Annotated in this window: 417 protein-coding genes, 1 other RNA gene and 7 pseudogenes (2 of these 425 cut by a window edge); 189 read left to right on the top strand and 236 right to left on the bottom strand. The window is 59.1% G+C overall.

The genetic code is table 11. The features are described from left to right. Together ptsP and JFU47_RS18895 are read right to left on the bottom strand one after the other, a co-directional pair. Positions 1–1,978, bottom strand: partial view of a phosphoenolpyruvate--protein phosphotransferase gene (ptsP, locus tag JFU47_RS18900; RefSeq protein WP_123368538.1) — the 5' portion only. It extends 302 nt beyond the left edge of the window; 1,978 of the gene's 2,280 nt are visible here — the first part of the coding sequence; the start codon lies at positions 1,976–1,978; its stop codon lies off the left edge, out of view. Between the two features lie 22 nt (positions 1,979–2,000). Then, the gene (locus tag JFU47_RS18895) at positions 2,001–2,480 is read right to left on the bottom strand and encodes an RNA pyrophosphohydrolase (RefSeq protein ID WP_008150514.1); all 480 of its coding nucleotides are present in this window, start codon (positions 2,478–2,480) and stop codon (positions 2,001–2,003) included. Positions 2,481–2,623: 143 nt separating this feature from the next. Between JFU47_RS18895 and JFU47_RS18890 the strand changes: the two genes are divergently transcribed. After that, a complete protein-coding gene (locus JFU47_RS18890; RefSeq protein WP_201184852.1) occupies positions 2,624–3,280 on the top strand; it encodes a histidinol-phosphatase in 657 nt (218 codons plus the stop codon). A 122-nt stretch (positions 3,281–3,402) separates the two neighbouring features. Here JFU47_RS18890 and JFU47_RS18885 read toward each other — a convergent pair whose 3' ends face one another. Further along, positions 3,403–3,828: a DUF2269 domain-containing protein gene (locus JFU47_RS18885; protein ID WP_201184850.1), complete on the bottom strand. Its 426-nt coding sequence runs from the start codon at positions 3,826–3,828 to the stop codon at positions 3,403–3,405. Positions 3,829–3,867: 39 nt separating this feature from the next. After that, entirely contained in the window at positions 3,868–5,382 is a 1,515-nt protein-coding gene (ilvA, locus tag JFU47_RS18880) for a threonine ammonia-lyase, biosynthetic (protein WP_140675182.1), read from the bottom strand. A gap of 147 nt (positions 5,383–5,529) precedes the next feature. Between ilvA and rpiA the strand changes: the two genes are divergently transcribed. Next, complete coding sequence (rpiA, locus tag JFU47_RS18875) at positions 5,530–6,204, top strand: ribose-5-phosphate isomerase RpiA (protein ID WP_201184848.1); 675 nt, start codon at positions 5,530–5,532, stop codon at positions 6,202–6,204. A 123-nt stretch (positions 6,205–6,327) separates the two neighbouring features. Here rpiA and JFU47_RS18870 read toward each other — a convergent pair whose 3' ends face one another. The 4 genes from JFU47_RS18870 to JFU47_RS18855 form a co-directional block, all read right to left on the bottom strand. After that, entirely contained in the window at positions 6,328–7,245 is a 918-nt protein-coding gene (locus JFU47_RS18870; RefSeq protein ID WP_201184846.1) for an SdiA-regulated domain-containing protein, read from the bottom strand. Positions 7,246–7,374: 129 nt separating this feature from the next. Beyond that, on the bottom strand, positions 7,375–8,304 hold the full coding sequence (locus JFU47_RS18865) for an SdiA-regulated domain-containing protein (protein ID WP_201184844.1): 930 nt from the start codon (positions 8,302–8,304) through the stop codon (positions 7,375–7,377). A gap of 258 nt (positions 8,305–8,562) precedes the next feature. Further along, a complete protein-coding gene (locus tag JFU47_RS18860; protein ID WP_046045170.1) occupies positions 8,563–9,228 on the bottom strand; it encodes a fumarylacetoacetate hydrolase family protein in 666 nt (221 codons plus the stop codon). Between the two features lie 36 nt (positions 9,229–9,264). Further along, positions 9,265–10,659, bottom strand: coding sequence for an FAD-binding oxidoreductase (locus JFU47_RS18855; RefSeq protein WP_123368546.1), 1,395 nt, complete (start codon positions 10,657–10,659; stop codon positions 9,265–9,267). Positions 10,660–10,863: 204 nt separating this feature from the next. Here JFU47_RS18855 and serA point away from each other — a divergent pair, with 204 nt between their 5' ends. Further along, on the top strand, positions 10,864–12,093 hold the full coding sequence (gene serA, locus JFU47_RS18850; protein WP_129440240.1) for a phosphoglycerate dehydrogenase: 1,230 nt from the start codon (positions 10,864–10,866) through the stop codon (positions 12,091–12,093). 63 nt (positions 12,094–12,156) lie between these two features. On the opposite strand, the gene JFU47_RS18845 is transcribed toward serA, so the two are convergent. Further along, positions 12,157–12,582, bottom strand: coding sequence for a DUF4399 domain-containing protein (locus tag JFU47_RS18845; RefSeq protein ID WP_201184843.1), 426 nt, complete (start codon positions 12,580–12,582; stop codon positions 12,157–12,159). Positions 12,583–12,716: 134 nt separating this feature from the next. Here JFU47_RS18845 and JFU47_RS18840 point away from each other — a divergent pair, with 134 nt between their 5' ends. Then, positions 12,717–13,304 (top strand): transporter substrate-binding domain-containing protein, encoded by a 588-nt coding sequence (locus JFU47_RS18840; protein WP_201184841.1) that lies wholly within the window; start codon positions 12,717–12,719, stop codon positions 13,302–13,304. A 214-nt stretch (positions 13,305–13,518) separates the two neighbouring features. Here JFU47_RS18840 and JFU47_RS18835 read toward each other — a convergent pair whose 3' ends face one another. Together JFU47_RS18835 and JFU47_RS18830 are read right to left on the bottom strand one after the other, a co-directional pair. Beyond that, a complete protein-coding gene (locus tag JFU47_RS18835; RefSeq protein WP_140675207.1) occupies positions 13,519–14,004 on the bottom strand; it encodes a DUF523 domain-containing protein in 486 nt (161 codons plus the stop codon). Between the two features lie 2 nt (positions 14,005–14,006). Next, on the bottom strand, positions 14,007–14,639 hold the full coding sequence (locus JFU47_RS18830) for a 2OG-Fe(II) oxygenase (RefSeq protein ID WP_201184839.1): 633 nt from the start codon (positions 14,637–14,639) through the stop codon (positions 14,007–14,009). Between the two features lie 108 nt (positions 14,640–14,747). Between JFU47_RS18830 and JFU47_RS18825 the strand changes: the two genes are divergently transcribed. Next, a complete protein-coding gene (locus JFU47_RS18825; RefSeq protein WP_201184836.1) occupies positions 14,748–15,500 on the top strand; it encodes a DUF2059 domain-containing protein in 753 nt (250 codons plus the stop codon). Between the two features lie 114 nt (positions 15,501–15,614). Here JFU47_RS18825 and JFU47_RS18820 read toward each other — a convergent pair whose 3' ends face one another. Beyond that, positions 15,615–16,562, bottom strand: a complete 948-nt coding sequence (locus tag JFU47_RS18820; RefSeq protein ID WP_201184834.1) for an alpha/beta hydrolase — start codon at positions 16,560–16,562, stop codon at positions 15,615–15,617. 97 nt (positions 16,563–16,659) lie between these two features. On the opposite strand from JFU47_RS18820, the gene JFU47_RS18815 reads away from it, so the two are divergent. Then, entirely contained in the window at positions 16,660–17,241 is a 582-nt protein-coding gene (locus tag JFU47_RS18815; protein ID WP_201184832.1) for a DUF6436 domain-containing protein, read from the top strand. Between the two features lie 108 nt (positions 17,242–17,349). Next, complete coding sequence (locus tag JFU47_RS18810; RefSeq protein ID WP_201184830.1) at positions 17,350–19,761, top strand: penicillin acylase family protein; 2,412 nt, start codon at positions 17,350–17,352, stop codon at positions 19,759–19,761. A 121-nt stretch (positions 19,762–19,882) separates the two neighbouring features. On the opposite strand, the gene JFU47_RS18805 is transcribed toward JFU47_RS18810, so the two are convergent. Next, positions 19,883–20,848 (bottom strand): GlxA family transcriptional regulator, encoded by a 966-nt coding sequence (locus JFU47_RS18805; protein ID WP_201184828.1) that lies wholly within the window; start codon positions 20,846–20,848, stop codon positions 19,883–19,885. Between the two features lie 215 nt (positions 20,849–21,063). Between JFU47_RS18805 and JFU47_RS18800 the strand changes: the two genes are divergently transcribed. Then, positions 21,064–21,705: an HD domain-containing protein gene (locus JFU47_RS18800; RefSeq protein ID WP_140675225.1), complete on the top strand. Its 642-nt coding sequence runs from the start codon at positions 21,064–21,066 to the stop codon at positions 21,703–21,705. Between the two features lie 142 nt (positions 21,706–21,847). Here JFU47_RS18800 and JFU47_RS18795 read toward each other — a convergent pair whose 3' ends face one another. The 8 genes from JFU47_RS18795 to JFU47_RS18760 form a co-directional block, all read right to left on the bottom strand. Continuing rightward, a complete protein-coding gene (locus JFU47_RS18795; protein WP_201184827.1) occupies positions 21,848–22,738 on the bottom strand; it encodes an ABC transporter permease subunit in 891 nt (296 codons plus the stop codon). Continuing rightward, complete coding sequence (locus JFU47_RS18790; RefSeq protein ID WP_201184825.1) at positions 22,735–23,655, bottom strand: ABC transporter permease subunit; 921 nt, start codon at positions 23,653–23,655, stop codon at positions 22,735–22,737. Before JFU47_RS18790 ends, JFU47_RS18795 begins: the two co-directional genes overlap by 4 nt. Further along, positions 23,652–24,794: an ABC transporter ATP-binding protein gene (locus tag JFU47_RS18785; RefSeq protein ID WP_201184823.1), complete on the bottom strand. Its 1,143-nt coding sequence runs from the start codon at positions 24,792–24,794 to the stop codon at positions 23,652–23,654. Before JFU47_RS18785 ends, JFU47_RS18790 begins: the two co-directional genes overlap by 4 nt. A 70-nt stretch (positions 24,795–24,864) precedes the next feature. Beyond that, positions 24,865–25,962, bottom strand: a complete 1,098-nt coding sequence (locus tag JFU47_RS18780) for an extracellular solute-binding protein (protein WP_201184821.1) — start codon at positions 25,960–25,962, stop codon at positions 24,865–24,867. Between the two features lie 188 nt (positions 25,963–26,150). Further along, positions 26,151–27,248: a polyamine ABC transporter substrate-binding protein gene (locus JFU47_RS18775; protein WP_123368559.1), complete on the bottom strand. Its 1,098-nt coding sequence runs from the start codon at positions 27,246–27,248 to the stop codon at positions 26,151–26,153. A 183-nt stretch (positions 27,249–27,431) separates the two neighbouring features. Beyond that, positions 27,432–28,796, bottom strand: a complete 1,365-nt coding sequence (locus JFU47_RS18770; RefSeq protein ID WP_123368560.1) for an aspartate aminotransferase family protein — start codon at positions 28,794–28,796, stop codon at positions 27,432–27,434. 58 nt (positions 28,797–28,854) lie between these two features. After that, positions 28,855–30,213 carry a glutamine synthetase family protein gene (locus JFU47_RS18765; protein WP_008150453.1) on the bottom strand — a complete coding sequence of 453 codons (1,359 nt, stop codon included), beginning with the start codon at positions 30,211–30,213 and terminating at the stop codon, positions 28,855–28,857. 37 nt (positions 30,214–30,250) lie between these two features. Beyond that, entirely contained in the window at positions 30,251–31,027 is a 777-nt protein-coding gene (locus JFU47_RS18760; protein ID WP_201184819.1) for a gamma-glutamyl-gamma-aminobutyrate hydrolase family protein, read from the bottom strand. A 278-nt stretch (positions 31,028–31,305) separates the two neighbouring features. Between JFU47_RS18760 and JFU47_RS18755 the strand changes: the two genes are divergently transcribed. The 3 genes from JFU47_RS18755 (at position 31,306) to JFU47_RS18745 (ending at position 34,319) form a co-directional block, all read left to right on the top strand. Then, a complete protein-coding gene (locus JFU47_RS18755; protein ID WP_008150449.1) occupies positions 31,306–32,682 on the top strand; it encodes a glutamine synthetase family protein in 1,377 nt (458 codons plus the stop codon). A gap of 224 nt (positions 32,683–32,906) precedes the next feature. After that, the gene (locus JFU47_RS18750) at positions 32,907–33,539 is read left to right on the top strand and encodes a TetR/AcrR family transcriptional regulator (RefSeq protein WP_140675244.1); all 633 of its coding nucleotides are present in this window, start codon (positions 32,907–32,909) and stop codon (positions 33,537–33,539) included. Between the two features lie 15 nt (positions 33,540–33,554). Then, on the top strand, positions 33,555–34,319 hold the full coding sequence (locus JFU47_RS18745) for a hypothetical protein (protein ID WP_140675247.1): 765 nt from the start codon (positions 33,555–33,557) through the stop codon (positions 34,317–34,319). Positions 34,320–34,382: 63 nt separating this feature from the next. Here the strand turns inward: JFU47_RS18745 and JFU47_RS18740 are convergent, their stop codons facing one another. From JFU47_RS18740 to JFU47_RS18700, 9 genes are all read right to left on the bottom strand, one after another. Beyond that, positions 34,383–34,598, bottom strand: a complete 216-nt coding sequence (locus JFU47_RS18740; RefSeq protein ID WP_007942473.1) for a TOBE domain-containing protein — start codon at positions 34,596–34,598, stop codon at positions 34,383–34,385. A 33-nt stretch (positions 34,599–34,631) separates the two neighbouring features. Next, on the bottom strand, positions 34,632–35,438 hold the full coding sequence (gene ssuB / locus JFU47_RS18735; RefSeq protein ID WP_201184817.1) for an aliphatic sulfonates ABC transporter ATP-binding protein: 807 nt from the start codon (positions 35,436–35,438) through the stop codon (positions 34,632–34,634). Next, positions 35,435–36,217 (bottom strand): aliphatic sulfonate ABC transporter permease SsuC, encoded by a 783-nt coding sequence (ssuC, locus tag JFU47_RS18730; protein ID WP_201184815.1) that lies wholly within the window; start codon positions 36,215–36,217, stop codon positions 35,435–35,437. Before ssuC ends, ssuB begins: the two co-directional genes overlap by 4 nt. 8 nt (positions 36,218–36,225) lie before the next feature. Further along, positions 36,226–37,374 carry an FMNH2-dependent alkanesulfonate monooxygenase gene (ssuD, locus tag JFU47_RS18725; protein ID WP_201184813.1) on the bottom strand — a complete coding sequence of 383 codons (1,149 nt, stop codon included), beginning with the start codon at positions 37,372–37,374 and terminating at the stop codon, positions 36,226–36,228. A gap of 25 nt (positions 37,375–37,399) precedes the next feature. Then, positions 37,400–38,365, bottom strand: a complete 966-nt coding sequence (locus tag JFU47_RS18720; RefSeq protein WP_201184811.1) for a sulfonate ABC transporter substrate-binding protein — start codon at positions 38,363–38,365, stop codon at positions 37,400–37,402. Between the two features lie 101 nt (positions 38,366–38,466). Next, positions 38,467–39,060, bottom strand: coding sequence for an NADPH-dependent FMN reductase (gene ssuE / locus JFU47_RS18715; protein WP_201184809.1), 594 nt, complete (start codon positions 39,058–39,060; stop codon positions 38,467–38,469). 311 nt (positions 39,061–39,371) lie between these two features. After that, positions 39,372–40,010, bottom strand: coding sequence for a peroxiredoxin (locus JFU47_RS18710; RefSeq protein ID WP_129440176.1), 639 nt, complete (start codon positions 40,008–40,010; stop codon positions 39,372–39,374). A gap of 294 nt (positions 40,011–40,304) precedes the next feature. Next, positions 40,305–41,687: an OprD family porin gene (locus JFU47_RS18705; RefSeq protein WP_201184807.1), complete on the bottom strand. Its 1,383-nt coding sequence runs from the start codon at positions 41,685–41,687 to the stop codon at positions 40,305–40,307. A 355-nt stretch (positions 41,688–42,042) separates the two neighbouring features. Then, positions 42,043–43,383, bottom strand: coding sequence for an OprD family porin (locus JFU47_RS18700; RefSeq protein ID WP_123365124.1), 1,341 nt, complete (start codon positions 43,381–43,383; stop codon positions 42,043–42,045). Positions 43,384–43,740: 357 nt separating this feature from the next. Between JFU47_RS18700 and tauA the strand changes: the two are divergent. Beyond that, positions 43,741–43,914 (top strand): annotated as a pseudogene (gene tauA, locus JFU47_RS33145) (taurine ABC transporter substrate-binding protein); the annotation flags it as partial. A 216-nt stretch (positions 43,915–44,130) separates the two neighbouring features. Here tauA and argA read toward each other — a convergent pair. Together argA and argE are read right to left on the bottom strand one after the other, a co-directional pair. Beyond that, a complete protein-coding gene (argA, locus tag JFU47_RS18695) occupies positions 44,131–45,429 on the bottom strand; it encodes an amino-acid N-acetyltransferase (protein WP_201184805.1) in 1,299 nt (432 codons plus the stop codon). Positions 45,430–45,686: 257 nt separating this feature from the next. Continuing rightward, positions 45,687–46,856 carry an acetylornithine deacetylase gene (gene argE / locus JFU47_RS18690; RefSeq protein ID WP_201184804.1) on the bottom strand — a complete coding sequence of 390 codons (1,170 nt, stop codon included), beginning with the start codon at positions 46,854–46,856 and terminating at the stop codon, positions 45,687–45,689. Between the two features lie 177 nt (positions 46,857–47,033). Here argE and JFU47_RS18685 point away from each other — a divergent pair, with 177 nt between their 5' ends. Next, positions 47,034–48,401: a CYTH domain-containing protein gene (locus JFU47_RS18685; RefSeq protein WP_201184802.1), complete on the top strand. Its 1,368-nt coding sequence runs from the start codon at positions 47,034–47,036 to the stop codon at positions 48,399–48,401. Between the two features lie 108 nt (positions 48,402–48,509). Here the strand turns inward: JFU47_RS18685 and JFU47_RS18680 are convergent, their stop codons facing one another. Beyond that, the gene (locus tag JFU47_RS18680; protein ID WP_201184800.1) at positions 48,510–48,974 is read right to left on the bottom strand and encodes an Lrp/AsnC family transcriptional regulator; all 465 of its coding nucleotides are present in this window, start codon (positions 48,972–48,974) and stop codon (positions 48,510–48,512) included. Between the two features lie 126 nt (positions 48,975–49,100). On the opposite strand from JFU47_RS18680, the gene JFU47_RS18675 reads away from it, so the two are divergent. From JFU47_RS18675 to JFU47_RS18660, 4 genes are all read left to right on the top strand, one after another. Continuing rightward, positions 49,101–49,439: a hypothetical protein gene (locus JFU47_RS18675; protein WP_201184798.1), complete on the top strand. Its 339-nt coding sequence runs from the start codon at positions 49,101–49,103 to the stop codon at positions 49,437–49,439. 90 nt (positions 49,440–49,529) lie between these two features. Beyond that, on the top strand, positions 49,530–51,314 hold the full coding sequence (locus tag JFU47_RS18670; RefSeq protein ID WP_201184796.1) for a GspE/PulE family protein: 1,785 nt from the start codon (positions 49,530–49,532) through the stop codon (positions 51,312–51,314). Positions 51,315–51,387: 73 nt separating this feature from the next. Next, positions 51,388–51,705, top strand: coding sequence for a DUF2388 domain-containing protein (locus tag JFU47_RS18665; RefSeq protein WP_010466645.1), 318 nt, complete (start codon positions 51,388–51,390; stop codon positions 51,703–51,705). A 214-nt stretch (positions 51,706–51,919) separates the two neighbouring features. Next, positions 51,920–52,585: an outer membrane protein gene (locus JFU47_RS18660; RefSeq protein ID WP_201184794.1), complete on the top strand. Its 666-nt coding sequence runs from the start codon at positions 51,920–51,922 to the stop codon at positions 52,583–52,585. 63 nt (positions 52,586–52,648) lie between these two features. Here the strand turns inward: JFU47_RS18660 and gcvP are convergent, their stop codons facing one another. Beyond that, positions 52,649–55,522 (bottom strand): aminomethyl-transferring glycine dehydrogenase, encoded by a 2,874-nt coding sequence (gene gcvP, locus JFU47_RS18655; RefSeq protein ID WP_201184792.1) that lies wholly within the window; start codon positions 55,520–55,522, stop codon positions 52,649–52,651. Positions 55,523–55,677: 155 nt separating this feature from the next. Here gcvP and JFU47_RS18650 point away from each other — a divergent pair, with 155 nt between their 5' ends. After that, positions 55,678–56,817, top strand: coding sequence for a DegT/DnrJ/EryC1/StrS family aminotransferase (locus tag JFU47_RS18650; RefSeq protein WP_201184790.1), 1,140 nt, complete (start codon positions 55,678–55,680; stop codon positions 56,815–56,817). 114 nt (positions 56,818–56,931) lie between these two features. Here JFU47_RS18650 and gcvH read toward each other — a convergent pair whose 3' ends face one another. The 9 genes from gcvH to JFU47_RS18605 form a co-directional block, all read right to left on the bottom strand. Next, entirely contained in the window at positions 56,932–57,315 is a 384-nt protein-coding gene (gene gcvH, locus JFU47_RS18645) for a glycine cleavage system protein GcvH (protein WP_074871817.1), read from the bottom strand. Between the two features lie 50 nt (positions 57,316–57,365). Next, positions 57,366–58,448 (bottom strand): glycine cleavage system aminomethyltransferase GcvT, encoded by a 1,083-nt coding sequence (gene gcvT / locus JFU47_RS18640; protein WP_201184788.1) that lies wholly within the window; start codon positions 58,446–58,448, stop codon positions 57,366–57,368. Between the two features lie 155 nt (positions 58,449–58,603). Beyond that, on the bottom strand, positions 58,604–60,220 hold the full coding sequence (locus JFU47_RS18635; protein ID WP_201184786.1) for an ABC transporter permease: 1,617 nt from the start codon (positions 60,218–60,220) through the stop codon (positions 58,604–58,606). Positions 60,221–60,380: 160 nt separating this feature from the next. Then, positions 60,381–61,385: an extracellular solute-binding protein gene (locus tag JFU47_RS18630; RefSeq protein WP_201184784.1), complete on the bottom strand. Its 1,005-nt coding sequence runs from the start codon at positions 61,383–61,385 to the stop codon at positions 60,381–60,383. A gap of 222 nt (positions 61,386–61,607) precedes the next feature. After that, positions 61,608–62,825: a 2-octaprenyl-3-methyl-6-methoxy-1,4-benzoquinol hydroxylase gene (locus JFU47_RS18625; protein ID WP_201185272.1), complete on the bottom strand. Its 1,218-nt coding sequence runs from the start codon at positions 62,823–62,825 to the stop codon at positions 61,608–61,610. 9 nt (positions 62,826–62,834) lie between these two features. Then, positions 62,835–63,320: a DUF4442 domain-containing protein gene (locus JFU47_RS18620; protein ID WP_201184782.1), complete on the bottom strand. Its 486-nt coding sequence runs from the start codon at positions 63,318–63,320 to the stop codon at positions 62,835–62,837. Continuing rightward, positions 63,313–64,500, bottom strand: coding sequence for a 2-octaprenyl-6-methoxyphenyl hydroxylase (gene ubiH, locus JFU47_RS18615; RefSeq protein ID WP_201184781.1), 1,188 nt, complete (start codon positions 64,498–64,500; stop codon positions 63,313–63,315). Before ubiH ends, JFU47_RS18620 begins: the two co-directional genes overlap by 8 nt. Beyond that, positions 64,497–65,831, bottom strand: coding sequence for a Xaa-Pro aminopeptidase (gene pepP / locus JFU47_RS18610; RefSeq protein ID WP_140675315.1), 1,335 nt, complete (start codon positions 65,829–65,831; stop codon positions 64,497–64,499). Before pepP ends, ubiH begins: the two co-directional genes overlap by 4 nt. Before the next feature lie 27 nt (positions 65,832–65,858). Beyond that, on the bottom strand, positions 65,859–66,419 hold the full coding sequence (locus JFU47_RS18605) for a YecA/YgfB family protein (RefSeq protein WP_102616160.1): 561 nt from the start codon (positions 66,417–66,419) through the stop codon (positions 65,859–65,861). A 128-nt stretch (positions 66,420–66,547) separates the two neighbouring features. On the opposite strand from JFU47_RS18605, the gene JFU47_RS18600 reads away from it, so the two are divergent. From JFU47_RS18600 to JFU47_RS18585, 4 genes are all read left to right on the top strand, one after another. Next, positions 66,548–66,757: a TIGR02449 family protein gene (locus tag JFU47_RS18600; protein WP_007982902.1), complete on the top strand. Its 210-nt coding sequence runs from the start codon at positions 66,548–66,550 to the stop codon at positions 66,755–66,757. After that, positions 66,754–67,071 (top strand): cell division protein ZapA, encoded by a 318-nt coding sequence (locus tag JFU47_RS18595; RefSeq protein ID WP_007942435.1) that lies wholly within the window; start codon positions 66,754–66,756, stop codon positions 67,069–67,071. The genes JFU47_RS18600 and JFU47_RS18595 overlap by 4 nt, the downstream gene beginning before the upstream one ends. A 30-nt stretch (positions 67,072–67,101) precedes the next feature. Then, a non-coding RNA gene (gene ssrS, locus JFU47_RS18590) (6S RNA) lies at positions 67,102–67,280 on the top strand. An 85-nt stretch (positions 67,281–67,365) separates the two neighbouring features. Next, complete coding sequence (locus JFU47_RS18585; protein ID WP_140675317.1) at positions 67,366–67,971, top strand: 5-formyltetrahydrofolate cyclo-ligase; 606 nt, start codon at positions 67,366–67,368, stop codon at positions 67,969–67,971. A 34-nt stretch (positions 67,972–68,005) separates the two neighbouring features. On the opposite strand, the gene JFU47_RS18580 is transcribed toward JFU47_RS18585, so the two are convergent. Beyond that, positions 68,006–68,158 carry a hypothetical protein gene (locus JFU47_RS18580; RefSeq protein ID WP_140675320.1) on the bottom strand — a complete coding sequence of 51 codons (153 nt, stop codon included), beginning with the start codon at positions 68,156–68,158 and terminating at the stop codon, positions 68,006–68,008. Between the two features lie 201 nt (positions 68,159–68,359). Between JFU47_RS18580 and JFU47_RS18575 the strand changes: the two genes are divergently transcribed. Continuing rightward, a complete protein-coding gene (locus tag JFU47_RS18575; protein WP_201184779.1) occupies positions 68,360–68,812 on the top strand; it encodes an EVE domain-containing protein in 453 nt (150 codons plus the stop codon). Positions 68,813–68,882: 70 nt separating this feature from the next. Here the strand turns inward: JFU47_RS18575 and JFU47_RS18570 are convergent, their stop codons facing one another. Then, the gene (locus JFU47_RS18570; protein WP_074871839.1) at positions 68,883–69,290 is read right to left on the bottom strand and encodes a flagellar basal body-associated protein FliL; all 408 of its coding nucleotides are present in this window, start codon (positions 69,288–69,290) and stop codon (positions 68,883–68,885) included. Positions 69,291–69,440: 150 nt separating this feature from the next. Here JFU47_RS18570 and JFU47_RS18565 point away from each other — a divergent pair, with 150 nt between their 5' ends. Both JFU47_RS18565 and glpT read left to right on the top strand, forming a co-directional pair. Continuing rightward, positions 69,441–70,418 (top strand): NADPH:quinone oxidoreductase family protein, encoded by a 978-nt coding sequence (locus JFU47_RS18565; protein WP_008150352.1) that lies wholly within the window; start codon positions 69,441–69,443, stop codon positions 70,416–70,418. 291 nt (positions 70,419–70,709) lie between these two features. Beyond that, on the top strand, positions 70,710–72,059 hold the full coding sequence (gene glpT / locus JFU47_RS18560) for a glycerol-3-phosphate transporter (protein ID WP_201184778.1): 1,350 nt from the start codon (positions 70,710–70,712) through the stop codon (positions 72,057–72,059). On the opposite strand, the gene JFU47_RS18555 is transcribed toward glpT, so the two are convergent. After that, positions 72,035–72,703 (bottom strand): gamma-glutamylcyclotransferase, encoded by a 669-nt coding sequence (locus tag JFU47_RS18555; RefSeq protein WP_129440131.1) that lies wholly within the window; start codon positions 72,701–72,703, stop codon positions 72,035–72,037. The two genes, glpT and JFU47_RS18555, sit on opposite strands and share 25 nt — an antisense overlap. A gap of 351 nt (positions 72,704–73,054) precedes the next feature. On the opposite strand from JFU47_RS18555, the gene JFU47_RS18550 reads away from it, so the two are divergent. Further along, positions 73,055–73,531 carry a sn-glycerol-3-phosphate transporter gene (locus JFU47_RS18550; protein WP_170206232.1) on the top strand — a complete coding sequence of 159 codons (477 nt, stop codon included), beginning with the start codon at positions 73,055–73,057 and terminating at the stop codon, positions 73,529–73,531. 14 nt (positions 73,532–73,545) lie between these two features. On the opposite strand, the gene JFU47_RS18545 is transcribed toward JFU47_RS18550, so the two are convergent. From JFU47_RS18545 to JFU47_RS18525, 5 genes are all read right to left on the bottom strand, one after another. Then, the gene (locus JFU47_RS18545; protein ID WP_201184776.1) at positions 73,546–74,514 is read right to left on the bottom strand and encodes a CDP-6-deoxy-delta-3,4-glucoseen reductase; all 969 of its coding nucleotides are present in this window, start codon (positions 74,512–74,514) and stop codon (positions 73,546–73,548) included. Further along, positions 74,514–75,980: a 4-hydroxy-3-polyprenylbenzoate decarboxylase gene (gene ubiD, locus JFU47_RS18540; protein WP_046045118.1), complete on the bottom strand. Its 1,467-nt coding sequence runs from the start codon at positions 75,978–75,980 to the stop codon at positions 74,514–74,516. Before ubiD ends, JFU47_RS18545 begins: the two co-directional genes overlap by 1 nt. Before the next feature lie 139 nt (positions 75,981–76,119). Then, entirely contained in the window at positions 76,120–77,379 is a 1,260-nt protein-coding gene (gene rho, locus JFU47_RS18535) for a transcription termination factor Rho (protein WP_007942421.1), read from the bottom strand. Between the two features lie 247 nt (positions 77,380–77,626). Continuing rightward, positions 77,627–77,956 carry a thioredoxin TrxA gene (gene trxA, locus JFU47_RS18530; protein ID WP_008150340.1) on the bottom strand — a complete coding sequence of 110 codons (330 nt, stop codon included), beginning with the start codon at positions 77,954–77,956 and terminating at the stop codon, positions 77,627–77,629. 120 nt (positions 77,957–78,076) lie between these two features. Next, complete coding sequence (locus JFU47_RS18525) at positions 78,077–78,784, bottom strand: FadR/GntR family transcriptional regulator (protein WP_201184775.1); 708 nt, start codon at positions 78,782–78,784, stop codon at positions 78,077–78,079. 256 nt (positions 78,785–79,040) lie between these two features. Between JFU47_RS18525 and JFU47_RS18520 the strand changes: the two genes are divergently transcribed. From JFU47_RS18520 to ppx, 5 genes are all read left to right on the top strand, one after another. Continuing rightward, the gene (locus JFU47_RS18520; protein WP_201184773.1) at positions 79,041–79,826 is read left to right on the top strand and encodes a transporter substrate-binding domain-containing protein; all 786 of its coding nucleotides are present in this window, start codon (positions 79,041–79,043) and stop codon (positions 79,824–79,826) included. Positions 79,827–79,847: 21 nt separating this feature from the next. Further along, a complete protein-coding gene (locus JFU47_RS18515; RefSeq protein WP_140894861.1) occupies positions 79,848–80,516 on the top strand; it encodes an amino acid ABC transporter permease in 669 nt (222 codons plus the stop codon). Beyond that, positions 80,513–81,163: an amino acid ABC transporter permease gene (locus JFU47_RS18510; protein WP_033060645.1), complete on the top strand. Its 651-nt coding sequence runs from the start codon at positions 80,513–80,515 to the stop codon at positions 81,161–81,163. The genes JFU47_RS18515 and JFU47_RS18510 overlap by 4 nt, the downstream gene beginning before the upstream one ends. After that, positions 81,150–81,890, top strand: coding sequence for an amino acid ABC transporter ATP-binding protein (locus JFU47_RS18505; protein ID WP_201184772.1), 741 nt, complete (start codon positions 81,150–81,152; stop codon positions 81,888–81,890). Before JFU47_RS18510 ends, JFU47_RS18505 begins: the two co-directional genes overlap by 14 nt. Positions 81,891–82,124: 234 nt before the next feature. After that, positions 82,125–83,627 (top strand): exopolyphosphatase, encoded by a 1,503-nt coding sequence (ppx, locus tag JFU47_RS18500; RefSeq protein ID WP_201184770.1) that lies wholly within the window; start codon positions 82,125–82,127, stop codon positions 83,625–83,627. 168 nt (positions 83,628–83,795) lie between these two features. Here ppx and ppk1 read toward each other — a convergent pair whose 3' ends face one another. Both ppk1 and hemB read right to left on the bottom strand, forming a co-directional pair. Beyond that, the gene (gene ppk1 / locus JFU47_RS18495) at positions 83,796–86,018 is read right to left on the bottom strand and encodes a polyphosphate kinase 1 (RefSeq protein WP_140675353.1); all 2,223 of its coding nucleotides are present in this window, start codon (positions 86,016–86,018) and stop codon (positions 83,796–83,798) included. Between the two features lie 18 nt (positions 86,019–86,036). After that, positions 86,037–87,050: a porphobilinogen synthase gene (gene hemB / locus JFU47_RS18490; protein WP_008150323.1), complete on the bottom strand. Its 1,014-nt coding sequence runs from the start codon at positions 87,048–87,050 to the stop codon at positions 86,037–86,039. Positions 87,051–87,258: 208 nt separating this feature from the next. Here hemB and JFU47_RS18485 point away from each other — a divergent pair, with 208 nt between their 5' ends. Then, entirely contained in the window at positions 87,259–87,891 is a 633-nt protein-coding gene (locus tag JFU47_RS18485) for a DedA family protein (RefSeq protein ID WP_123365095.1), read from the top strand. Here JFU47_RS18485 and JFU47_RS18480 read toward each other — a convergent pair. Next, positions 87,872–89,107, bottom strand: a complete 1,236-nt coding sequence (locus tag JFU47_RS18480; RefSeq protein ID WP_201184768.1) for a sterol desaturase family protein — start codon at positions 89,105–89,107, stop codon at positions 87,872–87,874. The genes JFU47_RS18485 and JFU47_RS18480 overlap by 20 nt on opposite strands. Before the next feature lie 115 nt (positions 89,108–89,222). Between JFU47_RS18480 and elbB the strand changes: the two genes are divergently transcribed. Beyond that, positions 89,223–89,891 (top strand): isoprenoid biosynthesis glyoxalase ElbB, encoded by a 669-nt coding sequence (gene elbB / locus JFU47_RS18475; protein WP_201184766.1) that lies wholly within the window; start codon positions 89,223–89,225, stop codon positions 89,889–89,891. A 119-nt stretch (positions 89,892–90,010) separates the two neighbouring features. Here the strand turns inward: elbB and JFU47_RS18470 are convergent, their stop codons facing one another. Continuing rightward, positions 90,011–90,466, bottom strand: coding sequence for a YaiI/YqxD family protein (locus JFU47_RS18470; protein ID WP_084320266.1), 456 nt, complete (start codon positions 90,464–90,466; stop codon positions 90,011–90,013). Positions 90,467–90,574: 108 nt separating this feature from the next. Then, complete coding sequence (locus JFU47_RS18465; protein WP_201184764.1) at positions 90,575–92,473, bottom strand: FTR1 family protein; 1,899 nt, start codon at positions 92,471–92,473, stop codon at positions 90,575–90,577. Between the two features lie 166 nt (positions 92,474–92,639). Between JFU47_RS18465 and JFU47_RS18460 the strand changes: the two genes are divergently transcribed. Genes JFU47_RS18460 through JFU47_RS18445 form a run of 4 tightly spaced genes read left to right on the top strand, consistent with a single transcriptional unit; the run spans position 92,640 to position 95,785 of the window. Then, entirely contained in the window at positions 92,640–94,037 is a 1,398-nt protein-coding gene (locus JFU47_RS18460) for a COG3014 family protein (RefSeq protein ID WP_201184762.1), read from the top strand. 12 nt (positions 94,038–94,049) lie between these two features. Continuing rightward, on the top strand, positions 94,050–94,424 hold the full coding sequence (locus JFU47_RS18455) for a YcfL family protein (RefSeq protein ID WP_123365089.1): 375 nt from the start codon (positions 94,050–94,052) through the stop codon (positions 94,422–94,424). 23 nt (positions 94,425–94,447) lie between these two features. Continuing rightward, positions 94,448–95,038: a penicillin-binding protein activator LpoB gene (gene lpoB, locus JFU47_RS18450; RefSeq protein WP_123365088.1), complete on the top strand. Its 591-nt coding sequence runs from the start codon at positions 94,448–94,450 to the stop codon at positions 95,036–95,038. Positions 95,039–95,041: 3 nt separating this feature from the next. Then, a complete protein-coding gene (locus tag JFU47_RS18445; protein WP_140893287.1) occupies positions 95,042–95,785 on the top strand; it encodes a penicillin-binding protein activator LpoB in 744 nt (247 codons plus the stop codon). Between the two features lie 54 nt (positions 95,786–95,839). On the opposite strand, the gene rhtB is transcribed toward JFU47_RS18445, so the two are convergent. From rhtB to JFU47_RS18430, 3 genes are all read right to left on the bottom strand, one after another. Then, complete coding sequence (rhtB, locus tag JFU47_RS18440; RefSeq protein WP_123365086.1) at positions 95,840–96,472, bottom strand: homoserine/homoserine lactone efflux protein; 633 nt, start codon at positions 96,470–96,472, stop codon at positions 95,840–95,842. A 233-nt stretch (positions 96,473–96,705) separates the two neighbouring features. Further along, complete coding sequence (locus tag JFU47_RS18435; RefSeq protein ID WP_201184760.1) at positions 96,706–97,287, bottom strand: mechanosensitive ion channel family protein; 582 nt, start codon at positions 97,285–97,287, stop codon at positions 96,706–96,708. Then, complete coding sequence (locus JFU47_RS18430) at positions 97,287–99,197, bottom strand: ATP-binding cassette domain-containing protein (RefSeq protein WP_046045102.1); 1,911 nt, start codon at positions 99,195–99,197, stop codon at positions 97,287–97,289. The genes JFU47_RS18435 and JFU47_RS18430 overlap by 1 nt, the downstream gene beginning before the upstream one ends. 50 nt (positions 99,198–99,247) lie before the next feature. On the opposite strand from JFU47_RS18430, the gene JFU47_RS18425 reads away from it, so the two are divergent. Next, on the top strand, positions 99,248–99,712 hold the full coding sequence (locus JFU47_RS18425) for a TIGR02444 family protein (RefSeq protein WP_140893286.1): 465 nt from the start codon (positions 99,248–99,250) through the stop codon (positions 99,710–99,712). Here JFU47_RS18425 and JFU47_RS18420 read toward each other — a convergent pair. After that, positions 99,709–100,830 carry an AlgP family protein gene (locus JFU47_RS18420; protein ID WP_140675379.1) on the bottom strand — a complete coding sequence of 374 codons (1,122 nt, stop codon included), beginning with the start codon at positions 100,828–100,830 and terminating at the stop codon, positions 99,709–99,711. The genes JFU47_RS18425 and JFU47_RS18420 overlap by 4 nt on opposite strands. A gap of 192 nt (positions 100,831–101,022) precedes the next feature. On the opposite strand from JFU47_RS18420, the gene JFU47_RS18415 reads away from it, so the two are divergent. Continuing rightward, positions 101,023–101,688, top strand: a complete 666-nt coding sequence (locus JFU47_RS18415; RefSeq protein WP_140893285.1) for an FKBP-type peptidyl-prolyl cis-trans isomerase — start codon at positions 101,023–101,025, stop codon at positions 101,686–101,688. Between the two features lie 63 nt (positions 101,689–101,751). Here the strand turns inward: JFU47_RS18415 and JFU47_RS18410 are convergent, their stop codons facing one another. The 8 genes and pseudogenes from JFU47_RS18410 to JFU47_RS33655 form a co-directional block, all read right to left on the bottom strand. Continuing rightward, the gene (locus JFU47_RS18410) at positions 101,752–102,210 is read right to left on the bottom strand and encodes an Rsd/AlgQ family anti-sigma factor (protein ID WP_033053386.1); all 459 of its coding nucleotides are present in this window, start codon (positions 102,208–102,210) and stop codon (positions 101,752–101,754) included. Positions 102,211–102,389: 179 nt separating this feature from the next. Next, entirely contained in the window at positions 102,390–102,941 is a 552-nt protein-coding gene (locus JFU47_RS18405) for a disulfide bond formation protein B (protein ID WP_140675386.1), read from the bottom strand. A gap of 229 nt (positions 102,942–103,170) precedes the next feature. After that, positions 103,171–104,409 carry a heme biosynthesis protein HemY gene (locus JFU47_RS18400; RefSeq protein ID WP_201184758.1) on the bottom strand — a complete coding sequence of 413 codons (1,239 nt, stop codon included), beginning with the start codon at positions 104,407–104,409 and terminating at the stop codon, positions 103,171–103,173. Further along, on the bottom strand, positions 104,406–105,557 hold the full coding sequence (locus tag JFU47_RS18395; protein WP_201184756.1) for a uroporphyrinogen-III C-methyltransferase: 1,152 nt from the start codon (positions 105,555–105,557) through the stop codon (positions 104,406–104,408). The genes JFU47_RS18400 and JFU47_RS18395 overlap by 4 nt, the downstream gene beginning before the upstream one ends. Before the next feature lie 16 nt (positions 105,558–105,573). Next, on the bottom strand, positions 105,574–106,341 hold the full coding sequence (locus JFU47_RS18390) for a uroporphyrinogen-III synthase (RefSeq protein WP_201184754.1): 768 nt from the start codon (positions 106,339–106,341) through the stop codon (positions 105,574–105,576). Next, complete coding sequence (gene hemC, locus JFU47_RS18385) at positions 106,338–107,279, bottom strand: hydroxymethylbilane synthase (protein ID WP_008150280.1); 942 nt, start codon at positions 107,277–107,279, stop codon at positions 106,338–106,340. The genes JFU47_RS18390 and hemC overlap by 4 nt, the downstream gene beginning before the upstream one ends. Positions 107,280–107,416: 137 nt before the next feature. Further along, entirely contained in the window at positions 107,417–108,163 is a 747-nt protein-coding gene (locus JFU47_RS18380) for a LytR/AlgR family response regulator transcription factor (RefSeq protein ID WP_046045093.1), read from the bottom strand. Next, positions 108,160–108,479, bottom strand: a pseudogene (locus JFU47_RS33655) (sensor histidine kinase); the annotation flags it as partial. The pseudogene JFU47_RS33655 and the gene JFU47_RS18380, both read right to left, overlap by 4 nt. Before the next feature lie 142 nt (positions 108,480–108,621). Here JFU47_RS33655 and argH point away from each other — a divergent pair. Next, entirely contained in the window at positions 108,622–110,016 is a 1,395-nt protein-coding gene (gene argH, locus JFU47_RS18375) for an argininosuccinate lyase (RefSeq protein ID WP_010465079.1), read from the top strand. 102 nt (positions 110,017–110,118) lie between these two features. Here argH and JFU47_RS18370 read toward each other — a convergent pair whose 3' ends face one another. Next, the gene (locus tag JFU47_RS18370; protein ID WP_140675401.1) at positions 110,119–110,778 is read right to left on the bottom strand and encodes a glutathione S-transferase family protein; all 660 of its coding nucleotides are present in this window, start codon (positions 110,776–110,778) and stop codon (positions 110,119–110,121) included. A 124-nt stretch (positions 110,779–110,902) separates the two neighbouring features. Between JFU47_RS18370 and JFU47_RS18365 the strand changes: the two genes are divergently transcribed. The 3 genes from JFU47_RS18365 (at position 110,903) to JFU47_RS18355 (ending at position 114,778) form a co-directional block, all read left to right on the top strand. Beyond that, on the top strand, positions 110,903–111,199 hold the full coding sequence (locus JFU47_RS18365) for a hypothetical protein (RefSeq protein ID WP_046045090.1): 297 nt from the start codon (positions 110,903–110,905) through the stop codon (positions 111,197–111,199). 281 nt (positions 111,200–111,480) lie between these two features. Beyond that, on the top strand, positions 111,481–111,726 hold the full coding sequence (locus JFU47_RS18360) for a TIGR02647 family protein (RefSeq protein ID WP_008150272.1): 246 nt from the start codon (positions 111,481–111,483) through the stop codon (positions 111,724–111,726). Positions 111,727–111,931: 205 nt separating this feature from the next. Next, positions 111,932–114,778 carry a class I adenylate cyclase gene (locus JFU47_RS18355; RefSeq protein ID WP_201184752.1) on the top strand — a complete coding sequence of 949 codons (2,847 nt, stop codon included), beginning with the start codon at positions 111,932–111,934 and terminating at the stop codon, positions 114,776–114,778. A gap of 7 nt (positions 114,779–114,785) precedes the next feature. On the opposite strand, the gene rnk is transcribed toward JFU47_RS18355, so the two are convergent. From rnk to cyaY, 3 genes are all read right to left on the bottom strand, one after another. Beyond that, positions 114,786–115,196, bottom strand: coding sequence for a nucleoside diphosphate kinase regulator (gene rnk, locus JFU47_RS18350; RefSeq protein ID WP_123365074.1), 411 nt, complete (start codon positions 115,194–115,196; stop codon positions 114,786–114,788). Between the two features lie 184 nt (positions 115,197–115,380). Then, complete coding sequence (locus tag JFU47_RS18345; RefSeq protein WP_201184750.1) at positions 115,381–115,599, bottom strand: DUF1289 domain-containing protein; 219 nt, start codon at positions 115,597–115,599, stop codon at positions 115,381–115,383. A 4-nt stretch (positions 115,600–115,603) separates the two neighbouring features. Beyond that, positions 115,604–115,936, bottom strand: coding sequence for an iron donor protein CyaY (cyaY, locus tag JFU47_RS18340; RefSeq protein WP_123365072.1), 333 nt, complete (start codon positions 115,934–115,936; stop codon positions 115,604–115,606). A gap of 329 nt (positions 115,937–116,265) precedes the next feature. Here cyaY and lptM point away from each other — a divergent pair, with 329 nt between their 5' ends. The 6 genes from lptM to JFU47_RS18310 are packed head-to-tail and all read left to right on the top strand — an operon-like array spanning position 116,266 to position 120,873. After that, entirely contained in the window at positions 116,266–116,439 is a 174-nt protein-coding gene (gene lptM / locus JFU47_RS18335; RefSeq protein ID WP_008150264.1) for an LPS translocon maturation chaperone LptM, read from the top strand. A gap of 9 nt (positions 116,440–116,448) precedes the next feature. Next, positions 116,449–117,696, top strand: coding sequence for a diaminopimelate decarboxylase (gene lysA / locus JFU47_RS18330; RefSeq protein ID WP_046045084.1), 1,248 nt, complete (start codon positions 116,449–116,451; stop codon positions 117,694–117,696). Between the two features lie 4 nt (positions 117,697–117,700). Then, entirely contained in the window at positions 117,701–118,531 is an 831-nt protein-coding gene (gene dapF, locus JFU47_RS18325) for a diaminopimelate epimerase (protein ID WP_123365071.1), read from the top strand. Positions 118,532–118,544: 13 nt separating this feature from the next. Then, positions 118,545–119,270: a DUF484 family protein gene (locus tag JFU47_RS18320; protein ID WP_129440062.1), complete on the top strand. Its 726-nt coding sequence runs from the start codon at positions 118,545–118,547 to the stop codon at positions 119,268–119,270. Positions 119,271–119,272: 2 nt separating this feature from the next. Continuing rightward, entirely contained in the window at positions 119,273–120,172 is a 900-nt protein-coding gene (xerC, locus tag JFU47_RS18315; RefSeq protein WP_008150257.1) for a tyrosine recombinase XerC, read from the top strand. Then, positions 120,169–120,873: an HAD family hydrolase gene (locus tag JFU47_RS18310; RefSeq protein ID WP_201184748.1), complete on the top strand. Its 705-nt coding sequence runs from the start codon at positions 120,169–120,171 to the stop codon at positions 120,871–120,873. Before xerC ends, JFU47_RS18310 begins: the two co-directional genes overlap by 4 nt. Before the next feature lie 198 nt (positions 120,874–121,071). Here the strand turns inward: JFU47_RS18310 and sutA are convergent, their stop codons facing one another. The 4 genes from sutA to glnK form a co-directional block, all read right to left on the bottom strand. After that, complete coding sequence (gene sutA, locus JFU47_RS18305) at positions 121,072–121,395, bottom strand: transcriptional regulator SutA (protein ID WP_123365068.1); 324 nt, start codon at positions 121,393–121,395, stop codon at positions 121,072–121,074. Between the two features lie 102 nt (positions 121,396–121,497). Then, a complete protein-coding gene (locus tag JFU47_RS18300; protein ID WP_111448318.1) occupies positions 121,498–121,923 on the bottom strand; it encodes a secondary thiamine-phosphate synthase enzyme YjbQ in 426 nt (141 codons plus the stop codon). A gap of 214 nt (positions 121,924–122,137) precedes the next feature. After that, the gene (locus JFU47_RS18295) at positions 122,138–123,475 is read right to left on the bottom strand and encodes an ammonium transporter (protein WP_201184746.1); all 1,338 of its coding nucleotides are present in this window, start codon (positions 123,473–123,475) and stop codon (positions 122,138–122,140) included. Positions 123,476–123,510: 35 nt separating this feature from the next. Beyond that, positions 123,511–123,849, bottom strand: coding sequence for a P-II family nitrogen regulator (gene glnK / locus JFU47_RS18290; RefSeq protein WP_002555808.1), 339 nt, complete (start codon positions 123,847–123,849; stop codon positions 123,511–123,513). A 418-nt stretch (positions 123,850–124,267) separates the two neighbouring features. Here glnK and JFU47_RS18285 point away from each other — a divergent pair, with 418 nt between their 5' ends. Continuing rightward, positions 124,268–124,528 carry an accessory factor UbiK family protein gene (locus tag JFU47_RS18285; protein ID WP_008076132.1) on the top strand — a complete coding sequence of 87 codons (261 nt, stop codon included), beginning with the start codon at positions 124,268–124,270 and terminating at the stop codon, positions 124,526–124,528. Between the two features lie 431 nt (positions 124,529–124,959). After that, positions 124,960–125,481, top strand: coding sequence for a BRO-N domain-containing protein (locus tag JFU47_RS18280; RefSeq protein ID WP_140675419.1), 522 nt, complete (start codon positions 124,960–124,962; stop codon positions 125,479–125,481). Positions 125,482–125,533: 52 nt separating this feature from the next. Here JFU47_RS18280 and JFU47_RS18275 read toward each other — a convergent pair whose 3' ends face one another. Together JFU47_RS18275 and JFU47_RS18270 are read right to left on the bottom strand one after the other, a co-directional pair. Continuing rightward, a complete protein-coding gene (locus JFU47_RS18275) occupies positions 125,534–125,839 on the bottom strand; it encodes a HigA family addiction module antitoxin (protein WP_046045076.1) in 306 nt (101 codons plus the stop codon). Positions 125,840–125,847: 8 nt separating this feature from the next. Next, positions 125,848–126,126, bottom strand: coding sequence for a type II toxin-antitoxin system RelE/ParE family toxin (locus tag JFU47_RS18270; RefSeq protein WP_201184744.1), 279 nt, complete (start codon positions 126,124–126,126; stop codon positions 125,848–125,850). A gap of 249 nt (positions 126,127–126,375) precedes the next feature. Here JFU47_RS18270 and JFU47_RS18265 point away from each other — a divergent pair, with 249 nt between their 5' ends. The 3 genes from JFU47_RS18265 to JFU47_RS18255 all read left to right on the top strand — a co-directional run bounded on the left by JFU47_RS18265 (position 126,376) and on the right by JFU47_RS18255 (position 128,564). Next, positions 126,376–126,570 carry a hypothetical protein gene (locus tag JFU47_RS18265; RefSeq protein WP_201184742.1) on the top strand — a complete coding sequence of 65 codons (195 nt, stop codon included), beginning with the start codon at positions 126,376–126,378 and terminating at the stop codon, positions 126,568–126,570. Positions 126,571–126,719: 149 nt separating this feature from the next. Beyond that, positions 126,720–128,213, top strand: a complete 1,494-nt coding sequence (locus tag JFU47_RS18260; protein WP_201184740.1) for a YifB family Mg chelatase-like AAA ATPase — start codon at positions 126,720–126,722, stop codon at positions 128,211–128,213. 48 nt (positions 128,214–128,261) lie between these two features. Further along, positions 128,262–128,564, top strand: a complete 303-nt coding sequence (locus tag JFU47_RS18255) for a hypothetical protein (RefSeq protein WP_201184738.1) — start codon at positions 128,262–128,264, stop codon at positions 128,562–128,564. A gap of 76 nt (positions 128,565–128,640) precedes the next feature. Here the strand turns inward: JFU47_RS18255 and JFU47_RS18250 are convergent, their stop codons facing one another. Next, positions 128,641–129,852 carry an aldose 1-epimerase family protein gene (locus tag JFU47_RS18250; protein ID WP_201184736.1) on the bottom strand — a complete coding sequence of 404 codons (1,212 nt, stop codon included), beginning with the start codon at positions 129,850–129,852 and terminating at the stop codon, positions 128,641–128,643. A 266-nt stretch (positions 129,853–130,118) separates the two neighbouring features. Between JFU47_RS18250 and JFU47_RS18245 the strand changes: the two genes are divergently transcribed. From JFU47_RS18245 to JFU47_RS18195, 11 genes are read left to right on the top strand one after another with little or no spacing between them, the layout of a single operon-like run. Then, positions 130,119–131,492 carry an SrfA family protein gene (locus tag JFU47_RS18245; protein WP_201184734.1) on the top strand — a complete coding sequence of 458 codons (1,374 nt, stop codon included), beginning with the start codon at positions 130,119–130,121 and terminating at the stop codon, positions 131,490–131,492. Between the two features lie 17 nt (positions 131,493–131,509). Further along, the gene (locus JFU47_RS18240; RefSeq protein WP_201184732.1) at positions 131,510–134,575 is read left to right on the top strand and encodes a virulence factor SrfB; all 3,066 of its coding nucleotides are present in this window, start codon (positions 131,510–131,512) and stop codon (positions 134,573–134,575) included. After that, positions 134,572–137,286, top strand: coding sequence for a putative virulence factor (locus tag JFU47_RS18235; protein ID WP_201184731.1), 2,715 nt, complete (start codon positions 134,572–134,574; stop codon positions 137,284–137,286). Before JFU47_RS18240 ends, JFU47_RS18235 begins: the two co-directional genes overlap by 4 nt. Before the next feature lie 3 nt (positions 137,287–137,289). After that, complete coding sequence (locus JFU47_RS18230; RefSeq protein WP_201184729.1) at positions 137,290–138,327, top strand: hypothetical protein; 1,038 nt, start codon at positions 137,290–137,292, stop codon at positions 138,325–138,327. A gap of 11 nt (positions 138,328–138,338) precedes the next feature. Further along, positions 138,339–140,318: a vWA domain-containing protein gene (locus tag JFU47_RS18225; RefSeq protein ID WP_446739641.1), complete on the top strand. Its 1,980-nt coding sequence runs from the start codon at positions 138,339–138,341 to the stop codon at positions 140,316–140,318. Positions 140,319–140,328: 10 nt separating this feature from the next. Beyond that, complete coding sequence (locus JFU47_RS18220; RefSeq protein ID WP_201184727.1) at positions 140,329–141,030, top strand: ABC transporter ATP-binding protein; 702 nt, start codon at positions 140,329–140,331, stop codon at positions 141,028–141,030. Then, positions 141,014–142,237 carry an ABC transporter permease gene (locus tag JFU47_RS18215; protein WP_201184725.1) on the top strand — a complete coding sequence of 408 codons (1,224 nt, stop codon included), beginning with the start codon at positions 141,014–141,016 and terminating at the stop codon, positions 142,235–142,237. The genes JFU47_RS18220 and JFU47_RS18215 overlap by 17 nt, the downstream gene beginning before the upstream one ends. Then, positions 142,227–143,771, top strand: a complete 1,545-nt coding sequence (locus tag JFU47_RS18210) for an SUMF1/EgtB/PvdO family nonheme iron enzyme (RefSeq protein ID WP_201184723.1) — start codon at positions 142,227–142,229, stop codon at positions 143,769–143,771. Before JFU47_RS18215 ends, JFU47_RS18210 begins: the two co-directional genes overlap by 11 nt. Positions 143,772–143,818: 47 nt before the next feature. Further along, entirely contained in the window at positions 143,819–144,553 is a 735-nt protein-coding gene (locus JFU47_RS18205; RefSeq protein ID WP_201184721.1) for a hypothetical protein, read from the top strand. Between the two features lie 4 nt (positions 144,554–144,557). Next, positions 144,558–145,064: a hypothetical protein gene (locus JFU47_RS18200; RefSeq protein ID WP_129440031.1), complete on the top strand. Its 507-nt coding sequence runs from the start codon at positions 144,558–144,560 to the stop codon at positions 145,062–145,064. Positions 145,065–145,121: 57 nt separating this feature from the next. Then, on the top strand, positions 145,122–146,561 hold the full coding sequence (locus tag JFU47_RS18195; protein ID WP_201184719.1) for a vWA domain-containing protein: 1,440 nt from the start codon (positions 145,122–145,124) through the stop codon (positions 146,559–146,561). Positions 146,562–146,699: 138 nt separating this feature from the next. Here JFU47_RS18195 and JFU47_RS18190 read toward each other — a convergent pair whose 3' ends face one another. Further along, positions 146,700–148,676 carry a methyl-accepting chemotaxis protein gene (locus JFU47_RS18190; RefSeq protein WP_201184717.1) on the bottom strand — a complete coding sequence of 659 codons (1,977 nt, stop codon included), beginning with the start codon at positions 148,674–148,676 and terminating at the stop codon, positions 146,700–146,702. 183 nt (positions 148,677–148,859) lie between these two features. Further along, positions 148,860–149,780: a LysR substrate-binding domain-containing protein gene (locus JFU47_RS18185; RefSeq protein ID WP_046053830.1), complete on the bottom strand. Its 921-nt coding sequence runs from the start codon at positions 149,778–149,780 to the stop codon at positions 148,860–148,862. Positions 149,781–149,939: 159 nt separating this feature from the next. Between JFU47_RS18185 and JFU47_RS18180 the strand changes: the two genes are divergently transcribed. Then, the gene (locus JFU47_RS18180) at positions 149,940–151,337 is read left to right on the top strand and encodes a NorM family multidrug efflux MATE transporter (protein ID WP_201184715.1); all 1,398 of its coding nucleotides are present in this window, start codon (positions 149,940–149,942) and stop codon (positions 151,335–151,337) included. A 108-nt stretch (positions 151,338–151,445) separates the two neighbouring features. Here JFU47_RS18180 and JFU47_RS18175 read toward each other — a convergent pair whose 3' ends face one another. Next, positions 151,446–153,119 carry a putative bifunctional diguanylate cyclase/phosphodiesterase gene (locus JFU47_RS18175; RefSeq protein WP_201184713.1) on the bottom strand — a complete coding sequence of 558 codons (1,674 nt, stop codon included), beginning with the start codon at positions 153,117–153,119 and terminating at the stop codon, positions 151,446–151,448. Positions 153,120–153,382: 263 nt separating this feature from the next. Between JFU47_RS18175 and rep the strand changes: the two genes are divergently transcribed. Together rep and JFU47_RS18165 are read left to right on the top strand one after the other, a co-directional pair. Continuing rightward, the gene (gene rep / locus JFU47_RS18170) at positions 153,383–155,392 is read left to right on the top strand and encodes a DNA helicase Rep (protein ID WP_201184711.1); all 2,010 of its coding nucleotides are present in this window, start codon (positions 153,383–153,385) and stop codon (positions 155,390–155,392) included. Between the two features lie 56 nt (positions 155,393–155,448). Beyond that, a complete protein-coding gene (locus tag JFU47_RS18165) occupies positions 155,449–156,021 on the top strand; it encodes a xanthine phosphoribosyltransferase (RefSeq protein ID WP_020799401.1) in 573 nt (190 codons plus the stop codon). Positions 156,022–156,161: 140 nt separating this feature from the next. Here the strand turns inward: JFU47_RS18165 and JFU47_RS18160 are convergent, their stop codons facing one another. The 6 genes from JFU47_RS18160 to dadA all read right to left on the bottom strand — a co-directional run bounded on the left by JFU47_RS18160 (position 156,162) and on the right by dadA (position 162,295). Continuing rightward, positions 156,162–158,084 (bottom strand): acetyl-CoA hydrolase/transferase family protein, encoded by a 1,923-nt coding sequence (locus JFU47_RS18160; protein ID WP_201184708.1) that lies wholly within the window; start codon positions 158,082–158,084, stop codon positions 156,162–156,164. 134 nt (positions 158,085–158,218) lie between these two features. Continuing rightward, on the bottom strand, positions 158,219–158,635 hold the full coding sequence (locus JFU47_RS18155; protein WP_140676142.1) for a c-type cytochrome: 417 nt from the start codon (positions 158,633–158,635) through the stop codon (positions 158,219–158,221). A 181-nt stretch (positions 158,636–158,816) separates the two neighbouring features. After that, a complete protein-coding gene (locus JFU47_RS18150) occupies positions 158,817–159,365 on the bottom strand; it encodes a cupin domain-containing protein (protein WP_008150195.1) in 549 nt (182 codons plus the stop codon). Positions 159,366–159,492: 127 nt separating this feature from the next. Then, positions 159,493–160,566, bottom strand: a complete 1,074-nt coding sequence (alr, locus tag JFU47_RS18145) for an alanine racemase (protein ID WP_201184706.1) — start codon at positions 160,564–160,566, stop codon at positions 159,493–159,495. Between the two features lie 99 nt (positions 160,567–160,665). Next, complete coding sequence (locus tag JFU47_RS18140) at positions 160,666–161,019, bottom strand: RidA family protein (RefSeq protein ID WP_008150191.1); 354 nt, start codon at positions 161,017–161,019, stop codon at positions 160,666–160,668. Continuing rightward, entirely contained in the window at positions 160,991–162,295 is a 1,305-nt protein-coding gene (gene dadA, locus JFU47_RS18135) for a D-amino acid dehydrogenase (RefSeq protein WP_123367170.1), read from the bottom strand. Before dadA ends, JFU47_RS18140 begins: the two co-directional genes overlap by 29 nt. A 157-nt stretch (positions 162,296–162,452) precedes the next feature. Here dadA and JFU47_RS18130 point away from each other — a divergent pair, with 157 nt between their 5' ends. Beyond that, positions 162,453–162,941 (top strand): Lrp/AsnC ligand binding domain-containing protein, encoded by a 489-nt coding sequence (locus tag JFU47_RS18130; protein ID WP_003206849.1) that lies wholly within the window; start codon positions 162,453–162,455, stop codon positions 162,939–162,941. Positions 162,942–163,065: 124 nt separating this feature from the next. Here JFU47_RS18130 and JFU47_RS18125 read toward each other — a convergent pair whose 3' ends face one another. Beyond that, positions 163,066–163,419 (bottom strand): YkgJ family cysteine cluster protein, encoded by a 354-nt coding sequence (locus JFU47_RS18125; RefSeq protein WP_007947437.1) that lies wholly within the window; start codon positions 163,417–163,419, stop codon positions 163,066–163,068. A 147-nt stretch (positions 163,420–163,566) separates the two neighbouring features. Here JFU47_RS18125 and JFU47_RS18120 point away from each other — a divergent pair, with 147 nt between their 5' ends. Continuing rightward, positions 163,567–164,880, top strand: coding sequence for an NAD(P)/FAD-dependent oxidoreductase (locus JFU47_RS18120; RefSeq protein WP_201184704.1), 1,314 nt, complete (start codon positions 163,567–163,569; stop codon positions 164,878–164,880). Positions 164,881–165,003: 123 nt separating this feature from the next. Here JFU47_RS18120 and JFU47_RS18115 read toward each other — a convergent pair whose 3' ends face one another. Beyond that, entirely contained in the window at positions 165,004–165,249 is a 246-nt protein-coding gene (locus JFU47_RS18115) for a DUF1127 domain-containing protein (protein ID WP_140675494.1), read from the bottom strand. A gap of 179 nt (positions 165,250–165,428) precedes the next feature. Between JFU47_RS18115 and JFU47_RS18110 the strand changes: the two genes are divergently transcribed. After that, positions 165,429–166,862 (top strand): aminotransferase-like domain-containing protein, encoded by a 1,434-nt coding sequence (locus JFU47_RS18110; RefSeq protein WP_201184702.1) that lies wholly within the window; start codon positions 165,429–165,431, stop codon positions 166,860–166,862. A 12-nt stretch (positions 166,863–166,874) separates the two neighbouring features. Here the strand turns inward: JFU47_RS18110 and JFU47_RS18105 are convergent, their stop codons facing one another. From JFU47_RS18105 to JFU47_RS18090, 4 genes are all read right to left on the bottom strand, one after another. After that, positions 166,875–167,447, bottom strand: a complete 573-nt coding sequence (locus tag JFU47_RS18105) for a hypothetical protein (RefSeq protein WP_201184701.1) — start codon at positions 167,445–167,447, stop codon at positions 166,875–166,877. A gap of 28 nt (positions 167,448–167,475) precedes the next feature. After that, complete coding sequence (locus tag JFU47_RS18100) at positions 167,476–169,857, bottom strand: fimbria/pilus outer membrane usher protein (RefSeq protein ID WP_342215382.1); 2,382 nt, start codon at positions 169,855–169,857, stop codon at positions 167,476–167,478. 53 nt (positions 169,858–169,910) lie between these two features. After that, positions 169,911–170,618, bottom strand: coding sequence for a fimbria/pilus chaperone family protein (locus JFU47_RS18095; RefSeq protein WP_201184698.1), 708 nt, complete (start codon positions 170,616–170,618; stop codon positions 169,911–169,913). A 205-nt stretch (positions 170,619–170,823) separates the two neighbouring features. Beyond that, a complete protein-coding gene (locus tag JFU47_RS18090; RefSeq protein WP_201184696.1) occupies positions 170,824–171,486 on the bottom strand; it encodes a DUF1120 domain-containing protein in 663 nt (220 codons plus the stop codon). Between the two features lie 527 nt (positions 171,487–172,013). Here JFU47_RS18090 and JFU47_RS18085 point away from each other — a divergent pair. Then, positions 172,014–173,582 carry a phospholipase D family protein gene (locus JFU47_RS18085; RefSeq protein ID WP_201184693.1) on the top strand — a complete coding sequence of 523 codons (1,569 nt, stop codon included), beginning with the start codon at positions 172,014–172,016 and terminating at the stop codon, positions 173,580–173,582. Here JFU47_RS18085 and JFU47_RS18080 read toward each other — a convergent pair. Together JFU47_RS18080 and JFU47_RS18075 are read right to left on the bottom strand one after the other, a co-directional pair. Next, entirely contained in the window at positions 173,579–174,724 is a 1,146-nt protein-coding gene (locus tag JFU47_RS18080; protein ID WP_201184691.1) for an MFS transporter, read from the bottom strand. The genes JFU47_RS18085 and JFU47_RS18080 overlap by 4 nt on opposite strands. A gap of 165 nt (positions 174,725–174,889) precedes the next feature. Next, positions 174,890–176,383, bottom strand: a complete 1,494-nt coding sequence (locus JFU47_RS18075) for an aldehyde dehydrogenase (protein WP_123367151.1) — start codon at positions 176,381–176,383, stop codon at positions 174,890–174,892. 237 nt (positions 176,384–176,620) lie between these two features. Here JFU47_RS18075 and JFU47_RS18070 point away from each other — a divergent pair, with 237 nt between their 5' ends. Continuing rightward, entirely contained in the window at positions 176,621–176,983 is a 363-nt protein-coding gene (locus tag JFU47_RS18070; RefSeq protein WP_123367152.1) for a cupin domain-containing protein, read from the top strand. Positions 176,984–177,163: 180 nt separating this feature from the next. Here JFU47_RS18070 and rpmG read toward each other — a convergent pair whose 3' ends face one another. After that, the gene (gene rpmG / locus JFU47_RS18065) at positions 177,164–177,319 is read right to left on the bottom strand and encodes a 50S ribosomal protein L33 (RefSeq protein WP_007894709.1); all 156 of its coding nucleotides are present in this window, start codon (positions 177,317–177,319) and stop codon (positions 177,164–177,166) included. Positions 177,320–177,330: 11 nt separating this feature from the next. Then, positions 177,331–177,564: a 50S ribosomal protein L28 gene (gene rpmB / locus JFU47_RS18060; RefSeq protein ID WP_007894701.1), complete on the bottom strand. Its 234-nt coding sequence runs from the start codon at positions 177,562–177,564 to the stop codon at positions 177,331–177,333. Between the two features lie 445 nt (positions 177,565–178,009). Between rpmB and JFU47_RS18055 the strand changes: the two genes are divergently transcribed. Next, a complete protein-coding gene (locus tag JFU47_RS18055) occupies positions 178,010–179,596 on the top strand; it encodes an ABC transporter substrate-binding protein (protein ID WP_201184689.1) in 1,587 nt (528 codons plus the stop codon). Between the two features lie 154 nt (positions 179,597–179,750). Here JFU47_RS18055 and radC read toward each other — a convergent pair whose 3' ends face one another. Beyond that, positions 179,751–180,425: a RadC family protein gene (gene radC, locus JFU47_RS18050; protein WP_201184687.1), complete on the bottom strand. Its 675-nt coding sequence runs from the start codon at positions 180,423–180,425 to the stop codon at positions 179,751–179,753. Positions 180,426–180,561: 136 nt separating this feature from the next. Here radC and coaBC point away from each other — a divergent pair, with 136 nt between their 5' ends. The 7 genes and pseudogenes from coaBC (at position 180,562) to JFU47_RS18015 (ending at position 186,186) form a co-directional block, all read left to right on the top strand. Then, positions 180,562–181,770, top strand: a complete 1,209-nt coding sequence (gene coaBC / locus JFU47_RS18045; RefSeq protein ID WP_123367155.1) for a bifunctional phosphopantothenoylcysteine decarboxylase/phosphopantothenate--cysteine ligase CoaBC — start codon at positions 180,562–180,564, stop codon at positions 181,768–181,770. Between the two features lie 5 nt (positions 181,771–181,775). Then, positions 181,776–182,231, top strand: a complete 456-nt coding sequence (gene dut / locus JFU47_RS18040) for a dUTP diphosphatase (RefSeq protein ID WP_140675509.1) — start codon at positions 181,776–181,778, stop codon at positions 182,229–182,231. 242 nt (positions 182,232–182,473) lie between these two features. Beyond that, a pseudogene (locus JFU47_RS18035) lies at positions 182,474–183,877 on the top strand (phosphomannomutase/phosphoglucomutase); the annotation flags it as partial. Positions 183,878–183,902: 25 nt separating this feature from the next. After that, complete coding sequence (argB, locus tag JFU47_RS18030) at positions 183,903–184,808, top strand: acetylglutamate kinase (protein WP_109626724.1); 906 nt, start codon at positions 183,903–183,905, stop codon at positions 184,806–184,808. 205 nt (positions 184,809–185,013) lie between these two features. Continuing rightward, the gene (locus tag JFU47_RS18025; RefSeq protein ID WP_074871958.1) at positions 185,014–185,226 is read left to right on the top strand and encodes a hypothetical protein; all 213 of its coding nucleotides are present in this window, start codon (positions 185,014–185,016) and stop codon (positions 185,224–185,226) included. Between the two features lie 17 nt (positions 185,227–185,243). Further along, complete coding sequence (locus tag JFU47_RS18020; RefSeq protein WP_140675517.1) at positions 185,244–185,816, top strand: hypothetical protein; 573 nt, start codon at positions 185,244–185,246, stop codon at positions 185,814–185,816. Continuing rightward, the gene (locus tag JFU47_RS18015; protein ID WP_140675522.1) at positions 185,803–186,186 is read left to right on the top strand and encodes a hypothetical protein; all 384 of its coding nucleotides are present in this window, start codon (positions 185,803–185,805) and stop codon (positions 186,184–186,186) included. Before JFU47_RS18020 ends, JFU47_RS18015 begins: the two co-directional genes overlap by 14 nt. Positions 186,187–186,264: 78 nt before the next feature. On the opposite strand, the gene pyrE is transcribed toward JFU47_RS18015, so the two are convergent. After that, positions 186,265–186,909 carry an orotate phosphoribosyltransferase gene (gene pyrE, locus JFU47_RS18010; RefSeq protein WP_123367160.1) on the bottom strand — a complete coding sequence of 215 codons (645 nt, stop codon included), beginning with the start codon at positions 186,907–186,909 and terminating at the stop codon, positions 186,265–186,267. A gap of 82 nt (positions 186,910–186,991) precedes the next feature. On the opposite strand from pyrE, the gene JFU47_RS18005 reads away from it, so the two are divergent. Continuing rightward, positions 186,992–187,771: an exodeoxyribonuclease III gene (locus tag JFU47_RS18005; RefSeq protein ID WP_007934608.1), complete on the top strand. Its 780-nt coding sequence runs from the start codon at positions 186,992–186,994 to the stop codon at positions 187,769–187,771. An 85-nt stretch (positions 187,772–187,856) separates the two neighbouring features. Here JFU47_RS18005 and gltS read toward each other — a convergent pair whose 3' ends face one another. Beyond that, positions 187,857–189,062, bottom strand: a complete 1,206-nt coding sequence (gene gltS, locus JFU47_RS18000) for a sodium/glutamate symporter (RefSeq protein ID WP_201184684.1) — start codon at positions 189,060–189,062, stop codon at positions 187,857–187,859. A gap of 57 nt (positions 189,063–189,119) precedes the next feature. Here gltS and JFU47_RS17995 point away from each other — a divergent pair, with 57 nt between their 5' ends. Continuing rightward, positions 189,120–189,464, top strand: coding sequence for a hypothetical protein (locus JFU47_RS17995; protein ID WP_201184682.1), 345 nt, complete (start codon positions 189,120–189,122; stop codon positions 189,462–189,464). 9 nt (positions 189,465–189,473) lie between these two features. On the opposite strand, the gene JFU47_RS17990 is transcribed toward JFU47_RS17995, so the two are convergent. Together JFU47_RS17990 and rph are read right to left on the bottom strand one after the other, a co-directional pair. Next, positions 189,474–189,842 carry a DUF4870 domain-containing protein gene (locus tag JFU47_RS17990; RefSeq protein WP_140675527.1) on the bottom strand — a complete coding sequence of 123 codons (369 nt, stop codon included), beginning with the start codon at positions 189,840–189,842 and terminating at the stop codon, positions 189,474–189,476. A 28-nt stretch (positions 189,843–189,870) separates the two neighbouring features. Beyond that, positions 189,871–190,593, bottom strand: coding sequence for a ribonuclease PH (rph, locus tag JFU47_RS17985; protein WP_010465211.1), 723 nt, complete (start codon positions 190,591–190,593; stop codon positions 189,871–189,873). A 269-nt stretch (positions 190,594–190,862) separates the two neighbouring features. Between rph and JFU47_RS17980 the strand changes: the two genes are divergently transcribed. From JFU47_RS17980 to JFU47_RS17950, 7 genes are all read left to right on the top strand, one after another. After that, positions 190,863–191,726: a YicC/YloC family endoribonuclease gene (locus JFU47_RS17980; protein ID WP_140675530.1), complete on the top strand. Its 864-nt coding sequence runs from the start codon at positions 190,863–190,865 to the stop codon at positions 191,724–191,726. A 12-nt stretch (positions 191,727–191,738) separates the two neighbouring features. Next, positions 191,739–192,359, top strand: a complete 621-nt coding sequence (gene gmk, locus JFU47_RS17975) for a guanylate kinase (RefSeq protein ID WP_201184680.1) — start codon at positions 191,739–191,741, stop codon at positions 192,357–192,359. A 167-nt stretch (positions 192,360–192,526) separates the two neighbouring features. Further along, complete coding sequence (gene rpoZ / locus JFU47_RS17970) at positions 192,527–192,790, top strand: DNA-directed RNA polymerase subunit omega (RefSeq protein ID WP_007894670.1); 264 nt, start codon at positions 192,527–192,529, stop codon at positions 192,788–192,790. A gap of 56 nt (positions 192,791–192,846) precedes the next feature. Next, positions 192,847–194,952 (top strand): bifunctional GTP diphosphokinase/guanosine-3',5'-bis pyrophosphate 3'-pyrophosphohydrolase, encoded by a 2,106-nt coding sequence (gene spoT / locus JFU47_RS17965; RefSeq protein WP_123367164.1) that lies wholly within the window; start codon positions 192,847–192,849, stop codon positions 194,950–194,952. A gap of 24 nt (positions 194,953–194,976) precedes the next feature. Beyond that, complete coding sequence (locus JFU47_RS17960) at positions 194,977–195,357, top strand: RidA family protein (protein ID WP_003229509.1); 381 nt, start codon at positions 194,977–194,979, stop codon at positions 195,355–195,357. Between the two features lie 57 nt (positions 195,358–195,414). Then, on the top strand, positions 195,415–196,155 hold the full coding sequence (locus tag JFU47_RS17955; protein ID WP_140675534.1) for a hypothetical protein: 741 nt from the start codon (positions 195,415–195,417) through the stop codon (positions 196,153–196,155). Between the two features lie 78 nt (positions 196,156–196,233). Further along, on the top strand, positions 196,234–196,968 hold the full coding sequence (locus JFU47_RS17950; RefSeq protein WP_201184678.1) for a hypothetical protein: 735 nt from the start codon (positions 196,234–196,236) through the stop codon (positions 196,966–196,968). Positions 196,969–197,014: 46 nt separating this feature from the next. Here the strand turns inward: JFU47_RS17950 and JFU47_RS17945 are convergent, their stop codons facing one another. Continuing rightward, positions 197,015–197,878 (bottom strand): SDR family oxidoreductase, encoded by an 864-nt coding sequence (locus tag JFU47_RS17945; protein ID WP_201184676.1) that lies wholly within the window; start codon positions 197,876–197,878, stop codon positions 197,015–197,017. A gap of 189 nt (positions 197,879–198,067) precedes the next feature. Between JFU47_RS17945 and exbB the strand changes: the two genes are divergently transcribed. The 6 genes from exbB (at position 198,068) to JFU47_RS17915 (ending at position 205,008) form a co-directional block, all read left to right on the top strand. After that, the gene (gene exbB, locus JFU47_RS17940) at positions 198,068–199,066 is read left to right on the top strand and encodes a tonB-system energizer ExbB (RefSeq protein ID WP_201184674.1); all 999 of its coding nucleotides are present in this window, start codon (positions 198,068–198,070) and stop codon (positions 199,064–199,066) included. Positions 199,067–199,072: 6 nt separating this feature from the next. Next, positions 199,073–199,501, top strand: coding sequence for a TonB system transport protein ExbD (gene exbD, locus JFU47_RS17935; RefSeq protein WP_123367168.1), 429 nt, complete (start codon positions 199,073–199,075; stop codon positions 199,499–199,501). Then, the gene (locus JFU47_RS17930) at positions 199,498–200,238 is read left to right on the top strand and encodes an energy transducer TonB family protein (protein WP_201184672.1); all 741 of its coding nucleotides are present in this window, start codon (positions 199,498–199,500) and stop codon (positions 200,236–200,238) included. The genes exbD and JFU47_RS17930 overlap by 4 nt, the downstream gene beginning before the upstream one ends. A gap of 276 nt (positions 200,239–200,514) precedes the next feature. Next, the gene (locus JFU47_RS17925; protein WP_123367554.1) at positions 200,515–201,444 is read left to right on the top strand and encodes a hydrogen peroxide-inducible genes activator; all 930 of its coding nucleotides are present in this window, start codon (positions 200,515–200,517) and stop codon (positions 201,442–201,444) included. Between the two features lie 9 nt (positions 201,445–201,453). Further along, positions 201,454–203,529 (top strand): ATP-dependent DNA helicase RecG, encoded by a 2,076-nt coding sequence (recG, locus tag JFU47_RS17920; protein WP_123367553.1) that lies wholly within the window; start codon positions 201,454–201,456, stop codon positions 203,527–203,529. 78 nt (positions 203,530–203,607) lie between these two features. Beyond that, positions 203,608–205,008 (top strand): aminoacyl-tRNA deacylase and HDOD domain-containing protein, encoded by a 1,401-nt coding sequence (locus JFU47_RS17915; protein WP_201184670.1) that lies wholly within the window; start codon positions 203,608–203,610, stop codon positions 205,006–205,008. 270 nt (positions 205,009–205,278) lie between these two features. Here the strand turns inward: JFU47_RS17915 and JFU47_RS17910 are convergent, their stop codons facing one another. Next, a complete protein-coding gene (locus JFU47_RS17910; protein ID WP_201184668.1) occupies positions 205,279–205,668 on the bottom strand; it encodes a helicase in 390 nt (129 codons plus the stop codon). A gap of 577 nt (positions 205,669–206,245) precedes the next feature. Here JFU47_RS17910 and JFU47_RS17905 point away from each other — a divergent pair. Both JFU47_RS17905 and JFU47_RS17900 read left to right on the top strand, forming a co-directional pair. Continuing rightward, entirely contained in the window at positions 206,246–206,629 is a 384-nt protein-coding gene (locus JFU47_RS17905) for a DUF6124 family protein (RefSeq protein WP_201184666.1), read from the top strand. Positions 206,630–206,904: 275 nt separating this feature from the next. Then, a complete protein-coding gene (locus tag JFU47_RS17900) occupies positions 206,905–207,924 on the top strand; it encodes a lysozyme inhibitor LprI family protein (protein WP_201184664.1) in 1,020 nt (339 codons plus the stop codon). A 49-nt stretch (positions 207,925–207,973) separates the two neighbouring features. On the opposite strand, the gene JFU47_RS17895 is transcribed toward JFU47_RS17900, so the two are convergent. The 23 genes from JFU47_RS17895 to tssA form a co-directional block, all read right to left on the bottom strand. Further along, positions 207,974–208,717, bottom strand: a complete 744-nt coding sequence (locus JFU47_RS17895) for a hypothetical protein (protein ID WP_201184662.1) — start codon at positions 208,715–208,717, stop codon at positions 207,974–207,976. A 2-nt stretch (positions 208,718–208,719) separates the two neighbouring features. Further along, on the bottom strand, positions 208,720–211,773 hold the full coding sequence (locus JFU47_RS17890; RefSeq protein ID WP_201184660.1) for a hypothetical protein: 3,054 nt from the start codon (positions 211,771–211,773) through the stop codon (positions 208,720–208,722). Then, positions 211,770–212,801 carry a tetratricopeptide repeat protein gene (locus JFU47_RS17885; protein WP_201184658.1) on the bottom strand — a complete coding sequence of 344 codons (1,032 nt, stop codon included), beginning with the start codon at positions 212,799–212,801 and terminating at the stop codon, positions 211,770–211,772. Before JFU47_RS17885 ends, JFU47_RS17890 begins: the two co-directional genes overlap by 4 nt. 11 nt (positions 212,802–212,812) lie before the next feature. Further along, positions 212,813–214,849, bottom strand: coding sequence for a type VI secretion system Vgr family protein (gene tssI / locus JFU47_RS17880; RefSeq protein WP_201184656.1), 2,037 nt, complete (start codon positions 214,847–214,849; stop codon positions 212,813–212,815). Positions 214,850–214,877: 28 nt separating this feature from the next. Next, a complete protein-coding gene (locus tag JFU47_RS17875; RefSeq protein WP_201184654.1) occupies positions 214,878–215,879 on the bottom strand; it encodes a serine/threonine-protein kinase in 1,002 nt (333 codons plus the stop codon). Further along, the gene (locus JFU47_RS17870; protein ID WP_140675581.1) at positions 215,876–216,604 is read right to left on the bottom strand and encodes a PP2C family protein-serine/threonine phosphatase; all 729 of its coding nucleotides are present in this window, start codon (positions 216,602–216,604) and stop codon (positions 215,876–215,878) included. The genes JFU47_RS17875 and JFU47_RS17870 overlap by 4 nt, the downstream gene beginning before the upstream one ends. Continuing rightward, positions 216,604–220,128 (bottom strand): type VI secretion system membrane subunit TssM, encoded by a 3,525-nt coding sequence (gene tssM / locus JFU47_RS17865; protein WP_201184652.1) that lies wholly within the window; start codon positions 220,126–220,128, stop codon positions 216,604–216,606. The genes JFU47_RS17870 and tssM overlap by 1 nt, the downstream gene beginning before the upstream one ends. 13 nt (positions 220,129–220,141) lie before the next feature. Beyond that, positions 220,142–221,017, bottom strand: coding sequence for a type IVB secretion system protein IcmH/DotU (gene icmH / locus JFU47_RS17860; protein WP_149631550.1), 876 nt, complete (start codon positions 221,015–221,017; stop codon positions 220,142–220,144). Positions 221,018–221,022: 5 nt separating this feature from the next. Continuing rightward, positions 221,023–222,354, bottom strand: coding sequence for a type VI secretion system baseplate subunit TssK (gene tssK / locus JFU47_RS17855; RefSeq protein ID WP_046045022.1), 1,332 nt, complete (start codon positions 222,352–222,354; stop codon positions 221,023–221,025). 2 nt (positions 222,355–222,356) lie between these two features. After that, positions 222,357–222,857, bottom strand: a complete 501-nt coding sequence (gene tssJ / locus JFU47_RS17850; protein ID WP_201184650.1) for a type VI secretion system lipoprotein TssJ — start codon at positions 222,855–222,857, stop codon at positions 222,357–222,359. A 5-nt stretch (positions 222,858–222,862) separates the two neighbouring features. Continuing rightward, positions 222,863–224,059: a type VI secretion system-associated FHA domain protein TagH gene (tagH, locus tag JFU47_RS17845; protein WP_201184648.1), complete on the bottom strand. Its 1,197-nt coding sequence runs from the start codon at positions 224,057–224,059 to the stop codon at positions 222,863–222,865. A gap of 17 nt (positions 224,060–224,076) precedes the next feature. Further along, the gene (locus JFU47_RS17840) at positions 224,077–224,217 is read right to left on the bottom strand and encodes a hypothetical protein (protein ID WP_008150087.1); all 141 of its coding nucleotides are present in this window, start codon (positions 224,215–224,217) and stop codon (positions 224,077–224,079) included. A gap of 93 nt (positions 224,218–224,310) precedes the next feature. Continuing rightward, entirely contained in the window at positions 224,311–225,831 is a 1,521-nt protein-coding gene (locus JFU47_RS17835; RefSeq protein ID WP_201184646.1) for a sigma-54 interaction domain-containing protein, read from the bottom strand. 10 nt (positions 225,832–225,841) lie between these two features. Next, on the bottom strand, positions 225,842–228,496 hold the full coding sequence (tssH, locus tag JFU47_RS17830; RefSeq protein ID WP_201184644.1) for a type VI secretion system ATPase TssH: 2,655 nt from the start codon (positions 228,494–228,496) through the stop codon (positions 225,842–225,844). Positions 228,497–228,509: 13 nt separating this feature from the next. Beyond that, positions 228,510–229,517 carry a type VI secretion system baseplate subunit TssG gene (tssG, locus tag JFU47_RS17825; protein WP_123367536.1) on the bottom strand — a complete coding sequence of 336 codons (1,008 nt, stop codon included), beginning with the start codon at positions 229,515–229,517 and terminating at the stop codon, positions 228,510–228,512. Beyond that, positions 229,481–231,268 carry a type VI secretion system baseplate subunit TssF gene (gene tssF, locus JFU47_RS17820; protein WP_201184642.1) on the bottom strand — a complete coding sequence of 596 codons (1,788 nt, stop codon included), beginning with the start codon at positions 231,266–231,268 and terminating at the stop codon, positions 229,481–229,483. Before tssF ends, tssG begins: the two co-directional genes overlap by 37 nt. 303 nt (positions 231,269–231,571) lie before the next feature. Then, positions 231,572–231,958 (bottom strand): hypothetical protein, encoded by a 387-nt coding sequence (locus tag JFU47_RS17815; RefSeq protein WP_140675604.1) that lies wholly within the window; start codon positions 231,956–231,958, stop codon positions 231,572–231,574. Next, positions 231,955–232,947 (bottom strand): DUF6402 family protein, encoded by a 993-nt coding sequence (locus JFU47_RS17810; protein ID WP_201184640.1) that lies wholly within the window; start codon positions 232,945–232,947, stop codon positions 231,955–231,957. Before JFU47_RS17810 ends, JFU47_RS17815 begins: the two co-directional genes overlap by 4 nt. Positions 232,948–232,958: 11 nt before the next feature. Then, positions 232,959–233,483, bottom strand: a complete 525-nt coding sequence (locus JFU47_RS17805; RefSeq protein WP_201184638.1) for a PAAR domain-containing protein — start codon at positions 233,481–233,483, stop codon at positions 232,959–232,961. Between the two features lie 10 nt (positions 233,484–233,493). Further along, the gene (gene tssE, locus JFU47_RS17800; protein ID WP_027926313.1) at positions 233,494–233,901 is read right to left on the bottom strand and encodes a type VI secretion system baseplate subunit TssE; all 408 of its coding nucleotides are present in this window, start codon (positions 233,899–233,901) and stop codon (positions 233,494–233,496) included. Between the two features lie 13 nt (positions 233,902–233,914). Next, positions 233,915–235,390 (bottom strand): type VI secretion system contractile sheath large subunit, encoded by a 1,476-nt coding sequence (gene tssC, locus JFU47_RS17795; RefSeq protein ID WP_123367531.1) that lies wholly within the window; start codon positions 235,388–235,390, stop codon positions 233,915–233,917. 26 nt (positions 235,391–235,416) lie between these two features. Then, entirely contained in the window at positions 235,417–235,932 is a 516-nt protein-coding gene (tssB, locus tag JFU47_RS17790) for a type VI secretion system contractile sheath small subunit (protein WP_129439931.1), read from the bottom strand. 32 nt (positions 235,933–235,964) lie between these two features. After that, complete coding sequence (tssA, locus tag JFU47_RS17785) at positions 235,965–237,521, bottom strand: type VI secretion system protein TssA (protein WP_201184636.1); 1,557 nt, start codon at positions 237,519–237,521, stop codon at positions 235,965–235,967. A gap of 675 nt (positions 237,522–238,196) precedes the next feature. Between tssA and JFU47_RS17780 the strand changes: the two are divergent. The 5 genes and pseudogenes from JFU47_RS17780 (at position 238,197) to JFU47_RS17760 (ending at position 245,586) form a co-directional block, all read left to right on the top strand. Further along, a pseudogene (locus JFU47_RS17780) lies at positions 238,197–240,232 on the top strand (type VI secretion system Vgr family protein). Beyond that, the gene (locus JFU47_RS17775) at positions 240,229–241,077 is read left to right on the top strand and encodes a DUF4123 domain-containing protein (RefSeq protein WP_201184634.1); all 849 of its coding nucleotides are present in this window, start codon (positions 240,229–240,231) and stop codon (positions 241,075–241,077) included. The pseudogene JFU47_RS17780 and the gene JFU47_RS17775 overlap by 4 nt, the downstream one beginning before the upstream one ends. Before the next feature lie 580 nt (positions 241,078–241,657). Next, complete coding sequence (locus JFU47_RS17770; protein ID WP_201185257.1) at positions 241,658–242,449, top strand: hypothetical protein; 792 nt, start codon at positions 241,658–241,660, stop codon at positions 242,447–242,449. Then, positions 242,446–244,776, top strand: coding sequence for a lipase family protein (locus JFU47_RS17765; protein WP_201184632.1), 2,331 nt, complete (start codon positions 242,446–242,448; stop codon positions 244,774–244,776). Before JFU47_RS17770 ends, JFU47_RS17765 begins: the two co-directional genes overlap by 4 nt. Positions 244,777–245,190: 414 nt before the next feature. Beyond that, positions 245,191–245,586, top strand: coding sequence for a DUF6124 family protein (locus JFU47_RS17760; RefSeq protein WP_201184630.1), 396 nt, complete (start codon positions 245,191–245,193; stop codon positions 245,584–245,586). A 447-nt stretch (positions 245,587–246,033) separates the two neighbouring features. Here JFU47_RS17760 and JFU47_RS17755 read toward each other — a convergent pair whose 3' ends face one another. The 5 genes from JFU47_RS17755 to JFU47_RS17735 all read right to left on the bottom strand — a co-directional run bounded on the left by JFU47_RS17755 (position 246,034) and on the right by JFU47_RS17735 (position 249,538). Beyond that, the gene (locus tag JFU47_RS17755) at positions 246,034–247,308 is read right to left on the bottom strand and encodes a glycoside hydrolase family 68 protein (protein ID WP_201184628.1); all 1,275 of its coding nucleotides are present in this window, start codon (positions 247,306–247,308) and stop codon (positions 246,034–246,036) included. 93 nt (positions 247,309–247,401) lie between these two features. Continuing rightward, entirely contained in the window at positions 247,402–247,689 is a 288-nt protein-coding gene (locus JFU47_RS17750; protein ID WP_140675636.1) for a hypothetical protein, read from the bottom strand. A 41-nt stretch (positions 247,690–247,730) separates the two neighbouring features. Then, on the bottom strand, positions 247,731–248,006 hold the full coding sequence (locus JFU47_RS17745; protein ID WP_003213368.1) for an HU family DNA-binding protein: 276 nt from the start codon (positions 248,004–248,006) through the stop codon (positions 247,731–247,733). 192 nt (positions 248,007–248,198) lie between these two features. Beyond that, on the bottom strand, positions 248,199–249,347 hold the full coding sequence (locus tag JFU47_RS17740; protein ID WP_201184625.1) for an NAD(P)/FAD-dependent oxidoreductase: 1,149 nt from the start codon (positions 249,345–249,347) through the stop codon (positions 248,199–248,201). Positions 249,348–249,367: 20 nt separating this feature from the next. Beyond that, a complete protein-coding gene (locus JFU47_RS17735) occupies positions 249,368–249,538 on the bottom strand; it encodes a rubredoxin (protein ID WP_046045006.1) in 171 nt (56 codons plus the stop codon). A 199-nt stretch (positions 249,539–249,737) separates the two neighbouring features. Here JFU47_RS17735 and JFU47_RS17730 point away from each other — a divergent pair, with 199 nt between their 5' ends. Next, positions 249,738–250,301, top strand: coding sequence for a chorismate lyase (locus JFU47_RS17730; protein WP_201184623.1), 564 nt, complete (start codon positions 249,738–249,740; stop codon positions 250,299–250,301). Further along, positions 250,301–251,191 carry a 4-hydroxybenzoate octaprenyltransferase gene (gene ubiA, locus JFU47_RS17725; protein WP_201184621.1) on the top strand — a complete coding sequence of 297 codons (891 nt, stop codon included), beginning with the start codon at positions 250,301–250,303 and terminating at the stop codon, positions 251,189–251,191. The genes JFU47_RS17730 and ubiA overlap by 1 nt, the downstream gene beginning before the upstream one ends. 62 nt (positions 251,192–251,253) lie before the next feature. Here the strand turns inward: ubiA and JFU47_RS17720 are convergent, their stop codons facing one another. After that, positions 251,254–251,646: a COG4315 family predicted lipoprotein gene (locus JFU47_RS17720; protein ID WP_201184620.1), complete on the bottom strand. Its 393-nt coding sequence runs from the start codon at positions 251,644–251,646 to the stop codon at positions 251,254–251,256. A gap of 152 nt (positions 251,647–251,798) precedes the next feature. Between JFU47_RS17720 and phoB the strand changes: the two genes are divergently transcribed. From phoB to JFU47_RS17705, 3 genes are all read left to right on the top strand, one after another. Beyond that, positions 251,799–252,488, top strand: coding sequence for a phosphate regulon transcriptional regulator PhoB (gene phoB / locus JFU47_RS17715; RefSeq protein ID WP_046045002.1), 690 nt, complete (start codon positions 251,799–251,801; stop codon positions 252,486–252,488). A gap of 81 nt (positions 252,489–252,569) precedes the next feature. Further along, a complete protein-coding gene (phoR, locus tag JFU47_RS17710; RefSeq protein ID WP_207203026.1) occupies positions 252,570–253,856 on the top strand; it encodes a phosphate regulon sensor histidine kinase PhoR in 1,287 nt (428 codons plus the stop codon). Between the two features lie 123 nt (positions 253,857–253,979). Further along, positions 253,980–255,320 carry a hemolysin family protein gene (locus JFU47_RS17705; protein ID WP_140675651.1) on the top strand — a complete coding sequence of 447 codons (1,341 nt, stop codon included), beginning with the start codon at positions 253,980–253,982 and terminating at the stop codon, positions 255,318–255,320. A 114-nt stretch (positions 255,321–255,434) separates the two neighbouring features. Here JFU47_RS17705 and JFU47_RS17700 read toward each other — a convergent pair whose 3' ends face one another. The 8 genes from JFU47_RS17700 to JFU47_RS17665 all read right to left on the bottom strand — a co-directional run bounded on the left by JFU47_RS17700 (position 255,435) and on the right by JFU47_RS17665 (position 266,195). Then, positions 255,435–256,331 (bottom strand): peptidoglycan DD-metalloendopeptidase family protein, encoded by an 897-nt coding sequence (locus JFU47_RS17700; RefSeq protein ID WP_201184616.1) that lies wholly within the window; start codon positions 256,329–256,331, stop codon positions 255,435–255,437. A 208-nt stretch (positions 256,332–256,539) separates the two neighbouring features. After that, positions 256,540–257,490: a response regulator gene (locus tag JFU47_RS17695; protein WP_140675657.1), complete on the bottom strand. Its 951-nt coding sequence runs from the start codon at positions 257,488–257,490 to the stop codon at positions 256,540–256,542. A 167-nt stretch (positions 257,491–257,657) separates the two neighbouring features. Continuing rightward, positions 257,658–258,419, bottom strand: a complete 762-nt coding sequence (gene phoU, locus JFU47_RS17690; protein ID WP_008150055.1) for a phosphate signaling complex protein PhoU — start codon at positions 258,417–258,419, stop codon at positions 257,658–257,660. 71 nt (positions 258,420–258,490) lie between these two features. Further along, complete coding sequence (pstB, locus tag JFU47_RS17685) at positions 258,491–259,324, bottom strand: phosphate ABC transporter ATP-binding protein PstB (RefSeq protein ID WP_201184614.1); 834 nt, start codon at positions 259,322–259,324, stop codon at positions 258,491–258,493. Between the two features lie 129 nt (positions 259,325–259,453). Further along, positions 259,454–261,124 (bottom strand): phosphate ABC transporter permease PstA, encoded by a 1,671-nt coding sequence (pstA, locus tag JFU47_RS17680; RefSeq protein WP_201184612.1) that lies wholly within the window; start codon positions 261,122–261,124, stop codon positions 259,454–259,456. Positions 261,125–261,139: 15 nt separating this feature from the next. Further along, positions 261,140–263,422 carry an ABC transporter permease subunit gene (locus JFU47_RS17675; RefSeq protein ID WP_201184611.1) on the bottom strand — a complete coding sequence of 761 codons (2,283 nt, stop codon included), beginning with the start codon at positions 263,420–263,422 and terminating at the stop codon, positions 261,140–261,142. A 230-nt stretch (positions 263,423–263,652) separates the two neighbouring features. Beyond that, positions 263,653–264,654 carry a phosphate ABC transporter substrate-binding protein PstS gene (locus tag JFU47_RS17670; protein WP_123367516.1) on the bottom strand — a complete coding sequence of 334 codons (1,002 nt, stop codon included), beginning with the start codon at positions 264,652–264,654 and terminating at the stop codon, positions 263,653–263,655. Between the two features lie 242 nt (positions 264,655–264,896). Then, positions 264,897–266,195, bottom strand: coding sequence for an MFS transporter (locus tag JFU47_RS17665; protein ID WP_201184609.1), 1,299 nt, complete (start codon positions 266,193–266,195; stop codon positions 264,897–264,899). A gap of 364 nt (positions 266,196–266,559) precedes the next feature. Here JFU47_RS17665 and JFU47_RS17660 point away from each other — a divergent pair, with 364 nt between their 5' ends. Together JFU47_RS17660 and JFU47_RS17655 are read left to right on the top strand one after the other, a co-directional pair. After that, positions 266,560–266,964, top strand: a complete 405-nt coding sequence (locus JFU47_RS17660; protein WP_003177184.1) for an acyl-CoA thioesterase — start codon at positions 266,560–266,562, stop codon at positions 266,962–266,964. Between the two features lie 57 nt (positions 266,965–267,021). Further along, complete coding sequence (locus tag JFU47_RS17655; protein WP_201184607.1) at positions 267,022–267,921, top strand: D-hexose-6-phosphate mutarotase; 900 nt, start codon at positions 267,022–267,024, stop codon at positions 267,919–267,921. A 114-nt stretch (positions 267,922–268,035) separates the two neighbouring features. Here JFU47_RS17655 and JFU47_RS17650 read toward each other — a convergent pair whose 3' ends face one another. The 4 genes from JFU47_RS17650 to purE form a co-directional block, all read right to left on the bottom strand. Next, entirely contained in the window at positions 268,036–268,572 is a 537-nt protein-coding gene (locus JFU47_RS17650; RefSeq protein ID WP_201184605.1) for a DUF3299 domain-containing protein, read from the bottom strand. 88 nt (positions 268,573–268,660) lie between these two features. Next, positions 268,661–268,906 carry a GlsB/YeaQ/YmgE family stress response membrane protein gene (locus tag JFU47_RS17645; protein ID WP_033059272.1) on the bottom strand — a complete coding sequence of 82 codons (246 nt, stop codon included), beginning with the start codon at positions 268,904–268,906 and terminating at the stop codon, positions 268,661–268,663. 106 nt (positions 268,907–269,012) lie between these two features. Further along, positions 269,013–270,095, bottom strand: coding sequence for a 5-(carboxyamino)imidazole ribonucleotide synthase (locus JFU47_RS17640; protein WP_140675675.1), 1,083 nt, complete (start codon positions 270,093–270,095; stop codon positions 269,013–269,015). 11 nt (positions 270,096–270,106) lie between these two features. Next, positions 270,107–270,598, bottom strand: coding sequence for a 5-(carboxyamino)imidazole ribonucleotide mutase (gene purE, locus JFU47_RS17635; protein WP_140675678.1), 492 nt, complete (start codon positions 270,596–270,598; stop codon positions 270,107–270,109). 470 nt (positions 270,599–271,068) lie between these two features. Between purE and JFU47_RS17630 the strand changes: the two genes are divergently transcribed. Then, entirely contained in the window at positions 271,069–271,728 is a 660-nt protein-coding gene (locus tag JFU47_RS17630; RefSeq protein ID WP_201184603.1) for a hypothetical protein, read from the top strand. Positions 271,729–271,785: 57 nt separating this feature from the next. Here the strand turns inward: JFU47_RS17630 and JFU47_RS17625 are convergent, their stop codons facing one another. Continuing rightward, positions 271,786–272,697 (bottom strand): LysR substrate-binding domain-containing protein, encoded by a 912-nt coding sequence (locus JFU47_RS17625; RefSeq protein ID WP_201184601.1) that lies wholly within the window; start codon positions 272,695–272,697, stop codon positions 271,786–271,788. 180 nt (positions 272,698–272,877) lie between these two features. Between JFU47_RS17625 and aspA the strand changes: the two genes are divergently transcribed. The 8 genes from aspA to JFU47_RS17585 all read left to right on the top strand — a co-directional run bounded on the left by aspA (position 272,878) and on the right by JFU47_RS17585 (position 290,492). After that, positions 272,878–274,302: an aspartate ammonia-lyase gene (gene aspA, locus JFU47_RS17620; protein WP_201184599.1), complete on the top strand. Its 1,425-nt coding sequence runs from the start codon at positions 272,878–272,880 to the stop codon at positions 274,300–274,302. A 524-nt stretch (positions 274,303–274,826) separates the two neighbouring features. Further along, the gene (locus JFU47_RS17615) at positions 274,827–276,278 is read left to right on the top strand and encodes an alanine/glycine:cation symporter family protein (protein WP_140675681.1); all 1,452 of its coding nucleotides are present in this window, start codon (positions 274,827–274,829) and stop codon (positions 276,276–276,278) included. 141 nt (positions 276,279–276,419) lie between these two features. Then, the gene (locus tag JFU47_RS17610) at positions 276,420–277,424 is read left to right on the top strand and encodes an asparaginase (RefSeq protein ID WP_201184597.1); all 1,005 of its coding nucleotides are present in this window, start codon (positions 276,420–276,422) and stop codon (positions 277,422–277,424) included. Between the two features lie 165 nt (positions 277,425–277,589). After that, positions 277,590–278,582: an AraC family transcriptional regulator gene (locus tag JFU47_RS17605; RefSeq protein WP_201184595.1), complete on the top strand. Its 993-nt coding sequence runs from the start codon at positions 277,590–277,592 to the stop codon at positions 278,580–278,582. Between the two features lie 255 nt (positions 278,583–278,837). After that, positions 278,838–279,869 (top strand): histone deacetylase family protein, encoded by a 1,032-nt coding sequence (locus JFU47_RS17600; RefSeq protein ID WP_201184593.1) that lies wholly within the window; start codon positions 278,838–278,840, stop codon positions 279,867–279,869. Between the two features lie 12 nt (positions 279,870–279,881). Further along, complete coding sequence (locus tag JFU47_RS17595) at positions 279,882–280,997, top strand: polyamine ABC transporter substrate-binding protein (protein ID WP_140675693.1); 1,116 nt, start codon at positions 279,882–279,884, stop codon at positions 280,995–280,997. Between the two features lie 160 nt (positions 280,998–281,157). Then, positions 281,158–285,777 (top strand): dermonecrotic toxin domain-containing protein, encoded by a 4,620-nt coding sequence (locus JFU47_RS17590; RefSeq protein ID WP_201184591.1) that lies wholly within the window; start codon positions 281,158–281,160, stop codon positions 285,775–285,777. 128 nt (positions 285,778–285,905) lie between these two features. Continuing rightward, positions 285,906–290,492: a dermonecrotic toxin domain-containing protein gene (locus JFU47_RS17585; protein WP_201184589.1), complete on the top strand. Its 4,587-nt coding sequence runs from the start codon at positions 285,906–285,908 to the stop codon at positions 290,490–290,492. A gap of 32 nt (positions 290,493–290,524) precedes the next feature. On the opposite strand, the gene pdxR is transcribed toward JFU47_RS17585, so the two are convergent. Further along, positions 290,525–292,075 (bottom strand): MocR-like pyridoxine biosynthesis transcription factor PdxR, encoded by a 1,551-nt coding sequence (gene pdxR / locus JFU47_RS17580; protein WP_201184587.1) that lies wholly within the window; start codon positions 292,073–292,075, stop codon positions 290,525–290,527. 90 nt (positions 292,076–292,165) lie between these two features. Here pdxR and JFU47_RS17575 point away from each other — a divergent pair, with 90 nt between their 5' ends. The 3 genes from JFU47_RS17575 to JFU47_RS17565 are packed head-to-tail and all read left to right on the top strand — an operon-like array spanning position 292,166 to position 293,934. Further along, positions 292,166–292,789 (top strand): FMN-binding negative transcriptional regulator, encoded by a 624-nt coding sequence (locus tag JFU47_RS17575; protein ID WP_201184585.1) that lies wholly within the window; start codon positions 292,166–292,168, stop codon positions 292,787–292,789. A 9-nt stretch (positions 292,790–292,798) separates the two neighbouring features. After that, entirely contained in the window at positions 292,799–293,245 is a 447-nt protein-coding gene (locus JFU47_RS17570) for a GNAT family N-acetyltransferase (protein ID WP_140675704.1), read from the top strand. A 17-nt stretch (positions 293,246–293,262) separates the two neighbouring features. After that, a complete protein-coding gene (locus tag JFU47_RS17565) occupies positions 293,263–293,934 on the top strand; it encodes a GNAT family N-acetyltransferase (protein ID WP_201184583.1) in 672 nt (223 codons plus the stop codon). Positions 293,935–294,053: 119 nt separating this feature from the next. Here JFU47_RS17565 and JFU47_RS17560 read toward each other — a convergent pair whose 3' ends face one another. After that, on the bottom strand, positions 294,054–294,953 hold the full coding sequence (locus tag JFU47_RS17560) for a homocysteine S-methyltransferase family protein (protein ID WP_201184581.1): 900 nt from the start codon (positions 294,951–294,953) through the stop codon (positions 294,054–294,056). Positions 294,954–295,065: 112 nt separating this feature from the next. On the opposite strand from JFU47_RS17560, the gene JFU47_RS17555 reads away from it, so the two are divergent. From JFU47_RS17555 to JFU47_RS17545, 3 genes are all read left to right on the top strand, one after another. After that, a complete protein-coding gene (locus JFU47_RS17555; protein ID WP_033059249.1) occupies positions 295,066–295,887 on the top strand; it encodes an ABC transporter substrate-binding protein in 822 nt (273 codons plus the stop codon). Then, the gene (locus JFU47_RS17550; RefSeq protein WP_201184579.1) at positions 295,884–296,720 is read left to right on the top strand and encodes an amino acid ABC transporter permease; all 837 of its coding nucleotides are present in this window, start codon (positions 295,884–295,886) and stop codon (positions 296,718–296,720) included. Before JFU47_RS17555 ends, JFU47_RS17550 begins: the two co-directional genes overlap by 4 nt. Positions 296,721–296,942: 222 nt before the next feature. Beyond that, complete coding sequence (locus JFU47_RS17545; protein ID WP_201184577.1) at positions 296,943–299,222, top strand: autotransporter outer membrane beta-barrel domain-containing protein; 2,280 nt, start codon at positions 296,943–296,945, stop codon at positions 299,220–299,222. A 78-nt stretch (positions 299,223–299,300) separates the two neighbouring features. On the opposite strand, the gene oadA is transcribed toward JFU47_RS17545, so the two are convergent. Then, positions 299,301–301,109, bottom strand: a complete 1,809-nt coding sequence (gene oadA / locus JFU47_RS17540; protein WP_123367498.1) for a sodium-extruding oxaloacetate decarboxylase subunit alpha — start codon at positions 301,107–301,109, stop codon at positions 299,301–299,303. A gap of 11 nt (positions 301,110–301,120) precedes the next feature. Continuing rightward, positions 301,121–302,536, bottom strand: a complete 1,416-nt coding sequence (locus tag JFU47_RS17535; RefSeq protein WP_008156643.1) for an acetyl-CoA carboxylase biotin carboxylase subunit — start codon at positions 302,534–302,536, stop codon at positions 301,121–301,123. A 189-nt stretch (positions 302,537–302,725) separates the two neighbouring features. Between JFU47_RS17535 and JFU47_RS17530 the strand changes: the two genes are divergently transcribed. After that, positions 302,726–303,688 (top strand): LysR family transcriptional regulator, encoded by a 963-nt coding sequence (locus JFU47_RS17530; RefSeq protein ID WP_140675714.1) that lies wholly within the window; start codon positions 302,726–302,728, stop codon positions 303,686–303,688. On the opposite strand, the gene JFU47_RS17525 is transcribed toward JFU47_RS17530, so the two are convergent. The 3 genes from JFU47_RS17525 to JFU47_RS17515 form a co-directional block, all read right to left on the bottom strand. Continuing rightward, positions 303,630–303,839 carry a PA3496 family putative envelope integrity protein gene (locus JFU47_RS17525; RefSeq protein ID WP_046044971.1) on the bottom strand — a complete coding sequence of 70 codons (210 nt, stop codon included), beginning with the start codon at positions 303,837–303,839 and terminating at the stop codon, positions 303,630–303,632. The two genes, JFU47_RS17530 and JFU47_RS17525, sit on opposite strands and share 59 nt — an antisense overlap. Positions 303,840–304,033: 194 nt before the next feature. Continuing rightward, complete coding sequence (gene hexR / locus JFU47_RS17520; RefSeq protein WP_008156648.1) at positions 304,034–304,900, bottom strand: transcriptional regulator HexR; 867 nt, start codon at positions 304,898–304,900, stop codon at positions 304,034–304,036. Between the two features lie 135 nt (positions 304,901–305,035). After that, on the bottom strand, positions 305,036–307,909 hold the full coding sequence (locus JFU47_RS17515; RefSeq protein WP_201184575.1) for an EAL domain-containing protein: 2,874 nt from the start codon (positions 307,907–307,909) through the stop codon (positions 305,036–305,038). Positions 307,910–308,166: 257 nt separating this feature from the next. Here JFU47_RS17515 and uvrD point away from each other — a divergent pair, with 257 nt between their 5' ends. The 3 genes from uvrD to JFU47_RS17500 all read left to right on the top strand — a co-directional run bounded on the left by uvrD (position 308,167) and on the right by JFU47_RS17500 (position 312,072). Beyond that, positions 308,167–310,350 (top strand): DNA helicase II, encoded by a 2,184-nt coding sequence (uvrD, locus tag JFU47_RS17510; protein ID WP_010465377.1) that lies wholly within the window; start codon positions 308,167–308,169, stop codon positions 310,348–310,350. Between the two features lie 305 nt (positions 310,351–310,655). Next, positions 310,656–311,528, top strand: a complete 873-nt coding sequence (locus tag JFU47_RS17505; RefSeq protein ID WP_140675720.1) for a Tim44 domain-containing protein — start codon at positions 310,656–310,658, stop codon at positions 311,526–311,528. A gap of 136 nt (positions 311,529–311,664) precedes the next feature. Beyond that, entirely contained in the window at positions 311,665–312,072 is a 408-nt protein-coding gene (locus tag JFU47_RS17500) for an SMI1/KNR4 family protein (protein WP_008156656.1), read from the top strand. Positions 312,073–312,093: 21 nt separating this feature from the next. On the opposite strand, the gene JFU47_RS17495 is transcribed toward JFU47_RS17500, so the two are convergent. After that, the gene (locus JFU47_RS17495; RefSeq protein ID WP_201184573.1) at positions 312,094–313,857 is read right to left on the bottom strand and encodes a cation:proton antiporter; all 1,764 of its coding nucleotides are present in this window, start codon (positions 313,855–313,857) and stop codon (positions 312,094–312,096) included. Between the two features lie 290 nt (positions 313,858–314,147). Here JFU47_RS17495 and JFU47_RS17490 point away from each other — a divergent pair, with 290 nt between their 5' ends. Beyond that, positions 314,148–314,630 (top strand): acyl-CoA thioesterase, encoded by a 483-nt coding sequence (locus JFU47_RS17490; protein WP_074872148.1) that lies wholly within the window; start codon positions 314,148–314,150, stop codon positions 314,628–314,630. Positions 314,631–314,683: 53 nt separating this feature from the next. Here JFU47_RS17490 and pdxY read toward each other — a convergent pair whose 3' ends face one another. Then, positions 314,684–315,556 (bottom strand): pyridoxal kinase PdxY, encoded by an 873-nt coding sequence (pdxY, locus tag JFU47_RS17485; RefSeq protein WP_201184571.1) that lies wholly within the window; start codon positions 315,554–315,556, stop codon positions 314,684–314,686. A 120-nt stretch (positions 315,557–315,676) separates the two neighbouring features. On the opposite strand from pdxY, the gene JFU47_RS17480 reads away from it, so the two are divergent. Continuing rightward, entirely contained in the window at positions 315,677–316,090 is a 414-nt protein-coding gene (locus JFU47_RS17480; protein ID WP_201184569.1) for a DUF3301 domain-containing protein, read from the top strand. Between the two features lies 1 nt (position 316,091). Here JFU47_RS17480 and JFU47_RS17475 read toward each other — a convergent pair whose 3' ends face one another. After that, positions 316,092–317,063, bottom strand: a complete 972-nt coding sequence (locus JFU47_RS17475; RefSeq protein WP_201184566.1) for a CobW family GTP-binding protein — start codon at positions 317,061–317,063, stop codon at positions 316,092–316,094. 26 nt (positions 317,064–317,089) lie between these two features. Between JFU47_RS17475 and JFU47_RS17470 the strand changes: the two genes are divergently transcribed. Continuing rightward, entirely contained in the window at positions 317,090–317,446 is a 357-nt protein-coding gene (locus JFU47_RS17470) for a hypothetical protein (protein WP_008156668.1), read from the top strand. Positions 317,447–317,450: 4 nt separating this feature from the next. Here the strand turns inward: JFU47_RS17470 and JFU47_RS17465 are convergent, their stop codons facing one another. Together JFU47_RS17465 and zigA are read right to left on the bottom strand one after the other, a co-directional pair. Continuing rightward, positions 317,451–318,098, bottom strand: coding sequence for a DUF1826 domain-containing protein (locus JFU47_RS17465; RefSeq protein WP_201184564.1), 648 nt, complete (start codon positions 318,096–318,098; stop codon positions 317,451–317,453). Then, the gene (gene zigA / locus JFU47_RS17460; RefSeq protein WP_201184562.1) at positions 318,098–319,306 is read right to left on the bottom strand and encodes a zinc metallochaperone GTPase ZigA; all 1,209 of its coding nucleotides are present in this window, start codon (positions 319,304–319,306) and stop codon (positions 318,098–318,100) included. The genes JFU47_RS17465 and zigA overlap by 1 nt, the downstream gene beginning before the upstream one ends. A 143-nt stretch (positions 319,307–319,449) precedes the next feature. Between zigA and JFU47_RS17455 the strand changes: the two genes are divergently transcribed. Beyond that, positions 319,450–319,827 carry a glutamine synthetase gene (locus JFU47_RS17455; protein ID WP_201184560.1) on the top strand — a complete coding sequence of 126 codons (378 nt, stop codon included), beginning with the start codon at positions 319,450–319,452 and terminating at the stop codon, positions 319,825–319,827. Between the two features lie 4 nt (positions 319,828–319,831). On the opposite strand, the pseudogene JFU47_RS17450 reads toward JFU47_RS17455, so the two are convergent. Beyond that, positions 319,832–319,945 (bottom strand): annotated as a pseudogene (locus tag JFU47_RS17450) (hypothetical protein); the annotation flags it as partial. Between the two features lie 125 nt (positions 319,946–320,070). On the opposite strand from JFU47_RS17450, the gene folE2 reads away from it, so the two are divergent. From folE2 to JFU47_RS17415, 7 genes and pseudogenes are all read left to right on the top strand, one after another. Beyond that, positions 320,071–320,967, top strand: coding sequence for a GTP cyclohydrolase FolE2 (gene folE2, locus JFU47_RS17445; protein ID WP_201184558.1), 897 nt, complete (start codon positions 320,071–320,073; stop codon positions 320,965–320,967). Beyond that, the gene (locus JFU47_RS17440; RefSeq protein ID WP_201184556.1) at positions 320,964–321,632 is read left to right on the top strand and encodes a metal ABC transporter ATP-binding protein; all 669 of its coding nucleotides are present in this window, start codon (positions 320,964–320,966) and stop codon (positions 321,630–321,632) included. Before folE2 ends, JFU47_RS17440 begins: the two co-directional genes overlap by 4 nt. Next, positions 321,632–322,498 (top strand): metal ABC transporter permease, encoded by an 867-nt coding sequence (locus JFU47_RS17435; RefSeq protein ID WP_201184554.1) that lies wholly within the window; start codon positions 321,632–321,634, stop codon positions 322,496–322,498. Before JFU47_RS17440 ends, JFU47_RS17435 begins: the two co-directional genes overlap by 1 nt. A gap of 11 nt (positions 322,499–322,509) precedes the next feature. Next, positions 322,510–323,385, top strand: coding sequence for a metal ABC transporter substrate-binding protein (locus tag JFU47_RS17430; protein ID WP_201184552.1), 876 nt, complete (start codon positions 322,510–322,512; stop codon positions 323,383–323,385). 2 nt (positions 323,386–323,387) lie between these two features. Continuing rightward, positions 323,388–323,519, top strand: a pseudogene (locus JFU47_RS17425) (carbonate dehydratase); the annotation flags it as partial. Positions 323,520–323,521: 2 nt separating this feature from the next. Then, a complete protein-coding gene (locus JFU47_RS17420) occupies positions 323,522–324,859 on the top strand; it encodes a dihydroorotase (RefSeq protein WP_201184550.1) in 1,338 nt (445 codons plus the stop codon). Positions 324,860–324,876: 17 nt separating this feature from the next. Next, on the top strand, positions 324,877–325,758 hold the full coding sequence (locus tag JFU47_RS17415) for a His/Gly/Thr/Pro-type tRNA ligase C-terminal domain-containing protein (protein WP_201184548.1): 882 nt from the start codon (positions 324,877–324,879) through the stop codon (positions 325,756–325,758). 24 nt (positions 325,759–325,782) lie between these two features. Here JFU47_RS17415 and JFU47_RS17410 read toward each other — a convergent pair whose 3' ends face one another. Next, positions 325,783–326,304, bottom strand: coding sequence for a DUF3617 domain-containing protein (locus JFU47_RS17410; protein ID WP_123367480.1), 522 nt, complete (start codon positions 326,302–326,304; stop codon positions 325,783–325,785). 131 nt (positions 326,305–326,435) lie between these two features. Here JFU47_RS17410 and cls point away from each other — a divergent pair, with 131 nt between their 5' ends. Further along, the gene (gene cls, locus JFU47_RS17405) at positions 326,436–327,875 is read left to right on the top strand and encodes a cardiolipin synthase (RefSeq protein ID WP_201184546.1); all 1,440 of its coding nucleotides are present in this window, start codon (positions 326,436–326,438) and stop codon (positions 327,873–327,875) included. On the opposite strand, the gene cfaB is transcribed toward cls, so the two are convergent. The 5 genes from cfaB to hflK (JFU47_RS17380) all read right to left on the bottom strand — a co-directional run bounded on the left by cfaB (position 327,872) and on the right by hflK (JFU47_RS17380) (position 335,249). Further along, positions 327,872–329,056: a C17 cyclopropane fatty acid synthase CfaB gene (gene cfaB, locus JFU47_RS17400; RefSeq protein ID WP_201184544.1), complete on the bottom strand. Its 1,185-nt coding sequence runs from the start codon at positions 329,054–329,056 to the stop codon at positions 327,872–327,874. The two genes, cls and cfaB, sit on opposite strands and share 4 nt — an antisense overlap. 226 nt (positions 329,057–329,282) lie before the next feature. Further along, the gene (locus JFU47_RS17395) at positions 329,283–331,199 is read right to left on the bottom strand and encodes a cation-translocating P-type ATPase (protein WP_201184542.1); all 1,917 of its coding nucleotides are present in this window, start codon (positions 331,197–331,199) and stop codon (positions 329,283–329,285) included. Further along, entirely contained in the window at positions 331,196–332,254 is a 1,059-nt protein-coding gene (hflK, locus tag JFU47_RS17390; protein ID WP_201184540.1) for a protease modulator HflK, read from the bottom strand. Before hflK (JFU47_RS17390) ends, JFU47_RS17395 begins: the two co-directional genes overlap by 4 nt. Continuing rightward, on the bottom strand, positions 332,251–333,294 hold the full coding sequence (hflC, locus tag JFU47_RS17385) for a protease modulator HflC (protein ID WP_201184538.1): 1,044 nt from the start codon (positions 333,292–333,294) through the stop codon (positions 332,251–332,253). Before hflC ends, hflK (JFU47_RS17390) begins: the two co-directional genes overlap by 4 nt. After that, positions 333,291–335,249, bottom strand: a complete 1,959-nt coding sequence (gene hflK / locus JFU47_RS17380; protein WP_201185255.1) for a protease modulator HflK — start codon at positions 335,247–335,249, stop codon at positions 333,291–333,293. The genes hflC and hflK (JFU47_RS17380) overlap by 4 nt, the downstream gene beginning before the upstream one ends. A gap of 215 nt (positions 335,250–335,464) precedes the next feature. Here hflK (JFU47_RS17380) and lpdA point away from each other — a divergent pair, with 215 nt between their 5' ends. Continuing rightward, on the top strand, positions 335,465–336,865 hold the full coding sequence (gene lpdA / locus JFU47_RS17375) for a dihydrolipoyl dehydrogenase (protein ID WP_201184536.1): 1,401 nt from the start codon (positions 335,465–335,467) through the stop codon (positions 336,863–336,865). 130 nt (positions 336,866–336,995) lie between these two features. Here the strand turns inward: lpdA and JFU47_RS17370 are convergent, their stop codons facing one another. Beyond that, the gene (locus tag JFU47_RS17370; protein WP_074872185.1) at positions 336,996–337,472 is read right to left on the bottom strand and encodes an Lrp/AsnC family transcriptional regulator; all 477 of its coding nucleotides are present in this window, start codon (positions 337,470–337,472) and stop codon (positions 336,996–336,998) included. Positions 337,473–337,617: 145 nt separating this feature from the next. Between JFU47_RS17370 and JFU47_RS17365 the strand changes: the two genes are divergently transcribed. Next, positions 337,618–338,247 (top strand): LysE family transporter, encoded by a 630-nt coding sequence (locus JFU47_RS17365; protein WP_201184534.1) that lies wholly within the window; start codon positions 337,618–337,620, stop codon positions 338,245–338,247. 3 nt (positions 338,248–338,250) lie between these two features. On the opposite strand, the gene JFU47_RS17360 is transcribed toward JFU47_RS17365, so the two are convergent. From JFU47_RS17360 to JFU47_RS17340, 5 genes are all read right to left on the bottom strand, one after another. After that, positions 338,251–340,365 carry a hypothetical protein gene (locus JFU47_RS17360; protein ID WP_201184532.1) on the bottom strand — a complete coding sequence of 705 codons (2,115 nt, stop codon included), beginning with the start codon at positions 340,363–340,365 and terminating at the stop codon, positions 338,251–338,253. Next, entirely contained in the window at positions 340,352–341,545 is a 1,194-nt protein-coding gene (locus JFU47_RS17355) for a DUF3142 domain-containing protein (RefSeq protein ID WP_201184530.1), read from the bottom strand. The genes JFU47_RS17360 and JFU47_RS17355 overlap by 14 nt, the downstream gene beginning before the upstream one ends. A gap of 50 nt (positions 341,546–341,595) precedes the next feature. Continuing rightward, the gene (locus tag JFU47_RS17350) at positions 341,596–343,626 is read right to left on the bottom strand and encodes a pyridoxamine 5'-phosphate oxidase family protein (protein WP_201184529.1); all 2,031 of its coding nucleotides are present in this window, start codon (positions 343,624–343,626) and stop codon (positions 341,596–341,598) included. 63 nt (positions 343,627–343,689) lie between these two features. Further along, on the bottom strand, positions 343,690–344,316 hold the full coding sequence (locus JFU47_RS17345) for a glutathione S-transferase family protein (protein ID WP_201184528.1): 627 nt from the start codon (positions 344,314–344,316) through the stop codon (positions 343,690–343,692). A gap of 131 nt (positions 344,317–344,447) precedes the next feature. Then, the gene (locus tag JFU47_RS17340) at positions 344,448–345,350 is read right to left on the bottom strand and encodes a LysR family transcriptional regulator (protein ID WP_201184527.1); all 903 of its coding nucleotides are present in this window, start codon (positions 345,348–345,350) and stop codon (positions 344,448–344,450) included. 425 nt (positions 345,351–345,775) lie between these two features. Here JFU47_RS17340 and JFU47_RS17335 point away from each other — a divergent pair, with 425 nt between their 5' ends. The 9 genes from JFU47_RS17335 to JFU47_RS17295 all read left to right on the top strand — a co-directional run bounded on the left by JFU47_RS17335 (position 345,776) and on the right by JFU47_RS17295 (position 351,605). Then, complete coding sequence (locus JFU47_RS17335; protein WP_140675806.1) at positions 345,776–346,084, top strand: BufA1 family periplasmic bufferin-type metallophore; 309 nt, start codon at positions 345,776–345,778, stop codon at positions 346,082–346,084. Between the two features lie 26 nt (positions 346,085–346,110). Continuing rightward, the gene (gene bufB, locus JFU47_RS17330; RefSeq protein WP_201184526.1) at positions 346,111–346,965 is read left to right on the top strand and encodes an MNIO family bufferin maturase; all 855 of its coding nucleotides are present in this window, start codon (positions 346,111–346,113) and stop codon (positions 346,963–346,965) included. Beyond that, entirely contained in the window at positions 346,962–347,723 is a 762-nt protein-coding gene (locus JFU47_RS17325; protein WP_201184525.1) for an HvfC/BufC N-terminal domain-containing protein, read from the top strand. Before bufB (JFU47_RS17330) ends, JFU47_RS17325 begins: the two co-directional genes overlap by 4 nt. Beyond that, positions 347,720–348,214 (top strand): DoxX family protein, encoded by a 495-nt coding sequence (locus JFU47_RS17320; protein ID WP_140675815.1) that lies wholly within the window; start codon positions 347,720–347,722, stop codon positions 348,212–348,214. The genes JFU47_RS17325 and JFU47_RS17320 overlap by 4 nt, the downstream gene beginning before the upstream one ends. Before the next feature lie 194 nt (positions 348,215–348,408). Further along, complete coding sequence (locus tag JFU47_RS17315) at positions 348,409–349,017, top strand: RNA polymerase sigma factor (protein ID WP_201184524.1); 609 nt, start codon at positions 348,409–348,411, stop codon at positions 349,015–349,017. Next, positions 349,011–349,244, top strand: coding sequence for an anti-sigma factor family protein (locus JFU47_RS17310; RefSeq protein WP_140675821.1), 234 nt, complete (start codon positions 349,011–349,013; stop codon positions 349,242–349,244). Before JFU47_RS17315 ends, JFU47_RS17310 begins: the two co-directional genes overlap by 7 nt. A gap of 417 nt (positions 349,245–349,661) precedes the next feature. Beyond that, the gene (gene bufA2, locus JFU47_RS17305; protein WP_140675825.1) at positions 349,662–349,916 is read left to right on the top strand and encodes a BufA2 family periplasmic bufferin-type metallophore; all 255 of its coding nucleotides are present in this window, start codon (positions 349,662–349,664) and stop codon (positions 349,914–349,916) included. Positions 349,917–349,980: 64 nt separating this feature from the next. Beyond that, the gene (gene bufB / locus JFU47_RS17300; RefSeq protein ID WP_201184523.1) at positions 349,981–350,826 is read left to right on the top strand and encodes an MNIO family bufferin maturase; all 846 of its coding nucleotides are present in this window, start codon (positions 349,981–349,983) and stop codon (positions 350,824–350,826) included. Further along, positions 350,817–351,605, top strand: a complete 789-nt coding sequence (locus JFU47_RS17295) for an HvfC/BufC N-terminal domain-containing protein (RefSeq protein ID WP_201184521.1) — start codon at positions 350,817–350,819, stop codon at positions 351,603–351,605. The genes bufB (JFU47_RS17300) and JFU47_RS17295 overlap by 10 nt, the downstream gene beginning before the upstream one ends. Positions 351,606–352,327: 722 nt before the next feature. Here JFU47_RS17295 and glmS read toward each other — a convergent pair. The 21 genes from glmS to rpmH form a co-directional block, all read right to left on the bottom strand. Further along, complete coding sequence (glmS, locus tag JFU47_RS17290; RefSeq protein ID WP_201184520.1) at positions 352,328–354,160, bottom strand: glutamine--fructose-6-phosphate transaminase (isomerizing); 1,833 nt, start codon at positions 354,158–354,160, stop codon at positions 352,328–352,330. Position 354,161: 1 nt separating this feature from the next. Beyond that, entirely contained in the window at positions 354,162–354,938 is a 777-nt protein-coding gene (locus JFU47_RS17285) for a DeoR family transcriptional regulator (protein WP_201184518.1), read from the bottom strand. Between the two features lie 202 nt (positions 354,939–355,140). Further along, complete coding sequence (gene glmU / locus JFU47_RS17280; protein ID WP_201184517.1) at positions 355,141–356,508, bottom strand: bifunctional UDP-N-acetylglucosamine diphosphorylase/glucosamine-1-phosphate N-acetyltransferase GlmU; 1,368 nt, start codon at positions 356,506–356,508, stop codon at positions 355,141–355,143. 116 nt (positions 356,509–356,624) lie between these two features. Continuing rightward, on the bottom strand, positions 356,625–357,050 hold the full coding sequence (locus JFU47_RS17275) for a F0F1 ATP synthase subunit epsilon (protein ID WP_008155716.1): 426 nt from the start codon (positions 357,048–357,050) through the stop codon (positions 356,625–356,627). A 45-nt stretch (positions 357,051–357,095) separates the two neighbouring features. Further along, the gene (gene atpD / locus JFU47_RS17270; RefSeq protein WP_033059678.1) at positions 357,096–358,475 is read right to left on the bottom strand and encodes a F0F1 ATP synthase subunit beta; all 1,380 of its coding nucleotides are present in this window, start codon (positions 358,473–358,475) and stop codon (positions 357,096–357,098) included. A gap of 27 nt (positions 358,476–358,502) precedes the next feature. Continuing rightward, a complete protein-coding gene (gene atpG / locus JFU47_RS17265) occupies positions 358,503–359,363 on the bottom strand; it encodes a F0F1 ATP synthase subunit gamma (RefSeq protein ID WP_123367463.1) in 861 nt (286 codons plus the stop codon). A 50-nt stretch (positions 359,364–359,413) separates the two neighbouring features. Continuing rightward, positions 359,414–360,958, bottom strand: a complete 1,545-nt coding sequence (gene atpA, locus JFU47_RS17260) for a F0F1 ATP synthase subunit alpha (RefSeq protein WP_033059681.1) — start codon at positions 360,956–360,958, stop codon at positions 359,414–359,416. 21 nt (positions 360,959–360,979) lie between these two features. After that, positions 360,980–361,516 carry a F0F1 ATP synthase subunit delta gene (locus JFU47_RS17255; RefSeq protein WP_033059683.1) on the bottom strand — a complete coding sequence of 179 codons (537 nt, stop codon included), beginning with the start codon at positions 361,514–361,516 and terminating at the stop codon, positions 360,980–360,982. A 12-nt stretch (positions 361,517–361,528) separates the two neighbouring features. Beyond that, the gene (locus JFU47_RS17250) at positions 361,529–361,999 is read right to left on the bottom strand and encodes a F0F1 ATP synthase subunit B (RefSeq protein ID WP_008155711.1); all 471 of its coding nucleotides are present in this window, start codon (positions 361,997–361,999) and stop codon (positions 361,529–361,531) included. Between the two features lie 56 nt (positions 362,000–362,055). Further along, positions 362,056–362,313, bottom strand: coding sequence for a F0F1 ATP synthase subunit C (gene atpE, locus JFU47_RS17245; protein ID WP_002555987.1), 258 nt, complete (start codon positions 362,311–362,313; stop codon positions 362,056–362,058). 133 nt (positions 362,314–362,446) lie between these two features. After that, positions 362,447–363,316 (bottom strand): F0F1 ATP synthase subunit A, encoded by an 870-nt coding sequence (gene atpB / locus JFU47_RS17240; protein WP_123367462.1) that lies wholly within the window; start codon positions 363,314–363,316, stop codon positions 362,447–362,449. Between the two features lie 16 nt (positions 363,317–363,332). Then, positions 363,333–363,740 (bottom strand): F0F1 ATP synthase subunit I, encoded by a 408-nt coding sequence (locus JFU47_RS17235; RefSeq protein ID WP_007948092.1) that lies wholly within the window; start codon positions 363,738–363,740, stop codon positions 363,333–363,335. A 148-nt stretch (positions 363,741–363,888) separates the two neighbouring features. Continuing rightward, positions 363,889–364,761 (bottom strand): ParB/RepB/Spo0J family partition protein, encoded by an 873-nt coding sequence (locus tag JFU47_RS17230; RefSeq protein WP_008027541.1) that lies wholly within the window; start codon positions 364,759–364,761, stop codon positions 363,889–363,891. A gap of 9 nt (positions 364,762–364,770) precedes the next feature. Beyond that, positions 364,771–365,568 (bottom strand): ParA family protein, encoded by a 798-nt coding sequence (locus tag JFU47_RS17225; RefSeq protein WP_008155709.1) that lies wholly within the window; start codon positions 365,566–365,568, stop codon positions 364,771–364,773. A gap of 18 nt (positions 365,569–365,586) precedes the next feature. Then, the gene (rsmG, locus tag JFU47_RS17220) at positions 365,587–366,231 is read right to left on the bottom strand and encodes a 16S rRNA (guanine(527)-N(7))-methyltransferase RsmG (protein ID WP_201184515.1); all 645 of its coding nucleotides are present in this window, start codon (positions 366,229–366,231) and stop codon (positions 365,587–365,589) included. Then, positions 366,228–368,126 carry a tRNA uridine-5-carboxymethylaminomethyl(34) synthesis enzyme MnmG gene (gene mnmG / locus JFU47_RS17215; protein WP_201184514.1) on the bottom strand — a complete coding sequence of 633 codons (1,899 nt, stop codon included), beginning with the start codon at positions 368,124–368,126 and terminating at the stop codon, positions 366,228–366,230. The genes rsmG and mnmG overlap by 4 nt, the downstream gene beginning before the upstream one ends. 551 nt (positions 368,127–368,677) lie before the next feature. Beyond that, positions 368,678–370,048, bottom strand: coding sequence for a tRNA uridine-5-carboxymethylaminomethyl(34) synthesis GTPase MnmE (mnmE, locus tag JFU47_RS17210; protein WP_123367460.1), 1,371 nt, complete (start codon positions 370,046–370,048; stop codon positions 368,678–368,680). Between the two features lie 79 nt (positions 370,049–370,127). Then, positions 370,128–371,813 (bottom strand): membrane protein insertase YidC, encoded by a 1,686-nt coding sequence (gene yidC / locus JFU47_RS17205; protein WP_129439752.1) that lies wholly within the window; start codon positions 371,811–371,813, stop codon positions 370,128–370,130. Positions 371,814–371,815: 2 nt separating this feature from the next. Then, positions 371,816–372,061 carry a membrane protein insertion efficiency factor YidD gene (gene yidD, locus JFU47_RS17200; RefSeq protein ID WP_074872215.1) on the bottom strand — a complete coding sequence of 82 codons (246 nt, stop codon included), beginning with the start codon at positions 372,059–372,061 and terminating at the stop codon, positions 371,816–371,818. After that, positions 372,054–372,455 carry a ribonuclease P protein component gene (gene rnpA / locus JFU47_RS17195; RefSeq protein WP_031319201.1) on the bottom strand — a complete coding sequence of 134 codons (402 nt, stop codon included), beginning with the start codon at positions 372,453–372,455 and terminating at the stop codon, positions 372,054–372,056. The genes yidD and rnpA overlap by 8 nt, the downstream gene beginning before the upstream one ends. 16 nt (positions 372,456–372,471) lie before the next feature. Continuing rightward, positions 372,472–372,606 (bottom strand): 50S ribosomal protein L34, encoded by a 135-nt coding sequence (rpmH, locus tag JFU47_RS17190; protein WP_003213577.1) that lies wholly within the window; start codon positions 372,604–372,606, stop codon positions 372,472–372,474. A gap of 568 nt (positions 372,607–373,174) precedes the next feature. Here rpmH and dnaA point away from each other — a divergent pair. Genes dnaA through gyrB form a run of 4 tightly spaced genes read left to right on the top strand, consistent with a single transcriptional unit; the run spans position 373,175 to position 379,391 of the window. Beyond that, a complete protein-coding gene (gene dnaA, locus JFU47_RS17185) occupies positions 373,175–374,695 on the top strand; it encodes a chromosomal replication initiator protein DnaA (protein ID WP_201184512.1) in 1,521 nt (506 codons plus the stop codon). A gap of 39 nt (positions 374,696–374,734) precedes the next feature. Then, positions 374,735–375,838, top strand: coding sequence for a DNA polymerase III subunit beta (dnaN, locus tag JFU47_RS17180; RefSeq protein WP_017341709.1), 1,104 nt, complete (start codon positions 374,735–374,737; stop codon positions 375,836–375,838). A gap of 20 nt (positions 375,839–375,858) precedes the next feature. Then, positions 375,859–376,962 (top strand): DNA replication/repair protein RecF, encoded by a 1,104-nt coding sequence (gene recF, locus JFU47_RS17175; protein ID WP_201184511.1) that lies wholly within the window; start codon positions 375,859–375,861, stop codon positions 376,960–376,962. A 5-nt stretch (positions 376,963–376,967) separates the two neighbouring features. After that, positions 376,968–379,391, top strand: a complete 2,424-nt coding sequence (gyrB, locus tag JFU47_RS17170; RefSeq protein ID WP_140675843.1) for a DNA topoisomerase (ATP-hydrolyzing) subunit B — start codon at positions 376,968–376,970, stop codon at positions 379,389–379,391. 287 nt (positions 379,392–379,678) lie between these two features. On the opposite strand, the gene JFU47_RS17165 is transcribed toward gyrB, so the two are convergent. The 4 genes from JFU47_RS17165 to glyQ form a co-directional block, all read right to left on the bottom strand. Beyond that, positions 379,679–380,458 (bottom strand): lysophospholipid acyltransferase family protein, encoded by a 780-nt coding sequence (locus tag JFU47_RS17165; RefSeq protein ID WP_201184509.1) that lies wholly within the window; start codon positions 380,456–380,458, stop codon positions 379,679–379,681. An 83-nt stretch (positions 380,459–380,541) separates the two neighbouring features. Next, positions 380,542–381,081 carry a D-glycero-beta-D-manno-heptose 1,7-bisphosphate 7-phosphatase gene (gmhB, locus tag JFU47_RS17160; RefSeq protein ID WP_177338824.1) on the bottom strand — a complete coding sequence of 180 codons (540 nt, stop codon included), beginning with the start codon at positions 381,079–381,081 and terminating at the stop codon, positions 380,542–380,544. 4 nt (positions 381,082–381,085) lie between these two features. Further along, positions 381,086–383,140, bottom strand: coding sequence for a glycine--tRNA ligase subunit beta (gene glyS / locus JFU47_RS17155; protein ID WP_201184508.1), 2,055 nt, complete (start codon positions 383,138–383,140; stop codon positions 381,086–381,088). Continuing rightward, positions 383,137–384,090, bottom strand: coding sequence for a glycine--tRNA ligase subunit alpha (gene glyQ / locus JFU47_RS17150; RefSeq protein WP_008155694.1), 954 nt, complete (start codon positions 384,088–384,090; stop codon positions 383,137–383,139). The genes glyS and glyQ overlap by 4 nt, the downstream gene beginning before the upstream one ends. 81 nt (positions 384,091–384,171) lie before the next feature. Here glyQ and tag point away from each other — a divergent pair, with 81 nt between their 5' ends. The 3 genes from tag (at position 384,172) to JFU47_RS17135 (ending at position 385,969) form a co-directional block, all read left to right on the top strand. Continuing rightward, entirely contained in the window at positions 384,172–384,729 is a 558-nt protein-coding gene (gene tag, locus JFU47_RS17145; protein WP_140675875.1) for a DNA-3-methyladenine glycosylase I, read from the top strand. Between the two features lie 40 nt (positions 384,730–384,769). Further along, positions 384,770–385,657 (top strand): lysophospholipid acyltransferase, encoded by an 888-nt coding sequence (locus JFU47_RS17140; RefSeq protein ID WP_140675879.1) that lies wholly within the window; start codon positions 384,770–384,772, stop codon positions 385,655–385,657. 72 nt (positions 385,658–385,729) lie between these two features. Continuing rightward, positions 385,730–385,969, top strand: coding sequence for a PilZ domain-containing protein (locus JFU47_RS17135; protein ID WP_201184506.1), 240 nt, complete (start codon positions 385,730–385,732; stop codon positions 385,967–385,969). On the opposite strand, the gene JFU47_RS17130 is transcribed toward JFU47_RS17135, so the two are convergent. The 5 genes from JFU47_RS17130 to def form a co-directional block, all read right to left on the bottom strand. Continuing rightward, the gene (locus JFU47_RS17130) at positions 385,970–386,287 is read right to left on the bottom strand and encodes a tetratricopeptide repeat protein (protein ID WP_170206202.1); all 318 of its coding nucleotides are present in this window, start codon (positions 386,285–386,287) and stop codon (positions 385,970–385,972) included. 175 nt (positions 386,288–386,462) lie between these two features. Beyond that, on the bottom strand, positions 386,463–387,836 hold the full coding sequence (trkA, locus tag JFU47_RS17125; RefSeq protein WP_140675886.1) for a Trk system potassium transporter TrkA: 1,374 nt from the start codon (positions 387,834–387,836) through the stop codon (positions 386,463–386,465). A gap of 22 nt (positions 387,837–387,858) precedes the next feature. Continuing rightward, the gene (gene rsmB / locus JFU47_RS17120; RefSeq protein WP_201184505.1) at positions 387,859–389,169 is read right to left on the bottom strand and encodes a 16S rRNA (cytosine(967)-C(5))-methyltransferase RsmB; all 1,311 of its coding nucleotides are present in this window, start codon (positions 389,167–389,169) and stop codon (positions 387,859–387,861) included. Further along, positions 389,166–390,125 carry a methionyl-tRNA formyltransferase gene (gene fmt, locus JFU47_RS17115; RefSeq protein WP_201184503.1) on the bottom strand — a complete coding sequence of 320 codons (960 nt, stop codon included), beginning with the start codon at positions 390,123–390,125 and terminating at the stop codon, positions 389,166–389,168. The genes rsmB and fmt overlap by 4 nt, the downstream gene beginning before the upstream one ends. Before the next feature lie 57 nt (positions 390,126–390,182). Then, entirely contained in the window at positions 390,183–390,689 is a 507-nt protein-coding gene (def, locus tag JFU47_RS17110; protein WP_008155676.1) for a peptide deformylase, read from the bottom strand. Positions 390,690–390,861: 172 nt separating this feature from the next. On the opposite strand from def, the gene JFU47_RS17105 reads away from it, so the two are divergent. The 3 genes from JFU47_RS17105 to JFU47_RS17095 all read left to right on the top strand — a co-directional run bounded on the left by JFU47_RS17105 (position 390,862) and on the right by JFU47_RS17095 (position 393,679). After that, positions 390,862–391,887 carry a LysM peptidoglycan-binding domain-containing protein gene (locus JFU47_RS17105; RefSeq protein ID WP_201184502.1) on the top strand — a complete coding sequence of 342 codons (1,026 nt, stop codon included), beginning with the start codon at positions 390,862–390,864 and terminating at the stop codon, positions 391,885–391,887. Between the two features lie 79 nt (positions 391,888–391,966). Then, the gene (gene dprA / locus JFU47_RS17100; RefSeq protein ID WP_201184500.1) at positions 391,967–393,067 is read left to right on the top strand and encodes a DNA-processing protein DprA; all 1,101 of its coding nucleotides are present in this window, start codon (positions 391,967–391,969) and stop codon (positions 393,065–393,067) included. 54 nt (positions 393,068–393,121) lie between these two features. Further along, positions 393,122–393,679, top strand: coding sequence for an L-threonylcarbamoyladenylate synthase (locus JFU47_RS17095; RefSeq protein WP_201184499.1), 558 nt, complete (start codon positions 393,122–393,124; stop codon positions 393,677–393,679). Between the two features lie 116 nt (positions 393,680–393,795). Here the strand turns inward: JFU47_RS17095 and JFU47_RS17090 are convergent, their stop codons facing one another. Further along, the gene (locus JFU47_RS17090) at positions 393,796–394,773 is read right to left on the bottom strand and encodes an NADPH:quinone reductase (RefSeq protein ID WP_111448163.1); all 978 of its coding nucleotides are present in this window, start codon (positions 394,771–394,773) and stop codon (positions 393,796–393,798) included. 179 nt (positions 394,774–394,952) lie between these two features. Between JFU47_RS17090 and hemF the strand changes: the two genes are divergently transcribed. Together hemF and aroE are read left to right on the top strand one after the other, a co-directional pair. Next, the gene (gene hemF, locus JFU47_RS17085) at positions 394,953–395,867 is read left to right on the top strand and encodes an oxygen-dependent coproporphyrinogen oxidase (RefSeq protein ID WP_201184498.1); all 915 of its coding nucleotides are present in this window, start codon (positions 394,953–394,955) and stop codon (positions 395,865–395,867) included. A 13-nt stretch (positions 395,868–395,880) separates the two neighbouring features. Then, entirely contained in the window at positions 395,881–396,702 is an 822-nt protein-coding gene (gene aroE / locus JFU47_RS17080; RefSeq protein ID WP_201184496.1) for a shikimate dehydrogenase, read from the top strand. A 91-nt stretch (positions 396,703–396,793) separates the two neighbouring features. Here the strand turns inward: aroE and JFU47_RS17075 are convergent, their stop codons facing one another. The 3 genes from JFU47_RS17075 to betC form a co-directional block, all read right to left on the bottom strand. Beyond that, complete coding sequence (locus JFU47_RS17075) at positions 396,794–398,362, bottom strand: SulP family inorganic anion transporter (RefSeq protein WP_201184494.1); 1,569 nt, start codon at positions 398,360–398,362, stop codon at positions 396,794–396,796. Positions 398,363–398,531: 169 nt separating this feature from the next. Further along, positions 398,532–399,452, bottom strand: a complete 921-nt coding sequence (choX, locus tag JFU47_RS17070; RefSeq protein WP_201184493.1) for a choline ABC transporter substrate-binding protein — start codon at positions 399,450–399,452, stop codon at positions 398,532–398,534. 19 nt (positions 399,453–399,471) lie between these two features. Then, the gene (gene betC, locus JFU47_RS17065; protein WP_201184492.1) at positions 399,472–400,983 is read right to left on the bottom strand and encodes a choline-sulfatase; all 1,512 of its coding nucleotides are present in this window, start codon (positions 400,981–400,983) and stop codon (positions 399,472–399,474) included. Positions 400,984–401,097: 114 nt separating this feature from the next. On the opposite strand from betC, the gene JFU47_RS17060 reads away from it, so the two are divergent. Beyond that, a complete protein-coding gene (locus JFU47_RS17060; protein WP_095126794.1) occupies positions 401,098–402,048 on the top strand; it encodes a choline sulfate utilization transcriptional regulator in 951 nt (316 codons plus the stop codon). Here JFU47_RS17060 and JFU47_RS17055 read toward each other — a convergent pair. After that, positions 402,035–402,706 carry an NAD(P)-dependent oxidoreductase gene (locus tag JFU47_RS17055; RefSeq protein ID WP_140675925.1) on the bottom strand — a complete coding sequence of 224 codons (672 nt, stop codon included), beginning with the start codon at positions 402,704–402,706 and terminating at the stop codon, positions 402,035–402,037. The two genes, JFU47_RS17060 and JFU47_RS17055, sit on opposite strands and share 14 nt — an antisense overlap. An 82-nt stretch (positions 402,707–402,788) precedes the next feature. Here JFU47_RS17055 and JFU47_RS17050 point away from each other — a divergent pair, with 82 nt between their 5' ends. After that, on the top strand, positions 402,789–403,115 hold the full coding sequence (locus tag JFU47_RS17050) for a DOPA 4,5-dioxygenase family protein (protein ID WP_201184491.1): 327 nt from the start codon (positions 402,789–402,791) through the stop codon (positions 403,113–403,115). A 5-nt stretch (positions 403,116–403,120) separates the two neighbouring features. Here the strand turns inward: JFU47_RS17050 and JFU47_RS17045 are convergent, their stop codons facing one another. After that, positions 403,121–403,522, bottom strand: a complete 402-nt coding sequence (locus JFU47_RS17045) for a GFA family protein (protein ID WP_201184490.1) — start codon at positions 403,520–403,522, stop codon at positions 403,121–403,123. Between the two features lie 319 nt (positions 403,523–403,841). Here JFU47_RS17045 and JFU47_RS17040 point away from each other — a divergent pair, with 319 nt between their 5' ends. The 9 genes from JFU47_RS17040 (at position 403,842) to JFU47_RS17000 (ending at position 414,274) form a co-directional block, all read left to right on the top strand. Further along, positions 403,842–405,149, top strand: a complete 1,308-nt coding sequence (locus JFU47_RS17040) for a CitMHS family transporter (RefSeq protein WP_123367440.1) — start codon at positions 403,842–403,844, stop codon at positions 405,147–405,149. 85 nt (positions 405,150–405,234) lie between these two features. Continuing rightward, positions 405,235–406,002 carry a TerC family protein gene (locus JFU47_RS17035; RefSeq protein WP_123367439.1) on the top strand — a complete coding sequence of 256 codons (768 nt, stop codon included), beginning with the start codon at positions 405,235–405,237 and terminating at the stop codon, positions 406,000–406,002. Between the two features lie 213 nt (positions 406,003–406,215). Continuing rightward, positions 406,216–407,874, top strand: coding sequence for a Na/Pi cotransporter family protein (locus JFU47_RS17030; RefSeq protein ID WP_201184489.1), 1,659 nt, complete (start codon positions 406,216–406,218; stop codon positions 407,872–407,874). A gap of 195 nt (positions 407,875–408,069) precedes the next feature. Beyond that, on the top strand, positions 408,070–409,458 hold the full coding sequence (locus JFU47_RS17025) for a M16 family metallopeptidase (protein WP_201184488.1): 1,389 nt from the start codon (positions 408,070–408,072) through the stop codon (positions 409,456–409,458). Positions 409,459–409,679: 221 nt separating this feature from the next. Further along, the gene (locus JFU47_RS17020; protein WP_201184487.1) at positions 409,680–410,708 is read left to right on the top strand and encodes a DUF5924 family protein; all 1,029 of its coding nucleotides are present in this window, start codon (positions 409,680–409,682) and stop codon (positions 410,706–410,708) included. A 54-nt stretch (positions 410,709–410,762) separates the two neighbouring features. Then, complete coding sequence (locus JFU47_RS17015) at positions 410,763–411,911, top strand: ABC transporter permease (RefSeq protein ID WP_140675954.1); 1,149 nt, start codon at positions 410,763–410,765, stop codon at positions 411,909–411,911. Continuing rightward, entirely contained in the window at positions 411,908–412,711 is an 804-nt protein-coding gene (locus JFU47_RS17010) for an ATP-binding cassette domain-containing protein (RefSeq protein ID WP_201184486.1), read from the top strand. The genes JFU47_RS17015 and JFU47_RS17010 overlap by 4 nt, the downstream gene beginning before the upstream one ends. A 1-nt stretch (position 412,712) precedes the next feature. Continuing rightward, the gene (locus JFU47_RS17005; protein WP_140675961.1) at positions 412,713–413,651 is read left to right on the top strand and encodes an MlaD family protein; all 939 of its coding nucleotides are present in this window, start codon (positions 412,713–412,715) and stop codon (positions 413,649–413,651) included. Beyond that, positions 413,648–414,274: an ABC-type transport auxiliary lipoprotein family protein gene (locus JFU47_RS17000; protein ID WP_201184485.1), complete on the top strand. Its 627-nt coding sequence runs from the start codon at positions 413,648–413,650 to the stop codon at positions 414,272–414,274. Before JFU47_RS17005 ends, JFU47_RS17000 begins: the two co-directional genes overlap by 4 nt. Positions 414,275–414,391: 117 nt before the next feature. On the opposite strand, the gene JFU47_RS16995 is transcribed toward JFU47_RS17000, so the two are convergent. The 5 genes from JFU47_RS16995 to JFU47_RS16975 all read right to left on the bottom strand — a co-directional run bounded on the left by JFU47_RS16995 (position 414,392) and on the right by JFU47_RS16975 (position 418,855). Beyond that, on the bottom strand, positions 414,392–415,621 hold the full coding sequence (locus JFU47_RS16995; RefSeq protein ID WP_123367430.1) for a nucleoside recognition domain-containing protein: 1,230 nt from the start codon (positions 415,619–415,621) through the stop codon (positions 414,392–414,394). Positions 415,622–415,826: 205 nt separating this feature from the next. Further along, on the bottom strand, positions 415,827–417,158 hold the full coding sequence (gene gltP, locus JFU47_RS16990) for a glutamate/aspartate:proton symporter GltP (protein ID WP_201184484.1): 1,332 nt from the start codon (positions 417,156–417,158) through the stop codon (positions 415,827–415,829). 696 nt (positions 417,159–417,854) lie between these two features. Beyond that, entirely contained in the window at positions 417,855–418,319 is a 465-nt protein-coding gene (locus tag JFU47_RS16985; RefSeq protein WP_140675974.1) for an inhibitor of vertebrate lysozyme family protein, read from the bottom strand. 2 nt (positions 418,320–418,321) lie between these two features. Next, positions 418,322–418,486: a DUF1328 domain-containing protein gene (locus JFU47_RS16980; protein WP_003177151.1), complete on the bottom strand. Its 165-nt coding sequence runs from the start codon at positions 418,484–418,486 to the stop codon at positions 418,322–418,324. A gap of 81 nt (positions 418,487–418,567) precedes the next feature. Next, entirely contained in the window at positions 418,568–418,855 is a 288-nt protein-coding gene (locus JFU47_RS16975; RefSeq protein WP_201184482.1) for a hypothetical protein, read from the bottom strand. 435 nt (positions 418,856–419,290) lie between these two features. On the opposite strand from JFU47_RS16975, the gene algB reads away from it, so the two are divergent. Then, a complete protein-coding gene (gene algB / locus JFU47_RS16970; RefSeq protein ID WP_201184481.1) occupies positions 419,291–420,637 on the top strand; it encodes a sigma-54-dependent response regulator transcription factor AlgB in 1,347 nt (448 codons plus the stop codon). A gap of 10 nt (positions 420,638–420,647) precedes the next feature. Next, a complete protein-coding gene (locus JFU47_RS16965) occupies positions 420,648–422,438 on the top strand; it encodes an ATP-binding protein (protein ID WP_201184479.1) in 1,791 nt (596 codons plus the stop codon). A gap of 12 nt (positions 422,439–422,450) precedes the next feature. Here JFU47_RS16965 and JFU47_RS16960 read toward each other — a convergent pair. From JFU47_RS16960 to JFU47_RS16930, 7 genes and pseudogenes are all read right to left on the bottom strand, one after another. Then, positions 422,451–424,063, bottom strand: a pseudogene (locus JFU47_RS16960) (EAL domain-containing protein). Between the two features lie 75 nt (positions 424,064–424,138). Further along, entirely contained in the window at positions 424,139–424,921 is a 783-nt protein-coding gene (locus JFU47_RS16955) for an N-acetylmuramoyl-L-alanine amidase (RefSeq protein WP_201184478.1), read from the bottom strand. A gap of 103 nt (positions 424,922–425,024) precedes the next feature. Then, entirely contained in the window at positions 425,025–427,121 is a 2,097-nt protein-coding gene (locus tag JFU47_RS16950) for a GGDEF domain-containing protein (RefSeq protein ID WP_201184476.1), read from the bottom strand. Continuing rightward, a complete protein-coding gene (locus JFU47_RS16945) occupies positions 427,118–427,996 on the bottom strand; it encodes an endonuclease/exonuclease/phosphatase family protein (protein ID WP_123367421.1) in 879 nt (292 codons plus the stop codon). The genes JFU47_RS16950 and JFU47_RS16945 overlap by 4 nt, the downstream gene beginning before the upstream one ends. 14 nt (positions 427,997–428,010) lie before the next feature. Further along, positions 428,011–428,652: a thiol:disulfide interchange protein DsbA/DsbL gene (locus JFU47_RS16940; RefSeq protein WP_123367420.1), complete on the bottom strand. Its 642-nt coding sequence runs from the start codon at positions 428,650–428,652 to the stop codon at positions 428,011–428,013. A gap of 200 nt (positions 428,653–428,852) precedes the next feature. Continuing rightward, entirely contained in the window at positions 428,853–429,464 is a 612-nt protein-coding gene (locus JFU47_RS16935; protein WP_201184475.1) for a c-type cytochrome, read from the bottom strand. A gap of 46 nt (positions 429,465–429,510) precedes the next feature. Continuing rightward, positions 429,511–429,801, bottom strand: coding sequence for a c-type cytochrome (locus tag JFU47_RS16930; RefSeq protein WP_007947948.1), 291 nt, complete (start codon positions 429,799–429,801; stop codon positions 429,511–429,513). Positions 429,802–429,992: 191 nt separating this feature from the next. Here JFU47_RS16930 and yihA point away from each other — a divergent pair, with 191 nt between their 5' ends. After that, positions 429,993–430,634 carry a ribosome biogenesis GTP-binding protein YihA/YsxC gene (gene yihA / locus JFU47_RS16925; RefSeq protein WP_046044882.1) on the top strand — a complete coding sequence of 214 codons (642 nt, stop codon included), beginning with the start codon at positions 429,993–429,995 and terminating at the stop codon, positions 430,632–430,634. 301 nt (positions 430,635–430,935) lie between these two features. Here yihA and polA read toward each other — a convergent pair whose 3' ends face one another. Next, the gene (gene polA / locus JFU47_RS16920; protein WP_201184473.1) at positions 430,936–433,707 is read right to left on the bottom strand and encodes a DNA polymerase I; all 2,772 of its coding nucleotides are present in this window, start codon (positions 433,705–433,707) and stop codon (positions 430,936–430,938) included. Positions 433,708–433,781: 74 nt separating this feature from the next. On the opposite strand from polA, the gene JFU47_RS16915 reads away from it, so the two are divergent. Both JFU47_RS16915 and JFU47_RS16910 read left to right on the top strand, forming a co-directional pair. Next, entirely contained in the window at positions 433,782–434,072 is a 291-nt protein-coding gene (locus tag JFU47_RS16915) for a DUF2782 domain-containing protein (protein ID WP_123367417.1), read from the top strand. A gap of 58 nt (positions 434,073–434,130) precedes the next feature. Further along, complete coding sequence (locus tag JFU47_RS16910) at positions 434,131–435,081, top strand: homoserine kinase (protein ID WP_201184472.1); 951 nt, start codon at positions 434,131–434,133, stop codon at positions 435,079–435,081. A gap of 116 nt (positions 435,082–435,197) precedes the next feature. Here JFU47_RS16910 and JFU47_RS16905 read toward each other — a convergent pair whose 3' ends face one another. Then, a complete protein-coding gene (locus JFU47_RS16905) occupies positions 435,198–436,118 on the bottom strand; it encodes a metal ABC transporter solute-binding protein, Zn/Mn family (RefSeq protein ID WP_201184470.1) in 921 nt (306 codons plus the stop codon). Between the two features lie 66 nt (positions 436,119–436,184). Between JFU47_RS16905 and zur the strand changes: the two genes are divergently transcribed. Genes zur through JFU47_RS16885 form a run of 4 tightly spaced genes read left to right on the top strand, consistent with a single transcriptional unit; the run spans position 436,185 to position 438,987 of the window. After that, entirely contained in the window at positions 436,185–436,667 is a 483-nt protein-coding gene (gene zur / locus JFU47_RS16900) for a zinc uptake transcriptional repressor Zur (RefSeq protein WP_201184466.1), read from the top strand. Next, on the top strand, positions 436,667–437,452 hold the full coding sequence (gene znuC, locus JFU47_RS16895; RefSeq protein ID WP_140676000.1) for a zinc ABC transporter ATP-binding protein ZnuC: 786 nt from the start codon (positions 436,667–436,669) through the stop codon (positions 437,450–437,452). The genes zur and znuC overlap by 1 nt, the downstream gene beginning before the upstream one ends. Further along, positions 437,445–438,233, top strand: a complete 789-nt coding sequence (znuB, locus tag JFU47_RS16890; RefSeq protein ID WP_201184462.1) for a zinc ABC transporter permease subunit ZnuB — start codon at positions 437,445–437,447, stop codon at positions 438,231–438,233. The genes znuC and znuB overlap by 8 nt, the downstream gene beginning before the upstream one ends. A 37-nt stretch (positions 438,234–438,270) precedes the next feature. Next, a complete protein-coding gene (locus JFU47_RS16885; protein WP_201184460.1) occupies positions 438,271–438,987 on the top strand; it encodes a PA5502 family lipoprotein in 717 nt (238 codons plus the stop codon). Between the two features lie 121 nt (positions 438,988–439,108). Here the strand turns inward: JFU47_RS16885 and katE are convergent, their stop codons facing one another. After that, complete coding sequence (gene katE, locus JFU47_RS16880) at positions 439,109–441,247, bottom strand: catalase HPII (protein ID WP_201184458.1); 2,139 nt, start codon at positions 441,245–441,247, stop codon at positions 439,109–439,111. Positions 441,248–441,510: 263 nt separating this feature from the next. Here katE and JFU47_RS16875 point away from each other — a divergent pair, with 263 nt between their 5' ends. The 3 genes from JFU47_RS16875 to JFU47_RS16865 all read left to right on the top strand — a co-directional run bounded on the left by JFU47_RS16875 (position 441,511) and on the right by JFU47_RS16865 (position 444,063). Further along, positions 441,511–442,518 (top strand): methionine ABC transporter ATP-binding protein, encoded by a 1,008-nt coding sequence (locus tag JFU47_RS16875; RefSeq protein ID WP_140676009.1) that lies wholly within the window; start codon positions 441,511–441,513, stop codon positions 442,516–442,518. Beyond that, positions 442,518–443,213, top strand: coding sequence for a methionine ABC transporter permease (locus tag JFU47_RS16870; RefSeq protein ID WP_008152458.1), 696 nt, complete (start codon positions 442,518–442,520; stop codon positions 443,211–443,213). Before JFU47_RS16875 ends, JFU47_RS16870 begins: the two co-directional genes overlap by 1 nt. A 76-nt stretch (positions 443,214–443,289) precedes the next feature. Beyond that, the gene (locus JFU47_RS16865) at positions 443,290–444,063 is read left to right on the top strand and encodes a MetQ/NlpA family ABC transporter substrate-binding protein (RefSeq protein ID WP_123367410.1); all 774 of its coding nucleotides are present in this window, start codon (positions 443,290–443,292) and stop codon (positions 444,061–444,063) included. A 173-nt stretch (positions 444,064–444,236) separates the two neighbouring features. On the opposite strand, the gene JFU47_RS16860 is transcribed toward JFU47_RS16865, so the two are convergent. From JFU47_RS16860 to JFU47_RS16840, 5 genes are read right to left on the bottom strand one after another with little or no spacing between them, the layout of a single operon-like run. Next, the gene (locus JFU47_RS16860) at positions 444,237–444,872 is read right to left on the bottom strand and encodes an SCO family protein (RefSeq protein ID WP_140676018.1); all 636 of its coding nucleotides are present in this window, start codon (positions 444,870–444,872) and stop codon (positions 444,237–444,239) included. Then, the gene (cyoE, locus tag JFU47_RS16855) at positions 444,869–445,768 is read right to left on the bottom strand and encodes a heme o synthase (protein WP_140676021.1); all 900 of its coding nucleotides are present in this window, start codon (positions 445,766–445,768) and stop codon (positions 444,869–444,871) included. The genes JFU47_RS16860 and cyoE overlap by 4 nt, the downstream gene beginning before the upstream one ends. After that, complete coding sequence (locus tag JFU47_RS16850; protein WP_201184456.1) at positions 445,756–446,835, bottom strand: COX15/CtaA family protein; 1,080 nt, start codon at positions 446,833–446,835, stop codon at positions 445,756–445,758. The genes cyoE and JFU47_RS16850 overlap by 13 nt, the downstream gene beginning before the upstream one ends. A 10-nt stretch (positions 446,836–446,845) precedes the next feature. Beyond that, on the bottom strand, positions 446,846–447,454 hold the full coding sequence (locus tag JFU47_RS16845; RefSeq protein ID WP_140893191.1) for a hypothetical protein: 609 nt from the start codon (positions 447,452–447,454) through the stop codon (positions 446,846–446,848). Then, entirely contained in the window at positions 447,420–448,160 is a 741-nt protein-coding gene (locus JFU47_RS16840) for an SURF1 family protein (protein ID WP_201184454.1), read from the bottom strand. Before JFU47_RS16840 ends, JFU47_RS16845 begins: the two co-directional genes overlap by 35 nt. A 71-nt stretch (positions 448,161–448,231) precedes the next feature. On the opposite strand from JFU47_RS16840, the gene JFU47_RS16835 reads away from it, so the two are divergent. Next, positions 448,232–448,435, top strand: a complete 204-nt coding sequence (locus JFU47_RS16835) for a twin transmembrane helix small protein (protein WP_008064738.1) — start codon at positions 448,232–448,234, stop codon at positions 448,433–448,435. Positions 448,436–448,438: 3 nt separating this feature from the next. On the opposite strand, the gene JFU47_RS16830 is transcribed toward JFU47_RS16835, so the two are convergent. The 4 genes from JFU47_RS16830 to coxB form a co-directional block, all read right to left on the bottom strand. After that, the gene (locus JFU47_RS16830; RefSeq protein WP_140676033.1) at positions 448,439–449,326 is read right to left on the bottom strand and encodes a cytochrome c oxidase subunit 3; all 888 of its coding nucleotides are present in this window, start codon (positions 449,324–449,326) and stop codon (positions 448,439–448,441) included. A gap of 33 nt (positions 449,327–449,359) precedes the next feature. Next, positions 449,360–449,917 carry a cytochrome c oxidase assembly protein gene (locus JFU47_RS16825; RefSeq protein ID WP_140676036.1) on the bottom strand — a complete coding sequence of 186 codons (558 nt, stop codon included), beginning with the start codon at positions 449,915–449,917 and terminating at the stop codon, positions 449,360–449,362. A gap of 27 nt (positions 449,918–449,944) precedes the next feature. Next, entirely contained in the window at positions 449,945–451,537 is a 1,593-nt protein-coding gene (gene ctaD / locus JFU47_RS16820; protein WP_008152477.1) for a cytochrome c oxidase subunit I, read from the bottom strand. Between the two features lie 82 nt (positions 451,538–451,619). Next, positions 451,620–452,747, bottom strand: coding sequence for a cytochrome c oxidase subunit II (gene coxB, locus JFU47_RS16815; protein WP_140676042.1), 1,128 nt, complete (start codon positions 452,745–452,747; stop codon positions 451,620–451,622). A 371-nt stretch (positions 452,748–453,118) separates the two neighbouring features. Between coxB and JFU47_RS16810 the strand changes: the two genes are divergently transcribed. Further along, positions 453,119–453,769: a hypothetical protein gene (locus tag JFU47_RS16810; RefSeq protein ID WP_123367401.1), complete on the top strand. Its 651-nt coding sequence runs from the start codon at positions 453,119–453,121 to the stop codon at positions 453,767–453,769. A 44-nt stretch (positions 453,770–453,813) separates the two neighbouring features. Here JFU47_RS16810 and JFU47_RS16805 read toward each other — a convergent pair whose 3' ends face one another. The 4 genes from JFU47_RS16805 to JFU47_RS16790 form a co-directional block, all read right to left on the bottom strand. Continuing rightward, positions 453,814–455,343 carry a SulP family inorganic anion transporter gene (locus JFU47_RS16805; protein WP_201184452.1) on the bottom strand — a complete coding sequence of 510 codons (1,530 nt, stop codon included), beginning with the start codon at positions 455,341–455,343 and terminating at the stop codon, positions 453,814–453,816. 90 nt (positions 455,344–455,433) lie between these two features. After that, the gene (locus JFU47_RS16800) at positions 455,434–456,165 is read right to left on the bottom strand and encodes a carbonic anhydrase (protein ID WP_056738405.1); all 732 of its coding nucleotides are present in this window, start codon (positions 456,163–456,165) and stop codon (positions 455,434–455,436) included. Between the two features lie 242 nt (positions 456,166–456,407). Then, the gene (locus tag JFU47_RS16795; RefSeq protein ID WP_201184450.1) at positions 456,408–457,466 is read right to left on the bottom strand and encodes a PA0069 family radical SAM protein; all 1,059 of its coding nucleotides are present in this window, start codon (positions 457,464–457,466) and stop codon (positions 456,408–456,410) included. Between the two features lie 70 nt (positions 457,467–457,536). After that, positions 457,537–458,066 carry the 3' portion of a c-type cytochrome gene (locus JFU47_RS16790; protein ID WP_201184448.1) on the bottom strand. 775 nt of this gene lie beyond the right edge of the window, so only the last 530 of its 1,305 coding nucleotides appear in the window; its start codon lies beyond the right edge, outside the window — the gene reads right to left on this strand; it ends in the stop codon at positions 457,537–457,539.

Here is a 458,066-nt window from a genome sequence, read left to right as displayed (position 1 = left end):
TCTGAAGGGCTTGCAGCACCGCTGGGTGCAGGTAGTCGTAGAGGTCGGCTACCCGCGGGTTGTTTCGATCCACGGCCAGCAGGTACTGGGTCAGGTCGTTGGAACCGACCGACAGGAAGTCCACTTGCCGCGCCAGTTCCTTGGTCTGATAAACCGCTGCCGGAATTTCGATCATCACGCCGATCGGCGGCATAGGCACGTCGCAGCCTTCGTCGCGGACTTCGCCCCAGGCCCGGTGAATCAGGTGCAGGGCTTCTTCCAGCTCGTGGGTGCCGGAGATCATCGGCAGCAGAATCCGCAAGTTGTTCAAGCCTTCGCTGGCCTTGAGCATGGCGCGGGTCTGAACCAGGAAGATTTCCGGGTGGTCGAGCGTGACGCGAATACCGCGCCAGCCGAGGAACGGGTTGTCTTCCTTGATCGGGAAGTACGACAGCGACTTGTCGCCGCCGATGTCCAGGCTGCGCATCGTCACCGGTTGCGGGTGGAACGCGGCGAGCTGCTCGCGATAAATCGCCAGCTGTTCTTTTTCACTCGGGAAGCGCTGGTTGATCATGAACGGCACTTCGGTGCGGTACAGACCGACGCCTTCAGCGCCACGCTTCTGCGCTCGCGCCACATCCGCCAGCAGGCCGGTGTTGACCCACAGCGGCATGCGGTGGCCATCGACGGTCACGCACGGCAAGTCCCGCAGTGCATCCAGCCCGAGCGCCAGTTGCTTCTCTTCCTCGACCACTTCGGCGAACTGCTTGCGCAGCACTTCGCTCGGGTTGGTGTAGACCTCGCCGTGGTAGCCGTCGACGATCATCTGGATGCCGTCGACCTTGGAATACGGCAAGTCGACCAGGCCCATCACCGTCGGGATACCCATGGCGCGTGCCAGGATCGCCACGTGGGAGTTGCCGGAACCGAGGACCGACACCAGACCGACCAGCTTGCCTTCCGGCACCTCGCCGAGCATCGCCGGCGTCAGTTCTTCGCTGATCAGAATGGTGTTGTCGGGGTAGACCAGGGTCTGCTGACGCTCTTCCTGCAGATAAGCCAGCAAGCGCCGACCGAGGTCTTTGACGTCCGAGGCGCGCTCACGCAGATAGGCGTCGTCCATCAATTCGAAACGGTTGACGTGTTCGGTGACCACCTGACGCAACGCGCCCTGAGCCCACTGGCCAGTCTTGATCACGGTGGTGATTTCGCTGCCCAGTGACGCATCGTCGAGCATCATCAGGTAAACATCGAACAGCGCGCGCTCTTCCGGGCGCAACTGATTCGCCAGTTTGGCGGACAAGGCGCGCATGTCGGCGCGCACGCCTTCGATGGCAGTCTTGAACAGCCCGAGTTCGGCGGCGATATCGGTGATGGTCTTGTCGGGCACCACGTCCAGATCGGCCGGCGGCAGCATGACCACCGCGGTACCGACTGCCGCACCCGGCGAACCCGGTACGCCGATGAACTTGGCTTCCTGGATGCCCTTGCCTTGACGGCCCAGCCCACGGATCGAACCGGTGGCTTCGGCGTGGGCGATAACACCGGCAAGCTGCGCGCTCATGGTCACGAGGAAGGCTTCTTCACCTTCATCGAACTGGCGACGTTCCTTTTGCTGAATGACCAACACGCCGACGACGCGGCGGTGGTGAATGATCGGCGCCCCGAGGAACGAGGCGTAGCGTTCTTCACCGGTCTCGGCGAAGTAACGGTAGCGCGGGTGATCCGCGGCGTTTTCGAGGTTCAGGGGTTCTTCGCGCGTGCCGACCAGGCCAACCAGACCTTCGTTGGGTGCCATGCTGACTTTGCCGATCGAGCGCTTGTTCAAGCCCTCGGTGGCCATCAGCACGAAACGGTTGGTCTCAGGGTCAAGCAGGTAGACCGAGCAGACCTGGCTGCCCATGGCCTCTTTGACGCGCAACACAATAATCCCCAACGCCGCCTTGAGATCCTTGGCGGAGTTAACTTCCTGGACGATCTTGCGCAGCGTATTGAGCATGGCTCGGGGTCGAACTCCGTCGTCAGTCGCGCGATAAAAGGCGCGGGGCAAGCTCTTTGAGAGCGCGTCGATACACTTCGCGCTTGAATGTCACCACCTGGCCCAACGGATACCAATAGCTGACCCAGCGCCAGCCATCGAATTCCGGTTTACCGGTCAAATCCATCCGCACCCGCTGCTCGTTGGAGACCAGGCGCAGGAGAAACCATTTCTGTTTCTGGCCGATGCACAGCGGTTGGCTGTGCGTTCGGACCAGACGTTGCGGCAAACGATAGCGCAACCAGCCCCGGGTGCAGGCGAGAATTTCAACATCTTCGCGCTCAAGCCCCACTTCTTCGTTCAACTCGCGGTACAAGGCGTCTTCCGGCGTCTCCTGGGGGTTGATTCCGCCCTGTGGAAACTGCCAGGCATCTTGATTGATACGGCGAGCCCATAGCACCTGTCCGGCATCATTCGTGAGAATGATCCCGACATTGGGGCGGAAACCATCGGGGTCGATCACGGCAACAACCTCGCAAACGCATGTCGCCGCATTGTTCCACAAAGGTTGTGATAGCAGCAACGAGCCGGCCTACCTTATGTGCACTCTTGTGAAAAGTCCGTATTCTGAACGCCTTTCTACAGACTTTTCAGCGAGTAACTGCAATGCGGCTGGCTTTATTCGACTTGGACAACACGCTCTTGGGCGGTGACAGTGACCACGCCTGGGGCGATTACCTCTGCGAGCGCGGCTTCCTCGACGCCGTCGCTTACAAGGCACGCAACGACGAGTTCTATCAGGATTACCTGGCCGGCAAACTGGATAACGATGCCTACCTGAACTTCTGCCTGGAAGTCCTCGGCCGCACCGAGATGGCCACGCTGGATCAATGGCATCTGGATTACATGCGCGATTGCATTGAGCCGATTGTGTTGCCCAAGGGTCTCGAACTGCTGGCCAAGCACCGCGAGGCGGGTGACAAGTTGGTGATCATCACTGCGACCAACCGTTTTGTTACCGGGCCGATTGCCCAGCGTCTGGGCGTCGAAACCCTGATCGCCACTGAATGCGAGATGGTTGATGGTCGCTACACAGGGCGCAGCACTGATGTTCCGTGCTTCCGGGAAGGCAAGGTCACAAGGCTGAGTCGTTGGCTGGAAGAGACCGGGCATTCGCTGGAAGACAGTTACTTCTACAGCGACTCGATGAATGATTTGGCGCTGCTTGAGCAGGTAACGAATCCGATCGCCGTCGATCCGGACCCGAATCTGCGGGCTGAAGCCGAGAAGCGTGGCTGGCCGGTAATGACTCTGCGCGACTGATATCGCCTTCGCGAGCAGGCTCGCTCCCACAGGGTTTTGTGCAAGACACACAACTGTGTGAGCGGCGCAAACCCCTTGTGGGAGCGAGCCTGCTCGCGAAGATGTCGACGCGGTCTTAAGCCTTAAACCGGCTTGGCGCCCATCAACCCCGCAATCGCGACAAAACAAACAAAACTGAACAACGCAAGGGCGAAGGTGAACTTGCCATTGCCTCCCGGAACAGTGCGTAGCCGATTCAGCCGCACCAGCAACCAGAACCAGCCCAACGCCGCGACGGTGTAAAGCACACTGGAAGCCAGCAACCAGATCTGCCCCAGCGGCCAGCCCACCAGATGCACCATCCACCAACCGGTAAATGGCATGCTCAGCAGCGCCAGCCCCATCACCAGCCAGATGAACACCTGCGGCCGTTGCAATGTGCGTGCGTGAGCCGTCGCGTCTCCGTTACGGCGTGTACGCCAGACCCAGATCGCAAGCCCCAACGCACTGACCAGCAGCAACACCGTCGCCACCATATGAGCGACTTTCAGGGCAGTTAACGTTTCCATTGTTCGATTTCCTTATGGCCTGGCCATCAGCGTAGCCGCTCAGCCGAGAAACAGCTGATAGGCCGGGTTGTCGCTTTCGTCCCAGTACGGGTAGCCGATTTCTTCCAGCGCAGCGGGCACCAGATGGCGTTCCTCGTGAGGCACTTGCAGCCCCGCGACCACACGACCATCCGCCGCACCATGGTTGCGGTAGTGGAACATCGAGATGTTCCAGCGCCCGCCGAGCTTGTTGAGGAAGTTGAACAGCGCACCCGGACGCTCCGGGAACTCAAAGCGCAGCACCACTTCATCGACCACGTGAACAGCACGTCCGCCGACCATATGACGAATGTGCAACTTGGCCAACTCGTTGTCGGTCAGATCGAGCACCGGGAAACCCTGCTCGGTCAGACTGGCAAGCAGCGCACTGCGCGGGTCGTTTTCCGGGTGCGTCTGCACGCCCACAAAGATGTGCGCCTCGCTGCCGGTGTTGTAGCGGTAGTTGAATTCGGTGATCTGGCGCTTGCCGATGGCCTCGCAGAACGCCTTGAAGCTGCCCGGTTTCTCGGGAATGGTCACGGCGATAATCGCTTCGCGCCCCTCGCCCAGTTCAGCACGCTCGGCGACGTGGCGCAGACGGTCGAAGTTGACGTTGGCGCCGGAGTCGATGGCCACAAAGGTATGCCCGGTGACACCGCGTTGCTCGACGTATTTCTTGATCCCGGCCACGCCCAAGGCGCCGGCAGGTTCGGTGATCGAGCGGGTATCGTCGTAGATGTCCTTGATCGCCGCGCAGATTTCATCGGTGCTGACGGTGATCACTTCATCGACATAATCTTTGCAGATATCGAAGGTGTACTGACCAATCTGCGCCACGGCGACGCCGTCGGCGAAGAGGCCCACGGTCGGCAGGATCACGCGTTCGCCAGCGGCCATTGCGGCTTGCAGGCAGTTGGAATCGTCCGGCTCGACGCCGATGATTTTGATTTCAGGCCGCAAGTACTTCACATACGCCGCGATTCCGGCAATCAACCCGCCGCCGCCCACCGGGACGAAGATCGCGTCCAGACGGCCAGGGTGCTGGCGCAGAATCTCCATCGCCACCGTGCCCTGCCCGGCAATGGTGTGGGGATCGTCGTAAGGGTGAATGTAGACGTAGCCTTTTTCGTCGACCAGTTTCAGCGAGTAGGCCAGGGCTTCCGGGAACGAATCCCCGTGCAGCACCACTTTGCCACCGCGTGAACGCACGCCTTCGACTTTGATTTCCGGGGTGGTCTTGGGCATCACGATGGTCGCTTTCACGCCCAACACTTTCGCCGCCAGGGCCAGGCCTTGCGCGTGGTTGCCCGCGGAAGCAGTGACCACGCCGCGAGCGCGCTCTTCATCGGACAGCTGCGTGAGCTTGTTGTAGGCGCCGCGAATCTTGAACGAGAACACCGGCTGCAAGTCTTCGCGCTTGAGCAAAATACTGTTGCCCAGCCGCTCGGAGAGCTGGCGGGCAGTCTGCAATGGGGTTTCTACGGCAACGTCATAAACGCGCGAGGTGAGGATCTTTTTGACGTACTGTTCGAGCATCGGAAAGCATCACTGAGCGAGTTGGGCAGGGCCAAGGAGTCTAACCCGGCTTTCGGGCGGGCGACCACACGAATCAAGAGGTTTTAGCCCGGCATGGGGCTATAATGCCGGCCTTTCCGTTCTCCCTTTGCCCGCTTCGGAGCCCGCATGACCCAGGATCAACTCAAACAGGCAGTGGCTCAGGCCGCCATCGACTTCATCCTCCCGAAACTCGACGACAAGAGCATCGTCGGGGTCGGCACCGGCTCCACCGCCAACTGCTTCATCGACGCACTGGCCAAGCACAAAGGCGCGTTCGACGGCGCGGTCGCCAGCTCCGAAGCCACCGCAGCCCGCCTCAAGGGCCACGGCATTCCGGTGTATGAGCTGAACACTGTCAGCGACCTGGAGTTCTACGTCGACGGCGCCGATGAAAGCGATGAGCACCTGAACCTGATCAAGGGCGGCGGCGCAGCCCTGACCCGCGAGAAGATTGTGGCGGCTGTGGCCAAGACCTTCATCTGCATCGCCGACGCCAGCAAACTGGTGCCGGTGCTCGGTGCGTTCCCGCTGCCGGTGGAAGTGATCCCAATGGCCCGCAGCCACGTGGCCCGCGAGCTGGTGAAGCTCGGCGGCGACCCGGTCTACCGCGAAGGCGTGCTGACCGACAACGGCAACATCATCCTCGACGTGTTCAACATGCAGATCACCAACCCGGTGGAGCTGGAGACGCAGATCAATGCGATCGTCGGCGTGGTCACCAACGGTTTGTTCGCGGCACGTCCAGCGGATTTTCTGTTGCTGGGCACCAGTGAAGGCGTAAAAACCCTGCGCGCAAAATAAAACATACGCAAAACCTGTGGGAGCGAGCCTGCTCGCGAAGGCGGTCTGTCAGCCGACATTTCCATCGGCTGACAGGGCCTCTTCGCGAGCAGGCTCGCTCCCACAGTTGTTTTGGGGGGTTGGTCAAGGTTGTGTTGGTTTTTTGAAGACGTAGAACAGGTTCGGCTCGCTCACCAGGTACATCGTACCGTCGTCATCCATGGCGATCCCTTCCGCTTGCGGCACTGTCTTCTGCAACCCCTGACGCCCCTTGCTCAGTGACAGGGTACTCAGCGGTCGCCCGTCCACATCCAGTTCCAGAATCAGCCGCGACTCATCCGACAATGCCAACAAATGGCCGCTGCGCTCGTCGTATTGCAGGCTCGACAGGTCCGTCACGAACATCCCGGCATCGCGCTTGGGGTTGTTCACGACGTGCACCGCGTAGGATTTTTCCGGGTTGTAATGCGGAAAGCCCTGCACTTCGTAGATCAGCATCGGGTCGCGCTCCTTGGCGACAAACAACCGCTTGCCCACCGAGTCGTAAGCCAGGCCTTCAAAGCCCTTGTTGCCGCTCATGTGCACGCCAAGGGTCATCTGCTCGGCATCCGCTGCGTCGAGGAACGTTGTGTCCTTTTCCAGATGAACCTTGATCAGCCGCTGCTGACGCTCGTCAGTGATCACGTAAGTGTCAGCGCTAATGAATTCCACCGCTTCCGGATCGCCAAACCCGATCAGCGCAATGCGTCGAACAATCTGGCCGTCCAGCGACAGTTCGATCAGCTCTGAGTTTTTGTTGGTGACGGTGAACAGGCTTTTGCGCACAGGATCGAAGGTCAACGCCGAAACATCGTCGTCCAGCCCCACAATGACTCGCGCCTCGACCGCTACCTGGTACTGATCCAAAGCGATGGACTGAGCATTCACTGGCTGCCAAAGCGTGTGCAGATTGAACCAGGCGCGCTCGAACAGGCGCAGGTGCTGGCCGCCCGCAATCAGAGCGATCAGGGCTATCACCGACAGGATCAAAAGCAGAGGCTTGGGGCGGGCAAGTCGACGCATTCAGGCAAGCTCGAAAACAGAACGGGCGGATGAAATACCACGGCAGTCTGAATTGAAGCTTAATGGCCAGTGGCCGCGGTCCCGCAGGTGTACCCCAACAGGCGACCGCGTGCCACCCTCACGGCGGGCTTATTTCTGCTTTTCGAAGCGGTAGAACAGGTTCGGCTCGCTCACCATGTACAGCGTGCCCGCCTCGTCCATGGTCACGCCTTCGGCGCGAGGAATGGTCTTTTTCAAACCATTGAAGCCGCCGAGCAAGGTCATGAAGCTGACCTGCTCGCCCTTCTCGTCCAGTTCCAGCAACAAGTGGGAGTCGGCAGACAGCACCAAGGTGTGGCCAGTGCGCGGGTCGATGGCCAGCGCCGAGAGGTTGCGGATGTCCAGTTCATCACTGGCGAGTTTTTGCTTGTCACCGGTGAGTGTCTGGCCATCGTTGCTTTTCCAGGTGAACAACGCCGGTGGACGCTCTTCACCCAGCAACATTTGCTGATTGCGCGAATCCCAGACGATGGCTTCGAACGCCTTGTTCTGGTCCTTCGAAGGGCCGAGATCGTATTTCGGAAAGTTGGCGATGTTCAGCTCGCGGGTATCGGCATCGACCTTGACGATGGAGAGCATGTGGTCACGCTCATCGACGATGGCCAACAGACCGTTGCCCATCACAGTCACGCCTTCCGGGTTGCTCCAGCCCACCAGCGGCATTTTGCGCAGCACGTCGCCCTGCAGCGTCAGTTCGACGAGGAACGGGTTTTTGCCCATGACCGAGAACAGGGTTTTGGTTTGAGGGTTGTAGGCCAGGTCGGACGCTTCGTCCTTTTCCATGCCCGGCAGCAATTTGGCATCGATCACTGCCCGGTAATCCGGTAACCAGACACTCTGCTGACGTTCGGCTGGGCTTTCGAAACGCTCCAGCACCCAAAGCACACCACGGTCATCCCAATGCATCGCAAACGCGAGGCCATAGGCGGCGGCCACCAGCAAAAGCCAGAAATACCAACGCATGAAAAAGCGCGAGCGGCGGGCAGTTTTAAGCTTGGGCATTGGTTGTTGGGTGACCATCGAGGGATGAGTTCCAGAAATTCAGGCTAAGGGTAATAGCACTATTGGGACCGGCTCAGACGCCGCAAGTCCCGGAATTATCCGGACGAGATGTGAAAAAAACGGGAAATGGCGGGAAAGCCCTTCCATTGCCCATCACAGAAACCAAATGTGGGAGCGAGCCTGCTCGCGATGAGGCCAGCACATTCAACAATGATGTCGAATGACAGACCGCTATCGCGAGCAGGCTCGCTCCCACAGGGTTTGGCGGTGTTTGGTTTAGCGCACGCTACTGGTGAAGCTGCTGGCGCCTGGCAATTCCAGCACCAGTTCGTCACCGACATTCAACGGACCAACGCCAACCGGCGTACCCGTCAGGATCACGTCACCGGCCTGCAGCGAGAAACAGCCGGCCATGTGCTGGATCATCGGCACGATCGGGTTGAGCATTGCGCTGCTGTTGCCATCCTGGCGCACTTCGCCGTTGATGGTCAGGCGGATGCCGATGTCGGTCAGGTCAGCGAACGTGCTGCCGGACACGAATGGCGCAATCACCGCTGCACCGTCGAAGGACTTGGCAATCTCCCAAGGCAGGCCCTTGGCTTTCAGCTCGGCCTGCTTGTCGCGCAGGGTCAGGTCCAGGGCCGGGGCGAAGCCGGAGATAGCATCAAGCACTTCTTCACGGCTCGGTTTGGTCGACAAAGGCTTGCCGATCAACACCGCGATTTCCGCTTCGTAATGCACCGAACCGCGCTCGGTCGGAATGCTGAAACCACCTTCCAGCGGCACGACGCAACTGCCCGGCTTGATGAACAGCAGCGGTTCTGTAGGCACCGGGTTGTCCAGTTCCTTGGCGTGTTCGGCGTAGTTACGGCCAATGCACACCACTTTCCCCAGCGGGAAGTGAATACGCGTACCGTCGACATACTGGTGCTGATAGCTCATTACCGACTCCTGTTTCGTAGCTCTTAAATTCAAAAGTCAAACAGCGAAAATCTTGCCCGGGTTCATGATGCCGTTCGGGTCGAACACCGCTTTGACGGCTTTCATGTACTCGATCTCAACCGGCGAGCGGCTGTAGGTCAAGTAGTCCCGCTTGGTCATGCCCACGCCATGTTCGGCGGAAATCGAACCGTTGTACTTCTCGACGGTTTCGAACACCCACTTGTTGACGGTCGCGCACTTGGCGAAGAACTCGTCCTTGCTCAGGTTTTCCGGCTTGAGGATGTTCAAGTGCAGGTTGCCGTCGCCGATGTGGCCAAACCAGACGATTTCGAAATCCGGGTAGTGTTCGCCGACGATCGCGTCGATTTCCTTCAGGAAAGCCGGGACTTTCGACACGGTGACCGAAATGTCGTTCTTGTACGGCGTCCAGTGGGAAATGGTTTCGGAGATGTATTCGCGCAGCTTCCACAGGTTTTGCAGCTGGGTTTCGCTCTGGCTCATCACGCCGTCCAGCACCCAGCCCTGCTCAACGCAGTGCTCGAAGGTTTCCAGGGCGTGGTTGGCCACTTCTTCGGTGGTCGCTTCGAATTCCAGCAGCGCGTAGAACGGGCAATCGGTTTCGAATGGCGCGGGTACATCGCCCCGGCCCATGACCTTGGCCAAGGCTTTATCGGAGAAGAATTCGAAGGCGGTCAGGTCGAGTTTGCTCTGGAACGCGTGCAACACCGGCATGATCGAGTCGAAATCGGCCGTGCCGAGGACCATGGCGGTGAGGTTTTTCGGCGCGCGGTCCAGACGCATGGTGGCTTCGACCACAAAACCGAGGGTGCCTTCAGCGCCGATGAACAGCTGACGCAGGTCGTAACCGGTGGCGTTCTTGATCAGGTCTTTGTTCAGCTCCAGCAGATCGCCTTTGCCGGTGACCACTTTCATGCCTGCGACCCAGTTGCGGGTCATGCCGTAGCGAATGACCTTGATCCCGCCGGCATTGGTGCCGATATTGCCGCCAATCTGGCTGGAGCCTGCCGAAGCGAAGTCCACCGGGTAGTACAGGCCTTTTTCTTCGGCGACGTTCTGCAGGTGTTCGGTGACCACGCCCGGCTGGCAGACCGCGGTGCGGTCGGTCATGTTCACGTCGAGGATCTGGTTCATGTAGTCAAAGGACACGACGACTTCGCCATTGGCCGCTACGGCTGCAGCGGACAGCCCGGTGCGACCGCCGGACGGCACCAGCGCGATTTTGTGCTCATTGGCCCAACGAACGATGGCCTGAACCTGCTCGGTGGTCTTGGGGAACACGATGGCGGTCGGGGCGGGGGCGAAATGCTTGGTCCAATCCTTACCGTAAGCATTCAGGGAGTCGGCATCGGTCAGCACCTTGCCAGGCTCAACCAGGGTCTTCAGCTCTTCAATCAGGGCAGGATTGGTCATCGACAGAACTCTCGAACAATTCATGGTCATCCTGAGAACGCTTCACGTCGCAGGAATGAGTGTTTAGCGGGGTGCATATGCTAGCATACCGACCCCGCAGGATAGTGCCCAACGGCTATTCTGTGGCGACGGCTTTCCTGCCGTCCGGGTCAGCGTCTGCTGGCTATTTCCTGCCATTTTTCTCCGGGATACAGGTTTACGCAGATGAGCAAGACTTCTCTCGATAAGAGCAAGATCAAGTTCCTTCTTCTCGAAGGCGTCCACCAATCGGCTGTCGACGTCCTCAAGTCGGCGGGCTACACCAGCATCGAGTACCTCACAGGTTCTCTGCCGGAAGCCCAGCTGAAGGAAAAGATCGCTGATGCGCACTTCATCGGCATTCGCTCCCGCACTCAACTGACCGAAGAAATCTTCGATCACGCGAAGAAACTGGTCGCTGTCGGCTGTTTCTGCATCGGCACCAACCAGGTTGACCTTAATGCTGCCCGCGAACGCGGCATCGCAGTGTTCAACGCTCCGTACTCCAACACTCGCTCCGTCGCGGAACTGGTGCTGGCCGAAGCGATCCTGTTGCTGCGCGGCATCCCTGAGAAGAACGCTTCCTGCCACCGTGGCGGCTGGATCAAGAGCGCGGCCAACTCCTTCGAAATCCGTGGCAAGAAGCTCGGCATCGTCGGTTATGGCTCGATCGGTACTCAACTGTCGGTCCTGGCGGAAGGCCTGGGCATGCAGGTGTACTTCTACGACACCGTGACCAAGCTGCCATTGGGCAACGCAACTCAGGTCGGTAACCTGACCGAGCTGCTGGGCATGTCCGACATCGTCACCCTGCACGTTCCGGAAACCGCTGCGACCCAGTGGATGATCGGCGAGAAAGAAATCCGCGCGATCAAGAAGGGCGGCATTCTGATCAACGCGGCTCGCGGCACTGTAGTTGAACTGCAAGCGCTGGCGGACGCGATCAAGGACAAGCACCTGATCGGCGCGGCCATCGACGTATTCCCGGTGGAGCCTCGCTCCAACGACGAAGAGTTCGAAAGCCCGCTGCGTGGCCTGGACAACGTGATCCTGACCCCGCACATCGGCGGCTCCACCGCTGAAGCGCAAGCCAACATCGGTCTGGAAGTGGCAGAAAAACTGGTCAAGTACAGCGACAACGGTACGTCGGTGTCCTCGGTCAACTTCCCGGAAGTGGCCCTGCCGGCTCACCCTGGCAAGCACCGTCTGCTGCACATCCACGAGAACATTCCGGGTGTGATGAGCGAGATCAACAAGGTCTTCGCCGAAAACGGTATCAACATTTCCGGTCAGTTCCTGCAGACCAACGAGAAAGTCGGCTACGTCGTGATCGACGTCGACGCCGAGTACTCGGAAATGGCGCAAGAGAAGCTGCAGCACATCAACGGCACCATTCGTTGCCGCGTGTTGTTCTGATAGTGACTTGAGTGACAAAAAAAGGAGACCTTCGGGTCTCCTTTTTCATGAGCGCGACGAATGTTACTTAACGTTGACGGTGATTTTCTTCGACACGATCGGCGGATCGAACGGCATGTGGCCGCTATCGCCCAGTTCCAGCTGCAAGGTGTGTTTGCCCGGCGTCAGCTTTACTTCAGCCTGGGTCTGCGCCTTGCCGAAATGCAGGTGGTTGGCATCGTTGGGGATCGGCGCACCGGCGGCAGGCAGTTGATCGACATCGATCAGCAAGTGGTGATGGCCGGTGTTCTTGGTGACATCGCCCGCGGGCGCCAGCGCAATGTTCTCGACAGCGAACTTGACGACGACGGTTTGCGGAATGGTAGCTCCGTCCGCAGGAGAAACGATGGACACTTCTGCACCTTTGGGAGCCGGTGTAGCAGCCGTTGCCAGCATCGAAGCACCCATCAACAGGCCAGCCAATGCTGCTCGTGACATAAAGGTTTTCATTCTCTTCTCCAGTTTTTTCGTAAAATCCGTGCGGCCATGACAACTTCACGGCCATTCGTTGTCGAAGGCTCTCGACAACCATAGCAAAGCGAGCCTGAACAGAGCGTCGCGATAATGAATTCAAAGGAGTGACCATGCGTTTTTTGCCTGGCCTGATCTGCCTGCTACCCCTTCTGAGCCCTTTGGCTCATGCCGAACTGATTGACGATGTAAACGACCGAGGCGAATTGCGTATTGCCCTTGAGGCTAATACACCGCCCTTCAATTTCAAGGACGACGGCAAACTTACGGGCTTCGAAGTCGAATTGGGGCAACTGCTGGCTGACGAACTGGACGTACGGGCCGACTTCGTCGTTACCGATTCCGGCGATCTGTTGCAAGGTGTTGAAACCGGCAAGTACGACGTCGCCATCAACCACATAGCAGTGACCCCGGACCTCAAGGATCGTTTCGACTTCAGCGAACCTTACATTCACACTGATGCGCAATTGATCGCGCAGAAGGAAGAGCAACCGCGCTCGATGCTGCTGGTACAGTCGCTGACGGAAGAGAAGCCGAAGGCTGGCCCGGCAGTGAGCCTGGCGATTCCGTTTCAGAAAGGTAACCCGGCGTTTCATGCCAGCCTGGAAAACGCGCTGCAGCGGATCAAGGCGGATGGGCGATTGGAGGCGTTGTCGCAGAAGTGGTTGGGGGCGGATACGAGTGTGGCGCCCAATCCCTAGATTCGTCAGCCGCTAGAACCTCCCCTCACCCTAACCCTCTCCCCAGGGGGGCGAGGGGACTGACCGAGGTGTCTAACGCTATCCATCGACCTGAAAAATCGAGTCGATTATGGATTCAGTAAAAATCGTTCAGGTCGCAAAATTTCTTCAGACCCTCACGATCAGTCCCCTCGCCCCCTGGGGAGAGAGTTAGGGTGAGGGGATGGATTCCGGATCAGCCCAAAACACCCAAAGCTACCGCCGCCTTAACCAACTCCAGCTCACTGAAGACCTGAACGCCATGGCGCTTGAGCAACGCCGCAGTCACTCCCTCGCCACTCACCTTCACCCCACTGAACGTCCCGTCATAGGTCAACAGATTCCCGCAAGACGGGCTGTTGGCCTTGAGTACGGCAATGCGGATGCCGTGCTTTTGCACCAGGTCCAACGCCTGATAAGCCCCCGAGAGAAACTCGGCGCTGACGTCCTCGCCCTCGGTGGTGATCACTGAGGCATGGCCATCAAGCACTTCACCACCCTGCCCGCCCGGAATCTCGGCCGCTGCCCTTGGCGTCGGCAACCCGCCGGCTACCTCTGGACACAACGGCACCACCCGACCTTCATCAAGCCACTGCTGAAGCTGATCGAACGGCCCACTCGCCCCGCCGTCGTAACGTACGCGGTGCCCCAGCAGACAGCGGCTTACCAGAATTTTTTGCATGATCAGAACGGCTCGTTGCCACGCCGCTGGAACCAGCCGGTCAACGACAGGCGATCCCGGGTCGCGGGCAGGACTTCGTGGGGCACTTCACCCGACAGGAACACCACCAGGCACCCACCTATGGGCACCACATCATGTTCGACGCTTTCATCCAGGTACATGCGTAACTGGCCGCCGTGCTCGGGCAGCCAGGCGTCATTGAGATAGACCACCGCCGACACCATGCGCCGGTCGTCGTCGCGGAAACGGTCGACATGCTTGAGGTAGAACGCGCCGGGCGGGTACAGCGCGAAATGGCTTTCGAAATCTTCCAGGCCCAGAAACAAACCGCGATTCATTGCCTCGCGCAGGCTGTCCATCAAATCCAGATAGCTGTCGCAAGCCAACGCCTGGCCGGGCTCGATCCACTGGATATGGTCGCCACGAATGCTTTCGCGAATCTCGGATGTCGACCCGCGCCCCACGGCGGCCGGGGCTAATTCGCCCTCGGCAGCACGTTTACGGCACTCAGCCGCCAGTTCCTGGGTCAGACCCAGAGGAAGGAAAACATGCTGCTGCGACCAGCCGTGCTCAGCCAGGTCGTCGACGATACGTAACAGCAGCGGGTGATCAGAGGGTATTGGCATGCCGCGCATAGTATTCCTGTGCCTGAAAATCCGACAGAGCCGCGCAGCGGGTTGATACGAATTCTCGACAAGGACGAATGCCACACGGAGAATAGTCGCCTGCTGACAGGAGTCCCTATGCGCCGTTTGCTTTTTTCACTGTTGATGTTCTGTGTATTGCCCGCTTGGGCAGACGGCCACGACCAGTTGTACAAGGTCGCCGGTTGGCCAGAACAACGCGCGCATTTCAACGACGCTCTCTCGGCCGCTCAGCAGCGGTACCAGAACAGTCTGCCGCCGGCAGTGTTCCAGGCGCTGGTGAATAACAGCAATCAGCGCTTTGCCCCCCAGGCCGTCGACCAGCGCGCCGAAGCGCAATTGCGCAAGACCCTCGCCGATCCGAAACCTGCGCTGACATTCTTTCAGTCACCCTTGGGCAAGAAAATCGTGGCCGCCGAATTGCTCGCGACCCGTCGCGATCAGCTGGCAAAAAACGCCAAGGGTTTGCCCAAGATCCAGGCCAGCGACAGCCGCATGCTGATCATCGGCCATCTGGCCCAGGCCCTGCCCGCTCGCGAGGCTGGCGCGGAAGTCAGCCTGGCGATTGCCGGCGTCGCGGCCGACAGCCTCAGTTCGATGATCCCCGGCCTGCTCGGCGGTGGTCAGGCTCAAGGCATGTTGAATGGTCAGCGTCAGCGCTTGATGGACCAGATCGGCAACGACCTGAACAACACGCTGTTGTATGTCTATCGCGACCTGTCAGATGAAGAACTGGAAGAGTTCGCGACCTTCGCCGAATCCACCGAGGGCAAGGCTTATTACCAGGCAGCATTGGCGGCGATTCGCGCCGGGTTGGCGGTGGGGCAGGATACGCCGAGCCTCACCCAGTAATCTTCGGTGCCTGATAGATCGCTATCGCGAGCAAGCTCGCTCCCACAGTAGATCTGTGGCGTACACAAAACCCCTGTGGGAGCGAGCCTGCTCGCGATGAGGCCCTGACTCCCGCTAAAGATTCCGACCCTTGATCCGCTTGGTCAAAAACCCGAAATACTCCCTCCGCAACGCCAGCGTCTCATTCGCCAGATGATGCCGCGCCTCAGGCAACATCAACACCTGCGGCCGATCGAACTTGCTCCGCAACACTTCAAGGTTATGCTCCCAATCCACGGTCATGTCTGCCTGCCCCTGCACAATCAGCGGTCGCCGCATGCTGTACGGTGCGGCTTCGATGCGCTTGATCCAGCGCGCCAGCGCACCGACCCAGGCGGTCGGCAAACGGAGCGGCTGCAACGGATCCGCTTGCAGGAAGGGCAGAAAATCCGGGTCGTTGGAGTTCTCGCTGAAGCGCCGGGCGATGGCTTTGACGAAAGGCTTGAGCAGGTAATAGCTGAGTTGCGACCAGCCCCAGCCCCGCGGCCTTACCAACGGCGACAGCAGAATGACCTGGCCCTGGGCCGGACTGCTGGCGCCCTCATTGAGTACATGATCGATCACAATCGCGCCGCCGGTGCTTTGCCCGCACAGGTGCCACGGCTGCGGCAGATCGAGGGATTGTGCTTCGGCGAACAATCCTTGCAGCGTGTCCTGATACTCGGCGAAATCCTTGATGCTGGCCCGTTCGCCGCTGGACAGTCCGTGCCCGGGCAGGTCGCAGGCAATCACCGCAAAATTCTGATCCAGCGCCCATTCGATCACATGCCGGTAAAGCCCGGTGTGATCGTAAAAACCGTGGAACAAAAACAGCGTCGCCTTCGCCTGCTCGGGCCTCCAGACCTGGCTGACCACTTCATAACCATCGACCGCGAAACGTCCAAGGCCACTGCGCACGTTGCGCCTCGCAAAATCCAACCCGTAGAAATGCTGGTAAGCCAGCGCTTCCTCCGACAGCGGCTGCCAGTCGGCCAGCGGCCGCAGGCTGGCACGCAGGTGATCGGGATCGAAAGTGGCAGACATGAGCAATTCCAGAACGCGAAACGGACTTTATGGGCCTGCGATATTCATCTGTTGGGGCAAGCATGGCAAGCTAGCGCACCTTCGAGGACTGAAATCCATGCGCTCGCCCTACCGCGCCACACTGCTTGCCAGCCTGCTCGCCCTCGTGTGTGCCGGCATGCTGTGGGCTGCCTACGACTGGTTTCAGGGCCGCTATCTGCGAGCGTTCAGCGAGCACACCGCGGTGTTCTCCGGTGACCCGCTGCGCTTGCCCGACAACCTCGCTGGCCCCGGCGCCATCCGCCTCGTGCACTTCTGGGACCCGGCCTGCCCGTGCAATGTCGGTAACCAACAACACCTGAGCGAACTGGTTGAGCGCTATGTACCGCAAGGCGTGGAGTTTTATGCGGTACAAAAGCCTGGCAGCCACGGTCAGTTGCCGAGCACCTTAAGCGGCCTGAAAAGCATCGCCGTCCTGCCAGGCTCCGAACAGATCCCCGCGAGCCCGGCCGTGGCGATCTGGGATCGCAGCGGCAAACTGGCGTATTTCGGCCCGTACAGCGAAGGCCTGACCTGCAATTCCAGCAACAGTTTTATTGAACCGATTCTGCAAGCGTTGAACGAAGGCCGCGCAGTGAATGCCACGCACACACTGGCCGTGGGTTGTTACTGCCCGTGGCCCGTCGACACAGCGAAGTAAGGCTGACAGGAGACGCGAATCCCTCCTAAGTGCGATGGCCATATCGGCAAGCCGTGTTAAACAGTGGCGCCAGGGAGCTGCTGCCACTCATAACAACAAGGAATCACCATGAAACGTAGCCTGACCGTACTCGCCCTGCTGATTGTTGCGCTCGCCGCAGGGGCAGGTTGGTACGTCTACAGCAAGCAGCCGTCACGCCAGGGCATGGTGGAACTGCAACACTTGCAGGGTTCGGTCATCGTGCGTTACGACGAGCGCGGCATCCCGCACATCCGCGCTGAAAACGAAACCGACCTGTACCGCGCCCTCGGGTACGTGCACGCCCAGGACCGGCTGTTTCAGATGGAAGTCCTGCGCCGCCTCGCCCGCGGCGAGCTGGCCGAGGTACTGGGCCCGAAACTGCTCGACACCGACAAGCTGATGCGCAGCCTGCGCATTCGCGAACGCGCCGACACCTACCTGGCGAACATGGACAAACAGTCGCCGGCCTTTATCGCCATGCAAGCCTATCTGGATGGCATCAACCAGTATCAGGACAGCCATTCAAAACCTGCGGAGTTTGATGTGCTAGGCATTCCCAAACGCCCATTCACCGCCCAGGACACCATCAGCATCGCCGGTTACATGGCCTACAGTTTTGCCGCAGCGTTTCGCACCGAACCGTTGCTGACCTACGTGCGCGATCAGTTGGGCGCCAACTACCTGAACGTCTTCGATCTCGACTGGCAGCCCAAGGGCGTGCTGGCGAAAAACCGCAGCGCTGCCATACCACCCCTCGCCAGTACCGACTGGAAAGAGCTCAACGCCCTCGCCCGCCTCAGCGAGCAGGCACTGGCCGACAACGGCTTGCCGCAGTTCGAGGGCAGCAACGCCTGGGCTGTCTCCGGCAGTCGGACCAAAAGCGGCAAACCGCTGTTGGCCGGCGACCCGCATATCCGTTTTTCCGCGCCGTCGGTGTGGTATGAAGCGCAGCTCTCGGCGCCGGGTTTTGAGCTCTACGGCCACTATCAGGCATTGATGCCGTTCGCCTCTCTCGGGATGAACCGCGACTTCGGCTGGAGCATCACCATGTTCCAGAACGACGACCTGGACCTGATCGCCGAGAAGGTCAATCCAGACAACCCCAATCAGGTCTGGTATCGCGGCAAGTGGGTGGACATGGTAACCAGCGAACAGCAAATCGCGGTCAAGGGCCAGGCACCGGTGACACTGGTGCTGCGCCAGTCGCCCCACGGTCCGATCGTCAACGATGCGCTGGGCAGCAGCGTCGGCAAAACGCCGATCGCCATGTGGTGGGGTTTTCTCGAAAGCCAGAATCCGATCCTTGAGGGCTTCTACCAGCTCAACCGCGCCGACACCCTGGCCAAGGCGCGCAGTGCCTGCGCAAAGATCCAGGCGCCGGGCCTGAACATCGTCTGGGCCAACGCCAAGGGCGACATCGGCTGGTGGGCAGCGGCGCAGCTGCCAAAACGTCCGGCGGGTGTGCGTCCGGGGTTCATCCTTGATGGCAGCACCGCCGACGCGGACAAGGACGGCTTCTACCCGTTCAGCGCCAACCCGCAGGAAGAGAACCCGGCGCGGGGCTACATCGTCTCGGCAAACTTCCAGCCGGTGTCGCCGACCGGCATGGAGATTCCCGGTTACTACAACCTGGCCGATCGAGGTCAGCAGCTCAATCGCCAGCTCAGCGACAAAACCATCAAGTGGGACCTGGACGCCAGCCAGAAGCTGCAACTGGGCACCACCACCGCTTACGGCCCGCGCTTGCTGGCGCCGTTGTTGCCCGTACTGCGTGAAGTGGTGAGCGATCCCGCCGAACTCAAACTGGTTGAGCAACTGGCCCAATGGAAAGGCGACTACCCGCTCGATTCCACCAGCGCCACGCTGTTCAACCAGTTCCTGTTCAACCTGGCTGACGCGACGATGCACGATGAGCTGGGCAATGATTTCTTCGAGACTTTGCTGTCGACCCGGGTGATTGATTCCGCACTGCCTCGCCTGGCCGCGACTGCCGATTCACCGTGGTGGGACAACCGCAACACCCTCGGCAAGGAAACCCGTGCCGATACGGTCAAGGCGGCGTGGCAGGCGAGCATTGCACATCTCAAAACCACCCTCGGCGGCGATTTCGCGCAATGGCAGTGGGGCAAGGCGCACACGCTGACCCATGGCCATCCGCTGGGGCAGCAAAAGCCGCTGGATCGGATCTTCAATGTCGGCCCGTTCGCAGCCCCCGGCACTCACGAAGTACCGAACAACCTCTCGGCCAAAATCGGCCCGGCGCCGTGGCCAGTCACTTATGGTCCCTCGACCCGCCGCCTGATCGACTTCGCCGACCCGACCCACAGCCTGACCGTCAACCCGGTTGGCCAGAGTGGCGTACCGTTCGACAGCCACTATGACGATCAGGCTGAAGCGTATGTCGAAGGAATCTACTACCAGGCGCATCTCAACGACGAAGAAGTCACGGCCAACACCCGCAGCACGTTGAAGCTGTTGCCGGCGCGGGCTACGCAGTAGTTGATCGTTCCCACGCTCTGCGTGGGAATGCAGCCCGGGACGCTCCGCGTCCCTGCCGAAGCGGACGCAGAGCGTCCATTGAGGCATTCCCACGCAGAGCGTGGGAACGATCGATCAGCGTTTAAACCATCGCCGCAAAGTTCAGCCTGAACTGCTGCGGCGTCACGCCCAGCCTGCGGTTGAACACACTGCGCATGTGCTGGGCATCGCGAAAGCCGCACTGATAAGCCACGGTCTTCAGCGGCGATGGGGTGCTTTCAAGCAGCACCCGCGCCGCATCCACCCTGGCCCGTTCGACGAATTCCGCCGGGGTGGTTTTCGCCTCTTTGGCAAACACCCGTGAAAAGTTGCGGGCACTCATGTTGGCGGCGTTGGCCAGGTCGGCAATCGTCAGGTCCCCCGTCAGGTTGGCCAACACGTAGAGCTGCACCAACGCCACGGCAGAAGTGGGTTCGGCGTGTGGCGTGAGGAAAGGGCTGAACTGTGACTGCCCGCCCGAGCGTTGAGTGAACACCACCAGACGTTTTGCCACACTCAGCGCTACCTCCGGCCCGTGATCCCTGGCCAGCAAGTACAGCGACAGATCAATCCCGGCCGTGACACCCGCCGAGGTGTAGAGCTCGCCATCCTCCACGTAAAGGCGATCCGCCTCGACCTGAGTCGACGGGCACAACTGCGCCAGCGCCGCCGCGTCGCCCCAGTGGGTGGTCACCGTTCGCCCTTCCAGCAACCCGGCCCGGGCAAGCATGAACGCGCCGTTGCAGATCGAGCCAAAGCGTCGCGCCCGGGCGCAGGCACCACGCAGCCAGGTATCGAATGCCGCACCGAAATCCATGAACGGCAACTGCGGCCCACCGGCCACCAGCAGCAAGTCGTAGGCCTCCAGCGCTTCGCTGAAATGCCGATGGGCATTGAGTGACAAACCGTTGGAACACGCCATCACCCCGCGCTCGACGCCGATCACCTCCAGTCGATAGTGATCTGGCGGTTCGAGGAAACGATTGGCTTCGCAGAACACATCCATGGGACCGGTGACGTCCAGGGACTGAACGCCGGCGAAGACCACGATGGCAACGGTTTTACTCATGGCAAAATTCGCCTTCCAGGTATTGAAATGAAAGTCGGCGTGCATCCCGGATTATCTGTTTCAACCCTAGCCAATCCGTGCGCAACAAGCGAGGTTGGCGCGATATGCATGCTCATTGGCCGGGATCGCAGCCATGGATCGATTGTCCTGTTTCGGGTGCGCGAACAGACTAAACCCTTCAGCGCCGCCACGGCGTTCCCCACGAGGAAAGCACCATGAGCAGCACCATCGCCGGTATCAAAATCCCCGACAGCGCGTTGGCCAAGGCCACCACGGAATATATTCGCGACGTCGAATCAGACCTGCTGTATCACCACTCGCGCCGGGTGTTTCTGTTCGGTGCCTTGAGCGGCGAACGCAAGCAACTGGCCTACAACCCCGAACTGTTGTACGTCGGCGCGATGTTCCATGACTTGGGTCTGGTGGAAGGTCATCGCACTGACGACGAGCGCTTCGAAGTCGATAGCGCCAACGCTGCCAAAGCGTTCCTCAAGCCTTACGGTTTGTCCGACGATGATATCGAACAGGTCTGGTTGTCGATTGCCCTGCACACCACACCGGGCGTGCCGCAACACCTGCGGCCTAATGTGGCGCTGGTCACCGCTGGCGTTGAAATGGATGTGTTGGGCATCGATTACGCCGCGTTCCCCAGCGCACAACGCGAAGAAGTGGTGCATGCCCACCCGCGTGGCGAAGGGTTCAAGGAGTGCATCCTGTGTGCGTTTGCCAATGGCTTCAAACACAAACCGGACACCACTTTTGGCACCGTGAACGCGGATGTGCTGGTGGATAGCGAGCCAGGCTTCAAACCGATGAACTTCGTCGAGATCATCCGCAAGTCCCCTTGGGTGTCGTAAAACAACTGTGGGAGCGAGCCTGCTCGCGAAGGGGCCATGTCAGTCAACACAGATGTCGACTGATAGACCGTTTTCGCGAGCAGGCTCGCTCCCACATTGGAACGGGGTTGGCCACGGATTTGTGGTCAACCCGACATCAGGCTCAAGCCGCTTCCGGCGCCTGGGCGCGACGCACGTCTGGTTGTTTCCAGGAGTCGGCAGCGCCTTCTTCGATCGCCTGCTGAATCGCACGTTTGCGACTTTCTTCGGCACGACGGCTGAAGAACCAGACCAGGAACGTCATGATCGATACCGCCAACAGAATCAGACTGGCCACGGCGTTGATCTCGGGCTTCACCCCCAGACGCACCGCCGAGAACACTTCCATCGGCAGGGTCGTGGAACCAGGACCGGACACGAAACTCGCCAACACCAGGTCATCCAGGGACAAGGCGAACGACATCATGCCGCCGGCCCCCAACGATGGCGCGATCATTGGGATGGTGATCAGGAAGAACACCTTCCACGGCCGCGCACCCAGGTCCATGGCCGCTTCTTCGATGGACAGGTCCAGCTCACGCAAGCGCGCCGAGACCACCACCGCCACATACGCCGCACAGAACGTGGTGTGAGCGATCCAGATGGTGATGATGCCGCGTTCCTGCGGCCAACCGATCATCTGCGCCATCGCCACGAACAGCAGCAACAGCGACAGACCGGTGATCACTTCAGGCATCACCAGCGGCGCGGTAACCAGGCCACCGAACAGCGTACGCCCCTTGAAGTGGGTGATACGGGTCAGCACGAATGCCGCCAACGTACCCAGTGCCACCGCCGCCACCGCCGTGTAGCAGGCGATTTCCAGCGAGCGCACCACCGAGCCCATCAATTGAGTGTTGTCCATCAAACCGACGTACCACTTGATCGACCAGCCACCCCACACCGTCACCAGTTTCGAGGCGTTGAACGAGTAGATCACCAGGATCAGCATCGGCGCGTAGATGAACAGCAAACCCGCAACCAGCATGAAACTTGAGAAACGGAAGCGCTTCATTCTTTACCCTCCATTTCTTTGGCCTGACTGCGGTTGAACAGAATAATCGGCACAATCAGGATCGCCAGCATCACCACCGCCAGGGCAGACGCCACCGGCCAGTCACGGTTGTTGAAGAACTCTTGCCAGAGCACTTTACCGATCATCAGGGTTTCCGGACCGCCGAGCAGTTCCGGGATCACGAACTCGCCCACCACCGGGATGAACACCAGCATGCAGCCCGCGACGATGCCGTTCTTGGACAGCGGGATGGTGATCTTCCAGAAGCTGTTGAACGTGCTAGAACCCAGGTCGGACGCGGCTTCCAGCAGGCTGTTGTCGTGCTTCACCAGGTTGGCGTAGAGCGGCAGGATCATGAACGGCAGGTATGAATAAACAACGCCGATGTACACCGCGAGGTTGGTGTTGAGGATCTGCAGCGGTTCGTCGATCCAGCCCATGGTCATCAGGAAACCATTGAGCAGACCGTTGTTGCTGAGGATGCCCATCCACGCGTAAACGCGGATCAGGATCGCGGTCCAGGTCGGCATCATGATCAGCAGCACCAGCACCGTTTGCATCTCTTTGCGGGCACTGGCGATGGCGTAGGCCATCGGGTAGCCGATCAGCAAACAGAGGACGGTGCTGATCAGCGCCATCTTCAACGAGCCGAGGTAAGCGGCGATGTACAACTCGTCGCCGGCCAGCATCGCGTAGTTGCTCAGGTTAAGCAGCAACTGCACTTTTTGGTCGAGGTAGCTGTAGATCTCGGTGTACGGCGGAATGGCCACGTCGGCTTCGGCGAAGCTGATCTTCAGGACGATGAAGAACGGCAACATGAAGAACAGGAACAGCCAAATGAACGGAACCCCGATGACCAGCTGGCGGCCACCGGGAATTATTCGACTGAGGCGGCGTTTGAATTTGCGCATGTTCATGAGCGAAGTACCACGCCGCTGTCGTCTTCCCAATACACGTAAACCTGGTCACCCCAGGTTGGGCGCTGACCACGGCGCTCGGCGTTGGCGACGAAAGACTGGACGATCTTGCCGCTCGGCAGTTCGACGTAGAACACCGAGTGACCACCGAGGTAGGCGATGTCGTGCACCTTGCCGCTGGACCAGTTGTATTCGCAGGTCGGCATGGTCGGCGTCACCAGCAGTTTTTCCGGACGGATCGCGTAGGTCACGGATTTGTCCTGCACCGACGTGCTGATGCCGTGGCCCACGTAAATCTGGCGGTCCAGGTCCTTGCAGGTGATGGTTGCGTGGCCTTCGGCGTCGTCGATCACTTCACCGTCGAAGATGTTGACGTTGCCGATGAACTCGCAGACCAGACGGCTGGTCGGGGTTTCGTAGATGTCGATCGGGCTGCCGATCTGGGCGATCCAGCCCAGGTGCATGATCGCAATGCGCTCGGCCATGGTCATGGCTTCTTCCTGGTCGTGGGTCACCATGACGCAGGTTACGCCGACCCGCTCGATGATCTCGACAAGCTCAAGCTGCATTTGCGAACGCAGCTTCTTGTCCAGAGCACCCATCGGTTCGTCGAGCAGCAACAGTTTCGGCCGCTTGGCCAGGGAACGCGCCAGGGCCACACGCTGACGCTGGCCACCGGACAACTGATGCGGCTTGCGCTTGGCGTACTGCGTCATCTGAACCAGCTTGAGCATGTCCGCGACACGGGCATCGACTTCAGCGGCAGGGATTTTGTCCTGCTTGAGGCCGAAGGCGATGTTCTGTGCCACGGTCATGTGCGGGAACAGGGCGTAGGACTGGAACATCATGTTGATCGGCCGCTCGTACGGCGGCATGTCAGTGATGTCTACGCCATCGAGGTAAATGCGCCCCTCCGTGGGCCGTTCGAAGCCTGCGAGCATACGCAGCAATGTGGATTTGCCCGATCCCGAACCGCCGAGCAGGGCGAAAATCTCGCCTTTCTTGATTTCCAGGGACACATCGTCCACGGCAATCGTCTCGTCGAACTTCTTCGTGACCCGGTCGATTTTGACCAACACCTGTTTAGGTGACTGGTCGCCCTCGAGGGCTTTCTTATAGGCGCCGGAGGCAACTGCCATTTACGAAACTCCCAACAAAATTTGCAGTCCGCCCGAGGCGAGCGAACCTTGGATAGTTTGAGCTTTGTTGCTATTTACCCGACTTGACCTTGGTCCAGCTGCGGGTCATCAAACGTTGAATGTTTGGTGGTAACTCAATAGACACGTAAGTCTTGTCGAGGACGGCTTGCGGTGGATAAACCGATTCGTCCGTGCGGATGGATTGCTCCATCAATTTGTCCGAGCCAGGGTTGGGGTTCGCGTAGCCAACCGAATCGCTGACCTGTGCAATCACTTCAGGCTTGAGCAAATAGTTGATGAAGGCGTGGGCTTCCTTGACGTTGGCCGCATCCTTGGGGATCGCCAGCATGTCGAACCAGAGCGCACCGCCCTCTTTCGGAATCGAGTAAGCGATGTTCATGCCTTTGCCGGCTTCAGCCGCGCGGGCCTTGGCCTGGAACATGTCGCCGGAAAAGCCGATCGCCACGCAGATATCGCCGTTGGCCAGGTCCGCGATGTATTTGGACGAGTGGAAATAGGTCACGTAAGGCCGCACCGCCAGCAACTTGGCTTCGGCCTTTTTGTAGTCTTCGGGGTTGGTGCTGTTGGCGTTCAGGCCCATGTAGTTGAGGACCGTGGGCATCATTTCATCGGCGGAGTCGAGGAACGCCACGCCGCAGCTGTGCAGTTTCTTGATGTTTTCCGGCTCGAACACCACATCCCAGGAATCGATCTTGTCGAGGCCCAGTACAGCCTTCACTTTGTCGACGTTGTAACCGATGCCGTTGGTGCCCCACAGATACGGCACGGCGTACTGGTTACCCGGATCGTTTTGCTCCAGGCGCTTGAGCAGCACCGGGTCAAGGTTGGAATAGTTGGTCAGTTGTTTCTTGTCGAGCTTCTGGAAAGCACCGGCCTTGATCTGCTTGCCGAGGAAGTGGTTGGACGGCACGACCACGTCGTAACCGGTACGCCCGGCCAGCAACTTGCCTTCCAGGGTTTCGTTAGAGTCGAAGACGTCATACACCGGTTTGATGCCGGTTTCTTTCTGGAAGTCTGCCAGGGTCGTCGAACCGATGTAGTCCGACCAGTTATAAATATGCACAGTGCCAGCGGCCTGGACACTAACGGCAAGCGTCAGTCCCGCGCCGACCAGCAGTGCATTGCGCAACAAAGAAAAAACAGGCACGTGGAGGTCCTCTAAAATTAGTTGGGCCCAAGTTGCCCCGCGTTACATGACAGCCATGGCGGCCTGACAACAAAACCGGCGCGCAACTTACCCTCGAAAAACCGTTCCAGCAAAACTTTCTGTCATTTAATTACACCTGTTGCCGTCACCGCGCAGGCGGCGGCAACAGGTGATTGCCTCAAACCGGCTTACTTACCGGATTTGATCTTGGTCCAGCTGCGAGTCAGGATCCGCTGGGTCGCGGCCGGCAAGTCGGCAATCGCGTACAGCTTGGCCAACACGTCGGCCGGCGGGTAGATGCCCGGGTCGCTGGTGATGTCTTTATCAACCAGTGCGGTGGCGGCGGCATTACCGTTCGGGAAACGCACGGCGTTGGTGATGGCGGCCATGACTTCCGGCTTCTGCAGGTAGGTCATGAACTTGTAGGCGCCTTCGACGTTTTCGGCATCTTTAGGGATGGCGACCATGTCGTAGAAGCTGCCTGCACCTTCTTTCGGAATGTTGTAGCTGACTTTCACCTTGTCACCGGCTTCAGCCGCGCGGGACTTGGCCTGGTAGATGTCGCCCGAATAACCCACGGCTACGCAGATGTTGCCATTGGCCAGGTCGGAGATGTACTTGGACGAGTGGAAGTAGGCGATCGAAGGACGGACTTTCAGCAGCAGGGCTTCGGCCTTGTCGATGTCTTCTTTCTTCTGGCTGTCGGTCGGCAGGCCCAGGTAGTGCAACGCCGCCGGAATCATCTCGGTTGGCGAATCCAGCAGGCTGATACCGCACGACTTCAGTTTGGCGGCGTTTTCAGGCTTGAAGATCAGGTCCCAGGAATTGGTCGGTGCATCGGCACCCAGTGCAGCCTTGACCTTCTCGGCGTTGAAGCCGATACCGATTGAACCCCACATGTAAGGGAAGGCGTGTTCGTTGCCCGGGTCGCTCACCGATACCGCTTTGAGCAGGTCAGGGTTCAGGTTTTTCCAGTTAGGCAGCTTGGACTTGTCCAGCTTCTGGTAAACGCCAGCCTTGATCTGCTTGGCCAGGAAGTTGTTCGACGGCACGACGATGTCGTAACCGGACTTGCCTGCCAGCAACTTGGCTTCGAGGGTTTCGTTGCTGTCGAAAACGTCATACACCACCTTGATCCCGGACTCTTTCTCGAAGTTCGCGATGGTGTCCGGTGCGATGTAATCGGACCAGTTGTACACGTGCAGAACCTTGTCATCGGCCTGAACTGCACCCGCCATCACGCCCATCAGGGACATGGCGAGAAGGGTCTTGCCAGCTATCTTCATACCTAATGCCTTCATCGGTAATGCTCCAATTTTTTCTTTTTAACCACGTGTTCAGCGGCCTTTCCTGGGCATCTGAAACAACCGGTAGTCTGGCAAGATCCAAGGCAGGCTTTCAAGGAAAGACCCATCCTTTGTTTGCTCTGAGCGAAATGCGAATTTCACACCCCGCTCAGAGCCTAGCACTTAGCCCTGCAATGCACTCAGGGTCAGGTCCAGACACTTGCGTGCCTTGGTCACCAACTCATCGATTTCAGCCGGTGTAATCACCAGTGGCGGAGCAATGATCATGGTGTCGCCGACGGCGCGCATGATCAGGCCGTTCTCGAAGCAGAACGTGCGGCAAATCATGCCTGCGCCCTTGCCTTCGTAACGCTTGCGAGTGGCTTTGTCCTGCACCAGCTCGATCGCCCCCAGCAGACCCACCCCACGCACTTCCCCCACCAACGGGTGATCGTTCAGTTCCCGTAAACGCTTTTGCAAATAGGGTGCCGTTTCTGCATGAACGCGCTCGATAATTTTTTCTTCGCGCAGGATGCGGATGTTTTCCAGTGCCACCGCAGCCGCCACCGGGTGCCCGGAATAGGTGAAACCGTGGTTGAAATCGCCGCCTTCATTGAGCACCGCAACCACTTCGTCACGCACGATCAAGCCACCCATAGGGATGTAGCCAGATGTCAGGCCTTTGGCGATGGTCATCATGTCGGGTTTGAGGTCGTAGAAATCGCTACCGAACCACTCACCGGTACGGCCGAATCCACAGATCACTTCGTCAGCCACGAACAAGATGTCGTACTTGGCGAGGATTTCCTTGATGCGCGGCCAGTAGGTGTCTGGCGGAATGATCACGCCGCCGGCACCCTGGATCGGCTCGGCAATAAAGGCACCGACGTTGTCCACGCCGACTTCCAGAATCTTCTCTTCCAGCTGATTGGCCGCCCAGACACCGAACTCTTCCGGTGTCATCTCGCCGCCTTCAGCAAACCAGTACGGCTGCGCGATGTGGACGATGCCCGGGATCGGCAAGTCGCCTTGTTCGTGCATATACGTCATGCCACCCAGGCTCGCGCCGGCCACGGTGGAACCGTGATAGCCGTTCTTGCGGCTGATGATGACTTTCTTCTTCGGCTGGCCCTTGATCGCCCAGTAGTGACGAACCATACGCAGCATGGTGTCGTTGCCTTCAGAGCCCGAACCGGTGAAGAACACGTGGTTCATGCCTTGTGGCGCGATATCGGAGATGGCCTTGGCCAGTTCCAGCACCGGCGGGTGAGCCGTCTGGAAGAACAGGTTGTAGTAAGGCAGTTCGCGCATTTGTTTACTGGCGGCATCGGCCAGTTCATCGCGACCGTAGCCGATCGCCACGCACCACAGGCCGGCCATGCCGTCGAGGATCTTGTTGCCTTCGCTGTCCCAGAGGTAAACGCCCTTGGCGTTGGTGATGATCCGCGGGCCTTTCTCTTTCAGCTGCTTGAAATCGCTGAACGGGGCCAGGTGGTGATCGTTGCTCAGGGTTTGCCATTCACGGGTTTGCGGGTTGTTGCTGGTCATGCGAATTCTCCTAAGATTTTCAGTGAGAGCGCCGCCAACATCAGCGGCGCCCGGCGCATCAGACGGCGAAGAGCAGGAATTCCCGCTCCCACGAACTGATCACGCGCTTGAAGTTTTCATGCTCGGCCCGCTTGACCGCGACGTAGCCAGTGATGAATTTTTTGCCCAGGTACTTCTCGATAGTCGCGCTGTGTTCCATGCGTTCCAGCGCGTCTTCGATGGTCAGTGGCAGGCGCAGGTTGCGGCGTTCATAGCCACGCCCCACCACCGGCGCACTCGGGTTCAAGCCTTCGACCATGCCGATGTAACCGCAAAGCAGGCTCGCGGCGATCGCCAGGTACGGGTTGGCGTCGGCGCCCGGCAGGCGGTTTTCCACCCGACGGTTTTGCGGCCCGGCATCCGGAACCCGCAGGCCCACGGTGCGGTTCTCTTCGCCCCACTCCACGTTCACCGGCGCCGAGGTGTCCGGCAGGAAGCGGCGGAACGAGTTGACGTTCGGCGCGAACAGCGGCAACAGCTCGGGGATCAGTTTCTGCAAACCACCGATGTGGTTCAGGAACAGCTGGCTCATGCTCCCGTCTTCATTGGAGAAGACGTTCTTGCCGGTTTCGATGTCGATGATGCTCTGGTGCAAGTGCATCGCGCTGCCCGGCTCGCCAGTCATGGGCTTGGCCATGAAGGTGGCGGCCACGTTGTGCTTGAGCGCGGCTTCGCGCATGGTGCGCTTGAACACCAGGATCTGGTCGGCCAGGGACAGGGCATCGCCGTGACGGAAGTTGATTTCCATCTGCGCCGTGCCGTCCTCGTGGATCAGCGTGTCGAGGTCAAGCTCCTGCAATTCGCACCAGTCATAGACGTCTTCGAACAGCGGATCGAATTCGTTTGCCGCTTCGATCGAGAAGGACTGGCGACCGGTTTCCGGGCGACCGGAACGGCCAATCGGCGGTTGCAGCGGGAAGTCCGGGTCTTCGCAGCGCTTGGTCAGGTAGAACTCCATTTCTGGCGCCACGATCGGCTGCCAGCCCTTGTCGGAATAGAGTTTCAGCACCTTTTTGAGCACGTTGCGCGGCGACAGTTCGATCGGGTTGCCTTGCTTGTCGTAAGTGTCGTGGATCACCTGAGCGGTGGGCTCGATGGCCCAGGGCACAAGGAATACCGCGTTCTGGTCGGGGCGGCAGATCATGTCGATGTCGGCCGGGTCGAGCAGTTCGTAATAGATGTCGTCTTCGACATAGTCGCCGGTCACGGTCTGCAACAGAACGCTCTCGGGCAGGCGCATGCCTTTTTCGGCAATGAACTTGTTGGTCGGCGATATCTTGCCCCGGGTGATCCCGGTCAAGTCGGCGATCATGCATTCGACTTCTGTGATCTTGTGGTCTTTCAACCAATCGGTGAGCTGGTCGAGGTTGTTACTCATAAATGCCTCTTAGGCTGAGTTTCCTGACTCTTATAAGTCAGGCGTTGTTTGACGCATCGGCGTCGCGTTGTAATGCGTACTTGCGGCAGGCATCGCCAAATGCCTGGAAGATCGCAAGGTAATCCGGGTTTGAGCTTACCTGCCATTCGGGATGCCATTGCACTCCCAAAGCAAAACCCTTGCCCTGCGGGACCGAGACGGCCTCGATCAACCCGTCAGGAGCCAAGGCCTCGACGCAAAGGCCTGGCGCCAGACGTTCAACGCCCTGGCCATGAATCGAATTGACCTGTATCTCGCTCGCCAGGCCCAGACCTGCGAGCACACCACCCGGTTGAATGTGCACCGGGTGACTTGGTGCATACTGTCCTTCAAGCGGTAGGCTATCGTCTTCACGGTGATCCATGAATGGACCGGCTTCGTGGACTTTTTGATGCAGGCTGCCGCCGAACGCCACATTCATTTCCTGGAAGCCGCGGCAAATACCGAGCACGGGAATACCGGCGGCGACTGCGGCGCGGATCAACGGGAGGGTGGTGGCATCACGTGCAGAATCATGAGCAGTGCCCGGCGCGCTGGCTGGGCCGCTATAGTGAAACGGTTCTATATTGGAAGGAGAGCCTGTAAAGAGGATGCCATCCAGACCGTCCAGAATATCGGACGGTGCCAGCAAATCAGCCAGGGACGGAAGAATCACCGGCAGGCCCTTGGACGCTGAGGCCACGGCGCGGACGTACTTGTCGCCACTGATGTGATAAGCATGCAGACCGATCTGCTTAGAGCAGGCGGTGACGCCGATTAACGGCAGGCGAGACATGAAGCACCCCGGTATTATTGGTGTTATGGGTTTGAATCGAGCTTAGCCTTGTTCATTTTTTTACACAACACCCCCGTAAAAAATACAACACGGCCCGCTTCAGCCCGCAGGCGCTAAAGCGATCAAAGGCATAAAAACGCCCCAAAGTGCCTCAAAAAAGGCCAATGGGTGCTTTTTTAGGGCAAAAAAGGCCTCGCTTGACTTCGGCATGCCGTTCGGGTTGACTGGAATCCGAAGAGATCAATGATTGATATTTTTAACAACAAAGGTGTTGCATCATGTCGGTACCCCCGCGTGCCGTTCAGCTTAACGAAGCGAACGCGTTCCTTAAGGAACATCCTGAGGTTCTGTACGTTGACCTTCTGATTGCGGATATGAATGGTGTGGTGCGCGGCAAGCGCATTGAACGCACCAGCCTCCACAAGGTTTACGAGAAAGGCATCAACCTGCCGGCCTCTCTATTTGCTCTGGATATCAATGGCTCGACGGTGGAAAGCACCGGCCTGGGCCTGGACATCGGCGATGCTGACCGAATCTGCTATCCAATCCCTGACACCCTCTGCAACGAGCCTTGGCAGAAGCGCCCTACTGCGCAACTGTTAATGACCATGCACGAACTTGAAGGTGAACCTTTCTTCGCGGATCCCCGTGAAGTGCTGCGTCAAGTTGTTGCCAAGTTCGACGAGATGGGTTTGACCATCTGCGCCGCGTTCGAACTGGAGTTCTACCTGATCGACCAGGAGAACGTGAACGGTCGCCCGCAACCGCCTCGCTCGCCAATCTCTGGCAAGCGCCCGCATTCGACACAGGTTTACCTGATCGACGACCTCGACGAATACGTCGACTGCCTCCAGGACATTCTGGAAGGTGCGAAAGAGCAAGGCATCCCTGCCGACGCGATCGTCAAGGAAAGTGCCCCGGCGCAGTTCGAAGTGAACCTGCACCACGTGGCCGACCCGATCAAGGCCTGCGACTACGCGGTCCTGCTCAAGCGTCTGATCAAAAACATCGCCTACGACCATGAAATGGACACCACGTTCATGGCCAAGCCTTACCCGGGCCAGGCGGGCAACGGTCTGCATGTCCATATCTCGATTCTTGATAAAGATGGCAAAAACATTTTTGCCAGTGAGGATCCCGAGCAGAACGCCGCACTGCGTCACGCGATCGGCGGTGTGCTCGAGACCCTACCGGCGCAGATGGCTTTCCTCTGCCCGAACGTCAACTCCTATCGTCGTTTCGGCGCACAGTTCTACGTGCCAAATGCACCGTGCTGGGGTCTGGACAACCGTACTGTTGCGGTGCGTGTGCCGACGGGTTCCGCCGACGCGGTCCGTCTGGAACACCGCGTTGCCGGTGCCGATGCCAACCCGTACCTGCTGATGGCTTCGGTCCTGGCAGGCGTGCACCACGGCCTGACCAACAAGATCGAGCCGGGCGCACCCGTGGAAGGCAACTCCTACGAGCAGAACGAACAAAGTCTGCCGAACAACCTGCGTGATGCGTTGCGCGAGCTGGACGACAGCGAAGTCATGGCCAAGTACATCGACCCGAAATACATCGATATCTTCGTCGCGTGTAAAGAGAGCGAGCTGGAGGAGTTCGAACACTCCATCTCCGACCTCGAGTACAACTGGTACCTGCATACCGTGTAAGTGGTTGCAGTAAAAACAACGCCGCAGGCTTCACAGCTTGCGGCGTTTTTTATGGCCGCCTGCGGCGGTTCGCGAGCAGGCTCGCTCCCACAGTTGATCTCCAGCGAACATACATTTTGTGTTCACAGGAAATCCCTGTGGGAGCGAGCCTGCTCGCGAAGGCGGTCGGGAAGACAACATAGATGCCTGCTCGTACAATGCCCGCTGCCCCGCAGGAGACTTCGATGACCCGACTCGCCACCCCACGCAAACCCCGCGCCCGCAGCCAGGCCCGGATCGATTCGATACTCGATGCCGCCCGCACGCTGCTGGCTGCCGAGGGCGTGGCCAGCCTGTCGATTTACAGCGTCGCCGAACGCGCGGAAATCCCGCCCTCCTCCGTCTACCACTTCTTTGCCAGCGTCCCGGCGCTGCTCGAAGCCCTGACGGCCGACGTCCATGCTGCGTTCCGTGCCTGCCTGCAAGCCCCCATCGACCATGACGCCCTCAACGGCTGGCGCGATCTATCGCGACTGGTGGAACAACGCATGCTCGCGATCTACAGCGAAGACGCCGCCGCCCGCCAGCTCATTCTTGCCCAGCACGGTTTGACCGAGGTCACCCAGGCCGACCGTCAGCACGACATCGAACTCGGCGACCTGATGCACAAACTCTTCGACCACCACTTCGAGCTGCCGAGACTGCCGACGGACGTCGATGTGTTTGCCCTGGCCATGGAGCTTGGCGACCGCGTCTATGCGCGCTCGGTGCAACAACACGGACAGATCACCCCACGCATGGCTGAGGAAGGGATGCGGGTATTCGATGCCTATCTGGGTCTGTATTTACCGCCCTACCTGTCCAAGCGCGACGCATAACGCAACGAGGTGTTCATGTCACACGTTCCAGACCACTACCTTGGCGTGTGGCAACGACGCCTGATCAACTTCCAGTCGGGGCGCGTCGACAGCGAAACAGCCGTGTACTGGCTGCAGACCCCGCGCTTGTTTGCCGACCTGCGCATCCCGCCTGCCCCGCTTCCGGCCTTGCCGCTGGAGCAACAGAATTACGCTGACTGGCTGACCCTGAGCGAGCAAAAAGGCTTCGCCGGCGTAACCGAGGTCAATGGCGACATTTGCCAGTGGCATCGCAAACTCGACTACCAGCCCGTCAGCGCCGAAGAAGACATCGGGCGCATGCATTTCGAAACCAGTGAACGCCTGATCGAAACCGCCTTGGACGACAGCTACTACGAGATCTGGGAGCGGTTGCCGGACTCTCGCGGCACCTGTCGCGGTCAGTGGTTGCAGGCGGTCGATGATCCGGCGCGATTTGCCTGCCTGGTGCTGGCCGGTGACTACTTTCTGTTCGCCGCCAGCCGCGCGGTCGCGCTGAACCCCGGCGGCCATTTGCGTGAACACATCGACGGAGCAAGCGCACAGCAACGGCTCGCCTGCGAACTGTCCTTCGGTCGCCACCACGGCGGGCACACGCCGTGGCACATCGACTATTCCACACTGCCCATGCTGACCGGCCAGCCACTGTTGCCGGCAGACATCGATCCAAACGCCAGTGAGCTACTCAGCGACCCACGGCTGCTGTCTTCACTCGGCACCTACGCGCCTGCCGACGGTTGGCGTTGCGTGCCCGAGCCCTGAACACCCGCGCATAAAAAACCCCGAAGGGTTCACACCCTTCGGGGTTGTGCACAATGCACGCGCTTACAACTTGGCGATCGACACCTCGGTGGATTTCACAAACGCGATCACTTCGCTGCCGACCACCAGTTCCAGCTCTTTCACCGAGCGAGTGGTGATCACCGAGGTGACGATGCCGGAAGCGGTCTGTACGTCGATTTCGGACAGTACGTCGCCGAGTACGATTTCCTTGATGGCGCCTTTGAACTGGTTGCGAACGTTGATGGCTTTGATCGTCATGATGTTGATTCCTGTCGTTGGATAAGGCTTGAGTTATTGAGCCCAACGCAATTGCGTAGGCAATGGTGAAACAGGTTCCGGTGCCGGCGGTTCGCCGGGCAACGCCAGCACGCGATTGAGGACTTCGGTTTCCAGCGCCGCCAGCCGATGGGAGCCGCGAACCCGAGGGTGCGGCAGCTCAACGTGCAGGTCGAGGCCGACTTCGCCCTCTTCGATCAGGATCACCCGATCGGCAATCGCCACCGCTTCACTGACGTCGTGGGTGACCAGCAACACGGTGAAACCGTGCTTTTGCCAGAGCCGTTCGATCAGCTGCTGCATTTCAATTCGGGTCAGTGCGTCCAGCGCGCCCAGCGGTTCGTCCAGCAACAGCAAACGCGGTTGATGGATCAGCGCGCGGGCCAGGGCCACACGTTGCTTCTGGCCGCCGGACAAGGCCGCCGGCCACTCATTGGCGCGATCGGCCAGACCGACCGACTCCAACGCTTCCAGCGCTTGCGGACGCCAGTTGCCCTTGAGCCCGAGGCCGACGTTGTCGATGACCTTTTTCCAGGGCAGCAAACGCGCTTCCTGGAACATCAATCGGGTGTCTTCCCGCGCCTCACTCAGCGGTGCAGAGCCTGCGAGCAATTCACCGCCCGTGGGTTTGTCGAGACCGGCGAGCAAGCGCAGCAAGGTACTTTTACCGCAACCGCTTCGACCGACCACGGCGACAAACTGACCGGCCGGGATGTGCAGATCGATCTCGCGCAGCACCTGCCGCGAGCCAAAGGTTTTTTGCAGTTTGCGCACCGCCAGCGGAATCCCGCGCAGCAGGCGTGGAGGTTGTTGAGCCGTCATGCCGCACCTCCTTTAACAACCTGATAGGCCGGGTGCCAGCGCAACCACACGCGTTCAAGTCCACGGGCCGCGAGGTCGGCGAGTTTGCCAAGCACGGCGTACAAAAGAATCGCCAGTACCACCACGTCGGTCTGCAGGAACTCCCGGGCATTCATTGCCAGATAGCCGATGCCGGCGCTGGCGGAAATGGTTTCCGCGACGATTAACGTCAGCCACATGAAGCCCAGCGCGAACCGCACACCGACCAGAATCGAAGGCAGCGCCCCCGGCAGAATCACCTGACGGAACAGGCTGAAACCGGACAAGCCATAACTGCGGGACATTTCCACCAGCGCCGGATCGACGTTGCGGATGCCGTGATAGGTGTTGAGGTAGATCGGGAACAACGTGCCCAACGCCACCAGGAAAATCTTCGCCGACTCATCGATGCCGAACCACAGGATCACCAGTGGAATCAGCGCCAGGTGCGGCACGTTGCGGATCATCTGCACCGAACTGTCGAGCAGGCGCTCGCCCCATTTCGACAGGCCGGTGATGAAGCCCAGGGTCAGACCGATACTGCCGCCGATGGCGAAGCCCAGCGCCGCGCGCCAGCCACTGATCGCCAGGTGCGTCCAGATTTCACCGCTGCGCACCAGGCTGACGCCGGCTTCGATGACCGCGATCGGCGCCGGCAGAATCCGTGTCGACAACCAGCCCGCCGACACCGACAACTGCCACACCGCCAGCAGCAACACCGGCAACGCCCAGGGCGCAAGGTTATGGATAAGTTTCTTCATGGCGCGCCTCAGCTCTGCGACGCGGCTTTGGGAAGAATGTCATTGGCGACCATCTCACCAAACGGGCTGACGTAACCGGCGCTTTTCGACAATTCCGGGCGCTCGATATCGAGGTGCGGGAACAGCAATTCGGCGACGCGGTACGACTCTTCCAGGTGCGGGTAACCGGAGAAGATGAACGTGTCGATGCCCAGGTCCGCGTATTCCTTCACGCGAGCGGCCACGGTCGGACCGTCGCCCACCAGCGCCGTGCCAGCACCGCCGCGCACCAGGCCAACGCCAGCCCACAGGTTGGGGCTGACTTCCAGGTTGTCACGGCTGCCACCATGCAGCGCGGCCATGCGCTGCTGCCCGACCGAGTCGAAACGCGCCAGAGAAGCCTGGGCACGAGCAATGGTGTCGTCGTCCAGATGAGAGATCAGCCGCTCCGCTGCTTGCCAGGCTTCGGCATTGGTTTCACGAACGATCACATGCAAACGAATGCCGAAGCGCACGGTGCGCCCGAGCTTCGCGGCTTTGGCGCGTACTTGTTCGATCTTCTCGGCAACGGCGGCCGGAGGTTCGCCCCAGGTCAGGACCATTTCGACCTGCTCTGCCGCGAGGTCTTGCGCCGCTTCCGAAGAACCGCCGAAGTACAGAGGCGGACGCGGTTGCTGGATCGGCGGGTAGAGCAACTTCGCGCCCTTCACGCTGATGTGCTGACCGTCATAATCGACGGTTTCGCCTTCCAGCACGCGGCGCCAGATGCGGGTGAATTCCACCGAGGCTTGATAGCGCTCTTCGTGAGTCAGGAACAAACCGTCGCCGGCCAATTCTTCCGGATCACCGCCGGTTACCAGGTTGAACAACGCACGGCCGCCAGACAGGCGATCCAGCGTCGCAGCCTGACGCGCGGCCACCGTCGGGGAAATGATCCCGGGGCGCAGGGCGACGAGGAATTTCAAACGCTGGGTCACCGGGATCAGCGACGCGGCCACCAGCCACGAGTCTTCGCAGGAGCGACCCGTAGGAATCAGCACCCCGCCAAAGCCCAGCCGATCCGCCGCTTGCGCGACTTGTTGCAGATAACCGTGGTCGACGGCGCGAGCGCCTTCAGCGGTGCCAAGGTAATGGCCGTCGCCGTGGGTAGGCAGGAACCAGAAGATATTGAGGCTCATGGAGTGGTCTCCTTAGGGATTCGAATTACTGAGCGTTGGCAACAGCCGCCGGTGGCGTCCAGATCACGTCTTTGATGCTCAGCGGCTTTGGAATCAGCTTGAGCTGGTAGAAGCTGTCGGCGATTTTCTGTTGCGCGGCGACCACTTCAGGCGTGATGAACAGCGCGCCGAAACCTTGGCGCTTCATCGAAGTGAGGGTGATATCTGCCGGCAGGCCGAGCAGTGGCGAGACTTGTTTGGTCACCTCGATGGGATTGGCCTTGGACCATTCACCGACTGCACGCACTTCTTCCACCAGGGTCTTGATCACCTCAGGATTTTTCTGCGCGTATGGCTTGGTCGCGAGGTAGAACTGATGGTTGTCGACGATCCCTTGGCCATCACGCAGGGTGCGTGCCTGCAACTGTTGTTCGGCGGCGGCCTGGTACGGGTCCCAGATCACCCAGGCATCGACGCTGCCACGTTCGAACGCAGCGCGGGCATCGGCCGGCGGCAGGAATACGGTCTGGATGTCGGTGTATTTGAGGCCGGCATCTTCCAGTGCGCGGACCAACAGGTAATGAACGTTGGAGCCTTTGTTCAGGACGACTTTCTTGCCCTTGAGGTCTTGTACCGATTTGATCGGCGAGTCCTTCGGCACCAGGATCGCTTCGCTGTGCGGCGCTGGCGGTTCGTAGGCGACGTAGAGCAGATCGGCGCCGGCGGCTTGAGCGAATACCGGTGGAGTTTCACCCGTAACGCCGAAGTCGATGGAGCCGACGTTCAGGCCTTCGAGCAGTTGCGGGCCGCCGGGGAATTCAGTCCATTGCACGTCCACGCCTTGGGCGGCGAGGCGTTTTTCCAAAGTGCCTTTGGCTTTGAGCAGCACCAAAGTGCCGTACTTTTGATAACCGATTCGCAACGTCTCGGCTTGTGCTTGAGAAATAACGCCGAAGGACACAGCCGCAGCAAACAGAGCGACCAGACCACGACGCAAAATGACAGTGCGCATGGCGCTCTCCTTTTTGCAGTTGGGTTTTGGCTGCACCTGCTTGGCCGTTGGCGGCTGAGTAAGGTGAGTACATCAAATTCAGGTGTGGCTTAAGCGCTGGCTTAAATGCTCCAGCGAGCAGTCAACAAACGTTCAGTCAACAGGTTCGGATCGATCGGCTTGGGCCGTCGGGCCATGGCGCTGAAAAACAGCTCCAGTGATTCATTCAGTCTTTCTTCCAACTCCGGTGCCAACTGCGCCTGGACGCTGCCTTCGCCGTAAGCGATCTGACTGTCTACGGCGAATATCCCGTGGAGCATTTCCTGGGCTTTCAACGCCGACAGCACTGGCTTGAGCGCGTAGTCCACCGCCAGCATGTGGGCGATGCTGCCACCGGTGGCCATGGGCAAAACCACCTTGTGGGCCAGGGCACGCTCGGGCAGCAGGTCCAACACCGTTTTCAATGCGCCCGAGAACGACGCTTTGTAAACCGGCGTGGCGATCAGCAGGCCATCGGCGTTTTCAATCTGCTGCAGCAGGTCGATCACCTTCGGGCTGTCGAAGCGTGCATGCAGCAAGTCTTCGGCCGGGAAGTCCCGTACCTGGTAACTCACCACTTCCACACCTTGCTCCTGCAACCAGCGCTGGGAGCGCTCCAGCAGCACCCCGGAACGGGAGCGTTGGCTGGGACTGCCACCGAGTGAGACGACCAGCATTCAGAGGATTCCTTTAACGGTGTTGGCGATTCGCGGTTTGCGATCTCGCCTTGATGAAAGTGACCTTAACAGGGGATTGTTATATCCATAAATCATATTTATTCATGTTCTTATGCGCTTTGGAGATATAAGAAAGCACTTCGTACGGACGAAAAAAACCCGTCGAAACGGCCTGAAATCCCCTGCTTTATGGATACCGCGGTGCCTGTCAGTCCGCCTTCGCGAGCAGGCTCGCTCCCACAGGTGCGATCCAATGTGGGAGCGAGCCTGCTCGCGAAGGCGATACCAGCCACACCGAAAATGCTGATGGCTTACCTGTTCGGCTGTGGCGTCAGACGCAGGTACGGCTTCACCGCGCGATAGCCCTTGGGAAAGCGTTTCTTGATTTCATCTTCGTCCTTGAGCGACGGCACAATCACCACTTCATCACCGTCCTGCCAGTTGGCCGGGGTGGCCACCTTGTAGTTGTCGGTGAGTTGAAGCGAGTCGATCACTCGCAGAATTTCATGGAAGTTACGACCGGTGCTCGCCGGGTAGGTGATGGTCAGCCGAACCTTTTTGTTCGGGTCGATCACGAACAGCGAACGCACGGTCAGGGTGTCGTTGGCGTTGGGGTGGATCAGGTCGTAGAGGTCCGAGACCTTGCGGTCGGCGTCGGCAAGAATCGGGAAGTTGACGAGGGTGTTCTGGGTTTCGTTGATGTCTTCGATCCACTTGTGGTGCGAGTCCACCGGGTCCACGGACAGGGCAATGGCTTTCACACCGCGCTGCGCAAATTCGTCCTTGAGCTTGGCAGTGAAGCCCAACTCGGTGGTGCACACCGGGGTGAAGTCCGCCGGGTGGGAAAAGAGCACACCCCAGCTATCGCCCAGCCATTCGTGGAAACGGAGGGTGCCGGCGCTGGAATCCTGTTCGAAGTCGGGGGCGATATCGCCCAGTCTGAGGCTCATGGTGCTGCTCCTGGTGAGTGCTTGTTGAGGTCAACTGTGCCTGCATTTTTTATTCATTAAAAAGAATAAATATCGATTTGTTTAGATCGTAAATGAATATTAAAAATGTGTTCACTGGACCTCGGCGACGATCAGGACGACCATCACCCACAAGGTTCGAGAAGGCCTTGAGTTGCTGCACAAAGAGGGAAATTTCGAGGAAGGTTTACGGGGGTGAGCCTGACTTGAAAACGCAAAAGCCCCGCCCGGCGAGATGCCGGGCGGGGCTTTTTTGCTTCAGTTACGCGAGGGCTATTACAACAGCGGGATCGAGTAGCTGACGATCAGACGGTTTTCGTCCTGGTCGCGCTGGCCTGGAACGTCGTTGCGCCACATGGCGTTTTTCCACGTGAGGCCCAGGTTTTTCAGTGGGCCTTCCTGGACGACGTACGCCAGGGTCAGGTCGCGTTCCCATTCGGAACGGCCAGTTGCGTTGACGCTCGTCTGAGCAGCACCCACTTTACCGGTGGTGTCGATGTTATCGCCACGCAGGTAAACGATGCCGGCAGTTGCGCCTGGCAGGCCAAGCTTGGCGAAGTCATACGAGTAGCGAGCTTGCCAGGTACGTTCGCCGGCGCGAGCGAACTTGGCAATCTGCGAGTCGGTAGTGAGGTAAGCCGACGAGCCGTCACCCTGGTTCAACCAAGGGAAATCGCTGTTACCGTTGCTGACTTGGTAACCGCCACCGAAGGTGTGACCGGCAACCGAGTACAGGAACAGGCCGCTGTACAGGTTGTTGTCGACTTTGCCTTTGGTGATGCCCGTGCCGTAGTCACCTGTGGTGAAATAGGCGGACTCATGGCCGTTGGCGCCATCGTCACGGCTGTTGAAGTAACGGAAGTCAGACTTCAGTACGCCCGGACCGATCGACCAGTTGTGAACCAGACCCAGGAAGTGCTGTTTGTAGAAATCTTCCAGGTTGCCGTAGTAGTACTGAGCAGTCAGGTCTTTGGTGATCTTGTAGTCGCCACCACCGTAGATGAACTTGTTGCTGTCACGGCCAGTAGCGGTGGGAGAGTTCGCACCGGCAATCGACAACTCTTCGTTGTTGCTGGAGTTACGACCTTTGGCGTGCTCGATCTGACCACCGACCACGGTCAGGTCCTTGATCTCGTTCGAGGTGATCTGGCCGCCCTGGAAGGTTTGCGGCAGCAGACGACCATCGTTGGTCACGATCACCGGCAGTTTTGGCTGCAGGGTGCCCAACTTCAGCTCAGTCTGGGAGATCTTGGCCTTGGCCGTCAGACCCAGGCTGGAGAAGTTATCAACCGCTTCACCGTTAGACTTGCTTGGAAAAACGGTGCCGCCGTAAGAAGTCGACGTGGCGCCATTAGTGCCGCCGCCCGAATCCAGACGCACACCCAGCAGGCCGATAGCATCGATACCGAAGCCGACGGTGCCTTGGGTGTAGCCGGAGATGAAGCGCAGGTCGAAGCCTTGGCCCCATTCTTCGTTCTTGTTTTGAACGCCGTTGGCCTTGACCCTGGCGGTACCAGCGTCAGAGTCACGGTTATCGGTATTGATGTAGAAGTTACGCAGCCCCAAAGTAGCCTTGCTGTCTTCGATGAAACCGGCGGCGCCTGCCTGCTGCGCCAAAACCCCTACGGCCACAGCCAGGGCCAAGGTGGACTTGTTCATTTGTTTCGCTCCTATCGTTTCTAATTTTTTGAGGTCCTGGGTCGAATGCCCTGGATCCAGAAATGCTCGGTGGGTGCCAGACCGCGTGACTACGGCGATGGCCTGACCCCTGTGATTTTTGCCCGCATGATAAACACAAAAAGAATTATTTCATCATTTTTCATGCCATTCAGGAATATAGCTCCGCGCTATTACTCCGAGTGGGGACCCAAGGTATCGGCTCGTAAGCCACCCACTTTAGGCGTTTGGTTTAAAAGCTAAAAAGAATAAAAAGTCACAGCATAAGATTTGTTTGGAATATTAAAAAAAGCACAAAAAAAACCTCGCCGGCGGGCGAGGCTTTTTCTGACGGCTATTACAAGAAGCTGTAGGTGTAGTTGAAGATCAGACGGGTCTGGTCTTGATCAAGGGTGCTGGTGTTGCCACGGTAGGTACCGTGACGCAGTGTTGTGCCAAACCCTTTAAGTGCACCCGTTTGAATCACGTAGTCGATACGCGCGTCGGTCTCGTGCTCACTCAGGTCTTTACCAGTACCGTTGGTAGCCTTGATGTCTTGGCCATTCAAGTAAGCAATCGAAGCTTTCAAACCTGGCACGCCCAGCGAGGCGAAGTCATAGGAGTACTGACCGAACGTGGTGTTTTCACCGGCACGGATAAAGCTGCCAACCGTGGCGTCGGTAAACGAGTAGAAGCTGGCGCCGCCGGCACCTTCTTGACGACCGTCATCGACAAGACTGCCTTGGTTCAAGAAAACGAAGCCGCCGTCATCGTTGACACGCTGGTGCCCGAGCAGGAACGCGTTACCACCCAGGGTGTAGGTGAACATGGCGCTCCAGGTCTTGTTATCGACCTCGCCCGGGGTCCTGGCAAAGCCGTTGTTGTTGTTGAAGCGGTAACCCACATCGCCGTTCTTACCGTCAGAGCTGCTATCGAAATAGCGAATATCGGTCTTGAAGGATTGGTTAGGGGCGATCGGGTAAACGTGCACCAGGCCGAGGAAGTTCTGCTTGTAGTAGTCTTCCAGGTTCGCATAGTAGTACTGCAGCGTGAGGTCTTTGGTGACCTTCCAGTCAGCACCGGCGTATTGGAATTTGTTGCTGTCCTGAGTACCGCCAGCCACTGCGAGGCCAGTTCTGTTGGACGAGGCGCGACCCGACGCGTGCTCCAGTTGACCCAAGTTGAAGGTCACATTGTCAATTTCCTTCGAGGTGATGGTGCCACCGTCAAAGGTCTGCGGCAGCAAACGGCTGTCGTTCGCGATCAGGATCGGCAGGTTAGGTGCCAGAGCGCCACCTAAGTGGGCCTCGGTCTTCGAGAAGCGCGCCTTGACGTTGCCATCCAAACGGCTCCACTCATCCGCCGCCGAACCATCGGAATCGCTAGGGAAGAATGAGTTGCTGTTACCGCTCGGGTGGTGACCCTTGCCGCCATCCAGATGGATACCAACGAGCGCCTGGGCGTCGATACCAAACCCAACGGTACCTTGGGTGAAACCGGACAGGTAATCGAACTTGAGTCCCTCAGCGGTTTCTCGCTGTCTGTTACCAGGAGTGCTCGCACCTTCACGCATATCAGCGTCGTAATACATGGTGCGGGAACTGACGGAAGCCTTGCTGTCTTCCAGGAAACCCGCGGCGCCTGCCTGCTGCGCCAAAACCCCAACAGCCACGGCCAAGGCCAAGGTCGACTTGTTCATTGTTTCGCTCCTATCGTTTCTAATTCTTGTGTTCCTGGTCCCGGGTCGTATGCCCGGGATCCTAAGATCCGCGATTAGCGCCAGACCGTGACTCACAAGTCAATCGTAACTATGTGTGTCTACGACCATGGTCTAATCCCCCATAGATTCGCTCCTTGCCGGGCAATGAACGCGTCATAAACCCAAAAAGAATCACCCAACTCTTTTTCATACCGTTTAGGCATTTAGCTCTGCCCCACCCGAATGAGGCGGAAGGCGGGCGCTGGGCCCATAAGCTAATTACTAAATGGTATTTATTAGCCTTTTTTTAGATCGATTAGCTTTTACGCAATTCGCAATCCATCGAAAGGCAGCGCCATGACGACCAAACGCGCAATATCCAGCTTAATTGTTACAGTTTGTGTATCGCTAGTAATTTCTTCAAACGCTCACGCGGCGAACCTCACGGTCGGTTATCAAACCGGCATCGACCCCAGCAAGGTCCCCCAGGCAGGTGGACTGTACGAGAAGACCATAGGCCAAAAAATTGATTAGCGTCGTTTTAATAGCGGCCCGGAAATGGGCCAAATTCCCCAAGGTCACGCTGGACTCGTTCGCCGACCATGCCGCGCATAAGGACAGCTGACTCGGTATCGGTGCAAAAAATCGCCAAACTGACCGGTGCCAATGCCGTCGATGTGCCGGAGTTGCTGGCCGGTTCCACGCTCTGAGTCACAACGATCAAACGCAGAGCGTGGAACGATCAGGTCAGAGGGTTTTTTCGAAGATCTTCGAATTACGCTGATAGTTGTACAGCGACGCCCGCGCTGATGGCAGACGTTCAACACTGCTCGGCACAAACCCACGCTCACGAAACCAGTGAGCGGTCCGGGTCGTTAGTACGAACAAGGTTTTCAGCCCCTGAGCCCGGGCGCGGGTTTCGATGCGCTCCAGCAGCTCATCACCACGACCGCCATGGCGATACTCCGGGTTCACCGCCAGACACGCCAACTCCCCGGCATCCGAATCAGCAATCTGATACAGCGCGGCACACGCGATGATCATGCCTTCGCGCTCGACCACACTGAACTGCTCGATCTCACGCTCAAGCACCTCGCGGGAACGCCGCACCAGGATGCCCTGCTCTTCCAACGGGCTAATCAAGTCCAGCAAACCGCCGACGTCTTCGATGGCCGCTTCGCGCACCACCTCGAATTGCTCCTGGGCCACCAGCGTACCGCCGCCATCGCGGGTGAACAGTTCGGTAAGCAATGCGCCGTTTTCGACATAACTGACGATATGGCTGCGGGCGACACCGCCGCGACAGGCTTCAGCGGCCGCATCCAGCAGCTCGGCCTGATAGTTGCTGCCCAACCGCTGCAAATGCGCCGGCACTTGTTGCGGACGCAACTCACGAACCAGGCGACCGTTTTCATCGATCAGACCCAGATCGGCGCCGAACAACAGCAGTTTGTCCGCCCCCAGATCGATGGCCGCGCGGGTGGCGACGTCTTCGCAGGCGAGGTTGAAAATCTCACCGGTCGGCGAGTAACCCAGTGGCGACAACAGCACGATGGAACGCTCATCCAGCAGGCGATTGATGCCCTTGCGGTCGACCCGCCGCACTTCGCCGGTGTGGTGATAGTCGACACCTTCGAGCACGCCAATCGGCCGCGCCGTTACCAGGTTGCCGCTGGCCACCCGCAGACGCGAGCCCTGCATCGGCGATGAGGCCATGTCCATCGACAGCCGCGCTTCGATGGCGATACGCAGCTGGCCCACCGCATCGATCACACACTCCAGCGTTGCAGCATCGGTGATGCGCATGCCGTGGTGGTAATGCGGGGTCAGGCCGCGCGCAGCCAGGCGGGTTTCAATTTGCGGACGGGAACCGTGAACCAGCACCAGTCGCACGCCCAGGCTGTGCAACAACACCAGGTCGTGGACGATGTTGCCGAAGTTCGGGTGCTCCACGCCGTCGCCGGGCAGCATGACGACGAAGGTGCAATCGCGGTGGGCGTTGATGTAAGGCGAAGCGTGACGAAGCCAATTAACGTATTCGGGCATGAACCTGGGCCTGTAATAAATAGCAGCCAAAAAATGGGCGAAACAGAAAAACGCACAGCGGGCTGATGGTTATCGTCGGAACAGGCTTGGCGACACGCGCGCTCTCCTCATGAATACGGGTTGGTACACCGGCAATTTATACGTCAAAACACAGAACCTGTGGGAGCGAGCCTGCTCGCGAAGGCGGTGTGTCAGATACATCAATTTCAACTGGCACACCGCCTTCGCGAGCAGGCTCGCTCCCACATGGATCGCTTTCAACTGACGGGCATTGGCGTTTTGGCCGGTGTCAGGCAGTAATGTTCAATCAGTTGACGTAATAGATGCACGGTAGGCTGCAAACGTGACATTTCGAGGTATTCCCCCGGCTGGTGCGCACAGGCGATGTCGCCAGGGCCGAGTACCAGGGTTTCGCAGCCAAGACGCTGAAGATAAGGCGCTTCGGTGCCGAACGCCACTGCTTCGGCGAGATGCCCGGTGAGCTTTTCGGCGACCCGGACCAATTCAGAGTCCTCGGCCTGCTCGAAGGGCGGCACTGCGGGGAACAACGGCGCGTAATCAATCTTCACCTGATGCCACTCGGCAATGGGCTTGAGCTTCTGCAGAATCTCCGCGCGCAGGGCATTGGGGTCCATGCCCGGTAACGGGCGCAGATCAAACTCCAACGAACACTGGCCGCAAATACGGTTGGGGTTATCGCCGCCATGGATGCAGCCGAAATTCAGGGTCGGCGTCGGCACGCTGAACTGTGGATTACGGAATTCACGCTGCCACAGCAGGCGCAAACCGCGCAGCTCACCGATGGCATCGTGCATGGCTTCGAGGGCGCTGTGGCCCAGGCGTGGATCCGAGGAGTGGCCGCTCTGGCCGAGGATGTCGATGCGCTCCATCATGATGCCTTTGTGCATGCGGATCGGCTTGAGCCCGGTCGGCTCGCCGATCACCGCCGCACGACCGAGTGGACGCCCGGCTTCGGCCAAGGCACGAGCGCCGGACATCGAGCTTTCTTCATCGCAGGTGGCGAGGATCAGCAGCGGTTGCTTGAATGGCTGATCGAGCAGCGGTATGACGGCTTCGATGGCCAGCGCGAAAAAGCCCTTCATGTCGCAACTGCCCAGCCCGATCCAGCGACCATCCACTTCGGTCAGCTTCAGCGGATCGGTCTGCCACAGCGCGCCATCGAACGGCACCGTGTCACTGTGACCGGCCAGCACCAAGCCACCGGGGCCGGAACCGAAACTGGCCAGCAGGTTGAATTTTCCGGGGCTGACCTGCTGGATGTCGCAGGTAAAACCCAGATCGCCGAGCCACGTCGCCAGCAAATCAATCACCGGACGGTTGGTTTGATCGAGGCTGGCCTGCGTGCAGCTGACGGACGGCGCAGCGATCAGTGCAGCGAACTGATCTCTCATGGACGGCAAAGGCATCGCTGACTCCAACTCCCGAATTGAAGTCCATCATAGAACCATCTGGCGACAGGAATAAACCGTCGCGGCCGTCACCAAGCGTCAACAGACCCTATCTCGGATGAGTCCTGTACACTGCACGACCTTGGCAGCCACACATTCCCCCCGGCTGCGCTCCCGATCCTGGATTTTCCGGCCATGCAGAAAGAAACCGAAATCAAACTCCGCGTCAGCCGAGAAACTCTCGCTGCCCTGCGCGAGCACCCGCTCCTGAAAAAACGCAACAAAAGTGGCTGGGAACGCCGTGAGTTGATGAACCAGTACTTCGACACGCCTGAGCGCGACCTGGCCCGCGCCAAGGTTGCCCTGCGCCTGCGCCGCGATGGCGAAGAAGTGATTCAGACCCTCAAGACCCGTGGCCAGAGCGTCGCCGGTTTGTCCGAGCGTAACGAATACGACTGGAACCTGCCCAAAGCCAAGCTCGACGTGAAGAAACTCGACGGCGAATGCTGGCCAGAAGAGTTGGCCGAGCTGGACAAGAAGACCCTGAAGCCAATCTTCACCACCGATTTCGTCCGCGAACGCGCGGAAATCGCCTGGGGCCGTGGCAAGACCAAAGTGGTGATCGAAGCCGCACTGGACCTGGGTCACGTGATCGTGGGCAAGCAGAAAGAAGAAATCTGCGAGCTTGAACTGGAACTGCGCGAAGGCGAGCCGGCCGCTCTGCTGGAACTGGCCGCCGAACTGGCTGCGACCCTGGCCCTGATGCCGTGTGACATCAGCAAGGCCGAGCGTGGTTATCGCTTGTACGACGCCAACAGCTATTCGTTGAGCCTGCCGGCGCCGCAGATCACCGCTGAAACGCCGCTGGACGACGCTTTCGCCGCGCTGAGCTGGCACTTGCTGAGCAGCAGCCAGCGTCTGGCCGAGCAGTATCGCTTCAATGGCCACTGGCGCCTGTTGCAGGACTGGGTCGAAAACCTGGCTGAATTGCGCGCGCTGCTGAGCAGCCTGGGCCAAGCCGCACCGCGTCAGTCGACACACGATCTGCGCGTCGCGCTGGATGCCTTGCTGGAAGACTGGCGCCCACTGGTGCAAGCCGGTGTCGACGACGAAGACGTGCGCAAAGCCGCGCCGGAGCAGTTCCTCGAAGAACTGGAAGACCCACGCTGGGGCTTATTCTCGCTGAACACTTCGCGCTGGTTGCTGGCCCGCACCTGGGCTGCCGATCGCAATGTCCGCGGCAATCGCCAGGGCGCTGCGCAATTGGGTAGCTGGTTGCCGCGTTTGCTGGGTGAAGAAGCGACTTCCCTGCAACTGCAGCGTTATCAGCAACAGCCGGAAGACCTGGCCGAGCAACTGCCGCGCATCGAGCGCATCCAGGCCTGGCTACACCACGCCCGCAGCGTGCTGGACATCCCGGAAATGGATCGCCTGTACGGTGAGCTGAAACAGCTTGCTCAATTGGCGAACGAGCCGATCACCGATGAATCGCTGGATGCGCGCAAGCAGCAGGCGATCGCGGTATATCAGAATCGTGCCTGGAAGATGCTTCTGCGCATGTAATACCACCTTCGCGAGCAGGCTCGCTCCCACACTGGATCTGTGCCAGACACACATCCCCCTGTGGGAGCGAGCCTGCTCGCGAAGAGGCCAGCCCGGTCACCGAAAAACTCAGACTGGCAAACTCGTCGTGGATTTGATCTCCGACAACGCCACGATCGAGTTCACCTCCTGAATCCCCGGCACCATCGACAGCTTCTCGAAAAAGAAGCGCTCATACGCCTCGATGTCCGCCGTCACAATCCGCAGCAAGAAATCCACCGCCCCCATCAGCACATAACATTCCAGCACTTCGGGAAAACCGCGAATTGCCTCGGTGAATTCGGTGAAGTTCGAACGCCCGTGAGCGTTGAGTTTGATTTCGGCGAAGATCTGCGTGTTAAGCCCAATTTTTTTCCGATCAAGCAGCGTCACTTGCCCGCGAATGATCCCCTCGTCCTTCATCCGCTGTATCCGCCGCCAGCACGGCGACTGCGACAGCCCCACCTGTTCCGCAATCTGCGCACTGGAAAGTGAAGCGTCCTCTTGCAGTAACGCGAGGATCTTGCGGTCGTAGCCATCCAGCTCGCTATGCATAAAAAAACCTTCAATTGATCACTTTACGAATCAAGCAATTCAAATAATTGCCAATAATCCCCATCATAGATAAGAAATGCCCGGCACCGAATGTAAAAATTTCTCCAGTGATTTTGGAGACCGACCATGCCGCATCTAGAAGCCGTCAACACCCCGCACACCCGCGCCGATGTCTGGAACGTCAGCAACGCCCACTGCCGTGTTCATTACCAACTGTTGGCCGAGGCCGAACCGGATTTGCTGTGCCGGGCGTTCAACCTGTTCGCTTTGCAGTTTCTGACGCCGCAACAGGTCAACGTGCAGCGGACGGACGATCTGTTGTCGATCGACATAGTGATAGACGGCCTGAGCTGGCACCGCGCCCAAGTGATCGCGGAAAAATTACGTAACCTGATCAGCGTCTGTTCGGTTGAGCTGCAAGCGGCTGATTGCGTATGGAATGAACCGGCTCAGGCGACTGGCTGAAAAAACTCGACACGGCTTCGTCGGGTAGTGGCCCAACGGTCTGCGGGTCCGCGACTATCCTTTGCGAACTGTTGTTCATGAGGAGCCCGCATGTCCGTTCAACTTGCCATTCAGGACCGCTGGCTGGATCTCAATGATTTGCTGCGTGAACTGGTCGCCCAAGGCTTTATCAGCCAGGACTCGGCCGAGCACGCGCTCAATGCTCGACGCCGTCACGCTGCCAATGGCCAGATGCACCCACTGGAATTCATCGCCAGCCAACACCTGGACGATCTCAGCCGTCCCGGCAAACACCTCGACCTGGAAAGCCTGACGCTTTGGCTGTCGCAGCAGGCCGGCCAGCCTTACTTGCGCATCGACCCGCTGAAAATCAACGTGGCGGCCATTACCCCGCTGATGTCCTACGCGTTCGCCCAGCGCCACAAGATCCTCGCCGTGTCCATCGATCGCGACGCGGTGACCGTGGCCAGCGCCCAGCCCTACGTCACCGGCTGGGAAGCCGACCTGACCCATGTGCTGAAACTGCCGATCAAGCGTGTGGTGGCCAACCCGGTGGACATCCAGCGCTTCAGCGTGGAGTTTTTCCGCCTGGCCAAATCGGTCAGCGGTGCGACCAACGCCGATCAGCAGATGAACACCCTGGGCAATTTCGAGCAGTTGCTCAACCTCGGCGCCAGCGACCAGGAACCGGACGCCAACGACGCGCATATCGTCAACATCGTCGACTGGTTGTTCCAGTACGCCTTCCAGCAACGCGCCAGTGACATCCACATCGAACCCCGGCGCGAACAAGGCACGGTGCGCTTTCGCATCGACGGCGTGCTGCACAACGTCTATCAATTCCCGCCGCAAGTGACCATGGCCATCGTCAGCCGCCTGAAAAGCCTCGGGCGGATGAACGTCGCGGAAAAACGCAAACCCCAGGACGGCCGGGTGAAAACCAAAACCCCGGACGGTGGCGAAGTCGAGCTGCGGCTGTCGACTCTGCCGACGGCGTTCGGCGAAAAAATGGTCATGCGGATCTTCGACCCGGAGGTACTGCTCAAGGATTTCGATCAGTTGGGCTTCTCCGCCGATGACTTGCGCCGCTGGCAGGACATGACGAGCCAGCCCAACGGCATCATCCTTGTCACCGGCCCGACCGGTTCCGGCAAGACCACCACGCTGTACACCACCCTGAAAAAACTGGCGACGCCGGAGGTCAACCTCTGCACCATCGAAGACCCGATCGAAATGGTCGAGCCGGCGTTCAACCAGATGCAGGTCCAGCACAATATCGACCTGACCTTCGCCGCCGGTGTGCGCGCACTGATGCGACAGGATCCGGACATCATCATGATCGGTGAGATCCGAGATCTGGAAACCGCTGAAATGGCGATCCAGGCTGCGCTCACGGGCCACTTGGTGCTGTCGACACTGCACACCAACGATGCGCCGAGCGCGATCAGCCGCTTGCTGGAGCTGGGCGTGCCGCATTACCTGATCAAAGCCACGGTGCTCGGCGTCATGGCCCAGCGCCTGGTCCGCACCTTGTGCCCGCATTGCAAGGCGCCGCTGACCCTGGGTGAAGAAGACTGGCAAACCTTGACCCGGCCCTGGCAGGCACCGTTGCCGAACAACGCACATCGCGCCATCGGTTGCCTGGAATGCCGCGAAACCGGATACCGCGGCCGCGCCGGGGTCTACGAAATCATGCAGCTGACGGACGGCGTCAAAGCGCTGATCAACCCCGACACCGATTTGCTGGCGGTGCGGCGTCAGGCCTTCAAGGAAGGCATGCGCAGTTTGCGGTTGTCAGGGGCGCAAAAAGTGGCGGCGGGTTTGACGACGATCGAGGAGGTGCTGCGAGTAACGCCGCAGAGCGAACAAAAGTAGGCGCGGCCGTCATGGAACTCGATTGGGGGATTGGCAATCCAACGCCGTAGTTAACCCAGTGGAGTCACCCAATATGCGTCTCAAACTTGCTGTCGCTACCATCGCCTTGTTGTCCCTTCCTGTCGGTTCGGCGATGGCCGATAGCTTTTGGCGTAACGTCATCTCATCCGGTGCGACCACCGGTTCGACCTACCTGACCTTCAAGGATCACAAACTGATCGTTGCTGCCCAGGACGATGCCGGTAGCTTTGTCGCCAGCGACGGCGGCATTCGCGGCCCATACCTGGAGGCCGCGATGCAGAAAGTCCGCGCCGACAACCCTGGCCTGCAGGCCACGGACATGGAACTGGCGAACGCGATCCTGGCGAAGAATGCCGTCGCGTCGGAATAAGCGTTGTTGCTGAATAAAAAATGCCGCTCTCACTGAGCGGCATTTTTTTTGAACCAGAGAAATTGCACAGCTATTTCCTACGCAGGCTAACGCCAAAACGCTGACATGCAGTCGAGTTTTCACCGACCTACTGATGAAAGCTCTGATATGAGCGCCAGACGTACGAACTCAAACTTTGTCGATTCGGATTACCCCCACAAGCGAATCGACTCACATGAAAAAACCAGTCTTATCTTTACTTCTGCTGGCCGCCTACAGTCACGTTTCCCAAGCCGAAGGCCTGTACGGCTCGATAAAAATCCAGAGCGTCCAGCAAGACCTTGCCGACGCCCTGCTCACAAGTCCCAGGGTGAACAACCGTATCGTCAGTCCGGAACGCAACAAAGATGTCGGCGGCTCCGTTGCGCTCGGCTATGAGTTCATAGGTGGCTGGCGTCTGGAAAGCGAGTACACCATCAAGCAGGACTCGGAGTTCAAGAGTTACTGGGCGCCATTCAACGCCAACGTTAACAACATGCAGGTCTCATCCAAGCGCCTGATGTTCAATGCCTATAAGGACTTCCCCCTGACCCAAAGCCTATCGCTGTACGCCATGGCCGGCGCAGGCGTGGCCCATATCAATTCCGAAGGTTACCAGTCCAACCCTTCACGTCGATTTGCCAACAATACCCAAAACAATTTCGCCTACAACCTGGGCGTCGGTGCAGACCTCAAACTGACCCGGCAAATTACCGTCGGCACCGGCTACCGCTATGTCGACATGGGTAAGGTTGAAACCGGCTATAACACCTTCGCCAACCGCATCAATGCGCGGGACGAACAACTAAAGGGCAAGCTACAAGAGCAGAATCTTTACGTTGAAGCGCGGATGTCGTTCTGATTCATGACTCAAAAAAATGCCGCTCTCCATGAGCGGCATTTTTTTGCCCGCTGCAAAACCCTGTCAGCGGTAATCGTCCACCGGGACGCAAGCGCAAAACAGGTTCCGGTCGCCGTAAACGTTATCGACACGGTTCACCACAGGCCAGTACTTATGCGCCTTGGTGTGAGCATCCGGCGTAACCGCCTGCTCGATGCTGTAGGGCCGCTCCCAAACCCCGGTGATATCCGCCAGGGTATGCGGTGAACGTTTCAGCGGGTTGTCATCGGCCGGCCAGTTGCCGTTCTGCACCTCGGTAATTTCCGCACGGATACTCAGCATCGCCCCGATAAACCGGTCCAGCTCTGCCTTCGATTCACTTTCGGTCGGTTCAACCATCAACGTCCCCGGCACCGGAAACGACATGGTCGGCGCATGGAAGCCATAGTCCATCAGCCGCTTGGCGACGTCCTCCTCGCTGATCCCGGTCAGCGCCTTGAGTGGCCGCAGGTCAAGAATGCATTCGTGAGCCACCCGCTCGTTGCGCCCGGTGTAAAGCACCGCAAACGCACCGGACAAGTGCTGCGCCAGGTAATTCGCGGCGAGGATCGCCACCTCACTGGCATCCGCCAATTGCGGTCCCATCATCGCGATGTACATCCAGCTGATCGGCAGGATGCTCGCACTGCCCCAGGGCGCCGCACTGACTGCGCCGTTTTGCGCCAGTGGCCCGTCAATCGGCACCACCGGGTGATTGGCCACGAACGGCGCCAGATGCGCCCGCACACCAATCGGCCCCATGCCCGGCCCGCCGCCACCATGTGGAATGCAGAAGGTCTTGTGCAAGTTCATGTGGGACACGTCGGCGCCTATGTCCGCCGGACGCGCCAGCCCGACCTGGGCGTTGAGGTTGGCGCCATCCATGTACACCTGGCCGCCGTGGCTGTGGATAACTTCGCAGATTTCGCTGATGCCTTCCTCGTATACGCCGTGGGTAGAAGGATACGTCGCCATCAAGCAGGCGAGTTTGTCGCCCGCCTCGGCTGCTTTGCCTTTGAGGTCATCCAGATCAACGTTGCCCGCCTCGTCGCATTCGACGATCACCACGCGCATCCCGGCCATCTGCGCCGAAGCCGGGTTGGTGCCGTGGGCCGAGGACGGGATCAGGCAAATATCCCGGGCGCCCTGATGGCGGCTCTCGTGATATTTGCGGATCGCCAGCAACCCGGCGTACTCGCCTTGGGCGCCGGAGTTGGGTTGCATGCAGATCGCGTCGAAACCGGTAATCGCGCAGAGCCAGCGCTCCAGTTCTTCGATCATCAGCGAATAACCGACCGCCTGTTCTTTTGGCACAAACGGGTGCAGGTTGGCGAACTGCGGCCACGTGATGGGGATCATCTCGCTGGTGGCGTTGAGCTTCATGGTGCAGGAGCCCAGCGGGATCATCGATTGATTGAGCGCCAGGTCCTTGTTCTCCAGTTGCTTGAGGTAGCGCAGCATCTCGGTTTCGCTGTGATGGGCGCTGAACACCGGGTGACGCAGATAAGGCGAGGTACGCAGCAGACCTGCGGGAATGCCGGAAGCAAGAGCTTCAGCGTCCAGTTCGTCGACGTTAAGCCCATGATCAGAGCCGAGGAACACATCAAACAACTTCGCGACGGTGGATTCGTCAGAGGTTTCGTCGAGGCTCAGCCCCAACTGCCCACGCCCGAGAATGCGCAAGTTGATCTGTGCAGCCTGGGCGCTTTCGATGATTGCGGTCTGAGTACCACCGACTTCCAGCGTCAGCGTGTCGAAAAAGTGTGTGTTGAGGCGGGTGATGCCGTGGCGCTCCAGGCCAGCGGCGAGGATGCTGGTCAGCCGATGGACGCGTTGGGCAATGCGTTTGAGCCCTTCCGGACCGTGGTAGACCGCATAGAAACTGGCAATGTTGGCCAGCAGCACCTGAGCGGTGCAAATGTTCGAGTTAGCTTTCTCCCGGCGGATATGTTGCTCGCGGGTTTGCAGGGCCATGCGCAAAGCGACGTTGCCGCGAGCGTCCTTCGACACACCGATGATCCGCCCGGGAATCGCCCGTTTGTATTCATCGCGACTGGCAAAAAACGCCGCGTGAGGGCCGCCGTAACCCATGGGCACGCCGAAACGCTGGGATGAACCGAACACCACGTCGGCGCCCAACTCCCCCGGCGGCGTCAGCAACAGCAGACTCAGCAGATCGGTTGCGACACACGCCAAGGCTTGCTGCGCATGCAGATGATCGATCAATGGACGAAGATCGCGGATTTCGCCATGGGTGTCGGGATATTGCAGGAGCGCACCGAACACCTGGTGCTGTTTCAAGTTATCCACAGTGTCGATGATCAGCTCGAAGCCGAACCCTTCTGCTCGGGTCTGCACCACGGAAATGGTTTGCGGATGACAGTTTTTGTCGACGAAGAACAGATTGCTTCTGGACTTGGCGACACGCTTGGCCAGTGCCATGGCTTCCGCCGCCGCCGTGGCTTCGTCCAGCAGCGAGGCGTTGGCCAGTTCCAGGCCCGTGAGGTCGATGGTCAATTGCTGGAAGTTCAGCAGCGCCTCGAGCCGCCCTTGGGCGATCTCTGGTTGATACGGTGTGTACGCGGTGTACCAACCGGGATTTTCCAGCACGTTGCGCACAATGACGGTCGGCGTGAGGGTGCCGTGGTAGCCCATGCCGATCAGGCTGGTCCAGACCTGGTTTTGCTCGGCGTAACCGCGCAGTTTAGCCAGCGCGGCTTCTTCGTCGAGGGCGGGCGGCAGGTCGAGCGGCCTGTTCAGGCGGATTCCCGGCGGCACCGTCTGCTCGATCAACTCGACCCGGCTGCCGAGGCCGAGGCTGTCGAGCATCGCCTGTTGCTCGGCGGCATCGGGCCCGAGGTGGCGGCGAAGGAAGGCATTGGGGTCGCGTAACTGGCTCAAGGACGGCAACTGGGACATGACGGGCTCTCTCTTGACTGGCGCTCAACGTCGATGCAACACGGTCAAACCAGCATAGCAGTCGATACCCGAGCGGATGGCGTGGCGCCGTCGACCAATCCGGATCATCATGTTCGGCGCCAACATTAACGTCCGCCATCGGGTCTCTACAGCTCATGAGCCAATTGCCATTTCTGCCGTTTTCCAAACCCACCATCGACGAAGCCACGATTGCCGCTGTGGGTGACGTATTGCGCTCGGGCTGGATTACCAGCGGCCCCAAGGTCCAGGCCTTTGAAGCGCAACTCTCTGAGTATTTTGGCGGGCGCCCGGTGCGCACCTTCAATTCCGGCACCTGCACCATGGAAATCGCCTTACGCATTGCCGGTATCGGGCCGGGCGATGAAGTGATCACCACGCCGATTTCCTGGGTTGCCACCGCCAACGTCATTCTGGAAGTCGGCGCGACGCCGGTGTTTGCCGACATTGACCCGACCACCCGCAACATCGACCTGGATCAGCTGGAAGCGGCAATCACCCCGCGCACCAAAGCGATCATTCCCGTGTACCTCGCCGGTTTGCCGGTGGACATGAGCCGGTTGTATGCGATCGCCAAAAAACACGGATTGCGGATTGTCGAAGACGCCGCGCAAGCCTTGGGCTCGAGCTGGAACGGCCAACGCATTGGCTCAACCGGCGATTTCGTGTCCTTCAGTTTCCAGGCGAACAAGAACGTCACCTCGTCTGAGGGCGGTTGCCTGGTATTGAACAATGACGAGGAAGTGCGACTGGCGCAAAAGTACCGTTTGCAGGGCGTCACCCGTAGCGGCTTCGATGGTCTGGATGTCGATGTGCTGGGCGGTAAGTTCAACATGACCGATGTTGCAGCGACCATTGGTCTGGGGCAGTTTGCTCATATCGAGGCGATCACCGCTCATCGTCGAGAGCTGGCCAGGCACTATTTCGCTTGTTTTGGCGAGGATTTCGAAACGTTGTATGGGGCTCAACTGCCCCCGGCGGATTTCGAGAACACCAACTGGCATTTGTTTCAGCTGGTGCTGCCTGAGCGCAGGGATGGCCAACCGGCACGGGCTACTTTCATGGAACAGATGCAGGCGTTAGGTATCGGCATCGGCTATCACTACCCGCCGATTCACCTGCTGAGTCTTTATCGCGAGCGCGGGTTCAAGGAAGGGATGTTCCCGGTGGCCGAACGAGTCGGTCGCCTGATTGTTTCGCTGCCGATGTTCACCGCCATGACTAAAGCGGATGTCGAGCGGTCGGTGGCAGCGGTGAAGTCCGTACTAAATCCATAGACCCTGTGGGAGCGAGCCTGCTCGCGAAGTGGGAGTGTCAGTTGGCATAACTGTTTGCTGACACACCGCTTTCGCGAGCAGGCTCGCTCCCACATAGATTTCGCAAGGCGACGATTATTCGCCGATGGCAGCCTTGTAACCGGCGGCATCCAGCAGCTTGTCCAGATCGCCAGCGTTGCTTGGCTTGAGCTTGAAGATCCAGGCACCGTACGGGTCGGAGTTGAGCAACTCAGGGTTAGCGCTCAGTTCTTCGTTGATGGCAATCACTTCACCGGCAACCGGGGAGTAGATGTCCGAAGCGGCTTTAACCGACTCCACCACACCGGATTGATCACCGGCAGCGAAGACTGTTCCGACTTCGGTCAGCTCAACGAACACCACGTCGCCCAAGGCTTCCTGAGCGTGATCGCTGATGCCCACGGTGACGCTGCCATCGGCTTCGAGACGGGCCCACTCGTGACTTTCGGCAAAACGCAGGTCGGCAGGAATATCGCTCATGTTCTGTGTCCTCAAGAGAATTGTCAGCGGTCGTTGCCCGCCAAAAAAGGTTAGATCAAGGTTTTGCCATGGCGTACGAAGGTCGGTTTGACCACTCGGACCGGGTACCACTTGCCACGGATTTCCACTTCTGCGCGGTCGGCTGTTGCCATCGGCACGCGCGCCAGTGCTATCGACTTGCTAAGCGTAGGAGAGAAACTACCACTGGTGATCTCCCCTTCGCCAACATTGGCGATGCGGACCACTTGATGAGCGCGCAAAACCCCACGCTCTTCAAGGACCAGACCGACCAGTTTGTGCTGCACGCCACCCGCCCGCTCGGCTTCCAGAGCGCTGCGACCGATGAACTGGCGAGTGGCCGGTTCCCAGGCAATGCTCCAGGCCATGTTGGAGGCCAGTGGTGAAACGTCTTGATGAATGTCCTGACCGTAGAGGTTCATACCGGCTTCGACCCGCAGAGTATCGCGCGCCCCAAGGCCGATCGGCGAGATCCCCGCGCCCACCAGATCGTTAAAGAATCCTGGCGCTTGATTGGCTGGCAGAACGATTTCCAGGCCATCTTCGCCGGTGTAACCCGTGCGTGCGATGAACCAGTCACCATCAGGCTGGCCTTCGAAGGGTTTGAGCATCTGAATCAGGTTGCCGCGGGACTGGGTCACCAGTTCGGAGATTTTGTGCCGGGCCTGAGGACCTTGAATGGCCAGCATCGCCAACTCGGAGCGCTCATTGAGCTGCACATCGAAACCGTCGATATGGGCCTGCATCCAGGCGAGGTCCTGATTGCGGGTGGAGGCGTTGACCACCAGCCGATAACCATCCTCGAGACGGTAGACGATCATGTCGTCGACGATGCCGCCGCGCTCGTTGAGCATGGTGCTGTACAAGGCACGGCCAGGGCTGTGCAGACGTTCGACGTCATTGGCCAGCAAATGCTGGAGCCAGGCCTTGGCCTGAAGGCCACTGACATCAATTACGGTCATGTGGGATACATCGAAAACCCCGCAATCGCGACGCACCTGATGGTGTTCCTCGACCTGCGAGCCGTAATGCAAAGGCATATCCCAACCGCCAAAATCGACCATCTTCGCGCCGAGGGCGAGATGAAGGTCATACAGAGGCGTGCGCTGTCCCATGGGTTTCTCCTTCCGGGCGTGGCGAAGATGCGGGCCGGTGCTGCACGGCTGTAAGCCTTGAAATAGAAGGCTTGCAGCCGATTTCAGCGACCTGATCCGTAGGACGGACCGCACCGAATGCCGCGCATTGTAGCCTCAAGGTGTAGGACTGGCACCTAGGCGTTTCGATGCGCCGAACGTCGAATCAATCCGATGACCGGTAGCAGGCCGACCAAAACCAGAGTCAAGGCCGGCAAAGAGGCCCTCGCCCACTCGCCTTCGCTGGTCATTTCGAAGATCCGCACCGCCAGCGTATCCCAGCCAAACGGGCGCATCAGAAGGGTCGCGGGCATTTCCTTGAGCACATCGACGAACACCAGCAACGCAGCGCTCAACGTTCCTGGCAGCAATAACGGCAGATACACTTTGAAAAACAGTCGTGGCCCACTGACGCCCAGGCTACGTGCCGCTTCGGGCAAAGATGGCCGTATTCGCGCCAGACTACTTTCCAGCGGCCCATAAGCCACCGCGATGAAACGCACCAGGTAGGCCAGCAACAACGCCGACAGGCTGCCCAGCAGCAATGGCTTGCCGGCGCCCCCCAGCCAACCCGACAACGGGATCACCAGTTCGCGATCCAGGTAACTGAAGGCCAGCATGATCGACACCGCCAGCACCGAACCCGGCAAGGCGTAGCCGAGGTTGGCCAGGCTGATGCCGGTGCGGATCGCTCGGGTCGGGGCCAGACGCCGGGCAAACGCCAGCACTAAAGCAACACTGACGGTGATCAGCGCCGCCATGCCGCCCAGGTACAACGTATGGACGATCAGCCCCGCGTAACGCTCATCCAGGTCGAAGCGCCCGCGTTGCCAGAACCACGCCACCAGTTGAAGCACTGGAATGACGAAAGCGCAGGCGAACACCAGACCGCACCAACTCATGGCCGCCAGCGCCTTGAAACCATGCAGGTGATACAGCGCCTTGACCCGTGGTCGTTCGTTACTCGTCCGGTTGGCCCCGCGAGCACGGCGCTCGCCGTACAGCACGATCATCACCACCAACAGCAACAGGCTGGCCAGTTGCGCGGCGGTGGAGAGGCTGAAGAACCCGTACCAGGTCTTGTAGATCGCGGTTGTGAACGTGTCGAAGTTGAACACCGACACCGCACCGAAATCCGCCAGCGTTTCCATCAACGCCAGCGCCACGCCAGCACCGATGGCCGGGCGCGCCATGGGCAACGCGACTCGCCAGAACGCCTGCCATGGAGATTGCCCCAGGACTCGCGCCGCTTCCATCAAGCCTTTGCCCTGAGCCAGGAACGCGGTTCGCGCCAACAGGTAAACGTAGGGATAGAAGACCAGCACCAGGACCAGAATCACGCCGCCAGTGGAGCGCACGCGCGGCAACCTCAAGCCCGAGCCGAACCATTCGCGCAACAGGGTTTGCACGGGGCCGGCAAAATCCAACAGGCCGACGAAGACAAATGCCAGCACGTAGGCGGGAATGGCGAATGGCAGCATCAGGGCCCAGTCCAGCCAACGCCGACCGGGAAATTCGCAGAGGCTGGTGAGCCAGGCGAGACTCACGCCCAAGAGCGTCACGCCGATACCGACGCCGAGCACCAGGGTCAGGGTATTGCCCAGCAGGCGCGGCATCTGGGTATCCCAGAGGTGGGACCAGATCTGATGATCGATGGTTTGCCATGACAACAGCAAAACGCTAAGTGGCAGCAGGACCAGCGCAGCGATGGCGAAGACCAGGGGATACCAGCGGCGTTGGGCGGGGTGGGCCAAGGAGATTCTCTAGAAAATATTTGATTGTGCCCACGCTCTGCGTGGGCACCCATCTTGTGACGCTCTGCGTCACGCTTCGACGCGGAGCGTCGGTGGATGCATTCCCACGCAGAGCGTGGGAACGATCAGGGTCGCAAAGGCGCGAAGTATAACGGTGGACTCAGTTCCAACCCGCCCGATCCATCATCCGAATCGCTTCAGCCTGACGCTTGCCGGCAATTTCCACAGGCAAGGTATCAGCCACAAACTTGCCCCAGCTCGCCACTTCTGCAGAAGGCTGAACCGCAGGGTTGGCCGGGAATTCCTGGTTCACGTCAGCAAAGATCTTCTGCGCTTCCGGTGTGGTCATCCATTCCACCAGGGCCTTGGCCGCTTCCGGGTGCGGGGCGTGTTTGGTCAGGCCGATGCCCGACAGGTTCACGTGCACGCCACGGTCGCCCTGGTTCGGCCAGAACAGCTTCACCGCCAGGTCAGGCTTCTGCTTGTGCAGACGACCGTAGTAGTACGTGTTGACGATCCCGACGTCGCATTGACCCGCGTTGATGGCCTCCAGCACCGCGATGTCATCCGAGAACACGTCGGTGGACAGGTTATTCACCCAGCCCTTGAGAATCTTCTCGGTTTTGTCGGCGCCATGGACTTCGATCATGGTGGCGGTCAGGGACTGGTTGTAGACCTTCTTCGACGTGCGCAGGCACAGGCGGCCTTCCCAGTTCTTGTCGGCCAGACCTTCGTAGGTGGTCAACTCACCGGGTTTCACCCGATCGGTGGAGTAAGCGATGGTCCGCGCCCGCAGACTCAGGCCAGTCCAGGCATGGGCGGAAGAGCGGTATTGCAGCGGGATGTTGGCGTCGATCACCTTGGAGGTGAACGGTTGCAGGATGCCCATTTGCTCGGCCTGCCAGAGATTGCCGGCATCGACGGTCAGCAGCAGATCCGCGGTGGCGTTCTCGCCCTCGGCCTTGATCCGCTGCATCAGCGGCGCTTCCTTGTCGGTGATGAACTTCACCTGCACGCTGGTTTTCGCGGTGTAGGCATCGAAGACCGGTTTGATCAGCTCGTCGATACGCGAGGAGTAAACCACCACCTCGTCAGCGGCCTGGGCAGCAGTGCTACCCATCAGGGTCAGGGCGAGCGCGGTCAGTAGACGCTTCGGTACCAACATGGGAGCGATCTCTCGATTGAAAAATTGAAGCCAAATGATATGGACTCACATTTCGCTTCTCAATCGAACAGTTCGCGGAGGCGTTACCAGATGTTGCGCAGCCTGAAATTGATGGTGGATGTACCGCCGCCTTCGCGAGCAAGCCCGCTCCCACACTTGGAATGCATTTCAAAATGTGGGAGTGAGCCTGCTCGCGAAGGGGCCATCGCCTCAGCGAAAATCTCAGGCCTTGGCAAGTGCCGGCAGATCCCCGGTCAACCCCAGCGCCTCACGCACGAACAGCGCCTTGGCTTCGGGCATTTGGTCGACCATCTTTAACCCGGCATTGCGCAACCAGCGAATCGGCAACGGATCAGCCTGGAACAGGCGCTCGAAGCCCTCCATCGCCGCCATCAACGCCAGGTTGTGGGGCATGCGCCGACGTTCGTAACGGCTGAGCACTTTCACATCAGCCAGACGCTCGCCACGCGTGGCCGCTTGCAACAGCACTTCGGCCAGCACGGCGGCATCGAGAAAACCAAGGTTCACGCCCTGCCCGGCCAATGGGTGAATGGTGTGCGCCGCATCACCGATCAACGCCAAACCTTCAGCCACATAACGCTTGGCATGACGCTGCCGCAGCGGTACGCACAGACGCGGATCGGCGCTGAGCACCTTACCGAGTCGGCCTTCGAAGGCCCGCTCCAGCTCTTTGCAGAAACCCTCGTCATCCAGCGCCATCAGGCCTTCGGCTTCGCTCGGGGTGGTCGACCAGACGATCGAACACCAATCCTGCTGACCGTCACGCTCCAGCGGCAAAAACGCCAGCGGACCGTTGTCGGTGAAGCGCTGCCACGCGGTCAGTTGATGAGGTTTGGTGCTGCGCACGCTGGTGACAATCGCGTGGTGCATGTAGTCCCACTCGCGCGTCGCCATGCCGGTCAGACGCCGAACGGCGGAATTGGCGCCATCCGCTGCGATCACCAAAGGTGCGCGCAAGGTGCGGCCATCAGCCAGGGTCAGCAGCCAGTCATCGCCGGAACGACGCATTTGTTCCAGGCGCGCGTTGGCCAACATTCCGAGATCGCAGTCGTGCAAGCGGTCGAGCAAGGCGTCCTGAACCACACGGTTCTCGACGATATGCCCCAGCACGTCGGCATGCACACTGGCTGCCGAAAAATGGATTTGCCCGGTGCCGCTGCCGTCCCAAACCTGCATGTCGGTGTAGGGGCTGCTGCGCCGATTGGCGATGCCGTCCCAGACGCCCAGACGTTCAAGAATCCGCTGGCTGGCAGCCGATAAGGCGCTCACTCGCGGCTCGAACGAAGCCTGAGCATCGAAGGGTTTGACGCTCAGGGGGCTGCCGTCCAGCAGCAGGACTTCCAGCCCGCTGTCCTGCAACGCCAGCGCCAGGGCGCTGCCGACCATTCCGGCCCCGACAATCAGCAGATCTGCGCGCATTTCCATGCTTTAAGCCTGTCTCGCTTGCGGCTTGAGCCGCACGTAAAGGGTTTTTCCGACCCGCGCCACCAAAGTGCCGGCGCCGTCATGAATATCGACCTGCAATTGCGGCAGGTACTTTTCGCCATCCGCTGTCTGCCGACGGATTTCGTCGAGCAAGGTATCGTCGATTCTGAAGCTGGCGAAGACCGGGCCTTTGCCCGGCGCAATGAAATCGATGTCGGCGGCTTTGTCCCAGACGATGTATTTCGGTCCGAGGTTTTCCAGCAGCATCAGCATGTAGAACGGATCAACCATCGAGTACAGGCTGCCACCAAACTGGGTGCCGACGTAATTTCGGTTGTACCAGCCCAAGCCCATGGACACCCGGATGTCACGGAAATCATCACTGATGTATCTCACTCGGACCCCGGCGCCGAGGTACGGTGGGTAGTAGTTCATCACCCAACACATCAACCGCGCTTTGCCAAACGTGTTGGTCAGCCACTTAAGCATCGGGACGCGTTCCCAAACCCATAGCCTGCCGGGCGAACCAGCGTTTGGCCGGCGGCAACAGGTCCAGCCCGAGCAGACCGATGTTGCGGCCCAGGGAAACCAATGGTTGAGTGCTGCCGAACAAACGGGTGACCTGATCGGAGAAACCCACGGTCAGGTTCTGATCCAGACGCTGACGCTCGCGGTAGGCCTGCAAGGTCGCAAAGTTTCCGGGAGATGTTTCGCTGGCCAGCAACGCATTGGCCAGCGCTTGAGCATCACGCAAAGACAGGTTGAAACCTTGCCCGGCAATCGGGTGCAGGCTGTGGGCAGCATTGCCGAGAATCGCCAGGTGCGGACGCACCTGCTCTTCAGCCTCGATCAATGTCAGCGGGTACAAGTGCCGCGCACCAACCTGCTTCAAAGTGCCGAGGCGATAACCGAACACGCCTTGCAACTCACTGAGGAAGCTCTTTTCATCAAGGGCCGCCAGCCGTTGCGCGTCCATGCCCAATCGAGTCCAGACCAGTGCGCAGCGGTTTTCCGGCAATGGCAACAAGGCCATCGGCCCGTCATCGGTGAAACGCTCGAAGGCCATGCCGTTGTGCGCTTCACTCGGGGTGATGTTGGCAATCAACGCGCTCTGGTTATACGGGCGCTTTTTGATGCCGATCCCCAGTTGCTCGCGCAGGCCGGAACGGCCGCCATCCGCCAGCACCGCAAGATCGCATTCCAGAGTGGTTTCGTCGTTGAGGGTCAGGCGATAGCCATCGGTCAGCGGCTCCATGCGCGTGACTTCCGCCGGGCAACGCCAGCTGATCACGTCCTTGTCCAGACCTTGCCAGAGGCATTGGCCGAGCCAGGCGTTTTCCACCACATAACCCAGCGCCGGAACGCCCTCTTCCATCGCCGACAATCGCGCGGTGGAGAAGCGTCCACGGTCGGAGACATGAATCTGTTTGATCGGCTCGGCGCGGCGGGAGATTTCCTGCCACACGCCCAAGCGTTGATAAATCTGCTTGGCGCCGTAGGACAACGCCGAAGAACGGGCGTCGTAGCTCGGTTGATAGGTGTCGCCGGGGGCAAACGGTTCGATCAGCACGATCTTCCAGCCGCGAGCCTTGGCCCCGGCCTGCAGTGCCAACGCCAGGCTGGCGCCGACCAGACCACCACCGATGATTGCCAGATTGACTCGACTCATGCCGCTTGTGTCCGCGCGGCGGCCATCAAGGCCTCGATCTCGGCGACCGTTTTCGGTACGCCTTTGGTCAGGATTTCACAGCCGGTTTTGGTGACCACTACGTCGTCCTCGATGCGCACGCCAATGCCGCGCCATTTCTTCGCTACGTTCTGGTTGCCCGGGGCAATGTAGATGCCCGGTTCCACGGTCAGCGCCATGCCGACTTCCAGCACACGCCATTCGCCGCCGACCTTGTATTCGCCGACATCATGCACATCCATGCCCAGCCAGTGGCCGGCGCGGTGCATGTAGAACGCTTTATAGGCTTCGCTGGCGATCAACTCGTCGACGTCGCCCTGCAACAGGCCCAACTTCACCAGACCGGCGGTAATCACCCGGACCGTGGCCTCGTGGGCCTGATTCCAGTGTTTGTCCGGGGCGATTTCGGCAAACGCGGCTTCTTGCGACGCCAGCACCAGCTCGTAGATTGCCTTCTGTTCCGCTGAATACTTGCCATTGACCGGCCAGGTGCGGGTGATGTCGCTGGCGTAGCAGTCGATTTCGCAACCGGCATCGATCAGTACCAGATCGCCGTCCTTGAGCACCGCGTCATTCTGCTGGTAATGCAGGATGCAGCTGTTGCGCCCAGCGGCGACGATCGAACCGTAGGCCGGCATTTTCGCCCCGCCTTTGCGGAATTCGTAATCGAGCTCGGCTTCGAGGCTGAACTCATGCAGCCCCACACGACTGGCCTGCATCGCGCGGATGTGTGCCTGTGCGGAAATCCGTGCGGCTTCGCGCATCACTTTCACTTCTGCCGCCGATTTATACAGGCGCATGTCGTGAAGCAGATGATCCAGGGCAACGAATTCGTTCGGCGGCTGGGCGCCGAGGTGCGCTTTAGAGCGGATCACGTTGATCCAGTCCATCAGGTGCCGGTCGAATTCCGGGTTGCTGCCCATGGCCGAATACACCCGGTCACGACCTTCGATCAGGCCCGGCAGGATGTCGTCGATGTCGGTGATGGGGAAGGCGTCGTCGGCGCCAAAGTCGCGAATCGCGCCTTCCTGCCCGGCGCGCAGGCCGTCCCACAACTCTCGCTCGGCATTGCGTTCACGGCAGAACAGTATGTATTCGCCATGTAAACGTCCAGGCATCAAAACGATGACCGCCTGAGGCTCTGGAAAACCGCTGAGGTACTGGAAGTCGCTGTCCTGACGGTAGACGTGCTCGACGTCGCGGTTGCGGATCGCAACGGCGGCGGCGGGCAGGATGGCGATGCTGTTGGGTTCCATCTGCGCCATCAGGGCCTTGCGGCGACGGCTGTATTCCGATTTCGGGATATGAATCATGGGCAGATGGCTTTCCCTGGCGCGCGATTAATGCAACGACGGTTTGGCGGCAGCCGGCGCGTCCGGCTTTTTGTTTTCGGTGAACAGCAGCAGCGGCGCGACGCGCAGGTACTCCATCACTTCCATGTAATCGCTTTCGCCGTCGTCGGACTCTTCCAGGGCGTCTTGCACCTGTGAAATAGCTGCCAGGTCCTGAAGTACTTCGGTGGCCTCGGTGCTCAGCATGCTGCTGTCACGGCAGTTCAGGCCAAAACCGCTGAGGAAACCCTGGCACCATTGGCCCAGTGCGGCGGCGCGGTCGGCCAGTGGTTCGTCATCGGTCGGCAGCAGCAGAACGACGGTCACGTCGTCGCCGGTGAGCTCGCCCTTGACCATCTCCTGCAAGCCGATCAAGGCGTTGCGGACATTATCCTGCGGCTCGCTTTCGAGCAGCTCGGCGGCATCGACCAGCCAGCCTTCGGCATCGAAACCGGCACCGGCGCAGCTGCGGCCGAGCAACAGGCCATGCAGTTCGGCAGGCGAGACATTATGACCGCTGGAAGTCAGCAGTTTGGCGAAGGCTTGGTACGGGGAATTCTGAATGGGCATGGGCAGCTAGGCGCCAGACGGCGCTATGTCTAGAATGAAGGCCTTGTATCCTACATCGACAGACTCGCCAAGACTATTAAAGGCTGTCCGCCAGCTACCACTCATCAAGCACAATTTCAGTGGACACAATGGAAGACACCGACCTGCAAGCGCTGATGGCCAGACTCGAACTGCTAATTACCCGCGTCGAGCAACTAAAGAGTCAAAACGGACTCCTATTAGCTCAGGAAAAGACCTGGCGCGAGGAACGCGCTCACCTCATTGAAAAGAACGAAATCGCCCGGCGTAAGGTCGAATCAATGATTTCGCGCCTCAAGGCCCTGGAGCAAGACTCATGAGTTCAAGCAATAGCGTTACCGTGCAGATCCTCGATAAAGAGTATTCGATCATCTGCCCGCAGGAAGAGCGCAGCAATCTGGTGAGCGCCGCCCGTTACCTGGACGGCAAGATGCGCGAAATCCGCAGCAGCGGCAAAGTCATCGGCGCCGATCGCATCGCCGTGATGGCCGCCCTGAACATCACCCACGATCTCCTGCACAAGGAAGAACGCCCGGATGTACAGGCCAGCGGCTCGACCCGCGAGCAGGTTCGCGACCTGCTGGATCGCGTCGATCTGGTGCTCGCAACCGATCCGGACGTCACCAAGGGCTGAAACGCGAAACCGCTTGGGGTATACTCGCATCACTCCCTGGGGTGCTTGCCAGTTGACCACGTCCCTGAGCCGATTCGCACTACCCTGGAAGTTGCACGTTGGGCTGGTGTGCATGTCCGCTAGACGGAAAGCCTTAAAGCCTACTGCATCTTCCACCTTGAACTTTCGGGTTCAAGGGCTAAGTCAGCAGCGGTTCATCCGGGGAGCCTGATTCCAGTCCGATGCCGGTTTAAATACCGGCATCGGCTTTTTTACGGGTACGCTTTACGTACTCGTACTGCCGAAGCCGAATCCATGACCGAACCTGCGCTGCTGCCCCGCCCGCAACTTCGACGCATGCTGCGCAAGGCCCGCCGCGCACTGACTCCCAGTCAGCAACGCCAGGCCGCTCGCGGGCTGTACAAGCAATTGGCCCAGCAGCCGCTGTTTCGCCGCGCAAAACACATCTCCCTGTATCTGCCCACCGACGGTGAAATCGATCCGCGTGTTTTGCTGCGTGCCGCTCAACGTCGGGGCAAGGCGACTTATCTGCCGGTGCTCAGCGCCTGGCCGCGAACCAAAATGGTGTTCCAGCGAATTCGCCCCGGCGAAAAACTGAAACCCAACCGCTTTCGTATTCTCGAACCCCGGCACAACCTCGCCCGGCAACGCAAAGTCTGGGCGCTTGATCTGGTGTTGTTGCCATTGGTGGGGTTTGACGATGTCGGCGGACGCCTGGGCATGGGCGGTGGTTTCTATGATCGAAGCCTGGCGTACCTGGCACGCCGTAAAAACTGGCGCAAGCCGACGCTATTGGGCCTGGCCCATGAATGTCAGAAGGTCGAGCGATTGGCTCAAGCGAGCTGGGATGTGCCGTTACAGGGAACGGTGACAGACAAGGCGCGGTATTTCGCCGGCTAGACGCCACTGGAATCAGCGGCGTCCGAAGACAGTTTCAGCGTCTGAAGGCCGACGGCTGTTGTTGCTGCGCGATTTCGATCGGAGCGTCTGTCTTGTTGCTCCACAGGCTTTGGGCATAGCCGGTGGTCACGACGCCGAGGCCGAACAAAATAACCAAAATCCATAGTAAATCCGGTTTGCGTTTCATCGATTGCCCCCCAAAGGCACATCAACACGATGACAGCAGCGGTTTCCGTTGTAGGTGTAGGCCGTGCAGCAGCGTCAAGCTTAGAAGGCCGGCATTTTGCGACAACGTGAACCGACACGCAAACGCTGGCGTCAACCGACCGTCGGTTTGTCATAAAATTCCCTGACAACTTGCCCACCCACTTCGCAAGGAGCAAAAACCATGGCTTATTGGCTGATGAAATCCGAGCCCGACGAGCTCTCGATCAAGGGCCTGGAGACGCTTGGCAAAGCGCGCTGGGACGGGGTTCGCAACTACCAGGCGCGTAATTTTCTGCGGGCCATGGCCGTGGGCGACGAGTTTTTCTTCTACCACTCCAGCTGCCCCGAACCGGGGATCGCCGGGATCGGAAAGATTGTCGAAGCCGCGTATCCGGACCCGACGGCGCTGGAGCCGGAGAGTCATTACTTCGATCCGAAAGCCACGGCAGAGAAAAACGCCTGGAGCGCGATCGATGTGGCCCACGTCGAAACGTTCACGAAAGTCCTGAAACTCGATTACCTGAAACAACAAACAGCGCTGGCCGAGATGCCGCTGGTGCAGAAAGGTTCGCGACTGTCGGTTATGCCGGTGACGGCCGAGCAATGGGCGGCGGTGATTGCATTACGGGCTTAAGCCATGCAGCGACTGCAAGAATGCTTTCGCGAGCAGGCTCGCTCCCAGGCCCGCCCGGACAGTGAAGGACTTATTGGATAATGAGGTTGTTGAACAACAGATCCTCAACCACCGGGTTGCCGGTTTCGTCGCTCATGATTTGCTGGGTCTGCTTCAGGGCTTCCTGACGCAGCTTTTCCTTGGCCTCGACGTTGTTCATCGCTTCAGTGGTCTGCTGGGCAAACAACGCCACCAGTTGATTACGAATCAACGGCTCATTGGCTTTCACCAGTTTGGTCGCCTCATCACCGGTCACTCGCAATGCCACATCGGCCTTGTAGACCTTGAGCTTCGGCGTCCCGTCCAGCCCATAGTTGCCCACGAATGGCGGGCTCAGGGTGATGTAATTGACCTTCGGAGCTGCACCTTCTTTGGCTTCTTCGGCCATCGCTGCCACAGGCAGAGACAGGGCCAGCAACAACATGATCCACGCTTTCACAATTCGCTCCTTATCCGGTTTGCGGCCTAGCATAACGACCCGCCGCTCAAGCACAAGCTTATGGCTGACTATCAGGGCCGGGCATGCTCGTTGACCCATCGACTCACACACCTACACTTATCGGCCATCACTCCCAAAGGAATAGCCCTGATGAAAGCCGTGCTGTGCAAAGCCTTCGGCCCTGCCGAATCGCTGGTGCTGGAAGACGTCGCCAGTCCTGTCGCGAAGAAGAATGAAATCCTGCTGGACGTGCACGCCGCCGGGGTGAATTTCCCGGACACGCTGATCATCGAGGGCAAATATCAGTTCAAGCCACCCTTCCCGTTTTCCCCGGGTGGCGAAGCGGCTGGCGTGGTCAGCGAAGTAGGCGAAAAGGTCAGCCACCTCAAGGTCGGCGACCGGGTCATGGCGCTGACCGGCTGGGGCAGTTTCGCCGAACAGGTCGCGGTGCCGGGCTACAACGTGCTGCCCATCCCGCCATCGATGGACTTCAACACCGCCGCCGCGTTCAGCATGACTTACGGCACTTCGATGCACGCGCTCAAGCAACGGGGCAACCTGCAACCGGGTGAAACCTTGCTGGTACTCGGTGCTTCCGGCGGTGTCGGTCTGGCCGCCGTGGAAATCGGCAAAGCCATGGGCGCCCGCGTGATCGCCGCCGCCAGCAGCGCTGAAAAACTCGCGGTGGCCAAAGCTGCCGGCGCCGATGAGCTGATCAATTACAGCGAAACCAGTCTCAAGGACGAAATCAAGCGCCTGACCGATGGCCAGGGCGCCGACGTGATCTACGATCCGGTGGGCGGCGACCTGTTCGACCAGGCCATCCGCGCCATTGCGTGGAACGGCCGCCTGCTGGTGGTCGGCTTCGCCAGCGGACGCATCCCCGAACTCCCCGTGAACCTCGCGCTGCTCAAAGGCGCAGCGGTGGTCGGCGTGTTCTGGGGCTCGTTTGCCCAGCGCCAGCCTCAAGACAACGCGGCGAACTTCCAGCAATTGTTTGGCTGGTTTGCCGAGGGCAAGTTGAAGCCGCTGGTGTCGCAGGTGTATCCACTGAGCAATGCGGCGCAGGCGATCAATGATCTTGGCCAGCGCAAAGCGGTTGGGAAAGTGGTGGTTCAGGTTCGCTGAGCCGAATAAAGCGGTCTGGACTTCAAAATCAAGTTGTCAGGCCGCTTACTTCCCATCCAATCGAAGGACATTTCCCAAAGCCTCGTCCTACCCTGGAGCGAAATGCGGCATGAAGACCCGCAAGTAACGCTTCCTACAACGCCCTACAGTTATACCTGAGCGACATGTTCATAAAAGAACATGCAATCTCCAACATTTCCGCTATTTGACCAATGCGAACCGGTGCTATTTTCGGTAACGAAACTGTAACATTCGCATCCGCAGTCAAAACAAGAAATCTGGAGCTTTTGAATGTTTGCTTTCTTTCGTCCTGCCGCACATCAGGCTCCATTGCCTGAAGAAAAAATAGACAGCACCTACCGACGCCTTCGCTGGCAGATCTTCGCCGGGATTTTCTTTGGCTATGCGGGGTATTACCTGCTGCGCAAGAACTTCTCCCTGGCCATGCCGTACCTGATCGACGAGGGTTACACCCGTGGTCAGCTGGGTTTGGCGATGTCGGCGATCGCGATTGCCTACGGCCTGTCGAAGTTCCTCATGGGACTGGTGTCCGACCGCTCCAACCCGCGTTACTTCCTGCCCTTCGGCCTGCTGGTTTCGGCCGGGGTGATGTTCATTTTCGGTTTCGCGCCCTGGGCTACGTCCAGCGTCACCATGATGTTCATCCTGCTCTTCATCAACGGCTGGGCTCAGGGCATGGGCTGGCCACCGAGCGGCCGGACCATGGTGCACTGGTGGTCGCAGAAGGAACGCGGCGGCGTGGTGTCCGTGTGGAACGTGGCGCACAACGTCGGCGGCGGTTTGATCGGTCCGCTGTTCTTGCTCGGCATGGGCTTGTTCAATGACTGGCACGCTGCGTTCTACGTACCGGCAGTGGTCGCTCTGGCGGTGGCGGTGTTTGCCTTCATGACCATGCGCGACACTCCGCAATCGGTCGGCCTGCCGCCGATCGAGAAGTACAAGAACGACTATCCCGAAGGTTACGACGCCAGCCACGAAGACGAATTCAGCGCCAAGGAAATCTTCGTCAAGTACGTGCTGCGCAACAAAATGCTCTGGTACATCGCCATGGCCAACGTCTTCGTCTACCTGCTGCGCTATGGCGTACTGGACTGGGCACCGACCTATTTGAAAGAAGCCAAAGGTTTCAACGTGGATAAAACCTCGTGGGCGTACTTCTTCTACGAATGGGCCGGGATCCCGGGCACGCTGCTGTGCGGCTGGATGTCGGATAAGATCTTCCGTGGCAACCGTGGCCTGACCGGCATGGTATTCATGGCGTTGGTGACCGTGGCGACCCTGGTGTACTGGCTCAACCCGGCCGGCAACCCGACAGTCGACATGATCGCGCTCGTCTCGATCGGCTTCCTGATTTACGGCCCGGTGATGCTGATCGGCCTGCAAGCGCTGGAATTGGCACCGAAGAAAGCCGCCGGTACGGCAGCGGGCTTCACGGGTCTGTTCGGTTATCTGGGTGGTTCGGTCGCGGCCAGTGCAGCGATGGGCTACACCGTGGACCACTTCGGCTGGGACGGCGGTTTCGTGCTGCTGATCGGCGCATGCTTACTGGCGATGGCCTTCCTGGCCCCGACGCTGCGGCACAAACAAGTCGCCAGTCAGAGCCGCGAAGCAATCGCCTGATCGGCCTTTGATTTGCAGCGCTTGAGCCGCGCCTCCAGATTCCGGTCTGGCATGGCGTGGCTACGCAGGGCGTGGGCGGTCTGCTCGACATAATCGCGAGTAGTGCCGTAACGCCCGCAAGCGTTTTCGAACACGTGGCTCAGCACGTGATCCGGCAAGTTGCCCGCATAGCTGGGCAGATGCCGCTCCAATACAAACCCCAACGCCTGAACCTGACTTCCGTCTTCAAGACGGCAGTTGAGCCAGTGTGGGCGATAAGACGGGAATGGCATTTCGCGCTGCCAAAGTGCGTAAAGAGAGGCTTCAAGTTGTTCTTCAGGCAAACGATAGGCGAAGCCGCTGCAAGAACCACCGCGATCCAGGCCGAATACCAGCCCAGGCACTTCGGGTGTGCCGCGATGTTCGTGGGACCATAAATACAAACCGCGATGGTAGCCATGCACACGACCACGCACTCGCTCCACCGCTGCGCATTCGGGACGCCAGATCAGCGAGCCGTAAGCGAACAGCCACACCGGCCCGCCCTTGTGGCGCGCCATCGTCGACTGCATCGAGCTGAGCAATTGTTCGTGCGTGAGCTGCGGCCCCAGATCGAGCCGCGGAGGGTAAGCCAGATTCAAAAAAGCAGATTCAATGGCACTCATGGCGATGAAATTTCGGCCCTGCAATCATTACAAAATATAAGCAACATTCACGTCATAGAACATATAGCAGTAATACTAAAACGAAAAGTGCTAAGAGACAGTCAACCTTCCGGAGCCGCCATAAGCAATCAAATGCCGAAGCTGAAGGCCTGCCCATATACCCTAATACCATTTAGAAAAACTCTTAAATACCAGAATGAAATATACATAAGCATTCGCGCGTCTAGGATAAAGACCACTTAGGAGAAACTTCCTACACATCCTTCAGCTTTTCCATCTGCCCGTTGCGGTATGTATTGCGTATAACGACCACCCCAGGCGCAAGCCAAACTGCCTTACAGGCCCTGAACAATGAAAAAACCATGGATTTACGGACTACTTCTGGTGCTCATGGCGCGGCTTTCGCTGGCAGAAGATACCGCAGGGAAAGACACGGGCTCCTGGTATTTGCAGGCCAGCGTCTACACCAAACACTACTCCGACGACTCCGATCACAATAACAATCAGGACCTCATCGGCCTTGAGCGTGAGCAAGCGTCCGGCTGGTTGTTTGGCGGTGCAACTTTTCGTAACTCGTTCAGCCAGCGTTCATATTATGCGTATGCGGGCAAACGCTACGAGAGCGCCGACTATCCCGTGTACATCAAACTGAGTGGTGGTTTGCTACAAGGTTACAGCGGCAAGTCCAAGGACAAGATCCCCCTGAATCACTTCGGCGTCGCGCCGGTGATCATTCCTTCAATCGGTGCACACTACGGACCGGTTGCAGCCGAGCTGGTGTTGCTCGGCTTCAATGCCGTCATGGTGACGACTGGGGTGCGCTTCTAGAACGGCTCGCCCACCTAGGATCGCGGGGCGTAAGCAAATACATCGGCGCGCATTTGATGGGCGTCCATCCCGGCTTCGACCAAAGCATCCAGTGTGCCGTAGACCATGGCCGGAGAGCCGCTGGCGTAGACATGCAAGGATTTCAGATCCGGAAAGTCCTCACACACCGCTTCGTGCAACATGCCGCAACGTCCCTGCCAGCCACATGAATCGCTGACGATTTTATGCAGGAACAGATTGGGCAGCTTGAGCCATTGATCCCAATGTTCGACCTCATAAAAGTCCTCGGGACGACGCACGCCCCAATACAGATGCACTGGATGTTTGAAGCCCGTGGCACGGCAATGTTCGATCAGGCTATGAATCTGGCCCATGCCGGTGCCCGCAGCGATTAGTACCAATGGCCCATCGGGCAATTCCGCCAAATGTGTATCGCCGAACGGCATTTCGATCCGAACCATGGCGTTGCGTTGCAACTGGTCGATCAGGCTCAGCGCACTACTTTCGCGCGCCAGTACATGAATTTCCAGATCACGCCCGCCATGCGGTGCCGAGGCCAGGGAGAACGCGGATTTCTCACCATTCTCGCGCTCGATCATCAAGTACTGACCGGCGTGATAACGCGGCGGCTTGCCGGCCGGCGCTCGCAGACGCACACGCCAGGTATCGCCGCCGACGTCCCTGCATTCAATGACCTGACACGACAAGCTGCGCACCGGTAATTCTCCCAGCGCGAGCACGCCATCCCACAGCACGATGCAGTCTTCCAGCGGCTCTGCAATGCAAGTGTAGAACTCGCCATGGTCGCGCACACCGCCTTCCTGTTCGACCCGCCCTTCCACCAGCAGTGCGGCGCACACGTGGCAATTGCCGTTTCGACAGCTTTGCGGGCATTCGTAGCCCAAACGCCGCGCGCCATCGAGAATCCGCTCGCCGGGCAGAATCTGTAGCACTGCTCCGGAGGGCTGCAAGGTTACACGCATCAATCTATTCCTAACTGATTCCAGATGGCATCGATCCGCTGGGTAACGGCTTCGTCCTTGACGATCACCCGGCCCCACTCGCGAGTGGTTTCGCCCGGCCATTTATGCGTGGCATCGAGCCCCATCTTCGAACCCAGGCCGGAAACCGGCGAGGCGAAGTCCAGGTAATCGATCGGCGTGTTGTCGATCATCACCGTATCGCGCTTGGGGTCCATGCGCGTGGTGATGGCCCAGATCACGTCGTTCCAGTCGCGTGCGTTGATGTCGTCATCACAGACGATAACGAACTTGGTGTACATGAACTGTCGCAAAAACGACCAGACACCCAGCATTACCCGCTTGGCATGGCCGGGATACGACTTCTTCATGGTCACGATGGCCATGCGGTACGAGCAGCCTTCGGGCGGCAGGTAGAAGTCGGTGATCTCGGGGAACTGCTTTTGCAGGATCGGCACGAACACTTCGTTCAGCGCCACGCCGAGAATCGCCGGCTCATCAGGTGGGCGGCCGGTGTAGGTGCTGTGGTAAATCGGTTTGATGCGGTGGGTGATACGCTCGACGGTGAACACCGGGAAGCTGTCGACTTCGTTGTAGTAGCCGGTGTGGTCGCCGTACGGGCCTTCATCAGCCATTTCGCCCGGATGGATCACGCCTTCGAGGATGATCTCGGCGGTGGCCGGCACTTGCAGGTCGTTGCCTCGGCACTTCACCAGTTCGGTGCGGTTGCCGCGCAGCAGACCGGCGAAGGCATATTCGGAGAGGCTGTCCGGCACCGGCGTCACGGCACCGAGAATGGTCGCCGGGTCAGCGCCCAACGCCACGGACACCGGGAACGGCTGGCCCGGATGCTTCTCGCACCACTCGCGATAATCCAGCGCGCCGCCACGGTGGCTCAGCCAACGCATGATGACCTTGTTGCGGCCAATCACTTGCTGACGATAGATGCCGAGGTTCTGGCGATCCTTGTTCGGACCTTTGGTGACGGTCAGACCCCAGGTGATCAGCGGGCCAACGTCACCGGGCCAGCAGGTCTGCACCGGCAGCATCGCGAGATCGACGTCGTCGCCTTCGATGACCACTTCCTGGCACACCGCGTCTTTGACGACTTTCGGCGCCATGGCGATGATCTTGCGGAAGATCGGCAGCTTGGACCAGGCATCTTTCAGGCCTTTCGGTGGCTCGGGTTCCTTGAGGAACGCCAGCAGTTTGCCGATCTCGCGCAATTCGCTGACCGCTTCTGCACCCATGCCCAGCGCCACGCGCTCAGGGGTGCCGAACAGGTTGCCGAGCACAGGGATGTCATAACCCGTGGGCTTTTCGAAAAGCAGGGCCGGACCTTTGGCACGCAAGGTGCGGTCGCAGACCTCGGTCATTTCGAGCACTGGGGACACCGGAACCTGGATGCGCTTGAGTTCGCCGCGCTTTTCCAGGCCGCTGATAAAGTCGCGCAAGTCGCGATACTGCATGCGTGAGCCTCGTGTTGGCCGTGCCGTTCGGGGGTGGCAGTTTAGCGCCGAACCCCTCTATTCAGAACCACGAACTGCCGGTTCATCAAAAATCAGATAGCAAAAAGCCGGGTTTCCCCGGCTTTTTGGCCTGTTCGACTTACTTGCGTTTCATCGACAGGAAGAACTCATCGTTGGTCTTGGTCGTTTTCAACTTGTCGACCAGGAACTCGATGGCAGCGATTTCGTCCATCGGGTGCAACAGCTTGCGAAGGATCCACATGCGTTGCAACTCGTCGTCGGCAGTCAGCAACTCTTCGCGGCGGGTGCCGGAACGGTTGATGTTGATGGCCGGGAAGACGCGTTTTTCGGCGATACGACGATCCAGCGGCAGTTCCATGTTGCCCGTGCCTTTGAATTCTTCGTAGATCACTTCGTCCATCTTCGAGCCGGTTTCAACCAGCGCGGTGGCGATGATGGTCAGCGAACCGCCTTCTTCGATGTTCCGCGCGGCGCCGAAGAAACGTTTCGGTTTCTCCAGGGCGTGGGCATCGACACCACCGGTGAGTACTTTGCCGGAGCTCGGGATCACGGTGTTGTAGGCGCGAGCCAGACGAGTGATGGAGTCGAGCAGGATCACCACGTCCTTCTTGTGTTCGACCAGGCGCTTGGCCTTCTCGATCACCATCTCGGCAACCTGCACGTGGCGGGTTGGCGGCTCGTCGAACGTCGAGGCAACCACTTCGCCGCGCACGGTGCGCTGCATTTCGGTCACTTCTTCCGGACGTTCGTCGATCAGCAATACGATCAGATGAACTTCAGGATTGTTACGTGCGATGTTTGCCGCGATGTTCTGCAGCATGATGGTTTTACCGGCTTTCGGCGGTGCAACGATCAGACCGCGCTGACCTTTGCCGATCGGGGCGCACAGGTCGATGACACGACCGGTCAAGTCTTCGGTGGAACCGTTGCCGGCTTCCATCTTCATGCGCACGGTCGGGAACAGCGGGGTCAGGTTCTCGAAGAGAATCTTGTTTTTCGCGTTCTCGGGACGATCGTAGTTGATCGTGTCGACCTTGAGCAGCGCGAAATAACGCTCGCCTTCCTTGGGAGGGCGGATCTTGCCAACGATGGTGTCACCGGTGCGCAAGTTGAAGCGACGGATCTGGCTCGGCGAGACGTAAATATCGTCTGGGCCGGCGAGATAGGAAGCGTCAGCGGAGCGAAGGAAGCCGAAGCCGTCCTGGAGAATCTCCAGCACGCCATCACCGGAGATTTCCTCGCCGCTTTTAGCGTGCTTTTTGAGCAGGGAGAAAATCACGTCCTGCTTGCGCGAACGGGCCATATTTTCTATGCCCATCTGTTCGGCCAATTCGAGCAGTTCGGTAATCGGCTTTTGCTTGAGTTCAGTCAGATTCATATAGGAATGACGTAATCATTTATGGAGGGGGGGAAATTAAGCTTTTGGCTTAATGAGGCCGCGCCGCAGAGAAGGCGACAGGATCGCGTACTTATTCGAAAAGGAGTGCGTCGGCGACGGCTAGCAGGGGGCAGTGGAGAAACCAGTGCGGGGCCGAATGTACCACCTGAGTTTCGGAGCGTCTAGCCCTGAATAACGAAAAGGCCCCGCAATGTGCGGGGCCTTTTTGATGACGCTTGAACGACGCTTAGATGTTGGCGTCGAGGAAGGCAGCCAGTTGCGACTTCGACAGCGCGCCAACCTTGGTTGCTTCAACGTTGCCGTTCTTGAACAGCATCAGAGTCGGGATACCACGCACGCCGTGCTTGGCCGGGGTTTCCTGATTTTCGTCGATGTTCAGTTTGGCAACGGTCAGCTTGCCTTTGTAGGTTTCAGCAATTTCGTCCAGAACAGGAGCGATCATTTTGCAAGGGCCGCACCATTCAGCCCAGTAGTCGACCAGTACAGCGCCTTCGGCCTTGAGGACGTCGACGTCGAAGCTAGCGTCGGTGACGTGTTTAATAAGATCGCTGCTCATGGAAGTCTCCAGGTTGTAAGCAAAAAAACGTGGCCCATCATAGCTGCCCTTCCCTCGTTCAGGAAGGTGCAGATGATTGAGTCTCGCTATGGTGCCGCATGAGTTTGGGTATAGCCCAAGTCACGAGGTGGCGGGAGCGACGAAGGCAATTCCTGTTCGCAGTGCCGCGTTACGCACATGTTCGTGCATGGCCTTCTGCGCAGCACCGGACGCCCGCCGGGCCAGCGCGCGGAGGATTTTGCGGTGTTCCTGCCAGGTTTCCATGGCCCGCTCTGCCCGGATAAACGGTAGTTTCTGGCTCTCCAGAAAGATGTCGGCGCTGGCCGTCAGGATGCTCAGCATCGCCTGATTGCCGCTCGCCAGCAGGATGCGCCGGTGAAACTCGAAATCCAGGCGCGCCGCGGCCTCGAAGTCGCTGGCCTTCAATTCGATGCGCATCGCGGCGACGTTATCTTCCAGTGCATCGAGCTCGTGAGTACTCAGGGTCACCGCCGCCAAACCGGCGGCAAAACCTTCCAGGGCATAGCGCAACTGGAAGATGTCCAGCGGCGAGGCTTGCGCCGCAAATGGCCAACTCACCGCCGCATCACCTCGCGGCAAATCAACCGGTGACTGCACGAACACGCCTTTGCCCGGCTGGATGCTGATCACCCCCAACGCACTCAATGACGACAACGCTTCACGCAGCGACGCACGACTGACGCCCAATTGCACCGCCAAATCCCGTTGCGAGGGCAAGGCATCGCCCGGCCCGAAACCTTGTTCGGTGATCAGTTTACGGATGGCTTGCAGCGCCACTTCGGGTACGGCGCGGGAGATCGAGTTCATGGTTTTTCAGACGAACCAGGCCAATGAGCGGTTAGTTGTAAAGCTATTCGCGACGCCCGGCAAGTCGTGCCCCATGGGGGTTCGACGGATTCCGGCGATGCGCTATCGGGGTGCAAAACCACGCACGACTGTTCAGACCAGTAAGACCGAGAGACTCCAGCAAAACCGTGGCCTTGCGCCCCCAAAACCCGATATTGGCACGGCCCATGCTCTGTCGATCCGCAGAAATCACTTCTCGCCGATTCGGAGATTTGCCATGACCTTGCGTTACCGCGCCCTCCTCGCAACCCTGTTTGCCAGCCTGATGCTCAGTCAGGCGCCCGCCCACGCCGACGGTCTGGAGGATGTGGTCAAGCGCGGCGTCCTCAAGGTTGCCGTACCTCAGGACTTCCCGCCCTTCGGCTCGGTCGGCCCGGACATGAAACCGCGCGGCCTGGACATCGATACTGCAAAACTGCTGGCCGACCAACTCAAGGTCAAACTCGAGCTGACGCCGGTCAACAGCACCAACCGTATTCCGTTCCTGACCACCGGCAAGGTTGATCTGGTGATTTCCAGCCTCGGCAAGAACCCCGAGCGCGAGAAGGTCATCGACTTCTCCCGTGCCTACGCGCCGTTCTACCTCGCCGTATTCGGCCCGCCGGAAGCCGACATCAAAAGCCTGGACGACCTCAAGGGCAAAACCATCAGCGTCACCCGTGGCGCCATCGAAGACATCGAGCTGACCAAAGTCGCGCCCGAAGGTGTGACCATCAAGCGCTTCGAAGACAACAACTCGACCATCGCCGCCTACCTCGCCGGGCAAGTCGATCTGATCGCCAGCGGCAACGTGGTGATGGTGACCATCAGCGAGCGCAACCCGAAACGCATTCCGGCGCTGAAAGTGAAGCTCAAGGATTCGCCGGTCTACGTCGGCGTAAACAAAAACGAGCCGGCGCTGCTGGACAAGGTCAACCAGATCCTCGCCACCGCCAAGACTGACGGCGCGCTGGAGAAGAACTCCCGGACCTGGCTCAAAGAGCCGCTACCGGCCGATCTCTGATCGTCGTTGCGGAGACTGGACATGGCTTATCAGTTCGATTTCATACCGGTGGTGCAAAACACCGACCTGCTGCTGCGCGGTGCCCTGTTCACCCTTGAACTGACGGCCATCGGCGCGGTGCTCGGGGTGAGTCTGGGCATCGTCGGGGCGTTGGTGCGGGCGTGGAACATCCGCCCGTTCGCCGGCATTTTTGGGGTCTATGTCGAGTTGATCCGCAACACGCCGTTTCTGGTGCAGTTGTTTTTCATCTTCTTCGGCCTGCCGTCACTGGGCGTGCAGATTTCGGAATGGCAGGCGGCGGTGCTGGCGATGGTGATCAACCTCGGCGCCTATTCGACCGAAATCATTCGTGCCGGCATTCAAGCAATCCCTCGAGGACAGCTTGAAGCCGCTGCGGCGCTGGCAATGACGCGCTTCGAAGCCTTTCGCCACGTGGTGCTGCTGCCGGCGCTGGGCAAGGTTTGGCCGGCATTGAGCAGCCAGATCATCATCGTCATGCTCGGCTCGGCGGTCTGCTCGCAGATCGCCACCGAAGAGCTGAGCTTCGCCGCCAACTTTATTCAGTCGCGCAACTTCCGCGCCTTTGAGACCTACGCCCTGACCACGCTGCTCTACCTGTGCATGGCGCTGCTGATCCGCCAGTTGCTGAACTGGATTGGCCGCCGCTTCATTGCGAGGAGCAGCCAATGAGCGATTTCACCTTCTGGGACGTCGTACGCAACCTGCTCACAGGCCTGCAATGGACCCTGGCGCTGTCGCTGGTGGCATTTATCGGTGGCGGACTGATCGGCTTGCTGATCATGGTCATGCGCATCTCGAAAAAATCCCTGCCGCGCAGCTTCGCCCGCACCTACATCGAACTGTTCCAAGGCACGCCGCTGTTGATGCAGCTGTTTCTAGTGTTCTTCGGCGTGGCGTTGGCCGGGGTGGAGATTTCGCCGTGGATGGCCGCGGCGATTGCCCTGACGCTGTTCACCAGCGCCTACCTGGCAGAGATCTGGCGTGGTTGCGTCGAATCGATCCCCAACGGCCAGTGGGAAGCCTCGTCGAGCCTGGCATTGAACCCGCTGGAGCAACTTCGCTACGTGATCCTGCCGCAAGCGTTGCGGATCGCCGTGGCACCAACCGTGGGCTTCTCGGTGCAGGTGGTCAAAGGCACCGCCGTCACCTCGATCATCGGCTTCACCGAACTGACCAAGACCGGCGGCATGCTCGCCAACGCGACCTTCGAACCCTTCATGGTCTACGGCCTCGTGGCCCTCGGTTACTTCCTGCTCTGCTACCCCTTGTCCCTCAGTGCGCGCTACCTGGAAAGGAGACTGCATGCCTCTGCTTAGAATTTCCGCCCTGCATAAATATTACGGTGACCACCATGTGCTCAAAGGCATCGACCTGAGCGTCGAGGAAGGCCAGGTGGTGGCGATCATCGGTCGCAGCGGCTCGGGAAAATCCACCTTGCTGCGCACCCTCAATGGCCTGGAATCGATCAACGACGGCGTGATCGAAGTCGATGGCGAATACCTCGACGCTGCCCGTGCCGATCTGCGCAGCTTGCGGCAGAAAGTCGGGATGGTGTTCCAGCAGTTCAACCTGTTCCCGCACCTGACGGTCGGCGAAAACGTGATGCTCGCGCCGCAAGTGGTGCAGAAAGCGCCAAAAGCCAAAGCGGCCGAACTGGCGCGGGAGATGTTGGAACGGGTCGGGCTGGGGGAAAAATTCGATGCCTTTCCGGATCGCTTGTCTGGCGGGCAGCAACAGCGGGTGGCGATTGCCCGGGCGCTGGCGATGTCGCCGAAGGTCTTGCTGTGCGATGAGATTACCTCGGCGCTGGACCCGGAATTGGTCAATGAAGTGCTGAGCGTGGTCCGGCAACTGGCCAAGGAAGGGATGACGTTGATTATGGTCACCCATGAGATGCGTTTTGCCCGGGAGGTTGGGGATAAGTTGGTGTTCATGCATCAGGGCAAGGTGCATGAGGTGGGGGATCCGAAGGTGTTGTTTGCCAATCCGCAAACGGCGGAGCTGGCGAATTTCATTGGTACGGTTGAAGCCGCGGTGGGCTGAAGGATCTTTAGTGCCTATCAGGCCGTCTTCGCGAGCAGGCTCGCTCCCACATTGGTTCTGCGTTGTCCACGGCATTGGCGGCAACACCGAACCCTGTGGGAGCGAGCCTGCTCGCGATTGACCGCGCAGCGGTCACTGCATAACTGCGCAGGATCAAAGCTTTGAACCGTACGCGTTGGCGGCAGCGTTTGATCGTGGCACGATGTCGAGGTTATCGACCGAGACCCCCTGACCATGCCGCAATCCCAAGCCAAGAATCTGTCCCTGATCGCCGCAATCGACCTGGGCTCCAACAGCTTTCACATGGTCGTGGCCAAGGCCCAGAACGGCGAAATCCGTATTCTCGAGCGTCTCGGGGAGAAGGTTCAGCTGGCCGCCGGCATCGACGATGAGCGCCAGCTCAGTGAAGAATCCATGCAACGCGGGCTCGATTGCCTGAAGCGTTTTGCCCAACTGATCAACGGTATGCCGCCCGGCGCCGTGCGGATCGTCGGCACCAACGCCCTGCGTGAAGCCCGCAACCGTGGCGAATTTATCCGCCGCGCTGAAGAAATTCTCGGCCACCCGGTGGAAGTCATCTCCGGTCGCGAAGAAGCACGCCTGATTTACCTCGGCGTTTCCCACACCCTCGCTGACACCCCGGGCAAACGCCTGGTGGCCGACATCGGCGGCGGCAGTACCGAATTCATCATCGGCCAGCGCTTTGAACCACTGCTGCGCGAAAGCCTGCAAATGGGCTGCGTCAGCTACACCCAGCGCTATTTCAAGGACGGCAAGATCACCCCGGCCCGCTACGCCCAGGCGTACACAGCGGCGCGGCTGGAGATTATGAGCATCGAACACGCCTTGCATCGCCTGACCTGGGATGAAGCCATCGGCTCCTCGGGCACCATCCGCGCCATTGGCCTGGCGCTGAAGGCCGGCGGACACGGCACCGGCGAGGTCAACGCCGAAGGCCTGGCCTGGCTCAAGCGCAAGCTGTTCAAACTGGGCGATGTCGACAAGATCGATTTCGAAGGCATCAAGCCCGACCGCCGGGCGATCTTCCCGGCGGGCCTGGCGATTCTCGAAGCGATCTTCGACGCGCTCGAGCTGCAACGCATGGACCACTGTGAAGGCGCCCTGCGTGAAGGCGTGCTCTATGACCTGTTGGGCCGTCATCATCACGAAGACGTCCGTGAGCGCACCCTCAGCTCGTTGATGGAGCGTTATCACGTCGATCTGGAACAAGCGGCGCGCGTTGAACGCAAGGCGTTGCATGCCTTCGATCAAGTGGCTGAGGATTGGGAGCTGGATGACGGGGTCTGGCGTGAATTGCTCGGCTGGGCGGCCAAGGTCCATGAAGTGGGCCTGGACATCGCTCACTATCACTATCACAAGCACGGCGCTTATTTGATCGAGCACTCGGACCTGGCCGGGTTCTCCCGCGAAGACCAACTGATGCTTGCGCTATTGGTGCGTGGCCACCGCCGCAATATTCCGAAGGACAAGTTTGCCGACTTCGGCGATGACGGCATCAAGCTGATTCGCCTGTGCGTGCTGCTGCGCTTTGCGATTCTGTTCCATCACATCCGCGGCACCCAGGAAATGCCCCAGGTCGTCCTACAGGCCAATGGCGACAGCCTGGATGTGTTGTTCCCGGAAAACTGGCTGGACGAAAACCAGCTGACCCAGGCCGACTTCGGCCTGGAAGCGGAATGGCTGACCCGGGTGGGCTTTGTGCTTAACGTTCGCTGAAATTGAAAAAGGCCTTCTTCGGAAGGCCTTTTTTGTGTCCGCGATTCGGCAGACGATGCAATCCCCATGTGGGAGCGAGCCTGCTCGCGAAGGCGGCTGAACAGTCAACATTGATGTCGAATGTAATGACCCCTTCGCGAGCAGGCTCGCTCCCACAAGTTTTACTTGTTATCGGACCGCCAGAATCGGGCTGCCCAATCGCTCCAGCAGCGTTGCCTGCGCGCTGCGCGGGTTCTGGTTGCCGGTCGGCGTGTTGCGGATGTAACGGCCGTCCGCCTGCAGGCTCCAGCTGTGAGTGTTATCGGTGAGATACAGCTCCAGCTCTTTCTTGACCCGCATGATCAGCTTCTTGCCCTCGACCGGGAAGCAAGTCTCGACGCGCTTGTCGAGGTTACGCTCCATCCAGTCGGCGCTGGACAGGAACATCTGCTCTTCGCCGCCATTGAGGAAGTAGAACACCCGGGTGTGCTCCAGGAAACGCCCGATGATCGAGCGCACGTGGATGTTGTGCGAAACCCCGGCGATGCCCGGACGCAGGCAGCACATGCCACGCACCACCAGATCGATACGCACCCCGGACTGACTGGCCTTGTACAGCGCGCGGATGATCTTCGGATCGGTCAGCGAGTTGAACTTGGCGATGATGTGCGCCGGTTTGCCGTCGAGGGCGAACTGGGTTTCCCGGGCAATCATGTCGAGCATGCCCTTCTTCAACGTGAACGGCGCGTGCAGCAGCTTCTTCATGCGCAGGGTTTTACCCATGCCGATCAGCTGACTGAACAGTTTGCCAACGTCTTCACACAAGGCGTCATCCGAGGTCAGCAAGCTGTAGTCGGTGTACAGACGGGCGTTGGCCGCGTGGTAGTTGCCGGTACCCAAGTGGGCGTAACGGACAATCTCGCCAGCCTCACGACGCAAGATCAGCATCATCTTGGCGTGGGTCTTGAAGCCGACCACGCCGTAGATCACCACCGCACCGGCCGCTTGCAGACGGCTGGCCAGTTGCAGGTTGGACTCTTCGTCGAAGCGCGCACGCAATTCGATCACCGCAGTGACTTCCTTGCCGTTACGCGCCGCATCGACCAGCGCATCGACGATTTCCGAGTTGGCGCCGGAGCGATACAGGGTCTGACGGACCGCCAATACATGCGGATCCTTGGCTGCCTGGCGCAGCAGGTCGACCACCGGGGTGAACGACTCGAACGGGTGCAGCAACAGAATGTCCTGCTTGCTGATCACGCTGAAGATGTTCTCGCTGTTTTGCAGCAATTTCGGGATCTGAGGAGTGAACGGCATGTATTGCAGTTCTCGCTGGCTGTCCAGGCCGGTGATGCTGAACAGGCGGGTCAGGTTGACCGGACCGTTGACCTGATACAGCTCGGTCTCGTGCAGGTTGAACTGCTTGAGCAAGTAATCGGACAGGTGTTTCGGGCACGTGTCGGCGACTTCGAGGCGCACCGCGTCACCGTAGCGACGGGAGAACAACTCGCCGCGCAGGGCGCGGGCCAGGTCTTCGACATCTTCGGTGTCGACGGAGAGGTCGGCGTTTCGAGTCAGGCGGAACTGGTAGCAGCCCTTGACCTTCATGCCCTGGAACAGGTCATCGGCGTGAGCATGGATCATCGACGACAGGAACACGTAGTTGTCGCCCGAGCCGCCCACTTCTTCCGGCAACTTGATGACGCGCGGCAGCAGACGTGGCGCCGGGATGATCGCCAGACCGGAATCGCGGCCGAAGGCGTCGATACCTTCGAGCTCGACGATGAAGTTCAGGCTCTTGTTCACCAGCAACGGGAACGGGTGCGTCGGGTCGAGGCCAATCGGGGTAATGATCGGCGCGATTTCGTCGCGGAAATAGCGGCGCACCCAGGTTTTGATCTTGGTGGTCCAGTGACGCCGACGGATGAAGCGGACCTGATGCTTTTCCAGCTCCGGCAACAGAATGTCGTTGAGGATCGCGTACTGGCGGTCGACGTGACCGTGTACCAGCTCGCTGATGCGGGCCAGGGCCTGGTGCGGTTGCAGGCCATCGGCGCCGGCTTGTTCACGGGCGAAGGTGATCTGCTTTTTCAGGCCGGCCACACGAATCTCGAAGAACTCGTCCAGGTTGCTGGAAAAGATCAGCAGAAACTTCAGCCGCTCCAGCAACGGGTAGGACTCATCCAGCGCCTGTTCCAGCACGCGGATGTTGAACTGCAGTTGCGAGAGCTCGCGATGGATGTACAGGCTGCTGTCATCCAGACCGGGAATGGCAATCGCCGGCGCCGCTACTGCGGGCTCGGTCACCGCTGCGGGAGGAGCAGGCTCCAGTTCCGGCGGGGTTTCGGCGATTTGCTCCACCACAGGTTGAGCGTCTTTTACGGCAACTTCAGTGAGTACTTCGGTATTCATCGAATGTTCCTGGGAGGGCTATTTTTGCTCTCGTAACAATTGAGCGGCACGGACGGCAAAGTAAGTCAGGATGCCATCAGCGCCTGCACGTTTAAAAGCGGTCAGGGATTCGAGGATAACCCCTTCGCTCAACCAGCCATTCTGGATTGCCGCCATGTGCATGGCGTATTCACCGCTGACCTGATAAACAAAGGTCGGCACTTTAAATTCTTCTTTGACCCGGTAGAGGATATCCAGATACGGCATGCCTGGCTTGACCATGACCATGTCTGCGCCTTCTGACAAGTCTGCCGCCACTTCATGCAGCGCTTCGTTGCTGTTGGCCGGGTCCATTTGATAGGAGGCCTTGTTGGCCTTGCCCAGGTTCAGCGCCGAACCGACCGCATCGCGGAACGGGCCGTAATAGGCGCTGGCGTACTTCGCCGAGTAGGCCATGATCCGCACATTGACGTGATCGGCCAGCTCAAGCGCTTCGCGGATCGCCTGGATGCGCCCGTCCATCATGTCCGACGGGGCCACCACCTGAGCGCCGGCTTCGGCGTGGGACAGCGCCTGCTTGACCAGTGCGTCGACGGTGATGTCGTTCTGCACGTAGCCTTCTTCGTCGAGGATGCCGTCCTGGCCGTGGGTGGTGAACGGGTCCAGGGCGACGTCGGTGATCACGCCCAGCTCTGGGAACTGCGCCCGCAATGCGCGGGTGGCGCGCTGAGCAATGCCGTTGGGGTTCCAGGCTTCGGCGGCGTCCAGAGACTTGAGCTCCGGCGGCGTCACCGGGAACAACGCCAAGGCCGGAATCCCCAGCTCGACCCACTTGGCCGCTTCTTCAAGCAACAGATCGATGGTCAGGCGCTCGACGCCCGGCATCGACGCCACCGCTTCGCGACGGTTTTCACCGTCCAGCACAAACACCGGCAGGATCAGATCGTCGACGGTCAGAACGTTTTCACGGACCAGTCGACGCGAAAAATCATCACGGCGATTGCGACGCAGGCGGGTTGCTGGAAACAAACGGTTGGCGGGGGTAAAGCTCACGGCAGACTCCTGAGCCCGCGTTGGCGGGCGAGCGTGACAGTTATAAGCGGCCATTATGACGAACACATGACAGTTGTGCTTAGCCCTGTGACACGTAGCCGCATTCCATTGTCCTTGTAGGAAATGTTCACGTCGAGACACATTTGGACACTTTCATGAATGATCACGAAGGGTTAGGCTGCGCGTTCATTTCGCCAGCATCCAGACAATGCTCCAACAATTTCTTCAGGAATTCGGCTACTTCGCCCTCTTTCTCGGCACGTTTTTCGAAGGCGAAACCATTCTGGTGCTCGCGGGCTTCCTCGCGTTCCGCGGATACATGGACCTCAAAGTGGTCATGATCGTGGCGTTCCTCGGCAGTTATGCCGGTGATCAGCTGTGGTATTTCCTGGGGCGCAAGCATGGCCGCAAGTTGCTGGCGCGCAAACCGCGCTGGCAATTGATGGGTGACCGGGCGCTGGAACACATCCGCAGGCACCCGGACATCTGGGTACTGAGCTTCCGCTTTGTCTATGGCCTGCGCACGGTCATGCCGGTGGCGATCGGCCTGTCGGGCTATCCGCCAGGACGTTATCTGCTGCTCAACGGGATTGGTGCCGCGATCTGGGCCGCGGCGCTGGCTGCCGCCGCCTATCACTTCGGTGCGGTTCTCGAAGGCATGCTCGGCAGCGTCAAGAAGTACGAGCTGTGGGTGCTCGGCGCCCTGCTGATACTGGGCTTTTGCTTGTGGCTGCGCCGACGCTTCAAGAACGCCCGTCTGGCGAAGAAGATCTACGCCGACGAGCAGGCCTTGAAAGCTGAACAAGCCAAAACCAACAAACCTACGACGCCAGTCGAGTGAAACGGTTTCTGCAACAGTAGAGACCAATACCACTGAGCAGGCTGTAACTCAGCAGGCCGACCCAGCCTGCCGCGCTGGCCGGCCAAAGCCCAACGACCGGCGCCAGCCACACCAGCGGCACATTTGACGCCAGGCGCAGCAGCTCCAGCTTCAGCGCCCACGGGCGATTCTCCAGGGCCACGCCCAACGTAAACAAACCCAGCGCCACGGCACTCCAGCCGAGCACCAGCGCGGCGGTTGGCAAACTCTGCTCCAGGTTCATCAAGTAGCTGCCCAGCGCGATGTAGACGCAGAACTGCAACACGACGTAAAGCTGCTGACGCCCGTCCAGCGGCACCTCGAATTTACGGAACTGACTCAGGTCTGGCTTATTCATCGGGTACCTGGCCGCCACATCCGCCGGCCGCCAACCGGTGCGCATGAACCAGATGCGCAGCTTGTCCCATTTGCTTTGCGCACGCCGCGCGTCATCCCACAGCTGCGCGTAGAACTGCACGTTCGCCCACAACGGATTCCAGCTCGCGAGCGGCGTGGTGACACCGAAAATCACCGGTTCGTTATCGTCCTCTTCCTGAAACGAGCCAAATAGACGGTCCCAAATAATGAACACCCCGCCGTAGTTGCGATCCATGTAGAGAGCGTTCTGTGCATGGTGAGCCCGATGATTGGACGGCGTGACAAAGAACCACTCGAACCAGCCGAGCTTGGGAATGTGTTTGGTATGCACCCAGAACTGGTACAGCAAGTTCAGCGAGGCGACGCTGATGAACACCAGCAGCGGCACGCCGAGCACGGCCATCGGCAGATAGAAAATCCAGCTCAACAGGAAGCCGGTACTGGTCTGGCGCAGCGCCGTGGACAGGTTGTAGTCCTCGCTCTGGTGATGCACTGAATGCGCCGCCCAGAGAATGTTGCGTTCGTGGCCCATGCGATGCAGCCAGTAGTAGCAAAAGTCGTAGAGGACAAAGGCGAATACCCAGACCCAAACGCTGTCCGCCGAGAGCTTGAAGAGCGCCAGGTGCTCAAGGGCAAACGCATACGCCACCAGACCGACGCCTTTGGTCAACAGGCCGGTGGTGGTCGACAGCACGCCGGTGCTCATGCTGTTGATCGCGTCCGCCACGCGATAATTGCTCACTGCGCGCCAACGGTCAGCCAGCAGTTCGACGGCAATCAGCACAAAGAAAAACGGCACCGCATACAGAATGAAGTCCATGACGCGCCCTGATCGGAATCTTGAGGACAGATCCTAGGTGTAGTCGCGAATTAACCCTATGGCAACGAGTGACAAATTAGTGGACATTTAACGCCATGAATCTGGAGAAAAGCCCATGAGCAAAAAAATTGCAGTGATCCTATCCGGCTGTGGCGTATACGACGGCGCCGAGATCCACGAAAGCGTGATCACCTTGCTACGTCTGGACCAGCGGGGGGCTCAAGTGCAGTGTTTCGCACCGAACATCGCGCAGCTGCATGTGATCAATCACCTGTCCGGCGAAGAAATGCCCGAGTCGCGCAACGTACTGGTGGAATCGGCGCGGATCGCCCGGGGCAATATCAAGGATATTCGCGAAGCGGACGTTGAAGACTTCGATGCGCTGATCGTTCCGGGCGGTTTCGGGGCGGCCAAGAACCTGTCGAACTTCGCCGTCGAAGGCGCCGGCTGCACCGTGCAACCGGAAGTCCTGGCGCTGGCTGAGGCCTTTGCCGAGGCCGGCAAACCGGTCGGGCTGATCTGCATCTCGCCGGCGCTCGCGGCGAAGATCTATGGACCGGGCGTGACTTGCACCATCGGCAACGACGCCGATACTGCCGCCACCATGAACAAGATGGGCGCTACACACAAAGATTGCGCGGTGAGCGACATCGTCGAAGACAAGGCTCGCAAACTGGTGTGCACCCCGGCTTACATGCTTGCGCAATCGATCAGCGAGGCAGCGTCAGGCATCAACAAACTGGTCGACCGCGTTCTGGAACTGACCCACGAGAATGACGTGTAAACACGGACAAATGTGGGAGCGAGCCTGCTCGCGAAGAGGCCGTTACCTTCAACGCCTATGTTGACTGTCAGGCCGCTTTCGCGAGCAGGCTCGCTCCCACAAGGGGTTCTATGTCTGGCTCAAGATTTGCGGGAAAGCCGCGTAAGGATCCGGTCCAGCGCATTGGCAAACGCCTGCTTCTCACGCTCACCAAATGGCGCTGGCCCGCCGCTCATCTGCCCCTGTTCACGTAGATCGGTAAACAGGTTACGCACCGCCAACCGATCGCCCATGTTCTGCGCATCGAACTCTTTGCCCCGTGGATCCAGCGCCGCAACACCCTTTTTCACCAGACGGTCGGCCAGCGGCACATCGCTGCAGATCACCAATTCGCCGGGGACCGCGTATTCCACCAGGTAGTCGTCGGCGGCATCCGGACCACTCGGCACCACGATCAGCTTCACCAGGGCCAACCCCGGTTTGATCTGCGGCTGTCCGGCCACCAGCACCACTTCGAACTGGCGCTTGAGGGCGAACTTCACCACCAGATCCTTGGCCGCCCGGGGGCAGGCGTCGGCATCGATCCACACACGCATCGTGTTTTCCTCGGGTCAAAAAGCTTCGCGAGCAGGCTCGCTCCCACAGGTTATACGCAAATCCTGTGGGAGCGAGCCTGCTCGCGAATATGAGCGAAGCGAATGCTTTTAAGAAACCGGCACCCGCCGCTTCTCGGCCAGCCGGCTACGGCCATACAGCACGATGATCGCGATGATCGCCACCGCCTGCGCACTCAGCGAATACGCATCAGCGTGGATCCCCAGCCAGTCGAAGTCAAAGAACGGCACCGGCCGGGTGCCGAAAACCCCGGCTTCCTGCAACGCCTTCACGCCATGCCCGGCAAACACCACCGACAACGCACACAACAGACCGGCGTTGATACTGAAGAACAACGACAGCGGCAGTTTCGCCGAGCCGCGCAGGATCACCCAGGCCAGCCCCACCAACATAACCAACGCCGTCGCACCACCCGCCAGTACCGCGTTATGGCCCGCGGGACCTGCCTGCAGCCACAGGGTCTCGTAGAACAGAATCACTTCAAACAGTTCGCGATACACCGAGAAGAACGCCAGCGTCGCAAACCCGAAACGCCCGCCGCCTCCCACCAGGCTGCTCTTGACGTAATCCTGCCAGGCCGCCGCGTGACGACGGTCATGCATCCACACGCCGAGCCATAGCACCATGACGGCAGCGAACAATGCCGTCGCACCTTCCAGCAATTCCCGTTGCGAACCGCTGACATCGATCACATACGCTGCCAGCGCCCAGGTCCCCAGACCGGCCAGCAGCGCCAAGCCCCAACCGACGTTGACGCTGCGGACCGCTGATTGCTGGCCAGTGTTGCGCAGGAACGCGAGGATCGCCGCCAGCACCAAAATCGCTTCCAGGCCTTCGCGCAACAGAATCAACAGGCCGGAGATGTAGCTCAGCGACCAGCTCAAACCATCGCTGCCCAGCAGGCCGGCGGACGCCTTCAACTTGGCCTTGGCCGCGTCCAGACGTTGCTGGACCTGGGCCACCGGCAGACCGTCCTGCAACGACTGACGGTAAGCCATCAGCGATTTCTCAGTGTCTTTGCGCACGTTGGCATCGACGTTATCCAGAGAACTTTCGACCAGTTCGAAACCCTCCAGATAAGCCGCCACCGACAGGTCATAAGCCTGATCGTGATCACCGGCACGGTAGGCCGCGATGCTCTTGTCCAGCGTTGCGGCCGTGTAGTCGAGCAACTGCGCCGGGCCACGCTTGACCTGAGGCGGTTGCGCTCGCTGCGCACGGAACGTCGCCGCTGCTTGCGGCCCCTCGGCAACCTGCACTTCTGCGGGAGTCTGACGAGCCAGGTCGGCGATGTTGTAGGTTTTTTCGGACTTTGCAGTAGCCGGGGCGGCGCTGAAGCTGGCGATGTAGGTCGCCAGGTCCCAACGCTGACGATCGTCCAGCTGATCGGCGAAGGCCGGCATGTCGGTGCCTTCGACGCCCATTCCCAAGGTGTTGTAGATCGCGTAGAGGCTCAGTCGGTCCAGTCGCGCAGCATCGCGCAGATTGGCTGGCGGCGGCGTCATGCCGACGCCTGCCGGGCCGTCACCGGCGCCCGCGTCGCCGTGGCACACCGAGCATTGCTGTGCATACAGCGGAGCACCACGGCTCGGGTCGGGGGTAATCACTGGGGCCTGACTGACTTCATAAGCCACCGCAAGCTTCGCCCCAAGCTGCCGAGCCTGGCGGGCGACGTCGGCGCCGTCTTTGCGCGCAGCGATTGCGCTGCGCAAGTCGCTGACGCCCTGCTCCAGCTCCGCGCGTTCGGGCCTGGCCGGCAATCCGCTGATCAGGTCTTGCAGAACCCCGAGAAACTCCAATTGTTCGCGGTATTCCGACTCATCAATGACCTTACCGGCCTGGACCGTTACCGGGTAATCGGCGCCAATGTAGTCGAGCAAATGCAGCGCCTTTGGCGCGCCTTCCGCCGTTTCGGCCAGCGCGTTGAAGCTGCAAAACGCAATAACAGGCAGCACTAGCCATGCCAGAAAGCGGGAGGAGGCAATCATGAACGAATCTCAATTGGAAATACGAAGTAACACATTGTTCACTTCCAATGCCATTCACTCAAGCTTTGTCTGAGGTGGCCGCTGAAGTACAGGAACAAAGTGCCATCATCCAAGTCTATAATTTGCCGCCTCATGCCGGCTTATTTTCAAGGAAGACACACAGCAAATGGCCACCCGCCTGCGCTTCATGTTTGTACTCAGTGCGTGCCTGCTACTGAGCGGCTGCCCCACCATGCGCAACTACAACGAGGAACTGGGGGAGACACTCGATTACTTCAACGCGGGGCATCTCGACGGGGCACTGGCCGTACTTGAGCGAAACAATCCCATTGCGCCAGGGGATCTGCTCTATCACTTTGAGAAAGGCGAATTGCTGCGGCTCAACGGCGATATGAGCGGCAGTTTTGAAACGTGGGACTACGCCGACCGGTTGATCGAGGGGTGGGAAAACTCGCCAAGGTTCGACACCTTCAAAAAATTCACCGAGTTCAATAGTTACGCCCTTAACGACAAAGTCCGCTTATACGACGGCTACGATTTCGAGAAGGTCGCCCTGACCACGCAAATGGCCCTGACTTGCCTGTCCAGCCCCGACGTCGCAGCCGCCCGCGTCATGATCAAGAAAACCCACGAGCGCGAGGCAACCATTGCCCAAAAGCGCGACCTGCAATACCTGAAACTGGAAAACCAGGCTGAAGAAAAAGGGATCTCCCTGAAGTACAAAGACCTTCAGGGCTACCCGGTAGCGACCCTTGATGCCCCCGAAGTGGTCGCGCTGAAAAACAGCTACCAAAGTGCGTTCAGCCATTACCTGGCCGGTTTCGTCTACGAAACGCTGGGCGAAAAAGACCTCGCCGCGCCGGGTTATCGCCAGGCAGTTGAACTGCGCCCCAACACGCCGCTGCTCGAGCAAGCATTGCGTAATCTGGACAAATCACCGCTGAAGGCTGGCGAGAGTGATGTCCTGCTGATCGTGCAAACCGGCCTTGCGCCAGCGCGCAGCTCGGTTCGCGTGCCGATTGCGGTGGACGTCGACGGCGAAACCTTCATTACCAATATGTCGTTTCCGATCATCGTCCCCGACACCTCCACGCCCCCTGTGGACTTCATCACCGTGGACGGCAAAAAACAGAAACTGACCCTGCTCAACAGCTTCGGCGACATGTCGCGCCGCACTTTGCGCGATGACATGCCGGGCATCATCCAGCGCACCCTCCATCGCGCTCGGTCCAATGCCGAATACCTGGCCTACCTGAGAAAGCACAGACCCGAGAAACTGGAGGCGGCGATCCTGGAACAAACGCAACGAGAGGATGCCGACACACGTGGCTGGCGTACCTTGCCCGACAAGACATTAGTGGCGCGTCTGCGGCTCAAGAAAGGCGTACATCAACTGACGCTGCCCAACGCGCCGGAATTTTCGCCGCTCAAGTTCAAGATCGATCAGACACATCAAGCCTTCAGCCTTCGGGCGGTGAGTAACCGGATTTACGCCGCCGATATCGCCATGCAGCTCGACGCCACTCCCGCATCGCAAGCTGCAGTCGGCCCTGCCCTACCCTGAATGGAGATTTTCATGGGATTGAAATGCATCGCCGTTGTCGCTCTGGCCCTGTTGGCCGGTTGCGCCACACCGCCACCGCCGCCGGAGCCGGGCAGCGCTGCCAGCAAAGTCATGGCCACGGGACCGCTTGAACACGTAGCCATAGGCCCGATGCGCATGGCCCGGGAAAACGGCTTCCTGACGGTCAACGCGCAGCTGAGCAATACCGACACCCGCAACAGAACCTTGTACTACCGCTATCTGTGGCTGGGGCCGGAAGGTTTTCCCGTGGCCGAAGCCGACACCTGGAAAAGCTTGACCCTGTACGCCGAGCAAACCAGTTTTGTGCCGGCCATTGCTCCCGTGCCACAAGCCGTGGATTTCCGCCTGGAGATCAATACGCCGTGAACCGCCCACTTGAGACCTTGCCCATGTTTGTACGCGCTTCCTTCCTGGCCCTGAGCGCTTTGCTGATCGGTGGCTGCGCCGCCAACCATTCGCCGGTGTTAGGCAGTGGCAACATCAGCTACGGCGACCCGAAAGCCGTGGAACTGGTGACTAACGAATTCGGGTCGACTGACCTGCAGATGATCGCTGAAAGCATGACCCGCTCGCTCGCGCAGTCGGGCGTTCTGAAGGGGCGGCCGGTGGTTCAGGTATACGACGTGATGAACAAGACCAGCGAGTACATCGACACCCGCGAAATCACCACGTCGATCAAGACCCAACTGATGCGTTCCGGCACCGCGCGCTTTGCCAGCGACAACACAGACATGCAGAGCCAGGTCGACCACCTCAAACTGCAGAACCAGAGCGGTCTGTACAAGAAAAGTACGGTGGCCAAAACCGGCAACATGATCGCCGCCCGCTACCGCCTGGAAGGCTCGATCAGTTCGATTATTAAGCGCAGCAACGATTACAAGGACGTCTTCTACAAATTCAGCCTGCAATTGATCGACGTCGAAAGCGGGCTGGCGGAGTGGATGGACGAGAAAGAAATCCGCAAGACCACGGAGCGCTGAGCAATGCGTGCATGGATTGGCATCATGGCCCTGGCTTGCGCCGTTGGCGCCCAGGCAGCCCCGAAAATCGCGGTGACCGACTTGGCTTATGAAGCGAGCGTGGATCAATACGTTCACGTGATCTCGGCCCGGGACAATCATCAGCAGGACTATTACGGCACCAGTGGCTCGTCCAGCTATGACGAGTACACGACGCAGAACAGCTATCTGGAACAGACCGAAATCAGGCGTTTCAGTGGTGACATCAAAGGTCAGATGCTCAAAACCGGGATGTTCCAGCTGATTCAGGGCACGCCCTACACCACCAGCGCTAAAAGCGATGTGTATGACGTGATCAAACGCATCAAGGCCGGCCACTTCAAGGGTGCCGACTACGTGCTGTTCGGCACGCTGTCGGACATCGACTTCACCCAGGACATGAACGAGCTGGCCAATACCGACAGCTATTCGGCAGTGCTGGCACTGACCTTGGTGGCCGACTTCAGCCTGATCAACACCAGGACTTACGAGATAACCTCGGCCTTTACCGCCATGGGCGAGGCTCAGGACACCAAACTGGTGAACAACCGGGATATCCACGTTTCATTGAACCGCCCGCGGGTAGTGCGTGAAGTTTCCCGGTCTCTGGGCGAGGATGTTGCCCGACAATTGAGCGAACAGCTCGGGGATGGAAGTTATGAGCCGTCAGGACAACCGGAGCCGCGCAATGACCTGCCACCGGATACCGCGCCGGTCATCCTGCGCTGATCCGTGAAACAAAAAAGGCGACCCCAAGGGTCGCCTTTTTTGTGCCTGGCGGTTTTACACCACGGCTTTGCGAAGGGTCGCCATGAATGCCGCCGCACCAATGAACAGCCCGGCAAACGTGCGGTTCATGCGTCTCTGCTGCTTGGGCGTGCGCAACATTCGCAGCACCTTCGATGCAAGTCCGGTGTAACCGGCCATGACGATCAGATCAACGCAGACCATGGTCACACCAATGATCAGGTACTGGATCAGCAGCGGCGCATGCGGATCAATGAACTGCGGCAACACCGCCAGCATGAACACCAGCGCCTTGGGGTTGCTGATGTTCACCAGAAAACCGCGGAACACCAGGGCCATCGGCTTGCCAATCTGACGCACGGCCGCGTCATCGCTCATGTCGCTGGGCAGCGCACGCCATTGCTTGATCGCAAGGTAAACCAGATAGGCGACACCGAACCATTTGATCGCATAGAAGGCCGTGGCCGAGGCCGTGAGAATCGCGCCAACACCAGCACCGACAATCGCAATCTGCACCGCCAGACCCAGTTGCAGGCCCAAGGCGTTCCAATAACCGCGCCAGAACCCGTATCGCAGACCGCTGGACATCGACGCAATGGCGCCGGCACCGGGGGATAGGCTGATCACCCAGCAGGCGGCAAAAAACGCCAGCCATGTTTGAAGCTCCATTGCACACCTCGACTCAGACTCGTGACAGACGTCTAAGCTAATGCGGCTTTGGGCCGATGACTACCGATTTTTTGCAGGACAGAGTTGAAGCCGACCAGCGTTTACAGCTGTAGGGCCCTTTCGCGAGCAGGCTCGCTCCCACATGGAATTTGTGAGCGCCACAGATCTACTGTGGGAGCGAGCCTGCTCCGGGCGGCGTTCCGACGAAAGCGATAGGTCAGACGACAAAAGACTTACTTTTCGAAACCGCTGGAAGGAAATAAATCGCTGCCGCGCCAGCGTCGCACCGAGCGCTGGAAGAACAGGCTGTTGGGCACTTGCACCATGGCACTGCCGGTGCCGAGTTCTTCGGCTTCGATCAGCGTGGTGTAGAGCAGGTTGATCGCCACCACCCGGCCTTTGACGCCGGGCTTGTCGGTGGTGTCCACCAACTCGACCACGTCACCCAGGCGAAACGGGCCGACGGTGAAGATCAGGATCGCGCAAAGCAGATTGGAGAGCACACTCCACATGGCGAAGAACGCCACTGCCGCTACCGCGACAAACCCGGACAACGCGGTCCAGAGCACCGTCGCCGACACCCCGAGGCGTTCCAGCACGAAGATCAGCGCGCTGCCCATGATCAGCCAGCGCAGGCCACCGCGCAGCGGCATCAGCAATTGCGGCGGCAACGGATAGCGCTCACCCAGGCGAGTCAGGCACTTGGCAACGCAACGCTGGGCAACATATCCCGCCAACAGAATCAGCAGGATCTGCACGAAGAGCCAGATCGGCTCGATCCACACAGCAGGCAATGGCAGCTTGAAGGCTTCCATCAAGACAGAGCCTCCAGCTCCGCCTGCATGCTTTCAAGCAATTCCAGCGCTTCCATCCAGGCTTCTTCCAGCTCGGCTTCACGGACCTTCAGCTTGGCCTGTTCGGCCAGCAGATCACGCAAATCGTTCTTGCGCGCCGGCTCGTAAATGTCGCTGTCGCCGAGGCTGGTATCGATCTTCGCCAGTTTCTCGTGCAGCTTGCCCAGCTCGGCTTCGAGCTTGTCAGCCTCGCGCTTGTGCGGTGCCAGTTGCTGACGCAACGCAGCCGCCGCCTGGCGCTGGGCTTTCTTGTCGGTCTTGTCCGGGTTGACCGGCGTATTGCTGACCGGGGCGTTGCGCTGACGGTAGTCCACCAGCCAACGGGTGTAGTCTTCCAGGTCGCCGTCGAACTCCTCGACCTTGCCGTCCGCCACCAGATAGAAATTGTCAGTGGTGCTTTTGAGCAAATGGCGATCGTGGGAGACCACCAGTACCGCGCCACTGAATTCCTGAAGAGCCATGGTCAGCGCAAGGCGCATTTCCAGGTCCAGGTGGTTGGTCGGTTCGTCGAGCAGCAACAGGTTCGGCCGGCCCCAGGCGATCAATGCCAGCGCCAGTCGGGCCTTTTCGCCACCGGAGAAGTTCAGCACCGGCTCATCGATACGCGCGCCGCGGAAGTCGAAACCACCAAGGAAGTCGCGCAGCGTCTGCTCGCGCTCGGTCGGCGCCAGGCGCTGCATATGCAGCAACGGGCTGGCCTTGGAGTCGAGTGAGTCCAGCTGATGTTGGGCGAAGTAGCCAACGACGGTGTTCTCGCCACGGGTCAGGCGGCCGGACAACGGCTCAAGTTCACCGGCAAGGTTTTTGATCAGGGTCGATTTACCGGCACCGTTCGGGCCAAGCAAACCGATCCGCGCACCGGGGGTCAGTTGCAGCTTGACCTTCTCCAGCACGGCTCGCTCGCCGTAACCCAGTCGGGCGTCGGAGAGGTCAATCAACGGACTGGAGATTTTCACTGATTCGCGGAAAACGAAATCGAATGGCGAATCGACGTGGGCGGCGGACAGTTCTTCCATCCGCTCCAGCGCCTTGATCCGGCTCTGGGCCTGACGGGCCTTGGTGGCCTGGGCCTTGAAGCGGGCGATGTAGCTTTCCATGTGCGCACGTTGCGCCTGCTGCTTCTCGTAGGCCTGCTGTTGCTGGGCCAGACGTTCGGCACGGGCGCGTTCAAAGGCGCTATAACCACCGCGATACAGGGTGATCTTGCGCTGATCGACGTGGGCCACATGATCGACCACGGCATCGAGGAAGTCCCGGTCGTGGGAAATCAGCATCAAGGTGCCGGGATAGCTTTTGAGCCACTCTTCGAGCCAGATGATGGCGTCGAGGTCCAAGTGGTTGGTCGGTTCGTCGAGCAACAACAAGTCCGAAGGGCACATCAAAGCCTGCGCCAGGTTCAGACGCATCCGCCAACCACCAGAGAAATCTCCTACCTGGCGATCCATCTGTTCATTGGTGAACCCAAGGCCAGCCAGCAGTTTTCGGGCCCGGGCATCGGCGGTGTAACCGTCGGCGCTGTCGAGTTCCGAGTGCAGGCGGGCCTGAGCGGTACCGTCATGGGCCGCTTCGGCTGCCGCGAGGTCACGTTGCACCTCGCGCAGACGCAGGTCGCCATCGAGCACATAGTCGACCGCTACCCGATCTAGGGTGTCGATCTCCTGGCGCATGTGGGCGATGCGCCAGTCCGCCGGCAGGAAGCAATCACCCGAGTCCGGGTGCAGGTCACCCAGAAGCAAGGCGAACAGGCTCGATTTGCCGGCGCCGTTGGCACCGATGAGGCCGGCTTTGTGGCCGGCGTGCAGGGTCAGCTCGGCGTCTTCTAGCAGACGTTGAGGGCCACGCTGTAAAGTCAGGTTCTGAAGTCGAATCATAATGGCGGCGGAGTCTACCAGCTTCGCTCGCAACTGGCGCGAGTAGCACTATGTCCTCTGACCTGTGGAGCTTTTCCCTTAGTACTTACGCCCGTCCCGGCGTTGAACCCGCATGCCTGCAATTACAGTCGGCGGGTATCAATGTGTGCTTGCTGCTCTGCGGACTGTGGCTGGGAGAACGTGGCGTCGCCTGCAACGAACAACGATTGCAGCAACTGCGTAGCGCGGCCGAGCCGTGGGACGCAGACGTGGTGCAACCGCTGCGAGCCTTGCGGGTGAATTGGAAAGCCGTTGCCACCGACGATAGCGAACTGAATGCTTTGCGCGAGCAAGTGAAGGCACTCGAACTGGAAGCCGAGCGACATCTGTTGGTGCGACTGGAACGATCGGCGTTGAGTTGGCCGCAAGGTGAGGCGACCGATCTATCGGCCTGGCTGGAAGGTGTAACGGCAGGCGCCGCCCACCTGGACCGCGACGCGCTGCATCAGCTGCGCGTCGCGGTAAGCAGCACTTAGGAAGCGCTGGGTGGGGTGGTTGCTGCGATCGATGCGGCGGCCGGCGTTGGTGCTGGCGTGGCTGTCGAGGTGGCTGCTGCTAAAGCAGATGTTGCTACCGGAGCCGGGTTGGCTGGCTTGGCAACTGGCGCGGCGGCCGGCTTGGCGGCAACCGGTTTTTTCACCGCTGGTTTTGCAGCCGGTTTGGCAGCGGCAGGTTTGGCTGCTGGTTTCGCTGCAGCAGGTTTTGCAGCAGTGGCTGGCTTGGCTGCAGCAGGTTTTGCAGCAGCAGTTTTGGCAGCCGGTTTGGCTGCAGCTTTTGCAGCTGGTTTTGCAGCTGGCTTGGCAGCTGTTTTAGTCGCGACTGATTTCGCGGCAGGCTTGGCAGCAGGTTTCGCAGCGGCAGTTCTAGCCGTTGGTTTTGCGGCCGGTTTGGCAGCTGCTTTCGCCGCTGCAGTTTTCGCCACCGCCGGTTTAGCAGCAGCGGTTCTTGCAGCCGGTTTAGCGGCAGCTTTTTTGGCAGCGGCTGGCTTGGCGGCAGGTTTGGCGGCGGCTGTTTTTGCAGCCGGTTTTGCAGCGCTTGCAGCGACTGGTTTTTTCGCCGCAGGTTTAGCGGCAGGTTTTGCTGCGGCTTTCACCGGTGCTTTGGCAGCCGGTTTGGCGGCAGACTTGGCCGGTGCTTTTGCAGCAGCCGGTTTGGCAGCGGCTTTCTTGGCAGGAGCCGCAGCAGGCTTGGCCGAACGCAGGGACAACGCCTTGCCGACAGCCTCTTGTACACGACCGACGCCCTGGGCCAGTTTCAGGCTTTCTTGAGCATCGCGCTTGAGTTGCAGAATGTAGCTGCGAGTTTCGGATTGACGATCCTTGAGGGCATCGAGCAAGTCCTCAAGCTCCTTCACCGCTCCCTTGGCTTTGGCTTGTGCCTTGGCCTTGCCGGCCGCCGCAGCGTCCTGCAATTTGGTACGGGACTTGTGCAATTTTTCTTGCGCTTTTCCGCGTTGCTTTTCCAGTTTGGCGAGCAGTTTTTCAGCATCAGCCAAGGCTTGGGAACAAGCGTTTTCCAAGTGCTCGAGCAAGCTGCCCGAGAGTTGTTGGAGTAAGTGCAACGGAGTATTTACAGGCTTCTTGGTGGCCGACATGGTTTACCTCCTGGCTGACGTGGGTGCGGCTCATACTAGACCTCTGCTGCTACCGCCGCTAGGGCATGTTGACAGTATCCAAAGCGCTGCGTTGCAACGGATTGAAATTCTTCTGCGCTTGCGCAAAACCAGTTCACCGTCGAGCGCATTCACACTGGCATAATCCACCGCATCTCAGGTCGGAGAGTGCCCATGTCGCGCTACCTTTTTTTATCACTGTGCGTGTTTTTTTCCGTGGCCCAGGCCGCCGAAAAAACCAAAGAAAATGACACTCATGATCTCTCTTACAGCCTGGGCGCAAGCCTCGGCGAACGCCTGCGCCAGGAGGTTCCCGATCTGCAACTTCAGGCGCTGATCGAAGGCTTGCAACAAGCTTATCAAGGCAAACCCCTGGCGCTGAAAGATGAGCAGATCGAACAGATTCTTGCCGAGCACGAAGCCCAGGTCGCCTTGCAACCGAGCATGCCGCAAAGCGAAGTTGCCCTCGAAAAAGAGCAGGCTTTTCTCGCTGAGGAGAAAACCAAACCGGGCGTTCGTGAGCTGGCCGATGGAATATTGCTAACGGAGTTGGCGCCAGGCACGGGTGCCAAAGCTGGCCCCAACGGCAAAGTCCAGGTGCTGTATGTCGGTCGTCTTCCCGACGGCACGGTGTTCGATCAGAACAGTCAGCCGCAGTGGTTCAGTCTCGACAGCGTGATCAGCGGATGGCGCAGCGCGTTGCAGCAAATGCCGGTCGGTGCGAAATGGCGCTTGGTGATTCCATCGGCCGAAGCCTATGGCGCCGAAGGTGCCGGCGACCTGATTGCACCGTTCACACCGCTGGTATTCGAAGTTGAATTGCGCGGTGCCACAGGCTGAATAGCGGAAACGAAAAACGGCGCGCATAGCGCACCGTTTTTGGAGGTTTTGCAGGAAGGGGGTTCAGGCCTGAACCGGGTCCTCTTCCTTGTGAGCGGTGTGCAGCACTTCGATCAGGCAGTCTTCCAGCTCGAAGCGCTCGTGCAACAGGCCACCCAGCTCTTTGAATTTCTCTGCCACGCATTGACCTGCATCACACAGGTCATTGAACGCTAGCAGCTTCTCGGTGATGACATCGATGCGAGGGTAGATGGTCTCGGCCAACTCAAGCCCGCGAGTGTCACCAAACGCTTTGGCTTCACCGGTCAGCTGTTCGTAGATCTCGAAGTGCCCGGCAGACACGTAATCGACCAGCACGCCGCAGAATTCCTGCAACGGCTTACGGTTCTCACCCAGTGCCTCAGGCTTGGCGCCGAGAGCATCATAGGCCCGAACCAGCTCGTGACGCTCCTGCAACCAGCGATCGATCAGCAGATGCACTCCACCCCAACGTTCCTGAGCATTCTGACAACTTTCGAGCATGGTGATCTCTCTTCCCTTGTGGGTCATGCTGCCCTACACCCGTCGCCACACTTGAAGGTCAAGTATCGGCCAGGCAGAGCGTCATTCGAGCAACATAATTCCAATGACACGTGCGGGCCAGATTATGCCCGCGCGACAATGGCTTCAAGGTACGCAGGAGATAAAGTTCATACAAGTGTTTAATCACCCGCCGGCGCCCGGTGCGACGAACCGCCGCTGGGCGGTCGCAGACAGGCTTTCCAGACAACGCGCAGCAGCTGATAAATTCCCAGAATTGTCATCGCCATGAAGAACAGCAGACTCCATTCAGGAATGCTCAGGTCGAACAGTGTCCAGGAAATCTCCGCGCACTCTGCCTCCCCTTTAAACATCTGCGTCACCTGACAAAACCAGGGCATGTCCTCGTACTGAACTGCCAGATTGGGCGAGCACGTCAACAGCTGATGCATTGGATCGCTCTGCAGCAATACCTGCCGCCACGCCGTGACCGTACCCGCCATACTGCAAAACAGCGCGAGCATCCAATACAGGAAAGACCCGAAGCGGCCCGGCCCATGCACCGAAGCCACCAGGCAGATACCTGTGAGCAACGCGAGGCAAAAGCGCTGTAACAGGCACAACCCGCAAGGCTTGAGGCCGACCGCATATTCCAGGTAATAGGACACGCCCAAGGCCAGGGCACCTGCAATGAAAGCCATGAAAAACAAGGAGCGTGAGCAGGCCAAAGACATGGCATTTCCGTAACAGTAGAGACAGGCGGTTACGGTAGAGGAAAGCGCGGCAGCCTTTCAAGGCAGGCCAGCGGGGACACTTCAACAGAAGTGTAGGGAATTCCCGACAGGAACGAGAGGATTAGGTGTAGTCCTCTGTAGGACTCTGCCGCTGACGGACTACAAAGGTAAAATCCCGACAGTTTGCAGGCAACTGGATCGCTCCTTCGAGCGACCCGTCATCCACTCTTCAAGCGTGAACAGGAACCGGCAACGGTGCCGCCAGCAAGCGCTCGTCCAACAAGCCCAAGCCCTCCTGGAACAACTGATTGCTGCGCTCGGTGTCACCCAGCTGCGCCAGCAGCCGCGCCAGTTCCGCGCAGGCTTCCGGGTTGCGCTGCACGCGCAAGCTGCTTTCCAGATAATCCCGGGCCTTGCCCCAAAGGCTGCTTTGCAGACACAAGCGCCCCAAGGTCAGCAGCAGGCTCGGGTCGGCCGGATGATCCTTGAGCCAGCCCTCGGCGGTGTGCAGTTGACGTGCCGGATCGCTACCGCGAACGAGTCCATAGAGGCGCGCCAGATGACTGTCGTAGTTGCGTTTGAGCGCCGTTCGCAGGATCTCTTCGGCCTCGACCTGAGCACCCAGTTGCCGAAGTTGCTCGGCATAAGCGAGCACCAGTTGCGGCTCCTGACGTTGAGCTGAGGTCAACTGCTGCCAGGCGCGATTGAGCGATTGCAAGCCGACCGTCCCGTCTTCTTCCTGATGCGCCGCCAGGGACAGGTTCTCACCCCAGGCCCGGCGTTCCAGTTCGGCCAGCTCGGCCGGCGGCAGGACTTTGTCCTTGCGTAGCTCCGGCAGCAGACGAATCACCGCCGACCATTCGCCCCGCTGTTGGTGCAAGCGCTGTAACTGGCGCAAGGTCTGGACGTTATGAGGATGACGCTCGTGCATGGCCTGCAGGGTCACCAGGGCGCCTTCGGTATCGCCGCGGTCAGTCTGCAATTGCGCGTGGCTCAGGGCAATCGCCAACTCTGCCTGGGGTTGTCGCTCTAGAGCGCGCTCCAGCAGGTTGTCGCTTTCCTCATATTGACCTTGTTCGTTCGCGGCCCGGGCAGCGCCAAGGTAGTAAAGCAGAGGCTGGCGCTCGGCTTCCGCAGCCCGATGCAGATGGCGCTGCGCACTGGCCCAGCGACCTTCGGCCAGGTCCAGCTGACCGTGCTCAATCGCCACCTGCACACGGCGACTGCGATTGCGCCGCGACCAGGGATTGACCACGCCGCTGGAGGTCGTCACCAATTCGATCAACGCCTTGATGCCCCAGAACACCAGCCAGAGCACGGCGACCAACGCCAGAGTTGCCCACAGGCTCGATTCGTAACGGAAGCTTTTATAGGCGATCAGCACGTAACCGGAATGCTCGGCAATCGCCAGCCCCAGCGCAGCAGCAGCGGCGATCACCAGGAACACGATCACATAGAGGCGTTTCATGGCGTCGCCTCCTGAGCGGTGTCCGCTGCAGGTTTGGCCATCGGTTTGATCGAGTCCTCGGCGTTGACATTACGCCGCTCCAAATACCCCTGAACCGCACTCAGCGTGCCGGTCAGGTCTGGCGTGACGACGGTGACCGGTTGCTTGCTCAACTCGCCAACCTGCTCAAGCATCACTTTGCTCTGAGGGTTGTCCGGGTTGAAGTTGCCCTTGAGCACGTCCCGCGCTTCGGCCAGCGCCTGGGTATAAACCACGGCCTGGCCATTGAGCGCGGCCCATTGCGCCTGCTCCAGCGCCAGGCTCAGGGCCAGGCGCACCTGGCTCAGGCTCTGCCCGGCCAGCAACGGACGCACATTCTTGTCGGCGTTAAAGTCGATGCGGATGTAGCGCGAGACCTGATCCCACCATTGCGCCCAACGACTGGCGCCGTCGCCATCGGCGGTGAGCCCCAACAGGGATTCACCACGGTCCTTGTACTCGGGTGCCAGCTCGGTGAGGCTGATTACCTGATCGCGCAGCGCCCCCAGTCGAAGGAAAAGACCGGTGCGATCCGGCTGTTGGGTGCTACGCAATGCCACCAGCGTTTTGGCCACTTGCTCGCGAGCGGCAAAGGAACCCGGATCGTTCTGTTCGCGCAGAATTTCATCGGCGCCCTGCACCAAAGCCTGGGCACTGCTGATGTCCTGCAACGCGGAAAGACGCAGGCTGGCCAGACGCAGCAGGTGCTCGGCCTCGGCCAGACGCCAATCCTTGCGGCTGGCGCCGAGAACCGTTTCCAGACGTTGATTCAAGCGTTGCTGATCGCCTTGAAGTTGAGTGACCAAACGACTGCGCGCATCGAGCTCGGCGGCGGCAGGCATTTGTTCCAGGCGAGCAGTCAGACGTTGTTCATTGAGCTTCAGGTCCTGTGCCTGATCGCTCAATGCCTGGACCTGACTCAACTGCAGTTGAGTATTGGCTTGCAGGTGACGCACCTGCCAGACTCCCCAACCGCCCACGGCGACACCGGCAGCGCCCAGCAGCAGCGCGACGATTGCCAGCCCATTGCCTCGGCGCTGCACTGCAGCAGACCCTGTTTCAACCGGTGCTTCAACCGGTGCATCGAGCACTGGCTGGACGTCATCTTTAGGCAAGGCTGTTTCGCTCACGTATCCATCCTTTGCATTAGAGAACGGGTCCGGGATGCTCCCGTAACGCCGTCAGCAAAGCCGCGGCACTGGCGCCACGACAATCCACAACTGTTTGGGCCCCGGCGGCACGTGCCAGCTCGGCGACCCTGGGACTTGGAACAAACAACGGCAACCGCGCCAATTGCGGCCAGGCATCGCCGGCCAATTGATGCAGGTGCTCAAAACCCTGTCCACTGCTGACCACCAGCCCGTTCAAGCGTTCCGCTTCGATCAGGTCAGGCAGCACTGCCGGCGGGTATTGCGGCAGGTCGCGGCGGTACAACTCCAGATACTCGACACTAGCACCAAGCTCGCGCAAACGCTCAGCCAGCAACTCGCGCCCGCCCTCCCCGCGCATGATCAGCACGCGTGGACCGGGCCGCGCGATTGCCTCGCGCAACTGAGGAAGTTCAAGCAAGGCTTCGCTGTCATCGCCATCCACCGGAAAGCTGATGTCCAACCCGCGATCCTCGAGGATCTGCGCGGTGGCTGCCCCCACGCTGAACCACTTCAAACGAGGGGGTTGCGACCGATACCTGTCGAGCAGATCCACAGCAATTCTGGCGGCCGGTTTACTGACCACGATCACCGCGCAATAGCGATCCAGCCCCTGAATCACCTCGCGCATTGTGTCAGAGGCAGGAATCGGCTCGATCTCCAAAAGCGGCAAACAGCTGCTGAAAATCCCCTTTTCGGCCAAAAGACAGCTCAGCGCCGCCGACTCATCCGCGGGACGCGTCAGCAGCAGGCGCCAGCCCGTCACTCGTGACCTGCCTCGCCGTAAACTGCTTTCAGAATGTCGTTGGCGCCTTGACTCAGCAGGTCTTCAGCCACTTGCACGCCCAAGGCTTCGGCATCGCTACGTGGCGCACGAGCCTCGGCGCTGAGCAGCAGACCGCCGTTCGGATCACCGACAAGACCACGCAACCAGATCTGCTCGCCTTCAAGCACGGCATAGCAGGCGATCGGTACTTGGCAGCCGCCATTCAGATGTTTGTTGAGAGCACGTTCGGCCGTCACGCGGGTGGCGGTGTCCTGATGGTGCAGCGGTGCCAACAGCGCGTGAATTTCGCTGTCGACGCTGCGGCATTCGATACCCACCGCACCTTGGCCACCGGCCGGCAGACTGTCGTCGACGCTGATGGCCGAGGTAATCCGATCTTCAAAGCCCAGGCGAATCAGGCCGGCGGCGGCGAGGATAATGGCGTCGTATTCGCCGGCATCGAGCTTGGCCAGGCGCGTGTTGACGTTGCCGCGCAGGAAGCGAATTTCCAGGTCCGGACGACGGGTCAGCAACTGGGCCTGACGGCGCAGGCTGGAGGTGCCGACGATGCTGCCTTGCGGCAATTCGTCCAGGCTGGCGTAGGTATTGGAAACGAAGGCATCACGCGGGTCTTCGCGCTCGCAGATGCAAAACAGACCGAGGCCTTCAGGGAAGTCCATCGGCACGTCTTTCATCGAGTGCACCGCAATGTCGGCTTCGTTTTCCAACAGCGCGGTTTCCAGTTCTTTGACGAACAGGCCCTTGCCGCCGATTTTCGACAGTGGCGAGTCGAGCAACTTGTCACCGCGACTGACCATGGGCACCAACGTCACGAGCAGACCCGGATGGGCTTCTTCCAGACGGGCTTTGACGTATTCGGCCTGCCACAGGGCGAGTGCACTTTTACGGGTGGCGATGCGGATTTCGCGAGAGGACATGGATCAATCCGTACTGAATAGATACGGCGGATAATAACAGCTCAACCAAATCCACTTTGACTTGTATCAGAAAACGCGTGGCCTCCCTGGCCTCAGACATCCAGCAAACGGGATGAAACCCGCCCGTAATTGGCGGATTAAAGCTGTTGCATCATCTTGCGCACGCCGGCCACATGCCGTCGGCTGACGATCAGGGCGTCGCCGTTCAAGCCTTTGAGGAACAGCTGAAAATGCCCCAGAGGCGTGCGTTGCAGGCGTTCGATGCGTTCGCGGGCGACCAGCGCATTGCGGTGGATTCGCACGAAGCGGTCGCCAAATTCATCTTCAAGGGCCTTGAGCGGCTCATCCAGCAGCACTTCGCCGCCTTCGTGGCGCAAGGTCACGTATTTGTGATCCGCAATGAAGTAGACCACCTGACCCAGCGGGATCAGTTCGATACCTTTACGGGTACGGGCGCTGATGTGGCTGCGCGGTCCGCTGCCACTTTCGGCGGCGGGACGGGTCAGGGCCGCGAGCTGGACGCGATTGGGCCGCTCGGCTTTTTTCAACGCTTCATGTAATTGTTCTGTACGCACAGGTTTCACCAGATAGCCTACGGCGCTGGCCTGTAAGGCTTCCACGGCAAATTCATCGGGCCCTGTGCAAAACACCACGGCGGGCGGGGTTTCGCGTTCGCACAATCGCGCAGCCACTTGCAGGCCATCGAGGCCCGGCATGCCGATATCGAGCAGCACGATATCGGGTTTGTGGCTGTCGATCAGAGCCAACGCCTCATCGCCGTTCGTGGCGCTAGGCTCCAGGACACTGTATCCCTCAAGTTCGCCAACCATTCGGCTCAGGCGCTCGCGGGCAAGGGGTTCGTCATCAACGATCAGGACATTCATATTGCGCTGGATTCCTGCGTGAGTCTCGCACAAGGATAGCGTAGACAGGTGAAGTGACGTCCGTCACCGCGATCCACGCTAAGACTAGCGCGAGGGCCAAAAAGTGCCGCCCGACCGACGGTTAAATTTTCATCTGTCGTGCGTTTGGCGGCCCAGGCCCGCGTTGGCGAGGCATCGCCGTAGGGTTTGTTGATACACAATATGAACACCCCCTCTTCTTATAGTCAGCTGCAGCGTCTGGAAGTGCGCTGATCCTACTGTCCAACTGTAGACGGTTGCCGGCACGATATTGCTCAATTGAAAAATATCGTTGCGCAAATCCCCTCGCGTTGACGTGAGTATGGACTTGCGCATGAGAAAAAAACGTCTCGACCAGTGTCAGCGACAGCATTGGCAACCCTGTTATTATCCGCGACAGCTTTCTACGCCATCTTTCTTCAGCCGACACGAGCGAATTCATGAGCACTGACAAGACCAATCAGTCCTGGGGCGGCCGCTTCAGTGAACCCGTCGACGCCTTCGTCGCCCGCTTCACCGCCTCCGTCACTTTCGACCAGCGCCTGTATCGCCACGACATCATGGGCTCGATCGCTCACGCCACGATGCTGGCCAAGGTCGGCGTGCTGACCGATGCCGAGCGCGACAGCATCACTGATGGCCTGAAGACCATCCAGGGTGAAATCGAGGCCGGCCAGTTCGACTGGCGCATCGACCTCGAAGACGTACACATGAACATCGAGGCGCGTCTGACCGACCGCATCGGCGTCACCGGTAAAAAGCTGCACACCGGCCGCAGCCGTAACGACCAGGTCGCCACCGACATCCGCCTGTGGCTGCGTGACGAGATCGACCTGATCCTGAGCGAAATCACCCGCCTGCAAAAAGGCTTGCTGGAGCAGGCCGAGCGCGAAGCCGGCAGCATCATGCCGGGCTTCACTCACCTGCAAACCGCGCAGCCGGTGACCTTCGGGCACCACATGCTGGCCTGGTTCGAGATGCTTAGCCGAGACTACGAGCGTCTGGTCGACTGCCGCAAACGTACCAATCGCATGCCGCTGGGCAGCGCCGCACTGGCCGGTACCACCTACCCGATCGACCGCGAATTTACCGCTCAACTGCTGGGCTTCGACGCCGTGGGTGGCAACTCGCTGGACAACGTGTCCGATCGTGACTTCGCCATCGAGTTTTGCTCGGCCGCGAGCATCGCGATGATGCACCTGTCGCGCTTCTCCGAAGAGCTGGTGCTATGGACCAGCGCGCAGTTCCAGTTCATCGATCTGCCGGACCGTTTCTGCACCGGTAGCTCGATCATGCCGCAAAAGAAAAACCCGGACGTTCCGGAGCTGGTGCGTGGCAAGACCGGCCGCGTATTCGGCGCGCTGATGGGCCTGCTGACCCTGATGAAAGGCCAGCCACTGGCCTACAACAAGGACAACCAGGAAGATAAAGAGCCACTGTTCGACGCCGCCGACACGTTGCGCGACTCGCTGCGGGCCTTTGCCGATATGATCCCGGCAATCAAACCCAAGCACGCGATGATGCGTGAAGCAGCCCTGCGCGGTTTCTCCACCGCCACCGACCTGGCCGACTACCTGGTTCGCCGCGGCCTGCCGTTCCGCGACTGCCACGAAATCGTTGGCCATGCCGTGAAGTACGGCGTGGAAAGCGGTAAAGACCTGGCGGAAATGAGCCTGGAAGAGTTGCGCAAGTTCAGCGACCAGATCGATCAGGACGTGTTCGCCGTGCTGACCCTGGAAGGCTCGGTGAATGCCCGTGACCACATCGGCGGGACTGCGCCGGCACAGGTCAAGAAGGCTGTGGCTCGCGGCCAGGCATTACTCGCCAGCCGCTAAACCGCTAAAAGCTTCGCGAGCAGGCTCGCTCCCACATTTGGAATGCGTTCCCCTGTGGGAGCGTGCCTGCTCGCGAAAGCGGTCTTGAAGACGCTGTAAATCCTACTTCTTGCCGGCGACCATCGCCAAAAACGCTGGCATTGCCGCGTCCTTGTCCTTTGCGATCCGCTGCACATTCGGATTTTGCCCCAGACGCTCCAGCAACGCCTTGGCCGCCGGCATCTCAGCCAGCAAATCCAGGTCAAACAGCTTCTGCGCCACCGCACAGGCCAGCGGCACGCTGTAGAGGAAATACAAATCCGCAATGCTCAGGCTGTCACCTGCCACGTAAGGGGCGAACTTGCCGTGCCTGCCCAGTGAGGCAAACCCCAGCAGCAACTCGGCTTTGGTCTTGTCCTTGATCGCATCCGGCACAGTCATGCCGAAAAATGCTTCGGCGTAGCAGGCACGCCCCGGTAATTCGATGTACAGCTCGATTTCCTTGGCCAGCGCCAGGACCTGCGACCGCTCAAAGGGATCGCTTGGCAACAGCGGCGTGCCTTTCTGGCTGTGTTCGAGGTATTCGAGAATCACGCTGGTTTCGTTGACGAAACCCTGTTCGACGCCCAGCACCGGCACCTTCCCGCGCGGGCTGATGGCTAATGCCTCGGGGCTCGGCCCCGGGTAAAACAGTACCTCTTCAAACGGCAGTCCCTTCTCGAGCAGCGCCAGCTTGACCATGTTGTAGTAGTTGCTGACGGAAAATCCATAAAGCTTGAGCATCACATAGCCTCCAGGCCGTGCGGGGTTGGCAGGTGCCTTTTATAGAACGCCGCGGTGTTTCTTGCCAGCAGCATCACAGCGCTGAATGCAGGTAAACTGGCCGCCTTAACTTGAGGAGCCTGCCATGAGCGAGCCAACCCCCGGCATCAACAACGACGACATCGACGAAGAAGAGTTCGCCGAAAACACCCTGGTCGAAGCCATCGAAAACCAGATCGAAAGCGACAATCCACCGGCCGCCAAGGCAACCTTCAACAAGCTGACCCTGGTGGGTTACGAGCGTGAAGAAATCCTCAACCTGATGGCCCACGTTCTGGCAGTGGAAATCGACGCGATCCTCGAAGAAGACCGCGCGTTCAACACTGAATGGTATGAAGCCGCGCTGCGTGCATTGCCAGAGTTGCCGCCCGAAAAGAAATAAGCCAACCCCGTTTCGGGCGCGGGCTTCTGTGGTGAGGGGATAAATCCCCTCACCACAGGCAATCTCCACAACCACAAAAACCCGCTCCCACACAGTTTGTGACCAATCTCTCCTGCCCTTCCCCAGACCCTGTCTACACTGGTAACCACCCCGCTGCCGCACCACCCACCGGGGAATGCTTCCCAAGGCGAAAAAACCCTGTCGCGAGCACTGGACATGCCGCCCGAGTGGGATCACCTTAGGGACGCTGTCGTCCAATTCCTAGAAAGTCTGGAGTCCTTATGTCGCTTACCCCTGAGTTGGTTGCCGAACTGGAAATCCTCGCACTCTTCAACCTGGACAGTTCCCAGGAAGGTTTGAAAATTCATCAGACCGCTGCCCCGAAAGCCATTGCCGCCGCCCAAAGACTGTTCGACAAAGAACTGATCACCCAGCCAGATGGTGGTTATCTGACCAGCCTGGGTCGTGACGCCGCGCAAAATGTGCAAACCGTTCTGACCATTCTCAACGTCCGGGAAACTGCCTGAGCATTACCGTAGCGCCCACGGAAACCCCTGCTACGGGATTTCCGCGGGCACATTTCGTTACCTGCCTGTTACCTGCCGTCGCCCCGCGATAAAAATCTGACGCCAGAAAAACAAAATCAGCTTAAAAGTCCTGGAGCCGAGGCGCTAAACTGCCCCTCATTCGCAGACACCCACGTCTGTGCCCCGCGAGCCGGTTTGAGCTGACATGACCCGCACCCATGAAATCCGCCCCGATCTGGACGAGGGAATCGACCGCAAGGTTCTCAGCCAGCTGCGCGCACGTTTTCTGAAGCTCAACGAAGGCCGTATGGCCCGCGCCATGGAAGGGTTGTCGACCCGCCAGCAAGCGGTGCTGACCTTGTTGCCGCTGTTTTTCCACGTCAATCATCCGCTGTTGCCAGGGTACGTTTCGGGCAGCACGCCGGCCGGGCTGTCGAATTACGAACCCGATGCCAACGCCCTCGCCGAAGCCCAACGCCTGACCCGCTCGTTTTCCTATAAGCCCCGCCACGGCAGCAATCCGCCGCGGCCGATTCACGGCCTGTTCCTGATGGGCAGCCTCGGCACCCTCGCCCAGGCCGACCAGAGCGACATGGACGTGTGGGTCTGTCATGGGCCGGACTTGAGCGAAAGCGAGCTCACTGAACTGCGCAAAAAATGCCAGCTCCTCGAAATCTGGGCTGCCAGTCAGGGCGCCGAGGCGCATTTCTTCCTGATCGACCCGACCCGTTTCGTACGCGGCGACCGTGATACGCAACTGAGCTCGGAAGACTGCGGCACCACCCAGCACTATCTGCTGCTGGACGAGTTTTATCGCACCGCGATCTGGCTGGCCGGACGCACGCCCGTCTGGTGGCTGGTGCCGGTCTACGAAGAAGCGAGCTACGACCGTTACACCCACACCCTGATGTCCAAGCGCTTCATCCGTGCCGACGAAACCCTGGACCTGGGGCATCTGGCCTATATCCCGCCGGGGGAGTTCATCGGCGCCGGACTCTGGCAGTTATTCAAGGGCATCGAGTCGCCGTACAAATCGGTCCTCAAACTGCTGCTGATCGAGGTCTATGCCAGCGAACACCCCAAGGTTCATTGCCTGAGCCTGCGCTTCAAGCAAGCGGTGTTTGCCAATCGGCTCGACCTTGACGAGCTGGACCCGTACGTCGTGGTCTACCGACGCATCGAGGAATACCTCACCGCCCGTGGCGAGCCGGAACGGCTGGAGCTGGTACGGCGGGCGTTGTACCTGAAGGTCAATCGCAAACTCACCGGCAGCAGCAGTCGCACTCAGAGCTGGCAGCGCTCGTTGCTCAAACGCCTGGCCCACGAATGGCAGTGGGATCATCGTCAACTGGCCCTGCTCGATAGCCGCAGCCAATGGAAAGTCCGCCAGGTCGGCTCTGAACGCAGGGCCTTGGTCAATGAGCTCAATTACAGCTATCGCTTCCTGACCCAGTTCGCCCGCAACGAACAGACCGTCAGCCTGATCAACAAGCGCGACCTCAACGTGCTGGGTCGACGGCTGTACGCAGCTTTCGAGCGCAAGGCCGACAAGGTCGAGTTCATCAACCCTGGCATCGCCCCGGATCTGGCCGAAGATACCCTCACGCTGGTACACGCGCCGAACAAAAAAGAATCGGGTCAAACTCAGTGGGGTTTGTACAACGGCAGCCTGACAGCCCTCGAATGGGAGCATTTCGCACCGATCAAGCGCAGCCGCCAATTGCTGGAACTGCTGACCTGGTGTCACCGCAACGGCGTGATCGACAGCAGCACTCGCCTGGCCTTGCATCCCGGCACCAGCGACCTGAGCGAGTTCGAACTGTTCAACCTGCTCGGCAGCCTGCAACAGAGCATCGTCCTGCCACTGACGACCGTCGCCGAAGAACCGTTACTGCGCGCCAGTGTGCCGAGCGAAGTGCTGATTCTGGTGAACGTCGGCGTCGATCCACTCAAGCACCACCGCGACCTGAACATCCTGATGACCACCGAGCGCACCGATTCCCTCAGTTACGCCGGTGTCCGGGAAAACCTGGTGCTGACCCTGGATCAGGTCACGCTCAATAGTTGGAACGAAGTGCTGGTCAGCCGCTTCGACGGCCCCCACGCACTGCTCGACTGCGTGCGCGATTACCTCAACAACCTGCCCGACGGGCTACAACAACCCACGTTGCGGGTTCGTTGCTTCTGCCACAACCGCGCACAGTTCATCGCCCGGCGAGTCGAAGAAATCCTCGATACCGCGCAGAACCTGCTGTTGAGCAAACTCAATCATCGCTACCTGATTCAGGTCCAGCAGCACTACCACGTGTTGGAACTGGTGCCCGGTCAGGTCAATCATGTCGCCCTCGCCACGCTGCCGGCACTGGTCGATTACCTGGGCGAAGAGCTGGCAAGCTACAGCCCGCTGCACCTGGACACGATGGCACTGGAAGACCACGACCTGGCGCTGGTCCTGCCGATGGGCCAGCCCGATTGCATTCAGGTGTTCTACCGGATCAACGAATACCGCGCCGACCTGTACGTGCTGGATGAATTCAATGCCCTTTGGCAGCAGCGCTTGCCCTACCACGACGAGCAAAGCCTGCTGGTGCCGCTGCAACGTTTCCTGCAATCGATCCAGTACCGGCGCGACGCCTTGCTGCCGATGGACGTCGCCCAGCCGCTGAGCCTGGACACCTTGTATTACCAACTGCTGCCCTCCGGCCCCGTACGGGCGCGTCGGGTCGAAGCTCGGCCAGCGCCGCAAACCCCGGTCAACAAACCGTTCTACGACGTGCAGGCGATTGTCGGCAAAGCCGCACCGGGACAGGTGCAGGTCACGTTGTATTGCAATCAGCGGGAATTTTCAGAGTTGGAACATGGCGACCGATTGTTCAGCGTGGTCGCCCGGGAAATCGTCGAGCAGCGCCGTGAAACCGAACGCTATCGCTGCTACATCACCGACCTGGACCTGTCGGGCCTGCTCGGTGATGGTCAGAGTTCAAGCATTTTGTATTTGCGCTACAAGGCTGACCTTGAGCGCGCATTGAACGAGGCGCTCGAGCAGGTCTGAGGGGACGTCATTCCGGGAAGGCGCCGCCATTGGCAGGCTGCGATTCGACTTCCAGCAGAGTCAGTTTCAGGGTCTTGCCACCCGGAGCCGGCCAGTCGATGTGCTGACCCACCTTCATACCGAGCAAAGCACTGCCCACTGGCGCAAGAATGGAAATTTTGCCTTCGTCGGCATTGGCTTCCTTCGGGTAAACCAGTGTCAGGTGATAGTCCTTGCCGCTGATTTCTTCACGGCAATGCACACGCGAGTTCATGGTCACGACATCGGCTGGCACCTCGTCGTGACCGACCAGGGTATCGGCGCGGTCCAGTTCGGTTTGCAGCGCGATAACGCCCGGCAGCGTGTCATCCAGGCTGTCGATCAGGCGCTCCAGACGTTGCACGTCCAGACGGGTAAGGGTAATTGAAGGTGCGGTCATGATTTGGGCAGACTCCTTTCTTCTGCACAGAAAAAGCAAAACCCCGCCAGAAAAAGGCGGGGTTTTCACGAGCCTCGATGGGTTGAGGCGTTTCTCGACACTATCACAGCTCAATAAATATACAAGTGAGGGGTGACCACGGCCCGGCGCAGACCTTTTGGAGAGGGGGTTGCCACAAAAGCCCTTATGCCAAGGCTTTGCGCTGTGCCGCCTGGGCGCAGATAACCCGACGCCGATCGTCATCGGCCGAGCGCCATTCGCGGATGTCTTCGACATGGCGAAAACACCCAAGGCAGACCTTCTGCTCATCCAGCCGACACACGCCGCTGCACGGCGAAGCCACCGCCGGGCTGACATTGCTGTAGAGCGGTTTGGGCGGGCGAACGGGGGCAAGCTGGGTCACGATCTCACAGACCTTCGAAATCGAGCTCGGCGTCAGCTTGCAGCTTGACGATGCGCTCGAGCATTTCGCCCAGCTGCTCTTCGCTCTTGTCGCACATCCAGCGCTCGCTCTCTTCGTCGTAATCGAAGTGGAAACCACCGGACACGGCCGCCAACCACAGCTGCCGCAGCGGTTCCTGACGGCTGAAAATCAACTGGCTGCCGTTTTCGAACTTGACGGTGAGCACACCGGCCGAGCTCTCCAGATCGATATCCAGGTCACACTCGTCAAAAATATCCTCCAGCGTCTGCTGGGTGGCATCGACCAGATCGTGGAAGCGGGCTTCAGTCAAACTCATTGCGGGAACCTCAAAAAGTGTCTACTCACGCTCAAGCGCCGCAAGATACGGGCGAGCCCCGGTGATTGCAAAGGATAACGACCAAGCGCCGATATAGGTACATCAAACGCAGGCCCTGTGGGAGCGAGCCTGCTCGCGAAGAGGCCGGCACATTCAACATCGTTGTGGGCTGACACACCGCCTTCGCGAGCAGGCTCGCTCCCACAGGGTTTGCACTTGGCCAGTCGGCATCGGCCCAAGCCCCGCCGGACGGGAGCCCCGTCGCATAGGCAAGCTGCCGGGTGGCCGGTATACTCCGGCGCAATTAACGCATTTTCAAGGATTTCGCCATGAAGCGCCTGATCTCTTCCCTTGCTGCGCTCCTCGCGGTTGCCTGCCTTGTGTCGGCCTGCGGTCAAAAAGGCCCGCTGTACCTGCCTGACGATAGCCAGGACCCTGCCGAGCAAGCCAAGTCGTCGCAGAAGTCTCCGTCGAAAGCACACAAGCACGACGTCTACCAATAAGGGAACGCCATGGACGCTTTTAACTACCGTGACGGCGAGCTGTTCGCGGAAGGTGTTGCCCTGTCCGCCATCGCCGAACGCTTTGGCACACCGACCTACGTCTACTCCCGTGCGCACATCGAAGCCCAGTACCTGGCTTACGCCGATGCGCTGGCCGGCATGCCACACCTGGTCTGCTTTGCGGTCAAGGCCAACTCCAACCTGGGTGTACTGAATGTCCTGGCGCGTCTGGGCGCCGGTTTTGACATCGTCTCCCGTGGTGAGCTGGAACGTGTACTGGCCGCTGGCGGCAGCGCCGACAAGATCGTCTTCTCCGGTGTCGGCAAGACCCGTGACGACATGCGTCGTGCCCTGGAAGTCGGCGTGCACTGCTTCAACGTCGAATCCACCGATGAGCTGGAGCGTCTGCAAGTCGTCGCCGCCGAGCTGGGCGTTCGCGCGCCGATCTCGCTGCGCGTGAACCCGGACGTCGATGCCGGCACCCATCCGTACATTTCTACCGGTCTTAAAGAGAACAAGTTCGGCATCGCCATCGCCGACGCCGAAGACGTGTACATCCGCGCCGCCCAACTGCCAAACCTGGAAGTGGTCGGTGTCGATTGCCACATCGGTTCGCAACTGACCACCCTTCCGCCCTTCATCGATGCCCTCGACCGCCTGCTGGGCCTGGTCGACCGCCTCGGCGACTGTGGCATTTACCTGCGCCACATCGATCTCGGTGGTGGTTTGGGCGTGCGTTATCGCGATGAAGAGCCGCCATTGGCTGCCGACTACATCAAAGCCGTGCGCGAGCGTCTCGACGGTCGTGACCTGGCGCTGGTGTTCGAGCCAGGCCGCTTTATCGTCGCCAACGCCGGCGTGCTGCTGACCCAGGTCGAGTACCTCAAGCACACCGAACACAAAGACTTCGCCATCGTCGACGCGGCCATGAACGACCTGATCCGCCCGGCGCTGTACCAAGCCTGGATGGACGTCACCGCCGTGCGCCCGCGCACTACCGCGGCTCGCGCCTACGACATCGTCGGCCCGATCTGCGAGACCGGCGACTTCCTGGCCAAGGATCGTGAGCTGGCCCTGGAAGAAGGCGACCTGCTGGCCGTGCATTCGGCTGGTGCCTACGGGTTTGTCATGAGTTCCAACTACAACACCCGCGGCCGTGCCGCTGAAGTGTTGGTGGACGGTGATCAGGCATTTGAAGTGCGTCGCCGTGAGACGGTAGCCGAGTTGTTTGCTGGCGAAAGCCTGCTGCCGGAGTAAAACCATGCTGCTGCGTTTTACCAAGATGCACGGCCTGGGCAATGACTTCATGGTCCTCGACCTGGTCAGCCAGCATGCGCACATCCTGCCCAAACACGCCAAGCAATGGGGCGATCGGCATACGGGTATCGGTTTCGACCAGTTGCTGATCGTCGAAGCGCCCAGCAACCCGGACGTGGATTTCCGCTACCGGATCTTCAACGCCGACGGCTCCGAAGTGGAACAGTGCGGCAACGGTGCGCGCTGTTTCGCGCGCTTCGTGCTCGACAAGCGCCTGACCGCGAAACGGCTGATCCGCGTCGAGACCAAAAGCGGCATCATCGAACTGGATATCCGCAGCGACGGGCAGATCGGTGTCAACATGGGCGCACCGCGCCTGGTGCCGACCGACATTCCGTTCGACGCGCCGGAACAGGCCCTGAGTTATCAGGTTGACGTCGACGGCACCGCGGTCGAACTGGCCGCCGTGTCCATGGGCAACCCCCATGCCGTGCTGCGGGTCAGCGATATCAACAACGCACCGGTGCATGAACTGGGGCCGAAAATCGAAAACCATCCGCGCTTTCCGGCGCGGGTCAATGTCGGTTTTCTCCAGGTCATCGACCGGAACCGTGCGCAGTTGCGCGTCTGGGAACGCGGGGCCGGGGAAACCCAGGCGTGCGGAACAGGCGCTTGCGCTGCTGCAGTGGCCGCGATCAGCCAGGGGTGGATGGATTCGCCACTTTTGATCGACCTGCCCGGCGGGCGCCTGTCCATTGAATGGGCAGGCCCTGGCCAACCGGTCATGATGACCGGCCCGGCAGTGCGCGTTTATGAAGGACAAGTGCGTCTTTGAGAGAGTCGAATCCATGAAAGATAAGCCCCAGGTTCCCGCCCTACAGCCCGACGAATCCCCTTCCGAAAGCCTTGAGGCGGCGGCGATTGCCGCGTACCTGGAGGCTCATCCGGATTTCTTCGTCGAGCATGAAGAACTGCTCGCCACCTTGCGCATTCCGCACCAGCGTGGCGACACCATTTCGCTGGTCGAACGCCAGATGACCATCCTGCGCGACCGCAATATCGAATTGCGTCATCGCCTCTCGCACTTGATGGACGTGGCCCGCGACAACGACCGCCTCTTCGACAAGACCCGCCGCCTGATTCTCGCGCTGATGGACGCCACCAGCCTGGAAGACGTGGTGATCAGCGTCGAAGACAGTCTGCGCCAGGACTTCCAGGTGCCCTTCGTCAGCCTGATTCTGCTGGGCGACAACCCGATGCCGGTCGGCCGCTGGGTCACTCATGCCGACGCGCAAACGGCCATCGGCGGTTTGCTCTCGGAAGACAAAAGCGTCAGCGGCAGCCTGCGTGAACACGAACTGGACTTCCTGTTTGGCGAAGAACAGCGCAAACAGATCGGCTCCACCGCCGTCGTCGCCATCAGCTACCAAGGCATCCACGGCGTCCTGGCCATCGCCAGCCGCGACCCGCAGCACTACAAGAGTTCGGTGGGCACGCTGTTCCTCAGCTACATTGCCGAAGTCATGGGCCGCGTGCTGCCACGGGTCAACACCTCCCTGCGCTCGGTACGCTGATCGTGGAACGGCAACTGGACGCTTACTGCGAACACCTGCGCAGTGAGCGGCAGGTGTCGCCTCACACGCTGTACGCCTACCGCCGCGACCTCGACAAAGTGCTGGGCTGGTGCGTCAAACAGAACATCAGCAGCTGGGCGGCCCTGGACATCCAGCGCCTGCGCAGCCTGATCGCACGCCTGCATTCACAGGGTCAATCGTCCCGCAGCCTGGCGCGGCTGCTGTCGGCGGTGCGCGGGCTCTATCACTATCTGAACCGCGAAGGCCTCTGCGACCACGACCCGGCCAACGGCCTGGCACCGCCGAAGGGCGAACGTCGGCTGCCAAAAACCCTCGACACCGACCGCGCGCTGCAACTGCTTGAGGGTGCGGTAGAGGATGATTTTCTGGCGCGTCGGGATCAGGCGATCCTGGAGCTGTTCTATTCCTCAGGTTTGCGGCTTTCAGAACTGACCGGGCTCAATCTGGATCAGCTGGACCTGGCCGACGGCATGGTTCAAGTGCTCGGCAAGGGCAGCAAGACCCGACTGCTGCCGGTCGGCAAAAAAGCTCGCGAAGCGCTGGAGCTGTGGCTGCCGCTACGGGCCATGACCAACCCGGCGGACGACGCAGTGTTTGTCAGCCAGCAAGGCCGGCGCCTCGGCCCACGGGCGATTCAGGTGCGGGTTAAGGCCGCTGGCGAGCGCGAACTGGGACAGAACCTGCATCCGCACATGCTGCGGCACTCCTTTGCCAGCCATTTGCTGGAGTCCTCCCAGGACCTGCGGGCGGTTCAGGAATTGCTCGGCCACTCGGACATCAAAACCACCCAGATCTACACCCACCTGGACTTCCAGCACCTGGCGACGGTTTACGACAGCGCCCATCCACGGGCCAAACGCATCAAAGGCGATGAGTCATGAGAATCCAATTGATCACCTTCGACCTCGACGACACCCTATGGGACACCGCCCCGGTGATCGTCAGCGCCGAAGCCATATTGCGTGAATGGCTGACCGAACATGCACCAAATCTGGGCGCCGTGCCGGTGGAGCATTTATGGGCGATTCGCGAGCGGATCCTGAGCAGCGAGCCGGGCCTCAAGCATCGCATCAGCGCCTTGCGCCGCCGAGTCTTGTTCCACGCACTGGAAGAGGCCGGTTACGACCATGATCAAGCTTCGGATCTGGCCGACAAGAGTTTTGAAGTGTTTCTACATGCGCGGCATCAGCTGGAAATCTTCCCGGAGGTGCAACCGACCCTGGAGACGCTGGCCAATCACTACGCCCTCGGCGTGGTCACCAACGGCAATGCCGATGTGCGCCGGCTAGGGCTGGCGGATTACTTCAAGTTTGCCTTGTGCGCCGAAGACATCGGCATCGGCAAGCCGGATGCGCGACTGTTTCATGAGGCGTTGCAGCGGGGTGGTGCGACGGCTGAAACCGCCGTGCATATCGGCGATCATCCAGGTGACGACATTGCCGGCGCCCAGCAGGCGGGATTGCGGGCGATCTGGTTTAACCCGGCTGGCAAGGCCTGGGAAGCCGAGAAGGCACCGGATGCCGAGATTCGCAGCTTGAGCGAGTTGCCAGCGTTGTTGGCTCGGTGGAACGCCCAACACTGATCCGGAATTCACATACAACCCTTGTGGGAGCGAGCCTGCTCGCGAAAGCGGTGGGTCATCCGACATCTATTTTGAATGTGATGCCCCCTTCGCGAGCAGGCTCGTTCCCACAGTGGATAGTGCCAAGTCCATACCTTTTCTTCGCCCATGAAAAAGCCCGCAGCGACGGCGGGCTTTTTCAGCAAGCAAGTAGCAGGCTCAGATAGGCCGGCTGCCGTACTTGTTATCAGGCTTCTTGGGCGGATCGGCGACCACATTGGCCTCCACTTCCTGCACCTTGCCGCCTTTGGCCAGGAACTCTTCCATGGCCCGCGCCAGAGCATCACGCTCCTTGTTTTTTGCTTCGACGCTCGGCAGCTCATCGATCGATACCGCTGCCTTGGCTTTGCCTTTGGCGGTCGGAACGGGCGCTTCACCGCCATCGTCTTCAGCGACGTCGTCCGTCGCCGCTTCCAGACCTTCTTCGGTTTCGTCGTCGTCGCCTACTTCGAGGTCGTCGTTTTCCAGATCATCGTCGCTCATGTTCTACCTCATGACTTGCGAAAAGCAGATTAGTTATAGCCCAGCATCGCCGTCTGTCGAAGGCCGCCGGGAAAAATTCTACAAACGCTGGTAACCAGCGGTTTACGCCTCTTCACCATGCACGGTGGCGAGGACTTTACGGGCACCGCCAAAATCACGGTGCTCGCCCAGATAAACGCCTTGCCAGGTCCCCAGCGCCAGTCGGCCTGCCGAAATCGGCAAACTGAGCTGACAGCCAAGTACGCTGGCCTTGAAGTGCGCCGGGAGGTCGTCCAGGCCTTCGTCGTTATGCTCATAGCCGTCTGCTCCTTGTGGGATCAGACGATTGAAAAATCGTTCGAAGTCGCGACGTACCGCCGGATCGGCGTTCTCGTTGATGGTCAACGACGCCGAGGTATGCTGCAGCCACAAATGCAACAGACCGACCCGACATGCCTTGAGTTCAGGCAGGCCGGCGAGTAACTCGTCCGTTACCAGATGAAAGCCCCGGGGCCTCGCCCGCAGAGTAATCAGAGTCTGTTGCCACATACAGTTCTCCGCACGTTCGGGGCGCATTCTAGCGCGCTCTGGGAAAAAACAAAGGCCCTAATATTCCTTCTATCATGTAAGCCATTGGCCGCAGAAAAACGCCCGTCGTAAACGCCACTAAACGTGTACGAAAAAACCTTTCAGCAGTTACTTCACTGACAAACTCCAGACAAAAAAATGCCCGGCAAGCCGGGCAAGTTTTTTGTGCGCGTACTTACAAGTTGTAGCCGCGTTCGTTGTGAAGTGCCAGATCGATGCCGACGGCCTCTTCTTCCTCAGAGATACGCAGGCCCATGACAGCGTCCAGGACCTTGAGGATGATGAAGGTGACGATCGCGGTGTAGATCACCGTGAAGCCCACGCCTTTGCACTGAATCCAGACTTGTGCGGCGATGTCGGTGACGGTGCCGAAACCTCCCAGCGACGGTGCAGCGAAGACACCGGTCAGGATCGCGCCGAGGATACCGCCGATACCGTGTACGCCGAAGGCATCCAGGGAGTCGTCATAGCCGAGTTTGCGTTTCAGGGTGGTGGCGCAGAAGAAGCACACCACGCCGGCGGCCAGACCGATGACCAGAGCGCCCATCGGGCCCACGGTGCCAGCGGCTGGCGTGATTGCAACCAGACCGGCCACAACACCTGAAGCGATACCCAGAGCACTTGGTTTGCCGTGCGTGATCCACTCGGCGAACATCCAGCCCAGTGCAGCGGCGGCGGTTGCGATCTGGGTCACCAACATCGCCATACCGGCAGTGCCGTTGGCCGCAGCAGCGGAACCGGCGTTGAAGCCGAACCAGCCAACCCACAGCATGGCAGCGCCCATCAGGGTGTAACCGAGGTTGTGCGGCGCCATCGGGGTAGTCGGGAAGCCTTTGCGCTTGCCCAGTACCAGGCAGGCAATCAGACCGGCCACACCGGCGTTGATGTGCACCACGGTGCCGCCGGCGAAGTCCAGCACGCCCCAGTCCCACAACAGGCCGCCGTTACCGGACCAGACCATGTGCGCGATCGGTGCGTAAACCAGGGTAAACCAGACGCCCATGAAGATCAGCATGGCGGAGAACTTCATCCGCTCGGCGAAGGCACCGACGATCAGCGCAGGGGTGATGATGGCGAACGTCATCTGGAAGGTGACGAACACCGCTTCAGGGAACAGCGCCGCAGGGCCGGTCAGGCTCGCTGGCGTGACACCGGCGAGGAATGCCTTGCCCATGCCACCGAAGAACGAGTTGAAGTTGATGACGCCTTGTTCCATGCCGGTGGTGTCGAACGCGATGCTGTAGCCATAAATGACCCACAGGATGCTGATCAGACCGGTAATGGCAAAGCACTGCATCATCACGGAAAGAATGTTTTTGGAGCGAACCATGCCGCCGTAGAACAGCGCGAGGCCGGGAATGGTCATGAACAGCACGAGGGCTGTCGAGGTCATCATCCAGGCAGTGTCGCCGGAATTGAGGACTGGGGCCGCCACTTCGTCTGCCGCCATAGCCAGGCCGGGCATTACGAGGGACAACAGGGCTCCTAGCCCTGCGAATTTACGCAGAGTCATATTGTTTTCTCCTGGGGCGTTGGGTTTGTGGCGGCTTAGATTGCGTCGGTATCGGTTTCGCCGGTACGGATGCGAATCGCCTGTTCCAGATTGACCACGAAGATCTTGCCGTCACCGATCTTGCCGGTGTTGGCAGCCTTGGTTATCGCCTCGATAACCCGGTCAAGATCCTTGTCGTCAATGGCGACATCGATCTTCACCTTTGGCAGGAAATCGACCACGTATTCCGCGCCGCGATACAGCTCGGTGTGACCCTTCTGCCGACCGAAGCCTTTGACTTCAGTAACGGTAATGCCCTGCACGCCGATCTCGGACAGCGACTCGCGTACGTCGTCCAGTTTGAACGGCTTGATGATGGCAGTGACTAGCTTCATGAAAACTCTCTCCCGAATTGGTGGACTTGCCCCAGGAAAACAAACCCGACTCAAGTCTAAGCGCAGTGCCTGGCTTTGTAACGCATCGTCGGCCTTACCTGCCCGTCCGACGCCTGCTAACCACTCCGCACGAAACACTTCCCCCGTTCCGCTTGGCGCACTGCATTCGTCACAGTGACTGCATCAGTGCATGGGTCAGTACCGACTAAGCAGAAAGCTTGCCATCTCGCCGAAACCCACTGATTTCAAGCTTTTGGCCGCTGTTGCAAGCGGCTTCGCGCAAATGACCTGACGGATACGCACAACAACAGTGCGCGGCCGTCCGTCCCCATGCGCGAAAAGCGTGCACCCCTGACTGCGAGATTGACTATAGACACTGCGTGATACACTGCCCGCCATTGTTGACAGGACATTTCCCATGCTCGCACCCAAAGACTTCCTCGATGCCCTGAGCGGCACTGCCTCCCGCCTCTTCAGCGGCGACACCCCGCTGCCGAAAAGCGAAATCGAAAGCCAGTTCAAGGCTCTGTTGCAGAGCGGCTTCAGCAAGCTGGATCTGGTGAGCCGGGAAGAGTTTGATAGCCAGATGGTTGTGCTCGCACGGACGCGTGCACGGTTGGAGAGCCTTGAGGCGAAGGTGGCGGAGCTGGAAGCGAAGCTCAATCCACCTGCGGAATAATGCGGTCCCCTGTGGGAGCGAGCCTGCTCGCGAATAGAGTCACCTCGGTCTCCAGCCATCCCACACTGAACAGACCACCCCTGTAGGAGCTGCCGAAGGCTGCGATCTTTTGATCTTCAGCCCCGCCACCATCTCGGCAACGTCCTACAAAGATCACACCGCCGTCCGATTGCGCCACAAAGCCCCGGTTCCTAAGCTCACCCAATGCTGAATGTTCAGCACTGGGTTTGGCGACCTGGATACCCCGATGCGGCACGACACATTCGGACAGGGAAATTCCCGTCTCGATTTATGGCGGCTGTGCGTGGGAGACCTTCGGGTCTGCCGGAATTCGGGCGTCGCCGGTTCGCCAACCCACGCACAGCTGCCACCCTTTTCGTTTGGCGACGATCAGAGGCAGTTTCTCTCCACTCGACCCCGAGAACTGCACCATGGATGAAAACTATCTGACGCCACACATCTTCACCCGCCACAAACTCCACCTCCACGCTCTACTGTTGGAAAACCAAGCGTGGTTCTGCGCCCGAGACCTGGGCCGATTGCTTCGCCTGTTCCTCGACGAACGCGCCGTCCGCAAACTCGATCCCGACCAACACCAAACTTTACGAATGCCCATCCACGGCAGCATCGAAAACACCCTGATGATCAGCGAATCCGGCGTTTACGCACTGCTGGTCTACCACTACTGCCCCGAATACCGGGCCCTGCGCGAATGGCTAACCCACGACGTAGTCCCCTCCCTCAGAGACGCCCAGCAACCCACCTCAACCGAACGCCCGATCCTGAGCCTGCTGAACTGGCCCGAGATGTCGTTGAATTTGCTGCACTGGAATAACCAACCGTGGATTCGCTTGCAGGATGTTCCGCACATGCTGGCGGATAGTGAACGGCCGCAGCGCTCGATCAATGCACCGTGGTGGAAGCGTGCTTCCCGAATACTCCTAGCATTCTAAACGACAAAAAAACCCCACGTTTGTAACGTGGGGTTCGTTCAGGAGCAGAGGATCAGGCGCAGTGCGAAAGACGCTCAACCTGATCCCGGATCGCAGCCCCTCGTTCAATCTCAGCTTTACGCAAATCGTAAGTCGATTGCAGGTTCAGCCAAAACTCGGGGGTCGTATCCAGACAAATAGAAAGCCTGAGAGCCATATCAGCACTGACGCCCCGACGCTGAAGCACGATGTCGTTCACCGTGGGGGTCGAAACGCGCAACGCTCTGGCCAGAGCAGCAGCCGTAAGGCTCAGAGGCTCCAGGTATTCCTCTTTCAGGATCTCGCCAGGGTGCACCGGGCGCATACCATTCTTAGTCATTACTCACCTCAGTGATAATCGACGATTTCGACGTTCTCTGGTCCGTTAGGGCCCCAAACAAAACAAATTCGCCATTGAGCGTTGATGCGGATGCTGTGTTGACCTCTTCGATCCCCCTCCAACGCTTCCAAGCGATTACCCGGTGGTGATCGAAGGTCAATCAGTACGGCAGCAGCACCAAGCATCGTCAGCTTTCGTTCCACGACACTCAGAATGGCTGACCACATACGGGTCTTACCGTTGCGAAACAGGTACTCGGTCTCAGAACACTTAAAGCTAACGATCATAATTTAAAGCTTAACGTTATGCATTAATCTTGAGTGTAGAAGCTGAACTCATGAATTCCAACCCACCGCTTCCAGTTTGGGCCCTCCTTTCAAAACTTTAGGAAATAGACTACCTACGTCCTTCAGAAGGCCTTTGAATTCAAGCCGAATCCTACAAAAATAAGTGCCAATTCTTATTGCGCCCCAACCACGCTCACCTCTTAAGCTGACAGACCTAAAAAGCAGTCTTCAAATCCAAAAGAGGTCGCTATGAAACCCAGAAAACGAAAAGCCAAACTGCTCTTGGTCGCTGAACATCATGCTGAGGCGCTCCGGTTAGCCGGGAACGTATCGGCGAATCAACGCCGCTTTTTCGATGTCGCCGTTGCTCACGGCAAAGAACTTGAGCCGAGTGGCTGGCTTGCAGGCACGAGCCTGACTAAGCTCCCCAAAGAAACCGTCTGACTCGCGTTTTTTTTCGCCTCCGAATTAGCTCATCAGCACTCGCAACATCCTGCGAAAGTTTGGCGCCTCCATCGACACGCGAAATCACCACCTCCCGACTACCCTTCAAAAACCGCAGGAAGCGGTCCTCGTCAGCTCAAGGAACGACCATGTCCCTTTCCATCGTCCACAGTCGCGCCCAGATAGGCGTGGATGCGCCCGCCGTTACCGTCGAAGTCCATCTGGCCAATGGCTTGCCATCGCTGACGATGGTCGGTTTGCCCGAAGCGGCCGTGAAGGAAAGCAAGGACCGGGTGCGTAGCGCGATCATCAATTCAGGGCTGCAATTCCCGGCGCGGCGTATCACCTTGAATCTCGCTCCCGCTGACCTACCGAAGGACGGCGGACGATTCGATTTGGCGATTGCCCTGGGGATTCTGTCCGCCAGCGTCCAGGTGCCGACTTTGACGCTGGATGACATTGAATGCCTCGGAGAATTGGCGCTGTCAGGCGCGGTACGTGCGGTGAGAGGCGTATTGCCAGCTGCGCTAGCAGCACGCAAGGCCGGGCGTTCGCTGATGGTGCCGCGGGCGAATGCCGAGGAGGCGTGCCTGGCGTCGGGGTTGAAGGTGTTTGCCGTGGATCACCTGCTGGAAGCCGTTGCGCACTTCAACGGACATACGCCGGTGGAGCCCTACGTTTCCAACGGGTTGCTTTACGCCAGCAAGCCCTATCCGGACTTGAATGAAGTGCAGGGCCAACTTTCGGCCAAACGCGCATTGCTGATTGCGGCGGCGGGCGCTCATAACCTTTTGTTCAGCGGACCACCCGGGACCGGGAAAACGCTGTTGGCGAGTCGTTTGCCAGGGCTGCTTCCTCCTTTGGCCGAAAACGAGGCGCTGGAAGTCGCAGCCATTCAATCCGTCACCAGTTGCATGCCCTTGAGCCACTGGCCGCAAAGACCATTCCGCCAGCCCCATCACTCCGCTTCCGGGGCGGCATTGGTGGGCGGCGGCTCGAAACCGCAGCCCGGCGAAATTACCCTCGCCCACCATGGCGTTCTGTTCCTCGATGAACTCCCGGAATTCGATCGCAAGGTGTTGGAAGTCTTAAGGGAGCCCCTGGAGTCCGGCCACATCGTGATTTCCCGCGCCAAGGATCGAGTGAGGTTTCCGGCCCGCTTTCAGTTGGTGGCCGCGATGAACCCGTGCCCCTGTGGGTATCTTGGCGAACCGAGTGGCAAATGCAGTTGTACGCCGGACATGGTCCAGCGCTACCGCAACAAGCTGTCGGGGCCGTTGCTGGACCGAATCGACCTGCACCTGACCGTCGCCCGGGAAGCCACGGCGTTGAACCCTGCGCGCAAACCCGGTGACGACACTGCCACCGCCGCAGTACTGGTCGCCGACGCACGAGAACGACAACATAAACGCCAGGGCTGCGCGAATGCTTTCCTTGATCTGCCGGGCCTGCGCCAACACTGCAAGTTATCCACAACCGATGAGACCTGGCTGGAAACGGCGTGTGAGCGATTGACCTTGTCGCTGCGAGCGGCCCACCGCCTGCTCAAAGTCGCGCGCACCTTGGCTGACCTTGAACAAGTCGATGGGATCACCCGCGAACATTTGGCGGAAGCGTTGCAATATCGGCCTGCCTCAGCGTGACAAGGTCAAAGAGAATTTTGAAGGTTAACCCGGCCAGAAGGCGACAATATGTTACCGCCTAGATTTCTGAACTTCGTAAAAACGTTGACCGAAAAGACGGAACAAGGCGAGTTCTCCTGGAGTTATGACGACAACAACTCCTTCGTAAAACTAACAGAAACAGGCTTTTCCCTTTCACTACGCTACAACTTCAACGCTGATGAAAAATATGCGGAGTACGTCATCTATTACTTCGATGATATCGAAGACAAGGAGTACCGGTTTTATACCAATCAAACCTGGAGTGACTTCGATTTCATCCGGCGGTTGTTTGATGCCGCACAAGCCTCAAAAATGAAACTTCCCTTTTGACCCTTCAATGAGCAGTGAACACCACATGCGAGATCACTGCTCACCTAGCATTTGTCGATCGATAGAGAGACGCGGCTTACTCCTTGGTCAAATCCACCAATGGAATCTGCCGCACTTCAGTCTCCCGCCCACCTTGAATATCACTCACCGTCTTCAAGGCCTTATCCACAGCCCCTTTATCCGCCAGCAAGCTGTACCTGATCTGAAACTGCTTCTGCTCCTTCACCCCAATCATCGGCACCAAACCCAGTGGCCGCTGATACCGACGGTTGTAGGAAAAGCTCGTTCCCGGTTCAAGACCCGTGACATAGCCCTGCCCTTGGGTGTCCGTATTTTTCCACAGGGAGAACACCGGCAACTGTTGAGTATTGAAACCCACGGAAACCCCGAGGCTGCCGGCCTTGTTATGCAATACGGTCAGCGTATCGCCCTTGGCGTCGGCATACGGCACGACATTGTAAACCGTCTCGTCGTAATCCTTGGTTGGCGCGCGGTAGGTCTGCCAGTCTGGCAAATCCCCTTTGGCCTTGTCGTTGAACGGCGACACCTGTTTAACCGGCGCAGCAAACCGGGCGCCCTCTTCCAGGAATGGAGTGCTGAAGTTGCTGTGATACAGCGCCTGATACTCCTTCGGATAGTCGCCGTTGTTGGTCAGGGTGTCGTTGAGGGCGAATGCTGCGCTGCCGGGCTCGGTGACCAGTTCCGTTATCACCGAGAAGTCGACTTTCTTGAACGCCTGCTCTTTCAGCTCGCCGCGCAGGCTGATGGCGTAAGGCGGTTTTTCATCGATGTGCAAAGTGACTTTGCTGGCCGGAATGTTGGCGGCACGGCCGTGGAGGGTCAGCAGTTCACCGTTGTCCATGCCGGGATGACCGACCCACTCGTAGCCGCAACGGGCGACCAGTTCGTTAAAGCCCTCAAGCCAGCCCAGCCCGCCGCGGCCGTTGAGTTCGATGAAGGACGGATTGACCACGTCCTTGACGGGCGAGTCCCAGCCCATACGCACATTACCGACCGACGCCTGCAAAACGTTCATCCCACGAGTGGGGACCACCGAAAGTTTCATTGTGCCGTTATCGATGTCGACGATGCTGACGCCCTCCTGTCGACCGCCGTGCAAGTTACGAAGGGTCACGGAGAAGGGTTTGTCGGTTTTTACACCGAGTTGCTGGCTGGTGACCTGCCAGTTTTGGGCAGCCTTGTCGCTGTCGAGCAGAACGTAATCCCAGGCCATGGCGTGGGAGGCGGACAGCGCGCCAAAGGCAACGACGAATTTGAGCGGAGTCATGGGGAAGCCTTTCTTGGAGTTGTGCGTTTTTTATAGCGCTGGTGAAACGATTCAGCAAGCCTAAAAAGCGTACACCCGAGCCTTCCCGAGCCAATTTAAATTGACCTCATGCAACCTCCGCACGCTTACGCTAGTCTCATACGGTTTTGAACCTCCGGCAGATTGACGGCGACATCATTATGACATTAAGGTCGCCAGCTAATTGCAGGAGCAAGAGCAGACACCTTTGTCTGTCATTTTTGCGCAGCGGAACATATGGAGTTTGAATGCGCGGGGCACTATTACGCAGCGGTAAGAGCGGGTCATTCACTGCCCTGGGCGAGACAGGTCAACCGGTATACCGGGCGGCCCTGCAATTGCGCGAAGCCATTCGCCGCAAGAACCCCGAGATGGTCGATCATCTGGCCATCCCTCAAAGCGACGAACTCGGTAACCAGATCGATTGGTACAGCGGTCTCGACGGCGATGTGATCCCGTGGAGCAGCGCGACCGAAGAAGAACGTGCCCCTGCCCGCCGCCAGCTTGAAGCCCTGAAGACCGCGCTCGACGAGTTGAGCCAGCGTTTCCTGGGCACTGATCCGGCTGAACAGCAGCAAGGCGACAAAGCCGTGTTCGGCAAGCTGCTCAAGCGTGTGATTCATTTCCCCGACGAAAACTTCGTCTACCTGGTGCAAGGCAAACCGGTGCTGACCTTTTGGGGCTTCGAGCATGCCGGTACCGGCAATCGCGATCCCCTGCACTGCCTCTATCAAGTTCCGCCCGCGTTTACGCTGCCACCGGTGGTCGAAGCCGCGCCCGTGGTTGCGCCTCCCGTCGTGCCGGTGATTGCTCGTCCGTGGTGGCGGCGCTGGTGGTGGCTGTTGCTGCTGCCGTTCTTGCTGCTGCTTTTGTGGCTATTACTGGGCTTGCGTGGTTGTGTGCCGATTCCGCTGGTGGCGGTCGATCTGCTCCCCCAGGGCGTCGTACCTGTTGAAAGGCAACTGGAAGAGCCACAACTGACCGGCCATGCCACGACGCTCAATGGCGTTCCTGTGACGGGCACCGTTGTAGGCTCCACCACGGGAACCGGCACCGCTGTGACCGGAACCCATGACGTGGAAGCGCCGGCGGTCGAGGGCAACGAGGCTGATGCAACGCCGGCAGACCTGGCCAAAGACCCAGCCAAAGACCCGGCAGCCGAAGACCCAACCGCGCCACCCGAAAACAAAACTGCGCCGCCGGATATCACATCGCCCGAGGCCGAAAAATCCGCCGCCGCAAAACCCGGCCCTCCCCTGAGCATTCCGCCAGACGCCGCCGATGGTGCCGCCAAGTTCCTCGACGGTCAGTTCCGCGCCGGTGCCGGTATTCAGGATCGCCGAACCGGCAAACCCCTGCGTCTGGAATACCAGCTCAAGGACGGTAAAGGCGAAGTCACCGTACACCAGGCCGACGGCACGAAATGCAGCGGGCCGGTGAGCGCTACTATGAAGGGTGGCAGCCTGGCCATCGACAGTCAGGGCCAGGCCGTATGTGGCGATGGCAGCACTTACGACATGCCAAAGGTCAACTGCCGCAAAGGGGCGACCACAGTCGCAGACTGCACCGGCGGTTACGGCAAAGAACAATTCCCCATGTCCATGCGGCACGTGGCCGAATAAAAACGGAATAACCCGACATGTTGCCTGAAGTCACCCAATTCGAAGACACCGTCACGCTGGTCAGCGACACCGGCATCCAGTTCATGGATTTCGCCCTGCGCCTGGATCCTCGCAAGGAACCGGCCGGCGAATTCGCACCGATGATCAGCGGGCTGATCTGCCGCCTGTCGTACAACGAAGAGAAAGACTTCTTTTTCTACGAGCCGGAGCCGGAAAAGGTCGAGAAAGCCAAACCTGCGTTCAGCGTCGACATGAAAAGCAGCGTCGAGTTGCTGGACGGTATCTGGCTGCCGACCCCGTTTTTCCGCTTCATGCCGCCGCACCGCTTCGATGAAGGTCCGACCAACTGGTCGCGCATGCGTCTGGTGAAACTGGCGACACCCGACATTGACGGCAACACCCACCGCCTGACGATGGCCTTCGATAGCCGCGTGATGCCCAAGCGTGACGGCACCGCTTACCTGGCGCCCAACGAAGAAGACATCAGCTCCGGCGTGTCCTTCAAACTGGCGACGAAGGCCAGCGAAACCCGCTGGTTCCTGGCCCAACCGTGGGTCAACGAGTGGCTGTTGGAAGTGTTCAACGAGGGCAATGCCCACCGCTCGCGCGCAGAGCTGGACACCGACATCCGCGCCAACTATCACTTGGCGCACTACCTCAACTTGCTCAGTCTATTGAGCAAGCCGTCCGCCGCCCAGCAGTCGACGGCCCGTGCGAAAGTTGAAATCCCTGAGCTGAAAGTAGTCGCCAACGACAGCAATGGCCTGGTCAAACCGATTCCGGTGGACCTGGTGCTGGACGTCGGCAACTCGCGCACGTGCGGCATCCTGATCGAGAACCACGGTCAGGCCGGTTCCGGGTTGAAACAGAACTACGTGCTGGAACTGCGCGATCTGATCACCCCGGAACACACCTACAATCTGCCGTTCGAAAGCCGTGTGGAATTCGCCCAGGCGTACTTCGGCAAGGACCACTGTTCGGTCAAGAGCGGCCGTCACGATGCGTTCCAATGGGCGACGATTGCCCGCGTCGGCAATGAGGCCAGCCGTCTGGCCAGCCGTCGTCGCGGCACCGAAGGTTCCACTGGCCTGTCCAGCCCGAAACGTTATCTGTGGGACGAAAACGCCTACGGCCACGGCTGGCGTTTCAACTGCTCGTACATCAAGACCGACAGCGAGCCGTACGCCACGGCCGCGCCGTTCTCGCACCTGATCAATGAAACCGGCGAGGCGCTTTACAGCCTCGAAGAAGACGATCGTCTGCCGGTGTTCATGCCGCGTTACTCGCGCAGCTCGCTGATGACCTTCATGCTCGCCGAAGTGCTGGCCCAGGCGCTCTCACAAATCAACAGCCCGGCCCAGCGTTCCCGCCAGGGTCACACCCGCGTGCCGCGCCAGCTCAACAGCATCACCCTGACCGTGCCGCCGGGCATGCCGCAGGCCGAGCGCAGCATCCTCAACGAACGCATGCTGCAAGCCATCGGCCTGGTGTGGAAGAGCCTCGGCTGGCATGCCGGCGAAGAGGATCCACACCAGGATCAGGCCATCAGCCCGCGCACGCCGATCCCGAGTATCCGCGTGGAATGGGACGAAGCCTCTTGCGGCCAGTTGGTCTACCTGTACACCGAGGTCAATGAGAACTTCGCCGGTCACCCCGAAGAGTTTTTCGACACCATCGCCCGGCCCGACAAGACCGACCGCGAACGCATCACCCTCGCCACCATCGATATCGGCGGCGGCACCACCGACCTGGTGATCACCGACTATCGCCTCGACCGTGCCGGCAACACTGGCAGCGGCAGCAACGTGCACATCGTGCCCGAGCAGCGTTTTCGCGATGGTTTCAAAGTCGCCGGCGATGACATCCTGCTGGACGTGATTCAGGACTTCATCCTGCCGAGCTTCGAAAAAGCCTTGCAGAACGCCGGCGTGAAAGCCCCGGATTCGCTGATGTCTCGGTTGTGCGGCGATGAGTCGGTCAGCGCCCAGGACATGATTCTGCGCCAGCAATTGAACCTGCAGGTGTTCGCACCGCTGGGCCTGGCGCTGCTCAAGGCGTACGAGCATTACGACCCGCAAGTGCCGCAAGAAGTCACCCCACAAAGCTATCACCAGTTGCTCGGTGACAACGCGATCAGCCAGACCGTGCTCGACTACGTCAACGCCGCCGTGCGCCGCGATGTCGGTGGCCAGAGCGGTTTCGACCTGTATGCCGCGCCGATCAGCTTTGACCTGCAGAAGCTTCACGCCGCGTTCCTCAACGACCAGATCAACATCACCAAGATTCTCGGTGCGCTGTGTGAAGTGGTTGCGCATTACCCGTGCGACGTCCTGCTGCTGACCGGCCGCCCTTCGCGCCTGCCCGGCATCCAGGCGTTCATTCGCAAGGTGTTGCCACTGCCACCGGGGCGCATTCTGGCGCTGCAAAACTACCGCACCGGCGGCTGGTATCCGTTCCACAAGAACGGCCGGATCGACGACCCGAAAAGCACCGCGTCGGTGGGTGCCATGCTCTGCCTGTTGTGTGCCAATCACAGCGTGCCGAACTTCTACTTCCGCTCTTCGGCGCTCAAGCCGTATTCGACGGTCAAGCACATCGGCGTAATCGACCTGAACAACGTGATCAAGGATGCCGACGTGCTGTACCGCGACATCCAGTCCGAAGACTACAAAATCAAGCTGCCGGAAATCGGCGTTGGCGATGCCGCCGACACGCCGCAACTGGAAATGCGCGGCGATCTGCGCCTCGGTTTCCGTCAGTTGGCCGCTGATCGCTGGGCCGCTTCGCCGCTGTACACCTTGCGGTTCACCAAGGCCGGTCGGGAGAAGTTCTCCCGGGCGATCGGTGAAAACGGCAGCGCGCCGCTGCTCAAGGTGCGGTTCGAGGTCAAGCCGGCAGACAAATACACGCGCAAGCAGGATCTGGTCAGCGACCGCCTCTCGGTTCGCGACATCGAATCCAACTGTAACAACGTCAACTTCAACCCGCGCAGCGACCTCGAGCTGGAACTCAACACCATGCTCGACGCCGGCCTGAGCGAGACCAAGTACTGGCTCGACAGTGGAAGTGTGAAACGCAAATGAATGATCTGACCCCCGATCAAACTCAGCTCTCTGCCAGTTGGGCCGCTGTTTATGAAGGCGCCGGTCAGGCGCTGGACTGGATTGGCCAGACGCGCGGCAATGCCCCGCGCCTGGACAGCGAAGCCGACAACCTGAACATCCGCCTGCACCGCGCCCGCAACCTGGCTCAAAGCCTCGGTCGCGTGGCCTGCACGCCGATGACCATCGGCTTTTTCGGTTTGTCCCAGGCCGGCAAGTCCTACCTGATTTCGGCCCTCGCTGCGGGTCAGAACGGCAAACTGGAAACCGATTTCGGTGGCCAGCGCCTGGACTTCATCAAGCACATCAACCCGGTGGGTGGCGGCAAGGAAGCCACCGGCCTGGTGACGCGCTTCAGCCGTCGAGCAACGGAAAGTCAGGACAATGACTTTCCGGTAGAACTCACGCTGTTCAAGGAAATCGAGCTGGCGAAGATCCTCGCCAACTCCTGGTTCAAGGATTTCGACCTTGAGCGCATTTCCTACGAGATCGACGAAGAGCGTATCCAGCGCGTACTTAAACCGTTTGAAGGCCGCGAAACCGGGCCGCTGCAAACGGGCGTCAACGCCGACGATCTGGTGTCGCTGTGGGATTACCTGCGCGACAACTTCCGCAACTCGGTGAAGAAACTCGAGCACCTGTATTGGCCAAAGGCTTTACAACTGGCACCACGCCTGAATTTTCAGGAGCGGGCCGAGCTGTTTTCGATCCTGTGGGGTGAGCAAAGCGAGCTGACACGGGTGTATCAGCAACTGGCCGGTGCGCTGCACAAGCTGGGCCTGCCCGAGACCGTGTTCGCACCGTTGAAGGCCTTGGTGAGTTTCGAAAACGACACCTATAGCCAGCGCGACAGCATCATGAACGTCGACATTCTCGAACGCTTCGGCAGCCCACGGGACTTGCCGATCGACGTTCGACCACTGGTTGGCGATCGCCTGCAAAACAGTCAGGCGATTGCGGTTGCGCAACTGGCGGCGTTGACTGCCGAAATGACCTTCCGCCTGATCGAAGCGCCGCTGGATGACATCGTCAATCAGGTCGACCTGCTGGATTTCCCCGGTTATCGCGGGCGCAAGAAACTGCACGAGATCGCCGACTCCAACGACCCGCAATCCGCCACCAAGGACAACTCCGTTTCCCAGCTGATCCTGCGTGGCAAGGTCGCCTACCTGTTCGAACGCTACACCGACAACCAGGAAATGAATGCGCTGGTGGTCTGCACCGGTTCGACCAAGCAGAGCGACGTCAACGACGTAGGCCCGGTGCTGACCCGCTGGATCGAAAAGACTCAGGGCGCCGACTCGGCCGCTCGCAGCAAGCGCGACACCGGTCTGATCTGGGCGCTGACCATGCTCGACCTGCGCATTACCAACTCCCTGAGCCTGACACCTGATCAGTACGACGAGAGCTGGAACGGCATGGTCAAGCTGACCATGCTGGAGCGCTTCGGTAGCCTGAGCTGGATGAGCGACTGGGCCGGCACACCGTTTCAGAACACCTTCCTGGTGCGCAAACCGCGCATGGACGCGGCGTTCATCGAACAAGACGCGAGCGGCGCTGAAACCGGCCTCAATGCCATCTACCAGGAACGTGTCGACGCACTGGGCACCAGCTTCGTCGGCAATGCCCTGGTGTGCAAACACATCAAGAACCCGGCCAATGCCTGGGCACAAATGCTGCGCAACGATGACGGTGGCATCAGCCACTTCAGCAGCAGCTTCACTGGCGTAGCCAACATCGAATTCAAACTGCAGCGCATCCGCGAGCAATTGAGCGAATGCCTCGAAGGCCTGACCACCCATGGCCTGAGCACCTGGTATCACGCCGACGGCGACGGTGCCGCCGCTGCGAAGAAAGCCCAGGCGCAGATGATTCTGACCGGCCTGGGCCGTCGTCCGGCAGTGCTCGGCGAGTTGATCGATCAACTCGACATGCCGAGCGAAGAGGTGCGCGACCTGTACCTCAGCGGCGTGTACGAAACCGATGACGAGCCAACCGTGAGCGATGAACCGGTCGCCCCGACGCCGAGTCAGAGCCTGTATGGCAACGACGCCGGTTTCGATTTCGATTTCGGTGACGACACGAGCCCTGACGCACCGGTCAGCAGCAGCAAAAACGGCACCCCCGCGCCCGAGCTGCAAAGCAACGAGCACCGATTCGCCAAAGCAGCGTTCAAGGCCTGGATCGCGCACCTGCGTGAACTGACCACCCGGCAAAGCCTGCTCAACCTGCTCGGTCTGGAGAAAGCATTGCTGGAAGCGGTGGTCGACGAATTGATCACCGCCGGCTATCGCCAGGACTTGCCGGGCCAACTGAGCCGCGCAGTACTCAAGCGTGCACAAAGCGGCGCGCGGCGCGATCAACTGGTCGAGCGCCAGGTACTGGAAGTGCAACGGGTGTTGCGCGATTTCGTGTCGTGGTTCGGCTACCTGCAGAAGCCGGTGAGCGAGCGTCCGAACAGTCGGGCCGGTGCCAAGGCGCCGCTGTTCTCGTTCTACACCGACGTTGGCCCGGGACAAGTGCCCGTGCTGCCCGCGCAACCGGCCAATCAGGCGCAGCGGTATCTCGGCGATTGGCTCTCGGGCCTGGCCTACCTCACGCAGGACAATGCCGGCCATGGTGCCGGACGTGAAATTACCCCTGAACAGAACGAACGGCTGGGCCAAGTGCTCACAGCCTTCACAGCGAGATAAGCAATGCCAATTCGTGTCGACCTGCTCGCGTTAGAGCCCAATGTGCCTGGTCAGGCCCGCCTCACTGTGAAGAAGTGGCAGGGTGGCGAGGAACAGCTGGAGTTTTCCATTCAGCGTAACCAGGACGGTTTTTACCTCCAGGACCACAAGGCCTGGAGCAACAATCCATTCTGGTTCAAGGTCTCGCGTTTCAACGTCACGGCCAGCGGCGAAGGCCTGGAAGCACAGGTCGGCCCGGACGTGGTCGACCCGCTGCTGGAAGGTAGCGCCAACTCGCAATTCCAGATCGAACTGCGTGAACAGAGCCAAGGCCATGCGGACAAAGGCGTGGTTCGGCCAGGCGTTGGCGTGTTGCCGTCCGCGGCCGGCGGCCAGACGCGCTCGACGTATGGTGGCGCCGAACTGACGGCGCCGAGTGCACCGGCACCGGCACCGGAAATCCCGGAAATCCCGGAGCTGCCTGAACTGGTCCTGTCCACCGCCGAGCCCGAAGTGGAGTTGGAGTCGGTGTCCACCGAGCCCGACTACGCACCGCCTCCCGCCCCGGTGAAGAAAAGCAACAAAGGCCTGATCGGCCTGTTGATTGTCGTGTTGTTGCTGCTGGCCGCGGGCGGCGGATTCTGGTTCTACAAACGCCCCCTGGCGCCTGCCCCGGTGGCCACAGCCGCTGCCGCCGCACCGACCGGCGCCGACGCTCAAGCCTGCACCCTCGAGAGCATGAACAGCCTGCCCGAATTGACCTTCGTCCAGACCTGCATCAAGGCTGCGCCCGACAGTGCCAAGTTGCTGGAGATCATCAACCAGGCCAAGGCCGGCAAACACTGCGGTGTCGCCCAGCGCCTGTACGCCAACCGTGCCCAGGCCGGTGACGCGCTGATCGCCAACGCTTATGCCCGTGAATACGACCCTAAATACCTGAAAGCCAGCGAGTGCTTCCCGGTCGCAGACAACGCCACTGCGGCCTATTGGTACGAAACTATCCTCACCCAGGACCCGAACAACGCCGAAGCCAAGCAGCGTTTCGAGGAGTTGCAGAAGTGATGCGCTCGCCTATGAGTCGATTCCTGCTGAGCAGCGCCGCCCTGTTGGCGTTGTGCATCAGCCCGCTGTCCCAGGCCGATGACAAACCGCTGATCCAGGCCGGTAAAAAGACCCTGTTCCAACGCGTGCTGACCACACCAGGGTGCAAGATCAGCCCGACGGCGGGCGGCGCCGCAGGTGACGAACAGCCTGTGTTCAGCCGCTTTTACGTGTACGAACGTGCCCAAGCGAACAACGCCGAATGGCTGAAAGTCGGCCCCGACAGTTACGGTAAAACCATTGGCTGGTTGCCCGCCGGTTGCACCACCGACTGGAAAATGCAGCTGACGCTGGCCTTCACCAACCCGGCCAACCGCGACCGCTTGCTGTTCTTCAAGGACCGCACCACTGTCGAAGCCATCCTTGATGCACCGGACCCGGTGAGCAAAGTTGCGCCGCTGCGGGCCAAGTTGAAAAAGGGCCAGCAAGCACCGGGTGTGCTGGCTGAAGAGCCTGAATATTTCGTCGACCTGCAAAAGCAGTTCTATCTGCTGCCGGTGCTCAGCGGCGAAGAAGTCATGACCGAAGGCGGTTTCCGCACGCGCCTGCTCAATGTCGCGTCGGTCAGCAAACCAGATGACAAGAACGCCAAGGGCGGATCTGCCAACAACGCTGCCGGCGGCAAGGAGCCCGAGGACAAAAACGCCAACCAACTGAAGGAATTCAGTGCGGCGGTGGTGTTTGTCATCGACTCGACGATCTCGATGGACCCGTACATCGACCGCACCCGCGAGGCGATCCGCAAGGTTTATCAGCGGATCGAAGCGCAGAACCTCGGCAAGCAGGTCAAGTTCGGCATGGTCGCCTTCCGCTCCAACACCCAGGCGGTGCCGGGGCTGGAATACACCACCAAGATGTACGCCGACCCTACCAAAGTGAAAGACAGCGCCGACTTTTTCGCCAAGATCGCCGACCTCAAACAGGCCACCGTGTCGAGCAGCAGCTTCGATGAAGACTCGTTTGCCGGCGTCATGGAGAGCATCGACAAGGTCGACTGGAGCCAGTTCGGCGCGCGCTACGTGGTGTTGATCACCGACGCAGGCGCCATCGAAGGTGACGACAAACTGTCGAAGACCGGTTTGAGTGCCGCGCAGGTGCGCATCGAAGCCGCCAATCCGGGCGTGGCGATTTACACCCTGCACTTGAAAACCCCGGCCGGGGCCAAGGACCACGCCAAGGCCGAGGCGCAGTACCAGAACCTGTCGACCTACCCGGGCACCAACACCTCGCTGTATTACCCGGTGAACGCTGGCGATATTCATGAATTCGGGCGTAAGGTCGACGCACTGGCCGCCGCGATCACTACACAAGTGAAAGCCGCCTACATGGGCGAGGACGCCATCGGCAGTGCGGCGAACGCCAAGCAGGACCCGGCCGAGAAGAAAATGCTCGAGGACGCGGCGCTGATCGGCCATGCCATGCAACTGGCCTATCTCGGCGAGAAGACCAACAGCAAGGCCCCGCCGGTGTTCAAGGCGTGGATCACCGACCGCGACCTGATCAAGCAGAACATCCCGACCACCGATGTGCGGGTGCTGCTGACCAAATCCCAGCTCAGCGACTTGAGCGATGTGATGAAGCAGATTCTCGATGCGGCCAACGAAGGCCTGATTTCACCGACGGAAATGTTCAATCGCCTGCGTTCGGTGGCGGCGACCATGGGCGCCGATCCCAATCAGCTGAAGCAGAACGGCAACGCCAAACTGGCGGACATGGGCGTGCTCGGCGAGTACCTCGAAGACCTGCCCTATCAGAGCGAAGTGCTGAACCTGGATGAAGAGACCTGGAAGAGCTGGGACGGTCTGGCGCAAGAGAAATTCATCCGCACGCTGAACACCAAACTGCGGCATTACCAGCGTTACAACGCGGATGTCGACCGTTGGGTCGCTTTAGCCAAGGACAGTGATGCACGGGACAACGTGTATCCCGTGCCACTGGAAATGATGCCTTAACGAGACGCCGATGCTCGATATCAAGAACCTGCTGGTGCGCCGTGGTGAAGGCGCACAGGCTCATCACGTGCGACTGCCGCACTTGCAGGTCGGTGCCGGAGAAATCCTCGCCATCACCGGCGAGAGCGGCAGCGGCAAAAGCACGTTGCTCGAAGCCATCGGCCTGTTGCTCGCGCCGATTGAACTCGAGCGCTTTCGCCTGGGCGCGGCGCACGCTCAAGACATTGCCCAATTGCTCGCCACTGATGACCAGCCGGCTCTCGCGGCGGTGCGTTCACGGCACTTGGGATTCATTTTGCAGAGCGGCGGCTTGCTGCCGTTCCTGAGCGTGCGCGACAACATCAGCCTGCCGCGCCGGTTGCTCGGGATGCCGGCAAAGAGCGAGCACATCGACCATGCGGTTGACGTGTTGCGCCTGCAAGGGTTGCTGGATAAACAACCCCAGGCCTTGTCGATCGGCGAGCGTCAGCGCGTTGCCTGCGTGCGCGCCATTGCCCATGAACCGCTGTTGCTGCTGGCCGACGAGCCGACCGCCGCGCTCGACCCCCACAGCGCCCGGCGTTTGTTCGAGTTGCTGCTGAGCCTGGTGTCGAGCATGGGTTTGAGCGCGCTCGTTGTGTCCCATGACTGGGCCTTGCTGAAAGATTTCGGCTTGCCGCGCCTCGGCGCCATCAGCCGTCAGGGAGAGACACTGTTTGAACCGATGGACTGATCGCTTGCGCCTGCTGGGCTCACTGGCGCTGCAAGACCTCTGGCACGACCGCAAGGTCTCGCTGTGCATCGCCGCGTCCCTGGTGGCGGTGATTGCGCCGTTGTTGCTGCTGTTCGGGCTCAAGCACGGGGTGGTCAGCCAGTTGCAGGACGAACTGCTGCGCGACCCGCGCAACCTTGAAGTGAAGATGCTCAGCAACGGCAACTACGACACGGCCTGGATCGAGCGTTTGCGCCTGCGCCCCGAAACCGGTTTTGCCCTCGGCCAGACGCGCTCGCTCAATACCCAGGCTGACCTGCTGATCGGCATGCAACGGTTTGTCGAAGGCGCGGAAATCATTGCCACGGAACCGGGCGACCCACAACTGGACCTGGCGTCGCTTACCCCCGTCGGCAATCAAGTGATCCTCAGCGCCAGCGCCGCGCAGCGCTTGCAGGCCAAGGTCGGCGACAGTGTGCAGCTGAGGGCGTTGCGTCGTCTGGAAGGTGTTAACGAGCGCGGCGAAATGACGCTGACAGTGCTGGCGGTGCTCGACGGCGCCCGCTTCGGCCGCGCGGCCGGGTTTGTCGCCCCGCCGCTGCTGCTGGATCTGGAGCGCTTTCGCGACGGTTATCAGGTCAGTGCGTTCGGCGTTATCACCGGCAAGCCTCTGGGCGATCTGCAACCGCTGTATGCCCGTGCCCGCGTGTATGCGCGCGACATCGATCAGGTCGCGCCGCTGGAGCGCTGGCTCAACGAACAACACATCGAAACCTCAAGCCGGCTGGCCGACATCGACAACGTCAAAGCCATCAACCATGTGCTGGGGCTGATCTTCGGCGTGATCGCCGTGGCCGCACTGATCGGCTGCGTGGCGTCGATGGTCGGCGCATTTCTGGCCAACATCGACCGCAAGCGCAAAAGCCTGGCGGTCTTGCGTCTGCTGGGTTTTAAGCGCCGGGCCGTCGGCGGTTTCGTGGTCCTGCAAGCGCTGGTGCTGAGCCTGGCCGGCTATGTCGGCGGGCTGGGGTTTTATGCCGTCGGCAGTCATTTATTCGACTACTTGCTCGGCAGCAGCCAGGCCACCGGCACCTTCGTTTGCCACATCACTGTCTGGCATGGCCTTGCCGCCCTGCTCCTGACTTTTTTGGTCGCTGCATTGGTGGCCGTGATCGGTGCCCTGCGAGCCATCAACATCCAACCTGCGGAGAGTCTGCGTGAGCTATAAACGTTTTGGCTTGCTGTTGCCCCTGAGCCTCGGCTACCTGCTCGACGCCTCGGCGGCGGGCTGGGAGGAGAAGTTTTACAACCCGATGCCGGACGCCGCCGACGTGGTGTTGCCAATGCCTTGCGAAGGCTCGATGGTGTTTCGCAAGGTGTTTATTCCGGTGGCCGGCCCGCTCGACGATTACCCGATCAATATTGGTCAGGACGGCGCGGAATATGGCTATGTCGAACAGACCCGCCCGACCTTTATCGCCGGCAGTTTTACCGGGGCCAAGAACGACAAGTCCCGCTACTACCTGATGGCCAAGTACGAAATGAGTCAGTTGCAATACGCTGCGCTGACCGAAGCAACCTGCCCCACCGCCGCCACCAAAATGCGCGTGCCGCAAACCGCAGTGAGCTGGGTACAAGCCATCGACGCCGCCGACAAGTACAACCTGTGGCTGCGCAAAAACGCCGCCGACAAGTTGCCCAAGGAAGACGGCGCACAGGGTTTCCTGCGCCTGCCGACTGAAGTCGAGTGGGAGTTTGCCGCGCGCGGCGGGCTGGAAGTCGGTGCCGCGGAATTCCGTGATACACACTACCCGATGCCGGACGGCATCAACGCCTACGAGTGGTTCGCCGGGGCGCAATCGTCCAACGGCAAAGTGCAGTTATCCGGCCTGCAAAAGCCCAACCCGCTGGGTCTGCACGACATGCTCGGCAACGTCGACGAAATGATGTTCGAGCCGTTTCGCCTGAACAAACTTGATCGCCAGCACGGTCAGGCCGGCGGCTATGTGGTCCGTGGCGGCAACTACCTGACCGCCCAGGCCGACCTGCGCACGGCGTTGCGCAAGGAAGAGCCGTATTACAACGCCGACGGCCAGGTGAAAAACAAAACCACCGGCCTGCGCCTGGTCATGGTGTCGCCGACCCTGACGTCTCGCGAACGGGTCGCCAGCATCGAAAGCAGCTGGAAAAAACTCGGCACCGGCAGCAAGGAAGTCGAATCCGCCGACAAAGGCACCGTGCAATCCCTGAACAGCCTGGCCTCGGGCGTCGAAGACAAAGCCCTCAAGGAAAAACTCAAGGCCCTGGAGAACCAGCTGCGCGCCAGCAACCAGCAGCAGGAAGAAACCCGCGACCAGGCGATTCGCGCCAGCCTCAATCTGGGCGCATTCTTGTGCACCAAGATGCTCGACGACGGCCAGTACGTGGACTTCCTGCAAAAGAACTACAAGCTCAACTGTGAAAGCGCGGACAAAGACGCCAGTTGCGACATGCGCAAAGGCAAGCTCGACGAGCAGAAGGATCGCCTGCACAAACTCAGCCGTTACTATGCCAGCAGCCTGGTGGAATCGGCGACCTTGTACGGCCAGCCATTGCTTGAAACTCAAGTCCCGGTGATGGAAGAAATCATCACCCGCAACAAACAGCTGCAAGACCTCAAACCTTACTTGCGCACCCACTGGGCCAATCAGAAGGCGTTCCTGCAAAAGCAGAAGATCGACACTGAAGCCTGGCTGAACAGCTGCAAAACCGTTACTCAATAACTCACCTTAATAACAACACGTCAACACCGTCACCGAGGAGTTTCACCATGTCGCGCAGCCTTTGGACTCGCTTCAAGCTACAGATCGCTTTCGTTGTCGCCGGCAGCCTGCTGCTGACCGGTTGCGCCAACACCGGTAGCTCCTTGCTCGGCGAAAGCGACGGCACCGACCCGCGCCTGACCCAGGGCCAAGATTCAGAGTTCTTCAGCAAGTCCGGCTATCAGGCCTGCGCCATGGGCGCCGGTGTCGGCATCCTCGCTTGCGCGCTGTCCAACAGCAACAACAAAGCGGTGTGCGCCGCCGCCGCCGGTATTACCGCGTGCGGCGTGGCCATGGGTGCGAACTACTATCTGGATCAGCGTCGCAGCGAATACGCCGACACCACCACCCGCTTGGCTAAAATGAACAGCGACGTCGAACAAGACACGCAGAACGTGATCGCCCGTACCGCGACCGCTCAGCAAGTGATCAAGGATGACCAGGCGCAAATCGCCCAGATCAAAAAGGACATCGCCAACAAGAAAGTCGACAAGGCCAAGGCCCAGGTGCAAATCGCCGAGATCGATTCGAACATCGCACGCCTGCGTAAAGACCTCGGCAACATGCGCATCAAAGTCACCGAGTACACCAAAGTGGCAGACGCCGAGCGTGCACAAGGCGCCGCCGGCGCCGAGATCAAGCAGGTGGACATGAACATTATGAAAATGAACCAGAAAGTCGCCGCCCTGCAGAAGGAAGTCGACGGTCTGTACAGCCAACGCTCCGCAATCACCCTGGGCTAAGCACATGACGCTACGACAACTGGCGGTCCTTACCGCCGTCCTGGCCTTGAGCGGTTGCGCGACCAAGCCGGGCGAATGCGATGCGACCAATCGCGACAGCAGCATGCTGACCAAGATGAACTGCGACTACTCCGGTGGCTACAGCGATCAGGTCAAGCAGAAGGAACTGGCCCTGAGCGAGTCCCGTCAGCAAAACGCAATGTTCCGTCAGGTGTACGAGAACATTCAGGCCCAGCAGCTGAGCACCAAAACCGACCTGGCCAGCCAGCAGAAATCCCAGGCGGCGCTGAATCAGTCGCTGGGGCAGCTGCTGACCTCGCTCAAAGCACGGCATGGCAATGAAAGCCAGGTGCAGAAGCAGATTGCCGGGCTTGAGCAGCAACTCAAGGCTTCGCAGGCTGCGCCAACGACCAAAGCCACTCCAGCGACGCTGAAGGCCAAGCAGGAAGAGCTGAAGGCGTTGCAGAAGAAGGTCAATCAGCTGCAATTCAGCCTCGGCTACGAAGAGTAACTTTTCACCCCGCAGGCCTCCTGATGGAGGCCTGCACTTTTTTCAGGAATCGTCGTCATGCAGCGGGTCATCAGGGATGCGCAAGCCACACCGGAGGGGATGAGTGCGCTGCAAGCCAAAGTCGCCCTCATCCAGAAACACTTTCCGCCGACCGTCGCCAGCCTTTTTGCCATCCCGCGGATGGGCAGCGGCGACGTGCTGGAGTGGTGGACCGAACTGGGTGGGCAACCTACACCCTACGCTGACCTCAACGAGGACGCGCAACGACGTTTGCTGGAAACCTATGAAGTGCGCCAGACGTCCCTCGGACAGCTGGCGGACGAACTGCAAAGACGCGGTCAACCGACGGAAGCCGAAGACCTGCGCAGCCTGCTCGGCACACCGGAGCTGGACAAACTCTACAGCCTCAACGGTGAGCCATTGGTGGTGCGCTGGAACCAGCGCCCGCCCAAACCGATCGTACCGCCGGTTGTTCCGCTGGTGCCGGTTGTTCCGCCATCGCGTCGTGGCTGGTGGATCGCGGCGGCCTTGCTCGCGTTGTTGTTGCTGCTTCTGGCGCTGTGGCTTTGGTGGTTCTTGCACCGTGAGCCGGTTGTCGTGGCTCCACCGGTTGCGCCGGTTGCGCCCGTGGTGACGCCCGCCGAGAAACCGGTTGAGCCTGTTCCCGAGCCTGTCGTGGAACCGGAACCTGCTCCGGAACCAGAGCCCGTGCCCGAACCAGCACCAGTGCCGCCACCCAAGCCGGTCCCACCACCAAAACCGGTCGTGGCCGCGCCGCCACCACCACCGCCGCCACCGCCGCCACCTCCAGCCCCGACGCTGGACAACTACGCATGCCGCAAAAAAGCGCCTGATGCCGTGCCCCCGCAATTTGTGGTAGTGCTCGACACCTCGGGTTCGATGGATTTGAACATCAAGTCAGTGAAAGCCGACGAGGACTGGTTCTTCGGCAATGAGATGAACAAGTACCTGGACCCGAACCGCACCATGCAGATCTTCGCCAAGCCCAGCCGCATGGACGTCGCCAAGGACTCGCTGGCCGGCATGATCAATGGGCTGGACCCGAAGATCAACACGCGCCTGATCACCTTCGCCGGTTGCGAAAGAACACCGGACCAGGGCGTGTTCAAGTTTGGCGATCGTCAGCGGTTGATCAACGGGATTCGCGGTCTGGTTCCCAACGACGGCACCCCGCTGGCCGACAGCCTGGCCTACGCCGCCAGCACGGTCGACGGACGCAATAACGATGCAGTGATCGTGATGTTTGTCGACGGTGAGGACGGTTGTCAGAAAGACGCTTGCGCGGTGTCCCGCCGAATCGCCAGAGAACAGCCGCGCCTGCGGGTCAACGTGGTGAAAATCGGCGCCGGTGGCCCGTCACGCTGCATCGCTGAAAATACCGGTGGCCGGGTTTACAGCAGCACCAATGCGGCTGAGCTGGGTAGCCAGCTGAAACAGGCAACCAAGGAAGTGTCCAGCAATGCCAAGTGCAACTGACTTGGGAACAGATCCTGAATTGAGGTGACCCCATCGCGAGCAGGCTCGCTCCCACACTGGATTTGTGATCGACACAAAACCCTGTGGGAGCGAGCCGGCTCCGGGCGGCGTTCCGACGATAGCTATTTCAGCGGCGCCTCAACGAAACCGGTCAACCTCGTGACGCAAGTCCGCCGCGAGCTTCTCCAACTCTTTGGCGGTCACGGCCAGGTTCGACACCACTTCGCGCTGCTCACTGTTGGCCAATGCAATGCTTTGCAGGTTGCTGCTGAGCAATGTCGCGGTACTGCTCTGCTCCTGGGTCGCGGTGGTGATCGCCGCAAATTGCTGACCGGCCGAGCGGCTTTGCTCGTCAATCCGCGCCAGGGCCGAAGCCACGTTGGCGTTGCGCGACAGGCCTTCCTGCATCAACAGGTTGCCCTGCTCCATGGTGCTGATGGCGTTACCGGTTTCCTGCTGAATGCTTTGGATCATGCCGGAAATTTCGTCGGTCGCTTCGCGAGTGCGTGAGGCCAGGTTACGAACTTCATCGGCCACGACGGCAAAACCACGCCCCTGCTCACCGGCACGAGCGGCTTCGATGGCGGCATTGAGCGCCAGCAGGTTGGTCTGATCGGCAATCGAGGTAATCACCCCGACAATGCCACCGATTTCCTGGGAGCGCTGACCCAAGGTATTGATCACCGTCGCCGTGCTGTTCAGCGCTCCAGCAATTTGTTCCAGGGACGAGGACGCTTCGTCCATCGACGTACGACCGATCTGGGTTTGCTGTGCGTTTTCTTGAGCCAGACGCTGAGTGCTGCCCATGTTGTCGGCAATGTTCAGGGACGTTGCGCTGAACTCTTCCACGGCGCCGGCCATGCTGGTGATTTCGCCCGACTGCTGCTCCATCCCTTCATAGGCGCCACCGGACAGACCGGACAAGGCCTGGGCACGGCTGTTGACCTCTTGCGAGGCCTTGCGGATGTGCTCGACCATGGTCGACAGCGCCTGGCTCATCTGGTTGAACGCGCGGGCCAGCTGACCGATTTCGTCATTGCTCGATACGTTCAGACGCACGCTCAAATCACCGGCGCCCAAGGCTTCCGCCTGACGCACCAGATCACCCAGCGGCGCCAGTTTGCTGCGCAACAGCCAGACCGCCGAACCCACAGCGATCAACATCGCCAGCAGACTGCCAATCGCCAATTGAATGCCGACACTCCAGGTCACGGCACGGATTTCGGTTTTCGGCATGCTCGCTACTACCGACCATGGGCCGCCTTCAAACGGTACGGCAATGCTGTAGAAATCTTCGGACTTGTCGCTCCAGAACTCGCCCTTGCCCGGCGTTTTCGCCAAACCAACGATGGTCGGCGTCGCCTGATCCAGCGCTTGCACACCCGCGATCGGCACCAGCCATTTGCCTTGGTCATCGAGCAACGCCAGGGAGCCGGTCTGGCCGATACGGAAGCGCTTGAGGTTGGCAAACTGCGCGTTCTGCGCGTCGGTGTAATCGAATCCTACGAATAGAACAGCAATCACCTTACCGCCGCTGTCACGTACGGGGGTGTACTGAGTCATGTAGGAGCGTTCGAACAGCAAGGCGCGACCGACGTAGGCCTGCCCCGCCATCAAGCGGGCATAGGCCGGGTTCGCGTGATCGAGCAGCGTGCCAATGGCTCGGGTGCCGTCCTGTTTGCTCAGGGACGTGCTGACCCGAATGAAGTCTTCGCCGCTGCGCACAAACACAGTCGCAACGCCGGCGGTCATTTGCTTGAACTCGTCCACTTCCTTGAAGTTGTTGTTCAGCACTTCGCTGCCCAGGTGCAGGCCCGGGGTCTGAGTGCCCGCCACGGCCACCGGCTCGTCCGGATGCACGCTCAACCCTGCGCTGAAGCGTTTCTCGAACAGACCGGCCAAGCGCTGGGTGCTTTCACGCAACGTGCCGTGAAAGGTGCTCAACTGATCAGCCAGCAAACGGGCTTCACTGGCCAGGTGTTCTTCGCGGGTCGAGAGGTTGGCGGTGTCCAGCGAACGCAGGGCGAACACCGTACTGCCGCTGATGACAATCGCCAGTATCACGGCAAGCGCAAGACCAAGCTGTGAGGCGATCCGGGCACGAGGTTGGGACATGACAGCTCCTGGCCGAGCGACCGGATCTTCCTTGATCTGGCTGCACACTCAGCAAAATTCTAATAATGGGAATTGCGTCGAACCTGCACGAAGGTTCCACCTGCATTTTCGGCGGGAAAACGGAATACTTGAGTAATTAACCGGGATATGGCTCAAGGCCGCCATTGCGGCGGCTCTATCGATTCAGCCCAAGTGTTGAACGTCGGGCAATTCCATTGCTCGGGCTTCGCCTTGCAGGAAGTCGCTGAGCCTGCGCAAACGTTCACCTCCGGGGCGGGTTTTCGGCCAGACCAGGTAATATTTCTCACCGCTGGCGACGGCCGTCGGCCACGGCAAACTCAGACGTCCCTGAGCCACATCCTCCGCCACCATCAGCAGATCGCCCATGGACACGCCATAACCTCGGGCGGCGGCGATCATGCCCAGTTCCAGCGTGTCGAACACCTGCCCGCCCTTGAGCGACACCTGATCCGCCAGCCCCATGCGTTCCAGCCAACTGCGCCAGTCGCGACGATCCGGTGTCGGGTGCAGCAGTTCGGCATTGGCCAGCCGCGCGACATCCCACGGTTGATCCTGCAGAAGATTCGGCGCACCGACTGGAATCAGCTCTTCCGGGAACAGGAAACTCGCCTCCCAGTCCGGCGGAAAATGCCCGTTGCTGAGGATGACGGCGCAGTCGAACGGTTCATGGTTGAAGTCCACCGAGTCGACGTCCATCCAGGCGCTGGTCAATTGCACCTCGTTGCCCGGCTGCAGGTGCCGAAAGCGGCTGAGCCGTGCCAGCAGCCAGCGCATGGTCAGGGTCGACGGTGCTTTCATCCGCAGGATGTCATCTTCGGCGCGCAAGGTATTGCAGGCCCGCTCCAGGGCGGTGAAGCCTTCGCGAATGCCGGGCAGGATCAACCGCGCCGATTCGGTCAGTTGCAGATTGCGTCCGCTGCGGTGAAACAGCCGACAGGCAAAATGCTCTTCTAGCGTACGAATGTGCCGACTGACCGCACTTTGGGTGATCGATAATTCTTCGGCCGCACGGGTAAACGAGCTGTGCCGCGCCGCCGCTTCGAATGCGCGCAGGGCATACAAGGGAGGAAGACGACGGGACATTCGGAAAGCTCCTATAGCGGGATTCGGTCACCCTAGCAGAAACTTTCCAGCATGAGTTTGAATCATGCAACCCATCCTTTTTATCCCTTTGTGCAAACCCCGGAGAGCGCCGAGAATCGACGCTTTCCTGTCCCTCTTTAATTATCGAGCGTGATGACCATGCAGCATCCAGCACGTACCGAACTCTGGGCCATCCTGCGGCTGGCGGGGCCGTTGATTGCCTCGCAGTTGGCGCACATGCTGATGGTCCTCACCGACACCTTGATGATGGCGCGCCTGAGTCCAGAGGCGCTGGCCGGTGGCGGCCTGGGCGCAGCAACTTACTCGTTCGTGTCGATCTTCTGCATTGGCGTGATCGCCGCGGTTGGCACCCTCGTGGCCATCCGTCAGGGTGCGGGCGACATCGTCGGCGCCGCCAGGCTGACCCAGGCCGGGTTATGGCTGGCGTGGTTGATGGCGTTGGTGGCCGGGCTGCTGCTGTGGAACCTCAAACCGGTGTTGCTGCTGTTCGGCCAGACCGAAACCAACGTCCACGCGGCCGGGCAGTTCCTGCTGATCCTGCCGTTCGCCCTGCCCGGCTACCTGAGCTTCATGGCCCTGCGCGGCTTTACCAGCGCCATCGGCCGGGCAACACCGGTGATGGTCATCAGCCTCGGCGGCACCGTGGCCAACTTCCTGCTCAATTACGCCTTGATTACCGGCATGTTCGGTCTGCCGAAACTGGGGTTGATGGGCATCGGGCTGGTGACCGCTGTTGTCGCCAACTGCATGGCGCTGGCGCTGGCCTGGCACATCCGTCGGCATCCGGCTTACGACGCTTATCCCTTGCGCCAAGGCCTGTCGCGGCCTAACCGTCAATACCTCAAGGAACTGTGGCGCCTGGGTCTGCCGATTGGTGGCACCTACGCGGTGGAAGTCGGACTGTTTGCGTTCGCCGCGCTGTGCATGGGCACCATGGGCAGTACGCAAATGGGCGCACACCAGATTGCCCTGCAAATCGTCTCGGTGGCGTTCATGGTTCCGGCGGGGATTTCCTATGCGATCACCATGCGCATCGGGCAGCACTACGGCGCCGGGCAGCTGCTGAATGCACGGCTGGCCGGACGGGTCGGCATCGCTTTTGGCGCGGCGGCGATGCTTGCCTTCGCCATGGTCTTCTGGTTGCTGCCGAATCAGTTGATCGGTTTGTTCCTGGACCACAACGACCCGGCGTTTCGCGACGTCATCAACCTGGCCGTGAGCCTGTTGGCGGTCGCCGCGTGGTTCGAGCTGTTCGACGGCACGCAAACCATCGCCATGGGCTGCATTCGCGGGCTCAAGGATGCCAAGACCACGTTCCTCGTGGGTTTGGGATGTTATTGGCTGATTGGCGCGCCGGCTGCCTGGTGGATGGCCTTCCATTTGAATTGGGGGCCGACGGGTGTCTGGTGGGGGTTGGCGTTGGGGCTGGCATGCGCGGCGGTGAGCCTGACGTGGGCGTTTGAGTGGAAGATGAAGCGGATGATTCGGCAGGAGCCTGCGCCGCGGAATAGTTTCCCGGTCGCCCAGCCTGACTGAGACCCCCTGTGGGAGCGAGCCTGCTCGCGATAGCGGTCTGTCAGTAAATAACTATGTCAACTGACACTCCGCTATCGCGAGCAGGCTCGCTCCCACATTTGTTCGTGGTTAGCTCACGACTTCCAGTGACGGCTGCTGGCTCGAACCGAACGTCAAATACTCAACCAACTCCGCTAACGGCAACGGCTTGCTGATCAAATATCCCTGCACCTGATCGCAGCCAAACCCGCGCAACAGATCCAGCTGCTCCGGCGTTTCTACGCCTTCGGCGACCACTTCAAGATTGAGGTTGTGCGCCAGGTTGATCATCGCGTGGACCAGTTTGCGATTCTCTTCGCGCTGTTCCATGCCGCCGACAAAGCTCTTATCAATCTTCAGCAAGGTAATCGGCAGGCTGTTGAGGTGCACAAACGAAGAGAAACCGGTACCGAAGTCGTCCAGGGAAAAGCGCACACCCAGACGCCCCAGGGCATCCATGGTCTGCTTCACCAGATCACTGCGGCGCATCACCGCGGTTTCAGTCAGCTCGAACTCCAGCCATTGCGCCTCGACACCGCGCTCGGCAATCAGCCGGCTCAGGGTCGACAACAATTGGCTGTCCTGAAACTGCCGGAACGACAGGTTGATCGCCATGTGCAACGCCGGCAAACCCCGTTCGCGCAACGCTTGCATGTCGCGCAAGGCGCGGGAAATCACCCAGTAACCGAGCGGCACGATCAAACCGCTCTGCTCGGCCAGCGGCACGAACTCACTGGGTGGCAGCAAGCCGCGCTCGCCATGGCGCCAGCGCACCAAGGCTTCGAGGCCGACGATCTGCCCGTCCTCAAGGTTCAGGCGAGGCTGGTAATGCAGTTCCAGTTCATCCCGGCGCAACGCCCGGCGCAGCTCGCTTTCGAGATCGGCCATGCTGCGGGCATTGCGATTGATGCGTTCGTTGAAGATGTGAAAGGTACAGCCCTGAGTACTTTTGGCTTGTTGCATGGCGATGTGTGCGTGCCACATCAGCGGGTCGGCGCCGGCCTGGGCCCGGGCGTGGGCAATACCGAGGCTGGAACCGATCAACAGGCTTTCGCCGTCGACCCAGTAAGGCTCGGCCAGCGCTTCGGTAATGCGCTCGGCCATCCATTCGGCGCGTTGAGGCGCGCGGCGGGTGTCGATCAGCAGGGCGAACTCATCACTGCCCAGTCGTGCCAGCTGATCGCCGGCCTCAAGCTGGCTTTTCAGCCGCGCGACTACTTGCAGGATCAACCGGTCACCGGCCTGGTGACCGAGGGCATCGTTGGCATGACGGAAGTTGTCGAGATCAAGGTGACCGAGGGCCATACCGCGGCCGTCGTTTTCCGCCAGACGCGCCGCCAGCAAGGTCTGGAAACCCTGGCGATTGGCGATGCCGGTGAGCGGGTCTTGCTCAGCCAGGCGCTGCAGGGTGTTTTCCAGCACGCCACGCTCGCGCACATGCCGCAGGCACCGGCGCAACATGCCGGGATCAAGGTGATCGCGTACCAGCCAGTCGCTCACCCCATCGGGCGGCGCCAGTGGTTCGTGCTCGAGCAGCAATACCGTCGGCAGGCTGCAACGGCCAGGTAGAGGTTGAAGCGCTGGAATCGTCAACAACACCGCGTTGCGGTTGTCATCGAACAGACTGCTGACTGACTCCCAGCTCGGTGCGCTGATGAGCACGGTCGAGCTCCCCATCGGAGCCAGACACTCGCGCAACAACGCTGCCCACGCTGGCTCTTCGGCCAGTAGCAGCAAACGCAAGGGTTCGACAGGCGTAGACAAGCTAGCTCCCTAGACTCTGCAAAGATGTAGGCGGCGGGCATTATGCAGCGCCGGTAACCAATGACCAAATGACCTCGGTTATCAAACGCGGCTTTGTATCTTGAATAACGAACAATAGACGCACATTCAACGCGCATCCTGCGTGAAAGTATCAAAACCGGCAAATATAGATAGCGTCCTGCGTCACAAGTCGGAGAGAGCAGCACAAATCGCTGAGCCTGTTAAAATGCCGGCCCATTTCGCAAACGACTCCCTGATTTCGTATGTCCCGACTCAATCCCCGGCAGCAAGAAGCCGTGAGCTACGTCGGCGGCCCTCTTTTGGTGCTCGCCGGTGCAGGCTCCGGCAAGACCAGCGTGATCACGCGCAAGATCGCCCACTTGATCCAGAATTGCGGCATCCGCGCCCAGTACATCGTCGCCATGACCTTTACCAACAAGGCCGCGCGGGAGATGAAGGAACGGGTCGGCACCTTGCTCAAGGGCGGCGAAGGCCGCGGCCTGACCGTCTGCACCTTCCACAATCTGGGCCTGAACATCATCCGCAAGGAACACGTGCGGCTGGGCTACAAGCCGGGTTTCTCGATCTTCGACGAGACCGATGTCAAAGCCCTGATGACCGACATCATGCAGAAGGAATACTCGGGCGACGACGGCGTCGACGAGATCAAGAACATGATCGGCTCGTGGAAAAACGACCTGATCCTGCCGCCCGAAGCCCTGGAAAACGCGCGCAACCCCAAGGAACAGACCGCCGCCATCGTCTACACCCACTATCAGCGCACGCTCAAGGCGTTCAACGCGGTGGACTTCGACGACCTGATCCTGTTGCCGGTGAAGCTGTTCCAGGAACACGCCGACATCCTCGAAAAATGGCAGAACAAAGTCCGCTACCTGCTGGTGGACGAATACCAGGACACCAACGCCAGCCAGTATTTGCTGGTGAAGTTGCTGATCGGCACGCGCAACCAGTTCACCGTGGTGGGTGATGACGACCAGTCGATCTATGCCTGGCGCGGTGCGCGCCCGGAAAACCTGATGTTGCTCAAGGATGATTACCCGTCCTTGAAAGTGGTGATGCTGGAGCAAAACTATCGCTCCACCAGCCGCATCCTGCGCTGCGCCAACGTGCTGATCTCGAACAACCCGCACGAATTCGAAAAGCAGTTGTGGAGCGAGATGGGCCACGGCGACGAGATCCGCGTGATCCGTTGCCGCAACGAAGACGCCGAAGCCGAGCGTGTGGCCGTGGAATTGCTGACCCTGCACCTGCGCACGGACCGGCCGTACAGCGATTTTGCGATCCTGTATCGCGGCAACTACCAGGCCAAGCTGATAGAGCTGAAGCTGCAACACCACCAGATTCCGTATCGCCTCTCTGGCGGCAACAGCTTTTTCGGACGTCAGGAAGTAAAGGACCTGATGGCCTACTTCCGCCTGATCGTGAACCCGGACGACGACAACGCCTTCCTGCGAGTGATCAACGTCCCACGTCGGGAGATCGGTTCGACCACGCTGGAAAAGCTCGGCAACTACGCCACCGAACGCAAAATCTCGATGTACGCCGCCACCGACGAAATCGGTCTGGGCGAGCATCTGGATACGCGCTTCACCGATCGACTGTCGCGCTTCAAGCGCTTCATGGACAAGGTCCGCGAGCAGTGCGCCGGCGAAGACCCGATCTCGGCGCTGCGCAGCATGGTCATGGACATCGACTACGAGAACTGGCTGCGCACCAACAGCTCCAGCGATAAGGCCGCCGATTACCGCATGGGTAACGTCTGGTTCTTGATCGAGGCGTTGAAGAACACCCTCGAAAAAGACGAAGAAGGCGAGATGACCGTCGAAGACGCCATCGGCAAACTCGTCCTGCGCGACATGCTGGAACGTCAGCAAGAAGAGGAAGACGGCGCCGAAGGTGTGCAGATGATGACCCTGCACGCCTCCAAAGGTCTGGAATTCCCTTACGTGTTCATCATGGGCATGGAAGAGGAAATCCTCCCGCACCGCTCCAGTATCGAAGCCGACACCATCGAAGAAGAACGTCGGCTGGCCTACGTCGGAATTACCCGAGCGCGCCAGACGCTGGCCTTCACCTTCGCCGCCAAGCGTAAGCAATACGGCGAGATCATCGATTGCGCGCCGAGCCGCTTCCTCGATGAGCTGCCGCCGGACGACTTGGCCTGGGAAGGCACCGACGACACGCCCGTTGAAGTCAAAGCCGTTCGCGGGAATACCGCATTGGCGGATATACGCGCGATGTTAAAGCGCTAGAATCGACTACTTTTTAACCAGCCTTAGACGCATAGCCGTCCTTAGAGGAAAGCTTCATGGAAGCACTGCACAAGAAAATTCGCGAAGAAGGCATCGTGCTTTCCGACCAGGTCCTGAAAGTCGACGCCTTTCTGAACCACCAGATCGACCCGGCCCTGATGAAGCTGATCGGCGACGAATTCGCCACGCTGTTCAAGGATTCGGGCATCACCAAGATCGTCACCATCGAAGCCTCGGGCATTGCGCCGGCGATCATGACCGGCCTGAACCTCGGCGTACCGGTGATTTTTGCGCGCAAGCATCAGTCCCTGACCCTGACCGAAAACCTGCTGTCGGCGACGGTTTACTCGTTCACCAAGCAGACCGAAAGCACCGTGGCGATCTCCCCGCGCCACCTGACCAGCAGCGATCGCGTGCTGATCATCGATGACTTTTTGGCCAACGGTAAGGCGTCGCAAGCGCTGATCTCGATCATCAAACAGGCCGGCGCTACCGTCGCGGGTTTGGGTATCGTGATCGAGAAGTCGTTCCAGGGCGGCCGTGCGGAACTGGATGCTCAGGGTTATCGCGTTGAATCCCTGGCCCGCGTTCAGTCGCTGGCTGGCGGTGTCGTAACCTTCATCGAGTAACCCGCAACACCGCATTTCCCCTGTGGGAGCCAGCCTGCTGGCGATGGCCGTCTGTCAGTCATGAAGGTTTTGACTGACACGACGCCATCGCCATCGCCATCGCCAGCAGGCTGGCTCCCACAGGTGTTTTGTGTTGGCTGTTATGGCGCGGTGGCTTTGAGGCCGGTGAGCAATAGCCGCTGAAACAAATCCTCTTTCAACCCTTCCGGGTTGGTCAGCTGCATGCGTTCCAGATGTTCGGGAAACGATGAAGGCTCCGGCGCATCCAGCGCTGCCTTGCCCAACTCCAGAATCTCCGTGAGCTTGAACTTGCTCTTCAGCCAGTTCAGCGCCCGCAATAGATCCTTCTCCTCAGCGGTGAAATCGCAGCCCAACGGATACTCTGGAAACAACTGCGGATGCCGCGCCTGGATGGCCTGCAAGCGTTGCGGACTGTTGTCGGCGAAGCGTGGATCAATACGGAAATTCTTCGGTAACTTGTCGGCTGCCTGAGCCTGTTCGATCAACCCCGGCTGAAAACGGGAGTCACTGATATTCAGCAACGCCTCGATCACCGCCGCATCGGTCTTGCCCCGCAGATCGGCGATGCCGTACTCGGTGATCACGATGTCTCGCAGGTGTCGCGGGATCGTGCAATGGCCGTACTCCCAGACAATGTTCGAACTGACCTCACCGCCTGATTCGCGCCAGCTGCGCAGAAGCAACACTGAACGCGCCCCTTCCAGTGCATGTCCTTGTGCAACGAAGTTGTATTGCCCGCCGACACCGCTGAGCACTCGCCCGTCTTCGAGCTGATCGGCCACGCCTGCACCCAGCAAGGTCATGGTAAACACGGTGTTGATGAAACGCGCATCAAGGCGCTGCAAGCGTTTGAGTTCTTCCTGACCGTAGAGCTCATTGATGTAGCTGATGCGGGTCATATTGAATTCGAGCCGCTTGTTGTGCGGCAGCTCGCGCAGGCGCTCATAGAAACTGCGCGGCCCAAGGAAGAAACCGCCATGCACCGAAATGCCGTCAGTTTGCGCGGCTTCATCCAGCGTGCCGGCATTCGCCTGTTGCTGGGTCGGCACATCCGGATAGACCTTGCGCCGCACGATCCCCGCGTCGGCCAGCACCAGCAAGCCGTTGACGAACATTTCGCTGCAACCGTAAAGGCCCTTGGCGAAAGGTTCGACGCCGCCTTCGCGGTCGATGAGTTGCGCCCACTGGCTGAGATTGATATCCGCCAGCAATGCCTTGTAACCGACATTGTCAGCTTGCCGCGCCAGCAGCGCAGCGGTCAGGGCATCACCCATGGCGCCGATGCCGATCTGCAAGGTGCCGCCGTCGCGCACCAGCGTGCTGGCGTGCAGCCCGATGAAGTGATCCTGGAAACCCACCGGCATGTTCGGCGTGGAGAACAGCGTGGTGCTGTCCTTCTCGTCGATCAGCAGGTCGAACGTGTCGATACCGATTTCAGCATCGCCGGGCATGTACGGCAAATCGTTGTGCACCTGCCCCACCAGCAGGATCGTCTCCCCCGCCGCCCGGCGTTTAGCGATCATCGGGAACAGGTCGAGGGTGATGTCCGGGTTGCAGCTCAGGCTCAGGCGGTCAGGGTGTTCGCTGTGGCTCGCCACCAATTGCGCCACCAGGTTCAATCCGGCGGCGTTGATGTCTCGAGCGGCGTGGCTGTAATTGCTGCTGACGTAATCCTGCTGGGCCTGTGCGCTGTGGAGCAGGCTGCCGGGCTGCATGAAGAATTGCTGAACATGGATGTTGGACGGCAGGCTGTCGCGATGCAGGTCGGCCAGAAAATCCAGTTCCGGATAATCGCCAAAAACCCGCTCGATGAAGGGCTCGAGAAAGCGCTTTTGCAAACCGTCACCCAAGGAAGGACGGCCCAGGCACAGGGCGGTGTAGATCGTCAGCTGCCGCTCGGGCAACTGCGCGATGCGTTGAAACAGCGCGTTGACGAAGTGGTTGGGTTTGCCCAGACCGAGGGGCAGGCCCATGTGGATATGCGCCGGCAACCGTGCCAAGACATCATCGACCGCTTGCTCGATAGAACACAGCTGCACCATCTGATCCTCCCTTACATTCCGTGAATTGGGGTTGGACCGAGCTTGCCGCGTCTTTGCTGCAATGAACAGTCTCAGCCGTAAATCGCACGCACAAAAAAGCCGCTCGAAAGCGGCTTTTTGATGAAGATGAAGGCTTATTTCAGGCCGGACATCTTCTGGATGGCGCCTTTGAGCTCGGCGTCTGCGCAATCGGCGCAGGTGCCTTTTGGCGGCATCGAGTTGAGACCGGAGATAGCCTTGGCGAGCAGGCCGTCAACACCACCTTCTTTCTTGGCGCGCTCGCCCCAAGCGGCGGCATCACCGATTTTCGGCGCGCCCAACAGGCCGGTGCCGTGGCAAGCGTTGCAGTGTTTGGCAATCACTTCGTCAGGAGTTTTGGCACCACCACCGCCGCCAGCAGATGCCGCGACTTCCATCCCCTTGCACTCTTTACCCTGAACGCAAACCTGGCCGACCGGCTCAAGGCGTTTAGCAATTTCGTCGTTGGTCGCAGCTTGTGCGCCGACTGCCCAAAGGGCCAATACGGTTGCTGGTACGGCCAGCATTTTCATAATTAGATTCACGCGTTCACCCTCAATGGTGGCTAGTCACGCCCACGGCCACGGTTCGCAGGCGGGCGCAAGTATAACGGTAAGCCCGCCACACTGAAACAACCCTAAAGTCGGAGGGGTCTTATGCGTGGCGGAAAAACATCTCGGGCACCTGCGCAATGCTCGCGGGACGCCTCTTTTCTTAGAAATTCGCTGGAGTCGCTGCGCTGATTAGTCGCGCTGGCGCATCGAACGGATTACGGAAACGGTGCGGTTTAGTACTTTCAAAGTAGTAGCTGTCGCCGGCTTCGAGCACAAAAGTTTCAAGCCCTACCACCAGTTCAAGTCGACCTTCGAGCAAAATCCCGGTTTCCTCGCCCTCATGGGTGAGCATCTCGTCACCGGTGTCGGCGCCTGGCGGGTAGATTTCGTTGAGGAACGCGATGGCCCGGCTCGGATGAGCCCTGCCGACCAGTTTCATGGTCACTGCGCCATCGGAAATATCGATCAGCTCGTTGGCTTTGTAGACGATCTGAGTCGGTTTTTCCTGCAGGATCTCTTCGGAAAAGAACTCGACCATGGACATGGGAATCCCGCCCAGTACCTTCCTCAGCGAACTGATCGAGGGGCTGACGCTGTTCTTCTCGATCATCGAAATGGTGCTGTTAGTGACGCCCGCGCGTTTGGCGAGTTCACGCTGGGAAAGTCCTTTGAGCTTACGGATGGATTGCAGTCGTTCACCGACGTCCAATGCTGGAGCCTCCAGGGATTCAGGTTGTTGGAATATTGAGCGTTATCATGGCGACAGCGTTCAGTATTTACAACACTTGGACCTGAATCCTGTTCGGTGAAGCGACTTTCGGTCGGGACGCTTTGACTTAAGCCCCGGAATAGAGCATTGGCACCCGGCGCAGGTTGCAGAAGATCTGGTAAGGAATCGTGCCCGCGGCTGCGGCCACGTCACTGGCGAGAATGTTTTTGCCCCACAACTCGACGGTCGAACCAAGGCCGGCTTGCGGCACATCGGTCAGGTCGATGCAGAGCATGTCCATCGACACCCGGCCAATCAACTGGCTGCGCTGCCCGGCAACCATCACTGGCGTACCGGTCGGTGCCTGACGGGGGTAGCCGTCGGCGTAACCCATGGCCACCACGCCCACGCGCATTGGTTTCTGGGTGATGAATTTGGCGCCATAACCGATCGGCTCGCCGGCCGGCAGTTCACGCACGCAAATCACTTTCGATTCGAGGGTCATCACCGGTTGCAGGCGGGACGCCACGGCATTGGCTTCTTCAAACGGAGTCGCGCCGTAGAGCATGATGCCCGGGCGAACCCAATCACTTGGAATCTGCGGCCAACCAAGCACAGCCGGCGAGTTACGCAGGCTGACCTCAGCCGACAAGCCCTGGCGCGCCGCTTCGAACACAGCAACCTGTTCGGCACTGGCCTGACTGTGCAGCTCATCGGCCCGGGCGAAGTGGCTCATCAGTACAATCTTCGCCACCTTGCCGCTGGCCAGCAACCGTTGATAGCCCGCCTGATAATCCTTTGGATGCAAGCCCACCCGATGCATGCCCGAATCGAGTTTGAGCCAGACCGTGATCGGCTTGCTCAGTGCAGCGTTCTCGATGGCTTCGAGCTGCCACAGCGAATGCACCACGCACCAGAAGTCATGCTCGACGATCAGCGACAGCTCATCGGCCTCGAAAAAACCTTCCAGCAGCAACACCGGCGCACGAATGCCCCCGGCTCGCAGCTCCAACGCTTCTTCGATGCAGGCCACGGCAAACCCGTCCGCCTCGGCTTCCAGCGCCTGGGCGCAGCGCACCGCGCCATGGCCGTAGGCATCGGCCTTGATCACCGCGAGGGCCTTGGCCCCCGTGACTTCACGGGCGATTTGATAGTTGTGACGCAGGGCTTGAAGGTCGATCAGGGCACGGGCAGGACGCATGGCGGCAGACTTCTGGTCGGGTCATTGGGGAAGAAAAACCGGCGCTGGCTGACGGCGTGAACCGCCAGTAGCACCGGGAGAGGGATCTTTCTGACGGGTTTATGGCAGAGCGGCGACTACCGACAGCTCAACCAGGATTTCCGGTTCGCACAGCTTCGATTCAACAGTGGCACGGGCCGGTGCGACGCCTTTTGGCAGCCACTTGTCCCAGACCGCGTTCATGCCTTCAAAGTGCGCATCAATGTCTTTCAAGTAAATCGTCACCGACAGTAAACGGCTCTTGTCGGTCCCGGCCAAATCCAGCAAACGCTCGATGTTGGCAAGCGTTTCACGGGTCTGCTGTTCAATCCCGGCGTTCATATCGTCGCCGACCTGCCCTGCCAGATACACGGTACCGCTGTGGACTACGATCTGGCTCATGCGCTCATTGGTGAGCTGGCGCTGGATTGACATGTTTTGCGGACTCCTGAATTTTTTTGCCATAACGGGAAATATCGAGGCCTTCGGCGCTGATCTGCGGCGTTTTCTTCGCCATCAGATCGGCCAGCAAGCGACCGGAACCGCACGCCATGGTCCAACCAAGCGTGCCGTGACCCGTGTTCAAAAACAGATTGCTGAACGGCGTAGCACCCACGATCGGCGTGCCGTCCGGCGTAGTCGGACGCAGACCGGTCCAGAAACTTGCCTGGGCCAGATCGCCGCCCTGAGGATAGAGGTCGTTGACGATCATCTCCAGGGTTTCACGCCGACGCGGGTTCAGCGACAAGTCAAAACCGGCTATTTCAGCCATGCCGCCGACGCGGATACGGTTGTCGAAACGGGTGATCGCGACCTTGTAGGTCTCGTCGAGGATAGTCGAAGTCGGGGCCATCGCCGGGTTGGTGATCGGCACAGTCAAGGAATAACCCTTGAGCGGATACACCGGCGCCTTGATACCCAGAGGCTTGAGCAGTTGCGGCGAGTAGCTGCCCAGGGCCAGCACGTAGCGATCAGCGGTTTCCAGCTTGCCATCGATCCAGACACCGTTGATGCGGTCGCCGGCGTAGTCGAGGCGCTGAATGTCCTGGTCGAAGCGGAATTCAACACCCAGATTCGCAGCCATCTCGGCGAGCTTGGTGGTGAACATCTGGCAGTCGCCCGTCTGGTCGTTCGGCAGACGCAGGGCACCGGCGAGGATGCCGGTGACGCTGGCCAGCGCCGGCTCAACGCGGGCAATGCCGGCGCGGTCGAGCAGTTCGAACGGCACGCCGGATTCTTTCAGCACGGCGATGTCTTTCCAGGCGCCGTCGAGTTGGGCCTGGGTGCGGAACAGTTGGGTGGTACCGAGGCTACGGCCTTCGTAGGCAATGCCGGTTTCGGCGCGCAATTCATCGAGGCAGTCACGGCTGTACTCGGACAGGCGGACCATGCGCTCTTTGTTCACCGCATAACGGCTGGCGGTGCAGTTGCGCAGCATCTGCGCCATCCACAGGTATTGGTCGATGTCGGCGGTGGCCTTGATCGCCAGCGGTGCGTGGCGCTGCAACAGCCACTTGATGGCTTTGAGCGGCACGCCTGGCGCGGCCCACGGCGAGGCATAACCCGGCGAAACCTGCCCGGCGTTGGCGAAACTGGTCTCCATCGCAGCGGCCGGCTGACGGTCCACGACCACCACTTCAAACCCGGCACGCGCCAGATAGTAAGCACTGGTGGTACCGATGACGCCGCTACCCAAGACCATAACGCGCATTTTCATATCCCTCATCGCGGCTTGCCGCTGACGTTCGTAGTTGTCGAGCATTGATGTGCGCAGTGTAAAAAAGATTAGGCAGTGCTTTTCACTATATAAGTGCCTATATTTGGCGAGAATTCTCGGCAAAAACGCTTTTCACGGAGGCGCATCCCCTATGCGTACCAACACTCAGACCAAACGTGAGCTGGACAAGATCGACCGCAACATCCTGCGGATCCTGCAAGCGGACGGACGCATCTCCTTCACTGAGCTGGGGGAAAAGGTCGGGCTCTCGACCACGCCGTGTACCGAGCGGGTCCGGCGGCTGGAGCGCGAAGGGATCATCATGGGCTACAACGCCCGACTCAATCCGCAGCACCTCAAGGGTAGTCTTCTGGTGTTCGTCGAGATCAGTCTCGACTACAAATCCGGCGATACTTTCGAAGAGTTCCGACGCGCGGTCCTGAAGCTTCCCCACGTGCTGGAGTGCCATTTGGTGTCAGGGGATTTCGACTATCTGGTGAAGGCGCGGATTTCCGAGATGGCCTCGTACCGCAAACTGCTGGGCGACATCCTGCTCAAGCTGCCGCATGTGCGCGAATCCAAGAGCTACATCGTGATGGAAGAGGTGAAAGAGAGCTTGAACCTGCCGATTCCGGATTGAGCCTACAGAGTTGCCGATCGTTCCCACGCTCTGCGTGGGAATGCAGCCCGGGACGCTCTGCGTCCCATCCAGAGCCGAACGCGGAGCGTCCGTTGAGGCATTCCCACGCAGAGCGTGGGAACGATCACACGAGCACTTGGCGGGTAGATGCCATGTACTCGTGAATCTGCTTCTCGACCCGCGGATGAATCAGCTCCACCGGCCCCCGCCCATTTGGGCACGGCAAAGTCTTGGTGGTGCCGAACAACCGGCAAATCAGCGGCCGCTCGTCATACACAGTGCAGCCATTGGGTCCGAGGTGAACGCAATTAAGCTCATCCATCGCAGCGTCCTGCTCGGCCCGGGTCTTGCGCGGCAGGCGGGACATTTCTTCCGGTGAGGTGGTCACCGGCCCACAGCAGTCATGGCAGCCGGGCACGCACTCGAACGAGGGGATCTGCTGCCGTAGCGTGCGAATTTTCTGACTGTTGCAGCTCATCGAAGCGGTGACCAAAAGCGGAATAGAGCGGGATTCTGACGTAAAAGCCCAGATCCAGACAGCACCAACCGACCAGTGTTGCCCGTGTCCGAAGGTCCGGCTTATGCTCCGTCAAATTTTCTAGACACAAGAATCAGGATCACGCACATGAATGCCCGTGCTCAGCAACCTGCCCCGAACTACCAGCACCCTGCTTCTTACTACGCCGCCAGCAGCCTGCCGCAGCCCGATCATCCGGTGCTCACAGGCGACCTGGTGGCTGACGTGTGCGTGGTCGGTGGCGGGTTCTCCGGGTTGAACACGGCGCTCGAACTGGCCGAACGCGGCTTCAATGTGATCCTGCTCGAAGCTCACAAAATCGGTTGGGGCGCCAGCGGACGCAATGGCGGACAGTTGATTCGTGGCGTCGGCCATGGCCTCGATCAGTTCGCCAACGTGGTCGGTGCGGACGGCGTGCGTCAGATGAAACTCATGGGCCTGGAAGCGGTAGAAATCGTCCGACAGCGCGTCGAGCGTTTTCAGATCCCTTGCGACCTCACGTGGGGCTATTGCGATCTGGCCAACAAACCCCGCGACCTCGAAGGTTTCGCTGAAGACGCCGAAGAGCTGCGCAGTCTCGGTTACCGATACGAAACCCGTCTACTGCAAGCCAGTGAAATGCATTCCGTAGTGGGTTCCGATCGTTACGTCGGCGGTTTGATCGACATGGGCTCAGGGCACCTGCATCCGCTGAACCTGGCATTGGGCGAAGCCGCCGCCGCGCAGCAGTTGGGGGTGAAGCTGTTCGAACAATCAGCAGTCACCCGCATCGATTATGGCCCCGAGGTGAAGGTCCATACCGCCCAAGGCTCGGTTCGCGCCAAGATGCTGGTGCTGGGCTGCAACGCCTACCTCAATGAACTCAATCCCGAACTCAGCGGCAAGGTGCTGCCCGCCGGCAGCTACATCATCGCCACCGAACCCTTGAGTGAAGCGCTGGCACACTCACTGCTGCCGCAGAACATGGCGGTCTGCGATCAACGGGTCGCGCTGGATTACTACCGGCTCTCGGCGGACCGCCGCTTGCTGTTTGGCGGCGCCTGCCATTATTCAGGTCGCGACCCGAACGACATCGCCGCCTACATGCGGCCGAAGATGCTGGAGGTTTTCCCGCAGCTGGCCGGGGTGAAGATCGACTATCAATGGGGCGGGATGATCGGCATCGGCGCCAACCGTCTGCCGCAGATCGGGCGACTCAAGGATCAACCGAATGTGTATTACGCCCAGGCTTATTCCGGTCACGGCGTGAATGCCACGCACCTGGCGGGGAAGTTGTTGGCTGAGGCTATCAGTGGTCAGCAGAGTGGAGGGTTTGATCTGTTTGCCAAGGTGCCACATATCACGTTCCCTGGCGGTAAGCATTTGCGCTCGCCGCTGTTGGCGTTGGGGATGTTGTGGCATCGGCTTAAAGAGTTGGTCTGAGGGATTCCAGCGTCTGTACCGACGCCTTCGCGAGCAGGCTCGCTCCCACAGGACCTGTGTCGTTCACAAATCCCCTGTGGGAGCGAGCCTGCTCGCGAATCGGTTCAAAGAACACCGTAAGACTCAGATCCGCCAGAACGGTTTAAGCCCCTCCTCCCGCGCCTGCTCCCGACTCAACCCGACGTCCTTGAGCTGCTCGGTCGTGAGTTCCAGCAACGCCTTGCGCGTGTGCAGACGATGCCAGAACAGGCCCCAGCGACTCAGGCCGGACGGTGCGTTGCGCATGACCGCCTCGCGTGCGCCGTTGTTTTGCCCCGCCGCCAGTTCCTGACTGTGTAACGTCAGCCGCACATCGCTCAAGCCGTTCATTTTGATTGCTCCTGTTTACTTGGGTAGCCAGAGCTTTCATGATGCGTCGACGGCAAAAAGCATTACAGATTCAACGAGACTGTATTAACTCCATACAGTTTTTGCATTTCAGCGTCTGAATCCCATATTTTCGACCCATCTGTACTGGTCAACCGAATCACCCACACCGAGACTGCGCCATGACCCTTTACGTCAACCTCGCCGAACTGCTCGGCACGCGTATCGAACAGGGCTTCTATCGCCCCGGTGACCGGCTGCCGTCGGTGCGGGCGTTGAGTGTTGAACACGGCGTCAGCCTGAGCACGGTGCAGCAGGCGTATCGCGTGCTCGAAGACAGCGGCCTGGCGACACCCAAACCCAAGTCGGGCTACTTCGTACCGGTGGGTCGTGAACTGCCGGAGCTTCCGGCCGTTGGCCGCCCGGCGCAGCGGCCGGTGGATATTTCCCAGTGGGATCAAGTGCTGGAACTGATCCGCGCGGTGCCACGCAAGGATGTGGTGCAACTGGGTCGCGGCATGCCGGACATCACCACGCCGACCATGAAACCGCTGCTGCGCAACCTGGCGCGAATCAGCCGGCGGCAGGACATGCCCGGCCTGTATTACGACAACATCTACGGCACCCTCGAACTGCGCGAACAGATTGCCCGTCTGCTGCTCGATTCCGGCTGCCAGTTGAGCGCCAACGACCTGGTGATCACCACCGGTTGTCACGAAGCGCTGTCCACCAGCATCCGCTCCATCTGCGAGCCGGGCGACATTGTGGCCGTGGACTCGCCAAGCTTTCACGGCGCCATGCAGACACTCAAGGGCCTGGGCATGAAAGCTCTGGAAATCCCCACCGACCCGCTCACCGGGATCAGCCTCGATGCCCTCGAACTGGCGTTGGAGCAATGGCCGATCAAGGCCATACAGTTGACCCCCAACTGCAACAATCCGCTGGGCTACATCATGCCGGAGTCGCGCAAACGCGCGTTGTTGACACTTGCACAGCGCTTCGACGTGGCCATCATCGAGGACGATGTGTATGGCGAACTGGCCTACACCTACCCACGTCCACGCACGATCAAGTCCTTCGACGAAGACGGCCGCGTCCTGCTGTGCAGTTCCTTTTCCAAGACCCTGGCACCGGGGCTGCGTATCGGTTGGGTGGCGCCGGGACGGTATCTGGAACGGGTGCTGCACATGAAATACATCAGCACCGGCTCTACCGCGCCGCAACCGCAGATCGCGATTGCCGAATTCCTCAAGGCTGGACATTTCGAACCACATTTGCGGCGGATGCGCACCCAATACCAGCGCAATCGCGACGTAATGATCGATTGGGTCAGCCGTTATTTTCCGGCCGGTACCCGCGCCAGTCGTCCTCAGGGCAGCTTTATGCTCTGGGTCGAGCTGCCGGAGGGTTTTGACACCCTGAAACTGAATCGTGCGCTGCACGACCAAGGCGTACAGATTGCCGTCGGCAGTATCTTTTCCGCCTCGGGCAAATACCGCAATTGCCTGCGGATGAACTACGCCGCCAAGCCAACGCCCCAGATCGAGGATGCTGTACGCAAGGTCGGCGCGGCAGCAATCAGGCTGTTGGCAGACATCGACGGTGTGAGCGGCTGACCCTGCGGCACATCAGTTCACCACAAAAATGCCGCGACTTTCGAACCGGGTCACGTCCCGAACCTGCGTCGCCTCTTGGCTGGCTCGTGCCTCAAGCTCAAGCTCAAGAACCAGTCGCTGACCTGCCGCCACCGTACCGTTGCGCCACGGCATCATTCGGTCGCCAGGCCTTAACGTGTCCGGGTTGGGCGTGCCCTCTTCACCCTTGCGTACCCAATCCACCGTCAGGCCGTCCAGTTGAGCACCGAGGATCCGTACCTGTAATGTCCCCTCCGAGAATCGATAGAGCTGGGCATTCGCCGCCGACGCCTCCAGCATGAGCGTCATCGGCATTGCTTCTGCGCACTGCACCTGAAGACTGGTGCGCCGCCTGCCAAAGCTTGCTGAAGCACTGCCCGTCGAGTTTTCCAGCAAGGCCCCGCGAGTTGTCGACCCAAAGTCCAGCAGTGCAGGCGACAGCGTAGCTGTGCAACGCTCGGCGGCCTGTACCTGAACGAAGGGAGATGAAAGCAAAACGCCAAGCGCCAAGGTGCGGGGCCCCGCACACAAGATGTCGGGAAAAAAACTCAATACCGCTGATTTCATGGGCGTTCCTTTAATCGAACTATAGACATCACCCCACCTCGCAAACCGCTTCAGCTGTCTCGAAAAGTGCTGATGACTCGGAGGGCGTCGGGGCAAGTTTCAGGGCCACGTTGCACGTGTTGTCCTCGGACAGCGCCAACTGCAACTGCATCTCGCTCTGCGCATCGAGAAGAAAAATTTTTCCAGCGTCGACCACTGTCGTCAGGTATTTTTCGCCGGCATAGACCGCCACCCCCTTGGCCACTGGCTGGCCTTGCGCCGTATGCACCACGAGCAATACGCGCCGGGCACTGACGAGTGCGAAATCAAATACCTGGACCGAACCACGTCCAGCCTCAACCTCCTGATAGCCATTGAGCACGTCGACGCTACGCGGCAGGCTGGCCGTTTCGATCTCTACCTTGGTGTTGCGGTAGGCCGGCAGACTGGCCGCGACGGCACGCCCGGCACCGTCTGTCCAGACCGGCCCCTGTGAGGTGCGTATTTTGACACCCGCCGATTCACCTACCTTCACCAGTCCGAACGTGTCGCGCAGGGGATAGGGCGACGGTGTGACTCCATCCGCGTGGACCGCCAAACCGCCACGCAAGGCGACGTCATAGGTCTTGGACCCGGAGCCACTGTGGGAGTAACCCAGAGCTGCACGGGTGTAGCGCGGCAACAGGTTGACGCGCCCATTGATGCCTGTGGCGCCTCTTTCGTCGCGGTCGGCAGCGATGCTATAGGCCAGTGTGTCGCTGACTTGCTCACTCAACTGCGCCCCACTGCTCAATCCTGCGCGGTCGTCGCGCCGTGCATAAGTGCTCAAGCTACGCTGAGCACCCAGCGGCATGCTCAGCGAGAGGTAAGCGCCCGTGCCTGATGCATTGTTTGCTTGGCCACCGAAGCTGCGCTCCAGATTGGCTGAAAGGCTCACCCCCCCGAAAGCACGCGACCAGGAAAAGCCCAGGCGTGATTGCGCCTCACCGTTGACCGTGGCATTGCGTGACAACACAGCGCCAAACGTTCCTGACTGTGTGGTTGTACCGCTCAACGAAGCCCCCAACTGCTGGCTGGCGCGAGACTCGGGCCGATCAAGCGTTTGATTCCAGGCAGTGTCCGACAACGTGCGAAAACCTTCAGATTGCTGCGAGGCCGTCAGGCTTGCAGACAATGAGGGGGCGAGAACGGTACTGAGCGCTGCTTGAAACTGAGCGCCACGCGTTTTCGAGGTCAGCACGCCAGAGACCACCTGCTGAGCACTGACTGTGGTTTGATCAGTCAGCGCCTGATGGATCCCCCAACCGACCGATTGATAGTCGTTGGCCCCCATTACTCCGACACTCAACTGCGTACCTGGCCGCCATTGCCAGTCATTGCTGAGCGTGGCAAACGTCGGGGTTTCGCGATTATCGCCAGTTATTCGGCGAACCTGACCAAAGGCCAATGAATAACTGGCACTCGAACTGCCAGTCGCTCTGCGCAAGCTCCCCGAAGGCACGGTGAATCGCCGCCGCGAACCATTTTCCTCATTCACCGTCACGTCAAGATCAAGGTTGTAGCTCAACAGTGGCAGGTCCCTGAGGGTGAAAGGTCCGGCGGGGACGACGGTGGTGTAGATCATTGCACCGTTTTGCCGCACCTCCACTCGAGCCGGTGAATAAGCAATGCCTTCGACGGCAGACCCGGCACCAAATCCTTTGTTCTCCAATGCGAGCGCAGATTCAGGCAGAAACTGAACCCCAGTAAACGCCCCTCCAGCGAACAATGGCGTGGCCAGTGTAAGTTGACCCAACTGCATCTGGGTCTTGTAGCTTTCCAGGGTCCGTTCTGCATAGGCATTCAGATGCTCAACGCGAGTAACTCCCTGAAACGAAGCGTACGATTGGCGGCTCCGAAAAATCCAATCCCCGGCATTCAGGCCGGCTTCGGTGTTGAGGCTGTGATACTGACTCGACTGGCCATTGAACTGACTGCTGACCGCCAACGCGTCATAGTTGAACAGGCCCGCGACGCCACCATTGGAGAAACTGCGCTGGCCCGGCCCCGGAGACGCCAACAAGTGCGTGGGCACCAGCAGACTGACCTGTTCCTTACCCGGGTCGAGCCGGGCAATCGCTTCCGGAAACGCTGTACTGAACAGCACGCAAGCGCCCTTGCCCGAATCCTGCGAGAGGCCAGAGGGAACACGAACACCACCGCCGGTCAGCAACCCCGTGTCGACACACAGCTCACCGTTTTCATTAAACCTGCCGAGCGCACGCCCCTTTGCCACGCCGTTGACTTCCAGTGCTATCCGCCGCAGACCTTGCTCGAATCGCGGCGCCAAACTGAAGTACTGCGCCAGTTTCGGGTCAATCCCGCGGTCTTTCAGCACTTCGGCGTCGAACGCCACACGCTCGTCGGCAAGGGCTTGATCAAAAACCGTCACGCCGTAGGTCATTCCGGCGACAAGCGCCACCCTAGCCCCACGAGTGCCGAACATTACTTGACGACCAGCGGCGCGTCATAAGTACCCACCGCAAAACCGTAGGTCGTTGCGGGGGACAGACGTACCGTTGTGCTTGAGGCCAACAATGCGGCGCCCGCCAGCACAAGCTCTTCACCCGGTAAGACATAGGTTCGCGGCAAATCCAGCATCACACCAGATGGCATGACGCTGACGGATTTGGACAGTCGAACGACATAAGGGCTGGGGTTTTTGACCTTTAGCTGAGCGCCGTGCAGCGACCAGTTCAAACACTTCCAGGGCTCAACCTCGACCGGCAGATTGGCCGGACGCAGGATCACCGGAATGTTCTGCCTCACACCCAGGACTATCTGAGCATCACTCTTTGAGGTTTTCGGCAGGATGCCTTCGAAGATGACACGCTTGAGGCGCTCGGTTTCGAGCGGTTTGCTGCTTTGCAGAATGAACCGGATCTGCTGTGTTCCACCGGCTTCGACCCGCGCCACAGGCGGACTCAGTACCAACAGACTTTCTTCGTCCTCGGGCGTGTTCTCGATAACGGTATACAACAGCGCGGGTTGGTCATCGGTGTTCTTGACGTTGATCGTGGCTTCGCCGAGGGACTCTTCCACCAGCAGTACCGGCACTTCCGGCACCATGCCGACGCCCATTGCGCCCGACGAAATCGACAGACCAATCGCAATCAACGCAACAAGCGCGACGTGCTTTTTTAATGAATACATGATGATTTCCAGGCGTACCAACGCAGCGATCCGGTTTGGAACGTGCGTCGAGGCTGTGCTCTTTTGACGAAGGGACCTGGCGATAGAGATTCAGCGGGCTATGCAGCGCCCTTGCTTCTGCGCTGGTAGCAGCCGTCTCTATCGCCCGGTTTGAAACAAGGTTGTGTTCAGGAAATCAGCCGTCGCCGTCCTGAAAAAACCTGTCTTAGAGGTAGAACACGTCGAAAATCACCGAACCATCGACTTTGAACGAGGTGGTGGTCGCCGGCAGTTGACGGGTGGGCCGGATGGCGGCGGCCACTTTCATTTCGAAAGTGTGTACCCGGGCGGCAGCCGGACCGGCAGCCGCACTCAGGCCCCAGGAGTAAGTGGTCGGGAAGTTCGAGACCATGCGACTGCCAGGCAAGCGCCAGTTCAGGTTGTCTGGAGTGCGAACCAGGAAAGTCTGCTCACGATTGTCAGTCGTGGCCTTGCCAACCCGCAGGCCAAACCCACCGAGACCCACGCCAGAGCTGCCGGCGTTACCCAAGCCGTAGTAAAGATTTTCACCGAAAAACCCTGTAGGGCTGAAGACCAGGTTCGGAGCCTTAGTCGCGGCACGGTTATCTTTCACACCGAACTCAACGGCGGCCGGGGCATCGCAGCGGATATTCAGGGAAATATCATGTTCTGGCAGATTGTTTTGAGCCGTAGGACTCAGAGAGCTTAAAGTGATCTGGCCCAGGTCAACGTTAGTGCCGCCCGCGAAACTTGGCGTACAGGAAGTTGGAACAATGTTACCTGTAACGGTCAATCCGACACTGGCCGCCGACGCCATCATGGGAGAAACAGCAACAGCCGTCGCAGCAACTAAAAACAGCTTTTTCATTATTAAATTCCTTGTTAGACAGATATCAATCGCATGCTTTGCATACGAAAAAAGTCCGATAGCAAATCAAGCCAAGCGATCATTGCGGATAGCGTAAGCTTTATCTGTAGGAATATTCGCTACTAGCCCGAGGGTTATTCTCAAAAGCTCGTAGCTGTTCGAGTCAAGGTTTGCAAGGCGCTGCCCGAAAAAGCGTGTAGCATCTTCCTCGCACTCTGTGTGACTTTCACGCACCCTCTAAATACTCGTCCGCGAGGATATCCTCCGGCTAAATCCTGGCACCCTCTATCACTGACTCTATTGAAATCAACTCAAAATATTTAAAACAGCGCCCAATTAAAAACATCTTCGCAACCATTAAACCCGAAACTATTACATCGCCCCTAAACTTACTTGCGATCACTTCAACTTTAACCCAGATGTAAAGTTAAAAGTTCAAACCACGCCTCGTTCTGTTCGCCCCGTTGATGCCTCACTTGGGCAGGCCGTGCCATACTTCGTCTTTGCCGTGATGCGAGACATCCGACTTGAGCTCCCGACCAACCCTGGCTTTTCTCCTGTTGCTCAGCGTGTGCTTGAGCGGTTGCGCCACGTTCGATGCGCAAAAACCCTCTAGCCAGGCACTGCCGGCGACCCAGTCCAGCTTCGGCCGCTCAATCCAGGCCCAGGCTGCGCCTCATCAGGGCCGGTCGGGCTTCCGCCTGCTGTCCGACAGCACCGAAGCCTTCACGGCCCGCGCCGAGCTGATCCGCAACGCCCAAAGCAGCCTGGATTTGCAGTACTACATCGTTCACGACGGCATCAGCACACGGATGCTGGTGGACGAACTGCTCAAGGCCGCCGACCGAGGTGTGCGCGTGCGCATTCTGCTCGACGACACCACCAGCGATGGCCTGGATTGGATCATCGCCACGCTGGCGGCACATCCGCAGATTCAGATCCGTGTGTTCAACCCATTGCACCTTGGCCGAAGTACCGGCGTGACACGAACGGTGGGACGGTTGCTCAACCTGTCGCAGCAACACCGGCGCATGCACAACAAGCTGTGGCTGGCCGACAACAGCATGGCCATCGTCGGTGGACGCAATCTGGGGGATGAGTACTTCGATGCCGAACCCAACCTGAACTTCACTGACATCGACATGCTCGGTGTCGGCCCGGTTGCCGAACAGCTGGGACACAGTTTCGACCAATACTGGAACAGTGCGCTGAGCAAGCCGATCGACGAGTTCCTCTCGAGCAAACCGACGGCCAGGGACCTGGAAAACACCCGGACCCGACTGGAAGAATCGCTTGAGGAAACGCGCAAACAGAATCACGCGCTCTACCAGCAGTTGATGACCTATACCACTCACCCGCGCCTGGCAATCTGGCGTCGGGAGTTGATCTGGGCCTGGAACCAGGCACTGTGGGACGCGCCGAGCAAGGTGCTGGCCGACGGTGAGCCCGACCCGCAGTTGCTGCTGACCACGCAGTTGGCGCCCGAGCTCAATGGCGTCAGCAAAGAGCTGATCATGCTTTCGGCCTACTTCGTGCCCGGCCCACCGGGGCTGGTGTACCTGACCGGGCGCGCCGATGCCGGGGTGTCGGTGAGCCTGCTGACCAACTCACTGGAAGCCACTGACGTCCCGGCGGTGCATGGCGGTTACGCGCCGTATCGCAAGGCACTGCTGGAGCATGGCGTGCATCTGTTCGAATTGCGTCGCCAGCCTGGCGAAGGTGGCGGCAGCGGACCCCGTCTGTTCTACAGCAAGTCCTACCGCGGCTCCGACTCCAGCCTGCACAGCAAGGCGATGATCTTCGACCAGCAGAAGTCTTTTATCGGCTCGTTCAATTTCGACCCACGCTCAGTGCTGTGGAACACCGAAGTCGGGGTACTGGTAGACAGCCCGGAACTCGCCGCGCGCGTGCGTGAACTGGCGTTTCAAGGTATGGCGCCGGCCATGAGTTATCAAGCCAAGCTGGAAAATGGCCAGATTGTCTGGGTCACCGAAGATGACGGCAAACTGCACACGCTGACCAAGGAGCCGGGGAGCTGGTGGCGGCGCTTCAATGCGTGGATGAGCACCACCGTCGGCCTTGAGCGGATGCTCTAGGCCGGTTCAGTCACCGTGCCAAACGCCCCTTGTCGCGACAGCAAAATCACCAGGCCAAACGCACCGGCCGCCATCAGCAGTGGCAACGCATGCCCGCTGATCCACTGACTGCCGGCGCCGGCCGCCAGCGGTCCGACCAGGCAACCGATACCCCACAGCTGCGCGATATGCGCATTGGCGCGCACCAGTGCATCGTCGCGATAGCGCTCGCCGATCAGGATCAGTGACAAGGTGAACAAGCCGCCCGCACTGGCACCGAACAACACCCACAACGGCCAGATCAGCAACGTGTCGATCAAGAACGGGATGGCCAGGCTCGATATCAGCAGGACCACCGCACACCCGGTGAACAACGTACGTCGCGACAAGCGATCGGCCAGTGCGCCAATCGGCAACTGCAGCAAGGCATCACCCACCACCACCGTGCTGACCATCGCCAGCGCAATTTCCGTCGTAAAGCCCTGACGCAGGCAATAAACCGGCAACAACGTCAGGATCATCGCTTCGAACGCTGCGAACAGCGAAACCGCCCAGGCAATCGCCGGCAGGCCACGGCAGAAACCCAGCAAGTCGCTGAAGGTCACGCTGCAGGCTTCACTGGTCGGCGCGCCGCTGCGGCCCATCAACAGGAACGGTGCCGCCATCAGCAAACCGACGCCGACCCAGAATCCGTAATCGTGCTCGGTGCCCAGTACGCCAAGCAGCAACGGCCCGGCCAGTTGACTCAGCGCATAGCTGCTGCCATACAACGCCACCAATCGCCCGCGCCACTCTTCCACCACAAGCTGGTTGATCCAGCTTTCGCCGAGGATGAAGACGAGGGTCAGGATCACCCCGATCATCAACCGCAATACCAGCCAAACCGGATAGCTCGGCAACAGCGCCAGCAAACCGATGGACAACGCCCCGGCCCACAGGCACAGACGCATCAGATTGGCCGTGCCCAGCCGCGCGGCCAGATGGCTGGAAATCTTGGCCCCCAGCAATACGCCAATGGCGGGCATCGCTGCCATCACACCGATGGCGAACGAGCCGTAACCCCAGCTTTCCAGGCGAAACGACACCAACGGCATGCTGACGCCCAGCGCCAGGCCGACACTCAAGACAGACGCCAACACGGCGAAATAAGTCGCCCAACGCATTTCCCACGCTCCTGTGGATATTATTTTTCAGGCCCGACACAAAACAATGTGGGAGCGAGCCTGCTCGCGAAGAGGCCAGCACATTCAACATCAATGTTGACTGTTACACCGTCTTCGCGAGCAGGCTCGCTCCCACAAGGGATCTACGTCGTTAAGAAAACCGACTTACAACTTGATCCAGGTCGCCTTCAGCTCGGTGTACTTGTCGAACGCATGCAGCGACTTGTCGCGACCGTTGCCGGACTGCTTGAAGCCACCGAACGGGGCCGTCATGTCGCCGCCGTCATACTGGTTGACCCACACGCTACCGGCGCGCAGTGCCTTGGCGGTCAGGTGGGCCTTGGAAATATCCTGGGTCCACACCGCTGCGGCCAGGCCGTAAGGGGTGTCGTTGGCAATCGCAATGGCTTCTTCGGCGGTATCGAAAGTGATCACCGACAACACTGGGCCGAAGATTTCTTCCTGAGCGATTTTCATCGCATTGCTGACGCCGTCGAAAATGGTCGGCTCAACGTAGGTGCCACCGGTTTCCTGAAGAATGCGCTTGCCGCCCGCCACCAGTTTGGCGCCGTCGGTGTGGCCGGATTCGATGTAGGACAGCACGGTGTTCATCTGCTGGGTATCCACCAGCGCACCGACGTTGGTTGCCGGGTCCAGCGGGTTGCCCGGTTTCCAGGTTTTGAGGGCCTCGATCACCAGCGGCAGGAATTTATCCTTGATCGAACGCTCCACCAGCAGGCGCGAGCCGGCAGTGCAGACTTCGCCCTGGTTGAAGGCGATGGCGCCGGCAGCCGATTCAGCGGCAGCTTGCAGATCCGGAGCATCGGCGAACACGATGTTCGGGCTCTTGCCGCCGGCTTCGAGCCAGACGCGTTTCATGTTCGATTCGCCGGAGTAGATCAGCAGTTGCTTGGCGATTTTGGTCGAACCGGTGAACACCAGGGTGTCCACATCATTGTGCAGGGCCAGGGCTTTGCCGACGGTGTGACCGTAGCCTGGCAGGACGTTCAGCACGCCTTTCGGAATACCGGCCTCAACGGCCAGCGCAGCGATGCGAATGGCGGTCAACGGGGATTTTTCGGATGGCTTGAGGATCACCGAGTTACCGGTGGACAACGCCGGGCCGAGTTTCCAGCACGCCATCATCAACGGGAAGTTCCACGGCACGATGGCGCCGACCACGCCGACCGGCTCGCGAGTCACCAGACCCAGCTGGTCGTGGGGAGTGGCCGCCACTTCGTCGTAGATCTTGTCGATGGCTTCACCGCTCCAGCTCAGCGCTTGCGCCGCGCCAGGAACGTCGATGTACAGGGAATCGCTGATTGGCTTGCCCATGTCCAGGGTTTCAAGCAGTGCCAGCTCTTCGGCGTGCTGTTTCAGCAGGCCGGCGAAACGAATCATGGTGGCTTTGCGTTTGGTCGGTGCCAGGCGCGACCAGACGCCGGAATTGAAAGTGGCGCGGGCGTTTTCAACAGCACGTTGGGCGTCGGCGGCGTCACAGCTGGCAATCTTGCCCAGCAGACGGCCATCGACCGGACTAATGCACTCGAAGGTCTCGCTAGAGACGGCATCGGTGTATTCGCCATTGATGTAGGCGCGGCCTTCGATCTTCAAATCGCGAGCCCGTTGTTCCCAATCGGCACGAGTCAGGGTGGTCATTCGAGTGTCCTCCTCTTATTGAATACGAGCGCCCCGCGGTCTTCGCGGGCGTCCTCAGGAATTCTGCCCGGCCAGCCTGCTTTTTCGGCCCAAGGCAACCGCCACCCTAAACCAGTGGCCGGGGTTGTTTCAATATATTTGACATAAGGTCGGCAAACGGCCTTGCGGTGTTCATTTTAATAAACATAGACTTTGGACTTTCCAGCCATCGCGCCGCAATCACGGGGGATTACAAGAATGAGCATCCAGGACATCGTCGACTTCAGCCAGGCCACCACCTTGCCCGATCGTTATCGACCAGACCCGGCGAAAGTCCTCAAGGGCGACCCCGAACAAGCAGTGTACAACCACTACAACAGCCCTTGCGGCCAGATGAGCGCAGGCGTGTGGGAAGGCGAAGTCGGCCAGTGGCATGTGAACTACACCGAGCATGAATACTGCGAGATCGTTCAGGGTGTTTCAGTGCTGCGCGACAACGAAGGCAACGGCAAGACCCTGCGCGTGGGCGATCGCTTCGTGATCCCGGCCGGGTTCAGAGGCACCTGGGAGGTGCTGGAGCCGTGCCGCAAGATCTATGTGGTGTTTGAACAGAAGGCTTGAGGATTTGTGTTAGCTGGGCCGACGCTTTCGCGAGCAGGCTCGCTCCCACATAGGATCGCGGTTTAATGTGGGAGCGAGCCTGCTCGCGAAGGGGCACCAACAGGCAACGCACAACCCGCAGGCAACAAAAAAGGCCCGTATCTCGCGATACGGGCCTTTTTCGTAAGAGAGAAAAATCAATTACTTGATTTTGCCTTCTTTGTAGATCACGTGCTTACGAACAACCGGATCAAATTTCTTGATCTCGATTTTGTCCGGAGTAGTGCGCTTGTTCTTGTCGGTAGTGTAGAAGTGACCAGTACCGGCGCTCGAAATCAAACGAATCAATTCACGCATGATTAGCTCCCTTAGATCTTGCCAGCTTTGCGGATTTCGGCCAGCACGACAGTGATGCCACGCTTGTCGATGATACGCATGCCTTTGGCAGATACGCGCAGACGCACGAAACGTTTCTCTTCTTCAACCCAGAAGCGGTGATGCTGCAGGTTCGGCAGGAAACGACGACGGGTTTTGTTGTTTGCGTGGGAAATGTTATTCCCAGTCACCGGACCCTTACCGGTAACTTGACATACTCTCGACATGCCTCAGCCCTCTAAAACCACATGCCCAACCCGGCATGGGTTGGCCGCTTAATCTCTCAGTCATTTGGCGCCAGGCGCCGCGTTTCTTTAGAGGTCTTACCGGCTACACCTACAGTGAAGGAACCGGGCCCCTAGAAAAGAGCGCTGCTTTATACCAGAAAGACTGGAGAGCAACAACATTCCGTGTGCGCGGACTTGATAAATTCCCCATTTTTCGGGCTCCGAGCGCCTTGGATAAAGGCTGTGGTCGATGAAGACCGCTCGTCGCAGAGAATCGGCCAACCGACCGATTCTGGGTTTTCCTCGGCCCGCATCACCGAAAACAAGCGCACATAGTCCCCTTAAAATGAAAAAGGGGATAGTCATTTGCAAAAGAGCCCACTAGGGTAAGCCTTTTCCAGACTGCACTTGCAGATGGGCCTTCGATCTGTAAAGGAATCCGACCATGCGCCTCGCTGCCCTACCGCTGTTGCTCGCCCCTCTTCTGCTGAGCCCATTGGCCCATGCCGACGCGCTGAGCGTCTGCACCGAGGCAAGCCCGGAAGGCTTCGACGTGGTGCAATACAACTCGCTGACCACCACCAACGCCTCGGCCGACGTGCTGATGAACCGCTTGGTGGACTTCGATACCGCCAGCGGCAAAGTGGTTGCCAGCCTCGCGGACAGCTGGGAAGTCACGCCCGACGGCTTGACCTATGTCTTCAAATTGCACCCGCAGGTGAAATTCCACCGCACTGAATACTTCAGCCCGACGCGTGACCTGACCGCCGAGGACGTGAAATTCAGCTTCGACCGCATGCTCGACCCGGCAAACCCTTGGCACAAAGTCGCCCAAAGCGGCTTCCCACACGCCCAGTCGATGCAGCTGCCGGCGCTGATCAAGAAGATCGACGCGCTCGATCCGCTGACCATACGTTTTACCCTCGACCACCCGGACTCGACCTTCTTGCCGACGCTAAGCATGGGCTTCGCTTCGATCTACTCCGCCGAGTACGCCGATAAACTGATGAAGGCCGGCACCCCGGAGAAGCTCAACAGCCAGCCAATCGGCAGCGGGCCGTTCATCTTCACGCGCTTCCAGAAAGACGCGTCGATTCGCTACAAGGCCAACCCGGATTATTTCCGTGGCAAGCCTTCGGTGGATCCGCTGATTTTCGCCATCACCCCTGACGCCAACGTGCGTTTGCAGAAATTGCGCCGCAACGAGTGCCAGATCGCCCTGTCGCCCAAGCCTCTGGACGTACAGGCGGCGCTGAAAGAACCGACCCTGAAAGTGGAAAAGACTGACGCCTTCATGACCGCGTTCGTCGGCATCAACAGCCAGCATCCGCCGCTGGACAAGCCTGAAGTGCGCCAGGCGATCAACCTCGCGTTTGACAAGGCCAACTACGTCAAAGCCGTGTTCGAAGACACCGCCCAACCTGCCAACGGTCCGTACCCGCCGAACACCTGGAGTTATGCCAAAGGCCTGCCGGGTTATCCGCATGACGTCGAAAAAGCCAAAGCACTCATGGCGAAGGCCGGGCTCAAGGACGGTTTCCAGACCACCATCTGGACCCGACCTTCTGGCAGTCTGCTCAACCCGAACCCGAGCCTCAGCGCTCAAATGCTGCAATCGGACCTCGCGGAAATCGGCATCCAGGCCGAGATCCGGGTGATCGAATGGGGCGAGCTGATTCGCCGCGCCAAGGCCGGTGAACACGACCTGTTGTTCATGGGGTGGGCCGGCGACAACGGTGACCCGGACAACTTCCTCACCCCGCAGTTTTCCTGCGCCGCGGTCAAATCCGGCACCAACTTCGCACGCTACTGCAACCAGGACCTGGACAAGCTGATCAGCGCCGGCAAGACCACCGGCGAGCAAGGTGTGCGTACCAAGCTCTACGAACAGGCCCAGGCACAGATCCAGCAGCAGGCGCTGTGGCTGCCGCTGGCCCACCCGACTGCCTTTGCGCTGACGCGCAAGGATGTTGAGGGGTATCAAGTGAGCCCGTTCGGCCGCCAGGATTACTCGAAGGTCAACCTCAAGTAATCCGACCCGACACAAATCCCTGTGGGAGCGGCGGTGCGACGATTCGACTTGCTCGCGAAAGCGTCCATTCAGTCACTGAATAGGTTGACTGACACGACGCCTTCGCGAGCAGGCTCGCCCCCACAAGGGACTCACTTAACTCCGAAAACCTCGCTCACATCCACCCGTACTCGGCCATAGACAGTGGATCGCCGTCACCGATGATGAAATGGTCGAGCACCCGCACATCGATCAGGTCCAGCGCCTCTTGCAGGCGCTTGGTCAGCGTTCGGTCGGCTTGACTGGGGTTGGGATTACCCGACGGATGGTTATGGCAGAGGATCAACGCTGCGGCGTTGTGGGCCAACGCGCGCTTAACCACTTGCCTCGGATAGACACTAGTGCTGTCGATGGATCCGCGAAACAGCACTTCAAAGGCCAGCACTTGATGCCTGGAATCCAAAAAAAGACAGCCGAACACCTCGTGAGGCTCATGACGCAGCATTGACTTCAGGTAATCACGAACCGCCTGCGGATTTTCCAGCGCCGATTTTTGGCGCGCACGTTCGGCCAAATGCCGCCGGCTCATTTCCTGGACCGCTTGCAACTGAGCGAATTTCGCCGGCCCGAGCCCCAACTGCCTGCTGAATGCTGCTTGATCGGCCTCGAGCAGTGAGCGCAGGCTGCCAAACTGACTCAACAGGTGCCGCGCCAGATCTACCGCGCTTTTACCCGACACACCCGTTCGTAAAAAAATCGCCAGCAGCTCGGCATCCGAAAGACTCCCCGAGCCCAACTCAAGCAACCTCTCCCGCGGCCGCTCCGCCGCCGGCCAATCACGAATACTCATAGCACCTCCCTGGTCTGTGGGCGCCGCTGTTCCGTAGCGGTCGCTGTGATATCGTAGCCCATCTTTTTTGCGGGCGATTTCACTCCTGGGGAGGGGGTATCGCCATGCAGTCATCAACGAAATGAAAGGCAGACCTATGCAGCGGCTGTATCGGAAACGCATCGTTCTGGGCGTCGGCGGCGGCATTGCTGCCTACAAGAGCGCCGACCTGGTTCGCCGACTGATCGACCAGGGCGCCGAAGTGCGCGTGGTCATGACCCGTGGCGGCAGCGAGTTCATCACGCCGTTGACCATGCAGGCCTTATCCGGCCACCCGGTCCACCTCGACCTGCTGGACCCCGCGGCCGAAGCCGCCATGGGCCACATCGAACTGGCCAAATGGGCCGACCTGGTGCTGATCGCCCCCGCCACCGCGGACCTCATTGCCCGCCTGGCCCAAGGCATTGCCGACGACCTGCTGACCACGCTGGTGCTGGCCACCGACGCCGTGGTCGCCGTTGCCCCGGCGATGAACCAGGCCATGTGGCGCGACCCGGCCACCCAGGCCAACCTGCAAACCCTCGAAAGCCGTGGCCTGAAAACCTTCGGCCCAGCCTCCGGCAGCCAGGCCTGCGGCGACGTCGGCATGGGCCGCATGCTCGAAGCCACCGACCTCGCCCAGTGCGCGGCGGACTGCTTCCAGCGTCAGGCGCTGACCGGCAAACACGTGCTGATCACCGCCGGCCCGACCCAGGAAAACATCGACCCGGTGCGCTACATCACCAACCACAGCTCCGGAAAAATGGGCTTTGCCCTGGCCGAAGCCGCGGTGGAAGCCGGCGCCCGTGTAACCCTGATCACCGGCCCGGTGCACCTGCAGACCCCGGATCGCGTCACCCGCATCGACGTGGTCAGCGCCCGCGACATGCTCGCCGCGTGTGAAGCCGCGATCCCTTGCGACCTGTTCATCGCCTCGGCAGCGGTCGCGGATTACCGCCCGGAAGTCGTCGCCCCACAGAAACTCAAGAAAGACCCTACGAACGGCGACGGCTTGTTGCTACAGATGGTGCGTAACCCAGACATTCTGGCCACCATTGCCACTCGCCCTGACCGTCCGTTCAGTGTCGGTTTCGCCGCCGAAACCGAACACTTGCTCGATTACGCTGCACGCAAGTTGAAAGACAAGAACCTCGATTTGATCGTCGCCAACGACGTCGCCAACCCGAGCATTGGCTTCAACAGCGAAGAAAATGCCTGCAGCGTGATCGACCGTCAGCTACACGCCACACTTTTCGCCCAGACCAGCAAGAGCAAGATTGCTCGCCAGCTGATCACTTTTATCGCCGAACGTCTGAACCAGGTTTAATTTACATGCACACTTTGCAAGCCAAGATCCTCGACCCTCGCATCGGTACCGATTTCCCGCTGCCGCAGTACGCCACGCCAGGCTCCGCCGGCCTCGACCTGCGCGCCATGCTGGAAAAAGACACCGTCATCAAGCCGGGCGAAACCCTGCTGATTCCTACCGGCCTGTCGGTGTACATCGGTGATCCAGGCCTGGCGGCGCTGATTCTGCCGCGCTCGGGCCTGGGCCATAAGCACGGCATCGTGCTGGGCAACCTGGTCGGCCTGATCGACTCCGATTATCAAGGCCCGCTGATGGTGTCGTGCTGGAACCGTGGCCAGACCGACTTCAACATCGTGGTCGGCGAACGTTTGGCTCAACTGGTTTTGGTGCCGGTGGTTCAAGCGCACTTCGAGATGGTCGAAGAGTTCGTTGAAACCGAGCGTGGCACTGGCGGTTTCGGGCATTCCGGCAGCCATTGATGATTTCCTTGTGGGAGCGAGCCTGCTCGCTCCCACAGGTTTTGCACTGAATTGCACAGACGTCATCTGGAAGGTTTATCACTGAAAATCAACGCATTGGCCGTTCCATTACACGCTGATGTCGGGGTCATGGCCTTTACACACCACGAACTCTCAGTGGAAAACGCCGTCATACCCTTCAGTTTGAGCCTGTCGACGAGTTCTTCGCAGCAGGTCCAGCCACCCTTCGAGATGGAGCATTTCCAGTAATGAGCACCCCAGCCCAAGTCGCACCCAAGTTCCCCGACAGCATCTTCCGCGCCTACGATATTCGCGGCACCGTCCCGGAATTCTTGAACGCTGAAACCGCTTATTGGCTCGGTCGCGCCATCGGCTCCCAGAGCCTGGCCCAGGACGAACCCAACGTGTCCGTCGGCCGTGACGGTCGCCTGTCCGGTCCAGAACTGGTCGAACAACTGATCAAAGGCCTCGCCGACAGCGGTTGCCACGTCAGCGACGTCGGCCTGGTGCCAACGCCTGCGCTGTACTACGCCGCCAACGTGCTGGCCGGCAAATCCGGCGTCATGCTCACCGGCAGCCACAACCCGTCGAACTACAACGGCTTCAAGATCGTCATCGCTGGCGACACCTTGGCCAACGAACAGATCCAGGCCCTGCACGAACGCCTCAAGACCAACAACCTGAGCAGCGGCAAGGGCAGCATCACCCAGATCGAGATCCTCGACCGCTACAACACCGAAATCGTCCAGGACATCAAACTCGCCCGCCGCCTGAAGGTGGTGGTCGATTGCGGTAACGGCGCCGCCGGCGTGATCGCCCCGCAACTGATCGAAGCCCTGAACTGCGAAGTCATCCCGCTGTTCTGCGACGTCGACGGCAACTTCCCGAACCACCATCCGGATCCGGGCAAGCCTGAAAACCTCGTGGACCTGATCGCCAAGGTCAAGGAAACCAACGCTGACCTGGGCCTGGCCTTCGACGGCGACGGCGACCGCGTCGGCGTGGTGACCAACACCGGCAGCATCGTCTACCCGGACCGCCTGCTGATGCTGTTTGCCCGTGACGTACTGGCGCGCAATGCTGACGCGGAAATCATTTTCGACGTCAAATGCACCCGTCGCCTGACACCGCTGATCAAGGAATACGGCGGTCGTCCGCTCATGTGGAAGACCGGTCACTCGTTGATCAAAAAGAAAATGAAGCAAACCGGCGCCCTGTTGGCCGGCGAAATGAGCGGGCACATCTTCTTCAAGGAGCGCTGGTTCGGTTTCGACGACGGCATTTACAGCGCCGCGCGTCTGCTGGAGATCCTCAGCAAAGAAAAATCCACCGCGGAAGAGCTGTTTGCGACCTTCCCGAACGATATTTCTACGCCGGAAATCAATATCCATGTGACCGAAGAGAGCAAATTCAGCATCATTGATGCTCTGCACGACGCGAAGTGGGGCGAAGGCGCCGACCTGACCACCATTGACGGCGTGCGAGTCGACTACGCCAAAGGCTGGGGCCTGGTGCGCGCGTCCAACACCACACCGGTGCTGGTGCTGCGCTTCGAGGCCGATGACGAGGCGGAATTGCAACGCATCAAGGACGTGTTCAAAGTCCAGTTGAAGCGTGTTGCACCTGATCTCCAATTACCGTTCTGATTTAACGAAGCACCCGGAGCCCTGAATGACCCTCGAACGCGAAGCCGCCGCCAACACCGCCAAGGTCCTGTCCGAAGCGCTGCCTTACATTCGCCGCTATGTCGGCAAGACGCTGGTGATCAAATACGGCGGCAACGCGATGGAAAGCGAGGAGCTGAAAACCGGCTTCGCCCGCGACATCGTGCTGATGAAAGCCGTCGGCATTAACCCGGTGGTGGTTCACGGTGGCGGCCCGCAAATCGGCGACCTGCTCAAGCGTCTGTCGATCGAGAGCCACTTCATCGATGGCATGCGCGTGACTGACGCGCAAACCATGGACGTGGTGGAAATGGTCCTCGGCGGCCAGGTCAACAAGGACATCGTCAACCTGATCAACCGTCATGGCGGCAGCGCCATCGGCCTGACCGGTAAAGATGCCGAGCTGATTCGTGCGAAAAAGCTCACCGTGACCCGCCAGACGCCGGAGATGACTCAACCGGAAATCATCGACATCGGTCAGGTCGGTGAAGTGGTCGGGATCAACACCGACCTGCTGAACCTGCTGGTCAAAGGTGACTTCATCCCGGTGATCGCGCCAATCGGTGTCGGCGCCAACGGCGAGTCGTACAACATCAACGCTGACCTGGTGGCCGGTAAAGTCGCCGAAGCGCTGAAAGCTGAAAAGCTGATGCTGCTGACCAACATCGCCGGCCTGATGGACAAGTCGGGCACGGTCCTCACCGGCCTGACCACCCAACAGGTCGACGATTTGATCGCCGACGGCACCATCTACGGCGGCATGCTGCCGAAGATCCGTTGCGCGCTGGAAGCCGTGCAAGGTGGCGTGGGCAGCTCGTTGATCATCGATGGTCGGGTGCCGAATGCGATTCTGCTGGAGATCTTCACCGATACGGGCGTGGGTACTTTGATCAGTAATCGCAAGCGTCCCTGATTTATAGAGCCTTGAAAGATCGCAGCCTTCGGCAGCTCCTACAAAAGCGGATTTTCGGATGTACGAAAACTCTGTAGGAGCTGACGAAGTCTGCGATCTTTTTTATGCGCATAGGAAATGTCTTACCCGAGTCAACGAAACGTCCGACATCGCGGAAGAACAAATCTGCATAGGATCCTCCCTGTATCCACAGGAGATCTTCCCCATGAAAAAAGACCACGTTCCCTACGGCAGTGATGTTTCAGCAGGCACTTACGAGTGCGCAGACTGCGGGCGCGAATACACCAATCAGTCAAAGACTTCGCTTCCGCCGTGTCCAGACTTCAAACCAAGCACCCACGTACTCAATGGCTGGAATATCCTGACCGGCCAAGGTGACGCCGTGGCAGATCCGTATCCAAACAAGCCTTCCAAGTAATCACGGGAGCCTGAACCATGCAGATCTCGTTCACGATTGACGCCCAGGCATTCGACCTCGAGCAAAAGGAGCCAGTCAAAAAGACCCTGAGGATCTCCGACCACGAAATCGCCCACGCCCTGCAGCGCATCGCCAAGGCGAGCCTGACCGAATACTTGAAAATGCTGGTAGAAGGCGGCATGCCGAGTCGGGCCGATGAAGCGAAACAGGACCGCTTGCTGTATCTGATTCAAAGCTACTTCGGGCAGACATTGCCGACCGAATCCCAGATATCGACGATTTTTCAGCTGACCCAGAGCCAAAGCAAAACCCTGCTGAAAAACACGGTTTCGCGCTTTCGCAATCAGTTGGACGAGATCCTTCAACACAGCATGAGGGCCGTGATCGAAACGGCAGAGCATGCGCAGACGGTTTATCTGGTGGTGATCAGCTCTGACGTCATCCGTGATGAACTGAACATGCTGATCACCCAGAACGAGCCGACTTTCAAACCCATTACAAAACGCAAAGGCAGCGCCGGGCAGTTTGAAATCAGTGAAGATTCCCACGCGCTGTTGTGCCAGACACTGGGCCTGAATGCCGTTCAGTGACATCGTCGCGGTCAGCGGTTTGCTGCTGACCCTGACCACCTTCATGTTCAACCTGGCGTGGCCAAGGCTGCAAGAAGCGTTGGAACTGGATGAAAAACAGCCAGGTGCGCTTGCCAGAAAACGCAGCCGCAAAACAGTAATGAACGTTTTGTTCGGCCGCGCTCTTCCACTGACGGCCGCCTTCGCGGCGCTGTTTTACGTCAACTTCCCTGCCGCCGTGAGGATCATGGGAAGCAGCACGCTGGATCTGTGGGATTTCGACGTGGATCGTACGCTCTACGTGCTAGTCGTCCTGGCACTGCTGGTGTTTGCGCTGTTCAACCTGGGATTGGCACTAAAACTAATAGGAAAATGGCAAAGACTGCGCTGACGACATAAAACAAAAGACCCCGCTCAGACTGGCTGAGCGGGGTCTTTTTTTGTACGCCGCTCCCACAAGGGATTGTGGTTAGACGCCGAACTGCGCGCGGTAGGCTTCTACGGCTGGCAAATGCTGCTTGAGCTGCGGATCGTCAGCCAGGAATTCGAGCACCTGGTTCAGCGAAACAATGCTGATCACCGGAATACCGAAGTCGCGCTCCACTTCCTGGATGGCCGACAACTCGCCGTTGCCACGCTCCTGACGGTTCAGGGCGATGAGCACACCCGCCGCCTTGGCGCCGTCCTGGGAAGCGATGATCTGCATCACCTCGCGGATGGCAGTGCCAGCGGTGATCACGTCGTCGATGATCAGCACGTCGCCGGTCAACGGTGCGCCGACCAGGCTGCCGCCTTCGCCGTGAGCCTTGGCTTCCTTGCGGTTGAAGCACCATGGCAAATCACGATCATGATGCTCGGCCAGGGCCACTGCGGTGGTCGCCGCCAAAGGGATGCCTTTGTACGCCGGGCCAAACAATACATCGAACGAAATACCGCTCTCGATGATGGCTGCCGCGTAGAAACGACCCAGCTGCGCAAGAGCCGAGCCCGAGTTGAACAGGCCGGCATTGAAGAAGTAAGGACTGGTGCGTCCGGACTTCAGGGTGAACTCGCCGAAGCGCAAAACGCCGCGATCGATGGCAAAACGAATGAAATCGCGCTGATACGCTTGCATGAAAAAAACCCCAAATACCACGGATTTAGCTAATTAGGTTGACGCCGTGTATCATACACGCACGCGATTTTTGGGGCCATTTATGCGGATCATCAGTGTGAACGTCAATGGTATTCAGGCTGCAGTGGAGCGAGGGTTGCTCAGTTGGCTGCAAGCACAGAATGCCGACGTCATCTGCCTGCAGGACACCCGCGCCTCCGCCTTTGAACTGGACGATCCAGCCTTCCAACTGGATGGCTACTTCCTTTATGCCTGCGAAGCCGAAGTTCCCGCCCAAGGTGGCGTGGCTTTGTATTCGCGGCTGCAACCGAAGGCAGTCATCAGCGGTCTCGGCTTCGAGACGGCCGACCGCTACGGGCGCTACCTGCAAGCCGATTTCGACAAGGTCAGCATCGCGACCTTACTGCTCCCTTCGGGGCAGAACGGCGATGAAGACTTGAACCAGAAGTTCAAGCTAATGGACGATTTCGCCCGTTATCTGGATAAACAGCGACGCAAACGTCGCGAGTACATTTACTGTGGCTCGCTGTACGTGGCGCAACAGAAGCTGGATATCAAAAACTGGCGTGACAGCCAGCAATCCCCGGGCTTCCTGGCACCTGAACGTGCCTGGATGGACGAGATTGTCGGCAACATGGGCTATGTCGATGCCCTGCGTGAAGTCAGCCGGGAAGGTGACCAGTACAGCTGGTGGCCGGATAACGAACAGGCTGAAATGCTCAACCTCGGTTGGCGTTTCGACTATCAGTTGCTGACGCCGGGTCTGCGCCGTTTCGTACGTAGCGCGCGCTTGCCTCGTCAGCCACGGTTCTCGCAGCACGCACCGCTGATCGTGGACTACGACTGGACGCTGACTATCTAGGTTTCTCTGACACGAAAACCTGCTGACCGGTTGACGAAAATGCCCGTATCGAAAGATACGGGCATTTTTCTTATGCGCTAAACCTTCAAACAGCGGCGAAAAACGGCAGCGCCAGATACAACTTGATCACGATGACATTAATGATGTCGATGAAGAATGCACCCACCATTGGCACCACTAGAAACGCTATCTGCGAAGGCCCATAACGCTGCGTCACCGCTTGCATGTTAGCGATGGCAGTTGGCGTTGCTCCTAGTCCGAAACCGCAGTGCCCCGCCGCCAGAACTGCCGCATCGTAGTTGCTACCCATCATTCTGAATGTCACGAAAATCGCAAACAGTGCCATGATCAACGCTTGCGCAGCCAGGATGATAAAGATCGGCACAGCCAGTGCTGCCAGATCCCACAGTTTGAGCGACATCAGAGCGATCGCCAGAAACAGCGATAAGCTGACATTCCCCAACACGGAAACTTCACGCTCAAACACCTGATACAAGCCAAACGCTGAAAGCCCGTTCCGTAAAATCACACCCACGAACAAGACGCAAACGAACGTCGGCAGCTCAAATGCAGTTCCTTGGAGCAGACCATTCAGGATAGAACCAACCAGCAAGCTGACCGCGATCAGAGCGAGTGTCTCGATAAACGAAAATGGCGTGATCGAGCGCTCTTTGTTCGGTTGCTCAAAGCCCTTTGGCAGCCGTGGCTTTTCTTGCTCGAGGCCGGGCACCTGGACACGTTTGATGAGCAGGCGAGCGACCGGACCACCAATCAAGCCGCCTAACACCAGGCCAAACGTCGCAGAGGCTATCGCGAGCTCAGAGGCAGAAGCCAGACCGTACTTCTCACTGAAGACCGTTCCCCACGCAGCGCCTGTACCGTGACCACCCGCCAAGGTAATCGAGCCTGTCAGCAGGCCCATCAAAGGATCGAGTCCCAACGTTTTTGCAAGCGCGATGCCCATGGCATTCTGGACCACCAAAAGCGTGGTGACCGCCAGTAGAAAGATCCCCACTACGCGCCCGCCTTTCTTCAGGCTGGCGAAGTCTGCGCTCAAGCCGATGGTGGCAAAAAAAGCCAACATCAAGGGAGTTTGCAGTGAGGTGTCAAATCGGACGTCAATATCAAGTCCCCGCAAAGCCAGGAGAAGCAGAGCAACCACCAGGCCGCCTGCTACAGGTTCAGGGATATTGTAGTTGCGTAAAAAACCAATTCGGGTGACTAGTCCGCGCCCCAATAACAGCACTAAAGAGGCGGCCACAAGTGTTCCATAAAAATCGAGCTGAACCATCGGGATTATTCTTTTATATATACGTTCAGAGGCGAACTTTTTACCTGGACACGCCTCATGAACAGATTGATCTTCTCAACACTGATTTGCTTTAAATTCAAGGACCTTCAATGGTCCGAATATATCGAAATATTTCTGAAGGAATATTACTTGGGGCAACTTTATCAACCGCGAAGTCTCATTGCCAAGCACATAGGCGGTGCAGAGGCGAAAGCAGTTGTGACTAGAAGTGTAAGTGCGACAGTGCGCAGCAATACCTGCGGCAGCTGGATATTGCTAACGGCAACGTTTGGGAAGTTAATCCAATTTATAAAAACAAATGCCCCGACAAGTCAGGGCATTTGTTTTAAAGCGTGGCGAACTGCATTTTCACACAGCGGTCGCTCCCACAAGGGAATCTAGCGCTGATCGTTATTTGATCAGCCGCCAAGTGAACGGATACCGGTACGGCACCCCTTCATTGGCCTTCACGCCGCCGATGATCGTCAGCACCAGCGCACCAATCGCTAGCAAACCGAACAGGAAGAACCCGACGATCACCACCATCAGCAGCAAGCAGATGGCGGAGGCAATGGCGACGGTGATCTGAAAGTTCAGCGCCTCCTTGCCCTGCGCATCGATGAACGGGTCCATCTCGCGCTTCATCTGCCAGAGAATCAGCGGGCCGATCAACGTGCCAAACGGAACCCAGATCCCCAGCAAGGCGGACAAGTGACAGAACATCGCCCACTGCCGAACCTCTTTGCTCGGTGTGGGAAGCAGCTGTTGCTCGTCACTCATAACGTCCTCCTTGTGTGGAGCGGTCCGATCAATCGGCCAGTGCAGCCTTTTGCAGTTCGAAGATTTCGGTCATGCCTTTCTTCGCCAGTTCCAGCATAGCGTTCAGCTCTTCCGGCTGGAACGGTGCGCCTTCGGCAGTGCCCTGGACTTCGATGAAGCCGCCCGTGCTGGTCATCACCACGTTCAGGTCGGTCTCGGCGGCCGAGTCTTCCAGGTAGTCGAGGTCGAGTACCGGCTCACCCTGGTACATACCCACCGATACGGCAGCAATCATTTGCTTCAGCGGGTCGCCGCCTTTCAGGCCGCCGCGCTTCTTGATCACTTTCAAGGCATCGACCAGTGCAACCATGGCGCCGGTGATGGACGCGGTGCGGGTGCCGCCGTCAGCCTGGATCACGTCGCAATCGACGTACAGGGTGACGTCGCCCAGCTTGGACATGTCCAGCGAAGCGCGCAGGGAACGACCGATCAGACGCTGGATTTCCAAGGTGCGGCCGCCTTGTTTGCCACGGCTCGCTTCACGCTGGTTACGCTCGCCAGTGGCGCGCGGCAGCATGCCGTATTCAGCGGTCAACCAGCCTTGGCCCTGACCTTTGAGGAAACGCGGCACGCCGTTCTCGACGCTGACGGTGCAGATGACTTTGGTATCACCGAACTCGACCAGTACAGATCCCTCGGCGTGTTTGGTGTAGTTGCGGGTAATGCGGATCGAGCGGAGCTGATCGGCAGCGCGACCACTTGGACGTTTCATAGGGAATACCTGTACGGGGGACGGAAAACTGCGGAGCATTATAGAGCCGCAGGGCCGTGAGTGGGCACTTCTAAAAAATCCCCCGACGACTGAAGGCCCTGAATAGCGCTTTACCGACGGCCTGCTGCCCTTTGTCACTCCGTGTGTTTGGGCGCATTCGCCCCACTGCGCTACAATCCTGCGCCTTTGCTGCCTCTGGGCTTAAATTCATATAGATCAGGCCTGCGAAACCTTTGGTAACGCATGAACCTGCATTGCGAGGTACCTCCATGGTGCACAGCATGACCGCCTTCGCCCGCGTCGAAAAAGCCGGCACCCAAGGCACCCTGAGCTGGGAACTGCGCTCGGTCAACAGCCGCTACCTGGAGCCGCACTTGCGCTTGCCAGAGTCCTTTCGCGACCTCGAAGGCGCGGTCCGCGAAGCCCTGCGCCAGGGAATCTCCCGGGGCAAGCTCGAATGCACCCTACGCTTCACCGAAGAAAATACCGACAAACCCCTGCAAGTGGACCGCGAGCGCGCCGCGCAATTGGTCGCCGCCGCCGAGACCATCGCCGGCCTGATCAAAAACCCGGCCGCGCTGAACCCGCTGGAAGTCCTGGCCTGGCCCGGCGTGCTGGTGGGCGACGCGACCGACCCGCAAGCCCTGAATGCCGAAGCCCTGGCGCTGTTCAACGAAGGCCTGAAAGAACTCAAGGCCGGCCGCGAGCGCGAAGGCGCGGAGCTCGCGCGGTTGATCAACGATCGCCTGACCTCCATTGAAGAAGACGTGGTGACCCTGCGTGAGCTGGTCCCGCAGATGCTTGCCACCCAGCGCCAGAAAGTCCTCGACCGCTTCGCCGACATGAAGGCCGAGATGGATCCGCAGCGGCTGGAGCAGGAAATGGTCATGCTCGCGCAAAAGAGCGACGTCGCCGAAGAACTGGATCGCCTGAGCACTCACATCATCGAAGTTCGCCGGGTGCTCAAATCCGGTGGCGCTGCCGGTCGGCGCCTGGACTTCCTGATGCAAGAGCTCAATCGCGAAGCCAACACACTGGGCTCCAAAGCTTTCGACCCGCGCAGCACCCAGGCGGCGGTCAACCTCAAGGTGTTGATCGAGCAGATGCGCGAACAAGTGCAGAATATTGAGTAAGGCAACCCTGACATGACCCACAGCACCGGCACCCTGTACATCATTTCCGCACCTTCGGGCGCGGGCAAGAGCAGCCTGGTCAAGGCCTTGACCGACTCCGACCAGGAGATCCGCGTCTCGGTTTCCCACACCACCCGCGCCATGCGCCCCGGTGAAGTGAACGGCGTGAACTATCACTTCGTCTCCCGCGAAGCGTTTGTGAAGATGGGCGAACATGGCGACTTCCTGGAGCGCGCCGAAGTGTTCGGCAATCTCTACGGCACCTCGCAAAGCCACTTGCAGCAGACCCTCGACGCAGGCCACGACCTGATCCTGGAAATCGACTGGCAAGGCGCCGAGCAAGTGCGCAAGTTGATGCCCCAGGCCCGCTCGATCTTCATTCTGCCGCCGTCATTGCAGGCCTTGCACCAGCGCCTGACTAATCGCGGCCAGGACAGCGACGAGATCATCGAAGGCCGGATGCGCGAAGCCGTCAGCGAGATGAGTCACTACGTCGACTACGATTACCTGATCATCAACGACGATTTCGCCCACGCACTGCGCGATTTACAGGCGATTTTCCGTGCCAATCAGCTTCATCAGAAGCGCCAGCAGCAGCGTCACGGAAAACTTTTGGCCGAATTGCTCGGCTAAACAGCTCTTCCCAAAACCGTTGCAAGGGCTTTACATTGGCACTTGCAGCGCGTTGAAGGGCTTGGTCAAAAAATCAGCGCTTCCCTAATCGCTGGTGATTTTTTAAACTGTTGAGTCCGCTCGCCCAACCGGGCAGCGCGCATATTGCATTCGCTCCGAGGAATACCATGGCCCGCGTAACCGTTGAAGATTGCCTAAACCACGTGGAAAACCGCTTTGAGCTGGTCATGCTGTCTACCAAGCGTGCCCGTCAACTGGCCACCGGCGGCAAAGAGCCACTGGTTCAGTGGGAAAACGACAAGCCTACCGTTGTAGCCTTGCGTGAAATCGCTGAAGGCCTGATGAGCTACGAGTTCATCGCCAACGCTGAAATCGTCGAAGACGAACCGCTGTTCGCAGCGTTCGAGGACGAGTCCAACGAGGCAGTCTAAGCCATGCCTGGTCGACGTAGCACGGCGCGGGGTCACAGCGAACGGCAGGTTTCATCATGCCGAGCATAGACGCCCTCGCCGATCGCTTATCGACCTACCTCGGCAAGGACCAGGTCAACCTGGTCCGCCGAGCGTACTTCTACGCCGAACAAGCCCACGACGGCCAACGCCGCCGTAGCGGTGAGGCGTACGTCACGCACCCACTCGCGGTTGCGAATATTCTTGCCGACATGCACATGGACCATCAGAGCCTGATGGCTGCGATGCTGCATGACGTGATCGAAGACACCGGTATTGCCAAGGAAGCGCTGCAAGCGCAATTCGGCGAAACCGTGGCCGAACTGGTCGACGGGGTCAGCAAACTGACCCAGATGAACTTCGAGACCAAGGCCGAAGCCCAGGCTGAAAACTTCCAGAAAATGGCCATGGCCATGGCCCGCGATATTCGCGTGATCCTGGTCAAACTGGCCGACCGCCTGCACAACATGCGGACCCTGGAAGTCCTGTCCGGCGAAAAACGCCGACGGATCGCCAAGGAAACCCTGGAAATCTATGCGCCTATCGCCAACCGGCTGGGCATGCACGCCATCCGCATAGAATTCGAAGACCTCGGCTTCAAGGCCATGCACCCGATGCGTTCCGCACGGATCAACCAGGCGGTCAAACGCGCCCGGGGCAACCGCAAGGAAATCGTCAACAAGATCGAAGAATCCCTCAGCCACTGCCTGGCCATCGACGGCATTCAGGGCGAGGTCAGCGGTCGTCAAAAACACCTCTACGGCATCTACAAGAAAATGCGCGGCAAGCGTCGGGCCTTCAACGAGATCATGGACGTCTATGCGTTCCGGATCATCGTCGACAAGGTCGATACCTGCTACCGCGTACTGGGTGCTGTGCATAATTTGTACAAACCGTTGCCGGGTCGCTTCAAGGATTACATCGCGATCCCCAAGGCCAACGGCTACCAGTCGCTGCACACCACGCTGTTCGGCATGCACGGTGTACCGATCGAGATTCAGATCCGTACCCGTGAAATGGAAGAGATGGCCAACAATGGCATCGCCGCCCATTGGCTCTATAAATCCAGTGGCGACGAGCAGCCAAAAGGTACTCACGCCCGCGCCCGCCAGTGGGTCAAAGGCGTGCTGGAGATGCAGCAACGCGCCGGCAACTCGCTGGAATTCATCGAGAGCGTGAAGATCGACCTGTTCCCGGACGAGGTCTACGTGTTCACGCCCAAAGGCCGGATCATGGAGCTGCCCAAAGGCTCCACGGCGGTCGACTTCGCTTACGCGGTGCACACCGACGTGGGCAACAGCTGCATTGCCTGTCGGATCAATCGACGTCTCGCACCGCTGTCCGAACCGCTGCAAAGCGGCTCCACGGTCGAGATCGTCAGCGCCCCCGGGGCTCGACCGAATCCGGCGTGGCTCAACTTCGTGGTCACCGGCAAGGCGCGGACTCACATCCGCCATGCGTTGAAACTGCAACGCCGCTCCGAATCCATCAGCCTCGGCGAACGCCTGCTGAACAAGGTTCTCAACGGGTTCGACAGCTCGCTGGAGAAAGTAGCAGCCGAGCGCGTCAAGGCGATGCTCACCGAGTACCGCCTGGAACTGATCGAAGACCTGCTCGAAGATATCGGCCTGGGCAATCGCATGGCTTACGTGGTCGCCCGCCGATTGCTTGGTGAAGGCGAACAGCTGCCGAGCTCGGAAGGCCCGCTGGCGATTCGCGGCACAGAAGGCCTGGTGCTCAGTTACGCCAAGTGCTGCACGCCGATCCCGGGCGACCCGATTGTCGGCCACCTGTCCGCGGGCAAAGGCATGGTCGTGCACCTGGACAACTGCCGCAACATCAGCGAAATCCGCCACAACCCGGAAAAATGCATCCAGCTCTCGTGGGCCAAGGATGTCACCGGTGAATTCAATGTCGAACTGCGCGTCGAGCTGGAACATCAGCGCGGCCTGATCGCTCTGCTGGCCAGCAGCGTCAACGCGGCCGACGGCAATATCGAAAAAATCAGCATGGACGAACGCGATGGTCGCATCAGCGTGGTCCAACTGGTGGTCAGCGTGCACGACCGCGTACACCTGGCCCGCGTGATCAAGAAACTGCGCGCCCTGACCGGGGTGATTCGCATCACCCGCATGCGTGCCTAAGCCCACTATTACAAGGAGTCATTCATGACCAAAACAGTTATCACCAGCGACAAGGCCCCGGCCGCCATCGGCACTTACTCCCAGGCGATCAAGGCCGGCAACACCGTTTACATGTCGGGTCAAATTCCACTGGACCCAAAAACCATGGAACTGGTTGAAGGCTTCGAAGCCCAGACCGTCCAGGTGTTCGAGAACCTCAAAGCCGTGGCTGAAGCCGCTGGCGGTTCGTTCAAGGACATCGTCAAACTGAACATCTTCCTCACCGACCTGAGCCACTTCGCCAAGGTCAACGAGATCATGGGCAAGTACTTTGACCAGCCTTACCCTGCCCGCGCCGCCATCGGCGTAGCAGCCCTGCCAAAGGGTTCGCAGGTTGAAATGGATGCCATTCTGGTCATCGAGTAATGCGTCCGGTGCAGCCTTCTAAAGGCTGCGCCGATCTTGCTTTGAAAGGATTCCACCATGCGCCAAGCGCTAGCTCTCTCGCTGGTCGCCCTACTCTTGGGCGGTTGTGCCAGCAACCCTGCCGACCGTGACATCAGCGGCACCTGGATCAATCAGGCGGCCATCGATGTTGCAGCCAAAGGCGGCCCCCTGCGCGAAGCGCTCCAGGCCTATGGCCCGAACCTGGAATGGGACGTCAACACCAAGGCCGGTCAGGCCCGCTACACCAACGGTTTTGAAAACGTCGATGGCAAGCTGCTAGGCGAAGAGTCCGGCGCCTGGAAGGTCGACTTTTATGGCAGCTCGGGTAGTGAGCTGAAGCGTGACGGCAAGCAATTGAGCCAGGTCGCCAGCGACAATGAGCCGGAGCAAGTCTTCGACCGCGCGCAGGTTACGGTGCCAGAGGGCGCACCGGTGGGCGCCAGTTTCGAACGCGCACTGTATTCAGCCTACATGGGCGGCAGCTGGAAAGTCGTCAGCGGTCCCGGTGAAGGCAATACCGTGCAGTTCCAGGCTGACGGCCAGGTTGCAGGCCTGCCGGGGGCGGATCGTTATGCCCTGTGCCTGGCCGGTGATTGCGCGTCGATGAGCGGCGGCAATGACAACATGTGGCTACAGGCGAATGGTCAGGGCAACACCTGGATCTTTGCACGCAAGGGCAAGGAACTGGAAATCCTCCAGGCAGTGAACACCGCACAGGCGGATGAAATGCCGCAGTTCACCCCGGGTGATCGCAAGTGGTTGCTGGAAAAACAGTGATACAGAATATAGGAGCCTACGGGCTCCTTTTTCTTTAGCCTGCGCCGTGAAATTCTTCACCCCTCTCAAGGATTGAACATGCGCCCACTGCTTGTCCTCAGCCTTTTGCTGCTCGGCGGCTGCACCTCTATTCCCGCAGAAACGGATATCAGTGGTATCTGGATCAATCAGGCGGCCATCGATGCAGCGGCCCAAGGCCAGTCTTTACATGAATCCTTAAACACCCATGGCCGGAATCTGGAATGGGACATCAACACTCGCACCGGCAAGGCGCAAGTGAGCAGCGGTTTTGAGAGGGGTGGAGGCCAACTGCTGCAAAAGTCCCCCAATGCCTGGACCGTCGACTACAACGGCTACGGCACTGACGAGCTGCGCCTGGATGGCAAGCGACTGACCCAACTGGCCAAGGAGCACGTCCCCCAGCAGGTGTTCAGTCGCCCCAGCAAGACCGCCAAAACGCAGACGAAGTGGGGTAGCACCTTCAGGAGCGCCCTGAACGCTGCTTATATGGGCGGGCAGTGGAAAATCATCGACAGTCACGGAACAGGCCAGCGGGTCGAGTTTACGGAAGATGGCCATGTTTCAGGCTTACCGGGAACCGATCGATACGAGTTATGCCTGGACGGTGATTGCGCCAGCCAAGGCGCAGGGAATGACACCTTGTATCTGGGCACGGGCGACCTGAGTGACACATGGATTTTCGTTCGCAAAGGCAAGCAACTGGAGATTTTCCAGGCAATCAATCAATCCCGGCCAGACGAAATCCCCCAATTCACCCCCGGCCCACGCCAGTGGCTGCTGGTAAAACAATGACCCAAAAACAAAGGCGCCCGCAGGCGCCTGTTGTTTAGAAGCTCGCTCAGCTCAACTCCCCCTGGGCAAGTATCGCGGCATAACCTTCGCGGTAACTTGGGTACTTCGGTGTCCAGCCCAAGGCTTTGGCCCGCACATTGCGGCAGCGCTTGCTGCCAGTGCGCCGCACGCTCGCGTCGTCATCCCATTCGGTCACGCCCAAATACTCTCGTAGCCAGCCCACCACTTCTGCCAGTGGTGCTGGCGCATCGTCGACGCCGATATAGACGTCATCCAGCGCCACGCCACGCCGGTCCGCCTCAAGCAAGCAGGCCATCAGCCCCGCCGCGTCGTCTGCATGAATACGGTTGCCATACAACGGCGGGTCGACCGCAACGCGATAGCCGCGGCGAACTTGGGTCAACAGCCACTCACGGCCGGGACCATAGATACCGGTTAAACGCACGACGCTGGCAGGAATGCCGCTATTGAGGGCAATCTGCTCGGCTTCCAGCATCACACGCCCTGAATAGCCAGCGGCTACAGCAGGCGAAGTCTCATCGACCCACTCGCCATCCTGCTGGCCATACACACTGCTGCTGGAAACAAACAGCAGGCGGTCGGGCACCTGACCGTAGTCGCCCAGCCACTCCAGCACGTGCTGCAAACCCTGAACATAAGCGGCGCGGTAACCCGCCTCATCGTGATCAGTGGCCGCCGCGCAATACACCAGGTAATCCACCGCACCGACTGGCCAGGTCGCTGGACAGTCTTCATTGAACAAGTCACCGGCAACGCCAATCACCCCCTTGGGCAGGCGTGAGACGTCACGCCTCAGGCCATGAACCTCCCACCCGGAAGCGATCAATTGCGTAGCCAGACGACTGCCAACATCACCGCAGCCGGCGATCAAAACAGAAGGCGCGGACATCAGAAAACTCCCTCAAGAAAGGTACAGACTAGCGCCCGAAATGGATAAGCAGCTAGTAATGGAGGAAAAAAAGAGACGCTATTACTTTTGTTAACAAGAATTAATTGCAATAATGCCAGCCACTTTTGTTCTCGGCCTTACGAGGCCTGGAAGAGCATTTACCGTTTTTCTTTCTCAGGTCCGGCCAGCATGACACCCAATCAATTCCCCGCTTCGCCTACCAAACGACCTCGCGCCTGGAGCGCTCTGGCCGCCCTGCTGCTTACCCTGATGCTCGCACCGGTCGCCGCCTTCGCTGATGAAGCCTCGGCACCCGCCGCCCATGAGCCTTCGGCTCAAGCAACACCTGACGTACCGAGAAATCCTGACGGCAGTGTCGATACTTCCTCCCTGCCTCCGGAAGTACAAAAAGCATTAGCCGAGTTTGGCGATGCGGCGAAGAAGATGAATGAGCCGCAAGAAGAGGCCAACTCGCTGGGCATGGCCCACGACCTGTCGCCATGGGGTATGTACAAGAACGCCGATATTATCGTGAAAATCGTGATGATCGGTCTGGCCATCGCCTCGATCATCACCTGGACCATCTGGATCGCCAAGGGTTTCGAGCTGATGGGCGCCAAGCGTCGTCTGCGCACCGAAATCGTCCACCTGAAAAAAGCCACCACGCTTAAAGAAGCCAGTGCGACAGCCACCAAGCATGGCACCCTCGCCAACTTGCTGGTGCATGACGCCCTGGAAGAGATGCGTTTGTCGGTCAACAGCCGCGAGAAAGAAGGCATCAAGGAACGCGTCGCCTTCCGCCTTGAGCGTCTGGTCGCAGCCTGCGGTCGGAACATGAGCAGCGGCACCGGCGTGCTCGCCACCATCGGCTCTACCGCGCCGTTCGTCGGCCTGTTCGGTACCGTGTGGGGCATCATGAACAGCTTCATCGGCATCGCCAAAACCCAGACCACCAACCTCGCCGTCGTGGCTCCCGGCATCGCCGAAGCCCTGCTGGCAACCGCGTTGGGTCTGGTGGCCGCGATTCCGGCCGTTGTGATCTACAACGTATTTGCCCGCTCCATTGCCGGTTACAAGGCACAAGTATCCGATGCCTCGGCTGAAGTCCTGCTGCTGGTTAGCCGTGACCTCGATCACCTGCCGACCACCGAGCGCTCCGCGCAACCCCACATGGTCAAAGTAGGGTAATCAGCCATGGGCTTGCATTTGAGAGAAGGCGCAGACGACGATCTGGCCGAGAACCACGAAATCAATGTCACACCGTTCATCGACGTGATGCTGGTGCTGTTGATCATCTTCATGGTGGCGGCCCCGCTCGCCACCGTGGACATCAAGGTCGACCTGCCCGCTTCCAGCGCCAAACCGGCGCCACGACCAGAGAAACCGGTGTTCCTCAGCGTCAAGGCTGACCAACGCCTGTTCCTCGGCGAAGACGAAGTGAAAGCCGAAGCACTCGGCGCCACCCTCGACGCCAGGACCAAAGGCAAGAAAGACACGACGATCTTCTTCCAGGCCGACAAAGGTGTGGATTACGGCGACCTGATGAGCGTGATGGACAACCTGCGCTCTGCCGGTTACCTGAAGGTGGGTCTGGTCGGACTCGAGACGGCAGTCAAGAAATGATCACGACGCGCCAAAAGCTGACGCGTTACAGCGCGAGCCTGGCCGTGGTGCTGGGCGTCCATGCGCTGGCCATTGCGCTGGCGCTGAACTGGACGTCGCGCCCACCGATCGAGCTACCGCCGCAGGCGATGATGGTCGAGTTGGCGCCAGTTCCGGCACCGGCACCACCGAAGGTCATCACGCCGCCACAGCCACCCGCCCCGGTGGAAGAACTGCCGATACCGAAACTGGCTGAAGTACCGAAGGCCGAGATTACGGTGCCGAAACCGGTCAAACCCAAGCCAAAGCCTCAACCGCCCAAGCCTGTGGAGAAAAAGCCGGAACCGCCTAAAGAGAAGCCGTCCGAGGAAAAACCGAGCGACGCGCAACCGACTCAGGCGCCAACGGAGAAATCCGCTCAGCCGGCACCGGGCCCTTCACCGGCGCAGCAAGCGGCCAAGGCCAGCTGGCAGAGCGAATTGCTCGCGCATCTGGCCAAGCATAAGAAGTATCCACCCGCTGCAAGATTGCGGAACAAGGAAGGTGTGAACCGTCTACGTTTCGTGGTGGATGCGCAAGGTAATGTGTTGTCGTTCGAACTGGAGAGCCCTTCCGGCAACGCCGATCTGGACCGCGCCACCCTGCAAATGATCCGCGAGGCTCAACCACTGCCCAAGCCGCCGGCCGACATGTTGACCAACGGCGCCATCGAAATCGTCGCACCGTTTGTTTACTCGCTGGAAAAACGCCGGCGCTAAACCACCGCCGAACCATTGTGGGAGCGAGCCTGCTCGCGAAGAGGCCATCACATCCAACATCCATGTTGACTGATACACCGCATTCGCGAGCAGGCTCGCTCCCACAAAGATCTCCGGCAGCAGGAATATCCGTGAAAGGCACCCGAAAGGTGCCTTTTGCATATCCGCCAGCGGCAAACCTGCTTTGCCCTGTGTCACTCAACACACTCAGTCTGATAACGTGCGTCTATCGATTGCAGCCGGTATGCTTGGCTCGCAACTTCATGGACGCTTGCTATGACTCTTACAGAATTACGCTACATCGTTACCCTCGCCCAAGAGCAGCACTTCGGCCACGCGGCCGAGCGTTGCCACGTCAGTCAGCCGACCCTGTCGGTGGGCGTGAAAAAGCTTGAAGACGAACTCGGTGTGCTGATTTTCGAGCGCAGCAAGAGTGCCGTGCGCCTGACCCCGGTCGGCGAAGGCATTGTCGCCCAGGCGCAGAAAGTGCTGGAACAGGCCCAAGGCATCCGCGAACTGGCCCAGGCCGGCAAGAACCAGCTGACCGCGCCGCTGAAAGTCGGCGCCATCTACACCGTCGGCCCGTACCTGTTTCCGCACCTGATTCCACAACTGCACCGGGTCGCCCCGCAGATGCCGTTGTACATCGAAGAAAACTTCACCCACGTGCTGCGCGACAAACTGCGCAACGGCGAGCTCGACGCGATCATCATCGCCTTGCCGTTCAACGAAGCTGACGTGCTGACCCTCCAGCTCTACGACGAACCGTTCTACGTCCTGATGCCGGCCCAGCACCCGTGGACCCAAAAAGAATCCATCGACGCCGCCCTGCTCAACGACAAGAGCCTGCTGCTGCTCGGCGAAGGCCACTGCTTCCGCGATCAAGTGCTGGAAGCCTGCCCGACCCTGGCCAAAGGCAACGACGGCGCCAAGCACACCACCGTGGAATCCAGTTCCCTGGAAACCATCCGCCACATGGTTGCGTCTGGCCTGGGCATTTCGATCCTGCCGCTGTCCGCGGTGGACAGCCATCACTACGCCCCCGGCGTCCTCGAAGTGCGTCCACTGACGCCGCCGGTACCGTTCCGCACCGTGGCCATCGCCTGGCGCGCGAGCTTCCCGCGGCCGAAGGCGATTGAAATTCTCGCTGACTCCATTCGCCTGTGCTCGGTGGCCAAGCCGCAAGCACCGGTGGTTGCGGCCTAAGTCGCTGCCATGACCGAGTTGTCGCAAGTGTCGGTGACGGCACTCAAGGGTGTCGGCGAAGCCATGGCCGAGAAGTTGGCCAAGGTCGGCCTGGAGAATCTCCAGGACGTGCTTTTTCACCTGCCGCTGCGCTATCAGGACCGCACTCGCGTGGTCCCGATCGGCCATTTGCGACCCGGGCAAGACGCGGTGATCGAAGGCACCGTCAGCGGCGCCGACGTGGTCATGGGCCGTCGCCGAAGCCTGGTGGTACGCCTGCAGGACGGCACAGGCGGGCTCAGCCTGCGTTTCTACCATTTCAGCAACGCTCAGAAAGAAGGCCTCAAACGCGGCACACGCATTCGCTGCTACGGCGAAGCACGGCCCGGTGCGTCGGGGCTGGAAATCTACCACCCGGAATACCGCGCCATTACCGGTGACGAGCCGCCGCCGGTGGACGAAACCCTGACCCCGGTTTACCCACTCACTGAAGGCCTGACCCAACAGCGCTTGCGCCAGTTGTGCATGCAAACCCTGACGATGCTCGGCCCGACCAGCTTGCCCGACTGGCTGCCGACCGAACTGGCGCGGGACTATCAACTGGCGCCGCTGGCCGATGCAATCCGCTACCTGCACCACCCGCCGGCCGATGCCGATGTCGACGAACTCGCCCTCGGGCATCACTGGGCGCAGCACCGTCTGGCCTTCGAAGAACTGCTGACCCATCAACTGTCCCAGCAGCGCCTGCGCGAGAGCATGCGCTCCCTGCGCGCACCGGCAATGCCGAAAGCCACCCGGCTGCCGGCCCAATATCTGGCCAACCTTGGCTTCACTCCAACCGGCGCTCAGCAACGGGTCGGCAACGAAATCGCCTACGACCTCAGTCAGCACGAGCCGATGCTGCGGCTGATTCAGGGCGACGTCGGCGCGGGTAAAACCGTGGTCGCTGCCCTCGCTGCACTCCAGGCCCTGGAGGCCGGTTATCAAGTGGCGCTGATGGCGCCCACCGAAATCCTCGCCGAGCAGCACTTCATCACCTTCAAACGCTGGCTCGAACCGCTGGGCATCGAAGTCGCATGGCTGGCCGGCAAGCTCAAAGGCAAGAACCGCGTGGCCGCACTGGAGCAGATTGCCAACGGCACACCGATGGTGGTTGGCACCCACGCGCTGTTTCAGGACGAAGTGCAGTTCAAGAACCTCGCACTGGCGATCATCGACGAACAGCACCGCTTCGGTGTGCAGCAACGGCTGGCCCTGCGGCAGAAAGGTGTCGGTGGGCGGATGTGTCCGCATCAGCTGATCATGACCGCGACACCGATTCCCCGGACGCTGGCCATGAGCGCCTACGCCGACCTCGACACCTCGATCCTCGACGAACTGCCGCCCGGCCGGACCCCGGTGAACACCGTGCTGATCACCGATACCCGGCGCGTCGAAGTCATCGAGCGGGTGCGTGGCGCCTGTGCCGAAGGGCGTCAGGCCTATTGGGTGTGCACGCTGATTGAAGAGTCGGAAGAGCTGACCTGTCAGGCCGCCGAAACCACTTACGAAGACCTCACCGCCGCCCTCGGCGAGTTGAAGGTCGGGCTGATCCACGGTCGCATGAAGCCCGTCGAAAAAGCCGCGGTCATGGCCGAATTCAAGGCCGGCAACCTGCAACTGCTGGTCGCCACCACGGTGATTGAAGTCGGCGTCGACGTGCCCAACGCCAGCCTGATGATCATCGAAAACCCGGAACGCCTCGGGCTTGCGCAATTGCACCAGTTGCGCGGTCGTGTGGGTCGGGGCAGCGCGGCCAGTCATTGCGTGCTGCTTTACCATCCGCCGCTGTCACAGATCGGTCGTCAGCGTTTGGGCATCATGCGCGAAACCAACGACGGGTTTGTCATCGCCGAAAAAGACCTTGAGCTGCGCGGCCCCGGCGAAATGCTCGGTACGCGTCAGACCGGCCTGCTGCAATTCAAGGTCGCTGACCTGATGCGCGACGCCGATCTGCTGCCCGCCGTGCGCGACGCCGCCCAGGCGCTGCTGGAACGCTGGCCGGATCACGTCAGCCCGCTGCTCGACCGCTGGCTACGTCATGGGCAGCAATACGGCCAAGTGTGAGCACCGTCGCAGTTTCTGAACCACCGTTCTGAGCAAGCTGGTTATACTCCTGCCATTGTTTTAAAACGGATACAGACCATGACCGAAGTTGCCCTCGCACCCGCCACCCCGCACGCTCCGTCGGTTATTCGGCTGATGCTGGGCAAACTGGGTATCGCCTACGAAGAAGTCCTCGACCATCACGGCCTGAACGCCGCACGCAAAGTGCAGGCAGTTCTGCTCGATGACGCCGTGGGCACGCTCATGGTGCTGTTCCCGCAGAGCCAATTGCTGGACCTCAATAGCCTCGCCGAACTGACGGGTCGCCGCCTTACCGCCGTGTCGACCGAACGGCTGGTAAAAATGCTCGGCAAACACAACCTGAGCCTGCTGCCCGGTATGCCGGCGCTCACCAGTACACCGTGTCTGTATGAAGAAAGCCTGCTGCGCGAGCCGAAGTTGCTGATCAACTCGGGCGAGCCGGGCATGTTGCTGGAGATCACCAGCGAAGACTTCAAGAGCATGCTGACCAAGGCCAGCGCCGCCAACTTCGGCGAAGCGCTGACCAGCATTCGCCCGAACCTCGACCGCCCCCACGATGACCGCGAGGAAATCACCCAGGCTGTTCAAGCGTTCACCGCACGGCGCATCCAGCAACGCCTGGAAGAGACCATCGAAATTCCGCCGCTGGCCGAGACCGCGCAGAAAATCATCAAACTGCGCGTCGACCCCAACGCCACCATCGACGACATCACCGGCGTCGTTGAAACCGACCCGGCCCTGGCCGCACAAGTCGTGAGCTGGGCAGCGTCGCCGTACTACGCTTCGCCGGGCAAGATTCGTTCAGTAGAAGACGCCATCGTGCGGGTGCTGGGTTTTGACCTGGTGATCAATCTGGCGCTGGGCCTGGCCCTGGGCAAAACCCTGAGCCTGCCAAAAGACCATCCGCAACACACCACGCCGTACTGGCAACAATCGATCTACACCGCCGCCGTCATCGAAGGCCTGACCCGCGCCATGCCCCGCGCCCAGCGCCCGGAAGCCGGCCTGACCTACCTCGCCGGCCTGCTGCACAACTTCGGCTACTTGCTGCTGGCCCACGTCTTCCCGCCGCACTTCTCGCTGATCTGCCGCCACCTGGAGGTCAACCCGCACCTGTGCCACAGCTACGTCGAGCAACACCTGCTCGGCATCAGCCGCGAACAGATCGGCTCATGGCTGATGCGCTACTGGGACATGCCCGAAGAACTGGCCACTGCGCTGCGCTTCCAGCACGACCCGGGCTATGACGGAGATTACGCCGAGTACCCAAACCTCGTGTGCCTGGCGGTGCGTTTGCTGCGCAGTCGCGGGATTGGGTCCGGGCCGGATGAAGACATCCCGGACGCCTTGCTGGAGCGTGTGGGGCTGACTCGCGACAAGGCCAACGACGTCGTCAGCAAAGTGCTTGAGGCTGAAGTGTTGCTGCGCGAACTGGCTTCGCAATTCAGCCAGGCCTAAAAGCACCACGGGCAAGCCACGCTCCCACAGGATTTACGCAATCCCTGTAGGAGCGAGGCTTGCCCGCGATGAATCCCCCGCCGATCTACCTGAATCACCACAACCCCTGTGGTGAGGGGATTTATCCCCGTTCGACTGCGCAGCAGTCGCAAACCCAGCCAACACGGTACGCCTGATGCAACACAGTCTCAGGTTTCAGGGCCGCTTCGCAGCCCAACGGGGCGGTGCGACGTTTCGCTAAATCCCCTCGCCACAGGGTTAACCATCGACTCAAGCCTTGGCTTTAGCGTTCGCCTTGCGCGGCTTCAAATATTTGGTCAACCCCTGAAACCAGATCACCAGCGCCGGATTCCCCTTGATCTGAATCGACTTGTCCTGAATCCCCGTCATAAACGCCAACTGCTTGTTCTTCGCCTGCATCGTGGCAAAGCCATACGCCGCGTCTTTAAAGGCAATCGCAAACGCCGGCTCGGCATACACGCCGGACTTGCTGGTGATGCGCTGATCCTTCACAAAGAAATGCCGCGCCACCTTCCCGTCCAGGGTTTGTAGCTGAAACACCAATTCCTTGTCACCCAACTGCTGCTGAAACGCAGGATTAGTCCGACTGGCCTTACCCATCAACAAACCCAGCATCCACAGAAGAAAACGAAATTTCATGCGCACAGCCTCAAAAGGAAAATGAACGGCCGGCGCAGTGTAGCGGCTTCATGCAAGAACGCCACTATCTGGTTGCGTTAGAAGAAGATACAGGTCTTTTTGACGCCAATGACTACCAAGTCACGCCAACCTGACCGTTCCCACGCGCAGCAAAGGAATGCATCCCGTGACGCTCCGCATCACCTCTCGACACCTTCCCTACACCTGAAGAAACACAAACTGTAGGAGCTGCCGAAGGCTGCGATCTTTTGATCTTGATCCCCTCAAACCTCTCGGACATTTCCTTCAACACGCCGGGCTGTCCGTGAACTAGTCAGTCTTCGGTATCACCGATAGTCTCTGGTGGTCGCCACAAAATCGGTGACACGGACGTGCAAGTCCGAATCCAGGTGCGCAATTGCTTATGGCTATTCGTCGAGCGTTTTCCTATGCTCGCGGATCGTTATGGCGGCTGTGCGTCGGAGACCTTCGGGTCTGCCGGTTCCTGGATCGGTCTTGCACACCAACGCACAGCTGCCACCTCTTTCGAAGTGCAAAGCGAAACGGTGTCGGTCTCTTAATTCCAGGAGATACATCTATGATCAAGCCAACACCGAATCCCCCCGAACACGAAGACACATCCCCCTACGAATCCTTCGATTCCAAAAAACTCCACGAAGCCGCCGAACGTGCCCTAGATCTTCACCTCGGCACACCTGCGGATAAAAAACCTAAACGTCGCAATGGCGACCTCTTCATCGTCGCTCCCGACCTCCACACCGAAACCGTCCTGGCCAACGCCTCGGAAGACCTGCTGTCCATCAGCGCCATCGCCGCCGACCTGGCCGACAGCGTAGAAGGCTCACGCCGCTCCGTCGCACTGGCACTCAGCAGAATGGCGGTCGGTGTGCATCTATTAGTAGAGCGAGCTCTGGATCACATTGATTCGCCGGATCCGGCGGAGCATCGGGCTAAGACGTAGCAAGAAATACGAAGGGGACTGACGTCCCCTTCTTCATTCCAATGCATTGTCACGTCTGCACTCCGAGCTTTAAATGCAGTGACTTGCCTTGACCGATTCCGCCCCCTTCAATCCAATCCACCATCACCTGCTTCTCCAAAGGCAGCCGAGAGAATGCACGCTGCACGGCCTGACACTGCTGAACGCCGCCAGGAAAGTTCCAAAAGCACGAAAAAGCTGAAAATCACCATGCATCTACGCATACTTGTGCCGCACTTTCAGAATGGAATCTTCAAATGCCTTTTGCCTTACCCCGCCCTATCCTTGTCCACACCATGATGCTGGCCAGTATGGCTTTTACCACAATTGCTGCCGCCAACAGTTTCGACTGTGCGAATGCTGCGACACCTACAGAAAAGACAATATGTTCTGACCCATACACGCTTGGATTGGATCGTAAATTGGGGCAGGCATGGAAAACAGCAAAGGCAACAGTGAAAGACACCGTGATGCTGAAGGCTGATCAACGCCAATGGATTAAAAACCGCGACCACTGCGCTGCCGACTTTCATTGTTTGCGACGCAGTTATTCGATGCGGATTGCAGAGCTCCAACATGCAGGTAAACCATTCAATTGGAAAGGAACCTGGCAACGTATCCCGGCAGGGAGATTCGACAGCGCCGAATGGAAGATAAACGGGCGCGCGCCACAGTTCGGTTTCAGCTCAAAAGCGTCAAATAAAATGGGCTCAGGAAATTTGACTGGTACGTTCAACCTGGAAGGCTCCCAAGGTATTTATCGAAGCGAAGATTGCACGTTATTGATGACACCAACCACCGGCCTCCTTTACGTCATCCAAGTGGGTGAATGCCACGGAACTGACGCAGCCTTTGGCGGACATTATGTCGCATCCGAACAACCACTTGATTTGAACTATGACCTGTTGTCGCTGGGACTCCTCCGGACGCAAGAAGAAGACGATGCGGCTCGGCAATTGCTTAAGGATGACTATCAAACCGTTCTGGATGCCAGTGACTCGTTTTACTACGTAGACGAGTCCGCCGCAGACAACCTGGGGGCTCAAGTCGCCAACATTCGGGTTTTGGGGCTTCCTCCTCCCAACGCCGCACTAATCATGCGCGGACGCGACGCTCAACTTTGGGTCGCGGTGCTGGTCAGCGATCAGAAGCAGAATTACCGCGTGCGCTATTACACTAACGTGCAGGGCTGGAAGGGACGTTTGCCAGGCCCGATTCAACGCTGGTATGCCGAACAATTCGATTGGCGCAAGGCGCCGCTGGATTACATGCCGTAGGCGCCAAAGGAAGGGGACGGATTGTCCCCTTTTCCATCGAATATCAAAGTTACTTTAACAACGCTTTCAAACCTTCATAATCATAGCGTGTAAAAGATTCCTCAATACCTTTTGCCGCCACCTCTAAATACTGAGGAGATTTCAAATCACTAACCTTATATACAGAAAATATTGTGCCAGAGCTGAACTGATGCCGGATGCTGTCTTGCGTAACAGCAACTGACGGAGATTTGGAAACCAAATCGTCCTTAGATTTATAGGTTCTCACCAAATGGATGTCCTTGTACTGAGCCTCATCCACATTCAAAGCTACCACCGGAGTCTTACCCAAAGACTCTATTGAAATTTTTCCCGTAGCGTTTTTCCACTCGTCAGAAAACTCATAGATAGACTCCTCATAATCCTCGACAAGCGGTCTATTAAGATCACAAACAGCCTTGTTGATGAGAATACCATTTCTGTCATTACGTATATTTGCATATATGCAATCGACAACGACATTGTCTCCTTGCCTACTCAGCGTAAAGTACGCTTCAAACGGAGTGCTCGATGCCAAGTTTTCATAGTGCAACGCTTTAGTGCCATTGAAGTCAACAAAGTCTCTCGTAACTTCTCCTTTATCGCCAATGACACCGTCAACAATTTTGCTTCCACCCGACCAGCTAACTTTTAGGCTCTGAGTCGCTTCATTTACTTCATAAACATCGCCCGCAGAGACTGTTGCTTTTTCAGCAGCAGATACGGTAATCGAGAGGCCAATGAACAACAATGCAAACAGGTTTTTCTTTTTCATTCTTATCGAGTCTCCGGCGCTACGGATGTAGCTCTCAAAATAGCTTCAAATTTAGTGGCGTAACTCGCGATCAGAACCTTCTGGTCGGAACCGTTGATAACTTTACGAGCGCCTTGATAGTCCTTGGTGGTGTTATTTACATAGGTGCCCAATTTTTGATTGGTAAAAATACCCTCTTTCATACCCCAAATCATAATGGGAACTGAATTTTTAAATCCAGCGGCCTCTTCAGGACTTCCAACAAAATCTATCCCGAAATAATCTTTGGCTTTCTGATAGTTGTTTTTCCATGTCAAGTGCACCAAACCACGCCCGCGGTATTTAAAACCGTCACCTTGGACGGTGTTTCCATTACCTATCGCTCTCTCCCTATGCGCAGCACTCGCCGCAAGAACAGGATCATACTTGTCGAAATAACTAACCGACCCGATCTCCGGCGCAGCACTAAAATATTCGGCGATTGTGTAGTTGTATGCCTCATGCCTGGCCGTTGCGAACATATACGACAATTCATATATCGTCAGCATTTCTCTATTTTTATCGACGTAGATATTTATGTTTTTTACGATTTCCCGTAGATTTTCTTTCGACTTCGCTGAAAGTGCGGGAGATTCCGCTTGGAATGATGCGTGCTGTTCGGCATACATAGCAACAAATCGTTCTACATCTATGTATACGGATTGACTCATGAAGTTATCAAGCAACGCTATCGGGTGAAAATGCCAAATCAAGCTAGAACTCATAGCCGCCTTTCCCGCAAGCTCATCCCAAAAAACATACTTGTCAATACGCTCTTTTTCATGCTTCAACGTCTTCGGGGAGGTTTCCAATAACTGATATAACTTACTCCACTTTGCAGAGTCCGCTTTGTCCTTCCATTCGGTCGGATGATGAGCGATCAGCTTCGACCACCGTGAACGTGTATCAGCATTTTTTAACGCATTCGCGAGCTCAGCTGAATCGACTTGACCGTCGTGGTTTGTGTCAATTTTGGCGAACAAATCGTTGAAGAACTGCGGCATATCTTCGGGATCAAGGAAACCATCCGCCGTAGCGTTTGTTTCTTCAACAATCTGGAACCCCAGTTTTTCCCAGTCGTGCTGGGTGATGATTTTCGCGCCTGCTTTTTTTACCAGTCCGCTGACCGGTTGACCGTCGTCGGTGATGCTAACGCTGTACCAGTCTTCCGTGCCGACCTTGATCATTGGGACCTTGCCGAGGTTGACGGCGTGGTCGAGCTTTAGCGGTGTCGTGCCGGTCGCCGGGGCTACTTTCTTAAGCTCCGTTCCGGTCGTCAATTGAAGGTACTGCTTACCTGTTTTAAGGCCAGCGAGGTTTTTGAGGAAATCTTTCACTTCCGCTTCGGCGGTGAATATTTCGACGTGAACCTGAAACTTGCTGTCCGACGCGCCTTGCTCGCTGGTGAGATTTTCCGTCTGCCCCAAGTAACCGATCGGGTCACCCGCCTTTATGCCGGTGCTGGTGGCTACAACAGTATCGAATTCGCTGGGCGTGACGGTCTCCCAACTTACGCATTTATTCGGCAGTACGTTCTCCACACAGGCCCAGAACGTCGGCGGCACAACACCATTCCCCCAAAGCGCACCACTCACTAATGTGCAAGCGGCCATGCGCAGCGTTTGATTGCCGACGGAAAGGTTCAACACCGCTTTACTGTCGAATTCGATGACGCTGCCAACGTTCAGCTGCAGCGTCCCTTTCGGACTACCGGCTGGCTGTCCATTAGTGGGGGTTGCGGGCGCGTCGTACAGCGGCAAGCGCTTCATCAACTTCGCTTTAACCTTGCCCTGCCAATAGTTCGGCCGAAGACGCTCGGGCAGCAACTCTTCCTTCCAGATTTGAGTATTGGCGGTGTTTTTGTAGGGCACTCCATTTTTCAGGTAAGCGAACCAGACTGCATCTCCAACGCCACGAGTTTTGGTCGAGCCTTTTTTCACACTTCCGGAAAGAATTTTACCTTTGGCATAAGTCAGCTCGCCGCTGTTGGCCGTTTCGAGAATTTCTAGTTGAGTGCCATTAACCAGTTTTCCGTCGGCCTGCGAGACGACACCGGGCTGGGGCGCCGTTGGATAGGCATTGAAGTCACCGACCTTCATGGTGACTTTCTTGTTGGGCGTTTCTTCAGGGGCCAGCGGATAACGAGCATGAGGCAACAAGTGCATGTAGAGGCTGTAGAAATTCAGCTTGTTTTGCTTGCCCTTGTTCGGTCCTTCTTCCGCGTTCGGCGCCGATTTGAATTCGTGACGCACCAGGCAGAAGGAGTTGGAGTACTTCAGTTTTTTCTCGTTGTCGCCGAAAGTCGACTCTAGATAATCTTCGTTAAGGCGATAAGCAACGACTTCGCCATCGGCCATGCAGCGAACGGGCTCATTCAGTACACATTGTGGGGCACTTGAATTGGTAATGTGGATACCGCCATGCCAGAACTTGTTACTGCCCAGCAAGTAGTGTCCCGACGTTTCACCTTCGAGCGCTTTGTAGACTTCTTCCGCGTCAGTGAACTGCTTCCCGTCAGCCTTCCTGAATGGATACTGGAAATTCATCTGAGGTGCAGGCCCTGCCGGGGCAGGTGCTGGAGCAGGAGCAGGCGCTGGCGCCGGTTGCGCACCCGTCCTGTATTGAGCTTTCGGACGCAAAAACTTTTCTGGCATCGGCCAGTAACCGCTCTGGTTCCCATACTTAGCGGATTTCGGCCCAGAAGAAGATTGCGAGCCGAAAAAATTCCCCGCGGTCCGTACTGAGTTGATGTCCTCGACTACCCCCGTATGCCCGTGGAAATTGATCCACAGTGCAATATCACCGGGCTCGACGCTCGCGAGCGGGATGACTTCAAAATGGGTTACGTCAGCATTTAACTGTCCCGTTGTCAGGTACGGGATTGAATATCCCGCATCCTTCAGCATTCGGTACAACAAACCTGAGCAGTCGATTTCCTTGCGACCGTCGGCGTCGGCGTCGGCGTACCCTTTCGCAGGGCCGTATTCATATTGGCTATGCGGGTAGTTAACCCGCTGTTCAAGTAGGCCGGTACTCATCGGAAGCTTCCTGCTTTAAGACATTGAGTTGAGTTATCAGCGACGACGCCCTGGGCCGCTAAGTGGTCAACACCTCGCGTACCGGACTCACTATCCATTTTCTGAACCTCCAGATAACAAGCCATTGCTCTGGGCAGATCAGCAGGGACAACAGTGCCGACTTCATACACCTCCCCTAGTTGGATAAGTGCATCAACTGAGCCTCGGCGCGCGGCGCTTTCCAATGCGGCCATTGACTGTTGCGGATTGATACAGACGTGCTTGTCGTCGTATTCACCCTCATCGCAGTAAAAATTTGCAAGCGCCACGCCTGCGTCGGGAATGCTTTTTGAAGCAGCAACCAAAAGATCCAAAATTTTGGTGTTATCCAAGCGTGGAGCTTGTCCAGAAAGACTGATTCCCGCAGCAGACAATGCAGCTTGCGGCGAACCCTGCTGTGCGCCGGCTAAATAGCTATCCAGCGCTGCGGCGTACAGATAAACACCGGACTCGGGCGAAGCATGATTGGCCAACCTGTCATACCACACACCTTTCCTCAGTTCTGGCTCACCGGGTGATAGTTTCTCCGTTCGAGCCACACCCTCTAAAACGTTTTTAAGCGACCAATTTTCGACACGACTCAGAACCCAGCAGTTGTCGTTTTTGAAGACGAAAATTTTCAGAACTCCGCCCACCTGGTCACGGACGATCACCTTGTCAGGTAATTCGACCTTAATGGTGAGATTCGAATCAGCGGCTTTTTCTGGAATGAGAACGCTCAATTCCGTAGCGTCCAGCGTTGTGAGTTTACGTTTGACTACCTTCGGCTTATCACCATCGAAAACCACTCGAATCTCTTGAACGGGAGAGGCGATAAAGGCCTTCTGTATTTCCGGCTGGGAGGCGAAAACTTTAACGAACTCTGCAAAGTCGTCGCTCGGACATTGAGCTTCAATGGACGACGAGGCAAAGGCACTGGTGTGCATACCTAAGGTCAGCAATGCGATGGAACACCACTTCACCAGACTTACGTGTTTGTTTGTTGTCATCACGAATCTCATCACTCAGAAAACACAAAAAAAGCCTTCGGCTTAACCTTTTCAGGCGGCGCGTTCAACAACGCCTGATCCATCAAACTCCCCGCCTTATCCTTATCCGCCGCCCCCGGCAGCACCGGCGGTTTAATCCCGATCCCGGTCCCACTCCCCGCCGAACCGCCAGCATTGATTTTGATCACCGGCCCAACCACGGTAATCCCGTCAGCATCGAGCTTGATGAAGCTACCACCTGCTTTTACTGTCAGCTCCATCCCGGCTTCGATGACAATCTTGTCCCCAGCCTTCAGATGAATCTCTTTCCCAACGCTAGTCAGCTGCGCAGTCCCCAACTTCACATGCTGGTTCTGCCCAATCGTCAGGTGGTCATCCATCCGCGCTTCAGTCTTGCGATCCGCAATCGTGGTCCGATGCTCTTCCGCCTTCAGCTCGGTGTAAGTGTTCTTCTCCACCGTGTCATGGCGCTCATTCCCGACCCGAATCTTCTGATCATGCTCAATGTTTTCATCCCAATCCCGCTGGGCATGGATGTAGATCTGTTCCGCACCTTTCTTGTCTTCGATGCGCAGTTCGTTGTATCCGCCGCCCCCCGGTGAGCTGAGGGTTTTGAACACGGTGCGAGTCTTGTTCGCCGGCAAGTCGTAGGGGACGAGGTTTTCCTTGTGGTACAGACACCCAGTCACCAACGGCTGATCCGGATCCCCTTCAAGGAACGTCACCAGCACTTCCATACCAATACGCGGAATGACAATCGCGCCATACCGATCCCCAGCCCAACTCGAAGAAACACGCATCCAGCAGCTGGTTTTGTCATCCGCCAACCCTTCACGATCCCAGTGGAATTGCACTTTGATGCGGCCGTACTGATCGCAGTGAATCTCTTCACCTTTAGGCCCGGTGACCATCGCAGTCTGACTACCGAGCACACGCGGTTTCGGATGCTCCAGCGCCGGGCGGTAGAACACGTCCCACGGGGTGGCGAGGAAGCGGTTGCGGTAGCCTTGGTGGAAGTCGTCCTTTTTGTCGGTGGTGTCGCTGGTCACCGACTCTTCGAGGACTTGCGGCTGTTTGCCTTCGTGGACGATTTCGGTGAGCAGCCAGAGGTCGTTCCACTCGGTGCGCGGGTGGTCGGACATTTCCAGGAAGTGGCCGCTGACCAGGGTGGTCTGATCGCTTTTGCCTTCGGCCTGGCGGTAGTCGGCGCGGTGGCGTTCGAGGGCGCGTTGGCTGAGGAATTTGCCGCGTGCGCGGTCGATGAAGCGGCCGGGGTAGTCGTAGTCTTCGAGGTCCGGTTCATCGCTTTGCGCCTCGGGTTTGTAGGCGGACTCAAGTTGCAGGCGAGGTTTTTCGAAGTCGTAGTCGCGACGGGTGACGCGGCCGGTGCGGGTTTCCAGGCGCAGTTTGAAGCCTTTGATCACCGGTTCGTCGGCGACCATGCCGCTGCCTTGCACATATGCGGTCGGCTGACCGAGTTTCGGGAACACGGTCTGGTCGTCGCCGAACACCAGCAGATGGGCTTTTTCGCTGTGCTGGAAGTGGTAGTGAATGCCTTCTTCTTCGCACAGGCGTTGGACGAAGTGCAGGTCGGTTTCGTCGTACTGCACGCAGTAGTCGCGGTCCGGGCAGGGTTGGCTCAGCTGGAATTTGTAGGCGTTGCCCTTGATCCCGTGTTCGTCGAGGATCAGCGCGATGATTTTCGGCGCCGACATCTGCTGGTAGATGCGTTGGTTGGTGCGGTGGTGCAGGTATTGCAGTTGCGACACCAGGGAGATTTTGTAGCGGGTCAGGCGTTTGCCGGCATCACCTTGGGCGACGCGGTAGATCTGGCCGTGGATGCCGCTGCCCTGCGGATCAAGCGCCAGAAATGCCTGCTTGTGCAGGAGTTTTTCCAGGTCGAGGTCGGGGTTTTCGCTGACCAGTTCCAGGTCGAAGCGATACGGCTGGCTGATGCCTTCGGTGCCGGTGAACGACAACACTTGCAGGTCGCCGACGTAGTCTTCCACGGTCAGGCTGAAGTGCGTTTCGTTAGCTGGGTTGAACATTGCTTGCTCCCTGTTCGGTAGTCATCCGTTACGCCCGCAGTCGCAGGCGTTGCAGCAAAGACGAAGTGGCGCCCATGGCGTCACGCAGTTGTGCGGCGGTGATGGTGCGCTTGGCCGCATCGAAAGCCAGCGCCGTTCGCAGGGCTGGCCAGCAGTGTTTCGGTAGGTTCCTGGGGGCGTGCAGCTCGCGTTCGAGGTGGCCATCTCTGGCCTCGGTCGAGGGCAAGCGGCGGAACGGGTGTTTACCGCCCGCCAGTTCGTAGAGCACGCAGGCCACGCCATAAATATCCGCACTGGCCGACAGCGGTTGGCCTTCGAGCAGTTCGGGGGCGGCGTAGCCGGGGGTCCAGGCGTTGAAGCGGTTGCGGCTCAGGTGTGGCAGGCCGGGCAGGATGCCCTCCTCGGCCTGGCCCAGACCGAAGTCAAACAGGCGCACGCCCTCTTCGCTGAGCATGACGTTGCTCGGCTTCATGTCACCGTGCAGCACGCCGCGAGCGTGGGCGAAGGCCAGCGCGTCGAGCAGCGGCAGCGCGATGTCGCGCAGTTCTTTCCACGGCAGGCCCAGCGGCCGCTCGCAGAGTAGTTTGTCCAGGGTCAGCCCACGCATGAGTTCCATGGTGATGAAGGCGCGCTGGCAGTCGGTGTCCACTTCAAAGCTGTGCAAACGCAGCACGTTGTCGTGGCGCAGGCGTCGGGTCAGGGCGAACTCGCTGTAGAGCAAGGCACTGGCGTCCGGCGATTCGGCAAATTCTTCGCTGAGGATTTTCAGCGCGATGTAAGGGTCGGGATCGCCGAACTGCTCACTCAGCAGATCCCGTGCGCGGTAAACCGCGCCCATGCCGCCGGCACCGAGCAGGCGCTCGATGCGGTAACGGCCTGCCAGCACGTCGGGCATTTCGCCAACGCTGGCCTTTGTAGGCGCCAGTGCGGGCTCAGCTTTATGCGACTTGGCAAACGCAAAGTAAGTCAGGTTATTGGCTTCCTCGTCGGTCACCGGCAGGTCGTCGAGCGGCGGCATGAGTTGAGTCATTTTCGGATCACCACAGCAGTCAAATTGTCCCGGGCCGAGCCACGCAGGGCGCCGTCGAACAGACGCTCCAGCGCAACGTGCGGCGCGGTCAGGCTCAGGGCGTTGCCCAAGGCATCGGTGCTCAACCCCTGGTACAAACCATCGCTGCACAACAGAAACGCATCGCCGGGGTAAACCTCGAGTTCAAGCACATCCAGCGTCAGCTGCTCCGCAGCCCCGACCGCACGGGTCAAGGCATGAGCAGAAGGATGGGCACGGGCGTCTTCGACACTCATGTTTTGCTCGTCGATCAGTTGCTGTTGCAGCGAATGGTCCTTGGACAGCTGATACAAACGTTGGCCGCGCCACAGGTAGCAACGGCTGTCGCCGGCCCAGATGCAGGCCGCGCGATTGCCTTCCACCAGCAGCGCCACCACGGTGCTGCCCATGATGCTGTCATGGCGCCCGGCGGTGACGGTCAACTCCTGACCCAAGCGGCGGTTCAGCCAGTGCAAACACTGGCGAATGCCTTTGAGTCGTTCGTCGAAGTCGTCCTGCACCGGCAATTCCGCCAGGCTGGCGACGATCAACTGGCTGGCGATGTCGCCACCCTGATGACCGCCCATGCCGTCCGCGACCACCCACAGCCCCTGTTGTGGGCAGTCCAGGAAAGCATCTTCGTTGCGCGCCCGAACCTTGCCCGGATCGGTACGCGCAGCGCTGCGCCAGGGACTGGCAACCAGCATCAGAGCTGCACCGGCATACGGAAGGTACGCAGCACGCCCATGTCGAACGGGTTCGGTGTGCGCTGGCTCGACAGCAAGTAGTTGGCGCGCAGGCCGCCCACATCAGCTTTCAGTACCAGCACATCGCGACCGCTCAGGTACTCGGTCTGCATCAGGTCGAACAGACGGAAGAGCGACCATGGGCCGGTGTTCTTTTCGATACCGATCGGGCGGCCGGCCATTTTGTCGAGGACCAGGCTGGTGCGACCGTCTTCAGCATCGGTCGGCCATTTGAACGACACCGGCACGATCGGGCCGTGGCGGTATTCGATGGTCTTGTCACCAAACTTGAACTCGGAACGGCTGACAGCCGGGTCGAGGGTGTACGGCTCCAGTTTGAATTGCACTTGCGGTTCAGCCGGGTTGATCGAGAAGAAGCTCTGGCGAATCACTTGTGCCGCGGCCATCTGGTCGAGGTAGACCTTGGAGATCGGCATGCTGTGACCGTCGATGCTGCGCAGACGGTAGTTGCCTGGATCGCCACTCACGAACGGACGCATGTAGGTCTCGAAGAAGCGATCGTTGATGCCCTGCGCCTTGAAGAACTCGCGGAAGTCGCTGATCGCAACGTCGCTGGTGCTGTGGGCGCTAAACGGGTAACGCTTGTTGATCGCCTTGCCATAGAAGCTGTACAGCTCGCTCTGATAACGCTGGTTCAGGTACTGGTAGGAATCGTTCAGCACCAGACGCCAGGTGTCTTCAGCCAGTACGTTGAACCACACGCTGACCGGACGCGGCAGACGGTTGGAGGCATTGCGCAAGTTGCTCAGCGCATCACGCTGGCCGCTCATGCGGGTCTTGGCCATTTCAAACGCAGCCTGTTCCGGCGCGCTGGCACGAGCGAGGCTCGCCAGTTGCAGTTGCAGGTCGTTGAGCGCCGTCAGGGCCGGGGTCAAATCAGCGGCTGGGCCGTTGTTGTCATCCAGCAAACGGTGCAGCGGTTCGAAGCGACGTTGCAGGGATTTCTTCGCGGTGTCCGGCAGGTTCTTGGACATGTCTGCGGCTTTGTCAGCCGCGGCCGCCGCGAGTTTGCCGAGCTTGCCGCCCTTCTCGCCCAGTTTGTCCGCCGCCTCGGCAGCTTCATCAGCGCTGTCGGCGATCACAGGGAAACGGGTGTTCTCGCGCACTTCCACCAGCAGTTGTAGCACGGGGGAGTTGGCGGACGTCAGGCCCGCCAGTTGCTCGGCGCCTTCACCGGCGTCGTTGATCGGTGGCAAGGCAACCTGGCCAACCGCTTCACTCCAGAAGTTGGCGTAGTCGCGGAAGTACAGTTGCTCCAGTTCGACCATCAGGCGACGCAAGTCCATGCCGCTGATGCCCGAGCCTTCGCCCAGCACCCAGTTGTCACGCAGGAGGTCGGTGACCAGCGCAGAGCCCTGGACCGAAAAGTACTGTTGATAACCCTGTTGGGTGTAGAAACCCGGGATCACGTATTCGGTGCCGACAAACAGCGAAGCTTGCGGGCCGATGTGTTGGCTCAAACGGTATTCCGGGAGGTTGCGAGCCTGCTCGCGCAGCATCCGGTAAACCACGTTGGCCAGCGATTCGCTGCGCAGGACCTGACGCGCCTGAGCCACCAGTTGATCGTTCAACGGGTAGATAAACGGCTGCTTCAGCAAACGCTCGAAGTGGGTGTTCAAACCGTTCTGCACGGCGGTGTTGCCGGCGTAACGCTGGGACCATTCGGTAGCGACCCAATCCTTGAGCCACGGGCCGTCGCGACGGTCTTTCATGTTCAGCATCAGGTACGCACGCAGGCTGTTGAGCAAGCGTTCGCGGTCCTTCATGTTGGCGCGGATCTGACCTTCCAGCAGCGTCGCGACCTTCGGCAGCAATTGCGCTTCGAGCTCACGCTCGTAGGCCTCCTTGACCACCGGATTGACCTCTTCGCCCTGGTACAGACCACCGCGCTCGTGGTAACTCACGTCGCCTTTTTTCGGGAAGACCTGAGTCGCTGCGTAGCTGGTGTCGAGGGGCTTGAGCACCGCCATGGAATCATCACGCGCGGTCAATGCCGAGCGCTGTTGCGTCCAGTTGGTCGCCAGGCTGCGCAGGTTTTCCAGACGCTCGTAGTTGGCCGAAAATCCGCCCGCCCACAGCATGCCGAACAGCGCCAATGCCGCCAATGCGCCCACGTACAACGCACGCTGGCCCCAATGAATGCGGCTGCGTTCGCGCTTGTCCAGACCGGCCAGATCGGCCTCGGGGAAAATCACCCGGCTGAGCAAGTGGTGAATGAAGCGCGAACGGCCGCTGCGCAAGGTCGGCAGCACGCCAGCGTTCATGCCCAGATTGGCGCCGATGCCGGCGGTGGTCTGGTCCATCTCTTGGGTCAGGTGCGGTGCGCTGGTCAGGTAGAAACCGCGCAACTGGCTGACACGCTGGTAACGGTTGCCGGTGAACGCCATGTCGACGAACAGGCACAGACGCTCGCCGATCTGCCCCAGTTGATGCGGGAAGTCGAGGATGCGGCCACGGCGCTGGGTGTCGCGCTCCTGGTGCATGCGCATGATCACCTGGCTGTTCAGGCGACGCAGCAGCTCTTCGAACTCGGCGCGCAGGACGGCGACGTCGGTGCCGCTCTGCTCTTTGCGGAAGCTGGTGCCGAGCACCTGATCGCTTTCTTCGCGGGTCAGTTGATCAAAGAACTCGTCGAAACCGAGCAGCGTGTCAGCCTTGCTCAGCACCAGATAAACCGGCACATCGACGTGCAGTTTCTGATGCACGTCTTGCAGACGGGCACGCACCTGGCGAGCCAGGGTATCGAGGTCTTGCTCGCTGCCGCTCAGCAGTGTTTCCACCGGAATGGTCACCAGCACACCGTTCAACGGACGGTTGCGGCGACGCTTGCGCAGCAGGTCGAGCAAGGTGCTCCAGGCGCTGCCATCGACTTCGCCATCCGACTGGGTCAGGTAACGTCCGGCGGTGTCGATCAGCACACCGTGGTCGGCGAAATACCAGTCGCAATGACGGGTGCCGAGGGTGTCGCGGGTCAGCTTGCGATCGATCTTGTTGATCGGAAACTCAAGGCCCGAGAAGTCCAACAGGCTGGTCTTGCCGCTGCCCTGCGGGCCGATCAGCAAGTACCACGGCAAATCACTGCGCCAGCGTTCGCTGCGACCGCGATAGAGGCTCGAAGTCTTCAGGGTTTTCAACGCATCCTTGAAGCGCACGCGAAGCTCTTTCTGCTCTTCGTCGATCAACTCTTCACGGCGGATACGATCCTGGCCGTCTTCGGTGTCTTCGATAGCCTTTTTGCGTACGCCAGCGCGCCAGCTGACGAAGACCATGGTCAGGCCCCAGATCAGGAACAGCACACTGATGGTCAGCAGGCGGGAGGTCGAACCTTCCCAGAACTTGTAGTCATCGACGGCCAGCAGCGGCCCGACGAACCACACCAGCAGCGCGACGAACAGCACCACCAGCAAGGTCCAGACCCAGGTCTTGCGCAAGAATGCGCCGACTTTCTTGAAAAACTTTTTCATCACACGTCCCTGTTTACGGCTGCGACTGCGGCTGGACCGCGGCCGGATCTAGCTGCTGATAAGGTTGCAGAACGGTTTCGCGTTGCTCGCCCAGTACCCAGGCAAAGCCCGAATACATCACCACCAGGCAAACCACGGTGAACAGCACCACCATCCACGCCGGCACGATGCGCACCAGGCTGCGGCGCTGATCGTTCAAGCCTTCCCAATGGGGCGAGAGTTCGCGAGGCACGTCGCCGCGCAGTTGACGAATCTGGCGATACAAGGCGTCGCGGATGCCTTCGAGCTCGAGCATGCCGCGGGCTTGCACGCGGTACTTGCCCTCGAAGCCCAGCGACAGGCACAGGTACATCAGTTCCAGCATCGGCAGGTGCTTGACCGGGTTTTTCGACAGGCGATCCAGCAGCTGGAAAAACTTCTCGCCGCCGAAGGTTTCGTTGTGGAAGCTGCTGAGCAGGCTCATCTGCGACCACTCGCTTTCGTTGCCCCACGGTGTGGTCACGACGGCCTCGTCGACCACGGTGCAGAGCACGTAACGCGCGGCCATCACCTGGCTGCTTTCGGCGCCGTTGTGCAGCGCCCGCACTTCAAACAGTTTCAGCCCGGCGGTCAGTCGCTCGTTGAGCGCGTACATGTCTTCGCGGGTGTCGCTGTGCTTGAGTCGCACCACTTCCGACAACAGGTCGGACGCCGCGGCCACCAGCGAATTGAGGCTGATGTTGAAGGCTTCGGCCGGGCGCAAGCGTGCGGCGTAGATCATCCGCTCTTCGAGCTGTTCAAAACGCGGCGGTGCGGCGAAATCGGTTAGCGGACTCTGCGCCGGGCCGTGGCCCTGGCGGTCGAGCAGGACGGTTTTATCGTCCTGGTTGTGTTCCATGTCCTTGATCATGTCGGTCAGTTCCTGATGGCCCAGAATTTCAGTTCAAGCTCGGCAAATTCGCCGGACACGTGGAACGCGAAGCCGCCGGAGCGCTCGAGTTGGGCCAGGTCTTCGGAACTGAGTTCGAGAATGAAATAGGTTTTGTTGGAGTGGAACGCGATCTGCCGCGGGGCCACCGGCAACGGTTTGACCTTGATGCCCGGCAGATGCAGGTTGACCAGTTGGCGGATGCGCTCCACCGGGCCGACCTTGAGGTGCGCCGGCAAGCGATGGCGCAGTTCTTCGGAGTCGCAGTTGGCACTGGCGGCGAGCACGAACGAGGCCGAGCCCAGCAGTTTGTGGTCGTGCAACGGCGAGACGATGATCCCGTACTGGCGCGCTTGCAGGACCAGTTCGATGGCGTGCTGTTCGAGCACCATCGACAGCACCTGACGAATCGCTTCCATCAGTTTGCGGAAGCTCGCGCCCTGATCGCTGTGCTGGTAGCGGCTGTCCAGGCGCGGGCGTTTGCTGTCGCTGGAGAAGGTCGCCAGATCGCCGAGCATGGTCAGCAGCGTGCGGTACAACTCTTCCGGGTGAACCTGTTCCAGGCCGAGGTAGTGGCGCAGCAGCAGTTCGGTGCGGTTGATCAGTTGCAGCATCATGAAGTCGCCGACTTCCGCGCCACCGACCTTGCCGTTGGAACGAATGCGCTCGGCGATGGTGTCGCCCCGGTGGCCGAGCATGCTGATCACTTCTTTCAGACACGACAGCAGGTAGCTGGACGAATGCGCCTGAATGTAGGTCGGCACGAAGTCCGGGTCGAGGCTGATCACGCCGTCGGGCGTGGTGTCGAGCACTTCGCAGATCTTCAGTTTCACGTAGGCCTGGTCGCTCTGTTGCTCACCGAGCAGCAGTTTGAAGTCCGGGCGGCCGCAGCTGACCTGGCTGGCGGAATCGTCGCCGGCGTTGGAGTCGGCCACTTCCGCTTCGTACGCGGTGTAGCGCGCCAGCACGTCGGATTGCTCCGGACGACGCGACTCGATGTGGTTGCCGGTGACCAGCGGCAGCGCCAGGTAGATCGGCGTGTTACCGGTGTTCGGCGGCACGTCGAGGGCCAGCGGCTCGGTGTTGCCGCCGAGTTCGAACAGGCTGCCGTCCGGCAGAATCCCCGAGGCCTGGCTGATCACCAGTTTGCCCATGTTGAGGAACTGCAAGTCGATGTCCAGGTTCAGGAAGCCCCAGGTGTAGCTCCCCAGCAACTGAGTGCGGGTCTTCATCTGGTGGTCGTAGTAGCGATCGTTGTGCTGGAAGTGCTGCGGACGCAGCAGCATGCCTTCCTGCCAAATCACTTTATGGGAATTCATGATCAGTCATCTGCCTTGGCGAGCGTTTCGTTGCTATTGCGAATACCGGCCTGGTCGAGGGTCAGATCAGCGTCGGTGACTTCTACAGGGGTGACTTGCACCGTGTAGCGCCATTTGGTTTCCGGCAGATCGCGGTAGGCGGCGAGAATGCCGACGTAGCGACTGCCCTCCTCCACGCTGAGTTTCATCTCCACGGTTTCACCTGGACGCAGTTCAATTTCTTCGCTGGCCACCAGGTCCGGGGCCAGGGATTCCTTGGCGCGCTCGTACAGGCTGAAGAAGTCAGCGTTCTCGAACGTCACCGGATGCTTGAGCTCGAACAGACGCACAACGATCGGCGACGGACGCCCGTTGAGGTCCGGGTTCAGCTGATCGCTGGCGGTCAGCTTCAGGTTGAGTTTGGTGACGTGGGAATACGGCGACAGCGACGAGCAGCCGGCCAGCAGCACCAGGGCCGCGAACGCCATCAGCGTCTTGAAAAAAGCGGTCGAGCAGCGAGACATGCGCATCATCCTTGGTGGTCGGTGTGAAGGGTGGAAATCAGGCGGATCTGTTCTTCGTAGGCCTGAGCGAAGTCGCGGGCCAGCAGGCGCTCGCTCCAGTCATCGTCCTGGCGCAGGGCCTGGTGATAACGACCGTAAGCTCTCCAGCGACTGCCGGACGTGGCGAGCAACGGCTTGTTGTCGCGCTCGAAACGCAGGGTCAATTGCTGTGGCGAGAAGTGTTCCAGCGTGCCGCGAACGGCAGCGCGACTGGCGGTCAGCAACGCCACCTGATGCGCCTGCAAATCGCGGAACGCACGGGAGATTGCTTGCTCAGCCGGCAACTGGCCCGGCTTGTTCGGCTGCAACAAAATGCCCAACGCTTCGCCGGCATCGACGGCAAATTTCAGCGGGTTCTTTTGGGTGCCTTGCACAGTGGTCTGGGCCAGACGCAGTTCGTTTTTCAGTTCGCTGCGGGTGCGCAGGCTCTGCTGCAAACCACCGACGCTTTGCTTGAGCAGGCGTGCGGCGTTCAGCGCCAAGGCTTCGCGGGCATCGTGGTCGAGGCCTTTGAGGTCCACGCCCAACGCGGCACCGAAGTGCTCCCAGAAACCTTCGCTCTGACGCTCGACCGCTTTGGGCGGTGGCGCGGGTGTTGGCTCTGCCGGGGCGTTGATCAGCTCTGGCACCATCAGGCTTTCCATGTCGATGCGCGCATAGTCGGCGCGCTGACGGGTGTCCTCGATGGTCGTGCTCGGGGAGATCAGCTCGTCGATTTCCGAATACACGCGCTCTTGCTGATCGAGGGCATTGAGCGGGTCGAGATCGAGAAACGCATCGTCCGGAATGATGCTGCCTGCCACTTGCGGACGGCCGACTTCAACGTCGAAGGTCGCCGGATCGCGTACCAGCCGCGCACGGATCTCGAAGTCACCCAGCACGTAGACGCTGCCGTGCTCGATGCGCATCGCTTCGCCCTTGCGCAGGCGCGCGCCGCTTTCGCTGTCCTGGATACCGTTGCTGCTGGTATCGGTCAGGAAAAACGTGCCTTCGCGATAGCTGATCAACGCGTGGTGGTTGGACAGGTGACGCTTGCGGTCCGGAATGATCCAGTCGCAATCCTCACCCCGACCGATCACGCCACCGGCCTGTTTGAAGGTCTTCTGGCACAAATCCGTGGGCACGAACTGCTTGGTGTTGAGCATTTCGAAAACCAGTTCCATGGTGATACTCCTTGCGGTCACTTGCCGCGATTGACCGCCTGCGGATCACCCAATGGGCGATAGGTGTTGTCGTTGTATTTGTAATTGCCGCTACAGCCGCCGAGGCCGCATAGAACGACGAGGGTCAGCAGGACGGCTTGCCAGTGACGAACAGACATCAGAGGGTCTCCAGGGGTAGACAAAGTACAAAGCGCCGACCCGTTGGGGCGGCGCTGTTAGAAGCGGATAAGGTGAAATCGATGGTCGTTTGCCTAGCCATCGAAATCACCCAAATTGATATTCAGGCGCCCGAGGCGATACAGCAGCGTGCGGCGTGGAAGCCCGAGTTCGCGGGCCGCGAGGGTTTGGTTGCCGTCGTTTTTGCGCAGGCAATCGAGCAACAGACTGCGTTCGACCTGCTCCAGGCGTTCGCGCAGGTTCAGGCCGCTGCTGTCTTCCGGCATGGCCTCCATGCGCAGAGAGAAATGTTCGGCCAACAACTCACCGCCCTCGCACAGCAGCACCGCACGTTCGACCAGACCTTTGAGTTCACGCACGTTGCCGGGGAAGGCGTAACCGGACAGGTGATCCAGCGCCGCATCGGACCAGCGCACCGCATCGCGCTGCAAGAACGAGCAGGCCTTGTCGGCGAAGTGCCGGGCCAGGTCGAGAATGTCGCCTTCGCGCTGACGCAGGGCCGGCAACTCGATCGGAAATTGCGCGAGGCGGTAGTACAAGTCCTCGCGAAATTTGCCTTCGCTGACCAGCACCGACAAATCCCGGTGCGTCGCGGCGATGATGCGCACGTCGATCTTGTGGGTGTCGTTGGAACCCAGCGGGCGAATCTCGCCCTCCTGCAGAACCCGCAACAGCTTGGCTTGCAGGGACAACGGCATGTCGCCGATTTCATCGAGCAGCAAGGTGCCGCCGTTGGCCGCGTCGAACAGCCCGGCACGGTCGCGATCAGCACCGGTGAACGCACCTTTGCGGTAGCCGAACAATTCGCTTTCCAGCAGGTTCTCGGGGAACGCCGCGCAGTTCTGCACGATGAACGCCTGGGAACGGCGCGGGCCGCAATCGTGAATCGCCCGCGCCACCACTTCCTTGCCGGTGCCGGTTTCGCCGCGCAGCAGCACGGTATACGGGCTGTGCAGGACTTTGCTGATCAACGAATAGGTCTGGCGCATGGCCGAACTCTTGCCGATCAAACCGTAACCGCTGGCGCTCGGAACGCTGACCTTCACTGGCCGCGCATCACTGGTTGGCTGACACAGACGTTGCAGCAAATGCAGTTGGCCGAGCACGAACGAACCGAGTTGACCGAGGGAATCGGCAAAACCTTGCAGGTCGATGTGCCGGCGACTGGCGCACACCAGCAAGCCTTCGACGGCTTTCTGCTGATTGACCAGCGGCACACACAACAGCGACTGCCAAGGCATGGCCTGAGGTGGCAGGAAACTGGTTTCGTGCAAGCTGCCGCTCAGCTCGCTGAGACACACCACGCGGCTCTGGCACAGGGCGAATTGCAGCAGTTGTTCACCGTTGTAATCCGCCGGCAGGCTCTCCGCTTCCCGGGGTTGCAGGATGCCGTTGAGGCATTCGGCGTTCATCCCCAGGCACGTGTGAGTCGCGTCCAGCAGGTACAACTGCGTCAACTCACAACCGCTGAGCTCGGCCAACCCGCGCACGAAGTCACCCAGCAGCGCAGCACCGTCCGCCGCGCGCGACAAGCTGGCGAATTGCGCCAGCAAGGCTTCGGCATAGACCAGCGGCTGCGGCACTTGAGTGAACATCACACCCACCTCAGGCGAACTCGCAGGTCACGCTGGCGTTGCCGTCGAGCGTCGCGTGGACACGCTTGAGGCTTTCGCCCGTGGCCATCGCATCGAGCAAGCGGTCTGCCACCAGCGGCAGCACGTGCAGGTCGAGCAAATGGTCGATCAGGCGCGCGCCACTGTCGCTCTGGGTGCAGCGTTCGGCCAAGTGATCGACGAGGTCTTGCGAGAAAGTGAAATCCAACTGACGACGGTTCAGGCGCTCGCCCAAACGACCGAGTTTGATTTCGATCAGCTCGCGCAGCACCGGGCCGCCCACCGGGTAGTAAGGCACCACGCGCATGCGCGCCAGCAGCGCCGGTTTGAAGTGTTTGCTCAGCACCGGGCGGATGGTTTCTTCAAGGACTTCGGCCGACGGCCGCGCGCCGTTTTCACAGAGCTCGGCGATGCGGTCGCTGCCCAGGTTCGAAGTCATCAGGATCAGCGTGTTGCGGAAGTCGATCTCGCGCCCTTCGCCGTCGTTGGCCACGCCTTTATCGAAGATTTGGTAGAACAGGTTGAGCACATCCGGGTCGGCTTTCTCGACTTCATCGAGCAGCACCACCGAATACGGTTTCTGGCGCACGGCTTCGGTGAGCATGCCGCCCTCGCCATAACCGACGTAGCCCGGTGGCGCGCCGATCAGGCGCGAGACGGTGTGCTTCTCCTGGAACTCGGACATGTTGATGGTGGTGATGAAACGATCACCGCCGTACAGCAAATCCGCCAGGGCCAGCGCGGTTTCGGTTTTGCCGACGCCGCTCGGGCCTACCAGCAGGAACACGCCGACCGGCGCATCAGGTTTGTTCAGGCCGGCAGCGGTGGCGCGCATCGAGCGGTCCAGTGCGTGAACGGCTTGTTCCTGACCACGGATGCGGGTGCGCAAATCGGTGGCGAAGCTCGCGACCTTGGCGTTGTGCTCACGGGCCAGTTGGGCCAATGGCACACCGGTCCAGGCGCTGATCACTTCGGCGACCAGACGCGGGCAGACTTCAAAACTCACCAGACGTTCTTTGATCTGAAGTTCGGTCAGGGCGCGGTGGGTTTCGTTCAGCGCGACTTCCAGGGATGCGACGCTTTGCGCTTCGTCCACAGGGGCTTCGAGCGTTTCGATCACGGTGCCTTCGGCGTCTTCCTCAACCGTGACAGTGGGCTCGACGGCGGCAGCTTCGCGGGCCTTGGCCAGTTGCTGACGCAGGTCCAGCAGACGCTCTGCCAGTTCTTTCTGCTCGGTCCAGAGGGTTTCCAGCACGACCATTTCGTCTTCAGCTTCGGCCAGGCGATCTTCCAAAGCGTCCAGCGCTTCGTGATCGATCAGCAGACCGGCCTCGGCATCACGGCGCAGGGCCTGACGCTGACGACCACCTTCAGCCAGTTCACCACGCAGGCGTTCAAGGCTTTCCGGTGCGGCGGCGAGGCTGATGCGCACGCGAGCGCACGCGGTGTCGAGCACATCGACGGCTTTGTCCGGCAGCTGACGGCCCGCGAGGTAGCGAGCAGACAACTCGGCCGCTGCAACCACCGCGTCATCGCGCAGGTAGATGCCGTGGCTCTTCTCGTAGACCTGCGCCAGACCACGAAGGATGGTCACCGCTTCGCTGACGGTCGGTTCGTGCAGTTGCACCGGTTGGAAACGACGGGCCAGGGCCGGGTCTTTTTCGAAGTATTTTTTGTATTCCGCCCAGGTGGTGGCGGCGATGGTGCGCAACTCGCCACGGGCCAGGGCTGGCTTGAGCAGGTTGGCCGCGTCGGAACCGCCGGCATTGCCGCCCGCGCCGATCAGTGTGTGAGCTTCGTCGATGAACAGGATGATTGGTTTCGGCGAGGCTTTGACTTCGTCGATCACGCCTTTGAGGCGACGTTCGAATTCACCTTTGACGCTGGCGCCCGCCTGCAACAGGCCCATGTCCAGCGACAGCAACTCAACGCCTTTCAAGACTTGCGGCACTTCACCCGCCGCGATGCGCGAGGCCAGACCTTCAACGATGGCGGTTTTACCGACACCGGCTTCACCGACCACAATCGGGTTGTTCTTGCGGCGACGGGCGAGGATGTCGACCATCTGACGGATCGCGCCATCGCGGCACAACACCGGGTCGAGTTTGCCGTCGCGGGCTTGTTGGGTCAGGTTGTGGGTGAAGCGCTGCAGCAGCGATTCGCCGGGCACAGCGGGTTTGCCCGTCGCCGGTTGTTCTTTCTGCGACAGGGCGAATTCTTTCAGGCGCTCGATGTTCAGTTTGGCCAGCAACGACTGGTAGCGGCTGCCGGCGTAGCGCATCGGGTTGCGCAACAACGCGAGGATCAACGCGGCTTGCTCGACCTGGCTTTGGCCCAATTCAAGGTTGGCCACCAGCAACGCATCTTGCAGCCACTGCACCAGTTCCGGGGCGAACACCGGGTTGCGCGAAGCGCTGTGCTCGACCCGCGATTGCAACGCGGCGCTCAGCTCACCGGCATCCACTTCGGCGTCTTGCAGCGCGCGTGCGAGCAAGCCTTGCGGGCGCTCCAGCAAGCCCAGCAGCAAGTCTTCGACGAGGATTTTGCTGCCGCCACGGGCGACGCAACGTTCGGCCGAACTTTCCAGGTCACGACGGGTTTCGGCGTCCAGCGCCTGGATAAGTTGTTGCAGGTCTACGTTGATCATAGGTCTCACGTCCTTAATGAATTTTGCTGCCGAGGGTCACCACGCCGTCCGCTTTTTCGCGGCCCAGCCAACTGGTCCATCCCAGGCGACAGGCGTTCTGCTCACCGATGCGCAGTTCGCGGATTTCTTCCTGGCGCAGGACCAGGCGAATGTCGTAATCGAGCGGGTCACGCAGGGTGAACCGCACCAGCGCGCACAACGGCTGGTAGCCAAAACCGATGGGCAGGAACTCGTGAAAGCGTTGCCAGTCGAGCTCGCGGATATGGATGCGGAATTTGCCGCTGCGGTCGCGCACGTGTTCGCCCAGTACCAGGTCTTCGCCGAGCAGGCTGTTGGCGCGACCGAGGCGATTACGCTGCTCGTCGAGGATTTCCACGCGACGCTCGATGCACTGCTCGATGGTCAGTTCAGCGTGTTTGAAGTAGTAACGCAGCACCGCCTCGATCAGCGCCGCCGAGTGCGCCCGCAAGCTGAGCAAGCCGAGGTACGGCAGCAGGCGTTTCCAGTTCAGTTCCTGGGCCCGGCGGATCTCTTCGCCACCGAGGCCAATCAGCGCAAACAACTGCGAGGAAAACGGGTCGAGGGCGCCGCTCCGGAAGCTCGCGCGGTAGCGGTACTTCTGCCAGATCGGCAGCATCAGCCGTTGCAGGCGATGGTGAAAAAGATCGAGGAAGTTGCGGGTCGGGTTGCCGTCTTCGCTGTCGCCCAGGGCCTGTTCGCCGTAGAACGCCGGCAACGGCGAACCGGAACCGACCAGGCCAATCAGGTTGAAACGCAGACGCGCGCGCAGGTGGCCGTGCTCGGTGAAAAACTCCACGCGATCAACGTCACTGCCGGGAAAACCCAGGCTCGGGTTGGCCTGGAATTCCAGCTGATCGTACAAATCGTCCTGGCTCAGGTGCGGGTGGGCCTCGCGCAGCCGGTCAACTACCAGCAGCACGGCCTGAAACAGCGAGTACTCGCGTATTCCTCGGGTCAGTCCGCTTAAAGCAGCGGCTGAAGGCCCATACGTGGTGTCCATTGGTACACCTCTCCCTGTGTGCTTTTTACCCGCAGCTCGTGGTACGAATTGAGACTGGCGTAAAGCGCGAAAAACTCATTAAGAACCGAAGCGAAAACGAACAGATCGCCCTCGCCGATATACCCTTCCGGGTCGATGGTCAGCTCGGTGCGCAACCCGCGTACCGGCAACCCTCGGTGCAAGCGATCGACGTGTTGGTGTTTGATCGACTTGAGCCCGCCCAGCAGGCGCTTGCTGACTTTTTCAGCGTGTTGGTCGTAGTAGCGCGGCAGGTCGTAGGTTTCGAGAATCACCTTCAACGCATTGACGTCGGCCAGCGACAGATAGTTAAGCGACATGTTGCTGATCAGCTTCCAGAGGAAGTCACGGTTCAGCGGCGGCGCATAACTGGGCGTGGCCGGGGTGATGTTGCGGAAACTGAGGAACTCCGGCGTCTCCTCGCAGGCCACGCAGATGTCGCCGAGCTTGAGCTTGCGCGGCAGGTTCTGGTTGGTGCACATCAGCTCGATCGACAGGGTTTCGTGGGCTTCGGTGTGACGGATGCCGAAGCTCAGGTAGGTGTCGAGGCCGTCGTGCAACGAGGACGAACGCTGGCGAATGCTGTAGTGCGGACGGCTGTTGGGCACGTCGAAACTCGGGTCGTGCTCGAACGATTCGAACGGCACGTACTCCTGATAACCGAGGCCGCCGGGCTTCCAGCCGGTAACGGTTTCCACCGAAAACACACCGCAGTTCTGCAGGTCGTATTCGGCTGGCAGCAGCAGGTATTCGTCCTGCTTGCCGTCGAGGCGGATTGGCAAGGCATCGTGCTTGAACAGGTTGACGATGGGCGTGCAGTAGAGCTTCACGTTGTCCAGCGTCGGACGCAGGCGCTGGATGCCGCTCTTGCGAATATCGAAGCGCAATTCCAGGCCGCGCATCTGCTTGAGCGTGTCTTCCGGCAGGGCTTTGAGCAGGTCCAGACCGTTGATGTCGACGAACAGGAATTTGTCCTGAAAGGCGAAATATTCCTGCAGGTAGCGGTAGCCACGGAAGGTGTTCAACGGATACGGGATCAACGCCTCTTCTTCGGCAAAACCCACCGGCTGCACGCGGTCGCCGGGCATCTTGAATGCCATTGGCGTGCCGTTGACGCCATTGATTGGCTTGCCGGCGCCGTCCAGCGGGATCAGCTCGATGCCTTCCAGGTTGCGCAACAGACTCAGGTAAAGCATCTGGCTGATGTAGCGCTCACCGGCGAAGTGCAGACGCAGACGGCTCAGCTCCAATTCACCGAGGTGGCCGTCAGCGCTCATCTCCAGACGCAGGCTCAACAGCGAACCGTCGCCCTTCACTGAGTAATTCAACGCGGCCAGATCCAGCGGCAAGACTTCGGTCGGGTAGCACGTGCGGAAACGGCAACGCACGTCATCGATCGGCACGCTCTCAATTGGAGTGTCGCGCTCGACCATCAACGCAGGACCCGAACGCTTCAACGGGTCGAACTGCAAAATGCTGAATGCCGGCAGCGGCCGCATATAGTTGGGCCACAGCAGGTGCATCAACGAGTGGCTGAGTTCCGGCAGTTCGTCATCGAGCTTCTGGCGCAGGCGACCGGTCAGGAATGCAAAACCTTCCAGCAACCGCTCCACGTCCGGATCCCGCCCGGCCTGGCCGAGGAAAGGCGCCAACGCTGGACTACGCTCGGCGAAACGGCGGCCTAACTGGCGCAGTGCGGTGAGTTCGCTTTGGTAGTAGTGGTTAAAGGACACGGGGTACCTTCCTGGTAGTGGAACTCATGAAAAAACTGTCCTGTAGAGCGCTACCCTGAAAAAAATTGGACTAGGGCAGCATTCATTTTTTTGAATGCTCCGCGACGGATCATTAGTAAGTTTCACTGAACACCCAGTGATTAAAGCTGTAAAGAACAACAGCACCTACAACTGAGGAAGCCAAGAATGAAAATCCATTGTGCGAGCTTTTATATTTAAAAAATTTCAATAACGCTTCTACAAAACGATAAAAAGAAAACCCCATCACGCTCGGGGTTTTCCATCTTATTTTAGAACCGGATATCAGCGGCATTCTGGAATTATCCAACTTTCCCAGCCTTCGGAGCCTGGGTACACAATCATTTCACCACGAAACTCTGGAGCAACGCCGGCATTTCCTTCTCTCATCCAGAGATTCCACTCAGACGTTTCCAACAATTCATCATTCTTCGTATAAACACGATAAAAATATGGACTACTGAAATATTTAAAGATACGCCCAGCGACGACACCCAGGACTTTGTAATCAGGTGCATATGTGGCGATATAACACTCGCCCGAATCATTCCAATCCGTGCGCAAGGGTTTTGCAGTCCATGAGCTCTGCACTTTCAACCCAAGAAGGACCAATAGCGGTAGCGCCACAACCATCAAGAGAATGAATACTCGCTTTCCAATAGCAGTTCTCATGGCGCTACCTTAGGCTTAACAGATCTTTGCGAAAACTCAGAAAAATCGTCAGCAGTAAAACGATGGTGAATAGACACAGGTACTTTTTTAACAGTTGAGTACACGAACAAATCACCGCCCTTGCCATATTTCTGACGATATTGGTTATAACTATCGTTGGTAACCTTGAAATAAACTTTCCCGTCAACCTCGTAAGTTTTCGGCGCAGTAAAGTATGCGTAGACGCTAGGCTTCACCACACCATCATGGTTCCAGTAACCAAGCAACTGGTCATCACCGCCTTCGTTCAAAAACTCATACGTGTCACGTATGTAACATCCAATCTCTTCAATGTGCAGTGTGGCCGCCATTTTTTTGGTCTTAGGCGTGGTGCTAAACTTCGTAACTGCAAACTTAACGACAAACCCTCCCAACGTTCCGTACACGTCATCTAAAGGATTGTTCTTTTTTTCCGATGTCGATGTCCCGATAGGTCTGAAGTTATATTGTGTAACGCTTTCCAATGCCCTTGCGCTTAAAGCGCTGTAGTCATAAGTGCCTTTTACAAGATCCTGATTTGCCTCATCGAGCACTCCCAGTGACCTCATACACGTCATAAACTGCAAAAGACCTGGCGCCAGTTGCGTCAAACCTTTTTGACGACCGATAAGTTCATTGTATTGGCTGGGATTTGTCACTTTACCGATCAGCTCTTTGATCACTTCGCCCGTGTGGGGCGAAGCAGTGGTGAGCCAATCAAAATTCAGATCATCGAACAGCTTCTCCTGGGCAATCTTGTCAACCGCCAGACGCCCCAGTTTTTCGCTTGAAGACATCACAAATGGTGCACCATCTAGCCACCGCTGCATGATTCGGGCGCTCTCCTTCCAGCCCATCTTCGTCATCACACCTGGAATATCCGTGACCTGGAAATCTTCCACAGTCGCCTCCACTGGCTTCTTGTCAGAAGAAGGAGTGAGCTGGGCCGTTATAGGTGCGGGTGCAGACATGTGATGGTCCCTTATGCAATCACGATAGAAGACTGTGGTTCGAAAGTGAGCGTGACGCTTTCAGCCAAATGGGACGCTATCGAGGCTGTTTTACCCTGTGCATCCGTAACGCCTTTGAACTCTTTGCCTGATGCCGTACGCAAGGTGTATGCGCGGTCAGCAACCGGCGCTCCGGTTTTCGGATTACGCACCACAAAGTGCTGGCTGAACGGCCACTGAATCTCCACCGGCAACGGCGCCACAAACGGCACCGGCGAATGCGAATTCCCGATAATCACCGTCCCGGACCCGGCCGTAACCTTGTTGCCATGTGTCCCAACCGAATCAACCGTCGCAGCCGGTTTTCCATTAATCAAAACCGTCGTCGCCAACCCGCCCGACATCGCACCACCACACGCCGAGGCATCGCCTTGGCGGGCGGCCGCGAGGCCGTCGAAGAAGACGTTGCCGGAACCGGCGGCGATCGGGTTGGTGCCGTGGCCGGGGAGCGGGCAAGCGGTAGGGTCGGTGACACGTGCTGCGGGTTTGCCGGACATACGAATCTCCTTAGTTGACCTTCACTTGACCGCTGCCATCCAGGCGCGCGGCGAAACTGACCTGACGCTTGAAACCATCAACTTCCAGCAAGCCTTCGATGCTGAAGGACAGGCGAAGCTGATCGTGGTCACGCGGCAGGGAGATGACATGCACATTGCTCAGGCGTGGCTCGTAGGCTTCGATGAAATTTTCGATGGCCAGACGGGCCTGACTCAGGGAGTCGTGCAGGCTCAGACGCATGTCATTGAGATCGGGTAGCCCGTAATCGGACAGCGTTTGCACACTGCCCGCACGGGTGCTGAGCATCTTGGCCAGATGGGCAGCCACGGACGCCATGGCGGAGACCTCGCGGCTCCAGCCGACGCGTTTGTCCGCGTCGCCACCCAGGCGTTCGAAAAGGCTGCCGTATCCAGTCATGAGTTAGCTCCGCTTACTCTTTGTCCAGCTTGCCAACCAGCGACAGGGTGAAATCGGCACCCATGTACTTGAAGTGCGGGCGCACGTTCAGGCTGACGCGGTACCAGCCAGGCTCGCCTTCGACATCGCTGACGATGATCTGTGCAGCGCGCAGTGGACGACGGCCACGCACTTCGGCGCTTGGGTTTTCCTGGTCGGCCACGTACTGGCGGATCCACTTGTTGAGTTCCAGCTCGAGGTCGGTACGTTCTTTCCACGAACCGAGTTGCTCGCGCTGCAGCACTTTCAAGTAGTGAGCCAGGCGGTTGACGATCATCATGTACGGCAGTTGGGTGCCGAGCTTGTAGTTCAGCTCTGCTGCCTTGCCTTCTGCGCTGATGCCGAAGAACTTCGGCTTCTGCACCGAGCTGGCGGAGAAGAACGCCGCGTTGTCGGAGCCTTTGCGCATGGTCAGGGAGATGAAGCCTTCCTCGGCCAGTTCGTATTCACGACGGTCGCTAACCAGAACCTCGGTAGGAATCTTGGTTTCGATTTCGCCCATGCTTTCGAAGTGGTGCAACGGCAGGTCTTCAACCGCGCCACCGCTCTGCGGGCCGATAATGTTCGGGCACCAGCGGAATTTGGCGAAGCTGTCGGTCAGCTTGGTGCCGAACGCGTAGGCCGTGTTGCCCCACAGGTAGTGCTCGTGGCTGTTGGCGACGGTTTCTTTGTACACGAACGATTTGACCGGGTTTTCTTCCGGGTCGTACGGGTTACGCAGCAGGAAGCGCGGCACGGTCAGGCCAACGTAACGGGAGTCTTCCGACTGGCGGAAGCTCTGCCATTTGGCGAATTGCGGGCCTTCGAAGTGATCTTTCAGATCCTTCAGGTCCGGCAAACCGGTGAAGCTTTCCAGGCCGAAGAATTTCGGGCCGGCAGCCGCAATGAACGGCGCGTGGGACATGCAGGCAACGCTGGACACGTACTGCATCAGTTTCACGTCCGGCGAGCTTGGGGACATGAAGTAGTTGGCGATGATCGCGCCAACCGGCTGACCACCGAACTGACCGTATTCAGCGGTGTAGATGTGCTTGTACAGGCCCGATTGCATCACTTCCGGCGAATCTTCGAAGTCGTCCAGCAGGTCGTCTTTGGAGACGTTGAGGATTTCGATCTTGATGTTTTCGCGGAAGTTGGTGCGGTCGACCAGCAACTGCAGGCCACGCCACGACGATTCCAGGGACTGGAAAGACGGGTGGTGCAGGATTTCGTCCATCTGGCGGCTGAGCTTGGCATCGATCTCGGCGATCATGCGGTCAACCATGGCCTTCTTGACTGGCTCACCGTTGTTCTGCGGCTTGAGCAGCTCTTCGATGAAGGCCGACACACCGCGTTTGGCGATGTCGTAGGCTTCGTCGTCCGGCGTCAGGCGGGTTTCGGCGATGATGCTGTCGAGAATGCTGTATTCGCCGTTCTCTTTGCTCTTTTGCTGTGCTGCGCTAGTGCTCATTGTTGGCTTCCTTGACTGATGGGGGCTCAGACGTTCTGGGGGGCGTCCTGGGCGGCGGCGTTCAAGCCCAGCTCACCCAGTACGCGACCGCGGGATTCGTCGTCGGCGAGAACGCCTTCGATGGCTTTGCGGAACGCAGGCGCGTTACCCAGCGGGCCTTTGAGGGCCACCAGCGCGTCGCGCAGTTCCATCAGTTTTTTCAGCTCAGGCACTTGCTCAACCAGGCTGGCCGGGTTGAAGTCCTTCATCGAGTTGACGCGCAGCTGCACGCCCAGCTCTTCAGTGCTGCCCTCTTCCTGAAGACGGTTCGGCACGTTCAACGTCAGGGTCAGCTCTTGCTTGGCCAGCACTTCGTCGAAGGTCATCTTGTCGATGCTGATCGGCTTGCGATCTTCGACTTTACGTTCGTCCTTGCGGTGGGTGTAGTCACCGATTGCCAGTAGTTTCAACGGCAGTTCAATCTCTTCCTGAGCACCACCGGTGGCAGGTTTGAAAGTGACGTTGATGCGTTCCTTGGGGGCTACCGAGCCTTCTTTGGCCATGGCTATTCTCCTTGCGGTTGTGGCCCGGGGGCCTATTCGAGTACCACTTCGAGATCGAGGTGGCACAGCCTGCGATAAATCTCTTCCTTGCGTTCACGTACGGCATGGTTCTGCGGCAACAACTCGCAGCAGCTATGCAGTAAATGCAGCACTTCCAGCGCAAGATCGGGCTCCCAGGCGTTCAGGCCTGAGTCCTGTAATGTTTGGTCCAGGGTTTCGAGTTGGGTCCTGGCCAGTTCGTATTTCTTGGCCATGAAGCACAGCCGCGCGAGGGCGAACTGCCAGAAGAACCGGGCGCGTCCGCCTTGGGCGCTTTGCAGGCCTTGCTTGAGGATCTGCACGGCGGCCTTGAGGCCGTCCTTGCGCAGGATCGGCAAGACTTCTTCCAGGGCCAGTTCCCAGGCTGGCTGGGTGTCGGCGACTTCGACCTTGCGCGGCGCGCTGGCGCTTTGCAGATGTGGCATGACGTGGGCGCTGACCCAGGCGCGAGTGGCCGGATCAGCGAACGGCGCGCCGTCATGGAAGCGCAATTCGATGATGCCGGGCAGGCGCTGAATCAAAAGCGCGAAGTGGATTTCCACTTCGCGCATAGCCATCTCGGCGTTCAGGCCCTGGAGGCACTCCCAGACCATTCGCTGGCCATCGAACCAGAACGGCGCCTTCGCCAGGCTCGCCTCCAGTTCCACCAGCAGATCGGCGTATTTGGCCTGGTCGTAACGGTCCTGGTAAGCCTTGAGCTTGTCGGCGGGCAAACCGCGCAGAACGGTGATCTGCTCGGCGTTGCGCTCGGGCACCGCGTCGATGGGCAACCACAACAGTGTGCGATTGAGGCGCAAGGCGCGCAGGTCGGTGGCTTTCTGCTTGAGCCACCAGGCACACAACGGCCGCGCGCTTTCCTGCTGGGCACGCAGGGCTTTATGGGCTTCTTTTTCGTTGTCGATCGGTGCGCCGGGGGTGAACAGTTGCGTGGCGGCTTGTTTGACCTGGGCCACGGCGGCGCCGACCACACCGGGCTCCGGCTGGTTGTCAGCGGCGCGCTGGACCATGTTTTTTAAACGACGCGAGATTGGCAGCAACAACGGGGCGTCGTCGCCCAGATGTTCGGTGCAGGCAGAATCGAGGCCTTCCAGATGTTCCACCAGACGGCGGAACATCGGCAACTGCTCTTTGATCGCGACGTTTTCGGTCAGCACCTGCTCAAGACGCGGTACCAACCAACTGACGGCAGCGGAGCGGGTGCGGGCCTTATTGGGATGAACCTCGGCCCAGTGGTTCTCGCACAGGTGGTGCAGAAGTCCGAGGCCGGCCAGCAGCCCCTGGAAGGATTCGCGCTGGTACAGGGCCCAGGTCAGCCAGGCGCCAACCCGCAAGTCCTTGGACTGGGTGCGCAGCAGGTTTTCACTGTTTTCGCGGATTTTCAGCCAGTCGATCTGACCGCTTTCGTGCATGGATTGGGCTTTGCCCAGCTCGCTTTCCAGCGCCTCATATTCGCTCGAAAAGCGAACGTCCTCGCCCGCGAAATTCTCTTTGGAAACAGAGGCTTTTGCGAGTTCGAGGTAATGAGCGGAAAGTTTGCTTGAGTAGGACATCCCTGGCCTTTAGTTAGGATTACAGTCATACGTCCATTGGAGTTCCAACGACGCGAGACAGAATCAAAGAGCTGCGATGAGTCTCATCCAATTGAGTTCGTGCTCTTTCAAGTGCGCGCATCGTAATCACAATGATGGCCACTAGCAAGCATCTGATTAAACAACAAGACGAAGTGTATTTTTATCTCGTAGGAGATGTCCCTATATGTAGCAGGGGGATCCCTGATATCCGCTTAACAATTCATCGCTCGACCTAATGGCCTGAAACCACTGAGATAGAGCCATCAGCCCCTCCACCTTAATAAATGCCGTATTCATTGCCGATTCGCCCCTGAGACAGGCGCGAAGCATGCCAAAAATACAAAATTATGAATGTAGGAGCATTCCGAAATGTTACCGATATCAGTGAATAAAACGACGAGCGACAACAACCAATAAGAAAAGTGCCATCATTGTGATGGCATTTTTATATTTCAAACAAAGTTCCAAAATGGAACTTCCGGTATCGCGGAAATTTCATACCGGGCTTCAAGACCCCTCCTACATCAATACTTTGGATGCCTTGTTAGCGTGCACGGCATTTTGGCGACCTGCTCGGGCCAGGCATGGTTTGAACGGCGCGATTTCTCTCTCTTAGCTTAAGGACGAGCTACTCGGAAGCAAAAGGATAAGCGCATGCTTGCATCGGCTAACGCTGCTCACTTCACCCTTGTGATCCCTACGGTTCGCAACGATTTTAAAGTACTGGCTTTTAAAGGCACTGAAAGCATCAGCGCCTTGTACTCGATTCGAGTCGATCTGGTCAGCGAGTACCCGGATATTGATCTGGAGAGTCTGCTCAGCCAACCGGCATTTCTTCAATTCGGGCTTAACGGCGAGGGCATTCACGGTCGCATCGAAAACGTGGTTGTCGGGGAATCGGGGAAGCGCCTGACCCGTTATCATCTGTCTCTGGTGCCTGCGTTGCACTACCTGCAATTCAGTCACGATCACCGGGTTTTCCAAAACCTGACAGTGCCGCAAATCATCACCCAGGTACTCCAAAGGCATGGCATTCAGGCTGATGTATTCACCTTCCATGTCAGCACCAGCGTCGAGCGCGAGTACTGCATTCAATACGGGGAAAATGATTTCGAATTTCTCCAGCGCCTGTGCGCCGAAGACGGTATTGCATGGCATCACCAACATTCGCCTGAAAGTCATTTACTGGTGTTCACCGACGACCAGGTCTTTTTCCCGACGCTAGGCGCAACCCCATATCGACAAGACACCGGCATGGTCGCGGAGCATCCGGCCGTCAACCGGTTCGCCATGGGTTTCAGCACTCGCACCAGCACGGTCACACGCCGCGACTATGACCTGAAACGCCCTGGCCTATTGCTGGAAAGTCGCTTCACCGCCGAGTTCACCCCCGAGCTTGAAGACTACCGCTATCCGCTGCTGATGAAGACTGATAAACATGGCAAACAGCTAGTCCGCCAAGCGCTGGAGCGACACCGTAGCGACTATCAGTTGGTCGAGGGAGCAAGCAATCAGCCTACGCTGCGCAGCGGTTACTTGTTCGACCTGACCGAACACCCGCGAAAAACCTGCAATGGCATATGGTTGCTGGTAAGCCTTCATCACGAAGGGAAAGAACCGCAATCTCTGGAAGAAGCGTACGTCAGCGACGAGACACCCGCTGACGGTTTCACTCAAGGCTACCGCAACCGTTTTAGCGCCATTCCATCAGACGTGCTCTACCGCCCTCCTCAGCGCCCCCGAAAACCTGTGCTTGTCTGCCAGACCGCTCGTGTCACAGGACCGCCCGGAGAGGAGATTTTTTGCGACGAGTACGGCAGGGTTCGCGTCGAACTTCCTTGGGACCGAGCAGAACTCAACAGCGAAAAAAGCAGCTGCTGGCTACGGGTTGCCTCCAGTTGGGCGGGCGAAGGATTTGGAGCAGTGACCATCCCGCGCGTCGGGATGGAAGTGGTCGTGACTTTTCAGGAGGGCGACCCGGATCAACCGTTGATCACCGGTTGCGTGGCCAACAAGGTCACGTATGTCGCTCATCAATTGCCCGAGAACAAAACCAGAACAGTGCTGCGTAGCCAAAGCTCGCCGCGTACTGGCGGCTACAACGAATTGTCGATTGAAGACCGCGCCGGGCGGGAAAAAATCTACCTGCGCGCCCAACGCGACATCGAGCAATTGATCCTCCACGACAGCCACAGTCTGATCAACAACGACCGCTTCGAGCAGGTGGACAACCACAGCACCAGCCTGATCAAGGGCAAGGAATTGCACACCACCCAAGGCATGCGAAGCACGGTGATCGGTGGTGATGAGTTGATCACTATCAGCGGCAACAGCAGCACGACGTCCGCTGGTTCGCTGGTTCGCTGGTGATTCACGCCGGTCAACAGGCGCATGTCACCGCCAGTAACGTGGTGATCGATGCAGGCATGAGCCTGACGCTCACGGCGGGTGGTCACCACATCGTCATCAATGCGAGCGGGATCTTCAGCAGCGTGCCCATCGTCGAGGGTGGTGCGCCACTGGCGGGTATTCAGCCGCTACAGGCTCTACAAGCTCCGGCTCGCACCGCCAATGCCGTCATCGCCAACCCAATGTCCATCGTCGCCAGCGCCCGACAGCAGGCGGCGGACTACTGCCCGCTTTGCGAGGCCTGTCTTGCTGGCCAATGCAGCATTGGAGAAGTCGCATGAATACCCTTGAACAATGGCTGTTCGATCAATCCCGGTCCGCACGGGAGCTTTATCTGGTGCTCGACTCGGACGGTCAGCTCGACGAGCGCAATGCATTAACCAGGGAACTGGGCGCCGATCAGTACCGCAATCTGTATGTGGGGACGGCGGCTAATTCAATGGCGCAAGCAGGACCTGTTCTTTTTCAGGTGAGTACCGTCAAACATCCGGTCATCCAGGCGCTGCTTGACACGCCGGAGCGTCATTGGGGCTGGCTGGCCAGTGCCGCCCTCACGGACCTTGATGCTTTGGCGACTCACTGGCGCGACCGGCTGGTAGTCGGTGATCGCCCGAATCAGGCGCTGTATCGCTTCCACGATAATCGCGTACTGGGGCGCGCCCTGAGCCATCTGCAACCCGAGCAGTACACCGATTATCTGGGGCCGATCGCCAGCGTCTGTTACTGGCACGCGGAGCAATGGACGGTCACTGACAACCCTGACCCCGGCGAACACCCGCTACCGGTTGATCCGGCCTGGTTGAAAACCCCGACGCCGGACATTGTCTACGCGAACGTGCAGTTCGATAACACACGCCGCTACCTGATCCGTGAGCACACCGAAGCCTTGGTTGCCCTCGCCACAGAGCGCGATGTGGATGACTGGTTGTGGGGCTTGATTCAATTGGCTCGTTTATGGGGATGGCAACAACCGGAGCAGGTGCATTTTTTGCTGACTCAGTGCTTGAAAGCGCCTGGGTACTTGCCTCCCAAGGCATGGCAACCGAAGCCGGAAGAGGATTCAGCGGCGCATTTTGAGCGGGTGTATCAGCAAGTGTTGTATTGGGAGGGAGATGCACACTTATAAAGCGCGTCGTCAGTACCTTAAAAACATACGAAATCACCCAATCAATGCGAACTTTCAAAACGACAATATGAAAAGAATTAAATTAGCAGCAAACAGAATGATCGTAATTTTGATTACGACCTCTTTAACTGGTTGCATTGGTTACACCCTAAAAACACCTGATCCTTATACGCGCAGCGGAGACAAAACAACCCGTGAGTGGTGTGGGATTACGCTATGGGCTCTAATTTTACCAATCCCATTAATGCTGCCTGTATGCAAGGTGTACAAGGACCAAAAATTCAACTCTGATTTTTATGCGTGCGGCCCTCTTATGTTTCTAGGACCTTTAGTTCATAGCTACAAAGGGAACGCTTTGTGTGGAAAATTCCCTGGATAATCAAAGGTAAGCGCAAAAGGGAAGTGAGTTTGATTGTGTATGCGGAGAAACACTTGCTATCGGCTGCGGCGGATACACCAGCACCTTCCGCATACCGGCCGGTCGCCACACTTCCCCCATTTACGCAGGCTGTACGGAAAACAAGGACGTAACGCCATGACGCATCAGAAAGCGCTGTATTCGCGGGGATATGTCCCGCACATCAAACGAATCGTTCAAAGCCTGACACTCAGCAGTTGCCTCGCCCTGACCCTGGGTTGCTCTGCTGTCGGTAAGCCAAATACTTTTACCTTCGTCCCCGACTTCCCGCCCAACTTCAAGTACGAGCTGAAAGCCATCTACATCCCCGCCAAAGGGGAAACATGCAGCTTGCCCGGAGGGCGAAATTTTCAGGTCAGCTTCAATAAACCCAACATGGAATACGAGGCCACTGCCGAAATTGAGCTGTACAGGACCGTGAGCGACTGTCCGATGGCGTTGAACCTTGTGGAGCTCAAGGTCATAGGCGTTTTTGGCCCGGAACGAAGTGACAGCAGCTATGACTTCGCCTCATTTGCCGTGCGTCCAGAGTTGTTGGAGCGACACATGGGCACGTTCAGCGATGACGGCACAGGTGAGTTCTTCGGTGAATGCCAGTGGTTTTTCCGTACTGTCGGCCCCGAGCGTTACCTCATAAAAATCCTCTACTGCAAAAACACTGATGCGCAGGGGATCGTCACCAAAGGTCGTCCTTCTACGGCTTACACGCTAGATCAACTACCGGGGAAAACGGTAACGCTTAAGGTCAAGTTGGCCGTCGATGAAGAGCCTTACATGGGAGACACATGGGTGAAGGTGCCCAACGGCTGGAAGCGCTGCATGGGGAAAGGTTTTGAAGACCAGCATGCGTTTTGTTACGGCAACCATAAAGATTTCAGCACATTCAAGATGGTGGATGAGCGGATCTGCACCATTTACCCAGGCTGTACGGAAAACAAGGATGAGACCCCATGAGCGTTGAAGCTTTATCCGCCAATGATGCACCATTCATGCAGGGCAACATCCACGCCTGCCCTTTGCGTGGCCATTCGACGAGTTTTCAGTTAGTGGACGAGTTTGGTGATGGTAAGCCATATGCAGGTTTGCCCTTCGAGGTCACCGACTACGAAGATACTGTCTACTCAGGCAAGTTAGATGCGAACGGCGCCGGCAAAGTTACGAACCATTTTTGTGGACCGGTGGTACTCAAACTCAGTCAGGCGTATCAAGGGAGTAATGATGATTACAGCGAGCTAATTCGCAGAAAACACTACCCACTCCCCATCACCGAACTCCAAGTACGCGCCGAAAAAACCCGCTTCTTCAACAAATCAGGCGTACGAACCCAAGCCAATCCCGCAAAAGACCTCGCTGCCCCCACTACCTATTACCAGGTTGAAGTGAGTGAACTGGTAAAGCACGTGGCGCACTTGCCGCCCCTGGCCTTTCGTCGCGACCCACCCAATATGGTGGTGCACAAACTGCTGCGATCCACTCTCAAAACCAGAGCTTTCACAATTGTCGATAAAAGCGCCCCGGATGGAGGGCTAAACGGGGTCTTCAGTCAGATGGACATGGCCACGGTCGAGTTGGGTTTCTTCCCGCCACCGCCCAAACCAAAGGGCATCGCCCTGCTGCCGAACAAACACCATGTGATGGAAGTGCGGCCAATGAGAGCGCTACGCCCGATGTTGTCGACCGGCGACGAATTTTGCGCACTCAACCTCTATCAACTGGCCTTGATGTCGACCCTGAGTTACACCGACTTTGGTCAGGAGCCGAACACACAACCGGTCAAAACAGACAGCGTGAGCTTCCCCTTGCAGCCAACCAGCGGTAACTGGTTCGGCCATGCATTGCCGCAGTTTGATGAGTTGTGGAAAGTCGATGCTACACAGACGAAGAAGTACTACCCGCTGTATGAAGAGGTCCCTTATTCAAAACGGCTGGAAGTGGTGCCGTTCGACCCGTTGCTCTACCCCGAGGTCAACAATCCAGAGTTGGGAGATGAGCAGGAACACCCGGCCAAACTGCACTTTCTCGATGATCGCAATAATAAAAACAGCACGGACACCCAAGCCTTCATCACCCATCACGACGAATTGATATTGGTTAGTGTGCGCGGAACCCAAGAACTACTGCCCGACGGCCTGCGTGATATGCATGCCCAGCAGGTTCCTTTTGAAGAAGGAGAAGGCAAGGTTCACAACGGCTTCTACGGAGCCGCCAAGGTCGCCTACCCGTTTGTCGTGAGCTACCTGGAAAAATTCTACAGCGGACAAAAACTGCTGATTACAGGGCACAGTCTGGGCGGAGCGGCGGCGCTGATATTGGCTGAAATGTTGCGACGCAATAAACGATATGCGCCGAACATCGTGCTCTACACCTACGGCGCACCCCGCGCTGGCGATGCTACTTTTGTCGAAAGCGCCCACCCTCTGAGCCATCACCGTATCGTCAAACACAACGACCCCGTGCCGAGCGTGCCCGCCACGTGGATGAATACGCCGTCCGTGCCGATGTATTACAAGCATGGGGCGATAATTGTGCTGACCCCCGTCATTGGCTTGGCATACCTGGTTGTGAACATGATCAACTTCAGGGGCGAGCCCTACGGGCACCACGGCAAGCTGCGCCACTTCATGCCAGTGGTATCTGGCAAAGAGCACAAGTCCTCGATTCTGTGGGAGCCGGGTTGCAGCACGATCAACGATCACGGCTGTGCAGAGGCGTTGCATCAGCTCGATGGTCTGCCCAAACGTGGCTCACTCCTGCGGCAGATGACGGAGGCCTCCGATCACTCGATGGTCGGCAGCTACATACCCGGCTGCTGGGCCAGCCTGCGCCGTTGGCAGGAGGCACAGGAGCTCAAGCGCTCACTGGTGACCCTGCGAGAATTCGAATGGGTCGACGGCGCATTGAAAAACATCAGCAAACAACTGGACGACATCAAACGGAACATAGAAAAGAACCCCAGCGCTCACGCCAATTACCATCAAGACGCGCAAAAGACCGAGGCTCTAGGGGACGAAAAGGAAAAGATTCAGATGACCCGGGATCGCCTGGTAACCCTGCGCGGGCAGCGAGTCACTGAGGCCGACGTTTACGGTAGCTACGCCGACCAGCCCGAGTGGGTACAGGAGAACCTTCTGCGCTGGACCATGCACCCGGAAAACATCGTTCAGGAACAACTGGCGATGATTCCACCGGTCGCCGAAGACCACGACGCAGCCATTGCGGCAATGACCGGAGGGCATGCCGTGGGCACGCCATTTCATCTGGATATTGATTCGATTGTGTAGCGCTTAAGGGGCAGCGTGGCCGACACCACTCTCAAGTAGCTTTCCGTCAATTAAACACCGCCCGACAGTGCTTGTTTAAAACGGCTCAAGGTTACTTCCTGCAAGCTACAACACCTTGCGCCGTTGCCTACGGCTACGCCAGAATCCGCCGGCTTGTGCGCCTTGGGGGCGGTCGGTAACTTGGTTCTCGTCACTGCCCATCAGTGATCGGGTTTAGTCGCTCGCTGGTAATTGAAGTTGCACAAGCTTCTGTCAGACAGGTATTTCCTACCTGCATTTGATGGTGGCTGTGCGTAGGGCACCTTCGGGTGCGCCGGCTTCTTCAATTCCCCGGTCCGACTAACCTGCGTACAGCTGCCACCCCTTCGTTTAGTCGGCGAAGTGTTGTCAGCATCATTCAAGGAATTGAAGATCATGTTCAAGGTCACACCAAACCCACCCGACACCGATCCGGTCTCCCCCTACGAAAGCCCCGATTCAAACAAACTCAACGAAGCCGCCGAGCGCGCCCTCGACCATCACTTCCCGCCAGCCGACCCCAAACCACCAAAACGCAACGGCCAGCTCTTCAGCGTCTGCCCGGGTATCAACCCTGAAACCCTTCTCGCCAATGCCTCGGAAGATTTGCTGTCCATCAGCGCCATCGCCGCCAACCTCGCCGATGATGTGGACGGTTCCCGCCGCTCCGTAGCCCTGGCGCTCAGCCGCATGGCCGACGGCGTGCATCTGTTGGTGGAGCGAATGCTGGATCATCTGGATGAGCCGGAGATGTCGGCGATTCTCGCCAGGAAACAAAGCCGAGTCAGTTGATCGACCAAGAAAAAAGTACTCCGCCCCCCATAAAAAAATGGTTCTTCCCCGGAAAACCGTGAAGAACCTTTTTATTGGTGCGCCAGGCATGGCGAGTAGCGCCGTGACTGGCGCTGTTTGGCTCACTGTGGTGGTGAGTTGGAGGTAGAAGCCCTTTACACACCCGGCAAGAGGAGGTGTTCGCCAGAGGCAAGGGTGTCGCGGGTGACTGCGAATCTGAAGGAAACGCGAGGCAAAATGCTGGCCTGACGAACAGGAGGCGGTAGCGGAGGGAAGATACCCGTTACTGGCTGCATCCTTGCAACCAGCAACGAAGGGCTGTTACTACACATTGTTCAATGGGGCTTGCGAGCAACGTCGCAGTGAATCAGGCGGGATATCTCGATCATATCCACAACGGTTTTTTCATCGACCTCAAACCCGCGGCCTGAAAGCCCTGTATCGCTATTACTTGAGCGTGACGTCGAGCATCGGCGGGATAAAACCGTAGTCGTACTCGGCCACCACGAACGTCTGCTGCCCTTTTATCTTCATGCCCACCGTCGGCGCCTCAGTGCCGCCGATACGAATCTGCGTGCCGGTTTCGTCGGTCGGTACGCTGTCGATAAAGGAGGTCACCAGGCCGTTGGGCATCACATAGTGCGAGTAGGTCTGGAACGGCTGAGAAGACGGGTTGCCCAGCACCAGGCCGGAACCGTTCAACGGCACGTAAGGGCCGAACAGCGAATCCGCGACAAAACCGTACACCCCGTCCGGCCCGGTCACACCATCGGCATAGGTGAACGTATGGCTGATGGTGAACAGGTAGTACTTGCCGTCCTGGAACACGAAGTGCGGGCGTTCGGTCTGGTCGTTGACCCCCACAGCGGTCAGCAGCGGCGGTAGCATTTCCCAGTCGTCGCCGTCCGCGTCACGGGCCACGGCGATGCCGACACAGGCGGTCTGGAAGCGCGAGTTGCCGACGTTTTCATAACCCGGCGGTACATCGCCGATTTCCGCTTCACCCACCTTGTGCGAGCCGCGCTCGCCGGCCACGTTGCCCTCGAACAGCATGTACAGGTTGCCGTCCTTCGGGTCGCGGAATGGCCATGGATCACGGAAGCCCCAGAAAGAATTCTGTGCTTCGGTCTGGTACATCTTGCCGTCGGCCTCGAACAGCGGCTTGACCTTCTCGAAGCCGACCATGCTGACGCCATGTTCGGTGGTCACCACCCGGCCCCGCACCTTGACGATGGTCGCGCCCGGAGTGACGGCGGTGTAATACAGGTCCACCTCACCCTGGTCATTCAACAGGATCGGCGTACCGGCCCATTCGCGAACGGTCGGCGAAACCCCTTCAGCCATCACACGGCCGCCGAGTTTCCAGTCCTTGCCGGTACGAGAAAACCAGTAGTACATCTTTGCCCGACCGTGGCGATCGTTCCAGTCGCGGGTGATGTTGTAGTTGCCGTTCTCGTCGATGTACTCCGGGTCGTTTGGATGACGATCGGCAGTCAGGGTGAAGATCACCGACCAGCCATCGACGGACGTCACGTTACCATCCATGTCGCGCAGCGGCATGGTGTCCCAGATGAACACTTCGTTGCTCAATACCGGGAAATCCGCGCTGACCAGCGGTTGGGTGGTGGTGGGATCGTCCGCGCGGACTTTCAGCGCATCAGCGCGGGTCCAGAGGCTGGATTGATGGGGCGTTTTGCCGAATTTTTCAGTGTTGCTTTTCATAGGGTAATGCCTCGTCCATGAATGGATTCGAATAAATATTGATCAAAAAATACTGTATGCACATACAGCGAATTAACCTTAAGAGACTCAATCTTATGGGTCAAGAAAAAAATGCATTTGTGCATAATTTAATATTTTTCTGAAGCTGATACGTTTCAGCTTGCGATTTTTATAGAAGTTTTTTCTCAGCCAGATCGGCGACGTTGCCTGCAAAACACGTGCGTTTAACCGCTGGTCGGTCGAGGGTATGCGTAGCTGATGCAACGGGCGGAAGCAGGGACTGGGCGGATCGGTCAACTGAGTCAGCGCATCCTGCGCAAAGCCCAACAAGGCTGTGAAGAACCAAAAAAAATGGGCACCCAACCCAGTTGGCGTGCCCATTTTTTATCCCGCTCCCGCGCTACGCGGGAAGTCGGTGCGTGTTACGGATTAACGCTGTCTTTCAACGATTTGCCTGGCTTGAACGCAACAGTGTTGCTGGCCTTGATTTTGACGGGCTCACCGGTTTGCGGGTTTTTGCCGGTGCGGGCACCGCGGTGGCGTTGCAGGAAGGTACCGAAGCCCACCAGCGTGACGCTGTCCTTGCGGTGCAGAGCGCCGGTGATTTCTTCGAGAACGGCGTTGAGAACGCGGTTGGCCTGCTCTTTGGTGAGGTCTGCTTTTTCAGCAATTGCAGCGGCGAGTTCTGGTTTACGCATTAGTGAAGCCCCTTTGACGGTTTTTTGTTGTTATGTCCGTGCTGTTCTCGTTGGAACAGCGCCCAAAGCGCCGCAGATGCTCTACTCTGCGGCAGACGGGAGTGAGGATGGCACGCAGCGAAGAGCCGCGCCAGTCTCGGCGCGACCTTTGTAGGGGCAAAAGAGGGGTGATTCCGACAGAACGACCGGTATTTACGCCAGCAGTGCCGGAAGCTCTTTGTTCAGGGCCAGTTTTTCCATCACCGCCGCGCCTGTCAGGGCATAACCCAGCAGTTTGCCGCTGGCATCGCGGCACAATACCTTGATGTCCGCACCCTGCCCTTCGACTGTCCAGACGCCCTCCAAACCCCGTGGCGGCGGTGAAACCACCAAGGGACAGACCGGCGTTTTAACGGTGATGGGCATCGGGCCATAACTCACCGCCGTCGGGTTTCCGGCGAGGGTCTGGGCCAGCGCTCTCGCACAGCTCATGAGGGGCATCACGTACAACAGATTCAGCCCATCGACTTCGGCGCAGTCGCCCAGGGCATAGATATTGGCGTGAGAGGTTTTCAGCTGACGATCGACCACCACGCCGCGATTGACCTGCACACCGGCCGCAGCCGCCAGGTCGATGCGCGGACGCAGACCAATGGCCGACACCACTACATCGCAAGGGATCACCTGGCCATCGGACAGATGCGCTTCCAGTCCGTCAGCAACGCGCTGCAAGCGATTGAGCACCGGCCCGAGGTGGAAGCGTGCGCCCAGGCTTTCCAGACCGGCCTGGACCGCAGCGGCCGCCGCCGGGTGCAACAGGGTCGGCATGACCTGCTCGCACGGTGCAACCAGTTGCACCTCGTAACCGCCGAGGATCAGGTCGTTGGCGAACTCGCAACCAATCAGGCCGGCACCCAGCAGCAACACGCGACGTTTGCCGGCCGCCGCTGCGCGAAAGCGTGCGTAGTCTTCCAGATCGTTGATCGGGAAGACTGCGTCAGCCGCATCGCCTTCGATCGGCACTCGCACGGTTTCTGCGCCCCAGGCCAGGATCAGGTCACGGTAAAACACCGCTTCCTCACCGATCCATAAGCGCTTGTGGCCAGGATCGATGCCGCTGATGCGCGTGTGCGTACGCACTTCGGCCTTCAACTGCTCGGCCATGGTGCCGGGTTCGGCCATGCTCAGGCCGTCGGCGTCTTTGTTTTTGCCGAAGCCGGTGGAGAGCATCGGCTTGGAGTAGGAGCGTCCGTCATCGGCGGTAATCAGCAGCAGCGGGGTTTCGCCATCGAGTTTGCGAAACTCCCGGGCCAGGTTGTAGCCGGCCAGCCCGGTGCCGACGATCACGACAGGTGCGTTCATTCCTTACTCCTCTAATTGTTTTATGCAGCGATTTCGATCATTTCGAAATCCATCTTTCCCACGCCGCAGTCCGGGCACAACCAGTCTTCCGGCACGTCCTGCCACAGGGTGCCTGGGGCAATACCATCATCCGGCCAACCTTCAGCTTCGTTGTAGATCAGGCCGCAAACCACACATTGCCACTTTTTCATTCGGTTCATCCTCAGAAATCAGATTCTTACTGGCGCGAACGGTCGATGATTGGAGCGCTGCCGTCCGGCTCAGCGCGTTTTGTACTGATCGGGCCCGGCAGATGCAAGCCTGTTCGACGCAATGGCCGGCCGGATCAATCAAAATCGCAGGCTGACATGGTAAGCTCGCCGCCTCATTTGCTGCCAATAATGACTCACTGTGCCGCACTCAAAATCCCCCGCCGTGACCCCGCTTTGGCTCCCTCGCAGCCAACTGACGCCCCTCCCCGACACGTCTACGCTCGACTGGTTGTTCGACGAAGGCTCTTTGACTCGACGGTTGATCCGTTTGTCGAATGATGGCTTCAGCGTCACGCCACTCTTCGAAGGCTGGCAATCACTGCGCCCCGACGAATGTGCCGCGCTGGACCTGGCCGAAGGCAGCGAGGGCTGGGTGCGCGAGGTGTATCTGCGCGGCCACGGCGAAGCCTGGGTGTTTGCGCGCAGCGTAGCGGCGCGCAGTGCGTTGCAGGGCGACGGTCTGCACATGGACGAGTTGGGCAGCCGCTCCCTGGGCGAATTGCTGTTTTGCGATCAGGCGTTCCAGCGCCGCGCTATTGAGGTTTGTCACTATCCTCAGGAGTGGCTGCCGATGGAGTCCCGGGCAGCTGAACTGTGGGGCCGCCGTTCGCGTTTCGACCGCGGGGCCTTGAGCGTGCTGGTGGCCGAAATTTTCTTGCCGACCTTGTGGCACGCCACCCGCGCCCATCCGGAGAATTGCTGATGTACCAGAGCCTGCTCAAGTCCCTGAATCGCTTGAATCCACGGGCCTGGGATTTTATTCAGTTGACCCGCATGGACAAACCGATCGGCATTTATCTGCTGCTGTGGCCGACGCTGTGGGCTCTATGGATTGCCGGCAAAGGGTCGCCCTCGTTGGCCAACATCGTGATTTTCGTCCTGGGCGTGGTGCTGACCCGCGCCGGCGGCTGCGTGATCAACGATTGGGCAGACCGCAAGGTCGATGGCTACGTGAAGCGCACCGAACAGCGACCCTTGGTGAGTGGCAAGATCAGTTCCAGAGAAGCACTGGTGTTCTTCGCGCTGCTGATGGGCGTGAGTTTCCTGCTGGTGTTGTGCACCAATGCGGCAACGGTCTGGTTGTCGTTCGGCGGTTTGGCTCTGGCCTTCACTTACCCGTTCATGAAGCGCTACACCTATTACCCGCAAGTGGTGCTGGGCGCGGCGTTCTCTTGGGGCATGCCGATGGCGTTCACCGCCGAAACCGGTGAACTGCCGGCGGCGGCGTGGTTGCTGTGGATCGCCAACCTGCTGTGGACGGTGGGCTACGACACCTACTACGCCATGACCGACCGCGACGACGACTTGAAGATCGGCGTGAAATCCACGGCGATTCTGTTTGGCGAGGCGGATCGGGTGATCATTCTGACGCTGCAAGGGATGGCGCTGGGTTGCCTGTTGCTGGCCGGGTCGAAATTCGAGCTCGGTGGCTGGTTCCACCTCGGATTGCTGGCGGCGGCGGGCTGTTTTGCTTGGGAGTTTTGGTACACCCGAGGCAAGGACCGGATGCGTTGCTTCAAGGCGTTTCTGCACAACCACTGGGCCGGGTTGGCGATTTTTGTCGGGATCGTGCTGGATTACGCGCTGCGTTGATGGGCACGCTTTTATGTAGCAGCTGGCGCAGCCGAACGCAGGCTGCGCCAGCTGCTACAGGTTTACATTTTCGGCCCGGAGTTGGTGATGACGTGCCAGACGTCCTTCATTTTGTCGCCTTCCTTGTCTCCAGGTTTCTTGTCCTTCACGAAGTAATAAAGCGGCTTGCCGTCGTAAGCCCATTGCATCGTGCCATCGTCACGTTTGACGATCGTCCATTTACCTTCGGCTTTGGCACCCGCCTCCGCCTTGAACGGCGGCCAGTTTTCTGCGCACTGACCGGTGCACACCGACTTGCCGCCAGTGTCCTTGTCGAACGTGTACAGGGTCATGCCCTTATGGTCAGCCATCACACCGCCTTTCATCATGACGGGCTCGGCAGCAAAGGCCATTGTCGGTAACGCCAAGGCAGCGGCCAACAGCAGGGCTTTGAACGAATGCGAGTATTGCTTCATGGAAACCTTCCTTTGTGGTTGTCAGGATTCGGACTTAGAGCTTAGTTCAGGATCATGACAACCGCCGAGCGACTAAAATACTGTCACACGACTGCAATAATTCCGTTATCTAATGCGGCGCAAGACAGTTAAATGACAAGAGGATTAAAGGCATGGTTGGCAGGAGCATTCTGATCGTCGACGACGAAGCGCCCATTCGCGAAATGATCGCCGTGGCGTTGGAAATGGCCGGCTATGACTGCATGGAGGCTGAGAACTCGCAACAGGCCCACGCCATCATCGTCGACCGCAAGCCGGACCTGATCCTGCTCGACTGGATGCTGCCCGGCACGTCCGGCATCGAGCTGGCCCGACGCCTCAAGCGCGATGAGCTGACCGGGGACATCCCGATCATCATGCTCACCGCCAAGGGCGAAGAGGACAACAAGATCCAGGGCCTGGAAGTCGGCGCCGATGACTACATCACCAAACCGTTTTCCCCACGTGAGCTGGTTGCGCGCCTGAAGGCCGTGCTGCGCCGTGCCGGTCCGACCGATGGTGAGACGCCGATCGAAGTCGGCGGCCTGCTGCTGGACCCGATCAGCCACCGTGTGACCATCGACGGCAAACCCGCCGAGATGGGCCCGACCGAATACCGCCTGCTGCAATTCTTCATGACCCACCAGGAACGTGCCTACACCCGCGGCCAGTTGCTGGATCAGGTCTGGGGTGGCAACGTTTATGTCGAAGAGCGCACCGTCGACGTGCACATCCGCCGCCTGCGCAAAGCCCTCGGCGATGCTTACGAAAATCTGGTACAAACCGTGCGCGGCACCGGCTACCGGTTTTCTACCAAAGCCTGATCCGGAGTTTCCCCGCCCGACAAGCTGACAAGGACGCGCGTTCAAGTGAACCAAAACTGGCATGGCACCCTGATCCGCCACATGCTTTTGCTGGTGACCGGTTGCCTGGTGATCGGCCTGATTACCGGCTACTACGGCTGGAGCCTCGCCGCGGGCCTGGGCCTTTACCTGGCCTGGACCCTCAAGCAACTGCTGCGTCTGCACGAATGGCTGCGCCTGCACAAATCCGATGAGGCACCGCCCGATGGCTATGGCCTGTGGGGCGAAGTGTTCGACAGCATCTACCACCTGCAACGCCGCGACCAACGAGTGCGCGGGCGCCTGCAAGCGGTGATCGACCGGGTCCAGGAGTCTACCGCTGCGCTGAAAGACGCGGTGATCATGCTCGACAGCGACGGCAACCTCGAATGGTGGAACCGAGCCGCCGAAACCCTGCTCGGCCTCAAGACCCCGCAAGACAGCGGCCAACCGGTCACCAACCTAGTCCGCCATCCGCGCTTCAAGGAATACTTCGAGCAGGACAGTTACGCCGAGCCGCTGGAAATCCCTTCACCGATCAACGACCGTCTGCGCATTCAGCTGTACATCACCCGCTACGGCAACAACGAACACTTGATGCTGGTGCGCGACGTGACGCGTATCCATCAACTGGAACAGATGCGCAAAGACTTCATCGCCAACGTCTCCCATGAACTGCGCACGCCGTTGACGGTGATCTGCGGTTATCTGGAAACCTTGCTCGACAATGTCGAGGACGTGAACCCGCGCTGGTCCCGTGCCCTGCAGCAGATGCAGCAGCAAGGCGGACGCATGCAGACGTTGCTCAACGACTTGCTGCTGTTGGCCAAACTGGAAGCCACCGATTACCCGTCGGACAACCAGCCGGTGGCCATCGACGGCTTGCTGCAATCGATCAAGAGCGACGCTCAGCAACTGTCCGCCCAGCGCAATCAGAAGATCACCCTGGAAGCCGACCCGACGATTCTGCTCAAGGGCAGCGAGGCCGAATTGCGCAGCGCGTTTTCCAATCTGGTGTTCAACGCGGTGAAATACACCCCGGCGGAAGGCAATATCCGCATTCGCTGGTGGGGCGATGAGCAAGGCGCCCACCTGAGCGTGCAGGACTCGGGCATCGGCATCGACAGCAAACACCTGCCGCGCTTGACCGAACGCTTCTACCGCGTCGATTCCAGCCGCAACTCCAACACCGGCGGCACAGGGCTCGGCCTGGCGATCGTCAAACACGTGCTGCTGCGCCACCGCGCACGGATGGAAATCAGCAGTGTGCCGGGCCACGGCAGCACCTTTACCTGCCATTTTGCGCCGGCCCAGGTCACCAAATCCCGGGTCATCAGCGCCACCGACTGATACCGGCCGGCACGCGCCACTAGGCAAGCAACCGGTCAGCCGCTACATTGGCTGACTTGTGCCTGTCCTTCAGGCACCGCATTTCCCCCTTTTTTGAATACACGGAACCCGCAAAACTCCATCATGGACCCATCCCCTGGCTTGACCCTCGCGACACTCTTCGCCGATTTCGGCATGATTCTTTTTGCTCTGATCCTGGTTTTGCTCAACGGCTTTTTCGTTGCGGCGGAATTTGCCATGGTCAAATTGCGCTCGACCCGGGTCGAATCCATCGCTGAAAAAAACGGCTGGCGCGGACACATCCTGCGCACCGTTCACAGTCAGCTCGATGCTTACCTGTCGGCCTGCCAATTGGGTATCACCCTCGCCTCCCTCGGCCTCGGCTGGGTTGGTGAACCGGCGTTCGCGCACATCCTCGAGCCTTTGCTTGAGACCGTTGGCGTGCAGTCGGCCGAAGTGGTCAAAGGCGTATCGTTCTTCGCCGCGTTCTTCGTCATCTCGTACCTACACATCGTGGTCGGTGAGCTGGCCCCGAAATCCTGGGCCATTCGCAAACCCGAATTGCTGTCGCTGTGGACCGCCGTGCCGCTGTACCTGTTCTACTGGGCCATGTACCCGGCGATTTACCTGCTCAACGCCAGCGCCAACACGATCTTGCGTATTGCTGGCCAAGGTGAACCCGGCCCGCATCACGAGCACCATTACAGCCGTGAAGAACTGAAACTGATCCTGCACTCCAGCCGTGGCCAGGACCCGAGCGACCAAGGCATGCGTGTTTTGGCCTCGGCGGTGGAAATGGGCGAGCTGGAAGTGGTCGACTGGGCCAATTCCCGGGAAGACCTGGTGACCCTGGAGTTCAACGCGCCGCTGAAAGAAATCCTGGCGATGTTCCGTCGCCACAAATTCAGCCGTTATCCGGTGTACGACAGCGATCGTCAGGAGTTCGTCGGCCTGCTGCACATCAAGGATCTGCTGCTGGAACTGGCAGCCCTGGACCACATTCCGGAGTCGTTCAACCTCGCCGAGCTGACCCGGCCGCTGGAGCGGGTTTCGCGCCATATGCCGCTGTCGCAGTTGCTGGAACAGTTCCGCAAAGGCGGCTCGCACTTCGCCCTGGTCGAAGAAGCCGATGGCAACATCATCGGCTACCTGACCATGGAAGATGTGTTGGAAGTACTGGTCGGCGACATTCAGGACGAACACCGCAAGGCTGAGCGCGGGATCCTCGCGTACCAACCGGGCAAGCTGCTGGTGCGCGGCGACACGCCATTGTTCAAGGTCGAGCGCCTGCTGGGCATCGATCTGGACCACATCGAAGCCGAAACCCTCGCCGGGCTGGTCTACGAAACCCTGAAACGGGTACCGGAAGAGGAAGAAGTGCTGGAAGTCGAAGGCTTGCGGATCATCATCAAGAAGATGAAAGGGCCGAAGATCATTCTGGCCAAGGTGTTGATGCTCGATTGAGTGCAATGCGGTGAACCGCATTGACCCCAAATGAACGCAGCCTTCGGCAGCTCCTACGCCGAACGCGTACTCCTGTAGGAGCTGCCGCAGGCTGCGATCTTTTGCTTTATGGCCTTATTGTTTGCCCAACGCAAAGTTGGGCAAGTTGCCCACCGGTTGATTGAACTGGTACGGAATCGACACCAGCCCCAACCCGGTATTGCGCTGCACCACGAAATGCAGGTGCGGCCCGCTGCTGTTGCCGGTATTGCCTGACAAGGCCAGCGGACTCCCCACCGACACCCGTTGCCCCTCGCGAACGCTCACCGAACCTTGTTTGAGGTGCAGGTACACGCCCATCGTCCCGTCATCGTGCAGCACCCGCACGAAATTACCCGACGGATCGGTGCCGCGCCCGGTCTGGGCATTCTCGGTTTTCACCACCACACCGCCTCGCGCCGCGATGATCGGCGTGCCTTCGGGCATGGCGATGTCCATGGCGTAGCGGTTCTTTGGACCAAAGTGGCTGTATTGACCGTTGGCGCCCTGACTCAGCCGAAACGGTCCACCGCGCCAGGGCAACGGGTATCGATAGGCCATGGCGGCCCCTGAGGGGTCGCCCAGGGAGTATTCAAATTTTGGGGTATACGCGAGCGGCCTTTCGGACTGCGTGGCGGTGAGCAGCGCCAGACGAATACTGCTGCGTGCCGGCATCACCCGGTGAATCGGCCGGCTCGGCGCACCACTGACGTTCTTCAGCCCACCGAAGCTCAACTCGATTTCTACCGGCGCATACAGGTCATTGCGCACGTAAACGCTGTCCACGCCCTTCTTCTTCGTGATAACGAGGTACACCTGACGCTCAAGATTCTCGACCATGCGATCACGAAAAACGAACACCTTGGAGCCCGTCGTGGGGCGGTCGCTGTAGGAGACCACGCCATTGGCGTCGGTGGACTTGTAGATCGTCATGGCCATCGCCGAGGTGGATGCCATGAAAAGACCGCAGAAAAACAGCAGGCGCGCGAGCATGGGCAAGATTCTGTCGAGTAAGGCCTGGGTAGGAGCCTAGCAGCTGCAATGGACCCGGGTAGTCGGCAGATGTTTCAAATGATCGTTCCCACGCTCCGCGTGGGAATGCAGCTAGGGACGCTCCGCGTCCCACCGAAGCGGACGCGGAGCGTCCGGGGAGGCATTCCCACGCAGAGCGTGGGAACGATCAGCCGATCAGCGGTACAGATTACGCGCCCGGTACGAAATGCTTCTGCGCCGTACCACGTGCGATCAATCGCGAGATGTAGTCGAGCTTCTGCGCATCCTGATCGACGAAGCGGAAGGTCAGTTGCAGCCACTCGCTGTCGGGTTTCTGCTCGTGGGCGACGATGGCGTGCAGGTAGCCGTTCAGACGGGCGGTCTCGGCGTTATCGCCCTGCTCCAGGTCGAGCACGGCGCTGTCGAGTACTTGCGGCAGGGTGTCGGTGCGTTTCACCACCAGCAAGGCTTCCTTGAGACTCAAGGCCTTGATCACACATTGCTGAATGCCGTTCGGCAGGCGCAATTGGCCCTGGCCACGACCGCCCGTTGGCGCTGCGGAGGACGCTGGAGGCTTGATCGGCGGGCTGTTGAGCAGACCGCGAGACGGAGCGGCCGCCGGGGCTGGCGCGGCGGCGGCAGGTTTGGCGAACGGGTTGACCGGCGCCGCGGCGGGTGCGACCACGCCAGCCTTACCGCCCGTCAATGCGCTCAGGGAATCGTTGCCGAACGCCGAGTTCATTTTGGTCGGCGCGCTGTTCATCAAGGTGTCGAGCTTGCCGACCTTGTTCAGGGCCTGCTTGACCTTGGTCAGCAGTTGCTCGTTGGTGAACGGCTTGCTGACGTAACCCGAAACCCCGGCCTGGATCGCCTGGACGACGTTCTCTTTATCGCCACGACTGGTCACCATCACGAACGGCATGGTCTTGAGGTTGTCCTGCTCGCGGCACCAGGTCAGCAGCTCCAGCCCGGACATTTCCGGCATTTCCCAGTCGCACAGGACCAGGTCGAACGCTTCCCGTGCCAGCAAGGACTGAGCCTTCTTGCCGTTGACCGCGTCTTCGATCCGGATCCCCGGGAAGTAGTTGCGCAAGCACTTCTTCACCAGGTCACGAATGAACGACGCGTCGTCCACGACCAACACACTGACCTTACTCATCCATCACCCCTTTAAAAAATCCCGGCAAGCATACCGCTTTGCTGATGGCACATTGCCAAAAACCTTCAGTCACGCCGGGACATTTCGTTCGCGGGTGCTGCTTTCGAATTCATCAACCACAAACAAAAACGCCCGGCCAAAAGGCCGGGCGCTTTTCTCAGGCAATCTTACTTATCGTCAGCTTTGCCCGGAACATTAGCGGTTTCGCCACTTGTGCCTTCAACTTCTTCTTTCATGCGCTTGAGGCCCAGGTGCCGCACGTCGGTGCCGCGCACCAGGTAAATCACCAGCTCCGAGATATTGCGTGCGTGGTCGCCGATCCGTTCCAGCGAGCGCAGCACCCAAATGATGCTCAAGACCCGCGAGATAGAGCGCGGGTCTTCCATCATGTAGGTGGCAAGTTCACGCAGGGCGGTCTTGTATTCACGGTCGATGATCTTGTCGTACTGGGCCACCGACAACGCCAGGTCGGCGTCGAATCGGGCAAAGGCGTCCAGCGCGTCACGCACCATGTTGCGGACCTGATCGCCGATGTGGCGAACCTCGACGTAACCCCGCGGGGCTTCGCCTTCTTCGCACAACTGGATGGCGCGACGGGCGATTTTGGTCGCTTCGTCACCAATGCGCTCGAGGTCGATCACCGACTTGGAAATGCTGATGATCAGCCGCAGGTCGGACGCCGCCGGCTGTCGACGGGCCAGAATGCGCAGGCATTCTTCGTCGATGTTGCGTTCCATCTGGTTGATCTGGTCGTCGATCTCGCGAACCTGCTGAGCCAGGCCAGAATCGGCCTCGATCAGCGCGGTCACCGCGTCGTTGACCTGCTTTTCCACCAGCCCGCCCATGGCCAGGAGGTGGCTGCGCACTTCCTCGAGCTCAGCGTTGAACTGCGCGGAGATGTGATGGGTAAGGCCTTCTTTACTAATCATGTTGGCGTCCTTGGAGCGTCCGGTAAGGTGCGGTGGACCGCAGCGTCAGTTCAGTGAGCAACAACAGCTTCCTAGCCGTAGCGACCAGTGATGTAGTCTTCGGTCTGCTTCTTCGCCGGATTGGTGAACAGGGTGTCGGTGTCGCCGAATTCCACCAGTTTGCCCATGTACATGAACGCCGTGTAGTCGGAAACCCGCGCGGCCTGTTGCATGTTGTGGGTCACGATAACGATGGTGAACTTGGATTTCAGTTCGTAGATCAGCTCTTCGACTTTCAGCGTGGAGATCGGGTCGAGTGCCGAGCACGGTTCGTCGAGCAGCAGCACTTCAGGTTCCACGGCAATGGTGCGAGCGATCACCAGACGTTGCTGCTGACCACCGGACAGGCCAAGTGCCGACTCGTGCAGACGGTCTTTGACTTCGTCCCACAGCGCCGCGCCTTTCAACGCCCACTCGACGGCTTCGTCGAGGATGCGCTTCTTGTTGATGCCTTGAATGCGCAGGCCGTAAACCACGTTCTCGTAAATGGTTTTCGGGAACGGGTTCGGCTTCTGGAACACCATGCCGACCCGGCGACGCAGCTCGGCCACATCTTCGCCCTTGCGGTAGATGTTGTTGCCGTAGAGGTTGATTTCGCCTTCTACGCGGCAGCCGTCGACCAGGTCGTTCATGCGGTTGAAGGTGCGCAGCAGCGTGGACTTGCCGCAGCCGGACGGGCCGATGAAGGCGGTCACGCGCTGTTTCGGGATGTTCATGCTGACGTCGTACAACGCTTGTTTGTCGCCATAGAACAGGCTCAGGCCCGGCACTTCAATCGCGACGGTTTCCTGCTCAAGGCTCAAGCTCTGTTTGTCGCGGCCCAGGGCAGACATGTTGATGCCGTGGGTATGTGTTTCGTGCTGCATGGGAGGCTCCCTGTGCTAACAAATTCGGTTCGGTTTTTGTGGGAGCCAGCCTGCTGGCGATTCAGGCAACGCGGTCAATCTGTAAACCGCGGTGATGCCATCGCCAGCAGGCTGGCTCCCACATAAAAATCAGCTATCCAGCGCTTTGTATTTTTCGCGCAGGTGGTTCCGGATGTACACCGCCGACAGGTTCAACGTGGCAATCACCAACACCAGCAACAGTGCCGTGGCGTACACCAGCGGCCGTGCGGCCTCGACGTTCGGGCTCTGGAAGCCGACGTCATAGATGTGGAAGCCCAAGTGCATGATCTTCTGGTCCAGGTGAAGGTACGGGTAGTTGCCGTCCAGTGGCAGCGACGGCGCCAGTTTCACCACACCCACCAGCATCAGCGGCGCCACTTCACCGGCGGCGCGAGCCACGGCGAGGATCATGCCGGTCATCATCGCCGGGCTGGCCATCGGCAGCACGATCTTCCACAAGGTTTCAGCCTTGGTTGCGCCGAGGGCCAACGAGCCTTCACGCACGGTGCGAGGAATCCGCGCCAAGCCTTCTTCCGTAGCCACGATCACCACCGGCACCGCCAGCAGCGCCAGGGTCAGGGATGCCCAGAGCAGACCCGGCGTGCCGAAGGTCGGCGCCGGCAAGGCTTCAGGGAAGAACAACCGGTCAACCGAACCGCCCAATACATAGACGAAGAAGCCCAGACCGAACACGCCGTAAACGATGGCCGGAACGCCCGCCAGGTTGTTCACCGCGATGCGGATCAAGCGCGTCATGGTGTTCTGTTTCGCATATTCACGCAGGTAAACCGCTGCCAGTACGCCAAACGGGGTCACGATCATCGCCATGATCAACGTCATCATCACGGTGCCGAAAATCGCCGGGAAGATCCCGCCTTCGGTGTTCGCTTCACGCGGGTCGTCACTCAGGAATTCCCAGACCTTGCTGAAGTAGAAACCGATCTTGGTGAAGGTACCCATGGCGTTCGGCTGGTAGGCATGAACCACTTTGCCGATGCCGATTTCGATCTCTTTGCCGTTGGCATCGCGGGCCGTGAGGCTGTCGCGGTTGAACTGGGCGTGCAGGTCGTTCAGGCGTGCTTCGATGTCCTGATAACGAGCGTTCAGTTCGGCGCGCTCGGACTCCATGTCCGCTTGCGCGGTAGCGTCCATCGTCCCGGCCAGTTCCAGCTTGCGACCGTGCAGACGGACGCGCTCGAGGCCGGAGTTGATCGCGCCAATGTCGGTTTTTTCCAGGCTCTTGAGCTGCGCGGCGAGTTTGTTGACGCGATCGACACGGGCCTGCAACTCAAGCCAGGCGGCTTCGCCTTCAGCAATGACCTTGCCGTCCTGTTTGACGTTGACCAGGTAGCCGTAGAAGTTGCCCCACTCACGACGCTCGATGGTCATCAACTCGGGTGGAGTTTTCTGATTGGTCAGCCACTCGCCGACGATCCACGTGAAGTCGTTGCCGTTCAGGTCACGGTTGCCGACCTTGATCAGCTCGCGGGTCATGAACTCCGGGCCCTGATCGGGCACCGGCAGGCCAGCACTTTTAAGGCGCTCGCGCGGCACTTCTTCTTTCTGCACCACTTCGCCGATGACGAGGTGATTGGCCTGACCCGGCACGTCGTAACTGGCGTGCACCAGGTCCGCCGGCCAGAAATGGCCCAGACCGCGCACGGCAATCACTGCCAGCAAGCCAATGGTCATGATGACGGCGATGGACACCGCGCCACCGCTGATCCAGACGCCGGGGGCGCCGCTCTTGAACCATCCATTCAGGGAGTTCTGTTTCACAGACTTCTACCTTTCTTAAAGCGACGAGTATTTCTTGCGCAGACGCTGACGAATCAGTTCCGCGAGGGTGTTCATGACGAAGGTGAACAGCAGCAGCACCAGCGCCGAGAGGAACAGCACGCGGTAGTGGCTGCCGCCGACTTCCGATTCGGGCATTTCCACCGCCACGTTGGCCGCCAAAGTACGCAGGCCTTCGAACAGGTTCATTTCCATGACCGGGGTGTTACCCGTGGCCATCAGCACGATCATGGTTTCACCGACTGCACGACCCATGCCGATCATCAGCGCCGAGAAAATCCCCGGGCTGGCGGTGAGGATCACCACGCGGGTCATGGTCTGCCATGGCGTGGCACCGAGGGCCAGGGAACCGAGGGTCAAACCGCGAGGCACGCTGAACACGGCGTCTTCGGCAATGGAGTAGATGTTCGGGATCACTGCGAAGCCCATGGCCAGACCGACCACCAGAGCGTTGCGTTGGTCGTAGGTAATGCCCAGGTCGTGGGAGATCCACATGCGCATGTCGCCGCCGAAGAACCAGGTTTCCATGTACGGGCTCATGTACAGCGAGAGCCAGCCCACGAACAGGATCACCGGAATCAGGATCGCGCTTTCCCAGCCGTCCGGCACTTTCAGGCGAATCGACTCAGGCAGGCGGCTGAAAACGAAACCCGCCACCAGAATGCCGATCGGCAAGAGCATCAGCAGGCTGAAGATGCCCGGCAAATGTCCTTCTACATAGGGTGCGAGGAACAGGCCGGCGAAGAAGCCGAGGATCACCGTCGGCATTGCTTCCATCAGCTCGATTACCGGTTTTACCTTGCGGCGCAGGCTCGGAGCCATGAAGTACGCGGTGTAGATCGCAGCGGCGACGGCCAGTGGCGCGGCCAGCAGCATGGCGTAGAACGCGGCCTTGAGCGTACCGAAGGTCAGTGGCGCCAGGCTCATCTTGGGTTCGAAATCGGTGTTGGCGGCGGTCGATTGCCAGACGTATTTAGGCTCGTCGTAGTTTTCGTACCAGACCTTGCTCCACAACGCGCTCCACGACACTTCCGGGTGTGGGTTGTCGAGCAACAGCGGTTGAATCTTGCCGCCGGCTTCCACGATCACGCGGTTGGCCCGTGGCGACAGACCAAAGATGCCTTGGCCATCGACCACTTGATCCACCAGCAAGGTGCGGTGAGCCGTGCTGTGGAACACGCCAAGCTTGCCGGACGCATCGAGGGCAATGAAACCTTTGCGACGTTCTTCAGCGGTGATTTCAACGATCGGCGCAGTGCCCATCTGGAAAGTACGAATCTGCTTCAGACGCAGTTCGCCATCGTGGTCGCGGGCCATGAACCACTGGGCCAAGCCACCCTTGGAATCGCCGAGGATCAGCGAGATGCCACCCACCAATTGAGTACTGGCAGTGATCTGCGCTTCGCCGTCATCCAGCAGTTTGTAGCGACCGTTGAGACTTTTGTCGCGCAGGCTGAACACGTCGGCCTGAGCCCGACCGTTGATCACATACAGCCATTGCTGACGCGGGTCGATGAAGATGTTCTTCACCGGCTCGGTCATCTGTGGCAGATCGATGCGCTTCTGCTCGTTGGTGACTTCACCGGTCATCATGTTTTCTTCGCTGGTCAGCGACAAAACATTGAGTTGCGAACCGGTGGAACCGACCAGCATCAAGGTCGTGTCGGTGGCGTTGAGACTGACGTGCTCAAGTGCACCGCCCGCCTCGTTCAGCGCAATCGGGGTTTCGCCATACGGATATTCAATGGCCGGCGAGATGGTCTTCTTGCCCGCGGGATAGCTGACTTTATAGGTGTGACGGAAAACCAGGGCCTGGCCGTTGGACAAGCCCACCGCCAGCAGCGGATGACCAGGCTGGTCTTCACCGATGGAGGTCACGGTGGTGCCAGCTGGAATCGGCAGATCGACACGCTTGAGTTCAGCGCCACTGTCAATATCGAAGAACAACGCCTGGCCTTTGTCGGAAACCCGCATGGCAACCTGGTTCTGCTCTTCCAGGGAGATCATCAACGGCTTGCCGGCGTCCTGCATCCAGGCCGGTGTGATGGCGTCCTGGGCGGTCAGGTCGGCCCCCTGAAACAGAGGCGCGACAACGTAAGCAAGGAAGAAAAAGATCAGCGTGATCGCACCGAGAACGGCGAGGCCGCCCACGAGGACGTACCAGCGGGTCAGGCGATCTTTGAGCGCGCGAATGCGGCGCTTGCGTTGCAACTCAGGCGTATTGAAGTCAATTCGCTTGGGGGGATTTGTAGTCATGGTGGAATTGGCCAGATCATTCATTCGCACACCCTAGCGATCCTGTATGACAGAAAGATGACAATGCAGTGACGCAACAAATCCGCCGCCCGTGGGAACTGGCAGCGGACCGAAAAATTGGGGGTTGTAGGAGCTGTCGAGGGAACCGAGGCTGCGATCTTTTGATCTTGCGGTTATAGACCAGATCAAAAGATCGCAGCCTCGTTTCACTCGACAGCTCCTACAGAGCCCGGGTTTACCCCGGACTCAAGGTTTTACTTTTTTGCGACTTCAGCACCGCCTTCCTGCAGACCCAGGTCAGCCAGTGCTTTTGCAGCAACCTTGGCTGGCAGTGGGATGTAACCGTCTTTCACCACAACTTCCTGACCCTGTTTGGACAGAACCAGTTTCACGAACTCGGCTTCCAGCGGGGCCAGAGGCTTGTTCGGGGCTTTGTTGACGTAAACGTAGAGGAAACGCGACAGCGGGTATTTGCCGTTCAGTGCGTTTTCTTCGCTGTCTTCGATGAACTCAGTGCTGCCCTTCTTGGACAGAGCCACCGTTTTCACGCTAGCGGTTTTGTAGCCGATGCCCGAGTAACCGATGCCGTTCAGCGAGGAGCTGATCGACTGCACAACCGAAGCCGAACCTGGTTGTTCGTTGACGTTTGGCTTGTAGTCACCTTTGCACAGGGCTTCTTCTTTGAAGTAGCCGTAGGTGCCGGATACCGAGTTACGACCGAACAGCTGAACCGGCTTGTTGGCCAGGTCGCCGGTCACACCCAGGTCGCCCCAGGTTTTGACTTCGGTTTTAGCGCCGCACAGACGAGTGGACGAGAAGATCGCGTCGACTTGTTCCATGGTCAGGTGCTGGATCGGATTGTCTTTGTGGACGAAGACAGCCAGGGCGTCCACGGCAACCGGGATAGCGGTTGGCTTGTAGCCGTATTTCTGCTCGAAGGCAGCCAGTTCGGTGTCCTTCATCTTGCGGCTCATCGGGCCCAGGTTAGAGGTGCCTTCAGTCAGCGCAGGTGGCGCAGTGGCGGAGCCAGCGGCCTGAATCTGGATGTTTACGTTCGGGTATTCTTTTTTGTAGTTCTCAGCCCACAGGGTCATGAGGTTGGCCAGAGTATCGGAGCCGACGCTGGACAGGTTGCCCGACACACCAGTGGTTTTGGTGTAGCTCGGGATAGCAGGGTCAACAGCGGCAACCGCGTTGGCAGTCGCAACGCCAGCAGCGACAAAAGTCATTGCCGCCATCAAACGCTTCAGTTTCATGCCTTACTCCTAGCAGATAGGTGTGTTAAGTCGGGGCCAAGTATCAGCAGGCCGTGTGAACACTCTATGGCTGAAATATGACAATTGGATGAAAGGCCAGCATTCGATTGTTTGCCGGGGCACCGCGTTATCGTTTTTCGCGAGCAAGGCCGCTCCCACAGGGGATCTGCGGTAAACACAGAACCAATGTGGGAGCGAGCCTGCTCGCGAAGAGGCCAGTGCAGTCGATGAAAGAAGTCCGCCTAGCGGCCCTTCTTCCAGAGGTACGCCCCCACCAGCACCCCGACACCGCAAATGATCGCTACGTAATAGGCGGGCCCCATCGGGCTTTCCTTGAGCAGCAACGTCACGATCATCGGCGTCAACCCGCCGAAGATCGCGTAGGCCAAATTGTAGGAGAACGACAGCCCGCTGAAGCGCACCACCGCCGGGAAGGCTTTGACCATCACGTACGGCACCGCACCGATGGTGCCGACCAGCAAACCGGTCAAGGCGTACATCGGGAACAGCCAGTCCGGGTGGTTGAACAGGCTGTGATAGAAGGTCCACGAACTGATCAGCAACGCAGCACTGCCGAACACGAAGACACGACCCGCGCCGAAGCGGTCAGCCAGTGCACCTGAGGCGACGCAGCCCAGGCTCAGAAACACGATCGCCAGGCTGTTGGCCTGCAACGCGGTGGTTGGCGAGAAGTGGTAGACGGTCTGCAGCACGGTCGGGGTCATCAGGATGACCACGATGATGCCGGCGGACAGCAGCCAGGTCAGCAGCATGGAAATCAGGATCGCCCCGCGATGGTCGCGCAACACGGCGCGCAACGGCACTTCTTCTGCCAGGGCCTTGCGCAGTTGCAGCTCGGCGAATACCGGGGTCTCGTGCAACCAGCGGCGCAGGTAAACCGAGAACAGGCCGAATACGCCACCCAACAGGAACGGAATCCGCCAGGCGTAATCCGAGACTTCGACCGGGGTGTAAATGCTGTTGATCGCGGTGGCGACCAGCGAGCCCAGCAGGATGCCAGCCGTCAGACCGCTGGTCAGGGTGCCGCAGGCGTAGCCGATGTGCCGCTGCGGCACGTGTTCGGAAACGAATACCCACGCGCCCGGCACTTCACCGCCAATCGCAGCGCCTTGAATCACCCGCATCAGCAGCAACAGGATCGGCGCCCACATGCCGATCTGCGCGTAAGTCGGTAGCAGGCCCATGATCAGGGTCGGCACCGCCATCATGAAAATGCTCAGGGTGAACATCTTCTTGCGTCCCAGCAGGTCGCCGAAGTGCGCCATGACGATGCCGCCCAGTGGCCGCGCCAGGTAGCCGGCGGCAAAGATCCCGAAGGTCTGCATCAAGCGCAGCCACTCGGGCATGTCGGCCGGGAAGAACAGCTTGCCGACCACCGTGGCGAAGAACACGAAGATGATGAAGTCGTAAAACTCCAGCGCACCGCCCAGGGCAGACAACGACAAAGTCTTGTAATCGCTGCGGGTCAGCGGACGTGAGGATTGAGTGGGCTGCGCGATGCTTGAGGGCGCGGTGGTCATGGCAAGGCTTCTCTTATAGTCGGATCTGCAACCCCAACAACGCTGGCGGAGGCTTGGGCAGGTCCGGCACGATAGCAAATTGTTCGAAAAAGCACATAGAGGTGCGTATTTGACGGTCGAAATGAGAACCGGACGGTCGTCTCGGAGTCTACCGATCGATATACTCGCAATCCTGCATCTGCTTGTAAGGGGTTGCTGTGCGAAAACGTCGTTGGCAGCCGTCAGCCGATTTCGCAGAGTTTCCCTTTAGGCGCCTTACGAAAAACGTGACGAACGTAGTATGTTCGGGGCTGAATCGTTTTTCCTTGAGACGGCTATTCACCTGAAGTACCAATGAGAGTCACGGGTCAGAGGCACCCCCGGCATGATAGAGCTCGAACAAGAAGATCCAATCCCGCAAGGCGACCTGGCCCTGCAAATTACCGCGCTTCCCCGCGAAACCAACGGCTTTGGCGATATTTTCGGCGGTTGGCTGGTGTCGCAAATGGATTTGGCCGGCACCGCAATGGCCAGTAAAGTCGCAGGTGGTCGCGTGGCGACGGTTGCGATCGACCGCATGGCATTTCTGGTGCCGGTAGCGGTGGGCGCTCAGCTCTCCTTCTATACCCAGGCGCTGGAAATCGGACGCAGCTCGATTCAGATGATGGTCGAAGTCTGGAGTGACGATCCGCTGTCCAGCGAATGGCGTAAAGTGACTGAAGCCGTATTTGTGTTCGTCGCCATCGACGGCAGCGGTCGCACTCGTTCGGTTCCGCCTAGAGCTCGTTAAACACTGCGACCTTTCTGCGGTCCATTGCAGTCATTGTTCCTGATCGAGAGTTGCCCCATGAGCACGCCCAACGTTGAAGCCGTGAAACTGGATGAACTGAACTGCTGGCGCATCCGCCACGGTCAGGCCGAACTGCTGGTTGCCCAGCAGGGCGCGCACATCCTCAGTTATCAAGTGGCCGGTCAACCGCCGCTGATCTGGCTCAACGACGAGGCAGTGTTCAAGACTGGCAAGAGCATCCGCGCCGGGGTTCCGGTGTGCTGGCCGTGGTTCGGCAATCTGCCGCGCAACCCGCAGAGCGTTCAGGCCATGCGCGTCAGCAACGAAGCGCCGGCCGCCCACGGGCTGGTAAGGGCAATGGACTGGGAATTGGGTGGCATTGAAACCGAGGGCGAAAGCCTCAAGGTGGAGTTTGTTCTGCCTTACCCTGAAGGCGGCTTGCCAGGCTGGCCACATCAAGTGGATTTGAAGCTGAGCATTCGTCTGGATGAGCAACTGCATATCAGCCTGACCAGCCATAACCAGGGCGCTGACAAAGTCACCATCAGCCAGGCGCTGCACAGCTATTTCGCGGTCAGTGATGTACGCGAAGTGCATGTCGAAGGGCTGGATGGCTTGAGTTACATCGAAACCCTGGACGACTGGAAAACCGTCACTCAGACCGGCGATCTGCGTTTTACCGGCGAGACCGATCGCATCTATCTCAATACCCCGGCGAAGCTGAGCATTGTCGATCCGGCCTGGGAACGGCGCATCGAGCTGACCAGCAGCGGTTCACGCTCGGCGGTGATCTGGAATCCGTGGATTGAACGCGCCGCGGCGTTCAGCGACATGGCCGACGATGGCTGGCAGCGCATGCTGTGCATTGAAACGGCGAATGTGATGGATGATGTGGTGACGCTCGCGCCAGGTGCGAGCCATACCCTCGGCGTCAGCATCGGCAGCAAAACCCTGTAACACCCCAACACCTATGTGGGAGCGAGCCTGCTCGCGAAGAGGCCATAACATTCAACATCATCGCTGACTGTTACACCGCTTTCGCGAGCAGGCTCGCTCCCACATTTTGAACACCTACAAATCCGACTCTTTGACCACTCGCACTTTCGCCGCATCCAGCGCATACGCTGCGTCAGCCAGGTCATTGTTGACCTTCTCAACCTTCAGCGTGCCGGTCACCCACAGCGGTGTATAGATGTCATTCAGCTTCAAACCTTTCGGATAACGCACCAACACCAATTGATTAGGCGGTGGCGGCGGCACGTGGATGCAGGCGCCCGGATACGGCACGAGGAAGAACAGCGTGCTGCGGCCCTGGGCGTCGGATTCCAGCGGCACCGGATAACCACCGATGCGGATGTTCTTGTCGTTCATCGACGGCACGGTTTTGGTCGAATACATCACCGCCGGCAAGCCCTTGCTCTGCTTCATGCCACCCTTTTGGGTAAAGGTGCCATTGGCTTCGGGGGAGTTGTGGTCGATTTCAGGCATGGCTTCGAGGGCTTTCTGGTCCGACTTTGGCATCAGTTCGAGCCAGTCGGTTTCCGGCAGTTCGCCGGCGTGGGCAAAGCCTGTACCCAGTAAAAGGAGAGTGAACATCAGACGGCGCATGGAGGTGCTCGGCAAAGGAGAGGACAGTGCAACGCCGAGCATTCTAGCCCTCTCTGCGTGCGGCGCAGAGGGGGCTTTGTCGCCTGAATCAGTTCTTTTTGATCAAGCCGTAGATCACCAGCAATATCACGGCGCCAACCAGCGCACCAAGGAAGCCTGCGCCTTGGCCGGCCTGATAGAAGCCCAGGGCCTGGCCGCCGTATGTGGCCGCCAGCGAACCGCCGATACCGAGCAGGATGGTCATGATCCAGCCCATGCTGTCGTCGCCCGGTTTCAGGAACCGAGCCAGCAGGCCGACGATCAAGCCGATAAAGATGGTTCCAATAATTCCCATGGCATTTCCCTCTGATTGAATGGCTGTGCGAAAGCCTAGTCAGACTTTGGCATCCTGCCATGAGAGAACGGCGGGCCCTGAATGGTTCCGCCGCTGCCACATGAAACTATTCGGCGATGAGCGCTTCGACCTTGAGGATCTGCTGCTCCAGCGTGGCCTTGTCGGCGCAGCGCAGGTTGGCGTGACCGACCTTGCGACCGACCTTGAACGCCTTGCCATAGTGATGCAGATGGCAATCGGCAATAGCCATGACTTTCTCGGTCTCCGGCACTTTACCGATGAAGTTGAGCATCGCGCTCTCGCCGACCTTGGCCGTCGAACCCAGCGGCAGACCGGCAACGGCCCGCAGGTGGTTTTCGAACTGGCTGCACTCGGCACCTTCAGTGGTCCAGTGACCTGAGTTGTGTACGCGCGGAGCGATCTCGTTAGCCTTAAGGCCACCGTCGACTTCAAAGAACTCGAACGCCATCACGCCAACGTAGTTCAGCTGCTTGAGTACACGGCTGGAATAGTCTTCCGCCAAGGCTTGCAGCGGGTGATCGGTGCTGGCCACGGACAGTTTGAGGATGCCGCTGTCGTGGGTGTTGTGAACCAGCGGATAGAACCTGGTTTCGCCATCGCGAGCGCGCACGGCGATCAACGACACTTCGCCGGTAAACGGCACGAAGCCTTCCAACAGGCAGGCCACGCTGCCCAGTTCGGCGAACGTGCCGACCACGTCTTCAGGCTTGCGCAAAACCTTCTGGCCCTTGCCGTCGTAACCCAGGGTGCGGGTTTTCAGCACGGCCGGCAGACCGATGGAAGCCACGGCAGCGTCCAGATCGGCTTGCGATTGAATGTCGGCGAACGCCGGGGTGGGAATCCCCAGGTCCTTGAACATGCTCTTCTCGAACCAGCGATCACGGGCGATGCGCAGGGCTTCGGCGCTCGGGTAGACCGGGACGAATTGCGACAGGAAAGCCACGGTTTCAGCCGGGACACTTTCGAACTCGAAGGTCACCAGATCGACTTCTTCGGCGAGCTGACGCAAGTGATCCTGATCGCCGTAATCGGCCCGCAGATGTTCGCCCAACGCGGCTGCGCAGGCATCCGGCGCGGGGTCCAGGAAAGCGAAGTTCATGCCCAGCGGAGTGCCCGCCAGCGCCAACATGCGACCCAACTGGCCGCCACCGATTACACCGATCTTCATCGTTAACAACCTCAGGCGATGCGTGGGTCTGGATTTTCCAGGACGCTGTCTGTCTGCTCAGCGCGGAATTTTTTCAGCACCGCGTGGAACTGCGGGTGCTTGGCGCCGAGGATGCTCGCCGAGAGCAGCGCTGCGTTGATCGCGCCGGCCTTGCCGATGGCCAGGGTGGCGACCGGAATGCCCGCGGGCATCTGCACGATAGACAGCAGCGAATCGACGCCCGACAGCATCGCCGACTGCACCGGCACGCCCAGCACCGGCAGGTGGGTCTTGGCCGCACACATGCCTGGCAAGTGAGCCGCGCCGCCGGCACCGGCGATGATCACCTCGATGCCACGCGCCTCAGCCTCTTCGGCGTACTGGAACAGCAGGTCCGGGGTGCGGTGGGCAGAGACCACTTTTACCTCGTAAGGGATGCCGAGCTTTTCCAGCATATCGGCGGTGTGGCTAAGGGTGGACCAATCGGACTTGGAGCCCATGATCACGCCAACCAGTGCACTCATCGTCGTGCCTCTTCTCTCTGGGCGCCCGCAGGCGCGTCAAAAAACAACAAGCCACGCGGAATGCGTGGCTTGAATGTACGAATTATGGCCGGGCGAACCGGCCGAAGGCCGCGCAGTATACCGTAAAGATACCGATAAACAGCCCCCTGCTCGACCATCTGTCATTTGGGGCCAAAGCGCCGTTTATTGACTTTTAGGTCAGTCGGCAGAGTCAAAAAACGGCCGAGCGATATAAAAGTGCATCGGTACTCTGTGAATAATAAGCCAGAATTAAATACATCGAATAATACCGGCAACTCCAACACACCTAACATCATGCAACACACAAAACTTCCATCTCATATAAAACCGTGGTTAATTCTTTTCAATTGCCCGTTAACCGACAGGCGAGAAACCTATTAAATAAACCACGCAATAACCCGCCAACTTGAACTGGCGGGCACGACGCACTTGCATAAAGAATTCAAATCATGACAACTATTAAAATATTAATTATTACGCTGACTGCAGCACTTTTAAACCTTGCCATTCCCGCCTACGCCACCCAGATTACTCAGAATAAAAGTCCAATTACAATATTCGCAATCTTCCATGACGAAGTCCCCCAGAACATAAGAGACACCGCTTACGCAGAAAACTTTCTCCCCTTCATCAAGGATTTCGAGGGGTTCACCGGCCGGCAGGTGAACATTGTGTTTGATCGCAATTCCCCGCCCTACTCAAATTTCAATTACAAATCCGAAGACCTCCAGAAGCTGATGCATCGGTGGAATGACTTATCCACAGACTACCTGGCGAAGAGGCGTGCTGAAGGCTTTCTCATCGCGCCGCTTGATCGTGTTCTCCTTATCACTAATGGTGTTATCAACGGCAGCCCGTTAATTACAGATACTGCAGGAGTCGCGCTACAACCAGGCAAAGCGGCCATCGCCTCTTTAATTCAAGTTCAAAACATTGCTCATGAGTTGGGCCACACCTTTAACGCAAGCCACGAAGCCGGGGAAGTTCTATATAACGGATGGTGGTGCGAAACATTTATGTTTCCGCCGCTACCCTTTCGCTATAGCTGCTTCAGGTTCAGCGGAGAAAATAAAACTCGTATAAATGACTACTTGAAAGCTTACAACTAAGGAATAGACAACACGCACTGCCGGGGTCTTGCCATAGGCCCCGGCTCTTTCAGGCCATCAGGTGTTGCTTGCAGCAGCCCCACCTTCCAGCTTGCGCCACAGCAACCGCACGTTCGCCTTGCGCACCAGTGCGCAGCGGTACAGGCGAATCTCCAGCGGCACATGCCATTGCGGGCCGCCGCAAACCACCAGTTCACCACGAGCCAGTTCGGCGCGCACGCTGAGCCGCGGCACCCAGGCAATGCCCAATCCTTCCAGCGCCATGCTTTTAAGGCTGTCGGCCATTGCAGTTTCGTAAATGGTGGTGAAACGCAGCGCACGCTGGCGCAGCAGCATGTTCACCGAACGCCCAAGAAATGCACCGGCGCTGTAGGCGAGCAGCGGCACACTGCCTTCGCCTTCCAGATCGAACAGCGGCTTGCCCTCGGCGTCCGCCGCGCAGACCGGGAGCATTTCGGTGTCGCCAAGGTGCAGCGACGGGAAGATCTCCGGGTCCATCTGCATCGCCGCGTCCGGGTCGTAGAACGCCAGCATCAGATCGCAACCACCTTCACGCAGGGCATGCACGGCATCACCGACGTTGGTCGCCACCAGGCGCGTCGCGATGTTCAGGCCTTCATTACGCAATTGCGCGATCCAGCGCGGGAAGAAACCCAGCGCCAGGGAGTGAGCGGCGGCGACCTGCATCACCTCGCCCTGCCCGCCTTCCAGGTGATGAAGGTGACGCAACACTTCACCGAGCTGCTCGACCACCGTTCGCGCGGTGACCAGAAACAGCTGCCCCGCCGCCGTCAGTTCAATTGGCGTGCGCGAGCGATTGACCAGGGTCAGCCCCAGCGCAGCTTCAAGGCTGCGAATTCGCCGACTGAACGCCGGCTGTGTCACGAAGCGTCGTTCGGCAGCCTGGGAGAAGCTGCGAGTGGCGGCCAGAGCACTAAAGTCCTCAAGCCATTTACTTTCAAGGTTCATCACGTCCTCCCGGACACGCACCAATTTAGGTCACACGCTCGCCGCCGACACGGCGTCACACGGGCATTATGCCGAATGTGCATAGGCTAGTGTTTAACAGCATTGGCCCAAAATTCTCCACAAGCCTAGCATTTGCAGTGTTCCGGCACAGACCGGGTCCATATCGAGATGATTTCTATCATGTCCTCCGCTGCATCTTTCCGCACAGAAAAAGACCTGCTTGGCGTACTCGAAGTACCTGCTCAAGCGTATTACGGCATCCAGACCCTGCGAGCGGTGAACAACTTCCGTCTCTCCGGCGTTCCGATTTCGCATTACCCGAAGCTGGTTGTCGGGCTGGCCATGGTCAAACAGGCCGCCGCTGACGCCAACCGCGAACTGGGTCACCTGAGCGAAGCCAAGCACGCTGCCATCAGCGAAGCCTGTGCACGTTTGATCCGCGGCGATTTCCACGAAGAGTTCGTAGTGGACATGATTCAAGGCGGCGCTGGCACTTCAACCAACATGAATGCCAACGAAGTCATCGCCAACATCGCGCTGGAGGCCATGGGTCACCAGAAGGGCGAATACCAATACCTGCACCCGAACAACGACGTGAACATGGCGCAGTCGACCAACGACGCCTACCCGACCGCGATCCGTCTGGGTCTGCTGCTGGGTCACGACGCGCTGCTGGCCAGCCTCGACAGCCTGATCCAGGCGTTCGCTGCCAAGGGCCAGGAATTCAGCCACGTATTGAAGATGGGCCGTACCCAGCTGCAAGACGCCGTGCCGATGACCCTGGGTCAAGAATTCCGTGCCTTCGCCACCACATTGAGCGAAGACCTGGCACGCCTGAAAACACTGGCACCTGAACTGCTGACCGAAGTGAACCTGGGCGGCACCGCGATCGGTACCGGCATCAACGCCGACCCGCGCTACCAGCACCTGGCCGTTCAGCGTCTGGCCCTGATCAGCGGTCAACCGCTGGTTCCAGCCGCCGACCTGATCGAAGCCACCTCCGACATGGGCGCCTTCGTGCTGTTCTCCGGCATGCTCAAGCGCACCGCGGTCAAGCTGTCGAAGATCTGCAACGACCTGCGCCTGCTGTCCAGCGGCCCACGCACCGGCATCAACGAAATCAACCTGCCGGCGCGTCAGCCAGGCAGCTCAATCATGCCAGGCAAGGTCAACCCGGTAATCCCGGAAGCGGTTAACCAGGTGGCGTTCCAGATCATCGGCAACGACCTGGCCCTGACCATCGCGGCCGAAGGCGGCCAGTTGCAACTGAACGTGATGGAGCCGCTGATCGCGTTCAAGATCTTCGACTCGATCCGCCTGCTGCAACGCGCCATGGACATGCTGCGCGAGCACTGCATCGTCGGCATCACCGCCAACGAAGAGCGCTGCCGCGAACTGGTCGAGCACTCGATCGGTCTGGTCACCGCGCTGAACCCGTACATCGGCTATGAAAACGCCACCCGCATCGCCCGTATCGCCCTCGAAAGCGGCCGCGGCGTGCTGGAACTGGTGCGCGAAGAAGGCTTGCTCGACGACGAAATGCTCGCCGACATCCTGCGCCCGGAAAACATGATTGCTCCGCGTCTGGTGCCTCTGAAGGCTTAACCGAACGCAACACCGGCGCTTGCTCTTTTAACGAAGAGCACCAAAGGCCACGCTCACCAGGTCGAGGGACTAGACACCTCTCACCTTTTGAGGGCTTGGGGATTTATTCCCCAAGCCCTTTTTTTTAACTTTTGAAGGACTTCTGTCTTCTGTGGGAGTGAGCCTGCTCGCGATGAACGATAACGCGGTGTAACTGAAATGCCGCGGTGTCTGCATCGCGAGCAGGCTCACTCCTACAAGGGCCTGGCTCAAAAAAGTCAGGTGTTTCAAAGGCTTCGTTTCGATGCTTGCACCACAACCGTGCAGACGGACGGCACGCTCATAGGTATAGTGCCGCCCCTCTTCGCGTGAGCGGTCGTCGGTAACGAGGCCCAAACCCATGCGAAACCCGAACTAATAACAACCCGCGATATGGAACCGGGACGAATCTTCGCCTCACCTGTTGTGCCACGCGCAAGCCGGTGTAACGCGATGTTTCTGACCCTCCAGCATTTGCATACACAAAAAACAGCGAGGAAAAATCCATGCTCGAAGTCATCAACGACTTCCTCTCAGGGAAAGTACTGATCGTGCTCATTGTCGGGCTCGGTAGCTACTTCACGATCCGCTCGCGTTTCGTTCAATTGCGCCACTTCTTCCACATGTTTGCGGTGTTCCGCGACAGCCTGAAAAGCAGCGCCGGTCAACTCAGTTCGTTCCAGGCCCTGATGCTCAGCCTCGCCGGCCGCGTCGGTGCGGGTAACATCGCCGGTGTCGGTATCGCCGTGACCCTGGGTGGTCCGGGTGCGGTGTTCTGGATGTGGGTGACCGCGTTGGTCGGCATGTCCAGCAGCTTCTTCGAATGCTCCCTCGGCCAGCTCTACAAGCGCTGCGACTCCGACGGCACGTACCGTGGCGGCCCGTCCTATTACATCCAGCACGGCCTGCAAAAACGCTGGCTGGGCATGATCATGGCGTTCCTGCTGCTGATCACCTTCGGCTTCGCCTTCAATGGCCTGCAATCCCACGCCGTGACCCACTCGCTGAACAACGCTTTCGGCCTCGACACCACCTACACAGGCTTGGCCCTGGCGGTGTTGTTGGGTCTGGTGTTCATCGGTGGTATCAAGCGCATCGCCAAGGTCGCTGACCTCCTGGTGCCGGTGAAAACCCTGGTGTACATCGGCGTGACCCTCTACGTGATCGTGCTGCAATTCGACCACGTTCCAGGCATGTTGATGACCATCGTCAAAAGCGCTTTCGGTCTGGATCAAGCCTTCGGCGGCCTGATCGGCAGCGCGATCGTCATGGGCGTGAAGCGTGGCGTGTTCGCCAACGAAGCGGGCCTGGGCAGTGCGCCGAACGTGGCCGCAGTGGCTTCGGTCGAGCACCCGGTGGCACAGGGTGTGGTTCAGGCGTTCAGCGTATTCCTCGACACCTTCGTGATCTGCACCTGCACCGCGTTGCTGATCCTGCTGTCGGGTTTCTACACCCCGGGCTTCGAAGGCGACGGCATTGCCCTGACCCAAAACTCGCTGGCTGCCGTAGTCGGTGACTGGGGCCGGAGCTTCATCTCCGTAGCCCTGTCGTTGTTCGTGTTCACCTCGATCCTCTACAACTACTACCTGGGCGAGAGCAACCTGCGCTTCCTGATCGGTGAAAACCGCAAGGCGCTGATCGGCTACCGCGCACTGGTTTTGGTGTTGATCTTCTGGGGTGCGATCGAGAACCTCGGCACGGTGTTCGCCTTCGCCGACATCACCATGACCCTGCTGGCGTTCGTGAACCTGATCGCGCTGTTCCTGCTGTTCAAAGTCGGCATGCGCATCCTGCGTGACTACGATGATCAGCGGGCTGCCGGGATCAAGACGCCGGTGTTCGATTCGAGCAAGTTCCCGGATCTGGACCTGGACCTGAAAGCCTGGCCAGCCAATCCGCCAGCGGCCGACACCAAGGCTGAAGCTGAGCCGCAAGGCGTACCCGCAGCGCAACGCTGATCGGTTAAAGTGCGAAAACCCATGTGGGAGCGAGCCTGCTCGTGAAAGCGGACTGACATTCAACATTGATGTCGACTGACACGCCGCTTTCGCGAGCAGGCTCGCTCCCACAGGGGAAGTCATTGTTCTCGGAGCGTCTCCATGAATTCCTCGACCTACCCTGCCGCCCAGCACGTCATGGTGCTCTACACCGGCGGCACCATCGGTATGCAAGCCAGCGCCAATGGCCTGGCCCCAGCGTCCGGTTTCGAAGCCCGGATGCGCGAGTATCTGCACAGCCAGCCTGACCTTGTCGTGCCGCAGTGGCGCTTTCGCGAGATGTCGCCGCTGATCGACAGCGCCAACATGAGCCCGGCTTACTGGCAGCAACTGCGTGAAGCGGTGGTCGACGCCGTCGATGTCCAGGGCTGCGACAGCGTGCTGATCCTGCATGGCACCGACACCCTCGCCTACAGCGCCGCCGCGATGAGTTTTCAATTGCTCGGCCTGCATGCCCGCGTGGTGTTCACCGGTTCCATGCTGCCGGCCGACGTAACCGACAGCGATGCCTGGGAAAACCTCAGTGGCGCGCTGGTTGCTTTGGGTCACGGCCTTGCGCCGGGCGTTCATCTGTACTTCCACGGCGAACTGCTGGACCCGACCCGTTGCGCAAAGGTACGCAGTTTCGGTCGTCATCCGTTCAAGCGACTTGAGCGTCAGGGTGGCGGTGCGAAGGCTTCTTCAATACCGGCATCGCTGATCTATAACCAGCCCAAGCAATTGGCGAAAGTCGCTGTGCTGCCGCTGTTCCCCGGCATCGGCGCCGAAATACTGGACGGCCTGCTCGACAGCGGCATCCAGGGTCTGGTGCTGGAGTGCTATGGCAGCGGCACCGGGCCGAGCGATAACCCTGAGTTTCTCACCAGCCTGGGACGGGCGCGGGACAAAGGTGTTGTTGTCGTCGCGGTGACGCAGTGCCATGAAGGTGGTGTCGAACTGGATATTTACGAGGCAGGCAGTCGCTTGCGTGGTGTCGGCGTGTTGTCCGGTGGCGGCATGACTCGCGAGGCTGCGTTCGGCAAGTTACATGCTTTGCTGGGCGCAGGGCTGGATAGCGCTGAAGTACGTCGTCTTGTAGAACTAGACCTCTGCGGCGAACTGAGCTGACACCCTGCAAACCCCTGTGGGAGCGAGCCTGCTCGCGATAGCGGTCGTCCATCCAACATTGATGCTGACTGACACACCGCCATCGCGAGCAGGCTCGCTCCCACAGGATCTCCATCAGGCATATAACTTGCTGCGTTTCAGCCATCCCAAGGCTGGAAGCCGCCCATGCTCCACTCCCACCTCACCACCCTCAACGCCGTCTCCCTTGTGCTCAACACCTTCAAGGCCGAAGGCTTGTCCAGCGAAGCGCTGCTGGCGGGAAGCGGCATCAGCGCGGCGGATCTGAGCCGGGCCGACACGCGCATTACCACCAACCAGGAGATGCAGGTCTGCGCCAACGCCGTCGCGCTCAAGCGTGACATCGGCCTGGAGCTGGGCCGCCGGATGCATGTTTCGTCCTACGGCATGCTCGGTTATGCGCTGCTAACCAGTGCCACCTTCGGTGACGCTTTGCGGTTGGCAATGCGTTATCCGGCGCTGTTGGGAACACTTTTCGAGCTGAGCCTGGAAGACGACGGCGAGCGCGTCTGGTTCGTCGCCGCCGATTACCGGGAAAGCCCGGCACTGGCGGTATTCAATGCCGAGTTCTGTCTGGTGTCGTTGAAAGTCATCTGCGACGACCTGCTCGGCCATCCACTTCCCGTGCTCGCTGCTCGCTTTGAACATAGCGCGCCAGACTATCAAGCGACCTACACCGAGCACTTCGACTACCCGCTGCACTTCGAGGCGCGGGACAACGCCTTCGCCTTTGATAAACGCTGGCTCGATCAACCCTTGCCACTGGCCGACGTCATCACCCATCAGGCCATGGTCGAACGCTGTCGCAAGCAGAACACCGAATTCACGGGTCGCCAGGTGTGGCTGGGGCGAATCCGCCAGCTACTCAGCGCGCAGTTGAATGCGGCGCCGGGGCTTGAGGGGTTGGCCGAGCAGATGAATTGCTCGGCGCGCACCTTACGTCGGCACCTGAAGGATCTGGGCTGCAGCTATCAGGAATTGCTTGATGAGCTGCGGTTCGAGCAGGCCAAGCAAATGCTGTGTGAGGACCAACTGCCGATCTATCAAATCGCCGAGGCATTGGGTTTCAGCGAGACAGCGAGTTTCCGTCATGCGTTTGTGCGCTGGAGCGGCGTAGCGCCGAGTCAGTTCCGGCCCTGACCACCCACTGATCGTTCCCATGCTCTGCGTGGGAATGCAGCCAGTGACGCTCTGCGTCACCGGGACGCGGAGCGTCCCAAGAGGCATTCCCACGCGGAGCGTGGGAACGATCGGCCAAGGCTCGCGCCAATAAGGGGCGAATTGCGGTCAATTCTTTTGGCCATATTGATCCCCTTTTGGCCTTTCCTGCCGTTCTCTCAAACACCGTGCGCCGCAAGACTGTGTTCAACCGAATCAGCCTGCGGAGAACAAGAAATGCTGACGATCTACTCGGACGATCACCACCTGCACCACGGCCGTTGCGAATTGATGGACGGGCAACTGATGCCCTGCTTTGAGATGCCGTCCCGCGCCGACCACGTGCTGCAACGCGTGCAATACCGCGACCTCGGTCCGGTCGAAGCGCCGCAGGATTTCGGCCTCGACCCGATCGCGCGCGTCCATAGCCGCGCCTACCTCGACTTCTTCAAAGGTGCCTGGGCACGCTGGACCGAATTCGGTACCGACGGCGACTTGCTGCCCTACACCTGGCCGGCCCGCACTTTGCGCCGGATCATCCCCACCAGCCTGCACGGCCAACTCGGCTATTACAGCTTCGACGGCGGCGCACCGATTACTGCCGGAACGTGGCAAGCGGCATACAGCGCGGCGCAAGTAGCGCTGACCGCTCAAGCCGTCATTCAACGCGGCGCACGCAGTGCCTTCGCCTTGTGCCGTCCACCGGGACACCACGCCGCCAGCGATTTGATGGGCGGTTATTGCTACCTCAACAACGCCGCCATCGCCGCTCAAGCCTTCCTTGACCAAGGCCATAAAAAGGTCGCAATCCTCGACGTCGACTACCACCACGGCAACGGCACTCAATCGATTTTTTACGAGCGCAGCGACGTGCTGTTCACCTCGATCCACGGTCATCCGGAAGCCGAGTTCCCATTCTTCCTCGGCTATGAAGATGAGCTGGGTGAAGGGGCCGGCGAAGGCTTCAACTTCAACTACCCTTTGCCGGCCGGGAGCGGTTGGGACAGTTGGAGTGCCGCGCTGGAACAAGCCTGCAAAGAGATCGAAAAGTACGGTGCCGACATCGTCGTCGTATCCCTGGGTGTCGATACGTTCAAGGACGATCCGATCTCCCAATTCAAGCTCGACAGCCCGGATTACCTCGCCATGGGCGCGCGCATCGCGAAGCTCGGCAAACCGACGCTGTTCGTGATGGAAGGCGGTTACGCGGTAGAAGAAATCGGCATCAATGCCGTGAACGTTCTCGAAGGTTTTGAAAGCGCCCAATGAGGAATTAGAACAATGATCAGTCTCAAGCGTTTTATCGCGCCAGCACTCTTCCCCACAGTGCTGTGCGCCACAGTGCTCAGTGGTGCCGTTCACGCTGAAGAGCGAACGTTGCGCGTCTACAACTGGTTCGACTACATCACCCCCAAAGCGCTGGAAGACTTCAAGGCCCAGAACACCCAGACCAAACTGGTCTACGACATCTTCGACACCAACGAAGCGCTGGAGGCCAAGCTGCTGACCGGCAACTCCGGTTATGACGTGGTCGTGCCGTCCAACGTATTCCTTGCCAAGCAAATCGAGGCCGGCGTTTTCCAGCCACTGGATCGCAGCAAACTGCCGAACTGGAACCACCTCGATCCCAAGCTGATGAAGCTGATCGAAGCCAACGATCCGGGCAACAAATTTGCCGTGCCGTACATGTACGGGACCATCCTGATCGGTTTCAACCCGGACAAGATCAAGGCTGCACTGGGTGACAACGCACCGGTGGACAGCTGGGACCTGATCTTCAAGGAAGAGAACATCAGCAAGCTCAAGCAGTGCGGCGTGGCCCTGCTCGACTCGCCGTCGGAGATCCTGCCACTGGCCCTGCAACACCTCGGCCTGGACCCCAACAGCAAGAAACCGGCGGATTACGAAAAGGCTGAAGCGCTGTTGATGAAGATTCGTCCGTACGTCACCTACTTCCATTCCTCGAAGTACATGGCCGACATCGCCAACGGTGACATCTGCGTCGCGGTCGGTTATTCCGGCAGCTTCTCCCAGGCCGCCAACCGCGCCAAGGAAGCCAAGAACGGCGTGATCGTCGACATGCGTCTGCCGAAAGAAGGCGCGCCGATCTGGTTCGACATGCTCTCCATCCCAAAAGGCGCGAAGAACCCGGAAGACGCCTACACCTTCATCAACTACTTGTTGCAGCCGCAGGTGATTGCACCGGTCAGCGATTTCGTCGGCTACCCGAACCCGAATAAGGACGCCACCGAAATGGTCGACCCGGCGATCCGCAACAACCCGAATCTTTACCCGACCGAAACGGCGATGAGCACGCTCTACACCCTGCAACCGCTGCCCCGTGACGCCGAACGGGCGCGGACCCGGGCCTGGACCAAGATCAAGTCCGGGACCTGAACAACCCATCGTTTACGCGCCATTGAAGACCCGCCCCGTGCGGGTCTTTTTTTTACCTGACGATATTTAAGTACCACCCGACCGATCCAACACCCCGCTACTTTCCGGACCTGACCGGCGCGTTTGCGCGCACGTCCCAGTCCCTCAGAAAGGAATGCACATGTCCTCTACCGAAACGAATGCTGTCGAAGCCGATCCGGCATCCAGCAACCCCAGTGATCTGCTCACCCAACTGGTCACCGGCCCCTCGATCAGGGAAGTCGCCACCCGTATTCTTCAACAGGACCTGAAAAAGCTTTATCCACAATTGGAAATCGATCCCAGGATGGCGATGGTCGTCACACCGCGCTGGAAAATCATCGCCGGGGCGGTCCAGCCCGGGTCATTGAGATTCGAGTCATTGACGGACGCGCTATTGCGACACTTCGGCTCAGGCGAGTCAGTGACCTACCTCGACGGTGAACACTTCCTGAGCCTTAATCCCAAGGCGATCACACCCATCCACCTTCCGGTCAAGATCGATGCGATCGGGCGCCTGATCAATAAACTGTCCCCCCTCCTGTTGGTGGCTTACCAGGAACAACAACTTGAATACTGGGACCAACCCACCCACGGCACGACCCTGCGTTGGCAGGCGTTGTCGCAGTCATTGCGCCAGGTCTGGAATGTAGAAAAGGTTGAGGGCTGGGATGTGCACCAGCTGGCCATTGCGCGCAGTGTCTTCAATTATCCCGATGCGACGTTGCGAGGCCCCCACGACACCTACAAGACCCGGGTCTGTCTGATCGACTTCGACCGGCTCGATGGCACCGTATCCAGCCACCTCAATCGTACGGATTTGACGGTCGTGATCGGCACCGTCGGGACACGCACGATCATTCTGACCCACTCCATCGCGACGGGCTTCCTGGCCTATGAATCGCTGGAAAAACTGGGCGAGATCCTGCCCGGTTACGTTGAAAAACTGCCCCCAGAGGCCACGCTTCAATGGCGCCTGTTCGAACCCTCCGGGAATTTTTTTAATCATCAGGCCACCGCACTGATTGCTCTCCAGGCTGATGTCATTGCCAGCCTGGCGTATGCAAAACGGGCCAGCAGGCCGGCGATCACCACCCCCTCCCGTCCCACAGCAGAGGTGACCGGTACGACTCAGGCCGAGCAGGATTCGCACTTCGAAAAGGTGCAGCGTCTGATCCCCGAATGGCTGAACAACGCTTCGCCATTCGATCTGGGTTGCTACAGCCGACACCTGTTGGATCTGGCGCTGCTACAACTGCGAAACAGCGGCAAATCCTTCGACGACGATATTGCTCCGATCAAGACGTTCGCGCTGGATGCGCTTCGAGCCCACATGCTCAAAAGCCACAGTGACGTTGCCCAAATGAAGCTTGAGAACGTCGAGATCGTTATTGTCAGTCAAGTGGTGTGGGGAGCATTCACGGCCCCCGGCATGAGCGAGACCACACGCCTGGACCTCGCCGAACTGGCACTCGAAAACCTCATCGCCCTCCCGCTGGGCAACCAGTCGGTTCAGTACAAAGACGGCACAGCGGTGCCGGCCTGGATGACACCCGACTACCTTAAGACCGCAATCAGCACCGTCGACATTGGCACGGCTTACCCGGCGTGGGTCAAGGGCAAGCTGCTGGATGACCCGCTGGAATCGCTGCGGCGTCAACGCCTCTACGCCAGTAACCTGCGCATCCAGCTGCCGCTGCAAGCATTGCAAAGCAAGATCCTTGGCGAACACGGCATCGACGAGCGGGGCTATCGCTACGTTGTGGCGGTGATGAATGTGCTGAATGCCGATCGGTGGGTGGAGGGGCAAGAGATCGTCATTCGCCCTCTGGCGTTCATCCCCAGCCAGCGGGACAGCAAAACCCCTGACGAAGTCACCAACATGTATGTGATCGGGCCGCGGGACATGGACAAGGGGCCTTGCATCCTCTATCGCCCACTGCTTGAACAACCGTTGGCGCAGTATCCCGCGGCCGCCAACCTGCTATATGCGATCAACCACTCCAAAGAGCTACGGGCATCAACCCTGGCGTGGTTGCCGGACAACGTTCGGTTCAACTATTCGCAGTATGTCTTCCCGGGGGAATTGCCTTCGGTCTGGACGTTGTCCCAACTGCTGGTCGATCCAGCCATTTCCTTGCAGATGAGCGGACCCGTGTTGTTCGGGCAGAGAGTGATAGAACACGACCGCCTGGCGACTCTGTTCAAGGCCAACGCCAACGCGATGGTCATGAAGGGTGAGCGAGACTCGGTGTCCAATGCCGAAAGCCGTTGGGCCAGCTTCAAACAACACGCCTGGATGATATTCAGCGCCGTGTTGCCGTTTCTCGGTCGCACCGCCGGAACAGCTGCGTGGATCTGGCAGATTCTGGACGACCTGCAAGAAGGCATCGACGCCCGGGAAAACCAGGATACGACGGCACAATGGTCGGCCCTGACCGACTTGTTCCTGACCCTGGGCATGGTGCTGGCTCACCACGCGACCGCCCGACGCCAACCCGCGCGAGACCGCGTATCGCAGACCGAAACACCCATCATTGTCGGCGCGGAGAAAAGCCCTCCGGCCCAGACCCCGGCCAGCATACAGCTGCCTGATATTGCTGCTGATTATCTGCCAGCCGAACACCAGACCTCACTTCATCCCACAACCGCACTCAATAGCAGCCAAGGGCTGGGGCCAACCCTGGACCGGTACAAAATCCCCAAACCGCAAGGACTCGGGGCGGCCAGTACCGAAGGCTCGCACAAGCACCTCTATGAACATCAGTCCAAATGCTATGCCCCGGTTGGCGAACGATGGTTCGAGGTCTTCCTGAACGACGATGGAATCGTTCAGATCATTGATACCCGCCAGGAACCGTCCATCAACGGACCGCTGTTGATCAACAACTCCACAGGTGAATGGTTCATTGATATCAGGCTGCGACTGCGTGGCGGCGGCAAAAAAAGCAAGCTCAAGGCATTACAACAAGCGAACGCAACCAGAATCGCCAGCATCAAGACTCATCTGGCCGTCTTCGATGCGCAGATAGCATCCAAAAGAAAAGGTATTGCCGACGCCTACAACGCCATGAAAAATGCCCCCGCCGATGCAATCGACGCCACTCGACAAACATTTCTCGAAAAACTGGAGGCACGCACCGACGAATATGAAACCACGATCGAGAAAGTCAAATCGCTCAATCTGGTGGAGGAAGTGCCTAACTATCGTGACGCGATGATCGAAATGCTGGGAACTCAACTGTTTTTCAACCAAACCTGGATCGACCAGAAATACCCGGCATTCGTCGAGGCCCTGCGTCTGACCATGGAACATCTCGATGCCAAAGAAAACAGCGGCCCTCCTCCCCCCGCCGGCACGTTTGAAACCATGTCAGACCTGACCCAGGGCATTATTCAGAAGGTTGAGTTCGCTCAGTCCCGCTTCCAGGAATTGACGCGTCTGGGCAAAAATGCCGAGCAGTTGTCCCTGGAGTATCAAAAAAAACTACCCAATTTCGACCTCCAGGACCTCCGGTCCCTTCAGGTCACCCTCGCCCGCGAGCTGTGCCTCAAACCTGGCGAAACGCCCGAACTGTCCGCAGCCAAAGCTTCCATCGTGCAGATTGTCGAAGATGCCGATCTGACGGTGAATAGTGCGATGGAGTTGATGCGTGATGAGCTGCTGAGCTCGGGTGACCGGATCGAGGCCTTGAACAACCTGGTCGACCAGTTCGCCGCTATCGAACAGCGCCTGCAGAGCTTCGCCGGAACGTACCCGGAGCAGATTGTCAAAGAGCAATTTGAGCGGCTGCAGGTCCGCGTTGGCGAGTTCAATCAGCAGACCGTCGGGCATCTGGCGGACTTGTTGCGCAAGCAGCGACTCCTGGAGCCTGCACCCGGCCCGTCACGCCCCTCATCGGCGTCAAACAAGAGAGTCATCAAGACGCGTTTCAAAGGCACCGTGATCGGCAAAACCCGCAAAACCACGCCCGGCCACCCGGTCCTCGTGGATGTCACCGCGCCGGTGACCGGCAAGGTGATCGCCACCTTCCACGAAAAAACACCAGGGGTCTGGATCGAGCGGGTGACGAAGAAACCGGCCCCCAGAGAACGCCTGCCTGACCCGGGGACACGTATAACGGCAGGAAAAGCACTGCTGGATACTCTACCGTCCTTTACCCAACGTACCGAAGCTGACTCAAAACAGCCCAGGCAGATCCCGGTGGAAATAGAAGAAGCGTTCCACCAGCAGGCCTCCCGCCTTGAAGACGCCACCAAGGCGATCAACGCAGCGCTCATCCAAAGCAATGCCACGCAGGACCATACGAACGACGCACGACCGGTATTGGCACAACTGGCCACACAAACCACCCGGCTCTATGCCGAAGGCCATCGCCTGCGGCTTGAGATGACCAAACGACAACCGCCTACCGCCGCACGCGTCGAGTGGTTACGCAGTAAAGGTGAAGTCGACATTGTGCGTGTGGGAGAGCGACGTCGGCTCAAAGGGCCGCGCCGGGATTATCTGCAGGAATACGAAGTGCGTGAGGCCACCACCGCCCGCGTGCTGTGGTATGCCCACTTCCACTACGCCCAGCTCAAGGATGGCGTCCAGTCCTTTACCGCCGCGCACCTGAAAACCCGCGAGCAACGATTGCTTGGCCGTGTCGATATAGGGGCAAGCACCAGCAACCAGGAAGCGATCGAGATCTATCGCAGCGAGATCAGCCCTCTGCTGGCCCGATCGCTGTTCTTCTCTCAGGCACCCGCGTCTACCTGACCGTTACCACAGACCCATCTGCCGATGGGTCTTTTTAACCGCGGCCATCGACTGCCACCTCACCGGCTGTTTCGCCCATATCGGGTGCTGGCGGCCGCCCTCTACTCCGGTCAAAAAGGAAAATGACCATGACACAAGTATCCACACCCACTCCCCCAAGCAACGCAACACTGCTGCTGGACAGAAGTAATCTGGTCAGCCAGACCAATCAGGGCCCCACCCTCGACGATGTCAGCTCGCAAGTGCTGCGCGAAGCACTGAAACAGCTTTATCCGCAGCTCGACATCGACCCCGACCAAACACTGATCGTCACTCCAGGATGGCGCATGGAGGATGGAACCTTGAGTGCCGACTCGCCATACGTGGAGACATTGACCCATGCGCTGGTGCGTCTGAGCTGGAGCGCAGGTGTCGCGAACTTCATCGAAGGTGAGCACTTCCTGATGCGAATTCCCCTTACCAGCTCTCCCGTTCATCTCGCCGTCAGTGTCGAAGACATTGCCCAACTGCTGAACGATCACGTCTCCCTGCTATCCGTCGAGTTTCAACAGTGCGCACTGGCTTTCTGGAATGAGGCGGTAAACGATCAGCCCCGCTGGCATGGGCTCTGCGAGACGCTGAGAAACACGTTTAATGTTCAACAGGCAAAGGGCTGGAGCGCCGATCAATGCGCCGTGGCCCGTGCGGTGTACAACTATCCGGACAAAACCGAACGGGCGTTGAAAAACACTGAAATCCCCGGCATCACAGCCTGCCTGATCGACGTGGACTACAGCGAAACCACCAACACCGCCCATCTCATGTTGGGAGGTGCAATTGCCCTGAAGGCTACTTATAAACAGCGCGAACAGATCATGCTGTACACGATAGAAGACGGCTACGAGGCCTTCGATTCTCTGGAACAACTGGGCGCGTCGCTGCCCGCCCGGATCGACATGGACCTGGCAGGTCGCACACTCAAGTGGCAATTGGTCGAGCCAGCAGGCAACATTTTCGATCACATGGCCTGGGCGCTGATCGCCTCTCAAATGGACGCCATCAACGCATTCATCCCCTCGGTCTCGACCGCCGGGACCGGAAAAACCCCTGGCTTGCGCACGGCAGTCACCCCGGCAGGACATTTCAGCTCCGCCGACAAGAGCCGCATCGAGCAGGTTGAAGCGGCCATACCCGATTGGTTATCAAACGCCTCGGCCAGTCATCTGCAAGACTACAGCCGTGGTCTCTCCTATCTGGGAAAACTACGAAACGCCTCAGGCCTGAACGATATTCCGCTGATCGGTGCGTACGCGCAGACCAAAATGCGTGAAGCCATCGTCACGGACAAAGTCAGCGAAGGGGCCGCGCAGCTACCGCTGGATGACCTGCAAATCACTGTCACCAACAGCTTCATCGCCGGCGGGCTCACCTTGCCCAACCCGCATGACCGGCATATCGAAAGCCTGGGTGATTTCGCCCTGCAAAATACCGCGCCCTACCTGGCAGAACTGCATTTCAAAAACAACGAAACCGTCCCCCAATGGCTGACGGTTGATTACCTCATTTCCATGGCCGCTCAGGTCAATGTCGGCAAGACCTACCCACAATTGCTCAGAAGCAAACTGATCGATGATCCGGCACAAGTCGCGCTCCAGAAGCAGCGCTACATCAGCCAACTACCCGACCTGCTACGGCTCAAGGCACTGGAGTGCATGCTTCAACAGGAAGGCGGGGTCGATGAAACAGGCTATCGCTACATCTGCGAGTTAATGGACGTCGCACTCGGAAAACCGCGACCAGGTAATCTCGATATCGTGATTCGCCCCCTCACGTTCAGTCCTCGGCATCGCCTGCTGCCTGGCGGTGACACCGTCACAAACATGTTCATCGTCGGCCCGCGGAAAAAAACAGACGCTCCCTGCCTGCTTTACCGGCCACTGCTTGAGCAACCTATATTGCAGTTTGCCTCGCAGGCAAACCTGGTTTACGCCCTGCACCAACCGGGCGAGCTGCGCGACTCCGTACTGGCCTGGCTCCCGACCCCGGCGCTGAGCTTCGAATATGCGCAATACGTCTTTCCCGTGGGGCTGCCTTCGCCATGGCTGGCGACTCAGTCCGATATCGATACGCTACTCACTCTGGACCTGGCCGGGCCCATCGACCTGGGAACCAAAGAGATCGTCGACGACATACTGGCAACACTGTTTAACAGCAACGCCAGCACCATGGCGGAGCAGGCGGATCGGCAGTCACTGTCCAATGGCGAAAGACGCTGGGCACTCTTGAAGGACAGTGCCTGGGCGATCTTCAACGTTGCCTCAACCTTCTTGAGCGGGCCTGTGGGGACCGCCGTCTGGGTGTGGCAAAGCATCAGCGAGATCCAGCAAGCGCTCGATGCCCATGAACAAGGCGACACGCTGGTCGAGTGGAGTTCATTGGGTGATGTGCTGGTGACACTTGCTATTGTGCTGACTCACCGCGCTTACGAGCAGCGTCATAGCGAATGGACCGGGCATTCGCGCAAGAAACCGGCATGGGAACTGCCGTCACCTCCAGCACCACGTCCATTACCCGAGCCTGTCCCTGCGACGATTTCCATGGATCCCCTGGTATTTGAACTGTCCGCAAGCCATTCCTCTTCACTGGAAATCGGCGTATCGGTCCCTCGTCGCTCAGGCCCGACACTGGACGCCTTTCTGGACACGCTCAAAGTCAGCGCGCCGGATCTGAACAGCACCGAGCTGAACACACTGAATGAGAAACCGCCCCATCTGAATCAGCTCAACGATACGCACTACGCCCAGGTCGGCGAGCGCTGGTTCAAGGTCAGCATCGATGACGACGAGGAAGTGCAGATCCTCAATCCAAATGACCCCATGCGTCCTGGCCCGTTGCTGGTTCATGACCAGCACGGCAAGTGGTATGTCGATACACGGTTGCGACTGCGTGGTGGTGGTCCCAAAAGCCGTATGAAAGCCTTGAAGCAAGCAAAGGAGAACCGCAAACTCGAGCTGAATACTCAGTTAGAGACATTCAAGGGCCAGGAAAAAACCCATCAGGAAGCACTCGATCGCCTCCAGATCGCTATGTCCAAGGCTGCCGCCGAGAACCTCGAAACAGCGTCCAGGTCTTACACCGACAAACTCGATGAGCGAATCAAAAGCTATGGAGAGGCCCTCGAACAGCTACGCGAATGGCGCTCGCTGGGCGGTGAAACCAATTACACCTACACGTTGTTGCGCCTCACCACCGAGCAGCAAAAGTTCCTGTCACTCTGGTTAACGGTGAAGAACAATCAATACGTTCGGGTCACGCAACCACTGGAGGAACAGGCCCATATCAACAGTGCTGAACCGGTGCCCGGGAACCTGGCCGTCATTCAGCAGGCAACCGTACTGAGCAACGCCATAATCGAACGGCTTGAGCTGGCAAAAGCCACTCTGGCGGGCCTCAAGGTACTAGGCCGCACAGGGCTCACCAGAATCCAAGCCCTCACAATGCTCCTGCCAAAATCCACCCGACTGGACTTCAAGGCCAACGAAATCGGTATGGCCTACGAACTGTGCATTCAAGAGACCTCTGACGAGACCATGCCACAGGCTCGAGCGGCAATCGCCAGCATTGTGGTCGAAGCCGCCGAGGCCAGCCATGAAGTCGCTGATATGACGAAACAGCCGAGCGTTACCGAGCCGCCCGAGGAGCGCATCAAAAAACTGTCCAGGCTGGCCGACATCTATGCCGATACCCATCAGCGCATCCAGGACCTGCCAACCCGATACCCCGGGATGGTCCGCCAATCGCCTCTCGACCACCTTCAAGCATTGATCTCGGAATTTCAGGCACTGACGCTGACCCAGCTCGACGACCTGCTTCCCGAGGCCGAAGAGTCTTTCCTCCAGGAACCTCCCCAACCTGTTGTCGCAGGGCCGTCGCGGCCCAAGGTCAAAATCAAAGTCACCAAGACCCGTCCACGCGTCGTGGAAAGCGAAGCCCCCCAAATACCCGAGCAGGTGAAAGAGGAGGAGGCGTTCCACAAGCTCGCCCCCAAAAGCGCACAACCAGCCAGACCCGCTCTGGATGATACAGATACCATCGCTGCCGCCCTGAACCTCAACCTGGACGTAAACGATTTCATCAGACGCACCAACCGGGATGCCGAACGTGCGAACCGAATCCCTGCCGATGTGCAGGATCTGTTCGATCAACAGGCGCTCAAACTGGAAGAGTCTGCAACAAACCTCGACAGGGTCATGAGCAACATCAAAAGTGCCGGTAAACAACTTCCTCCCATATCAGGCCAGAGCCAGGTAATGCGTGGAGCAGCCATCAGGCTCCGCAACGAAGGCATCAGTACCCGCACAAAAATGCTCAAGAAGCGCAAACCCAGGCAGGAGTACTTTCAATGGTTGCACGAGAACCGACAGATCAAAATCGTCCGCAACGATCAAGGCAGGATCAGAACCAAGGGGCGCAAGGACTACTTTCAGGAGTACCGGATTCTCGACACCCGCAACAATGACCAGGAACTGTGGGTTGCGCATTTCCACTACGAAACACTTGAGAGCAACGCCACTCAACCCACCGCAGCTCACCTGAAAGTATCTGAAAAATACCTGGCGACGCTGGAGACCGAGCTTCGGCAACAGCTGGCCACACTTCAACCGATTGACTACGTACTACGTCGAATTACCAGTGCGTCCACCCAATCGCTGTTCCTGACACTTGAACCCCAGTGATAAGTAAAAAGGCTGGTTGCCAGCCAGCCTTTTTACCGACGCCAGGCACTGAGCAGACGCACAAGCGCTGACTCGATGGCTGCTTCCGGCACCGCCGCAAAACCCAGCACCAACCCCGCTCGCTGATCCGCCGGAGTGTTCGAATCCGGTAGCCAGTAACTGCTCAGGCCGTTGATCTCGACATCGACGCTGGCGGCGGCTTCAATCAGTTCGCGTTCGCGGGCCTGAGTGTCGACCGCCACCGTCAAGTGCAGCCCAGCTGCCACACTCGGCAGGCTGCCAACTCCGGGAATGTCCGAGGGCCAGTTGGCCAGAAGTGTATTGCGGCGACTCAACGCGGCGCGGCGCATGCGGCGGATGTGCCGCTGGAAATGCCCGGCCGCCATGAACTCGGCCATGACGGCCTGGGTGCTCACCTCGGAATGCCGAACATCGACCGCGCGACGCTGGGCGAAAGCGTCTACCAATGCCGGAGGCAGCACCAGATAGCCCAGGCGCAATGCCGGAAAAGCCACTTTGCCGAACGTGCCGACGTAGAGCACCCGCCCGTGACGATCTAGCGCAGCCAGCGGGGCCAGAGGCGCGCCGCTATAACGATACTCGCCATCGTAATCATCCTCGACGATCCACCCCTCGGTTCGCTCGGCCCAGGCCAACAACTCCAGCCGCCGCGCCAGACTCATCACCACCCCGGTCGGGTACTGATGCGACGGCGTGACATAGGCCAGTCGACAATCGTTGAGCCCGTTCAATTCGGTGCAGTCGATGCCCTCGCTGTCCACCGCCACCCCATGCAATCGCGCACCGGCCACGGCGAACGCATGACCCGCCGCCCGATACCCCGGATTCTCGATCGCCACGCCATCGCCCGGCTCTACCAGCAGCTGTGCACAAAGGCTAATCCCCTGCTGTGCGCCACTGGTGATCACTATTTGTTCAGCCGTGCACTGCATCCCCCGGGAACTGCGCAAGTACGCGGCAATCAGACCGCGTAATCGTGCATCGCCCGCAGGATCGCCATAACACAACTGCTGGAGATCCGGTTTACGCCAGAAAGCCGCATTCAGCTTGGCCCAGACCTCGAAAGGAAACAGGTCGAACGCAGGAACACCGACCCGGAACGCACGGGGCGGACCACTGGGCGGCAAGGCCAAATGGTTCTTTTCCACGCGTCCCAGTGCCCCGCTGTGGATAACTTTGCTGGATGAAACCACAGGTAAATCCAGCCAATTTGTGGATAAGGCTGTGGGTAACCCTGTTGACAACCCTGTGGATACTTTTGTGGATAGTTTTTTCACCGGCAACACTGCTTGAGGCAATTGCGCGACATACGTCCCATCCCCCACACGTCCTTCAATAAAGCCCTCGGCGTAGAGCTGATCGTAGGCACGGACCACGCTGTTTCGGGAAATCGACAACGCCGCCGCCAGATCGCGACTGGCCGGTAATCGCGTACCGCTGGCCAGCCGACCGTCGAGCACTCGCACCCGTAAGGCTTGATAGAGCTGACGACTCAAACCCTGGCGTCGATCGAGTTCGATACCCGCGGGGTTGAATGACAAGGACAGTGGCTCGCTGGTCATGGCAATGGACCTATGAAATTTGTCGTTAATGGCTCTTACAACAGACCAATAGCCTGCCTAGGATGCAGGCATTCGCCAAGGAAAATCTCCATGTACACGCCAAGCAGCTTTGCCATAGATGATTTGCATGAAGTGCACCAGCAGATACTCGGCACCCGCCTTGCCATGGTGGTCACCCACGGGGAGCAAGGTTTGCAAGCCAGTCATCTGCCGCTGCTGTTCAACCCCGACCACGGCCCGAATGGCACCCTTTACGGCCACTTCGCCCGGGCCAATCCGCAATGGAAGGAACTGCAGAACGGCGCCGAAGCTCTGGTCATTTTTGCCGGTGCCGACGCTTACGTCAGCCCGGGGTTTTACCCGAGCAAAGCCGAGCACGGCAAAGTCGTGCCGACCTGGAACTACGTCGCCGTGCATGCGTACGGCACGGCCGAAGTGTTCACCGACGCCGATCGCCTGCGCACTCTGGTCAGCGCGCTGACTGATCGTCATGAAGCGGGTCGCGCCAGTCCATGGAAAGTCGCCGATGCCCCCGCCGACTACATTGACGGGATGCTCAAGGCCATCGTCGGTTTTGCCTTGCCGATCCAGCGCCTGGAAGGCAAACGCAAGCTCAGCCAGAACCGCAACGCTGCAGACATCACCGGTGTGCGCGAGGGGCTTGCCGCCAGCCCTGATGTGCACGACCAGGCCCTCGCCCACTTGATGCGTTAAGGAATGAACATGAGTCAGATCGCCATCCGCCAGGTCAGCGCCGACGACCACGCCGCCTGGTTGCCGTTGTGGCAGGCCTACCTGCGTTTCTACAACACCGAACTGCCTGAGGCGGTCACCCAAAGCACCTGGCAGCGCCTGCTCGACCCGAGCGAACCGACCCATGCCGCGCTGGCCTGGGCCGATGGCAAAGCGGTGGGCATGGTGCACTTCATCTACCATCGTTCGAACTGGAGCATCGAAAACTCCTGCTACCTGCAAGACCTGTTAGTAACGCCTGAAACCCGCGGCACTGGCGTCGGTCGACAGTTAATCGAATTCGTATACGCGACAGCCAAAGAAGACGGTTGCTGCAAGGTCCACTGGCTGACCCACGAAACCAACGCCACCGCGATCCAGCTCTACGAGCGCATCGCCGAACGCCCCGGTTTTATCCAGTTTCGCAAAGCCCTGTAAGGTTCAAGGAGAACAGCATGTCGACTTCACTCGCCGACTGGAAAGGCGTTCCGGCGCCATCAGTCCAAACCATTGAAGGGCGTTTCATTCGCCTGGAAAAACTCGACCCGGCGCGTCACGCCGACGGTTTGTGGAAGGCCCTGCAAGGCCCGGGGGCCGACCCAAAACTCTGGGACTATTTGCCTTACGGTCCTTTCCCGGAGCGCAGCGTGTTCAACGATTGGCTGAACAATCATGCGGCCAATAGCGACCCATACTTCTTCAGCGTGATCGACCGTGCCAGCGGCGATGTGCAAGGCATCCTCAGTTTGATGTCGATTGTTCCTTCACAAGGCCGGATCGAGATCGGCCATGTCACTTTCGGTGCGCCGATGCAGCGCTCGCCGAAAAGCACCGAGGCGGTTTATCTGCTCGCCAAAGAGTCGTTTGCCTTGGGTTATCGACGCCTGGAGTGGAAGTGCAACAACGGCAACGCCCGCTCCAAATACGCGGCCGAGCGGCTGGGGTTCAGCTTTGAAGGCGTGTTTCGCCAGCACATGGTGGTCAAGGGGCAGAATCGGGACACGGCGTGGTATTCGATTCTGGACTCGGAATGGCCAGCGATCGGGGCGGGGTTTGAGCGCTGGCTGTCCGATGAGAACCAGACAGATTCGGGGCAGGTGAAAACCCTGGCCGAGTGCCGCGGGTAATCTTCGGCGCCTGGACGGACGCTTTCGCGAGCAGGCTCGCTCCCACATTGGATTAGGGCTGATCACAATCTTGTGACCAACCCGAAATCCTGTGGGAGCGAGCCTGCTCGCGAATGGCTTCACGCCAGTTTCTGGGCAAGCACCGCAATATGCTCCGGCCCGATCCCGCAGCAACCACCCAAATGACTCGCGCCGCGTTCTTTCCAATCAGCCGCCCACTGCAAATAACCCGGCGGATCGAGGTCTTCACGCAACGGGTCCAGACCGTCGTTGGCTGTGGCCTCTTTCGGTTGCGGCGGGAAGGCGTTGGCGTAAGCGCCGATGTGAATCTTCACACCCAACTGCTCGAAGGTTTCCCGCGCGGCATCAATCGCAGCACCGATTACTTCCGGCTGGCTGCAATTGAACAGCAACGTCTCGACGCCCAGCTCAGCCGCCACGGCTGCGGCGTCAGCCACCGGCTCACCCGAACGCAAGCGCGGCACTTCGTCCGTGTCCTCATCCTTCAGGGTAAACGACAGCCAGAACGGCTTGCCGTCCGTTGGCAGACCGGCATGGATCGCTCGCGCTTCAACGATCGAGCTCTGGGTTTCCGCCAGCCATAGATCGACATGCGGTGCCAGCCCCTTCACCAACGGCGCCAACAATTCAGTCGCCCGAGCAGCGTCGAAAAGGTCCGGACGATAGGAACCAAACAGCGGCGGCAATGAACCGGCCACACGCACCGCTTTGCCCGAAGCCTCTACAGCGCGCCGAGCCAGCTCACCGGCCAACGCCGCGAGCGCCTGCCCTTCTGCTGCAAAACGCTCTTCGCCAATGTGAAACGGCACCACCGCGTAACTGTTGCTGGTGATCACGTTCGCACCGCTTTCGATATAAGCCGAGTGCACCGCCTCTACCGCTTGCGGCGCTTCGCTCAAAGCCAGCGCCGACCACTCGGGCTGTCTGAACGGCGCGCCTCGACGCTGCAACTCACGACCCATGCCGCCATCCAGAATTACTGTGCTTGCTGCGCCCATATGCTTTTCACTCATAAGCTTATGAAAATAACTCACTACCAGAGTCGTCCTTATAACTATTTAATACGCACCATCCGGTTAATAACAACCTCTTTTTTATCAGGGATCGACTGTGAAATTCCAACCGCTACTGGCCCTGGGCCTGACGATTCTGGCTGCCTCCACCCAAGCCTTTGGTGGCGCCACGCTGGATCGCGTCGAAAAAAAGAAAGAGCTCGTGGGCGTGTTGATGGAAAGCTATCCACCCTTCTCGTTCCTCAATGATCAGAACCAGCTCGATGGATTCGACGTCGACGTAGCCAAGGCCGTGGCAGACAAACTGGGCGTCAAACTGCGCCTCGAAACCCCGTCCTGGGACGTGATCGCCGCCGGCCGCTGGAGTGGGCGCTACGACATCTGCATCTGCTCCATGACCCCGAGCAAGGCCCGCGCCGAAGTCTTCGACTTCCCGGTCGAGTACTACGCCTCGCCAGCCGTGATCGTGGTCAACGCCAAGGACGACAGCATCCACAGCGCCAAGGACCTGAGCGGCAAGAAAGTCGGCCTCACCAGTGCCTCCAGCTACGAAAGCTACCTGAACAAGAACCTGGTGATCGAAGGCGCCGAAGACACTCAATTGCAGTACCCGTTCGAGGACGTGCAGATCGCACCGTATGACACCGACAATGTGGCGTTCCAGGACCTCGGCCTGGGTGCTGGTGTTCGACTGGACGCGATCCTCACCAACCTTGTCACCGCACAACCGCGCCTCACCGAAGACAAACGCTTCAAGCTCGCCGGCGAGCCGCTGTACTCGGAGCCGAACTCGGTGGCCATTGAAAAAGGCGACGCCCAGTGGGACGCCAAAGTGCGTGACGTCTTCGCTCAGCTGAAACAGGACGGCACCCTGAGCAAGCTTTCGCAAAAATGGATCGGCGCCGACATCAGTAAATGACTTCTTTCCCAAAACCTCCCCAGCCGCCGCAACCGGTGGCTGAGTCGCGGCTGCAACGGTTCTTCGGTTTCCGCACGCGGCTGTACCTGACCTGGGCAGCGATGCTCGGGTTGTTCGCCAGCTTCTTCCTGAGCTTCGACCTGAAGTTCTCAATCATCCTCGACAAACTGCCGAACCTGATCGGCCTGCACCTGGCGCCCAACGGCTTTTTGCAGGGCGCGGCACTGACGCTGTTTCTGTGCCTGTGTTCGATCGTGACCTCCTCGCTGCTGGGCTTCATCACCGCCCTGGCGCGGCTGTCGAAAAGCGCCGTGGCCTTCGGGATTGCGAGCTTCTATGCTTCGTTTTTTCGTGGCACACCGCTGCTTATCCAGATCCTGCTGATCTACCTCGGCCTGCCACAACTTGGCATCGTGCCCGGTGCCATCGCCGCCGGCATCATTGCCCTGTCGCTCAATTACGGCGCCTACCTGAGCGAAATCTTCCGCGCCGGCATCCTCGGCGTCCCCCACGGCCAACGCGAAGCGTCCCTGGCGCTGGGCATGCGCGAAACCGTGATCTTTTGGCGAGTCACCCTGCCCCAGGCCATGCGCACCATCATCCCGCCAACCACCAACCAATTCATCTCGATGCTCAAAGACTCGTCGCTGATCTCGGTGATGGGGGTTTGGGAGGTTATGTTTTTGGCGCAATCGTATGGGCGCTCGAGCTATCGCTACATCGAGATGCTGACGACAGCGGCGGTGATTTATTGGGTGATGTCGATTGGGTTGGAGCTGATTCAGGCACGGATGGAGCGGCATTATGGGAAGGCGTATTTGAGCCGTAGTTAGCGAAAGGCAGATGAGTTTCCGAGTTTGCGATAGCCGACCTTGTCTCGATTTGTTGTAAGAAAAAGCGTCAGCCCCAACAGGTAAAAACAGCCTTCCCCAGGAGGCTGGCAATTTTCTACACAACCTTCTGACAACCCCCGCAATCCTGCGGGAAGCAGCTGACATCGGTACCTATAGCCTGCCTCTTAGAGTTTGGCCTCCTGTCAAAAGAGGCCGTACTCGATGCCCGTTCAACACAAATACCGACCAAAACACCTGGCGCTGGCCGTTGCGCTTGCGCTGGGTTGCACTGAATTTTCGATGGCTCAGCAAATCTCCGCGGATACCACCGCACCTCCGGTTGAATCGCCAGAGCAGCTCATGGCGGCGCTGGACGCATTTATCAATGATCCCGCCATCGACAAAAGCACCATCAGCAAAGCAGCGGATGGTGTTGATCGGACATTCGGCGACGGAGATGATCTGGTCATTGTGTCTGGCCGCGGAGTCCTTTCCGGATTGATCGACGGTGGTGACGGTGTCAACTTCCTGCAACTCGATACCGCGAGCGGTGGCACGTTAGGCGAGAGTCGTCGTTTTGAAGGCATGGAGATCAAACGAAGCACTTGGACCATGAATGGTTCCGGTGATTTCAATACCGGTGTCTTGATACGTTCAAAAGCAACGCTAATCAATAATGGGCATATCCAGGGTGGGGCGTTGACCCAAGGAACGCTTGTCAATAACGGAAAGATTGGCGGCGGAGCGACCGTGCAATCAGGAGGCACCCTGAACAACCCGGGAACTATCGAAGGCGACGTCGTTATCCATGAAAAAGGCGCTTTTGCGGGCAACGGTTTAACGGGTTCCCTGAAGGTAAACGGAAAGCTTTCTGTTGACGGTTTGCACGGCGCACCGACAGTTAAAGGTGACTTGGATCTCTCAAAAACTGCCGAGCTAGCCTACGAGGTCAATGCCGGCCGCAAAAGTGAAACGATATTAGTCGATGGAACCGCCAACCTTGGCGGCGCAACACTGAACATCGTTGCAGCACAGGGTGACTACCCGCTAATCAGCGAAAACAACATCCTTATTGCCAATAAAGTCGAAGGGGAATTTGGGGAAGTCCTCAACAACCTTGCCTTTTTAACGCCCAAGGTCAAATACGAAGAAAAGACTGTCGACCTGATCTTCGTCCGTAACGATGTGACGATCGAGAGTGTCGCAACCACGGATAACGGCAAGCAAGTCGCCCAAAGCATTGAAGAGCCAAAGGACATACCTCAAGCACCCACCGTCGCTGAAGCCCCGAATCCAGTTGCAAGTGCCGACACATCCGTTCCAGTCTCCACACCGACAACTACCGCTGAAAAACCTTCGACAGCCGCAACATCACCCACCACCGAGCAGCCCGTCACAGCCGCAACTCCACCCCCTGCTACCAATTCCGTCGCCACAGTGCCAAAGGCATCCAGCCCCATTAACGCTGCTGTCGCAGCCCTGCTCAGCGCTGACAAACAGACGGCATCTGTTGCCATCGAACAGCTGGCTGGCGGCCAGAACGCCAACCTTGCGAAAGCGACCCTGAACAGTGACAGCCCAATCAGCGCGACCATGCTCTCGGCCATGCGTCAGCTGGACAGCGCCAGTAGCTACAGCAATTCCACCAGGCGCAATGCACCACGCCGGGCCGCCGGCAGTGATGACAATGGCCGAGTCTGGCTTCAAGCATTGGGTCACGGTGGGACGCTGGATCGCGATTACGACGCGCTGAAACACACAACCCACGGCCTGGTACTGGGAGCGGATTGGGGCATCGATGAGGAATGGCGCATCGGGGTCTTGGGCGGGAAGTCCGAGACTCGCCTGGACAGCCGCGGACTCGACGGCGATCTCGACAGCTGGCATTTGGGAGCTTATGCCCTGCGTCAAAACGGACCAGTCTCCCTGCGCCTGGGTGCGACCTACAGCAGCCACGACGGCAGCACTAAACGCCGGGTTGCCTTCAAAGGTTTCAGCGACCACCCTGAAGGCCGTTACGATGCCAACACCCAGCAGGCCTTTGCGGAATTGGGTTACAACCTGGGGCAGGCGAACGTCAGCATCGAACCGTTTGCCAGCCTGGGCTACCAACGCTATCAGCGCGACACTTACACGGAAAAAGGTGGCGCAGCGGCACTGAAGGTACACGGTCAAACGCAGAACAACTTGAACAGCACATTCGGCCTGCGCCTGGCGAAGCTCAACACTCTGGATAACGGTATGCAACTGACGCCGCGGTTCAGTGCCGGCTGGAAACACACTTACGGGGACATCTACAGCGATACCCGCCAACGATTGGTGACGGGCGGAAAAAACTTCACCGTTTCCGGCGCGCCGCTGGATCGTGACAGTCTGCTGGTCGATGCTGGGCTGGACCTTGGATTGTCAGCAAAACACACCCTGGGCGTCGGCCTCACTGGCGAGATCGGCACCGACAGCCGAAACCACGGCGTCACGGGTCAGTGGCGAATGAGTTTCTAATACCCACAAATCCCGGGCGAAAAAAAAGGGGAGCACATGCCCCCCCGAGGTTTAAAGCGGTATATCGAGGCTGTTAACTCAGCCTTCGATCTCGATCAGGATTTCGCCCGGGTTCACCCGGTCGCCCTTGGCCACGTGGATGGCGGTGACTTTGCCGGCGATGGCCGATTGGACTTCGGTTTCCATCTTCATCGCTTCGGTGATCAGCACGGCCTGGCCGGCTTTCACGGTGTCGCCTTCCTTGACCAGCACGTCGACGATGTTGCCCGGCATGGTGGTGCTGACGTGGCCCGGTGCAGTGGCTTGCTTGCGCTTGCTGCTGCCGCCGCTGACGAATTCGTTGAGCGGCTCGAACACCACTTCTTCCGGCATGCCGTCGATGGTCAGGTAGAAGTGACGCTTGCCTTCAGCCTTGACGCCAACACCGGTGATGTCGACGCGGTAGGTTTCGCCGTGGACGTCGATGACGAACTCGGTCGGTACCCCTTCGCCGCCGGCTGAGGCCACGCTCCCGGCTTCAGGGATTGGCAACAGCACTTCTGGGGTCAGGGTGCCGGCGTTGCGTTCTTCGAGGAACTTGCGACCGATGTCCGGGAACATGGCGTAGGTCAGCACGTCTTCTTCAGACTTGGCCACCGTACCGATTTCAGCGCGCAGCTTGGTCATTTCCGGCTTGAGCAGGTCAGCTGGACGCACGTCGATCACTTCTTCGCTGCCGATGGCCTGGCGACGCAGTTTTTCGTTCACGGTGCCCGGCGCTTTGCCATAGCCGCCTTGCAGGTAAAGCTTCACTTCGTTGGTGATGGTCTTGTAGCGCTCACCGGCCAGCACGTTGAAGAACGCCTGGGTGCCGACGATCTGCGAGGTCGGGGTCACCAGCGGCGGGAAGCCGAGGTCTTCACGAACGCGCGGGATTTCGGCCAGCACTTCGCTCATGCGGTTCAGGGCGCCCTGCTCTTTCAACTGGTTGGCCAGGTTGGAAATCATCCCGCCGGGTACCTGGTTGACTTGAACGCGGGTGTCGACGGCGGTGAACTCGCTTTCGAACTGGTGGTACTTTTTGCGCACGGCGTAGAAGTACAAGCCAATCTCTTGCAGCAGTTCCAGGTTCAGGCCGGTGTCGAACTCGCTGCCTTTAAGGGCGGCGACCATCGACTCGGTGCCCGGATGGCTGGTGCCCCAGGCGAAGCTGGAGATCGCGGTATCGATGTGGTCGGCACCGTTCTCGATGGCCTTGAGTTGGCACATCGCGGCCAGGCCTGCGGTGTCGTGCGAGTGAATGAACACTGGCAGCGATTGCTCGGATTTCAGCGCCTTGACCAGTTCGCCGGTGGCGTACGGAGTCAGCAGGCCTGCCATGTCCTTGATCGCCACCGAGTCGCAACCCATGGCTTCCATCTGCTTGGCTTGCGCCACGAATGCCTCGATGGTGTGCACCGGGCTGGTGGTGTAAGCGATGGTGCCTTGAGCGTGTTTGCCAGCTGCTTTCACCGCTTCGATGGCGACGCGCAGGTTACGCACGTCGTTCATGGCGTCGAAGATGCGGAACACGTCGATGCCATTGACCGCGGCCTTGGCGACGAAGGCTTTGACCACGTCGTCGCTGTAGTGGCGGTAGCCCAACAGGTTCTGGCCACGCAGGAGCATTTGCAGGCGAGTGTTAGGCAACGCGGCGCGTAGTTGGCGCAGGCGCTCCCACGGGTCTTCTTTGAGGAAGCGTACGCAGGCGTCGAAGGTCGCGCCGCCCCAGACTTCCAGCGACCAGTAGCCGACTTTGTCGAGCTTGTCGCAGATCGGCAGCATGTCTTCGGTGCGCATGCGGGTCGCGAGCAGCGATTGGTGGGCGTCGCGCAGGATTGTGTCGGTAACGTAGATTTGCTTGCTCATTATTCTATTCCTCACAGGCCTGCGTGGGCGGCGATGGCGGCGGCGATGGCCAGGGCCAGCTCTTCGGGTTTGCGCTTGATCGAGTAGTTGGTCAGTTCAGGGTGGCTTTCAACGAAGCTGGTGTTGAACTGGCCGCTACGGAATTCCGGGTTACGCAGGATTTCCTGGTAGTACGCGGCGGTGGTCTTGACCCCTTGCAGACGCATGTCGTCGAGGGCGCGCAAGCCACGGTCCATCGCCTCTTCCCAGGTCAGCGCCCACACCACCAGTTTCAGGCACATGGAGTCGTAGAACGGCGGAATGGTGTAGCCGGTGTAGATCGCCGTGTCGGTGCGCACGCCGGGACCGCCGGGCGCGTAATAACGGGTGATCTTGCCAAAGCTCGGCAGGAAGTTGTTTTTCGGGTCTTCGGCGTTGATCCGGAATTGCAGCGCGAAACCGCGGTGCTGGATGTCTTCCTGTTTCACCGAAAGCGGCAGACCGGAGGCAATGCGGATCTGCTCACGAACGATGTCGATGCCGGTGATTTCTTCGGTGATGGTGTGTTCCACCTGCACCCGGGTATTCATCTCCATGAAGTACACCTCGCCCTCGGCGAGCAGGAACTCCACGGTGCCGGCGTTCTCATAACCCACGGCCTTGGCTGCGCGCACCGACAGGTCGCCGATGTAGGCGCGCTGTTCAGGGGTCAGTTGCGGGCTCGGGGCGATCTCGATGAGCTTCTGGTTGCGACGCTGGATCGAGCAATCACGCTCGAACAGGTGCACCACGTTGCCAAAGCTGTCGCCGAGGATCTGCGCTTCGATGTGTTTTGGATTGACGATGCATTTTTCCAGGAACACTTCCGCCGAACCAAAGGCCTTGGTGGCTTCGGAAATGACACGAGGGAATGCTTGTTCAAGTTCTTCCCGGCTGTCGCAGCGACGGATACCACGGCCACCACCACCGGAAGTCGCCTTGAGCATCACCGGATAACCGATGCGGTCGCCTTCGATCAAGGCTTCCGCGATATCCGCGACGTTGCCTTCGGTCCCCGGGGTAACGGGTACGCCAGCCTTGATCATACTGCGACGGGCTTCGGTCTTGTCGCCCATGCGGCGAATCACTTCAGCCGATGGACCGATGAACTTGATGCCGCGCTCCGCGCAGATATCTGCCAGTTCAGCGTTTTCCGAAAGGAAACCGTAGCCGGGGTGCAGCGCATCGCAACCGGTTTCTACCGCCAGATTCACCAGCTTGCGCGCATTCAGGTAACCGGCCAGTGGCTCGGCACCGATGCTGTGGGCCTCGTCCGCACGCTTCACATGCAGCGCATGGCGGTCGGCGTCGGAATAGATCGCGACCGAGCGAATGCCCATCTCGGCGCAGGCACGTACGATTCGTACGGCAATCTCACCACGGTTGGCGATCAGGATCTTTTTTATCACTTGGAGGTTCCCTTGAGCCGGTGGTACCCACGACCTGCCAGACAGGTCGACGCGTGACCAAATGTTTCAATTCAGTCGCAGCCCCACACTAGCCCTCACAAGGGATTAACAAAAATGAATAATTATTGGGTCAGGCATAAGTAAAGACTTATAGTTGATTCATCAGCCTGCGGTGAGAGCGTCTATAAAATGCGTAAGTCATTGATGCGTATGACATTGCGTCAATTGCAGATCTTTAATGAAGTCTGCGATTTGCGGTCTTACAGCCGAGCAGCCGATGAAATGTCTCTCACACAACCTGCCGTGAGCCTACAGATTCGTCAACTTGAAGAGCTGATTGGGCAACCTCTGTTCGATTACGTCGGCAAAAAACTCTACATGACCGAGGCAGCCGAAGCCCTTCAACGCGCCAGCCGGGACATTTTCGGGCGTTTGGAAAACCTCGACATGCAGCTTTCAGACATGCAGGGATCACTGCAAGGTCAGCTGAAACTGGCGGTGGAGTCCAGCGCCAAGTATTTCGTGCCGCATCTGTTTGCCGCGTTCAAGCGCCAGCATCCGGAAGTGAACCTGCAACTGACGGTGGTCAATCGCGGGCAGGTCATTCGACGACTGTCGGACAACCGCGACGACCTGGTGATCATGTCCATGGTGCCGCAGGACATGGGGCTGGAGTTCTTGCCATTCCTCAACAACCCGATCGTTGCCGTGGCGCCACCGGATCATCCGCTGTGCCACATGGGCCCGCTGCGTTTGCAGGATCTTGAACCCTACACACTGCTGATGCGCGAATCCGGCTCCGGGACGCGGCTGGCTTGCGAAGAATATTTCAAAGAGAAGCGCGTGCACTTCAACCAGACCCAGGAAGTCTCGTCAGCCGAAGCACAGCGTGAATGTGTGGTGGCGGGTCTGGGCGTGGCGCTGTTGACGCGTCACGCCCTGAACCTTGAGTTGGCGACCGGCGGATTGATCGAGTTGCCGGTCGAAGAGCTGCCGCTGTATCGCAGCTGGTGCCTGGTGCAAGCCAAGGCGAAACGGCTGTCACCGGTGGCGCACGCATTCCTTGCGTTTATTCGCAGTGAGCGGGTGCAGATCAGCGCGCTGGTTGAGCGTTTCGACGGGAAGTTGCCGGTGCCGCCTGCCAGTAGTTGAGCTCCAGCTCAGGGAAATCACCGATCTCGGCCAGCAGTTGGCGACGTTCGCAGCGATCTTCGATAGCGCGGCGAAATTCCATGCGGCGCTGGTCTTCCTGCTGACGACGGGTTCTGGCGGCGCTGTTGCGTTCTTCGTAGGGCTGGGCCATTTCGAGTCTCCCAAGGCGATTACGGGAGTTTCAAGATAGGCGCGAGGGATGACGGTTTGGCGGCGGGCGGGTTACAGGGAGATGAACCTTGCCGAGTGATGTGAACCCAAAAAGCAAAGATCGCAGGCTTCGGCAGCTCCTACAGATGTACACATTTCCATGTAGGAGTTGCCGAAGGCTCCGATCTTTTGACTTTAATCGTCCAGCGCTTTTACCGATTTAGGCGACAGCCGCAAGCTGCGCAGGCTGCGCTTGACGCTCTTGAGGTGATTGACCAGGCTCGGCCCGCGCGCCATGGCCACGCCCATCGCCAACACGTCGATCACCACCAGGTGAGCGATCCGCGAGGTCAGCGGCGTATAGATCTCGGTGTCTTCATGCACATCGATCGCCAGGTTGACGGTCGACAGTTCGGCCAGCGGTGTCTGGCTCGGACACAAGGTAATCAGCGAAGCACCGCTTTCGCGCACCAGATTGGCGGTGATCAACAAATCTTTGGAACGCCCGGACTGGGAAATACAGATCGCCACGTCGGTCGGTTTCAACGTCACCGCCGACATCGCCTGCATGTGCGGGTCGGAATACGCCGCCGCCGTCAGCAACAAACGGAAGAACTTGTGCTGGGCATCGGCCGCCACCGCACCCGAAGCGCCAAAGCCATAGAACTCGACCCGCTGGGCCTGCGACATGAGCGACACAGCACGCTGCAACTCCACCGGATCGAGCTTCTCGCGAACCTCCATCAGCGTGTGCAGGGTGGTGTCGAAGATTTTCAGGCTGTAGTCAGCGACCGAGTCGTCTTCATGAATCGCGAACTGCCCGAAGCTCGCGCCGGCAGCCAGGCTCTGTGCCAGCTTCAACTTCAAGTCCTGGAAACCGGAGCAACCAATGGCGCGACAGAACCGCACGATGGTCGGTTCGCTAATGCCCACGTTGTGGGCCAGGTCGGCCATGGAGCTGTGCATCACCGCCGCAGGATCAAGCAGCACGTGGTCGGCGACCTTGAGCTCCGACTTGCGTAAGAGGTGGCGTGACTGGGCGATGTGTTGCAGCAGATTCAAAGGGCTGGACTCTTTGTTATTGGCAGGTGCCGGGGATGTAGCAAGCTTGTAGTTATACTACATGAATCGGCTTTTTGCCTGCTCAATGCGTAACTCGATGTCCCCATTTCACGCCACATGCGCTCCATGTAGCCCCTACAAGGGTTTTGCGTCCGCACGCAACAGCGCCGCCAGGCCATCAGCCTCGACCGGGCGGCTGATTAAATAACCCTGCACTTCATCGCAATGCTCGGCTTTCAAAAACTCAAGCTGCTCCGGCCGCTCCACGCCCTCAGCGACCACTTTCAGCGACAAGCCGTGCGCCATCGCAATGATCGCCCGGGTGATCGCAGCATCCTCGCCGCCCTCCCCCAGACCCCGGATAAACGCCTGATCGATCTTCACGTAATCCACCGGGATGCGTTTGAGGTAGCTCAGGGACGAATACCCGGTGCCAAAGTCATCAATCGCCAACTTGACCCCCAAATCACGCAATTGCTGGAAGGTCGCGATGATGTGCTCGACGCTGTCCAGCAACTGACTTTCGGTGAGTTCCAGCTCGAGGTAGTGCGGCGCCAGACCGGTTTCCTCCAGCACCTGACGCACAAGGCTGACCAGTTTGCCCTGACGCAATTGATGCACCGACAGATTGACCGACACCCGAATCGGCGCAAGCCCCTGACGCTGCCACTCACAGGCTTGCCAGCAGGCCTGACGCAATACGAACTCACCGATCGGGCCGATCAACCCGGTTTCCTCGGCCAGACCGATGAAGTCCCCCGGCGGCACACGGCCCATGGTCGGGTGATCCCAGCGCACCAGCGCCTCGGCGGCATTCAACCGACCCGTGGCGAGGCACAGCTTCGGTTGGTAAAACACCTTCAGCTGCTTCTCTTCAATAGCCTTACGCAGCTGATTTTCCAGCTGCAAGCGCTCCAGCGTGCTGGCTTGCAGGCTGTCGGTGTAGAACTGGAAGTTATTTCCACCCAAGTGCTTGGCGTGCTGCATGGCCATATTTGACTGATGGACCAGCGCGGAAATTTCTCGCGCGTTGTCCGGCAACATACTGATGCCCATGGACGCGCTAACCACCAGTTCATGGCCCTCGACAGTGATCGGCAAACGCAGCTTGGTCGACAGTCGGGTCGCCACCCGCGCCAGGCTCGACAGGTTGCCGTAGGCATTGAACAACACGGCAAACTCATCGCCGGATAAGCGAGCGATGGTGTCTGCTTCAGGCAACGCATTGACCAGCCGCCGGGCCATCTTCTGCAAGAGCTGGTCGGCGATTTCATGGCCAAGGCTGTCGTTGAGCAGCTTGAAACGATCCAGATTGATGTGCAGCAACGCCAGACTGCGGTGGCCGCCCTGGCGCACCCGCTGATGGGCCTCGCTGAGTCGTTCGCGGAACAGTGAACGGTTAGCCAGACCCGTCAATTCGTCGTAATGAGTCAGGTAACGCATGCGTTCTTCGGATTCGCGCCGGGCCGATAGATCGGCGAAGAAGCCTACGATATGGCTCACATTTCCTCGAGTATCGCGCACAGCGTTCAGTTGCAACCATTGCGGATACAACTCGCCATTCTTGCGGGTTTCTACCAGCTCGCCCTGCCAACTGCCGTACTGCTCCAGCGCCTGATGAATCGCCCCGTAGTGTCGACGGGCATCGCGGCTGCATGCCAACTCGACCACGTTGCGTCCGATCATGTCTTCAATGTCATAGCCAGTGACTCGGCTGAAGGCCTGATTGACCGCGATCAACGCGTAATTCGGATCGAAAATCACGATGCCTTCGCTGGCGGCTTCGAACACCGTCGCGGCCAGTTGCCGTTGCTCTTCCAGAGCTTTGCTGACGCTGATGTCGCGACGGGTGCCGACCATGCGGATCACCCGGCCATTTTCGCCGCGCTCAACCGCTCGACCACGGTCTTCGATCCAGACCCAATGACCATCGCCGTGGCGCACGCGGTACTCAATCTGGTAGTCCTCGCTGCGGCCCTTCAAATGCTCGACCAGCGCGCGCTTGAGCGACGGCAAGTCATCGGGGTGCAGGCGCGGCTTGAGGTGGCGAAGCATCGCCGTCACGAATTCCGGCTCCAGGCCGAACAGCTCCTGAAGCTGGGTGTGATGGACTTCGTCGGTTTGCAGGTTCCAGTCCCACAACCCGAGCTCACTGGCCTTCAACGCCAGGGCGAGACGCGCTTCACTCTTGCTCAGGGCCTGATTGGCAGCGTCCAGCTCCAGGCTGCGCTGGGCGACGCGGCTTTCCAGCTCGATCTGAATTTGACGTAGCTCGTCTTCGGCGCGACGGCGCTGGTCGATTTCCTTGGCCAGCTTTTGATTGAGCTGATCGCTGCAGCTTTGCGCCTGCTGCAAGTGCTCAATCAGCGCCTGGTTCTGGAAACGCCGTAACAGTCCGCTATCGATGAGCCGATTGACCTGCCAGGCGACCACACTCAACGCGCCCAGCAATATGAGGCCGAACCAGCCCCAGCCCTGATCTTGCTCATCGCCGCCCCAGAACAGATAGCCGATGGCCGGCAACAGACACGGCAAGGTAAAGGACAGGAACGCCGGCAGGCTGACCGCGTAGGCAACGCTGGCCGAAAGCGCTGCGGCGCCGATCAGGCCGAACACCCAGGCTTGTTGCATGAAGTTATCGGCGGGTACCAGCGCAATGCCGGCGCCGGCCAGGGTCAGGCCGGTCATGGCCGACCCCAGCAAAAACATGCGGCGCCAGATCGGATGGGCCTGACGGTTGGGTATCGCCGAATCGAAGGCCGCGACTTGAATCACCCGCAACGCCACCAGCGACAACAGCCACACCAGCCAGACGCTGACCAGGAAGTAACGCTGCGGACTCCAAAGCAAGCCAGCGCAAACCAGACCGTTGATCAACATGAATAACGTGGGTAGTAACGAACCCTGATAAAGCAGACGCGTGCGTTCGACCGCCATTTCCATGGCGTACTGTTTGCGGATAACCCGGGGCTCCACAACGGGGCCCGACAGGTCGGTGCTGAGGGTCATAGGCAATGTTCTTGTTCTTATAATGGTGAGCATGCGCCCGAAACGTCGACGGAGCATACACAAGCAAATGCCCGGACCAAACTGCCCCAGGTCATAAATAGACCAAAGTATCGACTGCCTGGCCCCGTGTAAAAGCAGCCAAGCGAGCCCCGCCAACGCTTGCAGCCAGTGACTGACCGGTCGTCCTGCACCTATCTTTCATCGGCTAAAACAATGCGGGGTTTGCCCGGTGTGACGCCGCCCCCTAGAATGCCCCGATGCGCGATGATCTCTCCCTTCTGCTGAACTCCCTCAACGATGCCCAACGCCAGGCCGTAGCTGCCTCCGTGGGTCGTCAGTTGGTCCTGGCCGGTGCTGGTTCCGGTAAAACCCGAGTGCTGGTGCACCGTATCGCCTGGTTGATCCAGGTCGAAAACGCCTCGCCCCACTCCATCCTGTCGGTGACCTTCACCAATAAGGCCGCTGCCGAGATGCGCCATCGCATCGAACAGCTGATGGGTATCAACCCGGCCGGCATGTGGGTCGGCACCTTCCACGGCCTGGCGCACCGCTTGTTGCGGGCGCACTGGCAGGAAGCCGGCCTGAGCCAGACTTTCCAGATTCTCGATAGCGACGACCAGCAACGGCTGGTCAAGCGGGTGATCCGCGAGCTGGGCCTGGACGAACAACGCTGGCCGGCCCGTCAGGCCCAATGGTTCATCAACGGGCAGAAAGACGAAGGTCTGCGTCCGCAACACATTCAAGCCAGCGGCGACCTGTTCCTGGCAACCATGCGCAGCATTTATGAAGCCTATGAGGCTGCCTGCCTGCGCGCTGGCGTGATCGACTTCTCTGAATTGCTGCTGCGCGCCCTCGATCTGTGGCGCGATCACCCGGGCTTGCTGGCTCATTATCAGAAACGCTTCCGCCACATCCTGGTAGACGAATTCCAGGACACCAACGCCGTGCAGTACGCCTGGTTGCGACTGCTGGCCAAGGGCGGCGACAGCCTGATGGTGGTCGGCGACGACGATCAGTCAATCTACGGCTGGCGCGGCGCGAAAATCGAGAACATTTATCAGTATTCCGACGACTTTCCGGATGCCGAGACCATTCGTCTGGAGCAGAACTACCGCTCCACCGCCGGCATCCTTAAAGCAGCCAACGCCCTGATCGCCAACAACACGGGACGCATGGGCAAAGAGCTGTGGACCGATGGCGGCGAAGGCGAAGCGATCAACTTGTACGCCGCGTTCAACGAACACGATGAAGCACGCTACGTGGTGGAAACCATCGAAAGCGCGCTGAAAACCGGCTTGGCTCGCAGTGACATCGCGATTTTGTACCGCTCCAACGCCCAATCGCGCGTTTTGGAAGAAGCTTTGCTGCGTGAACGCATTCCGTACCGCATCTATGGCGGTCAGCGCTTCTTCGAACGGGCAGAAATCAAAAACGCCATGGCCTACCTGCGCTTGCTGGAAGGTCGCGGCAACGATGCAGCGCTGGAGCGGGTGATCAACGTTCCGGCCCGTGGTATCGGTGAGAAAACCGTTGAAGCGATCCGCGACCATGCGCGCCACAGCGATGTGTCGATGTGGGAAGCCATGCGTCTGCTGGTGGCTAACAAAGGCCTGACTGGTCGTGCCGCCGGTGCTCTCGGGGCGTTTATCGAACTGATCGAGAACCTCGCCGCCAAGTGCATGGAAATGCCGCTGCATCTGATGACCCAGACCGTCATCGAGCAGTCCGGTCTGATCGCCTATCACGAAGCGGAAAAAGGCGAGAAAGGCCAGGCACGGGTAGAAAACCTTGAGGAACTGGTCAGCGCCGCGCGCAACTTCGAAAACGCTGAAGAAGACGAAGACCTGACGCCACTGGCGGCGTTCCTCGGTCACGCGTCACTGGAGGCCGGAGATACTCAGGCCGACGAGCACGAAGACAGCATTCAGCTGATGACGTTGCACAGCGCCAAGGGTCTGGAATTTCCATACGTGTTCCTGGTGGGCATGGAAGAAGGCCTGTTCCCGCACAAGATGAGCCTGGAAGAGCCCGGCCGTCTTGAGGAAGAGCGCCGCTTGGCCTATGTCGGCATTACCCGGGCCATGCAAAACCTGGTGATGACCTATGCAGAAACCCGACGCCTGTACGGCAGCGAGACTTACAACAAGGTGTCGCGTTTCGTACGTGAAGTGCCGAAAGGCCTGATCCAGGAAGTTCGGCTGTCCAACAGCGTCAGCCGTCCGTTCGGCGGTGGCCAGCAGCAGAGCTCCAGCAGCCTGTTTGGCGGTAGCGAGATCCCGGATACCGGGTTCAGCCTCGGCCAGGCCGTACGGCATTCGGTGTTTGGCGACGGTGTGATCCTGAACTTCGAAGGTGCCGGGGCTCAGGCTCGGGTGCAGGTGAACTTCAGCGAAGGCAGCAAGTGGCTGATGCTGGGTTACGCAAAGCTGGAAGCGATCTAAAGCCTGCCTGATTGCTTTTCTGTGGGAGCGAGCCTGCTCGCGAAGAACGATAACGCGGTGTTTCTGATAAACCGCAGTGCGGCCTTCGTCGGAACGCCGCCAGGAGCCTGCTCGCTCCCACAGGGTTCACCCTTCCTACAGAACTAATCCATTCGTCCTACGGACCAAAGTTAACAGGCCTTATTGCGCTGACTGAAGCTGAACACAACCTGTCAGGCAAAAGCCCGAAACACTCTGCCGCTAGCCAGTAACACTTCAGCTGTGCAACATGGCGCGCGTGCCATCCACAAATGGGAATTCCCTTTATGAAACGTTTTCTTAGCATCGCCATGGCGTTGTGCATCGGCCTGACGATGAGCCTCGACGCCAACGCCAAGCGCTTTGGTGGCGGCAAGAGCTCCGGCGCTGCGCCGACTCACCAGACCAGCCAAATGGCGCCTTCTTCTGCCGCAGGTGGTGCTGCCGCCACTGCGGGCGCGGCCGGTGCCGCTGGCGCTGCCGCCAAGGCCGGCGGTGCTTCGCGCTGGCTCGGCCCTCTGGCCGGCATCGCAGCCGGTGGCCTGCTGGCCTCCATGTTCATGGGCGGCGGCTTCCAGGGCATGCAGATCTTCGACATCCTGATCATGGCGGTCATCGCCTTCCTGATCTTCCGCTTCATCGCCGCTCGTCGTCGCAAGCAGCAGGAACACATGGCTCCAGCTGGCGCACCGATGCAGCGTGAAGTGTTCGAGCAGAAGCCAACGGCCATGGGTTCGGTCTTCGGCGGCTCGGCAGCACCGGTTGCCGCTCGTCCGGTAATCAATGCTCCGGCCTGGTTCAATGAGAAGAACTTCATTGAAGCGGCCCGCAACCACTTCCAGTCCCTGCAGCAACACTGGGACGCCAACGAAATGGACAAGATCGCCGAGTTCGTGACCCCGCAACTGCTCGAGTTCCTCAAGCGCGAACGTGCCGATCTGGGCGAAGGTTTCCAGTCCACCTACATTGACAACCTCAATGTTCAACTGGACGGCGTGGATGATCGCGCCGACAAGACCATCGCCACCCTGACCTTCACCGGTGTGTCGAAGACCTCGCGTTTCGACCAGGGCGAAGTGTTCAGCGAAAGCTGGAACATGGAACGTCCGCAGGGTGAGAACCAGCCTTGGCTGGTCGCCGGTATCCGCCAGAACGGCTGATCCCTCCTGCGTTAAGCATGCTGTAACGAAAACCCCGGCCTTGCCGGGGTTTTTCTATTTCACGGTTGCATCTATAGCGAGCTACTGTATAAACCGCCCCAACTAAACCGCGCCATCAAGCAAGAGGATCCCGGACGTGGAAGAAATCATCGAACAACTGCGTGAAGCCAACGAACCGGTACCGGTCCCCTTGGAGTTGCCCGACGAAGATCAATTGGTGGAAATCGAAGAACAGCTGTTCATCGACATTCCGTTTGTCTTCAGAGAGTTTTTGCTGACCGTCAGCGACGTCGTCTATGGCAGCCTGGAGCCGGTGACCGTTACCGACCCGCAATCCCACACCTACCTGCCGGACGTTGCTGCCAACGCCTGGGATGCGGGTGTTGATCGCAGCATGATTCCGATCTGCCAGGACGGTGACAACTACTACCTGGTCGAAGAAGACGGCACCGTGGTGCTGTGGTTGGCCGAAGAAGAGCTGATCGCCGAAGAAACCTGGGAATCGGTGTGGCACTGGGCGCGGGATGTCTGGCTGGAAAGCTGAGACGTCTGACGCGCCACAGGGTTAATGCCCGGACGAATCCTTGTGGTTGTCCAGTGTTTCGAGCAACGCCACCTGCATCCGCGTGTGCACGCGGATGAACCAGCGCCAGAGCAGCGCCGCTACAGCGGCCGCGACGACGACGATCAGCACCAGCAACTTGTTGGTCGGCAGAATACTGGCCGACAAGGCTGCCAGCAGCAGAAAAATCACCAGCAGCGAGAGGATCGGGATCACTTCGGCGATCACCCGACGCACTCGTTGCGTGTGGCGGCCGGCCATCTCCGGCTTCACGCCCATCTCCGCCAACAGCATCGAGAGCGCCTTGAGCTTGCGATAGGCGGCGATCAGGAACGGCAGCGACAACAGCAACGCCCCGCCCCAAATCAACGCTTTCTGCCAGCTCGGGTCGCTGATCCAGCCTTGCAGGTAAGCGGACATGCGCTCGGCGAAAAAAGCACCCGAGAAGAAGATCGCAATCACCAGCGCCAGATTGACTCCCACCTGCAACAGAATCCGCCGAATCATCGACGCCAGCAGCGCGCCCTCGCCCTGAGGCTGGATGCTGCGCAGCCATTCGCCGTACATCCCCAATACCCTGCCCAGTCGCTTCGGTATCACCGCGGCAAGCTTGACCGACAGCGGATCAGCCGCGCGGATCAGGTAGGGTGTCAGCAACGTGGTGATCACCGAGACGGCAACCGCGACCGGGTAAAGGAAGTTGCTGGTGACCTGCAACGTCATGCCCAGCGCCGCGATGATGAAAGAAAATTCGCCAATCTGCGAAAGCCCCATCCCGACTCGAAGTGAGGTGCGTCCATCATTACCAGCGATAAAGGCGCCAAGGCCGCAAGAGAACATTTTGCCCAGCACCACGGCCACGGTGATCACCGCAATCGGCCACGCGTATTGCAGCAGGATCATTGGATCAAGCATCAACCCGATGGCGACAAAGAAGATCGCGCTGAACAGGTCGCGAACCGGTTCGATCAAGCGTTCGATTTTTAGCAATTGCCGGGATTCAGCCATGATCGCGCCAATCAGGAAGGCACCGAGCACCATGCTGTACTCGAGTTTGACCACCAGCAAACAGAAGCCGAAACACAGGCCTAACACCGTGATCAGCAGCATTTCATTGCTTTCGAACTTCGCCACGTAAGCCAGCAATCGCGGCACCAGCAGGATGCCGATGACCAGTGCGACAATCATGAACAGCGAGAGCTTGCCGACCGTGGAAAACACTTCGCCGGAACTGACCGTGCCGCTGACCGCGATGCTCGACAGCAAGGCGATGATGCCGATGCCAAGGATGTCTTCAACGATCAGCACGCCGAAAATCAGTTGCGTGAAGCGCTCGTTCTTCATCTTCAGATCGTTGAGCGCCTTAACGATGATGGTGGTTGAGGAAATCGCCAGGATCGCGCCAAGGAACAGCGAGTCCATGGTGTTCCAATCAAACCAGCGACCAATTTCGTAGCCGATCCAGATCATCAGCACGATTTCCATAAACGCCGCAATGAACGCCGTGGCACCGACCTTGAACAGCTTGCGCAGGCTGAACTCCAGGCCCAGGCAGAACATCAGGAAAATCACCCCGAGTTCGGCGAGGGTCTTGATGGTTTCTTCGTCGTGAATCAGGCTGAACGGCGGGGTGTGCGGCCCGATGATGAAGCCAGCGACGATGTAGCCGAGTACCACCGGTTGTTTGAAGCGATGAAACAGCACGGTCACCACACCCGCGATCAACATGATCACTGCCAGATCTTGAATGAAACTGATGGCGTGCATGGTGTGGGGCTCCTTGGGTGACATTGCTCAATCGACAGACGTAGGAAAGGTCTGTTCGAGCAAGGTAAAAAATCCACTTTCCCCGTGGGAATTACCCTTGAGAAAGGGCTTTTGAAGGGTAACACCGCGACTTCCGGCAGAAAGGCGGTGCAATATATGGAAACAGATCGATCCGGGCGTGACGGCAGGCACCCGCCCGGCGTCCCGATAACTGTTGGTTTGAAAAAGCTGACGAGGCACCCGCAGAGGTGCCGCCCTCCCGAAATTCTGCCTTGAACCGTGAGAACGCTATGGAACCCGGAAACGCACAACTGTCGATGACGGTATTGATGACCCCCGACATGGCCAACTTCTCTGGCAATGTCCACGGCGGTACCTTGCTCAAATACCTCGACGAAGTGGCCTATGCCTGTGCCAGCCGTTATGCCGGCCGCTACGTGGTGACCCTGTCAGTGGACCAGGTGATTTTCCGCGAGCCGATTCATGTCGGCGAACTGGTGACCTTTCTGGCCTCGGTCAATTACACCGGCAACACCTCCATGGAGGTGGGCATCAAGGTGGTGACCGAGAACATCCGCGAGCGCTCGGTGCGCCACACCAACAGCTGCTTCTTCACCATGGTCGCAGTGGATGACGACCGCAAACCGGCGGCTGTACCGCCACTGCAACCGCAGAACAGCGAAGACAAACGCCGCTTCATGCAGGCCCAGCAACGTCGGCAGATTCGTCAGGAGCTGGAAAAGCGCTATCAGGACATCAAGGGCGACGCCTGATATCGACAAGGTCGCAGCCAGGCAAAGGCTGCGATTTTTTTCCGCGAATGTTGTTACAAACTGATCGCCGTCGCCTCGAACCGCACCCGCGGGTGGGAAATCCGGTCCTGAGCCCGTACCAGTTCCAGCTCATAGCTGGAGCAAGCCTGGGTTTCCAGCAGCACTTCATGTACCGCCGACGCGGCGAATTCGAAAGCCGCCACCAGGCTATCGCCCAACAGTACGCGAGCCAGAAACAGTCCGGAGGTCAGGTCGCCGACGCCCACCGGCTGACGCGGGAACGCCAGCAGCGGACGGCGCAAATGCCAGCTGTCTTCGGCCGTCACCAGCAACATCTCGAAAACATCCCCCGGTTTACCGGGATAGTCCAGATGCTTGACCAGCACAGCCTTCGGACCACGCGCCAGCAATGCTCGCGCCATGGCCAGGCAATCAAACAACGATTGCGGCTTGCGCCCCGAAAAGCTGTCCAGCTCCAGCTGGTTTGGGCACATGAAGTCCGCCACGGCAGCCGCCTCCTCCAGCAGAAAATCGCTGACTTCCGCGGGCACGCTGCAACCCTTCTCCGGATGGCCCATCACCGGGTCACACAGATACAGTGCCTTGGGATTCATCGACTTGATCCGTGCCACACCTGTCAGGATCGCCCGCCCCTGGGCAGCACTGCCGAGATAGCCAGACAGCACGGCGTCGCAGTTGCCCAGTTCGCCAATCGCCGCGATGCCTTCGACCAGGTCGGGAATCTGATGCGGTGCCAGCACTTCACCGGCCCACTGGCCGTACTGGGTGTGGTTGGAGAACTGCACCGTATTGAGCGGCCAGACATTCACCCCGACCCGCTGCATCGGGAAAACCGCGGCGCTGTTGCCAGCGTGGCCGAACACCACGTGGGACTGGATGGCGAGCAGATGGGGCGTACGTTTCATGCGGTGGGTTTTCCGTCAAACGATTGAAATTCAAGCCGCGCAGTATGCGACTAAACGCAGCCTGTACGACAGACCGGCGAGGCAGTTAAGCTGACACTATCTTGTTGGAGCAACGTGTTGATGCTGACCCTTGGAAATATCTTCGTCCTGATGCTGCTTGCCACCGGTGGCGCGTGGTTATGGCACAACCATGGCTTGCGTGAGCGCGCGCTGGAGCGGGTCAAGCTGCATTGCACCAAGCTCGGAATCGAGCTGCTGGACGGCAACGTGGCCTTGAAGAAGATTGCGTTCATTAAAGACGCCAACGGCCGCCGGCGCCTCGCCCGTGTGTATAACTTCGAATTCACCGTGACCGGTGAAAGCCGTCACAACGGCACCATCACCCAGTTCGGCGCCCACAGTGCCCAGATTGAACTGGCGCCCTACCCGATGCCGTTCGACGACACGCCTGCGGTGGCCGAAGTAGTGAAACCGCGCGCCGAGGTGATCGAGATGAGCCAGTGGCGGCAAGAACACACTAAATGGCGTCCTTGATTCAAGTCTTGCTCGACCGGCAGTCGGCTAGATCTCTTTGTAATGAAGCTACATCCTGCGGCTCACTGAAAATCAGCTCGATGCGCGAATCACGCCGCCATTCGCTGGGCTGCCAATCCAGCACCGGGTTTTCCAGCGCATTCGCCGAAACCCAACCGTCGATGCTGTGGATAACCAGCTTCGCCCGCCGCCAGGCAAGGCTTTCAAGCCAACGGCCAAGAAGCGTCGCATCGAAAGTCTGACTCGGATGCCAGCGCCATCCAACACTCCAGCCGCCCTCCTGTTCCTGGCTCAAGCAAATTGGCAGCGCAGGATCGGTCCAGACGGCCGGCAGCTGTGCCAATCCTTTGGGCGCAACGAAGTTATCCACACCCGCTACAGCCTGAACCCCAAGCCCTGGTAACTCACTCAATGGCAACGCGGCTTGCTGCGTCCAGTACAACGGACGCGCCGGCAACTGTGCGGCGATTCGCTGGCGATCAGCATCGTCAATATTTTCGGCTTTATTCATCAGCAACAACCCGGCGCTGTTCAGCGCGTCCTGTTGCGCCACCGGCAGCGGTTTACCGGCAGCAAGTGCCTGGGCGTCCAGCACCAGCACGCAGGGTTGAACAGCCAATACGTCTTGCCACGGCGCCTCACTCAACTGCCTGAGCAATTGCGCCGGATGCCCCAGCCCGGAGGGTTCGATAAACAGCCGATCCGGCCGCGCCTTGCGCAGCAAACGCCCGAGGCCGATCTGAAACGGCGCACCATTCACGCAACACAAACAGCCCCCGGCCACTTCACCCAGTGCGATACCATCGGCGTCCCGGGTCAGCAACGCAGCGTCGAGGCCAATCTGGCCGAATTCGTTGATCAGCACCGCCCAACGCTCATTCGCCGGCCGCTGCGCCAGCAGGTGCTTGATCAGGCTGGTCTTGCCGGCGCCCAACGGACCGGCGATGACGTGAGTGGGAATGTTCTGCAACATGGTCGAAAGTTTCTGAGGAGGTAAGAATGCGGTTGATGGGATTGTCGTTGCTCCTGGCGCTCACTTCAGGTGAGGCGCTGGCTCAAGCCTGCGTGGTACATAGCACGGCTGCGCGACTCGACGTGAAAGTCTGCCAGCAGAACCGCAACATTCCGGAAAAACTGTTCGCCGATGGATTCTGCCAGCCGAACCTTCCTGGCCAGAAAGTCGAGGTGCAGTACGTCGACCAATGCCCCACCGGCGCGTTCGGCGTGTGCAGCAACGCCCAAGTCGCCAATATGCCTTACCGGCAGGATATTCACTATTACGGCGTAGCCACGGATGCGGCGTATTTGAAGCCGTTTTGTGAAGCCCAAAGCCAGGGAACCTGGCTCAAGCCGTGAGCCGCTAGCTCAGCCAGTCGAGCGTCAGGATCAGACGCCGCTCACCGGGCGCAAGCTGTGGCGACCGGTGAATAAGGCCGAAGCCTTCGTTGCCATGCCATTTCTCGCCTTTGAGCAGCGCCACTTCGTCGCTGGCGATCTGCTCGATCAGCGAGTCGTCCTGGGGTTCGGCTTCAGCGTTGCCCAGTTGTCGGCGATCCATCGCACCTTCCTTCAGCCACTGGCTGCCGATCCCGCAATACGTGGTGATCAGCCGCACCGGCACGTGATCGTGGAAGCGCGGACACATGGCCTTGTCCAGGACCCGCAGGCGCAGGCCGACATGCTTGGCGCCCAGCAAACAGGCGAAAGCACTGACCAGCCAGGAGACGTCAACGATGAAACCTTCGTAACCTTCGAGATCGCTGAAACCTGAGGCCAATCCGTGAAGATTGGGTTCGGTATCATCGCTGGGCAGTTCCAGGACCAGCGACTCGGCCAACGGCTTGTTCAGGGACAGCAGCAAACGCCCGAAATCAGTGATGTGCGCCGGCAGTTGGCGACGCCAAACGACGAGGTTTACGCCGTCATCCAGTATTCGGGTCAGCGCTTGCAGCGCCTCACCTTGAACCTGATAAATGATCGGCCGCATTTTCAGACCGGGTGCCAACATCAGGCTGCCGACTCTTCATGCCACGGGCCAAATGGATCTGACAGCAATCGCCAGCCCTCGACGCCTAACGCCATTTCATCGTCGGACAGCAGGCAATTGTCGAGTTCGTTGGTGAGTTGCGCAAAGTCGATGTTCTGGCCGATGAACACCAGTTCCTGGCGGCAATCGCCAGCGGTTGCGGTCCAGTTTTCCATGATCCCGGCGGTGCTTTCTTCGTCCTGCGGCCATTGGGTTTTCGGCACAAAACGCCACCAGCGCCCGGCGAAACCATGGCGCATCAATCCGCCGGCCTGGGACCAGCTACCGGCGTCCATATGCTTGCTGGCCAGCCAGAAGAAGCCCTTGGAGCGCAGCAGTTTGCCGTTCACCCACGGGCGGTCGATGAAGCTGAAAAAGCGCTGCGGATGAAACGGTCGGCGTGCTCGGTAGGCTGTCGAGGCGATGCCGTATTCCTCGGTTTCGGGCACGTGTTCGCCACGCAATTCCTGTAGCCAGCCCGGCGCCTGAGCGGCCTTCTCGAAGTCGAAACGACCGGTATTGAGGATTTTCATGAGCGGCACTTCGCCCATCACCATCGGAATGATTTCGGCTTGGGCATTGAGCCGTTCGAGGATCGCGATCAACTCCTGGCGTTCGCTGCTGCTGATCAAGTCGATCTTGCTGATCAGAATCACGTCGGCGAATTCGATTTGCTCGATCAACAGGTCGGTGATCGAGCGTTCGTCCTCTTCACCCAAGGTTTCACCACGGGATGCGAGGCTTTCGGCGGCCTGATAGTCGAGCAGGAAGTTCATGCCATCGACCACGGTGACCATGGTGTCTAGCCGGGCGACGTCGGCCAGGCTCTGCCCTTCTTCATCGCGGAAGGTGAAGGTTTCCGCCACGGGCAGTGGCTCGGAAATGCCGGTGGATTCGATCAACAAATAATCAAAGCGACCCTCCTTGGCGAGTTTGCTCACCTCTTCCAGCAAGTCTTCGCGCAAGGTGCAGCAAATGCAGCCATTGCTCATCTCCACCAGTTTTTCTTCCGCGCGATTCAGGGTGACATCGCGCTGAACTTCGCTGCCGTCGATGTTGATTTCGCTCATATCATTGACGATCACTGCGACCCGCAAATTTTCGCGATTACGTAGTACGTAATTAAGAAGTGTACTTTTTCCGGCACCGAGAAAGCCCGACAGGACGGTTACGGGGAGACGATTGGGCATCAGGTATTCCTCTCAGAGATGCCCGGTCGCAGTGTCGGGCTCAACCTGATGTTATAGTATAACAACACGATCAAGCCACTCTCCTCTTGCCCATGATGACAAAGGGCACGATGCTCAAGCCCGTTCGGTCCGTGAGAAATCCTATGCGTGCAGCCCTGAAAATAACGTTGATGAGCTTTTCGCTGCTGGTCGCTGTCGACGCCTGGGCGCAAATCCCGAGCCTGACCAAATGCACCCGAAGCGCCAATCTGCTGGCCTGCGTGGATGGCGACGGCAACGCCTACAGCGTCAACACCGTCGGAAGCACGATCTATCTGCGAGGCTTCGAAGCGGCCGGCAAGCGATACTGGGCGCAGACCAACAGTCGCTACGGACAACTCACGTTTTTCACTGGGCTCGCTTCCGATGGCGAAGCCTGGGTCGGCTACAACCGTCGCGTCGGCTGGACCACGATCAATCGGTTTTCCAGTTCCGGTGGCAGCAGTGGCAAATTCACCTGTAGCCGAATTGCGGGATGTTAGCCAGCGACTTCAGCACCACAAATCCCGCTTGTTCCACGCGCTTCTGATGCAGTGTGGTGATGCCCGCCAGACTGCCAAGCACCGTGCTGCCCAACTGCAAACTGGCGGCGAAGGCCGCGCTGGCCAGGCTCAAGTTCAACAACTGACGTCTGTGCATGATGAAAGCCTGTTCATGAAAAAGGCATGGCCGATTTTGATGTAATAACATAACATTCGAAATCGACTCTCACGATGGACCTGCTCATGAATGCGCTGACTCTGCCGGATATCGCTGCGCAGGCCTCACGCCAAGCCCTGCCACTCGACTGGGTGGGCATGTGCGGCATTGCTCTTCCTGTTTTGTTCGATGGCCAACGGCTGAGTGCGAAAGCCGACGCGGGCGTTAGCCTCGATGATGGAGAGGCGCGCGGGATTCATATGTCGCGGCTGTACTTGGCGCTGGAAATGCTCGAGCAAGAAAACCTGACGCCCGCCTTGTTGCGGCGAGTTTTGCAAAGTTTTCTCGAGACTCATGAAGGACTGTCCAACAGCGCGTACTTAAAAATCCACACCGATTTACTGCTCAAAAGACCAGCGCTGGTCAGTCCATTGGCCGGGTGGAAAACCTATCCAGTGAGCATCGAAGCACGTTTGAAAAACGCGATGTTCCACGTGGAACTAAAAATCGACGTGCCTTATTCCTCGACCTGCCCGTGTTCGGCCGCGCTTTCCCGGCAACTGATTCAGCAGCAATTCGTCGATGACTTCGCCAACAAGCCGCTGCAACATGCCGATGTGTTGGCTTGGCTCGGCTCCACAAAAGGCATCGTCGCAACGCCTCACAGCCAACGGAGCACTGCAAGATTGCGGCTTCGAGTGGACGATTATCTGGATGACTTTCCGCTGATCGCGCTCATCAACGACGCCGAAGCGGCCCTCGGTACCGCCGTACAAACCGCGGTAAAACGCGCCGACGAACAAGCCTTCGCACTGGCCAACGGTCAGAACCTGATGTTCTGCGAAGACGCCGCCCGACGTTTGAACCTGGCGTTAAAACGCTCCCCCGGCATCAACGCCTTCCACATACGAGTCGTCCACGCGGAAAGCCTCCACGCCCACGATGCTGTCGCCGAAAGCCGCTGGAATTGGGAGGCCGCATGATTCATTGCCAAGCTTTGCGTTGGGGCGCACCTGGCCAGCCACTAACTCCATCCGTGGAATTCGAACTGGCCAAAGGAAGTCTGACCGCCGTAATCGGTGCCAATGGCTCGGGTAAAAGCAGCCTGCTGAAAGTCATCGCTGGCTTGCAAAAACCGCTGACCGGCAAAGTCATCCTGGATGTTCCACGCAAGGGCAGCCTCTCGTTCCTTCCACAGCAACAACACCTGGATCGGCAATTCCCCATCAGCTTGCGAGAGCTAGTGGCCGCCGGTTTCTGGGGTAGCACGCAGTCTCCCGAGATACGCAGACAACGCCTCAAAGCCGTACTGGAAAACTGGTGTCTGAGCGGACTGGAACAGCGCCCGTTGATGGCCTTGTCCGGCGGCGAATTACAGCGTGCCTTGCTCGCCCGTTTGAGCCTCGCCGACGCACCATTGCTATTGCTCGACGAACCCCACGCCGCCCTCGACGAGCTCGGTCAGGCACTGCTCTGGAAACACATTCACGCCTGGCATGCCGAAGGTCGAACCCAGCTGATTGTGTGCCATGACCTGGCCGCCGTTCGCGAGCACATGCCTCAAACGTTGCTGATCAAAAGCAGCGGATGCGTCCTCGGGTCGAGCGTTGATCTGATCCGTCAACAACCACAAACGCGGGTGGCCTGATGCTCGCTACCGCTCATCTTTGGCAACCGTTCCACGAGTTCGTGTTCATGCGTCGAGCGCTGCTGGGTGGATTGGTCCTGGCGTGCAGCACCGCACCGTTGGGCGTGTTTCTGATCCTGCGACGGATGAGCCTGATCGGCGACGCGGTGGCTCACGGCATTCTGCCGGGGGCCGCGTTGGGCTTCTGGTTCGCCGGATTGAGTCTGCCGGCGCTGACCGTCGGCGGCCTCGGTGCCGGTCTCGGCATGGCCGGACTCGCCGCCTGGATCACCCGTCGCACCGGCCTGCGGGAAGACGCCAGCCTCGCCGCGATCTACCCGATCTCCCTTGCCTGCGGAGTGCTGATCCTCGGTATCGCCGGCAAACGTCTGGACCTGTTGCACCTGTTGTTTGGCTCGGCACTGGCGGTCGATGGCCCGACACTGACCGGCATGTTCTGGGTCTCCGGCTTCAGCCTGATCGCCATGGCGTTCATCTACAGACCGCTGTTGCTGGACACCCTCGACCCACTCTTTCTGCAAACCGTCAGCCGACTCGGTCCCTTGGCCCACGGCGTATTTCTAACCCTGGTGGTGCTGAATCTGGTGATCGGTTTTCAAGCCATCGGCGCGCTGATGGTGGTCGGTTTGATGATGTTGCCCGCCGCTGCTTCTCGCTTCTGGAGTCGTCGCTTGCCGACGTTAATGGCCATTGCCGCCCTGCTCGGCTGCCTATCGGTGTGGCTCGGACTGTTGCTGTCGTTCTGCTACTCGCTCCCCAGTGGCCCGGCGATCGTGCTGGTGGCTGGCGGTTTGTATCTGCTGTCCGTGGTGTTCGGACCGGTGCACGGTTTGCTGCGCCGCCCGCCGTTGCTCACATCCCAATGAGGTGTTGCCCGATGCGCGTTTTACTCGTGTTGTTCAGTTTGCTGCTGTCGATGTCGCTGTCTGCTGCGGAAAAACTTCAGGTAGTCACCAGTTTCAGCATCCTCGCCGACATGACCCATCAAGTCGGCGGCGACCATATCCAGATCACCAACATGGTCGGCCCGGACGCCGATGCACACACGTACGAGCCGACGCCGGACGACGCCAAGGCGTTGCTCAAAGCCAAACTCATCATCAAAAACGGCTTGGGTTTCGAGCCATGGCTGGACCGCCTGGTGACCAGCACCGAGACCACAGCGCCAGTGATCAGCGCGAGCCACGGCGTCATCCCGCGCTCCCTGGATGAAGATGGCGAGACGATTCCCGACCCGCATGCCTGGCACAATCTGGCGAACGCTGAGCTGTATATCAGCAACATCAGCAAGGCGCTGATCGCCGCCGACCCGACGAATAAAGCCGACTACGAACGCAACAGTCAGGCCTACCTGAAACAGATCTACGCGCTGCTCGCCGAAGCCAAGACCAAACTCGGTTCGCTGCCACCGGGCAATCGCAAAATCGTGACGTCCCATGACGCCTTCGGTTATCTCGGTCAGGCTTACGGCATCGACTTCATGGCGCCTCAAGGTCTGTCCACTGAACGAGAACCGTCAGCCGCCGAAGTCGCCGCACTGATCACCCAGATACGCCAGGCCAAGGTCAAAGCGGTGTTCATGGAAAACATCAAGGATGCACGCCTGCTCAGGCAGATTGCCGATGAAAGCGACGCGCACATCGGTGGCACGTTGTACTCCGATGCGCTCGCGGCCAACGGTCCGGCCAGCACCTTCGTCGGGTTGTTCGAGTACAACCTCAATACCCTGTACAACGCGTTGAGCAAGCCATGATCCGCATCGGCCCGAAGACAGATCTGTCGCAGTTCCCACCGGTGAGCGTCAGCGCCTCGGAATTTTCCGAGGATGTGGCGCGTACCAACGTCGACCTGGTGCGTGGCTACAAAGCCCTGCAGAACGAGTTCTGACCATGAGCAGCGTGCTGATTCGCAATGCCCGGCTGGTGAATGAAGGCCGTGAGTTTGACGGTGATCTGTTGGCGAGCAACGGTCGAATCGTGAAGATCGCCAGCAGCATCCACGGTGAAAATGCCGACGTGGAAATCGATGCACAAGGGCGATGGCTGTTGCCCGGAATGATCGACGACCAAGTGCACTTCCGCGATCCAGGCTCCCCAGACAAGGGCAGCTTCTACACCGAATCGCGGGCTGCGGTGGCCGGTGGTATCACCAGCTTCATGGACATGCCCAACACCAATCCGGCGACCCTGACCCTCAGCGCACTGACCGACAAAAAGCGCCGAGCGGCGATCAGCTCCGTCGCCAATTACGGCTTTCATTTCGGCGTGAGCAACGACAATCTCGATACCGTTGCCAGGCTCAATCCCTGTGAAGTAGCCGGAGTCAAAGTGTTCATGGGCGCCTCGACCGGCAACATGCTGGTCGATGACCCACGGATTCTTGAACGGTTATTCGCCGAGGTGCCGACCCTTTTGTTGGCCCACTGCGAGCACACGCCCAGCATCGACGCCAATGCCGCGAACCTGCGTGACTTGTTCGGCGAACACATTCCAGCTGCGGCCCACCCGCTGATCCGCAACGCCGAGGCCTGCTTTCGCTCCTCTTCGATGGCCGTAGCGCTGGCCAGACGTCACGGCACCCGACTGCACGTTCTGCACCTGACCACCGCCCGCGAGCTGGCGTTGTTCGAAGACAAGCCGCTGGCCCAGAAACGCATCACCGCCGAAGTCTGCCTGCACCACTTGCTGTTCGATGATCGGGATTACCCGAGCCTCGGCAACCTGATCAAGTGCAACCCGGCGATCAAAACCCAGGCCGATCGCGATGCCTTGCGCGAAGCATTGCTGAGCCATCGGCTCGACGTGATCGGCAGCGATCACGCGCCACACACTTGGGCCGAAAAACAGCGGCCGTACAGCCAGGCACCTTCCGGGTTGCCGTTGGTGCAACACGCCCTGCCCGCGTTGCTGGAACTGGTCGCGGATGAAGTGTTGCCGATCACCACGCTCGTCGCAAAAACCAGTCACCGGGTCGCCGATCTGTTCGCCATTCCCGACCGCGGTTATCTGCGCGAAGGCTATTGGGCCGACCTCGTTCTGATCAAACCCGAACCCGGCGGCGTCGCCGTTTCCCAGCAGCCGATCCTGTCTCAATGCGGCTGGACGCCTTTTGCCCGATGGCGTTTTCGCCACAGCGTCAGTACCACGATCGTCTCGGGACAAATTGCCTGGCATGACAAACAACTTAATGACAACTGCCAGGGTTTACCTCTACGGTTTATGCGCTAGCACTCGAGAGCACCGACATGATTCACATCACCCTGAGCGATGGTTCATTGCGTGAATACGACCAGCCACTGTCGGTGTACGAACTCGCCGCGAGTATCGGACCCGGGCTGGCAAAAGCAGCAGTCGCAGGTCGGGTAGACGGCATCTTGGTGGACTGTGAGTTCATGATCGAAGCCGATGCCAGGGTCAGCATCGTCACACCTCAAGAGCCCGATGGGCTGGAGATCCTGCGACGCTCCTGTGCACTGATGCTGGCCATGGCCGTTAAACAACTTCATCCACAGGTGCGACTGCATGCAGGGACGGCGCTGGGCGACGGGTTCTTTCAGGCGTTTTCTACCGACCGTCCCCTTATGCAGACAGACCTGCCACTGATCGAGGCTCGCATGCAGACTCTGGCGGCGACCAATCACTCGATTCGCCGTCAAGGAAAGACGCCGCTGTACCGCTTGGGGAACTTCGAATCTACGACCGCTGGCCCGCATGTCCCCGCGACCAGAGTGCTGCAAGCGTTCACCCTCGACCACATCAGCGGTACGTTGCAGCAACGGATTTACGGCACGTGCTGGTCCTGCCAACAGGAGCTTGATAACTGGCGGACGCCGCCACACGTCATGATCGTCAGCATGGACGAACGTCAGGCGGATTACGCGCAGTCGGTGACCGAGGCATTGCGTCGAAGTGGCGTGCGCGCCCGTGCGGATCTGCGTCACGAGAAAGTCCGCCAAAAGATTCGCGAGCACAGTCAGCACGTGCCGTATCTGGTGGTGATTGGGGAGAAAGAACAGGAAGGTGGATTTGTCAGTGTGCGCAGCCGCACCGGGGAAGACTTCGGGAGGATGGCGATAGACGCGGTGTGCGAGTGGTTGAATCAAGCCCGCCCCCACACGGCCATGTAGGGAGCGGACCTGTTGGCGAAGCTTTTAAGCCCTCGGCTTGACGGTCCCGCAATCCTGCCCCAACCACACGGCCCGGCTATCGAGGCTGCCCTTCTGCTGAATACCGGTGGCGTTGAACGTGCCATTAACCTTGGTGGTGAACTCACGATCACTGAGGAAAGTGGCGACACCGGTGCCCTGCGCTTTCGGACAGCTGAAGCGGAATTTCCACTGATTCCCGCTGCGATCGGTGATTTCCTGCTTGCAGCCCGACTGTGGATCGGTCAGCGGAATGTCGTCGCTCTTCACCTGTTCCGGCGTCAGACAAGCCCGAATCCCCTTGCCGCCCATGGTGATGCCCTGCTTCTCCAGCTGCGCACGCTGTGCCGGGGTCATCTGGCCCTGTAACTGGCCAAGGATCAGCTGCAAATCCGGGAGATTCTGGTCATCGACCTTCATGTTGCTTGTGGTCAATTCCCACAAGCCGGGCTGCAGCATCTGCGCCTGAGCGGCCACAGGAAGTGACAAACCAATAGCCATGGCCAAACCCAGCAGACGAACGTTCATCGAGTAACTCCTGATCAGTAGTGGCCGTTAGACGTCAGCCAGTGGCTTCGGTTCATGGGCCAATTAAATAGCGACATTCTGCACGGAACATGGTCTGTTAAGCATTGAATCTTCAGGAGCAAGGCTGCCCCATGGATTACTTTGGACCGCATATTTTCGGCTACACGATTGCACTGCTTCACACGCTGGGCCTGATCGCTGCCATCCACGCCGTGCTCACCGTCCGGACCGCCCAGGGATCGATCGCCTGGGCCCTGTCGTTGCTGTTTATTCCCTACCTCACCCTCATCCCCTATCTGGTCTTCGGCCGCAGTACCTTCGATGGCTACATCAAGGCTCGGCGCCAGGCCAACGAAGAAATGCGCAAGGCTATCTCCGAGCTCAACTGGCGCCCTTGGGTAGAAGAGGCGCTGACCGCTCGCGCCTCCAATGCCTACGCATCATTGAGGGCCATGCCGAAACTGGGGCGCATGCCGTGCCTGGCGAATAACGAAGTGCGCTTGCTGATCAACGGCCAGGCCACCTTCGACGCCATTTTTGAAGCCATCAGCAACGCGAAGGAAGCGGTGCTGATTCAGTTTTTCATCATCCACGACGATCGCCTTGGCCAACGTTTGCAAACCTTGCTGCTGAAGAAAGCCGCCGAAGGCGTGGCGGTTTATTTATTGTACGACCGCATCGGCAGCCATTCCCTGCCTCACAGTTACGTGCAGCCGCTGCGCGATGCCGGCGTAGAGGTCAAAGCCTTTGCAACCCGCAGCGGCTGGCTCAACCGCTTCCAGGTCAACTTCCGTAACCACCGCAAGATTGTGGTGGTCGATGGAGTGCTGGGTTTCGTCGGTGGGCATAACGTCGGCGACGAATACATGGGCGAGGAACCGCCCCTCGCCCCGTGGCGCGATACCCATGTGCAAGTACGCGGACCGGTGGTTGCCTGCATGCAGGAATCTTTCGCTGAAGACTGGTTTTGGGCCGCCCGTTCATTGCCGCCGCTGATCCTGCCGGACGTTTACCCGGACGACGGCGTGCTCTGCCAATTGCTCGCCAGCGGCCCGGCGGATTCCTACGAGACCTGTTCGTTATTCTTCGTCGAAGCCATCCATGCCGCCACCGAGCGGGTGTGGATCACCAGCCCTTATTTCATCCCCGACGAAGCCGTGTTCGCTGCATTAAGGCTGGCGGTTCTGCGAGGCGTGGATGTGCGGCTGCTGCTGCCCTCACGACCGGACCACCGGATCGTCTACGCAGCCTCTAGCCTTTATGCCTTCGAAGCCGTGCGCGCGGGCGTGCGGGTGTTCCGCTACGAGCCGGGATTCCTGCATCAGAAAGTGGTATTGATCGACAGCGAAATCAGCGCCATTGGCAGTGCCAATCTGGACAACCGTTCGTTCCGGCTGAATTTTGAAGTGATGTTGTTAACGGTCGACAGCGCGTTTGCCGCCGAAGTTGAACAGATGCTCAACAATGACTTCGCCCAGGCTCACGAGATCGCCAAAGAAGAAAGCCGGGAGACCCACCGCCTGCAACAGATCGGCATGCGGGTCGCCCGGCTTATTTCACCGATCCTTTAAGGGTTGTAGATATCGTCGCGAGTCCATGGCAGTTCATGGCTGCCATCGGGGTGAGCTTTCACCGCGAGAATCTGGTGCAGATTGATCCAGCCCTTGGCGAACGCGTAAGCGCATCCCGCCAGGTACAGCCGCCAGATACGCAGGGCCTGCTCGGGCACCAGCCTGGAAGCCGCCTCCAGATTGTCTTCCAGGCGTTCGCTCCAGTGGTCCAGCGTACGCGCGTAATGCAGGCGAAGACTCTCGACGTCGACGATCTCCAACCCTGCTTCGCTGATCTCGGCAGAGATCATCGACAAATGCGGCAGCTCGCCATTGGGGAACACATACCTCTCGATGAATTCGCCGGCACCGCGCCCCACCGGACGGCCGTCGGTGTGTTTGGCGGTGATCCCGTGATTCATCACCAGGCCACCCTCCTTCACCGCACCGAACAAGGTCTTGCAGTACTCGGCCAGATTGGCATGGCCAACGTGTTCGAACATTCCGACACTGACCACTTTGTCGAAGCGACCGTCCTGAGGCAGGTCGCGGTAGTCGAGCAGTTGCAGTTCGACCAGATCGTCCAGGCCCTCGGCAGTCACCCGTTCACGGGCAAGTGCCAGTTGCTCTTTACTGAGTGTGATCCCGAACACCTTCGCGCCAAACTCCCGAGCCGCATACCGTGCCAGTCCGCCCCAACCGCAGCCGACATCCAGCAGGTATTCCCCTGGTTGCAGCCGCAGCTTGCGGCACAGGTGGCGGAATTTCGCTTGCTGGGCTTGCTCCAGCGTTTCGCTGCCGGTCTCGAAATAGGCGCAGGAATACGCCATGTCACTGTCGAGCCACAGCTGATAAAACGCATTGGAAAGGTCGTAGTGGTAGGAAATCGCCTTGGCGTCGGCTTCTTTGTCGTGAGCGGTGCGCACTGGCTGGCTGTCTTGATCACCGAGCAACGCCTGGCTCCACTCATCGCAGACGCGGATCACGTCGCTGATGGAGCCTTCCAGCTCAAGTTTACCTTCGACAAACGCCGCTCCTAGCGCGTCCAGGCTTGGGTGAGTGAACTGGGTAACCATTTGTGGGTCCTTGACCACAATTGTGACGCTAGGCGTCGGTCCCAGGTTGAATTCATGGCCGTCCCAGAGTCGCAGGCGTAGCGGTAACTGCAGATTCTGTAAGGCCGGTGGAAGGTGCGCGAGCATGGATAGTCCCTCGTGTTTCAGACGTCTGATGTGAGGGTAGACCATCCTTGAAAAATAGCCGGCTATCGAATTAATAGCCCTTTTCTATGATTCGTAACGCTCGAACCCACCGTTGCGAATTCACAAAATTGATTGCCCTCACGTAGATGACTACGAATTCCTCGTACAGTTCTGAAAACTTCAAATCGACCGTGATCGCGCTGTTTAGAGCACTCACCCGGCGTACTCAATCCTCATCCTTAAGCTTGAGCTTGAGCAAGGGTTCCTGAAAACGCAGTAAACGTCCGGCGTTCCCCAACACCAGCAACGTGCTGAAATTGTGCAACAGCGCAGCAATCATCGCGCCCGCAGCGCCAAGCCAACCGAAGGCGGCGAAGGCTACAATCGCCAGCGTCCAGCCCAGACCGATGATCACGTTAACCTGCAACGTCTGCCGGCATTGGCGACTCAAGCGCACACATGTACCGAGTCGACGCAGGTCGCTGCCGATCAGGACGATGTCGGCCGAGGCCAGCGCGATGTCCGCCCCGCCCGCTCCCATGGCGACGCCAACCACACCTGCCTTGAGCGCCAGCGAATCGTTGATCCCATCTCCTACGACCATCGGCCGGAACCCGCTGCCGATTTCCTTCAGCACGCGATTGAGTTTGTCCTCGGGCAAGGCTTGAGCTTCAACGTCGCGGATCCCGACATCACGCGCCAATGTGTGTGCGACGCTTTGCCGATCACCTGTCAGCAGCAACTGCCGGCCCAACCCCAATTCACGTAGCTCGCTCAAGGCAAATCGAGCCTCGGGTTTGACGCTGTCGGCCAGCAACAGCCAAGCGAGGAATTCACCGTTGAGTGCCAGCCCGGCAATCGGGCCATCGTGGTCGGGGACACTTGAAGTGGCGATGCCCAATTGGGTGAACAACTCCGGACGACCGAGCGCCGCCTCGCCCTGCTCCGTCATCGCCACCACGCCCAGACCCTGACGTTCGTGGATGTCGGAGAGCAGTAGAAAATGTTCCTGAGTGACCAACCCGGCGAGCGCGCGGCTGACCGGATGACTGCTGGCGGACCCGAGGCTGGCGGCAAGTTTTAGAACGTGACCGCGATCCTCCAGAGGACTGTCGATGGATTGCAAACGCAAGGTGCCAAAGGTCAGGGTTCCGGTCTTGTCGACCACCAGCGAAGTCAGGTCTGCCAACTCTTCGAGGAACGCGGAGCTGCGAATCAGAATCCCGTGACGAGCGGCCACCGCCACCCCGGCAATCGCTGTGGCCGGTGCCGACAACACTAGCGCGCAAGGACAGGCTGCCACCAACACCGCGAGCATGGCCTGGGCATCGTTAGTGATGAACCAGGTCACGGCGGCCAGCAGCAACACCAGCACCATGTAGCTCCCGGCGTAGCGTTCCAGCAATCGCGTGATCGGTGGTTTGGAACGTTCGGCGCTTTGCATCAGCGCAATGACTTTGCCGAGGGTCGACTCATTGCCGGTGCGGGTCACTTCGATGCGCAGCAGACCGTCGAGGTTGATCGCGCCGCCGAAGACTTGCATGCCGACGCCCGCCTCCATGGGAACCGATTCGCCGGTAATCGAAGCAGTGTCCAGGCTCGCCTGACCAGACAATACCCGACCATCCGCCGGCACTCGATCACCCGCGCGCACCTCGACGAGGTCGCCGGCCTTGAGTGTGCCGTTATCGACTTCGACGATGGAGCCGTCGGCCTGAACCTTGCGCGCGTGGCTGCGCGTCAGTTTGCCGAGGGCGCGAATCGCTTCCTGCGAGCCGATCACGCTGCGCTCTTCCAGTACGTGACCGAAGATCATGATGATTGGCAGCAACGCCGCAGTCAGCAGATCTCCCATGGCCCACGCCCCCAGCATGGCCAGGGCTATCAATTGATCAGTGATCCCGTGCAAGCTTGGATAACGCAGGCTGTACCAGGCTGAACGCATCACGGGCACGGCCACCAATAACGAAGCAAAGCCCAGCAGCAATTGACTGACGCCCGTCTGCTCCGGCGACAACCAGCGCCAGGTCAGGCCGAGTGCAAGCAAGCCCAAAGCGAGCATCGCCAGGGTCAACTGGCGCGCGGCACTGCGTTGTTCAGCCGAGGACAACATGCTCGGTGCGGCGGCGGTTTGGGTGGTCATTGTGCTGCTCCCTGAATGATCAGGCGGGAATCGTCTTTCGGATTGACCGTGGTCACCGAGCCGGCCTGACCGAGAATCTTCGGCATCCGCTCGCGGTAGATGCGCAGCAGCATTTGCGGGTCAGTGCCCTGTTGCTGCGCCTTGGCCAGGCTCAATACCGTGGCTGTGTCCGTCGAGGCTTTGGCCAGACGCTCGCTCGCTTGGGCGTGAGCGACTTGCAGCGTGCGATCAGCTTGTTCGTTGGCAGTCTGAGTCAGTTTCTCGGCGTCAGTGCGGGCATTGGCCACGGCTTTGTCGGCTTGTTGACTGGCGGTCAGAACCGCGTTGAAGGCGTTGACCGCCGGGCCGGGCAGACTCGATTGAACGTCGACTCGCGCCACTTCTATTCCTAATCCCTGCCCGGTCGCGGTCAGGTCAGCCAGGCGCTGATTGATGCCTTGCACCAGATCACCGCGTAGACGTTCGCGGCGTTCAGCAGCCTGACTATCGGCGCCGATCAACTCCGGTCGAGCGACCAGAATAGTGTCCAGATCTCGTGCGGCAGTGAGGATCACCGCACTGCGAGTCACCAATCGATCCAGCGCCGGCAACACATGTTCGCCTTGAAGGACGAAGGCATAGGGCTCGGTGACTTTGTAGAAAACACGCACATCCAGTTGCACCACGCCCGCGTCACCGGTGAGCAAATAACCGGAGCCGGCAAGTGCATCGCTGACCGGTGTAGCGAAACTCGCCGCTCGGTCTGCCTGCGACGCGGCATCTGTACGCAGCAGGTTTTCCACCCGACGCTCAATCACCCGATCCGCCGCGGGCAACAAAATCACCTGCTCAAACGGACGCGGCCAGGCCAATAGCAGCCCAGCATTCTGGATACGATCCAACGCGCCGAAGTGCAACACCACCGCGCGATTTTGCGGATCGATCTGCCGCACATTGGAGAATGCCCACGCCAAAGCAGCCAGCACCGTCACGGCATAAAGAGCCAAAAAAGCCAATCGCCCAGCCTGAATCCAGGGACTGCTTAACTCATTTGTTCCACGTGGAACTAATTTCATGGTTGCGACCCGGCCTTGTTATCGAGGGTCGGCGGACCGTCAACCAATACCCTGAACGGCGCGGCGTCTGTGCGCAGAATCAGTTTTGTACCGGGCGTGACGATGGTGCCTAGTGTGTCGAGGGAGCGCAGCAGGTTGTAGAGCTGGGGCGATCCGGCGTAGGCGCGACCGTAAATTTGCGCGGCTTCGACGCGCGATTGTGCTTCGATATCGGCAGCTTTCACCGTCGCATCGGCCTGCACGATGCGCGCGTCACGCTCGGCAGCGGAACGGATTTGCGCCGCTTCGCGCTTACCGATGGCTGTGCGTTCGGTGGCGATTGTTTCACGCTCGGCACGCATGCGATCGACCGTGGCCGTGAGGGTTACCGACGGCAAAGTCAGACGCTCGATACCGACTTGCAGCACCCGCACGCCATAGGTCGTGAGCAGCTGCTGATCGATTTGCTGCCGCAGTTGCGCTTCAAAATCAGCGATGTGTACTTTGTTGGCGTCGGTGTTCACCAGGTTAGCCAGATCAAAACTGCTGGCCGTGGTTTCCAGAGCCGAACCCACAAACGTGCGAATCTGCCGCGCTGCTTCGTCCGGCTGATTCTGTACGGCGCGCATGAAGCGCTGCACGTTGTCCGGATCGCCTTGAACCTGCCAGGCCACATACGCCTGAACGATGATGCGCAAACCGTCCCGCGTACCCACATCCTGTAAACCACTCGAGGTCGTGCGCAGTCGCAGATCGACAGGAATCGCTGCTTCAAAAGGAGCAGGCCAACGCCAGCCAAGACCTGGTTCCAGCAATACCCGCGACGGATTACCAAAACGAGTGATCACCGTGGCCTCCCCCGAACGCACTTGAACCAGGCTCGCTGCCGCGATGGCGAACGCCACCAGCAACGCCGCCCAACCCATCCGCCGCCATGGGAACGGGCCAGCTTCTTGGGGATCACCGTGGTGGTGATGTCCGTGGTGATGCCCGCCATGGCCGTGATCGTGGCCAGTGTGGCCAGTGTGGTCATCGTGATCGTGAGTGTGCGACTGGCTCAATTGGCAGCTCCTGGCTGAGCGGTTTTACGCGGCGGCGCAGCGTCAGCCGGCAGCGTGAATGTACGAAGGTCGATGGTCGGCGCGTTACTGCTGCCGCCCAGACGATGATCCAGTACCAGCAACCTGGCATTGGCCAGGCCCTGGGACAGTTGGCTGAAGTACTGCTCCAGCACGAAGGCCTGGCCGGCGCTGGCGTAGGCCTTTTGCTCGGCGCTGAACCTCAAGTCAGCCGCTTGGGCGGTGGCGTTGATTTCTCGAGCGCTGGCCGTCGCTTGATCGCGTGCGATGCTGGCCTGCAATTGCGCTTGGTTGGTAGCCTCCGCCGCCGCCCCACGCTCGCGGGAAATCAACGCCTGGGCGCCAATCTGCGCAGCCTGAACGCCGTGATAGGCATTGGCGGCACCGGCCGGTGGATGAATCGCCTCGACCACGGTGGCGAGAATTTCCACGCCGCTGTCGAGTTTGTGCAAGTCTGCCTGCACCGCCCGGCCAATCTCTTCGGCGAGCCCTGCCCTGTCTTCACCGAGCAAACCGTCGAGGGTTCGCGAGGCGAAATCGTGGACCAGAATCCGGCTGGCGGTGCTGCGGATCAGCGTCGGGACGTCAGCGCTGTTGTAGGTCGCGGCCAACGCCGCTTGATCGCTCAGGCCGATGCGGTAGACGAAACGCACGTCCATGTTGACGATCTGGAAGCTCTGCTTATCGGCTCGACTGCTGGCAATGACTTGGGATTTGTCGTTCACATGGCTCGCGTCCCACAAGCGATTGGCAATCGCGGGCGCCGGACCTTCGGCGGGTTCGGCCATGACCGGCGCCGGTGTGTCGCCAACACTGGTGGCCAACTCGTGGACCACACCGTTCTCGACGCTCAACACTCGGCCCAGAGGCCAGGGCAAACCCGCGTGCAAACCAGGGCCGAATACCTCCACCGGTTTGCCGAATCGCTCGTAGATGCCCCGCCCTTGCATGGGGATTTCGTGGATGCCGGTGAGTGACCAACCGACAATTGCCACCACCATCAGCACCGGAAAAAACGCCCGACGCATGTAGGTGAAGGCCCAGATCTGTCGCAGGTCGATGCCGAAGCGGTTGTGCAATTCGTGCTGCAACGCCAACAAGGGTTGCGGCGGCCAGCGCAGCATGTCGGCGACGAAGCTGCGCGCCAGCAAGGCAGGTTCGAGTTGTTCGCGCTGCGGACTGAACAACGACAGCATGGCGCGCAACAGCAGTTCGGCGGCGACGAGCCCCGGCAGCAGGCCGATCAGTACCGCCAGACGCACCGGCCAGACCGAGGTTTCGCTACCCAACAACAGGCACAAAGCGCTGAGCACCAGACAAATGATCGCCACCCGAGTCAGCTGCGCCAACGACGCTGCTTCGGGCCATTGCGCGACGTTTTCCTGCGCCAGTTGTCGCTCCAGCACCAACAAACCGAAGGCCAGCAACAAGGACAGCGCCGCACCGACACTGGCCGACAACCCCAGTGCGGCCGGCGGCAGTGCAAGGTTCCAGACTTGTTCGATGCTCAACAACGTCAACAGCGACCAACCCGCGAGCCACAGTGTTGGAGCGCCGATCTGCACCAGCATTCGCAGCCATCGCTGGCTGAGCCGATCCAGCAGCCGTTCGTACCAGCCCTCCGGGGCAACGACTTCGTCAGCACCGACGACCTGCACGACCGGGTTCAACGCCCGCGCACGCCATTGCGTCACCCACCAGGCCGATTGCAAACCGGCGACCAGCACCAGTAAACCGGCGCTCTGATTGATCAGCAACGCGGGCCAGAACGACTGCGGCGCAAACAACCCGACAAAAAACGCCAGCAACCAACCCGTCGCCGTAAGAGCGCCCAGACCGATTGCGAACTGACGCAATCGTCGCCCTTGAAAAACCGCCAGCTGGAAACGCGGCAGCCCGGCTACTTGCGTCCCATCGACATCGAGATCGACTTGCATACCACCCCAGTGTTTATCGTTGCTCATATCGCATTTCGTTACGATATAACGAAAGCCGTGAAATTTCCGTTCTTAAATGCTGTATCTAAAGGCGCTCAACCTGTCGCTTGGCTGAAGCCTTGACCGAAATGCTGCGGAATGCACATATTACGTTCGTAATTTTATCCAGGAACTACGTTTACCCATTCCGATCCGATTCACTCCAGGAGTACACCATGAGCATCTATGACGTCGTGATTCTGGGCGGAGGCCCCGGTGGTTATAACGCAGCGATCCGCGCCGGTCAGTTGGGACTCAGAGCGGTTTGCGTAGAAGGACGCGCCACCCTCGGCGGCACCTGCCTGAACGTCGGTTGCATGCCGTCAAAAGCGTTGCTGCACGCCTCCGAACTCTACGACGCCGCCATGGGCGCGGAATTCGCCAACCTGGGGATTGAAGTCAAACCCACACTCAACCTCGCGCAGATGATGAAACAAAAGGATGAAAGCGTTGCCGGATTGACCAAAGGCATCGAGTTTCTGTTTCGCAAAAACAAAGTCCACTGGATCAAGGGCTGGGGCCACATCGACGGGCCCGGCAAAGTGACGGTGACCGACAGCCAGGGCGTCAAGACCGAACTGAACACCAAGAACATCATCATCGCCACCGGTTCCGAGCCCACTCCCCTGCCCGGTGTGGACATCGACAACAAACGCATCCTCGATTCAACGGGCGCGTTGTCGCTGACTGAAGTGCCCAAACATCTGGTGGTGATCGGCGCCGGAGTGATCGGTCTGGAGTTGGGCTCGGTGTGGCGCCGTTTGGGCGCTCAGGTGACGGTGATCGAGTTTCTCGACCGGATCTGCCCCGGTGTGGATGGTGAAGCCGGCAAAACTCTGCAACGTTCGCTGAGTAAACAGGGCATCAACTTCAAATTGAGTTCCAAAGTCACCAGCGCCACAACCTCGGCGACCGGCGTTCAACTCAGCGTCGAACCCGCGGCTGGTGGCACGGCCGAAACGATTGAAGCGGATTACGTGCTGGTGTCTATCGGACGCCGGCCTTACACCCAGGGCCTGGGGCTGGAAAACGTCGGCCTCGCCACGGACAAGCGCGGGATGCTCGCCAACAAGGGCCATCGCACCGAAGCCGCGGGTATTTGGGTGATCGGCGACGTCACGTCCGGGCCGATGCTCGCCCACAAGGCCGAAGACGAGGCCATGGTCTGCATCGAGCAGATTGTCGGCAAGGCGGCCGAGGTCAACTACGACCTGATCCCCAACGTGATCTACACCAAACCCGAACTGGCCAGCGTCGGCAAGACCGAAGAACAACTGAAGGCCGAAGGTCGTGCCTACAAGGTCGGCAAGTTTCCCTTCACCGCCAACAGCCGGGCAAAGATCAATCACGAAACCGAAGGCTTCGCCAAAGTGCTGGCCGATGAGCGCACCGACGAAATTCTCGGTGTACACCTTGTGGGTCCAAGCGTCAGTGAAATGATAGGCGAGTACTGCGTGGCCATGGAGTTCAGCGCCTCCGCCGAAGATATTGCCTTGACCTGCCATCCACACCCGACCCGCTCCGAGGCCTTGCGCCAGGCGGCGATGAATGTGGAGGGGATGGCGACGCAGTTGTAATGGTGTCGCCCCTGATCGTTCCCACGCTCTGCGTGGGAATGCAGCCCGGGACGCTCCGCGTCCCAGAAGCCGAACGCGGAGCGTCCGTTGAGGCATTCCCACGCAGAGCGTGGGAACGATCTTGACGATCTTAATTCGCTGGTAAATGCTCCAACGGCAACGCCCCCGGCGTCTTCACCGTATGAATCGCAAAGTTGCTGCGGATGTCGCTCACGCCCGGCAATTTCAGCAAACGCCCCGTGAGAAAACGGTCATAGGCGCGCAGGTCCGGCACCACCACTTGCAGCAGAAAATCCGATTCCCCTGACACCAAAAAGGCCGAAATCACTTCGGGCAACGCGGTCACGGCCAGGCGAAAGGCTTCGGCCTGTTCATCGTTGTGCCGTTCGACCTTGACCCCGACAAACACCGTCAGCCCAAGCCCTACTTCGTCGCGATCCAGATTGGCCTGGTAACCGCGTATGACCCCGGCTTCTTCGAGCATTCGAACCCGGCGCAAACAAGGCGAGGCGGACAGGCCGATCTCGTCAGCCAGTTGCACGTTGCTCAGGCGACCGTCCCGTTGCAGGGCGGCGAGAATCTTGCGGTCATAGGCGTCCAGTTTCATGGTTTGGCAGATCCTGATGGTTCAAATGCAATTTAGTGGCAGGTTATGCCAACCCGAAGCAGTTTAGAAGCGAACTACGCAACCATCTGCCCTGCCCTTCAGCCCTAGACTGGCCGTACCGAATCGACAACGAATGGGGTGCAACGTGGCAGGACTCTGGGTGTTTTTCATGGCGCTGGCGGTGGTCTATCTGTTGCCGGGCCCGGACATGATCCTGTTGTTGCAGACGGGTGCCCGTCAGGGCAAAGGCGCGGCGCTGGCGACTGCGGTGGGTCTGGGTGTGGCCCGGGGATGCCATGTGGCGTTGGCAGCGTTGGGGTTGGCGGCACTGTTCAAGGCTGCGCCCTGGACGTTCGACGTGGTACGCCTGGCCGGGGCCGCCTATCTACTGTGGATCGGCATTCAATGCCTGCGAACCACCATGCTGCCGAACTTGAACGGAGCAGACGCCACCGCCGAGAAACCTCGCTGGCGTGCAGCGATCCAGCGCGGTTTGCTGACCAACCTGCTCAACCCCAAAGCGTTGCTGTTCTGCTCGGTGCTACTGCCGCAGTTCATCGATCCACACGCCGGGCCGGTGCTCACGCAATTCGCAACACTGGGCGTGGTGTTGGTTGGCGTTGGGTTGTTATTCGACAGCGCTTACGCACTGACCGGCGCAGCGCTGGGCCGTTGGCTGCAACGCAGTCCTTCGGCCCAGCGCCTGCAGCAGTGGCTGTTTGGCAGCCTGTTGATCGGCTTCGCCGTGCGGCTGACCTTTGTGCAACAGGCTTGAGCCTTACCGCGCCTTACGGCGGCGATTGATCAGCAACAGCGCCGCTGCCGTGACCGCTAACACACCGCCAATCTGCAACGGTGTTTTGTAGGGCCGCAGCTGCGAGCGCGCGGCGTCGGTGACTTGGGTCACATAGCGCTTGTCGGCGCTCTGAAAGTCCGGATCCTGGCATTGGTGACCAAAATCTCCGGCCCAGACCACGTACGGGCCTTCCTCGACATAAAGACGGTAGAACGCGCTTTGCTCTTGCAGACTGGAGCCCCACGACGAAGCCTTGCACAGCACCGAAGCAAACGCCTGACTGCTGTGGGGCAGCTGATCAGCGGCCTTGCTCGCCAGCGCCGTGGCGACAAAACGGTAGTGGAAACGCTCATCAGGCTGCGCCACCGTGGCTTGCTGGCGCTGCACTTCACCCTCGGCCATCAGCGGTCCAACCTTGAGCTCGGGCGCTTCCAGACTGTAATTGCCACCGAAGGTGGCGTAATCCGGGGACAGCTCGTAGCCCAACAACTCCATTCCGTCGAAACGCGCCAGCGTCGCTGCATGGTAATAAGCGAATGCCCGTTTGGTCGGCCACCATTTTGATTCGGCGTCGTGGCGCAACTGCCCATACCACTTGGCCTTGGCCTGCAAGTCGGCGTTATCGAAATAGGCTGGCGCTTCGTCGTACCGCTCTTCGCGCAGCAAGCGCCGCCCGAGCAAATTGCGCAGTTTCGCCGCCACCGGTAACTGCACGTAGTTATCGCGATCCTGCTGAGTCAGAGGGGGCGGTGCCGGCACTTGAGTGTCGACGTATTGCTTGAGCTCATCGACGGTCAACACCCGCTCGGCGACCGTGGCTGCGTCGAACCAGTAAATATCTTTACTGCGATAAAGCTGATCGAACGCTTGCAGGTAATCCCCGCGGTGCAACGCCAGGATCGCGCTTTCCCCTTCAACCCGGCACTTTGGCTGAAGCGTTTCGAAGTCCCAGTCTGGCGTGCGCCGCTCGCCCCAGGATTCATTCTGCGGGAAGGCCTGGGCAGCCTTGGCATACGCTGCGGCAGCCGCGTTTTTATCGCCATCGCGCACAGCCAGTTTGGCCCGCAGCCACCACGCCAGTCCGCCGTCACCGGCGTGTTCGAGGAACGCTTTGGCGCTGGTGTAATCACCCTGTTGATAATTTACCGCTGCCAGCCGATCAGCGTTGTCGAGGCTACCTCGGGTGCTGTTTTGCAGCAGTTTGATCAGTTTCAATTCATTTGGCGGTTGATCACCGAATGACCAGCCCAGTCGGCTGATCAACGACGCCGTCACCAGTTGCTGTACCGGTTTTCCCTTGAGCAACACGGCCAGTTGATCGTCAGGCATCGCTGCGAGGTCGGCTACCAACAGTTTCAGCGAGGTGTAACCCACCGCCGAGCCCTGAAGGTTTTGCGTGGCGTAGAGTTCGATGGCGCGATTCCAGTCGCCGGCGGTGCGGGCCACGCGGGCCTCTTCACCAAGACTGGCAACGCCCAGTTCCAGAGGGTCACTGAAGCCGTCGATACTCAGTTGACGGGTCTGTTCGAAGGCCTTTCGAGACTGAGTCAACAAGTCAGGGCCAGCGTCCGCTTCGGAGCTCATGGCAAACAGCGCCCGACCTAACGAATAAGCAGCCCAGGTGCTGCGCAACGCCCGTTGATCCGCCGGCAATGCCAGCACCTTCTGGAAGTACTCGGCTGCCAGTCCATGATCACCGGCATTGAATGCCACCGCACCAGCCAGATAGAGCGTGAGTTCAGCCGGAAGGCTCGCACCCTGAATCTCGACCTCATGCGCATCGGTCAGGCTGCGTAACTGTTTCACCAGCGTTTGCTGCTCAGTCGTCAAACCGGATTGCTCAGCCTGATCCCGCTGTTCTGCGTAGTCGGGCGCATCCATGTTATAGGCAGTTTCGGTGACATTCTTCAGCCCGGCGACCGCATGTCCGAGGCGACTGATTTCAAATCTGAAGTTGCCTTCCGGCAGCTCCGCCAGCGACTGCCCGCGGTTGTCCAGCAGACGCATCGGAAAATCCGGCCCACAGGCCAGCGCCGAACCCAGCGGCAGGCTGAGGCTCAGGCAAAGCAGATGGCGAGGCCAGTTACGGGTAAACATTCGAACCTCCTTGATCAATATGTGCGCAACGAGCCCAACCAATGGCGCGCTGCCCGCCGGCCGGTATTCGACCCTCGCGCAGGCGGGTGAAGGTAAGCAGATCCGGACGCTGTTGCAATGCATAACCGGCCAGCGCATCAGCACCGTCACAGCCCTGCACCGCGAGTGTCAGGCGTTCGGGCCAGGCGCTGTCGAGGTTGCCCTGATTGCTGAGGCTGATGTCATAGAGGCCTTCTTGCGCAGAGAGTTTCAGCGCCAAGTGACTGTCGAGGGCGTCGCCACGCGCCACGGCGCTCAGGGTCGTCAGACTCCAGGCCCGGCGGTCGCTGGCCAGCGGCAAACGAAACCAGATCAGGCCCGCCAGATGAGCCGGTGGATCGTTGCGCAACTCGGTCCCGAGTCGGCTCAGTTGCTGCGGATCGGCTAGTAATTCCCGGCGTTTGCCACCGCGTTCGAGGGTCACTTCGCTTTCCACTACCGGCGCACCGCCGCCCGGCAACAACGCCACACCGTAGGCCGGCAGCGCCAGATAGAACGGTTTGGAAGTGATGCGGCTCCAGGCCCTGGTCCATTTACCGGCCTGATCCGGGTCGAACAAGCCAAGACGCGGATCGCTCACCGCGTGCACCTGCAACACGCTGCTGTCGACTGTGGATAACAGCGCCGGCAACTCGGGACTGTCGAGCCAGGCCGGCAATGCGGTGATGCTCAGTGGAATAGAGGCTGGCAAAACTGCGCGCAGGTGCGTAAGAAATTCGCGGTAGGCCGGTAGCCGAGCATTACCGGCATCGTGGTCGATTTCCACGCCGGAGAGATTCAGCCCCTGCCCTTGCCAATCGCCGAGCACCTGCTGGATCTGCGCGGTGACTGCGTCCCGATTCAGCGACTTGAGTTGGCCGTCGAGACGAATCACCGCGATCAGCGGCCGACCATCACGTTTGAGCAGCGCCGGATCAATCCGCGCCCGGCTCCAACCTGCCTCGGGGAATGCCTGCAAGGCCAGCACCCGTAGCGTGGAAAAGTCAGCGCGGCTGTCCCTCAGCGCCGCTTCGTGGGCCGGTGTCCATTGTCGTTGCCAAACGTAGAGTTGCTGATCGAGCGGTGGCGCGTCCTGTCGTTCGCAACCGTTGAGCAATGCCACCGCGACAATCAACGCCGACAGACGAGCGAAAAAATACATACCGAATCTGATCCCTTATCGCAGCGGCCAGAAGCTGCGTTCGGCAGATGCTACAGGTCGAGGACCAACGGCTGCGACCCCTGCGCCGGAATCGCACAACAAATCAGCACTTGTCCGTCGTCCGGCACGTCGGCCGGCGGCTGTGGATAATTCACCTGGCCGCTGATCAGGCGCGTCTTGCAGGTCCCGCAGGAACCACCGCGGCAACTGAATTCCGGGTGCAATCCACGGCTTTCCGCCAACTCCAGCAAACTGCCACCGTCCGGTTGCCAGCGGGCCTCTTTAGCCGAGCGCTGAAACACCACCGGCACGGAGGTGGTAGCAGCGGGTGGTTGCTCGATGACCACTGCGTCGGGGTCCGGTACCCGGCGCAAGGTCGAGGGGCCGAAGGTTTCGGCGTGAATCCTTGCATCACGGATGTCCAGTTCCCGCAGGCTGTCGTACAGCCCTTGGGTAAAACTGCCTGGACCGCAGAGGACGAAATCCAGCTGATCGTAGTCCTCCACTTCAAGAATGGTTTTGAGCAACGCTGTGTCGATCCGCCCGTTCAGGTCGAAATCCTCACCCTCCAAGGCCCCGGCTTCCGGCTGACTCACCAGACGCAATACCCTGACCGCATCGCCCGCGCCATCAAGCAAGCGATCCAGCTCAGGACGAAACACTTGATCGGCCAACGTGCGCGAACTCTGGAAAAACCAGGTCGGCCGGATGCGGCGCGTGCGCAGGCCTTGGTAAACCACCTCGCGCAGCATCGACAGCAGCGGCGTGATGCCGACACCGGCAGCCAGAAGCACCAGCGGCCGACGTTCATTAGGTGCCACGGTGAAATGCCCCTGAGGCGCACGGGCCTCCAACAGATCACCCACGCGCACCTGTTCATGCAAGTACGAAGACACCAAGCCTTCACGCTTCACGCTGATGCGGAAAAAATCATCGGACGGCGCGCTCGACAGGCTGTAAGTGCGGATGTGCACCTCGCCGGCAATATTGAATCGCAGGGGCAGATGCTGCCCGGCCTGAAACACTGGCAACCCCGCTCCATCGGCAGGCTCCAGATAGATCGAGCGGATGTTGTGGCTTTCCTCTTTGATGCGCGCCACCCGCAGAAGCCGCCAACTATCGCCCAAGGCCTGGGCTTGCAGACGGGCGTTGGCCTGCGCCCAGGTGCCGGTGAGCAAACTGGTGGGGGACACGCCGTCGAAGCGCCACCGCAGAGCAAGCGCGGCGGGCCGACGCACCACGCTTTCCACCTCGAATGTCCACAAGCGCTCGGCCCCTTGAAATGCCTCGACCTGTGGGCCTTCAAGAATGACTTCGGCGCGACCGCTGAGGTGCAGCAGGTCTCCCGAATTGAAATCGATAAACAGCAAACCGGCTCGGGGATTGAGCAGCAGGTTGCCCAAGGTGTTGAAAAACAGATTGCCGGCGAAATCGGGAATGGTCAGGCGATTGCCTTCTACCTGCACGAAACCGGCCTGGCCGCCGCGGTGAGAAACATCCACCGAGCGTTGGCCATCAACGTCCACGTAACTGGCGACAAAGAACGTATCGGCTCCCGCGACTAGGGTTTTGGCCGCTTCATCCAGCCCGTTGAGGTGTTGCGCGATGCGAGTCGACGGATCCGCCAACGGCACCGAGCGAAACTGCCGCAATTGGATGTATTGCGGGCAATTGCCGAAGGACTGCTCCACCGTCACATCGAAGCCGCTTGCCGTCATCGCGCCGACTCGGCCGTTGAGACGATTGCGGCGACGGGTGTGCAGTTCGATCCCCAGCAGGCCGATGGCCGCACCCTCCGTCAATTGAGCCGGATCGTCGGCGCCCGGCAGGCTGCGAAATTGCAGTGCGCCCGGCTCGGGCGAGTGAGCGAAACCCGGTGGCCCTTCAAGAATACTGGCCCAAGGATTTCCGTCGGCATCCACCGCGCCGTACAGCATGAATGGCAATTGCTCATAGAACGTGCGGTGCTGATCCGGCATTTCGCGGCGAATCACCTTACGACCGAGCACCTCCATTCGCTCGGCAATGCCCACATGAGCCTGCAACTGTTTCTCGCCGGCGTGCCAGGGTGAACGGTCCACAACGACTTCTCCCCTGCGCCATTGGCGCAGTGTGAACGACCCGACAGTGTCGGGCCGTAAGCATCAGGCAGTTTTTTGCAGACCGGCAACGGTGCGCGGCATGCCGACAAACCCTGGCAAGGCTTCGATCCGCGCCAGCCAGGCGCGGATGTTGGCGTAGTCCTCCAGCGACACGTTTCCTTCCGGTGCGTGGGCGATGTAGCTGTAGGCCGAAACGTCGGCAATGGTTGGCTCGGTGCCAGCCAGATACGGCGTTGCCGCCAGTTCCTGATCGATCACTTTGAGCACAACGTGCGAATAAGCGATCACCTCTTCAGCGTTGTAAGGCGCACCAAACACCGTGATCAGCCTTGCTCTGGCGGGGCCAAAGGCAATTGGCCCAGCGGCAACGGACAACCAACGCTGAACCTTGGCCGCACCGACCGGATCGGCTGGCAGCCAGCGGCCATTGCCATATTTCTGTGCCAGGTAGACCAGGATCGCATTGGAGTCAGCCAACACCACGCCTTGATCATCAAGGACCGGAACCTGACCGAATGAGTTGAGTGCAAGGAAGTCCGGCTGTTTGTGCGCGCCCTTGGCCAGGTCGACAAATATCAGCTCGGTCGGCAGTTGCAGCAGGGACAGCATCAGTCTTACACGGTGAGCGTGGCCGGAACGTGGGAAGTTGTAGAGTTTGATCGCTTGCATGGTCGACTCCGCTGGGTGGTGGCGCTGTTGAGCAGAGATCAGCACCGATGGGGCGTTATCTTCCACCCGCAACCAAAACAACAGAATAACCAGCCAACGCAATCCATTATTTCACCGGGTGAAATAAACCATCACGCCTGCAAGGACGGATGCTCACGTAGCGCGTTCACCGCAAAATCCACAAAACTGCGAATCCGCGCAGGGGCCTTGCGCCCGCCCTGATAGACCACATGGATAGGCAAGGGCGGAAGTTCGAAGTCCGCCAGAACGATTTCCAGCTCACCGGAGGCGACTTTGCTCGCGACTTGATAAGACAGAACCCGGGTAAACCCCAAACCCAGGCATGCCGCCGTAATGGCCGCCTGATTGGCTGTTACCACCAGGCGCGGCGTTGGTCGAACACTCAGCGACTCTCCCCCTTCGAGAAACGGCCAGGTTCTCGACTGACCAATAGAGGACGTCGCAACAACCGGCGCCTGGGCCAGATCCTGAGGATGTCGAGGTCGACCATGGGTCGTCAGGAATTCCGGCGAGCCGCAAATCACCCGCCGAACCTCACCCACGCGAATCGCGTGCTGATTACTGTCGGGTAACTCACCGATCCGCACGGCGACATCGATGCCCTCCTCGACCATGCTGACTACGCGGTCGACCAGCAATCCATTGATGCTGACTTCAGGAAACTGCGTCAGATAGTCCACCATCACTGGCGTGACAAACAGCTCACCGAACAACACCGGTGCAGTAATCGTCAATTGCCCACGCGGTTGGGTGTGGCTGCCCGCCGCCGAGTCCTCGGCTTCCTGCACCTCGGCGAGAATCCTCCGACAGTCTTCCAGGTAACGCTGACCCGCCTCGCTCAAATGCACACTGCGGGTGGTTCGCGTCAGCAGCAACGTGCCGATGCGTTTCTCCAGCGCTGCCACTGCGCGAGTCACGCTGGCGGCCGATAGGCCCAAACGCCGCGCCGCCGCCGAGAAGCCTTGGTCTTGGGCGACGGCAGCGAAGACCTGCATTTCCTGGAATCGGTCCATGGGCGTGTCCTCAATTCAGATAAAAAATCGCAACCGTAGGCTGCGATTTTTAATGATGTTTTGATCTTAAAGAATAAAAACTGTCGCGCCCAGTGCCGGAAATTCGAGGCCTGAGCGCATGCTTGCGGGAAATCTAAAAACTGTCGCAACCCTCAATAAAGGAAAATAGAAGGATGCTCCAAGTAATAAAAACTGTCGCAATCACAGGAAGTTTGCCAGCCATCCTCTAAACGAAAGCATCGCTGGGCAAAAAGGGCTTAAGGGCGGTAAGTGAATGGTGGCGATTCATAGGCTTTGCACTGACACTAAATAATACGCATCAGTAAATTTTCGTTGTGGGCTGTAACGCATCGCGATGACCTCTCTCTAGTGGGGTAAGCCAGCACAAACGCGGCTTACCAAAACTCAAACCACGGAGAAACATCATGACTGCTACTACCCGCACCCTGTCCGCCACCGCCCTGGTTCTGGCCCTTGGTTCTGCGCTGAGCATGGCCGCTGTCTCCACCGTCCAGGCCGCCGACAACAGCAACATGGAAAAATGTTTCGGCGTGGCCATGAAAGGTCATAACGATTGCGCGGCTGGCGCTGGCACCACGTGCGCGGGCACCGCGAAGACCGACTACCAGCCAAACGCCTGGAAACTGGTTCCCAAAGGCACCTGCGCCACCGCCGAAAGCAAAACCTCGCCGACCGGTTTCGGTCAGATGGAAGCCTTCAAAGCCAAAGCGTGATCCGTCTCCCAGCCTGAGTGTCGAACATGAACCATTCACCGTTCGGGCTCCCGCCCCGCGCCGGACTGGGGCTCAAGACCGGGCACTTCCGTGAAGTGCTCGGTTCACAACCGGACATCGGTTTCTTCGAAGTCCACGCCGAAAACTACATGGTGGCCGGCGGCCCTTTTCATCACTATCTGGGGCTGATCCGCGAGCAGTATCCGCTGTCGTTGCATGGGGTTGGCCTGTCCATCGGTGCCGAAGGTCCGCTGGACATTCGCCACCTGCAACGCCTCGCCGAGCTGATCGAGCGCTATCAACCCCACTCCTTTTCCGAACACCTGGCCTGGTCCAGCCATGGCCCGGTATTCCTCAATGACCTGCTGCCACTGGCTTACGACAACACAACGCTGAACCGCGTCTGCGAACACATCGATCAGGTGCAAACCACGCTCAAGCGCCCAATGCTGCTGGAGAACCCGGCGACGTACCTGGCGTTCAAGCGCTCGACGATCGATGAGGCCGATTTTATCAGCGAAGTCATTCGCCGCACCGGTTGCGGGTTGTTGCTGGACGTGAATAACGTCTATGTGTCGAGCATCAATCATCAACGCGATCCTCTGGCCTACATCGACGCCCTGCCCCTTCACGCCGTCGGCGAGATTCATCTGGCCGGATTTGCCGAAGACACCGACAGCCTCGGCGACCTTCTGCTGATTGACGATCACGGCGCGCCCATCGACAACGCCGTGTGGGCGCTGTACGTGCAAGTGCTGGAGCGCGTCGGCCCGATGGCGACGCTGATCGAACGCGACAACCACTTGCCGGCCTTCAGCGTTTTGCATGCGGAAGCGCGCCAGGCCGATGAGATTTTGCTATGCGCCGAGGTCAGGCCATGAACAATCACGCCGAATTCGCCGCCGCCCTGCTTGATCCGCAACGGCACTGCCCCGATGGATTATTCAGCCCAAATGGCGCCGATCCGGCCAGCCGTTTTGCGGTGTATCGCAACAATGTGCAAGGCTCGCTGATCAACGCGCTGGCAGACAGTTACCCCGTGGTTGTGCAATTGGTTGGCGAGGAATTCTTCCGCGCCATGGCCGGTCTTTTTGTACAAAGCACCCCACCCCAGAACCCTTTGATGAATGGCTACGGCCAAGATCTCGCCGCCTTCATCGAAGGCTTTGCGCCCGTCGCCAGCGTGCCTTATCTGGCCGACCTCGCCCGGTTGGAGCGCCTGCGAATCATGGCCTATCACGCCGCCGATGCGCAGCCATTGAATCACGAACAGATCGCCGCAGCGCTCGCCGACCAGCAAGCCCTGAGCGAGCTCACCGTCGAACTTCATCCCTCCCTCAATCTGTTGAATTCAACCTTCGCCGTGGTCGCGATCTGGGCTGCGCATCAACAGGAAGCGACGCTGGCGGGGATTGATCTGAACCAGGGACAGCACGCGCTGGTGCTGCGCAATGGCCTGGACGTTGAAGTATTCGCCATTGATGAGGGGGCCAGTGCATTCATCCAGAACCTGCAAAAGGGCGAGTCACTGATGCAGGCGCTGGAAGCCGCCCCCGCCTTCGATCTCAGCCAAACCCTGGCGCTGCTGATCAGCCGCAACGCCATCACTCACTTGCTTAACAACAAGGTATCGCCATGAACATCCGGACCGAATCACTGAACCCCATCGCCCGCGCCATCGTGCGGCTGGAGATGATCCCCCATAGCCTGATCGCCTTTATCGCGCGTTTTTCCATCGCCGCAGTGTTCTGGAAGTCCGGGCAAACCAAGGTCGAAGGCCTGGCCATCGACCTGTTCGACGGCTCCTTCCAGCTTGGCGTGCCGCATCTGGCGGACTCGACCATTCCGTTATTCCAGGGCGAGTACCACGTGCCGTTGCTGTCCCCGGAACTGGCAGCGCACCTGGCAGCGTTCGCCGAGCATTTCTTCCCGATGCTGATCCTGATCGGCTTCGCCACGCGGTTTTCTGCGCTGGCCTTGCTGGGCATGACCCTGACCATTCAACTGTTCGTGTACCCGGATGCCTACCCGACTCATGGCACTTGGGCAGCGGTGTTGCTGTATCTGATGGCGACCGGGCCGGGCAAGTTGTCGATCGATCACCTGATCGCCCGTCGTTACGCCCACTAAGTAATTGTCAATGAAGAATGCGCCCACGAAATTGTCCGGGTCTCAAGACTGGCTGAGTATTTTTGGGACTGTTCCTAAAGTGAAGAGTTGGTGTCAGTGGTAACATTCTGGCTCCTTGCTCCATCCCTCTGATGGTATTTCTTTGCCCAATATTTTGAAGATGATTGATGCCGCTCCGATGGAGCGCCATACCTATGAATGACGACGCGAAACTGGTCAAGCGCTTACTAACGGGCGAAAGTCAGGCTTACGGGGAACTCGTCGCTACTTATCAAAGCGCCATGAGGGCAGTGGCCTACGCTATCGTGGGCGCGAGAAGTTGCGATGATGTGGTGCAGGATGCCTGGCTGTCAGTGGTGCGTAATCTGGCAGGTTTCCAGGGCCGTTCGAGCCTTAAAACCTGGCTGCTGACCATCACTGCCAACTCGGCCAAGAGCCGCTACAAGCAGAACCGACGGGAAGTGTTACTCGATGATTTGCCGTCGCCTCATGGCACTATCGGCGATGATCGTTTTTCGCCTGACGATGGTCACTGGCTGCTGGCGCCATTCGCCTGGCATCAAGACACGCCCGAAGCCCTGCTGACCGAAAACGAGTTGCGTCTATGCCTGGAGCACACGTTGCAGTGCTTGCCGGACTTGCAAAGCGGCGTGTTGCTACTGCGAGAGCGTCAAGGGTTGGAGCTGGAAGATATCTGTATTCTTCTAGAAGTTTCGCTCTCTAACGTTCGTGTACTGCTGCACAGGGCACGGTTGAAAGTCTTTGCGACCCTGGAACATTTTGAGGAAACCGGTGAATGCTGACTTGTAAAGAACAAGTAGCGCAGTCAAGTGACTATCTCGATGGGCAGCTAAGCTTTCGGGAGACATTGATGATGCGTCATCATTTGATGTTTTGTCCCAATTGCCGACGATTCAATCGACAGATGCGTCTGATGCAAGCAACACTGCGTGACCTGCCGGAGGATGCAGTGCCAGACGTCGATACACTTGCCGAACGCCTAGCTGCCGAACGTCGCAAGGAACTGTAAAAACAGACTTTAGGCAAATTTTGATCCTACTGCTTTCCTTGGAATTTCTCATCTGAGCCCTCAGGCGCCACTGACTCAGACAGACCGACATGGCTTGCGAAGTACCGAATTGAGTTCAAACAAAAAAACCCGCAGTGGCGGGGTAAAAGTAATGCCGCTCATATTACCTGGAGCGAAAACAAGACCGATCCCCATACAAAAAACACGGAACACCTCATCCTTGAGGCGGCTCAACGTTCACTCATTGCGATAAGCAAGTCTTTGGGATTTGTCTCAAAGGCTGACGAACAAAGCGCCAGTAAAGCGGGACTTTTTTTTAAACCTCTGTAACACCGTCAGGGGTAGTGCTCTCTAGTGCTGTGTCGGGACTGACAAACCGTCCAGCCGACACCCCTGACGATTACCGAGGATATAAAAATGAACTTCAAAAACGCTACCGCCGGTGCTGCTCTCGCCTTCGCTGCTGCGACCCTGTTTGCCGGTGTAGCCACTCAAGCCCAAGCCGCTGACGCTGCTCAGGTTCACTGCTACGGCGTGACTTCTTGCAAAGGCATGAACGATTGCAAGACTGCTGAAAACGCCTGCAAGGGCCAGGGTGTTTGCAAAGGTCACGGCTTCAAGGCAATGACGCAGACCGAATGCATGAAAGCAGGTGGCAAGGTCGGCGAGTAATCGACCACTGCATGCCGCCGCAGTGGTTTGCGCCACTGCGGCCACTTTGCGAGGAGTCCGCAAAATGTCTGCATCCCTTCCTTGCCTGGGCTACGGCCTGGGCTTGCGCAGTGCTTACTACCAACAGATTCTCGAGCAGTCGCCCCCCGTTGACTGGTTCGAAGTCACCTCCGAAAATTTTATGGTTCAGGGCGGGAAAGCCTTGTATTACCTCGGCGCCATTGCCGAGCGTTATCCGGTGGTGATGCATGGCGTGTCCTTGTCCATCGGCGGGCCTCATGCCCTCGATCCAGACTATCTGAATCAACTCAAATTATTGGCTGAACGAGTGAGACCCGCGTGGATCTCCGATCACCTGTGCTGGAGCCGCGGCAACGCCCATCAGCTTCATGATCTGCTACCGTTGCCTTACACCGAAGAAAGCCTTTATTACGTGGCTGGCCGAGTGCGTCAGGTTCAGGACGTTTTGCAGCGACCGCTGGTGCTGGAGAATGTCTCCAGTTATGTGCGCAGCGCCGGCGACGACTTCAGCGAGTGGGAATTTCTTGAAGCCCTCAGTCGGGAGAGCGGTTGCGAGCTGTTGCTGGACGTCAACAATGTCTATGTCAGCTCGCGCAATCACGGCTTCGATCCGTGGACGTTCATCCAAGGCTTGCCGGCGAACAAAATTCGCCAACTGCACCTGGCAGGGCACAGCGATTACGGCCATTACGTGATCGACACCCATGATCAGCCCGTGAGTGATCCGGTCTGGGCACTCTATCAAAAAACCCTTGAACACCTCGGCCCGGTCGCCACGCTTCTGGAACGCGATGACCACCTCCCGCCTTTTGCAGAGCTGCTGACCGAATTGCAAAAGGCCCGGGAGCTAGGCGAAAGCGTGCTGGGCCGGAGACTGAAATGCGCCTGAACGATTGGCAACTGGCCTTTGAAGACTATCTGTCAGGGGAGCGGGCAATAGCCGATCCCAAGCTGGGAGCAAGCCTGATCGGCAGTCCGACACTTGACGTAAATACAGGCTTGGCGATCTATCACAACGCCTATCAGGCGCGGCTTCAGGAAGTGTTGCGTGGCGACTATCCGGTAATCTGGCATTGGTTGGGCGACGATGAATTCGCACAGCTCGCCGTGGCTTACATTCGCCAGTCACCCTCAGCGCATTTCAGTTTGAGGTGGCTGGGCAGAGGTTTTGAAATGTTCCTCCGCCAGCATCTGGTGCCTGAACAAAGTGCTGCACTCGCCGAATTAGCCGCGTTTGAATGGGCTTTCACCCTGGCGTTCGACGCACCTGAATCCCGACCGCTGACGATGCAAGACATGGCCGCTTTGCCACCGCAGGACTGGCCGATGCTGCGAGTCTGTCCCGGCACCACCGTGCAGTGGTTGGAATGTACTTTCAACAGCGTCGCACTGTGGCGGGCAGTGAAGGATGAAACCGCGTTTCCCGGGAGCACAGCATTGGAAGCACACCAGGTAGTCGTCATCTGGCGCAGCGAACTGGTTTGTCACTACCGCAGTCTCGAATCTGCCGAGGCAACTGCTCTAAAAGGTATGTTTCAGCTCGGCTGGAGTTTTGCTGAACTGTGTTCCGAACTAGCAGTCATCTTTGGTGAGAGCGCACCACTTCAAGCTGTTACATGGCTGAAACAGTGGATTCATGACGGTTGGTTAGAACGTTGCGACTCGTAGAGAGATTACTGAATAGATATCCTCATACCTGACGGAAGCCATAGCGCAGTCAAGGTCATCGCTACCATCATCTCAGGGAAATGCGCGCTATGAGCATCGTAAGTGGAAACGGTGTCCTGTCTTTTAGGGTGGCTCGTTCACGGCTGTTTGGTGCCTGGATAAACGGGATAGCGAATATTCAAAGCATGGGCAATCGACTGAACCGCAGATTGCGGAAGGATGGGAAATTGCTCACGTATGTCCAACACATCTGGGGAAACTCGGCTACGAGCAAATACCCGTATTCAAGATCAGACAGCAGGTGATGGAGCCGATCAACCTTTACTCCATGCACCTTGCGCAAACGGCCATGAGACGGAACGTCTTGCACGCGTAGCCATGGCAAATAAAGCCCCTGACTTCCTTGTCCAAAGCCTTTTTCGATATGCCGATCGATATCGGACTGCGTCTTAAAGCTACGACCACGCAAGCCAACCTCCCATGCCTTCTGCGGCCTCCACATATACTCGAAAATGGAATGTGCACAAAAAGTCCCAGGAAATTATCAGCCCTGTGAATAAGTCTGATCACCAGTACCAGATTAAACCTTCAGCAAGATCACTATCCATAATCGGACATCTGTGGAGGGCATAAAAAATAAAAAGCCCCTGAAATCAGGGGCTTTTGGCATTTTGTAAAAATCTATTGTCTGAAACCACCAGTTTCCATCAGCTGTGGATAACTTATTCTACCGTCACCGACTTCGCCAGATTTCGCGGCTGGTCAACGTCAGTGCCCTTCAACACGGCAACATAATACGAGAGCAACTGCAGCGGAATGGTGTAGAGGATCGGCGACAGGATGTCGTGAATGTGCGGCATTTGCACAACATGAGTGCCTTCGCCATTGGTCATGCCAGCTTGTTCGTCTGCGAAGACGATCAGCTCGCCGCCACGGGCGCGGACTTCCTGGAGGTTGGACTTCAACTTCTCCAGCAGCTCGTTGTTCGGTGCCACGGTGACCACCGGCATGTCGTTATCCACAAGCGCCAATGGACCGTGTTTCAGCTCGCCGGCCGGATAGGCTTCGGCGTGGATGTAGGAGATTTCCTTGAGCTTGAGAGCCCCTTCCATCGCCACCGGGAATTGTGCGCCACGACCGAGGAACAGGGTGTGGTTTTTCTCGGCGAACAGTTCGGCGATTTTTTCGACGGTCCCGTCCATGGCCAGGGCTTCGCCGAGGCGAGTTGGCAGGCGACGCAGCTCTTCAACCAATGTGGCTTCGACGCCTTTGGCCAACGTGCCGTGAACCTGGCCCAGGGACAAGGTCAGCAACAACAGGCCTACCAATTGAGTGGTGAAGGCTTTGGTCGAGGCCACGCCGATTTCGCGACCGGCCTGGGTCAGCAGAGTCAGATCGGATTCACGCACCAGTGAGCTGATGCCGACGTTGCAAATCGCCAGGCTGGCGAGGTAACCCAGCTCCTTGGCGTTGCGCAGGGCAGCCAGGGTGTCGGCGGTTTCGCCGGACTGGGAGATGGTCACGAATAGCGTGTCGGCCTGCACCACCACCTTGCGGTAGCGGAATTCGCTGGCGACTTCGACCTGGCACGGGATACCGGCCAGTTCTTCGAGCCAGTAACGGGCAACCATGCCGGCGTGGTAACTGGTGCCGCACGCGACGATCTGTACGTTACGCACTTTGGCGAACAGCTCGGCAGCCTGTGGACCGAACGCTTGCACCAGCACGCCGTTCGGACTCAGCCGACCTTCCAGGGTGCGCTGCACCACGGCTGGTTGCTCGTGAATTTCCTTGAGCATGAAGTGGCGGAATTCGCCCTTGTCGGCGGCTTCGGCGCCATCGCGGTACTGCACCGATTCACGTTCGACCACTTGGCCGCTCACGTCCCAGATCTGAACGCTGTCGCGGCGAATTTCGGCGATATCGCCTTCTTCCAGGTACATGAAGCGGTCAGTGACCTGGCGCAGGGCCAGCTGATCGGAAGCCAGGAAGTTTTCACCCATACCCAGACCGATGACCAGCGGGCTGCCGCTGCGGGCCGCAATCAAACGATCCGGTTGTTGAGCGCTGATCACCGCCAGACCGTAAGCACCGTGCAGCTCTTTGACAGTCGCCTTCAAGGCCACAGTCAGATCAGGCAGATCCTTGAGTTTGTGGTTCAACAGGTGAGCAATGACTTCGGTGTCGGTGTCCGAGGTGAACACGTAACCCAAGGCTTTCAGTTGCTCGCGCAGGGCTTCGTGGTTCTCGATGATGCCGTTATGCACCACCGCCAGATCACCGGAGAAATGCGGGTGAGCGTTGCGCTCGCACGGCGCACCGTGAGTGGCCCAGCGGGTGTGGGCGATACCCAGGCGGCCGACCAGCGGTTCTTCGGCCAGCGCCAGTTCCAATTCACTGACCTTGCCCGGACGTCGCAGACGCTCAAGCTTTTGGTCATTGGTGTAGACCGCTACACCGGCACTGTCATAGCCACGGTATTCCAGGCGTTTGAGGCCTTCGAGCAGGATGGCGGTGATATTACGTTCTGCGACTGCGCCGACAATTCCACACATGCTATTTCTCCTGACTGACAGCCGCGAGGACCAAGTTGATTCCGCGGGCCTGAATCTGATCCCGTGCCTCAAGCGGCAGGCGATCATCGGTAATAAGGGTATGGACGCTGCTCCAGGGCAGCTCCAAGTTGGGAATCTTGCGGCCGATCTTGTCGGCCTCCACCATGACAACCACTTCCCGGGCGACTTCAGCCATGACGCGGCTCAGCCCCAGCAGTTCGTTGAAGGTGGTGGTACCACGAACCAGGTCGATGCCATCGGCACCGATGAACAACTGGTCGAAATCGTAAGAGCGCAGGACCTGCTCGGCCACCTGCCCCTGAAAGGACTCGGAATGCGGGTCCCAGGTGCCGCCGGTCATCAACAGTACCGGCTCATGCTCAAGTTCGCTCAAGGCATTGGCGACATGCAGGGAGTTGGTCATCACGACCAGGCCCGGCTGCTGGCCGAGTTCCGGAATCATCGCCGCCGTAGTACTGCCGCTGTCGATGATGATCCGCGCGTGCTCACGAATCCGCGCAACGGCGGCGCGAGCAATAGCCTGTTTGTATTTGGACACCGGCTGACCAAGGTCGGCCACCAGCTCTTGAGGCAGGGTAATCGCTCCGCCATAACGGCGCAGCAGCAAACCATTGGTCTCAAGCGCCGCGAGATCCTTGCGGACCGTAACTTCTGACGTTTCAAAGCGTTTGGCCAGCTCATCCACACTGACTTCGCCCTGCTCATTGAGCAAGGTGAGGATGTTGTGACGGCGTTGTGGTGTATTGCGCTTCGACATGGTTTGGTAAGTTTCGATTCGAAAGATAACGGAAGCAATCAAAACCTATTGGCGAAACTTCGTCAAGCGTGGGGCGATAAAAAGACCTGTGGATAACCGAAAAAAGATCGCAGCCTGCGGCAGCTCACAAATGGGTTTTCTTTTCACCCTGTAGGAGCTACCGCAGGCTGCGATCTTTTGATCTTCAAGAGGTGTGGATAACTCAGCTCTTCTTGATTTTCTCAGGCCGCTTCCAGCCATCGATATTCTTCTGCCGCGCACGGCCCACGGCCAACTGCGCGTTATCCACATTCTGCGTAATGGTCGAACCAGCAGCAGTAGTTGCACCGGAAGAGATATCCACAGGCGCAACCAACGAGTTGTTGGAACCGATGAACACATCTTCACCCAGCACGGTTTTCCACTTATTCGCGCCGTCGTAGTTGCAGGTGATGGTGCCCGCACCGATGTTGGTACGCGCGCCGATCTCGGCATCACCCAGGTAGGTCAGATGACCGGCCTTGGCGCCCTCGCCGAGATGAGCGTTTTTCAACTCAACAAAGTTACCCACATGGGCGCGTGCTTCCAGCACAGTACCTGGGCGCAAACGAGCGAACGGGCCGGCATCGCTGCCTTCGCCGAGAATCGCGCCTTCGATGTGGCTGTTGGCCTTGATCACCACGCCTTTGCGCAGGGTGCTGTCCTTGATCACGCAGTTCGGGCCGATCACCACGTCGTCCTCGATAACGACTTTGCCTTCTAGGATCACGTTGATGTCGATCAGCACGTCGCGGCCGACGGTGATTTCACCGCGCACATCGAAACGAGCCGGGTCACGCAGGGTCACGCCTTGAGCCATCAAACGACGACCGGCGCGCAGCTGATAGTGACGCTCAAGCTCGGAAAGCTGCTTGCGGTCGTTAGCGCCCTGCACTTCCATGGCGTCATGCGGTTGCTCGGTGGCCACCACCAGACCGTCGCTGACGGCCATCGCGATCACGTCGGTCAGGTAGTACTCGCCTTGGGCGTTGTTGTTCGATAGACGGCTCATCCAGCCACCCAATTGCGCGAACGGCAGCGCCAGAATGCCGGTGTTGCCTTCAGTGATCGCTCGTTCGGCTTCGTTGGCGTCTTTCTGCTCGACGATGGCTGTTACCTTGCCGTCGGCGTTTCGGACGATGCGGCCATAGCCGGTCGGGTCGTCCAGTTCTACTGTCAACAAACCCAGTTGCTGCGGCGCTACTTGCTTGAGCAGACGCTGCAGGGTCTCGACTTCGATCAATGGCACGTCACCATAAAGAATCAGGACGGTGTCGGACTCAATAAAAGGCACCGCTTGAGCAACGGCGTGGCCAGTTCCAAGCTGTTTGTCCTGCAGGACGAAATTCAGATCATCAGCCGCCAGACGCTCGCGCACCGCATCGGCACCATGGCCTATCACTACGTGGATGCGCTGTGGATCAAGTTGCCGGGCGCTGTGGATAACATGGCCGAGCATTGAGTTACCGGCAATCGGATGCAGAACTTTCGGCAGTGCCGAACGCATGCGAGTGCCCTGACCAGCAGCGAGGATAACGATTTCTAAAGACATGACTGGCTACCAATCCTGAGTGGTCAGCGGCTGCGACCAGGTTCTGAATATATAAAAAGAAAAAAGGGTAGCCGAGGCTACCCTTTTTAATCAATCGCACAACAAGCAGCGGCCTATTAGTGGCCGAACTTCTTGCGGATCTGCTGGACGGTGCGCAGCTGAGCTGCGGCCTCGGCCAGACGTGCGGCAGCAGAACCGTAATCGAATTCTGCACCACGGTCATGCAAGGCCTTCTCGGCAGCCTTAACTGCTTCCTGAGCGGAGGCTTCGTCCAGGTCGGCAGCACGTTGCACAGTGTCGGCAAGTACCTTGACCATGTTCGGCTGAACCTCGAGGAAACCGCCAGAGATGTAATACACCTCCTCTTCCCCGCCCTGCTTGATCAGGCGGATCGGGCCCGGCTTGAGATTAGTGATCAGCGGCGCGTGACCCAGGGCGATACCAAGATCACCCAGTGCACCGTGCGCAACCACCATCTCGACCAGGCCGGAGAAGATTTCCCCTTCCGCGCTGACGATATCGCAATGGACTGTCATAGCCATCTGATTGCCTCAACCTAAATTAGCGCCCGTTGCCGGGCGCCGGGATTACAGTTTCTTGGCTTTCTCGATCGCTTCTTCGATGCCGCCGACCATGTAGAACGCTTGTTCTGGCAGGTGGTCGTAGTCACCGTTGAGGATGCCTTTGAAGCCAGCAATGGTGTCTTTCAGGGAAACGTATTTACCCGAAGCACCGGTGAAGACTTCAGCCACGAAGAACGGCTGCGACAAGAAACGCTGGATCTTACGAGCACGGTTTACCAACTGCTTGTCGGCTTCCGACAGCTCGTCCATACCCAGGATCGCAATGATGTCCTTCAGTTCTTTGTAACGTTGCAGAACATACTGTACGCCGCGAGCGGTGTCGTAGTGGTCCTGGCCGATTACGTTCGGGTCCAGCTGGCGCGAAGTCGAGTCGAGTGGATCGACCGCTGGGTAGATACCCAGGGAAGCGATGTCACGGGACAGAACGACGGTGGCGTCCAAGTGGGCGAAAGTGGTCGCTGGCGACGGGTCAGTCAAGTCATCCGCAGGTACGTATACCGCTTGGATCGAAGTGATCGAACCGTTTTTGGTCGAAGTGATACGCTCTTGCAGAGTACCCATCTCTTCGGCCAGGGTCGGCTGGTAACCTACTGCGGAAGGCATACGGCCCAGCAGTGCGGATACTTCAGTACCGGCCAGGGTGTAACGATAGATGTTGTCGACGAACAGCAGAACGTCGTTACCTTCGTCACGGAACTTCTCGGCCATGGTCAGGCCGGTCAGTGCTACGCGCAGACGGTTACCCGGCGGCTCGTTCATCTGACCGTAAACCAGTGCCACTTTGTCCAGAACGTTGGAATCCTTCATCTCGTGGTAGAAGTCGTTACCCTCACGAGTACGCTCACCCACACCGGCGAACACGGAATAACCGCTGTGCTCGATGGCGATGTTACGGATCAGTTCCATCATGTTTACGGTTTTGCCTACACCGGCACCACCGAACAGACCGACTTTACCACCCTTGGCGAACGGGCAAACCAGGTCGATAACCTTGATGCCGGTTTCCAGCAGGTCGTTGCCGCCAGCTTGTTCAGCGAAGGTTGGCGCAGGACGGTGAATGCCCCAGCGCTCTTCGGTGTCAATCGGGCCAGCTTCGTCGATCGGGTTACCCAGTACGTCCATGATCCGGCCCAGGGTCGCTTTACCGACCGGTACGGAGATGGCTGCGCCGGAGTCCTTGACTTCCAGACCGCGCTTCAAGCCTTCGGTGGAACCCATCGCAATGGTACGAACCACGCCGTCGCCCAGCTGTTGCTGAACTTCCAGAGTGGTCCCTGCCGCGCTTTGTACCAACAGCGCGTTATAGATGCTCGGTACGCTGTCGCGTGGAAATTCCACGTCGATAACGGCGCCGATGATTTGAACGATACGTCCGCTACTCATAGCTGGATCCTCTGAATATTTGAACCGTTAAACCGCGGCAGCGCCGCCGACGATTTCCGAGATCTCTTGGGTGATCGCAGCCTGACGCGCCTTGTTGTAGACCAGCTGCAAATCGCTGATCAAATCACCGGCGTTGTCGGTAGCGTTCTTCATCGCGATCATCCGCGCAGCTTGTTCAGCCGCGTTGTTCTCGACCACCGCCTGGTAGACCTGCGACTCAACGTAGCGGACCATCAAGCCGTCAAGCAGCTCTTTGGCATCCGGTTCGTAGAGATAGTCCCAGTGGTGCTTGAGCGATTGATCCGGGGTTGCCTCCAGTGGAATCAACTGCTCCACAGTAGGCTGTTGCGTCATGGTGTTGATGAACTTGTTGGACACCACGGACAGGCGATCAATACGGCCGTCCAGGTAGGCATCCAGCATCACCTTGACGCTGCCAATCAGATCATTGATCGACGGCTCTTCACCCAGGTGGCTGATAGCTGCAACGACGTTACCGCCGAAGTTGCGGAAGAAAGCCGCACCCTTGCTACCAACAACACACAGATCAATCTCGACGCCGTTTTCGCGGTTTACCGCCATGTCCTTGACCAGGGCCTTGAACAGGTTGGTGTTCAAGCCACCACACAGACCACGGTCACTGCTCACTACAACATAACCGACGCGCTTGATTTCACGCTCGATCATGAAGGGGTGGCGATATTCCGGGTTAGCGTTGGCCAAATGACCAATAACCTGGCGGATGCGCTCCGCGTAAGGACGGCTAGCAGACATACGCATTTGTGCCTTGCGCATTTTGCTGACCGCCACTTTTTCCATGGCGCTGGTAATCTTTTGCGTGCTTTTGATGCTCGCAATCTTACTGCGAATCTCTTTTGCGCCTGCCATGTAACACCTATCAGGTTAGCAAGCGGGAGCCTTGCGGCTCCCGCTGCGGCTTACCAGGTTTGGGTGGCCTTGAACTTCTCGATACCGGCTTTCATGCCAGCGTCGATTTCGTCATTGAAGTCACCCTTCACGTTGATCTTCGCCATCAATTCGGCGTGATCGCGGTTGAAGAAAGCAATCAGCGCTTGTTCGAAGCTGCCGATCTTGGCGATTTCAACGTCAGTCAGGAACCCACGCTCAGCGGCATACAGCGACAGCGCCATGTCAGCGATCGACATTGGTGCGTATTGCTTCTGCTTCATCAGCTCGGTAACGCGCTGACCATGCTCAAGTTGCTTACGGGTCGCTTCGTCCAGGTCAGAAGCGAACTGGGCGAATGCCGCCAGTTCACGGTACTGAGCCAGAGCGGTACGGATACCACCGGAGAGCTTCTTGATGATCTTGGTCTGAGCGGCACCACCCACACGGGATACCGAAACACCGGCGTTCACAGCAGGACGGATCCCGGAGTTGAACATGGCCGATTCCAGGAAGATCTGACCGTCGGTGATGGAAATCACGTTGGTCGGAACGAACGCGGAAACGTCGCCAGCCTGGGTTTCGATGATCGGCAGTGCGGTCAGGGAACCGGTTTTGCCGGTCACTGCGCCGTTGGTGAACTTCTCTACGTACTCTTCCGAAACGCGGGATGCGCGCTCCAACAGACGGGAGTGGAGATAGAACACGTCGCCTGGGTAAGCTTCACGGCCTGGTGGACGGCGCAGCAGCAGGGAAATCTGGCGGTAAGCCACTGCTTGCTTGGACAGATCGTCATAAACGATCAGCGCGTCTTCACCGCGGTCGCGGAAGAATTCACCCATGGTGCAACCGGAGTACGGTGCCAGGAACTGCAGTGCTGCAGATTCCGAAGCGCTCGCAGCCACGACGATGGTGTTAGCCAGTGCGCCGTTTTCTTCCAGTTTGCGAACCACGTTAGCGATGGTCGATTGTTTCTGACCGATCGCTACGTAGACGCAGAAAATGCCGCTGTTTTTCTGGTTGATGATCGCGTCGATCGCCAGAGCGGTTTTACCGATCTGACGGTCACCGATGATCAGCTCACGCTGGCCACGGCCGACAGGGATCATGGCATCGACAGCCTTGTAGCCAGTCTGTACAGGCTGGTCTACCGACTTACGCCAGATCACGCCTGGAGCAACTTTCTCGACCGCATCGGTCTCGGTGTTGTTCAGCGGACCTTTGCCGTCAACTGGGTTACCCAGTGCGTCGACTACGCGACCCAGCAGTTCCTTACCAACCGGAACTTCAAGGATGCGGCCAGTGCACTTGGCGCTCATGCCTTCAGCCAGAGACTGGTAAGAGCCCAATACAACGGCACCTACAGAGTCTTGCTCCAGGTTGAGAGCCATACCGAAGACGCCGCCCGGAAACTCGATCATCTCGCCGTACATTACGTCGGCCAGACCGTGAATCCGCACGATACCGTCAGATACGCTGACGACAGTGCCTTCGTTACGGGCTTGGGAGGTCACATCGAGCTTGTCGATGCGGCCCTTGATAATTTCACTTATTTCGGAAGGATTGAGTTGCTGCATTGCTCTGCTGCCCCTTCAAACTCAAGATTTCAATGCTTCGGCAAGGTTCGCGAGTTTGCCGCGAATCGAGCCATCGATTACCAGGTCGCCGGCGCGGATGATGACACCACCAATAAGGGTGGCATCCTCCGCAGCGTGCAGTCGCACTTCCCGGCCGAGCCGTGCACTGAGAACCTTGGCGAGTTTGTCTTGCTGTTCTTGGTTCAATGCAAAAGCACTGGTTACGTCCACGTCTACCGATTTCTCTTGTTCGGCCTTGTACAGGTCAAACAGAGCGGCGATCTCCGGCAAAAGCGGGAGACGGTCGTTTTCGGCAACGACGTGAATGAAATTCTGTGCCTTGGCATCGAACTTGTCGCCACACACGTCAATAAACGTGGTGGCCTTGTTTGCGCTCGTCAGTCGCGGGGCCTTGAGCACGCGCTGCATGGTGTCGTCTTGCGACACTGCTGCAGCCAGGCCGAGCATGGCTGACCAAGAGGCCAGTTGCTGGTGGGCCTGGGCGTGCTCGAAGGCTGCCTTAGCGTAAGGTCGGGCCAACGTGGTCAATTCTGCCATGATCGCCCTCGCTTAAATTTCAGCAGCCAGTTTGTTTACCAGCTCCGCGTGCGCGTTTTGATCGATTGTGGCACCCAGGATCTTCTCGGCGCCGCCAACGGCCAGAGCACCCAATTGGGCACGCAGCGCGTCTTTGACACTGTTCAGTTCCTGCTCGATCTCGGCCTGAGCCTGAACCTTCACACGGTCAGCGTCGATACGGGCTTTTTCAACAGCCTCTTCAACGATCTGGTTACCGCGTTTCTTGGCCTGCTCAATGATTTCAGCTGCCTGAGCTTTTGCTTCGCGCAGTTGATGACCCGCTTTCTCTTGGGCCAACTCCAGGTCGCGAGCTGCTCGGCTGGCAGCATCCAGTCCATCCGCGATCTTCTTCTGACGTTCGTGCAAAGCCGCGATGACCGGAGGCCACACGAACTTCATGCAAAACAGTACAAAAATGAAGAACGCAACGGACTGGCCAATCAGGGTTGCATTAATGTTCACGCCAACACCTCGCTCGTTCGTTGCACATCACACCAATTACTCGAAGGTTCGAGTAATTAGCCAGCGAGTTGACCAACGAATGGGTTCGCGAAGGTGAAGAACAGAGCGATACCAACACCGATCATGGTTACGGCGTCGAGCAGACCGGCAACGATGAACATTTTAACTTGCAGCATTGGAACCATCTCTGGCTGACGCGCTGCGCCTTCCAGGAACTTGCCACCCAACAGGCCGAAACCAATTGCGGTACCCAGTGCGCCCAGGCCGATCAACAGTGCAACAGCGATAGCGGTTAGACCAACTACAGTTTCCATCTTTCCTCCCGACTTTTACGTCGTATGGTTTAGGTTTTTTAGATTTTAAAGCGGTAAAACAAATCGTTTCATAGCCCTGTTCGGGCACCCACTCGTTTGACCGAGTGGGACATCAGACTAGTCGAGACTGGTCTTAATGGTTCTCTTCGTGCGCCATCGACAGGTAAACGATGGTCAGCATCATGAAGATAAACGCCTGCAGGGTAATGATCAGGATGTGGAACACAGCCCACGCCCACTGCAGAACTATGCCCAGGCCGCTAAGCCAGAGCAGACCGCTGCCGAACATCACAGCAATCAGAATGAAGACCAGTTCGCCGGCGTACATGTTGCCGAACAGACGCAGTGCCAGGGAGATTGGCTTGGCGACCAGCGTCACGAACTCCAGCAGGAAGTTCACCGGGATCAACAGGGCTTGAACGAAGATGTTCTTGCTGCCGAAAGGGTGCAGGGTCAGTTCGCCGATGAAGCCGCCGATACCCTTGACCTTGATGCTGTAGAAAATGATCAACGCGAACACCGACAGGGACATACCCAGAGTCGCGTTCGGGTCAGTGGTCGGAACAGCACGGAAGACCAGATGCGGGTCGCCGGTAATGATGGCGGCCACTTTCGGAATCCAGTCGACCGGAACCAGGTCGACGGCGTTCATCAGGAACACCCAGACAAAAATCGTCAGCGCCAATGGTGCGATCAATGGATTACGGCCGTGAAAGGTATCTTTCACGCTGCTGTCGACGAACTCGATCAGAACCTCGACGAAGTTCTGCAGGCCGCCAGGCTGACCGGAAGTCGCCTTCTTTGCCGCCATGCGGAAAAGAAGAACGAAGATCAGACCCAACGCGACCGACCAGCCGAGAGTATCGACGTGGAAAGCCCAGAAGCCCATTTCTTTGGCTTCTGCTGCGGTGTGGGCAAAACCCCACCCGCCAGTTGGGTGCTGACCGAAGGTCAGGTTCTGCAAGTGGTGCTGGATATAGCCCGAAGCGGTTGTCTCTGCCATGGTTGCCTCAAACGCCCTAAGGTCTCGAAAGTCTTGTTCTCATCAGCAGGGGCGCGAACCAGCTGACCAGTTGGGTCAACACGAAGACGCCGAATACAGCTAGCGGCGCCAATGGCTTCACACCTGCAAACGTCAATGCAAAGAGCACTGCCGTCAAAATTAGTTTGCCCGCCTCGCCGGCATAAAAAGACCGGACGATGGCTTGAGCTGCTCGGGCGCCGGAAAACCGAAAAGCCCTGTGAGCGAAATAAACATTGGGCAGCAAGGCTATCAGGCCTCCGCAGAGTCCTGAGTACCCGGCAACGACTCCATGCCAGTACCAGAGCGCCAAAGCGGCCAGTACCAAAACGACAAATTGAGCCAGTAAGACCGGAAAAACTGCCAGGCGATGGAACGGCAAGCGGTTTGGCGTGCGGCTCTCCATCGTTTTTGCTCCCCAATGATCGGCTGCCAGAATTCAATAACTTGGCATAATTTGTGCCGACAAAATGCGCGCAGAGTATAGGGGCGGTTCTGCCCCTATTCAACTGTCAGGTAGTGATTTCCGACTGCACGCTACATGAGGAAATGTTTCAACGAATGTGTGCAAGCACACCTTGAAGCTCATCAAGGGAGTTGTAACCGATCACCAACTGCCCCTTCCCCTTTTTACCGTGGCGGATCTGCACCGCAGAGCCTAGGCGCTCAGCCAGACGCTGTTCGAGTCGAGCAATATCCGGGTCCGGCTTTACCGGTTCAGCAGGTTCCTGTTTACCACTCAACCACTGGCGAACCAGTGCTTCAGTCTGGCGTACAGTCAGCCCCCGTGCGACAACGTGTCGCGCCCCTTCAACCTGTTGATTTTCCGGTAAACCGAGCAAAGCACGTGCATGACCCATTTCCAGGTCGCCGTGGGACAGCATGGTTTTGATGACTTCCGGCAACGCGATCAAGCGTAGCAGGTTGGCCACGGTCACGCGGGATTTGCCCACGGCTTCGGCCACTTGTTGCTGCGTCAGCTGGAATTCCTGCTGCAAACGCTGCAAAGCCACCGCTTCTTCGATCGGATTGAGGTCTTCGCGCTGGATGTTCTCAATCAGCGCCATGGCGATCGCGGTTTCATCCGGTACATCGCGAACCATTGCCGGGATGGTTTCCTGCCCAGCCTGCTGACTGGCGCGCCAACGGCGTTCGCCGGCGATGATCTCAAATCGGCCGCTGCCGATCGGACGAACCACAATCGGCTGCATCACGCCCTGAGCCTTGATCGACTGCGCCAGCTCTTCCAGCGCCTGAGGATCCATATCCCGGCGCGGCTGGTACTTGCCGCGCTGGATCAGGTCCAGGGGCAGGTGCTGCAGCTCACGCTGATCAGCCTGCACCGCTTGTTCTTCCAGCGAGCTGACAGTCGGACCACTCAGCAGTGCATCCAGTCCACGTCCGAGACCTCGTTTCTTGACGGCCATGGGGATTCCTTAAGTTGCCTGAGCAGCGGCAGTGCGTGAGTTTTTGCGTTGACGACGAACCATCTCGCCCGCCAATGCCAGATAGGCAATGGCGCCCCGCGATGATTTGTCGTACGCCAGCGCCGGCATGCCATAGCTTGGCGCTTCGGCCAGACGGATGTTGCGCGGAATCACCGTGTCGTAGAGCTGCTCGCCGAAGTGTTCCTTGAGCTGCGCCGAAACATCGTTCATCAGGCTCAGGCGCGGGTCATACATGGTCCGCAACAGGCCTTCGACTTTCAGGTTCGGGTTCAGCAACTCAGCGATGCGCTTGATGTTATCCACAAGGTCGCTCAAACCTTCGAGCGCGAAGTACTCGCACTGCATGGGGATAATCACCCCGTCAGCCGCAACCAGTGCGTTAAGCGTGAGCATCGACAACGATGGCGGGCAGTCGATCAAAATGTAATCGTAGTTTTCACGGATCGGCGCCAGCGCGCTGCGCAGGCGGCTTTCCTTCATCTGCATTTCCAGCAGAACCACTTCGGCCGCGGTCAGGTCGCGGTTGGCCGGCAGCAGCTGGTAACCACCGTGTTCGGAATAGTGCATGGCCTGGGCCAGATCGCATTCGCCGATCAGCAGGTCGTAGACCGAGTTCTCCAGGCCGTGTTTATCCACACCGCTACCCATGGTGGCGTTGCCCTGTGGATCGAGATCGATCAACAGCACCCGACGCTTGGTAGCGACCAGGGAAGCTGCGAGGTTGATACAGGTGGTGGTCTTGCCCACACCACCCTTTTGGTTCGCTATCGCGAATACCTTAGCCATTCTTGCTTGTGTTCCCAATCATGCCGTGCGGCGCAGTATCAGCAGATGGCGTTGGCCTTGGCAACCGGGTACGGCCAAGGCGTGTTCGCTATCGAGGTGGAAGTCTGCCGGCAATGCTACCAGCTCATCGGCGGGATGAACGCCCTTCATTGCCAGCCAACGTGTTTCGGCGTCGCCGAGGTGGCGAGTCCAGTTGCTGAAGTTCTCCATGCTGCTGAACGCCCGGGAAATGATCCCGTTGAATGGCTGATCAGGCTGAAAAGCTTCGACGCGACTGTGGATAACTTGAAGGTTATCCAGTTTGAGTTCGAGTTTGACCTGAGTCAGGAAGCGGGTTTTCTTGCCGTTGCTGTCCAGGCAGGTCACTTGAGACTCTGGAAACAGGATGGCCAAGGGAATACCCGGCATGCCGCCGCCGCTGCCAACGTCCAGCCAGCGGCCGTTTTCGACGAACGACATCACGCTCAAACTATCGAGCAAGTGACGGGACACCATTTCGTCCGGATCGCGTACGGCGGTCAGGTTGTAAGCCTTGTTCCATTTGATCAACAGGGCCAGATAACCCAGCAGCTGAGCGTGCTGGGTTTCTGTCAGCGTGACACCGAGCTGGCGAGCACCTGTGGATAACTCTTCTGCATGTTGCGAGGTGACCAACGAACTCAAGCGCTTTGCTCCAACTGACGGCCCGCGCCGCGTTTTTTCAAATGAATCATCAACAGCGAAATCGCTGCCGGCGTCACACCCGGGATACGCGACGCCTGGCCCAAAGTCTCTGGACGGGTCGCACCGAGCTTGCTCTGGATCTCTTTGGAGAGACCGGAAATATTCGTGTAATCGATATCCACAGGCAGTTTTGTGTCTTCGCTGGCCCGCAGCCGTGCGATTTCATCCTGCTGGCGATCGATGTAACCGGCGTATTTGGTCTTGATTTCGACCTGCTCGGCGACTTGTGGATCTTCTGCACCCCCACCGGTGACGGCGATCAGACCAGCGTAGTCGATTTCCGGACGGCTCAGCAGGTTGAGCAAGTTGTATTCGTGGGTCAGCGGCGTGCCGAATTTCTCGGAAATCGCATCGCCTTGCTCAGTGCCCGGGCGAACCCAGGTACTTCTCAGGCGTTGCTCTTCCAGCGTAATGCTTTCGCGTTTGGTGCAGAACGCAGCCCAACGCGCGTCATCCACCAGACCCAGTTCGCGACCTTTTTCGGTCAAGCGCAGGTCAGCGTTATCTTCACGCAGGATCAGGCGGTATTCGGCGCGGGACGTGAACATCCGATACGGTTCCTGGGTACCCAGGGTAATCAGGTCGTCGACCAACACTCCGATGTACGCCTCGTCGCGACGCGGGCACCAGGCATCTTTGCCCTGAGCACGCAGTGCGGCGTTGGCCCCGGCCAGCAAACCCTGGGCGCCGGCTTCTTCGTAACCGGTGGTGCCGTTGATTTGTCCGGCGAAGAACAGACCGCCGATGACTTTGGTTTCCAGGTTGTACTTCAGGTCACGCGGGTCGAAGTAGTCGTATTCGATGGCGTAACCCGGACGAACGATGTGCGCGTTTTCCATGCCGCGGATCGATTGCACGATCTGCAGTTGCACATCGAACGGCAAGGATGTGGATATCCCGTTCGGGTACAGCTCGTTGGTCGTCAGGCCTTCCGGCTCGATGAAGACCTGATGGCTTTCCTTGTCGGCAAAGCGATGGATCTTGTCTTCGATCGACGGGCAGTAACGCGGGCCGATACCTTCGATCACACCGGCATCGGAATACATCGGCGACCGATCAAGGTTGGCGGCAATGATTTCATGGGTGCGGGCGTTGGTGTGGGTAATCCAGCAGCTGACCTGTTTCGGGTGCTGCTCTTTGGAACCCATGAACGACATCACCGGGATCGGTGTATCGCCGGCTTGCTCGGTCATCACCGAGAAATCCACAGAACGACCGTCGATACGCGGTGGGGTGCCGGTTTTCAGGCGACCAACGCGCAATGGCAATTCACGCAAACGGTGAGCCAGGGCGATCGATGGCGGATCACCGGCACGGCCACCGGAAAAATTCTGCATTCCGATGTGGATAAGTCCACCGAGAAAGGTGCCAGTAGTTAACACCACGGAATCCGCGAGGAAACGCAGGCCCATTTGGGTGACAACACCGCGCACTTGTTCCTGCTCGACGATCAGGTCGTCGGCTGCCTGTTGAAATATCCACAGGTTCGGCTGGTTTTCGAGGATTTCGCGGACAGCGGCCTTGTACAGAACCCGATCAGCCTGAGCGCGGGTTGCCCGCACGGCCGGGCCTTTGCGGCTGTTCAATACGCGAAATTGAATACCGCCCTTATCGGTAGCCATGGCCATCGCGCCGCCGAGGGCATCGATTTCCTTGACCAGATGGCTTTTGCCGATCCCACCGATAGCGGGGTTGCAACTCATGGCACCGAGGGTTTCCACGTTATGCGTCAGTAACAGGGTTTTTGCACCCATGCGTGCTGAGGCCAGTGCTGCCTCGGTACCGGCATGACCGCCGCCGATGACGATCACTTCAAAACGGGAAGGGAAATCCACCACGCACCTCGTGCCTGCTTCAGTTAGGTAATCCGGAATAGGTTGATCTCAGGTTTTTGGACCTGGTCGGCAAGTATAGGGACTTCGCCCTTCCTAAAGAACCCTTTGCACAAAATTTAACCAGCTGTGGAGAAGTCGCGGTTATAGAAATTAAAAAGAGAGAAATTTATTAAATCTTTGTTTTTATGTTTATTTCTACTGAGGCACATTTCTGTGGATAGATCTCTACAGGCCTTTATATTCAATATGTACAGAGATTCAAAACCCTGTGGTCATGTGCCAATGAGGCCCTTGGATAACCGGTTTAAGCCTGTGGATGAAAGGGGTGCTTATCCACAGGGGCGGTTATCTTCAGTTTTGAGGCCCTGTTATCAACTGCCCTTAGAGGCAGTTATTCACAGGGCTTAATCCACAGAAAACTGCTGAATAGGCAAATCCTGGGCACGGGAAATCCGCTCAAGCAGAAAGAATCTGCTCAGCACTGGAAGATAATTTAAGAAAAGGAGGGAACAGACAGGCACGAATGGCCTGTCTGTGGACAACGGGGAAGATTATTTACCGATACAGAAGCTGGAAAAGATCCGTCCCAGCAGGTCATCGGAGCTGAATGCACCAGTGATTTCACCCAAAGCGTGTTGGGCTTGTCGCAAATCCTCGGCTAACAGTTCACCGGCACCCGCCAGGGTCAGCTGTGCACGGCCGTGCTCAAGGGACGCACTGGCGTGGCGCAACGCTTCAAGGTGACGCCTGCGAGCACTGAAGCTGCTTTCAGAGGTCTGCTCGTAACCCATGCAGGCCTTGAGGTGGTCGCGCAGCAATTCCAGCCCTTCACCTGCAGATTTGGCGCTCAGGCTGATGGTGACGTGGCCATCCTCGCTAACTTCCAGGGCAATGGCTTCGCCAGTGAGGTCAGCCTTGTTTCGAATCAGCGTGACTTTCGCCGGATCCGGACGGATTTCCAGGAATTCAGGCCATAACGCGAACGGATCAAGTGCCTCAGGAGCCGTAGCATCGACCACCAACAGCACGCGATCAGCCTCGCCGATTGCTTTCAGCGCCCGTTCGACACCGATTTTTTCTACCTGGTCGTCGGTATCTCGCAGGCCTGCGGTGTCAACCACATGCAGCGGCATACCATCGATGTGGATATGTTCACGAAGAATGTCCCGGGTAGTGCCGGCAATCTCGGTGACGATCGCGGCTTCACGGCCGGCCAGCGCATTCAACAGGCTGGATTTACCGGCATTCGGCCGGCCGGCGATCACCACGGTCATCCCGTCACGCAGCAAGGCACCCTGCCCGGCTTCCCGTAGTACGGTGGATAACTCGTCACGCACTTTGTCGAGCATGCTCAATACGTGGCCATCGGCGAGGAAGTCGATTTCTTCTTCAGGGAAGTCGATCGCCGCTTCGACATAGATGCGCAGGCCAATCAATTGCTCGGTGAGGTTATGCACACGTTCGGAGAATGCGCCCTGCAAGGAACGCAGGGCATTTCGCGCAGCCTGTGCAGAACTCGCTTCGATCAAATCAGCGATGGCCTCGGCCTGAGCCAGGTCGAGTTTGTCATTGAGGAACGCGCGCTCGCTGAATTCCCCCGGCCGGGCCAACCGACAGCCCAGTTCCAGGCAACGCTTGAGCAGCATATCCAGAACTATCGGACCACCATGGCCCTGGAGCTCCAGCACATCTTCGCCGGTGAACGAGTTCGGGCCGGGAAAATACAGGGCGATACCTTGATCCAGCACCTCATCGTTTTTACTGAGGAACGGGCCGTAGTGCGCAAATCGCGGCTTGAGTTCACGACCGCTGAAGGCCTTGGCCGCAACACTCGCCAGCGGCCCGGAAATACGGACGATGCCTACCCCGCCGCGACCTTGAGCGGTGGCGACGGCGGCGATGGTTTCACGAGGAACGCTCATAAACCGTTATCCAGACAAAAGTGACAGATAGCAAAACGCCCCACTAGGGGGCGTTTTGAGTGGTTATCCACAGTGTAAATCAGGCAGCTGCTTTGGTAGCTGCTTCGATCTTACGAGTGATGTACCACTGTTGGGCGATCGACAGGCAGTTGTTCACTACCCAGTACAGCACCAGACCAGCCGGGAACCACAGGAAGAAGAAGGTGAAGATGATTGGCATCAACTTCATCACCTTGGCCTGCATCGGGTCCGGAGGAGTCGGGTTCAGCTGCTGCTGGATGAACATGGTTGCACCCATGATGATCGGCAGAATGAAGAACGGATCCTTGATCGACAGGTCAGTAATCCACAGCATGAACGGCGCTTGGCGCATTTCAACGCTTTCCAGCAGAACCCAGTACAGCGAAAGGAAAACCGGCATCTGCACGAGGATTGGCAAGCAACCACCCAGCGGATTGATCTTTTCTTTCTTGTACAGCTCCATCATGGATTGCGACATTTTCTGCCGGTCGTCGCCATGTTGCTCTTTCAGCGCCGCCAGTTTCGGTGCCACTGCACGCATGCGCGCCATGGATTTGTAGCTGGCAGCCGACAGCGGGAAGAAGATCCCTTTGATCAGCATGGTCAGGAAGATGATCGACCAGCCCCAGTTACCGACTAGCGCGTGGATGTGTTGCAGCAGCCAGAAGATTGGCTGGGCAATGAACCACAGAATGCCGTAGTCGACGGTCAGTTCCAGACCCGGGGACAACTCTTTCAGCACGGCCTGACTTTTCGGACCGGCATACAGAACGGCACTGGTCTCGGCTTTTGCACCTGGCGCGACAGTCATTGCCGGAGCGGTGTAGCCGATGATGTAGTTGCCTTTGCTGTCTTTACGGGTCTGGACGAGGTTGTTCTCGCCCTTTGCCGGAATCCACGCGGTCACGAAGTAGTGCTGCAACCATGCAACCCAACCACCGTTAACGGTTTCTTTCAGCTGAGCCTTGTCCATGTCCTTCATGGACACTTTCTTGTACGGCTCGTTACTTGTCCACAGGGCGGCGCCCAAGTAAGTCGCGGTGCCGGTGGCGGTGCTGGAAGAAGGATCAGAGCTGGCGTCACGCTTCAATTGCGCGAACATTGCACCGGACCAGGGCTGAGCACTCTGGTTATCGATCAGGTAGGAAACGGTTACGTCATACAGGCCACGTTTCAGGGTGAAACGCTTGATGTAGTTGACGCCGTCCTTGCTGAACTTCAGGTCTGCGACCAATTGGTCCTGACCGTCAGCCAGTTGGTAAATCTTCTTCTCCGAGGAGTAAACCGGACGGCCGGCAGGACTGGCGTCCGGACCGTTGGTGCCGATCAAACCACTTTGAGCCAGATAAGTCCGCTCGTTGCCGTTATCGAACAACTGGAATGGAATTTCCGGATGGTCCTGGCGACGTGGATACAGCGGCAGCGTCAACTGCGCAACATCACCACCTTGTGGATCGATTGCCAGGTTGAGCACATCCGTTTTGATCTGGATGAGGTCTTTGCTTGCAGCTACTGGTGTTTCAGCAGGTGCAGTTGCACTGGTATCGCTTGCGGCGCGTGGAATGTCGTCACTGACAGAAGCATTATTGCCAGTCGCCGTATCCGGTAGGCCCGGTGCGGTAGTACTGGAAGCAACATTCTGAGTCGGCAGGGCAGCCTGGCCATAGTCCTGGTTCCATTTAAGAACCATAACGTAGGACACGATTGCCAGGGCGACGATCAGGATCGTGCGTTTGATATCCATGATTACTCGGCCATCGAAGAAGAACGGGAGGTAGGGATAGATGGAACCGGGTCATAACCACCGGGATTCCACGGATGACAGCGACCTAAACGACGAAAGGCCAGCCAGCCACCGCGCAGAAGGCCATGATTTTCTATGGCTTCATACGCGTAGCAGGAACAACTGGGGTAGAAACGACAGTGACTGGCCATCAGAGGACTAATGGCATAGCGATAAAACTGGATCGGAACGAGTGCCAGTTTACGCATCGGGACTGTCTACCCCTACAGTTTCGGTTTTGACTGCTGGTACCGGCGTGCTGCGTGCCAGACGCTTCCAGAGTTTGCCGAAATGCTGAATCAATTCGGGGTTTTCTACGTCACCCAAACCTTTGCGCGCGACGATAACGATGTCCCAGCCGGCCAGTGAGTCCTGGTTCAGACGGAACGATTCGCGCATCAGACGTTTGAGGCGATTGCGCTCGACGGAGAGCTTTACGCTCTTTTTCCCGATAACCAGCCCGAGACGGGGGTGATCAAGATCGTTGTTGCGCGCAAGGAGCAGGAGATTTTTCCCCGGAACCTTGCCGGTAGGGGAGTCAAAGACTGCCTTGAAATGCCGGGGAGTAAGCAGACGCTTTTCCCGACTGAAGTCCTGACTCACCTCCAGTGCCGGATTATCAAACTGCCAGACGCGCACGACCTTTGGCGCGACGACGCGACAGGACGGCGCGACCGTTTTTGGTAGCCATGCGAGCACGGAAACCGTGGGTACGAGCGCGTTTGATAGTGCTTGGTTGGAAAGTACGTTTCATTGTCGTGTTACCTGGTTCGTCCACAACGGGCCGGAATGGCCCCCGTTTTAAGAGACCGGGGATTCTAGAGAAAGCAAGCCTCTAGGTCAATTTCCAACCAGCGTTTCCTTATAAATAGATCTCCAGACGTTTTTCCTGCCGAGCTCCATTGGCTAGATATAGAAATTAAGAAGGAAAGTATTTAAAGCTTTTCTGTAAAGCTTATAAAAGCTAGGGACACGATCATCTGTGGATAACTGCCATCAGCCCTTTAAAGTCGTGCTGTACAGAGAATGACAAGTACGGTGGAAAACGGTGGTAACCCTGTGCTGCGCTGTCGGATAAGCTGTGTGTGAAAGAGGTAGTTATCCACAGCATGGTTATCCACCGAGTTTCGCCCCCACTTGTACAACGACCTTAGGCCCGGTTATCCACAGAGCTTATGCACAGACCGCTGGTCGTCTTTTTTTCGTATAAATCACTGATTCTTCATGGCAGGTGCACAACCTTCGTGTGGATAAGTCGGGGCTTGGTCGGCTACAATGGCGGCTTGTTTTTGCCTCACCGGCTTTCAACTTAGGGGATATCCGTGTCAGTGGAACTTTGGCAGCAGTGCGTGGAGCTTTTGCGCGATGAGCTGCCTGCCCAACAATTCAACACTTGGATCCGTCCACTACAGGTCGAAGCCGAAGGCGACGAGTTGCGTGTTTACGCACCGAATCGTTTTGTTCTCGACTGGGTCAACGAAAAGTACCTGGGCCGCGTCCTTGAACTGCTGGATGAGCATGGCAATGGCATCGCGCCGGCGCTGTCCTTATTAATAGGCAGCAAACGCAGTTCGGCACCACGTGCAGCCCCGAATGCTCCGTTGGCCGCCGCTGCTTCACAGGCTCAGGCCGCTCAAGCACCTGTCAGCGCCCCGGCGCCAGCCCATGTAGCCGCTCCGACCAAGCGTGCGACGCAAAAAGTTGCAGAGGTTAATGAAGAGCCATCGCGCGACAGCTTCGACCCGATGGCCGGGGCCAGTTCGCAACAAGCCCCAATTCGCGCCGAACAGCGTACGGTGCAGGTCGAAGGCGCGCTCAAGCACACCAGCTACCTGAACCGCACCTTCACCTTCGAAAACTTCGTCGAGGGCAAGTCCAACCAACTGGCCCGGGCTGCGGCCTGGCAAGTGGCGGACAATCCCAAGCACGGTTACAACCCGCTCTTCCTTTATGGTGGCGTCGGCTTGGGTAAAACCCACTTGATGCACGCTGTGGGTAACCACCTATTAAAGAAGAATCCGAATGCCAAGGTTGTGTACCTGCATTCCGAGCGTTTCGTCGCGGACATGGTCAAGGCCTTGCAGCTGAATGCGATCAACGAGTTCAAGCGCTTCTACCGCTCGGTGGATGCGTTGCTGATCGATGACATTCAGTTCTTCGCCCGCAAGGAACGTTCCCAGGAAGAGTTTTTCCACACCTTCAACGCCCTGCTTGAAGGCGGCCAGCAGGTCATTCTCACCAGTGACCGCTACCCGAAAGAAATCGAAGGCCTTGAAGAGCGCCTCAAATCCCGCTTCGGCTGGGGCCTGACGGTAGCCGTCGAGCCGCCGGAACTGGAAACCCGCGTGGCGATCCTGATGAAAAAGGCCGATCAGGCCAAAGTCGATCTGCCCCATGACGCGGCGTTCTTCATTGCCCAACGTATTCGTTCCAACGTCCGTGAGCTGGAAGGCGCGCTCAAACGCGTGATCGCCCACTCGCACTTCATGGGCCGCGATATCACCATCGAGTTGATCCGCGAATCCCTGAAAGATCTGTTGGCACTGCAAGACAAACTGGTCTCTGTGGATAACATTCAGCGCACTGTCGCCGAGTACTACAAGATCAAGATCTCCGACTTGTTGTCCAAACGTCGTTCGCGTTCGGTAGCTCGTCCGCGTCAGGTTGCCATGGCGTTGTCCAAAGAGTTGACTAACCACAGCCTGCCGGAAATCGGCGATGTGTTTGGCGGCCGGGACCACACGACTGTTTTGCACGCCTGCCGCAAGATCAACGAACTTAAGGAATCCGACGCGGACATCCGCGAGGACTACAAGAACCTGCTGCGTACACTGACCACTTGATGAACACCAGCGCAGCTTATTAAGGCAAGGGACTAGACCATGCATTTCACCATTCAACGCGAAGCCCTGTTGAAACCCCTGCAACTGGTCGCAGGCGTCGTCGAGCGCCGACAGACCTTGCCGGTGCTCTCCAACGTGCTACTGGTTGTCGAAGGCCAGCAATTGTCGCTGACCGGTACCGACCTGGAAGTCGAGCTGGTTGGTCGCGTGCAACTCGAAGAACCGGCTGATCCAGGTTCCATCACTGTGCCTGCGCGCAAGCTGATGGATATCTGCAAGAGCTTGCCGAACGATGCGCTGATCGACATCAAGGTTGACGAGCAGAAGCTCGTGGTGAAGGCCGGCCGTAGCCGCTTCACCCTGTCGACTCTGCCGGCCAATGACTTCCCGACTGTGGAAGAAGGCCCTGGCTCGTTGACGTGCAGCCTTGAGCAAAGCAAATTGCGGCGCCTGATTGAACGGACCAGCTTCGCCATGGCCCAGCAGGACGTGCGTTATTACCTCAACGGCATGCTGCTGGAAGTCTCGGCTGGCATCATCCGCGCCGTGGCCACCGACGGTCACCGCCTGGCCATGTGCTCGATGCAGGCTGATATCGGTCAGCCGGATCGCCACCAGGTCATCGTGCCACGTAAAGGTATCCTTGAACTGGCGCGCCTGCTGACTGAGCCGGACGGCATCGTCAGTATCGTACTGGGTCAGCACCACATTCGTGCGACCACTGGCGAGTTCACCTTCACTTCGAAACTGGTCGACGGCAAATTCCCGGACTATGAGCGTGTTCTGCCAAAAGGTGGCGACAAGCTGGTACTCGGTGATCGTCAGGCCCTGCGTGAAGCCTTCAGCCGTACCGCGATTCTGTCCAACGAGAAGTACCGCGGCATCCGTCTGCAACTGGCCAATGGTCAGCTGAAGATCCAGGCGAATAACCCGGAACAGGAAGAAGCTGAAGAAGAAGTGGGCGTTGAGTACAACGGAGGCAATCTGGAAATCGGCTTCAACGTGAGCTATCTGCTCGACGTACTGGGCGTGATGACCACTGAGCAGGTTCGCTTGATCCTGTCCGACTCCAACAGCAGCGCGCTGGTGCAAGAGTCCGACAACGACGACTCGGCCTACGTTGTCATGCCGATGCGTCTGTAATCATGCTCAGCAGAAGCTAGATGTCCTTAAGTCGCGTCTCGGTCACCGCGGTGCGCAATCTGCACCCGGTGACCTTCTCCCCTTCCCCCCGAATCAACATTCTTTACGGCGCCAACGGCAGCGGCAAAACCAGTGTTCTGGAAGCCATTCATCTGCTGGGGCTTGCCCGTTCGTTTCGTAGCACCCGCCTGTTACCGGTCATCCAGTACGAGCAGCTCGCCTGTACGGTGTTTGGTCAGGTGGAGTTGGCCGAGGGTGGGCACAGCGCCTTGGGGATCTCCCGAGACCGTCAAGGGGAGTTCCAGATTCGCATCGACGGGCAGAACGCCCGGAGCGCGGCGCAACTGGCGGAAATCCTGCCGCTGCAATTGATCAACCCTGATAGCTTCCGCTTGCTGGAAGGCGCACCGAAGATTCGCCGGCAGTTTCTCGACTGGGGCGTGTTCCACGTGGAACCACGATTCATGTCCACCTGGCAGCGCTTGCAGAAGGCCCTGCGCCAGAGAAACTCTTGGCTGCGGCATGGTACACTTGACGCCGTTTCGCAAGCGGTTTGGGACAGGGAACTGTGCCAGGCCAGCGCTGAAATTGATGAATACCGCCGCGCTTATATCAAAGCCTTGAAACCAGTCTTTGAACAGACCTTGAGCGAACTGGTTGAGCTCGAGGGCTTAACGCTCAGCTATTACCGAGGTTGGGACAAAGACCGAGAGCTGAGTGCAGTGCTCGCCGGGTCCCTTCAGCGGGATCAGCAAATGGGTCATACCCAGGCCGGACCGCAGCGCGCTGATTTGCGTCTTAGATTGGGCGCACACAACGCCGCGGACATCTTGTCTCGCGGTCAGCAGAAGCTGGTGGTCTGTGCATTGCGGATTGCCCAAGGGCACTTGGTTAACCAGGCCCGACGCGGCCAGTGTATTTATCTGGTGGATGACCTGCCGTCCGAACTGGATGAGCAACACCGCCGTGCGCTTTGCCGCTTGCTGGAAGACTTACGCTGCCAGGTGTTTATCACCTGTGTAGATCACGAATTATTGAGGGAAGGCTGGCAGACGGAAACGCCAGTCGCTCTGTTCCACGTGGAACAGGGCCGTATCACCCAGACCCACGACCATCGGGAGTGAAGGCATTGAGCGAAGAAAATACGAATACCTACGACTCAACGAGCATTAAAGTGCTGAAAGGCCTGGATGCCGTACGCAAACGTCCCGGTATGTACATTGGTGACACCGACGATGGTAGCGGTCTGCACCACATGGTCTTCGAGGTAGTCGACAACTCCATCGATGAAGCGCTCGCTGGCCACTGCGACGACATCAGCATCATCATCCACCCGGACGAATCCATCACCGTTCGCGACAACGGTCGTGGTATCCCGGTAGACGTGCACAAAGAAGAAGGCGTCTCGGCAGCCGAGGTCATCATGACCGTGCTGCACGCCGGCGGTAAGTTCGACGATAACTCCTACAAAGTATCCGGCGGTCTGCACGGTGTCGGTGTGTCGGTTGTGAACGCCTTGTCCGAAGAGCTGGTTCTGACCGTTCGCCGCAGCGGCAAGATCTGGGAACAGACCTACATTCACGGTGTTCCAAAAGAGCCGATGAAAATCGTTGGCGAAAGCGAAAGCACCGGTACCCAGATTCACTTCAAGCCGTCCGATCTGACCTTCAAGAACATACACTTCAGCTGGGACATCCTGGCCAAGCGGATTCGTGAACTGTCCTTCCTCAACTCCGGTGTCGGCATCGTCCTCAAGGATGAGCGCAGCGGCAAGGAAGAGCTGTTCAAGTACGAAGGCGGCCTGCGTGCGTTCGTTGAATACCTGAACACCAACAAGACCCCGGTCAACCAGGTGTTCCATTTCAATGTCCAGCGTGAAGACGGCATCGGCGTGGAAATCGCCCTGCAGTGGAACGACAGCTTCAACGAGAATCTGTTGTGCTTCACCAACAACATCCCGCAGCGCGATGGCGGTACTCACCTGGTGGGTTTCCGTTCCGCACTGACGCGTAACCTGAACACCTACATCGAAGCTGAAGGCCTGGCGAAGAAGCACAAGGTCGCCACCACCGGTGACGATGCCCGTGAAGGTCTTACCGCGATTATCTCGGTAAAAGTACCGGATCCGAAGTTCAGCTCCCAGACCAAAGACAAGCTGGTTTCTTCCGAAGTGAAGACCGCGGTCGAACAGGAAATGGGTAAGTACTTCTCCGACTTCCTGCTGGAAAACCCGAACGAAGCCAAACTGGTCGTCGGCAAGATGATCGACGCGGCGCGTGCGCGTGAAGCGGCACGTAAAGCCCGTGAGATGACCCGTCGTAAAGGCGCGCTGGATATCGCCGGTTTGCCGGGCAAACTGGCTGACTGCCAGGAAAAAGACCCTGCCCTTTCCGAACTGTACCTCGTGGAAGGTGACTCTGCTGGCGGCTCCGCCAAGCAGGGACGTAACCGCCGCACTCAGGCCATCCTGCCGTTGAAAGGTAAGATCCTGAACGTCGAGAAGGCGCGCTTCGACAAGATGATCTCTTCGCAAGAAGTGGGCACCTTGATCACCGCGCTGGGCTGTGGCATTGGCCGCGATGAATACAACATCGCGAAGCTGCGTTACCACAACATCATCATCATGACCGATGCTGACGTCGACGGTTCGCACATCCGTACCCTGCTGCTGACCTTCTTCTTCCGTCAGTTGCCGGAGCTGATCGAGCGCGGCTACATCTACATCGCCCAGCCACCGCTGTACAAGGTCAAGAAAGGCAAGCAAGAGCAATACATCAAAGACGACGACGCCATGGAAGAGTACATGACGCAGTCGGCCCTGGAAGACGCGAGCCTGCACCTGAACGAGGAAGCCCCGGGTATCTCCGGCGCAGCCCTTGAGCGTCTGGTGAATGACTTCCGTCTGGTGATGAAGACCCTCAAGCGTCTGTCGCGCCTGTACCCACAGGAGCTGACCGAGCACTTCATCTACCTGCCAGCCGTCAGCCTGGAGCAATTGTCTGATCACGCAGCGATGCAGGATTGGATGGCCCAGTACGAAGTTCGTCTGCGCACTGTCGAGAAATCCGGCCTGGTTTATAAAGCCAGCCTGCGTGAAGACCGTGAACGTAACGTCTGGCTGCCTGAGGTCGAACTGATCTCCCACGGCTTGTCGAACTACGTCACCTTCAACCGCGATTTCTTCGGCAGCAACGATTACAAGACTGTTGTTTCTCTGGGTGCTCAACTGAGCACCTTGCTGGACGACGGCGCGTATATCCAGCGTGGCGAGCGCAAGAAGCCGGTCACGGAGTTCAAGGAAGCCCTTGAATGGCTGATGGCCGAAAGCACCAAGCGTCACACCATCCAGCGATACAAAGGTCTGGGTGAGATGAACCCGGATCAGCTGTGGGAAACTACCATGGACCCAAGTCAGCGCCGGATGCTCAAAGTGACCATCGAAGACGCCATTGGCGCGGACCAGATCTTCAACACCCTGATGGGTGATGCGGTCGAGCCTCGTCGTGACTTCATCGAAAGCAACGCCCTGGCGGTTTCCAACCTGGACTTCTGATCCAGCGAACCTGCCAAACAAAAAAGGCCAACGCTCAAGCGTTGGCCTTTTTTATTTCTGCGATTCCGTGAAAGCAGCCCCCACGGGCCCTTCGTGCGAAGCCTGAAACCTAGCAAACCCCGGGCATAAAAAAACCGGCTATATCAGCCGGTTTTTTTGCGCCCGAAAAAAACTTATGCACCATTTCCGGCGTTTTATGTGTTTAAGAAATATGTATATAAATCATAAACTTAAAAACAAAAAACGCTACTTTTCGACAAAACGGTACACAGGTTATCCACAGAATCTCAGACAGCAACCTGATCGTTGGCGGAGGGGGCCGCAGGGGCTGCTGGCAGCGAACCCATTTCCCGTTGCATCTGCTCGTTCCAGCTCTGCACCCGGTCATTCAGATCGGCAATGGCGCGCGGCCCACTGCCCACGGCGTACATCGGCTCACCGATGATCACGGTAATGACGCCCTGCTTCTTCGCCCACCCGGTTTTCGGCCAGAACTTGCCAGCATTGTGCGCAATTGGCAGCACGGGAAGTGCGGCGTTGACGGCTAAAGCGGTACCACCCCGAGAGAACTTTCCGATGGTGCCGTAAGGAACGCGCGTTCCCTCAGGGAAGATCAGGACCCAGACGCCGTCTTTCAGCAGTTCATCGCCCTTCTTCGCCACGTGTTTGAGCGCCGCTTTAGGGTTGTCGCGGTCGATGGCGATCGGTCGCAGCATGGCCATGGCCCAGCCGAAGAACGGTACAAACAGCAATGAGCGCTTCAGTACCTGGCTCAACGGCTCAAAGTAGGCGGATAGAAAGAACGTCTCCCACGTGCTCTGGTGGTTCGACTGAATCACGCAGGGCTGGGCGGGCACGTTCTCGGCGCCCTTCACTTCGTAGCTGATACCCAGAAAGACTTTGCTCAGCCACAAGGCGCAGCGGCACCAGTACACATTAATGAAGCGATAGCGCGCCCTGAACGGCAGAAAAGGCGCGATAAAAAAGCTCAGGCTGCACCAGAGCAAAGAGCTGATGCCCAGCAGCAGGTAAAAGAGGAAGGATCTGATGGCCTGCAGTATCGACATGGCGACATTTACCGTTGCGGGCTCTGCCCGTCTATATAAAGCGCACTCCCGATCAATCCCTGGTCAGGAACAATCGAAGCACTCTAATTGTGGATAAGTTCTGCGGCAATCGCCGCCAGATCGTCAAAAATCAAGGTGCCTGCCGGTAGGGTCTTGCCCAAAGTCTTTTCGCCTTTCCCGGTCTTTACCAAAACTGGCTGAGAATCGACGGCTTTGGCGGCCTCCAGGTCACCAAGGGTATCGCCGACGAACCAAAGATTGGTCAGCGATACGTTGTAATGCGCGGCGATGGTTTTCAACATCCCGGGTTTGGGTTTACGGCAATCGCAGCCATCGTCCGGTCCGTGCGGGCAATAGACGATCAGCCCGACTTCACCGCCCTGCTCCGCCACCCGCTCGCGCAAGCGCTCGTGCATGGCGTCCAGGGTGGCGATGTCGTAATAGCCGCGAGCGATGCCCGACTGGTTGGTAGCCACCGCTACCGTCCAGCCGGCCTTGCTCAACTGCGCGATGGCTTCGATCGAACCCGGGAGCGGAATCCACTCCTCCACCGACTTGATGTAAGCGTCGGAGTCGTAATTGATCACCCCGTCCCGATCGAGAATCAGCAGTTTCAACAGCAGCCCCTCAACCCAGCAGCGAAATGTCGGCGACGCCGAGGAACAGCCCACGCAAGCGCGACAGCAGCGCATAACGGTTGGCGCGGACCTTGGCATCTTCAGCGTTGACCATCACGGCTTCGAAGAATGCATCCACCGGCTCGCGCAAGGCAGCCAGACGTGCCAGGGATTCGCTGTACTGACGCGCCGCAGCCATCGGCTGGACAGCCTGGTCAGCCTGCTGGATCGCCGAGTACAGGGAGAACTCGTTGGCGTTGTCGAAGTACTTGGCTTCCACGACCGAAGGAACAGAGCCTTCTACCTTGCTCAGCAAGTTCGAAACGCGCTTGTTCACCGCGGCCAGGGCAGCGGCTTCCGGCAATTTGCGGAACGCCTCTACCGCTTGTACGCGTTGATCGAAGTCCAGCGCCGAACCCGGTTTCAGGGCACGAACCGACAGGTAAGTCCCGACATCCACGCCTTCGTCTTCGTAACGGGCACGCAGACGGTCGAAGACAAACTCCAGCACCGAGTCGTTCAGGCCGGCAACCTTGACCTTGGTACCGAACGCGTTCACGGCAAACGCCACGGCGTCGTTCAGGTCGAGGTCGAGCTTTTTGTCGATCAGGATCCGCAATACACCCAGCGCAGCACGGCGCAAGGCGTACGGGTCTTTACTACCGGTTGGCAGCATGCCGATACCGAAAATGCCCACCAGCGTGTCGAGCTTGTCAGCGATGGCCACGGCCGCACCGGTCAGGGTGGTCGGCAGTTCCGCACCGGCACCGCGCGGCATGTATTGCTCGTTCAGCGCCAGAGCGACTTCTTCCGGCTCGCCGTCGTTGAGGGCGTAGTAGTAACCGGCGACACCTTGCATCTCCGGGAACTCACCGACCATCTCGGTCGCCAGGTCGCACTTGGACAGCAGGCCTGCACGGGAAGCCCACGCGGCGTTGCCGCCAATGCGTTGGGCGATGAACGCAGCGAGTTTGGAAACGCGCTCGGCCTTGTCGTAGACGCTGCCGAGTTTTTCCTGGAACACCACGTTCTGCAGACGCAGATTGAAATCTTCGAGTTTCTGCTTCTTGTCTTGCTTGAAGAAGAACTCGGCGTCGGTCAGGCGTGGACGAACCACTTTCTCGTTACCGGCGATGATCTGCTGCGGGTCTTTGCTTTCGATGTTGGCCACGGTAATGAAACGTGGCAGCAACTTGCCGTCGGCATCCAGCAGGCAGAAATACTTCTGGTTGTCCTGCATGGTGGTGATCAGGGCTTCTTGCGGCACGTCGAGGAAACGCTCTTCGAACGAGCACACCAGCGGCACCGGCCATTCAACCAGCGCGGTCACTTCGTCGAGCAGCGCTGGCGGCACGATCGCCGTCCCTTCCTGCATCGTCGCCAGCTCTTCGACGCGCTTGCTGATCAGCTCGCGACGCTCGTTGGCATCGGCGAGTACGTAAGCGGCACGCAGGTCGGTCAAGTAGTTGGCCGGCGAGGTGATGCGCACACTTTGCGGGTGATGGAAGCGGTGACCACGGGAATCGCGGCCGGCTTTCTGGGCGAGGATGGTGCAATCGATGACCTGGTCACCGAGCAGCATCACCAGCCACTGGGTCGGACGAACGAATTCTTCCTTGCGAGCACCCCAGCGCATGCGCTTGGGAATCGGCAGGTCGTTCAGGGAATCTTCGACGATGGTCGACAGCAGGCTCGCGGTCGGTTTGCCGGCGATGCTTTGGCTGTAACGCAGTTTCGGGCCGCTTTGATCGATTTCGCTCAGGTCGACACCGCACTTCTTGGCGAAGCCCAATGCCGCTTGAGTCGGGTTGCCATCGGCATCGAACGCAGCCTGACGTGGCGGGCCATCGAGGTTGATGCTGCGATCCGGCTGATGAGTCGCGAGCGAGGTGATCAGCACAGCCAGACGACGCGGCGCGGCGTAGACGGTTTTGGTCTCGTAGTTCAGGCCAGCGGCTTGCAGACCTTTGTCGATACCGGCCAAGAACGCGTCGGCCAGGGTGTTCAGGGCTTTGGGTGGCAGTTCTTCGGTGCCCAGTTCAACCAGAAAATCTTGAGCACTCATTGTGCAGCCTCCAGCTTGGCCAGTACTTCGTCACGCAAGTCCGGGGTCGCCATCGGGAAGCCCAGCTTGGCGCGAGCCAGCAGGTAGGCTTGCGCAACGGAACGCGCCAGGGTGCGGACACGCAGAATGTATTGCTGACGCGCGGTCACCGAGATCGCCCGGCGCGCATCCAGCAGGTTGAAGGTGTGGGAGGCCTTCAACACCATTTCGTAGCTCGGCAACGGCAGCGGCTGGTCGAGTTCGATCAGGCGCTTGGCTTCGCTTTCGTAGAAATCGAACAGTTCGAACAGCTTCTCGACGTTGGCGTGTTCGAAGTTATAGGTCGACTGCTCCACTTCGTTCTGGTGGAACACGTCGCCGTAGGTCACTTTGCCCATCGGACCGTCAGCCCAGACCAGGTCGTAGACCGAGTCCACGCCTTGCAGGTACATGGCCAGGCGCTCCAGACCGTAAGTGATCTCGCCGGTCACCGGGTAGCACTCGATGCCGCCCGCTTGCTGGAAGTAAGTGAACTGCGTCACTTCCATGCCGTTGAGCCAGACTTCCCAGCCCAGACCCCAGGCGCCCAGTGTTGGCGATTCCCAGTTGTCTTCAACAAAGCGAATGTCGTGGACCAGCGGGTCCAGGCCGACATGCTTGAGGGAGCCCAGGTACAGTTCCTGGAAGTTGTCCGGGTTCGGCTTCAGCACGACCTGGAACTGGTAGTAGTGCTGCAGACGGTTCGGGTTTTCGCCGTAGCGGCCGTCAGTCGGGCGACGACTGGGCTGCACATAAGCGGCGTTCCAGGTTTCCGGGCCAATGGCGCGCAGAAACGTGGCAGTGTGGAAAGTCCCGGCGCCTACTTCCATATCGTAGGGCTGAAGTACCACACAACCTTGCTCGGCCCAGTATTGCTGGAGGGCGAGGATCAAGTCTTGGAAGGTACGCACGGCTGGCGTAGGCTGGCTCACGAAATTCACCTGTTTCTTGGGCTGCGATTTAAAGAGCGGGAGTATACCCGATTCGGTCCTGCGCACGCCCCCTGGAGCCTTATGCCACGCTGCTTTTGGTGTTCCGAAGATCCGCTGTACATGGCTTATCACGATCAGGAGTGGGGTACGCCGCTACGCGATGCGCAGGGATTGTTCGAGTTGCTTTTGCTCGAAGGGTTCCAGGCCGGCCTTTCCTGGATCACCGTGCTGCGTAAACGTGAGCACTATCGTCAGGTAATGTTCGGCTTCGACGTACAACGCGTGGCGCAAATGAGCGACGCCGAAATCGATGAATTGATGCTCGATCCGGGCATTATTCGCAATCGCCTCAAACTTAATGCGGCCCGGCGCAATGCCCAGGCCTGGCTGGCGCTGGAGGATCCGGTGGAGTTTCTCTGGTCCTTCGTCGACGGCAAGCCTGTGATCAATCATTTCAAGGATCGCAGCGAAGTGCCAGCCGTGACGCCGACCGCCGTGGAGATGAGCAAAGGCCTGAAAAAGGCCGGTTTTACCTTCGTCGGTCCGACCATTTGTTACGCGCTGATGCAGGCCTCGGGCATGGTCATGGACCACACCCAGGATTGTGATCGCTACGCGACCCTGGCGAACGGCGGTTAGAATAGCCGCCTCGCGCACAGCACAAGATCAGGAGTGACCTGTGGATAAGTTTAAAGGCGCCTTGCTGGTAGGCGCTCTGCGGTTGTTTGCCTTGCTTCCGTGGCGGGCAGTACAAGCCGTGGGCTCGGCCATCGGCTGGATGATGTGGAAAACCCCGAACCGTTCCCGCGATGTGGTGCGGATCAATCTCGCCAAGTGCTTCCCGGACATGGACCCGGCCGAGCGTGAGCGTCTGGTAGGCCAGAGTCTGAAAGACATCGGCAAATCCCTCACCGAAAGCGCTTGCGCCTGGATCTGGCCGGCTCAGCGTTCCATCGACCTGGTGCGTGAAGTCGAGGGTCTCGACGTATTAAAGGACGCCCTCGCCTCCGGCAAAGGTGTCGTCGGCATCACCAGTCACCTTGGCAACTGGGAAGTGTTGAACCACTTCTATTGCAGCCAGTGCAAACCGATCATCTTTTATCGTCCGCCAAAGCTGAAGGCTGTGGATGATTTGCTGCGCAAGCAGCGGGTGCAATTGGGCAATCGAGTGGCCGCCTCCACCAAGGAAGGCATCCTCAGTGTTATCAAGGAAGTGCGCAAAGGTGGTGCAGTGGGCATTCCCGCTGACCCGGAACCGGCCGAATCCGCCGGGATCTTCGTGCCGTTCTTCGCCACTCAAGCCCTGACCAGCAAATTCGTACCGAACATGCTCGCTGGCGGCAAAGCGGTCGGCGTGTTTCTGCATGCGCTACGTCTACCGGACGGTTCGGGTTACAAAGTGATCCTCGAAGCCGCGCCAGAAGCCATGTACAGCACCGATACCGAGACGTCCTGCGCGGCCATGAGCCAGGTGGTCGAGCGCTATGTGCGGGCGTATCCGAGCCAGTACATGTGGAGCATGAAGCGCTTCAAGAAGCGTCCGCCGGGTGAAGAACGCTGGTACTGAGTTGATTGGCATGATCTGTGGATAACCTGGGGGCCAGGGTTATCCACAACCGTTCAATAAAGGGCGCAGAAGATGTCCGAACACCGCAAATCTTTTCGCATCAAGATCAGTCACCACAGTTTCGGCGAATGCCTGGGTCAGACGCGTAACCTCTCGACGACAGGTGTCTACGTCAAGCATCCGTGCTTGTTGGCCTTGCCCAAGGGCGCGGTGGTGTACGGTCAGGTGCAGGACTTACCCACAGGCGCGCCGCGGGTGCGCATGGAAGTGGTGTTGGTGGATGCCGAGGGCATTGGCCTGCGATACCTCTGATCAGTGAGCCTGACGCTCAAGCTTCTTCAGAAACACCGTCATTTCCTTTTCGGCCTGCTTGTCGCCATGGGCGCGAGCGGCTTCCAGGCCCTGTTCCCACGCCTGACGTGCGGACGCGAAATCCTTCAGCCCCAGATGGGCCTTGCCCAACAGCTTCCAGGCTGCCGAATACTTCGGATCGAATTCGACACAACGCTGGAAATGTTCGGCGGCCTTGGCGTTTTCCCCAAGATCGAGATAACCCTTGCCCAGCCCGAAGCGCAGCAATGAGTTATCCACACCCTTGGCGAGCATTTTTTCCAGGGATTCGATCATCAGTGGATTCCTTGATGAGGTGTGTCAGGGATCAATATGTCTCAATGGGACCGCCTTCGCGAGCAGGCTCGCTCCCACAGTTGAGCTTCAGTGAATACAAACGTTGTGTACAACCGAGCACTCGTGTGGGAGCGAGCCTGCTCGCGAAGAGTCCAGCCAGGCCACCGCAAATGCCGGATCAGAAGAAGCTCAATCCCACATGGAACAGCTTTTCCACATCCCGAATATGCTTCTTATCCACAAGGAACAGAATCACATGGTCACCCGCAGCGATCACGGTGTCGTCGTGGGCAATGATCACCTCTTCGTCGCGGATGATTGCGCCGATGGTGGTGCCCGGCGGCAGGCCGATGTTCTCAATGGACTTGCCGATGACCTTACTCGACTTCTCATCACCATGGGCAATCGCCTCGATGGCTTCCGCCGCGCCCCGGCGCAATGAGTGCACGCTAACGATATCGCCACGGCGCACGTGGGCCAGCAAGGTGCCGATGGTTGCCAATTGCGGGCTGATGGCGATGTCGATGTCGCCGCCCTGGATCAGGTCGACGTAGGCCGGGTTGTTGATGATGGTCATCACCTTCTTCGCACCCAGGCGCTTGGCCAGCAGCGACGACATGATGTTGGCTTCGTCGTCGTTGGTCAGGGCCAGGAAAAGGTCGGCGTCGGCGATGTTCTCTTCCAGCAGTAGATCCCGATCCGAAGCACTGCCCTGCAACACCACGGTGCTGTCGAGGGTGTCCGAGAGATGACGGCAGCGCGCCGGGTTCATCTCGATGATCTTCACTTGGTAACGGCTTTCGATGGCCTCGGCCAAACGCTCGCCAATTTGCCCACCGCCAGCGATGACGATGCGTTTGTAGCTCTCATCGAGGCGGCGCATTTCGCTCATCACGGCGCGAATATTCGCCTTGGCGGCGATGAAAAAAACTTCGTCGTCCGCCTCAATCACAGTATCGCCCTGCGGCAGGATCGGCCGATCACGACGGAAAATCGCCGCGACGCGGGTTTCGACATTCGGCATGTGTTCACGCAACTGACGCAGCTGCTGGCCTACCAGCGGGCCGCCGTAGTACGCCTTGACCGCCACCAATTGGGCTTTGCCTTCGGCGAAGTCGATCACCTGTAAGGCGCCCGGATGCTGGATCAGGCGCTTGATGTAATTGGTGACCACTTGCTCCGGGCTGATCAGCACGTCCACCGGGATCGCTTCGTTATCGAACAGCTCGGAGCGAGTCAGGTAGGCGGCTTCGCGAACCCGGGCGATTTTGGTCGGCGTGTGGAACAGGGTGTGGGCAACCTGGCAGGCCACCATGTTGGTTTCGTCGCTGTTGGTCACCGCCACCAGCATGTCGGCATCGTCCGCGCCGGCCTGGCGCAGCACCGTCGGCAGTGAGCCGCGGCCCTGCACGGTGCGGATGTCCAGCCGATCGCCAAGGTCGCGCAGGCGTTCGCCGTCGGTGTCGACCACGGTGATGTCGTTGGCCTCGCTGGCCAAGTGTTCTGCCAGCGAACCGCCGACCTGCCCTGCGCCAAGGATGATGATTTTCATCCAGTCACTCCCTTAAAACCCATTAACCGCGCGCGGCGGCGATCTTGATCAGCTTGGCGTAGTAGAACCCGTCGTGGCCGCCGTCCTGGGCCAGCAATTGGCGACCGTGAGGTTGCTTGATACCGGCTTGAGTCGCGAGGTCCAGTTCACGGGCGCCCGGCGTGCGAGCGAGGAAGGCTTCGATGACTTCGGTGTTCTCGGTCGGCAGCGTGGAGCAGGTGGCGTAAAGCAGGATGCCGCCGACCTCCAAAGTTATCCACATGGCATCGAGCAGCTCGCCCTGAAGCACCGCCAGTGCGGCGATGTCGTCGGGTTGGCGAGTCAGCTTGATGTCGGGATGACGACGGATGACGCCGGTGGCCGAGCATGGCGCGTCCAGCAGAATGCGCTGGAACGGTTTGCCGTCCCACCAGGTGGCGGTATCGCGGCCGTCGGCGGCGATCAGTTCGGCGCTCAGGCCCAGGCGTGCGAGGTTTTCCCGCACTCGCACCAGACGCTTGGCTTCCAGGTCCACCGCCACCACGCCGGCGAGTGCCGGCTCGGCTTCAAGGATGTGGCAAGTCTTGCCGCCCGGTGCACAGCAGGCGTCGAGCACCCGTTGGCCCGGCGCCAGATCAAGCAGATCGGCGGCCAGTTGCGCGGCTTCGTCCTGCACGCTGATCCAGCCTTCGGCGAAACCCGGCAAGCTGCGCACGTCGGCAGCGGCTTCGAGAATGATGCCGTCCTGACTGTAAACACACGGCGTGGCGGCGATGCCGGCGGCGGTCAGCAACCCGAGGTAAGCATCGCGGCTGTGATGACGGCGGTTGACCCGCAAAATCATCGGCGGGTGAGCGTTGTTTGCCGCGCAAATGGCTTCCCACTGCTCAGGCCAGAAGGCTTTGAGGGATTTTTGCAGCCAGCGCGGATGCGCGGTGCGCACCACCGGGTCGTGTTCCAGCTCGGCCAGCAGCGCTTCGCTTTCCCGCTGGGCGCGACGCAACACGGCGTTGAGCAAGGCCTTGGCCCAGGGCTTTTTCAGCTTGTCGGCGCAACCCACGGTTTCACCGATGGCGGCGTGGGCCGGAACCCGTGTGTAGAGCAACTGGTAGAGACCGACCAGCAACAGCGCTTCGACATCGGCGTCGGCTGCCTTGAACGGCTTTTGCAGCAACTTGGCCGCTAGCGCCGACAAACGTGGCTGCCAGCGAGCGGTGCCGAACGCCAGGTCCTGAGTGAAGCCGCGGTCACGGTCTTCGACCTTGTCCATCTGTGTCGGCAGGGAACTGTTGAGTGAGGCTTTTCCGTTAAGAACAGCGGCGAGTGCCTTGGCGGCGGCCAGACGTGGATTCATTGAGCGTCCGCCGCTTGACCGAGGATGGTGCCGACGGCGAATTTCTCACGACGGCTGTTGAACAAGTCGCTGAAGTTCAGCGCCTTGCCGCCGGGCAATTGCAGACGAGTCAGACACAGGGCTTGCTCACCGCAGGCGACGATCAAACCGTCCTTGCTGGCGCTGAGGATTTCCCCCGGTGCGCCCTGTCCTTCAGCGAGACTGGCGGCCAGCACCTTCAATGCTTCGTCATTCAGCGTGCTGTGGGTCATCGGCCACGGATTGAAGGCGCGAACCAGACGTTCCAGCTCAACTGCCGGGCGACTCCAGTCGATGCGCGCTTCGTCCTTGTTCAATTTGTGAGCATAAGTGGCGAGGCTGTCGTCCTGCACTTCGCCTTCCAAAGTGCCCGCAGCGAGGCCGGCAATCGCCTGAATCACGGCTGGCGGACCCATTTCGGCCAGACGGTCGTGGAGGCTGCCGCCGGTGTCTTCAGCGGTGATCGGCGTGGTGACCTTCAACAGCATCGGCCCGGTGTCGAGGCCCAGTTCCATACGCATCACGGTCACACCGCTTTCGCTGTCGCCCGCTTCGACGGCGCGCTGGATCGGCGCCGCACCGCGCCAGCGTGGCAGCAAGGAGGCGTGGCTGTTGATGCAGCCCAGGCGCGGAATATCCAGCACCACTTGCGGCAGGATCAGACCGTAGGCAACCACCACCAGCAAGTCCGGCTTGAGCGCGGCCAGTTCAGCCTGAGCGTCTTCGTTGCGCAGGGTTGGCGGTTGCAACACAGGAATGTTGTTTTCCAGAGCCAACTGCTTGACCGGACTTGGCATCAACTTTTGCCCGCGACCCGCCGGACGGTCCGGTTGGGTGTAGACCGCGACGATCTCGTAAGGGCTGTCGAGCAGGGCCTTGAGGTGTTCGGCGGCGAATTCCGGGGTGCCGGCAAAGACGATGCGCAGTGGCTCAGTCATTCAAAAGGTCTCGCAAAAGAAAAAGGCTTGCCGCAGCAAGCCTTTGAAAGGAGGGCATCAAGCGTTCTGGCGATGGAGCTTTTCCAGTTTCTTCTTGATTCGGTCGCGTTTGAGATTGGACAGGTAGTCGACGAACAATTTGCCGTTCAGGTGGTCGCATTCATGCTGGATGCACACCGCGAGCAGGCCTTCGGCGATCAGTTCGTAAGGCTGGCCGTCGCGGTCCAGCGCCTTGACTTTAACCTTCTGTGGGCGATCGACGTTTTCGTAGAAGCCCGGCACCGAGAGGCAGCCTTCTTGATATTGCTCCATCTCGTCGGTCAGGGTTTCGAATTCGGGGTTGATGAACACCCGTGGTTCGCTGCGGTCTTCGGAGAGGTCCATCACGACGATACGTTTGTGCACGTTGACCTGGGTCGCGGCGAGGCCGATGCCTGGCGCTTCATACATTGTTTCAAACATGTCATCGACCAACTGACGCACTTCGTCGTCCACTACGGCCACTGGTTTGGCGATAGTGCGCAGGCGCGAATCGGGAAATTCGAGGATGTCTAAAATGGCCATAAGCTTAATTGCTGCACATGTGAGGTAATGTCGGGTCGATGGCCTGGCGGGTCCGAAGATGCAGGCTACCGTTGTAAAACGTAGCTTCGTTCTCTTTTTGGTAAAGAGTCAGGAGCGAGCCACGAGGGCTCTGGCGTTCTACGCGAATGCACATAATAAAGGGATTCACCGCATGAGGAAATCACTACTCGCCTTGCTCCTTCTGGCCTCGGCCGGTTTTGCGCACGGGCAAGTGCAACTCAAGGAAGGTTTTCCACAGCAATACACCGTGGTATCCGGTGACACACTCTGGGACATATCGGGGAAATTCCTTCGTGAGCCGTGGAAATGGCCGGAACTCTGGCAGGCCAATCCACAGATCGAAAACCCCAATCTCATCTACCCCGGCGACTTGCTGTCGCTGGTTTACGTCAACGGGCAGCCACGTCTGACCCTCAACCGCGGCGCGTCTCGGGGCACCATCAAGCTGTCGCCACGCATTCGCAGTAGCCCGGTTGCCGATGCGATCCCGAGCATTCCGCTGCAATCGATCAACAGCTTTCTGCTGAGCAACCGCATCGTCGACAAGGTCGAGGACTTCGACAAGGCGCCTTACATCGTCGCCGGCGATGCCGAACGCGTGCTCAGTGGCACCGGTGACCGGATCTTCGCCCGTGGCCACTTCGACCCGGCCCAGCCGGTTTACGGCATCTTCCGTCAGGGCAAGGTCTACACCGATCCTGTCAGTAAAGAATTTTTGGGGATCAATGCCGACGACATCGGCGGTGGCGAGATTGTGGCCACCGAAGGCGACGTTGCCACCCTGGCGCTGCAACGCACCACCCAGGAAGTCCGCATCGGCGACCGCTTGTTCAGCGGTGAAGAGCGCTCCATCAACTCGACCTTCATGCCCAGTGCGCCAAAATCCGAGATCAACGGGTTGATCATCGACGTGCCGCGCGGGGTTACCCAAATTGGCGCGCTGGATGTGGTCACGCTGAACAAGGGCCAGCGCGATGGCCTGGTCGAAGGCAACGTGTTGGTGGTGATGAAAACCGGTGAAACCGTGCGTGACCGGATCACCGGTCAGCCACTGAAAATCCCGGATGAGCGCGCCGGTTTGCTGATGGTTTTCCGCACCTATGACAAGCTCAGTTACGGGTTGGTGCTCTACGCATCACGCTCCCTGGCGGTGCTGGACAAGGTGCGAAATCCTTAGCAGGCTCCACAAGTTACCAACAGAGTTATCCACAGCTTATTCCCGTTTGAACGGGGCTCATAACGATCAAGGATGATCCATGTCGCTGTCTGCTTTTGCACCGGTTTCCCCTGCGGAACTGGAAGCTCGTTTACGTTTGCATCGCCTGCCGGAAATCGGCCCTGCGCGTTTCAAGAAATTGCTTGAGGCCTTCGGCTCGGCGTCCAAGGCTATCAGCGCACCGGCCAGTGCCTGGCGTTCGCTGGGTTTGCCCCTCGCTTGCGCAGAGGCCAGGCGCTCCAGTGAAATCCGTGATGGCGCGAGCCATGCATTGGCCTGGCTAGAGCGTCCGGGTCAGCATTTACTGATGTGGGACCAACCTGACTATCCGGCACTGCTGGCGGAAATCAGTGATGCGCCGCCGCTGTTATTCGTGGCGGGCGATCCCGGCATTCTGGAAAAACCGCAGCTGGCGATGGTCGGCAGCCGTCGCGCTTCGCGGCCGGGCATGGACACCGCCGCGGCCTTTTCCCGCAGTCTGGCCGGCGCCGGTTTTGTCATTACCAGCGGTTTGGCGCTGGGCATTGATGCCGCCGCGCATCAAGCCGCTTTGGACGTGGGCGGGCGAACGGTCGGTGTACTTGGCACGGGTCTTGAAAAGTTTTATCCACAGCGCAATCGACGGCTGGCAGACGCCATGATCGCCTCGGGCAGCGCGGTGCTTTCGGAGTTCCCGCTGGACGCTGGTCCCAGCGCCAGCAACTTCCCCCGGCGCAATCGAATCATCAGCGGTTTATCCCTCGGCGTGCTGGTGGTCGAGGCGAGTGTCGCCAGCGGTTCGTTGATCACCGCGAGGCTGGCGGCGGAACAAGGGCGCGAGGTGTATGCGATCCCTGGCTCGATTCATCATCCCGGTGCTCGCGGTTGTCATCAGTTGATCCGCGACGGTGCGGTGCTGGTGGAAACCATCGAGCATATCCTCGAAGCCTTGCGTGGCTGGCAACGGTTGCCGCTATCCACAGCGACACCAACGGTGACACATCCGTTGCTTATGCTGCTGCATGCCGCACCCCACACCAGTGAAGCGTTGTCCGTCACCAGCGGCTGGGCCTTGCCAAAAGTGCTGGCAGCGCTGACGGAGCTGGAAATGGACGGCCGTGCGGTCTGCGAAAGCGGGCGCTGGTTTGCGCGGGTGAGCTAGGTTTTATAAGGAAGATCGGTAAACTGCGCAGAGCCTTATTCCGGAGAGTTTTTCATGGTCAACAGTTGGCGTGTGCAACAAGCCGCACGAGCCATTCGCGCAGGCGCGGTGATTGCCTACCCAACCGAAGCGGTCTGGGGTCTGGGTTGCGATCCGTGGGACGAAGAGGCGGTCTACCGTCTGCTGGCGATCAAGGGGCGGTCGGTGGAAAAAGGGTTGATTCTGGTGGCCGACAACATTCGCCAGTTCGACTTCCTCTTCGAAGACTTTCCTGAATTGTGGATGGATCGCATGGCCAGCACCTGGCCAGGGCCGAACACCTGGCTGGTGCCGCATCAGAATATGTTGCCGCAGTGGATTACCGGTGTGCATGAAACGGTGGCATTGCGGGTCAGCGATCATCCGCAGGTGCGGGATTTGTGTGCGTTGGTGGGACCGCTGGTGTCGACCTCGGCCAATCCACAGGGCCGGCCGGCGGCGCGCACACGGATTCGCGTGGAGCAATATTTCCGTGGGCAGGTTGATTTGGTGCTGGGCGGTAACCTCGGGGGACGCAAGAACCCGAGCGTAATCCGCGATCTGGCGACCGGCAAGGTTGTGCGCCCGGATTGAGACCGCTGCGCGACCATTCGCGAGCAGGCTCGCTCCCACATTAGATCTTCAGTGAACACGGATTTTGTGTTCGACGCCGATCCACTGTGGGAGCGAGCCTGCTCGCGAAGAGGCCCTTAAGGCAACAGAACCGTGGAGCCAGTCGTGCGTCGTGCCGACAACTCGGTCTGCGCCTTCGCCGCTTCGGCCAATGGATACTTCTGGCTGATGTCCACTTTCAGCTTGCCGCTGATGATCATCTCGAACAGCTCATCCGCCATACGCTGCAGGTTCTCGGCGTTGTTGGCGTAAGTCGCGAGCGTAGGCCGGGTCACGTACAGCGAACCCTTCGCCGACAGAATTCCCAGGTTCACCCCGTCTACCGCACCCGACGCATTGCCGAAGCTCACCACCAGACCGCGAGGCGCCGCGCTATCAAGCGAAGTCAGCCAAGTGTCCTTACCCACGCCGTCGTACACCACCGGGACTTTTTTCCCGTCAGTCAATTCCAGAACGCGCTGTGCGACGTTTTCATGGCTGTAATCGATGGTTGCCCAAGCGCCGTTGGCCTTGGCCAGTGCGGCTTTCTCCGGTGAGCTGACGGTACCGATCAATTTCACGCCCAACGCCTTGGCCCATTGGCAAGCCAGGGAACCGACACCACCGGCCGCGGCGTGAAACAGGATGGTTTCGCCACCCTTGAGTTCATAGGTCTGACGCAGCAGGTACTGCACGGTCAGGCCCTTGAGCATTACGCCGGCGGCCTGTTCGAAGCTGATCGCGTCCGGCAGGTGCACCAGATTGGCCTCCGGCAACACATGAACATCGCTGTAGGCGCCCAACGGTCCGCTGCCATACGCCACGCGATCACCCACCTTGAACCGGGTGACTTCACTGCCCACCGCCTCGACCACGCCCGCGCCTTCCGAGCCCAGGCCCGATGGCAGGGCTGGCGGTGCATAGAGACCGCTGCGGTAATAGGTGTCGATGAAATTCAGGCCGATGGCCTTATTGGTGACGCGAACCTGCTGCGGGCCGGGCTCGGCGGGCTGGTAATCGACATACTCGAGTACTTCAGGGCCGCCATGGGCGCGGAACTGGATACGCTTAGCCATCAGAACTCTCCTTAGGTCTTAGCTTCATAGAGGTGTAGTGCGAAGCTCCCTATCGGACTCCTATGCTTGATCTTCGTCAACTGCGGCAGGTCCATCTGCGATGTTATGCTACGCGCCCATTTGCGCCGGCCCTGCTCCCATGGAGCGCCGCGTAGCTTTGCCCGATTCAAGGTGATGACATGACAACCCGCACCGAGGCCGTAAAAGCCTGCCTGCTCGACCTGCAAGACCGCATTTGCGCGGCCCTCGAAGCTGAAGACGGCGGCACGCAGTTCGTCGAAGACGCCTGGACCCGGCCTGCCGGTGGCGGCGGTCGCACCCGGGTGATCGAAAACGGCGCGGTCATCGAAAAGGGCGGCGTCAACTTTTCCCACGTCTTCGGCAGCGGTCTCCCACCCTCCGCCAGCGCCCATCGGCCAGAATTGGCCGGCCGTGGCTTCGAAGCCCTTGGCGTCTCTTTGGTTATTCACCCGCACAACCCGCATGTGCCGACGTCCCACGCCAACGTGCGCTTTTTCATCGCTGAAAAAGAAGGCGAAGAACCGGTCTGGTGGTTCGGCGGTGGCTTCGACCTGACCCCTTATTACGGCAATGAAGAAGACTGCGTGCACTGGCACCGCGTCGCCGAGCAGGCCTGCGCGCCGTTCGGTCCGGATGTTTACTCGCGCTACAAGGCCTGGTGCGACAGCTACTTCCACATCAAGCATCGCCACGAACCGCGCGGCATCGGCGGCCTGTTCTTCGATGACTTGAATGAGTGGGACTTCGACACCAGTTTTGCCTTCATGCGTGCCATCGGTGATGCGTTCATCGACGCCTACCTGCCGATCGTGCAGCGCCGCAAAAATGATGCGTTTACCGCCAAACAGCGTGAATTCCAGGAATTCCGCCGTGGGCGTTACGTTGAATTCAACCTGGTCTACGATCGCGGCACGCTGTTCGGTCTGCAATCGGGCGGGCGTACCGAGTCGATCCTGATGTCTCTACCGCCGCAAGTACGCTGGGGTTACGACTGGAAAGCCGAGCCGGGCAGCGAAGAAGCACGGCTGACCGAGTACTTCCTGCAAGACCGCGATTGGTTGGCCAAGGCCTGAACGAGGAATCCTGATGGACCGTTACGTCGTATTCGGTAACCCGATTGGCCACAGCAAGTCGCCGCTGATCCACCGTCTGTTCGCGGAACAGACAGCTCAAAAACTCGACTACAGCACGTTGCTGGCGCCCCTTGACGACTTTTCCACGTGCGCCCGGACGTTTTTCCTCGAAGGCCGCGGGGCGAATGTGACTGTGCCGTTCAAGGAAGAGGCCTATCGTCTGGCGAACAGTCTGACGGCGCGGGCGCAACGCGCCGGTGCGGTGAACACCCTGAGCAAACTCGCTGATGGCAGCCTGCTGGGCGACAACACCGATGGCGCCGGACTGGTGCGGGACCTGACGGTCAACGCCGGTTTCAGCCTCAAGGGCAAGCGCATCCTGCTGCTCGGTGCCGGTGGCGCGGTGCGCGGTGCGCTGGAGCCGTTGTTGGCCGAGCAACCCGCTTCGGTGATCATCGCCAACCGCACGGTGGAAAAAGCTGAGCTGTTGGCGGAATTGTTCGCGGACCTGGGGCCGGTGTCGGCCAGTGGTTTTGATTGGTTGAAGGAGTCGGTGGACCTGATCATCAACGCGACGTCCGCCAGTCTGTCAGGCGAAGTACCGCCGATTGCCAGCAGTTTGATCGAGCCGGGCAAAACGGTGTGCTACGACATGATGTACGGCAAGGAGCCGACCTCATTCTGCCGTTGGGCCAGTGAACATGGCGCGGCGGTGTCGATGGATGGCTTGGGGATGCTCGCTGAACAAGCGGCAGAAGCGTTCTTCCTGTGGCGCGGCGTGCGCCCGGATACGGCGCCGGTGCTGGCCGAGTTGCGTCGGCAACTGGCCCTTTAAAGGCTTCGCGAGCAGGCTCGCTCCCACAGGGGATCACCGAAAATCTGTGGGAGCGAGCCTGCTCGCGAATGACCGCGACACCGATTCCGGATCAGTCTTCGAACCTTATGGGACATTTCTCGGCCCCTTCCAGCTTCCTCAACTCCTCCACCACCGGTGGCCGCGCGCCGCGCAGGGTCAGGCTGCGATCCTGGCGCAGCAGCCGTCGCGCTTCCTGATGCAGCATTTCCACCCCTGAATAGTCGATGAAGTTGATTTGCTGCGCTTCGATCACCACGCGCGCGCCGTGCATCCGTTGCAGGCGTACTTGCAGGTAATGGCTGGCGCCGAAAAAGATCGAACCGCCAACCCGCAGAATGTCTTCATCCCCATCACGCCAATGCTGAACTCGCGGTTGCGAGGTGCGTTTGAGGTAGAAGAACAGCGAAGCCAGCACCCCGGCGTAGATCGCGGTCTGCAATTCCAGCAGCAGCGTGGCGACACAGGTCAGCGCCATGACCAGGAACTCGGCGTGGCTGACCCGCAACAACGCACGAATGCCGCGATGATCCACCAGCCCCCAGGCGATCAACAAAATGCTGCCGGCCATGGCCGGGATCGGAATGTGCGCGATCAAATTTGCGCCGAAGATGGCGAACAGCGCCACCCACAACGCCGAAAAAACGCCGGCCATTGGCGAGCAGGCACCCGCTTCATAGCTCAGGCCCGAGCGGGTGAAGGAACCGGCTGACAGCGATCCGGAAAAAAACGCACCGACCATGTTCGATAAACCCTGGGCGCGGACCTCTTGGTTGGCGTCGAGCAACTGCTGGGAGCGGGCCGATAAGGAGCGGGCAATCGACAGACTGGTGACCAGCCCGAGCATGCCCACCGCCACCGCGCTAGGTAACAGGCGCAGAATGAGGTCCAGATCCAGCGGCAGCGGGCTGAAGGGCGGCAGCCGCCCGACAAATGCGCTGACCAACTTCACATGACCCAGCATTGATGGCCAGAGCCAGACCAGCAAGCCGCTCAGCACCAGGGTGATCAATAGTGTCGGCCAGCGCGGCAGGAGCCATTTGAGGATCACGCCCACGATGACCGTCGCCAAGCCCAGCATTAACGAAGGTTTATCCACTTCGCCGAGATGGCTGAACAGCATCATCAAGCTGTTCAGCGCTGTTGCCTGGTTGGGCAATTCCAGCCCCAGCAGGTTTGGCAGTTGGCCGATGGCAATCACCACCGCCGCGCCGAGGGTGAAACCCAGCACTACCGAGTGCGAGACGAAATTCACCAAGGCGCCGAAGCGCAGCAAACCGAGCAGCCACTGGAAAATGCCGGCAAGCAGCGTCAGAAGCAGGATCAGGGTGACGTAGTCATCTGACGCAGGAACGGCCAGCGGACTGATGCTGGCGTACAAGACGATAGAAATCGCCGCCGTAGGACCGCAGATCAAGTGCCACGAAGAACCCCAGAGACACGCGATCAGCACCGGGATAATCGCCGCGTATAGACCGTATTCAGGTGGGAGACCGGCGATCAGCGCGTAGGCAATGGATTGCGGCAGCGCGAGAATCGCGCCGCTCAGGCCGACAATCAGGTCACGACCGACACTGGTGCGGGTTTGCCGCGGCAACCAGCTAAGGAAGGGGAAGAGCGAATGGCGGCTTGGGAAGGCCATGGGTCCTCTCGGGTGGGGGTTTGCGCAAGGGTAGCAGGACTAGCCGCTGATCGTTCCGGCTGTGGGAGCGAGCCTGCTCGCGAATGCGGAGTGTCAGTCGACATGAATGTCGGATCTGATGGCCCCTTCGTCGGAACGCCGCCCGGAGCCGGCTCGCTCCCACACTGGTTCAGAGTTTGGCTTTCACCGCCCCCAGCGCATCCTTCCCATCCACTGTCTTCACCCCGTCCAGCCACTTATCCAGCACAGCCGGATTAGCCTTGATCCACGCCTTGGCCGCATCAGCATTGCTGACCTTCTTGTTCACCACCTCGGCCATGATGCTGTTCTCCATCTCCTGGGTGAAACTCAGGTTGGTGAGCAGTTTGCCAACGTTCGGGCAGGCCTGTGCATAACCTTTGCGGGTCAAGGTGTGAACACTGCCGGTGTCCCCGAAGTACTTCTCGCCGCCCTTGAGGTAGTGCATTTTCAGTTGCACGTTCATCGGGTGGGGGGTCCAGCCGAGGAAGGTCACGAACTTCTGTTTTTTCACCGCGCGAGACACTTCGGCCAGCATGGCCTGCTCGCTGGATTCGACCAGTTTCCACTGGCCCATGTCGAAATCGTTCTTCTTGATGATTTCCTGCAAGGAGATATTGGCGGGAGCGCCGGAGCCGATGCCGTAGATCTTCTTGTCGAATTTGTCGGCGTATTTGTTCAGATCGGAAAAGGTATGCACACCCGCGTCCCAGACGTAATCCGGGACCGCGAGCGTGAATTCGGTGCCGTCGAGGTTCTTCGCCAATTGCGTGACATCGCCGGTGGCCACGAATTTGTCGTAGAAACCCTGTTGCGCCGGCATCCAGTTACCGAGAAACACGTCGACCTGGCCATCTTTCAAGCCGCCAAAGGTGATCGGCACTGCAAGCGTGTCGACCTTGGCCTTGTAGCCCATGCCGTCCAGCAGAAACCCGGTGATGGCGTTGGTCGCGGCAATGTCGCTCCAGCCAGGGTCGGCCATTTTCACCGTCTCGCAACTCTGATCGGCATACGCCGATGCACTGCCCAGAGCCAGAAGCCCGACCGTCATTGCTGTGGATAACCTACGCATGGCATTCCCCTTAACATTATTAGTTTTGGCAGGGTTGTGGATAACGTGCTTTACGCTCCAGATCGTCGAGGTCGATGTGGTTGCGCATGTACTGCTGACTGGCGTCCACCAGCGGCTGGTGATCCCAGCTCTTCAGCTTGCCAATGGTTAATGCATCGGCGACAAAACGTCGGCGCCGTTGGCTGGCGAGCACTTGTTGGTGGATCGCCGGGATGTCCCATTTGGCCCGGGCTTCGGCGAGAAATTCATCGAAAAGCGACTGATGTTGCGGCGATTGGCTGAGTTCTTCCAGTTCGCGCGGGTCGTTGTGTACATCGAAGAGTAGGCAAGGGTCGTCTTCGCTGTAGATGAATTTGTAGGCGCCGCGGCGAATCATCATCAGCGGGCTGATAGTGCCTTCAGCCATGTATTCGCCGAAGACCTCGTCATGACCGCCCTGCCCTTGCAGGTGCGAGACCAGTGAGCGGCCATCCAGCGGCAGTCCAGGCTCCAGCGACCCGCCGGCCAGTTCCACGAAGGTCGGCAACAGATCGGCAGTGGAGACCGCCGCGCTGACCCGGCCAGCCCCGAATTGCCCCGGCGCACTGATCAACAGAGGCACGCGGGCGGCCATTTCATACCAATGCATTTTGTACCAGAGACCACGCTCGCCGAGCATGTCGCCGTGGTCGCCGGAGAACACGATGATGGTGTCGTCGATCAGGCCGGTTTCCTCGAGTGTTTGCAGGAGTTTGCCGACGTTACTGTCGATATAGCTGCACGCACCGAAGTAGGCACGGCGTGCATCGCGAATCTTATCCACAGGCAGTGGTTTGTCCCACAGGTCATAAACTTTGAGCAAACGCTGGGAGTGCGGATCGAGTTCGGACTGGGCCGGGGTCTCAGGCAATGGGATATCGGCGTCGTCGTACATATCCCAGAAAGCCTTGGGAATGGTGTACGGGTCGTGTGGGTGAGTCATCGAAACGGTCAGGCAAAACGGTCGGTCGCCATCCTCGCGGATGTGATCGAACAAATACTGTTGGGCCTTGAACACCACCTCTTCGTCGAAATCCAGCTGATTGGTGCGTACACATGGCCCGGCCTGCAGCACCGACGACATGTTGTGAAACCAGGTTGGACGCACGTCTGGCTCGTCCCAGTTCACAGACCAGCCGTAATCGGCCGGGTAGATGTCGCTGGTCAGGCGTTCTTCATAGCCGTGCAGCTGATCCGGTCCGCAGAAATGCATCTTGCCGGACAGCGCGGTGTGGTAACCGAGTCGACGCAGGTAGTGGGCATAAGTCGGTACGTCGGCGGGGAAATCGGCCGCGTTGTCGTAGGCGCCGATCTTGCTCGGCAATTGACCGCTGACCAGGGTAAAACGCGACGGCGCGCACAGTGGGCTGTTGCAATAAGCGGCGTCGAACACCACGCCTTCGGCGGCGAGGCGGCTGAGATTGGGCAGTTTGATGGGCGAAGGGCCGTAGAACGGCAACATTGGCGCGGCCATCTGATCGGCCATGATGAAAAGAATATTCTTGCGCTTCATGTGATCGCGGCATTCCATAGTGAATATTTATGCGAGAGTGCTGCGATCGAGCATGTAGCCCATGCAATTTGTGGTAAAGCCCATGCGCGGCAATGACTAGGATAAGCCCAGCTTATGTATGACGCCCTTGGTGATTTGTCTCTGGATTTGCTTCGTGCCTTTGAAGCAGCGGCCCGTCAACGCAGCTTCACGGCGGCCGCCGTGGAGCTTGGCACCACGCAACCGGCCATCAGCCAGCAGATCAAACGGTTGGAAGAACAACTCGGGACGCGGTTGTTCGACCGGATCTACCGCGGGATCGAACTGACCGAGGCCGGGACCATCCTGTTTGAGCAGGTTCAGCTCGGATTGCAGAATATCGATGCAGGATTGAGCGCAATCAGCGCACAGCACCAACATGAAGTGTTGCAGGTCGCCACCGACTTCGCCTTCGCCGCGTATTGGCTGATGCCGCGGCTGCACCGTTTCCATGCCGCCAACCCTCAAGTGGACGTCAGCCTGGTCACCAGCGAACGCAGCCTCAATATGCTGCGCACCGACATTGATGTGGCGGTGCTGTTTGGTGATGGCCGATTCAAGCAGGGCGAAAGCCATTGGCTGTTTAGCGAAGAAGTCTTTCCGGTGTGCAGCCCGTTGCTGTTGAAGGATCGTCCCCTGCCCTTGCCCTCCCAGTCATTGCTCGAATTCCCGCTGCTGCACCTTCGAGGCGAGAACAGCAGCAACTGGTTCGACTGGAGCGGCGTGTTTCGGGAGTTGGGGATCGCTTCGGCACCTGCGCCCGGGCAATTGCGCTTCGACAATTACACGCTGCTGATTCAGGCGGCGATTGGCGGCCAAGGGGTGGCGATTGGGTGGCGGCACCTTGTGGATAACTTGCTGGCGCAAGGTTTGTTGTGCCGACCGATTGCGGAAACGGTGATTTCCAGGCTCGGCTATTACGTGGTCCTGCCCCAGCGGAAACGGCGTGGTGCGCTGATTCAACAGTTTGTGGACTGGCTGATGGCTGAGCAGGCCAGCAGTGCGCAGTCGTTGAATGGCCTGCCGTTGCCGTCTATCGCTGTATAGCGTCAGTCGCGACGAAGGTCACGTGTTCGCCGACATGCAGGTTCAACCGCAACTCATCGGCAATCCCCACGGCCACCCGGCTCAACCGCTCAAGCGGTTCGGCGAGGCCCGGCTCCAGGCTGCTGCTGACGTGGCTGAAATGTTCGATGGTCAGCCCGGCCACCCCGCGTGGTGCATTCACCAGCGTCCAGTGCAAGGTGCTGCTTTGCAGGGCTTCGCGGATTTCTTCGGCGGCGTGGCGTTGCAGTTGATCTTCGATCTCCGGATCGTCCAGTGCCTCGAAATCTCCGACAAGAAACAGCCGGGCAATCCCTGAGGCCTGCATGCCATCAATCAGAGCATCCACCGCCAGCACTTGCTCGACCGGGCCGGGTACGATGGATTTTTCCACGTGCTCGCTGTTCATCGGCAACCCGGGTGCATCCAGCAGACAGATCACCGCTGAACACCCGGCGACACTCTGCTTGACCCGCTTGGCGTCGAACAAATCACCGGTCTTGGTCCGCAATCCCGGGCGCGGCGCGAGCGCCGTCAAATCATCGAGAATCGCGATCACTTCATGTTGGCGCCGCAGCATTTCAGCCATCAGCGCACTGCCCAGGCTACTCATGGCACCATAAAGCACCACTTTCACCACTGGGGTTTCGGCATTTTTCATGGCCGTGCTCCGTTCTTCCTACGTATATGGCGTGTGACCTGTGGGAAACAGCGCCAGTTCGACTCGGTTCAGGGAGTTTCAAATGCAGCGGATCAAGGGCTACCACGCCCATGTCTACTTCGACGCCAACACCCTTCCACAAGCGCGGGCCTTGTGTGAGCAGGCGGCGCAATTGTTTCCACTGAAGATGGGCCGCGTCCATGAACGCCCGGTGGGCCCGCATCCGGACTGGAGCTGCCAGTTGGCGTTCGAGCCACAATACATCGGCGACGTGCTGCCCTGGCTTGCGCTCAACCGCAAGGGTTTGGTGGTGTTCCTGCACCCGGACACCGGCGACGATCTGCTCGACCACACCGAGCACGCCATCTGGATGGGCGCGATTCGGCCGCTGGACCTGTCTATTTTTTGATCAGTTTACAACTGTTCCTCGGCTTCGCCGGGCAAATGTTCATCCAGATGCAGCCAGGGCAGTCGGTTGTCAGTCCAGATATGCCTTTCGGCGGGTGCGTGCTCGGGATGATCGAGAGTGGCGATGGTCACGTCGATGCTGTCCGGGCTCAGGTGCGAGACCAGCGCCAGCTGCGCCCCACAGTTGCCGCAGAAATACCGTACGCAGGTTATTGAAGAGTCGTACTGCGCCGGCGTTCCTTTCACCCATTCAAAGGCTGACGCGGGCATGGTGATCCAGGTGGTCACGATCCCGCCGCTGACCCGTCGGCAAATCGAACAATGACAGTGGGCGATGTCGTGCAAAGGCCCGATGAATTGATAGCGCAGATGCCCGCAATGGCAGCCGCCGGTATGAATTTCGGCCATGTTTTTTCCTCCTGTCCCGTATTCAGGGACTTTGAACCCGTCCGACGACCGGTTGCACATCTCGTCAATGCTTTCATCCGCGAAAGCTGGGTGAAAGCTTCCCCGATTAGGATCGCCCCCACTACCGGCAACAGACCGGTCGGCCAATGCCAGTGTTTTATCGCTCGCACAGCCCATTTAACAACAACAATGGTGATCCTGATGTCCTCTGCTACCCGCCGCTTCGCTGTCACTCCGCCCATACGCCTCGTGCTTCCCGTTCTGCGCTGACCCACCCGGTTCGCCCATTCCCTAGCCGCGCTATGCCTGGAGTATTCCCATGCTGACTTTCCTTGGCTTTGCCATGGTCATCACGTTCATGTTCCTGATCATGACCAAGCGCCTGTCCGCGCTGATCGCTCTGATCATCATCCCGATCCTGTTCGCGCTGTTCGGTGGTTTTGCACCGAAGATCGGCCCGATGATGCTCGAAGGCATCACCAAGCTCGCACCGACCGGTGTGATGCTGATGTTCGCCATTCTGTACTTCGCCCTGATGATCGACTCCGGCCTGTTCGACCCGGCCGTGCGCAAGATCCTCAAACTGGTCAAGGGCGACCCGTTGAAAGTTTCGGTCGGCACCGCCGTACTGGCGCTCGTCGTCTCCCTCGATGGTGACGGCGCGACCACTTATATGATCTGCGTGGCCGCCATGCTGCCGCTCTACAGCCGCATCGGCATGAGCCCACGGATCATGGCCGGCCTGATCATCCTCGCCGGTGGCGTGATGAACATGACGCCATGGGGCGGCCCGACCGCTCGTGCGGCCAGTGCGTTGCATGTGGACCCGTCCGACATCTTCGTACCCATGATTCCGGCGATGGCTTTCGGGGTGCTGGCCATCCTCGTGATTGCCTACTTCTACGGCAAGCGTGAGCGTGCGCGCCTGGGTGAGCTGCACCTGGTGGGCGAGGAAATCGACCACAGTGAAATCAGCGTTTCGCAATTCCCGGATGCCCGTCGTCCGAATTTGATCTGGTTCAACGGCGCCCTGACCCTGACCCTGATGTGCACCCTGGTCGCCGGTCTGTTGCCGCTGCCGGTGCTGTTCATGGTGGCGTTCAGCATCGCGATGATCGTCAACTACCCGAGCCTGCAACAGCAGAAAGACCGCGTCGCGGCTCATGCCGGTAGCGTGCTGGCGGTGGTCGGCTTGATCTTCGCGGCCGGTATCTTCACCGGAATCCTGTCGGGCACCGGCATGGTCGATGCGATGTCGAAGAGCCTGTTGGCAGTCATCCCGGACTTCCTCGGCCCGTACCTGGCCGTGATTACCGCGCTGGTGAGCATGCCGTTCACGTTCTTCATGTCGAACGATGCATTTTATTACGGCGTGTTACCGGTACTTGCCGAAGCCGCCAGCCATTACGGTATAACCGCGGTTGAAATGGCACGTGCCTCGATCGTCGGTCAGCCCGTCCACTTGCTGAGCCCGCTGGTACCATCGACCTATCTGTTGGTGGCCCTGGCCGGTATCGACTTCGGTGATCACCAGCGTTTCACCCTGAAGTGGGCAGTGCTGGTGTGCATGTGCATACTGGTCGCCGCTTTGCTGATGGGGATTTTTCCGCTGTTCAGCACTCTATAAGCCCAAGACTCACCATGACGGGTCCAGGCTTTGTTGTTTGAAGCCCGGGCCCTTCGTGGTTTAACACTCGCACAAAGGAATACACATGGAATGGCTGACCAACCCTGAAATCTGGGTTGCCTTCTTCACCCTGACCGCCCTGGAAATCGTCCTGGGTATCGATAACATCATTATGATTTCGATCCTGGTCAGCCGCATGCCCAAGCACATGCAACAGCGCACCCGGATTTTCGGCCTGGCACTGGCCATGGTTACGCGGATCTTGTTGCTGCTGTCGATCACTTGGGTCATGCGCCTTACCGCGGACTTGTTCGAAGTGTTCGGCCAAGGCATTTCCGGGCGTGACCTGATCCTGTTCTTCGGTGGTCTGTTCCTGCTGTGGAAGAGCTCGCAAGAGATGTACCACGCGCTGGAAGGTGAAGACGAAACCAATGAGGAGCCGGGCGGCAAGGGCGGCAACTTCCTCTACACCATCATTCAGATCGCGATCATCGACATCGTGTTCTCGCTGGACTCGGTCATCACCGCCGTGGGCATGGTGTCCTACGTACCGGTCATGGTCGCGGCGATCATCGTTGCCGTGCTGGTGATGATGTGGGCTTCCGGCACCATCAGCGAGTTCATCGACAAGCACCCGTCGCTGAAGATGCTGGCGCTGTCGTTCCTGTTGATAGTCGGTACTGTGCTGATTGCTGAATCCTTCGACGTTCACGTGCCAAAAGGCTACGTCTACTTCGCCATGGCGTTCTCGCTGGCGGTGGAAGCGATCAACATCAAGATGCGCACCGCGATCGCGAAAAAACGCAAACAGCAGGATCCGGTGAAACTGCGCAAGGACATTCCGGGTCAGTAACCCGAATGCCATGTGATGACAAAGGGGCCTTCGGGCCCCTTTTTCATTTCTGCATCAACCTGTTTTTATGACAGTTTTGTTTCTATCGCTTCTTTAGCTGTGCGATGCTGGCGCGCAGACCGTTAGCCAACTACAGCTTAAGTACAGAACGTAGAAGAACGCGCGGCACCGTCAACTTGCCCCTTTGGGGCGCTACCACCACAGGGGGCCTGCATGCTCACCCTGCTCAATTTGTTATCTGCCGTGGCCTTGTTGATTTGGGGCACGCACATCGTCCGAACCGGCATTCTGCGGGTCTACGGTTCCAACCTGCGCCACGTGATTGGCCGGAACATGTCCAAGCGTTGGCTGGCATTCGTCTCGGGGATCGTCGTAACGGCGATGGTCCAGAGCAGCAACGCCACCGCGATGCTCGTCACCTCCTTTGTCGGTCAGGGCCTGATGGCGCTGACCCCGGCCCTGGCGACCATGCTCGGGGCCGACGTCGGTACCGCGCTGATGGCGCGGGTGCTGACCTTCGACCTGTCATGGTTGTCGCCGCTGCTGATCTTTCTTGGGGTGATTTTCTTCCTGTCGCGCAAACAGACCCGGGTCGGACAAATGGGCCGGGTCGGCATTGGCCTAGGGCTGATCATCCTGGCGCTGCAACTGATCGTCGAATCCGCCGCGCCGATCACCCAGGCCCAAGGCGTGAAGGTGATTTTCGCTTCGCTGACCGGCGACATCCTGCTGGATGCCCTGGTCGGCGCGCTGTTTGCGATGGTTTCCTACTCCAGCCTGGCCGCCGTCCTGCTGACGGCGACCCTGGCCGGTGCCGCGGTGATCAGCCTGCCAGTTGCCATCGGCCTGGTGATCGGCGCCAACATCGGCAGCGGCATCCTTGCCTTCCTCAGCACCAGCATGCAGAACGCCGCCGGTCGCCAGGTGGCGTTGGGCAGCCTGCTCTACAAACTGATCGGCCTGTTGCTGATCATCCCGGTACTCGACCCGTTGGTGCACTGGATCGACAGCCTGGACTTCAGCCCTCAGGAAATGGTCATCGGCTTTCACCTGCTCTACAACACCGCGCGCTGCCTGATCTTGCTGCCCAGTGTCGGGCCGATGGCCAAGCTGTGCGCGTGGCTGTTGCCGGAGCGGCCGGAAATCAACGGCACTGCCAAGCCGCGGCATCTTGATCCAACAGCGCTGGTCACGCCCAGCCTGGCGCTGGCCAATGCCGCCCGGGAAACCCTGCGCATCGGCGACCTGATCGACAACATGCTTGAGGCCATGCTCGACGTGCTGAACGGCAAGCAAACCGCCGTTACCCAGGAAATGCGGCGCCTGACTGATGATGTGGAATCGCTCTACGGTGCGATCAAGCTGTATCTGGCGCAAATGCCCCGTGAAGACCTCAGCGAGCAGGACAGCCGGCGCTGGGCGGAAATCATCGAGCTGGCGATCAACCTTAAACTCGCCAGCGACCTCATCGAACGTATGCTGCGCAAGGTTCAGCAGCAGAAAACCTCGCAGCGCCGGTCTTTTTCCGAGGTCGGCCTGGAAGAGTTGGCGGGGCTGCACAGTCAGTTGATCTCCAACCTGCGCCTGGGGTTGTCGGTGTTCCTCAGTGCCGATAAGGAAAGTGCCCGCCAGTTATTGCGTGAGAAACGTCGCTTTCGCGCACAGGAACGCCGCCTGGCTCATGCTCACGTCAGCCGATTGCAACGTAAGATCGTGCAGAGTATCGAGACCAGCTCGTTGCACCTTGAGTTGATTGCCGACATGAAGCGTCTGAATTCGCTGTTTTGCAGCAGCGCCTATGTGGTGCTGGAAACTTCCGACACCGGTGCCCTGGCGGCCGACGATTTGGCTGACATCACGCATTCACCTTGAACGTCTGGCAGAGTGGTCAGTCAGTAACATTGATTCAGCATGAAGGCCGCCTTCGCGAGCAGGCTCGCTCCCACAGTGGATCTTCGGTGTACTCGGAAATTGTGTCCGACTCAGATCACCTGTGGGAGCGAGCCTGCTCGCGAAGGCGGCCTGGCTGATGACACGGATCTCCGATTGGTTGCCTGGAAGCTTGCTATGCGTTGTTTGTTGTTCGCCTGTCTGTTGCTTGGCTCATTCCCTTCATTTGCCCTGGATCGCTTTCAGGTCGAGGGCTATACGCTGCCCAACGGCCTGCAATTAATGCTCAAACCCGGCACCGAGCGCGGGCATGTGGCGATTCGTCTGGTGGTCGGCGTCGGCATCGATGATTTCAGCTGCGCCGACAAAGAGCTGCCGCACCTGCTTGAGCACTTGCTGTTCAGCGGCATCGACGCCACGGGCGAAGGCGGGCTGGAAGAACGCATGCAGGCCTTGGGTGGCGAGTGGAACGCCTACACCAGCAATGCCGACACGACGTTCGTTATCGAGGCCCCGGCGAAAAACCAGCGCAAGGTCCTCGACCTGCTGCTGGCGCTGCTGACCCAGACCCGAATCGACGACAACGCCATCAACGCTGCCAAACAAGTGGTCGAGCGCGAAGACGGCGGCCATTACTCGCACCTGCAACGCTTTCTGGATCGTCAGGACCTTGGCCACACAGCGAGTAATCAGCTGGCAGTGGAACTGGGCCTCAAATGCCCCGAACGGCCTGAAGTCGATCACCTGACCCGCGATCAGGTGGAAAAGGTACGCAAGGCCTGGTACGCGCCCAACAACATGACCCTGATCGTCGTCGGCGACCTTGAGCGGTTGCTGCCGGCCTATCTGGAACGGTCTTATGGCGCGCTTGAAGCGGTCGACCCGACCGATCACCCGGCCCTGCCGGCGATCCAGGCCAGTGCTGCCCATGAGCGCACCCTGAGTCACGGTTTGGTCGGCGGCAGTGCGAAATTGCATTGGCTGGTGCCAGAGCCGGTGCAAGAGGATCAGCACGACGAAACCTTCGACTTGCTCAAGGACTATCTGGACTGGGCGCTCTACCGCCAGTTGCGCCTGACCCATAGCTTGTCCTACGGGCCTTCGGCCGAGCGTGAGGTGTTTGGCGGCGTGGGCTTCATGAGTCTGAACGCCGACCTTGACCGCGACGACGTACCCCAGGCCGAACAGGTGCTGGATGATCTGAAGGCCGGGTTGCTCAGGGACGGCCTCAATGCCAACACCTTCAACCGCCTCAAGCAGGCCGCCATTGCCCGCCAGGCCTGGGCCGTGCAAGGCAACAGCGCGTTGGCCGATTATTACTGGAGCGCCCTTGGGGACTACGAGGACGGCCGTTTCGCCAACCCGGCCAAGGAACTGCAAGGGGTGACGCTGGAGGAAGCAAACAAGGCCATGCGTGAATTGCTGATGCAGCCGGGCTACCTGCGGATCGAAAAGCCGTTGATCAGTGATGATCAGTTTATGTGGGCGATTGCCGGGGTGCTGGGGCTCATCGTATTGATGCTGATGGGTTGGCGCTTGCATCGAAGGACACCGCGAACCGTGTAGCAGCTGGCGTAGCCTGCGTTCGGCTGCGAAGCAGTCGTAAATCCGTTACGTCAGATATACCTGATGAACCGCGTTGAATGGTTTTACGACTGCTGCGCAGCCGAACGCAGGCTGCGCCAGCTGCTACAAGGATTTGTGATCGGACCGCAGCCCCTCGCCACGCCGCCCTCTCGGCGGTTACCCTGTCGGGGATTTTTCCCACGACTATTGCGAACCGCCGAATGCCTACTCTGCCCCTATACGTCCAGCGCATCCTGGAACTGATGAAGCGCTACCCAGGGGTCATTGCGCTCGGTGGCTTCATTTCCGGGGTCGGCAGTTTCATTCTGGTGGATCGCCAGCAAGGTCTGGCGACCTGGATCACCACCATCATGCTGGTCAGCTGGATCTGGCTGATGCTGGAAAACAGTCTCACCAAGCTGTTCACCAGGATCTTCAAGCGCGAAATACCCCAGCCTCTGCTGCGCTACGCCACGCAGATGATCCACCAGGAAAGCCTGTTCTTCGTCCTGCCGTTCTTTTTTATCACCACCACCTGGAACAGCGGCCAGTTGTTCTTCACCGGGTTGCTGAGCATGGCGGCGCTGATTTCCATCATCGACCCGCTCTACTACAAATGGCTGGCCCCCCGGCGCTGGGCGTTCCTGGCGCTGCATACCCTGACGCTGTTCGCTGCACTGCTGACCGCCCTGCCCGTCATCCTGCACCTGACCACCGCTCAGAGTTTCAAACTGGCCCTGGGCACCGCCGTCGTGCTGTCGTTCCCGAGCCTGGCGTCGATCTTCCCGATTCGTACCGTGCGCAACGCCTTGGCGATTCTCAGTATCACGCTGGGCATCGGCGCGCTCGGTTGGGTGCTGCGATCCTGGGTGCCGCCGGCGACCCTGTGGATGACCGACGTGGCCATCAGCACGCAAATGCAGGACCGCACACCTGGCAAGAGTCTGGAAGAAGTCAGCGCCGACCAGATCCGTGGTGACGGGCTGTACGCCTACACCGCGATCAACGCCCCGCGCGGTCTGGATGAGCGGATCTACCACGTGTGGCAGTTTAACGGCAAAGAGGTCGACCGCATTCCCCTGGACATCCATGGTGGGCGCAAGGAAGGCTATCGGGCCTGGACCCACAAACAGAATTTCCCCGGCAACCCTGCGGGTAAATGGCAAGTTCGGGTGCTGACCGAAGATGGCCAGGTTATCGGTGTGTTGCGCTTCACCATTACGGACAGCACACCGACCAAAGAAAAGTAATGCGGTTCATGCTATTACGTAGCTCTGCGAAATAGCCGAACAAGCACGGAGCTTATGAGCAGCAGCACAATGGCCGGCAGTGCCCGACTGGACACCTCTCACTCCCCTGCTCAGTTGCGGGTCACGGGTGACTGGACGCTTGCCCATTACGCCGATCTCAAGCACCTGTGCGAAAAGCTCCACGGTCAATACGACGACAGCACTCACATCGACCTCAACGGCCTCGGCGCGCTCGACACCGCCGGTGCGTCGCTGCTGGTGGAGTTGCTCGGTTCCGAGCGTTTGGGCCGATCTGCCGAACACCCCGATTGCACGCTGTCCTCGGCCGACCGTGCCTTGTTGCAGACTGTCTATTGCTCGCTGACCGACTTCTGCGTGCCGATCAAGGAACCGGAAATCAGCGTCAGCGTTCAACTGTTGACCCGCATCGGCCGGGCGGTCGACGCGGTCTGGCAGGACACCCTGCAACTGCTGGGTTTCGTCGGCCTGATTCTGGAAACCATCGCCCGCAATCTGTTTCGCCCCGCGCGCTGGCGGATTACACCGATGGTGGCGCACATCGAGCAGACCGGCCTCGACGCCGCGCCCATCGTTGCCCTGCTGACCTTTTTGGTGGGCGCCGTGGTGGCGTTTCTCGGGGCGACGGTGTTGGCGAGTTTTGGCGCGAGTATTTTTACCGTGGACCTGGTGGCATTCTCCTTCCTGCGCGAATTCGGTGTGTTGCTGACCGCGATCCTGATGGCCGGCCGCACCGCCAGTGCGTTTACCGCGCAGATCGGTTCGATGAAAGCCAACGAAGAAATCGACGCCATCCGCACCTTGGGCCTCGACCCGATAGAGTTGCTGGTGGTGCCGCGCGTCTTGGCCCTGCTGGTCGCGCTGCCGATGTTGACCTTTCTGGCGATGCTTTCGGGGATTGTCGGCGGCGGCGTAGTCTGCGCTGTGTCGCTGGATATCTCGCCGGCGATGTTCCTGTCGCTGCTGCAATCGGACATCGGCGTTCAGCATTTTCTGGTGGGGATCGTCAAAGCGCCGATCTTCGCGTTCCTGATCGCTGCCATTGGCTGTCTCGAAGGCTTCAAAGTCAGCGGCAGCGCCGAGTCCGTCGGCGCGCACACCACGTCGAGCGTGGTCCAGTCTATTTTCGTGGTGATCGTACTCGACGCCGTGGCCGCGCTGTTTTTCATGGAGATGGGCTGGTGAATCGTCTACCCCGAGCGCCCTCTGAGGCGGTGATCGAAGTCCGTGGGCTGTGCAATCGCTTCGGTCGCCAGAGCGTGCATGAGAACCTTGATCTGGAGTTGTACAAGGGCGAAATCCTGGCCGTGGTCGGCGGTTCCGGCAGCGGCAAGTCAGTGCTGTTGCGCAGCATCGTCGGCTTGCGTCAGCCCAGCGAAGGGGTGGTGAAGGTCTTTGGCAAAAACCTGCCGATGCTGTCTGAACACGAGCGCTCGATGGTCGAACGGCGCTTCGGCGTGCTGTTCCAGAAAGGCGCCCTGTTCTCTTCGCTGACCGTGACCGAGAACGTCGCCCTGCCCCTGATCGAGCATGCCGGTTTGAGCCGAGAGGACGCCGAGCACCTGGCGGCAGTGAAAATGGCCTTGGCCGGGCTGCCGCTGTCGGCGGCCGACAAGTACCCCGCTTCGCTGTCCGGCGGGATGATCAAGCGTGCGGCACTGGCCCGCGCGCTGGCACTGGACCCGGACATCCTGTTTCTCGACGAACCCACCGCCGGGCTCGATCCGATTGGTGCGGCCGCGTTCGATCAATTGATCCTGACCCTGCGCGATGCGTTGGGCCTGAGTGTGTTTCTGGTCACCCACGACCTCGACACGCTCTACACCATCACCGACCGGGTGGCGGTGCTGGCGCAGAAGAAAGTGCTGGTGGCGGATGCCATCGAAAAAGTCTCGGAAACCGATGACGCGTGGATTCACGAATACTTCCATGGCCCTCGCGGCCGCGCGGCGCTGACCGCCGCTCAACAGCTTAAGGAGGTCTGACATGGAAACCCGAGCCCATCATGTATTGATCGGCCTGTTCACCGTGATTGTGGTGGCGGGCGCCCTGCTCTTCGGCTTGTGGCTGGCCAAGTCCAGCGTCGACACCGAGTTCAAGGACTACGAAATCGTCTTCAACGAGGCCGTCAGCGGCCTGTCCAAGGGCAGCGCCGTGCAGTACAGCGGGATCAAGGTCGGCGACGTGGTGACCCTGCGTCTGGACCCGAAAGACCCGCGCCGGGTGCTGGCGCGGATCCGCCTGGGCGGCGAGACACCGATCAAGGAAGACACCCGGGCCATATTGGCGCTGACCGGGATCACCGGGACGTCGATCATCCAGCTCAGCGGGGGTACGCCGCAGAGTCCGAAGCTCAAGGGCAAGGACGGTAATTTACCGACGATCATTGCATCGCCCTCGCCCATCGCCCGTTTGCTGAATGACAGCGGCGACCTGGTGGCCGGTGTGAACATGCTGATGCTCAACGCCAATCAGATGTTTTCTTCGCAGAACGTCGAGCGCATCAGCAAGACCCTTGAACATCTTGAACAAACCACCGGCACCATCGCTGACCAGCGCGGCGATATTCGCCAGGCGATGCAGCAACTGGCCTCGGTCGGCAAACAGGCCGGCGCCATGCTGGAACAGACGTCGGCGCTGATGCGCAACGCTAATGGCATGCTCAACGATCAAGGCAAGCAGATGTTCGGCAGTGCCGAGCAGGCGATGAAATCGCTGGAGTCGAGCAGCGCGACCATCAACAAGCTGCTCACGACCAATCAGGATTCGCTCAACAGCGGCATGCAAGGCCTCAATGGCCTGGCCCCGGCGGTGCGTGAACTGCGCGATACCCTGACGTCGTTGCGGGCTATTTCCCAGCGTCTGGAAGCCAACCCCACCGGTTATTTGCTGGGCAATGACAAGAACAAGGAGTTCACGCCATGAAGCTGACTCGCCTCGCCCTCTTCGCCAGCTTCATTGTGCTCGGCGCCTGCTCGATCCTGCCCAAGTCCGAGCCGTCCGATGTCTATCGGTTGCCTTCGGCCCAGAGCAGCACATCGGCCAGTCACGGGACGCCGCAGCGCTGGTCGTTGCGCCTGACCAAGCCGCAGACCAGCGAGGTCTTGAACAGCCCCAAGATCGCCGTGATCCCTCAGGGTGATCTGATCAGCAGCTACAAGGCTTCGCGTTGGAGCGACCCTGCACCGGTGTTGTTGCGCAATCGTCTGTTGGATGGTTTCCAGCGTGATGGTCGGGTGTCGCTGTTGAGTACCGACGACAGCAACTTCCAGGCAGACCTTGAGTTGGGCGGTAGCCTGCAGGCATTCCAGACTGAGTACCAAGGAACGAACGCGAGCGTCGTCGTGCGTCTGGATGCGTTGCTGGTGCGTGGTTATGACCAGCGAATCCTCGCCAGCCGACGCTTCGAAGTGCGCCAGCCGTTGAGCGATGTGAAGGTGCCGGCGGTGGTGGTTGGGTTTGGTCAGGCCAGTGACCAGTTGACGGCGCAGGTAGTGAGCTGGGCGGTTGAGCAAGGACAAAAAGTCGCCCCGCCTCCTCGGCCTTAAAGCCACCGGAAATCCATGTGGGAGCGGGCTTGCCCGCGATAGCGTCAGCACAGTCGACATCAACGTTGAATGTCACACCGCTATCGCGGGCAAGCCCGCTCCCACAGGTTTATTTGATTAGCCGAAGAACCAGTAGCACACCCCGATCGCGCCGAGAACGCCGGCCAATTCGGCCAGCAACGCACACCCCACCGCATGCCGTGCCCGCTGGATCCCCACCGCGCCGAAGTACACCGCCAATACATAGAAGGTCGTTTCAGTACTGCCCTGAACCGTCGCCGCCACCAGCGCCGGGAAGCTGTCCACGCCAGACGTTTTCATGGTTTCGATCAGCATCGCCCGGGCGGCACTGCCGGAGAACGGCTTGACCATGGCGGTCGGCAGCGCATCGACGAAGCGCGTGTCCCAACCGGCCCATTCCACCAGATGCCGAATCCCGTCCAGGCCAAAGTCCAGCGCTCCGGATGCTCGCAGCACGCCGACGGCACACAGCATCGCCACCAGATACGGCAGCAGGTTCTTGGCCACGTCGAAACCTTCTTTGGCGCCTTCGACGAACGCTTCGTACACCTTCACTTTGCGCAGCGCGCCAATCACCAGAAACAACATGATCAGCCCGAACAGCGTCACGTTGCCGAGGATCGATGACAGGCTGGCCAGAGCGGTCGCTGAGAGCGTCGCCAGCAGCGCCATGAAGGCACCGAGGGCCAAGGCGCCGGGAATCAGGTACGCAAGCACCACCGGGTCCCACAGGCGCAGACGCTGCATGAACGCCACCGACAGCAGGCCGACCAATGTAGAGCAACTGGTGGCGAGCAGGATTGGCAGGAACACCAGGGTCGGATCGGGCGCACCCTGCTGGGCGCGGTACATGAAGATGGTCACCGGCAGCAGGGTCAGGGAGGAGGCGTTGAGCACCAGGAACAGGATCTGCGCGTTGCTGGCGATTGTGGTGCTCGGGTTGAGTTCTTGCAGCGCCTTCATGGCTTTGAGGCCGATTGGCGTGGCGGCGTTGTCCAGGCCCAGGCCGTTGGCGGCGAAGTTGAGCGTGATCAGGCCGATGGCGGGGTGCCCGGCCGGCACTTCCGGCATCAGCCGCAGGAACAACGGGCCCAGCGCTTTGGCCAGCCACTCGACGATCCCGGCCTTCTCGGCAATCCGCAGAAAGCCCAGCCAGAGCGTCAGGGTGCCGAACAACAGGACCATGACTTCGACCGACAATTTGGCCATGGCGAAAATGCTTTCCACCATCGCCGCGAAGATCCCGGCGTTACCGCCGATCAACCATTGCGCCAGTGCCGAAACGGCAGCCACGATGAAGAAGCCAAGCCATAGGCCATTAAGCATCAGTCAAATCCCCCGAAGAATGCGGCGAATGATAGCGGGGTAGCCAGAAACGACAAACCCCGGATTTCTCCGGGGTTTGTTTAGCGCGATGTACGCGGACCAATGTGGGAGCGAGCCTGCTCGCGAAAGCGGTCTGTTAGTCAACGCAGATGTTGAATTTAACGGCCTCTTCGCGAGCAGGCTCGCTCCCACAAGGAGTGTTGCGTCAGTTGCTGGAAACTTCACCGACCGGCAATTTTTCCTTGCTGCGCCAGTGCGGCAAGGAGTTCCAGTAGCGCTGGCCCTTGGCGTCGTCGTACATGCCTTCCCAGCGGGAGATGACCAGCACGGCCAAGGCATTGCCGATCACGTTCAGTGCGGTACGGGCCATGTCCATGATGCGGTCGACACCGGCGATGAACGCCAGGCCTTCGAGCGGAATACCCACGCTGCCCAGGGTGGCCAGCAGCACCACAAAGGACACACCCGGTACGCCGGCGATGCCTTTGGAGGTGACCATCAGGGTCAGCACCAGCAGCAATTGCTGGCTGATCGACAGGTCGATGCCGTAGAGCTGGGCAATGAAGATGGCCGCAATGCTCTGGTACAGGGTCGAACCGTCGAGGTTGAACGAATAACCGGTCGGTACCACGAAGCTGCAAATGGCTTTCGGTGCGCCGTAGGCTTCCATTTTCTCGATCACGCGCGGCAGCACGGTTTCGGAACTGGCGGTGGAGTAGGCCAGCACCAGCTCATCCTTGAAGATGCGCATCAGCTTGATCACCGAGAAGCCGAACAGGCGAGCGATCAGGCCCAGCACCACGAAGGCGAAGAAGGCGATGGCGAAGTAAACCAGGATCACCAGTTTCGCCAGTGGCAGCAGGGAGGCGAAGCCGAAGTTGGCCACGGTCACCGCGATCAGTGCGAAAACGCCGATCGGGGCGTAGTTCATGATCATGTGAGTGACTTTGAACATGCTTTCCGACACGCCCTGGAACATCTTCACCAGCGGCTCGCGCAGGTCCGATTGCAGGCTCGACAGACCGAGGCCGAACAATACGGAGAAGAAGATGATCGGCAGCATCTCGCCGCGGGCCATGGCCGCGAAGATGTTCGACGGGATCAGGTTGAGGATGGTCTGGATGAACGCATGTTCATGCTGAACCTCGGCGGCAGTGGCCTGGTACTTGGAAATATCCACGGTACCCAGGGTGCTCATGTCGATGCCGGTGCCCGGATGGAACACGTTGGCCAACACCAGACCGACCACGATGGCGATGGTGGTGACGATCTCGAAGTAGAGGATGGTCTTCAGACCGATACGCCCGAGCTTCTTCGCGTCGCCGACACCTGCAATACCGACGATCAAGGATGAGATCACGATCGGGATCACAATCATCTTGATCAGACGGATAAAGATATCGCCTGCTGGTTGCAGGACGTTGCTGACCCACCAGGCTTTTTCGGCACTGAAATGGTTGAGCAGCGCACCGATTGCAATCCCCAATACCAGACCGATGAGGATCTGCCAGGCGAGGCTAAGCTTTGCCTTCTTCATATCTTTACCCTTACTTGCGTTTGACTCAGGCAGATGCAAGAACTGGAACGCTTGTGGCGAAAAAGTCTTGTGCATCTGCCCCCGTATAAGGTGCCCCGGAGCGCTTGTTATCGGCTCTCTGGCAGGCGAAAAAAGGCGCAACTATTCAGATGCAAGGAAGCAACGTCTAATGCCGTAAACGCCTACCCTATGCCGAATCGGCATGAGCTTTTTTAACTGAAACCCGCGTCCCAACCGGTTTGAATACGACATTTCGGCAGGCATAAGTGCCGTGAACCGGCCATCGTAGAGGAGGTTGGTTGTTTTTTGAACAAGGGGATGTGAGCTTAAACTTGGGAAAAAGCCTACGTTTCAGCGCGAAAATTCTCGGTCTTTGAGTCGCAGTTTTCTCGATATACGGTCACCAAAGAAACACTACGAAATGGTTTTGCGAGGGATTAACGGAGCAGGCGAGCAGAACGCTCTAGGACAACACTTTGCGCTGAGGAAGCTCTTCGCAAGTCCGTCGATCCATGAGTGACCGGCGAACTTGCGTCGCAGCTTCTGCCTGACCCGGCCCTTGCGCAGGCACTCCCTGTACCCGTAGGTCACTCCGCCCCTGAAACAGGCAGAACGTCCCGGCCCCTTGATCATGCGTCTACCTTCCTCGGGTAGCGCAGTGGAAAGAAGCCATGCTGCTTCTTTCATGTTACGAATTCAGTACCAGTGTGGATCTTTCTTCAGCTGTTCCATCAACAAATCCTGCATACCCTGGTCCGGCTTTCCCAGAAAGCGGTAGTCGGCATGCCGCGTGGGCGACTTGTCGGCCGGCAGCCCCGCAGGCACTTCGACCAGCATGGCGTAGGCTTCCTTCTTGTTGAAGCTGACGGCAACGATCAAGCGCTTGTTGAGGCATGTCGCCTGCGATTCGCAGAGCGGCCCAACCAGATACTTTTCGCCATCCTCTTCAACGGCATTCATTTGCTCGGCGTCGCCGGACAGGTTCATGACCCATTCCGGCAGGCGTTCTTCCTTCTTCACCACGCCTTGCCAGGTTTCACGGTACTGCGGGTCTGCACTTAGCAACTCATTGACCCGCGCCTGGCCGTCATTGGCCGCTGTTGCCATGGCACTACCGCCCAGAAGCAGGGCGGCTGCCAGTGTCTTTAACAAAACGCTCATATTCACCCTCGACCGCGACGGCCAAAGAAGAAGGAAGCAATGAACATCACCAGGAACACGACAAAGAGAATCTTGGCGATACCCGTGGCGGTGCCCGCGATACCACCGAAGCCCAGTACCGCAGCGATGATGGCAATGATCAAGAATGTGATTGCCCAGCTCAACATGGTGATTCTCCTTACGCTTCTATTTAGAGATGTTGCTTGTGGTGCTTTTCCCGGCGCATCGAACGCGCCAAGTTCATTCGTTTAGAACACCCAACGTTCCTGGCGAGGCCTCTGATCCGCAGGCTGAGCCTGGTCGACGTCCAGCATTCGCATTGGGGGGCTGTCAGCCTGGTTACTGCTGGCCGCGCTGAAATGGGTTTGGGTCGGGTGCTGAATCGACAAGCGTGGCGCTTCTTGCTGCTGGTTCTGCTCCCAACGCTGAAACTGCTGGCCGGCGATCAAGGTGATCAATAGCGCCAGAACAGCAAACAGACCTTGCTGGAGATGCAGTGGCGAGATACGCAACTGGGCGGCACGTTGGCGACTCATCCTGAAGCTCCTCCCACTCTGTGGTGATCTTGTTAGGGCGACTTCTTTGAATGCCCCGGTTAATCAGACCATTGCAGCCTGCATGCCAGCTTTTAAAGATAATAAAAATCAATAAAATCAATTAGTTATGAATGATGTGGAAAATGGATCGGACGCATCCTGCACGATGGTCCTTTTGAAGTCGTGCGTAATGCACGATGGGTTCGTAGGAGCTTTCAATATTTTTGAATTGCGAGGAGGGCGTGGATGTCACAAGGGGACAGCGGCAATCGCCGGCGAACCGGCTATCTGATAAAAAAACAACAAAATCAGGCGATTAGCCGTAGGGTGGGGAGAGAGTTACGCTGCTGTGGCAGGAATCGACCAGAATCAACCATGCAACTTGCCCGATTATTCCGGGACTAACCAAGATCATTCATTAAGGAGCGTAGGAAAATGGAGTCAGCCACTGAGCATCAAGGCCGCATTCTGCTGGTGGACGATGAGTCCGCCATCCTGCGTACTTTCCGTTATTGCCTCGAAGATGAAGGCTACAGCGTCGCTACCGCCAACAGCGCCGTTCAGGCTGATGCACTGCTTCAGCGCCAAGTCTTCGACTTGTGCTTCCTCGACCTGCGCCTGGGTGAAGACAATGGCCTCGATGTGCTGGCCCAAATGCGCATTCAGGCGCCGTGGATGAGGGTGGTGATCGTCACCGCTCATTCGGCCGTCGACACGGCGGTCGATGCCATTCAGGCCGGGGCCGCCGACTATCTGGTCAAGCCTTGCAGCCCCGACCAATTACGCCTGGCCACCGCCAAGCAGCTGGAAGTGCGGCAACTGTCGGCACGTCTGGAAGCCCTTGAAGGCGAAGTGCGCAAACCCAAGGATGGCCTGGACTCTCACAGCCCGGCGATGAAAGTGGTACTCGAAACCGCCCGCCAGGTGGCCAGTACCGATGCCAATATTTTGATTCTCGGCGAGTCCGGTACCGGTAAAGGCGAACTGTCCCAAGCCATTCACGGCTGGAGCAAGCGCGCAAAGAAATCCTGCATCACGATCAATTGCCCGTCCCTGACCGCCGAACTCATGGAAAGCGAGCTCTTCGGCCACAGCCGTGGCGCGTTCACCGGGGCCAGCGAAAGTACTCTGGGTCGTGTTAATCAGGCCGACGGTGGGACGCTGTTTCTTGACGAGATCGGCGATTTTCCGTTGGTTTTGCAACCTAAACTGCTGCGTTTCATCCAGGACAAAGAATACGAACGGGTGGGCGATCCGGTCACCCGCCGCGCCGATGTGCGCATCCTCGCGGCCACTAACCAGAACCTCGAAGACATGGTGCGCGACGGCCGTTTCCGTGAAGATTTGCTTTACCGCCTGAACGTGATCACCCTGCACCTGCCACCACTGCGCGAACGCAGGGAAGATATTCTGACCCTGGCCGATCGCTTTCTGGCCCGTTTCGTCAAGGAATACGCGCGTCCGGCTCGGGGCTTCAGCGACGAAGCCCGTGAAGCGCTGCTCGGCTACCGCTGGCCGGGGAACATTCGCGAACTGCGCAACGTTGTGGAGCGGGCAAGCATCATTTGTCCACAGGAACGGGTCGAGATCAGTCACTTGGGCATGGCTGAAACCCCGGTCAACAACGCTCCTCGCATCGGCGCTGCGCTGAGTCTGGATGAATTGGAAAAAGCCCACATCGGAGCGGTCCTCGCCACTGCAGATACGCTGGACCAGGCCGCCAAGACCCTGGGTATCGATGCCTCGACGTTGTACCGAAAACGCAAGCAGTACAACTTGTGAGCTGTCTCCGATGAGACTGGCGATGAAGTTGCGCACGCGGCTGTTTCTGAGTATTTCCGCACTGATCACCGTGGCGCTGCTTGGGCTGTTGCTCGGGCTGGTCAGCGTGATGCAGATGGCGAGTTCCCAGGAAGCGCTGATTCGCAATAATTTCGTCACGCTCGACCTGGGACTGAAATTGCGTCAGACCTTGGGCGATCAGCTGATGATCATGCTCAGCGAGAAGCCGGATCCTGCGGCGTTCGAGGCGTCCAAGCAGCATTATTTTCAGTTGCTTGATGACGGCATTGTCCATGCCCAGGCTGGCGATGAGCTCCAACACGGTTTCGAACAGGCCAAGACTGACTACCTGAGCTTTCTGCAGGCATACGACCTGTCCCGTGACTCGACGCAGGTATTGAGTGGCAACGAAGAGCTCACCGAAAAATTCAACGCACTGCGCAATGGTTTGATCGTCGAGCAACAGCGTGCGCTGGATAACATCAATGCCACCGAACAGCAGACTCGGGAGAGGGCGCTGCTGGTTGCCGGCCTGCTCGGGCTGGTGGGGCTGGCGGTGCTGATCATCGGTTTCGTCACCGCCCACGCTATCGCTCAACGTTTTGGTGCGCCAATCGAGGCTCTGGCCCAAGCGGCGGACAACATCGGCCAAGGCAATTTCGAAGTGACGCTACCGATTTCCTCGGCCGTGGAAATGAACCTGCTGACCAAGCGCTTCGGGATCATGGCCCAGGCCCTGCGTGAGCATCAGGCCACCAATGTCGATGAACTGCTCGCAGGTCAGCAGCGTTTGCAGGCCGTGCTCGACAGCATCGACGATGGGCTGTTGATGATCGACCGCGATGGTCGTTTGGAACACCTCAATCCAGTGGCGCAGCGTCAGTTGGGTTGGGACAGCGATCGTCTCGGTCAAGGTCTGGGTACGGCGCTTGAGCGCCCCGAACTCGATGATCAGCTGCAACTGGTACTGCGCGGTGGCACCCTGGAGCGGGCGCCTGAGGACCTGAGTATCGAGGTCGACGGTGAGTCGCGGTTGCTGACCTTTAGCCTGACGCCGGTCAGCCATACACAAGGTCATATTCTCGGCGCCGTGATGGTGCTGCATGACGTCACAGAACAGCGGGCGTTTGAGCGGGTGCGCAGCGAGTTCGTGCTGCGCGCCTCCCATGAATTGCGAACGCCGGTTACCGGGATGCACATGGCGTTCGGCCTGTTTCGCGAGCGCGCCCACTTTGCCCAGGACTCGCGTGAAGCTGATCTGCTGGACACCGTGAATGAAGAGATGCAGCGCTTGATGCAGTTGATCAACGACCTGCTGAACTTCTCCCGCTACCAGAACGGATTGCAAAAACTCACGTTGGCGCCGTGCTCCATAGAGGATTTGCTGGAGCAGTCCCGGGCACGTTTTGCCGGCCTTGCAGAAGAGCAGGGCATCGACCTGCTAGTGGAAGTGCAAGGGCCATTACCGCGATTGCAAGCCGATCAGCCGCAGCTGGACCGGGTGCTCGATAACCTGATCGACAACGCGTTGCGCCACACCGCTTCCGGCGGGCAAATACGTTTGCAGGCTCGACGCCATGGGGAGCGGGTGATTATCAGCGTTGAAGACAACGGCGAAGGCATTGCCTATGGCCAGCAGGGACGGATTTTCGAACCCTTTGTACAGGTGGGTCGCAAGAAGGGCGGTGCCGGGCTCGGTCTGGCACTGTGTAAGGAAATCGTGCAGTTGCACGGCGGTCGGATGGGTGTTTATTCGCGACCAGGGCAGGGTACTCAGTTCTATATGGCGTTGTCGGTATAAGCCGCAGCCGCTTCAGGCTTCGTCATCGAGACGGCGGGCGGCCAATCGGCGGCCACGGGTTATCAGCTCGATGAACTGCACCGCACTCAACGCATGGGCAAATAGCCAACCCTGACCGAACTTCACGCCTTCGCTGCTCAGAAGCGCCGCCTGGGATTCAAGTTCGATGCCCTCGGCAATTACCTTGAGTTGCAGGGCCTGGGCCATGTGAATGATGTGCGGGGCGACACCGCTACTCGCAGCGTCATGACCCAGTGCATCGATAAACGCCTTGTCGATTTTCAGGCAATCGACTGGAAGGGTTTGCAGATAGGCGAGGCTGCAATAGCCGGTGCCAAAGTCATCAATCAGCACTTGATGCCCGACATCCCGCAAGGCTTGCAGGTTTTCCCGGGCGACCACGACATCGATCAATCCCCGTTCGGTGACCTCAAAGGCAATTTGCTTTGCCGCGACGTGGTGCAAGGTCAGCAGTCGCGCCATTACCTGGCCGATACGCGGCACCATGACGTCGCAGGCCGCCAGGTTGACCGAGATGTACAGTTGCGGATTGGCCCGCAACAACTGACCCAGCTGCTCAAGCAGGCGTTGCAGGACGAAGTCGGTCATCTGGCGGATCTGGCCGGTGTTCTCCGCCATCGGAATAAACAGGTCGGGGCTGGTCAGGGTGCCGTCCGGTCTTCGCCAGCGCAGCAAGGCTTCTGCCCCGACACAGTTGCGGCTGTCGAGGTCGAAGATCGGTTGATACAGCACCTGCAATTCGCCTCGTCGTATGGCACCACTCAGTTCGGCGTCCAGCGACTGTCGCTGGCGCACCAGCAGAAGCACCAGAAAACCCACGCATAAGGCGAGTGCCAGGCTGGCCGGCAGCAACCACCACCAGACTGCGGGCACTTGCATACCGGTGCGCGGGCTGATCAGCACCAGTTGGTATTCCGGATTGTTGGTGGGCATGCGGTAAATCAAGCGGGAATGCGTCACTTGTAGCGCGTCGAGGCTTTTCGGGGGCCAGGGTTCGGTGGGGGCCAGACCTGCGAGACACCCAGTACCGGAATCGCGCGCGTACCGTGGTCGAGCACTACCAGCAGGCTGCTTCCCGGTGGCAAGTCGACCATGTCGGTCAAATGCCCGCGAGACGTCGCGACACGAAAATTGCCGCGTCCGAGCATCAGCGCGGCGCGGTTTTCATCGGGTTCGGTGGTGGTGTTCAGCCAGTAACTGTAGGTCGGCCCCTTGATGTCTGGCGGTCTTATCATCGACAGCCCTTCCTGGCGGGGGCGATTGGAACAGATCCGCGAGGCGTCCATATAAGCGGCTTCGTAAACGAAACGGTAATTGAAGCTGACCTGTTGCAAGGTCGCGATCATTTCGTCATCGCAGCCGCGTAACGGCTGGGCCTCCAGGTCGTCGAGGCTTTCCCGCAACTGCCCGAAAAGTTGCTCCAGACGAGCAAGGAAGCGCTCGCCCTGGGCATTCATCTCTTCGCTTTCGCTCTGCTCGACTTGATGCATGGCCACGAACAGGCTGCCGGCCATCAGGAGTGTCGCGCTCAAGGCAGCAGCCAGTATCGCCAAAAACCAAGGGCGAAAGAACCAACTACGTAGTGTCTCTCGAGCAGCAGGCATAGGGAATATCCGAAGTATTACCAATGAGTTATAGCTGCTGATTGGAAAAAAGCCCTGACCGTCGGGCGGGCGTCATTATTTTGTCTGGTTCAAGACTTGTAGAAGCGCCGCGGTTTGCGCATCCGGTATGCCATCGAAACGTGACGGTCGGAAATGCATCTGGAAGGCCGCAATCACATGACGTGTCGCAACATCCAGTTCGCCGGTTTGCGGCGTGGGATAACCCGCGCGGGCCAGCTGCGCCTGAAACCAGCTGATGGTTGGCAGTTGTACTTCGAACTGTGCTTGCTGACGCGTTACGGCCTGCTCATTCGGCCAGATCCCCAGGCCTTCGGCCGCCAGGCGCTTCCAGGGGAACGCCGGCCCCGGATCAAGCTTGCGCAGCGGGGCGATGTCGCTATGGCCGATGATGCTGCGAGGGTTGATGGCGTAGCGTTTGCTGATGTCCTTGAGCAGAACGATCAACGACTGGACCTGGGCTTCGCTGTAGGGATACCAGAAGCGTCCTCCGCTCGGGAGTTCCTTGAAACCCGGGTTGACGATTTCGATACCAATGGAGCTGGAGTTCAACCAGGTCCGGCCTTGCCATTCGCTTTCCCCGGCGTGCCAGGCTCGAAGGTTTTCATCCATCAACTTGTAGATGGTGGCGCCCTTGTCGTCGCCAATCAGGTAGTGGCTGCTGACCTCGCCGTGGGTCAGCAGTTGCAGTGAGCGCTCCTGTGACGCGGAGGTGTAGTGCACGACCACGAACTGAATGCGGCTATCGTAGTTGACTGAAGGGTGACTTGTGTCGAAACGGGGGCCGCTGGCGCAACCGGCCATCAGAATCAGAGACACGATGAGAGATAGATATTTCATGGCAGAAGGCAATACACGCAAGACAGTAATGCAACAGTGTAACGTACTGCCTTGCGCGCAGACGGCCAACGCGCAGTTTTAAACAAAATGGAACAATTGACCGTCAGCCCATTGCCACTTGGTTGCGGCCGGCATGTTTCGCGCGATATAGCGCCTGATCGGCTCTTTTAAGGACCAGATCGCTATGTTCGCCGGGTTTGAATGCTGTCAGGCCCATGGAAATGGTGATAGTTACCGGCTCACCCTTGAAGTGGAAAGGGCAGGCTTCGATTGAGGCGCGCAGCTTTTCCAGCAGTTTCGCACCAGCAATTGGCACTGTGTCTGGCATCAACAGGACAAACTCCTCACCGCCGAACCGGGCAATGAAATCCGTCCCGCGCAGGCGCTTGCGTAGCACGTTGGCGATGATTTTCAGTACTTTGTCGCCCGCCAGGTGACCATAGTTATCGTTAATGCGTTTGAAATGGTCGAGGTCGAGCATTGCCAGCAACAGGGTGTTGCCGTGTTGCTGCCATTGATTGATTTCGTGATCCAGTCGTTCGCTCCAGGCTGCCCGGTTAGGGAGGTCGGTCAGCGGGTCGATCAAGGCTTTCTGACGCTGCTCTTCAAGATGCTCGCGGTAGCCCAGGGCTTCCTGCTCCATGTGCGCAACGCGTTCTGCGAGACTATGAAGGCGGGCCGCGACTTCCTGCTCGCGTTCGTCACGCTGCTTCTGGTGCTGGTCCATGGTGCCAAGCAGGCCTTCCAGATGGTTTTCCAGGACGTGCTTGAGATCGTCCAGGTCGGCGGCTTCCTGCATGCTGCTCTGCAAGCCGTCGACCTGCTCGCGGATCTTCGTGTCCATCTCGCGTGCGGCGGAACGGTTGTCGGCATGGCCTTCGCTGGCGGCTTGCAAGTTGCTTTGGAACGACTCGAGGCGTTCGTTTAGTTGTTGCAAGTAGGCTTCGAATTCATGCTGGCCACTGTCGGTGATTGCCAGCATCAAGGTTGCCAGATCGTCGAGGATTGGCAGCAGTTCGTACCAATTCAAACCGTTTTGCAGGCGATCACGCATCGCTTCGGCTTGCGGACGATGACGCTCGGGCAGCGTCAGGTCGTCGAGCAAGCCCAGTAGCGTGTCTTCGATATGCTTGGCCACCGAGCTGTAGGACGGCTCGGGTGAGTCCGGCAGGGCGTAGAGAACATCCGGCTCGGATTGTTCAGTGTCTACGGTGGCCAACACCTCGGCCATGGCCGGGGGCAACGGCAGGCTGTCGAGATAGACCACCGGGGTCAGTTCGTCGGGATTGATTGCCGGTTGAGCCTGTATTTCTGGCTCGATGATTGATGGAGCGGGTTCTTCTGGATGTTCTATGTCCGGTTGCGGTTGCGGTTGCGGTTGCGTCTCTGGAGTCTGGGCGCGTGCTCGCTCCGGTTCCGGCCCAAGCACTGGCGGGGTAAACGCTACGACGGCAGGAGAAGGCGTTGCTGCGGGCGGTGTTTCGATCGTCATTGGCTCGGGTGCAACAACGGTAGCGGCGATGTGTGCGACCGCCACCTGCGGCTTATCGACGTTTGGCACGAGATCGACGTTTACCTGTGGTCTCTCGGCATGGGGCGCAGCAATCGATTCGGCAAGCTGCAGGGCGGGCCTTGGAACGGCCTCGGGGGCGACCTGTAGTGCCATTTCATCCGCTTCACGGCTACCAAACAGTCGCTGCAGCAGACCGGGGCGGCCGGGTTCTGCCGGGTTTTCAAGCTGATTCAGGGCTTTGCCTTGCAGACCGCTCAGTTCGCTGAGCAGCAACGGAATTTCGCGCGCCTGCCCGACTCTTGCATCCAGATGCTTGGCGAAGTTTTTCAGAGGCCGGCTTACTTCGCGGGGCAGCGGTAATGTTTGCAGCTGCGAGACCAGCGCGGTCAATGCGGCGCTGGTCTGATTAACTCGAGTTTCCCGGCGTTGTTCGGAGTCGAGTACGGCTTTTTCCAGCCGCGGAAGCAGGGCGGCCAGGCCGGCGTCCATGTCGTCGCTGCGCACGACTTCACGCATTTCCTTCATGCATTGGTCAACGACGCGGTCGGTGCCCTCGGCTGCCAGCGTGCTGCGTACCAGGCCACGACGCAGCAGGTCGAGTCGGGCGTCCCATCGACGTTCAAGCTTTTCCTGTTGTTCGATGCTTTTGAGGTATTTCTCTTTCCAGCGCTGTGCTTCGTCGCTCATTCATGGGATCCGCGAGGGGCAGGACTCAACGCGGGCAATGCATCAGCCGTGAGCGAACCCGGCAGACGAATCTCTACCGCGACCGGCAGGTGATCGGAAATGGGTTGTGCCAGCACCTGGACCTTTTCAAGGGTCAGGGTGGGGCTCAGTAGAATATGGTCCAGACAGCGCTGCGGGCGCCAGCTAGGGAACGTCGCTTCCAGTTGCGGCGCGAGCAGGCCGAGGTCACGCAACGGGGAGTTTTGCAGCAAGTCACTGGCATGGGTATTCATGTCGCCCATCAGCACCTGGTGTTTATAGCCGCCGATCAACTCGCGGATGTAAGCCAGTTGCATGCTGCGGGCGCGAGCGCCCAGTGCCAGGTGCATCATGACCACCACCAGCGCCTCAGGACCCTCGCCAAAGCGCACCAGAATCGCCCCGCGACCCTTGGGCCCCGGTAGCGGATGATCTTCAATCGCCCACGGGCGCAGGCGGCTGAGCACGCCATTGCTGTGCTGGCCGAGGCGTCCGAGATTGCGATTGAGTTGTTGATACCAGTAGGGGAATGCGCCGAGCTGGGCCAGGTGTTCGACCTGGTTGACGTAGCCTGATCGCAAGCTGCCGCCATCGGCTTCCTGCAAGGCGACCAGATCGAAGTCGCCCAACAGATTGCCGATCTTTTGCAGATTGTCGGCACGTCCGGTGTGCGGCAACAGGTGCTGCCAGCCCCGGGTCAGGTAGTGGTGATAGCGCTCGGTACTGATGCCGACCTGGATATTGAAGCTGAGCAAGCGCAGACGACTGTCTGCGGGCAGGCCCGTCGATTCCAGATGATGTTCGTTGACCCGCGGATCATGCAGGCCAACGACGCGTTCAGTGCCCCAGCGGCGCATGGCAGTTGCGGCGCTTAGTTCGCAGCAGCCTTGTTAGCCGCTCGCTCTTTGTCGACCAGTTTATCGGCCAACTGCAGTGCTTGTTCGGCACCACCGGCCGAGCCTACATCGAAGCGATACTTGCCGTTGACGATCATGGTTGGAACACCCGAGATTTCATACTTCTTGGCCAGTTCGCGAGCCTTGGTCATCTGACCCTTGATGGCGAAGGAGTCGAAGGTGGCGAGGAATTTGTCCTTGTCTACGCCTTGGGTCGCCAGGAAGTCAGCCATTTCGTTTTTGTCGGTCAGTTTCTTGTGTTCCTTCTGGATGGCGTTGAACACCGCAGCGTGCACGTCATGCTCGACACCCATGCTTTGCAGGGTCAGGAACATTTGCCCGTGGGCGTCCCAAGGGCCGCCGAACAGGGCCGGGATACGCACGAAATTAACGTCGGAAGGCAGCTTTTCAACCCAAGGATTGATCACCGGCTCAAATGCGTAGCAGTGCGGGCAGCCGTACCAGAACAACTCCACCACTTCGATCTTGCCAGGTACAGCCACCGGAACAGCGTTAGTCAGTTCGACGTAAGGGGCGGCGGGTGCTTCGGCGGCCTGGGCGGTCATGCCGAACAGGCTGGCAGCGACGAGTGCGGCGCTGATGATCAGATTACGCATGCTTAACTCCTGGACAATTTTGGTCGCCTCGCGCGACCTGTTTTCAGACAGGTCATGGCGGGCTTGAGTTCTGTAGTGTAACGGCAGCGGCCACAAAAAAGGGCGGCCTAAGCCACCCTTTTTATACTTGCTGCGACGGATTAATAGAGCGTTAACGTTGCTGGAGATGTCCACCCAACGCAACGCTCGATCCGCAGGCCTTAGTGCAGGCCCTGAATGTAGCTGGAGACCGCGGCGATATCTTCGTCGCTCAGCTTTTTGGAGATGGTCTGCATCGGCTTGGTATCGCCATCGTTGGTGCGGCCGGCTTCTTCCTTGCGGAAATCGGTCAGCTGCTTGGCGACGTATTGAGCGTGCTGGCCGCCCAGGTGCGGGAAGCCGGCGGCCGCGTTGCCTGCGCCATTTGGCGAGTGGCAGCCGGTGCAGGATGGCAGGCCCTTGGCCAGGTCGCCACCACGGAACAGTGCTTCACCGCGAGAAACGACTTTCGGGTCGGCGGCGCCAACGCTGCCTTTCTGGCTGGCGAAGTAGGCGGCGATATCGGCCAGGTCCTGATCGCTCAGGTTGGTCAGCAGGCCGGTCATTTCCAGTACCGTGCGTTTGCCGGACTTGATGTCGTGTAGCTGCTTGTTCAGATAACGCTCGCCCTGGCCTGCCAGTTTCGGAAAGTTAGGCGCCATACTGTTGCCATCCGGGCCATGACAGGCGCCACATACTGCGGCTTTCGCCTGACCAGCAGTCGCATCACCTGCAGCATGGGCAATGCCGGAGATCCCCACGGTCAACAGCAGACTCACGATCAATTTGTTCATCAGCTAATCCAACTACGGCTAAGGGTTAAAGAGTTATGGACCGGGATCACTCGCTCATCCACTGGATGATTGCTTGGTAATCCTCGGCACTGCAGTCCATGCACAAACCACGCGGCGGCATCGCCTTGAAACCCTGGGTCACGTGTTGCACCAGCGTCTCCATACCTTTCGCCAACCTCGGCGTCCAAGCTTCCTGATCGCCCTTTTGGGGCGCCATGGGTAGTTGGCCGGAATGACAGGCACCACAAACACGGTTGTACACAGCTTCCGGATCCTGTGTAGCCTGAGCGCTGTAAAGCGGCATCAAGACACCGGCAGCTAGCAGCCATTTCGTCATAAAACGACCTTTTCAGGGTTGAGAGCGTTCTGCGTTCTAGTGCGCAATCAAGGTCATTCGCTCTCGTGAACTTCATCCTACGCTGGGACAAAGCGCACACAAAATCTGCGGCATTATATACTGGCGTCACTGAAACGGAAACGACACTGCTCGCCGCGTCCATTCCCGGCGCCGCCCACATCGGAAATCCCATGCAACTCAAGAACCCTATCCTCGGTCTGTGCCAACAGTCCACCTTCATGCTCAGCGCTGCCAAAGTCGACCAATGTCCCGACGACGAAGGCTTTGAAGTGGCCTTCGCCGGGCGCTCCAACGCTGGTAAGTCCAGTGCGCTGAACACCTTGACGCACGCCAGCCTTGCGCGGACCTCGAAAACCCCGGGTCGCACACAGCTCTTGAACTTCTTCAAGCTAGACGATGATCGTCGTCTGGTCGACCTGCCGGGTTACGGTTACGCGAAAGTACCTATCCCGTTGAAGCTGCACTGGCAGCGTCACCTGGAAGCCTATCTGGGTGGTCGTGAGAGTTTGAAGGGGCTGATTTTGATGATGGACATCCGTCATCCAATGACCGACTTCGACCTGCTGATGCTCGATTGGGCTGTCGCTAGCGGCATGCCAATGCACATTTTGCTGACCAAAGCCGACAAGCTGACCTACGGCGCGGCGAAAAACGTCCTGCTCAAGGTTCAGGCAGACATCCGCAAGGGTTGGGGAGATGCGATCAGCATCCAGCTGTTCTCGGCGCCAAAACGCATGGGCCTGGAAGACGCCTACACTGTACTGGCGGGTTGGATGGAACTGGCGGACAAGGGCGCCGAGCTCGCGGAGTAAGCTCGTTTACAAAAATTGCGGGCAAAAAAAACCCCGGACTTCTTATGGGGAGGGGGAAGTTCCGGGGTTCAAGTTCCGGACCGTTAGGGCGGGGTCCAGATATCTGCCAACACTTAACACAACATTAGGAGCATCGAAGGGCTTCACCACCCATTCAGTAACTCTGAGTGGCGATTCAGGAAATTAGTTCAGAATTTTTTAAAAAGCCTTTGGAATAGGCCATCGAATTTTCCGAACTAAGAGCCCTTCGGTCTTTCTGCCGCGGCACTATGCCGCAGCGGAAAACGCCTTTTCAGACGGTTCAGTGAGCCTCATCCCAGTTATTTCCTACACCAACCTCTACCAACAGCGGCACATCAAGCTTCGCTGCGTCGCTCATGTGCACGCGAATTTCATCACGGACCTGATCGACCAAATCTTCACGCACTTCCAGAACCAATTCATCGTGCACCTGCAGGATGACTTTGGCGTCGAGGCCTGATGCTGTCAGCCAGCTATCCACGGCAATCATGGCTTTCTTGATGATGTCCGCCGCAGTGCCTTGCATCGGGGCGTTGATCGCCGTGCGTTCGGCACCTTTGCGCAGGGCCGGGTTTTTCGCGTTGATTTCCGGCAGGTACAAGCGACGACCAAAGATGGTTTCGACGAAACCTTGTTCGGCGGCCTGGGCGCGGGTGCGTTCCATGTATTCCAGCACGCCTGGGTAACGGGCGAAGTAACGGTCGATGTAGGCTTGGGATTGCTTGCGATCAACACCAATCTGTTTGGCCAGGCCAAACGCGCTCATGCCGTAGATCAAGCCGAAGTTGATCGCCTTGGCACTACGCCGTTGGTCGGTGGTGACGTCTGCCAGTTCAACCCCGAAAACTTCAGCGGCGGTGGCTTTGTGCACGTCCAGATCATTGCGGAACGCGTGCAGCAACCCTTCGTCCTTGGCCAGGTGAGCCATGATTCGCAGTTCGATTTGCGAATAGTCCGCTGCCAGCAGCTTGTAGCCTTTTGGTGCGACGAACGCCTGACGAATCCGACGACCTTCAGCGGTGCGGATAGGAATGTTCTGCAGGTTCGGGTCGCTGGACGACAAGCGCCCGGTCGCCGCGACAGCCTGATGATAAGAGGTGTGAATCCGCCCGGTGCGTGGGTTGATCTGCTCCGGCAGGCGATCGGTGTAGGTACTTTTCAGCTTGCTCATTGAGCGGTACTGCATCAGCACTTTGGGCAGCGGGAAATCCTGTTCGGCCAGCTCCGCCAGCACGGCTTCGGCGGTGGACGCCTGGCCCTTGGCGGTTTTGCTGAGAATTGGCAGGCCGAGCTTTTCGTACAGGATCACGCCCAATTGCTTCGGCGAGCCGAGGTTGAATTCTTCCCCGGCAATGGCGAACGCCTCACGCTCGAGGGCGACCATTTTCTCGCCCAGTTCCACGCTCTGAATGCCCAGCAGGTTGGCATCGACCAGCGCGCCTTGGCGTTCGATTCGTGCCAGCACCGGCACCAACGGCATTTCGATTTCGCTCAGGACCTTGCTCAGGCTCGGGATGGTGTTGAGTTTTTCCAGCAGGGTTTGATGCAGGCGCAGCGTTACGTCGGCGTCTTCGGCGGCGTAAGGCCCGGCCAGTTCCAGGGAGATCTGGTCAAATGTCAGCTGTTTGGCGCCTTTGCCAGCGATGTCCTGAAAACTGGTGGTGGTGTGATTCAGGTACTTGAGCGCCAGGCTGTCCATGTCGTGGCGGGTCGCGGTGGAGTCCAGCACGTAGGATTCGAGCATTGTGTCGAAAGCAACGCCTTGCACGGTGATGCCGCAGCTTTGATCGCCACCGATGGCACAGTTGGCAAGGATGTTCATGTCGAACTTGGCGTGCTGGCCAACCTTGAGTTTGCTCGGGTCTTCCAACATCGGCTTCAGTGCGCGCAGCACGGTATCGCGATCGAGCTGATCCGGCACGCCCATGTAGGAATGGGTCAGTGGGATGTAGGCTGCTTCGTTGGCTTGTACAGCGAAAGACAGGCCCACCAGTTGCGCCTGCTGCGCATCGATGCCGGTAGTTTCGGTATCGAAGGCAATCAGCTTGGCGTTGTTGAGCTTTTTCAGCCACAGGTCGAAATCAGCCTGGGTGAGGATCGTTGTGTACTTGAGTTCGGTATCGACGGCCGCTTCTTCAGCCACCGGAGCGGCGACTTCCTGACCGGAACGCTTGGCGTCGCGCTGGTTCTCTTCGTACCAGCTCTTGAATTCCAGCAGGGTATAGAGCTCGGCGAGCTTGTCGTGATCCGGCTTGCCCATTTGCAGGTCGTCGAGGCCGATATCCAGCGGCACGTCGATCTTGATGGTTGCCAATTGATAGGAGAGAAACGCCATCTCCTTGTGCTCTTCGAGCTTGGCCGGCAGGGTTTTGGCCCCGCGAATCGGCAGGGTCGGGACGATGTCGAGCTGCGCATAGAGCTCGGTCAGGCCGCCGTTCACACCGACCAACAGGCCGGAAGCGGTCTTCGGGCCAATGCCCGGAACGCCCGGAATGTTGTCGGAAGAATCGCCCATGAGCGCCAGGTAATCGATGATCTGCTCGGGAGCGACGCCGAATTTCTCCTTCACGCCCTCCACGTCCAGCGCGCTACCGGTCATGGTATTGACCAAGGTAATGTGGCCGTCGACGAGCTGCGCCATGTCCTTGTCGCCGGTGGAGATCACCACCGGGCGGTCGGCCGCCGCGCTGCTGCGGGCCAGGGTGCCGATCACGTCATCGGCTTCGACGCCTTCGACGCACAACAGTGGAAAGCCCAGGGCGATCACGCTTTGGTGCAGCGGCTCGATCTGAACACGCATGTCGTCGGGCATGCTTGGGCGGTTGGCCTTGTACTCGGCAAACATTTCGTCCCGGAATGTTCCGCCCTTGGCGTCGAACACCACGGCGAACGGACTTTCCGGGTACTGCTTGCGCAGACTCTTGAGCATGTTCAATACGCCCTTGACCGCACCGGTCGGCAAACCTTTGGAAGTGGTCAGCGGTGGCAGGGCGTGAAAGGCGCGGTACAGGTAAGAAGAACCGTCCACCAGGACGAGGGGGGCTTGGCTCATGAGCAGGATCAACCTTTTCGGCGGGTCCGGCGCTAGAATAGCGGGACCGTTGACGACAAAGGGACAAGGTTATCATGCGCACACTAAATCGCCTGTTGCTGGCTGGCCTGTTTGCAACCGTTCCACTGGCCGTCATGGCGGCGGATGATGCTCCGACATCTGAGCCGCAAGTCACTATCCGCACGGAAGGGGATAAAACCATCCAGGAGTACCGCCAAAACGGTTTCCTGTACGCGATCAAGGTCACGCCCAAGGTCGGACCGCCGTATTTTCTGGTGCGCGCGGATGGGACCGATGCAAACTACATCCGTTCGGATCAGCCGGATATGCTGATTCCGTCGTGGAAGATTTTTGAATGGAAGTAGTTTCTTAATCTCAATCGGCGCTGGCTCAAGCAGCGGCGCCCGTACTGGCAGTTCAAACATGTCTGTGTTCACCCCGCTGGCTCGGCCCGAGCTGGAAACCTTTCTCGCCCCTTACGGGCTCGGCCGCCTGCTTGATTTCCAGGGGATTGCCGCTGGAAGCGAAAACACCAATTTCTTTATCAGCCTGGAGCAGGGCGAATTTGTCCTGACCCTGGTTGAGCGTGGTCCGGTCCAGGAGATGCCGTTCTTCATTGAACTGCTCGACGTGCTGCATGACGCCGACCTGCCAGTGCCTTATGCCTTGCGCACCACCGATGGCGTCGCCTTGCGCGAGCTGGCGGGCAAGCCTGCGCTGTTGCAGCCACGTCTGGCCGGCAAGCACATCAAGGAAGCCAATGCGCAGCATTGCGCTCAGGTGGGCGAGTTGCTCGGCCATCTGCACCTGGCGACCCGGGCCAACATGATCAAGCGCAAGACCGATCGCGGCCTGGACTGGATGCTGGAAGAGGGCACGCAGTTGCTGTCGCACCTCAATGCCGAGCAAAGCGAACTGCTGCAACGGGCGCTGGACGAAATCACACAGCAGAAGACGAAAATTCTGGCGCTGCCGCGAGCCAATATCCACGCCGACCTGTTCCGCGATAACGCGATGTTTGAAGGCACTCACCTGACCGGGCTGATCGACTTCTACAACGCGTGTTCGGGGCCGATGCTCTACGACGTGGCGATCGCCTTGAACGACTGGTGTTCGGACGAGAGCGGGTTGATCGACGGGCCACGGGCGAGGGCGTTGCTTGGCGCTTATGCAGCGCTGCGACCGTTCACGGCGACCGAGGCGGAGTTGTGGCCAACCATGCTGCGGGTGGCGTGTGTGCGGTTCTGGCTGTCGCGGTTGATTGCCGCTGAGTCGTTCGCCGGGCAGGACGTGTTGATTCACGATCCGATGGAGTTTCAGCAGCGTCTGGCGCAGCGGCAGAAGGTCAGCACACCGCTGCCGTTCGCGCTCTAAAAGCTTCGCGAGCAGGCTCGCTCCCACAGGGACCTCTAGTGAACACAAAATCTGTGTTCACATCGATCAATGTGGGAGCGAGCCTGCTCGCGAATGGAGCGACACAAATGTCTGGGTTACAACGACTCCAGACACCCCGCCAAATCTTTCCCCAACTTCTCCAGTACCTGCTCGTACCCCTGAGCGGTCGCCGGCGTGTACCCGCCCAGCGCGTCCAGTTCCGCCAGCTTCACCGGCAGACCCGCCACCAGGGTTTCCGCCAGGCGCGGACGCAGAGGCGGTTCGCTGAACACGCAGGTTTTGCCGACTTCCTGTAATCGAGTGCGCATCGCCGCGACGTGCTGGGCGCCAGGCTGGACCTCGGCGGCGACGCTGAATACGCCGGCGTGCTTGAGGCCGTAGGCGTCTTCAAAGTAGTCGAAGGCCTCGTGGAATACGAAGTACGGTTTGCCTGCGATGCCGGCCAGGCGTGCTTTCAAGCGAAGATCCATTGCATCCAGACGCTCATCGAACGCCTTGAGGTTGCTCTGATAACGCGCGGCATTGGCCGGATCGGCGGCACTCAGGTCTGCGGCCATTTTTGTGGCGATGACGCGGGCGTTGACCGGCGAAAGCCACAAGTGCGCGTCCAGACTGCCTGGACGGTGATCGTGATCATGTTCGTCGGCTTCTTCCGCATGGGAGTGGCTATCTTCGGCGAAATGTCGCAGTTTCAGGCCCGGCAAATCCTGCACGGCGACGCTGGGCAGCGTACGACCATTCAGCACGCGGGGCAGGAAACCTTCCATGCTCGGACCGATCCAGTACACCAGATCCACCGATTGCACCTTCCGTACGTCGGATGGGCGCAAGGCGTAGTTATGAGGCGAGGCACCCGGCGGCAGCAAGACTTCCGGAATCGCCACGCCGTCCTGCACCGCCGCCGCGATCAGCTGTAGAGGCTTGATACTGGTGAGAACTTTGACTTCGGCGTGAGCTGAACTGATCAGCAGAAAACTTGCGACAAATGCGACAAAGATAGAAAAAAGTCGGGACACGATGACCACTCGAAGAGGCGAGAACGGGTAACATAATAACGTCTCTCACAAAACTCGTCGCCGCTCATGCCTAAAACACCGATTGCCAGCCGTCCCCACGACCACTCTCATTGCGTCCATAGCGCATTGTCTGAGGCCGATGCCCTGTGCGCACGTCAAGGCCTGCGCCTGACCGCCTTGCGCCGGCGGGTGCTGGAACTGGTCTGGCAGAGCCATAAACCGTTGGGTGCCTACGACATTCTCGCGGTACTCAGCGAGCAGGACGGCCGCCGTGCGGCGCCGCCGACCGTGTACCGTGCGCTGGACTTCCTGCTGGAAAACGGCCTCGTACACCGCATCTCCTCGCTGAACGCCTTCGTCGGCTGCAATCACCCGGGGCGCGCCCATCAGGGCCAGTTCCTGATTTGCCGCGAATGCCACGCCGCCATCGAGCTCGAACAGAAATCCATCAGTGACGCGATCATCAGTAGCGCCAAGGATGTCGGATTTGTCGTCGAGGGCCAGACCGTTGAAGTGGTCGGCCTCTGTTCGGGTTGCCAGGGGGTTTAATGAGCAACGCGCTGATCCGCCTCGAGCAGGTTGCCGTCACCTTTGCCGGGCAAAACGTGCTGGATAACATCGAGCTGAGCGTCGAGCCGGGGCAGATCGTCACCCTGATCGGCCCTAACGGCGCCGGCAAGACCACGCTGGTGCGCGCTGTACTCGGTCTGTTGAAACCGGACCGCGGCAGCGTGTGGCGCAAGCCGAAACTGCGGGTCGGTTACATGCCGCAAAAACTTCACGTCGATCCAACGCTGCCGCTGTCGGTGCTGCGCTTCTTGCGTTTGGTGCCGGGCGTGGACCGCGCCATGGCCTTGGCGGCACTCAAGGAAGTCGGCGCCGAACAGGTGATCGACAGCCCGGTGCAAAATGTTTCCGGAGGCGAAATGCAGCGGGTGCTGCTGGCCCGGGCATTGCTGCGAGAGCCGGAATTGCTGGTACTCGATGAACCTGTGCAAGGCGTCGATGTGGCCGGTCAAGCCGAGCTCTACAGCCTGATCACACGATTGCGCGACCGCCACGGTTGCGGCGTGTTGATGGTGTCCCATGACCTGCATCTGGTGATGAGCACCACCGACCAGGTGGTCTGCCTCAACCGTCACGTCTGCTGCTCCGGGCATCCCGAGCAGGTCAGCGGTGATCCGGCTTTCGTCGAGCTGTTCGGAAAGAACGCACAAAGCCTGGCGATTTATCACCACCATCACGACCACGCCCATGACCTGCATGGCTCGGTGGTCAGCGCCGCCCCGTCGGCCCCTACCCACGTTCACGGAGATGGCTGCAAGCATGGCTGATTTTCTGCTCTACGCCCTGCTTGCAGGTCTGGCCCTGGCGTTGGTCGCGGGCCCGTTGGGATCGTTCGTGGTCTGGCGGCGCATGGCTTATTTCGGCGACACCCTTTCCCATGCCGCGCTGCTCGGCGTGGCGCTGGGTTTTCTGCTGGATGTCAGCCCGACCGTTGCGGTCACCGTAGGCTGCCTGCTGTTGGCGGTGTTGCTGGTGACCTTGCAACAGCGCCAACCGCTGGCGTCCGACACGCTTTTGGGAATTCTCGCACCGAGCACGCTCTCTTTGGGTCTGGTCGTACTAAGCTTCATGCACGAAGTGCGGATCGACCTGATGGCTTATCTGTTCGGCGACTTGCTGGCGATCAGCCCGACCGATCTGGCCTGGATACTCGGCGGCAGCGCGGCCGTTCTGGCTTTGCTGGTGACGTTGTGGCGGCCATTGCTGGCAATCACGGTGCATGAAGAACTGGCCAGGGTTGAAGGTCTGCCGGTGGCGGCGTTGCGCCTGACCCTGATGTTGCTGATCGCTGTAGTGATCGCAGTGGCGATGAAAATCGTCGGTGTGTTGCTGATTACGTCCTTGCTGATCATCCCGGCGGCTGCGGCACAACGTCACGCCCGGTCACCGGAGCAGATGGCACTGGGCGCGAGCCTGCTGGGTATGCTCGCGGTCTGTGGCGGGCTGGCGATGTCATGGTTCAAGGACACCCCGGCGGGCCCATCGATTGTTGTGGCGGCCGCCGCGCTGTTTCTGCTGAGTTTTGTCCTGCCCCGTCGAGGGGTGTAGACTTGCTCGTTTTTTGCGCAAATAGAGAGTCGCAGGAATGAAGCTGTTCGCCTCCCGTTATCTGCTCCTTGTCGCATTTTCGCTGCTACTGGGCGCTTGTCAAAGCACGCCACCGGCGGCCACCGAGGCTACCGGTGCACGGGCCACGGCCATCGCGCAGCTGCAACAAAGCCTGGCCAGCAGCGAACTGGCGACTGCCGAAGATCAATTGGCTGCCTTGCAGGCCGAGTCGCCCAATGATCAATCCCTTGAGCAATACCAGCGGCAACTGGCCGAAGCCTATCTGCGCCGCAGTCAGATCGTGCTGCAAAAGGGCGATGTGAATGCGGCTGCCACGGCGCTGAGCCGCGCCCGGTCGTTGATGCCCAAGGCTCCGGCGCTGACCGGTGGGGTTAACAATGCCATCGTTGATGCCCGCAAAGCTGAACTGGACAGAGCCGAAACAGCGCTCATGGCTGCCGAAGCCAAGCCACAGGCCAAAGTCATTGATCCGACGGCGGAAAGCACCACGGTTGCGTTGAACCTGACTGATATGACGAAACTTCGTCGCCAACTGGATGCGATCGCCGCCGATGTGGTGAATTACCAGTGCGACGTGAGCATTCAGGCGCCACGCACCCAGGACTTCCCTTGGTTGGTCACGTTGCTGACCAAACGCGTGAAGAAACTCGATTCGGACTTTGATCTGAATCTGGAGAAGCAGATTCTGCGCAACGTTCCTGCGCAGATGGTTCTGAGTCCGCGTAAACCTTAAAAGCTTCGCGAGCAGGCTCGCTCCCACATGGGATGGGGGTTGATCACAAATCTGTGATCATCTCTGAACCCTGTGGGAGCGAGCTTGCTCGCGATAGCGTCCTCCCTATCGATACAAAACCTTAAGCCGGAATCGCCTTGGCTTTCGGCTCCCTGTCCCACACCCGATGCTGCCCGATCGCGGCAAAAAACGGTTTGATCAACTTCGCATCCGCCCCCACGATCAACCCCGCATCAGCCTCGAGCTTTAACACATCCAGCAACTGTTTGGCCTCGCCCTGCAGCGCAATCGCCTTCAAGTGCTTGTACGCCTCCAGCACGTAATGCAGCGCCACGCCGTCAGTGCTCAACGCCTTGATCGACGCCGCGCCACCGGGCACAAACACCGCATCGAACGCCACCGAAGGCGAGCCTTCCATCGACGCATCGACCGGCAATGCTTTGCCATCGGCGGTGGTCACAGGAGCAGACGTCGGGCCGAGCAGTTTGGCGTGCGCACCTTCGGCCTTCAGCGCTTTCTTCATCGCATCAATAGCTGCGCCATCGACGCCATTGGCTGCCAGGATTGCCACTTTGCGGGTTTTGATATCCGCCGGCAGCAAGTTGGCCTGGCTCAGGGCCGGCGAGCGATCCGGTGAGGTTTTGCGTACTTCGACCGTCCCGGCTTTGGGCGCGGGCAACCCCAGGTTCTGCGCCACGCGCTTAGCCAGATCCAGATCTATGTTGGCCAGAATCTCATTCACCTGACGCGCGCGGATGAACTCCCGCTCAACCTTGCCCAACTCGAAGCTGTAAGCCGAGATGATGTGCTCCTGCTCGTGCTTGCTCATGCTGTGGAAAAACAGCCGCGCCTGGGAGAAGTGGTCGCTGAAAGATTCGCTGCGCTGACGGATCTTGTTGGCATCGATGCGCTCTGGATAACTTTCGAAGCCGCCATCCTGGGCTGCCGGCGGTGTTTCTTTCGGCCAACCGCTATCAATGGAGTTCGGCTCGTAAGACGCGCGGCCCTTGTCGATGGTGGTGCGATGCAGCGCATCCCGTTGACCATTGTGGAACGGTGCCACCGGGCGGTTGATCGGGATCTCGTGAAAGTTAGGCCCACCGAGTCGGCTGATTTGCGTATCGGTGTAGGAAAACAGCCGACCTTGCAGCAATGGATCGTTGGAAAAGTCGATCCCCGGCACGATATGCCCAGGGCAGAAGGCGACCTGTTCGGTTTCGGCGAAGAAGTTGTCGGGGTTACGGTTGAGGGTCATTTTGCCCAGTGGGGTGATCGGCACCAGTTCTTCCGGGATCAGCTTGGTCGGGTCAAGGATGTCGAAGTCGAATGTATGTTCGTTCTCCTCCTCAATGATCTGTACGCCCAGTTCCCATTGCGGGTAGTCGCCCATCTCGATCGATTCCCAGAGATCGCGACGGTGGTAATCCGTGTCTTTACCGGCGAGTTTTTGCGCTTCATCCCACACCAGCGAACAGGTCCCGGCAGTGGGGCGCCAGTGGAATTTGACGAAGCGCGATTTACCTTCGGCATTGATCAGGCGGAAGGTGTGCACGCCGAAGCCTTGCATGCTGCGCAGGCTTTTCGGGATCGCCCGGTCGGACATGGTCCAGATCACCATGTGCGCCGACTCCGGGACCAGAGAGACAAAATCCCAAAAGGTGTCGTGAGCTGAACCGCCGGTGGGCATCTCATTGTGCGGCTCGGGTTTCACCGCGTGCACGAAGTCAGGAAACTTGATCGCATCCTGAATGAAAAACACCGGCATGTTATTGCCCACCAGATCGAAGTTGCCTTCGTCGGTGAAAAACTTCACCGCGAAACCTCGTACGTCCCGCACGGTATCGCCCGACCCACGAGGGCCTTGCACCGTGGAGAAACGGACGAAGACCGGGGTTTTTTGGCTTGGGTCTTGTAGGAACCCGGCCTTGGTCAGCACGGAATGGGTTTCATAACTCTGGAAGTAGCCGTGAGCACCGGTGCCACGGGCGTGGACGATGCGCTCGGGAATGCGTTCATGGTCAAAGTGCGTGATCTTTTCACGCATGATGAAATCTTCCAGCAACGATGGCCCGCGGGCGCCGACCTTCAACGTGTTCTGGTTGTCCGAGACTTTCACGCCCTGGTTGGTGCGCAGGGCCTGTTCAGTGGCGTCGGAGCGAAATTGCTCCAGGCTGTCGAGCTTGGCATTGGTGTTACCGCGGTCCGGGGTATCGGTCCCGGCCAGTGCGCTTTTGGTGGCGGCAGGTTTTTTAGTACTCATCAGACAAAACTCCTCGTTGCGATTCCCGCCGTAGCCAGGACTCTTGAGCAATACCCCAGGCACGGACCGGGGGCGTTTTCGAGTTGCCTAATTAGTGACTGATGACGTTTTGCGCCGTTCCTTTTTTCTAACCTTTGATCGCGTTATTGCCAAATGGAAGGTTGAATGCGGAATAAATGCTAATAACCTCTATACGGACAGGCTAAAATGCGCGCCCGGCTAACCGCTGATCCTTTTCCAACGCGCCCCACAAGGTTCGCTACGTGATCGAGTTTCAAAACGTCCACAAAACCTACCGCGTCGCCGGTAAGGATATTCCCGCCCTGCATCCGACCAGTCTGACGATTGAGAACGGTCAGGTCTTCGGTCTGATCGGCCATTCCGGTGCGGGAAAAAGTACCCTGCTGCGTCTGATCAATCGCCTGGAAGAGTCCAGTGGCGGCAAGATATTCGTCGACGGTGAAGAAGTCACCGCGCTCGACGCCAACAGCCTGCGGCGCTTCCGTCAGCAGGTCGGGATGATTTTCCAGCACTTCAACTTGCTGGCGTCCAAGACTGTGGCCGACAACGTCGCGCTGCCACTGACCCTGGCCGGTGAACTGTCGCGCAGCGACATCGACCGGCGTGTGGCCGAATTGCTGAAGCGGGTCGGCCTGTCCGACCACGCAAAAAAGTACCCGGCGCAGTTGTCCGGTGGCCAGAAGCAGCGTGTCGGCATCGCCCGCGCCTTGGCGACCAAGCCGAAAATCCTGCTGTGCGACGAAGCCACCAGCGCACTGGACCCGCAGACCACCGCGTCGGTCCTGCAATTGCTGGCCGAGATCAATCGCGAACTGAAGCTGACCATCGTGTTGATTACCCACGAGATGGACGTGATCCGCCGGGTCTGCGACCAGGTCGCGGTGATGGACGCTGGCGTGATCGTCGAGCAAGGTTCGGTAGCTGAGGTGTTCCTGCATCCGAAGCACCCGACCACCAAGCGCTTCGTGCAAGAAGACGAGCAGATCGACGAAAGCGAGCAGCGCGACGACTTCGCTCATGTTCCAGGCCGCATCGTGCGTCTGACCTTCCAGGGCGAAGCGACCTACGCGCCACTGCTGGGTACCGTCGCTCGCGAAACGGGTGTGGACTACAGCATCCTGGCCGGTCGTATCGACCGCATCAAAGACGTGCCCTACGGGCAGTTGACCCTGGCCGTTACCGGTGGCGACATGGAAGCGGCGTTCGCCCACTTCACTGCAGCTGACGTCCACATGGAGGTGCTGCGCTGATGGAATCGTACGACGCATTTATCGAAGCGGCTAAAGAGTTCTTCAAAAACATCGATTGGGCGGAAATCGGCCTGGCCACCAGCGACACGATGCAGATGCTCGGTGGTTCGCTGCTGTTCACCATCCTGCTCGGCCTGCCGCTGGGGGTGCTGTTGTTCCTGTGCAGCCCGCGCCAGTTGCTTGAAAACCGCGTGGCCTATGGGCTGATGTCGCTGATGGTGAACATCCTGCGCTCGCTGCCCTTCATCATCCTGCTGATCGTGATGATCCCGTTCACCGTGCTGATCACCGGCACTTCGCTCGGCGTCGCCGGTGCGATTCCACCGCTGGTGGTGGGCGCCACGCCGTTCTTCGGGCGACTGGTGGAAACCGCTCTGCGTGAAGTGGATCGCGGCATCATTGAAGCAACCCAGGCCATGGGCGCGACCACCAAGCAGATCATCCTCAACGCCTTGCTGCCAGAAGCCCGTCCGGGCATTTACGCGGCGATTACGGTGACGGCTATTACACTGGTGTCCTACACGGCGATGGCCGGTGTAGTCGGTGCCGGTGGGTTGGGCGACTTGGCGATCCGTTTCGGCTACCAGCGTTTCCAGACCGATGTGATGATCGTCACCGTGGTGCTGTTGCTTGTGCTGGTGCAGGTTCTGCAAATGGTTGGCGACAAACTGGTCGTACACTTCTCCAGAAAATAAACAGTTCTCGTAAACAAGACATGAGCCGGCCATTCGCTGGCAGGCGCCAAACGGGCGCCCACAAGGAGTTAGCTGAATGAAAAAACTACTCGTAGCGCTCGCAGCCGTTGCAGCGTTCTCTGCTCAGGCCGATGAAACCCTGACCGTCGCGGCTACCCCGGTCCCGCACGCAGAAATCCTAGAATTCGTGAAACCGGCCCTGGCCAAAGAAGGCGTGGACTTGAAGGTCAAAGTCTTCACCGACTACATCCAGCCGAACGTGCAGGTGGCCGAAAAACGTCTGGACGCCAACTTCTTCCAGCACCAGCCGTACCTCGATGAATTCAACAAGGCCAAGGGCACCAATCTGGTGGCCGTTGCTGGCGTGCACCTGGAACCGCTGGGCGCTTACTCCAGCAAGTACAAAGCGCTGACCGAGCTGCCAGGCGGCGCCAACGTGGTGATCCCGAACGACGCCACCAACGGCGGCCGTGCGCTGTTGCTGCTGGCGAAGGCTGGCCTGATCAAGTTGAAGGATTCGAATAACATCCTCGCGACCGTCAAGGACATCACCGAGAATTCCAAGGACCTGAAATTCCGTGAACTGGAAGCCGCGACCATCCCCCGCGTGCTGACCCAGGTCGACCTGGCGCTGATCAACACCAACTACGCGCTGGAAGCCAAGCTTGATCCGTCCAAGGACGCGCTGGTCATCGAAGGCAACGACTCGCCTTACGTGAACATCCTCGTTGCCCGTCCAGACGACAAGGACAGTGACGCGATGAAGAAGCTGGTTGCTGCCCTGCACAGCCCGGAAGTAAAAGCCTTCATCCTCGAGAAGTACAAAGGCGCGGTATTGCCGGCGTTCTGATTTAACCCGCTACACCGATCGTTCCCACGCTCTGCGTGGGAATGCCTCACCGGACGCTCTGCGTCCGCTCTTGGGACACGGAGCGTCCCTGGCTGCATTCCCACGCAGAGCGTGGGAACGATCAGGTATAAAAAAACCGCAGCTTGGGCTGCGGTTTTTTTTGGGCCGATTTCTTACTTGCGGTTAAGCATCACCGGCAACTGCGCCACCAATTTCACGTTGTTCAACGGTGCGCGAATGAACCCACGCTGCGTCCCGTCCGGCCCGATCACCGCCAGGTTGCCGCTGTGATCGACGGTGTAGTTCGCCTTGCTGGTGTCCGCCGGAATGAACGGAATACTCACCGCGTTGGCCAGTTTCTGGATGTCTTCCACCGACGAAGCCGTCAGGCCTTTGAACTGCGGATCGAAGTAGCCCAAGTACTGCTTGAGCTGATTGGGTGTGTCGCGATTCGGGTCGACACTGACCAGAATGATCTGCAACTTGGCCACAGCCTCTGGCGGCAGCTCGCTCTTGATCTGACGCAGCTGGGCGAGGGTGGTCGGGCAGATGTCGGGGCAGAAGGTGTAGCCGAAGAACAGCAGCGACCATTTGTCTTTCAGCTCGTTGATCGCCACTGGCTTGCCGTCCTGATCGGTCATTGTGACGGCCGGCAGGTTGCGGCTTTGCGGCAGCAGAATGATCCCGGCATCAATCAGAGCGGTCGGGTCGCCCTGGCCTTTGCCGGACAGCACTTTGTTGATGGTCAGGCCCAGGACCAACGCGATCAGGGCAACGAGGATGAAGACGGTTTTCTGGGTTCGAGTCATAGGTTCAACAGTAAGTAGTGATCTACGAGCAGCGCGATAAACAGCAGGAACAAGTAGTAAATAGAGTACTTGAAGGTGTTGATCGCCGCGTGCGGCCGAGTGCCACGGTACAGCACCACGGCCCATTGCAGAAACCTCGCGCCAAGTCCCAGCGCGCAAATCAGGTAGAGCACACCGCTCATGTGGATCACGTACGGCATCAGGCTCACGGCCAGCAGCGCGAAGGTATAAAGCAGGATGTGGACCTTGGTGTAGTGCTCGCCATGGGTCACCGGCAGCATCGGGATGTCAGCCTTTGCGTATTCCTCTTTGCGGTGAATGGCCAGGGCCCAGAAGTGCGGTGGGGTCCAGGCGAAGATGATCAGCACCAACAGCAAGGGTTCGGCGCTGACATGCCCAGTGGCGGCGGTCCAGCCGAGCAGCGGCGGGGCGGCGCCGGCCAGTCCGCCGATGACGATATTTTGCGGCGTCGCGCGTTTCAGGAAACCGGTGTAGACCACCGCATAGCCGAGCAGCGAGGCCAGGGTCAGCCAGGCCGTCAGCGGATTGGTGAAGGCCAGCAGTACGGCTTGCCCAAGCACCGCCAATACCAAGGCAAACGTCAGAGCGGCCGCTGGCGACACTCGGCCTTCGGCCAGGGGACGTTTGTGCGTGCGGGCCATGACCGCATCGATGCGTCGGTCCACCACATGATTAACGGCTGCCGCACCGCCGGCACACAAGGCGATCCCCAGATTGCCGAACACCAGCACCGTCCACGGCACCCCGGCGCGGGTGGCGAGGAACATGCCGACCAGCGAGGTGATGAGCATCAGCACCACCACTTTCGGCTTGGTCAGCTCCAGGTAGTCACGCCAGATCGCCTGACTGTGACGTGCGCCGATCAGAGTCGCCATGGCATCTCTCCTTTTATTGTTATGGGCCCGGCTGAGTGTTTACGCGGGCTGAACCGCCAGCGCGCAGGGGGTTGCTGCTTGACCCGAACCAGACTGGTTCGCGCGTGATAATTGACCAGCACCATCGTCAGTAACAGTGCCGCGCCGCCCGCGTTGTGCGCGATGGCCACTGGCAGTGGCAGGTGAAACAGCACGTTGCTGATGCCGAGGGTGATTTGTGCGGCGAGGGCGATCAGCACCAACCCGGCCAACCGCGTCATGCCGACGACTTTCAGTTGCCAGGCCAGACCCAGCAACACCAGCGTCACCAGCAATGCGCCGATGCGGTGAGTCAGATGAATCGCGGTGCGGGCATCGCTGTCCAGTTGCCCGCCGAGGTAATTGGGGCCGATGTGTTGAGTCAGGTGAAAACCGTTGGCGAAGTCCGCGGGCGGCAGCCATTGCCCATGACAGGTCGGAAAGTCGATACAGGCCACCGCCGCGTAGTTGGAACTGACCCAGCCACCCAAGGCAATTTGCAGGATCACCAGCAGCAACCCGGCGGTCGCCCAGTACTGCAAACGCCGTGGCACGGTCAGCGCCGGCAACACGCCGGACAATCGCAACGTCAGCAAAAACAGCAGGCTCAACGTCGCAAAGCCGCCGAGCAAATGCCCGGTCACCACTTGCGGCCAGAGCTTGAGCGTTACCGTCCACATGCCGAATGCCGCTTGGGCAATCACCACCGCCAGCAAAAACAACGGCAACTTCACCGGCTGCCCTGGATGACGACGATGAACCCAGGCGCGACCCGCCAGCACGGAGATCAACAGCCCCAGCGTGCCGGCGAAGTAGCGGTGAACCATCTCGTTCCAGCCCTTATGGGCTTCGACGGGGGCGTCGGGAAAATGCAGTTCGGCGTGGGCCAATTGAACTTCGCTTTTGGGCACGCTGATAAAGCCATAGCAACCCGGCCAGTCCGGGCAGCCGAGGCCGGCGTGGGTCAGGCGGGTATAGGCGCCGAGCAACACCACAATCAGTGCCAGCAAGGTGGCAAACAGCGCGAGGCGAAATCCAGGTTTGGCCATGACGATGCCCTTATCCGATGTTCGACAGTTTCAGCAAATGGCGCAGGTCGTTGAGCAGATCCTTACCCTTCACCGTCGGGTCGTAGCGCAGCACCAGATTGCCGTGAGGGTCGATGATCCACAGCTGTGGCGCGGTCTTGTCCCCGGTGCCAGCGGTTTTGTTGAAAGTACTGAAGGTGGCGAGGTCCAGGGGATACCGCTGCAATTGAGGATACTCGCGCGTCAGCTTGGCGTCGTATTCACTGCTCAGCGGTTGTGCCGCGGCCAAGGCATGACTGGCGCGCCCGGCATCACGGCCGAGGCCGATCTGGATCTGCCGCGCCAGATACACCAGTTGCTGGCAGTCCACCGAGCAATCCTTGGGCGCGGTCACCAGTATCTGCCAACGATCCTCCTGCGCCTGCACGCCGAGGTCGGCGCGGGTCTGGCCGTTGCCGATCAGTTCGCCGTGATAGCTGCGACCTTCCGGCACCCAGAACTGCAATTTGTACATGCCGGTGGCGAGGATCATCGGACCGATCACCCCAAACAGGATCAGCAGCAACTGCAAACGACCCTTGCGCCGACTCGCCGGCGATTTCGCCTCAGACATGCTGGGTGGATTCATGGCCGCTCCCATGGTGTTTCTCCTTTGCGTTGTGCCAGCCGAGATAGAGATAGAGGCCGAACAGGGCGATCGACATGGCGAACCACTGCACGGCATAAGCCAGGTGTTTTTCTGGCCCCATGGCCACCACCGGCCAATCGGCCTGGTAAGTCGCGGGACCGCTTTCTGCGCGTAATTCGTAGGCAAAACCTTCGCGACCCAGCGCCGTCCAGAGCTTGACCGGCTCGACCGCGGTGATCAGTTGTGGCCAGGTCGTGGTGTTCGGGTCGGCGTGCAACTGGAAAGTGGCGCCGGGGGAGACGTAGACCCAGGCAACGAGACTCAAGGCCTGAGTCGGTGTGGTGAATTGCGGTGGGGTGCGGCGATCCGTCCACGGCAGCCAGCCGCGATTGACCAGCAGCCAGAGCCCGGTCGCCTGATCCTGAAACGGTTGCAGCAGTTCGACGCCAACCTTGCCGTCGCGCTGACGGTTATCCAGCAACAGGCTGTGGGCGGCATCGAACTGGCCGTGCAGGTGAACCCGGCGGAAGGCCGGATCTGCGGTGTGTTGCAGCTCGGTGCTGGCCATCGGTTCGGCGGCACGGCGCTCGGTGTAACTTTGCAGCAGCGCGCTTTTCTCTGCGCCCCGGCTCAATTGCCAGAACCCAAGTGACACCAGCATGGGCAACAACACGGCGACCACCAGGGTCGGCACGATGCCCGGCCGGAAACGCTTCATGGCGTCGCCAGAAAGTCGGTAGTCTCGATAGCTATACTCAAGTGCATCGCCTTTCCCCCCGGAGTTTCACCATGCTCAAAGCAGCCATCGTCCTGATGCTGATTGCCACGGTTGTCAGCCTGTTCAGCGGCCTGTTTTTTTTGGTCAAGGACGACAGCAGCTCGAACCGCCTCGTCATTGCCTTGAGTGTTCGTGTCGCGCTGGCCGCTATTACCGTCGGCTTGATTGCCTGGGGTTTTTTCAGCGGCCAGTTGGTGTCGCACGCACCTTGGTAAGCCTCAGAGCACGTAGACGAAAACGAACAGACCGATCCACACCACGTCCACGAAGTGCCAGTACCAGCTCGCCGCTTCAAACGCGAACTGGTGCTCGGCGTCGAAGTGCCCGCGCATGATCCGCATCAACATCACAAACAGGATGATGGTGCCGATGGTCACGTGGGCGCCGTGGAAGCCGGTGAGCATGAAGAAGGTCGCGCCGTAGATGCCCGAACCGAGCGTCAGGCCCAGTTCGTGGTAGGCATGCATGTATTCTTCGGCCTGAAAACCAAGGAACGCGCAACCCAGCAGCACGGTGAGCGCCAGCCAGATTTTCAGCGCGCCGCGATGGCCCTTTTTCAAGGCGTGGTGAGCGATGGTCACGGTGACGCTGGAACTCACCAGCAGAACGGTATTGAGCAGCGGCAGGCCCCAAGGGCTGATGACTTCCTTGGGTGGCGGGAAGAGTTTCGGGTCAGGGGTATGCAGCAATGGCCAGGCGAACTGGAAGTTCGGCCAAAGCATGTGCGCGATACCTTTGACCCCTTCACCCCCGAGCGCCGGGCCGGAGATGTTTCTCACATAAAACAGCGCGCCGAAGAACGCGATGAAGAACATCACCTCCGAGAAGATGAACCAGCTCATGCCCCAGCGGAACGAGCGATCCATCTGTGCGCTGTACAACCCCTGACGGCTTTCCTTGATCACCGTACCGAACCAGCCGAAGAGCATGTAGGCCACCAGCAGGCCACCGACGAAAAAGATCAGCGGGCCGTGGGACTCCGGCCGCGCCGCCTTCAGGTCGTTGAACCAGGTGGCCAGGCCGAACACGGTGACGAACATACCGACCGTGGCAATGATCGGCCATTTGCTCTGTGCCGGAACGTAATAATGTTCATGAGTTGCCATTTATTGTTCTCCTTATCGGGCACGCTTTAACGCCTAGCCACCGGTGTTTGCAGCAACAGCTGCGGGTGGATGACGTGCGGTGATATCGAACAGCGTGTAGGAAAGCGTCAGGTGCTTCACATCCTTGGGCATGTCACGGTCAACGATGAAACGTACCGGCATCTCGATCCGTTGACCGGGCTGCAGCACTTGCTGGGTAAAGCAGAAACATTCGGTCTTGTGGAAGTACGCCGCCGCGGCGCTGGGCGCGATGCTCGGAACTGCTTGCGCGCTCATCGGTTTGTCGGTCGGGTTGTGCGCGATGAAAATCATCTCGTTCACCGCGCCCGGATTCGCCACCAGTTCATCGCCCTTGGGATAAAAGTCCCACGACATGTCGGCGGAATTGGTCGACAGAAACTGCACGCGAACCTGCCGCGAGGTGTCGACCGTTTGTTCGCCCTCATACTGCCCGCCGGTCTTGCCGTTGATGCCGAACGCCTTGCACATCACGTCGTAGATCGGCACCAGGGCAAACCCGAAGACAAACATTGCCACCACCACCAGCAGCAGGCGCGTGACCAGCTTCTTCAGCGAGATGGAATCAGCCATGGTGGCGGGCCTCGAGGGCTACAGCGTTCATTTCACTTCCGGCGGCGTGGTGAAGGTGTGATACGGCGCCGGTGACGGGATGCTCCATTCCAGGCCTTCGGCCCCATCCCACGGTTTGGCCGGTGCTGGGGGGCCACCACGGATGGTCTTGATCACGATGAACAGGAAGAAGATCTGCGTGGCACCGAACATGAACGCACCGATCGACGACACCATGTTGAAGTCGGCGAACTGCAGGTTGTAGTCGGGAATCCGCCGCGGCATGCCCGCCAGCCCCACAAAGTGCATCGGGAAGAACGCCATGTTCATGCCGATGAACGAGAGCCAGAAGTGCAGCTTGCCGAGGGTTTCGTCGTACATGTGGCCGGTCCATTTCGGCATCCAGTAGTAGGCCGAGGCGAAGATCCCGAAGATCGCCCCCGGTACCAATACGTAATGGAAGTGGGCGACCACAAAGTAGGTGTCCTGGTACTGGAAGTCCGCCGGGGCGATGGCCAGCATCAACCCGGAGAAACCGCCGATGGAAAACAGGATCACGAACGCCACCGCAAACAGCATCGGTGTCTCGAAGGTCAGCGAGCCTTGCCACATGGTGCTGGCCCAGTTGAACACCTTCACGCCGGTCGGCACCGCGATCAGCAGCGTGGCGTACATGAAGAACAACTCGCCCACCAACGGAATGCCGACCACGAACATGTGGTGCGCCCAGACGATGAACGACAGGAACGCGATACTCGCCGTCGCATAGACCATCGAGGTGTAGCCAAACAGCGGCTTGCGTGAGAAGGCCGGAATGATCGAGCTGACGGCACCGAAGGCCGGGAGGATCATGATGTACACCTCGGGGTGACCGAAGAACCAGAACACGTGCTGGAACAACACCGGGTCACCGCCACCGGCGGCACTGAAGAAGCTGGTGCCGAAGTGGATGTCCATCAGCATCATCGTCACGCAGCCGGCCAGTACCGGCATCACCGCGATCAGCAGGAACGCGGTAATCAGCCAGGTCCAGACGAACAGCGGCATTTTCATCAACGTCATGCCGGGGGCGCGCAGGTTGAGGATGGTGGCGATCACGTTGATCGCACCCATGATCGAACTGATCCCCATCAAGTGGATGGCGAAGATGAAGAAGGTCACGCTTTCCGGTGCGTAGGTCGTCGACAGCGGGGCGTAGAACGTCCAGCCGAAGTTCGGTCCACCGCCGGGGGTGAACAGGGTCGATACCAGCAGGATGAACGCCGCCGGCAATAGCCAGAAGCTGAAGTTGTTCATCCGTGGCAGGGCCATGTCCGGCGCGCCGATCATCAACGGGATCATCCAGTTGGCGAGGCCGACGAAGGCTGGCATCACTGCACCGAAGACCATCACCAGACCGTGCATGGTGGTCATCTGGTTGAAGAACTCGGGCTGGACGATTTGCAGTCCCGGTTGAAACAACTCGGCGCGAATCACCATCGCGAACGAGCCGCCGAGCAAGAACATGGAGAATGCGAACCACAGGTACAGCGTGCCGATATCCTTGTGGTTGGTGGTCAGCACCCAGCGCATCAAGCCTTTGGCGGGGCCGTGGGCGTGGGCGGTGCCGGTATGAACATGGTCATCGACTACAGCAGTCATGTCCTGTCTCCTGCAAACAGATGGGCTGGGCAGGCCGGGGCGTGATGCCCCGACTGGTTCCTTACGTGCGCAATAGACCGGGTCATTTGCTTTCCGCCTGTTTCAGCTCCAGCACTTCTTTAGGGGTGACCATGTCGCCCTTGTTGTTGCCCCAGGCGTTACGTTCGTAGGTCACGACCGCTGCGATATCGACTTCCGAGAGCTGCTTGCCGAACGCCGCCATGGCGGTGCCGGGCTTGCCGTGGAAGACAAGGCTCAGGTGACCTTCTTTCGGTCCGGTAGCGATTTTCGAGCCCTTGAGCGCCGGGAACATCGGCGGCAGGCCCTGACCTTCGGCCTGGTGACAGGCAACGCAGGTGGTGTGATAAATCTTGTCGCCGCGCTCTTTGAGCTCGTCGAGGGTCCATTCCTTGCTGGTCAGCTCTTTGAGCTGCAGGGCTTCAGCCTTGCGCTCGCCCAGCCATTTTTCGTAATCGGCCTTTTCCTTGACCTCGACCACGATGGGCATGAAGCCGTGGTCCTTGCCGCACAATTCGGCGCATTGACCGCGGTAGATGCCGGGCTTGTCGATCCGGGTCCAGGCTTCGTTGACGAACCCCGGAATCGCATCGCGCTTGACCGCAAAGGCCGGCACCCACCAGGAATGGATGACGTCGGCGGAGGTCACCAGGAAGCGCACCTTGGCGCCGATCGGCAGCACCAAAGGCTTGTCGACCTCAAGCAAGTAGTGCTCGCTCTTGGCTTCCTTGTTGTGGATCTGATCGGCGGGGGTGGTCAGGTTGCTGAAGAACTCAACGTCCTGGCCCAGGTATTTGTAGTGCCACTTCCACTGATAGCCGGTGACCTGGATATCGATATCCGGCTCACTGGCGTCGTACATCTTGATCAGGGTTGCGGTCGCGGGGACCGCCATGGCCACCAGGATCAGGAAGGGCACGATGGTCCAGAGGATTTCAACGGTGGTGCTTTCATGAAATTTTGCGGCCACCTGCCCGGTCGAGCGGCGGTGGAGAATCATCGACCAGAACATGGCGCCGAAGACGATGATGCCGATCACTACACAGATCCAGAAAATGGTCATGTGCAGGTCAAATACTGCGTGACTGATTTCAGTCGCTCCAGGCGCCATATTCACAGTCCAGGCCGCTTGTGCCTGACTGAAAATCGACCACAACAGGAGGCCCATCCAGACGTGTGGATGTCGCATCATTGCGGGTTCCCCTTATCGTTCTTTTTATCCCGCCGGCTTTCACCTGCGGCAAGGGAGCGGCTATTTCAGACTACGAACTTGAATCGCCGAGCCTTGCTGCGTGTGCAGTCGGGTGTCATCAGCTAACTCCATTCCCACCCGAGTATAGACAGCGACTGCCACCTCGCAACGTGATGGCGTAAATGATCTGAAACAGCTGGGACTTGCGTTCCAGGGCATGAATGGAGAAGGATGCAGACGAGTGGTGGCAAACCGATATAACTTTGATGTCTCAAGGATGAAACAATTATGACAAATGCGTCTTAGCATTTTTCGTATGCCAGCTAAGTTATGTCTTCCCTATTTCATTGCCTTTGTTTCCTGGAGTTTTCATGAACACCGCCGCATTGCGCGAGCAGATCCAAAAAGCCCAACAACACGAAGCCGAAACCGGCCTGCTGACTCGTCAGCTGGAAACCCAACTGCCACACCTTCACTCCGCCATCCAATTGCCGGATGTCGACGCCAACGGCGTGATGACGCGTTTTGTGGCCGCGTATATAGAGCAAGTGCCGGACCTGCTGGACGCAGCCAATGAAGTCGCCAGGGAAGCGGGTATCGAATCACAGATCAAACCGGTGCTGACCATCGCCGAGCAGTTCTTCCTCCAGCCGCCGGCGATCATGGTCGGTCACGTCGGTCTGGACAGCCTGCTGGACGAAGCCTATCTGGCGCACCGCCTGGTCGAAGAGGTCAATGACCTGTACATCAAGCATTTTGGCCAGCCACTGATCCCCTTGGACATGACTGTTGCCAACCTGATTGCCCACCAACTGATCGGCGAGGAGTTTGCCAATCAACTGGATGAGGCGGTGCATCACGCCGTGGACGAGATGCTCAACGAAGACAGCTTTGCGCTGGAATCAGTGGAAGCCTACCGCGAGAAACTCAACAGCCCGGACACCGGCGCTGCGTGGAAGCGCTGGCCGTGCCTGTCGCGCCAACTGGGCGTAGGCCTTGAGCTGGATCAGCCAGCGGCTTGATTCGTTGCCCATAAAAAATCGCAGCCTATTGGCTGCGATTTTTTTTAAGCGGCTGCGGAGCCGACGCCCGTCGTGGTCCGCAATCGCCCTTCCAGCCTGCGCTTCAACCCCCGCGCTTCAATCAACAGTTTTGATCCCTTGGCCGCATTGGCCCGACCCCATTCCTCCAGCAACTCCAGACACGAGTGATCGATGTAGCTCAGGTTATTGAGCGGCACATGCACCGTCGCGCCTGCCGGAATAGTCCCCAGCACCTGGGTCAGCGCCGGCACTTTGAGAAAGGTCGCTGCACCTATCAATCGCAGTTCCATTTCGCCGTCCTTAGGCAGATCGATCAGGCTTATTTTCAGCCGCGAAGCCTTCCAGGCCAGTTTGGCCAGGGTCAGGCCGAAGCCGATCAGCACGCCGGTCAGCAGGTCGGTGAAGATGATCGCCAGGGCAGTTGCCGCGTAGGTGAACATCGGCATCCGGCCATAACGACCCAGACCGCGAAAGGCCTTGAGGTCGACCAGTTTGAAACCGGTGTAAACCAGAACGCCCGCCAGGCTCGCCACCGGAATGCTTTGCAGCACGCTGGACAGCAGCAACACGAAAGCCAGTAACCACAGGCCATGGAAGATCGCCGACAGCCGCGTGGTGGCGCCGGCCTGGACGTTGGCCGAGCTGCGCACGATCACGCCGGTCATTGGTAGCGCGCCGAGTAAACCGCAAAGCATGTTGCCTACGCCTTGAGCCGACAATTCCCGGTCGAAGTCTGAGCGCTGGCCGCTGTGCATGCGGTCCACCGCGGCGGCCGAGAGCAGGGTTTCGGCGCTGGCGATAAACGCCACGGCAAAGGCGGCAATGAGCAGCGTCGGGTCAGCCAGGTTGAGTAAATCTGCGGGTTTCAGCCAGTCGATGGCTTCCGCCAGGTTGGCCGGGACTTCCACTCGTTTGACCTGCAACGCGAGCACCAGGCTGGCGACGGTCGCCAGGCCTACCCCAAGCAGTGCGCCGGGAATGAAGCGCAGGGAATGGGGGCGGAATTTCTCCCACAACCACATCACCGCAATCGTCGACAGTCCGAGCAACCCGGCTTGCCAACCGAAGGAGGGCAAGGCCTGCATGACGGCAGCCGGGAAGGCGGCCAGGTTATCCAGCCCGGAAGGCTTGGGCACGGCGTCGAGCATCACATGCACCTGTGACAACACGATCAGTACACCAATCCCGGCGAGCATGCCGTAGACCACCGCCGGCGCCGTCACCCGGAACCAGCAGCCGAGTTTCAAACGCCCGGCCACCAGCTGCAGAAAACCGGCCAGCAGCAGGATGGGGCCGAGCATGTCGATACCGTGCTGGCGCACCAGTTCGAACACCAGAACAGCCAAACCGGCCGCCGGGCCGCTGACTTGCAGTGGCGAACCGGCAATCCAGCCCACCACCAAGCCACCGATGATCCCGGTGATCAAGCCTTTGGACGGCGGCAGCCCTGAGGCGATGGCGATGCCCATGCATAAGGGCAGGGCGACGAGAAACACAACCACGGACGCCAGCAGCTCCCGTGGCAGAACAGCTTTGAGTTGCGCAGCACGCATAGGAATTCTCCCGAAGTTTTCTTCAGGCATGGCAAAGCCAGGCTGCTCAATCGGCAGCCTCGGCTAAACCACACGGGGATTTAGGAGGATCTAAAAGCGCGCTTTAGGCGTCGCCACCGGAATCGGATGGCTACCATCGAGCGGCAGGAAACAACCCTTGTCCGCGTCGTAAGCTCTGATTTCGCTGGTTTCGATGTTGTAGATCCAACCATGGATAAACAGCTGACCATTGGCCATGCGCGAGGCTACCGACGGGTGCGTGCGCAAATGTTGCAGCTGAGCGATCACATTCTCCTCGGTGAGGACGTGCATGCTTTCGTTTTCGTCGGCGCAATGACAGTTTTCCTGGACCATGGTTTTTGCCACTTCGGCATGACGCAACCAGGCTTTGACCGTTGGCATTTTTTCCAGGCTTTGCGGGTTGAGCACTGCGCGCATCGCGCCACAGTCAGAGTGCCCGCAAATGATGATGTGCTGCACGCCGAGGGCCAGAACGGCGTATTCGATTGCCGTGGAAACACCACCGTTCATTTGCCCATAAGGCGGCACCACGTTGCCGACGTTACGGGTCACGAACAGATCGCCGGGGGAGCTTTGGGTGATCAGCTCAGGAACGATGCGCGAATCGGCGCAGGCGATGAACATCGCTCTGGGGCTCTGGGCCGTGGCGAGTTTTTTGAAGAGTTCTTCCTGCTGTGGAAAAACTTCGTGATGAAAATGCAAAAAGCCGTCAACGATATGCTGCAGCGCTGCATCGGCGGTTTCCGCCTCCGGTTGGGCTGAAGCCGACGCAGCCAACGGCTGTTTATCCTTGTCACTCATGATTCATCCTCTTTGGCGGAGTCAGGGAATTTTCCCGTATTGTCCGGTGTGAAGCCAGTGGCTGTTTAAAAAACATCCAGGTCGAGAATATCGACCCATCAGTCACTCGATGAACAAGGTAGCGGCCGAAACTTAACTCAAACTGAATAAAACGCTCTAGAACGTGTGTTACAGGTCACAAAAAACGTGACCGGCGTAGTGGCACAGTGCATTCACACTACTCAACCATAGGCCAATTGTCCTCAAATCAACGACATCTGGCGACCCGGCGGACAGAAGGCTTCGCAGTCCAGATTGAAACCTTCCCGACGATTGAGCCCCAGACGTTTGATGGTTTTGGCAAAGCGTTGCGCCAGCAGATCGGCAAACGGCCCTTCGCCACGCATCCTGGCACCGAAGCGACTGTCGTAGAGTTCGCCACCACGGCTCTGACGAATCAGGCTCAACACATGAGCGGCACGCTGAGGATAGTGGGCCGCCAGCCATTCTTCGAACAGCGGCGCCACTTCCAGCGGCAGGCGCAGCATCATGTAGGCCGCACTTTGCGCCCCCGCGGCATGAGCTTCGGTGAGCAGGCTTTCGAGTTCGCTGTCGTTGATCATCGGAATCATCGGCGAGCACAGAACGCCCACCGGAATTCCCGCCTCACGCATCACGCGGATCGCCCGCAACCGAGCCTTGGGTGCAGCGGCGCGCGGTTCGAGGATGCGTTTGAGCTCGTCGTCCAGGGTGGTTAGGCTGATCATCACCGCCACCAGCCTTTGCTCGGCGAGTTCGACCAGCAGGTCCAGATCCCGAAGAATCAGCGAGCCCTTGGTAATGATGGTCACGGGATGGCGATAGCGCAGCAGCACTTCGAGGGTTTTGCGGGTGATTTTGTGTTCGCGTTCGATCGGCTGATAAGGGTCCGTATTGGAGCCCAGATTGATCGGCGCACATTGATAGCCGCGCTTGGACAGTTGTTCTTCCAGCACATCGGCGGCGTTGGTCTTGGCGATCAGTTTGGTTTCGAAATCCAGCCCTGGCGACATGTCCCAATAAGCGTGGCTTGGCCGCGCGTAGCAATAGATGCAGCCGTGCTCGCAGCCGCGATAGGGATTGATCGAACGATCGAAGGGCAAGTCCGGCGAGTTGTTGCGAGTGATGATGGTTTTCGCCGTTTCGATGCGCACCTCGGTGCCTTGGGTGATCGGCGCTTCCTGATACCAGCCGTCATCCTCGGCCACCGAACGGTTAGGCGCGAAGCGGTTGTGCGGGTTGGTCGCGGTGCCGCGGCCGCGCGGGGGAAGAGGGGTGGACATGAAAACGCCTCTGTACTGTTTTTATATACAGTATAGAGGCGTTGTTCATATGGCTAGTGCCGCTGGGCAGTCAGTTCTTCTGGGTGACTTGCCCCAGATCGTCGCTCGACGTGGTCTTCATATCATCCGTGCGCAGGTTCGCCACTTCGCTCGCCTTGACCGGTGAGCCGCCGTTGCCCCAGCTGCTACGGATGAAACTCACCACATCCGCCACTTCCTGATCCGACAGGCGCCAGGCGAACCCCGGCATCGTGAAGGTCGAAGGCGCCATGTGGGTCGCAGGCAACGTGCCGCCCTTGAGCACGATGTGAATCAGCGACGTCGGATCCTCCGACTGCAACACCGGGTTGCCCGCCAGCGCCGGGAACACTTTGGTGTAGCCATGGCCATCGGTACGGTGACAGGCCGCGCAGTTGTCGATGTACACCGAAGCGCCGGGCTTGCTGTCGTCGCCGTTCCACAGCGCCTGTGCGACCTGTTTGTCGTACTGGTGCGGCTGATCGTCGGGATCATTGGCCGGCAAGGACTTGAGGTAACGGGCAATCGCGGTCAGATCGTTGTCGGTCATGTATTGCATGCTGTGCGTCACCACATCACTCA

Source organism: Pseudomonas sp. TH39(2020), from assembly GCF_016650715.1.
Classification (GTDB): domain Bacteria; phylum Pseudomonadota; class Gammaproteobacteria; order Pseudomonadales; family Pseudomonadaceae; genus Aquipseudomonas; species Aquipseudomonas mandelii_C.
This window is presented reverse-complemented; position numbering and strand designations above follow the sequence as displayed.

What these genes read in the sequence shown, in the direction of transcription:
- JFU47_RS18890 (WP_201184852.1), top strand. Translation starts at nt 2,624, where the DNA reads ATGCGGCTGGCTTTATTCGACTTGGACAACACGCTCTTGGGCGGTGAC.
- JFU47_RS18885 (WP_201184850.1), bottom strand. Translation starts at nt 3,828, where the DNA reads ATGGAAACGTTAACTGCCCTGAAAGTCGCTCATATGGTGGCGACGGTG.
- ilvA (WP_140675182.1), bottom strand. Translation starts at nt 5,382, where the DNA reads ATGCTCGAACAGTACGTCAAAAAGATCCTCACCTCGCGCGTTTATGAC.
- rpiA (WP_201184848.1), top strand. Translation starts at nt 5,530, where the DNA reads ATGACCCAGGATCAACTCAAACAGGCAGTGGCTCAGGCCGCCATCGAC.
- JFU47_RS18870 (WP_201184846.1), bottom strand. Translation starts at nt 7,245, where the DNA reads ATGCGTCGACTTGCCCGCCCCAAGCCTCTGCTTTTGATCCTGTCGGTG.
- JFU47_RS18865 (WP_201184844.1), bottom strand. Translation starts at nt 8,304, where the DNA reads ATGGTCACCCAACAACCAATGCCCAAGCTTAAAACTGCCCGCCGCTCG.
- JFU47_RS18860 (WP_046045170.1), bottom strand. Translation starts at nt 9,228, where the DNA reads ATGAGCTATCAGCACCAGTATGTCGACGGTACGCGTATTCACTTCCCG.
- JFU47_RS18855 (WP_123368546.1), bottom strand. Translation starts at nt 10,659, where the DNA reads ATGACCAATCCTGCCCTGATTGAAGAGCTGAAGACCCTGGTTGAGCCT.
- serA (WP_129440240.1), top strand. Translation starts at nt 10,864, where the DNA reads ATGAGCAAGACTTCTCTCGATAAGAGCAAGATCAAGTTCCTTCTTCTC.
- JFU47_RS18845 (WP_201184843.1), bottom strand. Translation starts at nt 12,582, where the DNA reads ATGAAAACCTTTATGTCACGAGCAGCATTGGCTGGCCTGTTGATGGGT.
- JFU47_RS18840 (WP_201184841.1), top strand. Translation starts at nt 12,717, where the DNA reads ATGCGTTTTTTGCCTGGCCTGATCTGCCTGCTACCCCTTCTGAGCCCT.
- JFU47_RS18835 (WP_140675207.1), bottom strand. Translation starts at nt 14,004, where the DNA reads ATGCAAAAAATTCTGGTAAGCCGCTGTCTGCTGGGGCACCGCGTACGT.
- JFU47_RS18830 (WP_201184839.1), bottom strand. Translation starts at nt 14,639, where the DNA reads ATGCGCGGCATGCCAATACCCTCTGATCACCCGCTGCTGTTACGTATC.
- JFU47_RS18825 (WP_201184836.1), top strand. Translation starts at nt 14,748, where the DNA reads ATGCGCCGTTTGCTTTTTTCACTGTTGATGTTCTGTGTATTGCCCGCT.
- JFU47_RS18820 (WP_201184834.1), bottom strand. Translation starts at nt 16,562, where the DNA reads ATGTCTGCCACTTTCGATCCCGATCACCTGCGTGCCAGCCTGCGGCCG.
- JFU47_RS18815 (WP_201184832.1), top strand. Translation starts at nt 16,660, where the DNA reads ATGCGCTCGCCCTACCGCGCCACACTGCTTGCCAGCCTGCTCGCCCTC.
- JFU47_RS18810 (WP_201184830.1), top strand. Translation starts at nt 17,350, where the DNA reads ATGAAACGTAGCCTGACCGTACTCGCCCTGCTGATTGTTGCGCTCGCC.
- JFU47_RS18805 (WP_201184828.1), bottom strand. Translation starts at nt 20,848, where the DNA reads ATGAGTAAAACCGTTGCCATCGTGGTCTTCGCCGGCGTTCAGTCCCTG.
- JFU47_RS18800 (WP_140675225.1), top strand. Translation starts at nt 21,064, where the DNA reads ATGAGCAGCACCATCGCCGGTATCAAAATCCCCGACAGCGCGTTGGCC.
- JFU47_RS18795 (WP_201184827.1), bottom strand. Translation starts at nt 22,738, where the DNA reads ATGAAGCGCTTCCGTTTCTCAAGTTTCATGCTGGTTGCGGGTTTGCTG.
- JFU47_RS18790 (WP_201184825.1), bottom strand. Translation starts at nt 23,655, where the DNA reads ATGAACATGCGCAAATTCAAACGCCGCCTCAGTCGAATAATTCCCGGT.
- JFU47_RS18785 (WP_201184823.1), bottom strand. Translation starts at nt 24,794, where the DNA reads ATGGCAGTTGCCTCCGGCGCCTATAAGAAAGCCCTCGAGGGCGACCAG.
- JFU47_RS18775 (WP_123368559.1), bottom strand. Translation starts at nt 27,248, where the DNA reads ATGAAGATAGCTGGCAAGACCCTTCTCGCCATGTCCCTGATGGGCGTG.
- JFU47_RS18770 (WP_123368560.1), bottom strand. Translation starts at nt 28,796, where the DNA reads ATGACCAGCAACAACCCGCAAACCCGTGAATGGCAAACCCTGAGCAAC.
- JFU47_RS18765 (WP_008150453.1), bottom strand. Translation starts at nt 30,213, where the DNA reads ATGAGTAACAACCTCGACCAGCTCACCGATTGGTTGAAAGACCACAAG.
- JFU47_RS18760 (WP_201184819.1), bottom strand. Translation starts at nt 31,027, where the DNA reads ATGTCTCGCCTGCCGTTAATCGGCGTCACCGCCTGCTCTAAGCAGATC.
- JFU47_RS18755 (WP_008150449.1), top strand. Translation starts at nt 31,306, where the DNA reads ATGTCGGTACCCCCGCGTGCCGTTCAGCTTAACGAAGCGAACGCGTTC.
- JFU47_RS18750 (WP_140675244.1), top strand. Translation starts at nt 32,907, where the DNA reads ATGACCCGACTCGCCACCCCACGCAAACCCCGCGCCCGCAGCCAGGCC.
- JFU47_RS18745 (WP_140675247.1), top strand. Translation starts at nt 33,555, where the DNA reads ATGTCACACGTTCCAGACCACTACCTTGGCGTGTGGCAACGACGCCTG.
- JFU47_RS18740 (WP_007942473.1), bottom strand. Translation starts at nt 34,598, where the DNA reads ATGACGATCAAAGCCATCAACGTTCGCAACCAGTTCAAAGGCGCCATC.
- ssuB (WP_201184817.1), bottom strand. Translation starts at nt 35,438, where the DNA reads ATGACGGCTCAACAACCTCCACGCCTGCTGCGCGGGATTCCGCTGGCG.
- ssuC (WP_201184815.1), bottom strand. Translation starts at nt 36,217, where the DNA reads ATGAAGAAACTTATCCATAACCTTGCGCCCTGGGCGTTGCCGGTGTTG.
- ssuD (WP_201184813.1), bottom strand. Translation starts at nt 37,374, where the DNA reads ATGAGCCTCAATATCTTCTGGTTCCTGCCTACCCACGGCGACGGCCAT.
- JFU47_RS18720 (WP_201184811.1), bottom strand. Translation starts at nt 38,365, where the DNA reads ATGCGCACTGTCATTTTGCGTCGTGGTCTGGTCGCTCTGTTTGCTGCG.
- ssuE (WP_201184809.1), bottom strand. Translation starts at nt 39,060, where the DNA reads ATGCTGGTCGTCTCACTCGGTGGCAGTCCCAGCCAACGCTCCCGTTCC.
- JFU47_RS18710 (WP_129440176.1), bottom strand. Translation starts at nt 40,010, where the DNA reads ATGAGCCTCAGACTGGGCGATATCGCCCCCGACTTCGAACAGGATTCC.
- JFU47_RS18705 (WP_201184807.1), bottom strand. Translation starts at nt 41,687, where the DNA reads ATGAACAAGTCCACCTTGGCCCTGGCTGTGGCCGTAGGGGTTTTGGCG.
- JFU47_RS18700 (WP_123365124.1), bottom strand. Translation starts at nt 43,383, where the DNA reads ATGAACAAGTCGACCTTGGCCTTGGCCGTGGCTGTTGGGGTTTTGGCG.
- argA (WP_201184805.1), bottom strand. Translation starts at nt 45,429, where the DNA reads ATGCCCGAATACGTTAATTGGCTTCGTCACGCTTCGCCTTACATCAAC.
- argE (WP_201184804.1), bottom strand. Translation starts at nt 46,856, where the DNA reads ATGCCTTTGCCGTCCATGAGAGATCAGTTCGCTGCACTGATCGCTGCG.
- JFU47_RS18685 (WP_201184802.1), top strand. Translation starts at nt 47,034, where the DNA reads ATGCAGAAAGAAACCGAAATCAAACTCCGCGTCAGCCGAGAAACTCTC.
- JFU47_RS18680 (WP_201184800.1), bottom strand. Translation starts at nt 48,974, where the DNA reads ATGCATAGCGAGCTGGATGGCTACGACCGCAAGATCCTCGCGTTACTG.
- JFU47_RS18675 (WP_201184798.1), top strand. Translation starts at nt 49,101, where the DNA reads ATGCCGCATCTAGAAGCCGTCAACACCCCGCACACCCGCGCCGATGTC.
- JFU47_RS18670 (WP_201184796.1), top strand. Translation starts at nt 49,530, where the DNA reads ATGTCCGTTCAACTTGCCATTCAGGACCGCTGGCTGGATCTCAATGAT.
- JFU47_RS18665 (WP_010466645.1), top strand. Translation starts at nt 51,388, where the DNA reads ATGCGTCTCAAACTTGCTGTCGCTACCATCGCCTTGTTGTCCCTTCCT.
- JFU47_RS18660 (WP_201184794.1), top strand. Translation starts at nt 51,920, where the DNA reads ATGAAAAAACCAGTCTTATCTTTACTTCTGCTGGCCGCCTACAGTCAC.
- gcvP (WP_201184792.1), bottom strand. Translation starts at nt 55,522, where the DNA reads ATGTCCCAGTTGCCGTCCTTGAGCCAGTTACGCGACCCCAATGCCTTC.
- JFU47_RS18650 (WP_201184790.1), top strand. Translation starts at nt 55,678, where the DNA reads ATGAGCCAATTGCCATTTCTGCCGTTTTCCAAACCCACCATCGACGAA.
- gcvH (WP_074871817.1), bottom strand. Translation starts at nt 57,315, where the DNA reads ATGAGCGATATTCCTGCCGACCTGCGTTTTGCCGAAAGTCACGAGTGG.
- gcvT (WP_201184788.1), bottom strand. Translation starts at nt 58,448, where the DNA reads ATGGGACAGCGCACGCCTCTGTATGACCTTCATCTCGCCCTCGGCGCG.
- JFU47_RS18630 (WP_201184784.1), bottom strand. Translation starts at nt 61,385, where the DNA reads ATGTTGGTACCGAAGCGTCTACTGACCGCGCTCGCCCTGACCCTGATG.
- JFU47_RS18625 (WP_201185272.1), bottom strand. Translation starts at nt 62,825, where the DNA reads ATGCGCGCAGATCTGCTGATTGTCGGGGCCGGAATGGTCGGCAGCGCC.
- JFU47_RS18620 (WP_201184782.1), bottom strand. Translation starts at nt 63,320, where the DNA reads ATGCTTAAGTGGCTGACCAACACGTTTGGCAAAGCGCGGTTGATGTGT.
- ubiH (WP_201184781.1), bottom strand. Translation starts at nt 64,500, where the DNA reads ATGAGTCGAGTCAATCTGGCAATCATCGGTGGTGGTCTGGTCGGCGCC.
- pepP (WP_140675315.1), bottom strand. Translation starts at nt 65,831, where the DNA reads ATGATTCATATCCCGAAATCGGAATACAGCCGTCGCCGCAAGGCCCTG.
- JFU47_RS18605 (WP_102616160.1), bottom strand. Translation starts at nt 66,419, where the DNA reads ATGCCCATTCAGAATTCCCCGTACCAAGCCTTCGCCAAACTGCTGACT.
- JFU47_RS18600 (WP_007982902.1), top strand. Translation starts at nt 66,548, where the DNA reads ATGGAAGACACCGACCTGCAAGCGCTGATGGCCAGACTCGAACTGCTA.
- JFU47_RS18595 (WP_007942435.1), top strand. Translation starts at nt 66,754, where the DNA reads ATGAGTTCAAGCAATAGCGTTACCGTGCAGATCCTCGATAAAGAGTAT.
- JFU47_RS18585 (WP_140675317.1), top strand. Translation starts at nt 67,366, where the DNA reads ATGACCGAACCTGCGCTGCTGCCCCGCCCGCAACTTCGACGCATGCTG.
- JFU47_RS18580 (WP_140675320.1), bottom strand. Translation starts at nt 68,158, where the DNA reads ATGAAACGCAAACCGGATTTACTATGGATTTTGGTTATTTTGTTCGGC.
- JFU47_RS18575 (WP_201184779.1), top strand. Translation starts at nt 68,360, where the DNA reads ATGGCTTATTGGCTGATGAAATCCGAGCCCGACGAGCTCTCGATCAAG.
- JFU47_RS18565 (WP_008150352.1), top strand. Translation starts at nt 69,441, where the DNA reads ATGAAAGCCGTGCTGTGCAAAGCCTTCGGCCCTGCCGAATCGCTGGTG.
- glpT (WP_201184778.1), top strand. Translation starts at nt 70,710, where the DNA reads ATGTTTGCTTTCTTTCGTCCTGCCGCACATCAGGCTCCATTGCCTGAA.
- JFU47_RS18555 (WP_129440131.1), bottom strand. Translation starts at nt 72,703, where the DNA reads ATGAGTGCCATTGAATCTGCTTTTTTGAATCTGGCTTACCCTCCGCGG.
- JFU47_RS18550 (WP_170206232.1), top strand. Translation starts at nt 73,055, where the DNA reads ATGAAAAAACCATGGATTTACGGACTACTTCTGGTGCTCATGGCGCGG.
- JFU47_RS18545 (WP_201184776.1), bottom strand. Translation starts at nt 74,514, where the DNA reads ATGCGTGTAACCTTGCAGCCCTCCGGAGCAGTGCTACAGATTCTGCCC.
- ubiD (WP_046045118.1), bottom strand. Translation starts at nt 75,980, where the DNA reads ATGCAGTATCGCGACTTGCGCGACTTTATCAGCGGCCTGGAAAAGCGC.
- rho (WP_007942421.1), bottom strand. Translation starts at nt 77,379, where the DNA reads ATGAATCTGACTGAACTCAAGCAAAAGCCGATTACCGAACTGCTCGAA.
- trxA (WP_008150340.1), bottom strand. Translation starts at nt 77,956, where the DNA reads ATGAGCAGCGATCTTATTAAACACGTCACCGACGCTAGCTTCGACGTC.
- JFU47_RS18525 (WP_201184775.1), bottom strand. Translation starts at nt 78,784, where the DNA reads ATGAACTCGATCTCCCGCGCCGTACCCGAAGTGGCGCTGCAAGCCATC.
- JFU47_RS18520 (WP_201184773.1), top strand. Translation starts at nt 79,041, where the DNA reads ATGACCTTGCGTTACCGCGCCCTCCTCGCAACCCTGTTTGCCAGCCTG.
- JFU47_RS18515 (WP_140894861.1), top strand. Translation starts at nt 79,848, where the DNA reads ATGGCTTATCAGTTCGATTTCATACCGGTGGTGCAAAACACCGACCTG.
- JFU47_RS18510 (WP_033060645.1), top strand. Translation starts at nt 80,513, where the DNA reads ATGAGCGATTTCACCTTCTGGGACGTCGTACGCAACCTGCTCACAGGC.
- JFU47_RS18505 (WP_201184772.1), top strand. Translation starts at nt 81,150, where the DNA reads ATGCCTCTGCTTAGAATTTCCGCCCTGCATAAATATTACGGTGACCAC.
- ppx (WP_201184770.1), top strand. Translation starts at nt 82,125, where the DNA reads ATGCCGCAATCCCAAGCCAAGAATCTGTCCCTGATCGCCGCAATCGAC.
- ppk1 (WP_140675353.1), bottom strand. Translation starts at nt 86,018, where the DNA reads ATGAATACCGAAGTACTCACTGAAGTTGCCGTAAAAGACGCTCAACCT.
- JFU47_RS18485 (WP_123365095.1), top strand. Translation starts at nt 87,259, where the DNA reads ATGCTCCAACAATTTCTTCAGGAATTCGGCTACTTCGCCCTCTTTCTC.
- JFU47_RS18480 (WP_201184768.1), bottom strand. Translation starts at nt 89,107, where the DNA reads ATGGACTTCATTCTGTATGCGGTGCCGTTTTTCTTTGTGCTGATTGCC.
- elbB (WP_201184766.1), top strand. Translation starts at nt 89,223, where the DNA reads ATGAGCAAAAAAATTGCAGTGATCCTATCCGGCTGTGGCGTATACGAC.
- JFU47_RS18470 (WP_084320266.1), bottom strand. Translation starts at nt 90,466, where the DNA reads ATGCGTGTGTGGATCGATGCCGACGCCTGCCCCCGGGCGGCCAAGGAT.
- JFU47_RS18465 (WP_201184764.1), bottom strand. Translation starts at nt 92,473, where the DNA reads ATGATTGCCTCCTCCCGCTTTCTGGCATGGCTAGTGCTGCCTGTTATT.
- JFU47_RS18460 (WP_201184762.1), top strand. Translation starts at nt 92,640, where the DNA reads ATGGCCACCCGCCTGCGCTTCATGTTTGTACTCAGTGCGTGCCTGCTA.
- JFU47_RS18455 (WP_123365089.1), top strand. Translation starts at nt 94,050, where the DNA reads ATGGGATTGAAATGCATCGCCGTTGTCGCTCTGGCCCTGTTGGCCGGT.
- lpoB (WP_123365088.1), top strand. Translation starts at nt 94,448, where the DNA reads ATGTTTGTACGCGCTTCCTTCCTGGCCCTGAGCGCTTTGCTGATCGGT.
- JFU47_RS18445 (WP_140893287.1), top strand. Translation starts at nt 95,042, where the DNA reads ATGCGTGCATGGATTGGCATCATGGCCCTGGCTTGCGCCGTTGGCGCC.
- rhtB (WP_123365086.1), bottom strand. Translation starts at nt 96,472, where the DNA reads ATGGAGCTTCAAACATGGCTGGCGTTTTTTGCCGCCTGCTGGGTGATC.
- JFU47_RS18435 (WP_201184760.1), bottom strand. Translation starts at nt 97,287, where the DNA reads ATGGAAGCCTTCAAGCTGCCATTGCCTGCTGTGTGGATCGAGCCGATC.
- JFU47_RS18430 (WP_046045102.1), bottom strand. Translation starts at nt 99,197, where the DNA reads ATGATTCGACTTCAGAACCTGACTTTACAGCGTGGCCCTCAACGTCTG.
- JFU47_RS18425 (WP_140893286.1), top strand. Translation starts at nt 99,248, where the DNA reads ATGTCCTCTGACCTGTGGAGCTTTTCCCTTAGTACTTACGCCCGTCCC.
- JFU47_RS18420 (WP_140675379.1), bottom strand. Translation starts at nt 100,830, where the DNA reads ATGTCGGCCACCAAGAAGCCTGTAAATACTCCGTTGCACTTACTCCAA.
- JFU47_RS18415 (WP_140893285.1), top strand. Translation starts at nt 101,023, where the DNA reads ATGTCGCGCTACCTTTTTTTATCACTGTGCGTGTTTTTTTCCGTGGCC.
- JFU47_RS18410 (WP_033053386.1), bottom strand. Translation starts at nt 102,210, where the DNA reads ATGCTCGAAAGTTGTCAGAATGCTCAGGAACGTTGGGGTGGAGTGCAT.
- JFU47_RS18405 (WP_140675386.1), bottom strand. Translation starts at nt 102,941, where the DNA reads ATGTCTTTGGCCTGCTCACGCTCCTTGTTTTTCATGGCTTTCATTGCA.
- JFU47_RS18400 (WP_201184758.1), bottom strand. Translation starts at nt 104,409, where the DNA reads ATGAAACGCCTCTATGTGATCGTGTTCCTGGTGATCGCCGCTGCTGCT.
- hemC (WP_008150280.1), bottom strand. Translation starts at nt 107,279, where the DNA reads ATGTCCTCTCGCGAAATCCGCATCGCCACCCGTAAAAGTGCACTCGCC.
- JFU47_RS18380 (WP_046045093.1), bottom strand. Translation starts at nt 108,163, where the DNA reads ATGAATGTCCTGATCGTTGATGACGAACCCCTTGCCCGCGAGCGCCTG.
- argH (WP_010465079.1), top strand. Translation starts at nt 108,622, where the DNA reads ATGAGCACTGACAAGACCAATCAGTCCTGGGGCGGCCGCTTCAGTGAA.
- JFU47_RS18370 (WP_140675401.1), bottom strand. Translation starts at nt 110,778, where the DNA reads ATGCTCAAGCTTTATGGATTTTCCGTCAGCAACTACTACAACATGGTC.
- JFU47_RS18365 (WP_046045090.1), top strand. Translation starts at nt 110,903, where the DNA reads ATGAGCGAGCCAACCCCCGGCATCAACAACGACGACATCGACGAAGAA.
- JFU47_RS18360 (WP_008150272.1), top strand. Translation starts at nt 111,481, where the DNA reads ATGTCGCTTACCCCTGAGTTGGTTGCCGAACTGGAAATCCTCGCACTC.
- JFU47_RS18355 (WP_201184752.1), top strand. Translation starts at nt 111,932, where the DNA reads ATGACCCGCACCCATGAAATCCGCCCCGATCTGGACGAGGGAATCGAC.
- rnk (WP_123365074.1), bottom strand. Translation starts at nt 115,196, where the DNA reads ATGACCGCACCTTCAATTACCCTTACCCGTCTGGACGTGCAACGTCTG.
- cyaY (WP_123365072.1), bottom strand. Translation starts at nt 115,936, where the DNA reads ATGAGTTTGACTGAAGCCCGCTTCCACGATCTGGTCGATGCCACCCAG.
- lptM (WP_008150264.1), top strand. Translation starts at nt 116,266, where the DNA reads ATGAAGCGCCTGATCTCTTCCCTTGCTGCGCTCCTCGCGGTTGCCTGC.
- lysA (WP_046045084.1), top strand. Translation starts at nt 116,449, where the DNA reads ATGGACGCTTTTAACTACCGTGACGGCGAGCTGTTCGCGGAAGGTGTT.
- dapF (WP_123365071.1), top strand. Translation starts at nt 117,701, where the DNA reads ATGCTGCTGCGTTTTACCAAGATGCACGGCCTGGGCAATGACTTCATG.
- JFU47_RS18320 (WP_129440062.1), top strand. Translation starts at nt 118,545, where the DNA reads ATGAAAGATAAGCCCCAGGTTCCCGCCCTACAGCCCGACGAATCCCCT.
- JFU47_RS18310 (WP_201184748.1), top strand. Translation starts at nt 120,169, where the DNA reads ATGAGAATCCAATTGATCACCTTCGACCTCGACGACACCCTATGGGAC.
- sutA (WP_123365068.1), bottom strand. Translation starts at nt 121,395, where the DNA reads ATGAGCGACGATGATCTGGAAAACGACGACCTCGAAGTAGGCGACGAC.
- JFU47_RS18300 (WP_111448318.1), bottom strand. Translation starts at nt 121,923, where the DNA reads ATGTGGCAACAGACTCTGATTACTCTGCGGGCGAGGCCCCGGGGCTTT.
- JFU47_RS18295 (WP_201184746.1), bottom strand. Translation starts at nt 123,475, where the DNA reads ATGACTCTGCGTAAATTCGCAGGGCTAGGAGCCCTGTTGTCCCTCGTA.
- glnK (WP_002555808.1), bottom strand. Translation starts at nt 123,849, where the DNA reads ATGAAGCTAGTCACTGCCATCATCAAGCCGTTCAAACTGGACGACGTA.
- JFU47_RS18285 (WP_008076132.1), top strand. Translation starts at nt 124,268, where the DNA reads ATGCTCGCACCCAAAGACTTCCTCGATGCCCTGAGCGGCACTGCCTCC.
- JFU47_RS18280 (WP_140675419.1), top strand. Translation starts at nt 124,960, where the DNA reads ATGGATGAAAACTATCTGACGCCACACATCTTCACCCGCCACAAACTC.
- JFU47_RS18275 (WP_046045076.1), bottom strand. Translation starts at nt 125,839, where the DNA reads ATGACTAAGAATGGTATGCGCCCGGTGCACCCTGGCGAGATCCTGAAA.
- JFU47_RS18270 (WP_201184744.1), bottom strand. Translation starts at nt 126,126, where the DNA reads ATGATCGTTAGCTTTAAGTGTTCTGAGACCGAGTACCTGTTTCGCAAC.
- JFU47_RS18265 (WP_201184742.1), top strand. Translation starts at nt 126,376, where the DNA reads ATGAAACCCAGAAAACGAAAAGCCAAACTGCTCTTGGTCGCTGAACAT.
- JFU47_RS18260 (WP_201184740.1), top strand. Translation starts at nt 126,720, where the DNA reads ATGTCCCTTTCCATCGTCCACAGTCGCGCCCAGATAGGCGTGGATGCG.
- JFU47_RS18255 (WP_201184738.1), top strand. Translation starts at nt 128,262, where the DNA reads ATGTTACCGCCTAGATTTCTGAACTTCGTAAAAACGTTGACCGAAAAG.
- JFU47_RS18250 (WP_201184736.1), bottom strand. Translation starts at nt 129,852, where the DNA reads ATGACTCCGCTCAAATTCGTCGTTGCCTTTGGCGCGCTGTCCGCCTCC.
- JFU47_RS18245 (WP_201184734.1), top strand. Translation starts at nt 130,119, where the DNA reads ATGCGCGGGGCACTATTACGCAGCGGTAAGAGCGGGTCATTCACTGCC.
- JFU47_RS18240 (WP_201184732.1), top strand. Translation starts at nt 131,510, where the DNA reads ATGTTGCCTGAAGTCACCCAATTCGAAGACACCGTCACGCTGGTCAGC.
- JFU47_RS18235 (WP_201184731.1), top strand. Translation starts at nt 134,572, where the DNA reads ATGAATGATCTGACCCCCGATCAAACTCAGCTCTCTGCCAGTTGGGCC.
- JFU47_RS18230 (WP_201184729.1), top strand. Translation starts at nt 137,290, where the DNA reads ATGCCAATTCGTGTCGACCTGCTCGCGTTAGAGCCCAATGTGCCTGGT.
- JFU47_RS18225 (WP_446739641.1), top strand. Translation starts at nt 138,339, where the DNA reads ATGAGTCGATTCCTGCTGAGCAGCGCCGCCCTGTTGGCGTTGTGCATC.
- JFU47_RS18220 (WP_201184727.1), top strand. Translation starts at nt 140,329, where the DNA reads ATGCTCGATATCAAGAACCTGCTGGTGCGCCGTGGTGAAGGCGCACAG.
- JFU47_RS18205 (WP_201184721.1), top strand. Translation starts at nt 143,819, where the DNA reads ATGTCGCGCAGCCTTTGGACTCGCTTCAAGCTACAGATCGCTTTCGTT.
- JFU47_RS18200 (WP_129440031.1), top strand. Translation starts at nt 144,558, where the DNA reads ATGACGCTACGACAACTGGCGGTCCTTACCGCCGTCCTGGCCTTGAGC.
- JFU47_RS18195 (WP_201184719.1), top strand. Translation starts at nt 145,122, where the DNA reads ATGCAGCGGGTCATCAGGGATGCGCAAGCCACACCGGAGGGGATGAGT.
- JFU47_RS18190 (WP_201184717.1), bottom strand. Translation starts at nt 148,676, where the DNA reads ATGTCCCAACCTCGTGCCCGGATCGCCTCACAGCTTGGTCTTGCGCTT.
- JFU47_RS18185 (WP_046053830.1), bottom strand. Translation starts at nt 149,780, where the DNA reads ATGTCCCGTCGTCTTCCTCCCTTGTATGCCCTGCGCGCATTCGAAGCG.
- JFU47_RS18180 (WP_201184715.1), top strand. Translation starts at nt 149,940, where the DNA reads ATGCAGCATCCAGCACGTACCGAACTCTGGGCCATCCTGCGGCTGGCG.
- rep (WP_201184711.1), top strand. Translation starts at nt 153,383, where the DNA reads ATGTCCCGACTCAATCCCCGGCAGCAAGAAGCCGTGAGCTACGTCGGC.
- JFU47_RS18165 (WP_020799401.1), top strand. Translation starts at nt 155,449, where the DNA reads ATGGAAGCACTGCACAAGAAAATTCGCGAAGAAGGCATCGTGCTTTCC.
- JFU47_RS18160 (WP_201184708.1), bottom strand. Translation starts at nt 158,084, where the DNA reads ATGGTGCAGCTGTGTTCTATCGAGCAAGCGGTCGATGATGTCTTGGCA.
- JFU47_RS18155 (WP_140676142.1), bottom strand. Translation starts at nt 158,635, where the DNA reads ATGAAAATGCTGGCCGTACCAGCAACCGTATTGGCCCTTTGGGCAGTC.
- alr (WP_201184706.1), bottom strand. Translation starts at nt 160,566, where the DNA reads ATGCGTCCTGCCCGTGCCCTGATCGACCTTCAAGCCCTGCGTCACAAC.
- JFU47_RS18140 (WP_008150191.1), bottom strand. Translation starts at nt 161,019, where the DNA reads ATGTCAATCCAGCGCCAGCTCACCAATGAGCGCATGAGCCAGATCGTA.
- dadA (WP_123367170.1), bottom strand. Translation starts at nt 162,295, where the DNA reads ATGCGCGTTATGGTCTTGGGTAGCGGCGTCATCGGTACCACCAGTGCT.
- JFU47_RS18130 (WP_003206849.1), top strand. Translation starts at nt 162,453, where the DNA reads ATGCGTACCAACACTCAGACCAAACGTGAGCTGGACAAGATCGACCGC.
- JFU47_RS18125 (WP_007947437.1), bottom strand. Translation starts at nt 163,419, where the DNA reads ATGAGCTGCAACAGTCAGAAAATTCGCACGCTACGGCAGCAGATCCCC.
- JFU47_RS18120 (WP_201184704.1), top strand. Translation starts at nt 163,567, where the DNA reads ATGAATGCCCGTGCTCAGCAACCTGCCCCGAACTACCAGCACCCTGCT.
- JFU47_RS18115 (WP_140675494.1), bottom strand. Translation starts at nt 165,249, where the DNA reads ATGAACGGCTTGAGCGATGTGCGGCTGACGTTACACAGTCAGGAACTG.
- JFU47_RS18110 (WP_201184702.1), top strand. Translation starts at nt 165,429, where the DNA reads ATGACCCTTTACGTCAACCTCGCCGAACTGCTCGGCACGCGTATCGAA.
- JFU47_RS18105 (WP_201184701.1), bottom strand. Translation starts at nt 167,447, where the DNA reads ATGAAATCAGCGGTATTGAGTTTTTTTCCCGACATCTTGTGTGCGGGG.
- JFU47_RS18095 (WP_201184698.1), bottom strand. Translation starts at nt 170,618, where the DNA reads ATGTATTCATTAAAAAAGCACGTCGCGCTTGTTGCGTTGATTGCGATT.
- JFU47_RS18090 (WP_201184696.1), bottom strand. Translation starts at nt 171,486, where the DNA reads ATGAAAAAGCTGTTTTTAGTTGCTGCGACGGCTGTTGCTGTTTCTCCC.
- JFU47_RS18080 (WP_201184691.1), bottom strand. Translation starts at nt 174,724, where the DNA reads ATGCGTTGGGCGACTTATTTCGCCGTGTTGGCGTCTGTCTTGAGTGTC.
- JFU47_RS18075 (WP_123367151.1), bottom strand. Translation starts at nt 176,383, where the DNA reads ATGACCACCCTGACTCGTGCCGATTGGGAACAACGGGCTCGCGATTTG.
- JFU47_RS18070 (WP_123367152.1), top strand. Translation starts at nt 176,621, where the DNA reads ATGAGCATCCAGGACATCGTCGACTTCAGCCAGGCCACCACCTTGCCC.
- rpmG (WP_007894709.1), bottom strand. Translation starts at nt 177,319, where the DNA reads ATGCGTGAATTGATTCGTTTGATTTCGAGCGCCGGTACTGGTCACTTC.
- rpmB (WP_007894701.1), bottom strand. Translation starts at nt 177,564, where the DNA reads ATGTCGAGAGTATGTCAAGTTACCGGTAAGGGTCCGGTGACTGGGAAT.
- JFU47_RS18055 (WP_201184689.1), top strand. Translation starts at nt 178,010, where the DNA reads ATGCGCCTCGCTGCCCTACCGCTGTTGCTCGCCCCTCTTCTGCTGAGC.
- radC (WP_201184687.1), bottom strand. Translation starts at nt 180,425, where the DNA reads ATGAGTATTCGTGATTGGCCGGCGGCGGAGCGGCCGCGGGAGAGGTTG.
- coaBC (WP_123367155.1), top strand. Translation starts at nt 180,562, where the DNA reads ATGCAGCGGCTGTATCGGAAACGCATCGTTCTGGGCGTCGGCGGCGGC.
- dut (WP_140675509.1), top strand. Translation starts at nt 181,776, where the DNA reads ATGCACACTTTGCAAGCCAAGATCCTCGACCCTCGCATCGGTACCGAT.
- argB (WP_109626724.1), top strand. Translation starts at nt 183,903, where the DNA reads ATGACCCTCGAACGCGAAGCCGCCGCCAACACCGCCAAGGTCCTGTCC.
- JFU47_RS18025 (WP_074871958.1), top strand. Translation starts at nt 185,014, where the DNA reads ATGAAAAAAGACCACGTTCCCTACGGCAGTGATGTTTCAGCAGGCACT.
- JFU47_RS18020 (WP_140675517.1), top strand. Translation starts at nt 185,244, where the DNA reads ATGCAGATCTCGTTCACGATTGACGCCCAGGCATTCGACCTCGAGCAA.
- JFU47_RS18015 (WP_140675522.1), top strand. Translation starts at nt 185,803, where the DNA reads ATGCCGTTCAGTGACATCGTCGCGGTCAGCGGTTTGCTGCTGACCCTG.
- pyrE (WP_123367160.1), bottom strand. Translation starts at nt 186,909, where the DNA reads ATGCAAGCGTATCAGCGCGATTTCATTCGTTTTGCCATCGATCGCGGC.
- JFU47_RS18005 (WP_007934608.1), top strand. Translation starts at nt 186,992, where the DNA reads ATGCGGATCATCAGTGTGAACGTCAATGGTATTCAGGCTGCAGTGGAG.
- gltS (WP_201184684.1), bottom strand. Translation starts at nt 189,062, where the DNA reads ATGGTTCAGCTCGATTTTTATGGAACACTTGTGGCCGCCTCTTTAGTG.
- JFU47_RS17995 (WP_201184682.1), top strand. Translation starts at nt 189,120, where the DNA reads ATGAACAGATTGATCTTCTCAACACTGATTTGCTTTAAATTCAAGGAC.
- JFU47_RS17990 (WP_140675527.1), bottom strand. Translation starts at nt 189,842, where the DNA reads ATGAGTGACGAGCAACAGCTGCTTCCCACACCGAGCAAAGAGGTTCGG.
- rph (WP_010465211.1), bottom strand. Translation starts at nt 190,593, where the DNA reads ATGAAACGTCCAAGTGGTCGCGCTGCCGATCAGCTCCGCTCGATCCGC.
- JFU47_RS17980 (WP_140675530.1), top strand. Translation starts at nt 190,863, where the DNA reads ATGGTGCACAGCATGACCGCCTTCGCCCGCGTCGAAAAAGCCGGCACC.
- gmk (WP_201184680.1), top strand. Translation starts at nt 191,739, where the DNA reads ATGACCCACAGCACCGGCACCCTGTACATCATTTCCGCACCTTCGGGC.
- rpoZ (WP_007894670.1), top strand. Translation starts at nt 192,527, where the DNA reads ATGGCCCGCGTAACCGTTGAAGATTGCCTAAACCACGTGGAAAACCGC.
- spoT (WP_123367164.1), top strand. Translation starts at nt 192,847, where the DNA reads ATGCCGAGCATAGACGCCCTCGCCGATCGCTTATCGACCTACCTCGGC.
- JFU47_RS17960 (WP_003229509.1), top strand. Translation starts at nt 194,977, where the DNA reads ATGACCAAAACAGTTATCACCAGCGACAAGGCCCCGGCCGCCATCGGC.
- JFU47_RS17955 (WP_140675534.1), top strand. Translation starts at nt 195,415, where the DNA reads ATGCGCCAAGCGCTAGCTCTCTCGCTGGTCGCCCTACTCTTGGGCGGT.
- JFU47_RS17950 (WP_201184678.1), top strand. Translation starts at nt 196,234, where the DNA reads ATGCGCCCACTGCTTGTCCTCAGCCTTTTGCTGCTCGGCGGCTGCACC.
- JFU47_RS17945 (WP_201184676.1), bottom strand. Translation starts at nt 197,878, where the DNA reads ATGTCCGCGCCTTCTGTTTTGATCGCCGGCTGCGGTGATGTTGGCAGT.
- exbB (WP_201184674.1), top strand. Translation starts at nt 198,068, where the DNA reads ATGACACCCAATCAATTCCCCGCTTCGCCTACCAAACGACCTCGCGCC.
- exbD (WP_123367168.1), top strand. Translation starts at nt 199,073, where the DNA reads ATGGGCTTGCATTTGAGAGAAGGCGCAGACGACGATCTGGCCGAGAAC.
- JFU47_RS17930 (WP_201184672.1), top strand. Translation starts at nt 199,498, where the DNA reads ATGATCACGACGCGCCAAAAGCTGACGCGTTACAGCGCGAGCCTGGCC.
- JFU47_RS17925 (WP_123367554.1), top strand. Translation starts at nt 200,515, where the DNA reads ATGACTCTTACAGAATTACGCTACATCGTTACCCTCGCCCAAGAGCAG.
- recG (WP_123367553.1), top strand. Translation starts at nt 201,454, where the DNA reads ATGACCGAGTTGTCGCAAGTGTCGGTGACGGCACTCAAGGGTGTCGGC.
- JFU47_RS17915 (WP_201184670.1), top strand. Translation starts at nt 203,608, where the DNA reads ATGACCGAAGTTGCCCTCGCACCCGCCACCCCGCACGCTCCGTCGGTT.
- JFU47_RS17910 (WP_201184668.1), bottom strand. Translation starts at nt 205,668, where the DNA reads ATGAAATTTCGTTTTCTTCTGTGGATGCTGGGTTTGTTGATGGGTAAG.
- JFU47_RS17905 (WP_201184666.1), top strand. Translation starts at nt 206,246, where the DNA reads ATGATCAAGCCAACACCGAATCCCCCCGAACACGAAGACACATCCCCC.
- JFU47_RS17900 (WP_201184664.1), top strand. Translation starts at nt 206,905, where the DNA reads ATGCCTTTTGCCTTACCCCGCCCTATCCTTGTCCACACCATGATGCTG.
- JFU47_RS17895 (WP_201184662.1), bottom strand. Translation starts at nt 208,717, where the DNA reads ATGAAAAAGAAAAACCTGTTTGCATTGTTGTTCATTGGCCTCTCGATT.
- JFU47_RS17890 (WP_201184660.1), bottom strand. Translation starts at nt 211,773, where the DNA reads ATGAGTACCGGCCTACTTGAACAGCGGGTTAACTACCCGCATAGCCAA.
- JFU47_RS17885 (WP_201184658.1), bottom strand. Translation starts at nt 212,801, where the DNA reads ATGACAACAAACAAACACGTAAGTCTGGTGAAGTGGTGTTCCATCGCA.
- tssI (WP_201184656.1), bottom strand. Translation starts at nt 214,849, where the DNA reads ATGTTCAACCCAGCTAACGAAACGCACTTCAGCCTGACCGTGGAAGAC.
- JFU47_RS17875 (WP_201184654.1), bottom strand. Translation starts at nt 215,879, where the DNA reads ATGACTCAACTCATGCCGCCGCTCGACGACCTGCCGGTGACCGACGAG.
- JFU47_RS17870 (WP_140675581.1), bottom strand. Translation starts at nt 216,604, where the DNA reads ATGCTGGTTGCCAGTCCCTGGCGCAGCGCTGCGCGTACCGATCCGGGC.
- tssM (WP_201184652.1), bottom strand. Translation starts at nt 220,128, where the DNA reads ATGAAAAAGTTTTTCAAGAAAGTCGGCGCATTCTTGCGCAAGACCTGG.
- icmH (WP_149631550.1), bottom strand. Translation starts at nt 221,017, where the DNA reads ATGATCAAGGACATGGAACACAACCAGGACGATAAAACCGTCCTGCTC.
- tssK (WP_046045022.1), bottom strand. Translation starts at nt 222,354, where the DNA reads ATGAATTCCCATAAAGTGATTTGGCAGGAAGGCATGCTGCTGCGTCCG.
- tssJ (WP_201184650.1), bottom strand. Translation starts at nt 222,857, where the DNA reads ATGTCTCGCTGCTCGACCGCTTTTTTCAAGACGCTGATGGCGTTCGCG.
- tagH (WP_201184648.1), bottom strand. Translation starts at nt 224,059, where the DNA reads ATGGAACTGGTTTTCGAAATGCTCAACACCAAGCAGTTCGTGCCCACG.
- JFU47_RS17840 (WP_008150087.1), bottom strand. Translation starts at nt 224,217, where the DNA reads ATGTCTGTTCGTCACTGGCAAGCCGTCCTGCTGACCCTCGTCGTTCTA.
- JFU47_RS17835 (WP_201184646.1), bottom strand. Translation starts at nt 225,831, where the DNA reads ATGTTCACTCAAGTGCCGCAGCCGCTGGTCTATGCCGAAGCCTTGCTG.
- tssH (WP_201184644.1), bottom strand. Translation starts at nt 228,496, where the DNA reads ATGATCAACGTAGACCTGCAACAACTTATCCAGGCGCTGGACGCCGAA.
- tssG (WP_123367536.1), bottom strand. Translation starts at nt 229,517, where the DNA reads ATGGACACCACGTATGGGCCTTCAGCCGCTGCTTTAAGCGGACTGACC.
- JFU47_RS17815 (WP_140675604.1), bottom strand. Translation starts at nt 231,958, where the DNA reads ATGAGAACTGCTATTGGAAAGCGAGTATTCATTCTCTTGATGGTTGTG.
- JFU47_RS17810 (WP_201184640.1), bottom strand. Translation starts at nt 232,947, where the DNA reads ATGTCTGCACCCGCACCTATAACGGCCCAGCTCACTCCTTCTTCTGAC.
- JFU47_RS17805 (WP_201184638.1), bottom strand. Translation starts at nt 233,483, where the DNA reads ATGTCCGGCAAACCCGCAGCACGTGTCACCGACCCTACCGCTTGCCCG.
- tssE (WP_027926313.1), bottom strand. Translation starts at nt 233,901, where the DNA reads ATGACTGGATACGGCAGCCTTTTCGAACGCCTGGGTGGCGACGCGGAC.
- tssC (WP_123367531.1), bottom strand. Translation starts at nt 235,390, where the DNA reads ATGAGCACTAGCGCAGCACAGCAAAAGAGCAAAGAGAACGGCGAATAC.
- tssB (WP_129439931.1), bottom strand. Translation starts at nt 235,932, where the DNA reads ATGGCCAAAGAAGGCTCGGTAGCCCCCAAGGAACGCATCAACGTCACT.
- tssA (WP_201184636.1), bottom strand. Translation starts at nt 237,521, where the DNA reads ATGTCCTACTCAAGCAAACTTTCCGCTCATTACCTCGAACTCGCAAAA.
- JFU47_RS17775 (WP_201184634.1), top strand. Translation starts at nt 240,229, where the DNA reads ATGAATACCCTTGAACAATGGCTGTTCGATCAATCCCGGTCCGCACGG.
- JFU47_RS17765 (WP_201184632.1), top strand. Translation starts at nt 242,446, where the DNA reads ATGAGCGTTGAAGCTTTATCCGCCAATGATGCACCATTCATGCAGGGC.
- JFU47_RS17760 (WP_201184630.1), top strand. Translation starts at nt 245,191, where the DNA reads ATGTTCAAGGTCACACCAAACCCACCCGACACCGATCCGGTCTCCCCC.
- JFU47_RS17755 (WP_201184628.1), bottom strand. Translation starts at nt 247,308, where the DNA reads ATGAAAAGCAACACTGAAAAATTCGGCAAAACGCCCCATCAATCCAGC.
- JFU47_RS17750 (WP_140675636.1), bottom strand. Translation starts at nt 247,689, where the DNA reads ATGGGCACGCCAACTGGGTTGGGTGCCCATTTTTTTTGGTTCTTCACA.
- JFU47_RS17745 (WP_003213368.1), bottom strand. Translation starts at nt 248,006, where the DNA reads ATGCGTAAACCAGAACTCGCCGCTGCAATTGCTGAAAAAGCAGACCTC.
- JFU47_RS17740 (WP_201184625.1), bottom strand. Translation starts at nt 249,347, where the DNA reads ATGAACGCACCTGTCGTGATCGTCGGCACCGGGCTGGCCGGCTACAAC.
- JFU47_RS17735 (WP_046045006.1), bottom strand. Translation starts at nt 249,538, where the DNA reads ATGAAAAAGTGGCAATGTGTGGTTTGCGGCCTGATCTACAACGAAGCT.
- ubiA (WP_201184621.1), top strand. Translation starts at nt 250,301, where the DNA reads ATGTACCAGAGCCTGCTCAAGTCCCTGAATCGCTTGAATCCACGGGCC.
- JFU47_RS17720 (WP_201184620.1), bottom strand. Translation starts at nt 251,646, where the DNA reads ATGAAGCAATACTCGCATTCGTTCAAAGCCCTGCTGTTGGCCGCTGCC.
- phoB (WP_046045002.1), top strand. Translation starts at nt 251,799, where the DNA reads ATGGTTGGCAGGAGCATTCTGATCGTCGACGACGAAGCGCCCATTCGC.
- phoR (WP_207203026.1), top strand. Translation starts at nt 252,570, where the DNA reads ATGCTTTTGCTGGTGACCGGTTGCCTGGTGATCGGCCTGATTACCGGC.
- JFU47_RS17705 (WP_140675651.1), top strand. Translation starts at nt 253,980, where the DNA reads ATGGACCCATCCCCTGGCTTGACCCTCGCGACACTCTTCGCCGATTTC.
- JFU47_RS17700 (WP_201184616.1), bottom strand. Translation starts at nt 256,331, where the DNA reads ATGCTCGCGCGCCTGCTGTTTTTCTGCGGTCTTTTCATGGCATCCACC.
- JFU47_RS17695 (WP_140675657.1), bottom strand. Translation starts at nt 257,490, where the DNA reads ATGAGTAAGGTCAGTGTGTTGGTCGTGGACGACGCGTCGTTCATTCGT.
- phoU (WP_008150055.1), bottom strand. Translation starts at nt 258,419, where the DNA reads ATGATTAGTAAAGAAGGCCTTACCCATCACATCTCCGCGCAGTTCAAC.
- pstB (WP_201184614.1), bottom strand. Translation starts at nt 259,324, where the DNA reads ATGCAGCACGAAACACATACCCACGGCATCAACATGTCTGCCCTGGGC.
- JFU47_RS17675 (WP_201184611.1), bottom strand. Translation starts at nt 263,422, where the DNA reads ATGAATGATCTGGCCAATTCCACCATGACTACAAATCCCCCCAAGCGA.
- JFU47_RS17670 (WP_123367516.1), bottom strand. Translation starts at nt 264,654, where the DNA reads ATGAAACTGAAGCGTTTGATGGCGGCAATGACTTTTGTCGCTGCTGGC.
- JFU47_RS17665 (WP_201184609.1), bottom strand. Translation starts at nt 266,195, where the DNA reads ATGACCACCGCGCCCTCAAGCATCGCGCAGCCCACTCAATCCTCACGT.
- JFU47_RS17660 (WP_003177184.1), top strand. Translation starts at nt 266,560, where the DNA reads ATGATAGAGCTCGAACAAGAAGATCCAATCCCGCAAGGCGACCTGGCC.
- JFU47_RS17655 (WP_201184607.1), top strand. Translation starts at nt 267,022, where the DNA reads ATGAGCACGCCCAACGTTGAAGCCGTGAAACTGGATGAACTGAACTGC.
- JFU47_RS17650 (WP_201184605.1), bottom strand. Translation starts at nt 268,572, where the DNA reads ATGCGCCGTCTGATGTTCACTCTCCTTTTACTGGGTACAGGCTTTGCC.
- JFU47_RS17645 (WP_033059272.1), bottom strand. Translation starts at nt 268,906, where the DNA reads ATGGGAATTATTGGAACCATCTTTATCGGCTTGATCGTCGGCCTGCTG.
- JFU47_RS17640 (WP_140675675.1), bottom strand. Translation starts at nt 270,095, where the DNA reads ATGAAGATCGGTGTAATCGGTGGCGGCCAGTTGGGTCGCATGTTGGCG.
- purE (WP_140675678.1), bottom strand. Translation starts at nt 270,598, where the DNA reads ATGAGTGCACTGGTTGGCGTGATCATGGGCTCCAAGTCCGATTGGTCC.
- JFU47_RS17630 (WP_201184603.1), top strand. Translation starts at nt 271,069, where the DNA reads ATGACAACTATTAAAATATTAATTATTACGCTGACTGCAGCACTTTTA.
- JFU47_RS17625 (WP_201184601.1), bottom strand. Translation starts at nt 272,697, where the DNA reads ATGAACCTTGAAAGTAAATGGCTTGAGGACTTTAGTGCTCTGGCCGCC.
- aspA (WP_201184599.1), top strand. Translation starts at nt 272,878, where the DNA reads ATGTCCTCCGCTGCATCTTTCCGCACAGAAAAAGACCTGCTTGGCGTA.
- JFU47_RS17615 (WP_140675681.1), top strand. Translation starts at nt 274,827, where the DNA reads ATGCTCGAAGTCATCAACGACTTCCTCTCAGGGAAAGTACTGATCGTG.
- JFU47_RS17610 (WP_201184597.1), top strand. Translation starts at nt 276,420, where the DNA reads ATGAATTCCTCGACCTACCCTGCCGCCCAGCACGTCATGGTGCTCTAC.
- JFU47_RS17605 (WP_201184595.1), top strand. Translation starts at nt 277,590, where the DNA reads ATGCTCCACTCCCACCTCACCACCCTCAACGCCGTCTCCCTTGTGCTC.
- JFU47_RS17600 (WP_201184593.1), top strand. Translation starts at nt 278,838, where the DNA reads ATGCTGACGATCTACTCGGACGATCACCACCTGCACCACGGCCGTTGC.
- JFU47_RS17595 (WP_140675693.1), top strand. Translation starts at nt 279,882, where the DNA reads ATGATCAGTCTCAAGCGTTTTATCGCGCCAGCACTCTTCCCCACAGTG.
- JFU47_RS17590 (WP_201184591.1), top strand. Translation starts at nt 281,158, where the DNA reads ATGTCCTCTACCGAAACGAATGCTGTCGAAGCCGATCCGGCATCCAGC.
- JFU47_RS17585 (WP_201184589.1), top strand. Translation starts at nt 285,906, where the DNA reads ATGACACAAGTATCCACACCCACTCCCCCAAGCAACGCAACACTGCTG.
- pdxR (WP_201184587.1), bottom strand. Translation starts at nt 292,075, where the DNA reads ATGACCAGCGAGCCACTGTCCTTGTCATTCAACCCCGCGGGTATCGAA.
- JFU47_RS17575 (WP_201184585.1), top strand. Translation starts at nt 292,166, where the DNA reads ATGTACACGCCAAGCAGCTTTGCCATAGATGATTTGCATGAAGTGCAC.
- JFU47_RS17570 (WP_140675704.1), top strand. Translation starts at nt 292,799, where the DNA reads ATGAGTCAGATCGCCATCCGCCAGGTCAGCGCCGACGACCACGCCGCC.
- JFU47_RS17565 (WP_201184583.1), top strand. Translation starts at nt 293,263, where the DNA reads ATGTCGACTTCACTCGCCGACTGGAAAGGCGTTCCGGCGCCATCAGTC.
- JFU47_RS17560 (WP_201184581.1), bottom strand. Translation starts at nt 294,953, where the DNA reads ATGGGCGCAGCAAGCACAGTAATTCTGGATGGCGGCATGGGTCGTGAG.
- JFU47_RS17550 (WP_201184579.1), top strand. Translation starts at nt 295,884, where the DNA reads ATGACTTCTTTCCCAAAACCTCCCCAGCCGCCGCAACCGGTGGCTGAG.
- JFU47_RS17545 (WP_201184577.1), top strand. Translation starts at nt 296,943, where the DNA reads ATGCCCGTTCAACACAAATACCGACCAAAACACCTGGCGCTGGCCGTT.
- oadA (WP_123367498.1), bottom strand. Translation starts at nt 301,109, where the DNA reads ATGAGCAAGCAAATCTACGTTACCGACACAATCCTGCGCGACGCCCAC.
- JFU47_RS17530 (WP_140675714.1), top strand. Translation starts at nt 302,726, where the DNA reads ATGCGTAAGTCATTGATGCGTATGACATTGCGTCAATTGCAGATCTTT.
- JFU47_RS17525 (WP_046044971.1), bottom strand. Translation starts at nt 303,839, where the DNA reads ATGGCCCAGCCCTACGAAGAACGCAACAGCGCCGCCAGAACCCGTCGT.
- JFU47_RS17515 (WP_201184575.1), bottom strand. Translation starts at nt 307,909, where the DNA reads ATGACCCTCAGCACCGACCTGTCGGGCCCCGTTGTGGAGCCCCGGGTT.
- uvrD (WP_010465377.1), top strand. Translation starts at nt 308,167, where the DNA reads ATGCGCGATGATCTCTCCCTTCTGCTGAACTCCCTCAACGATGCCCAA.
- JFU47_RS17505 (WP_140675720.1), top strand. Translation starts at nt 310,656, where the DNA reads ATGAAACGTTTTCTTAGCATCGCCATGGCGTTGTGCATCGGCCTGACG.
- JFU47_RS17495 (WP_201184573.1), bottom strand. Translation starts at nt 313,857, where the DNA reads ATGCACGCCATCAGTTTCATTCAAGATCTGGCAGTGATCATGTTGATC.
- JFU47_RS17490 (WP_074872148.1), top strand. Translation starts at nt 314,148, where the DNA reads ATGGAACCCGGAAACGCACAACTGTCGATGACGGTATTGATGACCCCC.
- pdxY (WP_201184571.1), bottom strand. Translation starts at nt 315,556, where the DNA reads ATGAAACGTACGCCCCATCTGCTCGCCATCCAGTCCCACGTGGTGTTC.
- JFU47_RS17480 (WP_201184569.1), top strand. Translation starts at nt 315,677, where the DNA reads ATGCTGACCCTTGGAAATATCTTCGTCCTGATGCTGCTTGCCACCGGT.
- JFU47_RS17475 (WP_201184566.1), bottom strand. Translation starts at nt 317,063, where the DNA reads ATGTTGCAGAACATTCCCACTCACGTCATCGCCGGTCCGTTGGGCGCC.
- JFU47_RS17470 (WP_008156668.1), top strand. Translation starts at nt 317,090, where the DNA reads ATGCGGTTGATGGGATTGTCGTTGCTCCTGGCGCTCACTTCAGGTGAG.
- JFU47_RS17465 (WP_201184564.1), bottom strand. Translation starts at nt 318,098, where the DNA reads ATGTTGGCACCCGGTCTGAAAATGCGGCCGATCATTTATCAGGTTCAA.
- zigA (WP_201184562.1), bottom strand. Translation starts at nt 319,306, where the DNA reads ATGCCCAATCGTCTCCCCGTAACCGTCCTGTCGGGCTTTCTCGGTGCC.
- JFU47_RS17455 (WP_201184560.1), top strand. Translation starts at nt 319,450, where the DNA reads ATGCGTGCAGCCCTGAAAATAACGTTGATGAGCTTTTCGCTGCTGGTC.
- folE2 (WP_201184558.1), top strand. Translation starts at nt 320,071, where the DNA reads ATGAATGCGCTGACTCTGCCGGATATCGCTGCGCAGGCCTCACGCCAA.
- JFU47_RS17440 (WP_201184556.1), top strand. Translation starts at nt 320,964, where the DNA reads ATGATTCATTGCCAAGCTTTGCGTTGGGGCGCACCTGGCCAGCCACTA.
- JFU47_RS17435 (WP_201184554.1), top strand. Translation starts at nt 321,632, where the DNA reads ATGCTCGCTACCGCTCATCTTTGGCAACCGTTCCACGAGTTCGTGTTC.
- JFU47_RS17430 (WP_201184552.1), top strand. Translation starts at nt 322,510, where the DNA reads ATGCGCGTTTTACTCGTGTTGTTCAGTTTGCTGCTGTCGATGTCGCTG.
- JFU47_RS17420 (WP_201184550.1), top strand. Translation starts at nt 323,522, where the DNA reads ATGAGCAGCGTGCTGATTCGCAATGCCCGGCTGGTGAATGAAGGCCGT.
- JFU47_RS17415 (WP_201184548.1), top strand. Translation starts at nt 324,877, where the DNA reads ATGATTCACATCACCCTGAGCGATGGTTCATTGCGTGAATACGACCAG.
- JFU47_RS17410 (WP_123367480.1), bottom strand. Translation starts at nt 326,304, where the DNA reads ATGAACGTTCGTCTGCTGGGTTTGGCCATGGCTATTGGTTTGTCACTT.
- cls (WP_201184546.1), top strand. Translation starts at nt 326,436, where the DNA reads ATGGATTACTTTGGACCGCATATTTTCGGCTACACGATTGCACTGCTT.
- cfaB (WP_201184544.1), bottom strand. Translation starts at nt 329,056, where the DNA reads ATGCTCGCGCACCTTCCACCGGCCTTACAGAATCTGCAGTTACCGCTA.
- JFU47_RS17395 (WP_201184542.1), bottom strand. Translation starts at nt 331,199, where the DNA reads ATGACCACCCAAACCGCCGCCGCACCGAGCATGTTGTCCTCGGCTGAA.
- hflK (WP_201184540.1), bottom strand. Translation starts at nt 332,254, where the DNA reads ATGAAATTAGTTCCACGTGGAACAAATGAGTTAAGCAGTCCCTGGATT.
- hflK (WP_201185255.1), bottom strand. Translation starts at nt 335,249, where the DNA reads ATGCAAGTCGATCTCGATGTCGATGGGACGCAAGTAGCCGGGCTGCCG.
- lpdA (WP_201184536.1), top strand. Translation starts at nt 335,465, where the DNA reads ATGAGCATCTATGACGTCGTGATTCTGGGCGGAGGCCCCGGTGGTTAT.
- JFU47_RS17370 (WP_074872185.1), bottom strand. Translation starts at nt 337,472, where the DNA reads ATGAAACTGGACGCCTATGACCGCAAGATTCTCGCCGCCCTGCAACGG.
- JFU47_RS17360 (WP_201184532.1), bottom strand. Translation starts at nt 340,365, where the DNA reads ATGTTTACCCGTAACTGGCCTCGCCATCTGCTTTGCCTGAGCCTCAGC.
- JFU47_RS17355 (WP_201184530.1), bottom strand. Translation starts at nt 341,545, where the DNA reads ATGTATTTTTTCGCTCGTCTGTCGGCGTTGATTGTCGCGGTGGCATTG.
- JFU47_RS17345 (WP_201184528.1), bottom strand. Translation starts at nt 344,316, where the DNA reads ATGCAAGCGATCAAACTCTACAACTTCCCACGTTCCGGCCACGCTCAC.
- JFU47_RS17340 (WP_201184527.1), bottom strand. Translation starts at nt 345,350, where the DNA reads ATGGACCGATTCCAGGAAATGCAGGTCTTCGCTGCCGTCGCCCAAGAC.
- JFU47_RS17335 (WP_140675806.1), top strand. Translation starts at nt 345,776, where the DNA reads ATGACTGCTACTACCCGCACCCTGTCCGCCACCGCCCTGGTTCTGGCC.
- bufB (WP_201184526.1), top strand. Translation starts at nt 346,111, where the DNA reads ATGAACCATTCACCGTTCGGGCTCCCGCCCCGCGCCGGACTGGGGCTC.
- JFU47_RS17325 (WP_201184525.1), top strand. Translation starts at nt 346,962, where the DNA reads ATGAACAATCACGCCGAATTCGCCGCCGCCCTGCTTGATCCGCAACGG.
- JFU47_RS17320 (WP_140675815.1), top strand. Translation starts at nt 347,720, where the DNA reads ATGAACATCCGGACCGAATCACTGAACCCCATCGCCCGCGCCATCGTG.
- JFU47_RS17315 (WP_201184524.1), top strand. Translation starts at nt 348,409, where the DNA reads ATGAATGACGACGCGAAACTGGTCAAGCGCTTACTAACGGGCGAAAGT.
- JFU47_RS17310 (WP_140675821.1), top strand. Translation starts at nt 349,011, where the DNA reads ATGCTGACTTGTAAAGAACAAGTAGCGCAGTCAAGTGACTATCTCGAT.
- bufA2 (WP_140675825.1), top strand. Translation starts at nt 349,662, where the DNA reads ATGAACTTCAAAAACGCTACCGCCGGTGCTGCTCTCGCCTTCGCTGCT.
- bufB (WP_201184523.1), top strand. Translation starts at nt 349,981, where the DNA reads ATGTCTGCATCCCTTCCTTGCCTGGGCTACGGCCTGGGCTTGCGCAGT.
- JFU47_RS17295 (WP_201184521.1), top strand. Translation starts at nt 350,817, where the DNA reads ATGCGCCTGAACGATTGGCAACTGGCCTTTGAAGACTATCTGTCAGGG.
- glmS (WP_201184520.1), bottom strand. Translation starts at nt 354,160, where the DNA reads ATGTGTGGAATTGTCGGCGCAGTCGCAGAACGTAATATCACCGCCATC.
- JFU47_RS17285 (WP_201184518.1), bottom strand. Translation starts at nt 354,938, where the DNA reads ATGTCGAAGCGCAATACACCACAACGCCGTCACAACATCCTCACCTTG.
- glmU (WP_201184517.1), bottom strand. Translation starts at nt 356,508, where the DNA reads ATGTCTTTAGAAATCGTTATCCTCGCTGCTGGTCAGGGCACTCGCATG.
- JFU47_RS17275 (WP_008155716.1), bottom strand. Translation starts at nt 357,050, where the DNA reads ATGGCTATGACAGTCCATTGCGATATCGTCAGCGCGGAAGGGGAAATC.
- atpD (WP_033059678.1), bottom strand. Translation starts at nt 358,475, where the DNA reads ATGAGTAGCGGACGTATCGTTCAAATCATCGGCGCCGTTATCGACGTG.
- atpG (WP_123367463.1), bottom strand. Translation starts at nt 359,363, where the DNA reads ATGGCAGGCGCAAAAGAGATTCGCAGTAAGATTGCGAGCATCAAAAGC.
- atpA (WP_033059681.1), bottom strand. Translation starts at nt 360,958, where the DNA reads ATGCAGCAACTCAATCCTTCCGAAATAAGTGAAATTATCAAGGGCCGC.
- JFU47_RS17255 (WP_033059683.1), bottom strand. Translation starts at nt 361,516, where the DNA reads ATGGCAGAATTGACCACGTTGGCCCGACCTTACGCTAAGGCAGCCTTC.
- atpE (WP_002555987.1), bottom strand. Translation starts at nt 362,313, where the DNA reads ATGGAAACTGTAGTTGGTCTAACCGCTATCGCTGTTGCACTGTTGATC.
- atpB (WP_123367462.1), bottom strand. Translation starts at nt 363,316, where the DNA reads ATGGCAGAGACAACCGCTTCGGGCTATATCCAGCACCACTTGCAGAAC.
- JFU47_RS17235 (WP_007948092.1), bottom strand. Translation starts at nt 363,740, where the DNA reads ATGGAGAGCCGCACGCCAAACCGCTTGCCGTTCCATCGCCTGGCAGTT.
- JFU47_RS17230 (WP_008027541.1), bottom strand. Translation starts at nt 364,761, where the DNA reads ATGGCCGTCAAGAAACGAGGTCTCGGACGTGGACTGGATGCACTGCTG.
- JFU47_RS17225 (WP_008155709.1), bottom strand. Translation starts at nt 365,568, where the DNA reads ATGGCTAAGGTATTCGCGATAGCGAACCAAAAGGGTGGTGTGGGCAAG.
- mnmE (WP_123367460.1), bottom strand. Translation starts at nt 370,048, where the DNA reads ATGAGCGTTCCTCGTGAAACCATCGCCGCCGTCGCCACCGCTCAAGGT.
- yidC (WP_129439752.1), bottom strand. Translation starts at nt 371,813, where the DNA reads ATGGATATCAAACGCACGATCCTGATCGTCGCCCTGGCAATCGTGTCC.
- yidD (WP_074872215.1), bottom strand. Translation starts at nt 372,061, where the DNA reads ATGCGTAAACTGGCACTCGTTCCGATCCAGTTTTATCGCTATGCCATT.
- rpmH (WP_003213577.1), bottom strand. Translation starts at nt 372,606, where the DNA reads ATGAAACGTACTTTCCAACCAAGCACTATCAAACGCGCTCGTACCCAC.
- dnaN (WP_017341709.1), top strand. Translation starts at nt 374,735, where the DNA reads ATGCATTTCACCATTCAACGCGAAGCCCTGTTGAAACCCCTGCAACTG.
- recF (WP_201184511.1), top strand. Translation starts at nt 375,859, where the DNA reads ATGTCCTTAAGTCGCGTCTCGGTCACCGCGGTGCGCAATCTGCACCCG.
- JFU47_RS17165 (WP_201184509.1), bottom strand. Translation starts at nt 380,458, where the DNA reads ATGTCGATACTGCAGGCCATCAGATCCTTCCTCTTTTACCTGCTGCTG.
- glyS (WP_201184508.1), bottom strand. Translation starts at nt 383,140, where the DNA reads ATGAGTGCTCAAGATTTTCTGGTTGAACTGGGCACCGAAGAACTGCCA.
- tag (WP_140675875.1), top strand. Translation starts at nt 384,172, where the DNA reads ATGCCACGCTGCTTTTGGTGTTCCGAAGATCCGCTGTACATGGCTTAT.
- JFU47_RS17135 (WP_201184506.1), top strand. Translation starts at nt 385,730, where the DNA reads ATGTCCGAACACCGCAAATCTTTTCGCATCAAGATCAGTCACCACAGT.
- trkA (WP_140675886.1), bottom strand. Translation starts at nt 387,836, where the DNA reads ATGAAAATCATCATCCTTGGCGCAGGGCAGGTCGGCGGTTCGCTGGCA.
- rsmB (WP_201184505.1), bottom strand. Translation starts at nt 389,169, where the DNA reads ATGAATCCACGTCTGGCCGCCGCCAAGGCACTCGCCGCTGTTCTTAAC.
- fmt (WP_201184503.1), bottom strand. Translation starts at nt 390,125, where the DNA reads ATGACTGAGCCACTGCGCATCGTCTTTGCCGGCACCCCGGAATTCGCC.
- def (WP_008155676.1), bottom strand. Translation starts at nt 390,689, where the DNA reads ATGGCCATTTTAGACATCCTCGAATTTCCCGATTCGCGCCTGCGCACT.
- JFU47_RS17105 (WP_201184502.1), top strand. Translation starts at nt 390,862, where the DNA reads ATGAGGAAATCACTACTCGCCTTGCTCCTTCTGGCCTCGGCCGGTTTT.
- dprA (WP_201184500.1), top strand. Translation starts at nt 391,967, where the DNA reads ATGTCGCTGTCTGCTTTTGCACCGGTTTCCCCTGCGGAACTGGAAGCT.
- JFU47_RS17095 (WP_201184499.1), top strand. Translation starts at nt 393,122, where the DNA reads ATGGTCAACAGTTGGCGTGTGCAACAAGCCGCACGAGCCATTCGCGCA.
- JFU47_RS17090 (WP_111448163.1), bottom strand. Translation starts at nt 394,773, where the DNA reads ATGGCTAAGCGTATCCAGTTCCGCGCCCATGGCGGCCCTGAAGTACTC.
- hemF (WP_201184498.1), top strand. Translation starts at nt 394,953, where the DNA reads ATGACAACCCGCACCGAGGCCGTAAAAGCCTGCCTGCTCGACCTGCAA.
- aroE (WP_201184496.1), top strand. Translation starts at nt 395,881, where the DNA reads ATGGACCGTTACGTCGTATTCGGTAACCCGATTGGCCACAGCAAGTCG.
- JFU47_RS17075 (WP_201184494.1), bottom strand. Translation starts at nt 398,362, where the DNA reads ATGGCCTTCCCAAGCCGCCATTCGCTCTTCCCCTTCCTTAGCTGGTTG.
- choX (WP_201184493.1), bottom strand. Translation starts at nt 399,452, where the DNA reads ATGCGTAGGTTATCCACAGCAATGACGGTCGGGCTTCTGGCTCTGGGC.
- betC (WP_201184492.1), bottom strand. Translation starts at nt 400,983, where the DNA reads ATGAAGCGCAAGAATATTCTTTTCATCATGGCCGATCAGATGGCCGCG.
- JFU47_RS17060 (WP_095126794.1), top strand. Translation starts at nt 401,098, where the DNA reads ATGTATGACGCCCTTGGTGATTTGTCTCTGGATTTGCTTCGTGCCTTT.
- JFU47_RS17055 (WP_140675925.1), bottom strand. Translation starts at nt 402,706, where the DNA reads ATGAAAAATGCCGAAACCCCAGTGGTGAAAGTGGTGCTTTATGGTGCC.
- JFU47_RS17050 (WP_201184491.1), top strand. Translation starts at nt 402,789, where the DNA reads ATGCAGCGGATCAAGGGCTACCACGCCCATGTCTACTTCGACGCCAAC.
- JFU47_RS17045 (WP_201184490.1), bottom strand. Translation starts at nt 403,522, where the DNA reads ATGGCCGAAATTCATACCGGCGGCTGCCATTGCGGGCATCTGCGCTAT.
- JFU47_RS17040 (WP_123367440.1), top strand. Translation starts at nt 403,842, where the DNA reads ATGCTGACTTTCCTTGGCTTTGCCATGGTCATCACGTTCATGTTCCTG.
- JFU47_RS17035 (WP_123367439.1), top strand. Translation starts at nt 405,235, where the DNA reads ATGGAATGGCTGACCAACCCTGAAATCTGGGTTGCCTTCTTCACCCTG.
- JFU47_RS17030 (WP_201184489.1), top strand. Translation starts at nt 406,216, where the DNA reads ATGCTCACCCTGCTCAATTTGTTATCTGCCGTGGCCTTGTTGATTTGG.
- JFU47_RS17025 (WP_201184488.1), top strand. Translation starts at nt 408,070, where the DNA reads ATGCGTTGTTTGTTGTTCGCCTGTCTGTTGCTTGGCTCATTCCCTTCA.
- JFU47_RS17020 (WP_201184487.1), top strand. Translation starts at nt 409,680, where the DNA reads ATGCCTACTCTGCCCCTATACGTCCAGCGCATCCTGGAACTGATGAAG.
- JFU47_RS17015 (WP_140675954.1), top strand. Translation starts at nt 410,763, where the DNA reads ATGAGCAGCAGCACAATGGCCGGCAGTGCCCGACTGGACACCTCTCAC.
- JFU47_RS17005 (WP_140675961.1), top strand. Translation starts at nt 412,713, where the DNA reads ATGGAAACCCGAGCCCATCATGTATTGATCGGCCTGTTCACCGTGATT.
- JFU47_RS17000 (WP_201184485.1), top strand. Translation starts at nt 413,648, where the DNA reads ATGAAGCTGACTCGCCTCGCCCTCTTCGCCAGCTTCATTGTGCTCGGC.
- JFU47_RS16995 (WP_123367430.1), bottom strand. Translation starts at nt 415,621, where the DNA reads ATGCTTAATGGCCTATGGCTTGGCTTCTTCATCGTGGCTGCCGTTTCG.
- gltP (WP_201184484.1), bottom strand. Translation starts at nt 417,158, where the DNA reads ATGAAGAAGGCAAAGCTTAGCCTCGCCTGGCAGATCCTCATCGGTCTG.
- JFU47_RS16985 (WP_140675974.1), bottom strand. Translation starts at nt 418,319, where the DNA reads ATGAGCGTTTTGTTAAAGACACTGGCAGCCGCCCTGCTTCTGGGCGGT.
- JFU47_RS16980 (WP_003177151.1), bottom strand. Translation starts at nt 418,486, where the DNA reads ATGTTGAGCTGGGCAATCACATTCTTGATCATTGCCATCATCGCTGCG.
- JFU47_RS16975 (WP_201184482.1), bottom strand. Translation starts at nt 418,855, where the DNA reads ATGAGTCGCCAACGTGCCGCCCAGTTGCGTATCTCGCCACTGCATCTC.
- algB (WP_201184481.1), top strand. Translation starts at nt 419,291, where the DNA reads ATGGAGTCAGCCACTGAGCATCAAGGCCGCATTCTGCTGGTGGACGAT.
- JFU47_RS16965 (WP_201184479.1), top strand. Translation starts at nt 420,648, where the DNA reads ATGAGACTGGCGATGAAGTTGCGCACGCGGCTGTTTCTGAGTATTTCC.
- JFU47_RS16955 (WP_201184478.1), bottom strand. Translation starts at nt 424,921, where the DNA reads ATGAAATATCTATCTCTCATCGTGTCTCTGATTCTGATGGCCGGTTGC.
- JFU47_RS16950 (WP_201184476.1), bottom strand. Translation starts at nt 427,121, where the DNA reads ATGAGCGACGAAGCACAGCGCTGGAAAGAGAAATACCTCAAAAGCATC.
- JFU47_RS16945 (WP_123367421.1), bottom strand. Translation starts at nt 427,996, where the DNA reads ATGCGCCGCTGGGGCACTGAACGCGTCGTTGGCCTGCATGATCCGCGG.
- JFU47_RS16940 (WP_123367420.1), bottom strand. Translation starts at nt 428,652, where the DNA reads ATGCGTAATCTGATCATCAGCGCCGCACTCGTCGCTGCCAGCCTGTTC.
- JFU47_RS16935 (WP_201184475.1), bottom strand. Translation starts at nt 429,464, where the DNA reads ATGAACAAATTGATCGTGAGTCTGCTGTTGACCGTGGGGATCTCCGGC.
- JFU47_RS16930 (WP_007947948.1), bottom strand. Translation starts at nt 429,801, where the DNA reads ATGACGAAATGGCTGCTAGCTGCCGGTGTCTTGATGCCGCTTTACAGC.
- yihA (WP_046044882.1), top strand. Translation starts at nt 429,993, where the DNA reads ATGCAACTCAAGAACCCTATCCTCGGTCTGTGCCAACAGTCCACCTTC.
- polA (WP_201184473.1), bottom strand. Translation starts at nt 433,707, where the DNA reads ATGAGCCAAGCCCCCCTCGTCCTGGTGGACGGTTCTTCTTACCTGTAC.
- JFU47_RS16915 (WP_123367417.1), top strand. Translation starts at nt 433,782, where the DNA reads ATGCGCACACTAAATCGCCTGTTGCTGGCTGGCCTGTTTGCAACCGTT.
- JFU47_RS16910 (WP_201184472.1), top strand. Translation starts at nt 434,131, where the DNA reads ATGTCTGTGTTCACCCCGCTGGCTCGGCCCGAGCTGGAAACCTTTCTC.
- zur (WP_201184466.1), top strand. Translation starts at nt 436,185, where the DNA reads ATGCCTAAAACACCGATTGCCAGCCGTCCCCACGACCACTCTCATTGC.
- znuC (WP_140676000.1), top strand. Translation starts at nt 436,667, where the DNA reads ATGAGCAACGCGCTGATCCGCCTCGAGCAGGTTGCCGTCACCTTTGCC.
- znuB (WP_201184462.1), top strand. Translation starts at nt 437,445, where the DNA reads ATGGCTGATTTTCTGCTCTACGCCCTGCTTGCAGGTCTGGCCCTGGCG.
- JFU47_RS16885 (WP_201184460.1), top strand. Translation starts at nt 438,271, where the DNA reads ATGAAGCTGTTCGCCTCCCGTTATCTGCTCCTTGTCGCATTTTCGCTG.
- katE (WP_201184458.1), bottom strand. Translation starts at nt 441,247, where the DNA reads ATGAGTACTAAAAAACCTGCCGCCACCAAAAGCGCACTGGCCGGGACC.
- JFU47_RS16870 (WP_008152458.1), top strand. Translation starts at nt 442,518, where the DNA reads ATGGAATCGTACGACGCATTTATCGAAGCGGCTAAAGAGTTCTTCAAA.
- JFU47_RS16865 (WP_123367410.1), top strand. Translation starts at nt 443,290, where the DNA reads ATGAAAAAACTACTCGTAGCGCTCGCAGCCGTTGCAGCGTTCTCTGCT.
- JFU47_RS16860 (WP_140676018.1), bottom strand. Translation starts at nt 444,872, where the DNA reads ATGACTCGAACCCAGAAAACCGTCTTCATCCTCGTTGCCCTGATCGCG.
- cyoE (WP_140676021.1), bottom strand. Translation starts at nt 445,768, where the DNA reads ATGGCGACTCTGATCGGCGCACGTCACAGTCAGGCGATCTGGCGTGAC.
- JFU47_RS16850 (WP_201184456.1), bottom strand. Translation starts at nt 446,835, where the DNA reads ATGGCCAAACCTGGATTTCGCCTCGCGCTGTTTGCCACCTTGCTGGCA.
- JFU47_RS16845 (WP_140893191.1), bottom strand. Translation starts at nt 447,454, where the DNA reads ATGGGAGCGGCCATGAATCCACCCAGCATGTCTGAGGCGAAATCGCCG.
- JFU47_RS16840 (WP_201184454.1), bottom strand. Translation starts at nt 448,160, where the DNA reads ATGAAGCGTTTCCGGCCGGGCATCGTGCCGACCCTGGTGGTCGCCGTG.
- JFU47_RS16835 (WP_008064738.1), top strand. Translation starts at nt 448,232, where the DNA reads ATGCTCAAAGCAGCCATCGTCCTGATGCTGATTGCCACGGTTGTCAGC.
- JFU47_RS16830 (WP_140676033.1), bottom strand. Translation starts at nt 449,326, where the DNA reads ATGGCAACTCATGAACATTATTACGTTCCGGCACAGAGCAAATGGCCG.
- JFU47_RS16825 (WP_140676036.1), bottom strand. Translation starts at nt 449,917, where the DNA reads ATGGCTGATTCCATCTCGCTGAAGAAGCTGGTCACGCGCCTGCTGCTG.
- ctaD (WP_008152477.1), bottom strand. Translation starts at nt 451,537, where the DNA reads ATGACTGCTGTAGTCGATGACCATGTTCATACCGGCACCGCCCACGCC.
- coxB (WP_140676042.1), bottom strand. Translation starts at nt 452,747, where the DNA reads ATGATGCGACATCCACACGTCTGGATGGGCCTCCTGTTGTGGTCGATT.
- JFU47_RS16810 (WP_123367401.1), top strand. Translation starts at nt 453,119, where the DNA reads ATGAACACCGCCGCATTGCGCGAGCAGATCCAAAAAGCCCAACAACAC.
- JFU47_RS16805 (WP_201184452.1), bottom strand. Translation starts at nt 455,343, where the DNA reads ATGCGTGCTGCGCAACTCAAAGCTGTTCTGCCACGGGAGCTGCTGGCG.
- JFU47_RS16800 (WP_056738405.1), bottom strand. Translation starts at nt 456,165, where the DNA reads ATGAGTGACAAGGATAAACAGCCGTTGGCTGCGTCGGCTTCAGCCCAA.
- JFU47_RS16795 (WP_201184450.1), bottom strand. Translation starts at nt 457,466, where the DNA reads ATGTCCACCCCTCTTCCCCCGCGCGGCCGCGGCACCGCGACCAACCCG.